A 445,856-nucleotide genomic window follows, 5' to 3' on the forward strand; every position below is an offset into this window, starting at 1 on the left:
ACCGCTTTGACCACGCCTTCCCCGGCTGTCCCGTGTCGTCTTCCTGGCAGGGGACTGGCCATGCAGGGAATGTGGCGGCGGCCATCCCCCCACGCAAGAAGGCGCCGGGAATTTATCCCCGGCGCCTCCAAAAAGGATTTTCATTCAGAGCGTTGAAGCAGGCCAGTCGAAATTTAGGTCAGGCCGCGCCGAGAAAAGTGCCGTTCGCAGGCCGGCATGGGCTGAATTTCGGCTGCCTTAGCCGTCGTAGTCGGCGCCCAGCGAGGTATTCCGCACCGGTGCCGCGGCGGTGATGCGCAGGGCTTCGGCCGACTGCGACAGCGAGCCGATTTCATCGACTTCGTCATCATCATCGGGCAGCACGCGCTGGAGCGACTGGATCACGTTTTCCTTGAGCACCGTCGGGCGGACGGTCTCGTCCGCGATTTCGCGCAGGGCAACCACGGGGTTCTTGTCGCGGTCGCGGTCAACGGTCAGCTCGGCGCCGCCCGAGATCGCGCGGGCGCGCTCGGCGGCCAGCAGGACGAGATCGAAACGGTTGGGAACCTTGTCGACGCAATCTTCGACGGTAACGCGCGCCATTCGGGCACTCCGGAATATTGGAAAGGACGGAAAGAGCCGCAGCTAGGGGCGGGGTGTGGAAAAGTCAAGGAAATCGGGACAGCGGGAAATCGGGGCAGCGAGGTCGGGCTGCCCGCCACGCCCTCCTGTCATTCATCGTTGTAGCTGTGGCCGGCCAGCGCGTCGGGGGCGAGATCGCTGAACTTGGTGATGCGCGATTCGAAACGCAGGCGCACCTTGCCGGTCGAGCCGTGGCGCTGCTTGGCCACGATCAGTTCGGCCAGGCCATAGACGCGCTCCATTTCCGCCTGCCAGGCGGCGTGGGCTTCCTGGATCTTCATATCGTCGCTGCCTTGCGGTACCTTGGGTTCGCGCGCGGCGACGTAATAATCCTCGCGGAACACGAACCAGACCATGTCCGCGTCCTGTTCGATCGACCCCGATTCGCGCAGGTCCGACAGCATCGGCCGCTTGTCGTCGCGCTGTTCGACCGCGCGGCTGAGCTGCGACAGCGCGATCACCGGCACCGAGAGCTCCTTGGCCAGCGTCTTCAGGCCGCGGCTGATTTCCGAGATTTCGTTGACGCGGTTGTCGCTGCGGCCCGATCCCTGCAGGAGCTGGAGGTAATCGACGATGATCAGGCCGACATCGTGCCGGCGCTTCAGCCGCCGCGCCCGCGCGCGCAGGCTGCCGATGGTCAGCGCCGGGGTATCGTCGATATACAGCGGCAGTTCGGCCAGGCGCTGGCTGGCGAACGAAAGCTGCTGGAAATCCTCGCGGCTGATACGGCCCATGCGTAGCGCTTCGGAACTGATGCCCGATTGTTCGGCCAGGATACGCGTGGCGAGCTGGTCCGCGCTCATTTCCAGGCTGAAGAAGGCGACCGCCGCGCCGACCGAATCCTTGGTGGCGATGCCATCGGCCTGGTCGCGCCGCAGCCGGTCGGCCGAATTGAACGCGATGTTGGTGACAAGCGAGGTCTTGCCCATGCCCGGGCGGCCGGCGAGGATGATCAGGTCCGAATCGTGCAATCCGCCGATCTTCTCGTTCACCGAGGTAAGGCCGGTCGTCTTGCCCGAGATATGGCCGCCCGAAAGCAGCGCCTTCTCGATCATTTCCAGCGAGGCGCGCGTGGCCATGCCGAAGCTCTGCGCCTCGCTGCCGGTCTGTGCCCCTTCGGCCACGGCATAGAGCGCGGCTTCGGCGCGTTCGATCTGTTCGAGCGGGGCGACCGAATTGCTGGTGTCGCGCGCGCCTTCCACCAGGTTGCGGCCCACCGCCATCAGTTCGCGCAGCAGCGCGAGGTCATAGACCTGCTCGGCCAGTTCGCGCGGGGCGAGCAGGCCCTGCCCGTCCGCCGTCAGCCGGGCGAGATAGGCGGTGCCGCCCAGTTCCTTCAGCCCTTCGTCGCTTTCGAAATAGGGCTTGAGCGTGACCGGCGTGACCACCGCCTTGCGATCGACCAGTGCCAGGATGCGTTCATAGACGCGGCCGTGGACCGGCGCGAAGAAATGCTCGGGCTTCAGCGGGGTGGGGAGTTCCTCCAGAATCCGGTTGTCGATCAGCACCGCGCCCAGAAACGCGGCTTCCGCCTCGACGTTGGAGGGGAGAGTGCGAATCTCTTCAGGTTCGCGCAGGAGGATCGCTTCGCTTGCCGACATGACACACCAATGGCGCAGGGGGACCGGTCGCCGCAAGACGCGGTGTGGCCCGATTGCCGCCTGAATTTACCCACAGGCTGTGGACTGCGCAAATCTCTTGCCGCGCCTTGCGGCGTCTGCGAAATAGCCTGCCCCATGGCGGACCCGCGCATCTCGCATATCGAGCTCGACGAGGCGACGATCCTCTGGCGCAATGCCGATATCGAGCAGGAACGCCGGATCGCGATCTTCGACCTGATCGAGGAAAACACCTTCCGTCCGATCCGCGCGTTCGAGGCGGGGCATACCGGTCCCTATCGCCTGCGCCTGTCGGTGGAGGACGGGCGGCTGGCGCTGGTCATCGCCGACGAACGGGAAAACCTGCTCGAAACGATCATCCTCGGTCTCGGCCGTTTCCGCCGTCCGATCCGCGACTATTTCGCGATCTGCGATTCCTATTATCAAGCCATCCGCCGGGCGACCGCGCAGGAGATCGAGACGATCGACATGGCCCGGCGCGGCGTTCACAACGATGCGGCCGAAATGCTGCTGGAACGGCTCGACGGCAAGGTGGAGACGGACTTCGCCACGGCCCGCCGGCTCTTTACCTTGATCTGCGTCCTCCATATCAGGGGCTAGGGTCGCGGAATACGGGATTGGGCGCAGGTTCATGGCGAAGGCGAGGAAAACGGCGCTGCGGCGCTGGCTGGCGGCATTGCTGCTGGCGGTGATGATCGCCATCGGCCTGGGCTGGTGGAAGGCGCGCACCTGGATGCCCGATCGCGCGCACTATCCGGTACAAGGCGCCTGGATCGACGAGCATGACGCACCGGTCGACTGGCGCATTCTCCACGCCCGCGGAGCCGACTTCGTCTATCTCACCGCCAGCGAAGGCCCCGGCCGCCGCGATGCCGCGTTCGCTTCGGGGCTGGACGCGGCGCGCGCGCAGGGGATGCAGGTGGGCGCGGTGCATGTCTACGACCTGTGCGCCCCGGCCGATGCCCAGGCGGCCAATTTCGTCACCACCGTGCCGCGCGACGCCAAGCTGCTGCCGCCGGCGGTCGTGCTCGACATCGATTCGCGCAGCTGCCCCGATGCGCCGGGTGAAGCGGCCCTGCAGAGCGAACTGACGACGTTCCTCAACCAGATGGAAATGCACGCGGGCAAGCCGGCGATCCTGATGCTGTCGCGCGGGTTCGAAAGCCGCTATCACCTTGCCGCCATGATCGATCGCAACATCTGGGTCCGCCAGGATTTCCTCGTGCCGGGCTATGCCAAACGGCCGTGGGTGATGTGGACGGCCACGAGCCGGCTGCGCACCGACGCCGCGCCGGGGCCGCTGCGCTGGGTGGCGGTGCAGCCATGACGAATATTTCGCTGCCCGATCTTGCTCCCGGTGCGCGCGAGGCGTTGATCGCGGCCGCGCGCACGGCGGTAGACACCGCCTATGCGCCCTATTCGGGCTTCCACGTCGGCGCGGCGCTGCTGTTCGAGGATGGCGCGATCGTGACCGGCGCGAACGTGGAGAACGCCAGCTACGGCCTCTCGCTCTGCGCCGAGACGGTCGCCTGCGCGATCGCCAGCCACGCCGGGCGGCGCGGCGGGCTGGTCGCCGTGGCGGTCATGGGCGGCGCCGGCGGGGCGATCGACGCGGCGATCACGCCGTGCGGGCGCTGCCGGCAGGTGCTCAACGAACTGGCCGCGCTGGGCGGCACCGATCCGCTGGTGCTGTGCGTGGGCACGCGCGAGGTGATCGAGGTGCGGCTCTCGGCGCTCTTGCCGCATGCTTTCGGTCCGGCCAGTTTGGTATAAAGGCAGTTTGGCCTGAACAGGATTATCGGGGAAACAACGTGGCCATTCTTTCCGACAAGTGGATTCGCGACAAGGCGCAGCACGAGGGCATGATCGAGCCGTTCGTGGAAAGCCAGCGGCGGGAAGGCTGCATCAGCTATGGCCTGTCCTCCTACGGCTACGACGCGCGCGTGGCGGACGAATTCAAGATCTTCACCAACGTCGATTCGGCGGTGGTGGACCCCAAGGACTTTGCGTCCAATTCCTTCGTGGACCGCAAGACCGACGTCTGCGTGATCCCGCCCAACAGCTTCGCGCTGGCCCGCACGGTCGAATATTTCCGCGTGCCGCGCGATGTGCTGGTGATCTGCCTGGGCAAATCGACTTATGCCCGCTGCGGCATCATCGTGAACGTGACCCCGCTGGAGCCGGGCTGGGAAGGCCACGTCACGCTGGAATTCTCCAACACCACGCCGCTTCCCGCGAAAATCTACGCCAACGAGGGCGCGTGCCAGTTCCTGTTCCTGCAGGGCAACGAACCGTGCGAGGTCAGCTATGCCGACCGCGCCGGCAAATACATGGGCCAGCGCGGAGTGACCCTGCCCCGGCTGTAATCTCCGCACTTGCAATCGCTGCTGCAACTGCCCTGTTGCTTTCCGGAACGGGGCCGATCACCATCCCGCCCATAACGAACCAAAAAGGGGATGGGATGATGGGTGCCAGGGCGGATCGGCCGTTCGACATCGTGGTCTATGGCGCGACCGGGTTTACCGGGCGGCTCGTGGCGCAGTACCTCGCGCGGGCCTATGGACAGGAAGGGCCGCGCTGGGCGATGGCCGGGCGCAGTGCCAGCAAGCTGGCCGAGGTGCGCGATGCGATCGACGCGCCGATCAACACGCCGCTGATCGTGGCCGATGCCGGCGATCCCGCCAGCCTCACGGCCATGGCGGAGCAGACGCGGGTGGTGGTGACGACGGTCGGCCCCTACCAGCTCTATGGCGAACCGGTGCTGGCCGCCTGCATCGCGGCGGGAACCGACTATGCCGACTTGTGCGGTGAGCCGGTGTGGATGCGCCAGATGGTGGACAAGTACGACGCGGAAGCGAAGAGCACCGGCGCGCGGGTGAGCTTCTCCTCGGGCTTCGATTCGATCCCGTTCGATCTGGGCGTGCTGATGCTGCAAAAGGAGGCCGTGGCCCGCTTCGGGGCGCCCTCGCCACGCGTGAAAGGGCGAGTCCGGGGGATGAAGGGCGGCGCTTCGGGCGGAACCGCGGCCAGCCTCAAGGCCACGCTCGCCACGCTGGGCCAGCATCCCGAACTGATTCCCTGGATGACCAGCGCCTTCGGCCTGACGCCGGGTTTCGAAGGGCCGCCGCAGCCCGCTGGCGACAAGCCGCAATACGATGAGACGCTGGGATCGTGGGAAGCGCCATTCATCATGGCGACGATCAACACCAAGAACGTCCACCGCACCAACCGGTTGCTCGGGCACCCCTATGGCCAGGACTTCGTCTATGACGAAATGATCCTGACCGGCCCCGGCGACCAGGGGAAGGCCGTGGCCGAGCACATCGCCACCACGCCGATGATCGGCCGGCCCGATGATCCGCAGCCGGGCGAAGGTCCGTCGCAGGAAGAACGCGAAAACGGCTTCTACGACGTGCTGTTCGTGGGCGAGATGCCCGACGGGCGGACGATCCGTTATGGAGTCAAGGGGCGCTACGATCCGGGTTATGGCTCCACCAGCCGGATGCTGGCCGAAACCGGCATCGCGCTGCTGTCCTGCGCGGCGGAAGGCGGGATCGCCACGCCGGGCGCGCTGCTGGGCGAAGCACTGGTGGCGCGGTTGCGCGCGCACGCCGAGATCGCCTTCGCGGTGGAAGACTGAACGACACCGGCGATCAAGCCCGCCGTCCGCTGTTGAGGGGGATCGCGGGCGGCGGGCTCTCGCGCCGCGTCATGCGGCGGAGGCTTCCTCGTAGGCCTGGGCTTCGGCCGCGATCAGGATGTCGGCCAGCATCCAGTAGGCTTCGCCCCAGGCGGCCAGTACTTCGTCGGTGGCCACATCCGCGCCCACCACGTCGCGGATCGCCGGCAGCAGGGCTTCGGCCACCAGCGGATAGTGTTCCGCCTTGACGCCGGTTTCGACGTGCCTAGCCACCATGCGCTGCACGGCCGGGCCAAGGTTGCCCAGTTTGTCGATGTTCCGGGCATAGGCAAGGATCGCCCCGGCCAGCCGGCGCGGCTGTTCGCCGCTGTCCTGCGCGGCCTGGTCGAACATCGCGGCGACTTCCGCATTGCGGAACAGCCGCGCGTACATCGCGGTGGTGATGGCAAGGCCGTGCTTTTCGATGACGGGGGCCGTGGCCTTGACGATGGCCTTGGCCTGTTCGGAAGCGGTGCGCATGGCGGGATCTCCTTAAAACAAGTATTACAAATACCGGTATTAGAAATGCTTGATTCGGGCAAGCGAAAATCCGACATGATCGAACGATGCAACTGACCCAGCATACGGATTTCGGCCTGCGCCTGCTGATCGTGCTTGCCCGGCGAGAAGGCGAAGCCGTTTCGGTTCCGGCCTTTGCCGCCGAACAGGGGCTTTCGCCCCACCATGTCGCCAAGGTCGCGCAGGCGCTGGTCCACGAAGGCTTCGCCCGCAGCCTGCGCGGGCGCGGCGGCGGCATCGCGCTGGCGCGCCCGGCGGACGGGATCAACGTGGGCGCGGTGGTGCGCGCGCTGGAACGGGGCATGAAGCTGGCCGATTGCGCCCGCTGCGCGCTGCGCGCCGATTGCACGCTGAGCGGCGTTCTGGCCGAAGCGCTGGAGGCCTTCCTCGCGGTACTCGACCGCTATTCGCTGGCGGACATCGCCCGCCCCGGCGCTCCGGCTTTCGCGCCTTGGAGCGTGGCGGAGCCTGCCGCGCGCCCTTGTGGTTAGGGGCCTGCGTTCAGGACCCTGCGTTCAGGGCTTCTTCAGCGCGGCGATGCAGGCGGCGCGATCGACATCGCGGCCATCGCCGCGCCGCGCATCGACATAGGTCGCGGTCTGCCGCCCGCCCTGCGCGGGGGGATAGAGAAAGACGTCGAGAATGCAGGCCGATCCCGACCATTGCAGTTTGCGCGCGTCTTCCTCGCGAATGTCGAGCCGGGGCGGCCCGAACAGGCGCGATAGCTGCTGCGCGTCGGCGCCGATCACCGATTCGAGGCCGGGCGCGGTCTGGATCTGCGCGGCGGGGCGCGGCGGCGGGTGGCCGACGCTGCGGATGGTCGCGGCCTTGCCGGCCCCGCTGGTCTGCACGCCGGTTCCGCCGCCGCAGGCCGCGAGCAGCAGGGTCATCACAAGCACGGCCTGATTACGGCGCATCGGAAACTCCGCCAACATTGGAAACTTCGGCATGGCGGCGCAGCACCAGATGTGTCGCCGTCGCCGCGCCGATCACCGGCGCGACAAGGTTGATGAAAGGCACGGCCAGCAATCCGGCCACCGTCCCGCCCAGCAGCAGCCGCTGCCACGCGGGCGGCGCGGCGGCTGGCGTTCCGGCGGCGTCGCGGTGGCGCAGCCGGACCATCTCGGTCAGCTCCCGCCCCAGCAGCACGGCATTTACCAGAAAGAACACCAGCGCCGGGCCAAGGCCGGTGACCAGCAGCACCACGGCCACCGGCAGCGCGGCCAGGTTCCACAGCACGGATCGCACCAGCCCGCGCAGCGCCTGCCGCGCCTCGGCACGCCAGCCCAGCGGCCGCGCCGTGGCGGCGAACGCGGGGTAATGGCGCGCTTCCACGGCGGCGACGACCTCGTCCGCAAAGAACTGGACCACCGCGATCGCCACCAGCCGGAACAGCAGCCAGACGCCGATCAGCACGATCACGCCCGCGATCAGCACGCGCAGGGTCTGCGCGCCGCTGGCCAGATCGTCGCGCAGGCCCGATGCGATGAACGCCGCGTCGAGGCCCCACCAGCCCAGCGCGCCCAGCACCACGAACAGGGCGAGCGTGACGAGCGCGCTTTTCCCCAGCACCCGCAGGATGCGCCGGTCGGCAAGCTGGCCCAAGGAAAGCCCCAAAGCGGAAAGCATGGATGCCGGATCGCCCGGCGGCGCGCGGCTGTCAACCGGGAGACGGAGCCGCTCGTCCGCCGTGGTCGCCGGGTCAGCGCACTTGCGGCGCGGCAAACAGCCCGCTAGGGCCGCGCCGCCTGCCGTTCCCCGATCGGCCCCTCATTCATGGAGCTTGCGGATGACCGCTCCCGCTACCGACGTTATCGCCATCGGCAATGCCATCGTCGATGTCATGGCCCCCGCGCAGGATGCGGATATCGCGCGGCTGGGCCTCGCCAAGGGCGGGATGACGCTGGTCGATGCCGATCGCGCGCGCGAACTCTATGACGCGATGGGGCCGGCGCGCGAGATTTCGGGCGGTTCGGCGGCGAACACGCTGGCCGGGCTGGCGGCGCTGGGCGCGACGTGCGGCTTCATCGGCCAAGTGGCGCAGGACCAGCTGGGCGAGGTGTTCGCGCACGACATCCGCGCCGGCGGCATCGCCTTCGCCACGCCGGCGCGCGAAAGCGAGCCGCCGACGGCGCGCTGCCTGATCTTCGTGACGCCCGATGGCCAGCGCACGATGAACACGTTCCTTGGCGCGTCGCAGTTCCTGCCCGCCGAAGCGCTGGACGAAACGGTGATCGCCGATGCCGCGGTGCTCTATCTCGAAGGCTATCTGTGGGACCCGGAAGAGCCGCGCAAGGCCATGCGCCGCGCCATCGCCGCCGCGCGCACGGCCGGGCGCAAGGTGGCCTTCACGCTGTCCGACGCGTTCGTGATCGCGCGCCATGGCGACGATTTCCGCGCGCTGATCGAAGCGGGCCAGATCGACATCCTCTTCGCCAACGAACACGAGCTGGCGGCGCTGACCGGCATCGCGGATTTCCACGAAGGCATCGCTTCGCTCGCGGCGAAGGTGCCGACCGTGGTGGTCACGCGCAGCGAACAGGGCGCGCACGCGGTGAGTGGTGGCGAGCAGGCCCATGTTCCCGCCGAACCGATCGAGCAGGTCGTGGACACCACCGGCGCGGGCGACCTGTTCGCCGCCGGCTTCCTGTTCGGCCACGTGCGCGGGCGCTCGCTGGAGGATTGCCTGCGGCTGGGCGCGATCTGCGCCGCCGAAGTGATCTCGCACTACGGCGCGCGGCCCGAAGCGGACCTCAAGGCACTGGTCGCGGCGCGGATGGGCTGAATAGCCGGGCTATTCGCTCGGCCGGGTATAGCGGCCGCGCCCGAAGGCTTCGGGAAGCAGCGTCTTCCCGTCGATACGCAGGCGCAGCGTGGTGAACGCGGGCGGGATCACCTGGCGCGCGTCGAGCGCGATGCGGATCACGCCCTGTTCGGTCGGGGGCAGGGGCAGGCTCGCGGCGCGGCCCTCGGCAAACCCGGCGGAAAGGTCCAGCCGGATCGCGCGCGACCCCGCCTTGCGCGGCAGAAAGGCCCATCCCCGGCGTGTTGCGGCCTTCGCCACGGCGCCGTCCGCGTAAGTCAGCGTGGCCGTTACCCTGCTCACGCCCATGCGCTCGCCGTTCTGCTCGGCAAAGACCGCGATGGCGATGCCGCCCTGCCAGCGATCGGGCGGCAGGGTGGTCGCATCGGCGGGTTCGGCCGGCGCGTCTGATGGTGCGCAGCCGGGCAAGCGGGTGGGGGCGGGCGTCGGATCGGCCATGGGCGGAGACGCTTCGACCGGGGCGGTAGCGGGGGCGTCATCGACAAGCGGGGCCACCACCGCCGTCACCGCCTCCGCCGCGCTGCCGCACCGTTCCTCCCACGCGGCCATGGCATCGTCGTGCTGGCGGCCAAGCAGGCGGCTTTCCGCGTCGGCATCCCAGGCGTCCACGCCGGCGAGCGCGAACAGCGGGGCGGACCGGTCCGGCTGGCTGGCGGTCAGCACCACGGCATCGCCATCGCGAAGCCAGGTGCCCTCTGCGCTCTGATCCACCGCGCCATAGGATATGTACCACGCAAACGTGCCATCGGGCCGCAGCAGCAGCTCCGAACCTGTCTCCATGACGCCAGACAGGTAGTAGTGCCCGACAAACGCGGCACCGGCCGTGGCGGCGTGCGCGCCAACCGCCAGCGTCGATACCGGCAGGATCAGCGCTGCGAGAAGCGCGTCAGCCTTGCGCATTCCCCTCCCCGCTCTGGCGTTCAATCTCGCGCGCGATTTCCTTGCCGCCGATATCGCGACGGCAGAAGCCGTCGGGAAAGACCACGCGATCCACTGCCGCGTAGGCGGCATCGCGCGCCGCGCGCACCGAAGGCCCCCGCGCGGTGACGTTGAGCACGCGCCCGCCATTCGCCACCAGCGCGCCATCGGGGTTCAACGCGGTGCCGGCATGGAACACGCGCGCGCCATCGGCCTCGGCTTGCGCCAGTCCGGCGATCGTACCGCCCTTCTTCGGCGTGCCCGGATAGCCCGCGGCGGCCATCACCACCGTCATCGCCACGTCGGCGGAAAAGCGCGGCGGTTCCAGCGCGGCCAGCCGGCTGTCGGCGCAGGCGGACAGCAGATCGACCAGATCGGTTTCCAGCCGCATCATCAGCACCTGGCATTCCGGATCGCCGAAGCGGCAGTTGTATTCGATCAGCTTCGGCCCCTGCTTGGTCAGCATCAGCCCGGCATAGAGCACGCCCGAATAGGGCATGCCCTCGTCCGCCATGGCCTTGACCGTGGGCGCGATGATCTCGGTCAGCGCCTGCGCTTCCAGCGCCGGGGTCAGCACCCGCGCCGGGCTGTAGGCGCCCATGCCGCCGGTGTTGGGGCCGGTATCGCCATCGCCCACGCGCTTGTGATCCTGCGCCGAGCCGAAGGGAACGATCGTGGCGCCGTCGGTCAGCGCGAAGAAGCTGGCCTCCTCGCCCTCCAGGAATTCCTCGATCACCACTTCGGCGCCGGCCTCGCCGAAGCCGCCGTCGAACATGTCGGCGATCGCCGCTTCGGCATCCGCCACGGATTCGGCAATGACCACGCCCTTGCCGGCGGCCAGGCCATCGGCCTTGATCACCACCGGCACGGAGAAACGGGCCAGCGCCGCCAGCGCATCCTCGCGCGATCCTGCGCGGACGTATCCCGCCGTGGGGATGTTGGCGCGCGTGCAGAGATCCTTGGTGAAGCCCTTCGATCCTTCGAGCTGCGCCGCCGCCTTGCTCGGGCCGAAGACGGAGAAGCCGGCGCCGCGCAGGCTGTCGGCCAGGCCATCGACCAGCGGCGCTTCGGGGCCGACCACGACCAGGCCGATGTCCCGCGCCTCGCAAAGGGCGATCACGGCCGCGTGATCGGTCAGGTCGAGCGCGGCCAGTTCGGCGTATTCGGCGATGCCGGGATTGCCCGGCGCCGCATAGAGCTTGCCCAGACGCGGCGATTGGGCCAGTTTCCACGCGAGCGCATGTTCGCGACCACCCCCACCCAGCAGCAGGATATTCATGGCTTTCCCTTCTTCGCCTCATGACGCCGATCCGTCCGGCGGGCTGTTAGCGAGGGAAACGCCGGGCGACAACGCCGCCGCGCTTTCGGTGTCCGAGATTTCCGCGCAATTGAAGCGCACGGTCGAGGACCGGTTCGGCTTCGTGCGCGTGCGCGGCGAGCTTTCGGGGGTGAAGCGCGCGGCATCGGGCCACCTCTATTGCGCCCTGAAGGACGAGAACGCGCGGCTCGATGGCGTGATGTGGCGCGGCAACGCGCAGCGGCTGTCGTTCCTGCCCGAAGACGGCGTGGAAGTGATCGCCACCGGCAAGCTGACGACCTATCCGGGCCGGTCGAACTACCAGATCGTGATCGACCGGATGGAGATTGCCGGCGAAGGCGCGTTGCTGGCGCTGCTGGCGAAGCTCAAGGCGCGGCTGGAAGCGGAAGGGCTGTTCGATCCGCGCCGCAAGCGGCCCCTGCCCTATCTGCCGCGCGTGATCGGCGTGGTGACCTCGCCCACCGGCGCGGTGATCCGCGACATCCTGCACCGCCTGCGCGATCGTTTCCCCAGCCGCGTCGTGGTCTGGCCGGTGCTGGTGCAGGGGCAGGGCGCGGCGCAGCAGGTCGCGGCGGCGGTGCGCGGCTTTTCGGCGCTGGAGCCGGGCGGGCCGGTACCGCGCCCCGATCTGGTGATCGTCGCGCGCGGGGGCGGCTCGATCGAGGACCTGTGGAGCTTCAACGAGGAAGAGGTGGTTCGCGCCATCGCCGGCTCAACCATCCCCGTCATCAGCGCGGTGGGGCACGAGACGGATACCACGCTGGCCGATTTCGCGGCCGACCTGCGCGCGCCCACGCCCACCGCCGCCGCCGAGCTGGCGGTGCCGGTGCATGGCGAGCTGGCCGCGCTCGTCGCCGATCTCGATGCGCGGCGGCGGCGCGCCACGGTGCGCCTGCTCGCCCATGCGCGCGAACGGCTGGAACAGCGCGGCGGGCGCCTGCCGCCGCCGCAGGGGCTGTTGCAGGGCCAGGCGCAGCGGCTCGACGATCTGGGCGAGCGCCTGCGCCGCGCGCTGGGGCACCGCACCGAACTGGCGGGGGCCGCGCTTGCCCGCCACGCCGGGGCCTTGCGCCCCGCGTTGCTCACCCGCCGGCTCGATCGCGAGCGCGAACGGCTGGCCGTGCTCCGCTTCGCGCCGGAACGCCTGCTGCAGCGGATCGAGGTGGCGCGCGGCCGTGTCGACGCGCTGGAGCGGCTGCGGCTGCAACTGGATCCGAAGGCGCCGCTGCGCCGTGGCTATGTGCTGGTGACGGACGCGGCCGGCCACCTCGTCAATACGCGCGCGGCGGCGGCGGGCGAGCCCGTGCTGCGCCTGCAATTCGTGGACGGCGTGCTGGATGTGGCGACGGGCGAAGGGCCTGCCGCCTCCCCGCCGGCGGCGCCCCAGGCACGACCGGCCGCACGGACACGGCCTGCCGCCGACGCGGCGAACCAGCCCAAATTGCTTTGACGGCGGCATGGGGGTAGGATCGTGGCCATGCTGATGTCACCTTCCGGACGCGCCGCGCGCCTGCACTTCCTGCCCAACGGTTTCCGCCAGCTTTCGGCCGGCGATCATGTGGTCTGCGCCGTCAGCGGCGAACAGATCCCGCTCGACGTGCTGCGCTACTGGAGCGTCGAGCGCCAGGAAGCCTATGCCACGCCCGAAATCGCCACGCGCCGCTTGCTGGGCGAGGGCTGAGGCGGCGCATCCAATGCGGCGTTTGCGGGTAATGGCGCTGGCAATCGCGCGGCTGCGCGCGCTGGCTGGCGTGGGTACGCTCGGTGCGCTTGCGGTCTGCGGGGGTGCCGACGCGCAGGATCGCGCATCCCTCCTCCCCGCGACTTCCGCCGTTCCTCCTCCTGCTTCGGTCGGACCGGCCAGGTCTGCCGCGAACGGTCTCATGCTCAACGGCTTCACGCTGGCCGGCGAACTGACGCAGGGCGGCTGGCTGCGCGGCGTTGTTCCACGTGGAACGCGCGCGCTCGCGCTGGACGGGCAACCGCTGGCCTTAGCGCCCGACGGCCGCTTTCTGGCGGCGTTCGACCGCGATGCCGGGCCATCGGCAACCCTGACGGCAACGCTGGTGGATGGCCGGCAGGTTTCCGCGCCTCTGGCAATCGCGCCGCGCGCCTGGCAGATCGAGCATGTCGCGGTGGGCAAGCGGCCCGGCGCCGCGCCCAGCGCCGAGTTCGAGCGTCGTCGGCCGCTGGAGCTGGCGCAGATCAACACCGCGCGCGCGATGGACACGGGCGCGCAAGGGTGGACGCAGGATTTCATCTGGCCGGTGCGCGGGCGGATTTCCGGGCGGTTCGGCTCGCAGCGCATCTATCGCGGAGAACCGGGCGCCTACCATTCCGGATTGGACATCGCGCCGGGCGGCGGCGTGCCCTTCGTCGCCCCGGCCGATGGCGTGGTGATCCTGGCGGCGCAGGCGCCGTTCACGCTGGAAGGCAACCTGCTGATGATCGATCACGGCATGGGCCTCAACAGCGCCTTCCTCCACAGCGCCCGTCTGCTGGTGAAACAGGGCGACGTGGTGCGTCAGGGACAGGTGCTGGGCCTCGTCGGCATGACCGGCCGCGCCACGGGGCCGCACCTTCACTGGAGCATCAAGTGGAAAGACCGCCGGCTCGATCCGCTGCTGTTCGTGGCGGGGGGCGGCGCGCGCTGATCCTCGGGGACTACTGGACCCGGCGCATCCGGATACCCGGCTGGCCATTCACGCTGACAAAGAAGCTGCCGAGCGCACCTTTCAGAATGTAGGCTTTCTGACCGGCGCGGGGGGAAATGGCGAAGTTGCGGGTGTCGGTCTGTTCCCAGGCCCCGCCTTCGACGAAGGCGATTCTGAGAACGCCACCGCGTCCATAGCGGACCGAAGAGACTTCCGTATCGATGCGCTTGAGTTCGTCTTCAGGCGAATCAGCGCTGCCACCAAGTCCGAACAACCGCCCCACCGGCGCCGTGAAACCGAAAAGGCCTCGCTTGGCCTCCTGGATCGCGTTCTTGTCGGCGACCACGATTTCCTTGGTCTGTTCCGCCTGCTGCAGAATCGCGACCTGCCGGTCGAAGCAGGCGAGCCTGTTCGCGCTGTCCTCTATCGTGCGGCAGTCCATCAATTGCTGGAAAGCTGCCGGTTTCGCGCTTTCGGAGGGCTTTCCGTCGCGGGCCGTGACGGGCGAAATCGGACAAGCGAAAAGCGCGACCGTGGCCGCTGCCAGGGCGAGCCTTGATGAAAGCGGCATGGATTGCAAACCCCGATCCGTGGAGCAACCACCGTGAAGCGCACGGCTGCGTTGTGCAATCATATTATCATAAGGTGCTGAGATATAACAATATATGCTGTGAGGGGGTGTTGCAGAATGGTTACATCGGGTACAGATTTGAAACACTGAACGGCCACTTGGCTTTACTTCGCCATGCCTGTTGCGCCACGCATGCACCATCTGGCCGTGAATTTGGGCGATCACTGTGGGGATACGCTCGGGGTACCGGCTTTGAAACGCGACGGACGTGATCGACGTTCCGTCAACCTTGTTTAAGGGGCTGAACCGAATGAAAACATTTTCGATGCTGAAGGCCGGCGTTGCGCCGACCGCCTTGAGCCTTGCGCTTGTGGCCGCGCCGGCGCTGGCGCAGGACGCCGCAGCTGGCACTCCGCAAGCCGGAGCGGATGATACGGCGGCTGCCCAGCCGATCGTCGTCACCGGTTCGCGCATTGCTTCGCCGAACCTCACCTCCGTCGCGCCGATCACGGCGGTTTCGCAGGATGAATTCAAGGCGCTCGGCACGACCAAGACCGAAGACCTGCTGAACTCGCTGCCGCAGGTGTTCGCTTCGCAGTCGTCGACTCTCTCGAACGGCGCCACCGGCACCGCCACGGTCGACCTTCGCGGCCTCGGGCCGTCGCGCACCCTGGTGCTGGTGAACGGCCGCCGCCTCATGCCCGGCGATCCGAACGCGCGCAGCTCGGCCGCCGACCTTAACAACATTCCGTCGTCGCTGGTGAAGCGCGTCGACGTGCTGACCGGCGGTGCTTCGTCCACCTACGGTGCCGATGCTGTTTCGGGCGTCGTCAACTTCATCATCGATACGGATTTCGAAGGCTTCCGCGTCGACACGAACTACGGCCTCTACCAGCACAGCAACGGCAACCAGCTGATCTCGCCGCTGCTGGGCGCCCGCAACTTCCCTGATCCCAAGGGCAATGCGGCCGATGGCCAGCAATTCGATGCGACGGTTTCCTTCGGCACCAAGTTCGGTGACGATCAGGGCCACATGACGGCCTACTTCGGTTACCGCAAGGTCAACCCCGTTCTCCAGGCCAACCGTGACTACAGCGCCTGCACCATTCAGAACACCGGTGCGCGCCTGAGCTCGGGTGCTCTGAACCCGGCTGCGCCCCTGCAGTGCGGCGGTTCGGCAACCTCGAACAACGCGATTCTTTTCGCCGACCCGGGCGGCGGCCTCACCTCGACCCTGGCGTCGCTGGGCAACGGCACGGTCACGCCGGGCGCTGCCAACCGGTACAACTTCGCGCCGCTGAACTACTTCCAGCGCCCTGACGAGCGTTACACGGCCGGCGTCTTCGCCGACTACGAAATCAACCAGTCGATTCATCCGTACATGGAATTCATGTTCATGAACGACCGCACCGTGGCGCAGATCGCGCCGTCGGGCGATTTCGGCAACACCCTGACGATCAACTGCGACAACCCGCTGATGAGCGCGCAGCAGCGTTCTGTCATCTGCGCGCAAGACAACCTGATCGTTGGCAACGTCGGCACCTATCCGCTGACCGCGACCAGCTATCAGTCGGTGTACGGCACCACGCCTCCCGGAGCGGTCAACTATATCGATCCGACCACGGGCGCGACCTACAACAAGGGATTCTTCCAGCTTCTGCGTCGCAACGTCGAAGGCGGTCCGCGCATCAACGACCTGACCCACACGTCGTTCCGTGGCGTCATCGGCACCAAGGGCGATCTTGGCGAAGCGTGGTCCTATGACGTGTACTACCAGTACGGTCGCACCAACTATACGCAGGTCTACAGCAACGAGTTCTCGACCTCGCGTCTCGTCAGCGCGCTTGACGCGGTTGCCGGGCCTGGCGGTACGGCGGTCTGCCGTGCGGCGCAGACTGGCGCCGATCCGAACTGCGTCCCCTACAACGTGTTCTCGGGCACGCCTTCGGCCGCGTCGATCAACTACGTCAGCTCCACCGGCTTCCAGTCGGGCTACACGTCCGAACAGGTTGCCAGCGGCTATATCTCGGGCGATCTTGGCAAGTACAACATCAAGGCGCCGTGGGCTTCGCAGGGTGTGAGCATCGTTCTCGGTGCCGAATACCGCAAGGAATCGCTGGATCTGAAGACCGACAACGCCTTCAGCACCGGCGATCTCACCGGGCAGGGCGCGCCGACGCTGCCGGTTTCGGGTTCCTACAAGGTGTCCGAGTTCTTCACCGAAGCGGAAGTTCCGCTGGTTCAGGACAGCTTCTTCTACAACCTGAGCCTGAGCGCCGGTTACCGTTATTCGCACTACTCGGTGTCGAACGGGAACAAGTACAACACCAACACCTACAAGTTTGGTGTCGACTTCGCGCCGATTTCGGACATTCGCTTCCGTGGCGCCTACAACCGCGCGGTTCGCGCTCCGAACATCCAGGAGCTGTTCGGTCCGCAGATCGTGGCGCTTGACGGCGTGACCGATCCTTGCGCGGGCAAGGTGCTGACCGCTGCCGACGTGGGTTGCCTTCTGCAGGGCCTGCGCGTTGGCCAGCGCGTCACCGCCAACCCGGCGGCGCAGTACAACGGCTTCATCGGCGGCAACCCGAACCTGCGTCCGGAAATCGCCACCACGAAGACGGCCGGTGTGGTCATTCAGCCGCACTGGGTGCGCAACCTTTCGCTGAGCGTCGATTACTATGACATCAAGGTGAAGGGCGCGATCCAGGGCTTCGGTTCGGACGCCATCCTGGCTTCGTGCGTCAACGACGTGAACGCGTTTGCTTGCGGCCTTATCCACCGCAACGCCGCGGGTTCGCTGTGGCTGACCTCGGACGGCTTCGTCCAGAACCTGCCGACCAACATCGGTGGCGTTCAGACCAAGGGCTGGGACTTCAACTTCAACTACGCGCTTGAAGTGGGCAAGATGGGCCGCGTTTCGGCCAGCCTCGTGGGCACCGCGCTGACGAGCTACAAGGTCGATAACGGGCTCACCGCGCTGTATGATTGCGCGGGCTACTACGGACCGACCTGCGGCGTGCCGCAGCCCAAGTGGCGCCAAAAGGCTCGCCTCACCTGGGCGATGCCGAACGGCATCACGCTGTCGGGCCAGTGGCGCTTCTACGGCGGCGTCGACGTCGAGTACAAGAACCCGAGCGCGTCGTTGAACAGCAACTACTACAACTTCAACTCGCATATCGGTTCGCAGAGCTACTTCGATCTGTCGCTCACCGCCCGTATCGGCAACCACTACACGTGGCGCCTGGGTGCGACGAACCTGTTCGACAAGGAGCCGCCGCTGGTTACCTCGGGCTCGGGTGCGTTCGGCGCCAGCGCCTGCAGCGGTACGTACTGCAACGGCAACACCTATCCGGGCGTGTACGACTCGCTCGGACGCTACATCTACACCGGCATCACGCTGGACTTCTGATCGGTTTCCGATCCGAATGATGAGGGTGGCGGCTTCCATCGGGAAGCCGCCACCTTTTTTACGTTTATGGACAGCGTGTCCTGAAGACGGCAGGATTTGATTGATGGCAGTTTCCGCTTCGCCCCAGACCTTGCAGCAGATCGCGGCGCACGCGCGGGCGGGGCGCCTCGATGTCGCGGCTACGCTGGCGGCATCCGCGTGGGTTGCCCATGCGGGAGACCCGGTTCTGGCGGGATTGGCCGGCGCCGTCGAAATGCACCGTGGCCAATATGCACGGGCGGCGGACTATCTGACCGCGGCGTTGCGCGCGCGGCCGGATGATATCGCGGCGCGCGCAAACCTTGCGGAATGCCTTTTCCGTACCGGCCGGACCGCGGAAACGCTGCAGTTGTGCGATGCTCAATCCGCGCGGGCCGATCGCTCGCTGCGGCTTGCGCGTCTGGGTGGCGCGCTTGCCCAGGAAGCCGGCGATGCGCCGCGCGCGATCGAGCTGTACAGGATCGTCGTCGCCGAACAGCCCGAAGACTGGAGCACCTGGAACAACCTGGGCAATGCGCTGTCCGACGTCGGTGATCATCACGCGGCGACGGCGGCGTTGAAAAAGGCGCTGGCTCTTGCGCCGGATTCCCAGCCGATACGGGTGAACCTGGGCAATTCGTTGATGGAGGTGGGCGAGGTCAACGAGGCTGAAACCCTGTTGCGGGATGCCGCGCTGGCGGTGCCTGAGGATCCCGCGCCGCTGCTGGCGCTGCACGGCCTCTATCGGCGCGCCGGATATGACACCGCCGCGTTCGAGGCCTTGCGCGATGCCGCCGGTCGTGCGCCGCAGGATGCGGCGCTGCAAAGCGAATTCGGGCTGGAGGCCGCCCGGATCAATCTCTACGAGGATGCGGAACGCGCCTACGAAACGTCCATAGCAATCGATAACGGACACGCGCCGGCTTATGTAGGGCTTGCCTCGGTATACGAGCGCGTCAATCGCGAGGCCGATCTGGAACCGCTGCGCGCGCGCGCGATCGCGGTGGGGATCGACGGTCCGCCCATCGATTTCATCGACGCGCTGCGCCTGAAGCGCGCGGGCCGCAACGACGATGCGCTGGTTGCGCTGGAGCGTGCCGGCGATGTCGTTTCCGGCGCCTGGCGCGAGCATTTGCGCGGGCTGATGCTGGACCGCCTGGGCCGTTATGACGAGGCGTTCGAGGCGTTCGAGGCAATGAACGCCTTCTGGCGCGACGATCCCAGCGATCCCACCGGCCGTGCGGCGAAATACCGCGGCGGCGTTGCCGCCAACACGGCGATCCTGACGGCGGATTGGGTCCGCACCTGGACGCCGTTCGATCCCGAGCCCGGTGATTATCCCGCGCCGATCTTCCTTGGCGGATTCCCGCGTTCCGGCACCACGCTGCTTGATACGATGCTGATGACCGACCCCACGACAGTGGTGCTGGAAGAGCAGCCCTTCATTGTGGAAATCGAGCAGGAACTGGGCGGGCTTGCCGGTATGGCGCAGGCGGACGCCGCGGTACTGGCGGCGGCGCGCGCGCGCTACTTCGAACGCGTTGCCGCGCATACCAGGCTGACGCCGGGCATGGTCATCGTCGACAAGCAGCCGCTCCATACCAATCAGGCGGCGGCGATCCACCGGCTTTTTCCCGAGGCGCGGTTCGTGCTTGCAATGCGCCACCCGTGCGATGTGCTGTTGAGCTGCTTCCTCACGAACTTCCGAACCAACAACGCGATGTCGAGCTTTCTCGATCTGCGGGATGCCGCCAGCCTCTATGACCTCACCTTCTCGCACTGGGAGAGGACGCTTGCGCTGTTCGACCTGCCTGTGCGGACGGTGGTTTACGAACGGCTGGTAGAGGATACGGCGCGCGAACTGCGTCCGCTGTTCGACTGGCTGGGCCTGGCCTGGCCGGAAGAGGGGCTCGACCACCGGGAGGCCGCGCGCGCGCGGGGCATGGTGTCGACCGCCAGTTATGCGCAAGTGGTCGAACCGGTGTACCAGCGCTCAGCGGGGCGCTGGAAGCGTTACGAGCGGCATCTGGCGCCGATCTTCGATACGATCCGGCCGTGGGTCGACCGGTTCGGCTATTCGCTGGACGACGGGCGCATTCCCGAATGGCCGGCCTCGGCGGAGACGGCATCCGCATGATGCCTGCTGCGCCGGACCCCGGGCTTCTGGCGCAAGCCGATGCGCTTGTCCGGCAGGGCGATCTGCCTGGCGGGGCCGGCGTGCTGGAGCAAGCGTTGTCCGGTGGCGGGGGCGCGCCGGCGCATTGGCTGCAACTGGCCGGTCTGCGCCGGGCCATGCGTCAGCCGCGCCGTGCGCTGGACGCCGTCCAACAGGCGCTGGCGCTCGCGCCCCTGGATTTCCTGGCGCTGGTCCTGCGCGCCAGCCTGCTGGAGCAAATGGGCGATGACCACTGCGGGCAGGCCTGGGACGAAGCCTTGGCCCAGCGCCCCTCCGGCGATCTGGGAGCGACTCTGACGCCGGTCGTCACGGCCGGGGAAAAGGTCCGCGACGCATGGCTAAGGCAGCGCGAAGACATGATGCGCAACGCCATCCGGGCGCAGGAGACCGCCGCCGACGGCGATACCCTTTGGCGGATGAACCGGTTTCGCGACAACATCCTGCACAAGACGAAGGTGTTCCACAGCGAACCGACCCATTTCCATTATCCCGGGCTTGTGGAGCGGGAGTTTCATCCGCGCGAACATTTTCCGTGGCTTTCGGATCTGGAGGCGGCAACGGACGCAATCCGCGAGGAAATGCGGACGGCGATGGCATCGGAACGGTCCGAACTGCTGCCTTACATCCAGTATCAGGACCATGAAGCGCTGGCGCAATGGCGGCCCCTGAACCGGAACAGGGACTGGACGGCCATCCACCTGTTGCGCCAGGGACAGGCTGTCGCGCAAAACGCCGGCCAATGCCCCGTGACGATGGAACTGCTGGGGCGCCTGTCGCAGCCGGACATCGCCGGCGCTTCTCCCAACGCGATGTTTTCGTTGCTGGCGCCCAACACGGCCATTCCCCCGCATGTGGGCGTGAACAATGCGCGCCTCGTCTGCCATCTGCCGCTGGTCGTGCCGGACGGTTGCTGGTTCCGCGTGGGTGCGGAAACGCGGTTCTGGCGCGAAGGCGAAGCCTTCGTCTTCGACGACACGATCGAGCACGAAGCGATGAATCCGTCGGATCGGCTGCGCGTCGTGCTGATCTTCGACGTCTGGCATCCCGGTTTGACCGAGCTGGAGCAAAGTGCTGTCAGTGCCGTGATCGCGACGGAGGTGGTCGATGCTCCGCGGCGCTCCGATCTGTGAGGGCTGAGGCGATGAGCGGCGGTTCAAGGCACGAGGCCGATGATCTTCTGGCGCTGGCATCGCGCGCGCTCGACAACCGGCAGGAGGCGCAGGTGGAGCCTGTGCTGGCAGCCTATGCGCGCGAACATCCGCGCGATGCCCGCGTTTTGCATTTCCTGGGCTTGCTGCGACGGGAACTCGATCGGCGCGAGGAGGCGCTGGAAGCGCTGCAGGCCGCCCGCCGCATCGCGCCCTCGGACGCGCGGCTGGCGCACGCGCTCGCGCATGTCTCGCTGGAAGCGGGGGTGCCTGCCGTGGGCCTGTTCGAGCAGGCGATTGCGCTTGCGCCCTCCGATCCGGACCTGCGCCTGGGCCTCGCGTCGGCGCGTCTGGCGGAAGGAGAGGGCGACCGGGCGCTCGACGAGCTTGGCACTTTGCTTTCGGGCAATGCCGGCTGGGTGGACGGGCACCGCCAGTTCGCCCAGCTGGCCATGCTTGTCGGCCGGGCGGATTCGGCCCTGGCCAGCATCGACCGCGCGCTGACCGTTCACCCGCGGGCGGAAGTATTGCACGTGCTTGCCATCGACCTGCTTTCCGACGGGGAACGATATGCGGAGGGGCTTGGCGCGGTCGATCGGGCGCTGGCCCGGTGTGCCGCCACACCCACCTTGCTGTTGCGCCGGGCGGCGCTGCTGGACGATCTGGGTGACCACGGCTCCGCCGCGGCGGTATTTGAGCCGCTGGGGCAGGGCACGGAACCCGAACATGCCATCTGGCGCACGCGTCATCTCTTGCGGACAGGGCAGGTTGGGCAAGCCTGCGCGGAAATCGAACCATGGCTGGACAAGACCGGTGCGGAGGCCTTCTGGCCCTACGCGTCGCTCGCGTGGCGTCTGGCAGGCGATGCGAGGGCGGAATGGCTCGAAGGCCAGCCGGGCCTGATAACGGTGCATGACCTGCCGTGCGATGCCGCCGCGATGCATTCGCTGAAGCGCGAACTGGAAATGCTGCACGCGCGGGCGGGGCGCTTCATGAACCAGTCCGTGCGCAAGGGCACCCAGACGGACGGCCCCCTGTTCGCGCGGATCGATTCCGGGATCTCGGCCTTGCGGGAAAAGGTGCGCGCGGCGGTCGCCGATCACGTGCGGGGGCTGGGGGCTTCCGATCCCCGCCATCCCGTTCTGGCGCAATCACGCGAACATGACCCCCGCTTCGCCGGCAGCTGGTCCGTCCGCTTGCGCGACGCCGGGTTCCATGAAAGCCACCATCATCCGCAAGGCTGGATCAGCGGCGTGTTCTACGTCTCGCTGCCGGAAGCCTTGCCCGAGGACGATGGCTGCCTTGTTCTCGGCGAGGCTCCCGCATCTCTGAAGCTGGGTCTTTCGCCCATCAAGGTGATAAAGCCGGTGCCGGGCCGACTTATGCTGTTTCCGTCACAGATGTGGCATTCGACACGCCCCTTTCTCACCGGCGACCGGCTAACGGTGGCGTTCGACATAAAAAGGTGACATCATCGGGGCATAGCACTTCATCGCTGCCCGTGCCGGGTACGATGGATTTTGAACGGGTGTGAAATGCTGTTTACCATCATTGCCGGGACAGTTCTGACGATAACCGCACAAGCCGCCGCGGCCACACCAGCCAACGCGGACGCGGATACGGACCCGATGGTGTGTCAGAAGGTTCCGGAACTGGGCTCGCGCATACGAGCCAAGCGTATCTGCATGCGGAAGAGCGAATGGGAAGCCCAGCGCCGGTCCGACAAGATGATGATCGATCGGTCGCAGACGCAGCAGCGGCTGGATGGCGGCGGCTAAACCGGGCCGGCGTCTTCTTTCAAGCCACCGTCCGCGCGCAGTTCTCTGATCAATCCACCACGCGCCAGAACCGCAGGTGCGAACCCGGCGCGGGATCGATCGGTTGCAGCCACGCGGGCGGCTTGCCCTTCAGCAGGCGCGCGGCGAGCCCGTCCGGGGCGGCGTCGGCGTAATACTGCGGCTCGTTGATGTCGGGACAGAGCACAACCATCGTCGCATGGCGGCGCCGGACGATCGCGTGCGCCTGTTCGGGCCTGCCGATAAAGGCGTCGATCACGTCGCGCATGGCCGCCGATCCGCGATGGTGGCCGGTGGCGATCACGCGGTGGTGTGAATAGACCAGCAGATTGGGACCAATGTCGAGCGGCGCGAACAGGTCGGTCGGGGGCAGCCTGTCGAGCGCCCTGGCGGCCTGCGCGTATTGGCAGCGGGTGACGTGGAAGGCGGTGTCCGGCTTGTCGTGGCTGGCGGGGCTCCACGCGTTCCACAGGAACACGGGCAGCGCGGGCAGCAGCACCACGGCGGCCGCGGCATAGCCCGCGATGCGCGCGGAAACGCCGCGTGTACGCAAGGCCGTGATGCCATCGCGCACCAGCGCGGCGACCGGCACGGCCGCAAAGACGCAGGCGGTGCCCGAAGCGCGCGCGACCAGCAGGCCCACGCCATAGGCGCCCAGCAGCACGAGCAGGAGATCGAGCCACAGCAGCCGTTCCGGCGCGGAGGAGGCGCGGCGCCAGTACCATGCCGTCGCCAGCAGGCCGAACAGCGGGGTGAAGATCATCGTCACCGCGTTCAGCGGCGGCATGTTCCACACCGGCAGGCCTTCCTTGACCGCGCTGTACCAGTATTTACGGACGACAGGGTCCATTTCCGCGAACGCGCCGGTGCCGCATTGCGGGGCGACCAGCAGCAACAGGCCGAGCGCGCCCGCGCCGATCACCGCCAGCGCGCCGATCTGAAGCACCAGCGGGCGCGGCGCGGCCAGGCGCAGCGCGTTGGCGCCGATGGCGCCCCAGACAAACACCGCGAGATACACCGGCGATATCGCATCGCAATGGTTGATCGGGTCGAGCAGGCCGCGCGTGCCCAGGAACAGGGCGATCGAGCCGAGCGCCAGCGCGGTGGCGGCATGGGCCAGCCAGGCGTGGCGTTCGCCGGGATTGCGCAGGCCGCGCAGCGCGCACACGCCCAGGAACAGCGCGGCGACTGGCAACCCCTCGATCGAGATCGCCAGTTGCGCCGCCAGCGCGAGGCCGATCACCGTGCCCCCGCGCCGCGCATCGCGCGCGGTCAGGCCGTTGAAGGCCGCCAGCGCCAGCACGATCTGCCAGCCGTGGTGATCGATGCGCATCGGCATGAACTGGAACAGCACGGGGCTCGCGATCGCGCCGACCAGGCAGGCGATGCCGGCCACTTCCTGATCGAACAGCCGCACGGCGAGGCGCGCGATCAGCAGCAGCGCGCAGAGCAGCGTCAGCAACGGCACGGCGACCAGTGCGACCGTCTCTGCTCCAGCGGCGCCCACCAGCGGGCGCAGCAGCAGGATCAGGCCGGCAATCGGTATATCGACCAGCCGCGACCAGTGCATCGGCACGCCTTCGGGCGCGGCGACGCGATACTGGTGGACGTCGAACCAGTTTTGCCCGCCCAGCAGATCGCGCACTTCCAGCAGCCGCAGCGCATCGTCTGGATCGGCGAAGCGCGTCGTGGCGATCGCGGTGCGCGTGGCGGTGAACAGGATGACGCACAGCACGAGCCATACAAGCACGGCACGGACCACGGTGGGCCAGCCGAAGCCGGATATGCCGCCGGCCGTCGTCCCGCCACGGGTCGCGCCCGTGGTCGGTAACAGGCCCCGGCCGGGGATGGCGGCTTTGAAACCCGGTCCGTTCACCGGAAGACGACCCGCTTGCGCAGGAGCCACGTGGTGGCGAAGCTGGCGACGATGGCGGTAACCTTGGCGACGCGCGGATCGATCCCGACCGCCGTGAACGCGCCGACGATCACCGTCGTCAGCCCCAGCCCGATCAGGGCGGAAACGACGAACATGGCCTTTTGGCGCGTGCGGGCGGGACCAGCCATCGCCACCTGGTCCGCGAAAACCTTGCGGCTGGACAGCAGCCAGTGGGCCGCGATGCCGAAGGTATAGCCGATGGCCGAGGCCGCAATGGCGGGAAGGCCGGCTTCGAGCAGGGCCAGGAAACATCCCATATCCACCGCCAGCGCGCCGATGCTGGCCAGCAGGTAACGCACCAGCGTGGCCTGCCGCAGGCGATGGAACAGCGGAAGCACGACCTCGGTCATCGATGGCGATCCTTCAGGCGGGCGCGGCGAACAGGACGGGGCGGTCAGGACGGGGCGATCAGGCGGCGCGGCGGCCGGGCTTGCCCGAGACGGGTGCTTCCGCGGTGGCGGGGATGCGTTCCGGCACATCGCGCACCGAAGCGAGCGCGGCGGCCTGATCCTCGCTGAGCGGCGCGCGGCCGGCGGGCAGCGCCTGCTGTTCGCCTTCGTCGCCTGCCTCGTGGTATTCGGCGTCCTCGTTCACGCACCAGATGTCATAGACACGGCGTTCGGCGATGATGTTTTCGACCGTGAGCATCGCGGTCATCATCGCGTGATCCTGGTTGTTGTAACGGTGCATCCCGTTGCGGCCCACAAGGTGCAGCGTGGGATAGGCCGCTTCCAGTTCGGCCCGCATCGCGGCGACATTGGCGGCATATTCGTCGTCATAGACCGGATAGGCCTTTTCCTGGCGCACCACCACGCCGCCGATGACCTGTTCGGGGCGGACAAGGCCAAGAATGGCCATTTCCTTCGTCGCCAGTGCGATCAGCGCCTCGTCCGACGCGGCCCAGAGGTCGTCGCCTTCGAAGCAGAAGTATTCGAGGCCGACGCAGGCGACCGATTCGTCCGGCACCATCTCGGGCGACCACGAACGGAAGTTCTGGATGCGGCCGACCTTCACCTTGCTGTCGTGGATGTAGATCCAGTTGTCGGGGAACAGGTCTTCCGAACGGATCTTCAGGGCGACGGTGAGGAAATCGCGATAGCGCAGCCGGTTGGCTTCCAGCGTGGTGGCAGGCAGCGGATGCAGGCGCGTGGCCAGTTCGCGCATCGGCGCGGAACTGATCGCATGGCGGGCGCGGATCAGCGTTTCGCCCTGCACCGTGCCATCGGCGTCGATGCGGGTGGCGGAAAGGCGCCAGCCACCCTGGCCATCGCTGGCCAGCTGCTTCATCGCGTGGCCCATCAGCACATGGCTGCCGGCGGCGATCACCTTGTCGCGCGCGGCTTCCCACATCATGCCGGGGCCGAGGCGCGGATAGCGGAACGTTTCCAGCAGGGTCTTGGTCTGCATGCCGTCATTCGGCCGCTTGTTCAGCCCCAGGCTGCGCTTGAGGCCATCAAGCACCGCGGCGCCCAGCGACAGGCCCTTGATGCGCTGGGCGGCCCAGTCGGCGCTCATCTCGTCACAGGGCATGCCCCAGACCTTCTCGGTATAGGTCTTGAAGAAGATCGAATAGAGCTTCCAGCCGAACTGGTTGGTGGTCCAGTCCTCGAAGCTTTTGACCATCTTTTTCGGGAAGGCCTTGGCCTTGGCGAAGCTGGCCATGCACAGCGTGGAGCGCACGATGCCGAGGTTCCACAGCGCCTCGAACGCACGCAGCGGATAGCTGTAGAACTTGCCCTCGTAGTAGATGCGGCTCATGCGCGGGCGCTGGATGAAATCGTCGGGCAGGATCTCGTTCCACAGGTCGACGACCTGCTTGCTTTTCGAGAAGAAGCGGTGCCCGCCAATGTCGAAGCGATAGCCGTCGTGTTCGACGGTGCGGCTGATGCCGCCGACGTAGCGCGTGTCCTTTTCGATCACGGCCACGCTGTAGCCCTGCTTGGAAAGAAGATATCCGGCGGTGAGTCCGGCGGGTCCGGCACCGATGATCGCGACATCGACATCGTATTGCTGGCTGGAACCAACCGAAGGGCACCCTACGTTAACCATCATATTTCCCCGTCCACGCGGTTTCTCTGCCACAGGAAATGAAGGAAATTGGCTAAGGGGTGGTTAACGACCCCTCCGAAACGGGAGGGTTCACCGCGCGAATTTCTCAGCCCGCGCGGCTGGCCGAATCGCCGCTGTCCGGCGCCTGCTGCGCGTCCGGGGCCGGCTGCAGCGTGGCGGAAATGCGCGCCAGTTCATCGAGCTTGAAGGTCTGCTCGAACAGCAGGCCGTAATGCGGGTGATTGCGCCAGCGGACCTTGGCGTAGATCGGCGGCAGCGCGCTTGTTTCGATCCGCACCAGCTCGTTGATGAGCAGCCACTTCTCGCTTTCGATGCGCGCGCCCTGCTGCGAGATGTTGTCGAACGAAACCGGGACTGTTTCCCCGCCCGAATAGAGCAGACCCTCAAGCGCGATGCGCAGCCGCACCTGCCGCTTGGCGTGGTTGCCCTGGTTCTCGTGGAGCAGCCGCTCGACGTCGATGGTTTCCACAAAGCGCACGCCAACGTGGTCGTCGGCGGCCCATACCACTTCGATCGGATAGCGTTCGCCACTGCCCAGTTCGACCATCAGCGATTTGTGCTCGGGCAGCGGCGTGAACAGGCGAACCTTGAGGCCGGTGGCCGAAGCGTCGCGGATGATGCACAGGAATTCGCGGCCATCGGCGATCAGCTTGGCGGCACGGATCAGCAGCGTGAAGCGGGGGGCGGCGCGAAGTTCGGCGCCGACAGGCAGGGTCTGCATGTCCTGACGCGGAGGCGTCGGCAGATCGTGTTCCTGGGCCAAGCCCTGTCCCCTTGTACGCTATCTGTTGGTATTCGCGCCGGGCGCACAGGCGCCCTGACCGACGAGTTCAATAGCGGGCAAAGTCTTTCCGGGCGGTTACCATGACGCCGTTCGATCCCAGATTATTTCATCAGCACAATTACCTAGGCGGATGAAATATCTCGGAAATGGTGCGGACAGCGGGACTCGAACCCGCACGGGCTATGCCCAAGGGATTTTAAGTCCCCTGCGTCTACCATTCCGCCACGTCCGCCGAATGGGTGATGGAGCGATTGGCACAACGACACCACCGCCGCAATGCAGTCCGCCGATTATGTTCGGGAGGAGCGGGTTTGCTGGAAGCCGGTCCGGCGTCGCTGGATCGCGCGCCGGACCATGCTTCATCCGGTCCGGCCGGGTCAGTCCGCGTTAAGGCGCTGGCGCATTTCCTTGCCGGGCTTGAAATAGGGCACGCGCTTGTCCGGCACGTCCACCGCTTCGCCGGTGCGCGGATTGCGGCCCTTGCGGGCTTCCCGTTCCCGCGTGGAAAAGGCGCCGAACCCGCGCAGCTCCACCCGGCCGCCTTCGGCAAGGCGCTTGGCGATCTCGTCGAAGAACACGTCGACGACCCGCTCGATTTCCTCGGCACGCAGACCGGGGCTTTCCCGCCCCAGTTCCTGCAGCAATTCAGACCTGATCATACCTACCCTCCGCCGATGCCTGACGGCATCCCCAAGAAGAAAGCGAAACCGCTTTCCCGCGTCATATCGACCCCCATCGATGACGTGGTCGGGGATTTTGCCAGACAGCGCGTTGCTGCACAATCTATCGATTGTGAGGGAACCGTTGCGAAATGGTGCTATTTGACCGATTCAGGGGCGTTTTCATGCAATAAAGCGTCCGCATCCAGCCCCAACCGCCGGATTCGGCTGGCGATGTGGGGCCATTCGTCGCTCAGGAAGGCCTGCCGTTCGCGTTCGAGCAGGATTCGCGCCGCGCCCGGAGCGACGAACATGCCGATCCCGCGCTGCACATGAACGAGCCCTTCGTCCTGGAACTGCTGGTAGGCCTTGGCCACTGTCAGCGGGTTGGCGCCCTGCTCGGCGGCAAACGCGCGGACGGACGGCAGCATGGCCCCATCCGGGTAGCGGCCTTCGATAATGGCGGCGGCGATCTGGTCGCGCAACTTGAGGTAGACGGGGCGGCTGGCCATGCTCATGGTGATCTAGTGGCATAATACAGCTTGGCACGCAAACGGTATGCGGCGGGCGTTCTGTGCACTTTTCCAGCGCAATATTATGTCGCGCATCACCGGTTCGCGCGCGGCGCGTGCGGAGGCGGCCGGTTGCGGGCCGCATGATCGTGTCGAACTGGTTTCGCGTGCGATTAGTTTCTTCTCTTGCCGGCATTTGACGCTAGTTTGCGCGCCATGGACGACGCCGGCGCCGCGCCGCGGCCGGCGTCCCGACGGTTTGTGGAGAGCATTGCCCCGATGACAGTTTCACACGATGCGGCGCCGCCCGTTTCCGGTACGGCGGATGCCAGCTGGTTCGGCCATCCCCGCCAGCTCGCCCGCCTGTTCACGACCGAGGCGATGGAGCGGTTCGGCTACTACGGCATGCGCGCGCTGCTGACGCTCTATCTCGCGCAGCATTTCCTGTTCAGTGATACCACGACGACCGGCATCTATGGCGGCTTCACCGCGCTGGTCTATCTCACCCCGTTGATTGGCGGCTTGATGGCCGACCGCTTTCTCGGCTCCAAGCGCTCGGTCAAGTTCGGCGCGATCCTGATGAGCCTGGGTTATGTCGTGCTGTGCCTCTCCAGCAGCGGCGGCGCGGCGAAGCCCTTCGCGCTGATCGATGGGCAGCGCTATGAAGTAACGGTTTCCGGGACCGGCGATGCCCGCAAGCAGTATGTCAGCGATCAGGGCGCGGCGCTGCAGATCAAAGGCAACGAAGACAAGTCGATCTCGCTGTTGCGCGCCGACGGCAGCGAGGCGCGCCGCATCGCTCCCGGCAAGTTCGAACCGGGCGGCGAACGCTCCGCGCTCTTCACCTTCTTCCTGATCCTCGGTCTAGCGCTTGTCACGGTCGGCAATGGCTTCTTCAAGCCCAATATCGCCACCATCGTGGGGGAACTCTATGCGCAGGGCGACCTGCGGCGTGATGCCGGCTTCACCATCTTCTACATGGGCATCAACCTCGGCTCGCTGTTCTCGCAGATCCTGTGCCCGCTGCTGGCCGTCGGCATGGGCTCATGGGGTGGGCTGGGCTGGTGGGCGGGCTTTGCGCTCGCCGCGGCCGGCATGGGAGTCGCGTGGCTGCTGTTCCAGTTCGATGGCGGCAAGCTCGATGGCTTCGGCGAACGGCCGGCGGACGCCGACCCGTCGCGCGATGCCCTGGTCTATATCGGCGCGCTGGCGGCGGTGCCGCTGGCATATCTGCTGTTCGCCAATCTCATGGCCTATGTGAAGCCGCCCGAAAGCGCCGGCCTGCTGGGCTATATCGCCAGCCTGCCGATCATGGGCAAAATCATGTTCGGCACGTTTCTCGTCGCCGTGCCCGGCATCCTGTTCTGGTCGTGGCGCAACGGCGATGCGCGCGAGTTCCAGATGATGGTTGCGGCCATGGTGCTCATCACTTTCAACACGGTGTTCTGGACGCTGTTCGAGCAGGCGGGCTCCTCGCTCACGTTGTTTGCCGATCGCAACACTGACATGAGCGTATTCGGCCTGTTCTCGATCACCGCCGGGCAGACGCAGTTCTTCAATGCCTTCTTCATCGTGGCGCTCGCGCCGCTGTTCTCGATGATGTGGGGAGCCCTTTCCCGGCGCGGACTGGAACCGGGCATTCCGGTCAAGTTCGGCATAGCGCTGATCGGCGTGGGCCTGGGTTTTCTGGTCCTGGTCTGGGGCGCGCAGTTTGCCGATGGCAACTTCAAGGTCGGGCTGTGGTGGCTCGCCGGGCTCTACCTGATCCATTCGATGGCGGAACTGTGCATTTCGCCAGTGGGCCTATCGATGGTCACCAAGCTTTCGATCGCGCGTATCGTGGGCATGATGATGGGAACCTGGTATCTTTCCATCGCGGTCGCGCAGTATGTTGCGGGTGTTGTCGCGCAGTTCGCCAGTGTCGAGACGGTGGGCGGCGAGGTGACCAATCTCAAAGTCAGCCTTGAGACCTATGTCGGTGTGTTCCAGACCATCGGCGAAGTTTCGGCTGTCATCGGCGTGGTCCTGCTGCTGCTGGCCGTGCCGCTCAAGCGACTGATGCACGGGGTGCAGTAAGGGACAGTGGGGAAAACGGTGGGGAAACGCATGATGCGGCGAATGGGAAGAACGGCGGGGCACGCCCTGGCAGGCCTCGCGCTGGCGCTGGCATTGCCCTTGGGCACGAGCGCCGGGCTGGCGAAATCGAAGGACGAGAAGACCGCGCCCGCGCCCGCCTGGAATGAAAATCCCTACCCCTCCACCTATCGCGCCTATCCGGGCGAGCCGGTCGCCATCGTCGGCGCGACGGTGTTCGACGGCGCCGGCGGGCGGATCGACAACGGCACCGTGCTGGTCGCCGACGGCAAGGTCCAGGCGATCGGCGATGCCGCGCTGGCGGTGCCGGCCACCTATCGCCGGATCGATGGCACGGGCAAGTTCGTGACGCCGGGCGTGATCGACATTCACAGCCACCTGGGCGTCTATCCCAGCCCCGGGGTCGATGCCCACCAGGACGGCAACGAGATGACCAGCCCGACCACGCCGCAGGTCTGGGCCGAACACAGCGTCTGGCCGCAGGACCCCGGCTTTTCGCGCGCGCTGGCCAACGGCGGCGTCACCACGCTGCAGATCCTGCCGGGATCGGCCAACCTGATCGGCGGGCGTTCGGTCGTGCTCAAGAACGTGCCATCGCGCACGGTGCAGGGCATGAAGTTTCCCGATGCGCCCTATGGCATGAAGATGGCCTGCGGCGAGAATCCCAAGCGGGTCTATGGCGCGAAGGGGCAGATGCCCTCGACGCGCATGGGCAACTTCGCGGTCGATCGGCAGACATGGATCAAGGCCGCCGAATACAAGCGCAAGCGCGATGCCGGCAAGCTGGAGGAGCGCGATCTCGGCATGGAGACGCTGGCCGACGTGCTGGCCGGCAAGATCCTGGTGCAGAACCATTGCTACCGCGCGGACGAGATGGCCTTCGTGATCGATATGGCCCGGGAGTTCGGCTACAAGGTCAGCGCGTTCCACCACGCGGTGGAAGCCTACAAGATCGGCGATCTGCTGAAGCAGAACGATATCTGCGCGGCGGTCTGGGCGGACTGGTGGGGCTTCAAGATGGAAGCGTTCGACGGCATTCCCGAGAACGCCGCGCTGCTGCAGGATGCCGGCGTCTGCGTGATCATCCATTCGGACGACGATTACGGCATCCAGCGGCTGAATCAGGAAGCGGCCAAGGCGCAGGGCGATGGCCGGCGGATCGGCATCGCGATTCCCGACGAGCAGGTGGTCCGCTGGTTCACGCTCAATCCCGCCAAGGCGCTGGGCATCGATGCGAAGACCGGCAGCCTGGCCGCCGGCAAGATGGGTGACGTGGTGCTGTGGAACGGCAATCCGCTGTCGGTCTATGCCCGGCCGGAAAAGGTCTGGGTGGATGGGGCGCTGCTGTACGACGCGCTCGATCCCAAGCGCCGGCCGGTGTCCGATTTCGAACTGGGCCTGCCCGGCGAGGGAGACGTGAAATGATCGCGCGCAGGATCAGGCGCGGCGCGGTGGCGCTGCTGGCCGCGACGGTGGCCATGCCGGCATTGGCCCAGACGCAGGCCCGGATGCAGACATCGGCGGATTGGGCGATCGTCAACGCGCGGGTCGCGGTGGGCGACGGAAGCGCGCCGATCGAGAACGGCGTGGTCGTGGCGCGCGGCGGCAAGATCGTGGCGGCGGGCGCCGGCGTGGCCGTGCCCGCGGGCGTGCGGGTGATCGACGCCGGCGGCAAGTGGGTCACGCCGGGGCTGGTGATCGCGGTGACCGATCTGGGGCTGGTCGACGTCGGCGCGGTTTCGGAAAGCAACGACGACGATGCCGACAAGGCGGTGTTCAACGCCGCGCTCGATGTCTCGGTGGCGATCGACCCCGATGCACCGCCGGTGGCGGTATCGCGCACGGGCGGGGTGACCCGCGCGGCGGTGGCGCCGGTGGCCGGCAACGCGATCTTCGCGGGCCAGGGCGCGGTGATCGATCTGGCCGCGACCGCCGATCCGGTCACGCGCGCGCGGGCGTTCCAGTATGTCGAACTGGGCGAGCGCGGGGCCAGCCTGGCCGGCGGCAGCCGCGTGGCGGCGCAAGCGCTGCTGCGCAACGCGCTGCGCGAGGCGCGCGAGCTGGATCGGCGCGCCGGGCTGTCCGCCCCCGGCGTGGCGGGCGGCGATCCGCGCATGGTTTCGTCCGTGCAGGGGCAGGCGACCGACACGCTGCTGACGCGCTTCGATGCGGCGGCGCTGGTGCCGGTCGTCACCGGGCGGCAGCCGCTTTACGTGCATGTCGATCGCGCCGCCGACATTCGCGCCACGCTGGCGCTGAAGCGGGAATTTCCGGCGCTGCGCCTGGTCGTGGTCGGCGCGGCCGAAGGCTGGCGCGTGGCGGGCGAACTCGCTGCGGCGCAGGTGCCGGTGATCGCCACCGCGCTGACCGACCTGCCTGGCCGGTTCGAGACGCTGGCCGCCACCCAATCGAACGTCGGGCGGATGAAGAAGGCGGGGGTCAAGGTCGCCATCGGCAATTTCTACGATGGCGAGCAGCCGCGCTATGCGCCGCAATATGCCGGCAACCTCGTGGGCGTGGCGCGCGTGCCGGGCGCCACCGGGCTGACCTGGGGCGAGGCGCTGGCGGCGATCACCTCGGTCCCGGCCGAGATCATCGGGGAAGGCGATCACTTCGGCAGCCTGAAGCCCGGCCGGGCGGCGGACGTTGTGGTGTGGGATGGCGATCCGCTGGAGGTTACGTCCGGCGTGGTCGCGGTTTATGTGGACGGTGTGGCCCAATCGCTGGTCAATCACCAGACGCGGCTGCGCGACCGCTATCGGCACCCGCAGGAAGGGAGCTTGCCCAAGGCCTATCAATAGACGCGGCGGACCGCCGCGCGGGAGGGAGAACGAACATGGATGCTTCGGTCGTGATGCTCGTGGCGGCGTCGACAGCGTTTGTCGGCACCCATTTTCTCCTGTCGCACCCCTTGCGCGCGCCGCTGGTCGGGGCGCTGGGGGAACGGGGCTTTGCCGGGGTCTATTCGCTGGTCGCCTTCGCCACGCTGGGCTGGGTGATCGTGGCCTTTCGCGCCGCGACGCCGGGGCCGCTGCTGTGGAACGGATGGGCCGACGCGCCCTGGCTGGTGGCCAGCGTGCTGACCGTGCTGGCGATGGCGCTGCTGCTGGCCTCGCTCATCGGCAACCCGGCCATGCCCGAGGCGTCGATGGCAGGCTTGGCGACCCGCGAGGCGCGCGGCGTGTTCCGCGTAACGCGCCATCCGATGATGATGGGCTTTGCCCTGTGGGCCGTGGCCCACGTGATCGTGGCGCCCAGCGCGCGGGTTATCGTGCTGGCGGGGGCGATCGCGGTGCTGGCGCTGGTCGGCGCGCATATGCAGGATCGCAAGAAGCTGGCGCTGCACGCCGATGCCTGGCGCGCCTGGTGCGGCCGTACCGCGTACTGGCCGCATGTGGGGCGGCTGGCCGATCTGGGCTGGTTCTGGCTGGCAGGCCTTGCCGCGTGGATCGGGGTGACCTGGCTGCACCTGCGGCTGTCGGGCATTCCCGCCGGCCTGTGGCGCTGGTGGTAATGACCGGAACCGGCAGCACCGGCTCCGCGAAAAAGATCAGATCGTGAAGCTTTCGCCGCAGCCGCACGTGCCCTTGGCATTGGGGTTCTGGAACACGAAGCCCGCCTGGAAATCGTCTTCCACCCAGTCCATCGTGCTGCCGACGAGGTAGAGCACCGATGCACCATCGATGAAGAACGTGCCGCCGGGCGTTTCGATCCGTTCGTCGAAGCCGCTGGCCTCGTTGACGTAGTCCACCGAATAGGCAAGGCCCGAGCAGCCCCGGCGCGGGGTCGAAAGTTTCACCCCGATCGCGCCATCGGGCGCCGCCTGCATCAGCGTGGCGATCCGCGCTTCGGCCGACGGCGTCAGCAGGACGGCGGCGGGCCGGGGGCGGCGGGTGGTCGTGGTTGTCGTCATGTCAGCCTCTTCTGCCAGAACAGGGCATGTCCGGCCTGGGGATCGAGCGTGTAATCGCCATAGCCAAGCGCGGCATAGACCGCCTTGGCGCGTTCATTGCCGCTCAGCACTTCGAGCGTGACCTTGCATGCACCGATCGCGCGCGCCTCGTCCTCGATGGCGGCGAACATGGCGCGGGCGATGCCGTGGCCGCGATGGCCGGGCAGCACGACCATGTCGTGAATGTTGACCAGCGGGCGCGCCGCGAAGGTGGAATAGCCGGTGAAGCAGTTGCTGAGACCCACCGGCTGGCCATCGATCCGCGCGATCAGCGAAAAGGCGCCGGGATGGCCGGCGAGGCCATCGACCAGCCGCGCCTTCACGTCGTCGGCCAGCGGCGCGCCGCCGCCCATCGGATCGCGCGCATAGGCATCGAGCAGCGTGACCACGGCATCGGCGTCGGCCGCGTTGCCATAGTCGGCGCGCGTCACCGTCAGGCCGTCTGCAAGCGTGGTCGCCGCCGTGGCCATCACAGCATGCCCAGTTCGAGCTTGGCTTCGTCGCTCATCTTCTGCGGGTCCCACGGCGGGTCCCAGACGAGGTTCACCTCGGCGTCGCGCACGCCCGGCACCGCGCCCACGCGCAGTTCCACTTCGCCCGGCATCGATTCGGCGACCGGGCAATGCGGCGTGGTCAGCGTCATCGTCACGGTGGCATGGCCATCGGCGGTCACGTCCACGCCGTAGATCAGCCCCAGGTCATAGATGTTGACCGGGATTTCTGGGTCGAAGATTTCGCGCAGCGCGTCGATCACCGCTTCGTAGGTTTCGCCGCCCGGCTCGCCCGCGCTCACTCCCTGCGGCTTTTCCGCCAGGAAGCCTTCGAGATAGTCGCGCTTGCGCTCCAGCTTCTCGGCCGGCGTTTCAGGCGGTTCGGGAATGTCTTCCACGCGGGCGCGGCGCGGCGCGGCCACGTCTTCGACTTCTTCCACGGTGAACCTGGGTTCCTCACCGTTCGTCATCCGAAAATCCTCATCGTCCGTTCGATGCCGCGCACCAGCGCGGCGATATCGCTGTCATCGCTGTAGATGCCGAAGCTGGCGCGGGCCGTGGCGGGAACGCCAAGATGGTCCATCAGCGGCTGCGCGCAATGGTGCCCTGCGCGGATCGCCACGCCTTCCTCGTCGAGGATCGTACCAAGGTCGTGCGGGTGCACACCTTCCAGCGCGAAGCTGACGATGCCGGCGCTGTCCTCGGGGCCGAACAGGCGGACCGAATTGAGCCGCGAGAGTTCGCCACGCGCCCGCGCCACCAGCGCGGCTTCGTGGGCGTGGATCGCGTCCAGCCCGATGCCTTGCACGAAATCCACCGCCGCGCCGAAGCCGATCGCCTCGACGATCGCGGGCGTGCCCGCCTCGAAGCGTTGCGGCGCGGGGGCATAGGTCGTTTTCGCGAAGGTCACCCGGTCGATCATCGAGCCACCGCCCTGCCAGGGCGGCATGGCATCGAGGATGTCGGCCCTGGCCCACAGCGCGCCGATGCCCGTCGGCCCATAGAGCTTGTGTGCCGAGCAGACGTAGAAATCGCAGCCGAGCGCCTTCACGTCCACGGCGAGGCGGGCGACGGCCTGGCAGCCATCGAGCAGGATCTTGGCACCGACGGCATGGGCCAGCTTCACCGCCTGTTCCACGGGAAGCATCGAACCGAGCACGTTGGACACATGCGCGAAAGCCACGAGCTTGTGCGCGGGGGTGAGGATGCGTTCGGCCGCTTCCAGATCGATGCGCCCGTCCGGCGTCAGCGGGCAGACGTCAATTTCCACGCCGGTCCGTTCGCGCAGCAATTGCCAGGGCACGATGTTGGAATGGTGCTCCAGCACCGAAAGCAGGATGCGGTCGCCGGCCTTCAGATTGGCCTGCCCCCAGGTCTGCGCGACCAGGTTGATCCCCTCGGTCGCGCCTCGCGTGAACACGATCTCGCCCTCGTCCCCGCCCAGCAGACCGGCGACCTTGCGCCGCGCGGCTTCGAACGCCAGCGTCATGTCGGCCGAACGGGTATAGACCCCGCGGTGGACGGTAGCGTAGTCCGCGCCCATCGCGTGCGTCACCGCGTCGATCACCTCTTGCGGCTTCTGCGCGGTGGCGGCGGTATCGAGATAGTGCCAGCGGCTGCCGTCGGGATTGCGCAGGCCGGGCCAGATGTCCCCCTCCCGCTTGCGGGAGGGGCCAGGGGTGGGCTGATCCTGGGTGAGCGCCGCGACAGGCCCACCCCCAACCCCTCCCGCATGCGGGAGGGGAGAAAGATGAGTCTCGCCCGTCACAGCAGCCCCTCCAGCGCCTTGAGCGCGGCTTGCGTCAGCGCGTCCTCGTCGGCCGCGCCGACGAAGGCTTCGGCGATGAACGCCTGCAGCATCAGCTTCTTCGCGTCCGCCGGGGGAAGCCCGCGCGATTGCAGGTAGAACAGGCCCTGCGCGTCAAGCTCGCCCACCGCGCAGCCGTGCGCGCATTTCACGTCGTCGGCGAAGATTTCGAGTTCCGGGCGTGCGTTGGCGGTCGCCGTCCGGTCGAGCAGCATGGCGCGGACCGATTGCTCGGCATCGGTGCCAATCGCGCCGCGCGCCACGGCGACGCGGCCGAGATAGGTGCCGGTGGCATGGCCGCCCAGCACCGAACGCACGATCTGGCGGCTCTGCGCGTCGGGCTCGGCGTGTGTCACCTCGGTCACCACTTCAAGCGTCTGCGCGCCGCCGCCCAACTGCGCAGCGCCCAGCGTGAAGTCCGCGCCCTTGCCCAGCGTGACGGTCACGCCGATGCGGCCATAGGCAGCCCCGGCGTTGAGCAGGCGCAGGTCGAACACCGCGCCGTCTTCCAGTGTGATCGCGATCTCGCGCGCTTCCGGGCCGTTGCCGTCGGCGATGAGCGACAGGGCGGCGCTTTTCCCGGCGGGCACGCGGACGACTTGCACCGCCGCCGGCCACACCGTTTCCAGCGCGGCCAGATCGGCGTAGCGATAGCCCTCGTCCTTGCGGGTGGGCAGGGGCAGGGCAGCCGCGTTCACGCCGCCACCGCCTCGTAACCATGCTGTTCGAGTTCGAGCGCCAGTTCGGGGCCGCCCGACTTCACGATGCGGCCGCCGGCCAGCACGTGCACGAAGTCCGGCTTCACGTAATCGAGCAGGCGCTGGTAATGCGTGATCAGCAGCACCGCCTTGTCCGGCTTGCGCATGATCGCGTTGATGCCTTCGCCGCAGATGCGCAGGGCATCGATGTCGAGGCCCGAATCGGTTTCGTCCAGAATCGCCAGCCGGGGATCGAGAATCCCCATCTGCACCATCTCGGCGCGCTTCTTCTCGCCGCCCGAAAAGCCCACGTTCACCGGGCGCTTGAGCATGTCCATGTCCATGCGCAGCAGGCCGGCCTTTTCCTTGGCGAGCTTCAGGAATTCCCCGCCCGAAAGCGGCGCTTCGCCCCGGCCCTTGCGCTGCGCGTTCAGCGCCTCGCGCAGGAACTGGACGTTGGACACGCCGGGAATCTCGACCGGATACTGGAAGCCCAGGAACAGCCCCGCCGCGGCGCGCTCGTGCGGCTCCATGGCCAGCAGGTCGGCGCCTTCGAACGCGACCGAGCCGCCGGTGACCGCGTAGCCGGGTCGTCCGCCCAGCGTATAGGCCAGCGTGGACTTGCCCGCACCGTTTGGCCCCATGATCGCGTGGATTTCGCCCGCGTTCACGGTCAGCGACAGGCCCTTGAGAATGGCCTTGCCGGCGATTTCGTTGGAAAGGTTATCGATCTGGAGCATGCTTATCTCTGGTATCCGCGCGCGGCGCCTTGCCGGTGACGGTTCTGGTTCGGGCGGGACGAGGCGCGCTGTTCGTGCCAGCGGGCCTTCATTTCGGCGAGCACGGCGCGGGCGGCCCCTTCGGGATCGGCCAGCACGTCGGCGGCGGGATAGCGGATCACCTTGATGCCCACTTCGCCCAGGCTGCGGTCGCGCCGGCGCTCGATCTCGGGCGGGTTCGTGCCTTCGTCGAGCGCGACCACCAGCTTGAGCGGCTGGCAGGCGAAATCGACGATGGCCGATCCGATCACCGCATAGCGCTTGAAGCGGTACCGCCCGAGGTCGGCCTTGGCCAGCTCCGCCGCCAGCGCGGCCTGCGCCGGGGTGGGCGACCGGCGCATCTCGCGCGCGGCATCATGCAGCGTATCGAGCCGCGATTCGGCGATGTTCCAGCCACGCCCCTTTTTCTGGAGCTTGGGCGCGTCGGCCCGCTCCTCGACCGGCTTGAGGGTAAGCGTCTTCTTCAACCGACTGATCCTTCCAGGCTGATACCCAGCAGCTTCTGCGCTTCCACCGCGAATTCCATCGGCAGTTGCTGCAGCACCTCGCGCGCGAAGCCGTTGACGATCAGCGCCACGGCGCTTTCCTGGTCCAGCCCGCGCTGCATCGCGTAGAACAGCTGGTCGTCGCTGATCTTGCTGGTGGTCGCCTCGTGCTCGATCGTCGCGCCGGGGTTGCGCACCTCGATATAGGGCACGGTATGCGCGCCGCATTCACCACCGAGCAGCAGCGAATCGCACTGGGTGAAGTTGCGCACGCCATCGGCCTGCGGGGCCACGCGCACCAGACCGCGATAGGTGTTGTTGCTCTTTCCAGCAGAGATGCCCTTCGACACGATGGTCGAGCGCGATCCCTTGCCGTTGTGGATCATCTTGGTGCCGGTATCGGCCTGCTGGTAATTGTTGGTGACGGCGACCGAGTAGAACTCGCCGACCGAATCCTCGCCGTTGAGCACGCAGGACGGGTACTTCCACGTGATCGCCGATCCGGTTTCCACCTGCGTCCACGAAACCTTGGACCGCGCGCCCTGGCACAGCGCGCGCTTGGTCACGAAGTTGTAGATGCCGCCCTTGCCCTGGGCATCGCCGGGATACCAGTTCTGGACGGTGGAATACTTGATCTCGGCATCGTCGAGCGCGACCAGTTCGACCACGGCGGCGTGCAGCTGGTTCTCGTCGCGCTGGGGCGCGGTGCAGCCTTCGAGGTACGAGACGTAGGCGCCCTTGTCCGCCACGATCAGCGTGCGTTCGAACTGGCCGGTATTCTCCGCGTTGATGCGGAAATAGGTGGACAGCTCCATCGGGCAGCGCACGCCTTCGGGGATGTAGACGAAGGTGCCGTCGGAAAAGACCGCGCAGTTGAGCGCGGCGAAGTAGTTGTCGTGCATCGGCACGACCTTGCCCAGCCAGCGCTTGACCAGATCGGGGTATTCGCGGATCGCCTCGCTGATCGAGCGGAAGATCACGCCGGCCTCTTCCAGCTCCTTGCGGAATGTGGTGGCGACCGAAACGCTGTCGAACACAGCGTCGACCGCGATCTTGCGCGCACCTTCCACGCCGGCGAGCACTTTCTGCTCCTCCAGCGGAATGCCCAGCTTTTCATAGACGCGCAGGATTTCGGGATCGACCTCGTCCAGCGATTTCGGCCCATCCTTCTTCTTGGGCGCGGCGTAGTAATAGGCGTCCTGATAGTCGATCGGCGGCACGTTGAGCTTTGCCCAGTCCGGCGTCTCCATCGTCAGCCAGTGGCGATAGGCGCGCAGCCGCCATTCGAGCATCCATTCCGGCTCCTGCTTCTTGGCGGAGATGAAGCGGACGGTCTCTTCGGACAGGCCCTTGGGCGCGAATTCCTGCTCGATGTCGGACGTGAAGCCCCACTCGTAGGTTTCGAGCTTCTTCGCCGCGTCGCGCGCAGCCTGGTCCCTTTCTGGGGTGTCCTGTACCTGGGTTTCTTCGGTCATGCGGTAGCCTCCGCCGCGATCGGGCGGGCAAACTGGGTAAGGGGGACGGCCGACAGCGCGCCGCGCAGCGCCGCGTCGACGACGGGCCAGTGCGGGCGGACGGTACAATCCTTCTCGAGCGAGCAGGTGCAGTCCTGGCGGACCGGCGTGCTGCACGGGGCCAGCGCGATCGGGCCTTCCACCGCCTCGATGATATCGGCCAGCGTGATCGCGGCTGCGGGGCGGGCCAGCTTCAGCCCGCCGCGCGCGCCGCGCACCGACTTCAGCAAGCCGGCGGCCGAAAGCTTGCTGACCAGCTTCTGCACGGTAGGGGCGGGCAGGCCGGTTTCCTCGGCCAGTTGCTGCGCGCTGATCCGCGCCCCGCCGCAATGGCGTGCGGCGGCGGTCATCGTGACCACGGCATAGTCCGCCATGCTGGAAAGACGCATCGCCTGGGAGTCTCCGGGAACGCGGGCTGCAAATCAGACCGAATCGTTCCGGTTATCTAGGCGCGGCTCTCCACAAGCGCAAGGCGCGGAGGTGGCGGTTGCAAATCAGTGCGGTGCGTGACCGGGAAAGAGCGAAAAAAAGGCGGCCGAACCCCGAAGGGCATCGGCCGCCGTAAAGTCGAGAACCCGATACATCACTGCACCGAGCCCTTCGGGTCGCACGGTTTGTCTATGGGATTGGCCGAGTCGGTAATTGTACGGATTCGACAAAAACGGTTGCGGCGGCGCAACAGGTTGAAAAAATGCCGTTAGTTATATGAAATATCGATGCACGATGGCAGCAATCACACTTGGCTTGGGACACCGCAGACGCAATAGGACGGAACTTCTTCCCCGATCCGGATGCGGACTTCCCGTTTCATGCTCTATCGACTGCTGCGCCCCTTGCTGTTTCGCATACCGGCTGAACAGGCCCACCGGCTTACCCTGATGGCGCTTGGCGCCGCGCCGCTGGCGCGGCGGCTGGCGCCCGAACCCGCGCTGACGCAGCGCGTGGCGGGCATCGTCTTTCCCAACCCGGTGGGCATGGCGCCCGGTTTCGACAAGAACGCGCAAGTGCCCGACGCGGTGCTGCGCCTGGGTTTCGGCTTTACCGAGATCGGCACGGTAACGCCGCGTCCGCAGGCGGGGAACCCCGCGCCCCGGCTGTTCCGGCTGGTGGAGGACCGGGCGGTCATCAACCGCATGGGCTTCAACAACAACGGCGCGGATGCGGTGGCCGCGCGGTTGCGCGCCCGCCTGGGCAAGCCGGGGATCGTGGGCGTCAACATCGGCGCCAACAAGGATTCGGCCGACCGCATCGCCGACTATGCGGCGATGACACGGACGATGGCGCCGCTGGCGACCTATCTCACGGTCAACATCAGTTCGCCCAACACGCCCGGGCTGCGCGCGTTGCAGGACGAAGGCGCGCTGGCCGAATTGCTGGATGCGGTGATCGAGGCGCGCGGCGCGCTGGCAACGCCGGTGTTCCTGAAGCTTGCCCCCGATCTCCAGAGGGCCGATGTCGACGCGATCTGCCGCATTGCGCTGGACAGGCGGCTCGATGCGCTGATCGTGTCGAACACCACGATCGAGCGGCCCGCTTCGCTGCGATCGGTCCATGCCGGAGAAACGGGCGGGCTTTCGGGCGAGCCGCTGCGGCAGATGGCGCTGGAACGCCTGCGCGAATTCCGCAAGGCGAGCGGCGGCGCCATTCCGCTGATCGGCGTGGGCGGCATCGCCAGCGCCGACGATGCGTGGCAGCGCATCCGTGCGGGCGCCAGCCTGGTCCAGATCTACAGCGCGATGGTCTACGAAGGACCGGGCCTTGCGCGCGCGATCGTGACGGGCCTGGCGAAGCGTGTACGGCAAGAAGGCATGACGAGCATTGCGGAGGCCGTCGGGACCGAATAGCCTTGCGGCCATGCTATCGATGAAAATGCCCGGTCGCGCGCTGCTTGCAGCGCTTCTGCTCACGTCCGCCTGCGCCCCGATGGGCCAGATGGCCTCCACCACCCCGCAGGCCGCGCCGGCGCCCGCTCCCGCGGATGGCGTGCCGGTGGGCGAGAAGGGGCTGGTGTCCGCCGCCGATCCGCGCGCGGCCGAAGCGGGTGTGGACATGCTGCGGCTGGGCGGAACCGCCACCGACGCCGCGATCGCCACGATGCTGGCGCTGACCGTGGTCGAACCGCAAAGCTCGGGCATCGGGGGCGGCGGCTTCCTGGTGCTGGGCGATGCGGCGGGCAAGGTCGAGACGGTGGACGGCCGCGAAACCGCGCCCAAGGCCGCCGGCCCGCAGTGGTTCTACGTCAACGGCCAACCGCTGCCGATCATCGAGGCGATTCCGGGCGGGCGCAGCGTGGGCGTGCCGGGCAACCTGCGCCTGGCCGCGTTGGCGCACGCCCACCACGGCAAGCTGGCGTGGCGCGCGCTGTTCCAGCCGGCGATCCGGCTGGCCCGCGATGGCTTCGTCATGACGCCGCGCCTTTACGCGATGCTGAGCCGCTTCCCGCGGACCGGCGCGCTCGATCCGCAGGCGCGCGCCATCTACTACGGGGCGGATGGGCAGCCGCTGCCCGCGGGTACGGTGATCCGCAATCCGGCGCTGGCCGAAACGCTGGAGAAAATCGCGGCGCAGGGGGCCGACAGCTTCTATGCGGGCGACAATGCCGGGACCGTGGCCGCCAAGGTCGGCACCGCGCCGCGCAATCCCGCGCCGCTGACCACGGCGGACCTCGCCGGCTATCAGGCGAAGGGACGCGCGCCGGTATGCGGCGATTACCGTGGCTACCGCGTGTGCGGGATGGGGCCGCCGTCCTCGGGCGCGACCACGGTCTATGCCATTCTCAAGCAGCTCGAACGCTTCGATCTGAAGGCGCTGGGGCCGGACAACCCGGTATCCTGGCACCTGATCGCCGAATCCGAACGGCTGGCCTACGCCGATCGCGACCGCTACCTGGGGGACAGCGATTTTGTCAGCGTGCCGGTCGCCGGGCTGACCGATCCCGCCTATCTGGCGACACGATCCGCGCTGATTTCGGACAAGGGCACGCTGCCGTCGGTCGTGGCGGGGACGCCGCCCGGAGTCCGCACCGCTTTCGCCCCCGCACGCCCGCAGGAAGAGCACGGCACTACCCATTTCGTCGCGGTGGACCGCTGGGGCAACGCCGCCAGCTATACCTCCACGATCGAAAGCCCGTTCGGCTCGGGCCTGATGGTCGGCGGCTATTATCTCAACAACGAGCTGACCGACTTCAACATCGTGCCCGATCGCGATGGCGTGCCCACCGCGAACCGGGTGGAAGCGGGCAAGCGGCCGCGCAGTTCGATGGCGCCGACGCTGATCTACGGCCCCGACGGCCAGCTGCGGCTGGCGATCGGCGCGGCCGGCGGGGCGACGATCCCGGCGCAGGTCGCCAAGGCGATCATCGGCGTGCTCGACTGGGGCCTGCCCGCGCGCGAGGCGATCGCGCTGCCGGTGATCTTCGCGCCCGGCGGCGACGTGGTGTTCGTGGAAAAGGGCTCCGCGCAGGAAGCGATGATCCCGGCGCTGATGGCGCTGGGCCACCGGCAGGTCATCGCGCGCGAGGCTTCCTTCAAGGCTAACGCGATCGAACGCGTCGGCGATCGCTGGCGTGGCGCGGCCGATCCGCGCAGCGAAGGCGCGGCGGTGGCGCCCTGAACGCTTTCCGATAGGCGTGTCCGCCCGCGCAAGGTTGCCGTAGCGGCGCAGCTTCTTTAGGACTTTCCCCTGCGCGAACGGTGGAGCAAAAGCCGGCGTGCGGGTGGGGCAGAGGACCGGACGTGCAGCTCAGCGATTTCGAACAATTCCCGAACCTGGTCGCAATGTTCTTCGACCGCGCGCGCGCGCGGGGCGATGGGCCGTTCCTCTCGGCCAAGCACGATGGCGCGTGGCGGGCGATCACCTGGCGCGAGGCGGCGGACCGGGTCTGCCTGATGGCGGAGGCCCTGCGCGGGCTGGGCCTGAAGGATGGCGACCGGGTGGCGCTGGTGTCGGAAAACCGGCCCGAATGGTGCCTGGCCGATCTGGCGATCATGGCCGCCGGGCTGGTCACGGTGCCGACCTACATCACCAATACCGAGCGCGATCACCTGCACATCCTGGAGAATTCCGGCGCGCGCGCGATCATCGTTTCCAACGCCAAGCTGGCGCGGCCGCTGCTGGCGGCGGCGCTGCGCGCGCCCTGCGCCGAACACGTCATCGGCATCGAGCCGCTGCGGCAGGCGCAATCGGGCACGCTGACGTTCCACGACTGGGACGCGCTGCTGGCGGGGAACGCGGCGGCGGCCCGCGCGGCGGTGGAGGCGCGCATCGCCGGCATCGGGCGCGCGGACACTGCCTGCATCATCTATACCAGCGGCACCGGCGGCGCGCCGCGCGGGGTGGTGCAGCACCACGGCGCGATCCTGTGCAACGTGGATGGCGCGGCGCATATCCTGGCCAACGATTTCGGCTGGGACGAGGAAGTGTTCCTGTCGTTCCTGCCGCTAAGCCATGCTTACGAGCACACCGGTGGCCAGTACCTGCCGATCGGCATGGGCGCGCAGATATTCTATGCCGAAGGGCTGGAAAAGCTGGCGAGCAATATCGAGGAAGTGCGTCCCACGCTGATGGTCGTGGTGCCGCGCCTGTTCGAAGTGCTGCGCACGCGCATCATGAAGCAGGTGGAAAAGCAGGGCCGCGTGGCCAACTACCTGATGGGCCGGGCGCTGGCGATCGGCGAACGCCAGGCGCAGGGCCGCGGCCGGCTGCTGGACCGGCCGATGGATTTCCTGCTGGAAAAGAGCCTGCGCCCCAAGATCCGCCTGCGCTTCGGCGGCCGCATCAAGGCGATGGTGTCGGGCGGGGCGCCGCTCAATCCCGATGTCGGGGTGTTCTTCGAGGCGATGGGCCTGACCATGCTGCAGGGCTATGGCCAGACCGAAGCCGGCCCGGTGATATCGTGCAACCGCCCCGCGGCGGGCATCAAGATGGACACCGTCGGCCCGCCGATGAAGGGCGTGGAGGTCCGCATTGCCGAGGACGGCGAAATCCTCGTGCGCGGCGAATTGGTCATGCACGGCTACTGGCACAACCCGGCGGAAACCGCGCGGGCGATCCAGGATGGCTGGCTGCACACCGGCGATATCGGCCATCTCGATGCCAACGGCCGGATCGTCATCACCGACCGCAAGAAGGACATGATCGTCAACGACAAGGGCGACAACGTCTCTCCGCAGAAGGTGGAAGGGATGCTGACGCTCCAGCCCGAAATCGCGCAGGCGATGGTTTCGGGCGACAAGCGGCCCTATCTGGTCGGCCTGATCGTGCCCGATGCGGAATGGGCGGTGGAATGGGCGCGCGAACAGGACGAGAAGTTCGACGTGGCGACGCTGCAGGGCCTGCCCGCCTTCCGCAACGCGATTCGCGACGCGGTGGACCGGGTGAACCGGGATTTGTCGGTGATCGAGAAAGTCCGCCAGTTCACGTTCGCGGACGAGGCGTTCAGCATCGAGAACGGCGAGATGACGCCCAGCCTCAAGATCCGGCGGCACAAGATCCGCGAGCGGTACGGCACGCGGATCGATGCACTCTACAAGGCGTAAAGGGGCTGTTTTTCAGGCAGTCCGTTATCAGGCGGCTTCGAGTTCGACGAATTCTGGATAGAACTTCGGCGCGCGGGGCGACCAGCCCGGCGCGGTGGCGGCGGCTTCGCTGATCGACTGGAGCAGGCCCTTGCGCCGTTCCGGCCGGATCTGCGGCAGCGCTGCGGCGCCGCAGAACGCGCCCGGCAGCCATGGCCGCACTTCGGCGCCCAGCAGGCGTTCGTAGAGGAAGCGATAGGCCGAGAAGCAGCTGAGCCGTTCCTGCCCCAGATCGAACGCGGTCACGCGCATCAGCTTGCCCATGAAGCTTTCGAGGCCGTCGGGACCGGGCCCTTCGGGCAGGACCGTGCGCAGCGTCTTGAGATCCTGATAGATCACGTACTGCGCGCGGATCGAGGCGGTTTCCTCGCCGCTGCGCGCCCACAGGCGGAACGCGTCCTGCCGGCCGAGGCCGACATCCAGACTGCGCCGGATATAGCGTTGTTCGGCGGCCGAGAAGCTCGCGAATTCGCGCATCTCGGTCAGGATCAGCGTAGCGGTGTCGGCGTTCGACATGAACCAGCTCCTGCCTTGGTGTCCCCGCGACTCCGGGGGGACCGGCATGCTGGATCATGCGCCATGCTTGGTTATTTTGAGGTTAACCCTGTCGCCTCAGCCTTCCTGACGGCGGCGATAGCGGAAATACCAGACCTCGTGGCCGTAGACGTTGCGCGCCTTGGCCTCATAGCGCGTTTCCGGCCAGCCGCCGGGGCGCTTCTGGAACTGCGCCGGCTTTTCGCACAGCCATTCGAACGCATCGCGATGGCGGCGCATCACCATCAGGGCATGGCGCAGGTAGATGGCGTGGTCGGTGCCGAAGCGGAATTCGCCGCCCGGTTTCAGCTTGGCCGCGAACAGGCGCAGCGGGCCGTCGTTCATCATCCGCCGCTTGGCATGGCGCGCCTTGGGCCAAGGATCGGGATGGAGCAGGTAGAGAAACGAGAGCGAGCCGTCGGGAATGCGCGCCAGCACCTCCAGCGCATCGCCGTGATGGATGCGCACGTTGGGAATGGGTGGGTGCCGGCCGCCATCGCCGTCAAGGTGCGTCAGCGCCTGCGCCACGCCGTTGAGGAAGGGTTCGGCGCCGATGAAGCCGTGATCGGGCAGCATGTCGGCCCGTGCGGCCATGTGCTCGCCGCCGCCGAAGCCGATTTCGAAATGGAGCGGGCGATCGTGCCCGAACAGGCGTTCGGCAGTGACCGGGCCGTCCGTCGGCACGGCGATCTGCGGCAGCAGGGTATCGACCAGCGCCTGCTGGCCCTGGCGCAGGGGCTTGCCCTTGGCGCGTCCGTAGAGGCGGTTTAGCGTGGTGGGATCGCCGGACTTGTGCGCGGTCATGAAACGGGGCCTGCTGGTCGGTAAAGCGGCGCGCCTAGCAGACCGGCGATGCGTTGGGGAGGGGGGAGCAGGGAGGGGGGAGGGAGCGCCCGCAAACGAAAAGCGGCCCGCACCCCCCGGAGCGGACCGCTTTCGTCAGGAACAGACGCTGCGGGAAATGAGGGCGGGAAATCAGGCGGCCTCGACGTCCAGCTTGTCGTCCGGATCGCGCAGCACATAGCCGCGGCCCCAGACGGTTTCGATGTAGTTGTCGCCACCGCAGGCGTGCGCCAGCTTCTTGCGCAGCTTGCAGATGAACACGTCGATGATCTTGAGTTCGGGTTCGTCCATCCCGCCGTAAAGGTGGTTCAGGAACATTTCCTTGGTCAGCGTGGTGCCCTTGCGCAGCGAGAGCAGCTCGAGCATCGCGTATTCCTTGCCGGTCAGATGCACGCGCGCGTTATCGACCTCGACCGTCTTGGCATCGAGGTTGACCGAGAGCTTGCCGGTGCGGATGACCGATTGCGAATGGCCCTTGGAACGGCGCACGACCGCATGGATGCGGGCGATCAGTTCCTCGCGGTGGAAGGGCTTGGTCACGTAGTCGTCGGCGCCGAAGCCGAAGCTGCGCACCTTCGAATCCATTTCCGAAATGCCGGAGAGTATGAGAACCGGCGTCTGCACCTTGGCGACGCGCAGCTTCTTGAGGACATCGTAACCGTGCATGTCCGGCAGGTTGAGGTCCAGAAGGATGATATCGTAATCATAGAGCTTGCCGAGATCGAGGCCTTCTTCCCCGAGATCGGTTGAATAGACGTTGAAACCTTCGGCCGAAAGCATCAGCTCGATTGCCTTGGCCGTGGTCGGCTCGTCCTCGATCAGCAGCACACGCATACAACCGCCCCTTCTCGCCATAACAGGATGGCAGCGTTAATCCCTCGTCAAACGCTCTTGTCCGACATTAACCATAGGACCAATGAACATTAAAGGTTAATTTCGCGTAAATGCCGCAATCGCGGCGAGTCGCGCGGGTTTTCAACAGGCGCTGGAAACGATGGGGCCGGATGGCGGAAACCGCCGGCGGCGGTCAGGCGCCGGGAACGGCCAGAGTGGCGGCGGCCTCGCGCAGCCGGCGGCTGGCCGCCTGATCGTTGCGGAACGCGGCCAGGCCATCCTGCAGCGCCTTGCCGGCCTTGCCCGGCTCGCCCAGCTGCATGCGGCTGCGCATCAGCATGATCCACCCATCGGGATTGCCGGGGTTCTGGGCGAGCTTTGCCTCCAGCCCGTCGACCATGCCGCGCACCATCGCCTCCTGCTGGCCCTTGGGCAGACCGGCGGCGGCTTTCATTTCATCGCCCGTCGGGCCGGGAATGCCGGAGGCCGCCTTTTGCGCACCATCGGTAACCATGCCGGCGGCCGGCGCCGCGAAGCGCGCTTCGGCCAGCCGCTTGTCCACGTCGATCTTGTACTTCTGACCCACGTTGCGGATCACGTCGCGGATATCGTCGGCATAGGGCGCGTCGGACGGGGTGTCCGCCAGCAGGTCGAACCACATGTCGATCGCGCGGCGGTGCTGGCCTGAAAGGTCCATCGCCACCGCCTTGAAATACCGTGCGCGTGCATCCTTGGGATCGAGTTGCAGCGCGCGGTCGAACGCGGCCTGCGCATCGGGGGGGATCCGCCCCTCGCTGTCGCTTGCCAGCACCAGCGCCTCGCCCAGGAACGAGAAGGTTTCGGCGTGATCGGGATCGAGCCGGGTCGCCTTCTTCAGTGCGGTCGCGGCTTCGGCATAGCGTTCGGTCTGGAAATAGGACCAGCCCAGCATGCGCCAGCCTTCGGCGTTTTCCGGATCGGCCTTCAGCTTGGCCTCCAGCTTGGCGATCACATCGTCGACCGAAGGCGCCTGGCTGGCATCGGCCGTCGCCGGCGCGACTACCGCGGCTTCCTGCTTCTGCCCGCGATAGATGGCGACGCCCGCCGCGGCGATGGCCATGACCGCAGCGCCCGCCAGCAGCACCTTGCCCAACCAGCCCGCCCCGCCCGCGGCCTGCGGAGCCGGGCTTTCGAGGGCGGGACTTGCGGAAGGAGACTGCTCGGCCTCGGTCATCGAAATCTCCTTGCGGCGTTCTTGCGCTGCAACCGCATATCGCGCTCGCGCACCATGTTGCAAGGCGATGCGCGGCGGCCCTTGCTACGGCGGCCCGGAAGCGGCCGGCGCGTCCTTGCCCAAACCCACTCCACCCCGGTCCACCCCCCTTGTATGCGGCACCGCGAATTTGCGGGTGGCAAAGCCCGGTTCATCCGCTAATGTCCGCGCGAATTGGGGTCGCAAATCGGTTGATGGAAAGCAGGAACCCGCAGAGGTCCGCTTTCGTGTTGCGGGGGACGCACACCGGTGAGCGAAGTCTACAAAGTTGCGATCATCGGCTCCGGCCCGGCGGGCATGAGCGCGGCCAGCCGTGCGGCACAGCTCGGGCTGAGCCATGTGCTGCTCGAAAAATCGGGCCATCTCTCCGACACGATCTACAAATACCAGAAGGGCAAGCACGTGATGGCCACGCCATCGCAGCTGATCCTGCGGTCCGACCAGGAGTTCGACGCCGGCAAGAAGGAGGACATCCTCGACAAGTGGAACCGCCGCACCGCCGAGCTGGGCGTGAATGTGAAATACAACGCCGATGTGAAGGCGATTCGCGGCACGAGCGAAGCGATCCCCGGCTCGGTGCAGCAGATCGTTTCCCGCGCGCGGGACGGGTCCACGACCACCACCGAGCTGCAGCGCCATGCCCCGCCCTATGCGATCGAGCTGACCAGCGGCGAGACGGTGCTGGCCGAAAACGTGGTGCTGGCGATCGGCACGCAGGGCAATCCCAACCTGCTGCGCTGCCCCGGCGCGGACCTGCCGCACGTGACCTACCAGCTCGACGACCCTTACGCGATTCTCGACGAGCACGTCGTGGTGATCGGCACCGGCGACGCGGGGATCGAGAACGCGCGCGGCCTGGTCGAGGATGCGGCGCAGGGCAATGTCGTCACCGTGCTCAACCGCGCGCCCAAATCGACCAACGTGCGCGAAAGCTTCCCCACCGCCAAGGAGCCGAACGCCAAGGCGCTGGTCGAGGACGACGCGGCAGGCCGGCTGACGATCCGCTACGAAACCGAGACCAAGGCGGTCGAACCGGGCTGGATCACCCTGTCCACGCGCGATGGCGAGGAAAAGATCCGCTGCGACCGGATCATCGCGCGCATCGGTTCGGCGCCGCCGCGCGCCTTCGTCGAAGGCTGCGGCATCGCGTTCGCCAGCGCCGACCGGCTGGCCTTCCCCACGCTTTCGCCGCAGTTCGAATCGACCGCGCCCGGCATCTTCGTGATCGGCGCGCTGGCGGGCTATCCGCTGATCAAGCACTGCATGAACCAGGGCTATGACGTCATCGAGTTCATCAACGGCAACACCACGCTGAAGCCGGCGGACGAACCGCTGCTGGAAGCGCGGTTCCGCGATCTGCCGGGCAACCGGTCGGTCACCGAATGGCTGGAGTTCCTGCGCACGCGGATCACCATCCTCGAAGGCATGACCACGCTGCAGCTGCGCGAATTCATGCTCGATTCCGATGCCCGCGCCTATCGCAGGGGCGAGGTGATCTTCGAGAAGAACGATCCGGGGTCCTCGCTGTTCGCGATCGCTTCGGGATCGGTCCACGTCCGCATCGATCCGAACGATCCCTCGCGGGTCGTGCCCATTCCCGCAGGCACGATCTTCGGCGAGGTAGGCCTCATTTCCGGCCGTCGGCGCGGCGCGACGATCGTGGCGGCGGAGGATACGATCTGCGTCGAAATCAGCCGCAACGCCGCGCTCAAGCTGCAAAGCCAGGTGCCGACCGCGCGGCGGGCGATCGAGCGTATTTCCACCGAGCGGCAGGTCCTGCAGATGTTCGGATCGGGGCTGACGCCCGACGATATCCGCGAAGTGGTGGAAACCGCGCGGATCGAACAGGTGCCGGCGGGCAAGCCGATCATCAGCGAGGGCGACGAGGATCGCGATGTCTTCGTCATCCGCGTGGGATCGATGATCGTGGAGAAGGAAGTCGGCGGCAAGCCGGTGTTCCTGTCCTACCTTCCGGCCGGCTCCTACGTTGGCGAGATGGCGCTGATCGATGGCGGCCAGCGCACCGCGACGGTACGCGCGGCGATCAAGTCCGAAGTGATCCGCATCGATGGCGATGCCTTCGCCCGCGTGCTGGCGGCGAAGCCGACGCTGCTGGAGCGCGCGCGCAAGGACATGGAAGGCCGCCGCAAGACCAACGCCTTCATCGAATCGCGCAAGGACAGCTTTTCGGGCGTGGTCGATCTCTATTCGGAGCAGGCCAAGTTCCTCGTCAGCCAGGGGCTGGGCGAGGCGACCGACGTGCTGTTGATCGACGAGACGCTGTGCGTGGGCTGCGACAACTGCGAGAAGGCCTGCGCCGACAGTCACGACGGCCTGTCGCGGCTGGACCGCGAGGCGGGGCGCAGCTTTGCCCACCTGCACGTGCCGACCAGCTGCCGCCACTGCGAGCACCCGCACTGCATGGCCGATTGCCCGCCCAACGCGATCCAGCGCGGGCCGGATGGCGAGGTCTCGATCAACGATACCTGCATCGGTTGCGGCAACTGCCAGCGCAATTGCCCCTATGGGGTGATCCGCATGGAGAAAGTGCCGCCGAAGAAGCCTTCGCTATGGTCGTGGCTGTTCTTCGGCAGCGGCCCCGGGCCGGGCGAGCCTTCCTACAAGTGGTCGAAGAAGCACACCAAGTACACCGGCGATCCGGCGGTGGACGAACTGCTCGACCGCAAGAAGGCGATCAAGTGCGACATGTGCGCCGGGATCGACGGCGGCCCCAGCTGCGTGCGGGCCTGCCCCACCGGCGCGGCGATCCGCGTCTCGCCCGACGAGTTCCTGACCGTCGCCCGGCTCGAGAACGAGGAGGCCTGACCATGGCAAGCGTTGCCCAGGGGCCGGAAAAGGCCGGCAAGGTTCGCCGTCCGCGCACCAGCCGCGACCGGACCAGCACGCACGAAGGCTTCCTGCGTTATCGCAACGGACGGTGGCTCAAGATATCCGCGCTGCTCGCGGTGGTGCTGATCGCGCTGTACGTGTTCGTGCCGCTGCCGGGGCAGCATTTCGGATCGAGCTGGCTGGGCTACACGCTCGGCACGCTGGGCGCGCTGCTGATCCTGTGGCTGACGCTGCTGGGCGTGCGCAAGCGCGCGATCACGCCGGGCCGCTGGTCGCTGCGCGCATGGACCTCGGCGCATGTCTATCTCGGGCTGTGCCTGATCGTGGTGGGCACGCTGCATTCGGGTTTCCACTTCGGCTGGAACGTGCACACGCTGGCGTGGGCGCTGATGATGCTGGTGATCCTGTCCGGCCTGTTCGGCATCTGGGTCTATGCCACGCTGCCCAGCGCGCTGTCGGACAACCGCTATGACGAGGAAGGCGCGATCACCGAGAAGCAGATGGTGGAAGCGCTGCGGTCGCTCGACCGGCAGATTCACGATGCGGCGCAGCCGCTCGATCCGCAGGCGGCGGCGCTGGTCAACAGCAGCCTGGAGGAGAACCCCTTCGCGGGCTCCTTCTGGAACCGCGTGACTGGGCGCTACGCGCGCGACGCCACGCGCGCGGCGGCGGCGGAACTGCGCCGGATGCGGGCCTACCGCGCGCGCACCGCCGATGATCCGCTGGACAAGGTGGACGCGCTGCTTACGCGCAAGGAGGCCATGCTGGGGCGGCTGCGCAAGCACTTGCGCCTCAAGACCTGGCTGCAGGCCTGGCTCTACGTCCACGTCCCCGTCACCTTCGCGCTGCTCGCCGCGCTTTCCGCGCATATCGTCAGCGTCTTCTTCTACTGGTGAGCGCCTCCATGAGCTTCCTGATCCGCCAGATCGCGCTCAAGTCCAGCGGCGAGGAGATCGTTCGCGGCTCCCGCGTGGACGGCGATGAACTGACCATCGGCCGCGACGCGGCCTGCGGCATCCACTTGCCGGACCTTGCCGTCGATCCGCGCCATGCGCGAGTCACGCGGATCGATGACCAGCGGCTGCTGATCGAATCGATCGGCGACCAGCCGTTCGACGTCAACGGCCGCAGCGTCAACCGGCGCGAACTGGACATCGCCACCGGCGCCGAACTGGGCTTCGGCGGCCATCGCATCCAGCTTTCGCGCGACGCGGACACCGGATTACCGGTCTTTTCGGTGCGGCGGGTGGAAGCGGTTTCGGAATCGGCCGAGGATGTCGATCTCGGCAGTGCCTATACGCTGAAAGGTCTGCTGCCGGGCAAGCGGATGTCGGCCTGGAGCTTTGCCATTCTGATCCTGGTGGCGTTCCTGGCCTTTCCGATCTGGAGCTATGCCACGTACAAGCCGCTGGCGCTGCACAAGGACGATCGCCGCCCCGCGGGCTTCCACGCCGACAAGGCCTGGTCATCCGGCCATCTCAGCCTGGCGCACAAGAATCTCGAGAACGATTGCCAGGCCTGCCACGTCAAGGCGTTCGTGGCGGTGCGCGACAATGCCTGCCTCACCTGCCACACGCAGGATGCGCACCAGCATATCCCCGACGCGGCGCGGCTGGTGCGCGCGCGCGGCGAACCGCACGGCTTCGCCGCCTTCCAGCGCGCGGTGGCGACCGCTTTCAACCGTCCCGCCGGCCGTTGTGTGGATTGTCACACCGAACACGAGGGGGCCGGTGCTATGCCGGCCACCCGGCAGCAGTTCTGTACCGACTGCCATGATGGGCTGAAGACGCGCTTGACCGACACGAAGATCGCCGATGCCGCCGATTTCGGGACGGCGCACCCGCAGTTCAGGCCGACGGTGATCGTCGGCATGAACGGTGCGAAGCCGCTGCTGCAGCGCGCGGTGTGGAGCCCGACCCTGCGCGAGCCGAACGGTCTCAAGTTCACGCACGCCCAGCATCTGTCGAAGGTCAACGGCGTGGCGCAGATGGTGCGCCGCCGCCCCGGCCGCTTCGCCAGCGGCGAGGCGCTGGGCTGCCAGGATTGCCACAAGACCGATTCGGGCGGCGCGCGGTTCAAGCCAGTGGTGATGGAAGAAGCCTGCCAGAGCTGCCATTCGCTGAACTTCGACGAAGTGGGCGGCACGTTCCGGTCGCTGCGCCATGGCGAACCGGCGATGGTGGTGGCCGACCTGCGCGCGTTCTATCGCGGCACCGCGCCCGCGCGGCCGGCGAACCTTTCGGGCCTTGCCCGGCGGGTGCCCGGCGATGCGGCGCTGCGCGCCAGCGCGGCGGACTATGCCCGCGCGGTGCGGTTCTATCCCACCCGCGCCGACCAGGCGATCGCGCAGGTCTTCTCCAAGGGCGGCATGTGCTTTGACTGCCATACCGTGACGCGCGGTGGCACGGCGGCCACCGATGGCTTCGCGATCCAGCCGGTGGCGCAGAACGGGCGCTACTACAACACCGGCTGGTTCGATCACAAGGATCACCGCAAGACCGATTGCGTGGCGTGCCACACCCGCGCGCCGCAATCGAACGACGCTTCAGACCTGCTCGTCCCCGGCATGGACGGCCCCGGCGGCTGCCGCAGCTGCCATGTGGGCGAGGGGGGAGCACACCTGGCTTCGGCCAAGGTCAAGGACCCGGTCGATTCCGGCTGCGCGATGTGCCATTCCTATCACATGGACAGCGGCGCACCGTGGCAGCCGAAAGGCGAACGGGACAGGAAGCGTCCGCAGGATCCGATTCACACCGCCGTGGCCGACCGGCCCCGGCGGTGGGGGCCGGCATCCCTGAAGTAAGCGGGCTTGGGGGGGCGCGGGGCGATGCTGATCGCACAGATCACGGACATTCATCTGGGGTTCGAGCCGGATACGCCGGACGAATTCAACCGGCTGCGGCTGGACCGCACGGTCCAGGCCTTGCTGGAGATGGACCCGCGGCCCGATCTGCTGCTGGCCACCGGGGATCTGGTCGATCGTGGCGACCGGGAAAGCTACGAACGGCTGCGCGAGGCGTTGTCCGGGCTGCCGTTTCCCGTCCACTTCGCGCTGGGCAACCATGACGAGCGCGCGACGTTTCGCGAGGTCTTTCCCCAAGCGCCGTTTGCCGGGGATTACCTGCAATACGTGATCGACAGCCCGGTGCTGCGGCTGATCGTGCTCGATACGCTGGAAGAAGGGCGGCACGGCGGCGCGTTCTGCGAAGAGCGCGCGGCATGGCTTGCCGCGCGGCTGGACGAGGACACGGTCAAGCCCACGTTGATCGTCCAGCACCATCCCCCGATCGAGGCCGGCATTCCGTGGATGAACACCGACGCCGCCGAACCCTGGGTGGAGCGGCTGGCGACCTGCCTGCGCGGGCGCGACAACGTGACAGGGCTGGTCTGTGGCCACATCCATCGCGCCAGCGCGACGCGGTGGGAGCATGTGATCGTGGCGACCTGCCCGTCCACCGCGCCGCAGGTCGCGCTCGACTTGCGGCCGATCGATCCCGACGTGCCCGACCAGCGCAACCTGATCGTCGCCGATCCGCCAGCCTATGCGCTGCACTGGTGGAACGGGCGCGAACTGGTGACGCACTGGGATACGGCCGAGGACCGGCTGGTGCTGGCGCGCTATGACGCGGATCTTCAGCAGATGATCCAGCACATGCTGGCCGAGCGCCCGGACGCCGGATTGGCGGGAGCGGGGATGGCAGCGGCGGAATAGCCGCTCAGCGCACCCCGGCGAGCGCCTTCTGGCGGCGGCGCTGCACCGAACTGCCCAGCCCGATCGCCTCGCGATACTTGGCGACCGTGCGGCGGGCGAGATCGAAGCCGCGCTGCTTCAGCAGATCGACCAGCGCATCGTCGGACAGGATCGCCTTGGGATCCTCGGCGTCGATCAGTTGCCGGATCGCCGCCTTCACCGCCTCGGCCGATACCGCGCCTTCGCCATCGGCCGAAGCGACGCCCGAGGTGAAGAAGTACTTCAGCTCGAACGTGCCGCGATCGCAGTGCAGGTACTTGTTCGAGGTCACGCGGCTGACGGTCGATTCGTGCATCGCGATGGCTTCCGCCACCGCGCGCAGCGTCAGCGGGCGCAGGTGCGAGACGCCGTGGCGGAAGAACCCGTCCTGCTGCTTCACGATCTCGGCCGCCACTTTCAGGATCGTCTTCTGCCGCTGGTCCAGCGCTTTCAGCAGCCAGTTGGCGTCGGCCAGCTTTTCGCCCAGCCAGCCGCGCGCTTCCTTGCTGACGCAGGCGCCGCGCATTTCCACGTAATAGCTGCGGTTGACGATCAGGCGCGGCAGCGTGGCCTGGTTGAGCGCGATGTCCCAATCGACCGAGCCGTCCTTGCGTGGCACCGCGCGGATCAGGATGTCCGGCACCACGGCTTCCGCACCGCCGCCGCCGAAGCGCAAGCCGGGCTTGGGATCATAGCCGCGCAGCTCGGCCAGCATGTCGGCGAAGTCCTCGTCGTCCACGCCGCACATGCGCTTGATCCGGGAAAACTCCCCGCGCGCGACAAGGTCGAGGTTGTCGATCAGCCGCGCCATGCAGGGATCGTAGCGATCAGCCTCGCGCGCCTGCAGCGCCAGGCATTCGGCCAGCGACCGCGCGCCGACGCCCGTGGGATCGAGCGATTGCACCAGCGCCAGCGCCGCTTCCGCCGTGGCGGGGGGCACGCCGAGGTCGGCGGCGGCTTCGGCCAGGGTGATGGTGAGGTAGCCGGCCTCGTCGATCTGGTCGATCAGCCAGCGCGCGACGAACAGGAGCTGCGCGTCGGACGTCGCCGCGCCGATCTGGGCATGGAGGTGCTGCGCCAGCGTCTCGTCGAAATCGCCGCGTTCGTCGATGCCGGGGCCTTCGCCGCCCGCCGCCGCGCCGGCCGCCCCGCTTCCCGAGCCGTAATCCGGGAGATCGCCGGTATCGCGGTCCCGATCGAGCGCGGTGACGTCGATGTCCAGCGGGCGATCCTCTTCCACCCGGCCCTCGCTGACGAGCTGGTCGACCGGGGAGGTTTCAAGCTGGGTACGCCGGGCTTCCTCGGGCAGACCGTCCAAGGGATCGGGCGGCGCGGCCGCTTCGCCGATCTCGAGCAGGGGGTTGGCGTCCAGCGCCTCGCCGATGAAGGTTTCCACTTCGAGATTGGACAGCGCCAGCAGCTTGATCGCCTGCTGGAGCTGCGGCGTCATCACCAGCGACTGGGTTTGCCGTATGTCGAGGCGCGGACCCAGCGCCATCGTTCAGTGTTCCCCCGCCCCGCGCATCAGAGCGTAAAGCCCTCGCCCAGATAGAGGCGGCGCACGTTGGGATCGGCCACCAGCGCTTCGGGGCTGCCCGCGAACAGCACCTGCCCGCCATAGATGATGCAGGCGCGGTCCACGATGTCGAGCGTTTCGCGGACATTGTGGTCGGTGATGAGCACGCCGATGCCGCGCCGCTTGAGGTCCTTGACCAGATGGCGGATGTCGCTGATCGATAGCGGATCGATCCCGGCGAAGGGTTCGTCGAGCAGGATGATCGAGGGCTTGGCGGCCAGCGCGCGGGCGATTTCGCACCGGCGCCGTTCACCGCCCGAAAGCGCCATGGCCGGGCTGGTGCGCAGCCGCGTGAGGCCGAATTCGTCCAGCAGGCGATCGAGTTCGGCCATGCGTGTGGCCTTGTCCGGTTCGATCAGTTCCAGCACGGTGGCGATGTTCTGTTCCACCGTCATGCCCCGGAAGATCGAGGTTTCCTGCGGCAGATAGCCCAGGCCCAGGATCGCGCGGCGGTACATCGGCAGGCGGGTGATATCCACGCCATCCAGCAGGATGCGGCCCGAATCCGGGCGGACCAGCCCCATGATCGAATAGAAGCACGTGGTCTTGCCCGCGCCGTTCGGTCCGAGCAGGCCCAGCACTTCGCCCTTGCCAACGGACAGCGATATATCGGTCAGGACCGCGCGCTTGTCGTAGCTCTTGGCGATCGACACCACTTCCAGTCCGCCCTGCGGCAAGGGAGGCGAGGTGTCGTTCGATCCTGGGGCCGATCCCGGCGTATGCCCGCTGTCCGCGGGCGTGGTGTCGGCAAGGGCTGTCATCTGTATGCGGTTCCGCCTGAACTGTTTACGGTTCTGCCGTTTCCGGTCGCTGACCCGCCATAGCCGGGTCTGGCGCGCGATCAAACCCCTCGCGCGCAACTTGGGGGAGCTTCCGGCATAACTGGCAGGATTTGTGCATGGTCGCCGCTTCCGGCGGTATGCCCTGCGCGATAAATGCCCGTTTGGCCTTGAAACACGCAGGATTGCGTGATCTATTCCCGGAAACGGACCTAGAAGGAAGGATGTATGGGCAAGGCCTTCTCCGTCGGGCGCAGTCGGGGCCAACTGGATTGGCGCAAGCGGATGAGCGACACGGTCGCCTATGCGTTGTTGGTCTATACCGGCCTGCAGATTTTCGTGACCATGCAGGCGATCGAGGGGGACAGCGCTTCCGCATTGCCGATGCTGGCGCTGGTGGTGCTGGTAGGGGCGATCATTCCTATGTTCCGCCGCTTCGAACGGCGCTGGGAGCATATCGGCGATGCCGCAGCCGCCGATCCGGACCGGCGCGTGGCGTTCCGCAAGGATCAGGTTTCGATCTGGCTGCTGGCTATCGGGCTGCCGTTCCTGTTGACCGGCCTGTTCAAGCTGATCGCCGCGCTGTTCTGAAGAGAGCGTCCTTGCCCGGTCGGCAAGCCCGCGATTGCGGTCGTGAATCGGGCGGGCTAGACGCCGTGGCCTGATCGCTTGCGCGGCACCCCTCCGCGCCCCATCCGAGAGGCCGAACCATGTTGTCCCCCGCCGTAGCCCAGGAGCGCTGCCACGCGCTGATCGAACGCGCCGTGCGCGCCGGCGCGGAGGCGGGCGATGCGATCTATCTCGCCAACGCCAGCGAATCGGTGCAGGTCCGGCTCGGCGCGCTGGAGGATGTGGAGCGGTCGGAGTCCGAACATATCGGCCTGCGCGTGTTTGTCGGCGGCGCTTCTGCCTCGATCGGGTCGACCGACCTCGGCGATGCCGCGCTCGACGAACTGGCGACACGCGCGGTGGCGATGGCGCGGGCGGCTCCCGCGGACAAGTATGCGGGCCTCGCGCCGGGGGACCGGCTGGCGAAAGGCCCGTTCGCGGACCTCGATCTGGAAGACGCCGCCGAGCGTTCGCCGCAGGACCTGCGCGCCGCGGCCGAGGAGGCGGAAGACGCCGCCCGCGCGGTTGCGGGCGTGACCAACAGCGAAGGCGCGGGCGCCAGCGCTGGGCGCGGCGTGGTCGCGCTCGCTACCAGCCATGGCTTTTCCGGGGCCTATGCCGCGACCAGCCACGGGTTGTCGGCGTCCGTCGTGGCCGGCGAAGGCGGCGCGATGCAGCGCGATTACAGCTGGCGCAGCGGCCGCCATGCCGCCGACCTGCTGCCCCCCGCCGAAATCGGCCGCCGCGCCGGAGACCGCGCCGTGGCGCGGCTCAACCCCGGCAAGCTCAAGAGCGGAACGATGCCGGTGGTGTTCGATCCTCGCGTCGGGGGATCACTCGTCGGGCACCTGCTGGGCGCGATATCGGGCGCGGCGATCGCGCGGTGCGCCAGTTTTCTGCTTGATCGCGATGGCGCGCAGCTGTTCGACTCCGCCATCACCATTCTCGACGATCCGCTGCGGCCGCGCGGGTTGCGTTCGCGCCCGTTCGACGGCGAAGGTCTGCCGACCGCGCCGCGCGCGCTGGTGGAGGCCGGGCGGCTGACCGGATGGCTCATGGATTCGGCCTCGGCCCGTCAGCTTGGCGCGGAGCCGACCGGCCATGCGTCGCGCGGGGCTTCGGGGCCGCCGCACGTCACGGCCAGCAATGTGGTGCTCCAGCCCGGCACGGTCACGCCGCAGGCGCTGATGGCGGACATCGCCGACGGCGTCTATGTGACCGAGTTGATCGGGCAGGGGGTGAATGGCGTGACCGGCGACTACAGCCGGGGCGCTTCGGGCTTCCGCATCGTCAATGGCGAGATCGCCGGGGCGGTGGCCGAATTCACCGTGGCCGGCAACCTGATCGACATGTTCGCGGCGCTGGTTGCGGCGGACGATCTCGACATTCATCGCGGCATCGATGTGCCGACGCTGCGCATCGACGGCCTCAGCATTGCCGGGGATTGAGGCCAGCATTGAGGCCACCGGGGCCATGGGGCGGGGCCGGCGGGGAACTTTTGCCCGACCGGCGCGCTGTTGGGCGCATATGGCCGTTTCTAGCGTTTCACACCTTCGCCTGCCTTTCCTGATCCTGTCGCTGCTGGCCGCGTCGATGATGCCGGCCGGGCCGGTTGCCGCGCAGAGCGCATCGCCCTCCGCCAGCACGTCGTCCTCCGCATCCGGCGGCGCGATCGCCTCCACCGTTTCGGCCGATGCCGACGCGCAGATCGCCGCGCGCATCCGCGGCATCTTCGCCGAGATCGGAAGCCTCAACGGGATCGACGTGCGCGTGGCCTCCGGCGTCGTCACGCTCAGCGGGCAGGTGGCCGACGAAAACGCGATCGCCCAGGCGCAGGCGATCGCCGGGCGCGTGGCCGGCGTGGTGACCGTGCAGAACCGCGTGACCCGCAATCTGGCCGTGGACAGCAATCTCGACCCGGCGCTGAGCGGCGCGCGCGGCAAGTTCGCCGGGCTGGTCGCAGCGCTGCCGCTGATCGGCGTGTCGATCGCGGTGGCGGTGCTGATCGGGATGCTCGGTTACGCGATCGCTGCCCGCAAGAACCTGTGGCACCGCGTCGCGCCCAATCCGTTCCTGGCCGAACTGCTCGCCAGCGCGATCCGTTTCACGTTCGTGGTGGCGGGGATCGTGCTGGCGCTCGACATCGTGGGAGCCACGGCGCTGCTTGGCGCGGTGCTGGGCGGCGCGGGGGTGTTCGGCATCGCGGTGGGCTTTGCGGTCAAGGACACCATCGATAACTACATTTCGTCGCTGATGCTCTCGATCCGCCAGCCTTTCCGCGCCAACGACCATGTGAAGATCGATTCGTGGGAAGGCCGCGTGGTGCGCCTGACCAGCCGCGCCACCGTGCTGATGACGTTGGATGGCAACCACCTGCGCATTCCCAACAGCACCGTGTTCAAGGCGGTGATCGTCAATTTCACCACGAACCCGACGCGGCGCTTTGCGTTCGAGGTGGGGATCGATCCGGCCGCCGATCCGGCGACGGCGCGCGCGGTGGCGCTGGAGGCGATGCGCGGGCAGGATTTCGTGCTGCCGGCGCCGGAGCCGTCAACCGAAGTGGTCAGCATCGACGGCGCGACGCAGGTCCTGCGCTTCACCGGCTGGGTGGACCAGACGCAGACCGGTTTCGGCAAGGCGCGGACGCTGGTGATCGAGGCGGTGCGGCGCGCGCTGCGCGAGCAGGGCTTCGCGCTGCCGGACACGGTCTATCACGTGCGCATGGAGCAGGATGCCGGCGAAGCGGCGCCAAAGGCCGAGGCGCCGCCGGTCCAGGCCGCCGGCGCCGAGAGCGTGGCGCCCGAGCATCATATCGCAACGATGGTCGATCGCGAGCGCGCGGGCAATGCGCAGGGCCGCGATCTGCTTGACGCCAGCCGCCCCACCGAGTGAGGCGGCGGGTCGGTCCGCAAAGGGTCAGTCGACCTTGGCGGTCTTGGCAGCCTTGGCGCGTTCGATCGCCTCGATCGTGATGCGCTTGGCGTCGTCGGCGCCGCCCCAGGTGCCGATGCGCACCCACTTCTTCTTTTCCAGATCCTTGTAGTGGGTGAAGAAGTGCTCGATCTGCTCCATGACGATGCCGGGCAGGTCGTCCTTCTCGGCGACGTCGGAGTAGTAGGGGAAGGTCTTGTCGTCGGGCACGCAGACCAGCTTCTCGTCGCCGCCGGCTTCGTCTTCCAGGTTCAGCACCGCGATGGGACGGGCGCGCACGACGCAGCCGGGGATGAAGGGCGAACGCGAGATCACCAGCGCGTCCAGCGGATCGCCGTCGGGCGAAAGCGTGTGCGGCACGAAGCCGTAGTTTGCCGGATAGCGCATCGGCGTGTGCAGGATGCGATCGACGAACAGCGCGCCCGAAGCCTTGTCGAATTCGTACTTCACGGGTTCGCCGCCGGTGGGCACTTCGATGATGACGTTGAGAGTCTCGGGCGGGTTGTCGCCAGTCGGAATCAGGTCGATGCGCATGGTTTGCCTATGGTTTGGCCCCGAAACGGCGGCCGGTTCGAACACGATGGAGCCGCCTCTAGCGTCGCGCGTTGTGCGCCGCAACAATACTTATCGCCAGGAAATCGATCGGATCGGCCGGCTCAATGGCCGCCGCCCAGCGCGTTGATGGTGAAAGCGATCACCCCGATGTTGAACACGAACGCGGCGAACGAATGCAGCGTGACGATGCGCCGGATCGCCTGGCTGGTGATCGCGGTGTCCGATGTCTGGAACGTCATGCCCAGGGTAAAGGCGAAATAGGCGAAATCGAAGTAGTCCGGCGTGTCCGTGCCTGGAAAATCGAGGCCTCCGGTGTCCTTCCCGTCATCGCCGCCGCGCACGTAGTAGAGGTGCGCGTAGTGCAGCGCATAGACCATGTTGGCGAAGAGCCAAGTGAGCACGAGCGTGCCGACCAGCTTGACCAGCCCTATGTGGTTGCCCGCGCTGGCGCTGGGCAGTTCGGCGGCGATCGCCGCCATCACCACCAGCGTGAGCACCGTGGTGATGGCCAGCACCACCACCCTGTTGGCGTCGTTTTCCTCCGAATGGCGGCGCATTGCGGCGGCATCGCATTCGCGCAGCAGCGGCCACAGCGAGACTAGGAAGGCGGTGGCGCCGAAATCGAAGCCCATCGCCAGCGAATCGGCCATGCCGTGCCCGCCGAACAGATTGCGCCAGCCGGCGAAGCCCGCCACGCTCAGGATCAGGAACAGGACGAAGCGCGCCGGAGCGAACCGCTGGCCGAGCGCCCACCGTGTTCCCGTTCCCGAAACCATGGCGCTAGCGCGTCGTTCGCTTGGGCGAGAGCAGGATGTCCAGCCCGGTGGGCGCGGTGCCCGGCGCGGCGCGTTCCAGCCAGGGCCAGCGCAGCCCGTCATGGTAATCGATCGACACCGTGGTGACGCGGTCGTCGCGCCGGATCGTCAGGTCCAGCGGCTTGGCGCCGCCGGCGGCGTCGGTCTTGGCGGCGGTGATCGCCTGCTTCAGCGTATCCTGATCGTAGGTCAGCCCGTTGACCGCGACGATCTGCACGCCGCTGACCACGCCGGCCTTGAACGCGGCGCTATCCCAGCGGCAGGAGGTGACCTTGCCGTCCTTGTCGATCGTCACGCCGATCGAATGGTAGAGCGAAAGCGCCTTGCTGTCCGCCGCGCGGGCCTTGTCGAACGGGTTCGGTTCGGCCTTCCACACCAGCTTGTAGCCGCCGCGCTCGATCCCGCCGAGCGGCGCGGGCTGGCCGGGCGTCTGGATGCGGGTCTTGAGGAAGCTGGCCCAGTCATAGGGGAACACGCCGTTGAGCGTGGAAACCACGTCCTCGAACTCGTAGGGCACCACGCCCCAATCGCCATCGCGGATGCCGAAGAAGGCCCTGGCGAAATCGTCGAGCCCCTTCTTGCCGGCGGTGCCCTGCCGGATGATCTGGTCCGCTTCCAGCCAGACCAGCGCGCCTTCGGTGTAGTACTCCTCGTTGCGGGCCAGCGAACTGAACGGCTTGGGCTTGCGCGCGGCGAAGACGGGATCGTGCGTGGTGTCCTCCACCGAACGCCATTCGCGGCCCGGATACTGGGTGAACAGGCCGGCGTTGTTGGCCAGCATGCCCAGCACGGTATCCTTGGTCTGCACGCCCGACCGCGCGGCCAGCACATAGCCCCAGAACTGGTCCTGCCCTTCATAGACCCACAGCAGGTTGTCCTGCATCGGCTGGCGGTAATCGGGCGTCCACAGCTTGGCCGGGCGGCGGAACTTGCCGTCCCAGCTGTGCGAGAATTCGTGCGGGATGACGTTGCGGTCCCAGTCGTTCGCAGCCCAGTCGATCCAGGTGCGCGGCTCGTACTGGTTCTCGCTCGACCGGTGGTGCTCCAGCCCGATCCCGCCCATGCGGTCGGTCAGCGCCAGCAGCAGGTCGTAGTGATCGAAATGCTTCGCGCCGTAGAGCGCCAGCCCCTCGTCCACCAGCGCGCGGTAGGTGGCGAGGTTTTCGGGCTTTATCGCCAGCAGCTCGGGCTTGTCGGCAATGGCATCGAGCCAGACCGAATTGCCGAGGAAGAAGCGCTGGGCATGAAGGCCGGCGAAGATCGGGGAATCGACCAGCGTCTCGTAATCGGTGACGTCCCAGCTCACGCGGTTGCCGGCCTGCTTCTTGCCATCAAGCGCGGTGAACACCGTCCAGCCTTCGGGCACGGCGACGGTGGGCTGCACCCGGATCTGGCGGACATAGTGCCCGGCGGGATAGAGCGACATCTTCTCCCACTGCAGGTTCAGCATTTCGCGCGTCATGGTCACGCGGCCCTCGGAATCGCGCAAGGGCGAGGTGTGGACCATCCGCGCCTCGATCGCGGGCGTGCCGGCCGGCACGTCGACATGGAAGGCATAGACCTCGACCGGATCGCGCGTCCACGTCAGCACCTTGCCGCCGGCGGTGAAGCGCACGTCGGCGAGTTCGGACAGCGGCCCGCGCGGGCCGTGGTTGCCGGGCAGCCATTGCGGGTAGAGCAGCGTCAGCCGCGTCGCGCCGGGGGGAACCGGGATCGTCTCGGTCACGCGGTAGGCTCCGCGCGTCACGTCGGTGGCGTCGATGTCGAGCCGGATGGTGCCGGGAAACGGCTTGTCCTCGGGATCGGGCACCTGGCGCACGATGGGCACCGCCATCGGCTTCGTGTTGGTGGCCGGCTGGACCTGGGCATGGGCCGGAAGGGCGGAAGCGGTGACGAGAAGCGCGGCGAGAAGGGCCGGGGTCTTGAAGGATTTTGCCATGGCGCCTTCATGGCGCGAACCGGTTCCGTCCGCAACCATTGCCGAGTGCCCTTTTCGTGGGACCACAATGCGGCTAATCGCGCGGGCCATGAGCCAGATTCAGACGCCCCAGGCCATTCGCGGCACGCAGGACATTTTCGGTGCCGACGCCGAAGCCTTCGCCTTCGTGGTCGAGACCTTCGAACGCGTGCGCAAGCTGTACCGCTTCCGCCGCGCGGAAATGCCGGTGTTCGAAAAGACCGCCGTGTTCAGCCGCTCGCTGGGCGAGACGACCGATGTCGTGTCCAAGGAAATGTACAGCTTCGAGGATCGCGGCGGGGAATCGCTGACGCTGCGCCCGGAATTCACCGCCGGCCTCGCCCGCGCCTACCTGACCAACGGCTGGCAGCAATATGCCCCGGTCAAGGTGGCGACGCACGGGCCGCTGTTCCGTTACGAACGGCCGCAGAAGGGCCGCTACCGCCAGTTCCACCAGCTCGACGCCGAAGTGATCGGCGCGGCCGAGCCGCAGGCGGACGTGGAACTGCTGGTGATGGCGGACCAGCTGCTGAAGGAACTGGGCATCGCCGATGGGGTGACGCTGCAGCTCAACACGCTGGGCGATGCGGAAAGCCGCGAGGCGTGGCGCGCCGCGCTGATCGAATACTTCCGCGCCGTGAAGGGCGAGCTGAGCGAGGATTCGCAGGAGCGGCTGGAAAAGAACCCCCTGCGCATCCTCGACAGCAAGGACCCGCGCGACAAGGTCTTCGTCGCGGACGCGCCGAAGATCGATGCGTTCCTCGGGGCCGAAGCACAGGACTTCTTCGGCAAGGTGACCGCCGGGCTGGACGCGGCGGGCGTCGCCTGGACGCGCGCGCCGGCGCTGGTGCGCGGGCTGGACTATTACCGCCACACCGCGTTCGAATTCGTCACCGACCGGCTGGGCGCGCAGGGCACCGTGCTGGGCGGCGGCCGCTATGACGGGCTGATCGAGACGCTGGGCGGGCCGCACACCCCGGCCGTCGGCTGGGCGGCGGGCGTCGAGCGGCTGGCGATGCTGGTGGGGGATGCGGGCGGGATGGCTGCCGATTTGCCCGCGGTCGCGGTTGTATCGGAAAATGGAGATCGGGACATTGAAGCCGCCAGCCTGGCTGCGCACTTTCGTCGCGCTGGACTTGCTACTGAGCTGCTCGTGACAGGAAGCCCTCGCAAACGCTTTGACCGTGCGAAGAAGTTAAATCCGGCCGAAATCGTTTCGCTTGATATTCGCGATGGTGTCGCTGGACGAAGCCATCGCGTGCTCAATCCTGGGGTCGTCGAGCTGGGCAGGGTTCAAGCGCTGCTTGATGCCTTTGATTTCCCAACAACTGCAGAATGATGAAGTTGTTGGAAAATCATATCTTCGTCACCCCGGGCTTGACCCGGGGTCTCGATTGCATTCGCGTGGTTTGTGGCTGGGGACCGGGATCCCGGGTCAAGCCCGGGATGACGCTGGTGGCCACCGTGATTGCGAGGCGCGCCGCATGAGCATCTCCGACACCCGCCTTGCCCAGATCGGCGCGCGGTTCGCGGAGCTGGAGGCGCGGCTGGCTTCGGGGACACTTGAGGGCGCGGAGTTCATCGCCGCCAGCCGTGACTATGCCGAGCTGGAGCCGGTGGCGCGGGCCGCCGCTGCCGTCGGCGCGATGCGCGGCGAGCTGGCCAGCCTGTCGGCACTGGACGAGCCGGACCCCGACATGCGTGAGCTGGCGGAGGAAGAGCTGGCCCGGTTGCGCGCCGACCTGCCCGAGGCCGAGCATCGCCTGGCCATCGCCATGCTGCCGCGCGATGCGGCGGACAGCCGCCCCGCCATGCTCGAAATCCGCGCCGGCACCGGCGGGGACGAGGCCGCGCTTTTCGCCGCAGACCTGTTCCGCATGTACGAAAAGTACGCCGCCGAGCAGGGCTGGCGGGTGGAAGTCGTCTCGGTCAACGCCAACGATCTGGGCGGCTACAAGGAAGTCGTTGCCAACGTCACCGGCAGCGGCGTCTTCGCCAGGCTGAAGTTCGAAAGCGGCGTCCACCGCGTGCAGCGCGTGCCGGTAACCGAATCGGGCGGGCGCATCCATACTTCCGCCGCGACCGTTGCCGTCTTGCCCGAACCTGACGAGGTGGACATCCGCATCGAGGACAAGGATCTCAAGATCGATGTCTATCGCGCCAGCGGTGCGGGCGGGCAGCATGTGAACACCACCGATTCGGCGGTGCGCATCACCCACCTGCCCACCGGCACGGTCGTCACCTGTCAGGACGGGCGCAGCCAGCACAAGAACAAGGACAAGGCGATGCAGGTCCTGCGCGCCCGCCTGTTCGAGGCGCAGCGCGAAGCCGCGCAGGGCGAGGAGGCCGAAGCGCGCAAGGCCATGGTGGGATCGGGTGACCGCTCCGAACGCATCCGCACTTACAACTTCCCGCAAGGGCGCGTGACCGACCACCGCATCAACCTGACGCTGCACCGCCTGCCCGAGATTCTCGAAGGGCCGGGGCTGGGCGAGCTGATCGACGCGCTGACCGCCGAGGACCAGGCCAAGCGGCTGGCGGCGATGGACGCATGACCGTGGCCGAGCGGCTGCGCGATGCCGCCGCGGCGCTGGGGCCGGGCGCATCGACCGCGCGGCTCGACGTGGAACTGCTGATGGCCCACGCGCTGGGCGTATCGCGGTCGGACCTGCTGCTGCGCCACATGCGCGATCCCGCGCCGCCCGCGTTCGAGCCGCTGTTCGCGCGGCGACGGGCGAGCGAGCCGGTTGCCTACATCATGGGCCATGCGGAGTTCTGGAGCCTGGACCTAGCGGTGACGCCCGACGTGCTGATCCCGCGGGCGGATTCCGAAACGCTGGTGGAAGCGGCGCTTGCCGCCCGGCCCGCTGCGCACCGCGTGCTCGATTGCGGCACCGGTTCGGGCGCGCTGCTGCTGGCGGTGTTGAGCGCGCTGCCCGAGGCGCGGGGGGTGGGCATCGACCGTTCGCCCGGCGCGCTGGCCGTCGCTGCCGGCAATGCGGAGCGCACCGGGCTGGCGGCGCGGGCCATGTTCCACGAGCGCGACTGGGACGTGCCGGGCTGGGCATCCGGGCTCGACCGGTTCGACCTGATCCTCGCCAACCCGCCCTATGTGGAAGATGCGGCCGAGCTGGAAGCCGTGGTGCGCGATCACGAACCGGCCGGCGCGCTGTTCGCGGGGGCGGAGGGACTCGACGCCTACCGCGTGCTGGTGCCGCAACTGCCGGGGCTGCTGGCGCCCGGCGGCGTCGCGCTGGTCGAGATCGGCTGGCGGCAGGCCGAAGCGGTCGCCGCGATTGCCGCGGGGGCCGGTCTTTCGGCGCGGCTGCATCGCGATCTGGGCGGTCGTCCGCGCGCGCTCGAAATGGCGATTTTACCCAAGATTTCGCTTGGCAAGGCATCGTCCGCCGATTAGGAGGCTTGTCAGGCAGGGCGACGGATGAAGGCTTCCCGTCCCGGCCAGTTCCACCATTTGCAGGAAAGACCGGCCTTTCCGGGTCGGCCGAAAGCAGATGCTGGGTTCCACGTTCCGAAGGCCGGGACTGTGGCGGAGGGTTGTGCGGCATTCTGATTCAACGGACGTTGCAATGGGGCCGCCCCAAGCAAGGAAGTGCCTGAGTTGAATAACAATCGTGGTAACAACCGCCGGCGGGGTCGCGGTAACAACCGTGCTCAGGGTGGCGGTCAGCAGCTCAACCGCATTGACAGTCGCGCCAGGGGCAACGCCCCCCAGCTGCTTGAGAAGTATCGCAAGCTGGCGCAGGACGCGCACCTTAATGGCGACCGCGTTCAGGCCGAATACTATCTCCAGTTCGCCGATCACTACTTCCGTGTGATCGCCGATACCCGCGTCCGGCAGGAAGAACAGCGCCAGCGCGGCAACGGCGAACGCTGGCAGGAGCCGGAGGGCGACGACGATTCGCTCGATTTCAGCGTGGAAGGCGATTTCCCCGCGTTCGATCGCGCGCCTTCGCGCCGCGACGAGCAGCGCGAGTTCCGCGAACCGCGGGAACAGCGCGAGCCCCGTGACAGCCGGGAAGGCCGGGACAACCGCGAGAGCCGCGATAACCGGGACAGCCGGGACGGGCGCGACAATCGCGAACCGCGCCGCCGCTTTGAGCGCGAGACGGCGCAGCAGGACGAGGCCTCTTCCGCCGATGTGCAGCAGGCCGATCCGTTCCGCGTGGACGAGGGTGTTCGGGCCGATGAGGGCGAGCCGATGGCCGGCCCTTCCGACAACCCGTTCGTGCGCGATGCCCGCGCGGCGCGTGGCCTGCGCCCGCGTGGCGAACGCCGTGCCCAGCAGGAACAGCCCGCGGCGCAGCAGCCTGAGGAAGCGCCGGTGGCTGCCGAAGAACCGGCCGCCCGTCCGCGCGCCGAACGCCGTCCGCGCCGCGAACCGGCGGTGAAGAAGGCCGAGGCTGCGCCCACATTCGACGCGGCGATCCTGCCGCCGGCGATCGGTGCGCGCAGCGAACCCGAGCTGCCGATCGAGGCTCCAGCGGCCGAGGACGCCGCCCCTGCTCCGAAGCGCCGTGGCCGTCCGCGCAAGAACCCTGCGCCGGAAGTCTCCGAAGCCTGATTACCGCAATCCCCGTGATCGGAATCCTACCGGCGGGGTGATTGCTTGCGGTCGCGCGTCGCGCTCGCCATAGCGGGCGCGATGACGCGTCGCTCCCCGATTCATCGCCCCCTGCCGGAATGGCCGGGCATCTGGTCGCACAGTCCGGCAGGCGCAGTGCTTGCGGGCGCGATCGCCGCCACCGGTTTCCAGCCGCTGGCATTGTGGCCGCTGGCGCTGGCCGGGCTGGCCTGGCTGATGCACCTGCTCGCCGGCGCGCGCAGCGCGCGGCACGCGGCTCTGCTGGGCTGGGCCTTCGGCGTCGGCCATTTTACGCTCGGCAACAACTGGATCGCCACGGCGTTCACGTACCAGGCGGAAATGCCGGCGTGGCTGGGCTGGATCGCGGTCGTGCTGCTCGCGCTCTACCTCGCCGTGTTTCCCGCGCTGGGCGCGCTGGCCGCGTGGTGGCTGTCGCGACGCTGGTTGGGGCGGGGCGGGCGGGCGGCGCTGGTTCCGGCTTTCGCCGCGTGCTGGATCGTCAGCGAGTGGCTGCGCGGCTGGGCCTTCACCGGCTTTGCGTGGAATCCGCTGGGCATGATCGCGCTGGGCGGATTCACGCGGCCGGGCCTGGCCATGGCGGCGCCGTGGACCGGCACGTATGGGCTTTCCGCCCTGGTGATCCTGCTGGCCGCGCAGTGGCTGTTCGCGGGCCGTGCTGTCGCCGCGGGGCGCTGGGTAGCGGCGGGCCTGCACGCCGCGCTGCCGGTGGTGCTGTTCCTGCTGCCGCTGCACGGCGGGGCGGAACAGGGCACGCTGCCCTTCACGCTGGTCCAGCCCAACACGCGGCAGGAAGACCTTAACGATCCGCGCACCTTCGAGGACCAGTTCCGCGTGACCGCCGGCCTCTCGCTCGCGCCCGATCCGCGCCGGACGCGGCTGGTGCTGTGGCCGGAATCGGGCGTGCCGGACTATCTGCGGCCGGGCTATGCCCGCCGCTGGTACGAAGAGACGACCTATGCCGCCGACCCCGCGCTGGCGCGCGCGCGGATCGGGCGCGTGATCGGCGCGCGCGGCCTGCTCCTGACCGGCGCGGCCGATCTGGTCTTCACGCGGGGCAAGGTGACCGGTGCCTACAACGTGGTGACCGCGCTCGATGGCGCCGGCGCGATCCGGGGCAGCTATGCCAAGGCGCATCTGGTGCCCTATGGCGAATACCTGCCGATGCGGGAGCTGCTGGAGCCGATCGGCCTGTCGCGGCTGGTGGCGGGCAGTGTCGATTTCCTGGCCGGCCCCGGCCCGCGCACGGTCGATTTCGGCCCGGTGGCGGATGGCGGATGGGGCAAGGCGGGCTTCCAGATCTGCTACGAGATCATCTTTTCCGGCCACGTGATCGATCGCGGCAACCGCCCCGATTACCTGTTCAACCCCACCAACGACGGCTGGTTCGGAAGCTGGGGGCCGCCGCAGCATCTGGCGCAGGCGCGGATGCGCGCGATCGAGGAAGGCATGCCGGTGCTGCGCGCCACTACCACCGGCATCAGCGCGGTGATCGATGCCGACGGGGCGGTGCGCCAGTTCCTGCCATCGCACCATGCCGGGAGGCTCGACGGTTTTGTGCCGCCCGTCCACCCGCCCACTCTGTTCGCGCGGATGGGTAACCTGCTCCCGCTTTGCTGGGCCGGAGTTCTTCTTTGCATCGCGCTGGTTGCCAGCCGCCGCCGGTGGCGCTAGACGCACACACATAAAGAAACCTTTATATCGGATGGTGCAATGCGCGGCGATTACCTGTTTACTTCCGAAAGCGTCTCCGAAGGCCATCCCGACAAGGTGTCGGACCAGATCAGCGACGCCATCGTCGACCTGTTCCTGTCCAAGGACCCGGAAGCGCGCATCGCCTGCGAAACGCTGACCACCACACAGCTGGTCGTGCTGGCCGGCGAGATCCGCTGCAAGGGCGTCTATGAAAACGGCGCCTGGGCGCCGGGCGCGCAGGCGGAGATCGAGAAGACCGTGCGCGATACGGTGAAGCGGATCGGTTATGAGCAGGACGGCTTCCACTGGGAAAAGTTCGAGTTCATCAACCGCCTGCACGGCCAGTCCGCCCACATCGCGCAGGGCGTGGACGCCGCTGACAACAAGGACGAAGGCGCCGGCGACCAGGGCATCATGTTCGGCTATGCCACCGACGAGACGCCCGACCTGATGCCGGCGACGCTCTACTACAGCCACAAGATCTTGGAGCGCATGGCCGCCGACCGCCATTCGGGCGCGGCGCCGTTCCTGGAACCCGACGCCAAGAGCCAGGTCACGCTGCGCTACGAAGGCTCGCTGCCGGTCGCCGCGACGGCGGTCGTCGTCTCGACCCAGCACGCGCCGGGCTATGACGAGGGCGACAAGGAAGCCGAACTACACGCCTATGTGAAGCGGGTGATCGCCGAGGTGATCCCGCCGGTGCTGCTGCGCGAGACGGTGTACTACATCAACCCGACCGGCTCGTTCGAGATCGGTGGCCCCGATGGCGACGCCGGCCTGACCGGGCGCAAGATCATCGTCGATACCTATGGCGGCGCCAGCCCGCACGGCGGCGGCGCGTTCTCGGGCAAGGACCCGACCAAGGTCGACCGTTCGGCGGCCTACATCACCCGCTACCTTGCCAAGAACGTGGTTGCGGCGGGCCTTGCCACGCGCTGCACGATCCAGATCGCCTATGCTATCGGCGTGTCCGAACCGCTCTCGCTCTATGTCGATACGCACGACACGGGCACCGTGGGCGACGACCGGATCGAACAGGCGATCAAGGGCATCGCCAAGCTGGGCGGTCTGACTCCGCGCGCGATCCGCACGCATCTGGGTCTCAACAAGCCGATCTATCAGCCCACCGCCGCCTATGGCCACTTCGGGCGCAAGGCCGAGGGCGATTTCTTCCCGTGGGAACGGCTCGATCTGGTGGACGACCTGAAGGCCGCCTTCGCCTGAGCGGATAACGCCAGGGTACGGATAGCGGACGGCCCGCTCCCTTTCCGGGGGGCGGGCCGTTCCCGTTTTCCGGCGCCGCGTGATGGGTTGCAATTGCGCTGTCCTACATGGGCCGTCCTGCGCCATGAGCCTGGCTTTTGGCGGAGCGAGCCATGCGCGACCTGACCCCCCGGATTGTCCTTGAACTGATCGCCCACGAAGACGTGGCGCGCGAAGCCTATCGTGACAGTGTGGGCGTGTGGACCTGGAGCGTGGGGGTCACCCAGGCTTCGGGGCACGCGGTCTTTCCGCGCTACAAGGACAATCCGCAGCCGCTGGACCATTGCCTGGCGGTGTTCCTGTGGTTGCTGCGGACGAAATACCTGCCGGCGGTGCTGGCGGCGTTCGGCGCGCTGGAGCTGACCGAGCCGCAGCTGGGCGCCGCGCTTTCGTTCCACTGGAACACCGGGGCGATCGCGCGGGCTGGTTGGGTCCGCCGCTTCGTGGCCGGCGATGCGCCGGGCGCCCGCGCGGCGATGCTCGACTGGGCGCGCCCGGCCGCGCTGCTGCCGCGCCGCCAGCGCGAACAGGCGCTGTTCTTCGACGGCGCCTGGACCGCCGACGGCACCGCGCTGGTCTATGATGTGGCCAAGCCCGCCTACCGCCCGGCCGGGGCGAAACGCATCGCGATCGCGCCGGTGATCGCGCGGCTGTTCGCCGGAGAGCCGCGCGAGATCGCCACCCCGGCGTGATGGAGGGGCCTCAGGCGAACTGGCTCTTGCGCGGCCCCATGTAGCCGAACAGGTAGCCCCCCACCTTGCGCATCTGGATTTCCTCGGCCCCTTCGGTGATGCGATAGCGGCGGTGGTGGCGGAAGATGTGCTCGAACGGCTTGTGCCGCGAATAGCCGATGCCGCCATGGACCTGCATCGCGCGGTCCGCCGCTTCGCAGACCAGCCGGTTCGCCCAGTAGTTGCACATCGAGACCTTGTCGGACAGCTCGCGCTCGATCTGGCGGTGCTCCATCCGGTCCATCTGCCACGCGGTCTTGCGGATCAGCAGGCGCAGCATCTCGCACTGGGTGGCAAGCTCCACCAGCGGGAACTGGATGGCCTGGTTGCGGGCGAGATCCTCGCCGAACGGCTTGCGTTCGCGCGCGTAGCGGACCGCTTCCTCGACGCAGAACGTGGCCGCGCCCAATGAGGAGGCGGCCTGGCGGATGCGGTTCTGATGGACGAAGCTCTGCGCGATGGCGAGACCGCCGTCGACCGGCCCGAGCACCGCGCTATCGGGCACCCAGACGTTGGTGAACGACACGCGCGGATGATCCGTGGGCATGTTGAAGGTCCACAGGTATTCCTCGATCACCAGCCCGTCGGCGGGATTGGGCACGAGAAAGCAGGTGATGCCCTTGGCTTCCCCGTCCTGCCCGCTGGTGCGCGCGAACGTGGCGCAATGCGTGGCGACGTGCATCCCGGTGGTCCACATCTTCTCGCCATCGATGCGCCAGCCGGGCACGCCATCGCGCGTTTCGCGCACCGCGCGGGTTTCCATGTGGGTGGCGTCGGAACCGTGCTCCGGCTCGGTCAGGCCGAAAGCCACCCGGCGGCGGCGTTCGAACCCGCCGAAGATGAATTCCTGCTGCTGTTCGGGCGTGCCGAAGTGTTCGAACATGGCGACGAACGGGAAATTGCCGACGATCGAGTGTTCGTTCTGGAGATCGTTGTGCAGGCCCAGCCCCTTGGCGGCGAAGTGTTCGCGGATGACTGCCATCCACAGGTTGGAGCCGTCCTTGCCGCCGTACTTCTTCGGCGCGGAAAAGCGCCAGTGGCCGGCGGCGTCGGCGCGGCGGGTGGCCTCGGTCAGCAGCTCCTCCCATTCGTGGCGAGGCAAGCCGCCGTTCTCGAAATCGGTGCGCGCCCATTCGCGGCGATGGTCGAAGAAGCGGATATTGTCGTCCGCCTGCTCCAGCGGCGTGATCTCGGCCGCGATGAAGGCGTCGAGCTCGGCGAGGTAGGCGACCAGATCGGCCGGGAGATCGAAATCCATCAGCATTGCTCCCATTGCGCGCGGGCCGGGGCCAGCGCCGGATATTTCGGCATGTCGGCGGCGAGCCGGTCGAGTGCGGCGCGGCGCAGGCGCGCGAGCAGCCCCGGCGTGGCGAGCGTGGCGTCTCCCGCCAGCACATCGTCGGACAGCGCGCGGTCCGCCGGATCGGGGCGACCGGCCAGTTCGCGCTGGACGATGCCCAGCGCGTTGCGCGCGACGGCCAGATCGAACCGGTCGCGCCCGTCCAGCCTGGGCTTGACTGCTTCGCCCAGCCATTCGGAAATCGCGGTGAGGATTTCGGCCGCGCTCGCCTCGCCAGCGGAACCGGCGGCGGGCGGAGGGGGAGGTGGCAGCGCGCGCGCGCGTTCGGCTTCGGGCGCGCCTTCTTCGAGCAGCAGCAGCAAGTCGAGCTCCTGCTCGCTGGTGCGGCGTGATATGACGACACGCTCCAGCGAACGGTCGGTGCGCGCGCGCCAGGATTGCGCCATCGCCATGCAGCCGAGCGCCCACCACACGGTGCGATAGACCAGCCAGAAGCGGAAGCGCACGGGATCGACGCTTTCCCCACCGGCGGCGCGGTAGGCGGCGAAATAGTGCTCCAGCGCGGCCAGGCCGAAGGCGGGCCGGTCGAGCCGGCCGAAGCGCCACACCGTCATGCAGCCATAGGCAAGGTCCTCGTGGCTGTCGCCCAGATGCGCCAGCTCCCAGTCCAGCACCCCGGAGAGGTGGCCCTGATCGACCAGGATATTGCCCAGCCGCAGATCGCCGTGGACCACGCGCGGCGGGCATGGCGGCGGAAGGTTGGCGCGCAGCCAGGCAAGGCCGAGCGCGATCACCGGGCGGTCGCCGCCGGCTTCTTCGAACTGCGCGGCCAGTCCTTCCACGCCTTCGGCCGGATCGAGCCGGGGCAGGAAGCCAAGCGGCGCGGTATCGAGCCGGTGAATCGCGGCCAGCGCACCCGCGATCTCGTCTATCAACCCGTCCGCCGCCTGGGCGAGAATGTCCGGCGGGCTGGCGGTGCCGGGCAGGCAGCGCATGATGAAGCCGATGCCGAAACCGTCTTCCGGTGTCAGCTCGGCGACGATTTCCGGCGCGGGCACACCGCCGGCATGGGCATGGCGGACCAGCGCGGCCTCTCCGTCCATGTGCAGCGCGCGGGTGGCGAGCCATTCCGCCGAAGGCGCGCGGCGCAGCACGAATCGTTCTTCGCCCTGCGGCCCCGCGCAGCCGAACAGCCAGCTTTCCATATTGGCGCCGCCCGACAGGCGTTGCGGTGAAACGATCGTGCCGGCCAGCCCCGCCCGCGCCATGACGGCCCCGAGCCGCGCGACGAAATCGGCCGCGGCGCTTCCGGCTTCATCGTCGGAATCCGTGCCTGCCATTCGCCCTCTCCATCGCCCGGTTCGTGCCGGACGGGAGCATTATCTTAATCGATCGATTAAAGTCCAGCGGGAACCGCCGATTGCCAACTATTGCCGTTTTGCCGCGCCAAACGCCGACCAGCCGGGCGAGAGAGGCGACGGACCGTTTTGAAACGATCTTCGCCTAACATTTGCAATAAGTTAGATTCCAGTAACGATGGGTAAATCGGGTCGGGGTCATAACGGTCACATGAAGAGTCGCTTCACCAAGCTTCTGGCCGCCGCTGCGCTTGCCTTGCCGGCGCTGGGCGCCACGCCGGCGGTCCAGTCACGTCCGCCCGTCACGCTGCAGGATCAGCGTGACATCATCATCCAGCAGCAGATCGCCGCGATCGCCTCGCAAAGCCGGGGCCGGATCGGCGTGGCCGCGATGGACCTCGATGGTGGCGGGCAGATATTCCTCAATGGCGACATGCCGTTCCCCATGGCCAGCACCGCCAAGATCGCGGTGGCGGCCACGTTCCTCGAAGGCGTGGAGCAGGGGCGTTTCCGCCTCGATCAGCGTTTCCCGATGATGCTGTCGGTGGCCGAACGCGCCGGCGCGCGCAGCCCCATCGCTCCGGTGCGCGCCGGGCCGGTGATGACCGCGCAGGAACTCATGGAACTCATGATTACGCGCAGCAACAACCAGGCGACCGACGGGATCATCGCCGCGATCGGCGGCATCGCCCCGGTCAACCAGTGGTTGACGCGCAAGGGCATCGTCGGCCAGCGGCTCGACCACACGATGGCGACGCTGGTGCGCGACGATGGCAAGGTCAACCCGGCGACGGTGATCGATACCCGCACCAGCAGCACACCGCGCGCCATGCTGGCGCTGCTGGCCGCGATCGACCGCGGCGGTGCGCTCAATCCCGAAAGCCGCGCGGTCCTGCTCGATACGATGACGCGCACCAGCACCGGCCGCAACCGCATTCGCGCTGGCCTCCCCGAAGGGACGCTGGTGGCGCACAAGACCGGCACGCTGGCCGGCGTGACCGACGACGTCGGCATCGTGCGGCTGCCCGATGGGCGCCATCTGGCCATGGTGGTGTTCGTGGCCGGGCCGGAGGGTCATGCCCCGCAGTCGGCGCTGATCGCGCAGGTCGCGCGCGTTCTGTACGATGGCTATAGCCAGCCGCTGGGCCGTTCGCTGCAGGAAGTCGCGCGCCGCTGAGGCATCGCACCGCGAAACAAGGGAGGCGTCGCGCAAGCGGCGCCTTTTTTGTTGGCGGTCATGGCGTTTGCTGCCCACCCCCAGCCCCTCCCGCGAGCGGGAGGGGATAATAAGGGGCAGCCCGTCCGGCATGCGGGAGCGGAAGCGAGACTTGCGCTGCCGCGGGCGGCGTTAGTCGCAGCGGGGTGGGCTGTTCATGCTCCGCGTCCGCGCGCGATTCAGATCGCCAAAGAGAAAGGGGCGCGGCCGCAAGGCCACGCCCCTCTATCTGTATCCTGCCCTTGCGGGCGGGGATTACATCTTCGCGGCTTCGCTCGCTTCAGCCGAGGCGTCAGCAGCCGGAGCGCTGGCTTCAGCCGAGGCGTCAGCAGCGACGTCCGACGATTCAACAGCGGCTTCGGTGGCGGCTTCGGTAGCTTCCGGAGCCTTTTCGCCGCAGCCGGCGAGGGTGAAAGCGGTGCCGGCGACAGCGGCGAGGATGAGCTTGCGCATGCGTTACAATCCCTGGATTGAAGTGAACCGCGCCGGGCAAGCAGCCCGCCGCAAAGCCTACTCGTGGGGTAGACTTCGGGACCTCAATTAATCGGCAATTCATTCCCTTGCAAGCATAAGACGAACATGAAATGCCTTTCACCGTGCATCGCGCGGAGGAGGAAGGCTTTTTTCGTCGGTAGCGTGTGCGATAGTCCGCCCTGTACAAGCGGCGAGCCGTTCCCTCCGCAACCGGCCTCCTGCACCTTCCGTTCCGCCGCGCAAGCGGGTACACCGCCGCGATGGACGGCACCAACAGTTCCCGGCAGCACCTCTACCTGGTCGATGGCTCGGCCTACATCTTCCGCGCCTATCACCGCCTGCCCCCGCTCACCAACCCGCAGGGCGTGCCGGTCGGCGCGGTCTATGGCTACACCACGATGCTGTGGAAGCTGGCCGATGATCTCCACAAGGCGGACGGGCCGACCCACCTGGGCGTGATTCTCGACAAGGGCTCGGTCTCGTTCCGCAATGATCTGTACGAGGCCTACAAGGCCAACCGCCCGCCCCCGCCCGAGGATCTGGTGCCGCAGTTCCCGCTGATCCGCGATGCCACGCGCGCGTTCAGCCTGCCCTGCATCGAGGAGGCCGGGCTGGAAGCGGACGACCTGATCGCGTCCTATGCCCGCGCCGCGGCCGCGCGCGGGTGGGACGTGACGATCGTTTCCTCCGACAAGGACCTGATGCAGCTGGTCGGCACCGCCGCCAACGGCGCGCGGATCGACATGCTGGACACGATGAAGAACCAGCGGATCGACGTGCGCGAAGTGATCGAGAAATTCGGCGTGCCGCCGGAGAAGGTGGGCGATGTCCTCGCGCTGATGGGCGATGCGGTGGACAACGTGCCCGGCATTCGCGGCATCGGCCCCAAGACCGCGTCGAAGCTGATCCAGGAGCATGGCGATCTCGAATCCGCGCTGGCCGCCGCGCCGGCGATGAAAGCCGGCAAGCTGCGCGAAAGCCTGATCGAACAGGCGCCGATGGCGCGCCTTTCGCGCGAATTGGTGGCGCTGAAGGAAGATTGCGACCTGCCGCTGCCGCTCGACGATTTCACGCTGGGCGCGATCCCGCCCGATCCGCTGGCGGCGTTCTTGGGCGAACACGGTTTCACCAGCCTGTTGCGCAAGCTGGGCGTGGGCGCGCTGGCCCCCGTGTCCGCCGCGCCGACGACCGGCGAAGGCGCGGGGGCCGGAGGCGTGGCGCCGGTGCAGCCTGAAAGCGCGAACCGGCAGCCGCTGCCCGAATGGCCCGCGCCCGATCTGGGCCGCTATGCCTGCGTCCAGTCGATTGGCGAGCTGGAGCAATGGATCGCCCGCGCGTTCGAGGCGCGCGTGGTGGCGATCGACACCGAGACCAGCGCGCTCGATGCGATGGCGGCGGATCTGGTGGGGGTGAGCCTGGCGCTTGGCCCCAACGATGCCTGCTATATTCCGCTGGGCCATGGCGGCACCGACATGTTCGCGGAAAAGCCGGTGCAGGTGGACCGGAACGCGGCGCTGGCTGCGCTCAAGCCGCTGCTGGAAAGCGACGCGGTGCTGAAAGTGGGCCAGAACATCAAGTACGACCTCACCATCCTCGCGCGCGCGGGGGAAGCGGCCGGAGAAGCGGTCGGCGGCATCGCGGTCGCGCCGATCGACGATACCATGGTGATGAGCTTCTGCCTCGATGCCGGGCGCAGCGAAACCGGCCTGGCCGGGCACGGCATGGACGAGTTGTCGGAAAGGCACCTCGGCCACGCCACGATGAAGTTCAAGGACCTGTGCGGCACCGGCAAGAAGGCGATCTCGTTTTCCGAAGTGCCGCTGGCCGATGCCACGCGCTATGCCGCGGAAGACGCGGACGTCACCTGGCGGCTCCACCGCCTGTTCCAGCCTCGCCTGTCCGACGAGGGCGGCACGCGCATCTATCAGCGCGTGGACCGGCCGCTGATTCCGGTGGTGGCGATGATGGAGCGCAACGGTATCCGCGTCGACCGCGAGCGGCTGGCCGCGCTTTCAGCCGAGTTTGCCGCCCGCATCGCCGAACTGGAAACCGTGATTCACGCCAAGGCGGGCGGCCCGTTCACGATCGGCAGCCCCAAGCAGCTTGGCGAGGTGCTGTTCGACCGGCTGGGCTACAAGGGCGGCAAGAAGGGCAAGACCGGGCAGTATTCGACCGACCAGTCCGTGCTGGAAGGGCTGGCCGCGCAGGGCGCCGAAGTGGCGACGCTGGTGCTCGAATGGCGCCAGCTGTCCAAGCTCAAGTCGACCTACACCGAAGCGCTGCAGGCCGCGATCAATCCGGTGACCGGCCGCGTCCACACCAGCTACAGCCTGGTCGGCGCGCAGACCGGACGGCTCTCGTCGAACGAGCCGAATCTCCAGAACATCCCGATCCGCACCGAGATCGGCCGCCAGATCCGCGAGGCGTTCGTGGCAGAGCCGGGCAATGTGCTGCTGGCGGCCGACTATTCGCAGATCGAACTGCGGCTGGCCGCGCACATCGCCGACGTGCCGGCGCTCCGCGAAGCGTTCGCGGCGGGCGAAGACATCCACGCGCGCACCGCGACCGAGATGTTCGGCCATGTCGACCGCGACACGCGCGGGCGCGCCAAGACGATCAACTTCGCGATTCTCTATGGCATCAGCCGGTGGGGCCTGGCCGGCCGGCTCGGCACCTCGGCCGAAGAGGCGCAGGCGATGATCGATCGCTATTTCGAGCGCTTCCCCGGCATCCAGCGCTATATCCACGAGACGCTGGAGAGCGTGCGCGAGCGCGGCTATTCGGAAACCCTGTTCGGCCGCAAGACCTGGTTCCCGCGCATCAATTCCAAGAACCAGGCCGAGCGGCAGGGTAGCGAGCGCGCGGCGATCAACGCGCCGATCCAGGGCACCAGCGCCGACATCATCAAGCGGGCCATGGCGCGCATGATGCCCGCGCTGGAGGAGGCTGGGCTAGGTGGCGTCCGTATGCTGCTGCAGGTGCACGACGAACTGGTGTTCGAGGTGCCGGAAGGCGATGTCGAGGCGGCCAAGCCGGTGATCGAGCGGGTCATGGCGAGCGCTGCGGAACCCGCTGTAAAACTTTCGGTTCCGCTGGGCGTCGAGATCGGCACCGGCGCCAGTTGGGGCGCGGCGCACTGATCGCGGTAACGGTCTGCAAGTGCTTGTTGCAATGCGAAAATAATTAACCACTTCGGACTATTTTCCTGCTCCGGGCGCAACGGGCCGAAGGGGCGGCGAATGGACGCGATGGGTGGTTTCCCGGCAAACGACTGGGGTGACGGCGACGAGGGTGGCGGACAGGAGGTTTGGGAAGCCGGCCTCCTGCTTGATGCCACCCGCGCCGTTGCCGCCGCCGAGGAAGCCGCGCGACAGGCCGAGCAGCGGTTCCGCGAGGCGCTGGACGCGCTTCCGCAGGGCATCGTCTTTCTCGATGCCGAAGGGCGCTACATCCACTGGAACGAGGAATACGCGCGCATCTATCACCGGTCTGCCGACCTGTTCCGGCGCGGGGCGCGGCTGGTCGACACGCTGCGCGAAGGCATTGCCCGGGGTGACTATCCCGAAGCGCACGGGCGCGAGGAGGAATGGCTGGCCGACCGGCTCGACCGGCTGGAACACGCGGCCGACCGCCACGAACAATGGCTGTCCGACGGCCGCTGCATCATGATCGAGGAGCGCAAGACCAGCGATGGCGGCACCATCGGCCTGCGCGTGGACATCACCGAGATGAAGCAGCGCGAGGAATCGTTTCGCCTGCTGTTCGAAAGCAATCCGGTGCCGCTGCTGGTCTATGATCCGGCGGAGGACGCGATCGTTTCGGCCAACGCCGCCGCTGCCGACCACTTCGGCTATGACCTTGCCGAACTGGCGGGGCTGCCGGCGGAACGCCTGTTCGCGGCCGAGGAATGGAGCGAGGCGCAGCGCCTGCTGGCGACGACCGGATCGCAGAAGGATCGCTTCTGGCGTCAGCTGCGCAAGGACGGGCAGGAACTCGAATCGGTCCTGTTCACGCGGCAGTCGATGCTCGATGGCCGGCTGGCCACGATCGCCTCGGTCTTCGACGTGACCGAGCGGCGCAAGGTGGAGGCACGCATCGCGCACATGGCGCGGCATGACGAGCTGACCGGCCTTGCCAACCGCGCGCACTGCCGCGAGCGGCTGCGCGATCTGTTGACCGGGGTGCGCCAGAACGGCCGGTCGGTGACCGTCGCGCTGATCGATCTCGATCACTTCAAGCCGATCAACGACACGTTCGGCCATCTCGTCGGCGATGCTTTGTTGGCGGAGGCGGCGCGGCGCATGGCCAGCCTGGTGCCCGACGATGGCCTGCTGTGCCGGATCGGCGGCGACGAATTCGCGGTGATCTTCGAAAGGCAGTCGCGCACGACGGTCGATTACGTCGCCAAGGCGATCATCACCGCGATGAAGGAGACTTTCAGCGTCAGCGGCTGTTCGCTGCATATCGGCGCCACGATCGGCATGGCATCGGCACCCGACGATACCGCCAACCCGGAAACGCTGCTGCGCTACGCCGATCTGGCCCTCTATGCCGCCAAGGCCGACCGGCGGGGGCTTCGTGCGCGACATGGACGTCGCCGCGCAGGAAAAGAGCTTGCTGGAGGCCGATTTCCGCAAGGCGATCCGGCTGGGCGAACTGGCGGTCCACTATCAGCCGCTGATCGATCTCGCGACCGGCGAGGTCGAATGCTACGAGGCGCTGGTGCGCTGGCACCACCCCGTGCGCGGCATGGTGATGCCCGACGCGTTCATCGGCCTGGCCGAGGAAATCGGCCTGATCGACGTGGTCGGCCAGTTCGTGCTGCAGAGTGCCTGCCGCGAGGCGATGATGTGGCCCGCGCACGTCAAGCTGGCGGTCAATGTCTCGCCCATCCAGTTCCGTTCGCCCAACCTGCTGGGCATCGTGGTGCAGGCGCTGTCGTCGGCGGGCATGGACCCGCGGCGGCTGGAGCTGGAAATCACCGAAGCCGTCCTGATGGAAAAGGGGCCGCAGGTTTCCGGCATGATCGCATCGATCCGCGCGCTGGGCGTGGGCATATCGATGGACGATTTCGGCACCGGCTACAGCTCGCTCAGCTATCTGCTGAGCTACCCCTTCACCAAGATCAAGATCGACAAGTCCTTCGTGCGCGACTTGCATCAGGAGCCCAATTCGCAGGCGGTGGTGCGCGCGATCATCGGTCTGGGCCACAGCCTGGGCCTGACCGTCACCGCCGAAGGCATCGAGGAGGAAACGGTGCTGGATTACCTGCGTGGCGAAGGATGTGCGCAGGGGCAGGGCTACCTGATCGGCCGGGCGCGGCCCGCGAACGAACTGGGCATGACGCGCGCGATCGCGAAAGACGCGGGCTGACTCACCCGGCGGGGCGGACAGGCACAACTGGGTCCGATTTGGCGGTGTCGGCCGCTGGCGTCTTGGCATCGCCATGGCGCTCCGCAATGCTTCCCGCCCGGCCACGCGGTGCCGTTGGGAAGCGACGGGGGACCGATGGTCGCGCTGGTTTCGACAGTGGCCTATCTGGGGCTGGACGCCCGCGCGGTGGAAGTCCAGTGCCAGATCGCGCCGGGCCTGCCCGCGTTCCGGCTGGTCGGCCTGCCCGACAAGGCGGTGGGCGAAAGCCGCGAGCGGGTGCAGTCCGCGCTCGCCGCATTGGGGCTGGCGCTGCCGCCCAAGCGCATCACCATCAACCTTTCACCGGCCGACCTGCCCAAGGAAGGCTCGCATTACGACCTGCCGGTTGCGCTGGCGCTGCTGGCGGCGATGGGCGTGGTCGATCGCGAACAGATCGCGGACTATCTGGCCGTGGGCGAACTGGCGCTGGACGGGCGGATCATCGCCAGCCCCGGAGTACTTCTGGCGGCGCTTCATGCCAGCGGGGCGGACAAGGGCCTGATCTGCCCCGCCGCGCAAGGCACCGAGGCGCGCTGGGCCAGCGGGATCGACGTGATCGCCGCGCCCAACCTCGTCTCGCTCCTCAACCACCTGAAAGGCACGCAGCGCTTGCCCCCGCCTACGCCGGGCGAGGCCGATCCGCCGCGCCGCATGGCAGACCTGCGGCAGGTGAAAGGCCAGGAAACCGCCAAGCGCGCGCTGGAGATCGCGGCGGCGGGCGGGCACAACCTGCTGATGATCGGCCCGCCGGGCGCGGGCAAATCGCTGATGGCATCGTGCCTGCCCGGCATCCTGCCCGAACTGACGCCGGCCGAGGCGCTCGGCATTATGTAGCAAACGCACCAAGCCTGAGGCGAACGTCATCGCCGATGATGGCAGGTGTAATGCTCAACGATGCCGCTCCTAAGAAGGAGTAGCGCTTTGATCTTCAATTTCCTCAACGCCATCGTCGGCATTGTCATACAGGTCGGGCTCCATCTCGGCCCACCGCTTCCGGTTGGCATAAATGTTGTGAGGCCCCAAAAGGAGATAGAAGGTCTCGAGATCATCTCCCGAGAGGCGATACCCAGCAATTTCGGAAAACTTGCCACCCTTATCATCTTCGTAGGTGAATTTGAGGCGAATTACGTATTCCAGCCTGCCTTCGTTGAATTCCTCCAGGTCATCCTTGCCGATGTAAAAGCCGTCAAAGACACGGCGCTCATGGCCGGGCGCGCAGACAGGAGTATCCACATAACCCCGACGGAAGTGACTCAACTCTCCTCGGTAGAAGCGGGCCATGCAGAGACGTTTGGTAACGTGAATGTTGCGGGCAGGAACCTTGCCGTAGTTTCGAAGATGGATCGACACTCTCGCGGAAAAGCCGTTGGGGATCGTCTTGGATTCACCGTCTTCTTCGATCTCATCGGTAAAGCGCTTAATGTCGATCAACTTAAGATGATCGACAAAGAGATAAGGTCGCAGTTCAGCCTCAGCGATTCTATTGGAAATAGCATTAGCCTTCCGCATTTCATCGGTGGCATCGCCGGTGTCCTTGACGGCTTGCAAGGTAGCGTCGAGAGTGCGCTTGACATACCAAACGCCTATTCCGGACAGCAGAAGGCTAAAAAAACTCAATACAGACGAAGCGAGGGCGCTCGAAGCGGCGCGCTGTTGGGCGCTCAAATCTTGCTCGTCATGTGCTGTTTGATAGGCGGCTTCGGTCTTTTCATTCACACATTCGAAAACAGCACGAGGCTCAACCCCGACGCAGGCGCGCTCCGCGTCCTTCTTGGCTGCTTCAGCGTAGGCTGTGGGGGTATTCTCTCGCTTGTATTCTTCGCGGGCTTGTAGCCACCCGATACCCCAGGAAAGCGAAACGGCTAAGAAGACCCCAACAACAGGGGGAACCCAATTTAGAGCCTTACTGTTTCCGTTCCTATCGCCATCAGACATTGGACCAAGAACACCGCTGTAAATTTGCCTCGGCTGATCTTGTTCCGGATATTCGGCTCGGAGTCCATCACTCCAATGTCAGCCAGCTTGCCGACCAGATCGGCATAGGTCACACCCCGGCGCTTCAGTTCTGCTTTCAGGAGGCCCTTAACCCGGTCCTCCCATTCCTTTTCCTTGACCGGCACTGCTCGCTCCTATGATGTAAAACATCATCATACGCGATACATTTGCCGTTGACAACGATACGTAATGTCATCATATGAAGTGCATAAGCACTGGAAACGATGACAATGCAGCACTTCCTCCTCTCCGCCGCCGCCCGCACCCTGAGCCTCAAGAAGGTTTTCCGGATGGGCGAGGAAGCCGCTTACCGCACGTTCTGCGAACTCCGCTGGCCGGAGACGGACGGCGAAGCGATCTGCCCAAAGTGCGGCTGCACCGAAACCTACAACATTGCGACTCGCCGTAAGTTCAAGTGCGTCGCCTGCCATCACCAGTTCAGCGTCACCAGCGGAACCATCTTCGCATCGCGCAAAATGAGCTTCACCGATCTGCTCGCCGCGATCGTCATCTTCGTGAACGGCGCCAAGGGCGTTTCCGCCCTCCAGATGAGCCGCGACCTTGATTGCCAGTACAAGACGGCATTCGTCCTTGCCCACAAGCTGCGCGAGGCGATGGCGCTTGAGGACCAGCACCAGACCCTTGAGGGCGAGGTAGAGGTCGATGGTGCGTACTTCGGCGGTCACGTCCGCCCCGCCAACGAGAAGGCCAACCGCCGGGATCGTCGCCTTGCCGTCAATCAGTCTGGCAAGCGTCAGGTTGTTGTCGTCGGCCGCGAACGCGGCGGCGAATCACTGGTTGTCGTAGCCAAGTCGGAAGCCAAGGGTGGCGAAGCGGTTGCGGCTCGCATCCACCATATGTCCACCGTCCACGCGGACGAAGCGTCGCATTGGGATGACCTGCACGCCAAGTTCGATACGCGCCGCATCAATCACACGGTGGAATATTCGAACGAATGGGCCTGCACCAATCAGGCCGAATCATTCTTCTCGCGTCTCCGCCGTATGGAAGTCGGTACGCACCATCACATCGCTGGGCCGTACCTGCACCAGTATGCCGCTGAGGCGTCATGGCGCGAAGATAACCGCCGTGTGGACAACGGTTCGCAGGCTATGACGGTTGCCGCATCGGCGATGGCAGCGACGGTGTCGCGGTCGTGGGCGGGGTACTGGCAGAGATAACCAAGAACACCTGTGGAACATTAACCAACACATCTTGACTCGTACTTTTCCACACCGGGAAATATCCCCTATTTTCCCTTTTAAGGCTCTCTCAGGCGTATTTCGATGGCTGGGCAAGTCGTGACAACAAAATGCGCGAGATGCCCTGTGTGGGCATCCTAGGGCATTAAGCTTGATTTCGTTCAGGAACTGTGCCAGAAACAAATTGGGCCAGCGGAGATGGCGTCTCCAGCTGGCCCGTTTTGAAAAACAACGCACCCGAAGGTGTGTTGGTCGTGATCACGGTGAAGTTTCTAACACCTTCTATGTGTTTCGGTCAACACCCTTCGGGCTTCAAGGCTCGAAGGAGAAACGGCAGAAACAAGGCTGATTCCCGAGACGGGGGCTATCGACTTGCTGGTGAAATCAGGTTCCTGATCCAAGCAGCAAGCCCTGCGATTGGACCCATCACCCCTGGCACCGTTGCGATCACTTCGCCCTCAACTCGGCCAAAATGAATTTGGCTGAGGCGGCGTTCTGCATCCTCAAAAGACGTTGCTGGGATTTCGATGTTCCATTGAGCGCCGTCCAGACGATAGCTGACAAGAAAGTGTTTGAACTTCATGGAGATATTCCAATGTACTACAAGTTGTACAAGGACCGCCTCAACCAGTGGCGGTGGCGATACGTTTCCTCGAATGGCCGTACCATCTCGGACTCTGCAGAGGGCTATTATAACAAAGCAGATGCCATCAACGGCATCAGCATCATGAAAAATTCGGGCAATTCCCCGGTCATCGAGTAACTAGCATAGGGGTGGGTTGTTAGGAGAGTCCTACCTGCCCACCCTTATTTCCCGCACTTGCTACATTCACCGCACAACCTCCCACTGCAACCAAAGCCCCGTCTCCTCCAGCGACCGCACAAGCCCCGCAGAGCGCTTGTCGCGCAGTACGTTGGCAACCCGCCGCGTCATTACGTCCAGAATGCCCTTGTCGGCGTCTAGGCCGCGTTGCTGGACGATCATGGAGGCAATCTCCCGTGTGGACAGCGGCCCCTTGGCAACGCGCAGGATGGACAGCACGGCCCGGCTCATTTCCCCGCGCTTGCTCCACGACTTCGGGGGCGTGAATACCTTGGGGAGAATGCTCTCCTGTACGAAGTCAGGGGCGAACAAGCGTATCGTGGCGTCGATATGGTCGAGGCCGTCCGATAGCTGTTGCAGCCTTGCATGACAGCGGGCGATTTCCCCGGTCATCTCTGCGCGCTTCCGTTTGAGCGCTTCTAGGGCGTAGTCCGTCATACGATGATATTACGCATCGCGAGCGATTACATCTATCCTGATGCTGGTGCGTTTGCTACATAATGCCGGAGGCGCTGGAAGTCTCGATGGTCGCTTCGGTCGCCGGGCTGCTGGAGGACGGGCGGATCAGCCGCGCGCGCCCGTTCCGCTGCCCGCACCATTCCGCCTCGATGGCGGCGCTGACCGGCGGGGGCCTGCGCGTGCGGCCGGGCGAGGTCAGCCTGGCGCACCTGGGCGTGCTGTTCCTTGACGAACTGCCCGAATTCCAGCGCGCGGTGCTCGATTCGCTGCGGCAGCCGCTGGAAGCGGGCGAAGTCTCGGTGGCGCGGGCCAATGCCCATGTCACCTTCCCCGCGCGCGTGCAGCTGGTCGCGGCGATGAACCCGTGCCGCTGCGGCCATCTCGGCGATCCGGCGCTGGGCTGCAGCCGCGCGCCGAAATGCGCGGCGGACTACCAGTCCAAGGTGTCTGGCCCGCTGCTCGACCGGATCGACCTGCATGTCGAGGTCGATCCGGTGTCCGCGGCCGATCTCGCCTTGCCGCCGCCGGCGGAAGGATCGGACGAGGTGGCCGCCCGCGTGGCCGGCGCACGCGCGATCCAGACGGCACGACTGGCGGGCAGCGGACGGCGCAACAATGCCGAGCTCGATGGCGAGTTGCTCGATCGCCACGCCACCCCGGATGCGCCGGGCCGCACGTTGTTGCTGCAGGCGGCGGAAGCGATGCGGCTGTCGGCGCGGGGCTATACCCGGATGCTGCGCGTGGCGCGCACGATCGCCGATCTCGGCGGCTCGGAGACGGTCGGCCGCGTGCATGTGGCGGAGGCACTCAGTTATCGCCGCATGGCGCCGCGCGCGTGACGTCTTGAAGCTGGACGATCGTCCGAATTTGCGGCAACTCTCCTCTCGCTGGCGATTGTCCGGAGGAGCGGCAGGGTGCGCGGATTGGGACGAAACGGGATTCGGGCATCGCTGATGGCGGCTCTGGCGATCGCGCCGCTCGCCCTGTGGTCCGGCCCCGTCGGCGCGCAGGAGGACCATTCGGGCCTCACCCGCGAAACCTACCGCAAGACCTGCCTGCTCTGCCACAGCAAGGCCGCGCCCGAGGGCGTGGCGCCATGGATCCTCGAAGGGCTGCGCCCTGTACCGGGATTGAAGCCCGCCGATGCCATGCCGGGCGTCACCTGCTGGCGCCGCTGCGAGATTTGCAAGGGCCGGCATGTGCCGGAAGCGAAACGCTGAGAATCCCGGACGCCGGGGATCAGCGTCCTGCCATCGCCTTGGCCTTGGCCAGATAGGTGCGTCCGATCCGGAGCGGCGTGCCATCCGCCAGTTCCGCCGACCAGACGCCAAGGCCATCGTGTCGCAACCCGTTGATCCGGTCCCGTCGCACGATCGTCGAGCGGTGCAGGCGGATGAAGCGATCGGGATCGAGCCGATTTTCCAGGCCCTGGATCGTGTGCAGCATCAGGTAGCTGCGTGGCCCCACGTGCAGCCGCACATAGTCGCGCTCGGCATCGATGCGCTCGATGTCGGCGGCGGCGACGCGGACCAGTTCGGAGCGGTGCGGCACCCAGAATTCCTCGATCCAGTCACCCTTGGACGGAGCGGCGGCCGATGGTTCCGTGGTGGGGGTGGCGGCTCCATTGGCGATCCGGGCCAGCGCGCGCTCGATCGCGCGTTCCAGCCGGTCCTGCGCCACAGGCTTCAGCACATAGTCCACGGCATCAAGGTCGAAGGCTTCCACGGCGAAGTGATCGTGCGCGGTCACGAAGATCACCGCCGGCCGCTGCGCCTGGCCGGAAAGCTGGCGCGCCACCGAAAGGCCGTCCACTTCGGGCATCGTCATGTCGAGCAGGATCAGGTCGGGCGCTAGCGCCTCGACCAGCCGCAGTGCCGCCGCGCCATCGCTGGCGGTGCCGACCACGGTGATCGCGGGCAGGCGCGAACAGAGGATCTGCATCCGTTCCACCGCCAGCGGCTCGTCGTCCACGATCAGCGTTCGCATACCGTTTCCTCCCGTCTGTTCTTCCATGCCCGTTCAGCAGTTCCCGCCGTCCACGCGGGGGATGGTGAGCACCGTGGCATAGCCCCCCGCCGGCAGGGGGCCGCTATCGACATGCGCGAAATCGCCGAAGCGCGCGGCCAGCCGGTTGCGCACGTTGGCAAGGCCAATGCCGGTGCCACCGCTTCCGCTGGCCTTGCCCGGCCCGTCGTCGGCCACGGTCAGCACCAGCAGCCCGTCGGCCTCGCGCGCGCTGATGCGGATGGTGACCGGCCGCGTGGTGGCGGAGACGGCATATTTGATCGAGTTTTCGACCAGCGGCTGCAGGATCATGCCGGGCACGCAGGCTTGGGCAAGGTTTTCCGGCACGTCGAATTCGGTACGCAGCCGGTCGGGAAAGCGCACCGCCTCGATTTCGAGGTAGTGGCGCTGCAGCGCGATCTCGTCGGCCAGCGGCACGTCCGACGTGGGATCGGCGGCCAGGCTGTGGCGGTAGAAGCTGGAGATCGTCTGGATCATTCGTTCGGCCTGTTCGCCGCGCCCTGTCATGACCAGCGCGGACAGCGAATTGAGCGTGTTGAACAGGAAATGCGGGTTCACCTGATAGCGCAGCGAGCGCAGCTCCGCGGCCTTGGCGGCGCGGCGGTATTCGCCCTCGCGCCATTCGGCGGCGCGCGCCATCTCGCCATTGCCGAGCGCGAGGTAGAGCGCGGCCCAGGCGATCAGCAGGAAATAGCGGCCCAGCGCGACATCGGTGAGCTGCCGCCACAGTCCTTCCTCGTGCATCGCGTTGCGCACGATGGCGAATTCATAGGGTTCGGCGCTGGCGCTTGCGGAAGGCGGTGCCGACGGCTGTGGCGGAGGAGCGACAGCCGATGCGGCAGCGGCGGGAGAAGCAGACGCTGAGGGAGAAGGGCTGGTGGCAGGTGCTGTCCGCGTTGCAGCCGCATGGGGTTTGTGCGCGGGCGCTGCCGGGCGGTTCGTGGCGGCTGGCGTGGGCGATGGCTTGCTGGCGGGCGCGGATGCCGCCCGCGTGGGAGCCGGCGGCGCGGGCGGCGCCGGCATCGCGGCGGCCGGGGCCGGCGGAGGCGGAACGGTGATGCCCGCTTCCGCCAGTTCGCGGCGGACTTCCTCGAACGCCTTGCGCCGTTCCTCGGCGGCGATGCGGCGGCCTTCCTCCATGGCCTTGCGGCGTTCCATGGAAGCGATGCGGCGGGCTTCGGCGCCCTGCGCGCGGCCATCACCGACCTGGCGGCGCGCGTTCTCGATTGCGCGGGCGATGTCGTCAGCGTCGTCGCCATCGACATCCGCCGTCATCCGGCCGGCGCGGACCTGCGCGGTGCCGTCCGCGTTATGGCGCACGATTACGCCGCCCGGCGCGATCATCTCGGAGCTGCCATCCGCGTTGCGGCGCACGGTCAGCGGGAAATCGGGCGCCGGTGGCGGGGCGGGGGGAACCTGCGCGGCCGGTGGTTCCGGTGGCGACGGCGGCGGCGAGGATGCTTTCGGCGCGACCGGATCGGGCAGGTCGACCAGAACGTTGCCCGACAGGTCATGCCGCATCCTGATGCCGCCGGAAGGTGCGGCAGCGGTGGTCTGCCCCGGCGCGGGTAACGGGCTGCCCGCATCGGTTGGCGCCGTGGGGCGCGCGCTGCCGGGCTCCTTCGCCGCTTCCTCGTTGAGCTTGCGCTCCATGATGCGCTGTTCGATCGAGGCGAAGGCCTGCTGGTTGATGACCGCCAGCGCCAGCGCGGCGGGCAGCATGATGACCAGCGACGCGCCGATGCGCAGGCCGATGCCGCGCCCGTCGAAGCGGCGGAGCAGCGGCCAGGCCAGCAGCGTGACCACGATTCCGGCCAGCGTGACCAGCGCGCGCCGCCACAGCAGTTCCTGGAATTCGCCCAGTTCGACCACCATGCCGCGCACGGTAACGAGCAGGAAGTAGCACAGCCACAGCGCGGCCGCCGACAGCACGACCTGCCGGGCGGGAACATGGGGGCGGGCGGAGAGCGCGTCTGCTTCTCCGATGGGATAGGCGGAACTGGAAGCCATTGCCGCCTTCTACACCGCGTTCAAGCGCCAGCGCCAGCGCGGCTGGTCGGGGGGAGTCTGCGGTTGGTCGAGCATTCGGCGGCGCAGGGCCGGGCGTCCCGTGCGAACCCCCCGGCCCTGCGTTGCGTCAAACCGCGTCAGGCGGGCAGCAGGCCTTCCTCGGCGATCTTCTTCTTCCACACCAGCGGGGCGAGCTGGTGGACGTTCTGGCCTTCGCTGTCGACGGCCACGGTCACCGGCATGTCCTGCACGGTGAATTCGTAGATCGCTTCCATGCCGAGGTCCGCGAAGCCGACGACTTTCGCTTCCTTGATCGCGCGCGCGACAAGGTAGGCGGCGCCGCCGACCGCCATGAGGTAGGCGGACTTGTGGTTGGCGATCGATTGCGTGGCCGAAGGGCCGCGCTCCGCCTTGCCCACGCTGGCCAGCAGGCCCAGGTCCAGCATCTGGTCGGAGAAGCTGTCCATGCGCGTGGCGGTGGTGGGGCCGGCGGGGCCGACCACTTCGTCGCGCACCGGATCGACCGGGCCGACATAGTAGATCACGCGGCCGCGGAAATCGACGGGCAGTTCCTCGCCCTTGGCCAGCATGTCCTTGATCCGCTTGTGCGCGGCATCGCGGCCGGTCAGCATCCGGCCGTTGAGCAGCAGGCGGTCGCCCGCCTTCCAGCCCTGCACCTCTTCGGGCGTCAGGCTGTCGAGATCGACGCGCTTCGCCGCGCTGTCGGGCGCCCAGTGGACTTCGGGCCATTCATCGAGCTTGGGGCGTTCGAGGAAGCTGGGGCCGGAGCCGTCGAGCGTGAAGTGCGCGTGGCGCGTGGCGGCGCAGTTGGGGATCATCGCGATCGGCTTGCCGGCGGCGTGGCACGGCGCGTCCATGATCTTGACGTCGAGGATTGTCGACAGCCCGCCCAGGCCCTGCGCGCCGATGCCCAGCGCGTTGACCTTGTCGAAGATTTCGATGCGCAGCTTCTCGATATCGTTCTGCGGCCCGCGCTCCTTGAGCTGGGCCATGTCGATCGGCTCCATCAGCGCCTTCTTGGCCAGCAGCACGCAATGTTCCGCCGTGCCGCCGATGCCGATGCCGAGCATGCCCGGCGGACACCAGCCGGCGCCCATCTGGGGCAGCATCTCCACCACCCAGTCCACGATCGAATCGCTGGGGTTCATCATCTTGAACTTGGACTTGTTTTCCGACCCGCCGCCCTTCGCTGCGACATCGACCGAAACCTTGCCGCCCTTCACCATATCGACATGGAGCACGCAGGGCGTGTTGTCCTTGGTGTTGCGGCGGGTGAAGGCCGGGTCCGCCAGCACCGAGGCGCGCAGCTTGTTGTCCGGGTTCAGGTAGGCGCGGCGCACGCCTTCATCGACGACGTCCTGCAGCGAACGGTCGGATTCGAGGCGACAATCCTGCCCCCACTGGATGAAGACATTGACGATGCCGGTGTCCTGGCAGATCGGCCGGTGGCCTTCGGCGCACATGCGGCTGTTGGTCAGGATCTGGGCGATGGCGTCCTTCGCCGCCGGGCCTTGTTCCGCCTTGTAGGCTTCGCCCAGCGCACGGATGTAGTCCATCGGATGGAAGTAGCTGATGTATTGCAGCGCGTCGGCGACGCTTTCGATCAGGTCTTCTTCCCGGATTGTCACCATTTCCGCCATTGTCGCTGACTCCTTCGTCGCTGGCTGGCCGCTACCGGCCGATCGCTGCCCGATCGGCGCCGGCCGGACCGATTGGCCGGTTGAATCGATGGGCGCCCCTTACGCGCCGACGGGCGACGTGCAAAGCGCTTGGCGTGGGGAAAGCGATATTCTACAGGCGGTGCCCGGAAGCCCGGACTGGAATGCCCCGACACCGGCGTTGCACTGGTGTATTGATGGTGTAATACAGTGGCGGGTCGCTTTTGCAGGCCAGTTACGAGGGATAGCATGACAGTGGTGGAAGATCGGCCGATGGGCGCCGAGACCGGTGCGGACCTTGCCCCGGCGCGGCGCGCGATGATCGACAGCCAGCTCCGGGTGAGCGGCGTCAACGATCCGGCGATTCTCGCCGCTTTCGCCGCGATCCCGCGGGAGGATTTCGTGCCGGCGGAACGGCGCGCGGTGGCCTATGCCGATCGCGCGGTGCCACTGGGCGATGGCACGGTGCTGGCCCCCGCGCTGACGCATGGGCAGATGCTGACCGCCGCCGAACCGGTGCCTGCCGACACGGTGCTGGTGATCGGCAAGCCCGGCGCCTATCTCGCCGCCGTGGTGGGCAGGCTGGTGGGCAGCGTCACGCTGGCCGCGCCCGGTGCCACCGTGGAGGGCGGTCCCTATTCGCTGATCCTGATCGATGGCGCGATCGAAGTGGCGCCCGCGGCGCTCGTGGCGGCGCTCGCCGACGATGGCCGTGTCGTTACCGGCCTGATCGAACGCGGCGTGGCGCGGCTGGCCATCGGCCGCAAGGTGGCGGGCGAAATCGCGTTCGCCAGCCTGGGCGAAGCGGATTTCGCGGCGCTGGCCGACTATGCCGCGCCGAAGAAGTGGAGCTTCTGAACGTCATGACGAAAATGGGGAGGGACAGGGCCGGACGAGGAAGCGCTTGGCTGCGCGCGACCCTGCTGGGGTCGGCGTTCGGGTCGGCGCTGGCGCTTCCGGCCGCCCCTGCCCTGGCGGACGACCTGCGCGAGGCGCTGGTCGGGGCCTATAACACCAACCCCACGCTGCAGGCCGCGCGCGCCAACCAGCGCGCCACCGACGCGGGTGTCGCCGCCGCCAAGGCTCCGGGCCTGCCCAGCCTGGCAGGTACCGCGACCTATACCGAATTCGTCAAGAACAGCCCGGTCTCGTTCACCGCGCCGGCGCGCGTGCTGGTGGGCGAAGTCAACGCGGGTCTGCCGGTCTATTCGGGCGGGTCCGTGCGCAATTCGGTCCATGCCGCCGAAACCCGCGTGCTGGCCGGCCAGGCCAGCCTGCGCGGCACCGAATCGGGCGTCTTCAGCCAGACCGTGGCCGCCTACATGGACGTGATCCGCGATCAGGCGATCGTCGGCCTCAACCGCAGCAACGTGCAGGTTCTGGAAGTGAACCTGAAGGCGACGAGCGACCGCTTCGAGATCGGCGACGTGACCCGGACCGACGTGGCGCAATCGAACTCGCGCCTCGCGCTGGCGCGCGGGCAGTTGCGGCAGGCCGAGGCCAATCTCGTTACCAGCCGCGAAACCTACATCCAGGTGGTGGGCAAGGTGCCGGCCGATCTGGAAGCGCCGCCGCCGCTGCCCGGCCTGCCGGCCACGCCCGACGATGCGGTGCAGATTGCGCTGGCCAACAATCCCGATCTCCAGGCCGCGCAGGAACAGAGCAAGGCCGCCGGCTTCGACACCAAGGCGGCCGGCGCATCGCGCCTGCCCAAGCTCTCGCTGTTCGCGACGGGCGATTACTACAACTACGTCAACTCGCTGAAGTTTGCCGAAAATAACCAGGTCGTGTCGGTCCAGCCCTACACCACGGCGCAGGCCGGGGTGCGGGCCACGATCCCGCTGTTCCAGGGCGGTTTGCCTGCCGCGCAGATCCGCCAGGCGCAGGCGCGCGAAGGCGCGGCGCTGGAACAGGAGATCGGCGTCGAACGGCAAGTGATCGCCACCGTGCGCGCCGCCTATTCCTCGTGGAAGGCGGCGAACGACGTGATCACGATGAACCAGACGGCGGTGGACGCCGCGGCGCTCAGCCTGGAAGGCGTGCGCGCGGAAAACACCGTGGGCAACCGCACGATTCTCGACATCCTCAACGCCGAACAGGAACTGCTCAACGCGCAGGTCCAGCTCGTTACCGCGCGGCGCAATGCCTATGTCGCCGGTTTCAACCTGCTGTCCGCCATAGGCAAGGCGCAGGCCAAGGATCTGGGGCTGGACGGCGGCGTGCTCTACGATCCCGAAGTCAACTACGACCGGGTCCGGAACAACATATGGGACTGGGCACACGATCCCGCACCTGTCGCCCAATCCACACGCACCGTTGACACACCGGCCCAGGATGCGACAATTCCTGCTCAGACTGCTCCGTAACGGCGGGGATTCGGAGCGTCTGTTTCAGGGGTGCGAAAAGGCGATGCGGCAGGCTGGTGAACCTTCGGTCGAGGAAATACTCGAATCGATCAAGAAGGTGATCGCGCGGGATAACCGTGCTGAATCCGCGCAGGCGCGCGCGCGGCGCGAAGCGCCCGTACCGACACCCGCCGCTCTTGCCGCGCGCCCGGCCGATGTTCTGGATCTTGCCGAGGAGGACGCCGAGGTCCTGCTGGCGGGGGACGCGTGCGAAGACGAGGGCGATGCCATGACGGACGAGGACGACGCGCCGCTGCTTCCGGAAACCGCCGCGGTTTCCATGCGCGATTCGCTGGCGGCTCTGTCGATGCTGGCGCAACCAGGCGCCCAGCCGCAGATCGTCCGCTCGGGCGAGACCTCGCTGGAAGGCATGGTGCGCGACATGCTGCGCCCGATGCTGTCCGAATGGCTGGAAAAGAACCTGCCAGGCATGGTCGAACGGATGGTCGCCGCCGAAATCACGCGGATCGTCGGCAAGAAGAGCTGACCCGCCGTCCGGTTCGGAGGGACCGGAAGGGCAGGGACCCGATTCGCGTTCCTGCCGATTCGCTTTGCCTTCGATGGCGGAGCCGCTAACCCGGTTTCCATGAAAACCGTTTCGCTTCGCGCGGCGCTGCTGGCCGCCTGCCTCGTTTCGCCCCTTTTCGCCAACACGGCATCCGCTGCCGCCGGAGCCGCTCCGCCGCCAATGTCGGCGCAGGACCTCGTCACGCTGAACCGGCTGGGTTCGGCCACGGTTTCGCCCGACGGAGCATGGGCGGCCTATACCGTGACCACCACCGATCCCGTCACCTACAAGCGTACCACGGCAATCTGGCTGAGATCGCTGACCGACGCCAAGGCGCCGCCGGTGAAGCTGGCGTGGGAGGGATCGGTCAGCGATCCGGCCTTCGCGGCGGACGGCACGCTGTGGCTGCTGTCGGACCGCAAGCCCGCCGGTGCGGCCACGGACACAGCCGCGACCACGCAAGTCTGGTCGGTGCGGCCGGCCACGCCCGACAGCGCGCGGCAGGTGACGGCGTTCAAGGCCGATGTCGCCGGGTTCAAGCTTTCGCCCGATGGCCGGCGGCTGGCCGTGTGGGGCGATATCGCGCGCAGCTGTCCCACGTTCGGCGGGTGCGCCGGCGATGGCAACATCAGCCTGCCGGGGCCGGGCACGGGGCGGCTTTACAAGGACGGCGTGGGGTTCGTCCGGCACTGGGACGCATGGGAGACACCGGGCAACTACAGCCGCGTGTTCGCCTTCGCGCTGGGGGCCGACGGGCGGATCGATACCGACAGCGGCCGCGCGCTCGATGGCGATCCGGCGCAGGGCGGCCTTGTCGGCGATGCGCCGACCAAGCCGTTCGGCGATGGCGGAGAAATCGCGTGGAGCGCCGATGGACGCGCGGTGATCTATGCCGCGCGGCAGGCCGACCGGAACGAGCCGCATTCGACCAACATCGACCTGTGGTGGGCGCCGGTCGATGGTTCCGCGCCGAACAACCTGACCGCCGCCAACGCGGCGACCGACACGATGCCGGCGGTCTCACCCGACGGCAAATGGCTGGCCTATGCCGCGATGGCGCGGCCCGGCTATGAAAGCGACCGGCTGGTCGTTCACCTGCGCAACCTGGCCACTGGCGAGGATCGCGCGCTGACCGGGGGCTGGGACCGTTCGGTCGCGTCGCTGACCTGGACGCCCGACGGCAAGGCCCTGATCGCCACGGCCGAGGACGTGCTCGATACGCCCGCGTTCCGCATCGACGCGGCGAGCGGCAAGGTTGCGCGGCTGGCGCTGTCGCCCGACAAGGCGCGCGAAGGGCACATCAGCAACGTCCTGCCGCTCAAAGACGGGAGGGTGGTGTTCCTGCGCGATACGATCGACGCGCCTGCCGAGCTCTATGTGGCGAAGGCGGGCAAGCCGGGACTGCGCGTGACCGACGTGGCGGCCACGACCATGGCTGAACGCGCCCCGGTGGTGACCCGCCGCCTCAGCTTCACGGGCGCGAACGGCGATACCGTGTGGGGCTGGGTGACCAAGCCCGCCGGTACCACCGGCAAGCTGCCGGCGATCCTCTATGTCCATGGCGGACCGCAGGGTTCGTTCAACGACGGCTGGTCCAACCGCTGGAACGCGCGTGTCGTGGCGAGCCAGGGCTATGCCGTGGTCGCGATCGATTTCCACGGCTCCACCGGCTACGGCCAGGCCTTCGTCGATGCCATCAACCGCGACTGGGGCGGCAAGCCGCTGGAGGATCTGCAGAAGGGCCTGGCCGCGGCGGCGGCGGCCGATCCCCAGATCGACGATGGCAACGCCTGCGCGATGGGCGCGTCCTATGGCGGGTACATGATGAACTGGATCGAGGGCCAGTGGCCCGACAAGTTCAAGTGCATCGTCCAGCACGATGGCGTGTTCGACGCGCGTGCCATGGCCTACGAAACCGAGGAGCTGTGGTTCGACGAATGGGAACACGGCGGACACGCCTATCACGAGGCGCCCGAGGAGTTCGAGAAGTGGAACCCGGTGAACCACGTGGCCAAGTGGAAGACGCCGATGCTGGTGGTGACGAGCGAGAAGGACTTCCGCATTCCCTATACCCAGGGCCTTGCAGCCTTCACCGCGTTGCAGATGCGCAAGGTACCGTCCGAACTGCTGGTCTTCCCCGACGAGAACCATTGGGTGCTCAAGGCGAAGAATTCACTGCAATGGCATGAGACGGTGTTCGCCTGGCTGGATCGCTGGCTGCATCGTGGCGGCCGGGCGGGCGGCGAGACGGGCGGCGGAAAGGCAGACTGAGCCGTGGCGAAACCCGATCCGGCGCTGCTCGATGCCGCGCGCTATCCGTTCGACCTCGAAATCACGACCCGCTTCGCCGATCTCGATCCCAACGATCACATCAACAATGTGGCCATAGCGGCGGTGCTGGAAGATGCGCGCGTGCGCTTCAACGAGGCGCTGGGCTTCCGCACCGTAATCCGCCCGCTGCGCGCGATGGTGGCGAGCGTTTCGATCGATTATCTGGCTCAGGGGCATTACCCGCAGCCGCTGCGCTGCCACGTGGGCGCGGTCGCGATCGGGCGGACGAGCTGGACCGTGCAGCAATTGCTGGTGCAGGGCGATGCCGCCGTCGCCACCGCGCGGACCGTGATCGTCTGCGTCGACGGGGACAGGCCCCACCCGCTCCCCGATGCGGCGCGTGCCGCGATCGATCAATGGATGCTCCGCGCATGACCGTTTCACCCGAAGAACTGGCCCAGGCCGAAAGCGCGCTGGAAAAGCTGGGCGGCTTCGCGCCGCGCCGGCATATCTTCCTCTGCGTCGATCCGGAAAAGGACAAGTGCTGCCCGCGCGAAGTGGGGCAGCAAAGCTGGGCCTTCCTCAAGAAGCGGCTGGGCGAACTGAAGCTGGGCGGATCGTCGGGCGTGCTGCGCAACAAGGCGGGATGCCTGCGCGTGTGCCTCGCCGGGCCGGTGGCGGTCGTCTATCCGGAAGGCGTGTGGTATCATTCCTGCACGCCGCCGGTGCTGGAGCGGATCCTTCAGGAACACCTGATCGGCGGCGTGCCGGTGGAGGATTACCGGCTCAATCCGCCGGCAGGCTGAAGCCTATCCGCCCCACCCTTCGTCGTGCTCGAACGGGTCCTCGATCGCCTCGTCATGCCCGGTGCCGCTGGACAGGAAAACCAGCCCCATCAGCGCCGCCATCAGCATCATCGTCAGGCCGATGCCCAGGGTGATCGCGATGTAGAGATGGATCGAGACGAAGCCGACCACCTCGTAGAGATAGGTCGCGACCATCGCGATCACGCACAGCGTGACCAGCCCCATCCAGCGCATCAGCCGGAAATAGCGCGCCCAGGCGAAGCGGGCGTTCGCGGGGTCGTCGAGCGGGGATATTCTGGGCATATCGCGGCTCTCCATGCGCCGCGCGGCAGGGGCTGGCAATCGCTTTCGCCGTCAACGCTCTTTACTGTCACCGCGATGGTGGCATGATCGGTCGAACGGGCAGCGAACCGCGATGGCGCAAGCCGGGGCGGGGACCGGCAAGCCCGGATCAGGAAGAGGTTGCACCTAACGGGGAAGGATAGCGTCATGACCATTGCCAGGCTGATTGCCGGGCGCGGAGCGGAGGTGTGGCGGTGCCATGCCGAAGATACCGTGGCCGATGCGGTTGAAGTGCTCGCGAAGAAGCGCATCGGCGCGCTTCCCGTGCAGGATGGCGATGGGGACGGCGTGGCCGGCATCTTCTCCGAACGCGATGTGCTGTATTCGCTGCAGAACCACGGCGCCGATGCGTTGCGGATGAAAGTGCGCGACGTGATGACCGCGCCGGTGATCACGATCGCGCCGGACACGTCGGTCATGGAAGCGCTCGCGCTGATGACGCGGCGGCGGTTCCGCCACCTGCCGGTGGTCGAGAACGGACGGATGGTCGCCTTCGTCTCGATCGGTGATCTGGTGAAGTACCGCATCGACCGCATCGAGGCCGAGGCGGACGCCATGCGGGTCTATATCCAGCAGGCCTGAAGCGGAGTCTGAAATCCGGGAGTCTGACGGCGCCGCTTGAGTGACGGGCCGACCATGCCTATCTTGTCGGGCATGACCGAACCCGCCGTCTCGCTTGCACCCAGTGCAGCCACCCGCATCGCCGCGATCGCCGCGAAGCAGGGCAAGCCCGCCATTCTCCGGCTTTCGGTGGAAGGCGGCGGCTGTTCGGGCTTCCAGTACCGCTTCGGGCTGGACGAAGTGGCGCAGGACGACGATTCGATCGCGGAGACCGACGGCGTGCGGCTGGTCGTGGATCCGGTCAGCCTCGATCTGCTGGCGGGCAGCGTGGTCGAATATGTCGAATCGCTGGGCGGTTCGGCCTTCCGCGTGACCAATCCCAACGCGGCATCGGGCTGCGGTTGCGGCTCCTCTTTCGCGGTATGAACACGCTCAAGGTTGCCAGCTTCAACATCAACGGCATCAAGGCGCGCCTGCCGCGCCTGCTCGAATGGCTGGAGGAAACCCGCCCCGCGGTCGCCTGCCTGCAGGAGATCAAGACGCAGGACGAAGGTTTCCCCGCCGCGGAGTTCGAAAAGATCGGCTACCACGCCATCTGGCACGGCCAGAAGGGTTTCAACGGCGTGGCGATCCTGGCGGATGGCGAGAAGCCGGTGGAAGCGCACCGCGGGCTGCCCGGCGATCCGGACGACGAACATGCGCGCTATCTCGAAGCCGACGTGTTCGGGCTGCGCGTGGTGTGCATCTACCTGCCCAACGGCAATCCGCAGCCGGGGCCGAAGTTCGATTACAAGCTGCGCTGGATGGAGCGCCTCCGCGCCCGCATGGCCGAGATTGCCGCGCAGGAGCTCCCCGCGCTGGTGATCGGCGATTACAACGTGATTCCCGAGGACAAGGACACGTTCTCGGTCCGCGCAATGGCCACCGACGCGCTGATGCAGCCCGAATCGCGCGATGCCTATCGCCGCCTGATCAACGATGGCTGGACCGACGCGATCGACCTGCACAACCCGCGCGGCGGGGTGTGGACGTTCTGGGATTATCAGGCCGGCGCGTGGCAGCGCGACCACGGCTTCCGCATCGATCACGCGCTGCTCTCGCCCGAACTGGCCGACCGGCTGGTGGCGGCCGGAGTCGACAAGGCCTATCGCGGGCGCGAGAAGGCGAGCGACCACGCGCCCATATGGGTCAGCCTGCGCGCCTGAAAGGCCGCTTCCGGCATCCTCCGTTCGTCGCATTTGGACCGGATCGACCATGTCGATCGTCGAATGCCTCTTGTCCTGCCGACAAGGCTCCCTACGTGGGCCGCGCCGTGTTGCTCCGCAAAATGTCGCCGGCTGTGTAACGCTTCACAGCGCGGCGGCGAAGAACCGGGCATGATCGACATACGTTCCCAGGGCGCCCTGCCGCCATTGCCAAGAGATCCCCTCATGGGCCTGTTCACGCCTGACTTCTTCCGTGCTCTCCTCGTCGGCTTCCTGATCGGTACGGCCGGCATGGCGCTTTCGATCGGCTCGGACGTGCGCGCGGAAAGCGCCAAGGCGGGCGCGGCGGTGGGCGTCGCGGTAGGCGGGGCGCAGGCCGCCGCGCCCGCGTCCGGAGCGCGGTGATAATGCGGCGGGCACCGGGCCTGGCCGTTGCGCTCGCGCTCGTGCTGGCCGCCTGCCAGCAGCCCGCGCAGGCCGAAGGCGTGGTCGCCACGCCCGAAGCGGCGGTGAAGGCCAGCGAGGCGCCCGGACGGCGCACGGCGGTATTCGCCGGCGGCTGCTTCTGGGGCATGGAGGCGGTGTTCAGCCACGTGAAGGGCGTGACCAGCGTGGTATCGGGCTTCGAAGGCGGCGGCGCGCGCGAGGCGCGGTACGAAACCGTCAGCACCGGGCGCACCGGCCATGCGGAATCGGTGCGGATCACTTACGATCCGGCGCGCATCCGCTATGACGAGCTGCTGCGGATCTTCTTCGGCGTCGCCAGCGACCCCACCCAGCTCAACCGGCAGGGGCCGGACGTCGGCACGCAGTACCGCAACGCCATCGTGCCGCAAAGCCCGGAACAGGCGCGCGTGGCCGCCGCCTATGTCGCGCAGCTGCGGCGGACGAACCTGTGGCGCGCGCCGATCGTCACCGCGATCGAGCCCAACCGCGGGTTCTACGCGGCGGAGGCCTATCACCAGGATTTCATGCTGCGGAACCCCGATCACGGCTATATCCGCCGCTGGGACGTGCCCAAGGTCGATGCGCTGAAGCGCACGTTCCCGCAGTTCTGGAAAGCTTCGTTCACGGTGAACTGAGGCCGGCTGGCGCAATGGCTCCGGGGCGATTGCACCGGGCGTGCGGCGCTCCTATCTAGGGCACATGCCGGGGCATCATCATCACGAACATGTCGGAGACACGCTGGTCGGCGCCGCGCGTGACGTTCTCGTCGCCTCGGGCGAACAATGGACCGACATGCGCGCCGACGTGTTCGAAGCGCTGGCCGAACGGGAAAAGCCCGCCTCGGCCTATGACATCGCCGAAACCGTGGGCGCGCGGCGGGGCAAGCGTGTGGCCGCCAACAGCGTCTATCGCATCCTCGACCTGTTCGTGCGCACCAACCTGGCCCGGCGGGTGGAAAGCGCCAACGCCTATGTCGCGAACAGCCATCCCGGTTGCCGGCACGATTGCATCTTCCTGATCTGCGATTCGTGTGGGCATACGATCCATATCGATGACGATCGCCTGACCGGTGCCTTGCGCCAGGCGGCGCAGGATGCGGGCTTCGCCGATGTGCGGCCGGTGGTGGAAATCCGCGGCCGCTGCGGGGATTGCGGTTAAAGCACTTTCCCCATGCGCTTGAGCGGCACCGGGGCGCCGCCGCGATCGTCCACGATCTCCTCGATCACATCGTACCCGGCCACCCGGTAAAGCGGTTCGCCGGCCAGCGTCGCCATCAGTTCGCAGCGCGCGAAGCCTTCGGCGCGGGCCGCCGCCTCGCAATGGGCCAGCAGCGCCCGGCCGATGCCGCGCCGCGCGAACGCCGGATGCGTGTACATCGCGCGGACGCGGGCCGCCTCGGTGGCCGGATCGAGCAGGCGCGGTTCGCGCAGGCCCGCGCTGTGATCGCCGCCGTAGAGCGTCGCGCGCCGGCTCCACCCGCCACAGCCGGCCAGCGCGCCATCGGCTTCGGCGATGAAATAGGTGCCATCCGTCACCAGCTGCCGGTCCAGGCCCATCACCGCCCGGCTGGCCGCGATCTGGGCGGCGGCAAGAAACGCGGATTGCAGCGTGCCGATCGCCAGGTCCATCACGCTTTTCAGCGCGGCAAGATCGGTCAGGCGCGCGGGCCTGATGGTGGCGCCCGTGGCGGGTTTCGCGGTCATGGACGGGTCATTTATCGCATTTTTCCATCGGGCGTTGCCGGCTTGTCACAATCGACAGGCCGGGGGCAAGGGTGTAAGGCGCAGGGATGTCGTTAGAACGAGATCGTCCCTTGCTGGAGGGAGTAGAATCGCCATCGGATTTTCGGGGCTGGCCGTTGCCGCGTTTGCGGGCATTGGCGGACGAGGTCCGGGCGGAGATGATCGGGGCGGTGGGGCAGACGGGCGGTCACCTGGGGTCTGGCCTTGGCGTGGTGGAGCTGACGGTGGCGCTGCACTATGTGTTCGACACGCCGCGTGACCGGCTGGTGTGGGACGTGGGGCACCAGGCCTATCCGCACAAGATCCTGACCGGCCGGCGCGAACGGATGCACACGCTGCGCCAGGGCGGCGGCCTTTCGGGCTTCACCAAGCGGTCGGAGAGCGAATACGATCCGTTCGGCACGGCGCATTCGTCGACGTCGATTTCGGCGGCGCTGGGCTTTGCCGTGGCCAACAAGCTGTCGGGCGCGCCGGGCAAGGGCATCGCGGTGATCGGCGATGGCGCGATGTCGGCGGGCATGGCCTACGAGGCGATGAACAACGCGCAGGCCGCCGGCAACCGGCTGGTGGTGATCCTCAACGACAACGACATGTCGATCGCGCCGCCGGTGGGCGGGCTTTCGGCCTATCTCGCGCGGCTGGTGTCGTCGCGCCCGTTCCTGGAGCTGCGCGAGCTGGCCAAGCGGCTGTCGCGCAAGCTGCCGCGTCCGCTGCACGAGGCCGCGCGCAAGACCGACGAGTTCGCGCGCGGCATGGCGATGGGCGGCACGCTGTTCGAGGAGCTGGGGTTCTACTACGTCGGCCCGATCGACGGGCACAACCTCGACCAGCTGATCCCGGTGCTGGAGAACGTGCGCGATGCGGCCGAGGGGCCGTGCCTGGTGCATGTGGTGACGCAGAAGGGCAAGGGCTATGCCCCGGCCGAGGCGGCGGCGGACAAGTATCACGGGGTGCAGAAGTTCAACGTCGTCACCGGCGAACAGGCCAAGGCCCCGCCGGGACCGCCGAGCTATACCGGCGTGTTCGCGCAGGCCCTGCTGGCCGAGGCGCGGCGCGATCCCGCGATCTGCGCGATCACCGCGGCGATGCCATCGGGCACCGGCCTCGACAAGTTCCAGCAGGCGTTCCCCGAACGCAGCTTCGATGTGGGCATCGCCGAACAGCACGCGGTGACGTTCGCGGCGGGGCTTGCCGCGCAGGGGATGCGGCCGTTCTGCGCGATCTATTCGACGTTCCTGCAGCGCGCCTATGACCAGGTGGTGCACGACGTGGCGATCCAGAACCTGCCCGTCCGCTTCGCGATCGACCGCGCCGGGCTGGTGGGTGCCGATGGGGCGACGCACGCGGGCAGCTTCGACGTGACCTACCTTGCCACGCTGCCCAACATGGTGGTGATGGCGGCGGCGGACGAGGCGGAACTGGTGCACATGACGCACACGGCGGCGCTCCACGACACGGGTCCGATCGCGTTCCGCTATCCGCGCGGCAACGGCACCGGCGTGGCGCTGCCCGAGGTTCCGGAGAGGCTGGAGATCGGCAAGGGCCGGATCGTAAGGGGTGGCGAGCGCCCGCATGGCAAGGTCGCCCTGCTCTCGCTGGGCACGCGGCTGGCCGAGGCGCTGAAGGCGGCGGACCAGCTCGAAGCCAAGGGCCTCGCCACCACGGTTGCCGACCTGCGCTTCGCCAAGCCGCTCGACGAGGACCTGATCCGGCGGCTGATGGCGAGCCACGAAGTGGTGGTGACGATCGAGGAAGGCGCGATCGGCGGGTTCGGCGCGCACGTGCTGACCATGGCCAGCGACCAGGGCCTGACCGATGGCAATGGCGAATACCGGGGCCTCAAGATCCGCACCATGCGCCTGCCCGACGTGTTCCAGGACCAGGACAACCCCGACAAGCAGTACGACGAAGCCGGCCTCAACGCCCCCCAGATCGTCGATACCGTCCTCAACGCCCTCCGGCACAACTCCACAGGCGTCGAGCACGATACGCTCGAGGCTAGAGCCTGAGGCGGATTACCTAACGGGCGCTTGCAGCCTTTGCCGACAATAGGCGTCGCCCACCCCCAACCCCTCCCGCCAGCGGGAGGGGAGCGAGACTTGCGCTGCCGGAGGCGGCGTTAGTCGCAGCGGGGCGGGCTTTTTCACGCTTCGCGTTTGCAAGAGGATATAATCGCCAACCAAGGGGGCCGGAGATCAATGGCCCCCTAATCCTACCGCAAATCGGGCGGCGTTGCCTCGCCCTTCAGCAGCGCGATCGCCTCGGCCAGCGGCATCACCTTCTGCTGCTGTTCGCCCAGCGTGCGGATGGCGACGGTGCCTTCCTCCGCCTCGCGCTTGCCCACGACGAGCAGGTACGGGACCTTCTGCAGCGAGTGTTCGCGCACCTTGTAGTTGATCTTCTCGTTGCGCAGGTCGGTTTCGGCGCGGATGCCGGCGGCCTGCAACTGCGCCAGCGCATCGCGGGCATAGTCGTCGGCTTCCGACACGATCGTGGCGACCACCGCCTGCACCGGGGCAAGCCACGCCGGCAGGCGGCCGGCGAAGTGTTCGATCAGGATGCCGATGAAGCGTTCGTAGGAGCCGAAGATCGCACGGTGCAGCATGACCGGGCGGTGCTTCTCGCCATCCTCGGCGATGTAGCTCGCGTCCAGCCGTTCGGGCAGCACGCGGTCCGACTGGATCGTGCCGACCTGCCAGGTGCGGCCGATCGCGTCGGTCAGGTGCCATTCCAGCTTGGGCGCATAGAACGCGCCTTCGCCGGGCAATTCCTCCCAGCCGTATTCCGCGGTGGCAAGGCCCGCGCGCTCCACCGCGTCGCGCAGCTCGCTTTCGGCCTTGTCCCACATTGCCTCGGTGCCGAAGCGCTTTTCCGGGCGCAGCGCCAGCTTGATCGAATAGGTGAAGCCGAAGTCCTTGTAGATGCGGTCGGCCAGCGCGCAGAACGCACGGACTTCGTCGACGATCTGGTCTTCGCGGCAGAAGATGTGGGCATCGTCCTGCGTGAACTGGCGCACGCGCATCAGCCCGTGCAGCGCGCCGTGCGGTTCGTTGCGGTGGCAGCAGCCGTTCTCGTAGAGCCGCAGCGGCAGATCGCGGTACGACTTGATGCCCTGACGGAAGATCAGCACGTGCGCCGGGCAGTTCATCGGCTTGAGCGCCATCCAGTCGGCCTCGCCCGAGATCACCGGGCCATCGTCCTCGGTGTTGGGCACCTCGTCGGGGATCACGAACATGTTTTCGCGATACTTGCCCCAGTGGCCGGACTGCTCCCACTGGCGCGCGTCCATCACCTGCGGGGTCTTGACCTCGCGATAGCCGGCGGCGTCGATCGCGCGGCGCATGTAGGCCTCGAGCTCGCGCCACACGCGGAAGCCCTTGGGGTGCCAGAACACGCTGCCGTGCGCTTCCTGCTGGAGATGGAACAGGTCCATTTCTCCGCCCAGTTTGCGGTGATCGCGCTTGGCCGCTTCCTCCAGCCGGAGCAGGTGGGCATCGAGCTGCTTCTTGTTCAGCCAGCCGGTGCCGTAGACGCGGCTCAGCATCGCGTTCTTCTGGTCGCCGCGCCAGTAGGCGCCGGACACGCGCGTCAGCTTGAACGCCTGGGGATCGAGCTTGCCGGTGGAGGCGAGGTGCGGGCCGCGGCACATGTCGAGCCAGTCGTCGCCAGACCAGTAGACCGTCAGCGGTTCGTCGCCGGGCAGTTCGGCGGCCCATTCGGCCTTGAACGTCTCGCCCTGCTGCTTCCACCGGCTGATCAGCTGCTCGCGGCTCCAGACCTCCCGGCGCAGCGGCTTGTCGGCGGCGATCAGCGCGCGCATCTTCGCCTCGATCGCGGGCAGGTCCTCGTCGGTGAAGGGGCGGTCTTTTGGCGCGAAGTCGTAGTAGAACCCGTCGTCGGTCGCCGGGCCGAAGGTGATCTGCGTGCCCGGAAACAGCGCCTGTACCGCTTCCGCCAGCAGGTGCGCGTAATCGTGCCGGACGAGTTCGAGCGCGTCCGCCTCGTCCCTCGCGGTAACGAGCGCGAGCTGCGCGTCGGCTTCGAGCGGGCGCGTGATGTCGCGCAGCTCGCCATCGACGCGCGCGGCGAGGGCCGCCTTGGCCAGGCCCGGCCCGATCGCGGCGGCGATGTCCGCCGGGGTGGTGCCCGGCGCCACTTCGCGCACGGAACCGTCGGGCAGGGTGATCTTCAGAAGCTCGGACATGGGCACTCTCTGGCTGTCAGCGTCTGGCGCTTTGGCACAAGGCCGCGCGCGCCGGAAGGGGCGGCGTCAGGAACTTTAGGCCGGTCCGGGAGGAGACGCCATCCGCCCGAACCGGGCGGCGGCATCGCTGCGGCGTCAGGCGCGCAGGCGAAACCGCCCCCGGTTGCCCGGGGTGGTGGTAGTCGTGGTGATGGCGCGAAGCGTCGTCATGCGCCGCTTCTTAGCGGGCCACGGGCGCAAAGTCATGCGCGGAATTGACGGCGGGCGCGTTGGCGCGGCGCTCAAGCCAGCCCGTCAGCCAGCGGGCCAGCAACCACCCGGCGGTGACGCAGACGAACGGCATCACCGGATAGTGGAAGCGCGACTGGCCGGAGAACACCATCGCGATCGCGCTGGGATAGAGCGCGATGCCATAGGGCAGCACCCACCAGTCGATCGGGCGCAGCCCGGCGCGCACGCGCCGGCGCAGCTCGATCACGGCCCCGGCGGCGAACAGGCCGAGCAGGGCGAAATACCACAGCTGGTTGGCGGCACGGAGCGCGAGGAAGGCCAGCGGCGCGCGCGCCCAGGCCTTCGATCCGGTCTCGTAGGCCCACAGCCCTTCGCCGTCCGGCCCCCACAGCTTCGCCAGCTTGCGCGGCATCAGCGTGACGAAGGCGGCGGGATGGGCCTTGATCCACGCCACGCCCAGCCGCTTGGCTTCGGCGTCATAGGTGGTTTCGGTGAGGTCGGTGCGCGCGTCGAGCGCCTTGACCACCGGGTCTTCGGGCGTGAACCCGCCGCGCGCGGTATCGTTGTTGCCGGTCAGCAGGGTGATGCCGCCGTTGGTGGAGATCGCCACCCATTCGCCCAGCACGCGGTGGTTGCGCACCGTCCACGGCGCGACCACGGCGGCGGCCAGCGCGATCACCAGCGCGGCCTGCGCCACGGCGGCGGGCAGGCGCTTCCAGAAGCCCGGCGCGCGTCCCAGCGCGATGGCGAAGACCAGCGGCACGACGACCAGCGTCTGCGCCTTGACCAGCGTCGCCACGCCGAACACCAGCCCCGCCGCGATCAGCGCCATCGGCGTCCGCGCGATCAGCAGGCGGCAACCCGCGAGCAGCAGCATGGTGTAGAACACCTCGGTCAGCGCCAGCGGCACGTAGAACGCGCTGTTGGGATAGAGCGCCAGCAGGAGCAGCGCGGCGCGGCCCGCCAGTTCGGAACCCGAAAGGCGACGGCCAAGGTCGAGCGTGAGCCACGCGGTAACGCCGGCGCAGGCGAGGTTGAACAGGCCGACCGTCCAGATCGAGGTGCCGAACGCGCGGAACGCCAGCGCCAGCGTCAGCGGCCAGCCCACCGGCCAGTAGGCGGTCGGTTCGCCATGATCGCCGAGGTAGCCAAGCCCGTGCGCCAGCATGTCTGCGCGCGAATAGTACCAGGCCGCGTCCGATGTCGGCTCCACCGCCAGCAGGATCAGCAGCGCGCGCGGCACCAGGAACAGCGCGAGGAGCAGCACCAGCGCCGCGCGGCTTTCCGCGAAGCGCCGCAGCGCGATGGTCCGGGATTCGGTCATGATCCGGCGCTAGCAGGGCCGGGTTAAGATGGCGTTGTGTGGCCTTTCCGGCTAACCCTGCCGGCGATGATCGAGGATATCGCTCCGCTCGCCAGGGTCGATGGCCCGGAAGGCCGCCGCATCGCCTGTCGCTTCCTGCCCGGTGCCGAGCCGGCGCTGGTGTTCCTGCCGGGCTATATGTCGGACATGGCCGGCGGCAAGGCGCAGGCGGTGCTGGCCTGGGCGCGCGGGGCGGGGCGGGCCTGCCTGCTGCTCGACTATTCGGGCTGTGGCGAAAGCGAGGGCAATTTCGCCGACGGCACGCTGTCGCGCTGGCGGGACGAGGTGGTCGCGCTGGTCCGCGCGCACGCGATCGGCCGCGCGGTGGTGATCGGGTCCAGCATGGGCGGCTGGCTGATGCTGCTGGTGGCCCAGGCGCTGCCGGGCACGGTCGAGGCGCTGGTCGGCATCGCCGCCGCGCCGGACTTCACCGATTGGGGATACGATGCCGCGCAGAAGGCGGAACTGGCGGCGGGGCGGCCGGTGTTCGAGGACAATCCCTATGGCCCCGACCCCACGCCGACTCATCCGGCGTTCTGGGCCGATGGGCAGGCGCGGCGGATGCTGGACGGCACCATCGCCTTCGACGGCGCGGTGCGCCTGCTGCACGGCCAGCGCGATCCCGACGTACCGTGGGAGCTTTCGCTGAAGCTGGCAGCAGCCTTGCGTTCAGCCGACGTGCAGGTGCATCTGATCAAGGACGGCGACCACCGCCTGTCGCGCCCCGCAGACATCGCGATCCTGCTGGATACGCTGTCGGCACTGGGGGCGGGCGTGGCGGAAGCCCCCTGAAGGAAGCGTGATGCTGGTCCTGCCGATCCTGATGTTCACCCCGCAGATTGTTCCCGCTTCTGGCGGGTTTCATATGCCGGTCGCCGCGCTGATGCAGATCGGCCCCAACCCCTCGCCCCAGGAAGGCGCCGCCTTGCCGATTCCCCGCCGCCACCGTCCCGCCGATTCCGCGCCTTCGCCCGCGCCCGCCAGCCCGCCGCAACCGCGCGCGCCGGACCGGCTGTCGGTCTGCCTCGCCAAGGCGCTGCACGATCCGGCGATGGGGCTGGCCGAAGCGCGCGGCTGGCTGGCGGAAGGGCAGAATCCGGAACAGCGCGTGCGCGCCAACCAGTGCCTTGGCATCATCCTGACCCAGCAGGGGCAGTTCGATCCCGCAGAGCAGGCCTTCGCCGATGCCATCGCCGGCGTGCCCATGCTGCAGGAAGTGGCCGCGGTGCCGCTGATGGCGATGGCGGGCAATGCCGCGCTGGCGGGCGGCCATCCCGATCGCGCGCTGGTCTGGCTGGACAAGGCGGTGGCGGTGCGCGGCTATGCCGACAACGCCGCGCTGGGCGATATCCAGACCGATCGCGCGCGGGCGCTGGTGGCGCTCGATCGCCCGGCCGAAGCGGCGACCGCGCTGGACGAGGCACACCGGCTGGCCCCCGATCTGGCCGAAGGCTGGCTGCTGTCCGCCACGCTCGCCCGCCGCAACAAGGACATGCCGCGCGCGCAACGCGATATCGAAGTGGCCGCGCACCTCGACGCGACCGACCCGGCCATCGGCCTGGAGGCGGGCGTGATCGCGGTTCTCGACGGGCGCGACGAGGCCGCGCGCAAGAGCTGGGAATCGGTGGTGCGCACCGCGCCCGACAGCGACGAGGCGAAGACGGCTAAAGGCTATCTTGAACAACTGGGACCAGCGCCCACATCAGGGGCCACCCCTTCCGCCAGCCCTGCGTCCGGGGCGACGCAGCCGGAGAAGAAACCGTCATGAAACTGTCCGTCCTCGATCTCGTGCCCGTGGTCGAGGGCGGAACGGTAGGCCAGGCGCTCGCCGAGGCGGCCCTGCTCGCGCAAGTGGCCGAGCGCTGCGGCTATCAGCGCTACTGGGTGGCCGAACACCACGGCATGGAAGGGATCGCCGGCGCGGCCGTGGCGGTCACGCTTGCCCATGTGGGCCACCATACCTCCACGATCCGGCTGGGCGCGGGCGGGATCATGCTGCCCAACCACAACCCGCTGGTGATCGCCGAACAGTTCGGCACGCTGGATGCGCTCTATCCGGGGCGGATCGACCTGGGCCTGGGGCGCGCGCCAGGCGCGGACCAGCGCATCGTGCGCGCCTTGCGCAAGGAAGTGAATCGCGCGGCGGAGGACTTCCCGCAGGACGTCGTGGAATTGCAGGCCCAGTTCGCCGGCGACCGCCAGGTGCCCTTGCAGGCGACGCCCGGCGCGGGGGCGAAGCCGCAATTGTGGATCCTGGGCTCCAGCCTGTTCGGCGCGCAACTGGCGGCCGCGCTGGGGCTGCCCTATGCCTTCGCCTCGCACTTCGCGCCCGATCATCTCGACGCGGCCTTGTCGCTCTATCGCGATCGTTTCCAGCCTTCGGATGCACTTGCCAAGCCGTATGTCATGGCCGCGATCAACGCGATCGCCGCCGATACCGACGAGGAGGCCGCGCTGCTGGCATCCTCCATGGACCAGTCGTTCGTGCGGCTGCGCAGCGGCAATCCGGGCAAGCTGCCGCCGCCCGTGCCCGGCTACCGCGATACGCTGCCCGCCCCCGCGCTCGCCATGCTGGAGCACATGCGGCAGGTCAGCGCGATCGGCAGCGTCGCTACCGTGCGCGAGCGGCTGGCCGCGTTCCAGCGGCGGACGCGGGCGGACGAACTGATCGTGTCCGGCTCCACCTTCGATCCGGCCTTGCGCCGGCGCTCGCTCGAACTGACCATGCAGGCGGCGGAAAGTTTGGCAGAACCGGCCTGACCGGTATCAATCGAAACCATCGGCTTGCCCTGCGGCGTCGGCCGGAGTAGCATTGGTATTATTCGTTCAATAAACGGATATAAAATTATAATGCGGCATAATGATTTTACGCCGCCACTCGCGGGATGACAGCAATGGCCACCAAGTCCGCACCTGACGTTTCCTCTTCTACCGCTGCTACCGGCGGCCCGCTCGAAAGCGCGCTGGCCGCCCGTTTCATGGCCTCGCTGCTGCCGGGCGAGATTGGCGATTTCGATGGTGCGCGGCTGGCGGAAGCCGTCCGCTTCACGCTGGCCACGGCCAGCCGGCGCCCCGGCGCCGAACCGGCGGTGACGATCGAGAGCGTGGGTGGTACGTCGGGCGAACGGCATCTGCGCATTGCCGTGATCAACGACGACATGCCGTTCCTGGTCGATTCGATCAGCGCGACGATCACCGCGCAAGGGCTGACGATCGACCGGCTGGTCCATCCCGTGGTCGCGGTGCGCCGCGATCCCGAGGGAACGCTGCTGGCGCTGCCCGAAGGCGAGGCCGTGGGCGAACGGCGCGAATCGGTGATCTACCTCGAAACCGAACGCGCCGACGCGCGCCAGCGCCGCGAACTGGCCGAAGCGCTGAAGGCGACGCTGGCCGATGTCCACGCCGCCGTGGCCGACTGGCCGCTGATGCAGGCGGCGATGCAGCGCGATGCGCGCGGGCTGCCCGATCAGGAAGGCGCGGCGCTACTGCGCTGGCTGGCGGACGGGATGCTCACCCAGCTGGGCCATGTCGTGCGCCATCGCGATGGCACGCAGACCGCGCCGCTCGGCATCTGCCGTGCCAGCGCCGCCAAGCTGCTCGCCGATTCCTCCTATGACCGCGCCTTCGCGTGGTTCGATCGCGCCGGTCGCAAGGACGAGGACGCGGTGCGCGCGCCGCTGGTGGTCAAGGCCAACCGCATCGCCAACGTGCACCGCCGCGTGCCGCTGGACTTGTTCATCGTGCCGGAGGTCGAGGACGGCAAGGTTGTCGCGCTGTCGGTCCATGCGGGTGTCTGGACCAGCGCCGCGCTGGCGACGCCGCCCGATCGGGTGCCCCGGATGCGCAGCCAGCTGGCCGCGCTGACCGGGAAATTCGGCTTCGATCCCGGCGGCCATGCCGGCAAATCGCTGGTCCATGCGCTGACGGCGCTGCCGCACGACCTGCTCATCAGCTTTTCCGACACCGACATCGAGCGCATCGCCACCGCGATGATGAGCCTGGTCGATCGGCCGCGTCCGCGCCTGGCGCTGGTTCGCGCGCCGCTGGCCCGCCACCTCTATGCCTTCGTGTGGCTCCCGCGCGACGCGCAGTCGACCGCGATGCGGATGCAGGTGCAGGATCTGCTGGAAGCGGCCGCCGGCGCGCAAGTGTTGGACTGGAGCCTGCAGGTCGAAGGCAGCACGCTCGCCCTGATCCGCTTCGTGCTCGACATTCGCGATGGCGATGCCGATCCCGACGAGGCCGCGCTCGATGCCGCGGTGCAGGCGCTGGTGCGCGGGTGGGAAGGCGCGGTCGAGGCCGAGCTGGCCAAGGGCGAGGAGCCATCGCGCGCCGCGGCCATCGCCGCCCGGTTCGCCGATGCCTTTCCCGTCGGCTATCGCGGCGCCTATGGCGCGGGCGAGGCGGCGCGCGACATCCGCGTGCTGCGCACGCTGGGTGGCGAGAACGCGCCGCGCCGCGCCGCGCGCCTCTATCGCCAGCCGGGCGAAAGCGGGGTGCGGCTCAAGCTCTACCAGCGCGAGGGCGCGATCATCCTGTCGGATGCGGTGCCGGTGCTGGAGAACTTCGGCTTCCGCGTGCTGGAGGAAGTGCCGACGCCGCTCGACAAGGGCCGGCTGGGCTACATCCACGATTTCCTGGTCGCGCACCCGGCGGACGTGACGCCCGAGGCGTTGCTGGAGCGGGCCGAGGCCATCGAGACGTCGCTGGCCGGCGTGCTCAACGGCGCGGCCGAGGACGATGCGTTCAACCGGTTGATCGTCGCTACCGGGCTGTCCGCGCGCGAGGCGAACTGGCTGCGCGCCTGGTTCCGCTATCTGCGGCAGGGCGGCATGTCCTTCGGCATTGCCACCGTGGTCGATGCGCTGAAGAACGCGCCCGACGTGACGCACGGGCTGATCGCGGCGTTCGTCGCGCGGCACGATCCCGCCTTTGCCGGTGATCGCGCGGCGGCGGCGGACGCGGCGGCCGAGCGCATCCGCACCGGCCTTGCCGGCGTGGCCGCGATCAACGACGATCGCCTGCTGCGCCAGTTCCGCGCGCTGGTCGATGCCATGCTGCGGACCAATGCCTTCGCCCCGGCGGCGGCCGAGGCGCTGGCGTTCAAGCTCGATTCGGCGCTGGTGCCGGGCCTGCCCAGGCCCGTGCCATGGCGCGAGATATTCGTGTACAGCCCGCGCGTGGAAGGCATTCACTTGCGCGCCGGGCCGGTGGCGCGCGGTGGCCTGCGCTGGTCCGACCGGCGCGACGATTTCCGCATCGAAATCCTCGGGCTGATGAAGGCGCAGCGCGTGAAGAACGCGGTGATCGTGCCGACCGGGGCCAAGGGCGGGTTCTATCCCAAGCAGTTGCCCGATCCCGCGCGCGATCGCGATGGCTGGCTGGCGGAAGGCAAGGCCAGCTACCAGGTGTTCATCCGCACGCTGCTCTCGCTGACCGACAACATCGTCGGCGGCAAGGTGATCCATCCCAAGGGCGTGGTGATCCTCGACGGCGAAGACCCCTATTTCGTGGTCGCGGCGGACAAGGGCACGGCCACGTTCTCCGACGTCGCCAACGCCATCGCCGAATCCAGGGACTTCTGGCTCGACGACGCTTTCGCCAGCGGTGGGTCCAAGGGTTATGACCACAAGGCGATGGGCATCACCGCGCGCGGCGCGTGGCTTTCGGTGCAGCGCCATTTCCTGGAAATGGGCGTGGACGTGCAGGCCGATCCGGTCCGCGTGGTGGGTTGCGGCGACATGTCGGGCGACGTGTTCGGCAACGGCATGCTGCTGTCGAAGGCGCTCAAGCTGGTGGCCGCGTTCGACCATCGCCACGTGTTCCTCGATCCCGATCCCGATGCGGCGGCAAGCTGGGCCGAGCGGTCGCGCCTGTTCGCGCTGCCCCGGTCGAGCTGGGCGGACTATGACTCCGCGTTGATCTCCGAAGGCGGGGGCGTGTTCCCGCGCACGATGAAGGCGATCCCGCTTTCGCCCCAGGTGCGCGCGGTGCTGGGCGTGGAGGCCGAGGAACTCGATCCCGAGGCGCTGATCGCCGCAATCCTCAAGGCGCCGGCCGACCTGCTGTGGTTCGGCGGCATCGGCACTTATGTGAAGGCCGCGACCGAGAACAACGCCGATGTGGGCGATCACGCCAACGATGCGTTGCGCGTGAACGGCGCGGACTTGCGCGTGAAGGTGGTGGGCGAAGGCGCCAACCTGGGCACCACGCAGGCCGGGCGCATCGAGTTCGCGCTTCAGGGTGGCCGCATCAATACCGACTTCATCGACAATTCGGCCGGCGTCGATTGTTCGGACAACGAGGTCAACATCAAGATCGCGCTGGCTTCGGCCAAGCGCGCCGCGCGGCTGACCGAGGAGGAGCGCGTTGCGTTGCTCTCCTCGATGACCGACGAGGTCGCGCATCTGGTGCTGGAGGACAACCGCCTGCAGGCGCTGGCGCTGTCGATCGCGCAGCGCGCAGGCGCATCGGCCGTGCCTTCGTTCGCGCGGCTGATGGACGTGCTGGAGGAAGCCGGCGACCTGGATCGCAAGACCGAAGGGCTGGCCAGCGCCGAGGACTTCGCGCGGCGCGCCACCAGCGGGCAGGGGCTGACCCGGCCCGAACTCGCCGTGCTGCTGTCCAGCACCAAGCTGGTGCTGCAGCGCGCGCTGGAGGACAGCACGGTGGTGGATGATCCGGCGCTGGAAGACCAGCTTCTTGCCGCGTTCCCCACGCCGATGCGCGAGCGCTTCCGCGAGGACATCACCGGCCACCGCCTGCGGCGCGAGATCATCGCCACCAAGCTGGCCAACCGGCTGGTCAACCGGCTGGGTCCGGTCAATCCGTTCGAACTGGTCGAGGAGGAAGGCGTCACGCTGGCGCAGGTGGCCGCGGCTTTCGCCGCCGCCGAACGTCTGCTCGACCTGCCTGCCACCTGGGCGCTGCTGGACAGCGCGCCGATGGCGGAGGACGTGCGCCTGATGCTGTTCGAACGCGTGGCGCGGGCACTACGCGGCCATGTCGCGGACCTGCTGCGCGCGGGCAAGGGCGAGGAACGGCCCGGCGTGCTGGTGGCGCGGCTGGCGGGCGGGGTCGAAGCGCTGACGCGCGATATTGCCGATCTGCTCCACGCCGAGGCGCGCGCGCAATCGCAGCGCATCGCGGCGGAACTGGCCGAAGCGGGGGCGCCTGCCGACGCGGCGGAGCGCGTGCGCCATCTGACCGACATGGACGGCGGGATCGGGCTTGCCGAACTGGCGGCGGACAGCGGGATCGACGCAGCCGCGCTGACCCGCGCCTTCACCGACCTGGGCGAGCGGCTGGGGCTGGACTGGGCGCAGCAGGCGGCCAGCCGTCTCAACCCTTCCGATCCGTGGGAGCGCCTGCTTGCCGCCGGGCTGGCCCGCGATTTCCAGCAGATGCGCCTCGATTTCCTGGCGCGCGCGGGCACGGCCGGTCCGGGGGCGGCCGTTGCGGAATGGGCCGGGCGCAATGCCGCGCCGGTTGCCAGTTTCCGCGCGCTCGTCGCCCGTGCGCAGGCCGCTCCGCTGGTTGGCGCGGCCATGCTGGCGCAGATCGCGGGGCAGGCGCGGGGGCTGCTCGCGCGGTAGGCCTTCGGGGGACCACGGCGGCGGACCACTGCGACGGAAGACTGCGCAAATGGGGCCAAGTTTGCGCCGGAGTGGTTGACGCGGCCGGTCTTTTCCCCAAATCCCGCCGGGTAATCGGGAGGATTCGGATGGATCAGGCAGACGTCGTCATTGTTGGTGCGGGTCATGGCGGGGCGCAGGCCGCGATCGCGCTGCGCCAGAACGGGTTCGAAGGCACGATCCTGATGATCGGGCGCGAGCCCGAGCCGCCCTATGAGCGTCCGCCGCTGTCCAAGGAATACCTTGCCCGCGAAAAGACCTTCGAGCGTCTCTATATCCGGCCGGCGCAGTTCTGGGACGACAAGGCCGTCACGCTGATGCTGGGCCACGAAGTGACGGCGGTCGATCCCGCCGCGAAAGTCCTGAAGCTCGCCTCTGGCGACGCGGTCGGCTACGGCACGCTGATCTGGGCCGCCGGCGGCGATCCCCGCCGCCTGTCGTGCTCCGGTGCCGATCTGGCCGGCGTCCACGCGGTCCGCACGCGCGAGGACGTGGACCGGCTGATGGGCGAGCTCGATGCCGGTGCGCGCCGCGCGGTGGTGATCGGCGGCGGCTATATCGGGCTGGAAGCGGCGGCGGTGCTGACCAAGCTCGATTGCCATGTCACGCTGCTGGAAGCGCTGCCGCGCGTGCTGGCGCGCGTGGCGGGCGAGGCGCTCTCGGAATTCTACCAGAACGAGCACCGCGCGCACGGCGTGGACCTGCGCACGGGCGTGGCTGTCGATTGCCTGGAAGGCGACGGGACCAAGGTGACCGGCGTGAAGCTGGCCGATGGCACCGTGCTGCCGGCGGACCTCGTCATCGTCGGCATCGGCATCATCCCCTCGGTCGGTCCGCTGCTGGCGGCGGGCGCGGCCGGCGGCAACGGCGTGGACGTCGACGAATTCTGCCGCACCTCGCTGCCCGATGTCTATGCGATCGGCGATTGCGCGGCCCACGCCAACGGTTTCGCCGAAGGCGCGGTGATCCGCCTCGAATCCGTGCAGAACGCTAACGACATGGCGACGACGGCGGTGAAGTCGATTCTTGGCGATCCGCAGCCTTACAAGGCGACGCCGTGGTTCTGGTCGAATCAGTACGACCTGCGGCTCCAGACCGTGGGCCTTTCCGCCGGTCACGATGCTACCGTGCTGCGCGGCGATCCTGCCACGCGCAGCTTCTCGGTGATCTACCTCAAGCAGGGCCGCATCGTCGCGCTCGATTGCGTGAACATGGTCAAGGACTACGTGCAGGGCCGCAAGCTGGTCGAAGCCCGCGCCGAAATCGCGCCCGACCGGCTGGCTGACGCCGGCACGCCGCTCAAGGAACTGGCATAACCGATACGAGGCGGTCGAGCGCCCAGCTCGCCGCCTCGGCCACCACCGGGTCGGGATCGTTGACCAGCGCGGCCACCGGGCCGAACAGGGCCACGTCGCCGCTGTTGCCCGCCGCGATCAGGCAATTGCGCACGAAGCGGTCGCGCCCGATCCGCTTGATCGGCGATCCCGCGAACAGACGGCGGAATCCCGCGTCGTCCAGTGTCAGCAGATCGGTCAGGCGCGGCGCCGCGAGTTCGGCGCGCGGCAGGAACGCGCGGTTGGCGGAGGCGGCCTGCGCGAAGCTGTTCCACGGGCAGACGGCCAGGCAATCGTCGCAGCCGTAGATGCGGTTGCCGATGCCTGCGCGCAGGTCGTGCGGGATCGGCCCCTTGTGCTCGATCGTCAGGTAGGACACGCAGCGCCGCGCATCGAGCTGGTAGGGCGCGGGGAAGGCCTGCGTCGGGCAGGCGTCCTGGCAGGCACGGCACGATCCGCAGCGGTCGGCGTGCGGCGCATCGGGCGGCAGGTCCAGCGTGGTGTAGATCGCGCCCAGGAACAGCCACGAGCCGTGGCTGCGGCTGACGAGGTTGGTGTGCTTGCCCTGCCAGCCGATGCCGGCGGCCTCGCCCAGCGGCTTTTCCATGACCGGCGCGGTATCGACGAAGACTTTCACTTCCGCGCCGGGGGCTTCGGTCACCAGCCAGCGCGCCAGCGCCTTCAGCGCCTTCTTCACCGTATCGTGGTAATCGCCACCCTGCGCATAGACCGAAATGCGCGCGCGCTCCGGGTGGTCCGCCAGCGCCAGCGGATTGGCCGCCGGGGCATAGCTCATCCCCAGCGCGATCACGCTGCGCGCCGCCGGCCACAGCGATTGAGGGCCGCGCCGGTGATCGAGGCGGGTTTCCATCCACTCCATCGTGCCGTGGCAGCCATCGGCCAGCCATTGCTCCAGGCGGCGCGCGCGCAAGGGGTCATCGGTGGCCGGGGCGATGCCCGTGGCCGCGAAGCCGATCCGGGCGGCTTCGGCGCGCAGCCGTTGCACCAGCAGGATTGCATCGGTGTTAACCATGCTTGCTGTCCCGCTCGTTCATCGCTTAGCGTCTAGGCCACGTCGCATGCGGATGGAGCTAGGCGAATGGCCCGTGGCGGGCGATGAGGTTGGCGCCTCGGGCGTGGAACTGGCGATCGAGGCGCGCGGACTGGTCAAGCGGTTCGATGGCTTTACCGCCGTGGACGGCGTGGACATTTCCGTGCCGAAAGGTGCGATCTACGGCATTCTCGGGTCGAACGGCGCGGGCAAGACCACCACGCTGCGGATGCTGCTGGGCATCATCGATCCCGACGCCGGCTATCGCCGCGTGCTGGGCTGCGATCATCCCACCGATGCCGCGCGGCGAATCGGCTATCTGCCCGAGGAGCGCGGCCTCTATCCCGCGATGAAGGCGACCGAGGCGATCGCGTTCCTGGCCTCGCTGCGCGGCGTGCCGCTGAAGGAGGGGCGCCGGCGCGGGCGCGAACTGCTGGAAGCGCACGGCCTGGGCTATGCCGCCGATCGCACAATCCGCCAGCTGTCCAAGGGCATGGCGCAGCAGGTGCAACTGCTCGGCACGCTGGTCCACGATCCCGATCTGGTGGTGTTCGACGAGCCGTTCTCCGGCCTCGACGCGCTCAACCAGGGCAAGCTCGAACGCATGATGCGCGGGCTGGCGGAACGCGGCAAGACGGTGATCTTTTCCACTCACGTCATCGCCCATGCCGAACGCCTGTGCGATCAGGTGGCGATCATCGCCGGCGGCAAGGTGCCGTTCGCCGGCCCTGTCGATGTCGCGCGCGACCGGCTGGCGCCGCAGGTGCGGCTGGAAACCCGCGCGCAGGACGGGCCGTGGCGCGCCGCGCTGCCGGCCGATGCGCGGCACGAGGGCGCGTTCTGGTATTTCACGCTGCCGGCCAGCGGGGTCGAACCGCTGCTGCGCGCGTTGATCGAAGGCGATGCGGGCATTCTCAGCCTGTCGATCGAGCGGGCCGGCCTGCACGATGCCTTCGTCGCCATTGCCGGCGAAGCCGCCGCGCGGGCGCTGGAACAGGACAAGGAAGAGGAACGCCGCCGATGATGGCAGAAAAGGTGCGCGCGGCCTTCGTCGTCGCCCGTCGCGATTTCACCGCGGTGATCTTCTCCAAGACGTTCCTGCTGTTCCTGCTGGGGCCGCTGTTCCCGATCGTGATCGGCGTGATGGCCGGCAGCATCGGCGCGCAAGTGCAGAAGGATCTCGATCGTCCCGAAATCGGCGTGGCGATGGAAGGCGTGCAGGGGCAGGCGCTGATCGCCGCGCGCAACGCGATGGCCGATCGCATGGCCGGCGGCGTGCCCGATTTCGTGGAGCTGAAGCGGCTTGTGCCCGGCGAGCGCTTCGATGGCCGCGCCGCGCTGCGCCAGGGGCCAGACCGGCTCGCGGCCGTGGTGACCGGCACGCTGGAACACCCGGTGCTGACCGGCACGCCCGAGCGGGTGGACATGTGGCAGGGCATTGTCTCCACCTTCGCGGCGCGCGCGCGCGAAACGCATCCCGGCACGTTCCCGGCGGTGCAGGCCGAAGTCGTGGCGACCAGCGCCGACCAGACGCGCAACGGCCAGGTCGCGACCGCGCAGGCCGGGCAGACGCTGCTGTTCCTGCTGACGATGCTGCTGGCGGGCATGGTCCTGTCCAACCTGGTGGAAGAAAAGAGCAACAAGATCATCGAGGTGCTGGCGGCGGCCATCCCGATGGATTCGCTGTTCCTGGGCAAGCTGTTCGCGATGCTGGCGTTCAGCCTTGTCGGCATCGCGGTGTGGGGCATGGCCGGCGGTGTGCTGGTGCTGAGCGGGGCAAGGCATCTGCCGCTGCTGGCGACGCCGGCGGTCGGCTGGGCGGTGTTCCTGCTGCTGGGCTTCCTCTACTTCGCGATGGCCTATCTGCTGCTGGGATCGGTGTTTCTGACCATCGGCGGCATGGCCAGCACGGTGCGCGAGGTGCAGACGCTGTCGATGCCCGTCACGATGATGCAGCTGATGGTGTTCTTCTTCGCCAGCTATGCGCTGGCCCATCCCGGCAGCGCGATCGAATGGAGCGCGGTGGTCTTCCCGCTCAGTTCGCCTTTCGCCATGCTGGCGCGGGCGGCGCAAGGGCCGGCGCTGTGGCCGCATCTGGTGGCGCTGGCGTGGCAGGGCGCGTGGGTACTGGCGATCGTGCGCATGGGGGCACGGCTGTTCCGCCGCAACGTGATGAAATCGGGCGGCGCGCGCAAGGGCGGCAGGCTGTTTTCCAGGCTGTTCGCGCGGGTTGCGACGAAGCGTGATGCACCGGTGACGAACGCTTATTGACACGAGTGTAGGTTGCAGGGATAGTACCGTTGCGCAGAGTCCCGTTCGGAAGGGACCGCAACGGAGGATTGCCATGGCTACCCAGCTCGCGCCCGAAGCGCCGTTCACCTATCGCCGTTCGCCCACCGTGGAAGAAGCGCACCGCGCATGGCAGCGTGAACACCCGCTGGAACGGCCGGTGCATACCGATCCCTGGGACGTCAGCCGGTCCGACATCTATACCGAGGACCGCTGGCAGCCGATCTTCGCGGAGATGCGCGCCAAGGCCCCGGTCAACAAGGTAACCGGCACGCCCTATGGCGATTACTGGAACGTGGTGTCGCACAAGGCGATCAGCCACGTCGAATCGCTGCCGGAACTGTTCTCCTCGTCGTGGCAGCACGGCGGCATCACCATCGGCGATCCGCCGGCCGATATCGATCCGGCGAAGCTTGCCGAGCGGCAGATGCCGATGTTCATCGCGATGGACCGGCCGGAACACACCGGGCAGCGCCGCACGGTCGCGCCCGCGTTCACGCCGGCCGAAATGGTGCGGATGGAGACGGAGATCCGCCAGCGCACCGCCAGCGTGCTCGATGCGCTGCCGATCGGCGAAAAGTTCGACTGGGTGGACAAGGTCTCGATCGAGCTGACCACCGGGATGCTGGCGATCCTGTTCGGCTTCCCGTGGGACGACCGCCGCCTGCTGACGTTCTGGTCGGACTGGGCGGGCGATCTCGAAATCGCGCTGGCGAAGGGCATGGAGGACATGCGCTTCGATGTCCTGCGCGAGATGGCGCACTACTTCCAGCGCCTGTGGATGGAGCGCGTCAACGCCGAGCCGACGCCCGACCTGATCTCGATGATGATCCATTCCGAGGCGATGAAGCACATGAGCCCGCAGGAGTTCATGGGCAATCTGGTGCTGCTGATCGTGGGCGGCAACGATACCACGCGCAACACCATGTCGGGCATCGTCCACGCGCTCGACCAGTTTCCCGATCAGCGCGATATCCTGGAAAAGGACCCGTCGATCATCCCCAACGCGGTGCAGGAATGCATCCGCTTCGTCACCCCGCTGGCGCACATGCGCCGCACCGCCACCGCCGATGCCGAACTGTTCGGGCACGAGGTGAAGGCGGGTGACAAGGTGGTGATGTGGTACATCTCCGCCAACCGCGACGAGACGGTGTTCGAGAACCCGGACAAGCTGATCGTCACGCGCGAGAACGCCCGCCGCCACCTGGCGTTCGGCTATGGCATCCACCGCTGCGTGGGCGCGCGCCTGGCCGAACTGCAACTGCGCATCCTGCTGGAGGAAATGCACAAGCGCCGCCTGCGCGTTCATGTTGCCGGCGCGGTCGAACGCGTGCGCGCGAACTTCGTCCATGGCTTCCGCCGCATGGAAGTGGAAGTCGAACGCTGGTGAAAGTGTGATCGCGCTCACGCGCGGTTCATCTGGCGCGGGTTAGAAGGCGTGCGTTCCGCCGGGGCGCGCGCCTACCCTGCCCCCCCTCTGGTGCCCCCGGCGGAACGAGCTTTCCCAAAGCTGCGGAACCCAACCATGCCGCGTGATCCTGCCCGAGTCGCCCGCCGCCAGTTCCTGACCTTCCTGGGCGCGACGGCGGCGATGTCCGTCACCTCGGCCTGCAGCGCCGCTCCGGCGCGCTCCAAGGGCACCTTCCCGGTCCAGCACAGCGAAGCCGAATGGCGCCGGCTGCTGACGCCCGCACAGTTCTACATCCTGCGGCAGGAAGGGACGGAGCGTCCGTTTACCTCGCCGCTGCTGGGGGAACACCGCCGCGGCACGTTCGTCTGCGCCGCCGATGGCAACCCGCTGTTCGCTTCCACCACCAAGTTCGATAGCGGCACGGGCTGGCCCAGCTTCTGGCGCCCCCTGCCGCGCGCCGTCGGAACCTCGGTCGACCGGTCGTTCGGCACGGTGCGGACGGAAGTGCACTGCCTGCGCTGTGGCGGGCATCTCGGCCACGTGTTCGAGGATGGACCGCCGCCGACCGGCCTGCGCTACTGCATGAACGGCGACGCGCTGCAATTCCGGCCTGCCTGAAGCACGCTGCCCACCCTCAGCCCTCCCGCGTGCGGGAGGGGAGCGAGGCTTGCGCCGCCGCAGGCGGTGTTAGCCGCAGCGGGGTGGGCTTTTCACGCTCTGCGTTCGCAAATGGCCGCAATCGCCCCGAAAAACAGGGCCGGAACACGGGATCGCCGCGTTAACCATGATAAGCTGTGCATGGTTCGGCGGCGTGGCCCGCCGTCCCTTTCGCGGCGCCGGCCGGTGTGGCAATCGCCGCTGCGATGCGCTTCCTCAAGCCCTCCCTCATTGTCCCTCTCCTGCTGGCCTGCACGCTGTTGCCGTTGACATGGCTTCGCGGCCCGGCGCCGGTTCCGAACAACGATCCAAGGATCGCGATCACCGATCTCATGCCATCGCTGCGGGCGGAGGACCGGGGGCGGATCGCGCGGGAGCTGGGGCCGTTCGCGCTGGCCGGTGCCTGGCAGCTCGCCAGCGACAACGCGCTTTTCGGCAACTATTCCGCGCTGGGCCAGTTCGCGGATGGCACGCTGATCGCCTTTGGCGACCGCAACGACGCGCTCTATTTTACGCCGCCCGACCGGCCCGGCCCGTGGCGGGCGGAAATGTACCGGCCGATCGAGGGCAGCTCGCGGCGCGGCTATATCGATGTCGATGCCGAATCGCTGTACATCGATCCGGTGCGGCAGGACCTGTTCGTCGGCTACGAAGGGTCGCCCTACTACTATCACTTCAGCCGCACGCTTTCGTGGCGCGAGACGATTCCCGCGCCGGTGCTGGACCGGTGGAACGGGAATCAGGGGCCGGAAGCGATGGCGCGGCTTGCCGACGGGCGCGTGGTGGTGATCGGGGAGCTTTATGCGCGCTGGTTCAGCCGGCGGCTGCATCCGGCGCTGCTCTATCCGGGCATGCCCCGGCCGGATGAAATGCCTGCTCTGTTCGAGGTGGAGATGCCTGAGGGCTTCCGGCCCACCGAACTGGCACTGTTGCCCGATGGCCGGCTGCTGGTGCTGGGGCGCAAGCTGACGCTGGCGGGCTTCCGCACGACGATCTCGATCGCCGATCCCGCCGCGATTCGTCCCGGCGGCGTGCTGCCGACGCGCGAACTGGCGCGAATCACCGATCCGCGCCTGCGCGAGAACTACGAAGGAATGACCGTGACGCGGGATGCCGATGGCGCGGTGGCGGTCTGGCTGATCGCCGACAGCAACCTGATGGTCTGGGCGCAGTGGACGCTGCTGCTCAAGCTGCGCCTGCGGCCCGGCCAGCGCCTATCGGATTTGTGAGGTAAGCCGGGTACGGCAGCCGGACACGACAAGAGCCGGGCAAAAGCCCGGCCCGAGACGGAAGCATCGGCGGATTGCCCTTGCGGGCCGCCGTGATCAGGCGGCGACAGCCTTGACCAGCTCGCGCTTCACCTTGAGGGCGCGCGGGCTCAGCTTGGCGTCGGCCTGCTTCAGCAGCCAGTTGTCGAGGCCGCCGTTGTGCTCCACCGAACGCAGACCGTGCGTCGAGACGCGGAACTTGAAGCTGCGGTCCAGCTTCTCGCTCATCAGCGTCACGTTCTGCAGGTTGGGCAGGAACACGCGCTTGGTCTTGTTGTTGGCGTGGCTGACATTGTGGCCGATCTGGCGGCCCTTGCCGGTCAGTTCGCAGATACGCGACATGGATAAAACTCGCTTCAAAAGTCGATATGTCTATCGGGAAGGCGCGGCAATTATCCATTTGCGGCGCGAAGTCAAGGATTCGCACGGCGATTCGATTTGCGCGGCGTGCCGGGGCGGGTTAGCGCCGCCCGGATGACCCGCTGGCCGCTCCCCCCACCGATGCGCGAGGCGCTGGACGCCGCCCTGCGCGCCCGTGATGCGGGCGAGGTGCCGATCGGCGCGGTGGTCGTGCGCGATGGCGCGGTGATCGCCGCCGCGCACAACGCCCCGCGGACGCTGTGCGATCCCACCGCCCATGCCGAAGTGCTGGCGATTCGCGAAGCGGCGCGCGTGCTGGATCGCGAACGGCTCGATGGCTGTGACCTGTGGGTCACGCTGGAGCCCTGTGCGATGTGCGCGGGCGCCATCGTCCACGCGCGAATCGACCGGGTCTATTACGCCGCGCCCGATCCCAAGGGGGGCGCGGTGGAACATGGCGCGCGCGTGTTCGACCAGCCCGGCTGCCTGCACCGGCCGGAGGTCTATTCGGGCATGGGGGAAAGCGAAGCGGCCGACCTGCTGCGGGCGTTCTTCCGAGAGCGCCGCTAGCTGCCGCCGCGCCAGATTTTTAGGGGAGCGCGGTCGGGCAGCCCGGCATCGCGGCAGCGCACGGGGCGCAGCGCGCGCGAATAGCAGATGCGCACTTCCTGCAGCCAGCCCGCCCGATTCGCCTCCACCCGGATCGCCTGCGCAAACAGGCCCGGAGAGCGGGCGGCCAGCGCGCGGCGCAGATCTCCCGCGTTGAGGTCGCCCCGGCGCGAAAGCGCGGCCATGTCGGGGATGCGCACCGCGCCGTAGAGCCGCTGGGCGCTGGCGTAATAGGCGTCGGGGTCTGGCCAGGCGCAGGTGCCGTGCTTGGCCCATTCGTGCGCCAGCAGAGCGGGCGAGGGCGTCATGCACAGGTTGCGGCGGACGGTCTGCGCGGTAAGCGGCGCTGGGCGCGCGCTGCACCATTGCGGCGGCGTGGCACCATCGCTTTCGGGCCACAGGCCATGCACCACGAAGCCGAATCGCCCGAGTGATCCCCCGGCCGACCCGTTCCCACGCCCGCACTGCATCGCGTGGCGCGAATCGGACTGGCGGGTGCGGCAGAATTCGGGCGACCAGGTCAGCGCCAGCGAATAACCGGTGACGGGCACGGCATGGGCCGGCGCATCGGGCGCGGGAATCGTGGGCACGTCGACTTGCGCCGGCACGCTGCACTGGCCAGCCTGCGCCAATGCGGGCGTGGCGGCGCAGGCCACCAGCAGCGAAACCAGCAGGGCGGGACGGCGCGGCGCAATCATCGGGTCAGTCCAGCTGCGTGAAATCGAGGCCGATGTCGGCTGCCGGCGCGCTCTGCGTCAGGCGGCCGACCGACACGTAGTCCACGCCCGATGCGGCGATGGCGGCGATGGTATCGAGCCGGACGCCGCCCGAGGCTTCGGTGGGCACGCGCCCGTTCACCAGCGCCACGGCTTCGCGCAGCAGGTCCGGCCCCATGTTGTCGAACAGCAGGCGGGTGGCGCCGGCATCGAGCGCGGGGGCGATCTGGTCGATGCGGTCGACTTCGCAGATCACGTCCTTCACCCCGGCGGCCAGCGCGCGGCGCACCGCTTCGCCCACGCCGCCGGCGACGAGGACGTGGTTGTCCTTGATCATCGCCGCGTCCCACAGGCCCATGCGGTGGTTGCTCCCCCCGCCGCAGCGCACCGCGTATTTTTCGAGGTGCCGCAGGCCGGGGATGGTCTTGCGCGTATCGAGCAGCACCGCGCGGGTATCGCCCATCGCGTCCACATACGTCCGCGTCAGCGTGGCGACGCCGGACAAGTGCTGCACGGTGTTGAGCGCGCTGCGCTCCGCCGTCAGCATCGCCCGGGCGTTGCCTTCCAGCCGCATCAGCGCGCTGCCGGGCGCGACGCGCGCGCCTTCCTCGATGAGGATCTCCACCGCCATCGCCGGCTCGAGCGCGCGGAAGAACGCGGCGGCGATCGGCAGGCCGCAGACGGTGATGGCGTCGCGGCTTTCCATCACGCCTGCAAAGCGCGCCGTGGCCGGGATAACGCTTTCGCTGGTTACGTCATGCCCGCCACCGGGCAGGCCGACGCCGAAATCCTCGTCCAGCGTTGCGGAAACGAAGGCGGAAAGGTCGAAACCGGGGAGGGCGAAGTCTGTCATGCCCTGTCCCTTACCACTGCGTGCGACCGTGTCGAGCGCGGGTATGGGTCAATGCACGAAGCGCGCCACCACGTTGCGGTAGGACCGGCTGACCTTCACTTCCGCGCCGCTTTCGAGCACGAGGAAGCATTCGCCGTTGGTGTGCGGGCGGACCTGCCGGACCTGATCGAGGTTGACGATCTTGGAGCGGTGGACGCGCTGGAACACGCGCGGGTCCAGCCGGCGTTCGAGATCCTTCATCGTTTCGCGCAGGATCAGCGAATTGTCGCCGGTGTAGATGCACATGTAGTCGCCCGCCGCCTCGATCCGTTCGATCGTATCGACATCGACGCGGAAGATCTGGCCGCGATCCTTGATGTTGATCAGCTTCTCGAACCGGCCCGCCGTCGGCTCGGTTTCCTCGGGCATGTCCGGCATCGCATCGGGCGCGACTTCGGCAAGCACGTTCTTGAGCTTCTCGGCCTCTTCCAGCCCGCGCTTTTCGGCCAGGCGGGTGCGCGCGCGGTCCAGGGCGTCGGCCAGGCGGTCTTCCTCGACCGGCTTCAGCAGGTAATCGACCGCGTTGGCCTCGAACGCCCGGATCGCGTGTTCGGAATAGGCGGTCACGAACACGAACAGCGGCGGGTCGATCTCCATCACGCCCTGGACGACGCTGAACCCGTCGAAGCCGGGCATCTGGATGTCGCAGAACACCAGGTCCGGCTTCTCGGTCTTGATCTTGCGGATCGCCTCGCGGCCGTTGGAGCAGGTGTCGATCACTTCCACGTCGGGAAAGGCCTCCAGGCGCAGTTGCAGCCCCTGGATCGCCAGCTTTTCGTCATCGACGAGGATCGTGCGGATGGTCATGCGTAACCCTTGCTTGTCTTGGAGGAGCCGCGACAGGGGCGGTACGGCAGGGAGGGGATGTTCACCCGGCGGAAGCCAGGCTGGCGGCCAAACCCGTGCCTGAGCCGGCGATCGGGCGTGCCGGCCGCGCAGGCGTTTCCTTCGCCTCGTAGGGCAGCTCGATCACCACCGTCAGGCCGCCTTCGGGGCCGTTGGCGATATCGAACCGCTGGTTTTCGCCATAGGCCTGGGCAAGCCGGTCACGGATGTTGGCAAGGCCAACCCCCGTGGAAACGTGGCCGCCGTTCCATACCGATGTCGTGTCGCCGCTGTCGCTTGTCACGCCGAACAATTTCGTGGGGTCGGTGCCCGGTTGCAAGCCCGGCCCGGTGTCCGACACGGTGACGCGAAGCGTGGGGCCGACGAGTTGCGCCGCGATGGTGATCTGCGCGCCTTCCTCCAGCGGGGAGACGGCATACTTGATCGCGTTTTCCACCAGCGGTTGCAGCAGCAGCGAAGGCAGCAGCGCGTTGCGCGCCTCGTCCTCGATACGGAACTCGGTGCGCAGCCGTTCCTCGAACCGCATCCGTTCGATATCGAGGTAGAGCTTCAGCGTCTCCGCCTCCTGCGCCACGGTGACGCGGCCGGTCGGCTCGTTGACCAGGGTATAGCGCAGGAACGAGGACAGCCGGCTCAGCATCGCGTTGGCCGGCTCGGTCTGCTTGAGCAGGACCAGCGTGGAGATCGAATTCAGCGTGTTGAACAGGAAATGCGGGTTGAGCTGATAGCGCAGCATGGCGAGCTGCGCCGATGTCGCCTGGTTTTCCAGCCGCAGCAGCTGATCGTTCTGTTCCTCCACCTGCAGGAAGAAGTTGATCGCGTAATAGAGCGCCGACCAGGCCCCCAGCAGCGTGAGATCGAGGTAGAACACGCCCACGAAGCGCTGGGCGAAGCCGGCCTCGCTGTTCGGGCGGTAGAGGCTCAGCACCCACGAATCGATGAAGGCATAGATACCCACGGCGATGGCCAGCACCACGGCCGTCACGCCCCAGGTGATGATCGGGCGCCGGTTGATCAGCGCGCGGTAGATCACCGACAGGATCAGCGAGATCGAAAAGCCCGTGATCGTCACGATCAGCAGGATGACGAGATTGGACCATGGCTGCGCGTTGGCGATGATCGACATCGCGCGCAGCAGCATGGCGCCGCCCCAGCCAAGGAATTGCAGGCGCCAGAAGGCGCGGTTCTTGTTGCCGAAGAACGGCGTCGGTTGAAACGGCAGCACGGCCATGCCGGCACTCTAGCGCCAAGCGCACGGTTGCGCAAAGCCGCCGGATGCGTAAGCTGCGGGGCGGGAGAAGAAGCCTATGACCGCTACCACCGATACCGCCGAACGCGCCCGCTTCCGCGCCATGCGCGAAGGCACCCAGGAGGACTGGGACATCATCGGGCGCGATTACTACGCCTTTGCCGATCACCTGGCCGACCGCGTGCTGACCCACCTCCGGCTGCTCGACGGCGATTTCGGCGGGTTTCCGATCGATCGCCTCCAGCACAGCCTGCAGACCGCCACGCGCGCTCACCGCGACGGGCGCGGGGAACGCTATGTCGTCATGGCGCTGCTGCACGACATCGGCGACACGCTGGGCACCTACAACCACCCGGAAGTCGCCGCCGCGATCCTCAAGCCGTTCGTGACGGAAGAGGAACACTGGATCTGCCAGAATCACGGCGCGTTCCAGGGCTACTATTACTTCCACTACCTGGGGCTGGACCGGAACCTGCGCGAACGGTTCCGCGATCATCCGTGGTTCGATGCCTGCGCCGAATTCTGCGAAAAGTACGATCAGGCCGCGTTCGATCCGGACTACGACACGCTGCCGCTGTCGTTCTTCGAGCCGATGCTGCGCCGGGTGATGGCGAAGCCGCTGGCGAGCATGTACAAGAAGCCCGACTGACGGCGGAAGGGGAACGGGCGCGGTCTCAGCCCTTGCGCGCGGCGTCGATCGCCTGTTGCAGCCGTTCCTTGCCCACCGCGCCCGACAGCAGCTCGTTGCCGATTACCCACGCCGGGGTGCCGTTGATGCCAAGCTGCCGCGCCAGGCCCAGGTTGCGCTGGATTTCCTGATCGACCCCGGTATCGCGCGCGAAGCCGCGGGCCTTGGCCACATCGACCCCGGCGGCACCGGCGGCGGCGGCGATGCTGGCATCGCCGGGGGCGTCGCCCGCGAACATCGCCTTGTGGAAGGCCGCATACTTGCCCTGCGCGGCGGCGGCCAGCCCCATGCGCGCGGCCGGTTCGCTGGCGGGCGCGATGATCGGCAGTTCGCGCACCACCACTTTCAGGTCGGGGTTGGCGGCGATCAGCGCATCGACATCGCCCACGCTGCGCCGGCAATAGGTGCAGGCGAAATCGGTGAACTCGACCAGTGTCACCTTGCCGGCGGGATTGCCCATGATCGCGCCGGGGAACGGCGTTTCCAGCGCCCCGCGCATCGGCGCGATCCGGGCCTGCGCCTCGCGCTGCTGCAACCGGTCCATCGCCTCGGGCAGGATCTCGGGATGATCGAGGATATAGGCGCGCACCAGCTCTTCCATGGCGGCGCGCTGCTTCGCGCTGATTCCGGCGTTGGCGAGCGTGTCTTCAAGCTGGGCGTCTCTGCCGGCCTCCGCTTCGCTCGCGGTGCGGTGGCGCTCGTACCACCAGCCAAGGCCGGTGCCGGCCACCAGCAGGGCGATGGCGAGAAGCCAGAACGGGCGGATGCGGGATAACGGGGAAGCCATGAACCTGCGCTACTTCTTCTTGCCCTGCCGCTCAATCATCGCCCGCGCCGAATAGGCGATATCCTGCGCGCGCAGCCAGTCGGCGGAGCCCTTGGGCAGCGCCGCTTCGGCGGCTTCGGCGTTGCGCATGGCCTCGGGCAGTTCAAGGTACATCAATTGCTGTTCCGCGCTGGCCAGTCGCGCGCGGGCGGTATCGCCCTTCGCTTCATAGACCACGCCAAGCTGGTACCAGGCGAACGGGTTCTCGCGGTCGCGCGCGATGGAGGTGCGCAGGATCTTCTCCGCCTCGTCGAAATTGGCCTTGTTCTCGGTGGCGAGCAGGGCGTGGCCGAACGTCGTGGCGATCAGCGGTTCGTTGCCGGTCAGCGCGGTGGCGCGGCGCAGCGGTTCCAGCGCATCGGCGGGATGCCCGGATTCGAGCAGGATCTGCCCTTCCAGTTCCAGCGCATAGGGATCGTTCGGCTGCTGCTTCAGGATCGCCTGGGTTTCGGCCAGCGCTTTGTCCATGAACGCCTCCTTGTGGTAGGCATAGGCGCGGGCGTAGTGGGCCGGCACGTCGTTGAGGTATTCCGGATAGGCGTTCAGCGTCGCCTGCGGTTCGGCCAGATAGCCATAGAGCTTGGCCTTCACCCGCAGGAAGCGCGCCTGCAAGGCGGGGTCTTCGGGCTTGTTCCACGCCGGATCGTGTTCGTAGGTATCCTGCAGCGTGGTCAGGCGGTCCGCCGTCATCGGGTGCGAGGAATAGAACTCGCTGTCGGCGTTGCGGGTGAAGCCATAGCGGAACTCCTGGTTCTGCAGCTTCTTGAAGAAATCGATCGAGCCACGCCCGGAAATGCCGGCTTTCGAGAGGAATTGCGCGCCGGCCGCGTCGGCCGAGGATTCCTGCGCGCGGCTGAAGGCGAGGTACTTGCCCAGCGCCGCCTGCTGCCCGGCCATGAACACGCCCATCGCCGCCTCGCCCGCGCCGGCGGCGGCGGCGGCCGCGCCCAGCAGCAGGCTGAGGATGGTAATGCCCGTGGCCGGGCGCGCGCCCTCGTCGTTGCGGATGATGTGGCCGCCGGTGATGTGGCCCAGCTCGTGCGCGATCACGCCCTGCACTTCGCTGACGTGGTCGGCCGCGCCGATCAGCCCGCTGTGGACATAGACCGCCTGCCCGCCCGCGACGAAGGCGTTGATCGAGCCGTCGTTGAGCAGCACGATATCGACGTTGCGCGGTTCGAGGCCGGCGGCCTTGATCAGTGGCGCGGAGATGTCGCGGAACAGCGCCTCGGTTTCGGCATCGCGCAGCACCGATTGCGCCGCCGCCGGTTGCACCGTGAGCGAAAGCGCGGCGAAACCGGCAGCGATTCGCCCCGCCAGCGAGGTGGCGCGCGACGCTATCGTGCGAAGGGTAGCCATGCGCATCGTCACCCTCCAGCCTATTGCGCCGCCGCCTGAACCGCGCCTGAAGCGGGCGCGGTCACGCGTGCCAGAAACGGCAGGATCGCGTCCAGCACGCGCCGGTCGCGGTCGAACGGGCGGGCCAGCATCTTGATCGTGTCCTCGTGGCTGGCGCCCTTCAGCAGGATGGCGTGGAGCGGGACGCCGGCGGTGGCCATTGCGCGGGCAAGCGCGATCGAATTGCGCGGCTTGACCACGGTATCGGCATCGCCCGTCACCACCAGCAGCGGCGGCGCGTCGCCACGGACGTGGGCCACGGGCTGGGTATCCTGCGGGTCCGGCGCCTGCCCGAAGCTGTGAATCGCGGCGGGCGTATCGAACGGATAGAAGGCGTAGGGGCCGGAAACGCCGACCGCGCCGCGCAGCGCATCGGCGGACAGGCCGCGCGCCGCCAGCCAGCGCCGGTCCAGCGCCAGCATCAGCGCGTTGTAGGCGCCGGCCGAATGCCCCATCACCACCACGCGCGAGGAATCGCCGCCGTGGGCCGCCGCATGGTCCGCCACCCAGCGCAGGGCCAGCGCGCCATCTTCCAGCATGCCCGGATAGCGGACCCGCGGATAGAGCCGGTAGCCGGCAAGGACCACGGCATAGCCCTGTGGTGCGAGCGCGCGGGCGACGAAGCGGTAGTTCTGTGGATCGCCGCTGGCCCAGCTGCCGCCGTGAATGAATACGATGACGGGAAGCGGCCCGCGCGCGCCGCGCGGCACGAACATTTCGAGCTTCTGCGCGGGATCGGGGCCATAGCGTTCGCTGGCCGCCAGAACCACGTCGCCGCCGCCACGCAGCAGCCAGTCGGCATTGTCCAGCACGGCAACGGCGTTGGTCCGGAGCGCCAGGGCGAGTGCCGTGCCGCCGCCCGCGACGATCAACGCCAGCATGGCCAGGCTCCAGCCGAGCCAGCCCCATCCGGGAAATGCCACGCGCGTCCTTTCCTGCGTTCCACCCGCCATGGACGCGTGGCTAGGCGGCGTGGACAAATTCCGCAACACCACAGTTGCCCTGAAACAGGCCCTGGCAAGGCGCGAGGCCGCAGGAAGAGCGGGTCTCTTTCAAGGCCGAGCAACGTGGCCAGGGCCTGTTTCAGGGCAACCCCTTCGGGGCTGGACCAAAAGCCGCCATTTCAGCGTCGGCTCGGCTCGAAATATGGCCGATATTCCTTCGCCTCGCCTCCTCGAACTGGCGGCTTTTGCCTCCAGCTGTGGCGCTGTGGAATTTGTCCACGCCGCCTGGCAGGTCAGCGCGGCTTAACCAACCAGCCTGCGCGCGGCGCGTTCGAACAGAGGTTGGTCGCCGGTCACGTCGCCCAGCAGCGCCACGGTGCCATCGCCCTGGCGGCGCACCATCACCAGCGCGAATTCCGGGCCTTCGGCGGGGAGATCGGCCAACGGCCGGGCCGGCAGCGCGCGCAGGCCCTGTGCCAGCACTTCGGCGGCATCGGGCACGCGGGCCTTGCCGCTTTCCTCGCGCCGGAGCCGGCGTTCGGTGGAAACCACGCCCTTGAGGCCGCCCGGCGCGCTGGCCAGGAAGCCGCCCAGTTCGCCGCGCTGCAGCCCGATGCGTTCGGCATGGCCCAGCACCGTCGCGTATTCGGTCAGGCGCGTCTTGTCGTATTCCGCGCCGAACACCAGCTTGACCAGCGGGATCAGTGGCGCGCGTGCCTGCATGGAAAGGCCGGCGTCGGCGATCATGTCGGCATAGTCTTCCGGCGCATCGCGCGTGGCCAGCGCGAAATCCCAGGCGCGGCCGATCGCGGCATAGAGCGCGCCGCGCGTGCGATCCTCGCTGGTGTGCGCGGCATGGGCGAGTTCACGTGCCGAAGCCAGCCAGTCGGCCAGCCCGAAATCGTCGTTGATCGGGGTGGAGGGCGCGAGCACGGCCTCGTCGAAATCGGAGAGCACTTCCTCCAGCCCGGCAAGGTCCATGATGTCATCGTCGCCGGGAACGCCATTGGCGCCGAAACCGGGCATCGGCAGGTTCCCCGCCTCATCCTCGTCCATGGAACCGGGAAAGGGCAGGATTTCCGCACCGATCGCGGCAAGGTCGAGTTCCTCCTCGTCCGCGCCGTACGCCAGCGCGCGGGGGCCATCGGCCCATACCCCGGCCCGGTCCGCCGGTTCCGCCGCATTCAGCGCATCAAGCATGCCCATGCCGCTTGGCCTTTGCGCCGGCACCGCGGCCAGCGCCTGACCGATCTGCAGCAGGAGATCGTCGGTGGTCTGCTGGTCGGCCAGTTCCTTCCAGTTGATGACCCCGTAGATGTAGTCGATCTTTTCGCCGTCGGACGAGAACGGCAGGAGGATGCCGCGATAGAGGATGTTGCGGCTGTCCTGGTTGACGAATTCCGCCTCGAAGCCGATCGGAGCCTCGTTGGCGATGATCTGCATGTAGTGGTCGGTGATGCGCGAAAGCAGGGTGCGGCCGGGAACATCGCTGAGCCGTGCCGGCATCGCCCCGTCGCCGCACTCGCTGGCCAGCAACGCGCCCAGCTGGACGATCGCGGGATCTTCATAGCCTTCGTCGAAATGCAGCAGGACCGAGCGATCGGCGAAATCGGGCAGGTGGCCGGCAAGCAGCGGCGCGACCGGCGGGAAGGGGCCGCCATCGAGCAGGCCGGTCCAGAAATTGTAGGCGCGCACCTGCAGGCGCCGTTCGTCCTGTCCGACGACCGGCGGCGGCGCTTCGACGATCGCGTCGTCGTCCAGAGAAATATAGTCAGGCGCGTTCATGCCGAAACCGTCGCCGCCCAACTCTCGCAATCCATCCATGAAAGGCGCCCTTGCCATCCGTTTGTGACCGTTCTGGCGTAACATGGTAAAGGTTTGTTTAAGTTGCGCCGGTGCGATCCACGCACGATCCCGCCGCCGGGCGCGGGGCGGCCTTCACCGCGCGGCGATGGCGGCGGCTTTCTCCAGCAGGCGTTCGGCCTGCGTCCGGTGCAGCAATTCCGCCATTTTTCCGTTCACGCGCAGCGCGCCCCGGCCGGCGTTGGCGGGATCGGCGAAGGCGGCGACAATGGCCTGTGCCTCGGCGATAGCGTCTTCGGCGGGGGCGAACACGCGGTTGGCGACGGCAAGTTGCGCGGGGTGAATCAGCGTCTTGCCATCGAATCCGCCATCGCGCGCCTGCACGCATTCGGCTTCGAGCCGGGCCGAATCGTCGATCGCGTTGCACACGCTGTCGAGAATGGCGAGGCCATGCGCGCGCGCCGCGAGCACGGCCAGCGTCAGCACCGGCAGGAACACCGCACGGCCGGGCAGTTGCGCCATGCCGCTATCCTTGGCGAGATCGTTGAGCCCCAGCACGAAGGCGGCCAGCCGGGTGGTGGCGGCGCAGGCGGCGATGCGTTCGAGCGCCAGCACCGCGCGCGGCGTTTCGATCATCACCCACAGCTTCACGCCGGGCGCATAGCCGGCCGCGTCCATCGCGCGTGAAAGCGCGATCACGTCGTCCGCGTCGTCCACCTTGGGCACCAGCACCGCTTCCACCGGTGCGGCGGCCAGCGCGGCGAGATCGTCGTGCCCCCACGGCGTGTCCAGCGCGTTGATCCGCGCGATCAGGCGGCGGTGGCCGAAACCCCCGGCGGCCAGTTCCTCCAGCAGCGCGGCGCGCGCCTCGGCCTTCATCTCCGGCGCGACAGCGTCTTCCAGATCGAGCGCGACCGCGTCGGTATCGAGGCCGCGTGCCTTGTCGATCGCGCGGCGGTTGCTGGCCGGCATGTAGAGCAGCGAGCGCAGCGGACGAGCGTCGGGGGACGTTTCAGGGTTTGGCATTGGCGGGTTCCTGTACGATGTCGAGCCTTCCTTCCTCGCGCGTGGGCATCGGCGCCAGCACGCGTAGCACCAGCGAGGCCAGCAGCCACGCCGCGGCCGCGTGCAGCGCCACCTGCAGCCCGCCCAGATCGGCCACGCTGCCCCAGGCCCAGGCGCCCAGCGCCATGCCCCCGAACGTCACCGCCTGGTAGATCGACAGGCAGCGGCCGAGAATCGTTTCGGGCGACCGGAGTTGCATGGCGACGTTGAGGCTGGTCATCGCGGCCACCCAGCCGGACCCGCCGAGAAAGGCGGTGAGCATCGCGTGCGGCACCGAGGCGGTGAACGAGAGCGAGGCGAGCGCGGCGGCGAAGGCCAGCGTCGCGGCCGAGACCACCGCTTCCGCGCCATAGCGCCGCCGCGCCTTGCCCACCCACAGCGCGGTGACGATCGATCCCATGCCGAAGGCGCCCAGCATCAGGCCATAGTCCAGTTCGGTGCCGCGCAGCAGATCGCGCGCAACGGTGGGCATCAGCGCGGAAAAGCCGGCCGCGCCGAAGCCGAAGGCGAAGCCGCGCAGCAGCACCTTGCGGATCGGCGCGGAACGCGCGCAGAAATCGATGCCGACCTTGATCGAGGCGAACATCGGCTGGCGCTGCGGGGTGTGCGCGCGGTGCGGTCGCCACGTCCACAGCACCACGATCATGCCGACATAGCTGATCGCGTTGAGCGCGAAGGCCAGGTTCACGTTCCAGATCGAAATGAGCAACCCGCCCATGGCCGGGCCGACGCTGCGCGCGAGATTGAACGAGATGGCGTTGAGCGCGATCGCCTGCGGCAGATCGTCCTTGCCCACCTGGAGCCGCACCGAGGCCTGCCAAGCCGGGCCGTTGAGCGCGGTGCCCATGCCCACCATCAGCGTCAGCGCGAGCAGCGACCACGGGCCGACCATGCCGGCATAGCCCAGCGCGGCGAGCAGGGCGGACACCGCGAGCATCGCCGTCTGCGCCGCCAGCATCACGCGGCGGCGGTCGAAGTTGTCGGCGATGGCGCCGGCGATCATGCCCAGCAGCATGATCGGGATCGTGGCCGAAGCCTGCACCAGCGCGACCATCACGTGGCTGCTGGTCAGGTCGGTCATCAGCCAGGCGGCGGCGACCGACTGGATGGTGGAACCGACGTTGGAAAAGAGGTTGGCGGTCCAGATCGATCGGAAAGCGGGATAGCGGAACGGCGCCAGCGCGCCGCCGCGGTGCATCGCTTTCAGCATCGACAGCTCTCCGTCACAGCATATAGCGCATGCGGATTTCCGTCCGCACCTCGCCTTCGCCAAGGGTCAGGGCTGCCGCCGCGAAGCGCGGCGGGCCGAACCGCACCGGCGCATCGCGCGAGAAGCCGAAGCCTTCCTTAGGCACCATCAGCACCTTGTCCAGCCTGCCGTTGGCGTTTTCGTCATGGAACAGCGCCACCGCATAGCGGCCCGGCGCGACATTGGCGAACGTGATCGCGGGGTTGCGCGCCGGCACGGAAAGATGGCGGGCGTGGGGGTCCTTCTGGCAATCGGGAAATGTCGCCGGATCGGTGGTGATGCACACCTGCACCAGCCCCCTGGCCGAACGCAGTCCGGTGACGCCCACGGTGAGCGACGCGTGCTCCGGCGCCACCGCGCCGCCCAGCAGTGCCGCGGCCGGCAGCAGGATCAAGGCGGATTTCACAGCGTGCCCAGCCCTTTGTCGGTGCCGCACAGCCTGTCCCAGAAGCGGAAGTAGAGTCCGTAGTTGCACCGGTATTGCTCGTGATGCCGTTGATGATGGCTTGCGGTTATCAGCCATTGGCCGACCCGGGAATGAACGAGCCGGCGCGGAAACATTTCCCAGCCCATGTGGTTGGTGACGCCCATCACCGTCATGACGAGCAGCACCAGGCTCAGCACGCCCGCGTGGATCGGGATCACGAAGACCAGCGCGGGGGTCAGCAGGCCGACCAGCGCGGCTTCGGCCGGATGGAAGTTCATCGCCGCCCAGGCGGTCGGCGGGCGGCTGGCGTGGTGGATCGCGTGGACCGCGCGGAACACGCGCGGGCGGTGCATCCAGCGGTGGGTCCAGTAGAACCAGGTATCGTGCAGGAACAGGTAGAGCAGCAGCGAGACCGGCATCCACCACAGCGGCCAGACGCGCGGATCGGTGTAGATTCGCGTCCAGCCGTGCGCCTGCCAGCCCCAGGCGACGATGCCGGCGGGAATGCCGTAGATCGCCGACGAGGCGAGGCTCCAGGCGATTTCCTTGCGGATTTGCGGGGCCAGCCCGCGATAGAGACCTGGCCGCTTCCGCCCGGTGAGCGCGGCGAACAGGCCGCTGGTGAGGAGATAGCGCACCCCCACGATCAGCGTCATCGCCAGCGCGGAAAGCCCGATGCTGTTCATGAAGCTCCGCCTTTTGCGGACGAGGCCGGAACGATCCAGCGCATTCCCTCGCACACCGGCATTCCGTTCGCGGAAGGCACGGAAGCGGATGGGGGCGTGCGACGAGTCATGCCTCTCCTATGCCAAGCGCCGGCACTGTGGGACAGTGCCGGCGTCGCATTATTGTATTTCCGCAATGTGTCGCCGCTTATCCGGCGCGGCGCACCCGGTTGCGGTGCTGGCCGACATTGCCGGGGCCGCGCGGGCGGAACCGGCGCTGCTGGCCGTCGCGCTCCCCTGCGCGTTCGCCTTCGGGACGGTCTGCGCGCTCGGTGTGCAGCGGGTTGCGCACCGGACCCCGATCGTTGTGGCCGTCGCGGCGTTCCTGCCGCTGGCTCACGTCCCGCGGCTTGCCGTCGCGACCCTGCGCGCGGCCACCATGGGCCTGCTGGTCGCCACGGCCACCGCCAGTGCGCTGACCTCCGGCGCCCTGCCCCGCGCTGCGCTGCCCCCCGTTGCGCTGGCCCCCGTTGCGCTGGCCGCCCCCGCTGCGCTGGCCACCATCGCGGCGATTGCCCTGCTGGTGGCGCGGAGCGTCGTCTTCCTGCGGCCGGCGCGCGGGCGCGGGCAGCCGGGCGGCTTCCTGCATGAAGTTCTCCGGCAGCGCCTGTGGCATCAGCTTAACGCCGGTCAGCCGCTCGATATCGCGCAGATAGGGCTTCTCATCGGGCGCGCAGAAGCTGATCGCCACGCCATCGGCGCCGGCGCGCGCGGTGCGGCCGATGCGGTGGACGTACTGTTCGGGCACGTTGGGCAGTTCGAAGTTGAACACGTGGCTGACTCCGGAAACGTCGATCCCGCGCGCCGCGATGTCGGTGGCGACAAGGATCGGGCACGAGCCCTGGCGGAAGGCTTCAAGCGCGGCGGTGCGCTGCGCCTGCGACTTGTTGCCGTGGATCGCCCGCGCTTCCACGCCGGCGCCGGCAAGGTGCCGCGCCACGCGGTCCGCGCCGTGCTTGGTGCGGGTGAACACCAGCGCACGGTCGAGCGACTTGTCCGCCAGCATGGCGCGGATGCGCAGCGTCAGCAGCGCCTGCTTTTCGGCCTGGTTGATGAGCGTGACGAACTGGTCGACGCGTTCCGCCGTGGTCGATTGCGGCGCCACTTCCACGCGCACCGGATTGTTGATGAACTGCTTGCCCAGATCCTCGATCGACTTGGGCATCGTGGCCGAGAAGAACAGGCTCTGGCGCTGCTTGGGCAGCAGGTTGGCAACGCGGCGCAGCGCGTGAATGAAGCCGAGGTCCATCATCTGGTCGGCCTCGTCGAGCACGAAGATCTCGACCCGGCCCAGCGTGAGCGCGCGGTTGTCGATCAGGTCGAGCAGGCGGCCTGGCGTGGCGACGAGGATGTCGACGCCCGGCACCAGCCGGCGGGCTTGCTTGCCGATGGGCACGCCACCGAACACGCAATCGACCGAGAGATTCAGGTTCTTGGCGTAGCCCTTCATGTTGTCGGCGATCTGCGCGGCGAGTTCGCGGGTGGGCGAAAGCACGAGCATCCGGCACGAGGCGGGCTTGCGCGGCTTGGGATCGGCGGCAAGGCGGTGGAGCGAGGGCAACGCGAACGCGGCGGTCTTGCCGGTGCCGGTCTGGGCGATGCCCAGCAGGTCGCGGCCTTCGAGCAGCGCCGGAATCGACTGGCGCTGGATGGGAGTGGGATCGTTGTAGCCTTTGCTTTCGAGCGCGCGCAGAATGGGCTCGGCAAGGCCGAGATCGCTAAAATAGGACATGAAAAAACAATGCTTTCGTTGGCGCTCCGCGAAGAATCGCGGGCGCGGCAGGGGTCGTACCATGCGACCCATGCGTGAAAGGGGAAGCCGTGAGGCAAGAGACCGTGGGGCCGGGCCGGATCGCGCCTTTCGCAAATGCCCTCGGCAAATGGAGGCGGAATCTCACGCTGACGCGGCTTGCGGCACGGGGCCGCCGGTCTTGCTGCGGCGCACATAAGCGCGATTGGTTCGAAAAGCAAGGAAATTGCGCAAAGGGCCTTGCCCGCCGCCGGACCGGGCGGCAACGTGCGCCGCTGAACTGGACGGGGATTTCGATGCGGTATCATCAGTTTGCGGGTTCCATCATCGGCGCAGCGCTGGTTGTCGGCGCACTGGGGAGCGGGCCGGCGCTGGCCGCGCCCGCCACGCCGGCGGAGCAGCGCATGATCGCCACCGTCGATGCCGAACAGGCGCGCACGCTGGCGCTGCTCGAACGAATGGTGAACCAGAATTCGGGCAGCCGGAACCTCGAAGGCGTGCGCAAGGTGCGCGACATCGTCTCGCCCGAATTCACCGCGCTGGGCTTTGCCGCGCGCTGGGTGCCGATGGAGCAGACCGGGCGCGCCGGGCACCTGATCCTGACGCACCAGGGCGCGAAGGGCACGAAGCGCCTGCTGCTGATCGGCCATCTCGATACCGTGTTCGAACCGGATTCGCCGTTCCAGACGTTCGCGCTGAAGGGCGACAAAGCCACCGGCCCTGGCGTGGCCGACGACAAAGGCGGCATGGCGGTGATGATCGCCGCGCTGCGCGCGATGCAGGCGGCGGGCACGCTCAAGGACGCCAATATCGAGGTGGTGCTGACCGGCGACGAGGAGGACGCGGGCGAGCCGACCACGGTGGCGCGTGCCGATCTGGTCGCGGCCGGCCGGCGCGCCGACGCGGCGCTCGATTTCGAGGGGCTGTCGCGCGAAGACGGCAAGGACATGGGATCGATCGCGCGACGTTCGTCCAATTCGTGGACGCTGACCGTCACCGCCAAGTCGGGCCATTCGAGCGCGGTGTTCTCGCCCGCGATGGGCGATGGCGCGATCTATGCCGCCGCGCGCATCATCGCCGCGATCCGCGAGGAAGTGCCCGAACCGAACCTGACGCTGAACGTCGGCCTGATCGCGGGCGGGGCCGAGGCCACGCTCGCGCCCGACGCGGCGCACGTTGCGGCGGCGGGCAAGACCAATATCGTGCCGGCCAAGGCCATCGCGCGTGGAGACCTGCGCTCGCTCAGCCCCGAGCAGGACCGGCGGGCGATGGAGCGGATGCGCGCGATCGTGGCGCGCACCTGGCCGGGCGCGCAGGCGGCCATCACGTTCGAGGAAGGCTATCCGCCGATGGCGCCGACGCCCGGCAACCAGGCGCTGCTGGCGCGGCTCAACGGCGTGAACGAAACGCTGGGCCTGCCGGCGATGGCCCCGCTCGATCCGCTGAAGCGCGGCGCGGGTGACATCTCGTTCGTGGCGGCCGACGTCGACGGGCTGGTCGGCCTCGGCCCCGCCAGCACCGGCGATCATTCGCCCGCCGAAACCACCGATGTGCCCAGCATCTGGCGGCAGGCCAAGCGCGCGGCGCTGCTGATGACGCGGCTTTCGCGCGAGAAGGCGGTGAAGCCCGTCGGGAAGAAGTGAGCGCGTTGGGGCTTGCGTCCGCCGCGCGCGGGGCGTAACCGGCTCCCGTTACTTGGGGAGTAGCCACCGCGCCCGTCCTGCCATCAGGACATCGCGCGGTCCCATGCCGGAGACGGCGCGTCAACATGCTTGGCCGAGAGGCCATGGCGCAGGCGGAGCGGCCCTCGCGGGGGCCTTCCGGGCGAGACCAATGGCACCATGCTTTCCGCTCAGGCCGGGCGGGAGGGTACGGTGCCGTTGTGTCGAACCGCTGCCCGGCCCCGGAACCGTTCATGATCGAAGCTCTGACCACTTCCACCGCGATCGTCGCGCTCGCGGAAATCGGCGACAAGACCCAGTTGCTTGCCATCGTGCTCGCCACCCGCTTCCGCAAGCCCTGGCCGATCGTGCTGGGCATCCTCTGCGCCACGCTGGCCAACCACTTCCTCGCCGCGCTGGTCGGCGCCACGGCGGCCTCGCTGCTCGATGGCCTGTGGTTCCGCTATGCCGTGGCGGCGGGGTTCATCGCCATGGGCCTGTGGACGCTGATCCCCGACAAGTTCGATGACGCGGAGGAGAAGCCCGGCCGCTTCGGGCCGTTCCTGACCACGCTGGTGGCGTTTTTCCTCGTCGAGATGGGCGACAAGACGCAGGTGGCCACGATCGCGCTGGGCGCGCGCTTCCACGATGCGCTGGCGGTGACGGCGGGCACCACGCTGGGGATGATGATCGCCAACGTGCCCGCGGTGTTCCTGGGCAGCGAACTGATCCGCCGCGTGCCGCTGGGCGTGGTGCGGATGGTGGCGGCCGTGCTGTTCATCGCCATCGGCGGCTGGCTGCTGGCGCAGACCGCCGGTCTGGTTTGATGGGCGGTCTGGTTTGATGGGCGGTCTGGTCTGGAGAGCGGGCCGGTCTGACGGGATCGCGAAGGCGGCGGCTTAGCCTTCGCCCCAGCCGGCACAGTGCGGGTCCAGCCCCACCACCTGCCGGCGCAGCGCCGCGCGGGCCAGCCGTTCGACTTCCGCCTTGCGCCGCGCCGCCGCCAGCGGGTGCGAGGGCGCCGGGCGCAGGATCTCCGCGTCATAGCCATCGGCCACGATCACGCCGCAGCGCCCGGGCAGGAAATCCGGTCCTTCCAGGCAAGCGCGGTCAAGATGCGGCGCCAGCCCCCAGTAGAACCGGTCGCAATGGTCGAGATAGTCGGTCCACTTGCCGTCGCCCAGCAGGTCGGCGCGGCTGACCTTGATCTCCACGATCACCACGTGGCCCTTCGCGTCGATCCCCATCAGGTCGGCGCGCCGGCCCGAGCGCAGCGGCATTTCCGGCAGGCACCAGATGTCGTTGCGGGCGAACAGCCGCGCGATGCCACGGGCCACGGCCTGCGCCTCGCGCGGGCTGGCCGGCAGATCTGCGAGCGGGATGACGGACGAATCGATCATGCCCGGCACCGTAAGAACAAAAATGGAACAGGTAAAGTGGCCGCGCGGTCAGACCGGATGGCGGACCGGCTTGGGCGCCACCAGGGCGAGCAGACCCGCCCGCGCCGCGCGGAACTCGTCGTGCAAGGCTGCCGCGGCGCATGCCGGCGAGCGGCCGCGCGCCGAAACCGCCAGCAGCGCGGAAACCCCGGTCTCCAGGATCGCCGCCAGATCGTCCAGACCCTGCTGGGCCAGCGCCAGCCGCCAGCCGCCGGCGTGGAAGATCGTCTCGGGAAAGGCTTCGATCGCCGCGGGCGAAGCTCCGGCGTCCTCGGCAACGGACCGGCCGGCCAGCGCGCCGACGATCGCGGCGGCTTCGTGCAGGGCGTGCCACGTGTCGGTGAGGGAAGCGGCACCGGACGGCGAATCCGCGATCGCCGCGCCCATCACCGGCGCGCCATCGGGCGCCGCTGCGCCGCTGGCGGAATCCCATGCCATGCCGCGCGGGATACGCCCGCTGTCCCTACCAAATCGCTAAACCCGCCCGGGACGGGAAATCCTGAGAGCAAACCGCAGGGCAAAAACCGCTGGCCAGTCGTGCGCCTCGCTGCTAGGCACCGCCGCCGTTGCACCCGTAGCTCAGCTGGATAGAGCGCTGCCCTCCGAAGGCAGAGGTCACAGGTTCGAATCCTGTCGGGTGCGCCACTTTCCCACCCAACAAGCGCCATCTCCGCCCGGCTCGCCCCGCGGCGGGAGCCTAGGCCATCTCCCAGTAGGGCGGATCGCCGAAGCTGCGGCGCAGGCTGTCGCCCAGGGCGCGGATCTTGGGGGCGGCGCCGTGATCGCGGGGGTAGGTCAGGAACAGTTCCGCGCCTTCCGCCGGCCAGCCGATGTCGACCTCCACCAGCGCGCCGCTGCGGATTTCGGCGTGGACGAAGAACGTCGGCAGCAGGGCAAGGCCCAGCCCCGCCAGCGCGGCATCGCGCATCACCAGCCCGTTGTTCACACGCAAGGCGGTTGTGGGCCGGACCACCGACCAGGCCGACCCCACGGCAAAGCGCCAATCGCCAGACCGGTTGGCATAGAGCACGCCGCGATGGCGTTCGAGGTCGGTCAGCGAGGCGGGCGTGCCGTGCGCCGCGAGATAGGCGGGGGAGGCGACCAGCAGGCGGCGGCTTCGGGCCAGCCGGCGCGCGATCAGGCGTCCGTCCCCGATCGCGCCGTGCCGCAGCACGGCATCGAACCCGCCGGCGGCGGCATCGACGAAACCGTCGTCCAGTTCCAGCGCCATCTCGATGTCCGGATGGTCGCGCAGGAACCGCGCGATCGCCGGGCCAAGGTGCAGCACGCCGAACCCCACCGGCGCGGAGATCCGCAACGGCCCGGCCAGCTTGCCGCTGCTGGCGTCGACTTCGGCCGCAGCTTCCTCCAGCTCGCGCAGGATGCGCCGCGCGCGCGGCAGCAGCGATTCCCCCGCGCTGGTCAGGGTGAGGCGGCGCGTGGAGCGCTGGAGCAGGGTGACGCCCAGCGCCCGTTCCAGTTCCGCCAGCCGTTCGCTGACCACGGACTTCGCCAACCCCAGCCGCCGCGATGCCGCGCTGATCGAGGTTTCGTCCACCGTGGCGACAAAGGCGGCCAGGCCATCCAGCTTCATCATCGTTCGGATTTTCCGTCAGCCAGTTCCGGGATCGGCTGGCTAGCGCGAACGATGCATCATCGGCATCTTCGGGTCCAGAGAGCGAGACGGATCGGCCACCTTCCCGGCCTGCCCCGCTGGCTCCGGACCCAGAGGAGACAGACCATGAATGACTTTACCGGAAAGAACGTGCTTGTCCTTGGCGGCAGCCGCGGCATCGGCGCCGCGATCGTCCGCCGCTTCCGCGCGGCAGGCGCGGCGGTGGCGTTCACCTATGCCGGATCGCGCGACGCCGCCGCTGCGCTGGCCGACGAAACCGGCGCGCAGGCGATCCAGGCGAACAGTGCGGATCGCGATGCGCTCACTTCCGTCGTCGCCGGCCGCGGCGCGCTGGACGTCATCGTCGTCAACGCCGGCACGCTGGCGATGGGCAACCCGCTGGACCTCGATCCCGACGCGGTCGACCACATGATCGACGTCAACGTGCGCGCGCCCTATCACGCTGCGGTGGAAGCGGCGCGGCGGATGAACGCCGATGGCCGGATCATCGTGATCGGCTCGGTCAACGGCGATCGCATGCCCTTCGCCGGTGGCGCCGCCTATGCGCTGACCAAGTCCGCCGTGCAGGGCATGGTGCGCGGGCTGGCGCGCGATTTCGGGGATCGCGGGATCACGGTCAACGCCATCCAGCCGGGGCCGACGGACAGCGACATGAACCCGGCCGAAGGCCCCATGGCGGCGACGATGCACAGCTTCATGGCGATCAAGCGCCACGCCCGGCCGGAGGAAATCGCCGAACTCGCCGCCTATCTCGCCGGGCCGCACGCCGGCATGATCACCGGCTCGATGCAGACCATCGACGGCGGCTTCGGCGCGTAACCGGGGTTCAGGACGGAAGCGGAAACGGCCGGGGCGCTTTTGGGCGCTTCGGCTGTTTCTGGGAGCGAACAGGGTTGGCGTACATTCTCCATTTCGCGCGTACTTTTTCGGCAACGAAAGCTGTGTTATTAGCGAACTGCGTTTCCCGTAGAAGCTATGGGAAGGTCACATTAAAAGACTGCTGTACTGAAGCCGGAGGCTCAGTGTGGTGCGTGTGGACAGCGGGGTGGTGAGAACACCGTCCAGCGCAAGTTAGATCTCCCGACCAAGGGGCGGCCAATAGGTCGTTGCGCAACCGTTTTGATCGATATCGAAACGGAGATTCCATGTGTAAGATTGCAACTGTCCGGCGGCAAAAGTTTGATGCCCAAGACGGCCTCTGCTTTTACTGCAAGCAGCCGATGTGGGAGCACGACCCTCACCAGTTTTCCGAGCGCTTTGCTGTTTGCGATAAAAGGCTTGGTTGGCTGCGATCAACCGCAGAGCATCTGAGGGCACGATGCGAAGGAGGCAAGAACACTGGCGACAACATCGTTGCCGCCTGTCTCTTCTGCAATTCCCGTCGCCACCGCTCTCGCAACGCTCTGCCGCCCGAAACCTATGGGCGTCGCGTACGGAAGCGGTTAGCCAAGGGGCAATGGCATGGGCTTCAATTGCACCCATTCTGCTAACGGACTGACCGCACTGAGGGAAAAATTCATCCCTCGAACGGCGGCTTTTGGGGTGCTCCGCGGCAACCACCACTCTCCGCCTCTCAACGGGAGCGCGCCCATCGCGCTCCCGCCTGACGCACCCCCATCCAGCCCCCTTCCCCTTACCGCCCCACCGGCGGCGCCACGTCGGCCAGGTTGGCCTTGGTCCAGATCGACCGGTCGATGACATAGGCGCGGATCGCCTCGATGTCGGCCGGGGTCAGCACGCGGCCGAAGCTGACCATGCCCCGATCCTTCAGCGCGCCGTCGGCGATCACCGATTTCCACGCCTCCGCGTTGGCGAGCAGGGCCGAGACGCGCAGATCGGGCGTGAAGCCGTTGCCGATGGCGCTGTCGCCATGGCAGACTTGGCAATAGCGCCCGAAGTGCGCCTTGCCCGAAGCGACCTGCGCCGGGGTGCCGAACTGCGGCGGCGGGTTCCACGCGAGCGCGGTCGTGGCCGGGGGCGCGGGCAGTTTCACCGTGCCGCCGATCCGCAGGACGACGAGGCGGGGCAGGTTGGGCAGCTTGCGCGTGACGCCGCCCGCCACCCCGGCGACGAGCGGGAAGGCGCCGCCCTTGCCGGTCTGGAAAGCGATGTACTGCACCCCGCCCACGCGGAACGTCGCCGGCGCGCTGACGATGCCCGATTGCATGTCGAGATCGAGCAGTTGCCGGCCGGTATCGGCGGCATAGGCGCGGAAGCGGCCGGTGCTCGTCCCCTGGAACACGAGGTTGCCAGCGGTCGTCATCGTGCCGCCGTTCCACGCGGCGGGATAGTCCACGCCCCACGCGACCTTGCCGGTGCGCGGATCGAAGGCGACGAGGCGGCCGGTGGTGGCGGCGATGGCGGCCTTGAACGCCGCCTTGTCGTCCGGCAGCATCGTCTTGTCGAGCGAGGTACCGATGTTGAAGCCCAGCACCTTGCGCCGGTCCAGCTCGTCCATGTCCTGCAAGTAGCCCTGCGGGATCTGCTGCGCGGGAATATAGACGAGGCCGGTCGCCGGGTTGTAGCTCATCGGGTGCCAGTTGTGCGCGCCCAGCGCGCCGGGGATGGCGATGAACGGCTTGCCGGTCTTGTAGAAGCGCGCTTCCGGATTCTCGATCGGGCGGCCGGTGGAAAGGTCGTAGCCGGTGGCCCAGTTGATCCCGTCGACATAGGGCTTGGCGTCGATCAGCTTGCCCGTGGTGCGGTCGATGGTGAAGAAGAAGCCGTTCTTCGGCGCGTGGTACAGCACCTTGGTCGGCTTTCCGTTCACCGCCTGTTCGGCAAGGATGATCGGCTGGGTGGCGGTGTAGTCCCAGCTTTCCGCCGGGGTTTCCTGATAGTGCCACTTGTAGCGGCCGGTGGTGGCATCCAGCGCCACGACCGAGGAGAGGAACCAGTTGTCCCCTTCGCCGTTCGAGCGCAGCCCGTGGTTCCACGGGTTGCCGTTGCCCACGCCCAGGTAGATCTGGTCAAGATCCTTGTCGTAGACGATCGCGTCCCACACCGTGCCGCCGCCGCCCGATGCCTTCCATTCGCCCTTGTCGGACCAGGTGGCGTTGGCCTTGGTGGCGAAGATATCGTCCGAGACGGCGCCGTCCTTGGCCTTGTCCGGGTTGGGCGCGGTGTAGAAGCGCCAGCGCTGCTTGCCGGTATCGGCGTCATAGGCGGTGACATAACCGCGCACGCCGAACTCCGCGCCGCCGTTGCCGATCAGCACCATGTCCTTCACCACGCGCGGCGCGCCGGTGATGGTATAGGGCTTGGTGGTGTCGAAGGTCTGGGTCGACCACACCTGCTGGCCGGTCTTGCGGTCCAGCGCGATCAGGCGGCCGTCCAGCGTGCCGACGAAGACCTTGCCGCCCCACACCGCCACGCCGCGGTTGACCACGTCGCAACAGGCGCTGACGGCGCGTTCGCCGGACACCTTGGGGTCGAACGACCACAGCTTCTTGCCGCTCGCCGCGTCCCAGGCGTCCACCTTCGACCAGGCGTGGCTGACATAGAGCACGCCGTCCACGATCACCGGCGTCGCTTCCTGCCCGCGCGCGTCGTCCAGATCGGCGAACCACGCGATGCCAAGCTCGCCCACGTTGCGATCGTTGATGTCGGCCAGCGGGCTGTAGCGCTGCTCGTCATAGCCATAGCCGATGCCGGCCCAGTTATCGCCGTTGCCGCCGGTCTTGAGCAGCGCCTCGCTGGCCTTTTCGGCATCGTCGAGCGATCCGCCCGCGCTGCCGGTCCCGCCGCCCACGCCGCTCATCCCGCACGCCGCCAGCGCCAGCACCGCACCGCCCGCCAGGAAGCCTCCAAGCCACCGTTTCATGCCACTCTCCCGTGTTTTGTTTTTGCACGTTGCCTGCCGATACCGCATCCGGCGGGCGGGTGCCATCGTGCTGTTTGCGAAAGCGGGCAGCGGGATGGGAAAAGCCCACCCCCAACCCCTCCCGCCAGCGGGAGGGGAGAAGAAGGGGCTGCCCCGCCTGCATGCGGGAGGGGAGAATGAGGGAGAGCGGGGTGGGCCTTCCACGCCGCGCGCCAATCTGGTAAGTTCCGGAAATCGCGGCATGGGCCGCACAACCCGCAGGAGCATGAAATGGACCGGAAGACGCGCTGAAACCGCCCGTCCCTTCGTCAATTCCGGTGCCGTCATGTCCTCTTTTCTCACGCTCGATTCCGTGGCGCTGGCCACGCCGTCTGGCCGGTCGCTGTTTTCCGGCCTTTCGCTGAACCTGGGGCGCGAATGCGTCGCCGTGGTCGGCCGCAACGGCGCGGGCAAGTCCACGATGCTGCGCGCCGTGCTGGGTGAGATCGCGCCGCAGGCCGGCACGATCGCCGTCCACGGCACGGTCGGGATGCTGGAGCAAGTGGTGGAGCCGGGCGGGGAAACCGCGGCCAAGGCGCTGGGCGTCGCCGCCGCGCTGGCCCGGCTGGAGCGGATCGAGGCCGGCGCCGGCACCGAACGCGATTTCGCCGAGGCGGACTGGACGCTGCCCCACCGGCTGGAAGGCGCGCTGGCCGCGGCGGGCCTGCCTCCGCTCGATCTCGCCCGCCCGCTGGCCAGCTTCAGCGGCGGGGAGCGGACGCGGATCGCCATCGCCCGCCTGCTGATCGATCCGCCAGACCTGCTGCTGCTGGACGAGCCGACCAACAACCTGGATGACGCGGGCCGGGCGGCGATTGCCGGCCTGCTCGCGCAGTGGCGCGGCGGCGTGCTGCTGGTCAGCCACGATCGCGCGCTGCTGGAAGGGGTGGACCGGATCGTCGCGCTGTCGCCCGCCGGGGTCACGGTCCACGGCGGCGGCTGGTCGTCGTGGGTGGCGGAGCGCGACGCGGCGCGGATGCGGGCGCTGTCCGATGTGGAGGAGGCGCAGCGGCACGCGCGCGCGGCGCAGCGCGAGGCGCAGGCGGCGCGCGAACGGCAGGCGCGGCGCGATCGGGCGGGGCAGGCCCACGCCGCCAGCGGCAGCGCGCCGAAAATCCTGCTGGGCCGCCAGCGCGAACGCGCCGAGAACAGCGGGGGGCGCGGCCAGGCGCTGGGCGAACAGCGGATCGCGGCGCGCACGGCGGCGCTCGACGCGGCGCGGGCGCAAGTGGAGGTGACCACGCCGCTCGCCATCGCGCTGCCGCCCTGCGGCCTGCCCCCGCACCGGCTGGCGCTGGCCTTTCACGCGGTGAGCTGGCGCGCCGGGGAACGCGCGGTGATCGAGGGCCTGTCGTTCACCCTGCACGGCCCCGAGCGCGTGGCGCTGACCGGGCGCAACGGCGCGGGCAAGACCACCGTGCTGCGCCTTGCCGCCGGCCTTGCCGCGCCCACGGCGGGCCGCGTCGAACGCCCGGTGCTGCTCGCCCTGCTGGACCAGACGGTCAGCCTGCTCGATCGCGGCGCGACGCTGGTGGAGAACATGCGCCGGCGCAACCCGGACCTCACCGAAAACGCCGCCCGCGCCGCGCTCGCCCGCTTCGCCTTCCGCAACGTGGAGGGCGACCGGCCGGTGCGCGATCTCAGCGGCGGCGAATGCCTGCGCGCCGGCCTCGCCTGCGTGCTATCCGGCGCGCAAGTGCCGCAATTGCTGCTGCTCGACGAGCCGACCAACCATCTCGACCTCGAATCCATCGAAGTGATCGAACAGGCCCTGCGCGGCTACGACGGCGCGCTGCTGCTGGTGAGCCATGATGCGGCGTTCCGCGAGGCGGTTGGGGTGACGCGGGGGATTGGGTTGTGAGGGGTGTTTTGGTCAGAATGCGTCACTGTAGTATATAGCTGAACAGCGTTCCTCACAAAATATGAGGTTTAGAGCGCTTTTCGATCCTTCAGGATCGAGAAGTGCTCTAATATCAAACAAGCATAAACTTCGAAAATTCTGAATTTTTGCACAAAGAAAATACCCATTTTATCGCTAAAATTCAGTCAGATCGAATGATGAATCTGTTTAGCTAAGCGCTTTAGCGATTGCAGGATGTATACGAACTTCCCCTCTTTGATCTGGACTTCGGTTTCCGCGATGATACTGCTGGAAGAAAGGCTTCCCGTTTGCATCGATATATTTGAAGTAAAAAACACCCATCATGTAAAGAACGTCAATAAAATCATCTATATCATACTTGACGCCAGCTTTTTTCGCAGCCTGAAATGCCGAATTAACCGCATTTTTAAATTGCGTCAGTGTAAGTTGTGCGCTGCCGTCTAATTGAGTGGATACGATATTCTTGATACCCCGCTCCAGAAGGGGCATTGCTTCTGTCGGAATAAACGCAGCGAGCGCAGATTTGCACTCTCTCCATGATTGTTCAGAGTAGCTTCTTAAAATTGTATTGTATTTTTGTTTACTTATGACCACAGTATTTCCGTCTACAACCTGTGCGGCTTTAAAAAATCGAAATATGTCCCTTGGCTTTGCCCATGTGTAATTAAGAAGTTCAACAGGATCTATTTCTTTCAGGTAGGTATCCAGCAATTCAGTTTTTGAAAATTTCTTATCAATGGCAGCTTTGAATCGTAACGTGATAAAGTCAAAGATAGGGTGCGATTTGGTTGATGGATGGTGCTCCCAAGAAACTACCGCCCCATAGGATTCGACTGAATGCACAATGTCGGCTTGCGCAATTTCAGGCTGATCTAGAAACTCTCTACGAAGAGCAAGATAAATAATTACATCTATACCTTCTTCTGCAAATCTTTCGTTTATAGATTGTGCGGCAAGAATAGTATCTCTTACAAGAGCGGCGTCGGCCTGCAGCGTGTCTCTATCGCGAAACGCAAAGTGCATTTCGTCAAAAAAAATTCGTATTTTAGCACTTTGTGCTTTAGCTATGCGTGATGCCTGATTAAGAAAATCGTCGTTCGCTTTCTTTACAAGTTGGCTTGGGTCAACCTTTAATATACCCTTAGTTGCTTTTTCCAGATCAATATCTACAGATTGTACGACATTAAGAATGGAGTCAAAAGCAATCCGTAGCGCCTCTTTTCCTCCGACGCCAACTAGCCGTGTTATTAGGTCTTTTCCGCTGCCATTTTTTGCAGCAGAGGTATCGTTCGCCTTTAGCTTGGAGACAAGCAGCGACACCATAACCCTCTTTATGGCATGATAATAGAACTTAGTTGTTTTTAAATGATCTTCCTCAATAATAGACCCTGTTACTGATGAATTGTCAATTCTTAGAAGTTCTGCTTCGCGCAAAATTTCATTCTTGAATACAACAAACTCGGTTTCGTAGCCATTCTGCGTCGCAGCATAGTCCATGTGTCTCAATATTGCTGTCTTACCGGTCCCTTTTTGTCCAGTAATGATAAATTTTTGTCCATTGGTGAAATCTTCATAGTTCTGGATGTCGGGCCTACTCCATGCCCGAAGGTATAGTGGACTAGTGTTGGAGCGAAGTGAGTTCATATATTCAACATTTGCGTCCGGTTCACCAAATCGGATTTCCTTCAACAATTTTGTCATATGTACCCCCAATCCTGTGTACCTGCACCCCGCAATCGCGATTAAAGCTGCAAGCACCTACAATGACAACAGTGTGGCATTTTCTTTTCGTTGCCGCTAGAGCGCCTTCCAATAGAGTTGTCCTTCGTGCGTCAACGAATAATCGATGCAGCAAAGGCGGCTTTTGGCGAAGGCTGTCGTTGCCGCATGCCGATTGGAACGACGGCCTAGTCGAAGGGTTTCGGGCGCCGGCAGGCGTACGAAAGTCTTACAAGTACGACCCGCGGTGAGGCTCGCACAGGTCTATGGGTAAAAGGGCTTTGGCGTGGATTGGGGCGACTGAAGCAAGCCTATCAGCCAGTCCGTGATGGACGGAACAGCATGGAAGTCAGATGGCCATTGTGCTCGAAGCGCCACTGATCGTGTTGGCAATGAGCTCGATTCTGGCTGGGCTGGCGGCATCGACACACGTATCCCCATGGGCCGAGGCGTAACGTTCACGGCCATCATGCAGGATGGGCCATGCCGGATCATGGCGTGTTCTTTCGGATCGGTGGTGCCGATTGCGGCGGAGCGCGGGGCTGGCACCAGCGGGCGAACGTTTCGATGATGGTCATGTGCCCGCCGCAACATGGGCATGGCGGGCGATGATCGGTCGGTTCGTCGGGTTCGGTGTCGGTCTCTTCAATCTGCGCGGCGACGCCAAGCAGCCTGCGGGCCAGCGCCATGGCCTCCTTGTGGGTTGAACTGGCAAGTAGGCCGTAATGCCGGATGCGGTGGAAGCCGCGCGGCAGGACGTGGATCAGAAAGCGGCGGATGAACTCGTCGGTGGCCAGCGTCATGACCTGCTGGCGTTCGGCGCCATCGCGGCGGTAATCCTTGTAGCGGAACGTCACGCCGGTCTCGTCGAAGCCGATGAGCCGCCGGTTCGAGATGGCAACGCGGTGCGTGTAGCGCGAGAGATAGGCCAGCACCGCCTGCGGCCCGGCAAAGGGCGGCTTGGCATAGACCACCCAGCGCTTCTTCCGGATCGGGGACAGATGCCGCAGGAAGGCCTTGCGTATCGCTAGGCCCGCCAAGGTGCTGAAGAAGACGAGCTTGCCGGCATCGAACAATGCCAACAGGCGAGTGAGGAACAGGCGGCGGAATAACGCGCCCAGCACGCGCACCGGTAACAGGAAGGCGGGGCGTGACGAGATCCACCGCGTGCCGTCGAGCGCGATGCCGCCGCCAGGTACGATCATGTGCACATGCGGGTGGTGGGTCAGCGCCGATCCCCACGTGTGCAAGACAGCAGTGATCCCAACCCGCGTGCCGAGGTGCTTGGGATCGGCCGCGATGGTCAGCATCGTGTCCGCAGCGGCGCGGAACAGCAGGTCATAGACCACCGCCTTGTTCTGCCAGGCGATGTCGGCGATCTCGGCAGGCACCGTGAAGACGACGTGGAAGTAGCCGACCGGCAACAGATCGGCCTCACGCGCGGCCAGCCAGGTGCGCGCAGCAGCGCCTTGGCACTTGGGACAGTGCCGGTTGCGGCAGGAGTTGTAGGCGATCCGCCAGTGCCCGCAGTCGTCGCAGGCCTCGACGTGACCGCCTAGTGCAGCGGTGCGGCAATTCTCGATCGCCGTCATGACCTTGAGCTGGCCGAGGCTCAGATGCCCGGCATGGGCTGCACGATAGGCGGGCCCGGCGCTACGGAAGATATCGGCGACCTCGATCGAGGCGCGCACCGGCTCAGCCGGGAGGAGTCACCTGCGCCTCGAGTAGCGTCGTCAATTTGTCCAGCGGACTGATGACCGCGCGCACGGTTCGAGTTGCGACCGTGGTGTAGAAAGCGGTTGTCTCGAGGTTTGCATGCCCGAGCAGTGCCTGGATGATCCGGATATCGACGCCGTCTTCAAGCAGATGCGTGGCGAAGCTGTGCCGCAGAGTGTGTGGGCCGACCCGTTTTTTGATACCCGCAGCCTCGGCAGCATCGACAACGATCCGATGGAGCTGCCTGGTACTAAGCGGCTTGAGATAGTGCATGCCCGGGAACAGCCAGCCATCAGCGTGCATGACGCCCTGCTTGCGGCCAACCGTCCACCACTCACGCAAAAGGGCAAGAAGGTCAGCGGGCAGGAGCGCATTGCGATATCGCCCGCCTTTACCGCGCTCCACTCGCAGGAGCATGCGCTTGCTGTCGACATCACGGACCTTCAGCATCGTCACTTCGGCGGCGCGCAAGCCAGCGCCATACGCAACGGACAGTGCGGCCTTGTGCTTCAGGCAGTTGGTCGCGCCAAGCAGAAGCACGACTTCGTCGCGGCTGAGGACAACGGGCAAGGAGCGCGGATTCTTGACCGTATAGAGCTTGCGGGAGAGATCCGGGCGATCAATGGTGTGCGTGAAAAAGAACCGCAGCGCAGAAACGATGCTGTTCATGGTCGGGATGCCAATGCCCGCCTCGCGCTGTTCAACCTGGAATTGCCGGAGCTCTTCTACGGTCGCAGTATCGGGAGGGCGCCCAAGATATGTGGCGAACCGCGCGACGTGGCGCACATAGTCGAACTGGGTCTTCCGCGTGAACCTGCGCATGTTCATGTCTTCGATCATGCGCTGACGCAGCGAAGTGGCGGGGGCATCGGACAGAACGGTGGTCATAGTACGACTCCTTGGTTGAAAGGAGCCGCGATCGTCTGCCTACTTCGCCCAGACCTCAACTTACGCTCAGGCCACCGATCACTGGCCACACCTCAAAACAAGCGCCACTCCCGCGCCAGCGGGTTCGTACAAGTCCCGAAGATTACCACAGTCTGACGTGCGCCGAACCGGCTCTATCTCGAGAATATTTGGCGCCACGTTGACCGGTGCATTGTTACCCCGGCTTTCGAATCGGAATGACGTCGGCACGAATCGGGAAATTGCGCCGGGATGGCCTACGCACATGAAACGCACCGAAACGGATAGAATTGGCGTGTTTCCGCACCATCAGCCGCGTGTCGCTGTCGATGGGCGTCCCTGGCGCGCGGTCTAGAGCCGGTTCCCGTCGCACCGCCAAGTTCCGGTTTTCGTTCGACGCCGACGGTTAATATCCGGTTGACGAGCCTCGCGCATCCAACGGCGGCCAGCGCCAAGGCCTGACAACCCGCCCCCAATCGCCACAACACACCAAAACCGGCTGTTTTCCGGGGCGATTTGTGATACAATCCGCAACGGTGTTGTCCGGTCGACCTGTTCGGCACGGGGCATGTTCCGGGGCTGGCGGCGCGTCCGCCTTTCGCGGGCATGAGCCGGTCAGGAGCAACCGCAGGACTGAAAAGCTCCGGCCAGATGCCTCGGCGTCTGGCCGGGCGGTCCTTCCGCACCGCCCTTCCTTGCTGGCAGTTGTCTGGTTTTCCTGCTTCGTCATTGCGAGCGTAGCGAAGCAATCCAGCGCGTCACGCGGAACCCTGGATTGCTTCGCTGCGCTCGCAATGACGAGGGTGCGGGTTCAGTCCTCGGGCGCTTCGCTGTTGAGCTGGATGTAGTTTGGCAGGCCCATGCGCGCGATCATGTCGAACTGCTTTTCCAGCGTGTCGACATGCTCCTCCTCGCTTTCGAGGATGTGCTGGAACAGATCGCGGCTGACGTAATCGCGCACGCTTTCGCAATGGGCGATCGCGTCCTTGAGCAGCGGGATCGCCTCCATTTCCAGCGCGAGATCGGCCTTGAGGATTTCTTCCACGGATTCGCCCACGCGCAGCCGGCCCAGCGCCTGGAAATTGGGCAGGCCATCAAGGAACAGGATGCGGTCGGCCAGCTGGTCGGCGTGCTTCATCTCGTCGATGGATTCGTGCCGTTCGAACTGGGCGAGCTTCTTGATGCCCCAGTTGTCGAGCAGGCGGAAATGCAGCCAGTACTGGTTGATGGCGGTCAGTTCGTTGAACAGCGCCTTGTTGAGAAATTCGATGACCTTGGCGTCGCCCTTCATGGCGCGGCTCCTTCAAACGTCCGGGGTGGGCCGCAGCCTATGCGGCCCGCGCCCATCGGCCAAGCGCGAACGATTCGCGCGAGGGGCGGCGGTAAGGACAGGCGGTTGCGGTCAGGCGCCAGTGGTCAGGCGCCAGTGATCAGGCAAGCGCGCAGGCGCGCTCGTCCGCCACCACGTCCTCGGCATCGTCCAGGCACTGGCGGCACTGGGGCTGGCAGCCCAGCCGGGCGTAGAGCGCTTCGGCATCGCCCGAATGGCTCCGCGCGGCGCCCCGCAGGTCCTTTTCGCGAATGGCATTGCAGATGCAGACGTACATCAGGACACCCGATTCTCTCGACCGACGGAACATCTTTTAATGCGAGGCAGTCTCAATAGCAAGGGCGAGCTCGTGAATATCCTCTTGGCATCGCCCTCCGGGACAGTCCCGATTGCCAAGCGTTGCGTTCCGCGATAGAGCTACTCCCGCATCAAGAGTTGGGGTGGACGCCCCGACGCCAACCTGCCGATCCGGGCAAGGTGGCGCTCCGCAAGGAGGATGTGGCCGATCCGGCAACCAAACGGACACGGACACGCGCGGCGTCTTTCCCCACGGGACGAGAAGAAAGACGCCAGGACTGTGCCGATCCGGATTGCCGACAACCTGCCCGCCCGCCGCACGCTCGAATCCGAAGGTGTGATCGTGATGGGCGAAACCGAAGCCGCGCGGCAGGATATCCGCCCGCTGCGCATCGCGTTGCTGAACCTGATGCCCGACAAGATCACCACCGAAACCCAGATCGCGCGGGTGCTGGGCGCCACGCCGCTGCAGGTGGAACTGGAACTGCTGCGCATTTCCGACCACGTCAGCAAGAACACCTCCGCCGGGCACATCGCCGAATTCTACCGCCCCTGGGCGGACGTGCGCGGGGAACGCTTCGACGGGCTGATCGTGACCGGCGCGCCGGTGGAGCAGATCCCGTTCGAGGAAGTGACCTACTGGGACGAATTGCGGCGCATCTTCGATTGGTCGCAGGTCAACGTCCACCGCACGCTCAACGTCTGCTGGGGGGCGATGGCGGCGCTGCACCATTTCCATGGCGTGCCCAAGCACGGGCTGGCGTCCAAGGCCTCGGGCGTGTTCCGGCATGACAACCGCGCGCCGGCCAGCCCGTGGATGCGCGGGCTGCCCGACGTGTTCGACGTGCCCGTTTCGCGCTGGAGCGAAGTGCGCGCCACCGACCTGCCCGAAGGGCGCGGGCTGCGCGTGCTGGCCGATAGTGCCGAGACCGGGCTGTGCCTGATCGACGATCCCGCCCACCGCGCGCTGCACATGTTCAACCACCTGGAATACGATACGCTGACGCTGGCGGGCGAATACGCGCGCGACGAGGGCGGCTATATGCCGCAGCACTATTTCCCCGGCGACGATCCGCAGGCTGCGCCCGCCAACACCTGGCGCGGCCACGGGCACCTGCTCTACGGCAACTGGATCAACGAGACCTACCAGACCACGCCGTTCGATCTGGCCGACGTGGGCGGGCGCTGAGCAGGGGCGCCAGGAAGGGGCGCCAGGAAGGGGTAGGTGCGGCATCAAAGCCAGCGCCCGCTTGCCTTTCCGGGCGGACCTGACTATGGGCGCCTCCTTCAACCGACACACCATTCGGGATTCGCCTGGCTGAAAGGGCTGCCACGGCGAATCTGGCGCGTCGAATCTAGGAGACGAAAATGCCCAAGCTCAAGACCAAGAGCGGCGTGAAGAAGCGGTTCAAGATCACCGCTTCCGGCAAGGTGAAGCACGGCGTTGCCGGCAAGCGCCACCGCCTGATCAGCCACAACGCCAAGTACATCCGCCAGAACCGCGGCACGGAAGTGATTTCCGACGCCGACGCGAAGGTGATCAAGAAGTGGGCGCCCTACGGGCTGAACTGAGGAGCGCTGACTTATGAGCCGTATCAAGCGTGGTGTTACCACCCGTGCCAAGCACAAGCGGATTCTGGACCAGGCCAAGGGTTACCGCGGCCGTCGCAAGAACACGATTCGCGTCGCCCGTCAGGCCGTCGAAAAGGCCGGCCAGTACGCCTATCGCGACCGCAAGGTTAAGAAGCGCACCTTCCGCGCCCTGTGGATCCAGCGCATCAACGCCGCGGTCCGCGCCGAAGGCCTCACCTATTCGCAGTTCATCCACGGCGTGAAGCTCGCCGGGATCGAACTCGATCGCAAGGCGATGGCCGATCTGGCGATGAACGAAGGCGGCGTGTTCAACGCCGTGATCGCGCAGGCCAAGGCAGCGCTTCCCGCCGCCTGAGCCGTTCGCATCGCGAACCGCATCAAAGGGCATTGGTCCGTTCTGGACCAATGCCCTTTTTGCTGGAAAATCAGAAACTACCCCCGATTCTGCTAACCTGCGTGACAATATCGCCGATCTGGAGGCTTTTGCAGCGCGCAACAAACGATTATGGCGATTTGTAACGGATTGCTACTTAGCAACGATTCCGAAGGGTCGCGCGATTGCCAGCGGATTGCCGCGTAAAGGTTCGATTCCATCAGCCGCCCCTGGCGCTGCGCCCCTATTTCACGACGTTTTACCTCACCGAGATCGACATTCCCGAGGGGCAGCGGGTGCAGGATCACCTGCATCCCGAATGGGCCAACCTGCGGCTGTTCCAGGGTGTGACGCCCGAAGCGGAGATCGCGGGGATCAAGGGGCCGCCCGGCATTGCCGCGATCGGCACCGGGCCGACGAGCACGACCATCCGCTTCACCGCCGGCCGCTGCCGCATATGGGGCATCGGCCTGTTGCCGCTGGGCTGGGCCAAGTTCGCGCGGGCGCCGGCACACCTCTGGGCCGATCGCATCTTCGATCCCTGCGCGGAGCCTGACTTCGCCCAGTTCGGTCCGCTGATCGACGGCGTATTCGGCGCGTGCGTGGACGAAGCGGCGGAACTGGAACGGATCACCGCCTTTTTCGCGGCGCGCGCGGACATGCCGGCGCCCGATGAAGACCGGATCGTGGCCATCCATGGCGCGATCGTCGATCCGGAAACGGGCTCCGTGGCGGACGTGGCCGAAGCGACGGGGCTGGCTTCGTACACCATCGAGCGCATCTGCCGCCGCTACTTCGGCTTCGCCCCGCGCCTGCTGCTGCGGCGGCAGCGCTTCATGCGCAGTCTGTCGCAGTACATGCTCGATCCCGAACTCAAGTGGATCGGCGCGATCGACGGGCACTATCACGATCAGGCGCAGTTCGTTCGCGATTTCCGGCGGTTCATGGGGATGACGCCGCGCGCCTATGTGGCGCATCCGCGTCCGGTGCTGTCGGCCGTGATGCGCGCGCGCTTCGAGGCGGCCGGCGCGGCCGTGCAGGCGCTGCACCTGCCGGCGCGGACCGGGGACTGATGCAACGGGGGGCGCTGCGTTTCGCCCTTTGATTCCGCACCGTTTGGCGCTAGCGGCACCGGCGATGGAACAGCTTGAACAACAGCAGGCCGAAACGCTGGGCGCGATCGCGGACGCCGCAACGCCCGAAGCGGTCGAGGCGATCCGCGTAGCCGCGCTCGGCAAGCAGGGCTGGGTCAGCGCCCTGCTCAAGACGCTGGGCGGCATGTCCCCGGAACAGCGCCAGAGCGAAGGCCCGAAGATCCACGCCGCGCGCGAGGCGGTGACCGCCGCGCTGGCCGCGCGCAAGGGCGCGCTTGAGGCAGCGGCGCTCGATGCGCGGCTGGCGGCCGAGACGGTGGACCTTTCGCTCCCCGCGCCCGAAGCACCGAGGGGATCGGTCCATCCGGTCAGCCAGGTGATGGACGAGCTGGCGGAAATCTTCGCCGACATGGGCTTCGCGGTGGCGTCCGGTCCAGAGATCGAGGACGACTGGCACAACTTCACCGCGCTCAACATGCCCGAAACGCACCCGGCGCGGGCGATGCACGATACCTTCTATTTCCCCGACAAGGATGCGGAAGGGCGCGCCATGCTGCTGCGCACGCATACCTCGCCGGTGCAGATCCGCGCGATGCTGAAACAGGGCGCGCCGCTGCGCGTGATCGCGCCCGGCCGCGTCTATCGCAGCGACAGCGATGCCACGCACACGCCGATGTTTCACCAGATCGAAGGCCTGGTGATCGACAAGGGCATCCACCTTGGTCACCTGAAGTGGACGCTGGAAACCTTTCTCAAGGCGTTCTTCGAGCGCGACGACATCGTGCTGCGCCTGCGCCCGAGTTACTTCCCGTTCACCGAACCGTCGGTGGAAGTCGACGTGGGCTACACCGTGATCAACGGCAAGCGCGTGGTCGGCGGCGGCGGTGACGTCGCAAACGGCGGCTGGATGGAAGTGCTGGGCTCGGGCATGGTCAACCGCCGCGTCATCGAATTCGGCGGGCTCGATCCCGATCAATGGCAGGGCTTCGCCTTCGGCACCGGTGTCGACCGGCTGGCCATGCTGAAATACGGCATGGACGATCTGCGCGCGTTCTTCGATGGCGATGTGCGCTGGCTGCGGCATTACGGTTTCGGCGCGCTCGATGTGCCGACGCTTTCCGGCGGCGTGGGGGTGAAGGCATGAAGTTCTCGCTTTCGTGGTTGAAGGACCACCTCGATACTGGGTCCGACGCCGATGCCATCGCGCGCAAGCTGACCGCGCTGGGCCTTGAAATCGAAGGCGTGGAGGATGCCTCCGCCGCGCTGGGCGCGTTCCGCATCGCGCGCGTGCTGACGGCGGAAAAGCATCCGCAGGCGGACAAGCTGCAGGTGCTGTCGGTCGATGTGGGAGACGGCGCGCCGCTCCAGGTGGTCTGCGGCGCGCCCAATGCGCGCGCGGGGCTGGTCGGTGTGCTCGGCCTGCCTGGCGCGGTCGTGCCCGCGAATGGCATGGAACTGCGCAAGTCGGCCATTCGCGGCGTCGAATCCAACGGCATGATGTGTTCCACGCGCGAGCTGGGCCTTGGCGAGGAACACGATGGCATCATCGAACTGCCGGCCGACGCGCCGGTGGGCGCGACCTTTGCCGACTACCTGGGGTCGGACCCGGTGTTTGACGTGGCGATCACGCCCAACCGGCCCGATTGCATGGGCGTGTACGGCATCGCGCGCGATCTGGCCGCCGCGGGGCTGGGCACGCTGAAGCCCGTGAATGCTGCGCCCGTCGCTGGCGCGTTCGCGTGCCCGGTGGACATCCGCATCGAGGACGCCGAAGGCTGCCCCGCGTTTTACGGCCGCGTGATCCGGGGCGTGAAGAACGGCCCTTCGCCGCAGTGGTTGCAGGACCGGCTCAAGAGCGCCGGCCAGCGCCCGATCTCGGCGCTGGTGGACGTGACCAACTACGTCATGCTCGCCTATGGCCGCCCCGCGCACGCCTATGATCTGGCGAAGCTGAACGGTGCGGTCGTGGCGCGCCGGGCCACCGATGGCGAGAAGGTCGTCGCGCTCAATGGCAAGGAATACACGCTCGATTCGACGATGACGGTGATCGCCGACGCGGCGGGCGTGCACGACGTGGCCGGCATCATGGGCGGCGAGCATTCGGGCTGCGCCGACGATACCACCGATGTCCTGCTCGAAGTCGCCTATTTCGATCCGGCGCGCATCGCCCGCACCGGGCAGGCGCTGGCGCTAACCAGTGATGCGCGCGGCCGGTTCGAACGCGGGGTGGACCCGGCGTTCCTCGATGCCGGGATCGAGCTGCTGACGCGGCTGATCCTCGACATCTGTGGTGGCGAAGCGTCCGAGGTGCTGCGCGTGGGCGCGCCGCCGCTGGCGCGCAAGACCGTGGCCTACGATCCTGCGCTGGCTGGCCGGCTGGGCGGCGTGGCGGTTGCCGAGGATGAACAGCGCCGCATTCTTGCCGCGCTGGGCTTCGAGGCGGCGGCGGGAGAAGGGTCCGGCTGGACCGTGACCGTGCCCACCTGGCGCCCCGACGTGGATGGCGCGGCCGACATCGTGGAGGAAGTGATCCGCGTGCACGGGCTGGACGCGGTGCCTTCCACGCCGCTGCCGCGCGCGGACGGCGTGGCGAAGCCCACAGCCACGCCGGCGCAGATCGTGGAACGGCGCATGCGCCGCGCCGCCGCGGCGCGCGGGCTGAACGAGGCGGTCACCTGGTCGTTCCTGCCCGAAGGCGAGGCGGAGCATTTCACCGAAGGCGATGGCGGGCTGTGGGTGCTGGCCAATCCGATTTCGGAAGACCTCAAGGCGATGCGCCCGTCGCTGCTGCCGGGCCTGCTTTCGGCGACCCGGCGCAACCTCGATCGCGGTGCGGCGTCGGTCCGCCTGTTCGAGATCGGCCGCCGCTATCTGCGCGGTGAGGCCGGGGCGAGCGACGAGAAGCTGAGCCTCGTGGTGGTGCTGGCAGGGGAAAAGACCCCGCGCGGCTGGAAGACGGGCAAGGCGCAGGCCTTCGATGCCTTCGACGCCAAGGCCGAGGCGCTGGCGCTGCTGGCCGAAGCCGGCGCGCCGGTCGACAACCTGCAGGTCATGGGCGAGGCCGGGCCGCAGTTCCATCCGGGCCAGTCGGCCACGCTACGGCTGGGGCCGAAGACGGTGCTGGCACGCTTTGGCATCCTGCACCCGGCGACCGCCAAGGCCTTCGATCTCGACGGGCCGGTGGCCGCCGTGGAGTTGTTCCTCGATCGCATTCCCCCGAAGAAGGCCGCGTCCGGCTTCGCCCGGCCGCACTATGCGCCGCCCGCGCTGCAGGCGGTGACGCGCGATTTCGCCTTCCTGGTCGCTGCCGGCGTGCCGGCGGGCGACCTCGTCCGCGCGGTGAAGGGGGCCGACAAGGCCAACATCGTCGCGGCGCGGCTGTTCGACGATTTCCGCGGCCAGGGCGTGCCCGAGGGGCAGAAGTCGCTGGCGGTGGAAGTAACGCTCCAGCCGGGCGAGAAGAGCTACGACGATGCCGCGCTCAAGGCGATTGCCGACAAGGTGGTTGCGGCGGCGGGCAAACTGGGCGGCGTGCTGCGCGGATAGGTCGACAGATCACGCGCAAGCCGCCATGCTGCACCTGCGCAGGAGGACGGCTTGCCGTGAGGGACCATGCTTGAAAATCCCGTACCCGAAGACCTCGTCACCATCGCGTCTGGCGCGCTGACCGCGCGGGTCCATCCGCTGGGCGCGGAACTGTGGTCGCTGCGCGATGCCCAGGGCCGCGAGTTCATGACCGATGCCGATCCGGCGTTCTGGACCGGTCACGCGCCGCTGCTGTTCCCGATCGTGGGGGCGCTGGCGGGGGACCGCTATCGCATCGATGGGGATACCTTCACGCTGCCGCGCCACGGCTTCGCGCGGCGGATGCCGTTCGAGCTGGCGGCGCGGGACGACGATCGCGTCACCTTTCGCCTGACCGACAGCGCGGCGACTTGCGCGGTCTATCCCTTCGCCTTCGTGCTGGAGATGGCCTTCGTGGTGGACGGCGCGACACTGCGCATGACCGCCACCGTGTCCAACCCCGGCGCCCGGCCGCTGCCGTTTGCCTTCGGCTATCACCCCGCCTTCGCCTGGCCGCTGCCCGGCGGCGCGGCGAAGGCGGCGCACCGCGTGGTGTTCGAACGGGACGAGCCGGCCGCGCTGCGCGTGCTCGACGCGGCCAGCGGACTGGTCGCCCCCGAACCGCGCGCCACCCCGGTAAAGGGCCGGGAGCTGGCGCTTTCGCCCGATCTGTTCGCTGATGACGCGCTGATCTGGGACGACCTCGCCAGCCGGGCGCTGTGCTATGGCGCGGACGGCGGATCGTGGCTGGACATCGCGTTTCCGGACACGCCGATGCTGGGGCTGTGGCAGAAGCCGGGGGCGAACTACCTGTGCATCGAACCGTGGCAGGGCCATGCCGATGCGGTGGGCTTCGCCGGCGATTTCCGCGAGCGGCCGGGCATGGTGCTGCTGCCGCCGGGCGAGCGGCGCCATTTTCGCATGGACGTGACGGTGCGGGCGGCGTGAGCGAGGCCACCACCAAAACCGCGCCGCCGCGCTCGGCCAGACGGACGTGGATACTGCTGCTGGGCGTGCTGGCGGCGCTGCTGGTCTTCGCCGGCACCTACGGCCGGCATCGGCAGGAGACGGAGATCCGCAACGTCCTGTTCGCCAATTCGGCGCTGGCGGCGGCGCAGCTCGAAGGCTGCATGATGCAGCGCGTGCCGCTGGCTGGCGGCTGGAGCGCCGTACCGGAGACGGCAGGGCACCGCCGCGCGTGGAACGCGGCGCGGACCCTGCGCGTGGACGTGATCGATCAGGGCGCGCGGCGGCGCCTTGAAATCGCGGCGCAAGGCGGTCGCGCGCTCGATGCCGGGGAAGCGGCGGCGCTGAAAGCCTGTCTGGGCGGCCAGCGTTAGCGTCCTGGCCCGCTGGACGATGGACGCCGGGCGGCCCCTCGGCTAGGGGCGCATCCCATGTCCAATCGCCGCACCTTCGCCATCATTTCGCACCCTGACGCGGGCAAGACCACGCTGACTGAAAAGCTGCTGCTGCAAGGCGGCGCGATCCATCTCGCGGGCGAGGTCAAGGCGCGCGGGCAGGCGCGGCGCGCGCGGTCGGACTGGATGAAGATCGAGCAGCAGCGCGGCATCTCGGTCACGTCCTCGGTGATGACGTTCCAGAAGGACGGCATCGTCTTCAACCTGCTCGATACGCCGGGCCACGAGGACTTCTCGGAAGATACCTACCGCACGCTGACCGCGGTCGATTCGGCGATCATGGTGATCGACGCGGCCAAGGGCATCGAGCCGCAGACGCGCAAGCTGTTCGAAGTGTGCCGGATGCGTTCGGTGCCGATCATCACGTTCGTCAACAAGGTCGATCGCGAAGGCCGCTCGGTATTCGAGACGCTGGACGAAGTGGCCGATGCACTGGCGCTCGATGTGGTGCCGATGGCGTGGCCGATCGGCATGGGCGGCCTGTTCCAGGGCGTGCTGAACCTCGCCACCAACCAGATCAGCCGGCCCGAGGGCGACAGCCGCGAATTCCTGGGCAAGGTGGAGCCGGCCGCCGATATTCCCGACGACATCGCCGAGGAGATCGAGCTGGCGCAGGCGGGCTATCCCGAATTCGATCTCGAAGCCTATCGCCATGGCGACCTGACCCCGGTGTTTTTCGGATCGGCGCTCAAGAACTTCGGCGTGGCCGAACTGATCGACGCGATCGCGAAATACGCGCCGCCGCCGCGCCCGCAATCGTCGGAGCAGGGCACGATCACGCCGGAGCGGCCCGACGTGACCGGCTTCGTGTTCAAGGTGCAGGCCAACATGGACCCGCAGCACCGCGATCGCATCGCGTTCATGCGCATGGTTTCGGGCACGTTCAAGCGTGGGATGAAGCTGACTCCGTCGGGGCTCGGCAAGCCGATCGCGGTCCATTCCCCGATCCTGTTCTTCGCGCAGGACCGCGAGATTGCCGATACGGCGGAAGCCGGCGACATCATCGGCATTCCCAACCACGGCACATTGCGCGTGGGCGATACCCTGTCCGAACGCAACGACGTGCGCTTTACCGGCCTGCCCAACTTCGCGCCCGAGATCCTGCGGCGTGTGGCGCTGAAGGACCCGACCAAGACCAAGCAGTTGCGCAAGGCGCTGGACGACCTTTCCGAAGAAGGCGTGATCCAGGTGTTCTACCCGGAAATCGGCGCGCAGTGGATCGTCGGCGTGGTCGGCCAGCTCCAGCTAGATGTGCTGATTTCGCGGCTGGAGGCGGAATACAAGGTGGAAGCGGTGCTGGAACCCTCGCCGTTCGACACCGCCCGCTGGCTGAAAGGCTCGCCCGAGGCGCTGAAGGCCTTTGCCGATTTCAACCTGTCGAACCTCGCCAAGGACCGCGATGGCGATCCGGTGTTCCTGGCGCGCTCGGCCTGGGACGTGGGCTACCAGCAGGAGCGCAACCCCGAGCTGGCCTTTTCCGCGACCAAGGAAAGATAGCCGCCGGCAGCCGCCCATAAGGGTGGACTTCCGGCGCGTCTCCTGTTGCACTGCACCCAACGAAAAGGCAGGAGGGAAGGATGGACTTGCTGGGACCCACTTCGCAGAGCTTCGTCTCGCAGCGGCTGCGGCTGCACTATGTCGACTGGGGCAACACGGAAAAGCCGCCGCTGCTGCTGATCCACGGCGGGCGAGACCATTGCCGCAGCTGGGACTGGACGGCCGAGGCCCTGCGCGAGGACTGGCACGTCATCGCCATGGACCACCGCGGCCACGGCGACAGCGAATGGGTTTCCGACGGCAATTACCGCACCATGGACATGGTCTATGACGTGGCGCAGCTCGTCCACCAGCTCAACCTGGCGCCGGTGACGATCGTCTCGCATTCGTGGGGCGCCAACGTCTCGCTGCGCTATGCCGGTCTGTTTCCCGAAGACGTGCGCAAGCTGGTGGCGATCGAGGGCATCTTCCCCACGCCCGAATGGGAAATGCGGATGAAGGACGTGCCCTTCGCGCGGCGCATCCGCGAATACATCGCCGAAAAGCGCAAGGCCGCCGGCCGCCTGCCGCGCCGCTATCCCACGCTGGAAGACGCCTATGCGCGCATGAAGGCGGAAAACCCCTATCTGACCGACGAGCAGGCGCGGCACCTGACCAAGCACGGGATCAACCGCAACGAGGACGGGACGTTCACCTGGAAGTTCGATCCCTACGTCCATCTCGACCATCCGTTCGACATCAGCAACGAGCGCAAGCACGAGCTGTGGGAAGCGATCACCTGTCCCACGCTGCTGCTGAATGGTGCGGATTCGTGGGCGGGCAACCCCGAGCGCGACGGGCGCATCCGGCATTTCCGCGACGCCACGGTGATCGAGTTCGAGAACGCCGGGCACTGGCTGCACCACGACCAGTTCGGCCGCTTCATGAAGACGCTGAAGGACTTCCTGTGATCGCCGGTCCGGTCGTGCCGGCGCTCAACGCCTTGCGCTGACTGCGGCCCCGGCGGTGCGGCTTACGTTCGCCAGCTACAACATCCACAAGGGCGTGGGGCTGGACCGGCGCCGCGATCCCGATCGCATCCTGGGCATCCTGCGCGAGATCGACGCGGACGTGATCGCGCTGCAGGAAGCCGATCGCCGGTTCGGCACGCGCGAGGCGGTGCTTTCGCGCCAGGCAATCCTCGAGCACAGCCCCTGGCGCCCGATCGCCCCGAACGGGGCGATGACCGGACGCGGCGGTGGCGCCCGCCCGGCGAGCATCGGCTGGCACGGCAACGTCCTGCTGGTGCGCCGCGAGATCGCGGTGGACGCGGTGGGCGCGGTGCCGCTGCCGACGCTGGAACCGCGCGGTGCGATCTGCGCGGACCTGCGCGTGGGGCAGGCCCGCCTGCGGGTGGTGGGGATGCATCTGGATCTGTCGGGCTTGCGCCGGCGGCACCAGTTGCAGGCGATTTGCGATCATGTGGAGCGCTGCGCCGGCGCGGCGCCCACCGTGCTGATGGGTGACATGAACGAATGGTCGGCGGCGCGCGGCGCCTTTCGCGGGCTGGAGGAAGGCTGGCGCCTGCTTGCACCGGGACGCAGCTTTCCGGCGCGGCGGCCGGTGGCCCAGCTCGACCGGATCGTGGTGAGCGGCGAATGGCAGGTGGAAGACCTGGGCGTGCACCACAGCGCGCTGTCGGCGGTCGGTTCCGATCATCTGCCCGTTTGGGCGCGCCTGGCGCTGCGGTTTGCCTAAAAATTAGGCAAAAGGTCCGATTTGCACAAGATTCGGGCTGATCGTGGCCGCGCTATCGGATTTTGCGTCCAAAAATCCTCGGATTCCTGAACTTTCGGTAAATGGCACGCCCTTTGCTTTGAGAAATCTCGCCGGCGGGTCGCCCGGCGTAGAGGCCTGGAAAGGGGGGCGTGAATGAAGTTCATCATCGCCATCATCAAGCCGTTCAAGCTGGACGAAGTGCGTGAAGCACTGTCGGCTCTGGGCGTGGCAGGGATGACGGTGTCGGAAGTGAAAGGTTTCGGTCGGCAGAAGGGGCAAACCGAAATCTATCGCGGCGCCGAGTACTCCACCAACATGCTGCCCAAGGTGAAGATCGAGATTGCGGCCAGCGATGACCTCGCTCCGCAGATCGTCGAGACGATCCAGCAGACCGCCAGCACCGAAGCGATTGGCGACGGCAAGATCTTCGTTCTGGATCTCGCTTCCGCCACGCGCATCCGCACCGGTGAATCCGGGGACACCGCGCTTTGATTTCCGACACGAGGGGAACCCATATGATCCGTAAGATGATCAGTGGCGTTGCGGGCGTGGGCGTATCGCTCTTCGCTTCTACCGCCGCTTTCGCACAGGCCGGCCCGATCAAGGCGCCGACCGCCGAGCAGATGGCCACGATGGTCAACAAGGGTGACACTACCTGGATGCTGCTTTCGGCCACGCTCGTCCTCCTGATGAGCATTCCCGCACTCGCGCTGTTCTATGGCGGTCTCGTCCGCACCAAGAACATGCTCAGCGTGCTGATGCAGGTTTTCATGATCGTGTCGGTCGCCGCCCTGTGCTGGGTGAGCTGGGGCTATTCGATGGCCTTCACCGGCGGTTCGCCGTACTTCGGCGGCCTTTCCAAGATGTTCCTGGCCGGCGTTTCGGCCTCGACTTACGCCGCGACGTTCTCGAACAACGTCTACATTCCCGAATATGCCTACGTCATCTTCCAGATGACCTTCGCCTGCATCACGCCGGCGCTGATCGTCGGCGCGTTCGCGGAACGCGTGAAGTTCACGCCGCTGATGATCTTCACGGTGCTGTGGCTGACGCTGGTCTATTTCCCGATGGCCCACATGGTGTGGTACTTCGCCGGTCCTGACTTCCTGGCCGATGCGCCGACCGATGCCGGTCTGCTCTATGGCTGGGGCGCGCTGGACTTCGCGGGCGGCACCGTCGTTCACATCAACGCGGGCATCGCCGGCCTCGTCGGCTGCCTCGTGATCGGCAAGCGCGTGGGTTATGGCAAGGAAGCCACCCCGCCGCACTCGCTGACCATGACCATGATCGGCGCCTCGCTGCTGTGGGTGGGCTGGTTCGGCTTCAACGCCGGTTCGAACCTCGAAGCCAATGGCCTGGCCGCGCTCGCCTTCATCAACACCTTCGTCGCCACGGCCGCCGCCGCCGTTTCCTGGGCGATCGTCGAGCAGATCAAGCACGGCAAGCCTTCGATGCTGGGTGCCGCCTCGGGTGCCGTCGCCGGCCTCGTCGCGATCACTCCGGCCGCCGGCTTCGCGGCGCCGATGACCTCGATCATCCTGGGTCTCGTCGTCTCGCCGATCTGCTTCCTGTTCGTCTCGACCGTGAAGAACGCGCTCAAGTACGACGATACGCTCGACGTCTTCGGCGTGCACTGCATCGGCGGGATCGTCGGCGCGATCGGCACCGGCATCGTCGCCAACCCGGCGTTCGGCGGCCAGGGCTGGGTGGACTACACCGTGTTCCCCGCCGTTGCCGGCAAGTACGACATGGCGGCCCAGGTCTTCACCCAGATCAAGGCCGTGCTGCTGACGCTGGTCCTCTCGGGCGGTGTCTCCGCGATCCTCTTCTTCGCCCTCGACAAGACCATCGGTCTGCGTCCCAGCGAAGAAGCCGAACGCGAAGGCCTCGACATCACCGAGCACGGCGAACGCGCCTACAACTACTGAGTTACCGAGCTTGGCGGGGCGGGGGGTGTGATCCTCTCCCTCTCTCCCCCGACCCCGCCAGACGATGTTCCTCCTGCGAACAGACTAAGGCCGGAGTGCTAGCCCACTCCGGCCTCTTTTATTGTCTGGCGCAAAAGGAGAGCGCGACAGGCGCCCGGAAAGGTCCACCGTCGGAAAAATGCGCGGCGCTTAAGAGCTTTGCAACCGCTGGTCGATACTGAGGTCACTTCGGCTCAACACCCAGAGCATACGAAAGACTACGTAGTGGGCAGCAACAAGCTAAGAAGTCTGTTGGGGCGTCGGTCCGGTGCGGGGGAAGGAAACTCCCGGGCGCGGCGCATGTCGCAAGGGGATGCGGCGGCTCTCTGTTTCGCTTACGAGGATCTGGGCCTCGGCAGTTTCTGGACGACCGATGGCGAGGGGCGGCTGACTTACATGTCGTCCGCCGCGCAGGCCCTGCTCGGCGGCGGCGAGGACGGCCTCATTGGCCGGCCCTTCCTGGAGCTGTTCCTGCCGCCCGATCGCGAAGCCGAAGGAGACAGCCAGCGGGCGCTGTCCTTCGCGCTGGCCCGCCGGGGCCGCTTCGAGCGCGTGATCGCCCGGAGCGAGGCCGGGGGACGGGGCTGCTGGTGGTCGATCTCGGGCGAACCGCAGAGCGATGGCAATACCTTCACGGGTTTTCGCGGGCACTGCGCCGACATTACCGGCGAGCGCGAATCCGCCGAGGAAAGCTCGCGGCTGGCCATGCACGATCCGCTGACCGGGCTGCTCAACCGCCGGCGCATGACGCAAGTGCTCGAACGCACGCTGACCGCCTACGCGCTGCAGCGGCGCTCTTGTGCGATCATGCTGATCGACCTCGACCGCTTCAAGCAGGTCAACGATACGCTGGGCCACGCCGCCGGTGACGCGCTGCTCAAGCAGGTGGCCGATCGTCTGGTGAAGATCGTGGGCGACAAGGAAAAGGTCTGCCGCCTGGGCGGCGACGAGTTCCAGGTCATCCTGCCCGATCAGGAAGATCGCGGCGTGCTGGGAGACATGGCCACCTCGATCATCAGCAGCATCTCGCAGCCGTATTCGATCGAAGGCAGCCGTTGCACCATCGGCGCGTCGGTGGGCGTGGCGGTCGCGCCGTTCGACGGGCAGGCCAGCGAGGAACTGGTGCGCAACGCCGATCTCGCGCTCTATGCCGCCAAGGGCAGCGGGCGCGGCCGGTTCCGCTTCTTTTCGAACGATCTGCTGAAGGCGGCCGAAGATCGCCGCGTGCTGGAGGAAGACCTCATCGACGCGCTGCCGAAAGGCCAGCTCGAACTGCACTACCAGCCGATCGTGAAAGCCACGTCAAACCAGATCGTCGGGATGGAGGCGCTGTTGCGCTGGAATCATCCCGAGCAGGGCTGGATTTCGCCCGCGCGGTTCATCCCGATCGCCGAAGAATCACACCTGATCTGCCGCATCGGCGAATGGGTGCTGCGCAAGGCGTGTGAAGACGCGGCCTCATGGCCGGGCGACGCGCGCGTGGCGGTCAATGTCTCCCCCATCCAGTTCGCGGATTCGTCGCTGCCCGCGCTGGTGGCGAGTGCGCTGGCGTCGTCGGGGCTGGAGCCCGACCGGCTGGAGCTGGAAATCACCGAAGGCGTGTTCCTGCAGGAAGGCGGGACCACCGACGCGATGTTCCGGGCGCTGAAGGATCTGGGCGTTCGCCTGGCGCTCGACGATTTCGGCACCGGCTATTCCTCGCTCGCCTATCTGAAGACCGCGCCGTTCGACAAGATCAAGATCGACCAGAGCTTCGTGCGCGGCGCGACGGGGTCGGGATCGCGCAACCGCGCGATCATCGCCGCGATCGTGGCGCTGGCCAAGGCGCTGGACATGGAAACGACGGCGGAAGGCGTCGAATCGTTCGACCAGTTCGATCTGATGAAAAGCCTGGAAGTCAGCCATGTGCAGGGCTTCATCTACAGCCCCGCGATCACCAACGAGGATTTCCTGGCCCGGCTGGATGGCGATGGATGGATCATCGCCCCGTCCGGACCCGCGCGGCAGCGGCATGACCGGCAGGCGATGTTCCGCCGGATCGGCGCGATCCACGAAGATCACTACTATCCGATCGTGCTGCGCAACCTGTCGGTATCCGGCGCGCTGATCGAGGGCATGGTGGACGTGCCACTGGGCACGAAATTCGTGCTCGATCTGGGTGACGGCCAGCTGGTCATCGCCACGGTGCGCCGTTCGCGCAAGCACCAGCAGGGTGTTGAGTTCGAACAGGAAATGGTGGCGGATGGCAATGGCGGGCTGTGTACGCGCCATCGCGTTTCGCCCTATGCGCTGACGGCGGCGGGCCTGACCCAGACGCCGGGCCATGCCGGGCCCATGCTGATCACCCGCAGCGACGACGGCCGCGTCATGCTGCCCGCGTTCAGCCTGGCGAGCGAATGGAACGGAGCCGCCCTGCGCACCGAGGCGGCCTGAACGGCAGGCGCGGGCTACCCGTTGCGGAATTTGTCCACGCCGCCTAATGCCCGGCGCATCATGGCAGACGCGCAGACATCCCCGGACCGGCCGCAACCCAAGGAATGGATCAAGGCGATCCACGCCTATGTTCCCGGCAAGTCCACCGGGGCCGACGGGCGTCCGCTGATCAAGCTTTCGGCGAACGAGAACCCGCTGGGCACCAGCGCGGCCGTGCTCGCGGCGCGTGGTGGTGCAGGGCACGGCGCGGGGGAACCTTCGCGCTATCCCGATCCCGACAGCAAGGATCTGCGCGCCGCGCTGGGCGCGCTGCACGGCATTTCCGCCGATCGCATCGTCATGGGCACCGGTTCGGACGAACTGCTGCACATCGCGGCGCAGGCCTACGCCGGGCCGGGGGACGAGATCGTCTACGTCCGCTATGGCTTCTCGGTCTATGACATCGCCGCGCGCCGGTGCGGCGCGGTGCCGGTGGTGGCGCCGGACGCGGACTATGGCACCGACGTCGACGCGCTACTGGCCTGCGTGACCGAGCGGACGCGGGTGGTGTTCCTCGCCAATCCCAACAATCCCACGGGCAGCTTCCTGCCGCGCGAAGGGATCGCCCGGCTCCACGCCGCGCTGCGCCCGGACGTGCTGCTGGTGATCGACCAGGCCTATGCCGAATATGTCGCGCCGGAGGATGACGATGGCGCGCTTGCCCTGGCGGCCAGCGCGGCGAACGTGCTGGTGACGCGCACGTTCTCGAAGATCTATGGCCTGGCGGGCGAACGCATCGGCTGGGCGACGGGCGACGCCGCGATCGTCGACATGCTCAACCGCATTCGCGGCCCCTTCAACCTGTCGCTGACGGCGCAGGCAACCGGGCTGGCAGCGGTGGCGGACCAAAGCTTCGTGGAGGCATCGCGCCGGCACAATGCCGCGCAGCGCGCGAAGTTCGTGGCGGCGCTCAACGCGCTGGGCAACCACGGCATCCGTCCGTTGCCGAGCGAGGCGAACTTCGTGCTGATCCTGTTCGAAGGCGCGCTGAGCGCCGAGGCGGCCTATCTGGGGCTGATGGAGCACGGCTACATCACCCGCTGGCTGCCGGGGCAGGGGCTGCCGCAGGCGCTGCGCATCACCATCGGCACCGAAGCGCAGATGGACGAGATCGCGGCCGCGCTGCGGCAGATGTGCGAGACGGCGAAGTGACGACGTCCGCGCCCGCGCCGTTCCGCCACGTTGCGGTGATCGGGCTGGGCCTGCTGGGCGGATCGGTCGCCCGCGCGGTCAAGACCTACGCGCCCGATGCCACGGTAAGCGGCTTCGACGCCGATGCCGCCGTGCGCCGGCGCGCGCGGGAGATCGCGCTGTGCGATACGATCGCCGAAAGCGCGGGCGAGGCGGTGCGCGAAGCGGACCTTGTCGTACTGTGCGTGCCGGTGGGCGCGATGGGTGCTGCCGCACGGGCACTCGCGGCGGACCTGCCGCACGGCGCGCTGGTGACCGACGTGGGGTCGAGCAAGGCCAGCGTGGCGCGCGCGCTGGCGGACGCGCTGCCGGGCCATGCGGTGATCCCCGCGCACCCCGTTGCCGGGACCGAGCAGAGCGGGCCGGACGCGGGCTTCGCCACGCTGTTCCGCAACCGCTGGTGCATCCTGACGCCACCCGCCGATGCCGATCCGGCGCTGCTGGCGCGGCTGGCCGCATTCTGGGAAACGCTGGGCGCGCGCGTCGATATCATGGATGCCGAACACCACGATCTGGTGCTTGCCGTGACCAGCCACCTGCCGCACCTGATCGCCTATACGATCGTCGGCACCGCGTCGGATCTCGAGGCGGTGACGCAGAGCGAGGTCATCAAGTATTCGGCCGGCGGCTTCCGCGATTTCACCCGCATCGCCGCGTCGGACCCGACGATGTGGCGCGACGTGTTCCTGAACAACCGCGATGCCGTGCTCGACATGCTCCAGCGCTTCACCGAGGATCTGATGGGGCTGCAGAAAGCGATCCGGGTCGGCGATGGCGCGGCGCTGTTCGACCACTTCACCCACACCCGCGCGATCCGCCGCTCGATCATCGAGCAGGGCCAGGACGATGCGCGCCCCGATTTCGGCCGCGTTCACGACGAGGGCACGGACCGACGGTCAGGCCAGCAGGAATAGCAGGGCCACGGCCGCCATCACGGCGGTGGAAAGCCAGCCGCCGAGCGCCAGCGCCGGCGAGATGACGAAGGCGCCCATTACGCGCGGATTGCGCGCGATAAGCATGGTCACCACCATCAGCGGCGGCGCCAGCAGCCCGTTGACCACCGCGGCCCAGTACAGTGCGTGCATCGGATCGATCGCCAGAAGGTTGAGCGCGATGCCCGCCGCCGTGGCCAGCGCGATCACGGCATAGAACGCCTTGGCTTCGCGCAGGCGCCGATCCAGCCCCTCGCTCCAGTCGAAGGTTTCGGCGACGGCATAGGCGGCCGAGCCGGCCAGCACCGGAATGGCGAGCAGGCCGGTGCTGACAATGCCCAGCGCGAACAGCACGAAGGCGAAGTCTCCGGCCAGCGGCCGTAGCGCGGAGGCGGCCTGCACCGCGCTGTCGATTTCGGTGATGCCTGCCCGGTGCAGCGTTGCCGCCGTGGCGATGACGATGAAGATCGCGGTCAGGTTGGAAAAGACCATGCCCACCAGCGTGTCGATGCGGATGCGGCGCAGCTCCGCGCCGGCGGTGCGCGGCGCCACGCAGAGCGGCTTGGTGTGGCGGCGGCGCTGTTCTTCCACTTCCTGCCCGGCCTGCCAGAAGAACAGGTAAGGGCTGATCGTGGTGCCCAGCACCGCCACCAATGCCATCACGCTGGCCTTGTCGAAGGCCAGGTGCGGGATCAGCACGCCCCGGGCCGCATCGTCCCAGGAAACGTGCGCCACGGCCGCCACCGCGAAATACGACAGCAGCGACAGGGTGGTCCATTTGAGGATGCTGGCATAGCGGGCATAGCTGACGAACACTTCCAGCGCGATGCTGAGCAGCCCGAAGCCGATGATGAACGGCATGTCGGGGCCGGGCAGGATCAGGGTGAGCGCCGAGCCCATCGCGCCCAGGTCGGCACCCAGGTTGATGACGTTGGCGATCAGCAGGAGCATGACCACGCCGCGCAGCAGCGGCCGGGGGTAATGGTCACGCAGGTTGTGGGCTATGCCCCGCCCCGATACTGCGCCGATCCTGCCGCAAATCTCCTGGATCGCGGTCATCAACGGCAGGCTGAACAGCAGCGTCCACGCCATGCCATAGCCGAACTGCGCGCCGACCTGGCTGTAAGTGCCGATGCCGCTGGGGTCGTCGTCGGCCGCGCCGGTGACGAGACCCGGCCCCAGCACCGCGAGAGGGGAACGGCGGGGCGGCGCTTCTTCGCCGGCTTCTTCGGGCGGCTCGGGGGCGTCAGTCATGCAGCACGTTGAGCGCCGTCAGAACCCGGGCCTCCACCTCGTCGCGGGGAAGCCCGGCGGGAATCTCCTCGCCGAAGTGATAGCGGACGGTGCCCGATCGTTTCCACAGCCGATGGTAGAGCGGGCCGCTGTTCACCGCGACCGGAATCACCGGCAGGTTCAGCAGCTTGTAAAGGCCGGCGAAGCCCGATTGCAGCGGCGCGGCCGAACCGTGCGGCACGCGCGTTCCTTCGGGAAAGATCACCAGCGGACGGCCGTTGGCGATCAGCCGGCGCGCCTCCGTCAGCATCGTGCGCAGGGCCTTTGCCCCGGCATCGCGCTCCACCCCGATCAGGCCATAGCGGACCCCCGCCTTGCCCCACAGCGGCAGGCGCATAAGCTCCATCTTGGCGAAGACGACCGGCGTATCGAACGTGGCGGGCAGCTCGATGGCCTCGTAGAACGATTCGTGCCGGATCGCGTACAGCACGCCGCCGCGCGGGTGGGCGACGTTGCTTTCGCGCCGGATGCCCAGCAGATAGCGGCAGCAGGCGCGGTGATACTTGCCCCAGCTGCGGATGGCCGAGCGGAAACGATGTTCGGAGACGGACATCATCAGCGCCACCCAGATCACCAGGAACACCGTGCCCGTGTAGAACACCAGGTAGAACGCCAGGCTGCGCGGGATATCGAGGATGCTGCCGCGTGGTTGCGGCGGTGCCATCGGAGACGTCATGGTGGCGCTTGTCCTTGTTACCAGCCGGCGGCCCATGCGCCGATGCGGGCAAGCAGCTTGTTGTATTCTAGGAACAGGATGCGCAGCGAAGGGCGCGACGGCACGGCATCGCGCACGATCACGATATCGTCGGGCAATGCGGCGGCGAGGTCGAACGCGGCGCGGCGCATGTGCCAGTCGGTGGTGATGAGGCGGATCGAATGCAGGCGCTGCGCCGCCACCCAGCGCGCCGCTTCCAGCCCGTTGGAGCGGGTGTCGACCGAATCGTATCCTAGCGTGATGCAGCATTGCAGCAGGCGCGGCTCCACCCCGTATTCGGCCGCGAATTCGCCCGGCTTCACTTCGCGGTCCACCCCGGCGATCAGCAGTTTGCGCGCGTGGCCGGCGCGCAGTTCCGTCAGCGCGCGCGGGATGCGACCGCCGCCGCCGGTCACCACGACGATGCCGTCGGTGGTGCGGTCGTCGGCCGGCTGGGGCAGCAGCAGCGCGAACCACAGGAAGCCCAGCACCCAGGCGAGCATCGTCAGCGACGCGATGCGCCGGAACAGGCCGGGAGGCTTGCGCAGCCGCCTCACAGCATGCGCCTCAGGTTGCGCAGCACCGAAACACGCGCCGTCACCACCGCCAGCGCCACGCCAGCCAGCGGAATCGCGGCGATCACGATCCAGTCGCTCCACAGCAGCCCGGCGGACGTGGTCATGCCCGAGCCGAGCGCCGCGAACTGGCGGCCCAGCAGCACCACCACGATCAGGCCCACCAGCAGGCCGACAATGCCGCCCGCCGCCGCGTCCATCGCCATGCTGCGCTGGAAGATCCGCGCGATCTGGTTGTCGGTGCCGCCCAGCATGTGCACGATCTCTATCGTATCGCGATGATTGCCAAGCGCATTGCGCGAGGCCAGCAGAACGGCGGCCACGGTGGCCAGCGCCAGCAGCGCGATCAAGCCGCCCGCCAGCCATTGCAGCGCGTGGATCGCGGAAAAGACCGGGGTCAGCCAGCCCGCCTGCGCATCGACGCGCGCGGCCGGGGCGTTGCGCGCCACCCGCGCGCGCAGCGCGGCGATCCGGTCCGGCGTGGCATGGCCGGAAAGACGCACGTCGAGCAGCGCGGGGATGGGCAGGGCTTCCACGTCGTCGCCGGGGCGGGTGCCCAGCCACGGTTCGACCAGCGCGTTCAGTTCCTCCTGCGGCACGACCCGCGCCGAGACCACGCCCGGCGCGCCGCGCAGCGTGGCCAGCGCGGCCAGCGCCTGCCGGTTGCGCTCGGCCGGCGCGGCGGACACGACCTGGACCGTGACGCCGCCTTCGACGTCCGCGCTCGCGGTCTGCGCGGCGTTGCGCAGGGCCAGGCCGCTGGCCGCCGCCACCACCGTCAGCGCGATCATGATGGCGATCACCCAGGGCATCGGGCCGGACAGGCGTGCTTCGGGCAGCAGGCGCGCCTCGTTGTTGCCCGCACGATCGCGCCGGCCATCGGCCATCGCCGCGCCAAGCCAGGAAAAGACGTTCATGGTGCGACGCTTTCAGGCCCGCGCTGGCCCGCCGCCGCCACCACCCCCGCTGCAGCCGCCGGCGCGGACCGTCGGGGGGGATAGCGCAGCGCGCCCGTCGGATCGAGGAGCTTGCCCTTGTCGAGCCGCATGATCAGCGAATCCGGCACCTGACGGATCAGTTGCGGATCGTGGGTGGCGACCACCACGGTCGTTCCCAGCCCGTTCAGCGACTGGAACAGGCCGATCAGCTTGAACGCCATGTCCGCATCGACGTTGCCGGTCGGTTCGTCGGCGATGAGCAGTTCGGGCCGACCGATCACCGCGCGGGCAATCGCCACGCGCTGCTGCTCCCCGCCGGAAAGCGCGGCAGGCTGGGCGTGGCGCCGGTCGGCCAGGCCCACCCAGTCCAGCATGTCGTTCACCGGGCGGACGATGTCCTTCTCCACCATGCCCGCCACGCGCAGCGGCAGCGCCACGTTGTCGAAGGCGGAAAGGTGCGGCACCAGCCGGAAATCCTGGAACACCACCCCCAGCCGGCGGCGGAAGCCGGGCAGCCGGTCGCGCGGCAGAGTGATCGCATCGGTGCCGAACATGCGGATCAGCCCGCGCGAGGGGCGCTGGGCCAGATAGAGCAGGCGCAGCAGGCTGGTCTTGCCCGCGCCGCTGGCGCCGGTGAGGAAATAGAAATTGCCGGAAAAAAGCGTGAAGCTGACATCGGTCAGCACTTCCTTGCCGGTGCCGTAGCGCAGCCCGACATTGTCGAACTGGACGATCTCGGCGTCTGGCTGGGTCATGATGAAACAGGCGTCCCCGGATTGCTGTAATGCGCTCTTTTCGCAGCCTGAGCGGCTATACGCGTCAATCGATGTGGAAAAAAGGCTGTGGACGCCCTTCTCTAGGGTGCGCGCCTATTGTTTCAATCCGCTTCGCCATGCTTAACCGCAATTATGATCATCGCCTGTCCAGCCTGTTCGACGCGCTATGTCGTTCCCGACAGCGCGATCGGTGCGGAAGGTCGCACCGTGCGGTGCGCGCGCTGCCGCCATAGCTGGTTCCAGGAGGGGCCGGAGCTGCCCCCGCGCGACGATGCAATGCTGCGGCCCCCTGCTGCCCCAGCAGCGCCCGCCGCTCAACCGGCCGCCCCTCAGCCAGCCGCCCCTCAGGCAGCCGCTGCCCAGCCGCCCGTGGTGGAGGAGCCCCGGCCCGAACCGGCGGCGGCATCGCCCGCCGGCGATGGCGATCCGCAGGGCGACCAAAGCATCGCGGCGGAAGCGGAGGACGACGGGCTCGACGAAAGCGACGCGTCCGCGCCGCCGCCGGCCTTCGCCGCCCTGCGGGCCGAGCCGGAAGTCGAGGAATTCGTGTCGATGCTCTCGAGCTTCGAACACGAACCGCCGTTCCGCCCGCGCCGCAACCCCGCGCGGCTGTGGACGGCCGCTGCGGTCACGTTCGCGCTGGCGGTGGCCGCGCTGATCGGGGCGGTGAGCTATTTCGGCATGCCGGACTGGCTGCCCGTGGCGCACCCCACCTTCGGCGCCGCGCCATCGGACCTGGCGCTGTCGTTCCCGCCGGAACGGCAGGACCGGCGCACTCTGCCCAACGGCACCGAATATTTCGGCGCGAGCGGAACGGTGACGAACGTGGGCAAGGAAGTGCGCACGGTGCCGCCGATCCTGATCGTGCTGCGCGATGGCAAGGACCGCATCGTCTATACGTGGAACGTCACCCCGCCCAAGGAAACGCTCGCGCCTGGTGAAAGCGTGACGATCAACGAAGCGGTGACGGACGTGCCCAGGGACGCCAAGATCGCGGAAATCGGCTGGAAGCCCGATTGATTCCCCGCGCGGGCGCGGATGGGCGTGGATCGGAAGGCGATGGCCCGGAAGCTCCGGGAAAAAACCGCATCATGGCAGTTGCGCCCCGCAAACCCCTTTGCTAAGGGCCCGCTCCTACCCCCCACGGGACCCCCCTCGCAGAGGACCGGTTCCGTTGATTTTGCGGTCGTGGCGGAATTGGTAGACGCGCAACGTTGAGGTCGTTGTGGGTGAAAACCCGTGGAAGTTCGAGTCTTCTCGACCGCACCAGTCATCCTGAAAATCGTGAGTGAAGGCGGTTCCCCTTTGGGGAGGCTGTTGGCGTCTGTCTTGCCGGTCTGCGCAGCACCGCTTGTTACCTGCCTACGGCGTCGGCGCTCAAATACCCTGGCCGCTCCCTGTCAAAGCCCATGCCGCAACGCGTCGAAGGTGATGGCCTGGCCGTAGAACGTCGGAATTAGCGACGTATTTTCAATTAGATATTTTGTCACGCCGTTTGCCGCAGGGATAGAGGAAAGGACCGGCACAGGACCGGAGCGAAATCCGCTTGCCCAATCGATATTTCGGCGATAGTCGAAATATCGAACGAAGCGGAGAGGTTGGCATGAAGCGTTTGCACATGCACGTTAGCGTGCCCAACATCGAACAGGCCGTCGCATTCTATACGACGCTGTTCGACGCATCGCCGGTCGTCGTGAAGGACGACTATGCGAAATGGATGCTGGACGACCCGCGCGTCAATTTCGCCGTATCGTCGCGCGCCCATGAAACCGGCATAGATCATGTGGGCATTCAGGTTGACGCCCCCGACGAATTGGCCGCGCTCGCTACGCGCTTGAAGGCGGCGGGCAATACGACGTTCGATCAAGAGGCGACGACGTGTTGCTACGCCAATTCGGATAAGTCTTGGGTGACGGATACGGCGGGCGTTCGCTGGGAAACGTTCTTCACGCACGGCGAAGCTACGTCCTACGGCGAAGACGAAGTGTTGCCCGATCTGGCGGATAGCGCCTGCTGCGCGCCCAAGGCGGCTTGCTGCTGATGCTGCTGCCCGAAGCTGTCGATGCCCTGTCCGCGCTCGCTCACGGGCACCGCTTGGGCGTTTTCCGGCTGTTGGTGCGGGCGGGGGCGGACGGCCTGCCAGCCGGCGAAATCGCGCGCGAAGTTGGCGTGTTGCCCAACACGCTGTCCACGCATTTGACCATCCTTGGCCACGCCGGATTGATCCAATCGCGCCGCGAAGGTCGTTCCGTCATCTACTCCGCCGATTACGACGGAATGCGCGGCCTGCTAGGCTTTCTTGTGTCCGACTGCTGCGCCGGGCGACCGGAGATATGCGCGCCCCTCGCTGAAGTGGCGCAAAGCTGCTGCGACAAGTGAACCACGCCCGACGCTTCGCCGCTGAATGCGTCGGCACGGCCCTGTTGCTGTCCGACGTCGTCGGGTCCGGCATCATGGGCGAAAGCCTCGCTGGCGGAAATGTCGCCATTGCGCTGCTGGGCAACACCATTGCGACCGGCGCGGCCTTGGTCGTGTTGATCCACATATTCAACCAAGTGTCCGGCGCGCACTTCAACCCCGCCGTCACGATAATGGCCGTTCTTCGCCGCGAACTGCCTTTGCCGACGGCGGCGGTCCACATTGCGGCGCAATTCGTCGGCTCGATCATCGGCGTTTGGGTTGCCCACATGATGTTCGCCGAACCGCTCTTGCAGATTTCGACCAAGTTTCGCGACGGACCTTCACAGGGCTTTTCAGAGTTCATCGCGACCTTCGGCCTGATCGGGACCATACTTGGCACCGAACGTTCGCGGCCTGCCTTCACGCCGGTTGCGGTCGGCCTCTACATCACCGCCGCCTATTGGTTCACCGCGTCCACGGCGTTCGCCAACCCGGCGGTCACGGTCGCGCGCGCCCTATCCAACACCTTCGCCGGGATCGCGCCCGCATCGGCCCCGCTGTTCATCGTATCGCAGCTTGTGGGCACGGTCGCAGCGGTCGCGTTCTTCGGCTGGCTGTTCAAAGAGGAAACATCGAGATGACCGACGCTTTCCCCGTCACGATCTACCACAACCCCGATTGCGGCACGTCGCGTAATGCGCTGGCGATGATCGAAGCCGCCGGATACGCCCCGACGGTCGTCGAATATCGCGTCGTCGGCTGGACTCATTCGCAGCTTCAAGGGCTGTTCGCAGCGATGGACGCAACGCCCCGCGACGTCATGCGCGAGAAGGGAACGCCAGCCGCCGAACTGGGCTTGCTGGACGGCGCATCCGACGAATCAATCATCGAAGCGATGGTCGCGCATCCCATCCTTGTGAACCGGCCAATTGTCGTCACGCCGAAAGGCACGAAGTTATGCCGCCCGTCCGAAGTCGTGTTGGAATTGCTGGAAAGCAGACCCGCCAGCTTCACCAAGGAAGACGGGGAAGTCGTCCGCTGAACGTCCTTTGCCGGTCCTTGCTTTGGAACCGGGTCGCACGACAACGATGCCGCATAATGCGGTTAAGATATCGATTTTGTGTCGGAAAACTGGAGCGGGCGAAGGGATTCGAACCCTCGACCCCAACCTTGGCAAGGTTGTGCTCTACCCCTGAGCTACGCCCGCTCGTGCGTTTCGGACCGGAGGAAAAATCCCCTTCCGGCCGGGGTGAGGCGCGCCGTTAGCATCGACTCGGGAGAGCCGCAACACCAAAAATGCACTTTCTCGCCGCGCGCCCGCCGATGGCCTGTGGAAAGGGGACAAACCCCTTGCCGAACGGCGCCGCATTCCCACATGGTGGGCGGACGTAACGCATTGTACGCGCGCATCGGAGATCGACATTGGCAAGCCTTGGCCTGAACCTGGAAGAACAGAAGGCGGTGGACCGGTTCCGCAAGGACGTGGTCGAACCGTCGATGACCAAGCTGGTCATCCTTGATTTCTGGGCGGAATGGTGCGGCCCGTGCAAGCAGCTGACGCCGGTGCTGGAAAAGGTCGCCGCCGAATACGCGGACAAGGGCGTGGTGCTCGCCAAGGTCAACGTGGACGAGGAACAGTTCATCGCCGCGCAGTTCCAGGTGCGCTCGATCCCCACCGTCTATGCGATGTTCCAGGGCCAGCCCGTAGCCGACCTGACCGGCGCGCGCACCGAATCGCAGCTCAAGCAGTACCTCGACCAGATTCTCGCCAAGGTGCCGGTGCAGGCCGGTGACGAGCCGGCGCAGGACATCACCCCGCTGCTCGACATGGGCGAAGAGGTGCTGGCCGGCGGTGACGGCGATCGCGCGGCGGACATCTTCGCCCAGATCATCGAGATCGCGCCCGACAGCGTGCCCGCGCACGCGGGGTTTATCCGCGCGCTGCTGCTGGCCGGCCGCAAGGAGGAAGCCGCCGAGGTGCTGGCCGCGCTCGATCCCGGGCTGGCGGACGATCCGGCGCTGGCGCAGGCCCGCTCGGCGCTGGCGCTGGCGGAGGACGCGCCCGAGGCCGGCGAACTGGCCGGGCTGCGCGCCGCGGCGGAGGCCGATCCGGCGGACATGGCCGCGCAGCTCGCCTATGCCAACGCGCTCTATGCCGGTGGCGATCGCGATAGCGCCGCCGCCACGCTGCTGCGCATGATCGCCGCCGATCGTGAGTGGAGCGAAGGCGCGGCGCGTGCCCGCCTGCTCCAGATCTTCGAGGCGATCGGGCTGGAAGACCCGTGGGTCGCGGCGACGCGGCGCAAGCTGTCGACCGTGCTGTTCGGCTGACCATGGGCGGAACGATCGACACCACGCGGCTTTCGATCTTCCCGCTCCCCGGCGCCACGCTGTTTCCGGGGCTGCAGCTGCCGTTGCACATCTTCGAGCCGCGCTATCGCGCGCTGGTCTCCGATGCGCTGGCGCGCGACCGGCGCATCGCGATAATTCAGCCGCAGGCCCCGGCCGAAGGCGCGCCGCTGTTCAGCGTGGGCTGCGTCGGCAAGATCGGCGAGGTCGAAGCGCTGGAGGACGGCCGCTACAACATCGTGCTGCAGGGCCTTTCGCGCTTCCGCGTGCTGCGCGAACTGGATGTGACCACGCCGTTCCGGCAGGTCGAGGCCGAACTGATCGAGGACGATCCCGATGCGGTGCTGAGCGCGGTCGAGCGTGCCTCGTTCGAGCGCGAGGCGCGTATCTTCGCCGATGCGCAGGGCTATGCCGTGGACTGGGAATCGGTGACGCGGCTGGACGACATGGCGCTGATCAACGGCGTATCGCAGATCGTGCCGTTCGATATCGCCGCCAAGCAGGCGCTGCTGGAAGCGCCCGATCTCGCCACGCGCTGCGAACTGCTGGTGCAGTTGCTGCAATTCTTCGGCCGGCGCGACAGCGACGACAACCAGGTGACGCTGCAGTAAACGCGCTCAGAACTGCGCCTTGATCCCGTCGATCACGTATTGCGCGGCCAGCGCCGCGAGCAGCACGCCCAGCAGGCGCGTAACCACCGCTTCGGCCTGCTGGCCCACCAACCGCATCAGCGGGCCGGCGGCCAGCAGCGCGGCGAGGATCAGCACCATCACGCAGGCCAGCGCGCCCAGCACGACCATGGTCTGTTCGTTGCCCTGCGCGCGGCTGGTCAGCAGCATGACCGTGGCGATCGAGCCCGGCCCGGCGATCATTGGCATGGCCATGGGGAAGACGGAGACGTCGTCCACCTCGGTATGGCGGACCTTTTCCGCGCGCTGTTCGCGCCGTTCGGTGCGCTTTTCGAACACCATGTCGAGCGCGATCACGAACAGCATGATGCCGCCGGCGATGCGGAAGCTGGCCAGCTCGATGTGCAGGCCCGACAGCAGCTTTTCCCCGAACAGCGCGAAGACCAGCAGGATGCCGGTGGCGATCAGCGTGGCCCGGATCGCCATGTTGCGCGCCTGTGCGGGGCTGGCCCCGGCGGTAAGCCCGGCATAGATCGGCGCGCAGCCGGGCGGATCGATCACCACGAACAGCGTGACGAAGGCGGAGACGAACAGTTCCCACATCGCGCGCTTATCCTTGTCCCGGAGCGGTGGCGGGTGTCGTGGCGGGTGTCGTGGCAGGGGCCGCGGGAGCGGCTGCGGTTTCGTGCAGCACCTGGGCCATGTTGCCGTCCTTCCACATCCACACCGTGAATTCGCGCGCGCCATCGGGCAGCACGGTGCTGCGCCAGGCCAGCGTTCCATCGTCGGACTGGCCGTCCTTGCTGTCCGATCCGGCGGGCGCGGCCAGCGCTGGCAGCGGCCCGGCGAGCGGGCGCTGGACGGGCAGGTCCTTCGTCGCGGGCCGGTCGGCCGCGCCAGGTGGCGGTGGCCCCCCTGGCGCCACGAAATGCGTCCGGCGCGCGGGGCAATCGGCGACCTTGCCCTCGATCCAGTCGGGCGCGGCGAGCGGCCGGGCCAGCGACTCGCCCTGATCGAGCACCCACTTCAACGCGCCCTTCTTCTTCTGCCGCTGCCAGACCGTGCTGAACCAGCCGGCGTCCGCGCCGCCGGTCCAGCCGCCATAGGTCACGCCGAAGCTGCCGTCGCAACTGGCGTAGGCGCGGTGCGTTTCCCACTGCACCGCCTGCGCCGGGTCCTTGCGGCCCTTGAGCCAGTCCTTCGCCACCACGCGCCGGGGCGTGAACATTTCCGCATCGTCGGCGGCGGTATCGCGAAATGCGGTCCACTGGCCCTTTTCGCGCGCCAGCCGGGCAAAGGCGATTTCGGCGGCGATCAGCGCGCTGGGGTTCCCGGCCGGGGTGAGTCCGCCGCCCGGCATGCCACCACGCCCCGGGCGCTGGGCAAGCGCCGACGCGGACAGCAGCGAGAACGACAGGGCAAGGGCCAGGGCGGCACGAACGGGACGCGACATGCCCTTGAACCTAAAGCAAAGCCGCGCCCGGTCAAACCCGTGGTGGAGAAATCAGATCGTGCCGTCCGCCAGCGGAATGCCGGCGTTGCGATAGGCGGCGACCAGCGCGTTGCGCAGCAGCACCGCGATCGTCATCGGGCCGACGCCGCCCGGAACCGGAGTGATCGCGCCGGCCACTTCGGCTGCGCCGGCATAGTCCACGTCGCCCACCAGCCGGGTCTTGCCCTCGGCCCCGGCCACGCGGTTGATGCCCACGTCGATCACGGTCGCGCCGGGCTTGATCCATTCGCCCTTGACCATCTCCGGGCGGCCGACGGCGGCGACGACGATGTCCGCCCGCTTCACCACGTCCGGCAGATTGCGCGTGCGGCTGTGCGCGACGGTGACGGTGCAGCTTTCGGCGATCAGCAGTTGCGCCATCGGCTTGCCGACGATGTTCGAACGGCCGATGACCACGGCATCCAGCCCGGAAAGATCGCCGAGCCGGTCCTTGAGCAGCATCAGGCAGCCCAGCGGGGTGCAGGGCACGAAGCCCGGCTGCCCCACCGCGAGGCGCCCGGCGTTGGTGACGTGGAAGCCGTCCACGTCCTTGTCCGGGTTGATCGTGGCGATCACCTTCTGCTCGTCGATATGGCCGGGCAGGGGAAGCTGGACGAGAATGCCGTCGACGGCTGGATCGGCGTTGAGCCGTTCCACCACCGCCAGCAGGTCCGCCTCGGCGGTATCGGCGGGCAGCTTGTGCTCGAAGCTCGCCATGCCGGCCTCGAGCGTCGATTTGCCCTTGGAGCGGACATAGACCTGGCTCGCCGGGTCTTCGCCCACCAGCACCACGGCAAGGCCCGCCTTGCGGCCGGCCTGTTGCTCGAACGCGGCGGCCAGCTTGCCCACTTCGCCCCGCAGGTTCGCGGCAAAGGCCTTTCCGTCGATCACGGCAGCAGTCATCTCTGCAATTCCTTCAAGCCATTCCGTCCGGTGGCGGGAGGTCAATATCCCGATGCGGCAAGGCCGCTCAGCAGGATCATCAGCAGGTTGAGGCCGATGATCAGCGCCATCGGCGACAGGTCGATCGATCCGGTTTCGGGCATGATCCGGCGGATGGGGTTGAGCAGCGGATCGAGAATGGCGTTCAGCGCCCGCCAGATCGCGGCGACGCCATTGTTGTGCATGTTGACGACGTTGAACGAAATCAACAGGCCCAGCACGAACTGTACGATCACCACCACGGTGATGATCTGCACGAGGTAGCTGATCATGGCGACGAGCGTGTACAGGAACATGGGCGCTTTCTTCTTCCGACGGTCGATACGGCTGTTAGCCGAGAGACGGGCGGAAAGGCAACCGGAGCCTGTGGCGGACCCCTACGGAGTCAGCGTGGTGCTCTCGATATGCCAGCGCAGCTGCTCTTCTGTCGCGCCCGGCACGTCGTTCACGCGGCGCAGCACGACATCGCCTTTCAGCACCCGCGCGCCATCGCGCACGGTGACCGGGGCGGTGTAGTAGAGCGAACCGGCCGCGCCTTCGCTTTCGCCCTGGCCCACGGTCACGCGCGGGTCGAGCAGGGTGCTCCATTTCGCGGCGAAGGCGCGCTCGTTCAACCCGCTGCGCGCGCCCTTGTCGCCCCAATAGGCGCGGACGGTCTCCCAGTCGCGCATTTCCACGGCCTTGCCCCAGGCCGTCAGCACCTCGGCGGGATCACGCGAGGCCGATGGCACGCCGCGTTCGGTGATCTCGGCGGTGGGTGTCGGCGAGGGGGCCGGCACCGCTTCCGATGCCAGCTCGGCGATGGCATCGCTGTCCGTGTCGCTCGGTTCGGGCGCGGGCGGCGTGCCACCACAGGCGGCCAGCAGCAGGGCGAGGGAGGGGACTATGCGAGAGCGCACCATGGAAAAGGGACGCACGACCGCCGGTTCCGTTCCCGGCTTTCGCCCGGTCACGCCCGGATCAGCGTGCCGGCGCCGCGCGAGGTGAAGATTTCCAGCAGCATCGCGTGCGGCACGCGCCCGTCGAGCACGACCACCGCCTCGCATCCGGCCTCGACCGCGTGGACGCAGGTTTCCAGCTTGGGGATCATGCCGCCGCTGATCGTGCCGTCCTGCGCCAGTTCCGCGATGTCGGCGGGCGTCAGGTCGGTCAGCAGGTTCTTCTGCTTGTCCAGCACGCCGGGCACGTCGGTCAGCAGGAACAGGCGCGATGCCCCCAGCGCCGCGGCGATGCAGCCGGCCATGGTGTCGGCGTTGATGTTGTAGGTCGCGCCGTCCTCGCCCACGCCGATGGGCGCGATCACCGGGATCATGCCGGCGGCGCAGATGGTGTCGATCACCGTGGTGTCGATCCGGTCCGGCTCGCCCACGAAGCCCAGGTCGACCACCAGCGGCTCACCGTCGTCCTCGATCGCCTTGGGCGCCTTGGACTGGACCTTGCGGGCCACGACCATGCCGCCATCCTTGCCCGAAATGCCGATGGCCTTGCCGCCCGCGCGGGCGATCCAGCCGACCAGTTCCTTGTTGATCGCGCCGGCCAGGACCATTTCGGCCACTTCGGCGGTCTGCTTGTCGGTGACGCGCAGGCCGTTGACGAACTGCGATTCGATGCCCAGCGCCTTCAGCATCCGGCCGATCTGCGGTCCGCCGCCGTGGACCACCACGGGATTGATGCCCACCGCCTTCAGCAGCACGATGTCCTCGGCGAAATCGTGGGCCAGTTCGGGATCGCCCATGGCGTGCCCGCCATACTTCACCACGAAGGTCTTGCCGGCATAGCGCTGGAGATAGGGCAGCGCCTCGGTCAGCGTTTCCGCCTTGGCGAGCATCGCAGCGCGATAGGAATCGGAGATTTCGTGGTTCGTGGCCATAATGGCCGCGCCCTTACGCCCCTTGGCGCGAAATTAAAGCGTTTTCGTGCGCGCGGGTCAGCGTGGCGCGTCCAGCCAGCGCCCCAGCCGTACGAACAGCCAGACGCCCGGCGGCACCATGATCGTCGACAGCACCAGCTTGGAGATGATCTGCCCTTCCATGATCGCGCCGATCGGCAGGTCCTGCCCGTAGAACGAGATCGTGATGAACAGCACCGTATCGACGATCTGCGACAGCATGCTGGCGATCCACGCGCGCAGCATCAACAGCCGCCCCTGACCGCCGGCAATGCGCGAGAACAGATAGACGTTGAGCGTCTGCGAGGTGCCGTAGGAAATCAGCCCGGCGAACTGCATCCGCGCGCCTTGCCCCAGCAGGCGGGCAAAAGCCTCCTGATCCGACCAGAACGGCGCGGGCGGCACCACATGGATGACCAGCGAAAGCAGCACCATCGACACGATCAGCGGCACGAAACCGAAGCGCACCAGCCGGTTCGCCATGTCCTGCCCGAACAGCTCGGCCACGGCGCTGGCCAGGATCACCAGCAGCAGGAACGCGAAGATTCCGGATTCGACCGCCAGATCGCCCAGCAGCGGCCAGTGGCCCAGCGAGGCGAGCTTGGTGCCCAGCACGCCCGCCAGCACGGCCAGCCCGCCATAGAGCAGCGCGAACGCGAACAGGGAGCGGGGGATCGAAGAGGGGATCGGGGGATGTGGCGCCGGTGCGGCCCGGTGCGGGGCGGTTTCTTGCATGGACGGGCGATAGCGGGATTTTGACCGGCCGCCAAATCCCGTTTAGGAGCGGGAGAAACCAGTTCGTCTTTCCCTCCTTCATCGTCCGGAGCCGATAGCCCCCGATGCGCGTTGTCTTGAGCCTCGTCGGGATGGGGATCATCCTGCTGGTCGCCTTCCTGCTTTCCACCAACCGCCGCGCGATCCGCCCGCGCGTGGTGGGCGCAGCCTTTGCCCTGCAGGCCGGTTTCGCCGCGCTGGTGCTCTACCTGCCGTGGGGCAACGCCGCGCTGCAGGCCGCCGCGCACGGCGTGGAGCGCCTGCTCGGCTTTGCCAAGGCGGGCGTGACGTTCCTGTTCGGCCCGCTCGCCAAGCCCGAGATCGGCGGGACCAGCTTCGCCATTTCGGCGCTGCCGGTGATCATCTTCTTCGCCGCGCTGATCTCGATCCTCTACTACCTTGGCGTGATGCAGCTGGTGATCCGCTGGATCGGTGGCGGGCTGGAAAAGATCACCGGCATCAGCAAGGTCGAATCACTGTGCGCCGCGTCCAACATCTTCGTCGGGCAAAGCGAGGCGCCGCTGGTGATCCGCCCCTATCTCGCCGCGCTCAATCCGTCGCAGCTGTTCTGTGTGATGACCGTGGGCATGGCCGGCGTGGCGGGCACGATCCTGGCCGCCTATGCCAGCATGGGTATCCGCATCGACTATCTGGTCGCCGCCGCCTTCATGTCGGCGCCCGGCGGTATCCTCATGGCCAAGACGATGATGCCCGACGAGCCGCCGACGCCGGCCGACGTCGCGGCCGATCCGCTGCCCAACCCGCACGATCCGCCCACACTGGTGCCGCCCGCCGGCATGGCCGCGGCCGCGCTGAACCGCGATGACGTGACCAGCCAGCCCGGCGTCGCCGCCAGCGGCGAACCGGTGGCGGAAGAACACGAGGAACGCCCCGCCAACCTCATCATGGCGGCCAGCCAGGGCGCGCAGACCGGGGTCAAGCTGGCCGTGGCGGTGGGCGCGATGGTGCTGGCCTTCGTTGCGCTGGTGGCGCTCGCCAACGGCATCCTCGGCTGGCTGGGCGGGCTGGCTGGCTATCCCGACCTCTCGTTCCAGCAGATCCTCGGCACGATCTTCGCGCCTATGTTCTACCTGCTCGGCTCCCCCACCTGGGCGGAAGCGATGCAGGCGGGCGGCCTGTTCGGCACCAAGATCGTGCTCAACGAATTCGTCGCCTTCATCGAACTGGGGCAGGACACCGGCTTGTCCAAGGTCAGCGTCGCGTTGGTCACGTTCGCGCTGTGCGGCTTCGCCAATTTCAGCTCGATCGCGATCCAGATGGCGGTGACCGGCGGCCTTGCCCCCAACCAGCGCCCGATGATCGCCAAACTCGGCATTCGCGCGCTGCTGGCCGGCGCGCTGAGCAACCTGATGAGCGCGGCGCTGGCGGGATTGTTCCTGTCGTTGTGAGGTTTCACGAGGGGGGCTGAGATGCCCCCGGTGGTTTGAGATGTGGCCTGAGATGCCAGCGTGCGCTGGCATGACGTTTCTATTTTTATCCTCGTCGTCCCAGCGAAAGCTGGGACCTCGGGCGGCTACGCGCCCTGCAGTTCGTGCAGCAGGTCCACCGCCTTGGCCAGCTCGCCGTCGAGGTAGCCGAGCAGCTTGTGCCAGTCGTGTGCGCCGGCCAGTTCGCCGGGGCCGTCGCTGACGCCGCGCAGGCCGATCAGCGGCACGCCGAAGGTGCGCGCGGCGCGGGCGACGGCGTAGGTTTCCATGTCGACCATGTCGGCCGAGACGCGGTCCCAGTGGTCGCCGCTGACCACGTCGCCCCCGCTAGACAGCGTGGCGACAGGCAGGTCCAGCGGGGTTTCCAATGGAAGCTCTTTCGGCTCGTCGAGATAGGGCACCACGCCGGGCTCGATGCCGAGCGGCGAGGCATCCATGTCGCGCCACGAGACGCTGGCGATCTGGTGGACCGAGCCCAGCGCGCAGCGGCGCGATCCGGCCGAGCCGAGGCAGACGATCAGGTCCGGCAACTGCCCCGCCGCTTCCAGCCGGGCCAGCGCCACGCCGGTGTGCAGCGCGGCCTCTACCGGGCCGATGCCGGTGATCAGCGGCGTGAACCGGGCGCGCAAGTGCGGGCCGTATTCCGGTTCCGCCGCTATCACGAACAGCACGCGCCGGGAGCCGACCGTGGTAAGCTCAACCATTCGCCTGTGCCTTCAGTTCGTAGAGCAGGTCCAGCGCCTCGCGCGGGGACAGCGCGTCGATGTCGAGGCCGTTGAGCCGGGCGCGCAAGGCATCGACCTTTTCCTCCACCGCCTCGATCGCGGCGGCGAACAGCGGCAGGTCGTCCAGCCCGGCGGCGAGGCCCCCGGTGGAGGCGCGGCCTTTCTCCAGCTTGTCGAGCACGGCCTTCGCCCGCTGCACCACCGGCGCGGGCACCCCGGCGAGCCGGGCCACGGCCAGGCCATAGCTCTTGTCCGCCGGTCCTTCGGCCAGCTCGTGCAGCAGCACCAGATCGCCCTTCCATTCGCGCGCGCGCACGTGATGGAGCGACAGCGCGTCGCAGCTTTCGGCCAGCCGCGCGAGTTCGTGGTAATGCGTGGCGAACAGGCAGCGGCAGCGGTTTACCCCGTGCACCGCCTCCACCACCGCCCAGGCAAGCGCGAGGCCGTCGTACGTCGAGGTGCCGCGTCCCACTTCGTCAAGGATGACGAAGCTGCGCTCGCTGGCCTGCGCGAGAATGGCGGCGGTCTCGACCATCTCGACCATGAAGGTCGATCGCCCGCGCGCAAGGTTGTCCGATGCGCCGACGCGGCTGAACAGCCGGTCGACCATGCCGATCGTCGCGGCCTCGGCGGGCACGAACCCGCCCGCCTGCGCCAGCAGCACGATCAGCGCGTTCTGGCGCAGGAAGGTGGACTTGCCGCCCATGTTGGGGCCGCCGACCAGCCACAGCCGGTCCTCGGGCGCGAGCCGGCAACCGTTGGCGACGAAGCGTTCGCCCTTGGCCGCGAGCGCCGCCTCCACTACCGGATGCCGTCCGCCGGCGATGTCCAGCACCGGCTCCGCCACCACATGCGGCAGCGCCCAGCCGCCTTCGGCCGCGCGTTCGGCCTGCCCGCACGCGACGTCGATCCGGGCCAGCGCGGCGGCGGTGGCGGCGATGCCTTCGCGCGCGCTGACGGCGGCGACGACCAGCTCCTCGAAATGCGCTTCCTCGGCCGCCAGCGCATGCCCGCCCGCCTCGGCGATGCGGCTTGCCTCCTCGTGCAGTGCCAGCGCGTTGAAACGCACCGCGCCGGCCATCGTCTGGCGGTGGGTGAAGCCGCTGTCGGGCAGCATCAGCTTGTCGGCGTGGCGCGCGGGGACTTCGATGAAATAGCCGAGCACGCCGTTGTGGCGGATCTTCAGCGCGGAAACGCCGGTCTCGTCGCGGTATTTTGCTTCCAGGGCGGCGATGGCGCGGCGCGAATTGCCTGCGGCCCGGCGCAGTTCGTCGAGCGCGGCATCATAGCCTTCGGCGATGAACCCGCCCTGCGCGCGTTCGGTCGGCGGCGCGGGCACCAGCGCGCGGACATAGAGATCGATCAGCGCGCCGTGCCCGCCCAGCGCCGGCAGCAGCGCCTCGGCCAGCGCCGGCCTCTGCGCGCGCGCGCCCAGCACCTCGCGCAGCCGCCAGGCTTCGGACAGGCCATCGCGCAGCTGCCCCAGATCGCGCGGGCTGCCCCGCCCGGCGACGACCCGGCCCAGCGCACGGCCGATGTCGGGCGCGGCCTTCAGGATCGCGCGCAAGTCCCCGCGCAGCAGCGGATCGTCGTGCAGCCAGCTTACCAGTTCCAGCCGCGCGCGGATTGCCGGCGCGTCGGTCAGCGGCGCGGAAAGGTCCTCGGCCAGCAGGCGCGCGCCCGCGCCGGTCACGCAGCGGTCGATCGCCTCGAACAGGCTGCCCTTGCGCGTGCCGCCGGTGGACACGAGGATTTCCAGGCTGGCGCGCGTCGCCTCGTCCATCGCCATGTGCCCGCCCGCCGTGCGCGCCACGGGAGGCAGCAGCAGCGGCAGGCGGCCGCGCCCGACGTGGTCGAGGTAATCGACCAGCCCGTTTGCCGCCGCCAGCATCGGCCGGGTGAACGCACCGAAGCCATCGAGCGTGGACACGCCGTGCAGATCCTTGAGCCGTGCCTCGCCGGCGTTGCTGTCAAAGCCGCGCCCCGGCCGCCGCACCGCGTCGAACGGGGCATCGGCCCAGTCCTCGCTGGCGACGATCTCGCTCGCGCCCAGCCGGGCCAGCGCCGCACCCATCGCCGCCGGCTCGCATTCCTCCAGCTCCATGCGGCCGGTGGAGATGTCGCAGGCGGCAATGCCGATCAGCCCGCGCACCTCGCACACCGCCGCCAGCACGTTGGCGCGGCGCGGTTCCAGCAGCGCTTCCTCGGTCAGCGTGCCAGCGGTGACGAAGCGGACGATATCGCGCGCGACCAGCGCCTTCGATCCGCCGCGCTTCTTCGCTTCCTCGGGCGTTTCCACCTGCTCGGCGATGGCGACGCGGCAACCCGCCTTGATCAGCCGGGCCAGGTACGATTCGGCCGAATGCACGGGCACCCCGCACATCGGGATCGGCGCGCCGCCGTGTTCGCCCCGGCTGGTCAGCGCGATGTCCAGCACTTGCGCGGCGATTTTCGCGTCGTCGAAAAAAAGCTCGAAGAAATCGCCCATCCGGTAGAACAGCAGGCAGTCTCCCGCCTGCTGTTTAAGCGCTAGATATTGCGCCATCATCGGAGTTGGGGCATTTGGCGTCACGGCGCGAGTGGCTAGACGAAGCGCGGGGTTTTCACAAACCATCGAAGCCGGATATCGACAGGGGCTCATGCAAAGCCAGCAAAGAGGCCGTCCCAAGGCCTGGTCGTTCGATTGGCATGCCGCGGCGCTCCCGTGGCTCTCCGCGCCGGGCATCGTGCTCACGGTCCTGTTGGTGTGCCTGCCGTTCGCGCTGGTGGAAGTGCCGCCGCTGATCGACGTGCCGGGCCACATGGGCGCAGCCGCGATCGAGGCCGCCGGCCCCGGCAATCCGCTGGAACGCTACTTCACCTGGAAATGGGTGTTCACGCTGAATATCGGCGGCGGTGTGCTGATGAAGCTGCTGGGCGCGCAGTTCGGCATTCTGGCCGCCGGGTGGTGGAGCACGGTGCTGGCGACCGGCCTGTTCGCCGGCGGCGGCCTTGCCACGGCGCGCGTGCTCAATCCGCGCGGTGGTCATGCCACCGCCTGGGCGCTGATGTTCGTGTTCAGCTTTCCGCTGCTGACAGGTTTCCTCAACTACATCCTTGCCACCGGTCTTTCGCTGTCGGCTTTCGCCGCCTCGGTCTGGCTCGAAAACCAGCCGAAGAAGCGCGCCGCAATGCTGATCGTGGCGCAGCCGGTCGCCATGCTGTGCCATGCCATCGGCGGCGTGCTACTGGCGTTGCTGGTCGGCGGCGCGGCGCTGGGGCGCGAGATCGACCGGCTCCCCGCCGGAAGCTGGCGGCCTTCGCGCTGGCGCCCGCTGGCGCGCGAGCTGGACTGGAAGGCGATCGCCAAGCGCCTGTTCGTCACCTGCTGGCCGCTGCTGACCACGGTGCTGGTGGTGGTACTGTGGAAGACGTTCTCGCCCGAACCGGTCGCCAGCATGAACCGCTGGCGCTGGGACCAGAAGGCATGGTCGTTCGTGCTGACGCTGCGCGACCAGTCGCTGGTGCTCGACGCGGCGACGACGATCGCCTGCTTCGGGCTGATCCTGTGCGGCTGGCTGGCCGGCGCGCGGTGGAGCTGGCGGCAGGGCTTGCCCGGCCTGCTGGTGCTGCTGCTGTTCGTGGCCATTCCCAGCGATATCAACGGCAGCGCCTTCGTGGATATCCGCCTGCTGCCGGTGGCGGCGATGCTGCTGCTGGCGTTGCAGGACTGGAGCCGGGCGAAGCCTTCCTATGCCCGCGCCGTGGCCTATATCGGTATGGCGCTGCTGGGCGTGCGCCTGGTGGTCACCGGGGCCAGCTTCGCGGACTACGCGCAGGACTACAAGCGCCAGCTTGCCGCGCTGCATCACGTGCAGCCCGGCAGCCGCGTGCTGGCTTTCGTCGAACATACCTGCATCGAGGAAAGCTGGCGCAGCACGCGGCGCGATCACCTGGCCAGTCTTGCCAGCCTCTACCGGCAGGCGTGGGTCAACGACAACTGGGCGGTGCCGGGGCTGCACATGGTGGTGCCCCGCTTCCGCCCCGGCCGCAACTTCACCGCCGATCCATCCGAATTCGTGTGGTCGCCCAATTGCCAGAGCGGCCGCCTGCGCAGCGTGGATTCCGCGCTCAAGTACGCGCCGATCGAGCGGGTGGACTATGTCTGGCTGATCGATACCGGCCTGCCGCGCCGCCCCGATCCGCGCCTCCAGCTGGTATGGCAGGATGGGCGCAGTCTGCTTTTTGCCGTCAGACCCTTGGGTTTTCCGAACTGGAAGCCTAGGGACTTCTGACACCGCCCGGCCGGCCCTGTCCGGTCCACCCAGCGTGGGAGCATTTGCATGTCAGAGGAAAGCAACGTCCGTTTCACCGAACGCGAGGCGTTGTTCTACCACAACACGATCAGGCCCGGCAAAATCGAGATCATCGCCAGCAAGCCCATGGCGACGCAGCGCGATCTGAGCCTTGCCTATTCGCCTGGCGTGGCCGTTCCCGTGCGCGCCATCGCGGACGATCCCGCGACGGCCTATGACTATACCGCCAAGGGCAATCTCGTTGCGGTGATCTCCAACGGCACCGCCATCCTGGGCCTCGGCAATCTGGGCGCGCTCGCCTCGAAGCCGGTGATGGAAGGCAAGGCGGTGCTGTTCAAGCGCTTCGCCGACGTCGATTCGATCGACATCGAAGTCGCCACCGAAGACCCGGAAGCCTTCATCAACGCGGTGGCGCTGCTCGAACCCAGCTTCGGCGGCATCAACCTCGAAGACATCAAGGCGCCCGAATGCTTCATCATCGAACAGGCGCTGCGCGAACGCCTGAAGATTCCGGTGATGCACGATGACCAGCACGGCACCGCGATCATCACCGCCGCCGGCCTCGTCAACGCCTGCCACCTGACCGGGCGCGATCTCAAGGACGTGAATGTCGTGGTCAACGGCGCGGGCGCGGCGGCGATCGCCTGCACCGCGCTGATCAAGGCGATGGGCGTGCGCCACGACAACGTCATCATGTGCGACCGTTCGGGCACGATCTGGCGCGGCCGGTCCGATGGCATGGACCAGTGGAAAAGCGCGCACGCGGTCGATACGCCGGCGCGCACGCTGGAAGAGGCGCTGGTGGGCGCGGACATCTTCCTGGGCCTGTCGGCCGCCGGTGCGCTGAAGCCGGAATACGTCAAGGCCATGGCCCCGCAGCCGATCATTTTCGCGATGGCCAACCCCGATCCGGAAATCACTCCGCCCGAAGCTAAGGCGGCCCGGCCGGACTGCATCATCGCCACGGGCCGTTCGGACTATCCGAACCAGGTCAACAATGTGCTGGGCTTCCCCTTCATCTTCCGCGGCGCGCTGGACGTTCGGGCGACCGCGATCAACGAGGAGATGAAGATCGCCGCCGCGGAAGCGATCGCGGAGCTGGCCCGCCGGCCGGTGCCGGAGGAAGTCGCCGCCGCCTATGGAGGGCAGTCGATGCAGTTCGGGCATGACTACATCATCCCCGCGCCGTTCGATCCGCGCCTGATGGAAGTGGTCTCCTCCGCGGTGGCGAAGGCGGCGATGGATTCGGGCGTGGCGATGAAGCCGATCGAGGATTTCGACGTCTATCGCCACGATCTGAAGGCACGGCTCAACCCGACGACCTCGGTACTGACCAACGTTTATGCGCAGGTGAAGCGCAACCCCAAGCGGGTGGTCTTCGCCGAGGCGGAGAACGAGGTGGTGCTGCGCGCCGCCGTGCAGTTCCGCGATTTCGGGTATGGCGAACCGGTGCTGGTGGGCCGCGACCAGGTGGTGCGCGAAAAGCTCGTCGAACTCGGCATCGGCAATCCGGACAGCTACGAGATCCACAATTCGGCGATCAGCCCGCACGTGCCGGCGATGGTGGAGATGCTCTACGAACGGCTGCAGCGGCGGGGCTTCCTGGAGCGCGACGTGCGCCGCATGGTCAACCAGGACCGCAACGTCTTCGCCTCGGCGCTGGTCAAGCTTGGCCATGCCGATGCGCTGATCACCGGCATGACGCGCACCTTCTCGCAGACCCTGAAGGAAGTGCGGCAGGTGCTCGATCCCGCGCCGGGCAAGGTGCCCTTCGGCATTCACCTGATGGTGGCCAAGAACTACACCGTGTTCCTGGCCGATACGACCGTCAACGAGCGGCCGAGCGCCGAAGACCTGGCCCATATCGCCGTCGAAACGGCGGACGTCGCCCGCCGCATGGGCCACGAACCGCGCGTGGCGTTCCTGTCGTTCTCCACGTTCGGCAACCCGATGGGGCGCTGGGTGGAGCCGATCCGTGGAGCGGTTTCGATCCTGGACGAGGCGAACCCCGGCTTCGAATACGAAGGCGAAGTGGCGCCCGACGCCGCGCTCAACCCCAAGGTCATGGCGAACTACCCGTTCAGCCGCCTGTCGGGGCCGGCCAACGTGCTCATCATGCCGGGGCTGCAATCGGCCAACATCTCGGCCAAGCTGCTGCGCGAACTGGCGGGTAACGCGGTGATCGGCCCGATGCTGCTGGGCATGGAAAAGCCGGTGCAGATCGCGCCGATGACCGCGATCGCGCCGGACATCCTCACGCTGGCCGTGCTCGCGGCGGCGGGCGTGGCGCAATAGCGCCGGGGCGGGATCAGGACGAAGCGGGGACGGCCTCGGCAACGAGGCCGTCCACCAGCACCCGCAGGCCGCGCTCGAAACTTTCCTCCAGATCGAACATTCCGGTCAGGAACGCGTGCATCGCGGCGTTTTCGCGATAGATCGACCAGCCCAGCGACAGCGACAGGACGGCGGCTTGCGCTTCCAGCGCCTGTTCGCGGCTGAACCCGCGCTGCACCAGCGGCGCGGCCATGCCCGCGGCCGTTTCGTCGCTGGCCTGCGCGAGCGGTCGCGCCGAAGCCAGCAACCGGGCGGAATCGCGATGGCGCGCCAGGCTGCGGCATAGCCCCCGGCCCAGTGCCAGCAGCCATGCGCGCGCGTCGAGGCCGTCGTGCAGGCCGGCGCGCGCTTCGGCGTAGAGCGCTTCGGCCATCAGCCCGCCCAGCGCGGCCTTGTCGCGCACGTGCCAGTACAGCGCCGGCGCCTGCACCGACAGCCGCGCCGCCAGCGCCCGCATCGTCACGCCATCCAGCCCCGCTTCGTCGAGCAGGGCAAAGGCGGCGGCAACGATGCCGGAGCGATCGAGTGCAATGTCGCGGTGACGGGCCATCGTTCCCGTTTGACAATTTAACGACGTTAAGTAAACTCGGGCCATCGGTTTTTGGGAGAGAAGCCCGATGATTCATGTGCGCAACGCCTGGCACGTGGCCTGCTGGTCGATGGACCTGGAAGCGGGCAGGCCCTTCGCGATCACCATGGCCAACGACCCCGTGGTGATCTTCCGCGCCGAGAGCGGGCGCATCGTGGCGCTGGAGGACCGCTGCGTTCACCGGCTGGCGCCGCTGTCGCTGGGCCGGTGCGAGGGCGAGGCGCTGCGCTGCCTGTACCACGGCCTGAGGTTCGAGGCGGACGGCCGGTGCAGCGAGATCCCCGGGCAGGATACGATCCCCGCCACGGCGCGCGTGCGCAGCTATCCCGCGGTCGATCGGCACAGCTGGATCTGGGTCTGGCTGGGCGATCCCGCGCGGGCCGATCCGGCGCTGATCCCGCCGGCCGTAGGGTTCGACGATCCGGACTACATTCTCGGCCGGGGCCAGCTCGACTATGATGCGCAGGCCCGGCTGATCCACGACAACCTGTGCGATTTCACGCATCTGGCCTTCGTTCACGCCAACAGCTTCGGCGCGGACGAGGAATGGGCGCGCACCCGGCCCAAGGTCACCCAGCTTCCGCGCGGGGTGCGATTCGAACGCTGGGTGCGCGGGCAGAACCGCAGCACGATCAACGGTGGCCTGGAGCCGGTCGATCTGTGGAGTTGCTACGAATACCACGTGCCGGGCATCCTGCTGATGCCCAGCGCCAGCTATCCCGCCGGAACCGCCGACCGGCTGCGCGATGCGCCGCCGCCGCCCGATCTGCCCAGGACCGGGGTCACCTTCACCAGCCAGGCCGTGACCGCGCTGACCGACCGCACCAGCCGCTATTTCTTCAGCTGGGGGCCGCACCGCGATCATGGCGATGAAGCGCTGCGCGACCGGCTGATGGGGGTGGCGGCCATGGCCTTCGCCGAGGACAAGACCATGATCGAGGCGCAGCATAAGGTGATCGACCGCGATCCCGCCCGCCCGGTCCTGCCGGTGACGTTCGACAAGGGCGTGGTGCTGTACAACCGCCTGGTCGAACGGCTGGCGCGCGACGAACGCGAGGCCGTTTCCGCCGCCGCCTAGGCTCCGGACCCGGGGTCGTTAGAGGCTCCTGGCCCTAGATCAGGCCGGCGAGCGGGCTGGAGGGATCGGCGTATTTGCGGGTGCCCATCCGCCCGGCGCGATAGGCTTCGCGGCCGGCCTCGGTGGCCAGCTTCATCGCCCGCGCCATGCGCACCGGGTCCTTCGCTTCGGCGATCGCGGTGTTCATCAGCACGCCGTCGCAGCCTAGCTCCATCGCCACCGCCGCGTCCGATGCGGTGCCCACGCCGGCATCGACCAGCACGGGCACGCTGGCGCCTTCCACGATCAGGCGGATCATCACCCGGTTCTGGATGCCAAGGCCCGAACCGATCGGCGCGCCCAGCGGCATCACCGCCACCGCGCCGGCGCTTTCCAGCTGCTTCGCCGCGATTGGATCGTCCGAACAATAGACCATCGGCAGGAAGCCTTCGTTGGCCAGGATTTCCGTCGCGCGCAGCGTTTCGCGCATGTCGGGATAGAGCGTCTTTGCTTCGCCCAGCACTTCCAGCTTCACCAGATCCCAGCCGCCCGCCTCGCGCGCCAGGCGCAGCGTGCGGATCGCGTCCTCGGCGGTGAAGCAGCCGGCGGTATTGGGCAGGTAGGTGATCGTCTTGGGATCGATGAAGTCCGTCAGCATCGGCGCCTTGGGATCGGAAATGTTCACGCGGCGGACGGCGACGGTGACGATCTCCGCGCCCGAGGCGGCGACCGCGGCGGCGTTCTGCGCGAAGTCCTTGTACTTGCCAGTGCCCACGATCAGGCGCGAGCGGAAGGTGCGGCCTGCCACGGTCCAGCTGTCGTCGTCGTTCACGGCCTGTGTTCCTTCCTCTTGCCCGCCGCCCACGAAGTGGACGATTTCCAGCACGTCGCCATCCGCCAGCGCGACATCGGCCAGGGTCGAACGCGGCGCGATCTCGCCGTTGCGCTCGACCGCGACCTTGGCCGGATCGAGCCCGATTGCACGCACCAGATCGGCGATCGAACCCGGCGCGGCGCGGTGCGGTTCACCATTGACGGTGATAGAAAGCGAAGCGGGGGAAGGGCTGGCATCCATGCCCGCCGCTTTAGCGTGCGGGGCGCGGCGCGCAAGCGTGCGCTCAGGGGCAGGAACAGCAGTAGCCGCTCAGCAGCCGCGCCGCATGTTGATGAGGTGCGCCGTCGCCACCAGCACCACGCCGCCGATGGTCAGCACCGCTTCCTGCGTGCCGTGCCCGGTCACGACCGCCGCCGCCATCAGCGCCAGGCCGGTTCCGCCCACGGCCAGCGGCAGGACATGGCCGTGCCGCAGCGCGCCAAGGCCGATCGTGGTGGCGCCGACCGTCAGCGCCAGCACCAGCCCGATGCGGTGGATCGCCGGGTCGAGCAGCACGCCGCCGCCCACGCCCAGCAGGCCAACCAGGAATACGCCAGCCAGGCAATGCAGCAGGCACAGCCCCGAAAGGAGCACGCCGAACCGGTCGAGCCGGGAACGCAGGGCCTGCAGCGCGTGATTCATGACAGCGCATATATGTTACATTGTATCATTGCACAAGAGGGCATCACGTTTCCGGTGCGGGATTCCCGCTTGCGCTGGAGCGATGTCGGTGGGACAGGCTGAGGCCCATGGAATCCGCGATCCCCTCTCCGTTCGCTGCCCCGCGCGAAGTACGCGCCGCGCCGCTGGCCATTGCCCGCTGGCTGTTGATCGTGGCGGCGATGGTGGCGATGATCGTGGTGGTCGGCGGGATCACCCGGCTGACCGAATCGGGGGTCTCGATCACCGAATGGAAGCCGGTAACCGGCGCCCTGCCGCCGTTGACCGATGCGCAGTGGCAGGCCGAGTTCGACGCCTATCGCCAGACGCCGCAATATCTGCTGGTCAACGGCCCGGCGGGCATGACGCTGGCGGACTACAAGTTCATCTTCTTCTGGGAATGGGTCCACCGCCTGCTGGCACGCACGATCGGCATGGTCTTCGCGCTGCCGCTGGCGTGGTTCTGGGTGAAGGGGCGCATTCCGGCAGGCTACAAGCCGCGCCTGCTGGCGCTGCTGGCGCTGGGCGGGCTGCAGGGCGCGGTGGGCTGGTGGATGGTGAAGTCCGGCATCGTCCACGACGTCAAGGTCAGCCACTTCCGCCTGGCCGCGCATCTCCTGGTGGCGCTGGTGACGCTGGCCGGCCTCGTATGGACCGCGCTGGACCTGCGCGCGCTGGCGCGGGGCCGGGCGCGCTCGCGGCTGACTGGCTTTTCAGGGCTGGCGCTGGCGATGCTGGTGCTGCAACTGTTCTACGGCGCGCTGCTCGCGGGCCTGCGCGCGGGCACGGCCGCAGGCGGCGGCTGGTTCAACTGGGACGCCTGGCCGCTGATGCAGGGCAGTTTCTTTCCCGCGGGCATCGACTGGTCGCATGGCGGGGCGCATGCCTTCCTGTCCGATCCGTTCCTCGTCCATTTCGTCCACCGCTGGTGGGCCTGGGCGGTGGTGGCGGTGCTGGTGGTGATGGGGCGCAAGCTGCGCAAGGCACAGGCGCGGCCCGCCGCGATCGCCATCCACAGCGCTTTCGGCACGCAGATCCTGCTCGGCATCGCCACGGTGATGAGCGGTGTGGCGGTCTGGATCGCGGTGGCGCACCAGCTGGTCGGCGCACTGCTGGTAGCCGCGACGACGTGGGGCGCGCACGCGCTCGGCCAGAAGCGCTGATTCGCGATGGCGGACGGCGCGGCGATGATCTGGTGCCCGTTCGCCAGCCGCGCCGACGCGGAAGCGGCCGCCGGTGCGCTGCTCGATGCCGGGCTGATCGCCTGCGCCAACATTCTGCCTGGCATGATCTCGCTTTATACCTGGCAGGGCGAGCGCGGCGCTGGCGAGGAAGTGGCGATGCTGGGCAAGACGACCGCTGCCGCGCTTGAAGCTGCCGTGGCGAAACTGGCGGAAATCCATCCTTACGATTGCCCCGCGATCGTCGGTTGGCGCGCCGATGCGGCGGCACCGGCCACGCTCGCCTGGCTGGTCGCGGAGACCGGTAAAAACGCTCAAAACACCGCGCAAGAGCAGGGTTGAAGCGGAAAGGTATTATTTTACCTCCTCGAAAACCCGCACGAATGCTTGACTCGGCAGGGCTCTTGCAACAAAGGCGCGCTTCCTCACTGCGATGCGGGCCTTTTGTCTGCGTGCGGTGCACAGATTAGGGAACCGTTCCAGCCATGAAGGCTCTCAGCAAGGTCACCCGGTCGATTAAGCCGGCCGAGGTTGAAAAGAAGTGGCATCTGATCGATGCCGATGGGTTGGTGCTTGGCCGTCTCGCCGTCATCATCGCCAACATCCTGCGCGGCAAGCACAAGCCGAGCTTCACCCCGCACGTCGATTGCGGCGATCACGTCGTCGTCATCAACGCGGACAAGGTGCGCCTCACGGGCAACAAGCTCAAGGCGAAGACCTATTACAAGCACACCGGCTATGCCGGCGGCATCAAGGCGGTCACCGCCGACAAGGTGCTGGGCGGCCGCTTCCCCGAGCGCGTGCTCGAAAAGGCGGTTGAACGCATGATCCCGCGCGGCCCGCTCGGCCGTGACCAGATGCGCGCGCTCCACCTCTATGCCGGTACCGAGCATCCGCACGGCGGCAACCAGCCCGAAGCGTTCGATGTCGCTTCGCTCAACCGCAAGAACAAGGTGGGCGCATAATGTCGGATACCCCCAACTCCACCGATTCCGTTTCGAGCCTGGCGGATCTCAAGAACCTGACCGCTGCCGCTCCGGCCGCAGAGGCTCCGGCAGCTTCGGATGATGCCGCTCCGGTCGTTCCCGCCGCTCCGCCCGCGCCGCTGCGCGATCGCGAAGTGGACGCCTATGGCCGTTCCTACGCCACCGGCCGCCGCAAGGACGCCGTGGCCCGCGTGTGGCTGAAGCCCGGTTCGGGCAAGATCGTGGTCAACGGCCGCGATCAGGAAGTCTACTTCGCCCGCCCGACGCTGCGCCTCGTCATCAACCAGCCCTTCCAGGTCGCTGGTCGCGAAGGCCAGTACGATATCATCGCTACGGTCAAGGGCGGCGGTCTCTCGGGTCAGGCCGGTGCGGTGAAGCACGGCATAGCCCAGGCGCTGTCGAAGTTCGAGCCGGCGCTGCGTGGCGCCGTCAAGGCCGCCGGCTTCCTCACCCGCGACAGCCGCGTGGTCGAGCGCAAGAAGTACGGCCGGGCCAAGGCTCGCCGCAGCTTCCAGTTCTCGAAGCGCTGACGCGAGCCTTGCTTTGGCCTTGCAAAAAGGCCAGCAATATCAAGAGAAAAGCGGGGGAAGCCCCGCTTTTTTCATGTGCAACAGATCTGCGACAGGGGATTTGAAACCGCGCTTTTCTGCGGCTCTTAACTCGACTTCAATTTTTGACTGCAACAGATGGTGCAACAGATCGCACGGAACGTGCAACAGGTCTGGAGCGCACATAAATGAAGAGAATCAATGCTTTAAAGCTTGAGGCCGGCAAAGTTACAGTCTTCCAGCGGGATGACGTCATCAGCGGCCTCTGGTATGCTAACTTCCAGCTTGGCCATGGCAAGCGCACCATGAAGTCGCTGGAAACCACGGACCGCACCGTGGCAGAATACAAGGCCAAAGAGCTTTACCGCAAACTGCTCGTCCGCGTTGACCAAGACCTGCCGCTTCGCACGATCAAATTCACAGATTTCTGGGACAGCAAGTGGTTGCCCTACGCGAAAAAGCGGCTCTCTGAACACCGCTACCGCCTGCACGAGAGCACAGGCCGCCTCTATCTCAAGCCCTACATGGGCAATCGCAACCTCGATCAAATCACCACACTAGTGGCGGAAGGATACGTGGATTGGCGTCGCGACTTTTGGCTGAAACGCGATGATCGCCCGAAAAATTGCGCGGTCAGGCCGTCCAAGAAAACCCTGCAAATCGAATTTGGCCTGTTCGTTCAATCGCTGACATGGGCGGCCCGTGAAAGTCTTATGCGCCCCTTGGGCAAATTGAAGGCACATACGGTGAAAACCGACCCAGACCGTCAACGGCGCTACGGCTTCACGCCACATGAATGGCTGGATTTGGCTGCGCATATGGAGGGTTGGCAACATGACGGTCGCCACCGCCTGCACAACACGCAACGCGCCCTGCTTCGCCGCCTCATCTGGTGCTACTATCTGACGGGCCTTCGCCGCCGTGAGATGGAAACCTTGAAGTGGAAGGGCGTGAAGCCTCACGGCAATGGCTCTCGTGCAGAAATCACCGTCGCGGCTGACACAAAAACGGGCACCCGCACCGTCATCAGCCAGCCAGACATCTATAACTATCTGCCTCCTCGTGGTGCAGATGATGATTTCGTTTGGCCAGAAGGCTGGGAACCTCATGTCAGCTTGCGTAAATTGCTCGATGACATTGGGTTGCTCAAAGGGCCAGATGGCGAGAACCGCACCATCTACAGCTTCCGTCACACCTATGCCACGGAACGGCTCCTCGCTGGCGTCACCTATGAGGATTTGGCCCTGAATATGGGCACGTCTTATGAGCAAATCCGCAAGCATTACAGCCATGTAGTGCCGCAGGAACGCGCAGACGCAATTACCAAGCTTGACGGCTACTCTGCATCTGAGATCGTGCGGGCAACGGCTTGGCTGCATAAGGAAGCGCAAGCAAACAATCTGGATTGGGACGCCCTCGTGGAACAGGCGATTGCTGCACAGGCAAAGTCGGACGCTGCTTGAATTGCGTTTTCCAGCTCGACGAAGGCAATTTGCCCCCTCCAAGCAATTTGGCAGCATGCAATGAGCCGTCAGTGCTCAGAAGCTCTGACAGGGCAGTCCCACTAGTCGTGGGGCATAAGTCCCTATCGCAGATCGACGCGACACAAAGGTGCTGCTTGATCGACGGCCTCGGATTGGAGGCTGAAAATGAGGCAAGATTTGCGGGACAGCGCAGGCAAGCTGCTGGGATGGCGGCAGCAAACGGGGCGATTGGTAAAGGGATTTGTGGCAACGGGATCGCCTGTCGGCTGGTATGATCCGCTGGTGAATGCCACCTATGATCGCAACGGCCACCGCATTGGCATCGGCGATCTGCTCACCTCACTAATAGTGAGCAAGCGGTAGGGCGGACACGCGGCCCGCCCTACATGGCATTGGAAATCATGCAGCGGGCTGCTTGGCCTTGCGCTGCGCCTTGCGGCTGGCAATCGCTGCCTTGGCCTGTGCATCCAATTCGCCAGCCTGGACGGCATCAATGATCGACGCGATGACCGTGGGCAGGCCCGCGAGGCCCTCAACCTCCACGGCATTCATGCCCTTGGCCAGTTCCAGCGGCTTGCTGCCGTAGCGGATCTGGAAGAACATTTTGCCAGCCGCATCCGTGAACCAGCCCTTGCGGACATGGCGCGGAGCATCGACGCGGACCTTCTCGCCCGCTTCGTTGGTACGGGTCACGCGCTTGGTGGCGCTGAACGCCGTGCCGCCGATTTCCGCTTCCGCGAGCGCTTTCTGCTCGTTGAGGTAGCTTACCAGCTTTCCGCGCAGCACCTGCTCGGGCGTCAGGGTCACGTGGCGGTTGGCAGCGGTCAGCTTGAGGGTCTTGAGGATCGACATTTTCCATTACTCCTTGGCCGTTATGGTCAAGGTCAGTCGATGGCATCGTCGTTCAGATGGTCGATCAGAAAAGCCGCTCCAAAACCTTTGATGGCGCCAGCCGCTATGCTGCAACCATTGCGGCTTCAATCCGGGTGCGTAGATCACTGATCTCGTCTTGGTCGAACGAACTATATGCCTGCATAGACGTCGAAGAAGTCATTAGGAAAAGTTGAAATTCAACTATCTTAGACCTGCGCCATACCCAATGTGATATGCTGGCAAAGACAAGGCAAAGGATCACGGAAATGGCAGGCGATTTTCCGTCCTTAATGAGATTGTATGCGCCGTAGGCAAAAAGCACCGACAGTATCGCGCAAACCCATGCCCAACCGTTTCCATAAGGATGCACGGTGCGCACCTCGACGGTGTTAATTTTGTTTATTGCATAGCTTTTTTCGCCAAAGCGAGCGAAATTTCCATCAACTGAGACCTGCATCTTCCAAGGTTCCTGTTAATAGGGCCGGAAGGCGCTGAGGTCGGCAACGGCCTTCTTTTTATCTTCCAGGGCCTTTTGCTCCGCCAATCTCTGGCGCTCTGCCATGGCCTGCTGCTGTGCCAGCTTTGCTCTCTGCGCTTCCATCTCGCGCGCCCTTTGCTCCACTTGCAGGCGGCTGGATCGGGCTGCGGGGATCTCCAAGGTCGCAATCTGTACCGCTCCACCAGAGGCGGCGAGGCGGATGAAGGCATCCCTGTCCAGCGGGCGAACTTCCCCATTGCCGGTGGATACGAATTGCTCATAGCAGAGCGTTTCCACATTCTGCCCGGCACCATTCGGCGTGTTGCACGGGAAATTGTTCCTGAGTTGCCTGCTCATCACGGCTTGGCAAAAATTCATAAGTTCCGACAGTCGTGGATCGTTCGCTTTGACGCCTGAACGGATCAGCCCTTCAACATTGGCATTTTTCGGAGAGAATGCGGTGTCGAGGCATGAACGGGTTTCATCAGGCACAGCGTTCCAACTGCTTCGAACATCTGCCTGAGCAATACCTTTAGCCAGCACGCCGAAAAAACCGACTACGGCATCTGTAGAAGCACGCCTGTCCTGCGCAGTTGCAGACGAGAAACCGCCAAGCAGAAGCGCAAGGCAAAACATGAATTTAGCCATGTCCAGGGACCTCGTTTCATAACACCCGAAAAATGCGAAACATTTATGCAGTGCGGGTCAGGCATGCCTGTCACCGAGGGAGATATTGCTTTAGCCATTCGATCCTTGATCGGTTGGCCTCCGTATCGCACTTCAACCTCGCAGTTTCCTGCTCGGTTTGATCTAAAGAAGCGGACGCAGCCTCCACGCTGCAATTCGCGTCCTTCGATTTAATCCATGCACGTTGCTGCGGCAGAATGTCCGCCCGTGTGGAAGTTTCGATCGCATTCCATGCTGCCGTGATGCCCTGCGTGGAGAGTTTGTTGTCAGCAGCGGCTTTGTCATGCGCAGCCTGCTTTTGGGCCGAAGTCTGGGTTTGCGCCGATCCGTTCTCATCGACTGACGCATTTTCCGCAACAGAATCAGCACCGTTATCGGTTGATGAGATCGATTCAGAGGGCTCGTCCGCCTTCGGAGCAGAGCCATATTCCTGAGGAATATCGACAACACCGGCCTGGTTCATCACCGCGCCGATAGTTGCGCTATCTTCCGAGGCGCAGGACAGGGCCATTGCGTTCCTCTCGATATTGAACTCATTGTCAATGATGGAAAATTTCCGAACACAAACTTGCCCACGAAATCCATCCGTCGGATTGACGATATTCAGCTTGGCTTCGAGAAGAACAGCCGGGAGATTGCGGCCTTTGCTTTTCGCCTCGCCTTGCCAAAGTGGTTCGATAGAAATGTCTCCGTCGATGTCGGCCCCGATAACCGCATTCCGCTCATCCTTGCCTAGCGCTCGAGCAGCCATGGCCCAGATCGAACAAGCCTCGCGCTGTTCGCCGGACATCTCCGACAGAAAAAGCCCACCACCCGGCTTATCCGACATGTCGCAAGCAATCAGTATCATCGACCTGCCAGCATCTCCCAATCCACCTGATGATTTGAGCATTTCTTGGGATATCTCTTGGGAAAAAGCGCGCGACAAGGAATTCTTGAAGGATTCGGTCGCTTTCTCCTGCTCCGCGGAAACGGTCTCGCCACTATCATTGCGGACGGGCGAGTTGCACGCGGATACGAAAAGAACTGCGGCTAATGCCCAAGCTTTGTCGCGTATCACGGCGCCCTCATGGAATTAATAACATTTCGGGAACATAATATATTGCAATCACTAAGAATTCGTTATCCGATACACAGACTGCCTATGACAACGAAGTTCGCTGGCGATCGCACTGGCCGTCATATCCTGAGCAAGCATCGCCTTGACCTGATCAGCATCAATACAAGCCCTGCGCCCCTTGTAGACGCCGTTGGCCTTGGCCTTCGCGATCCCCGCGCGTTGCCGCTCCCTGCGAATGTCATTCTCGAATTCCGCCACCGCGCCCAAAATCGCGAGGGTCAGTTTGCCTGTGCTGCTGCTGGTGTCGATGGACTGGTGGACGCATTGGAACGCAACGCCTTTGCGGTTGAGTTCGTCCAGTAGCTGGAACAGGTCGGTCAACGAGCGTGCAAATCGGTCAAGCCTGCTGACCACGATGGTGTCGCCGTCGCGGACAAACTGCATCATTTCCACTAGCCCTGCGCGTGCCCTGCTGGTGCCGCTGGCCTGATCCTGAAAGATGCGCTCGCAGCCGTGGGCCGCGAGTTCGTCCATTTGGACATCAAGGCTCTGGTCCGTGGTGCTGACACGCGCATAGCCGACAATCATATTTGCTCCTGTCACTTTTGGGTCTGGAGCCTGACCATCTGATGTCATTTTTGGCGGAAATCGACCTAAATGTGACAGGCGCAGCGCGGAATGCGACTGTCACGCGGGGGTACACCTGAAAGCGGCGCTCACTAGTAGTGAGCGACCATCAACCCCATACCCTTGCGGTAGCTGCTTCATAGAATGCGACCTCCAGCGGCGATTTTTCATGCCGATGTGCGGCAAGTTCATTCGCACGGTTCATGATCCGCTGATTGTCCTGAGTCGCGGGATCACCGTAAATCCCCACATAAAGCTTCTGAAACTTGCCCCGTGCCATACGTGTGAGAATACGATCGTCGTTCTCTGTGAACCGCCCCGAGATTGCCGGAGGCCATTTGGCTTGAGTTATGCTGCGATGGGTGTGTCGTCCAGCATGGTGTAGTATCGTTCTTCGGCTTCTGCGGGCGGGATATTGCCGATCGGCTCGAGCAACCGCCTGTTGTTGAACCAGTCCACCCATTCGAGCGTAGCGTATTCGACGGCTTCGAACGACCGCCATGGTCCGCGCCGGTGGATGACCTCGGCCTTGTAGAGTCCGTTGATCGTCTCGGCCAAGGCGTTGTCGTAGCTGTCGCCGACGCTGCCCACCGATGGTTCTATCCCGGCCTCGGCAAGGCGCTCGGTGTACTTGATCGAGACGTACTGGCTGCCGCGGTCGCTGTGATGGATGAGGCCACCACGATGGACCGGGCGACGATCGTGGATGGCTTGCTCGAGGGCATCCAGAACGAAGCTGGCATGCGCTGTCCTGCTGACCCGCCAGCCCACGATGTAGCGGGCATAGACGTCGATCACGAAGGCGACATAGACGAACCCCGCCCAGGTCGCGACGTAGGTAAAGTCCGAGACCCACAGCATGTTCGGTGCCGGCGCATGGAACTGTCGGTTGACCTGGTCGAGCGGGCAAGGCGCCGCCTTGTCGCTGATGGTCGTTCGCACCGGCTTGCCGCGGATCACGCCCTGCAAGCCCAGGTCGCGCATGAGCCGTTCCACGGTGCATCGGGCGACGCCCAAGCCTTCGCGGTTCATCTGTCGCCAGACCTTGCGCACCCCGTAGACGCCGAAGTTCTCGGCGAATACGCGCAGGACCTCGGGCTTCAACGCCTGGTCGCGCTGGGCACGCGCCGACATCCGCGAGGGATCGCGCCGCTGCGCGACGCGCTCGTGGTAGGTGGATGGGGCGATCGGCAGAACCCGGCAGATCGGCTCGACCCCATACTCCTCGCGGTGCTCGTCGATAAACGCCGTCATCGCTTCAGTGGGCGGTCGAGCTCCGCCTGGGCAAAATATGCGGAAGCCTTGCGCAGGATCTCGTTGGCCTGGCGCAGCTCGCGGTTCTCGCGTTCCAGCGCCTTCAGCTTGTCAGCCAGCTCGGTCGGCACCCCGGCTCGCATGCCCTTGTCGACCTCTGACTTCTTCACCCACTCGAGCAGCGTATAGCCCGAACAGCCGAACTTGCCGGCTATCGATGTGACCGCCGCCCAGCGCGACGGATGATCCTTCTCGCTCTCCAGCACCATCCGCACTGCACGCTCGCGAACCTCGGGTGAGAACTTGTTCGTCGTCTTGCTCATTGACCCTTCCTCTCAGGAGTTGGGGCCTCCGGCAATCTCGGGGCGGTTCACTGCGAGTGAATGACCGAAGATAAAGAAGCAGTGCTTGGCAGTCTTCACATTTGCCGTGAACTGCTTGAAGCCTTGGTAAAGGTACGCATTGTGCCGGATTTTCGCCTTCTTCTGCGCGCTAGCCCGGCCTATTCATGAGACTGAGGTTCCGGGCTTGTTGGGTGGCGATGCGTTTTCGGTGATGTGATCCGGACGAGCGCCTCTGGCGGTGTTTTTCACCGCGGTGGGATCGATGGGCTTTTCGGGGTTAATGGAGGGGGGCTTGCGGTTCGGCGGCACGGCCGCGCGGGCTATGTAGGAGCAGGCCGAAGGTTGGTGGCGACGGCCTTGAACGTGGCGGCATCGGGGCATGCTGACGCGAAGGCGATGCGGATGCGCGTTGCGGATTCAATGACGCGGGCGGCGACCTTGAGCAACCGGAGGCGGATCGTTGCGAACTCGGCGACGGCAAGCGCGGCAGATTTTGGGATTTCTTGCTGGATCCGCCACAGGAGCCAGTAGGCGGCGGTGTGCAGAATGAGGCGCATCTGGTTGGCATTGGCCGAGCGGCACGAGGTGCGATCGCTGGCGAGCTGGGTCTTGTGCCGCTTGATCAGGTTTTCGGCCTGGCCGCGGGCACAGTAGAGCGTGTCGTAGATGTGCTCGGCCGAGCCTTGGGTCAGCGAAGTGACGACATAGCGGATGTCCATGCCCAGCGTGCTGGCCTCGATCCGGGCGACGACGCGGCGCTGGCCCTTCCAGCTTTTGGCGCCGTAGCGGGTCTCGGCATAGTTTCGCAGGATCACACGCTGCTCCTCGGCCCGCTTGACCGCGCAGGTATCGGCGACGGCGACGATGGCGGGATCGGCCCGCAGCGCAGCGTTGGTTGGCAGGCCGAACACGTAATCGATGCCGTACGCCTCGCAGAACGCCATGACCTCGGGGCGGCCATAGTGCCCGTCACCGCGGATGGTGAGGTGGGTATCGGGCCAGTGCCGGCGGATGTGACGCACCAGACGCCGGATGTGGCCAGCAGCTTCGGCGCCAGATGGCGTCTTGCCGGTGCGAAGCAGCATCGCCACCGGCCGGCCACTGGCGGTGTCGTAGACGTGGATCGGCAGGAAGCAGCGCTCGCCATGGTGCCCGTTCCAGAACGAGAGCTGCTGATAGCCGTGGACGACATCGCAGGTGTCATCGATATCCAACGTCACCGCCGCCGGCGAAGTGGGATAGCTGGCGCAGTAGATATCGATCATGGCGGCCATCAACTTCGCCAGTTCGCGCGTGGTCGGCGCGTTCTCCCAGCGGCTCATCGTGGGTTGGCTCGCAAGCCCGGCACCGGAGCCCGGCAGCTTGCCCAGCGCCAGGCGGAAGCCGGGATCGTCGCGAAGGGCGTCGAGATCGTCGGCATCCTCGTATCCGCAAGCGATCGCGAACACCCGGGCGCGCAGGATGTCGGGCAGCGCATGGATCACCCGGCCAGGGTCACGCGGGTCGGCTATGCAAGCGGCAAGCCGACGGCAGATGCCCATCGCGCGCTCAGCCTGTGCCAGTAGCAGGACGCCGCCGTCCGAGGTCAGCCGACCACCATCAAAGGCGGCTGTGACTTTCCGGCTGCGCACTGCTGGGAATCGGAATGGGTTTGCAGTATCGTCGGTCATGGCGGGGTGGCCTGTGGCATCTTCTGCCCTGCGGCAGGTTCGGCTTAGACACCCAGTTCCTAATTCAGATCAGAGGCTTATGCCACTCCCGCCAACCCTCTCGGCCCAACGCGGTGAATAAGCCGGGCTAGTCCCTTCTGCAACGAACAGTGGATAGGCGTTCGCGTCTATTGCTGCGCGAGCTTGCTCAACAAGCGGAACGCCTTTTCTCACCCATGTGTACTTTTTTAATTCCGAACCCGAATCGAAGAGGTGTAAGGCGCCGTGGAGGAAATGGACCCGCGCGTCGTGGGCGCCCACTTCCCCCTGCCATACGACATAGTCCGCATCTGGATCGTCTTCATCGTTCCCGAACCCGTCATTCTTTGCGAGTTCGATTGGAGCGCCGAACGGATTGTCGTCATGCATTAATGTCCAGTAGAGTAGCAGGTCATAGTTGAGCGTGAAGACTTGCCCCCCTGTTGCGAGGAAGTGTGAGAGGAAGGTGCGGCACGCCCAGAACTTCGCATCGTCAATTTCAGGAGGGACCCCAGGATGGTTACCTGCGATCGTCTGTATAAGGATTTCCTTTAACGCTGAGGCATGTTCTTGCATTTTGGCGATTGCGCCAGCACCATCCGCTACATACGCAGGGAGGATAAGAGCGGCGTTCTCAAGTGCGCGGATTGCAGCCTCGAAATCTTGTGTACCGAGCGACGCAAAAACCTGCTCTGCCTCTGGGCAGCCGCTGAAATCTGCTTGGGCGAACAAGGAACCATAATGGAAGATGTCGGCACGGCACGCGATGCTGAAGCCGTTACCCAACAACAAATGGCGTTTATTGAAAGCTGCAGAGTCAGCGATTGCTGCCTCAAATGTCATCAACGGCATGCGGCCCCCTGATTAAGTTTCCCTTGCCTCCCGTTACACCATTGCTTTCCCCACTAGTAGTGAGCTTGCCGTGGCCTTCTTCACGCGGCACTTTCTGGCCCGCTCCGTCGCCGTCATTGCGCGGCCAGGTAGCGGACGGCCTACCTGAAAGCGGCTTCTCCCTGAGTGGTTAGGAATTCACGAAGCTATTGCGCCTTGATGCCTTTCCTATCGTTACGCGAGTATGCGCTGGATGTCAGGGAGATGGTGCTGATGGCAGCATGCAAAGGTTCTTGAAAAACCGAGTTCAAGCATGGCGCTGACCCTGTGATTCCCTCCGACAATCCTAACAATGTCCAATTCGCTGTCATACGCGAGGTAGGGAATCTCGGCTTCGTTGCGGCCCACCAGCGCAAGCGCGCGATCAATTCTGCGTTGATCGTGCAATGGATGGACTAACAAGTGCAGTTTCGAGAGGTCCACGTCGCACCTACAGACAGAGTGAGCGAGATTGGCAACGGCGTCGGCGTCCAGATTACCATTATATGTAAGTGGCCTTGCTTTGGCCAAGTTCGCGCTTCGAATCGAGGTCAATTGATGGGGTGTCAGCAACGCGACGGGAGGCCGCTGCTTGCCTTTTGCCGCCAAATCTTTAATCTGCTTTATCAATTGGGGATCAATCATAGGCTTGCCAGCTTTTTACGCTCTCGCATTTCCCGCATCCGCTGCTTTGCGGTTTTCGGTGCCTTGGCCGCCGCTGGTCTTCCAGCTTTACCCAGCTCCCAATCCAGTCCCGTTTCCAGCTTTGCCACCGTGCAGCCGTCGAACTTGCTGGCAAGCCACGCAGCGCTTGCACGGCTAGGAACGATTACGGTCACAGGCGCAGTCGCCGTGGGCTGGCGCAACGAGCAGCGCATGACCGCCTGATATTCCGATTGGTAGCAAATCACCGTGCGGACCTGCGCATCGGTCAATCCCAACATGCCCAGGAATTTGGCACTGGCATGATTGTGGACGAGCGCGATCAGGCTGACCACGGCGTTACAGCTTTGGAAATGGGTCTTGTTCAGGCCGTGGCTCACAGCGGGCAAACGATCGTTCTGGTCGAACATGGGCATGTCCGCAGCCTTGTTGGCTACCCACAGGAAGCGCTGGCCAGCGAAGTGATCCTGAACGAACTGCCCCACGTCGTCTAGGAGCGTGCGTCCTGTTTGCGAGTTCACTCTTCGTGAGCGCGAAATCGACCACTCATGCTCGAACAGGAAATTGACCGTCAGGCGCTGGCCATTGCCGTGCTGCTTGAACCGCAACCCCTTGGACAGGTGCGGATGCTCTTGGAATTGCACTTCATCAAGCGATTCCCAGAGGATGAAAAGCTCAGTTTCCGTGGCATTCGCGCCCATAAACGTGACGGATTTGTAGCCCGCAACCACTTCTGCGCGCAGGATTGAGAAGAAGTTTAGTTCGCCCTTGGGGCGCTTGCCGTTGAGCAGTGCATTGTATTCCGCCGTCTCCACCATGACAGTGCGATTGTCGTCGAGCAGATGGGTTGCAATCTCGCCAAATAGGCCAAGAAGCTGATCGCCGGTCTTGTTAACCCGCATCGCCTCCATCTGGGATTTCAGCCCTTCGCGGATTTTCGCCGCAGCCACCTTGTCCGTGATCTCCTCCAAAGCGAGGAGGTCCGTCAGATGGCTGTGGGTTTTGGCCACTCTGAGTGAGACGTTTTCGAAGACGGCGGGAATTTCATCGACGAACAAATCCCAATGCACGCGGTAAGCGTTGGGCAGCCGTTTCAGCGCCTCGTGCGTGATGAGCAGGATTTGCCCGCCGTGCGGGTCTGCCTGCTTCATATACTCCACGATCTCTGGGGTAACGGCTTTGCCATCGCCCGCATTGTAGATGGCACGCGCAGGAACGTCTGGAAACTGCGACTGAATGTCTGCAAGCGTTTGAATAATGAGCGCTTTGGTGGGCTGGGCGAACAGGACCTTCGCCTTTTGCGTTTTCACTAAAGTGGCCGCATGCCCAATAAGCTGATGAGTTTTCCCAGAACCTGCGCCTGCACTTACATAATATACTGTCGCAAAGGTCATATCTTATAATCGCCTGTTGAAATAATATAGAGGTGTTACGACGGCATTATGATACACCTTTGGGTTTGTTACGATAATTATCTAAGATATAGGGTTTCGTAACGCCATAAGTTAAGGATTTGATTAAAAACGAGGCAGGAGAAGGCGCGAAATGCCTGCGAAAGCGAGGCGTTTGCGCGTTCCCGCCGCGTTTTTATGGGTTTGCGAACTGACTGGCGCAGCAAGGCAGTTGAGCAAAGCCATTGGTAACTCGCGAAACCAGCCCCAAATCGCGGGATTTCCCTGTACTTCTAGCCGCGATCTCCCCCAATCCCCTGCACCTTCACATGTTTTCCGCTGCGCTGCGCTTGCAGAAAACAGCTTCCCGCGCGCTGGCATGATGTTAGGCAAGCCCAACATCACGCGCAGGCGCTTGCGGTCAGCAAATTCAAGGCTTCAATGAGGGACTGCGGAGCAGTAAAAATAGGGCTGCGCTACAGCGCATTACCGTTGAGTGCCGCCGTAACGGTGAAACTCCTTTTTAACGGTGGCCGCATAATCTGTCCGTCTGCGCTGGTCACTATAGTGGCCGTCGCGGTAGCTCTTTGAAATCTCAGGAACTCCAACGCGAGAGCGAGCAGCGCGTTCGCAAATGCGATGCCCATCTACAGGCCTCACGCCGTGACGATGGGCCGCAGGAAGAACAGGCGTTGCCACACCGCAGGGTCAAACCTGCATTCGCCAGTGGCAGCGCTGCAACGCTCAAACACAGGAGGACCCTATGAGCATTGAAAACGTAAAGAGTACCTTGTTGAATCTCGTCTCTCAATTCACCACGCGAGTGGATGATGATGAGCAGGCGATCAGAACCCTTGAAAATCAGAAGCATAAGGTGACTTGGGCACAAATTCAGGAGGCGTATGGCATTGCCCAGCGCATCTTGGATCCAAGCAACCAGACTGCCTATGAGGCGATCCTCGCGGATTGCAAAATTCCCAAGGCGACCGAAAAAAGCAATCGTTGGTTGCCCGTCGTGAAGCTGCTGTATGGCCGTTGGAACTCCGCAAGGACGGAATTCGTGCTGAACCGCAGCGCTGAAAAGTATGCCTGTGCATTCAGGTATTTCGAGACCAACGGTATTCCCGCGAGCAGCGTTGCCGCGCACATTGAGGGGTTCAACGACCCTGTGCACGGCGCACATCTCAAAGGAATTGAAGCTTTGGACCGTGCGAAAAACGGCAGGACCAAGGACAATGCGGAGATTGACCGCCTCAAGCGGGCTGGTCTGAGCCGCGTCAACCCTGACGTTGTCCGCATTAAGCGGCCTGAATGCGTGCCCACTGGCAAGCAGAATGGCTACTTGTGGTTTGAGGTGGAAGGCGACGAGATTGTCGTGCTGGGTTACGATGACATCAAGCCCCAGCAACTCGATCAACTCGCGCTCCGCAAGGGGCGTGCAATCGAGGCCAAGGAACTTGCAAAGGCAAAGGCCAAGGTCAATGCCATCGCAAGCGGAGACAGCGCCAATGAGGTATCTCAGGACGCGTAAGAGCGCAAAGGGGGTGGGGGCAGCAATGTCGCCACCCCTTTTTTCGTGCCCTCACTCTTCGTGAAATCGGCTGTCGTCGCGCCTGTCACTCAGGAATTATCTACATAGTAAACTGGCCAGCGCGGTCACGATGCCGCGTGATAGTCACTGCCGTCACGGTTCTGGTTCTGATCGACATTGATGGAATATGCCGTAGCCATAAAGAATGGAGGTCTGACCTCAAGACGGCGGGCTGATCGAAGCTCAATTAGATTGCTGCAAGGTGCCAGCGTAGGAAATATGGCGGGCACGTTCAGCTTCTTTCCGCTCCTTTTGATGGTCCTTGACCGATTGCAGCGCTTGCTTGGCCACGTCCACGTCCCGTTTATATGCTGCCACAACGGCTTGGTCTGGCGTCATGGGCTTGGTAGGTTTTCGCGGCTTTTTGGGCTTGCGCGGCTTGGTCGTGGCGAACTCGAAAAATCTCATGCTGTATTTATGCCGTCATGGCTGGACAGAGGTGCGTGGAAAGCCCACTATTGCATTAAGCCATTGATATACCTAAAAATGATCTGCAACAGATCTGCAACAAGTCCAAGTAAGGTTGCAATTTACACATTAATATCAATGCGGTATGTCTAGATTTAAATTAGCGAAGCGCTAAGTCTTTCGGCCTTACGGTCGATTTCGAAAAAGGGGCTGGCGCTTGCCGGCCCCTTTTTTGTTGTCCTGTCTCAAGCGGAGTAACCCATGGCCTTCCTTCCCGCCGCCGGCGGCAGACTGGGCTGGGCGCGTGGCGCCATCGGTGCGCTGATCGGGATCGCCGTGGCGGGTGTGCTGACGCGCCTTGTCGAACAGTCCATCGCGCAGGCGGGCGTGTTCGGGCCAAGCCTGTTCGGGCCAAGCCTGTTCGGGACGGAGGTGGCCGGCCTGCCCTGGCTGGTCGCGCCGCTGGGGGCGGCCGCCGTGCTGGTCTTCGCGGTGCCGGCCAGCCCGCTGGCGCAGCCCTGGCCGGTAATCGGAGGCAACATGATCTCCGCCGCCGTGGGTCTCGCGGCCGGCCACTGGATCGCCGAGCCATGGCTCGCCGCAAGCCTTGGCGTGGGCTGCGCGATCGCGCTGATGGCGCTGGCGCGCTGCCTGCACCCGCCGGGCGGGGCCTGCGCGCTGCTCTGCGCGCTGGGCGCGGGCGCGAACGGCTGGGGCTGGTCTTTCCTGCTGATGCCCCTGGCGCCGAACGTGCTGGCACTGGCCGCTTCCGGGTGGCTCTACAACAAGCTGACCGGCCACCCCTGGCCGCATCATTCCGCGCCCGCGCGCGCCCTGCCACGGGATACCTGGGCCGGCACGTACGACATCGCCGATCTCGATGCGGTGCTCGCGGAGTGGGACGAAGTGCTCGACATCGACCGCGAGGACCTCGATGCCCTGTTCCGCGCGCTGGAGCGGCGCGTACAGGCGCGCTGGGAAAGCGCGCGCCGCTAGGCGGGGCAGGCCTGCAACAGCGCGACGGCGCGCACGGTGGCGTCGAACAGGCGTTCGTGCCGGTCGCTTCGCACGAAGCCGGCGATCGTGGCGTCGAAACGCGCGCGGTCACCGAGGCCGGTGGAGCGCACCAATTCGGCCAGCGTCGCCTCGTCGGGCGACATGGCAAGGCAGCACGGCCGGTTGACCATGAAGGCCTCCGGCCAGGTCGCCACGATCGCGCGAACCAGATCGTGCACGCCCACGGCGGCCTCGACGCTGCGGTAGCGCTGGGCAAGGTCCGGCACCGGATCGCGCGCGGCCCGTTCGAACAAGGCGCAAAGCCGCATCGCCATCACCACGTGCAGGCCGATCAGCGACAGGGCGCGGATGTCCTGCGGGCGGGCCAGCGCGCGTACCGTTTCAGCGAAGCGTTGGGGCAACGCGCCCGGCGCTCCGGCGCCGGTACCGTGGGTCTGGGCAGGCATCGAAATTCCCTTCTTGCGATCAATTCGCAACAAAGGGTATGCGCACTCACCGCATCAGTCAATGCGAATCGTTCGCAATAATCGTCAGGCCGTGCGAAAGCCGTGCGAGATCGGGTAGCGCCGGTCGCGTCCGAAGTTGCGCATTCCCAGCTTCACGCCGGGGGGCGCCTGCCGCCGCTTGTATTCGGCCACGTGCAGCAGCCGCTCGATCCGCACCACCACATCGCGGTCGAAACCTTCGGCAACCAGCTGCTCCACGCTTTGTTCGTGCTCCACCAGCCCGAACAGGATTGCATCGAGCACGTCGTAGGGCGGCAGCGAATCCGAATCCTTCTGGTCGGGCCGCAGTTCGGCGCTGGGCGGCTTGATGATCACCCGATCGGGCATGACCGCACCCTCCGGCCCCAGCCCGATCTTGGGCTTGCGCGTGTTGCGCCAGCGCGAAACCGCGAAGACCGTGGTCTTGTAGGCATCCTTGAGCGGATTGTAGCCGCCGTTCATGTCGCCGTAGATCGTGGCGTAGCCCACGCTCATCTCGCTCTTGTTGCCAGTCGTCACCAGCATCGGTCCAAACTTGTTCGACAGCGCCATCAGCGTGACGCCGCGAATGCGCGACTGGATGTTTTCCTCGGTCAGATCGGGCTGGCGGCCGGCGAAGGCGGGCGCCAGCATCTCGGCAAAGCCCGCCACCGCCGGTTCGATCGGGATCGTGTCGATCCGGCATCCCAGCAACCGCGCGCATTCGGCCGCGTCCTCAAGGCTTTCGGCGCTGGTGTAGCGGCTGGGCAGCATCACGCACCACACCCGGTCCGCGCCCAGCGCGTCGACCGCGATCGCCGCGCACAACGCCGAATCGATCCCGCCGGACAGCCCCAGCACCACACCGGGGAAGCGGTTCTTCTCCACGTAGTCGCGCAGCGCCATCACCATCGCGCAATAGATGTCCTCGGGATGTTCGGTCGGTTCGTTGACCTCGGCCGGCTCGCACCGCCAGCGATAGCCGGCGCCCACCGGCACGCGGTTCCAGCGGGTATGGACAATCGCCTCTTCCCAGTCGGGCAGCTGCGCCCACAGCGCGCCTTCGGGGCCGACCACGAAGCTCGCCCCGTCGAACACGATCTCGTCCTGCCCGCCCACGCGGTTCAGGTAGGCCAGCGGAATGCCGGTATCGATCGCGCGGCGCTTGGCCACGCCATCGATCCGCAACACATCCTTGTCGATCTCGTAGGGGCTGCCGTTGACGCAGATGAAGATGTCCGCGCCCAGTTCGGCCAGATGGCGGCAGACGTCGGGGTGCCAGATGTCTTCGCAGATCGGCAGGCCCAGCATCGCGCCCTTGAACAGCACCGGCTCGGGCAACGGGCCCGGCAGGAAATAGCGCTTCTCGTCAAATGTGCCGTAGTTCGGCAGTTCGTACTTGAAGCGCGTGGCGACGACCTTGCCTCCATCCAGCAGCGCCACCCCGTTGTGCAGCGCACCGTCGCGCAAGAAGACAGAGCCGACCAGCATGGCGGGGCCGCTGTCCGCCGTGGCTTCGGCCAGCCGGGTGAGCTCGAGCGCGGCGCGCTCGATCAGCGCCGGCTTCTGGATCAGATCCTCGGGCGGATAGCCGACAAGCTGCATTTCCGGGAACACGATCAGATCGCAGGCGCCGTCCGTCTCCGCGATGGCGCGGCGGCGCGCGGCCAGCATCGTGTCGGCATTGCCGGCAAGATCGCCAACGGTCTGGTTCAACTGGGCAAGGGTGATCGTGAGAGTATCGGCCATGCCCCGTTCCTAGGCGGCAACGCCCTGCGCGGGCAAGTCACCATGCGTCCGTATGCGTTCGTTCGAGGGCAAAGCCCGGAATGACGTGCGGGTGGCGGCCCGACAGGGGCCGAGGGTGGGGACGAATGTGTCTCTGCCGTTGCAAAGCTGTCATCTTGGGCTAAGGGCGCGGGAAAGACCATCAGTCCGTCTGGTTCATTCTGTCAGTCCACGCTTTCTGGCTCATTGGGGAACGACGCATGAAGATCATGTCCGGCAACGGCAACCTGCCTTTGGCGCGCGCCATCGCGGCTTATCTCGAACTGCCGTTGACCGACGCCTCGGTGCGCCGTTTCGCCGACGAGGAAGTCTTCGTCGAAATCCACGAGAATGTGCGGGGCGAGGACGTGTTCATCGTCCAGTCGACCAGCTACCCCGCCAACGACAACCTGATGGAACTGCTGATCTGCATCGACGCGCTGCGCCGCGCCTCGGCCCGCCGGATCACCGCTGTTGTCCCCTATTTCGGCTATGCCCGCCAGGACCGCAAGCCGGGGCCGCGCACGCCGATCTCGGCCAAGCTCGTCGCCAACCTGATTACCGAGGCGGGCGCGGACCGCGTGCTGTCGGTCGATCTCCACGCCGGTCAGATCCAGGGTTTCTTCGATATCCCGACCGACAACCTCTATGCGGCCCCCGTCATGGCGGCGGACATTCAGACGCGCTACGGCGGGCAGCCGCTGATGGTCGTTTCGCCCGACGTGGGCGGCGTGGTGCGCGCCCGCGCGCTGGCCAAGCGGCTGGACAACGCACCGCTGGCCATCGTCGACAAGCGGCGCGACCGCCCCGGCCAGTCCGAGGTGATGAACATCATCGGCGACGTGAAGGGGCGGATGTGCATCCTGATCGACGACATCATCGATTCGGGCGGCACGCTGTGCAACGCCGCGCAGGCGTTGATGGACGCGGGCGCCGTCGGCGTTTCGGCCTACATCACCCACGGCGTGCTGTCGGGTGGCGCGGTCGCGCGCGTGGCGGGGTCCGCGCTCAAGGAACTGGTCATCACCGACACCATCCTGCCGACCGATGCGACGAAGGAATGCAACCGCATCCGCGTGCTGACCATCGCGCCGCTGATCGGCGAGGCGGTGCGCCGCATTGCCGATGAAAGCTCGGTCTCCAGCCTGTTCGACTGATCTGGTCCCGCGCCGTCCGCCGGCGTGGCGCCGCGCGGTTTACTGCCAGGGGCGGATTTGCCCGGGCTGAATGCGTTCGATCATTTCCAGCCGCCGCGATTGGCGCGTTTCCAGCGCCAGGGTCATCAGCGGTTGCGGCCGCGCCACGAACTGGCGCGGCGACATGCCGAACAGGTCGGTGAACTCGCGGATCAGGTGGCTCTGGTCGTAGTACCGCAGCGACAGCGCCTCGGCTTCGTCGTGGTCGGCCACGCCGCGAAGGTGGCTTGCCATGTCGAGCGCGCGGGCGCGGCGCAGCACCTGTTTGGGCGGCATTCCGAAATCCCGGCGCACGCACCGTTCCAGCCGGCGCTGCTCCACGCCCATTTCCCGCGCAAAGCGCGTGACGGTGATCGAAGGATCGACGAAAGCTTCGGCCTCGAAGCGCGCGGTCAGCAATTCGGGAATTTCGCCACCGCGCCCCGCGATGATCTGGCGCATTTCGTCTTCCATCGCGCGACACCAGTCCTCCGGCGTCCCGTCGGGATCGAACAGGTCCAGCCAGCGCCTGCTGGAAAGGCCCATGTCGTCCAGCGGGCAGATGCGGTCGAGATGGTCGCGCGCGCCCGGACCGCGCAGCGCATGGCAGGCGCCCGGACGCAGGGTAAGGCCTACGCTGGTGAAGCTGCCGCGCACCGAAACCGGCATACGGCGGGTGTGCGGGCCGAAGAACAGCGCATCGCCTTCGGAATGCAGGCGCCCGTCGGCGGTATCGGCGGTCCATTGACCACGCAACTGGATGCGAATGAACGGGGTATCGTTGAACAGGCCGCAATCGAGGAGATAATCGTCCGGCATCTCCACGACGGTCACATAGAGACGCCCGATCCACGGCGCGAGATCCGCCGCGGGCGCGCGGTTGTATGACAATGGCTGGCCGTCGCGCGACATCCCCGCCGCGGACGCGATCGACCGATCGATCGCCGGCCTCGAATTGCGTGACATTGTTGCTCCCCGAATGACGAACAGCTCGCCGTCCGCCACCTACCCCTCCACCATAGCCGCGTCTGTGGCACCGGTCACGCCCATGGTAAAAGTTTGCTTGCGCCGTCAATAGCTTCCCGGTCGACATGGGTGATCCAGCGCACTGCCTGCCGGTGCGTTTGCGCACAGGGGGCACGTCCTTTCGATGACGTTCGCCGCGTTGTCCTTGACCGGCGCGCCGGCGCCGGGCCAAAGCAGAGCCCATGAAACTGGACGACGATATCGCCCTCGCCCTGCGCCTTGCTGATGCCGCCGGCGCAGCCATCCGCCCCTATTTCCGCTCTGTCGAAGCCGAACGCAAGGGGGATGCCACCCCGGTGACGCTGGCGGACCGCGCGGCGGAAGAAGCGATGCGCCGCATCCTGACCGCCGAAGTACCGCGCGATACCGTGATCGGCGAGGAGTTCGGCGCGACCACCGGATCTTCCGGCCGGAGCTGGGTGCTCGACCCGATCGATGGAACCACTGGCTTCCTCGCCGGCCGCGCGCTGTTCGGCACGCTGATCGCGCTGGTGGTGGAAGGCTTTCCGGTGCTGGGCGTGATCGACCAGCCGATTTCCGGCGAACGCTGGGTGGGCGCGACCGGCCGTCCGACCACGCTGAACGGCAAACCGGTGCGCACCCGCGCCTGCCGCAGCCTGGCCGATGCCACGCTGGCCACCACCGGCCCGCACTATTTCGACGATCATGATGGCGCGCATTTCATGGGCCTTGCCGCCAAGACCGACCACAAGCGCATGGTCATGGGCGGCGATTGCTACAACTACGCCATGCTCGCGACCGGGCACATCGATGTCGTCTGCGAGGCCAACCTCAAACTGCACGACTGGGCCGCGCTGGTGCCCGTGGTCGAAGGCGCGGGTGGCACCATGGCGGACTGGAACGGCAACCCGCTGCACGCCGGGTCGGACGGCCATGTCATCGCGCTGGGCGATCCGGCGCGGCTCGACGACGTGGTCGAGGCGCTGGCCTGCGGGCACTGAGCGCGGCGGCCATGAACCAGCGACCTTGAACCGGTGGCATTGAACGGGCGGGCGCGGTGAAGAAGCGGTTCTTCTTCTACGGCACGCTGACCCATGCCCACGACAATCCGGTGACGCGCGCCGTGCTGCCGCTGCTCGGCCCGGCGCGGCGGGGCTGGGTACGCGGCCGGCTGCACGCGGTGCGCCACGGCGAAGGCTGGTATCCGGTGCTGACGCCCGTGAGCGCCGGCAGGGTATCCGGCCGCGTGTTCGGCTATGTCTATGACAGCGGGTCGCGCTTCACCCGCGCCACGCTGCGGCTGCTGGATTCCTACGAGAACTGCGATCCGCGCCGGCCCGCGCGGTCGGAATATCGCCGGCGCACGGTGACCGTTCATGTGCCGGGACAGGGCACCGTCCGCGCCGATGCCTATCTGTTCAACCGGCCGCTGCACCCGGGCCTTTGCCCCATACCGGGCGGGGATTTCGCCGCCTTCATCGCCGCCCGTGGCCTGTCCGCGCTGGGGTCGGGCCGCGCGGGCGCGCGGCGGCGCTGACGGCGGGTCTTTTCACCGTCACAGTCCTGTCGCATGGGCGGGTCGGGGATTCGCCGGCGGATAGCCACGGAAAAGGCGGTGCGGGATGCGCTTTGAGGAAACCTTTCATCTGACGCCCTACCTCGATTCGCTGGTGAGCTACGCGGCGGCGCTGCTGTTCGGCGCGCTGATCGGGGCGGAACGGCAGTATCGCCAGCGCACGGCGGGCCTCAGGACCAACGCGCTGGTGGCGCTGGGCGCGGCGGCGTTCGTCGATCTGGGCCAGCGCCTGGCCGGCGATGCCGAAGCGGTGCGCGTGATCTCCTATGTCGTTTCGGGCGTCGGTTTCCTGGGCGCCGGGGTGATCATGAAGGAGGGCAAGAACGTGCGCGGCCTGAACACGGCCGCCACGCTCTGGTGCTCGGCCGCCGTGGGCACCTGTGCGGGCACCGACATGCTGGCCGAAGCCGCGACGCTGACCGTGTTCGTGGTGGCCGGCAACACGCTGCTGCGTTTTGTCGTGAACGCGATCAACCGCATCCCGCTGGCCGCCGCATCGCTGGAAGCGACATACTGGGTGACGGTCACCACGGACGCGGCCAGCGCCGACAGGCTGCGCGACCTGCTGGTCGATCACCTTGAACTGATGCGCTATCCGGTCGCCGATACAGAACTGGTCGAACGCGCCGAGGACACGGTCGAAGTCCGTGCCCGCCTGGTCAGCACGGCGGCCGCCGAGAAGGATCTCGATGCGATCGCCGCGCATCTGGAACGGACGCACGCAGTGGCCCACGCCACCTGGGAAGTGCAGACGCACGACTGAGCGCGCGCGTTATTTCGCGAACGGGTTCTTCGGGCTGCGCAGCGTCAGGCGGATCGGCACGGCATCGAACCCCAGCTCGCGCCGGATGCCGTTGATCAGGTAGCGCCGGTAACTTTCGGGCAGCATGTCCAGCCGAGTGCCGAACAGCACGAAGCCGGGCGGGCGCGTCTTGGCCTGCGTGATGTAGCGCAGCTTGATCCGCTTGCCCCCGGGGGCTGGCGGCGGATTGGCGGATAGCGCATCGTCGAACCAGCGGTTGAGCGCGGCGGTCGGCACGCGGCGGCTCCAGGAATCGCGGATGTCGAAGGCCACGGACAGCAAGGTGTCCAGCCCCTTGCCCGTGCGCGCCGATACGGCCACCAGCGGCACGCCGCGCACTTGCGCCAGCCCTTCGTCCAGCGCGGCGCGCACGCCGTTGAAAAGGCCGCTGGCGTCCTCGGCCACGTCCCACTTGTTGATCGCGATGACGAGCGCGCGGCCTTCCTCCAGCACCATCGAGGCGATCTTGAGGTCCTGATGCTCCAGCCCGCGCGTGGCATCGAGCAGCAGGACGACGACTTCGGCGAAATCGATCGCGCGCCGCGCGTCGGCGACGGAGAGTTTTTCGAGCTTCTCCACGACCTGCGATTTCTTGCGCATGCCGGCCGTGTCGATCAGGCGGATCGGGCGCGCCTTGCCGCTCTTGGGATCGTTCCAGTCCCAATCGATCGCGATCGAATCGCGGGTGATGCCCGCTTCCGGCCCGGTGAGCAGGCGATCCTCGCCCAGCAGGCGGTTGATCAGCGTGGACTTGCCCGCGTTGGGCCGCCCGACCACCGCCAGTTTCAGGATCGATTCGGGATCGTATTCAGGTTCTTCACCGTCTTCCTCGCCGTCGTCGGCATCGGCTTCGGGTTCGCCGATCAGCGGGTAGAGCGCTTCGAACAGATCGCCCATGCCCTCGCCATGTTCGGCCGAAACGCCCACGGGATCGCCGAAGCCCAGTGAATAGGCTTCCAGCAACCCCGCTTCGCCAGCGCGCCCTTCGGCCTTGTTGGCCAGGAGAATCACCGGCAGCGTATGTTCGCGCAGATAGCGGCCGATCTCTTCGTCGAGCGGGGTGATGCCGGCGCGCGCGTCCACCACGAACAGCGCCACATCGGCGCCCGTCAACGAAGCCTCGGTCTGCTGGCGCATCCGGCCGGGCAGGCTGGAAGGATCTTCGTCTTCCCAGCCGGCGGTATCGACGATGGTGAATTCGAGGCCGAGCAGCGTCGCTTCGCCGAAGCGGCGATCGCGCGTGACGCCTGGCTGATCGTCCACCAGCGCCAGCTTTTTCCCCACAAGCCTGTTGAAAAGCGTGGACTTGCCGACGTTGGGGCGGCCGATGATGATAACTTGCGGATGCATCGCCCACCGTTGGCCCGCGCGCGCGGCGATGGCAAGGACGGTTTGGCGCGAACCGCCCGTAAACCGGCCTTTCCGCACCTCCGTAATCGCCGTTCATTGCCTTAAACGCATGTTAACTACATCGGTGAGGGTGATTCTTACCTTACCGGCAGAAAATTGCCGGCATGAAGGGATTGACCGGCAAAATCGCGGCACTGGCCGTATCAGGGGCCGTATGGGGCTCAGCGAACGTGGCGCAAGCCGCGCCCGCGGCGTTGCAGGCAGCGGGCGCGGCCGCGATGACGCGCCAGCAGGATGCGGATGCTGATTCGGACGCGCTGCCCTATCTCCAGTGCGTGCCCTATGCGCGGCAGGTTTCCGGCATCGGCATCTATGGCGATGCGCTGACCTGGTGGGATCAGGCGGCGGGGCGCTATGCCCGTGGCCGCCAGCCGCGCGTGGGCGCGGTGATGAGCTTCCGCCCCTATGGCGGCATGGAACTGGGCCATGTCGCGGCAGTCAGCCGGATTATCGATTCGCGCACGGTACTGCTGCGCCATGCCAACTGGTCGCCGATCAACGGCCGGCGCGGGCAGATCGAGAAAGACGTGCGCGCGGTCGACGTTTCGCCCGAAAACGATTGGAGCGAAGTGCGCGTGTGGTATGCCCCGATCGCCGATCTCGGGACCACGCGCTGGCCGGTCAACGGCTTCATCTATAACGAAAAGCCGCGCAAGAACGAGCGGTTGACGGTGCTCGCGTCGGCAGAAACGGCCACCCCGGCGCGCGCGCCGCTGATGGCGCGCACCGAGCCCGCGCGGAGCGCGCCTGGCCGCGGTATCGGTGCGGACTTCCTCAAGGGTGTCATACCCGAATCGCGCGCCGCGCAGACTCCGGCGTCGCGGCGCCCGGCCCGGCAGAGCCTTGCCACCAGCGCTCCGCGAACGGCTCCGGCCCGCGCCACCTCTACGCGCCTGGCGGGAAGCGACAGCGACCCGATCGGCCGGATCATCGCCGCGCGAATGCGCTGATCCGCGCGGCGCTTCCGGTCCAGGTTGCCGGAATCAGAGCGTGCGGATGATCGCCGAGAAATCGAGCCCGCCGTTGCCGGCGGCGGCGAAGGCTTCGTAGAGTTCTTCCGCCCGCGTGCCCATCGGCACCTGCGATCCCGCATCGCGCGCCGCGGCAACCGCCAGCTTGAGGTCCTTGAGCATCAGCGCGGTGGCGAAACCGCCCTGGTAGTCGTTGTCCGCCGGGCTCTGCGGCCCCACGCCGGGCAGCGGGCAATAGCTGGTCATCGACCACGACTGGCCCGAAGCCTTCGACGAGATATCGTAGAATACCTGCGGATCAAGGCCGAGCTTCTGCGCCATGGCAAAGGCTTCGCAGGTGGCGATCATCGTCGCGCCCAGGATCATGTTGTTGCAGATCTTGGCAGCCTGTCCGGCGCCGCTGCCGCCGGCATGGATCACCGCCTTGCCCATCGCCGCCAGGATCGGCTCTGCCCGCGCGAAAGCCGCGTTATCGCCGCCCACCATGAACGTCAGCGTGCCTCCGTTCGCGGCGGCGATCCCGCCCGAGACGGGGGCGTCGACCATGGCATAGCCGGCGGTCGAGGCCGCTGCCGCGACCTTGCGCGCGGTGGCGACGTCGATCGTCGAGCAATCGAGCAGCAGCGCTGTTTGCGGGGCCTGTCCGATCACGTCGGCGCCATAGACGCTGTCCACGATCGCGCCGTTGGGCAGCATCGAGACCACGGCCTCCGCGCCCTGCACCGCCTCGCGCACCGAGGTATAGGTCGCGCAGCCGTTGTCCCTGGCCCGCGCCAGCGCATCGGGGGAAAGGTCGAAGGCATGAACCTCGTGCCCGGCCTTGACCAGATTCGCGGCCATGCCGCCGCCCATGTTGCCGAGACCGATGAACGCGATTTTCATGCTTCTCCCCTCCTGCCGGCAATTCAGGCCTTACCGCCCCGTCCAGACGCCGGGGCGCTTTTCGATGAACGCGGCCATGCCTTCGGCCTTGTCCTCGGTGGCGGTCAGGATCTGGAACAGGCGGCGTTCGTAGAGCAGGCCCTGATCGAGCGTGGTCTCGAACGCGGCGTTGACCATTTCCTTGTTGGCGATGGCGGCGACCGGCGGCATCGCGGCGATCGTCTCGGCCGTCTTCAGCGCGTCGGCCAGCAGGTCCGCCAGCGGCACGATCCGCGCGACGAGGCCCGAGCGTTCGGCTTCCTCGGCGCCCATCATCCGCCCGGTCAGGCACATTTCCATGGCCTTGGCCTTGCCCACCGCGCGCGTCAGGCGCTGCGATCCGCCCATGCCCGGCGCCACGCCCAGCTTGATCTCCGGCTGGCCGAACTTCGCCGTGTCGGCCGCGATGATGAAGTCCGCCATCATCGCCAGTTCACAGCCGCCGCCCAGCGCAAAGCCGTTCACCGCCGCGATCCACGGCTTGCGCGTGGTCTTGACGAGGTGGCTGGTCCAGCGCGCGAAGAAATCCTGGTTGTAGAAATCGACCGCCGGCTTTTCCGCCATTTCCTTGATGTCCGCGCCGGCCGCGAAGGCCTTCTCGCCCGATCCGGTCAGCACCGCGCAGCGCTGCGCGGGATCGGCTTCGAACGCCGCGAAAGCGCCGATCAGGTCTTCCAGCACCTGCGAATTCAGCGCGTTCAGCGCCTGCGGGCGGTTGAGCGTGATGAGCGTGACGGCGCCCTTCTGTTCGACCAGGATCGTTTCGTATTCGGCCATCTCAGCAGTCTCCAGATGTGTCGCCCGGGCGGGCAGCCACCCGCTCTCGCGGGAAGCGGCGCTCAAGGCAATGGCGTCCATTCCTCGTCCGCCGGCAGCGGGGCGAAGATCGCCTCGATCAGGTCGTCGGTCACGCCTTCGGGCGTTGCCGGATTCCAGCGCGGCGTGTGGTCCTTGTCGACGATCACCGCGCGCACGCCCTCGGCGAAATCGGGGCGGACCAGCACGCGGCTGGCCACGCGATATTCCATCGCCATGTTGTCTGCGAAATCGGTCAGCGAAAGGCTGTCGTGCAATTGCCGCAGCGCCACCTTGCAGGTCTGCGGGCTCTTGTGGCCCAGCGTTTCCAGCGTCGCGCGCGCCCAGTCGCCGTCCTCGGCCGCCAGCGCGGCCAGGATGTCCTCGTACCGGTCCGACGCGAACGTCCGCGCGATCGTTTCGGCCACGGCGGCAATCTTCGGCTCAGGCGGCACGGCGGCCAGCGCGTGGAGCGTCGCAGCGACAGCGGAAGGATCGGCGGCGATGCGCGCCTTGGCCGCCGCCGTGGCGGCGGACGGCAGATAGTGCGTGGCAAGGTCGGCCCAAAGGCATTCCGCGCCGTCCAGCCGCGCCCCGGTCAGCGCCAGATACTGGCCCAGCCGGCCGTGCAGGCGCGAAAGATACCAGCCGCCGCCAACGTCCGGAAACAGGCCGATCCCGGTTTCGGGCATGGCGAGCCTGGTCGCCTCGGTCGCCACGCGGTATTGCGAAGGCCCGGCAAGGCCCACGCCGCCGCCCATGGTGATCCCGTCCATGAAGGTCACCACCGGCTTGGGATAAGTGAAGATCAGGTGGTTGAGCCGGTATTCGTCGAAGAAGAACTGGCGGCCCGATGCGCCACCATCGTTCAGCGCGGAATTGCGCAGGAAGGCGATGTCGCCGCCGGCGCAGAACCCGCGCGACAGTTTGGGATCACCATCGGGCGCAACTGCGTGGTCCAGGATCACCACCTGTACCGCCGGATCGTCGCGCCAGGCCAGCAGCGCTGCGGTCATGGCGTGGACCATCGGCAGCGTCAGCGCGTGAATTGCCTTGGGGCGGTTGAGCGAGAGGAAGCCGGCGGCGCCTTCGGTGCGGATCAGAACGTCATCGGTCACTTCAACAGGTCCCTTCCCACGATCAGGCGCATCACTTCGTTTGTCCCCTCCAGGATGCGATGCACGCGAAGGTCGCGCCAGAAGCGTTCGATCGGGTAATCGCGCAGATAGCCATAGCCGCCGAACAGCTGGAGCGCGCGGTCGACCACTGACGAGCCGTTGTCGGTTGCCAGCTTCTTGGCCATCGCCGAAAAGCGCGTGCGGTCGGGCGCGCCGGCGGTCACCTTGGCGGCGGCGAGGTAGAGGAGGGCGCGTGCCGCTTCCAGATCGGTGGCCATGTCGGCCAGCGTGAACTGGGTGTTCTGGAACTCGGCGATCGCCTTGCCGAACTGCGCGCGGTCCTTGACGTAGCTGACCGCCTCGTCGAGGCAGCGCTGCGCGCCGCCCAGCGAACAGGCGCCGATGTTCAGCCGCCCGCCGTCCAGCCCCGCCATGGCGATGGCGAAGCCCTGTCCTTCCGCGCCGACGCGGTTGGCGACCGGCACCTTCACGTTGTCGAGGATGACCTGTGCGGTGGGTGAGGCGTTCCAGCCCAGCTTCTTCTCGGGCGCGCCAAAGCTGACGCCCGGCATGTCCTTCTCGATCACCAGGCAGGTGATGCCCTTCGGCCCATCGTCGCCGGTGCGCACCATCGTCACGTAGAGATCGTTCACCCCGCCGCCCGAGATGAACTGCTTGGTGCCGGTAACGACGTAGTGATCGCCTTCGAGGCGGGCGGTGGTCTTGAGCGCCGCCGCGTCCGAACCGGAACCCGGCTCGGTCAGGCAGTAGCTGGCCATCAGGTCCATGGTGACGAGGCCCGGCAGCGTGCGCGCCTTGATCGCGTCGCCACCGAACTTGTCGATCATCCACGCCGCCATGTTGTGGATCGAGATGAACGCGCTGGTCGCCGGGCAGCCATAGGCCATGGCTTCCATGATCAGCGCCGCTTCCAGCCGCCCGAGGCCGATGCCGCCCGCTTCCTCGCTGACATAGATCGCGCCGAAGCCGAGTTCGGCGGCGGCCTTGATCGTTTCGCGTGGAAACAGGTGTTCCTCGTCCCACTGCGCGGCGAAGGGCGTGATCGCGTCGGCGGTGAACCGCCGCGCCATCTCCTGAATCGCGAGCTGGTCCTCGGTAAGCTGGAACTGGTCGGTCATCTGGCGCCTTACCCCATCGTCGGAATGACGAAGGCGTTGCCCCCGTCCGGCGAACCGTCGGGCCAGCGCTGGGTCACGGTCTTGACCTTGGTCCAGAACTTTACGCCTTCCATGCCGTGCTGGTTGGTATCGCCGAATGCCGAACGCTTCCAGCCGCCAAAGGTGTGATAGGCCACCGGCACCGGGATCGGCACGTTGATGCCGACCATGCCGACATTGACCCGCGCCGCGAACTCGCGCGCGGCATGGCCGTTGCGGGTGAACAGGGCGACGCCGTTGCCGTACTGGTGCTTCGAGGGCAGCGCGAGCGCTTCCTCGAAGTCCTTCGCGCGCACGATCTGCAGCACCGGGCCGAAGATCTCGTTGTGGTAGCTGTCCATCTCCGCGGTGACGTGATCGATCAGCGTCGGGCCGACGAAGAAGCCGTTCTCGTGGCCCTGCAGCGTGAAGCCGCGCCCGTCGACGACCAGTTCGCCGCCTTCCTCCACGCACTTCGCGATCCAGCCCTCGATCTTCTCCTTGTGCGCCTGCGTCACCACCGGGCCGTAGTGCGCGTCGGGATCGGTCGAGACGCCAACCTTGAGCGCCTCGATCGCCGGGATCAGCTTGGCCTTCAGGCGCTCGGCGGTGTCTTCGCCCACCGGCACCACCACCGGCAGCGCCATGCAGCGTTCGCCCGCCGAACCGAATGCGGCGCCGGCCAGATCGTTCACCACCTGGTCGAGATCGGCGTCGGGCATGACGATGCCGTGGTTCTTGGCCCCGCCCATCGCCTGCACGCGCTTTCCGGCGGCCACGCCCCGGTTATAGACGTAGTGCGCGATGTCGGACGAGCCGACGAAGCTGACCGCGCCGATCGCGGGATGATCGAGAATCGCGTCGACCATCTCCTTATCGCCCTGCACCACCTGGCAGATGCCTTCGGGCAGCCCGGCCTCCAGGAACAGTTCGGCCAGGCGCACCGGCACCGACGGATCGCGTTCCGAAGGCTTGATGATGAAGGCGTTGCCGCAGGCGATGGCCACGGCCGACATCCACAGCGGGATCATCGCCGGGAAGTTGAACGGGGTGATGCCCGCACCGATGCCGATCGGCTGGCGCATCGAATAGACGTCGATGCCCGGCCCGGCGCCTTGCGTGTATTCGCCCTTCAGCACGTGCGGGATGCCGCAGGCGAATTCCACCACTTCCAGGCCGCGCTGGATGTCGCCCTTCGAATCCGCGATGACCTTGCCGTGCTCGGACGAGAGCAGGCGGGCCAGTTCGTCCATGTTCGCTTCGACCAGTTCCTTGAAGCGGAACATCACGCGGGCGCGGCGCTGCGGGTTGGTGGCGGCCCAGGCGGGCTGCGCGGCCTGCGCGGCGGCGACGGCGCGATCGAGCACCGCCTGGTCGCCCAGCGCGACCTGCGCCTGCACGCCGCCGCTGTTGGGGTCGAAGACGTCGCTCTTGCGAGCGGGGGTGCTGCCGGGACCACCGACGATGAAATGATCGATCAGGCGCATTGCGCGAATCCTCTTCCTGACGGGATCGAAGTGACCTCGGCGCTGTCCTGCACCCCGGACCCAGTTGCAGGCAACTGGCGATTATGCGAGTGCTACCTGCAATCATGCAGCCATCCGACTGGAACGACTATCAGGCCTTCCTCGCCATCGCCCGCGCCGGGCAGCTGGCGCGCGCGGCATCGGCCATGGGGGTGGACGCCACCACCATGGGCCGCCGCCTGCGCCGGCTGGAAGCGCGCGTCGGCGCCACGCTGTTCGAACAGACGCGCGAAGGGCAGGTGCTGACCGAGGCGGGCGAGGCGATGCTCGTCGATGTTGAGGCGATGGAGCAGGCCGCCAGCCGCATCGCCGAAAGCGCGGCGGTATCGGGCGGGCTTTCGGGCCTGCTGCGGGTGAGCCTGTCCGAAGGCTTCGGCACCTGGTTCGTGGCGCCACGCGTCCACGGCTTCACCGAAGCGCACCCGCGCCTGATGGTGGACCTCGTCGCTTCCACCGGCTTCCTCAGCCCGTCCAAGCGCGAGGCGGACCTTGCCGTCACGCTCTCGCGTCCGCGCGCCGGGCCGGTGATCGCGGGCAAGCTCTCGGACTATGCGCTGCGGCTCTATGGCTCGTCCGCCTACCTTGCGGCGCACGGCGCGCCCGAACGCCCGGCGGATCTGACCGCCCGGCACCGGCTGGTCGGCTACGTGCCTGATCTGCTGTTTGCGCCGGAACTGCGCTATCTGGCGGAGATCGAACCCGATCTGTCCGCCGCGCTGCGCAGTTCGTCGATCATCACGCAATACCGCATGATCGCTGCCGGGGCCGGCATCGGGGTGCTGCCCTGCTTCATCGGCGATGGCGATCCCGCGCTGGTGCCGATCCTGCCTGAACGGCGCATCACCCGCTCGTTCTGGGTCGTGACGCACAAGGACACGCACAACCTTGCCCGCGTGCGCGCGTTCAAGGACTGGCTGACCGGAGTCGTGGCGGCGGAGCGGGGCCGGCTCCTGCCGGGGTAGAGGATGATCGGGTTCGCGCAAGCGAACCCGGAAAATCAGGCTTTCGCGACCGGCGCGTCCTCGCCCAGATCCTCGTACCAGGCTTCGACCGGGCCGCTGAGCTTGAGCGTCAGCGGATTGCCCTTGCGGTCCATCGTCTTGCCCGCCTGCACGCGTACCCAGCCTTCGGAAATGCAGTATTCCTCGACATTGGTGCGCACCGTGCCCTTGAAGCGGATGCCCACGCCGCGCCGCAGCTTGTCGGCATCGAAATGCGCGCTGCGCGGGTTGATGGCCAGCCGGTCCGGCGGCACGTCCGCGCCAGTGGTCGGGGTGCCGGTTGCGGTTTCGGGCGTCTGGTCGGAAGCGTGGTCGTTCATGGGAAAACGCCTCTATCCCGCTTTCCCCGCTTGTCAATTGACGCGCGGATGTCTAAGGGCGCGCTTCCGCAACGGAAGTGGGCGCGTAGCTCAGCGGTAGAGCACACCCTTCACACGGGTGGGGTCACAGGTTCAATCCCTGTCGCGCCCACCACTTCCCCGGTCCTCACGACATTTCGGCTTTGACGGGCATCAATGCCCGCGCTTCTCCCTGCGTCCAGAACGGCGCCGCAACTGGAGGAGAGGTTTCATGCTGAACTTCAACGTGGGCGGCATCGATCGCGTGCTGCGGGTCGTGCTGGGGCTGGTGCTGATCGCGATGGTCTTCGTTGGGCCGAAAACCGGCTGGGGCTGGATCGGCCTTGTGCCGCTGCTGACCGGGCTGTTCCGTGTTTGCCCGCTCTATTCGCTGATCGGCGTGAACACCTGCCCCCGGCGATAGGCGTCCGCGTTTCCGTGATAGGCCCGTTTCTCCGACCGGCCTTTTCCCGATCGGCCTGTTCCTGATCGGGTTGCAAGGGCCGCGCCGAGACGGCATAGCCCCGGACCATGCACGATATCCGCCTGATCCGCGAAAACCCCGCCGCTTTTGACGCCGCCCTTGCCCGCCGGGGCGTGGAGCCGGTGGCGCAGTCCATCCTCGCGCTCGACAGCGCGCGGCGCGATGTGGCGACGCGGATGCAGGAATCGCAGGCCCGCCGCAACGAGGCGTCGAAGGCGATCGGCGCGGCCATGGGCAAGGGCGACAAGGACACGGCCGAGGCGCTGAAGGCCGAAGTTGCCGCGCTGAAGACCGAACTGCCCGCGCTGGAGGATGAGGAGCGCCGGCTGACCGCGCAGCTCGCCGATGCGCTGGCGGCATGGCCCAACCGCCCGGCCGACGACGTGCCGCCGGGCGAGGACGAGGCGCAGAACGTCGAGGTCAGCCGCTGGGGCACGCCGCGCACGTTCGATTTTACCCCGCGCGAACATGCCGATCTCGGCCCCGCGCTGGGCCTCGATTTCGAAACCGGCGCGCTGATTTCGGGCGCGCGCTTCACGTTCCTGAAGGGCGGGATGGCGCGGCTGCACCGCGCGCTGGCGCAGTTCATGCTGGACCGGCAGACCGGCGAGAACGGCTATCTGGAATGCATCCCGCCGCTGCTGGTGAAGGACGAGGCGGTGTTCGGCACCGGTCAGCTGCCCAAGTTCGCCGAAGACCTGTTCCGCACCACCGACGGCCGCTGGCTGATCCCCACCGCCGAAGTCAGCCTGACCAACGCGGTGCGTGAGCAGATCCTGGCCGAGGCCGCGCTGCCGATCCGCATGACCGCGCTGACCCCGTGCTTCCGTTCGGAAGCCGGCGCGGCCGGGCGCGATACGCGCGGGTTCATCCGCCAGCACCAGTTCGAGAAGGTGGAGCTGGTCTCGATCACCCGGCCCGAGGATTCGGAGGCCGAGCACGAGCGCATGACCGCCTGCGCCGAGGGTGTGCTGCAGGCGCTGGAACTGCCCTATCGCAAGGTGCTGCTGTGCACCGGCGACATGGGCTTCACCGCGCGCAAGACCTATGACCTCGAAGTCTGGCTGCCGGGGCAGGGCGCCTATCGCGAGATTTCCTCGTGCTCCAACTGCGGCGATTTCCAAGCGCGGCGGATGAACGCGCGCTATCGCCCGGAAGGGCAGAAGGGCACCGAATTCGTCCATACGCTCAACGGGTCGGGCCTCGCGGTCGGGCGCACGCTGGTGGCGGTGCTGGAGAACGGCCAGCAGGCCGATGGATCGGTGGACCTGCCCGCCGCGCTGCACCCCTACCTTGGCGGGCTGACGCGGCTGGTGCCGCAGGGCTGATGCGCGCGCGGCGAACGGCCGCCGGATTCGCGGCGCTGCTGCTGGCGGCGGCGCCGGCCGCGCCATCGTTCGCCCAGAACGCCGCCGGCTCCGGGGCTGGCGCGCCGATCATCGCCTGGACCTACGAAGTCCAGCCGGGCGATACCTTCCGCGCCATCGCGCAGCGCATGGGCGTGACGATGGAAGCGCTGGGGCGGGCCAACGGCATTCCTTCGCCCTATATCATCCGCGTGGGGCAGGTGCTGAAACGGCCCGATCCGGTGCCGGTGCCGTCGCGCCCGGCCCCCGTGCCGACGCCGGCTCCGCAGACGTCGACGCCACCCAAGGCGCCGCCCCGGCCCGCGCCAGCGCCGCGGCCGGCGCCGCCCTTGCGCCCCACGCCGGCCCCGCATGTGCGCGAGGCGGGCGCGCCTGCGCTGTCCTGGCCGGTATCGGGCGCGGTGCTGAGCCGCTTCGGCACGCCGGTTCCATCGGGGTCGGTCGCTTCCGGCCAGCGCAACCGGGGCATCGATCTGGCCGCCTACGCCGGGCTGACGGTGCGCGCCGCCGGTGCCGGCACCGTGATCTTCGCCGGCAACGAGCCCGAACGCTTCGGTCAGTTGATCGTCATCGATCACGGGCAGGGCTGGGCCACCGCCTATGCCTATCTCGGCCAGGTGCGGGTGAAGGAGGGCGATGTGGTGAAGGCGCGGCAAGCGATCGCCAGCATCGGCAAGAGTGGCGAGGCGAAGCGGCCGACGCTGCACTTCGAGCTGCGCCGCGACAACGATCCGCGCGATCCGGTCGTGTACCTGCCAGTCCGGTTGTGAGGCCCGTCGGGCACCAGGCACTGCGCCGGCTCATCCGGGTTCCGGTGTGGGCCGATATCGCGTTGCGGCTATCGGCCGCCTTCGCGCTGCTGGCGCTGGTGGTGCTGATCCACTGGATCGACCGCGAAGGGCTGGCCGACAACCATGACGGACACGTCAGTTTCCTCGACGTGGTCTATTTCACCATGATTTCCATCACCACGACCGGGTTCGGCGACATTGCGCCGGTCAGCGATCGGGCACGACTGATCGAAACGGTGATCGTCACGCCGATCCGCCTGGCGGTGATCTTCATCTTCGTGGGCACAGCCTACAACTTCATCATCAAGCGCAGCTGGGAGAGGTGGCGCATGGCGCAGATCCAGAATGCCCTGTCGGGTCACGTCGTGGTGCTGGGCTTTGGCATATCGGGTTCCGAGGCGGTCGCCGAACTGATCGCGCGCGGCACCGATCCCGCGACGATCGTGGTGGTCGACGGGGCGGAAGGGCGGCTGGCGGAAGCAGAACGCATGGGGTGCAACGTGCTGCCCGGCGATGCCACCCGCGACACCACGCTGATCGACGTGCGCATCGCCAGAGCCAGCGCGGTCCTGATTTCCGCCGGGCGCGACGATACCTCGATCCTCATCACGCTGACGGCGCGGCATCTGGCGCCCGGTGTGCCGATCAGCACTGTGGTTCGCGCCGCCGACAACGAAGTGCTGGCGCAGCAGGCGGGGGCCACCAATGTTATCAATCCGGTGCGCTTCACCGGGCAACTGCTGGCCGGCACCGCGCACGGGCAGCACACGGCCGGCTATCTTTCCGATCTCGCGTCCATTTCCGGGCGCGTCCACCTTGTCGAACGGCCGGTGCGCGACGAGGAAGTGGGCCAGCCGCTGACCCGCCTGGCATCCGGCGGGCAGGGCTTGCGCATTTATCGCGGGGGCAAGGCCCATGGCTTCTGGGAAGCGGAAAGCAGGCAACTGGCGCGTGGCGACATGATCGTGGAAATCGTGCCGACCGCGCCTACTGATGGTGCCGTCGGCGGGGCCGCCGCCTGACGGTCGCGGGCGATCAGCGGATCACGAAGAACACCAGCCCCATCGCCAGGTAGGCGACCATCCAGAATCCGGCATCAATCAGCGCGAGGCGGGTGGAAATCCGCTGCTGGGTATAGCTGATCCACAGCGACGGGATCACGAAGGCACCGGCAAGGCCGCCCGACATCATGAAATAGAGCCAGGGCTTCACCGCCAGCGTTTCGGGGCCGACGCGCGCGAACATGTGCCCCATCATCGATGCCGTCACCAGCAGCAGCGCGGCCGTGATCGCCAGCGTGCGCGCGGGTGCGGTGCGGGTGCCGAGGCCGCCAGGGCCGACCTCCTCCAGCTTGGCGCGGCCGAACAGCGGCCCATACCACACTGCGGTCACCGTCAGCGCGGCGAGCATAGCGAGAAACACCGCCAGCCAGTTCACCGGACCCATTCTGCTCTTTCCTCGCTTCCCGCCTCGCGAGACGGTAGCGAGATGACGTCACATTGGCAATTCGCGGGCGCTGCGATGATGGCTGATGACGCCGAATGATGATGCCGCATGATGACGGGCGGCGCGAATCCGCGTAAGGCGCGGTCGCCATGACATCCCAGGATTCCCCGCTCACGCTTCCCGAACCGCCGCGCGTCGGCATGATCAGCCTTGGCTGCCCCAAGGCGCTGGTCGATTCCGAACGCATTCTCACGCGCCTGCGCGCCGATGGCTATGCCATGAGCGCGGTCTATGCCGGGGCCGACGTGGTGCTGGTCAATACGTGCGGCTTCCTCGATTCGGCCAAGGAGGAAAGCCTGGCCGCGATCGGTGAGGCGATCGCCGAGAACGGCCGCGTGATCGTGACCGGGTGCATGGGCAACGAGGCGGAGCTGATCCGGGCGAAGTTCCCCGACGTGCTGGCCGTGACCGGCGCGCACCAGTACGAGGCGGTGGTGGAAGCGGTGCACGAAGCCGCGCCGCCCAGCATGGGGCCGTATATCGACCTGATCCCGCAGGCGCTGGACGACCAGGGCGGGATCAAGCTGACCCCGCGGCATTACAGCTATCTCAAGATTTCCGAAGGCTGCAACCACGCCTGCGCATTCTGCATCATCCCGTCGCTGCGCGGCAAGCTGGCCAGCCGGCGCATCGATGCCGTGCTGCGCGAGGCGGAGAAGCTGGTGGCGGCGGGGACCAAGGAACTGCTGGTCATCAGTCAGGATACCTCGGCCTACGGCGTGGACGTGCGGCACGAGGAGCGCGCGTGGAAGGGGCATCCCGTGCGCACCCACATGACCGACCTGGCGCGCGAGCTGGGCCAGTTGCGCACGCCGCAGGGCGAGGTGCCGTGGGTGCGGCTGCACTACGTGTACCCCTATCCCCACGTCGACGCGGTGATTCCGCTGATGGCCGAAGGGCTGGTGACGCCCTATCTCGACATTCCGTTCCAGCATGCCGCGCCCAGTGTGCTCAAGGCGATGAAGCGCCCCGCCAACGAAGCGAAGGTGCTCGAGCGCATCAGGGCATGGCGTGACATCGCGCCCGATCTTGCCATCCGCTCGAGCTTCGTGGTCGGCTTCCCCGGCGAGACCGAGGCGGACTTCCAGTACCTGCTCGATTGGCTGGACGAGGCGCAGCTCGACCGCGTGGGGGGCTTCCGCTTCGAACCGGTGGATGGCGCCAGCGCCAACCACCTGCCTGATCCGGTGCCGGAGGAGGTCAAGGAAGAACGCTACGCCCGGCTGATGGAAAAGACCGAGGCGATCAGCGCGGCCAGGCTCGCCGCCAAGGTCGGCCGCACGATCCAGGTGATCGTGGACGAGGTGGGCGAGCCGGATGAGGACGGCGATCTGGGCGCGACCGCGCGCAGCCAGGCGGATGCCCCGGAAATCGACGGCGCGGTCTATCTGCGCAACGTGCCCGCCACGCTGAAGCCGGGCGATTTCGCGCAGGTGCGGATCGAGGATGCCGACGCGCACGACCTCTATGGTGTGATCGCCTGAAGCGATCTCCCGCTCCTACTGGTTCGGGTCCGCCACCTTGAACGGATCGGTCGGCGCGGGCTGCGTGGGCAGCGGGCTGCGCGGCAGTTCCTTGTCGCTGTTGGCCGCCTGCCACAGCATCCCTGCCAGGATCACCGAGGCTTGCCGCATGTCGTCCGCGCGCATGTGGTCCAGCGTGTCGATGCTGGAATGGTGGACGCGGCTGTCGTAGTCGAGCGGGTCCTGGATGAACTGATAGCCGGGCAGGCCGATCGACTGGAGATAGACGTGGTCGGTTCCGCCGGTCTTCTCCGCGACAACGCGGCCCGCGCCCATCGCCTTGAACGGGGCCAGCCAGTCGCCCAGGATCGCGCCCGCGCCCAGGTTGCCCTCGGCATAGATGCCGCGGAACCGGCCCGATCCGTTGTCCATGTTGAAATAGGCTTTCAGCGCCGTGTATTCGGCCTTCGGCGTGATCGGGAAGGCGTTGCGCCACGCCACGTAGGATTCAATGCCCGTCAGCGCGGGATCGACCGGGCGCGAGGCAAGGTGCTGTTCGATATAGGCGCGCGAGCCGAGCAGGCCCTGCTCCTCCCCGCTCCACAGCGCGAAGCGGATCGTGCGCCGGGGCCGGATGCCCAGCTTGGCGATCAGCCGCGCGGCCTCGATCACCGCCACGCTGCCGGCACCGTTGTCGTTGGCGCCATCGCCCGCGATCCAGCTGTCGAAATGCGCGCCGGCCATGACATAGCCCGCCTTGGGATCGGTGCCCGGGATTTCGGCGATGACGTTCTCCGCCATCAGGTTCTTGTCGTCGAAGCGCGCCTCGATGTTCAGTTCGATTTCGGGCGCGGCCCCGGTCTTCGCCAGGCGGACGAGGCGGCGGTAATCCTCCTGCGCCAGTTCCATCGCCGGTACGGCCAGCGTCTTGCCGGGCACGAAGTCATAGCCTTCGCCATGGACCAGCTTGCCATCGCGATAGCTCATGCGCACCAGCGCGAGCGCGCCTTCGGCCTTGAGGAATTCCGTCAGCTTGCGCAGGAAGCTGCGGTTGCGGATCTGCAGCGCGGCGGCTTCGGGATCGAAGCGCGGCTGGTCGAACTTGTCGAATTCGCCGATCTCGGCATCGCTGTAGCGCTTGAACACCGGGTCCTTGGATTCGCTGGTCGCGCCCGGCAGCGAGACGAGCACGATGCGGCCGGCGAGCTTGCCCTTCCATTCGGCGAAGTTCTCTTCCCGGCTCATCGGCGCGACGATCACCGGCGCGCGCACCGCGCCCGTGGTCGGCGGCGACCACGCCACCGGAATTGCGGTGAGCGCGAGCGGGCGGGGCGAGACCATCGCGGCGGACCAGCCGTCGGCGTTCCAGCCCAGCCCGAAGTTGAACGGTTCGGCATGGATATTGGCCAGGCCATAGCCGCGCAGCACGTCCATCGCCCAGCGTTCCGCCTTGCGGTGGTTTTCCGAATTGGTGAGGCGCGGGCCGATGCCGTCCATCAGATGGCTGGCGGTGGTCATCACCGCGCTGCGGTTCATGCCTTCGTCGATGATCCGCGCGACGGCGGCGTCCTCCGCCGGCCCGGCCAGCGCGGGCAGGGGCGTGGCGAGGAGCGCGCAGAGCGCGGTGGCGCCGAACAGGGCGGGACGACGGAGCATGGAACAGGTTCTCCCCTAAAACAGATCAGGCCGAAATGGACAAGGCTGCATCCTGCCATCGCGGCAGGCTTTGCCAAGGGGCAATGCCCGGAAATCCCACGCCCTTTTTATGCCTCCCCCCCGGGGGCGCGAACTTTCGGTGTCAGCGCCGCGCCGGCCGCAGGTCTTCCGGAAGATCGCGGCCGGCGCGATCGTAGGCCGCGCGCAGATCGGCGTCGGTCTCCATCAGCGCGCGCGCGTGGGGCGCGGTGTTGGCCGGATCGCTCACGATATCCACGCCTTCCGGCTGGAGCAGCGCGAGCACGTCGGAACGCATCTTCGCATCGGCGAGGCCGTCCTTCAGGAACTGCCGTCCCGCCGCATCATCGCCCAGGCACTGCGCCGCCTGTACCGCCGCATCAACCGAGTCCTGCCAATGGGCGTAGATCGCCTCGCGCAGAAGGCGCTGGTCCTGACCGGGCTGCGCGTGGTGCGTCGCGCAGAGGCGTTGCGCCGATGCGGACAGCCGGGCATAGGGCGAACCCTGCGCGTTGGCGACTTCGGTGGCGAGCGCGGACGCCAGCACCGCCCGGTCCCACGCCCCGTGGCGCACCAGCCGTTCGGCGCGGTTGATGGCGAAATTGACCATCCAGCCGCGCTCGCGCCAGGGCAGGGCGGTCAGCCGGTCAAACAGCGCGTCCGCCTCGGCCGTGCGGCCCAGCGCGTCGAGCGCCTGGACCTCGGCATTGATGATCCAGCCGTCGTACTCGCCCGCCTTGCGCAGCCCCTTGTCGGTGTGATCGATCCGCTGCGCCGCCGCAATCGCCTCGTCGAACCGGCCGGCATCGACCAGCGCACCGACCAGGCGCGACAGCACCGTGCGGTCTTCCGGCGCCTTGGCGAGATCGGCGGTGGCGGTCTCCACGCCTTGCTGCAGCATCGTCTGCGCATGAGGGCCGACGCGAAGGGCCAGCATGGGCCAGCCGCTTTCGTAATCGCGATCCACCAGCATACCGAGGGCGGTCTTCGGGAAGCGCAGCTCGCCCACCAGCATGTCCGCAACGGCGCGATCGTCCGCCGCCAGTGCCGGCCGCAGCGCCTTGGCCGCCACGGAGCCGCGCATCTCGGGGGTGAGAGACGGAAACGCCGGCGACCGGGCCAGCGCCAGCACCGCGCGATCCTCGTTGCCGATGGCGGCCGTGCGCAGGCCGACGAAGACGGCGGGCCGCTGCAGGCCGGCGAACTCCGCGGCGTTGCCGCGCGCCGCGACATGGCCAAGGTGCTCGGCATAGGCATCGCCGTTGCCCGCGCGCAGGGCGGCCTGCATGGTGAGGAAATCGACCAGCACGCGCAACTCGTCCCCGTCGCGGCCGAACCCCAGCCCTTCGGCCTCCTCCCCCTCGCGCAGCGCATCGGGATAGCGGTCCTGGAACAGCGCGCAGTTGGAACGGAGCAGCGCGGCAATGGCCATCAGCCGCTGCGCCGGACGCCGCCGCGCCATCTCGTCGGTATAGGGCACGGCCTCGCAGACCGAAGGCTTGCCGAGCTTGACCACTTCCTTGCCGAACCGGTCGAACAGCGCGGCGTCGTCCATCGCCGCGATCTTTTCCGCCGGGGTCGCGGCGCGGGCGGGGGTGGCAAGCGGGGAAAGGGCCGTGGCCGCCAGCCCCGCGCCTGCCATCAGTGCGCGAAAACCTGCGCGAACCGCCATATGCTCCGTGCCCCTGTTGCCGCGCGCCAAACCGCGCACCGACGCAGAGTGTCGCGCGGGAAGCCGGCTGTCAAAGCCCGAACGGGCCTATGCTCAGAACAGCCCGCCGTTCAGAACAGGCGGGTGAGCAGGTAGAACGCGGCGCCCACGGCGGCGCTGGCGGGAATGGTGATGAACCACGCCACGACCACGCGCGTCGCCACGCCCCAGCGCACCGCGCTGGCGCGGCGGGCCGCGCCGGTGCCGACGACGGAGCCGGTGATGGCGTGCGTGGTCGAGACCGGAATGCCCATGGCACTGGCGCCGAACACCACGATCGAGCCGGCGGTGGAGGCGCAGAAGCCGGTGTGATGATTGAGCTGGGTCAGTTTGCTGCCCATCGTCTGGATGATCTTCCAGCCGCCCGAGAGCGTGCCCAGCGAAATCGCGGCGTAGCAGGCGATCACGACCCATTCGGGCACGTGGAATTCGCCTTTCAGCGTGCCCGTGGAATAGAGCAGCACCGCGATGATCCCCATCGTCTTCTGCGCGTCGTTGCCGCCGTGGCTGATCGAATAGGCCGCGCTGCTGACCAGGTGGAGCGACTTGAACACGCGCTCCGCCCGGCGCGGCTGGTATCCGCGGAACAGCCAGCTGGTGATCAGCACCATCAGCATGGCCAGCGCGAAGCCGATCATCGGCGACAGGAAGATCGCGACGATCGTCTTGCTGGTGCCCGAGCTTTCCACTGCGCCGAACCCGCCATGCATGATGCCCGCGCCCAGCAGGCCGCCGATCAGCGCGTGGCTGGACGAGGAGGGAATGCCCTTCACCCAGGTCAGCACGTTCCAGAACATCGCGCCGATCAGCGCGCCGAACACCACCGCCGGCGTCACCACGTCCTTGTCGATGATGCCCTTGCCCACCGTTTCGGCGACGTGCAGGCCCACCATCCAGTAGGCCACGAAATTGCCGACGGCGGCGAACAGAACCGCCTGTACCGGCGAAAGCAGCCGCGTGGAAACCACCGTGGCGATGGAGTTGGCCGCGTCATGCAACCCGTTGAGGAAATCGAAGGCCAGCGCCAGCGCGATGAGGCCGACCAGCAGCGGAAAGGCGATTTCGTGCATGGTGCGCGTTCCCGGCCGGCCGATCAGGCGTGGTCGATGACGAGGGCGTCGATCTCGTTCGCGACATCCTCGAACGCGTCGGCGATCTTTTCGAGGTGCTTGTATATTTCGCGCGAGACGATGAAGGCGACCAGATCGCCATCGCCGCGCCGGGTGATGAAGTTGGCCTTCAGCCCCGCCTGGTGAACAAGGTCCACTGCGCCTTCCAGCTTGACGATGCGCTCCGTCAACTGGTGCAGGCGCGCGCCGTTGCGTTCCACGTCGCGCAGCAGCGGCATCGCTTCCGCGATGAGGTCGCAGGCTTCGACGATCTTGTCGGCCATGGCCTGCATTTCCGGCTCGAACTTCGCGACTTCGTAAAGCTCGATGGCCGATGCGGCGGCCTGCATTTCGTCGATCGTATCGTCCATGGCGGCGATCAGCGAGGTGATCGCGCCGCGATCGAACGGCGTCAGGAACGTGCGGCGCACGGTGTAGAGCACTTCGCGGATGATATCGTCCGCCTCGTGCTCGCGCTTGCGGATCGTGGCGATGTATTCCGCCGCATTGCCTTCCGAACGGGTCAGGCGCGAGAGCGCCTCGGCGGCGGCCACGAGCGTTGCGGCGTGGCGTTCGAACATGTCGAAGAAATCGCCGGACTTGGGCAGGAGGCGCTGGAACCAGCCGAACATCGCTATCGCTTCCGTAAAAAGTTCTGTCCCTGGAGCGAATCGCGGTCTGCGCGCGGTGCTCGTCGCGCGCACTAGGAGAGTTGCCCGCCTCTCTCAATATGAACGTGCCATATTGTCCACCGGCGCGGCGGCGCGCGAGCCAGCAATGTTTCCTTACACGAAGGCAAAATGGGGGCAAAAATGGCTGCCTATCCCAACGTTTCCGGCGTGAAGCGGCCCCACACCAGACAGAGTGGCAGCGCGCGGCGGACGCAGGCGGAACGTTCCCAAGACAAGTCCAGGGAGGACGTTCCAATGTTCTATCGTGTCGCGGCGGCGGTTGCCGCGCTTGCTTTCTCGGTCCCCGCGCTGGCCCAGGAAGCCCCCAAGCCCATTACCGTTTCCGGGTCTGCCGCCATCGTTTCGGACTATCGCTTCCGTGGCGTGTCGCAGAGTGACCGCGCGCTGGCCGTGCAGGCCGGTCTGACCGTGTCGCACGAAAGCGGCCTCTATGTCGGCACTTGGGCCTCCAACCTTTCGGGCTGGGGCACCTTCGGCGGTTCCAACACCGAACTGGACATCTACGGCGGCTACAAGATGCCGATCGGTGGCGTCACGGTGGACGTGGGCCTGACCTGGTACATGTATCCGGGCGGCGCGGACAAGACCGACTTCGCCGAGCCTTACGTCAAGCTTTCGGGCACCGTCGGCCCGGTCAGCCTGCTGGCGGGCGTTGCCTATGCGCCCAAGCAGGAATCGCTGGGCCGCTGGTATCTGAGCGGGGCGTCCTACGCCACCGGCGTGCCCGATGCGCCGGGCGCCAAGTCGGACAACCTCTACGTCTGGACCGACGCCAGCGCGGCGATCCCCAACACCCCGGTCACGCTGAAGGCGCATGTCGGCTATTCGGACGGCAACGCCGGCCTTGGTCCCAACGGCACCTCGGTCGCGCCCACGGGCAAGTATGCCGACTGGATGCTGGGCGCCGATGTGGCGGTCGGCCCGGTGGTGCTGGGCGTGGCCTATGTCGATACCGACATCAGCAACAAGGAAGCGCTCTACCTCCAGCCGAACTTCTCGCAGACCAAGAACGGCTCCTCGATCGCCGGCGCGGCGGTGGTGGTTTCGGGCACCGTTGCCTTCTGACCGCCTGACGATCGGACTTTTTCCGCATGCATGAGCCTGCCGCCTGCCCCCTCATCGGGGCGGCGGCCTTTTTTTGGTACGTCAGCAAATGCGGCGCGTGGGAAGCCCACCCCGCTGCGACTAACGCCTCCTGCGGCGGCGCAAGTCTCGCTCCCCTCCCGCTTGCGGGAGGGGCTGGGGGTGGGACCACCCTCTCGGTAGCAGCGCGCAGATCGTCTTTTCCTGATCGATATTTTCAGCATAGTGAAAAAGAATGCAGCATTCTGAAAATCACAGCCAGCCGATCCGCTTGAAACGATACCAGAGCCCGCCGCAGACCGAGAGGATCACGCTCCAGACCAGGAAATAGCCGAAGCGCCATTTCAGCTCGGGGATATATTCGAAGTTCATGCCATAGATGCCGGCAATCGCGGTGGGCACCGCCAGGATCGCGGCCCAGGCGGCGAGCTGGCGGGTCATCTCGCCCTGGCGGTGCTGTTCCAGCAGGCTGGCGGTCTCGACGATCGCCGCCAGCGTTTCCTTGACGCCGCGCACCCGCGTCAGCGCACGGTGCACATGGTCCAGCACATCGCGGAACCAGATGCGCGCCGCCGGATCGATCGTCGGCAGGTCCGCCTCGACCAGCCGCGCGCACATTTCCTGCATCGGCCCGATCACCCGTTCGAACCGGCGCAACTGGCGGCGCAGGCGGAAAATGCGGCGGATCGTGGCCGGGCCGGGGAAGGTTTCGATCGCCGCCTCCTCCATGTCCTGCGCCACGTCTTCCAGCCCATCGGTGATCGGCTGGTAGCCATCGACGATAAAATCGAGAATGGCGTGCAGCACGTAGTCCGGCCCTTCGGCGAGCCGTTCGGCGCTGGCCTCCAGTTCCTGGCGCAGCGTCAGGTGCGCGCGCGTGCTGCCGAAGCGCACCGAGATGATGAAGTCGGCCCCCAGGAAGAACGCGGTCTGGCCATAGGAGATGATCTCGCCATCGTGCAGGCTTGCCGTGCGCGCCACTGCGAACAGCTGCTTTCCGTAGGCCTCCACCTTGGGCAGCTGGCGCGGATTGAGCGCATCTTCCACCGCCAGCGGATGCAGCCCGTATTGCCGGCGCACCCGCTCCATCTCCTCCACGGTCGGTTCGCACAGGCCGATCCAGTCGAACGTCTGGGGCGGCAGCGGCGCGCGTGGCACGCCATCGAGCACGATGTCGACTTCGTGGGCCTGGCCCTGGCTGTAGCGGCGGGACGCAATGATCGGCATGGGCCTGCTTGTGGCAAAGCCCGCAGTCGCGCGCAATCGCCCCGGGCTGGTCCATCGCGGCGGGCCGAGTCGGCAAGCCGCTGAAGGCGCGAATCGGGCTGGCAATTCGCGGGGATTGCGATAGGTTCGGTTGCAATCAGAAACTGGAGGGGTTTGGAATCATGGGTGCAGCCGCGTTGAAGCCGGAAGGGCAGACGGAAAGACCGGCGACCAGCGCGACGCCGGACGTCGACGTGGCGATCGTCGGTGCCGGCCTTTCGGGCATCGGCATGGCCGCGCACATGCAGATGATGTGCCCCGGCAGCAGCTATGCCATCCTCGAGCGGCGCGAACAGATCGGCGGCACCTGGGATCTGTTCCGCTACCCCGGCATCCGTTCCGACAGCGACATGCACACGCTGGGCTTCATCTTCGAACCGTGGAAGCACGAGAAATCGATCGCGGATGGCCCGGCCATCCTCGACTACCTGAACCGCATCGCCGACGAGCGCGGCATCCGCCGGCATATCCGCTTCGGCACCAAGGTGCTGTCCGCCGACTGGGACAGCGCGCGGGCGCTGTGGACGGTGAAGACCGAGGACGAGGCGGGCACCCGCCGGAGCGTGACCGCCCGGCTGCTGTACCTGGGTTCGGGCTATTACGATTACGACACCCCGCATGATGCGCAGTTCGCCGGCCGCGAGGACTTCAGGGGCACGATCATCCATCCGCAGTTCTGGCCGCGCGATCTCGATTACGCGGGCAAGCGCGTGGTGGTGATCGGTTCGGGCGCGACGGCGGTGACGATCGTGCCGTCGATGACGCACAAGGCCGCGCACGTCACCATGCTGCAGCGCACGCCGACGTGGTACGCGATCCGCCCTGCGCGCGATGCCCTGGCCAACGCGTTGCGCCGCATCCTGCCGGAAAAGGTCGCCTATGCGATCACCCGCTTCAAGAACGTGCGGCTGCAGAACCTGGTGTTCAAGCGCGCCCGCAGCCAGCCGGAAAAGGTCAAGGACTACCTGACCAAGAAGATCAAGGCGGCGCTCGGCGACAAGTACGATGCCAAGACCTTCACCCCGCCCTACGATCCGTGGGACCAGCGCCTGTGCCTGGTGCCCGATGCCGACATGTTCGAGGCGATCAAGGCGGGCAAGGCCGATATCGTGACCGATCACATCGACCGCTTCGACGCCACCGGCATCCAGCTCAAGTCCGGCCGCCATCTCGATGCCGACGTGATCATCACGGCCACCGGCCTGCGCCTGACCATGGGCGGCAAGATCGCGCTGAGCCTTGATGGCGTGCCGATGAACTTCGCCGACCATTTCTACTACAAGGGCTGCATGTTCTCGAATGTGCCCAACCTGGTGGCGGTGTTCGGCTATCTCAACGCCTCGTGGACGCTGCGCGCGGACCTCATTTCCGATTACGCCTGCCGTTTGCTCAACACGATGAAGGCAAAGAGCGCGCACGTGGCGACGCCGGTGCTGGCGGCCGATCACGGGCTGGTCGAGGACAACGTGTTCGATTTCTCGTCGGGCTATCTCCAGCGCGCGCTGACTATCATGCCCAAGAGCGCGGCCGCGCTGCCCTGGCGGCTCAACCAGGATTACGTTTACGACAAGGCGTGGATGAAGGCCTCGCCGATCGAGGACGGCATCCTGGCGCTCGGCCGCGCGCAGCCGGCGGCGCAGGCGCAGCCCCAGCTCGAAGCGGCCGAATAGCGATCGTCGGCTCCGGACCCGCGCGGCCTTTGGGGCATCGCGGCCGGGGCACGCTTGCACTGGCGCGGGTTTGCGGTATCGGTTCTTCCCGATGACCAACGAAACCCGCATCTGGACCGCCGCGCTGATCGTGATCGGCGACGAAATCCTGTCTGGCCGCACGCAGGACAAGAACATCGCGCAGATCGCCACCTGGCTGGGCGTGCAGGGCATTCGCCTGCGCGAAGTGCGCGTGGTGCCCGATGTGATGGATGCGATCGTGGAGGCGGTGAACACGCTGCGCGCGCGCAACGACTATCTGTTCACCACCGGCGGCATCGGCCCCACGCACGACGACATCACCGTGGACGCGGTGGCGCAGGCGCTGGGCGTGGACGTGGAAATCCACCCCGATGCGCGCAAGGTGCTGGAGGATTATTACGCCACCCGCGGCGGGCTGAACGAGGGCCGGCTGCGCATGGCGCGCGTGCCGGCGGGGGCGAACCTGATCGAGAACCGCATGTCGGGCGCGCCGGGCATCCGCATCGGCAACGTGTTCCTGATGGCCGGGGTGCCGCACATCACCGCGCAGATGCTCGACGGGCTGACGGGCACGCTGGAAGGCGGGCTGCCGCTGCAATCGGCAACGATCGGCTGCTGGGTTCCCGAAAGCGAGATCGCCGAGCTTCTCAGCAAGACCGATAGAGCGTTCGACGGGTGCCAGATCGGCAGCTATCCGTTCTTCCGCGAAGGCCGGGTGGGCGCGAACTTCGTGATCCGGTCGACCGATACCGCGCAGCTCGAAGCCTGCGCGGCGGCGCTGATCGCCGGGCTGGAAGCGACCGGGCGGGAAGCGGTGGCAGGCGGCATTTGACCGTTCGCCGCGCGGGCGCCGTGGCCGTGCTGGCGGCGGCGTCGATGGCGGGATGCTCCCCCACGCTGCACCGTTTCGAAGCCACGCTGGCCGCGCGCGACAGCGCGACGCAGGCGCTGGGCGAATGGTGCGCGGCGCGCGGTATCGCGCAACCGGCGACGATCCGCGCCATGGCGGACCGGGATGCGCGCGATGCGCCATCGCCCGCCGTGCGCAAGGCGCTGGGGGTGACGGCGGACGAGCCGGTCGCCTATCGCCATGTCCGCCTGGCCTGTGGTGGAACCGTGCTGTCCGATGCGCGCAACTGGTACGTGCCGGCGCGGCTGACGCCCGCGATGAACCGCACGCTGGAGACGACCGACATGCCGTTCGGCAAAGTCGTCATGCCGCTCGGGTTCCGGCGCGAACGGCTGGAGGCGCGGCGTGGGCGGGCGGCGGAATGCCCTGCCGGTACGGTCCTGTCGCACCGCGCGGTCTTGCGTCTGGGTGGGGGAACCGCGATCAGCCTGGTCGTGGAATGCTACACCCGCGCCAATCTGGCGCCGGTCAGAACAGCGCGCTGAGGTTGAACGAGACGTAGCGCGTGGTCCGCCCCGGCGGCGCGTTGGGCGCGTCGGTCAGAAAGCGGCCCTTGGCCAGCAGCACGCCATCCAGTTCCAGCCGCAGATGGCGCGGCAGCAGCCAGTAGCGCAGCCGCGCGTCGAACTGGTGCCCGGCGAAGGAGCCCGACCGGCCGCTGGCATCGCGCACGCCAGTGGTGGCGAAACTGTCGCGCGAGTCGGCCAGCCACATCGGATGATAGGTCGCCAGCAGGTCCAGCCGCCGGTCGGACGCGGTTTCCAGCCGGATTCCGGGCGTCATTATATTGGCGCGCGTGACCGCGTTGTAGATGCCTGAAGGCGCGAAATCGCCGCGCCGCATCCCGAACAGCGTATCGAAACGGCCATAGCGGCCACCACTGCCCGCGCCGCTGGCATAGTCGAACTCGATCGACAGGCGCGGGCGCCACGGGCCGGCGAACGTGTAACCCGCATCGGCATGGAAGAACGTGGCGCGCACCGGCAATTCGGGCGCGGTGGCGGCCAGCGAGGTGCGGGTGTGCCCCCACTGGACCATCACCTCCGCCTCGCCATCGGCATGGCCGGGGCGCGGATCGGCGATCGCGCGCGCGCTCGCCGTGCTCAGCGACCGGTCGCGGGTAGGACGGCCGGGGGCGTCGCGTTCGCCGAAATGGAAGAAGCCCAGCTCAGCCGTGACCGGGACCGCCGCGCCCGCGCGCGAGACGGAGCGGCTGACGATCCCGCCCCACAGCACCGCGTCGAAGCTTTCGCGGTCCAGCTCCACCTTGCCGCTGCGCAGCGATGCCGCATCGTCGGGCAGGCGCATCGCCGGCAGGGCATAGATCAGCGTGGCCTGCAAGCCGCGCCGCCCGGCGATGTCCACGCGCACGCCGGTATTGCTGTTGACCGTGTTGCGGTATTCGTCGGCCGCGATCAGTCGGCGCGATCCCAGCGCCAGGGTGAAGCGCCCGCCCTGCACCGAAACCTTGGTGCCCGGCCCCAGTACAGGCCCCAGATCGTAGCCGACGAAGGCCTGCACCGGTTCCAGCGTGTTCACTTCGCTGGTGGTCACGGGGGTGCCCGGATCGGCGTTCCACACGCGGCTGTCGTGGATTTCGGTGACCACGCGAAACGACCCGCTGCGATATTGCGCCAGCACCTGCGTGCGCAGGTTGACCAGCGTATCGCTGCTGTCGAAGCCGGGGCGCGCCTGACCGTCGATCGCCTCCACGCGCAAGCGCACGTTGCCGGTTACGCGCAGACCGTCATCCGCTTCCGCCGCGCGTGCGGGTGCCGTCACGGACGCCGTCATCGCGATAGCCATGGAGGCGGTGGACGCTCGCCGCCACAGCGGCCTGGTCCTTCCGGACAGTGTGATCCCCAACGCGCGGCCCCTCCCGCATCGCGCGATTCGCGATAGCGCGCGTTAGAGCGGGGGCGGTCAGCCGGTCAATCTGCCGAAAGATCAATCGTCCCGGGCGAACGGATCTTCCCCGGCGCCGGTCCAGACGCCCGCCTGCGCCTCGACATAGGCTTCCAGTTCGCGCCAGTGCCGGTCCCAGCCGGGGCCGCGCCGGGCAGGGGGTACTTCAGCCTCCACCATGGCGCGGGCGCGCCGCACGGGATTGCCGGCCGGGTCGGAAGGCGGATTGCTGCGAAGCGGATCGTCGGCCATGCGCGCCTCCTGCACCAGCGCCGCCGGCAAGGATAGCGCGCTTGCGAAAAAAGCCGTGGCGTCGTTTGCCAATGTAACGCGCAGGCGGCCCACCCCGCTGCGACTAACGCCGTCTGCGGCGACGCAAGTCTCGCTCCCCTCCCGCTTGCGGGAGGGGTTGGGGGTGGGCAGCGCGCCATCGGTGGCGGATACTATGATCGCCACGAAAAAAGGCCGGGGAGACGTGCCCCCCGGCCTTTTTCGCGATTGGTCAGGATCGGCCGGAAATCAGCCGCCGTGCACCTGCGCGACGTCGATCTTGAGGCCCGGGCCCATCGACGAGGACAGGCCGACCTTGCGGACGTACTTGCCCTTGGCGCCAGCCGGCTTCGCCTTGACGATCGCATCGACGAACGCGTCGAAGTTGGCGCGCAGCGCTTCGTTCGAGAACGAGAGCTTGCCGATGCCGCCGTGGATGATGCCGGCCTTTTCGACGCGGAATTCGATCTGGCCGCCCTTGGCAGCCTTGACCGCTTCGGCAACGTTCGGCGTGACGGTGCCGAGCTTCGGGTTCGGCATCAGGCCCTTGGGGCCGAGCACCTTGCCGAGGCGGCCGACGATGCCCATCATGTCGGGCGTGGCGATGACGCGACCGTAGTCGAGGTTGCCGGCCTGCATGTCTTCGAGCAGGTCTTCCGCACCCACCTTGTCGGCGCCGGCGGCGAGAGCGGCTTCGGCCTTGTCGCCACGGGCGAACACGGCGACCTTCACGTCCTTGCCGGTGCCCGAGGGCAGCGTGACCATGCCACGAACCATCTGGTCGGCGTGGCGCGGATCGACGCCGAGGTTCAGCGCGACTTCGAGCGTCTGGTCGAACTTGGCGCTCTGGAGGTCCTTGAGAAGCTGGATCGCTTCGTCAACGCCATAGAGCTTCTGGTTGTCGCCCAGCTTTTCCGTGAGCGACTTCTGCTTCTTGGTCAGGTTCACCATGGGATCAGCCCTCCACAACCTGCAGGCCCATCGCGCGCGCGGAGCCTTCAATGATCTTCGTCGCCGCGTCGATGTCGTTCGCGTTCAGGTCCTGCATCTTGGCCTGGGCGATTTCGGCGAGCTGCGAGCGCTTGATCGTGCCGGCCGATTCCTTGCCCGGCGTCTTCGAGCCGGACTTGAGACCGATGGCCTTCTTGATCAGGTAGGTTGCCGGCGGCGTCTTGGTGACGAACGTGAACGAGCGATCCGCATAGACCGTGATGATGGTCGGAAGCGGCATGCCCTTTTCGAGTTCCTGCGTGGCAGCGTTGAACTGCTTGCAGAATTCCATGATGTTCACGCCGCGCTGGCCCAGGGCCGGGCCGATCGGCGGTGCAGGCTTGGCATCGCCGGCGGCGACCTGCAGCTTGATGTAACCTTCGATTTTCTTGGCCATTGCTGGCCTCCTTTCTTCCTGTCGGAGACCGGAAGTTCCGGCTCCTCAGAGTGAGCGGTCAGACGAGGGCGAACCCTCTTCCGCACGGATTTCCGGATGCCCGGAAGCGCGCGCACCTAGCGCAAATGGCGCGAAATGCAAGGGGATTCGGGGTGGGGACGCGGCATGCCGCGCTTCACGGCAGCGCGTTGGCGGCCCCCAGCACCGTCGCCATGGCAGCCGCCGCGCCGCGCACGCTGGCGTCTTCGGCCACGTCGATCCATTCGCTCGGCGCGTGCGCACCGCCGCCATCACCGCCCGCGCCAATGGCGATGGCCGGAATCCCGAGGTTCATCGGCACGTTGGCATCGGTCGACAGGGGCTCGAAGTGCGGCGCGAACCCCTCCGCCCGCGCCGCCGTTGCCGCGATCACCGCAAGCGGCGCGGTTTCGGGCGTGGTGCCGGCGGGGCGATTGCCGATCGGCTTGAAGGTCACGGCGATCCGGCCGCCGTCGGTCGATCGGGCGCGGTTCTCCTCGTCCACCGCCGCCGTGGCGATGGCATGGAGCGCGGTATCGATGCGGTCGATTTCCGCCGGCGATTCGGAGCGGATGTCGACATCGAGGAAGACTTGCGCCGGGATCGTGTTGACCGAGGTGCCGCCACCCACGACGCTGGCGGAATAAGTGGTGCGCGGCTGCGCGGGCACAGGGATGCCGTAAAGCCCGGTCACGGTGCGCGCCAGCGCCGCCAGCGGGTTGACGATGCCGAACTTGTCGAAGCTGTGCCCGCCCGGTCCGTCGAACACCAGGCGCCAGCGCCGCGATCCCACTCCGCGCGTGGTGATCCAGCCCGCGCCCGCGCCATCGATGGTGATGAACCCGGCCGCCTGTTTCGCGCGCGGGTCCTGCGCGAAGAAATGGCGCATCCCGCGCAGATCGCCCGGCCCTTCCTCGCCCACGTTGGCGATGAACACGATATCGCGTTCGGTGCGGATGCCGGCCTTGTCCATGGCGCGGACCATCGCCAGCATCACCGCCAGGCCCAGAGTATCGTCGCCGATGCCGGGCGCCATCAGGCGGGTGCCTTCGCGGCGGACTTTCACGTCGGTGCCGGCCGGGAACACGGTATCGAGATGCGCGGCCACGATCAGCGGCGCAAGCGCGGGCGTCGTGCCCCGGCGCGTGGCGATGACGTTGCCGATGCCGTCGATTGCCGCATCGGGCAGGCCGCCCGCGCGCATCATCGCGGCCATGGCGTGGCCGCGCGCCTCCTCGCCGAACGGCGGCGCGGGAATTTCGGTCAGGGTGACGATATCGTCGACCAGCCGGGCATGATCCGCGCGCAACGCCTCCCGCGCGGCGGCGAACCGGGGCGAGACCAGCAGGCGTTCAAGTTCTCTGGCCAGTTCCCCGGGCGCTTTGGCGGCGGAAGCGGGAACGGGGGCAGGCCGGCGTGGTGCGGCGCTTTCCGCGACCGGCGCGGATGCTGCCGCCAGCGCGAGGATCAGGGTGGTCAGCAACGGACTCTCCGGTCAGCGGCCAGCGCGCGGCGAAAGCGCGCCGGTCCGGCCTGCCGGCGCGTCCGTGGAATTACTTGACCAGTTCGACTTCCTCAAACGCCAGTTCGACCGGCGTGGCGCGGCCGAAGATCGACACGGCCACCTTCACGCGCTGCTTTTCGAAATCGAGTTCTTCCACCGTGCCGTTGAACGAGGCGAACGGGCCGGCGTTGACCTTGACCGAATCGCCGATCTCGTAATCGACTGCCACGTTCTTGCGCGGTTCGGCGGCGGCCTGTTCGCGCGCGCCGAAGTAGCGGGCGGCTTCCTTGTCGGAAATCGGCTGCGGCTTGTTGTTGGTGCCGAGGAAACCGGTGACCTTGGGCGTGTTCTTGACGAGGTGGTAGATGTCGTCGTTCATCGCCAGCTTGGCCAGCACGTAGCCGGGCATGAACTTACGTTCGACCTGCACCTTCTTGCCGCGCTTCACCTCGGTCACGGTTTCGGTCGGCACTTCCACCGCCTCGACCAGTTGCGACAGGCCGATCCGTTCCGCTTCGGCGAGGATCGAATCGCGCACCTTGTTTTCGAAACCGGAATAGGCGTGGATGATGTACCAGCGAGCCATGGAAAATCCTTGAAGTCTTGTCAGGTGCCGAAGGGAGGCGGCAGGCTTCAGGCCTGCGAGAGCAGCCAGCGCACGACGAAGCCGAACAGGCTGTCGATACCGAGGAAGAACACCGCCAGGATCAGCATCATGATGCCGACGAAGATCGCGGTGGTGGTGGTTTCCTGCCGCGTCGGCCAGACCACCTTGCGCGCTTCCGCGCGTACCTGGTTGATGAATTCGCCGGGGCTGGTCTTCGCCATGATCCTTGCCGCTTTCGCTACCTGATGAAATCCTGTCTTCCGCCTAGGGGACATCGCCGCCCCGGACAGGTCCGGGAGGGGCAGGCGATGTTTCCGATGTCGGAAGATGGCCGATATCTAGGCGCAAGCCGGCGGATTGGCAAGAGCGGCGAGAGCGGTGGCGGATCGCGACGATTCGCGGGGCGGCGGGCGGCGGTTTGCCGGCGGCGCGATTGCATCCGGTCCGGCCCCTTCGCCGCCGTGCCGCGGGACCGGTAGGGAACGGGTCGCGCGCGTCGCCCATGCGGACGCATAAGCCTGAAAGGAAACGAAAACCTCTCTACGCCGGGGCGGAGAGGATGGCAGGAGTGGCAGGATTCGAACCCGCGGCCCTCGGTTTTGGAGACCGATGCTCTACCAACTGAGCTACACTCCTGTGCTCGGAAAAGCGCCCTTAGTGGGTTGACGGCGCGAGTGCAACCGACTCAAAGACATTTCGACGACGATGACGCCGCCCGACGAACCGATCATCCCGCCCGAGCTGCTGCTCAAGGCCTATCGCGCGGGAATTTTCCCGATGGCGGACAGTCGCGACGATCCCGAGGTGTTCTGGGTGGAGCCGCGCATGCGGGCGATCCTGCCGCTCGACGGGTTCCACCTGTCCCGCTCGCTGGCGCGCACGCTGCGGCGCGGGCGGTTCACGGTGACGTGCAACGCCGCGTTCGATTCGGTGATCGACGCCTGCGCCGCGCCGCGCCCGGATGCGGAGGAAAGCTGGATCAGCCGGCGTATCCGCGAAAGCTACCGCAAGCTGCACGCGGTCGGACACGCCCATTCGATCGAGACCTGGGCCGACGGACGGCTGGTTGGCGGGCTCTATGGCGTGGGCTTCGCCCGCGTGTTCTGCGGCGAAAGCATGTTCAGCCGGATGAACGACGCGTCCAAGGTGGCGCTGGCCTGGCTGGTGGCGGCCCTGCGGCGATCGGGCGCGGAATTGCTCGATTGCCAGTTCACCACGCCGCACCTGGCCTCGCTGGGCGCGGTCGAAATTCCGCAGGAACGATACCTCGACATGCTGCGCCACGCGCAGCGGCCTCACTCGTCGGTGCTGGCGCCAGACGGTTTCGGAGTGGCCGGCTTCGGGGTGGCGGGCTTGGGGGCGGCAGGCTTGGGAGCGGCGGGCGTTGCGGCCGGGGATGGTGCCGTGGCCGGCGCCGGCGCGGTGCTCGGCTTGCCCGCGGGCTTTGCCGCGCTGCTGGCGGAGGCGGGATCGTCTTCCTCGCCGGGGAACTTCATCGCGCAGTCCTTGACCCACACGTCATAGGCCGGGTGCTCGACGACGTTGAGCGAGGGCGAGTTCTTGAACAGCCAGCCCGAAAAGATCTTGTGCCACGCCAGCTTTTCCTGGGTGGTCGCGCGCTCTTCCACGAACAGCTGGACGAAGGCGCCGGTTTCCTGCGGGTCTTCCCACGGCGCGGTGCGCTCGCAGGTGGCCAGCTTGACGATCGCGTTGCCGATGCGGCGCGATTCGCCCGTCTTCATCACCAGCACCTGCGTGATGTTGTTGCGCTTGTTGAGGAAGCCCAGCGTGGCGACGCGGTCCTTGACCGGCGTGCCGTATTCGCTTTCGACCACACCGCCCGATCCAGCCGCCGCCGGCGCGCCGGTTTCGGTCGCTTCGGGCGGGGGCGCGGCTTCGGGCTGGCGCTGGCACCCGCCAAGACCCGCCAGCGCCGCGCAGGCGGCAAGCGGAAGCAGCGGCCGGGAAAGACGGTTCATCGGGGCCGGACGGCGCTTATTCCGGAGACCAGGCTTCGTAGTCGCCGGTCGCGGGCGCGCGCTTGCCGCCGCGTTCCAGCGCGCCCTGCGGCCGATAGGCCAGCGCGGTGCCGGTGGCGTTGGGCGTGTAGTCCGCTTCCCAGATGCGCGGCGGCGGCAGATTGCTTTCGGGCACGCCGTCGAAGCCGCCGTGGAGCCAGCCATGCCATTCGGCGGGCACGCGGCTGGCATCGTTGGCGCCATCGTAGATCACCCAGCGGCGTTCCTCGCCCGCGCGCGGATGGCCGGCGGGATAGGGCTTGCGCGAGCGGTAGTACTTGTTGCCCTGCGCGTCGGTGCCCACCAGCTCGCCCTTCAGCGAACTGTCGAGCAGGGAGCCGATGGTGGCGCCGTCCCACCAGGTGAAGATCTTGCCGAGAAAGCTCATGGTGCCGTCATCTTTCGCGAGGGTGGGGGCCGCTTAGCCCCTGAGGGGGGGATTCCGCAAGCCGGGATAGGCCCCTTTTCACGGCTTGCCCCCACGGCAAATGGTCGAAACGGCCATCGTCGGAACCGGGCGGCGGCCTGACCCTACCACTCCACCTTGTCGCCCGGTTTGATTCCCAGTTCCGCCGCGCGGCCGCCGTTCAGTTCGAGCACGCCCGCGGCGATGCCGTCCGAGGGCAGCGAGGTCAGGTCATAAGGCACCGCATTGGCGGCGATGTTGAGAATGCGCCGGTCCGGGCCGATGAAGATGATGTCGAGCGGGATGACCGTGTTCTTCATCCAGAACGCGGCGTCGCGCGGCGGGTCCATCGGGAAGATCATGCCTTCGTCCGCGCCCATCGCGGTGCGGAACATCAGGCCCTGCGCCTGCTCCTCACTGGTGCGGGCCACTTCGACGCGGAAGGTGTGCGGTCCTTTGGCCCCGTTGACCGTGAGCGTGACGACCGGCAGGCCCGAAACCGGATGCGTCGCCGGCGCCGTGGCAGCGGGCCGCGCGGCGCTTTTTCCGCCCGTATCGGCCGCAACGGGGGAGCAGCCGATCACGGCCACGGTGCACGCCAGTGCGGCGGTCTTAATCCAGAATTTCATCGACCCATTCTTCCGCTGCCTCGATGCTAGGCTCATCGACCAGTCGGCGCGCGTATGCAAGGGGGTGCCCGGCGCGCAGCAGCGCGGCGACCTGCCGTTCGCGCCGGGCCGGATCGATCTTCGGTCCATCCGTTCCCCGATCTTCGCCCCACGGGCCGAAGCGCCGCTTGCGCGCCATGACCAGCGCGGCGTGGCGGCGATCGCGCTCCGATCCGCGCGCCTCCGCGCGCATGTCCTCGGCAATGCCCGCGTGCCCCAGCGCCTGGTCGATCCGCCGCGCGCCATAGCCGCGCCGCAGCAGGCCCTGCGCCTTCGCCCGCGCATAGCCGGCATCGTCGACATAGCCCGCGCGCACGAACCGCGCGACCAGCCCGTCCACGTCGGGCGGGCTGGCGCCATCCCAGCCGCGTTCGCGCAGCTTGCGCGCCAGATAGGCGGCGAGCTTGCCCGCGCTGGTGGCGAAGCGCGCGACATAGGCGAGCGCCATCTCCTCCATCCGCGCCGGATCGAGCGGTTTGGGCGGCCGTTTGCGCCGGTCTGGAACACCTTGCGGATTCATCGCGCCACATTCGTGCCACAGTCAGGATTAAATGAGAACGTCCGCACCCGTACCCCGCGCAGGGGAACCGGGACACAGTCATGGGCCGTTCACCTGCCGGAGCAGAAACGCCCGGCAGGAAAAAGACAGAGAAACCGGGGTATCGCATGACCGTTACGGACGCCGTTGTGGAGAAGGCGGCTCTCGTTCCCACGCCGAACGACGATGCATTGCCGCGCCGCTATTCCGATTTCGACACCTTCTGCGATGCGCTGGACTATGTCGCGCAGGGCGAGAAGGGCCTCAATTTCCACGATCCGCGTGGCACGCTGACCCGCCCCTACCCTTACGCCGAACTGCGCGCCGACGCGCTGGCGGCGGCCGGCCGGCTGCTGGCCATGGGCGTGAAGCCGGGCGACCGGATCGCGCTGGTCGCCGAAACCGGCCCCGATTTCGCGGCGCTGTTCTGCGGCACGATCTATGCCGGCGCCTGGCCGGTGCCGCTGCCGCTGCCGACCAGCTTCGGCGGCAAGGACAGCTATATCGACCAGCTCGCGGTCCAGCTCGCCAGCTCGGACCCGCTGATGCTGCTGTTCCCGGGCGAAATCGCGGCCATGGCCGGCGAGGCCGCCGCGCGGCAGGGCTGCAAGGGCCTGTCGTGGGACGAATTCCACGCCGGCCCGGTTTCGGACCAGCCGCTGCCGCCGGCCGATCCCGACGCGATCTGCTATCTCCAGTATTCGAGCGGCTCGACGCGTTTCCCGCACGGCGTGGCGGTGACGCACCGCGCGCTGCTGGCGAACCTGGCCGGCCACGCACACGGCATGGGCATCACCACGCCCGACCGCTGCATCTCGTGGCTGCCGTGGTATCACGACATGGGGCTGGTCGGCTGCTTCCTGTCGCCGATCGCCAACCAGGTTTCGGTGGACTACCTCAAGACCGAGGACTTCGCGCGGCGCCCGCTTGCGTGGCTCGATCTCATCAGCCGCAATCCGGGCACCACGCTCTCCTATTCGCCCACCTTCGGCTATGACATCTGCGCCCGCCGCATTTCCAGCCAGAGCCACGTGTCCGAACGCTTCGACCTGTCGCGCTGGCGCGTGGCGGGCAACGGCGCGGACATGATCCGGCCCGACGTGATGCAGAACTTCGTCAACGCCTTCGCCGAGGCCGGGTTCAAGGCCAGCGCCTTCCTGCCCAGCTACGGCCTCGCCGAAGCGACGCTGGCGGTGACGATCATGCCGCCGGGCGAAGGCATCCGCGTGGAACTGGTCGAGGAAGAGCGCCTGTCCGGCTGCCCGCGCGACTTGTCGCGCCCCGCGCGCTACCGCGCCATCGTCAATTGCGGCGTGCCGGTGAAGGGCATGGACATCGCGATTCGCGGCGAAAACGGCGGTGCGCTGGCGCACCATCACATCGGCAAGGTGTGGTGCCGCGGCTCGTCGGTGATGCACAGCTATTTCCGCGATCCCGAATCGACCGATGCCTGCCTGGTCGATGGCTGGCTCGATACCGGTGACATGGGCTACCTCAATGCCGAGGGCTACCTGTTCATCGTTGGCCGCGCCAAGGACATGATCATCATCAACGGCAAGAACCACTGGCCGCAGGACATCGAATGGGCGGTGGAGCAGCTGCCGGGCTTCCACCAGGGCGATATCGCCGCCTTCTCGGTGGAAACCGAGAATGGTGAGGAAGCGCCGGCGGTGCTGGTCCACTGCCGCGTCTCCGACCCGGTGGAGCGGGTGAAGCTGCGCGACCAGATCCGCGAGAAGGTCCGCTCGATCACCGGCATGAACTGCGTGGTGGAACTCGTCCCCCCGCGCACCCTGCCGCGCACCAGCTCCGGCAAGCTCAGCCGCGCCAAGGCCAAGAAGCTCTATCTGGCGGGCGAGATCGAACCTTACCGGTTGGCGGCCTGAGGGCTGGAAGCGAGGGGTTCCCACCCCCAACCCCTCCCGCAAGCGGGAGGGGAGCGAGGCTTGCGCCGCCGCACGCGGTGTTAGCCGCAGCGGGGAGGGCTTTCCGCGCTCCGGGTCTGCAAGCGATACGTTCCTATTCCTCCACCCCCGCGAACCCAGGTAAATACGCCGCCTCGTGCGCGCGCACCGCGTCCAGCGCCTTGGCCAGAGCGCGGGGGTAGTGGCGGGCGATCTGCCTGGTCGACACGCGGCCGCGCAGGAAATCGGCCCAGAGGAATTCGGCATAGGGCGTGGGCGACTTGGCGTAGCCGCCGGCGCGGCGGACTTCGCCGGCCAGCGAGCGGTAAGGGTCGTCGGCCAGATCGTCGAGCCGCTTGGGCAGGGCCTTCAGCGGCTGCCGCTGCCCCTTGGCGTCATAGGGATGCAGCCAGTTGCGGTTGTCGAGGAAGGTCAGGAACCGGTCGCGCGGGAGGTGATCGAGCTTGGCGACGACGCTGACCAGCACGTGCTCCACCCCTTCGCGCAGCAGCGCGAGCGCCAGGTGATGGTGATCGATCAGCCACGGCACCTGCTTCGGCCCGATCACCACCGGGATCATGTGCCGGCCCAGGTATTCGCCGCCCGCTTCCGCCACCTGCCGCCGCCAGGCGTGCTGCTTGCGTTCGACCTCGATGAAGCCGACCGTCATCTGCGTGGGCCGCAGCCGCCGCAGTTCGACCGGATGCAGCAGCGGCTCTATCCTCTGGGCCATCGCCATCGTCATTGCTCCCGCATTGCTTGCGCCACCGCATCGGCGACGCTGAACGTACCCGTGGCGGCCACGCCGTCCAGCCCGCTGGCCGTCAGCACGGCGCGGGCGCGATCGTGCAGCCGGGCGAGGATCACGCGGCGGCCCGCCTTGCCCTCGGCGCCCACGAATTCACCCAGCGCCTCGACCGCGGTGCTGTCGAGGTCGGCGCTTTGTTCCAGGCTGAGTACGACGGTATGGGCGCCGTCGCGCGCGGCCATCCGCGCCACTTCCGCCAGCGCACCTTCGGCGTTGGCGAAGAACAGCGGCGCGTTGGGGCGGTAGATGCCCACGCCGGGCAGGCCGCGCGCATCGGCGTGCTGGCGCATGTCGACGAAATCGTGCCCGTCACCCACGCGCCCCAGCGCGCTGATGCGCGGGCGCGCATACGTGTGGAGCAGCGCGGCGACCGAGAGCGCCACCGCCGCCAGCATCCCGTTGAGCACGCCCAGCGTCAGCACGCCCAGCGCCGCGCCCACCGCGATCCACTGGTCGCGGTCCAGCCGGAACAGGCGCACGAGCGGCCCCGGCGACAGCGCGTGGGCCAGCGCGGCGATGACCACGGCGGCCAGCACCGGTTCGGGAATCGCCGCGATCAGGCCGGTGGCGAACAGCGCCAGCAGCAGCACCGCCAGCGCCGCCGTCAGCGCGGTGAGGCGCGAGTGCGCGCCCGCCGCCTCGCTCGCCGCGCCGGCGGAAAAGCCCGCGCCCACGGGCATCCCGCGCACCAGCGCCGAGGCCATGTTGGCCACCCCCAGCGCGACGAGTTCGCGGTTTGATTCGATCGCATCGCCGTGGCGCAGGGCCATGGTGCGGATCGTGCCCCAGCTTTCGGCGAAGAGGATCAGCGCGATCGGGACCGCCAGCTGCGCCATCCGCGCCCAGTCGCCCGGCGCCAGCACGGGCACGTCGAAGGCGGGCGCGCTCAGCCGGATCGTGCCCGCCAGCGCGACGCCGTGCGCCGAGAGGTCCAGCCCCACGCTGACGAGAATGCCCGCCGCCAGCACCGCCAGCGTCACCGGCACGCGCGGCCAGCGCGCCCGCACCAGGACCAGCAGCGTCAGCGCGGCCAGGCCGATCAAGGCGCTGGCGGGATTGGCCCGGCGCAGCCCGCCCGCGATCTCCGCCGCCATGGCCGCGATGTTGTCCGCCGCGATACCGGCGATGCCCAGCAGCTTGGGCAATTGCCGGATGACGATGGTGATGGCGAGGCCGAAGGCGAAGCCGCGCAGCACCGCGCGCGAGACGAAGGCGGACAGGCTGCCCAGCCGGAACAGCGCCGCGCCCAGGAAGATCAGCCCGGTCATGCCTACCAGCACCGTCGCCAGCACCGCGCGCGTCGCGGCATCGCCCGGCAGGCTGGCCAGCGCGGCGGCCAGGATCGCGGCGGACGAGGACGTGGGCGAAACGATCGCGAAGCGGCTGCGCCCGACCAGCGCATAGGCGAACCCGCCGGCGATTCCGGCGGCCAGCGCCCGCGCCGGGTCCAGCCCGGCGATGCCGGCATAGGCCACGCCTTCGGGAATCATCAGCCCCGCCACGGCCAGCCCGGCGACAAGGTCTTTCGGATCGAACCTGATCGCTGTTCCCTCCTTGGCCCCCGGTGCGCTTCATCGCTACGCCCGTTCGGGCGCAAGGTCGATACGGCTTCGCAGCCGGTGAGGCTGTGTTATTTGCATAATACAGCTTGCGTGACGGAACGGCTTTCCCCATCTATCGTGGCATAACCGCCCTCAACGAGCGAAACGACCATGGCCACGACACCCACCGAAACCATCAGCCCGATCACCCTGACCCCGCCCGATCCGGTGCCGGTCGTCGCGCCCGCGCAGGCGGCGGGCCTGGTGCCCGTGTCCGACGAGAACCGCGGCAAGCTGGAAGCCAAGGTCGATGCCTTCGTCGCCGATCTGGTCGCGCAGGACGCGGCCAGCCCCGAATTCGGCAAGCGGGTGGATCAGCTTACCAACATGGGCCGCAAGGAAATCGTGGCGGCCGCGGGCATGTCGAACCGCTTTCTCGACCGGCCGATTCGGGCGATGGACAAGGACAGCGGCGTCGGCGCCGATCTCGCCCAGTTGCGCCGGACGGTGGAGGACCTCGATCCGGGCCGGCAGGGCAATCTCTCCTCGCCGCGCAAGTTCCTTGGCATCATCCCGTTCGGCAACAAGCTGAAGAACTACTTCGACGGCTACACCTCGGCGCAGGGGCACATCAAGTCGATCCTCGACCGGCTCGCCTCGGGCAAGGACGAGCTGCTGATGGACAATGCCGCGATCGACGTGGAGCGGCAGAAGCTGTGGGAAGCCATGGGCAACCTGGAGCAGATGATCCACATCTCGAAGACGCTCGACCAGAAGCTGGAGGACGCCGCCAACGACCTCGACGCGACCGATCCGGCCAAGGCCAAGGCGATCCGCGAATCCGCGCTGTTCTATACCCGCCAGCGCACGCAGGACTTGCTGACACAGATGGCGGTGACGGTGCAGGGCTATCTCGCGCTCGATCTGGTCAAGAAGAACAACGTCGAACTGGTCAAGGGCGTCGACCGCGCCAGCACCACCACGGTCGCCGCGCTGCGCACCGCCGTCACCGTGGCGCAGGCGATGACCAACCAGCGGCTGGTGCTGCAGCAGATCACCGCGCTGAACACGACGACCGCCAACATCATCGATTCCACCGGCAAGCTGCTGCGCGAACAGACCGGCAAGATTCACGAGATGGCGGCCTCCAGCACGATCCCGCTGGAAACGCTGCAGCGTGCGTTCCAGAACATCTACGACACGATGGACACCATCGACACGTTCAAGCTGAAAGCGCTCGACGCGATGAAGCAGACGGTGACGACGCTTTCGGGCGAGGTCGAGAAATCCAAGGGCTATATCGCGCGGGCCGAAGGCGCTTCGCAGGCCAAGCTCGCCGGCCCCGAAACCTCGCCGCTGCTGAGCCTTGAAGGCTGATGGACCGGACGATGGCCGGCGAATCGCATGACAGTCAGCGCATTCTGACCGAAGCACGGGCTTCGCTAGTCCGCCAGCAGGCCGGCGGGCGGCGCGTGGGCGGGCGCTCGATCGGGCAGCGTTCGGCCGAGATGAAGCGCCAGCATGTCGCGCGCAAGGCGGCGCGCATGGCCATGGCGGTGGGCGTGATCCTGGTCGCGGCGATGGGCGTGGGCCTGGCCATCGACGGGATCGGCGTGACCGGCCTGATGCTGATGGTGCTGACGATCGCGGCGGCGCTGTTCTTCTTCGGCCGCTATCCGCGCCTGAAAGTGCCCGATCTCGCCGCGCTGAACACCGGCAACGTCCGATCCATGGTGGGGCGCACCGAATTGTGGCTGGAAGCGCAGCGCCCGGCCCTGCCCGCGCCGGCCGTGCTGCTTGTCGACCAGATCGGCGTGCAGCTGGACGGGCTGGGGGTGCAACTGGAAGGGATCGACCCGGCCGAACCCGCCGTCGCCGAAGTGCGCAAGCTGGTGGGCGAACACCTGCCGGGCATGGTCGAAAGCTATCGCCGCATTCCCGCGCACCTGAAGCGGGAGGAACGCGGCGGGCGCAACGCCGATCAGCAGCTGGCCGATGGTCTGGGCAAGATCAGCCGCGAGATCGACGAGATCACGCGCAAGCTGGCCGCCGGCGACATCGACGATCTGGCCGTGCGGGGGCGCTACCTTGACTACCGCTATGGCGAAGGGCTGGGAGAGGCCGATGCGTCGCCCCAATTGGCCGCGCCTGTTACCCCCGCCGCCCCGCCGGAGAACACCTGATGCGCGTCGCCATTCCCCATTCGCTCGGCAAGGACGAAGTGCGGCGCCGGATGCAGGAAAAGGCCGGCAAGGCTTCGGCCAAGGCCAGCGATCTGCTGGGCAGCCTGGCCTCGGTCGACATGGCCTGGCGCGACGAGGACCATCTGGCGATGGACGTCTCGGCCATGGGCTTCACCGTCCCCTGCGCGGTCACGCTGGAAGAGGCGGAACTGGTGATCGACGTGACCATGCCCGATGGCCTCGGCTTCGCGCGGCGGATGATCGAGGGCGTGATCCGCGAAAAGGGCGAGAAGCTGCTGGCGTAGAAAGACCGCGATCAGGCCGCGTCATGGCCGCTCACAGATCGCGGCGTTCCAGTTCCAGCAGTTCCTGCGGCAGCCGCAGCGTCTGCGCCACCAGCCGGGTTTCGAGCAGCAGGTAGATCAGCGCCACCATCAGCAGGGCGATGGCAAGGAAGAACGTGACGCTGGTAACGTGGCGCAGCTCGAACCCGTTGATATCGCCGATGAACAGCGTGCCGACCGTGACCCCGATGGCCAGCCCCGAGCAGACCAGCAGCAGCAGGGCGTGGCCGATCAGCTGGATGCGCCGGTCGACATAGCGCAGTTCCACCACGACGCGATCGTGCTCCGCCCCGTGCGTTTCGGCGTGCAGCTTCTGCAGCGCGCGCGAACGGTCGACGATCCGGCCCAGCCGCGTGGTCAGGATGTTCATGATGTTGCCGATCGCCACCAGCACGAAGACCGGGGCGAGCGCGAGCTGGATGGTCTGGGCGATCATGGACCCAGTTTCGCGGCAAGCGCGCCGCGCCGCAAGGGGTGGGGATACGAATTACCGGGCCCCCGCCCCGCCCGGCGCCGGGATAATCCGGGGATCAGGGCGCGAAGAAGCGCTGCTCCCAGCCGTAGACCGATTCCAGCGGATCGCCATTCTGGTCCAGCGCCGGGCGGAACCGGAAGCGGTCGATGGCAAGGCGGCAGGTGATGCCATCCGCCTCGGGATCGCCGCTGCGCTTGCGCACCGTGCAGCCTTTCACCCGGCCATCGGTTCCGACGACCAGCGCGACGATCACGCTGGTGCCCAGCCGGCTGGCGCGCGAGGCGGCGGGGTAATCGCGCGTGGAGGTGATGTCACCGGCGATCTTGACCGCCTTCTGCGCCACAAAGCGCCCGCCCGCGCCGTCGCCGTTGCCACCGCTGCCCGTGCCGCCGCCCGCCGTTCCCCCGCCGGTGCCAGCGCCCGCCGCGGTGGCGCCGGAGCGGGTATCGTTGCCCGTCGACGCGGCCGGCGCGGCCGGCGGCGCCGTGTTGGGGATTCTGGCGGGGGCGGCCACGATCTCGCGCGGTTTCGCCTTGCGGCCCGATGCCCCTTCCGCCCCTTCGGGCTCGGTGGTCGTGGCGGTCGCCGATGGTGGCGGGTTGTCGAGAGGAACGTCGTAAGCGGCCACGACAGATTCGAGCCCCGCCTCGCGCAGCACGGCGGGAAGGCCGCCGAACGCCCGCACCACCGCCCAGATCGCCACCGCGTGCAGCACGGCCACGCCCAGAGCCACGCCCAGCCGCGCCCGGCCATCCAGCCCCGGTGCCGTGTCGAAACGGGCCGGAGCGGAAGGGGCCGAGGCCGTCGGCGGGGTTGCGGGCGGACTCATGTTAATGCTGTGGACCCTCATATGTTAGTCACCCAATGGGATTGTATCCGTTTTCATCGCAATGCAGTATCCCTCCTGAACGGGGACGCGGCGACGACCGCCAGGGGAACAGACATGCGCGTGCTGGTGGTCGAAGATGAGCCGTTGCTCGCCATGATGCTGGAAGAAAGCCTGATCGATCTGGGGCATCAGGTGGTCGGGCCGGCCGCCAGCGCCGAACACGCGCTGAGGCTGCTGACGAACAACCCGGTGGAGGCGGCGCTGCTGGACTTCTCGCTGGGCAGCGACGGCAATTCGGTTCCCGTCGCGCTGCAGTTGCGCGACGCCGGCATTCCGTTCTGCTATCTCAGCGGCCATGCCACGCTGGATGCCGGCACGGGCGCGCCCGATGCGCCGCTGCTGTCCAAGCCGGTTTCGATGGCGGCTCTGGAAGACGCGCTGGCGCGCATGGCCTGAAGAGGCGGCCGGCCAGGATGTGGCCGGTCAGGATTCGAGCAGGCTGTCTCCGCGCGCAAGGCTGTACAGCCGCAGCCCGTGCGACGCGGCGCGCTCCGCCGCCATGGTCGATGCGGCCGAGACGGTGACCAGCAGCGGAACATTGGCGATCACCGCCTTCTGCACCAGTTCATAGCTGCACCGCGCGGTCAGCACGACGAAGCCCGTGGCGGGGGATAGCCCCTGGCGCGCCAGCGCGCCGATCAGCTTGTCGAAGGCGTTGTGGCGGCCGACATCCTCGCGTGCGGCCAGGATCGTGCCATCGGGCGCGCAGAACGCGGCGGCGTGGGCGGCGCGCGTCGCCTGGCCCAGCGGCTGATGGTCCGGCAGCGCGGCCAGCGCGGCGAACAGCGCCGTGTCCGCCACGTCGAGCCGGGCCGTAACCTGCGGCAGCGGGCGCAGCACCTGTTCCAGGCTTTCGATCCCGCACAGGCCGCAACTGCCCTCGGCCAGCCGCAGCCGTGCGCGATCGAGCAGAGGTGCGGCGCGGGTCGGCGCGATCTGCACGCGCAGCATCCAGCCGCCACCGTCGATGGCGTGCGCGTCCGCCGACTCGAACTCGTCCGGCGAAGCAATGAGCTGTTCGGACAGGCAGAAGCCCAGCGCATAGTCTTCCAGATCGGTGGGCGTGGCCATCATCACCGCATAGCCGATGCCGTTGATCTCGATCGCGACCGGCGCTTCCACCGCCAGCGCGCGCTCGATGGCGCGCGGCGGCCGACCATCGGCGAAATGTTCGCGAAACGGAAACGCGCGTGCGCCGTCCGGGCTGGACATCAGGACGCGGCGGCGGCGGCGTACTGCCCGGCCAGCCGGGCGAGCGCTTCGCGGGCGACCGGGTCCAGCTCCGCGCCATCAAGGGCGAAGGCCATGTGCTTCATGCGCGGCGTCCAGAAGTCCTGGATGTGCTGCGCCACCATGCCGACGGGATCGGGATCGAGCGCGAGGTTGCGGGCGATCTGGTTGACCATGTAGGCGAGCTTTTCCGGCGTGTGGCTGCTCATTCGGCAGCCTCCATCGCGCCGCCCTCGATCCGGCGCGAGCGGCGGGTCAGCTCCTCGTAGCCCTCCTGCCAGTCGGTGGGGCCGTTGCTGGGGGTGACCTGCACCGCGGTCACCTTGTATTCGGGGCAGTTGGTGGCCCAGTCGGAATAGTCGGTGGTGACGACGTTGGCCTGCGTCGCCGGGTGGTGGAACGTGGTATAGACAACGCCGGGCGCGACGCGGTCGGTCACCGTCACGCGCAGCGTAGTCTCGCCCGCGCGGCTGGCAAGGCGGACCCAGTCGCCCGACTTGACGCCCCGGTTCTCGGCGTCGGTCGGGTGCATTTCCAAGAGGTCCTCGGGATGCCAGGCGACGTTGGCGGTGCGCCGCGTCTGCGCGCCGACGTTGTAGTGCGAGAGGATGCGGCCGGTGGTCAGCAGCAGCGGAAAGCGCGGGCCGGTGCGCTCGTCGGTGGGCACGTAGTCGGTCACCACGAACTTGCCCTTGCCGCGCACGAAGCCATCGACGTGCATGATCGGCGATCCATCGGGCGCGGCGGCGTTGACCGGCCATTGCAGCGATCCCTCGGCATCGAGCCGGGCATAGTTCACGCCGGAGAACGTGGGAGTCAGCCGCGCGATCTCGTCCATGATCTCGGACGGGTGGGTGTAGTTCCAGTCCAGCCCGATCGCGCGCGCCAGTTCCTGCGTGACCTGCCAGTCCTCGTATCCGTTAAGGGGTTCCATCACCTTGCGCACCGGCTGGATGCGGCGTTCGGCGTTGGTGAAGGTGCCGTTCTTTTCGAGGAAGCTCGATCCCGGCAGGAACACGTGGGCGTAGTTGGCGGTCTCGTTGAGGAACAGGTCGTGGACGATCACGCATTCCATCGCGGCGAGGCCGGCGGACACGTGCTTCGTGTCCGGGTCCGACTGGAGGATGTCCTCGCCCTGGATATAGAGCGCCTTGAACACGCCGTCGGTGGCGGCATCGAGCATGTTGGGGATGCGCAGGCCCGGTTCGGGATCGATCTTCACGCCCCATTCGGCCTCGAACAGCGCGCGTGCGCCGGCATCGGAGACATGGCGATAGCCGGACAGTTCGTGCGGGAAGCTGCCCATGTCGCAGGCACCCTGCACGTTGTTCTGCCCGCGCAGTGGGTTCACGCCCACGCCGCGACGGCCGATGTTGCCCGTCGCCATGGCGAGGTTGGCGATGGCCATGACGGTGGACGAACCCTGCGAATGCTCGGTCACGCCCAGGCCGTAATAAATGGCCCCGTTGCCGCCCGTGGCGAAAAGCCGCGCCGCGCCGCGCAAGGCTTCGGCGGGAACGCCGGTGACGGGTTCGAGGAATTCGGGGCTGTGCCGCGCGTCGGACACGAAATCGGCCCAGTGGCGGTATTCGTCCCAATCGCAGCGTTCGCGCACGAAGGCTTCGTCAGCGAGGCCTTCGGTGACGATCACGTGAGCCAGCGCGGTCAGCACGGCCACGTTGGTGCCGGGGCGCAGCGGCAGGTGGTAGTCCGCCGCGACATGGGGGCTGCGCACCAGATCAGTGCGGCGCGGATCGATCACGATCAGCTTCGCGCCCTGGCGCAGCCGCTTTTTCATGCGGCTGCCGAACACGGGGTGCCCGTCGGTGGGGTTGGCGCCGATCACCAGGATCACGTCCGAATCCTCGACCGAATCGAAGTCCTGCGTGCCGGCCGAGGTGCCGAACGTGGTCTTCAGGCCGTAGCCGGTGGGCGAATGGCAGACGCGCGCGCAGGTATCGACGTTGTTGTTGCCGAAGCCGGCGCGGATCAGCTTCTGGACGAGGAACGTCTCCTCGTTGGTGCAGCGGCTGGAAGTGATGCCGCCCAGCGCCTGCCGGCCGTACTTTTCCGCAATCCGCTTCAGTTCGCGCGCGGTGTGGCACAGCGCCTCTTCCCAGCTCACTTCCCGCCAGGGTTCGTCGATGCTGGAGCGGATCATCGGCTTGAGAATGCGGTCCTGGTGCTGGGCATAGCCCCAGGCGAAGCGGCCTTTGACGCAGGAGTGGCCGCGGTTGGCCTTGCCGTCCTTCCACGGCACCATGCGCACGAGCTGTTCGCCGCGCATCTCGGCGCGGAAGGTGCAGCCCACCCCGCAATAGGCGCAGGTAGTGACGACGGCGCGTTCCGGCTTGCCGATCTCCTTCACCGCCTTTTCCTGCAGGGTGGCGGTGGGGCAGGCCTGGACGCAGGCCCCGCACGAGACGCATTCGGACGAGAGGAAGCTGTCCGAGGCGAGGCCGGCCGAGACTTTCGAGCCGAAGCCGCGCCCGTCGATGGTCAGCGCGAACGTGCCCTGCACTTCCTCGCACGCGCGCACGCAGCGTGAACAGACGATGCACTTCGACGGATCGAAATCGAAATAGGGGTTCGAGGTATCGGCCGGCTGGTCGAGGTGGTTCTCGCCCGCATAGCCATAGCGCACGTCGCGCAGGCCGACTTGCGCGGCGGTATCCTGCAACTCGCAATCGTTGTTGGCGCTGCAGGTCAGGCAATCGAGCGGGTGGTCGGAAATATAAAGTTCCATCACCCCCTTGCGCAGCTTCTGCAGGCGCGGCGTCTGGGTGTGGACGGCCATCCCCTCGGCCACGGGCGTGGTGCACGAGGCGGGCGTGCCGCGTATCCCGTCGATCTCCACCAGGCACATCCGGCACGAACCGAACTGCTTGACGTTGTCGGTGGCGCAGAGCTTGGGAATCGCGCCGCCGGTCAGCGCCGCCGCGCGCATCACGGTGGTGCCGGCGGGAACCGTGACCGCGCGCCCGTCTATGGTGCAGGTGACCTGCGTGTCGGAACGGACTTCCGGGGTGCCGAAATCGGCCTGACGCTCATAACTCATGGGATCGCCTCTCCGCGGACTCGAGGTCCGCCGGTGTATTGATATTAGCAGGAAGGACAGGGAGTTGCACGGCCCGCGCGCCGATCCGCCCGGCAAAGGCGCGCATCGAATGCGTGCCGGTGCCCGCCAGCATCGCATCGAGCGGCGCGCGGGCGCTGACCGGCCACAGTCCGATCACCGGCTGGTCCGCGCAATAGGCGGGCGAAGGAGCAAGATCGGCGGCCACGGTGCCGGCCAGCCCCACCGCATCGACCGGGCAGGTCAGCACGGCGTCGTAGCCCGCCTCCGCCGCGTGGTGCAGCGCCGCCGCGATCCCGCCGAGCGGCCCCATGCCGGGGCGCGGGCGGTCGGGCAGGGTCGGCACCGGGGCATCCTCGCGCCCCACCACCACCACCGCGTCGCACTGCGCCTGCAGCGCTTCCACCGCGCGGGCCAGCAGGGTGCGGCCATCGAGTTCGGCCAGCGCCTTGTCGCTGCCGAAGCGCGAGGACTGCCCGCCGGCCAGGACGGCGCCCAGGATCATGGCGTGCGAGACCGGGGTTGGCGCGCATGCTTCGACAAGCTCAGCATGAGTGGAGTTGGGAATGAAATTATACCCCAAACCCGTTCGCCCTGAGCCTGTCGAAGGGCGCGCGCGACGTCGCCGCTCATTCCGCAGCGTCCGCCGGAACCGCCGCCCCAAAATCCGCTCCAAAGTCTTCCGGCCAGTGCCGTAGCGCGGACAGCACGGGATAGGGCGTGAACCCGCCCAGCGCGCAGAGCGAGCCGAACTTCATCGTTTCGCACAGGTCTTCGAGCAGAGTGATCTCCTCGGCCAGCGTGCGGGTGCCCTTGCGCGCGTTGTGCGTCTGGGGCAGCCGTTCCACCGCGTCGGCGGTGCGCGGGGCGCGGGCGCGGATGCGGTCGATCAGTTCCACGCCGCGCGTGCTGCCGATGCGGCAGGGCGTGCACTTGCCGCAGCTTTCCGCCGCGCAGAACGCCATGGCGAAGCGGGCCTGCGCGCTCATGTCCGCCGTGTCGTCGAACACGGTCAGGCCGGCGTGGCCGATCAGCCCGTCGGCGGCGGCGAAGCTTTCGTAATCGAACGGCAGGTGGAAATCCGAAGGCGGGTGATAGGCGCCCAGCGGGCCACCCACCTGCACCGCGCGCACCGGCCGGCCGCTGGCGGTGCCGCCGCCGACAGCGTTGACCAGTTCGCCCAGGGTGATGCCGAAGCCCACTTCGAACAGGCCGCCGTGCTTCACATTGCCGGCCAGCTGGATCGGCATCGTGCCTTTCGACCGGCCGAAGCCGACCGCCGCATAGGCCGTGCCGCCGTGCGCCAGGATCCATGGCACCGCCGCCAGCGTCAGCACGTTGTTGACCACGGTCGGCTTGCCGAACAGCCCTTCCAGCGCGGGCAGCGGCGGCTTGGCGCGCACTTCGCCGCGCTTGCCTTCCAGGCTGTTGAGCAGCGAGGTCTCCTCGCCGCAGACATAGGCGCCGGCGCCCGTGCGCACTTCCAGCACGAAGGGCGCGATAATATGCGCGCAGGCGCGCACCGCCGCTTCCATCTTGGCGATGGCGTGCGGATATTCGCTGCGGATATAGACGTAGCCCTTCGTCGCGCCGACGGCATAGGCGGCGATCGCCATGCCCTCGATCAGCATGAAGGGATCGCCTTCCATCACCATGCGGTCGGCAAAGGTCGCGCTGTCGCCCTCGTCGGCGTTGCAGACCACGTACTTCTGCGCCGCCTTCGCCTTGGCCACGGTGGTCCACTTGATCCCCGCCGGAAAGCCCGCGCCGCCGCGCCCGCGCAGGCCCGATGCGGTGACTTCGGCGATGGTCGCCTCGGCGCCGATGTCGTGCGCCTTGCGCAGGCCCGCCCAGCCGCCGCTGGCGGCGTAGTCGCCCAGGTTCAGCGGCCGGGTCTTGCCGGCGCGCGCGAAGGTGAAGCGCTGCTGGCGGGCGATGAAGGGATGGTCGGCGATCGGTCCGATCCCCAGCGGGCTGGTGCCTGTGAGCACGGCCGGCACGTCGTCCACCGTCAACGGGCCGAAGCCTTCCCCGTCGATCTCGGCGAGCGGCTCCAGCCAGTGCATGCCCCAGCTCGACACCCGTTCGACGGTGCAGCCGGCCTTCGCGAACGCGGCGGCGACCTCGTCGGCCCCGCAGGCCAGCGCCAGCGCGTCATCGGAAATGCGGACCGTAACCGTCATGCCAGCGACTCCACCAGCGCGGCGAGCTTCGCGCCATCGAGCCGCGCGTGGACCTTGTCGCCCACCATCGCGTTCGGCCCCACGCTGCACAGGCCCAGGCAATAGACCGTTTCGACCTTCACGCGGTTCTGCTCGGGCAGCGCCGCCGCCAGCGCTTCCACACCGCGCGCCTGGCAGGCCTCGGCCCGGCACAGCTTCAGCACCGGCCGCGCATCCGCCTCGGCATGGAAATCATGATAGAAGCTCACCACCCCGTGCACCTCGGCGCGGCTCAGGTTCAGCGCCGCCGCAATCGCGCGCTCCGCTTCTTCCGGAACGTGCCCGAACGCCGCCTGCACATCGTGCAGTATCGGCAGCAACGCCCCCTCACGCCCCGCGTGCGCCGCGATGATCTCTGCGAACCTCTCCATACGTCCTACCCTAATGCGCGGCGTTATTGTATGCAACACATACAAATGGGGGCAAGCGTGTCGCTCGCTGGCGGTCGCCTTAGCGCGATTTTCGCCATTTTGCACAGCCGATCGGAACGATACGATCTTCGAGCCATTTCGAAATGGTAACCGGTCTGCGGCATTGCGATAGCCGGCAAGCCGGTCCATGCGGACCTGCCGCAAGTCCTTCTTTCCAGTATCAGGGCACGATGAACCAGCCAGCATCTCCTTCCGTCCAGGATCTCATGACGCAATCGGGCGTCGCCTTCGGCACCAGCGGCGCGCGCGGGCTGGTCTCCGCGATGACCGACCGGGTCTGCTACGGCTATACCCAGGGCTTCCTGCTCTATCTGGCCGGGCTGGGCGAATTCGCGCCCGGCACGCAAGTGGCGCTGGCGGGCGACCTGCGCCCCAGCACGCCGCGCATCCTGGCCGCCTGCGCCGAAGCGGTGCGCGATCTGGGGGCGGAGCCGGTGTTTTGCGGCTATGTGCCGACGCCCGCGCTGGCGCTCCACGCCTTTGCCGAGGGCATCCCCTCGCTGATGGTGACGGGCAGCCACATCCCGGCCGACCGCAACGGCATCAAGTTCTACCGCCCCGCCGGCGAAGTGCTGAAGGACGACGAGGCCGGGATGAAGGAGCAGGCGGTGACGCTGCCCGATGGCAAGTTCACCGACGAGGGGATGCTCGCCGTGCCCGCGCCGCTGCCGGAGCCGGTCGATGTCGAGACCGCCTATCTCGCGCGTTATCGCGATTTCTTCGGCGCCGACGCGCTCGCCGGCCTGCGCATCGGGGTCTATCAGCATTCCGCCGTGGGGCGCGATATCGTGACCCGGATCGTCGAGGCGCTGGGCGCGGAAGCCGTGCCGCTGGGCCGCGCCGACAGCTTCATCCCGGTCGATACCGAGGCCGTGCGCCCCGAGGATATCGCGCTGGCGAAGGCCTGGGCCGCCGAACAGCCGCTCGACGCGATCGTGTCCACCGACGGCGATTCGGACCGGCCGCTGCTGGCCGACCATACCGGCACCTGGCTGCGCGGCGACGTGCTGGGCGTGCTCTGCGCGCGGGCGCTGGGGGCGGACCGCGTGGTCACCCCCGTCAGCAGCAACACCGTGCTGGAACGGTCGGGCAGCTTCGCCCACACGCTGCGCACGCGCATCGGATCGCCCTATGTGATCGCGGCGATGAACCAGGCGCGCGCGGACGGCGGCACACGCGTCTGCGGGTACGAGGCGAACGGCGGATTCCTGCTGGGCGATGCCATCGCGAAAGACGGCGCAACGCTGACCGCGCTGCCCACGCGCGATGCGGTGCTGCCGATGCTGGCGGTGATCCACGCGGCGCGGCCGGGCACGCTGACCGACCTGCTTGCCACCCTGCCGCCGCGCGTGACTTATTCGGACCGGTTGCAGGACTTCCCGGTCGAACACAGTAAGGCGCTGATCGCCATGCTGACCGCGGGCGACGATGCCGCGCAGAAGGCGCGGGCCGAAGCCCTGTTCGGCCCCATTGCCGGACCGATCGCCACGATCGACCGGACCGACGGGTTCCGCATGACCTTTACCGGCGGCGCGGTGATCCACCTGCGCCCTTCGGGCAACGCGCCGGAACTGCGCTGCTATACCGAGGCCGACAGCGAGGCCGAGGCTACGGCGCTCAACCGCGCCGCGCTGGCGCTCCTGCTCGAACGGCGACCCTGGGAGACGACAGGAGCGCCGGCAGGCGCCTGAAAATCCGCGCGCTTTCCACGCTGGACAACGCCCCGCTTTTTTTGAGGGCACCCCGGCCGCTTTTGGGTTAAGGGCGCGGGAATCAATCGCGTAAGGGAACCGCAGTATGCAGGACACCGCCATTCGCCCCGCAACCCGGCCGGCACCGCGCACCGACTGGACGCGCGAGGAGATCGCGGCGCTGTTCGACCTGCCGTTCACCGAACTGCTGTTCCGCGCGGCGGAAGCGCACCGGGCGCACCACCGGGCGGACGAGGTGCAGCTCTGCACGCTGCTGTCGATCAAGACTGGCGGATGCCCCGAGGACTGCGGCTACTGCTCGCAATCGGCCTCCGCCGAAAGCGGCGTGAAGGCGACCAAGTTGATGGACGTGCAGGCCGTGCTGCAATCGGCGGCGCAGGCCAAGGATGCGGGATCGCAGCGCTTCTGCATGGGCGCGGCCTGGCGCAACCCCAAGGACCGCGACATGCCGGCGATCATCGAGATGATCAAGGGCGTGCGCCAGATGGGCATGGAAACCTGCATGACGCTGGGGATGCTCACCCCGGCGCAGACCGCGCAGCTGGCGGACGCCGGCCTCGATTACTACAACCACAACATCGATACCTCGCCCGAACGGTACGAGGAGATCACCACCACCCGCACTTTCGCCGACCGTATCGATACGCTGGCGAACGTGCGCAACGCCGGGATCAACGTCTGTTCGGGCGGTATCGTGGGCATGGGCGAGACCCGCGCCGACCGCGTGGGCTTCATCCACGCGCTGGCCACGCTGCCCGCGCATCCGGAAAGCGTGCCGGTGAACGCGCTGGTGCCGATCAAGGGCACCGTGCTGGGCGACATGCTGGCCGATACGCCGCTGGCCAAGATCGACGACATCGAGTTCGTGCGCACCGTGGCGGTGGCGCGGATCACCATGCCGCTGAGCATGGTGCGCCTGTCCGCCGGGCGCGAAAGCATGTCCGACGCGACGCAGGCGCTGTGCTTCCTGGCCGGGGCCAATTCTATCTTCACCGGCGATCGCCTGCTGACCGCCGCCAACGCCGGCGACGATGCCGACGCGGCGCTGTTCGCGCGGCTGGGCCTGAAGCCGATGGAAGGTGAGGAACCGGCCCGCGCCGCCAAAGCCGAGCGCTCCTGCGCCGGAGCCTGCGCCGCCTGAACCGGAGCGCGGGATGGAGAGGGAAGCCAGGATCGATGCGGAGGGCGGCGGCACGTTGAGCGCGGCGTCGCTGTGGCGCGTGCATTCGGCGGACCTTGCCGCGCTGGGCGAACGCGCCCGGCTGCGCGCGCTGGCGCCGCGCCGGGGCGTGGACTTCGCCTCGAACGATTACCTCGGCATGGCGCGCGCGCCACGCCTGGCGCAGGCGGTGGAACGCGCCGTCGCGCGCGGGGTGCCGCTGGGATCGGGCGGATCGCGCCTGCTGCGCGGCAACGATCCCGAGCACGAGGCGCTGGAGGCCGAAGCCGCCGCCTTCTTCGGCAGCGAAGCCGCGCTGTTCTTCTCCGCCGGCTATGCCGCCAACGCCGCGCTGCTGTCCACGCTGCCCCAGCGCGGCGATCTGATCGTCCATGACGAACTGGTCCACGCCTCGATGCACGAAGGCCTGCGGCTGACGCGCGCGACGGCCGTGGCGGCGGCGCACAACGATCCGCAGGCGTTCGACGACGCGGCGCGCGAATGGCGCGCGCGGGGCCACACCGGGCGCATCTGGCTCGCCTTCGAAACGCTCTATTCGATGGACGGCGATATCGCCCCGGTCGATGCCTTCGCCGCGGTGGCGCGGCGGCACGAGGCGATCATGTTCATTGACGAGGCCCACGCCACCGGCGTGTTCGGCCCCGACGGGCGCGGCCTGGCCGCCCATCTCGAAGGCCGGCCCGATACGATCGTGCTGCGCACTTGCGGCAAGGCCATGGGCTGCGAGGGCGCGCTGGTGCTGGGACCGCGGATCGTGCGCGAATTCCTGGTCAACCGGGGCCGCGCCTTCATCTTCTCCACCGCGCCATCGCCGCTGGTCTGCGCCGCCGTGCGCGAGGCGATCCGGATGCTGGCGGACGAACCGCGCCGGCGCGACGACCTGACCGCGCTGGTCCGCCATGCCGAGCGCGCGCTGGCGCCGTTCGGCGTGGAACCCACCGGATCGCAGATCCTGCCGCTGATCCTGCACGAGGATGCGCGGACCATGCGCGTGGCGGAAGCCTTGCAGCAGGCCGGCTTCGACGTGCGCGGCATCCGCCCGCCCACCGTGCCGCAGGGCACCAGCCGCCTGCGCATCTCGCTGACGCTCAACGTCACCTGCGCGGACATCGACGCGCTCGCGCAGACACTAGGACGCGTGCTGGCATGACCCGCATCGTCGTCACCGGCACCGATACCGGCATCGGCAAGACGGTGTTTTCCGCCGCGCTCGCCGGGGCGCTGGGCGCGCATTACTGGAAGCCGGTGCAGTCCGGCCTGGAGGATGGCGCCGACCGCGATCACGTGGCCCGGCTGGGGGGGCTGCCCGCCGACCGGGTGCTGCCCGAAGCCTATCGCCTGACCACGCCCTGTTCCCCCCACCGCGCGGCCGAGATCGACGGGGTGGTGATCGATCCCGCGCGGCTGGCGGTGCCCGCCGTGGACCCGCTGGTGATCGAGGGCGCGGGCGGCGCGCTGGTGCCAGTCACGCGCGGCACGACTTATGCCGATGTGTTCGCGTGGTGGAACCTGCCGACGGTGATCGTCGCGCGGACGGAGCTGGGCACGATCAACCACAGCCTGATGACGATCGAGGTGCTGCGCGGGCGGGGCGTGCCGGTGCTGGGCGTGGCCTTCGTGGGCGATGGCAACGAGGACAGCGAGGCGACGATCGCGGCGATGGGGCAAGTGCGGCGGCTGGGGCGGCTGCCGCGCCTGGCCGAACTGACGGCGCAGACGGTGGGCGCGGCCTTCGCCACGCATTTCCGCATCGAGGACTTCCGGTGAGCGAATCGCCCGTCTGGCATCCGTTCTGGCAACACGGGCTGGGCCAACCGGTCACCCGCGTCACCCGCGCGGAAGGCGCGGCGCTTTATACCGCCGAGGGCCGCCGCGTGATCGACGCGGTATCGAGCTGGTGGGTGACCACGCACGGCCACTGCCACCCGCGCATCGTCGAGGCGATCCGCGATCAGGCGGGGCAGATCGACCAGCTGATCTTCGCCGGCTGGACGCACGATCCGGCCGAAGACGTGGCGCGGGGCCTCACCGAAATCCTGCCGCCCGAACTGACCCGCGTGTTCTTTTCCGACAGCGGCTCCACCTCGGTCGAAGTCGCGCTGAAGATGGCGCTGGGCTTCTGGGCGCACAGTGGCGAACCGCGCCACCGCATCCTGGTAATGGAGCACAGCTACCACGGCGACACCATCGGCGCGATGTCGGTGGGGGAGCGCGGGGTCTATAACGCGCCTTACGATCCGCTGCTGTTCGACGTGGGCCGCATTCCGTTCCCGGTGGGCGACGGGGCGAACACGGTCGAAGCGCTGGAAGCCGCCTGCCGCGAAAGGCCGGCCGCCTTCATCGTCGAACCGCTGGTGCTCGGCGCCGGGGGCATGATGATGTACGGCGCGGGCGTGCTGACGGCGATGGCCGATGTCTGCCGCCGCCAAGGCGTGCTGTTCATCGCCGACGAGGTGATGACCGGCTGGGGCCGCACCGGCACGCTGCTGGCCTGCGAACAGGCGGGCGTGGTGCCCGACATCCTGTGCCTCGCCAAGGGCCTGACCGGCGGATCGATGCCGCTGGCGGTGACGCTGGCGCGCGAGCCGATCTTCCAGGCGCACTGGTCCACCGACCGTGCGAAGACGTTCTACCATTCGTCGAGCTATACCGCCAACCCGATCGCCTGCGCCGCCGCGCGCGCCAATCTGGCGATCTGGCGCGAGGAGCCGGTGCTGGAGCGCATCGCCACGCTGGGCGCGCGCCAGCAGGCGGGGCTGGACCGGCTGGCCGTGCTGTCCGGCATTCGCAACCCGCGCCGCTGCGGCACGATCATCGCGCTGGACGTGGAAGACCCCGCCGGCGGCTATCTCTCCGCACTGGCGCCGCGCCTGATGGCGCTGTTCCGCGAAGCCGGCGTGCTGCTGCGCCCGCTGGGCAACACGATCTACGTGATGCCGCCCTACTGCATCTCCGCCGAAGACCTGACGCGGGTCCACAATGCGATCGCCGACGCGGTGGCGGTGGTGCTGCGGGCTGAACGGTTCGGCGCCGCCGAGCGAGGCAGGCCCACCCCGCTGCGGCTAAGCCGGCCTGTGGGCCGGCAAGTCTCGCTCCCCTCCCGCTCGCGGGAGGGGTCGGAGGTGGGCAATCCGTGCGCCGCGCGTGCCGCCGCCAAGAAGGCCATTGCATTGTGCGCCGCACACGGCACTCTGGCGGCTCGAGCCACGGGGGCACAGGGGAAAGCCATGACCGACGATCTTGCAGGCACCGTTTCGCGCCGGATGCTGATGCGCGGCGCGCTGGGCGCGGCGGCCGCGCTGCCGCTTTCGGCGCACCTTGCCCCCGCGCGGGCGCAACCGGCGATGCCGCTGCCGCCGCAGGACCCGGCGGGGATGATCGCCTCGCTGACCGACGGCGTGTTCATCAACGCCAACGAGAACCCGCTCGGCCCCGGCGAAAGCGCGTTGCGGGCGCTGGCCGGGCTGGAAAAGCTGGGCGGGCGCTATGGCTTTCCGCTGTCCGCGCGGCTGGCCACGCTGTTCGCCGCGCAGAACGGGCTCAAGGCTGAGAATATTGCCATCCACCCCGGATCGTTCGCGCCGCTGCGCAACGCGATGCTGGCGTTTTCCAGCAAAGACCGGCCGATCGCCTATGCCGAGCCGACCTTTTCGGACGGGTTCTACGGCGCCAATGGCCAGCCGGTGACGCGCGCCGTCACCGTGCCGCTGGCCGGCGATTTCGCGCTCGATGTGCGCGCGCTGCTGGCCGCCGCCCCCGATGCCGGGCTGTTCTACATCTGCAATCCCAACAACCCCACCGGCCTCGTCACTCCGCGCGCGGATATCGAATGGCTGCTGGCCCACAAGCCCGCCGGATCGCTGCTGCTGATCGACGAGGCCTATATCCATTACAGCGATAGCGCCCAGTCGTGCCTCGATCTGGTGGCCAAGGGCGCGGACGTGCTGGTGCTGCGCACGTTCTCGAAGATCTACGGCCTCGCCGGTCTGCGCCTGGGCCTCGTCGCCGCGCGGCGCGATCTGCTCGACCGGCTGATGGACTATGGCGTGAACATCCCGCCGATGCCTGCCGTGGTCGCGGCGGAAGCGAGCCTGCTCGATCCCGCGCTGGTCCCCGCGCGCAAGGCCTATACCGCCGCCGTGCGCAACGACGTGTTCGCCTGGCTGAAGGAACGCGGCATCCGCACCCTGCCGTCGGAAACCAGCTTCGCCATGCTCCACGTCGGCCGGCCGGGCGAGGAAGTGCAGGCGGCACTGGCGCGCGAGCGCGTGTTCACCTCGGGATCGCGCAAGCACATGCCCGACTGGATGCGGATCAGCTTCGGCACGCCGGCGGAAATGGCCGCGTTCAAGACGGCCTTTGCGAAGGTTATGGGGCTGAAGGCGTAGGGTGGGTGGATAGGTTTGGCGGTTGCGGAGGTGTCCGCTGCGGGCCGTGAGCACGCAAAACCCCGCTCGTCCTGAGCTTGTCGAAGGACTCGCGCGGCGCTGGCCCTCGCGCTGTAAGCCACCTATATCCAACCGTATCGCGCGTCCTTCGACAGGCTCAGGACGAGCGGGTGTGGGGATTGGGGGTAGCCTACTGCGCCGGGATCGCCGGCGCCGGCAGGGGCACGCGCCGCACGGTGAGGATCTTCACCGGCTTTTCCAGCATCTGCCCGCGCATCGCGCCTTCGCCCAGCGTTTGCGAGAGCGGCGCATCCCAGATCTTGCGCACCACGTCCATGCCCGAAACGACGTTGCCGAACGCGGCATAGCCCGCCTGCGCTTCGGGGTTGGCGGAGGCGGGATCGGCGTCCAGCCCGGCGATGTCGGAAAGCATGATCGAGAAATCGCCCGTCGCCGTGCCCGGCGCGCCGCGCGCCATGGAGATCGCGCCGGCCTTGTGCAGGATGCCGGTAACGTTCGTCGGCTCGTGCGCGATCGGCTTCAGCACGCGCTTGGGATCGCCGCGCACGCCGGCCTGGATCAGCCCGTTGGGCTGTTCACCCCAGGCAAGGTGCATCGCGCGGTAGAACACCACGCCATCGAACCGCTTCTGATCGACATAGCGCAGGAAATTGGCGGTGGTGACGGGCGCGTGCTTGCCATCCAGATCGAGCACGATCGCGCCGAGTTCGGTGTTGATCGCCACGCGCACCGTATCGGCCAGCGGGATTTCCGCCGGCGGGCGGGCCGGGCGCGCGGGCGCCCTGGCGCGGTGCGGCGCGGCGGCGGTAAGCGCGAGGAACACGGGCAGGGCGGCAAGCACGAATCGGCGGTTCATGAACCGAACCTAACGCCATGGCGGGCAGCGACGCCAGTCTCCCCGTTGCCTGCACCGCCCGTCTGGCGCTAGGGTGGACGCATGGTGCCAGACGCGATGATAGAAAACAGTGCGACCGCCGCGGTGCTGACCGATCCACGCCAGCCGGACAACCCGATCGTTTCCTGCAACGCGGCGTTCATCCGCCTGACGGGCTATGCGCGCGAGGAGATCATCGGCCGCAATTGCCGGTTCCTGCGCGGCGCGGGAACGGAAGTGGAGCTGACCGACACGCTGCGCGCGGCGGTCGTCGCCCGTCAGCCCGCGCTCGTGGAAATCCGCAACTACCGCAAGGACGGCACGCCGTTCCGCAACGCCGTGATGATCGCGCCGATCTTCAACGCGGATGGCGAGGTCGAATACTTCCTCGGCTCGCAGATGGAAGTGCCGGACGATGGCGCGAAAGCCGCTCCGCGCGAGGTTGCCCTCACCGCCGCGCGCCAGCGGATCGACGCGCTGACCGATCGCCAGCGCGAAATCCTGCTGGAAATGGCGCGGGGCAAGCTCAACAAGCAGATCGCGTGGGACCTTGGCCTGTCGGAACGCACGATCAAGATGCACCGCGCCGCCATGTTCCGCGCGCTGGGCGTGAAGACCAGCGCCGACGCCATCCGCGTGGCGGTGGAGGCGGGGTACTAGGCGGCGCCCGCGTCGCCTGGAGCGGGAGCACATCGCCCTCCCTCGTCATTGCGAGGGGCACCGCCCCGAAGCAATCCAGAGCGGCTAGCGGGGCACTGGATTGCTTCGCTGCGCTCGCAATGACGAAAGCGGGCTAAACGGAAGTCCGGCTGCCCGCTTGGCCCGCGTCCTTCTCCGCCGCGGCGGCGAGGCGCGGGGCGATCATGGCGCAGGCGATCAGCTGGAACTGGTGGAACAGCATCACCGGCAGCAGCACGATGCCGACTTGCGCCGGCGCGAACAGCACGCCAGCCATCGGCACGCCGCTGGCGAGGCTCTTCTTGGAGCCGCAGAACAGCAGCACCGCCGCATCCGCGCGTGAGAGCTTCATCGCGCGGCCGAGCAGCGTGGTGAGCAGCAGCGCGATCCCCAGCAGCACGACGCACAGTATCGACAGCACCACGAGGCTTTCCGGCGAGACGCGCTGCCACAGCCCTTCGACCACCGCCGCGCCGAACGCCGAATAGACCACCAGCAGGATGGAGCCGCGATCGACCCGGCCCACCAGCGCCTTGTGCCGGGCAACGAAGGCGCCGACCCACGGGCGCAGCAGATGCCCGACCACGAAGGGCAGCAGCAGTTGCAACAGGATCGTTTCGACCGACTGCCACGAAATGCCACCGGTGGTTCCCCCCATCAGCAGCGCGACCAGCGCCGGGGTGGCGAAGATGCCCACGAAGTTCGAGAACGAGGCGGCGCAGACCGCCGCCGCCACGTTGCCGCGCGCGATCGCGGTGAAGGCGATCGAGGACTGCACCGTGGAGGGCAGCAGCGTCAGGAACAGCAGGCCCGTGGCAAAGGCGGGCGGCACGAAGGGCAGCTTGCCGAAGGCCAGCCCCAGCGCGGGAAACAGCGCGAACGTTACCCCCAGCGTGGCGAGGTGCAGCTTCCAGTTGCGCATCCCGTCCCAGATCGCCTCGCGCGAGAGCTTGGCCCCGTGGAGGAAGAACAGCAGCACGATGCCGGCATCGGCCGCCTTTTCCGCGACCGTGGCCCACTGCCCCCGCGCCGGCAGCACGCTGGCGAGAAGCACGGTGCCAAGAAGCGCGAGGATGAACGGTTCGACAAGGGCGGCGAGCTTGCGGATCATGGCGGTCAGATGCGCGCGGGCGCGGTCCCTGTCCAGTCCCAACCGGCGGCCAGTCCGTGCCTGCTTGCTGTCACGCCCGTTTCAAACTTCGCGCCTAGCGCGGCATTCCGGCGTAGCATGCGAATCGGGACTGGAGACAAGGCATGAAAATCAACCGTCGTTCCGCGCTGGGCATGTTTGGGTCCGGCGCGATTCTGCCCGCGTTCGCCGCCGAAGCCGCCGCGCCGAAAGCGGCGTTCCTGCACGGTGTGGCCAGCGGCGATCCCACGACCTCAGGCGCGATCCTGTGGACGCGCGTCACCCCGGACGATGCCGGCACCGGAGCGTCCATCCCGGTGCGCTGGCACGTGGCGGCGAGCGAGGGCGGCACGCCGGTGGAAAGCGGCGCGGCCGACGCGCGAGGGGCGCGCGATTTCACGGTCAAGGTGGAGCCGGCCACGCTGCAGGCGGGCACCGATTACTGGTACTGGTTCGAACTGGCCGATGGCACCCGCTCGCCCACCGGTCGCTTCCGCACACTGCCCCGCGGCGCGACGGCGGACGTGGTCTTCGCGGTGGTGACTTGCCAACTCTATCCCGGCGGGTTCTTCAACGCCTATGACGCGCTGGCCCGGCGCGACCGGCTCGACGCGGTGATCCACCTGGGCGATTACATCTACGAATACGGCGCGGACGGCTATGGCGCGGCGATCGGGCGGAAAATCGGCCGGATCGTGGAGCCGGCGCACGAAGTGGTGACGCTGGCCGACTACCGCGCGCGCCACGCCTTCTACAAGCGCGATCCGATGCTGCAGGCCGCCCACGCCCGCGCCGCGTTCATCTGCGTGTGGGACGATCACGAAACCGCGAACGACAGCTGGATCGGCGGCGCGGAAAACCACCAGCCGGCCACCGAGGGCGACTGGGGCAAGCGCAAGGCGGCGGCGATGCAGGCCTATTTCGAATGGCTGCCGATCCGCGATCCCCGGCCGGGCCAGCCGTGGGAAGCGATCAACCGCAGCTTCGCCTTCGGCGATCTGGCTACGCTGCTGATGGTGGAAACGCGGCTGCTGGCGCGCAGCCATCAGGCGGAACATAAGGACGGGGTGCCGGCCGCCGAGGACATCGCCGCCGTGCTGGCCGAGCGCAACCGCCCGGACCGCGAGATGCTGGGCGAACCGCAGCGCGCCTGGGTGGAGCGCGAGCTGGCCGGGTCGGTCAAGGCGGGCACGCCGTGGCAGGTGATCGGCAACCAGGTGAACATGGGCCGGATCAACGGCCCCGATCTGAACAAGCAGTTCGGGCCGGAGAAGGCGGCGGCGATGCTGGCGGCGATGTCGCCCCGCGCGCGGCGGCGGGCGGAAGCCGCGCAGGCCGGCTACCGCGCCGGGGTGCCGTTCAACCTCGATGCGTGGGACGGCTATCCGGCGGCGCGCGAGCGGCTCTATGCCAGCTTCCGCCGCGCCGGCAGCGAACCGCTGGTGCTGGCGGGCGACAGCCACGCCTTCTGGGCCACCAATCTGGCGGACGACGCCGGCAACGCGGTGGCCGTGGAATTCGGCACCTCGTCGATCACCAGCCCCTCGATCGGCGACGAGATGCCGGCGGTGCCGCTGGCCGAGATGCTGCGCGAAGCCAGCCCCGAAGTGGTGTTCTGCGACCAGCGCGCCAAGGGCTATGTCCTGCTGACGCTGACGCCCGCGCAGGCCGTGGCCGATTACCTGGCCGTCTCCACCGTGCTGGAGCCGCGCTATACCGAAAGCCGGCTGGCGCGCTTCACCGTGGCGGCCGGGGCGAAAGGGCGCAAGCTGGCGGCAGGGTAGGCGGCGGACGGCATCCGCATCGTCATTGCGAGCGTAAGCGAAGCAATCCAGTGCCCCGCGTGCCGCTTTGGCCCGCATACCGCTCTGGATTGCCGCGGGGCTTCGCCCCTCGCAATGACGAAAGGCGGGAGAGCTAAAGCCGGGCCGGGCCGCTCACGCCAGCCGCGTGTCGATCCCGATGCCGCCCTTCAGCGTGAGCGTGACGGGGGTGCGTTCGGCCACGTCGGCCAGGCGCGCCTGCTGGTCCGCGTCCAGCCCGGCGATGGTCAGGACGCGTTCGATCCGGCGGTCGTCCTTGCCGCCGGTGAGGCGCAGCGCCACGTCGAGCGATTCGAGTGGCCACTGTTTGCGATCGGCATACATGCGCAGCGTGATCGCGGTGCAGGCGCCCAGCCCCGCCAGGATCAGGTCATAGGGTGCGGGGCCGGCGTTGGCGCCGCCGAGCGCGGGCGGTTCGTCGGCCACGATGCGGTGGCCGTCGACCTCGATCTCGGTGCGGTAGCGGTCCTTGCCGATATGGGCGGTGCCGTGAACCATCGGGATTCTCCTGAAAACGGGCGGGCGGTCAGGCCGGCAGGGGGATGAATTCGCTTTCGCCGGGAACGCGGGCGAAGCGGCCGGCCTTCCAGTCTTCCTTGGCCTGCTCGATCCGTTCGGCCGAGGACGAGACGAAGTTCCAGAAGATGTTGCGCTTTTCGGGCAGCGGTTCGCCGCCCAGCAGCATGATGCGGGTCTGCCCCCGGGCGCGCAGGATCACTTCGGCACCGGGCTTGAACACCACCAGTTCGTCCTTGGCGAAAGTGCCGGTCTGGCCGATCACTTCCACTTCGCCGCCGACCACGTAGATCGCGCGCTCGATGTGTTCGGCCTTCACCTGATAGCGGGCGCCATCGGTCAGGGCGATATCGGCATAGACCATGTCGGAGAAGGTCTTCACCGGCGAAACCAGCCCGTCCGACGTGCCGGCGATCAGCGTCAGGCGCGTGCCGGCGTCCTCGATCACCGGAATCTCCGTGGCCTTGTGGTGGACGAAGGCGGGATCGACTTCCTCGGCCTGGGTGGGCAGCGCCACCCAGGTCTGCAGGCCGAACAGCGCGTTGGCGTGGCTGCGCTGCTCCTGAGCGGTGCGTTCGGAATGGACGATGCCGCTGCCGGCGGTCATCCAGTTGACCTCGCCGGGGCGGATCGGCTGGACCGAGCCCAGCGAATCCCGGTGCAGGATCTCGCCTTCGAGCAGGTAGGTGATCGTGGCGAGGCCGATGTGCGGGTGCGGGCGCACGTCCAGCCCTTCGCCGGCGCCGAACGTGGCCGGCCCCATCTCGTCGAAGAAGATGAACGGCCCGACCATGCGGCGGTGCGCCGAAGGCAGCGCGCGGCGAACCTGGAAGCCGTCTCCCAGATCGCGGACGGGCGGAAGGATGACGAGATCGACGCCGTCGACGGTGGAAGTGCGGGTGGTCATGGCGGGATTCCTTGGTGTGGGGAGGGAGCGGTGTGCGGGGAAATCAGGCGCCGAGCAGCGCCATGGCTTCGATCTGGGCTGGCGAATAGCCTTGCGCGGCGAGCGCCGGGATATGCTGGCGGGCCAGGGCGCGGGTGCGGTGGCTTTCGCACAGGAAATCGCGCACCGGGCGCAGGTGGGCGGGAATGGTGTCGGCCGCGGCGCGCGGACGCGGCTTGACGACGTGACCGGTGATCGCGCCAACTGCACGGCCCACGCGGTCGCGCAGCGATCCGGCGAGCGGGGGCTGGCCGCAGGGGCAATCGGCCACGGCGTTGAGCGCGGCCTTCACATCCTGCCATTCGGCCGGGCTGAGGCGCGGGGTGGCGGTGTCGAGCAGGGCTTTGAGCATGGCGTCGTCTCCATCGTGCGATGTGGTCACTATGCCGCAAAGCCCGAGTCGGAATGATCCGGATAATGTGGGCCAAAGTGTTCGAGATTATCGAAAGGTGGTGCGGGGCCTTCCTTACCGGACCTTAATTTGACGGTCACTTTGCAGTCGATAGCCCGCATCTATTGCTGGAAAATCGCGGATTGTATCGGCATGGCGCCCCGCTCCGGCGGAGCGCGTCATGCGGGGCACCCCGCGGGCCGCTTCGGGCCGGAAGCAGGGGACCATATGAATTTCGAGGACAGCGCAATTCTGGCGCGCGGCGCGGCGGACGAGACCGGCCGCCTGCTGCACGCCTTTCTGGCGGATACCGTCGCGCGCGTGCCGGGGCAGATGGCGCTGGACATCCCGCCGGGCCGCGACCGCGCCGTGCGCGCGACGATGACCTATGCCGAACTGGCGGACGCTTCGGAACGGCTGGCGCGACACCTTGCGCCGATGATCGCCGGGGAAGCGATCGTCGCGCTGCTGCTGCCGCGCACCTCGCCACTGCTCTATGTCGCGCAACTGGCGGTGCTGAAGGCCGGGGCGGCGTTCACCTGCCTGGACCCGTCGTTCCCCGAGGAACGGATGCGCGAAATCCTGGAGGACGCGGAGCCTGTGGCCGTGCTGGCCGACGCCGAGGGCCTGGCGCGGCTGGCGCCGCTGGTGGCCGATCCCGCGCGCCTGTTCAATGCGGACGCGCTGCTGGCGCGCGACCCCCCGGCGGGCGATCTGCCGGAGGGCTTCGCCGCCGACCGGCTGGCCTATGTGATCTACACCTCGGGCACCACCGGCCGCCCCAAGGGGGTGATGATCGAGCATCGCAACATCGCCAGCCTCGTCGCGTCCGACATCGCCGAATTCGGCCTGACCACGGCGGACCGCGTGGTGCAGGGATCGTCTTCCGCCTACGATTCCTCGCTGGAGGAAACCTGGCTCGCCTTCGCCACCGGCGCCACGTTGCTGGTGATGGACGATGCGGCGGCGCGGCTGGGGCCGGACATCGTCGGCTGGCTGCGCGACGAGCGCGCCACCGTGTTCTGCCCGCCGCCGACGCTGCTGCGTTCCAGCGGCTGCGCCGATCCCGAACGCGCGCTGCCCGACCTCAAGCTGCTCTACGTGGGTGGCGAGGCGCTGCCGCGCGACATCGCCGACCTGTGGCAGAAGGGCCGGCGGCTGGTGAACGGCTATGGCCCCACCGAATGCGCGGTGACGTGCCTGCGCGGCGATATCGTGCCGGGCAAGCCGATCACCATCGGCGCGCCGGTGCCGGGAATGCACGCCTGGGTGCTGGATGAGGCGCTGGATGAAGTGGCCGAGGGAATGCGCGGTGAACTGTGCATGGGCGGCGCGGGCGTGGCGCGCGGATACCGCAACCGGCCGGACCTGACCGCCGAGAAGTTCTGCGATCATCCCCGGCTGGGCCGCATCTACCGCACCGGCGATCTGGTGCACCGCGAGTCGGACGGGAACTTCTATTACCACGGGCGCATCGACGCGCAGGTCAAGCTGCGCGGATACCGCGTGGAACTGGGCGAGATCGAGGCGCGCCTGGCCGAACTGCCGGGCGTGCGCGCGGCGGGCTGCCGGATGCAGGACCATCGCGGCGTGCCCGAACTCGTCGCCTTCGTGGTGGCCGACGATCCGCGCCGGCCGCCCGACCTCGACGCGCTGCGCGGCGATCTGCTCGCCACCCTGCCGCGCTACATGGTCCCGCGCGAGATCGCGCTGATCGATGACCTGCCGACGGCCGTGGGCGGCAAGCTCAACCGTGCGGCGCTGCCCCTGATCGACATCGCCGCGCCCGCCACCGCCGCCACCACGGGCGCCGCGCGCCGGGCGGAACCCGCCAGCGAGATGGAGCGCCTGCTCGCCGCCGGGATGGCCGACATCCTCAAGCGCGGCGACGGCGTTTCGGTGGAGGACGATTTCTTCGAGGAACTGGGCGGCGATTCGCTGAGCGCGGCGCTGCTGGTAACGCTGCTGCGCGACGATCCGCGCACCGACTGGATCACCGTGTCCGACATCTACGAGGCGCGGACGGTGCGCGCGCTGGCGCGGCTGGCCGACCGGGCGATGCCGGCGGCGGACGCGGCCGACGAGGCGCCGCTGGTGCGCGAAGGCGTGGCGCGGCCACGGCTGGCGCAGGCGGTGCAGACCGGCTGGCTGCTGGGCGAACTGGCGGCGGGCGGCTGGCTGACGTGGTTCGCGGCGTTCCAGGTCATCCCCCGCCTGTTCGGCCACATGAGCATGACCGCCTTTGTCCTGCTGGCCCCGCTGGCGGCGGTGGGCGCGCTGGCGCTCTATGTGCCGGCGGCGATCCTGTTCGCGGTGCTGGTCAAGCGGCTGGCGGTGGGCCGCTATCGCGCGGTGCGCGCGCCGGTGTGGAGCACGCTCTACCTGCGCCACTGGGTGGTGTTCCAGGCGGTGCGGCTGATTCCCTGGCCGCTGATCCAGGGCACGGTGGTGCAACAGGCGGCGCTGCGCGCGCTGGGCGCGCGGATCGGCCGCAACGTCCACATCGCGCGCGGGGTGGACCTGCGGCGCGGCGGATGGGACTTGCTGACGATCGGCGACAACGCCGCGCTGGGGCAGGACGCGCATATCGGCCTGTCCGAACTGGACCGGGGCGACATCGTGTTCGGCGCGGTGACGATCGGCGAAGGCGCCACGCTGGGCGTGCGCGCGGGCGTGGAAGGCGATTGCCACGTGGGCGCGGGCAGCGTGCTGACGGCGCTGTCGATCCTCAACGCCGGGGGCACGATCCCGCCGGGCGAGCTGTGGGACGGCGTACCGGCGAGCCGCGTCGGCCCCGCGCCGCAAGCGCCGGCACCGGCCCAAGGCACGGCGCTTTCGCCCGCGCTGCACAGCGCGCTGCTGCTGGCGGCGGAAGGGCTGGCGGCGCTGGTCGCGGCGCTGCCCGCCGAACTGCTGTCGCTGGCGGTGATGCGCCGGGCCGGCGTGACCTATGACGCGATGTGGGCGTGGATGGCGCATCCCGCGCCGCTTTCGCGCACCGGGCTGGTGCTGATCGGCCTGACCGTGGCGGCGGTGCCGCTGACGCTGGTGTGGAGCGCGCTGATGCTGCGCGCGATGGGCCGCGTGAGGCCGGGCACGATCGGGCGGTTCAGCCCGGCCTATGTGCGGGTGTGGATCAAGACCGGGATGCTCCACGCCGCCGGCGAATGGCTGAGCGGCACGGTGTTCTGGTCCAGGTGGCTGCGCCTGGCCGGAATGCGCGTGGGCGCCAGCTGCGAGATCAGCACGATCATCGACGTGGTGCCCGAACTGGTGGAGATCGGCGCGGAGACGTTCTTCGCCGATGGCATCTACCTCGGCGGCGCGGACGTGCGCGCGGGCACGGTCACGCTCGGCACGGTGGAACTGGGGCGCAACACGTTCCTGGGCAACCACGCGGTGATCCCGGCGAACACGCGCCTGCCCGACGATATCCTGATCGGCATCGCCACCGTGGCGCGGCCCGACCTTATCGCCGCCGGCCAATCGCGCTTTGGCCACCCCTGCTTCGACCTGCCCCGGCGCGAGGTGGTGGACATGGACCGCAGCCTCACCCACGATCCCTCGCCGGTGCGCTACTGGAACCGCGTGTTCTGGGAAGTGGCGCGCTTCGCCCTGCCGGTGCTGCCGCTGCTGCTCTCCGCGCTGTGGTACGCGATGGTGGCGCGCGGCCGGGGCATGACGGGCGATGCCGCCTTCGCGCTGCTGGTGCTGCCGGGGGCCATGCTCGCGCCGGTCGTGGCGCTGCTGGCGGCGGTCTGGGTGCTGAAATGGACGCTGATCGGGCGGGTGAAGCCGGGCCAGCACGCGCTGTGGTCGTGCTGGTGCAGCCGGTGGGACTATGTCTATGTCGCCTGGGCCAAGTATGCCAACCTGATCCTGCAGCGGCTGGAAGGCACGTTCCTGCTGCTCGGCTTCCTGCGTGCGATGGGCCTCACCATCGGCAAGCGCGCGGTGCTGGGGCCGCAGTTCGCGCAAGTGGTGGACCCGGACATGATCCACATCGGCGATGGCGCGACGGTGACCGCGATGTTCCAGGCGCACACCTTCGAGGACCGCGTGCTGAAAGTGGACAAGGTGTTCATCGGCAAGGGCGCGACGATCGGCGCGGGCACGGTGCCGCTCTATGGCGCGGACGTGGGCGATGGCGCGCGCGTGGGCGGGCACAGCGTGATCATGAAGCAGGAACGCCTGCTGCCGGGCCTGCGCTATCAGGGCGTGCCGACGCGGGTGATGGGGCGCGAGCGGGCCTGAACCGCCGATAAGCGCCCGCATCCGGCGGCGAACCCGGACCCTGGCCTGAAAGGACGATACGGAAACGCGCGACCGGTGCGGCACCCGGAAGGTGCGCGGGAAGGGCGTGTCGAAGGCTGCGGTCGCGAACGGCCGGCGGGGCAGCAGGCCCGGTCCGGCTCGGCCATGAGGGAAGGGGCTTCGGCAGGGGCGGCGGCTCGCAGGTACGGCCCCGTGCCGGCAGCGGCTGAACCACCGCGCCACATCCACGCTTCCCGTCCGGTGCTGGTGTGCCTGGGCCAGGGACTTGGCAAACGCCCCGCCTTGAACCCGCGCCCCACACCGGCCGCGCCGGGCCGGAACGCGCGTGGCGCCAGGCCCGAAGGAGCGCGGGCAAGGCCGGCCAAGCCCTGCTCCCGATCCGTGGGGAGGGCGTTTAACCTATTTGGTTCATTTTGTCAAGGGGAGGGCGGGCAGGCCCACCCCCGGCCCCTCCTGCAGGCGGGAGGGGAGGATAAATGCCAAATCGGTCGTATCTTCTTCTCCCCTCCCGCTTGCGGGAGGGGTTGGGGGTGGGTCATTTTCCAGCGATGGCCTTCCAGCCGCGCGATACTCCAAGGGCGCGTGAACTGCGCCATGCGGCTTCCCCCGCCGAACGGCTGCTCTGGCGCTACCTTTCGCGGGCGCAGACGGGCGCGAAGTTCAGCCGGCAAATGCCGGTCGGGCCGTTCTTCGCCGATTTCCTGTGCCGGGAGATGCGGCTGGTGGTGGAACTCGACGGCTTCAGCCACGAGGCGCGGCTGGAGCAAGACGCCGCGCGGGACCGCTGGTTCGCGGCGAATGGCTATCGCGTGCTGCGCTTTACCAATGCCGACGTGCTGGGGAATGTCGACGGCGTGGTTACGGCCATTCGCAGCGCGGTGATGGAGGGGAGGGAGCAGACCCACCCCTGACCCCTCCCGCAAGCGGGAGGGGGATGTCCTTGCGCTGCTTACTCCGCCGCGATTCCCGCGGCCTTGAACATGTCTTCCTCGCTTTCCAGGCTCACGTCGGCGTTGGCGGCCGACTTGGCCTTGCGGCGGGCGTCGAAGCTGGACCAGACATCGTTCCAGTTGCCGCGCGTGGCGGCCTTGGAATATTCGGTGGCGCGCGCTTCGAAGAAGTTGGCGTGCTCCACGCCGTTGAGCAGCGGGGCGAGCCAGGGCAGCGGGTGATCGTCGATCATGTAGATCGGCTGGAAGCCGAGCTGGCCCAGCCGCCAGTCCGCGATATAGCGGATGTACTTCTTGATTTCCTTGGCGCTCATGCCCGGTACCGGGCCTTGTTCGAAGGCCAGGTCGATGAAGGCGTCTTCCAGCCGCACCGTCTTCTGGCAGCAATCGATGATGTCTTCCTTCACCGCCTTGGTCAGGCAGCCGCGTTCGGCGACGAAGGCGTGGAACAGGCGGGTGATGCCTTCGCAGTGCAGGCTTTCGTCGCGCACCGACCAGCTCACGATCTGGCCCATGCCCTTCATCTTGTTGAAGCGCGGGAAGTTCATCAGCATGGCGAAGCTGGCGAACAGCTGCAGCCCTTCGGTGAAACCGCCGAACATGGCGAGCGTGCGCGCGATGTCCTCGTCCGTCTCCACGCCGAAGGTCGAGAGGTAATCGTGCTTGGCCTTCATTTCCTCGTATTCGAGGAACATGCCGTATTCGGTCTCGGGCATGCCGATGGTGTCGAGCAGGTGCGAATAGGCGGCGATGTGGATCGTCTCCATGTTGGAGAACGCGGCCAGCATCATCTTGACCTCGGTGGGCTTGAACACGCGGCCGTACTTTTCGTGGTAGCAATCCTGCACTTCCACGTCGGCCTGGGTGAAGAAGCGGAAGATCTGCGTGAGCAGGTTGCGCTCGTGATCGCTGATCTTCTGCGCCCAATCGCGGCAGTCCTCGCCCAGCGGCACTTCTTCCGGCAGCCAGTGGACCTGCTGCTGGCGCTTCCAGTATTCGTAGGCCCACGGATACTCGAAGGGCTTGTAGGTCTTGCGGGCTTCAAGAAGCGGCATGGGCGTGAGTCCTGTCAGTGAGTCTGCGAGAGATAGGCATGATGAAGCGCGCGCGAAAGCGAGGCTGCCGCGCGCGCCGGGTAGGAAGGGCGGTTATCCCCCGCCCGAAGCGTTACTGCCAGAACCAGCCGGGCTTGAGGCCGCGCTGCTTCCGGTTGCGCCACATCTGGAGGTACATCCACAGGCCCGAGATACTGAAGAACAGCAGCGCGCAGCCGGTCAGCAGCGAGATCGCGGTGCCGAGCGGCCCGAACGTCTCGCCCGAATGCAGGTGATGGAACATGCCCACCCAGGCGCGCATCCCGCCCTTGGGCGCCTTGGGCTTGCACGTCATGGTTTCGGGGCAGTGGAAGCCGGCGGGCGCGGCCATTTGCGCGGAGGCTGGCGGCGCTTCGCCCGCCGGCCACAGCGCGGTGACGTGGCTGGCGATGCCCGTCACCGCCATCCACAGCATGAAAATCCCGAAGAACACCGTGGTCCAGCGGTGCCACTTGCGCATTGCCCGATACTCCCGAATGCAAACGATCCGGGGCCTCCAGACACGCCGCCGCGCTTGCGGGCAAGCCGCAAAATGTCGCGGAATGTAAGGAGGATGGGGCGGTCATCGATCCGGTGCTGGCGGGAGGAGAAACGGGGCCGCCCGGTACGGCCGGACCCATGCGCCCCGCCGCGCCCCGGGGGGCGGGAAGCGTGGCGATGGCAGGTCCGGTGCCCATGGCGGCGGTTTCCTGAAATGCGGGGTGCCGGCTGGGGAAAGTCCGTTACCGGCAGGCCCCTATTGGCAGGCCTTTACTGGCAGGCGAGGCATTCCTCGTAGTCGGTCTGGTCGCCGGCGCTGAGTTCGATCTTCGGCGCTTCGGCGGTGTTGTCCGCCTCCACCCCGCCGGCGAACCCGGCGCGCTGCACCGACTTCGAGCGCAGGTAGTAGAGCGACTTGATGCCCTTCTCCCACGCCTGGAAGTGGAGCATCATCAGGTCCCACTTGTCGACGTCCGCCGGGATATAGAGGTTGAGCGACTGCGCCTGATCGATGAACGGGGTGCGGTCCGCCGCGAATTCGAGCAGCCAGCGCTGGTCGATCTCGAAGCTGGTCTTGTACACCGCCTTTTCCTCGGGGCTGAGGAAATCGAGGTGCTGGACCGATCCGCCGTTCTCGAGGATCGAATTCCACACGTTGGCGGAATCCTTGCTCTTCTGCTGGAGCAGCGCCTTGAGATAGGGGTTTTCAACCACGAACGAGCCGGACAGCGTCTTGTGCGTGTAGATATTGGCCGGGATCGGCTCGATGCAGGCGGAGGTGCCGCCGCAGATGATCGAGATCGACGCGGTCGGCGCGATCGCCATCTTGCACGAGAAGCGCTGCATCACGCCCATGTCCGCCGCATCGGGGCAGGGGCCGCGTTCCTGCGCCAGTAGCAGGCTGGCCTCGTCCGCCTTGGCGGCGATGTGGCGGAACATCTTGAGGTTCCACGCCTTGGCCATCGCGGATTCGAAGGCGATGCCCTTCTGCTGCAGGAACGAGTGGAAGCCCATCACGCCCATGCCGACCGAGCGTTCGCGCATCGCCGAATACTTGGCGCGGGCCATTTCGGTGGGGGCGCGATCGATATAGTCCTGCAGCACATTGTCGAGGAAGCGCAGCACGTCTTCGACGAAGTGCTTGTCGCCGTGCCACTGGTCCCAGGTCTCGAGGTTGAGCGAGGACAGGCAGCAGACGGCGGTGCGATCGTTGCCGAGGTGATCGCGGCCGGTTGGCAGGGTGATTTCCGAGCAGAGGTTCGAGGTCGAGACCTTGAGGCCGAGATCGCGGTGATGCTTGGGCATCATGCGGTTCACGGTGTCGGAGAACACCAGATAGGGCTCGCCCGTGGCGAGGCGCACTTCGACCAGCTTCTGGAACAGGCTGCGCGCGTCCACCTTGCCGCGCACCGAACCGTCCTTGGGGCTGCGCAGCGGGAATTCGGCGCCATCGCGCACGGCTTCCATGAAATCGTCGGTCAGCAGCACGCCGTGGTGCAGGTTCAGCGCCTTGCGGTTGAAATCGCCGCTGGTCTTGCGGATTTCGAGGAACTCCTCGATTTCCGGGTGCGAGACGTCGAGATAGGCGGCGGCCGAACCGCGCCGCAGCGAGCCTTGCGAGATCGCGAGCGTGAGGCTGTCCATCACCCGCACGAACGGAATGATGCCGCTGGTCTTGCCGTTCAGGCCCACGCTTTCGCCGATGCCGCGCACCTGGCCCCAGTAAGTGCCGATGCCACCGCCCCGGCTGGCGAGCCAGACGTTCTCGTTCCAGGTGGCGACGATGCCTTCCAGGCTGTCGTCCACCGAATTGAGATAGCACGAGATCGGCAACCCGCGCCCGGTGCCGCCGTTCGAGAGGACCGGCGTGGCGGGCATGAACCACAGCTTCGAGATGTAGTCGTAGAGCCGCTGGGCGTGCGCCTCGTCATCGGCATAGGCATCGGCCACGCGGGCGAACAGGTCCTGGTACTTTTCGCCGGGCAGCAGGTAGCGGTCGTCGAGCGTGTCCTTGCCGAACGCGGTGAGCAGCGCATCGCGCGATTCATCGGTGACGATGCCGAAGCGGCGGGCGCGGACGGTGCGCGAGTTTTCCTTCTCGGGCGCGGGAACGCTGGCGGCCGCGGCCGCCGCCACGGCGGCGACCAGCGCCTCGGTCCCGGAATCCTGCGTATTCAAACTCATCGCCGTTCTGCCTTCTGCCGGCGACGCGCCTTCGAGAGTCGCGCCATCAAGGCCCAATTCGTCCTGCGCCGCCACGGAGCCGTCCCCAGTCCTGAAATCCACGTCTAACCCCCGGTTTCACCACCGCCCGACCGAAACCCGGCCGGTCGTCCAAATCTGCTGGCCGGACACCCGCCGGCCTGTTCCGGCCGGTCCGAATGTTCCGCTTCCGTTCGAATCGGGAGCAAGACCCCGATCCTACCACAAGATGGCCCGCGCGGGTCATGAAATCGGGTCTCGCGCCCCTTGCGCAGGCACGGAAGCGGGCGCCGGCACGAAGCCGGCAGCCGCCACGCGCCCAAGGGCGCGCTTCCGTTCTCAACAAGGTCTAGAGGCCCCCACACGGTCCGACCACTATCCATAGTGCCTCAACGGGATTCAGACACAAGAGGGTAAACCATCAGTTGACGATTCGGTTCGTCGTAATCCCGATTCGCTTCGTCGCAGCGAAAGTCATTGTGCAGTGCAGCGACGCGCGGGGAAAACGGCACTTCAAGACCAAATCGTGACGGGTCCAAAAATTTTCGCTCCGAACCACCATCCTGTGGACAATCGCGCCGGATCGGGCACACCCCGCGAAGCAGGAAAAAAGCTGTGGAAGGCGGAGGCGAAAAGCGTGTTCAACCTGATCTCGATCGTGATCACCGGCTTCTTCGTGGGGCTGCTGGCGGAAATCCTCTATCCCGGCCCGGTGGACCTGGGGTTCGTGAAGACGGTGCTGCTGGGAATCGGCGGATCGATCGTGGCCGGGGTGTTCGCCAGCTGGCGTTCGGGCAGCACGTTCGGCGAAGGGGTGAATCGCGCCGGCTGCCTCGCCTCGGTGCTGGGCGCGCTGCTGCTGATCTGGCTGGGGCGGCACTGGTAGGGCGGAGTCAGCCCACCCCCACCCCCAACCCCTCCCGCAAGCGGGAGGGGAGCGCGACTGCCAAAAAAAGACGGTTATGTCGCTTGCAAACTCTTGCCCTACGCTCGCAATGACGATGGTGAGTTTGCAAAAAACATAAACGCCAAAAAAGAGGCCACGGCGCTCGGGGGGGAGGCACCGTGGCCTGGACGGCCCGGTCGTCGACGTGAGGCGCCGCGGGGGCGCGGGACGGGCCTTCGGGTATCGGGCGAAGCCCCGGGGCGGTCCGCGTGCAATCCGCGCCCGGAGACCGTTCTCGCCGGTTCCGTCGGGGCACTATTGCCGCTGTCCGCGCTTGCGCAAAGCGGGGAACGGCCCGTTCCGGACTGTCCCGCCGCGCGCGCCTGATTCCGCTAGAGAAAGTTGTTGGGCCAGATCATCGTGCGCCACATGTGCGCGGTGGGGCTGGCGTCGAAGCCGAGGCCTTCCTCCGGCTCGCGGAAATGGCGGCCGATCACGTCGGTCAGTTCGTCGGGATCGACCGGCGGGAAATCGTCGAAGAAATAGGTGTCGTAAAGCGTGACCTGCCGCGCGGTGCCGTACCATTTGTGGTCGCGCGCGTAATCGGCATCGCGCTGGAGGTATTCGGGCATCGCGTAATCCGGGCCGAAGAAGCGATCGTAGCTTTCGGGGTAGGTATAGCCCACGCTTTCGTCCGACACGTAGCGCAGCGCCTGGTGGTACTTCACGGCAAAGGCCACTTCCTCGCTGACATAGGGCGCGACGAGCTGCGCGCTCCAGTATCCGTGATCGGCGCGGATCAGGCAGCCGTTGGAAATGTCGTGCAGCAGGCAGGCGATCACGACCTTTTCGTCCTGCCCGTCGTCCAGCGCGCGCTTGGCGCTGACCAGCAGGTGCCGCACGGTGATGTCGCCGAAGCGGCAGCGGAAGAAATCGAGCAGGCGCGGGCGTTCGGGCATCCGCGGCAGCGCGGGGTTGTCGCCCATCATGAACACCGTCTTCGGGTTGAGCCGCTTGAGCAGTTCGGCCTCGTTGTCGACGAAGTCGGTGCCTTTCCAGCCCACCGGCGAGGGATAGATCATCCGTTCGCGCCCTTCCTGCGGCCAGGGACGGGGATCGGTGAAATCGGCATCGGCCATCGCGGCAATCTCCTGCTGGAACTCGGGCGCTTGGTTCCTCTATGCTGGCCTCTAAGCTGGTTCGCCATCCATGGCGATGCCGAAGGACACGCGATGCTGACGATCATCCCCCACGTTCTGCCCCGTGACGAGGCGCTGGCGCTGGGCCGGACGATCGCCGCGGCCGACTGGGTGGACGGCAGCATGACCAGCGGCCCGGCGGCGGCGCGGGTCAAACGCAACCGCCAGTTGCCCGAGGACGGCGAGGCGGCCCGAACCGCGCGCCAGCGCGTGCAGCAGGCGCTGTCGGCCTCCGCGCTGTTCCTGTCGGCGGCCTTGCCCAAGGCGATCTACCCGCCGCTGTTCAACCGCTATGGCCCCGGCGAGCAGTATGGCGACCATGTCGACAACGCGCTGCGGATCGATCCCGCCACTGGCGCGCGGCTGCGCACCGACCTTTCGGCGACGCTGTTCCTGTCCGAGGACTACGACGGCGGCGAGCTGGCCATCGCCGGCGATTTCGGCCGCATGGCCTACAAGCTCGCCGCCGGCGACATGGTGCTCTACCCCGCGACCAGCCTGCATCGGGTGAACGAAGTGACGCGCGGCGAGCGCCTCTGCGCCTTCTTCTGGGTGGAATCGCTGGTGCGCGATGGCGCCGCGCGCGAGGTGCTGTTCGATCTCGACCAGACCATCCAGGCGCTCAACGCGCGCCAGGGCGGGAGTGGGGGCGGGGGTGGCGGCGATCCGCAGGCGCTGCGGCTGACCAGGGTCTATCACAACCTGGTGCGCCGCTGGGCGGGGTAGGGCGGGATGACGTCAGGTTGACCCGCCCCTCGTCATTGCGAGCGTAGCGAAGCAATCCAGAGCCTCGCGTGCCGCCCTGGATTGCTTCGCTACGCTCGCAATGACGGTGCAAGGGGATGTTATTCGGCGCCCGTGGAGCGCCTCTACAGCCCCGCCTTGATCAGCCAGTCGTGGAACAGCCGCACGGGCCGCGATTGCAGCGCGCGGGGGCGGCAGACGAACCAGTAGCTGTAGGGGCTGTCCACCTCGATGTTGTAGAGCTGCGCGAGGCGCGGATCGTGCGACCGGTTGTAGTGGTCGTCGTGCATGATCGCGATGCCAAGGCCCTGCGCAGCGGCTTCGAGGATCAGCTGGCCCGAATCGAAGTGATCCACCGCCGCCGGCTCCAGCCGTTCGAGATGGAGCGCGCGCTTCCACGCCTCGAAGCTGGCGGGCAGATCGTTGTGGACCAGGAAGGTCTGCTTCGAAAGCTTGGCGATGTCGGGCCGTTCGCCCAGCTCCGCCGCCAGTTCCTTCGAGGTGATGGCGTGGACGCGGTTGTGATCGAGCCGCACCGAATGGAGCGTGCCGTCCGGTCCTTCGCTCAGCACGATCGCCGCGTCGATGGTATCGCCCAGCTTGGTTTCGGCGGCGTGCGAGCTGTCGATGTCGATATGCAGCTGCGGGTGCAGCTTGCGCAATTCGCCCAGGCGCGGGAACAGGCGCTGGCTGCCGAACAGGGGTAGCACGCCCAGCCGCAGGCGCATGACCTTGCCGGTATCGACCAGCCGGTCGATGCGGTCGGTCATCTCGTCCATCAGCGGGGCGACCGCGTCGTAGAGATGCTGGCCTTCTTCGGTCAGCTTGAGCATCTGGTGCTTGCGTTCGAACAGCGCCTTGCCGACGAAATCCTCCAGCGCGCCCAGCCGGCGCGAGAGGGCCGACGGGCTGAGCGCCAGTTCGGCGGCGGCGGTCTTGGCCGAGCCGGCGCGCACGACGCGAATGAACGCTTCGAGCGAACGCAGCGGAGGCAGGCGGCGGATCATCGGTATCTTCGTTCCCGGACTTCAGTTGCGTTGCATTCCGTGCGGGCCGGACGCGATCCGCATCCTCCCACAGTGCCATTCCCGTCAGAGCGGAGCAATCCGCCGGGTGGCGTATTCCCTTCCGGACAGGTGCCGGCCCGTGCCGGACCCGATCCGACCTAGTCCTCTTCCCCGTCCTCTTGCGTGCGCGGCGCGTGGAGCCGCAGGCGCGTGAGGCGGCGCTCGTCTCCGCCGGTCACCTCGATCCGCCAGCCGCTGCCGTGTTCCAGCACGCGCCCGACGGGCGGGACTTCCCCGGCGAGGACGACCGCGAGGCCGCCCAGCGTATCGACGTCTTCTTCCACTTCGGCAAGCCGGGGATCGACGATTTCCGCTACGTCATCCAGTTCCGCGCGAGCATCGGCGTCCCAGGTATCGGGATCGAGCCGCTTGAGCAGTTCCTCCGGCGCATCGTCATGCTCGTCCTCGATCTCGCCGACGATTTCCTCGACCAGATCCTCGATCGTGATGATGCCGTCGGTGCCGGAATATTCGTCGATCACCACGGCCAGGTGCGTGCGGCTGGCGCGCATGTCGGCCAGCACGTCGAGCGCGCCGCGCGCCTGGGGCACGAACAGCGGCTGGCGCATCAGGCCGGCCCAGTCCTTGGGCGCGGGCTTGCCGGAAAGGGCGATGCCGGCGACGATGCCGAACACGTCCTTCACGTGGACCATGCCCACGATTTCGTCGAGCGAATCGCCATAGACCGGCAGGCGGCTGTGGCCGTGTTCGGCGAAGGCGCCGACCAGCTCCTCGAACGTGGCAGAGGCGGGCACGGCGATGATCTGGCCGCGCGGAATGGCGACGTCATCGGCATCGTGTTCGCTGAAATGGAGCAGGTTCTTCAGCATCTGGCGTTCGAGCGCCACCAGATCCCCGTCCGAACCGCCGGGCGAGCCATGTTCGCCCTCGTGCTCCTCGATCGCTTCCTCGATCTGCGCACGCAGCGACTGGTCCTGGTCCGGCCCCTTGAAGAAAGCCCTGATCGCGCGCCACAGCGCGCCGTTACTGTCCCCTTCGCCCGAGCGACTGTCGCCGCCGGACCCGTTGCCCTCGGGCACTGGTCTGCACTCCCCTGTTACGCGAACCGTTCGCTGTCAGCGGTCCGCATATGGGTCCGCGATACCCAGCATGGCAAGCGCCTTCCGTTCCAGATTCTCCATTTCCTCCGCCTCGCCCTCGCCCAGCTCGTGATCGTGGCCCGCCAGATGGAGCAGGCCGTGGATGACGAGGTGGGTGGCGTGGTGCTCCACCGGCACGCCCTTTTCCGCCGCTTCGCGTCGGCACACGCCATGCGCCAGGATCAGATCGCCCAGCATTTCGGGCGCGTCGGCGCTGGCCGCCAGCACTTCGGCGCGGGCGAGCATCGGGAACGACAGGACGTTGGTGGGCTTGTCCTTGGCGCGCCATTGCTTGTTGAGCGCATGGACCTCGTCGTCGTCCGCCAGGACCAGGCTGACGATCAGGTTGTCGCGCGCGAGCTCCGGCGCGGCGCGCGCCGCGGCCTCGGCCGCGCGGTTGGCCAGCGCTTCCCAGTCGGTTTCCTGCCCCCAGACCGGATCGATATCGATTTCGAGCGTGGGGGCGCTCACGCGTCCTTTCCTTCGTAGGCCTCGACGATGCGGCCCACGATCGGGTGGCGGACCACGTCGGCGCTGCTGAAGCGGACCACGCCGATGCCGTCCACGCCTTCGAGCCGCTGCACCGCGTCCGCCAGCCCGCTTGCGCTGGTGCCGCCGGGCAGGTCGACCTGCTTCGGATCGCCGCAGATCACCATGCGGCTGTTCTGGCCGAAGCGGGTGAGGAACATCTTCATCTGCGCCGGCGTAGTATTCTGCGCCTCGTCCAGGATGACAAAGGCATCGGCCAGCGTGCGGCCGCGCATGAAGGCGATCGGCGCGATCTCGATCTCGCCCGAGGCCATGCGGCGTTCGACCTGTTCGGGCGGCATGCAGTCATAGAGCGCGTCGTAGAGCGGGCGGAGATAGGGATCGACCTTCTCCTTCATGTCGCCGGGCAGGAAGCCCAGCCGTTCGCCCGCCTCGACCGCCGGGCGCGACAGGATCAGCCGCTGGACGCTGCCCGAAATGAGCTGCGCCACCGCCTGCGCCACGGCAAGGTAGGTCTTGCCGGTGCCCGCCGGGCCGAGCGCGAAGATCACGTCGTCGCGCACCAGCGCCTTCATGTATTCGATCTGGGTGACCGAGCGCGGCGCGATGGTTTTCTTGCGGGTGCGGATCAGGATCGGCGGCGGCGCGCCGGGCGTGCCGGTGATGATCCCGTCCAGCGTCGGCTCGTTGCTCATCGCGATCAGCGCCTCGACCGCGCCGGCGTCCATGTCCTGCCCGGTGAGCAGGCGCTGGTGCATCGCCTTCAGCACATCGCGTGCGCGGGCCACCGCATCTTCCGGCCCTTCGATCAGCACGCGGTTGCCGCGCGCCGAAATATAGACGCCGAGCCGGTTTTCGATCTGGACGAGATTGGTGTCGAACTGGCCGAACAGGGCGCCAAGCACGGTCTGTTCGTCGAATTCGACTTCCACCCGGGCGCGCCTGTTGTGGTCGGGCCGGCTGGCTTCGGGGCGATGCTGCGCCTCATCATGGGCACGATGCAGTTTGCGGGCCATGCGCTCCTTTCATGCGGGCCGCGTCTGCGGCCGTGGATTCAAGATAGATCGCCCGGGGCGCGGCGCAAGCGGGACGGGGCGCTATCACACGGCTTTTGTCGGGGAAAACCGGGCGCTCGTCGCAGGGTGCTGAAACAAAGGGATTCCTTTCGCGTTGCTGACAGCAGGGTTCCGCACCGGTTCACCCGAATCGGACAATAAGCGGTGCAGATGTCCGGCCCGGTCCTTCGCGGAAATCCCGGCCGGACCATCCGTTGAAGGAGACGAACGATGCGCAAGATCATGATGGCCGCGCTGGCCGCCAGCGCCCTGGCTTCCGCCGTGGCCCCCACCGCCGCCAGCGCGCAGAGCGCGCGCGAACTGCATCACGATCGCCGCGAAATGCAGCGCGACCGCGCCGAGATCCGCCACGACATGCGCCGGGGCGATCACCGCGAGGCGCGCGAGGATCGCCGCGAATATCGCGAAGACCGCCGCGAATACCGCGAGGACTGGCGCGATTATCGCCGCGCCCATGGCGACGTCTATCGCCGGGGCGGGTACTACGGTCCGCGCGGCTATGCCTATCGCCCGGTCCGTCCCGGCTACCGCTTCGCCGCGCCCTATTACGCGCAGCGCTACTGGATCAACGACCCCTGGGCCTATCGCCTGACCCCGCCGCGCTACGGCTACCAGCGCTGGGTGCGTTACGGTAACGACGTGGTGCTGATCGACACGCGCAGCGGTGTAACGTTACAGGTGATCGGCAGCTTCTTCCTGTAAGAAAAACAGTGGTTTCCGGGGGTTGTCCTTTAGAGGGCGGCCCCCGGAAGGCCATTGGCGCCTACGCAACCCCGTTCGTCCTGAGCCTGTCGAAGGACGAACGGGTATGGGTTTGGCGCTCCCCTTTTACCCTGCCGGCTGCCCCGCCAGCGAGTTCGGCCCCGCCTCCACCAGATCGACCTCCACCAGATCGCCGATCGCGGCATCGCCGGTGAAGTGGACCGACTGGAGCCAGGGCGACTTGCCCAGCCATTGCCCCGGATGCTTGCCCCGGCGTTCGACCAGCACCGTGCAGCGCCGGCCGACGCTGGCCCGGTTGAACGCGAGTTGATCGCGGTTGAGCGCGGCCTGGAGGCGCTGGAGCCTCTCGTCCATTACCTCGGCCGGCACATGATCCTCCATCGTCGCGGCGGGCGTGCCGGGGCGGGGGGAATACTTGAAGCTGAACGCCTGGGCATAGCCGACGGCATCGACGATGCGCAGCGTGTCTTCGAACTCGGCGTCGGTTTCGCCGGGGAAACCGACGATGAAATCGCCCGACAGCGCGATGTCCGGCCGCGCCGCGCGCACGCGTTCGAGCAAGCGCAGGTAGCTTTCGGCGGTGTGGCTGCGATTCATCGCCTTCAGCACGCGATCGTTGCCCGATTGCACGGGCAGGTGCAGGAACGGCATCAGCTTGGCGTTGGTGCCGTGCGCCGCGATCAGCGCCTCGTCCATGTCGGCCGGGTGGCTGGTGGTGTAGCGGATGCGCGCCAGATCGGGGATCGCGGCGAGTTCGGCGGCAAGGCCCGCCAGCCCCGTGGCGCGGCCCTTCGCGTCCTCGCCCGCCCAGGCGTTGACGTTCTGGCCCAGCAGCGTGATTTCGCGCGCGCCGCCTTCGACCAGCAGCTTCGCTTCCTCGACCAGATCGGCGAAGGGCCGGCTGATTTCCGCGCCGCGCGTATAGGGCACCACGCAATAGGTGCAGAACTTGTCGCAGCCTTCCTGCACGGTCAGGAACGCGCTGGGGCCGGAGCGGCGGCGGCGCGGCAGCGCGGCGAACTTGGCTTCGGCCGGCATGTCGGTTTCGGTGGCGCGCTTGCCCGCGGCGGCTTCGGCGACCATCTCGGGCAGGCGGTGGTAGGCTTGCGGGCCGACCACGACCCGGACCGAGGGCGCGCGCGCCATGATCTCCTCGCCCTCCGCCTGGGCGACGCAGCCGGCCACCGCGATCAGCGGCGAGGAACCGTCCTCGCGCCGCAGGCGGCCGATGTCCGAATAGACCTTTTCCGTGGCCTTTTCGCGGATGTGGCAGGTGTTGAGCACGACGAGATCGGCATCGTCGCGCGCGTCGGCGGGCGTCATGCCCTGCGCCGCGAGCAGTTCGGCCATGCGTTCGCCGTCATAGACGTTCATCTGGCAGCCGAAGCTCTTGACGTGGAAGGTCCGGGGGGAGGTGAGGGAAGCCATGGCGCCGGCCGATACGGGAATTTCGGGCTTTTGGAAACCGTGCCGCGTCTATTCAGCGGGCCATGGCCGCGGCGATGGCTGTGGCGATGCGCGCGCGTGCCTGCGCCGCGATGGTCTTGCGCGAGGCGGTTTCGGCTTCGGTCAGCACCGGCAGGAAATGCAGCGTGACCGGGATCGGCCGCCGCCGCGCAAGGATCTTCAGGAAATTGTCGACGCCATGTTCGTCGCCCACCCAGGCGATCGCGGCGGCTTCGGGGCCGTAATCGATCCACACCGGCTGGACCACGATGCCCGGCGGCACCGGATCGATCGCGGAGAGCAGCGAGGACTTGAACGGCAGCATCCCGGTGCCGTCGCTGGTGGTGCCTTCGGGAAAGATCGCCAGCGCGCCGGTATCGCTCAGCGCCGCGCGCACGTGCGCGACCTGCGCCTGCACGCTGGTGCGGTCATGCCGGGCGACGAAGACCGTATCGTTCATCTCGCACAGCCACTTGAGCAGCCCGTGCCCGGCCAGCCCGCTGTGCGCGACGAAGGCGGTGCCGGTGGCGCCCGACAGCACCGGAATGTCGAGCCAGCTGACGTGGTTGGCGACGAGGAACGCGCCGCGCCGCGCCGGCGTTCCCGCCAGCCGCCGCCGCACCCCGGCGATCCGCGCGATTCCGCCCAGGAACCGGCGCGGCCAGGGATTGTCGCGCCGCCGCGCGATGCGCCAGGCATAGTAGAGCGGCACGCAGGCGAGCAGCAGCGCCACCATGGCGAGCAGGCGCGCGAGGATGCGCAGACGGCCGCCCAGCGGAATGCCCGCCGGGTGCGGCAGTTCAAGCGTCGCGTTCAAGCCGCACGCCGTAAAGCTCCATGCGGTGATCGACCAGGCGATAGCCCAGCTTTTCGGCGATCTGCCGCTGGAGCGCTTCGAGTTCGGGATCGACGAATTCGATGACCTTGCCGGTCTCCACGTCGATCAGGTGATCGTGGTGCGCTTCGGGCGTGGCCTCGTAGCGCGCGCGGCCGTCGCCGAAATCGTGCCGGTCGAGAATGCCGGCCTCCTCGAACAGCCGCACGGTGCGATAGACCGTGGCGATCGAGATGCGGGAATCGATGGCGGCGGCGCGTTCGTGCAGTTTCTCGACGTCGGGGTGATCCTCGCTTTCCGACAGGACGCGCGCGATCACGCGCCGCTGGTCGGTGATGCGCAGGCCCCGTTCCGCGCAGAGAGCTTCGATGTCGATCGGTTGGTGCACGTGTTACCCGGATAAGAATGCAATTGGCCCGCCGATCATAGACCGGCGGGCCAATTCTTCAACCTGCGAAGACGCGGCGGGTTCAGGACGCCGCGGCGGCCTTCGCGCGGCCACGCTTGGGCGCGGCAGGGGCCGGCGTGGCGGGCTTGCGGCCCAGGCCGATCTTCTTGGCCAGTTCGCGGCGCTTTTCGGCATAGGCCGGCGCGACCATGGGATAGTCGGCGGGCAGGTTCCAGCGCGCGCGGTACTGTTCCGGCGTCATGTTGTAGCGCGTGGCGAGGTGGCGCTTGAGCATTTTCAGCTTCTTGCCGTCTTCCAGGCAGACGATGTGATCGTTCTTGACCGACGCGCGGATCGAAACCGCCGGCTCGGGCGCGGGTTCGGGGGCGGGTTCGCCGGGGTTCAGGCCCGCGAGCGCCGAATAGACGTTCGAGATCAGCGTGGGCAGATCGCCAACCGAAACACTGTTGTTGCTGACGTGCGCGGCAACAATGTCCGATGTGAGCGTGATCAGCGTTTCACGCATGTCGTTTTCGATTTCACTCATTTCTATGTCGACCTTCTGAGTTTTATGGCTTTGCGTATTTTGATATGGTTGTCCCAGGGACCATATAGGATCAATTCCTATAGAACCATTCGTTTTCAAGACAACGCATTGTTACATGAAAGGCCGCAATATGAATGATTTTTCATGCCGGCCGTATTGCCTCAGTCCAATACGAGTTCCTGACTGATCGCATCGAGCCGTTCGCCGCCCGGCGTCCGGTAATAGGCGCGCCGGATGCCCACCGGGGTAAATCCATGCGCGGTGTAGAGATGCATCGCGGGATTGCCATGCCGCATCTCGAGAAAAACGCGTTTGATCCCGTTCGCGCGCGCTTCGTCGATGAACCGCGACAAAAGGCGGTGGCCAAGTCCCTGTCGGCGGTATTCGGGAGCGATCGCGAAAAGCAGAAGTTCTTCTTCGTCCAGAATACTGCGGCCGAGGAAGAAGCCGGCGGTTTCGTCACCCGGTTCGACGGCGGAACCGCCGTCGGCTCCGATCAGGCCGTAGCGGCAGCGGCCGAGCAGCAGCGCGTCGGCCACCTGCCGGCGGTTCCAGGCTTCGCCGTATTCGGGCGGAAACGCCCGCTCCATGACGCTGATGATCCGGTCGAGATCGTCTTCGGGCGCGATCATCGCGGTTGGGGCAGCTTCGCGTCGGGCGCGCGGCCATAGCGGGGGGCGGGATCGGCGGCGATCGCCTGTTCGGGGAGCAGCGCGAAGGCGCGCGCATCCGGCCGCAGCACCAGGGCGAGAGGCGCCGCGCCGGTTTCCCCACGCCGCGCCGCCACCGCTTCGGCCTGGCTGCCCGCGACCAGCGGCGCGGCCGAGCGGGCCACGGCGTCCTCGGGCGCGAGCGAGAGCACCGGTTCGGTCGGCCGGCCCGCCGCGTCGAAGGACTGGAAGAACCATTCGCCGTGCCCGCCGGTCATGACTACATCGATGGCCGCGTGCGGGTGATCGCGCCGCGCCATGGCGGCGACCAGCGCCAGGCTTTCGAAGCCTTCGATCCGCGCGCCCCACGCCAGCGCCAGCGCGCGCGCGGCGGCAAGACCGACGCGGATGCCGGTGAAGCTGCCGGGGCCGCAATCCACCGCGATCGCATCGGCGCGGCCCTTCCCGGGCAGGGCGGCGATCATCGGCACCAGCCGTTCGGCGTGGCCGCGCCCCAGCGCGAGGCATTCGCCCGCGATCAGGTCATCCCCGTCGAACAGCGCGACCGAGCAGTCTTCCGTCGCGCTGTCGATGACGAGACGTCTCATAGGGTTGGTCCGCCGGTCAGGCGCCGGTCAGGCGATCGTGTTGAACGTCCCGAAATCCGGGCGCGGGCTGCGCTCGAAGATCGTGGCGGGATCGCCATAGCCCAGCGTGGAGATGAAGTTGGACTTCACGCGCGGCGTATCGGCGAAGAACGCGGCATCGACGGCGGCGTTGTCGAAGCCCGACATCGGCCCGGTATCCAGCCCCAGCGCGCGCGCGGCGAGGATGAAGTAGCCGCCCTGCAGCGTGGAATTGCGCATGGCGGAAATCTCGCGCAGCGGCGCGTTGCCGTCGAACCAGCTTTTGGCGTCGGTGTGCGGGAACAGCCAGGGCAACTGTTCATGGAAATCGAGGTCCATGCCGATGATCACGGTGGCCGGGGCCTGCCGGATCTTGTCGGGATTGGCGCCGCCGGCCAGCGCCGCGAGCTTTTCCTTGGCTTCCGGCGTGACGCACCAGACCAGCCGCGCGGGCATCTGGTTGGCCGAGGTCGGCCCCATCTTCATCAGGTCCCAGATCGCGTGAAGCTGCGCTTCGGTCACCGGCTTGTCGAGATACCCGTTATAGGTGCGCGCGGTACGGAAAAGCTGATCGAGCGCGGCATCGGCAAGCGGCTGGGACATGAGGACTCCTGGGCGTTGTTCGGGCAGTGGGGGCCAGCCCTGGGGCCGGCAGCCCCCGGAATCAGGCGGCGCGGACTTCGCTGACTTCGGGCACGTAGTGCTTCAGCAGGCTTTCGATGCCGTGCTTGAGCGTGGCCGTGGACGACGGACAGCCCGAGCACGCGCCCTGCATCTGCAAAAAGACCACGCCCTCGCGGAAACCGCGATAGACGATGTCGCCCCCGTCGTTCGCCACCGCCGGGCGGATGCGGGTTTCGATCAGTTCGCGGATCTGCGCCACGACATCGGCGTCGGCCGGATCGTCACCCACGTCCTCGTCAGCCTCCTCGCCGGGAACGACGATGCCGGCGGCGGTGCCGGGCGCGAACAGCGGGGCCTGGCTGACGAAGTGATCGAGCAGCACCGAAAGCACCTGCGGCTTGGCATCCGACCACTGCGATCCCGGCGCGATCGTGACCGAGACGAAATCGCGGCCGAAGAACACCCCGGTCACATCGCCCAGCGTGAACAGCGCCTCGGCCAGCGGCGAAGCGGCGGCTTCCTCTTCGGAGAGGAATTCGCGCGTGCCCGATGGCATCACCTGCTCGCCGGGCAGGAACTTCAGCGTGGCCGGGTTAGGCGTGGTTTCGGTTTCGATGAACATACTTGTGCATGTAGGCGCGCGGCGGAGGGGGTCAAGCCCCGGGCGTGAGGCCGGTGTCCGGTTGGCGGCGGGGTTCCGGCCCTGCGTTCAGGCCGTGACGTTGACGAACTGCCCCGGCGCGACCGTGGCCACGCCGCTGTAGGCCGCGCTGATCGACGACCCTTGCGAGGCCTGAAGCTCGTAATGGATGGACTTCATGCGATCATGCTGCGCCGGATCGGCCGACAGAACGTTGCGATCGGCCTTCTTCGGATCGTTGACGCCGAACGGCCCCGCCGTGGGATTCGCGGGGTCGACGTTCTTCTGGGCCAGCGCCACTTCCGAACAATTGCGGCAGGAAAAGCCATTGACCCAGACCGGAGAACTATAATCGCTGCTGATCGTCATCCGGTCGACTCGCTCCTGCCTTCGCTGTGGGCCTCATGGTTTTCCCATGACGTGGTTAAGCCTTTCTGGCGGGCCATGGTTAAGCAGGTCTTAATCCCGATCCCGATGGTCGATATGCGACAAATCGCGACTGTTCGACGCCAGCCCGTGCCCTTATAGCGACGGCATGAGCACCTTCTCCCGCGCGCCGCGCCCCTCCGCCATTCCTGCTATCGCCGGCCGCGCTTCCGCTGCGCTGGCGGCCCTTGCCCTTGCCGTCGCGCCGGGATTCGCCATGGCGGCGGCCCCCGCCGCGCCGGCGGCCGCGGGGCAGATCATCCCGCTGCCGCTGAACCCCGTGATCCCGGCCAGCCAGCGCGCCTGCGCGCTGAAGACGGCGTCGGGCCTCGGCTATACCGTGCTCAAGCCCGCCGACGGCGCGAAGCCGACCAAGGACGATTTCGTGCTGGTCAACTACATCGGCTACATCGCCGCCACCGGCGCGGTGTTCGATCAGGGGATGCAGGCCGCGTTCCCCGTGGGCGGCGTGATCCCGGGCTTTTCCGAAGGGCTGCAGCTGCTGCCGCAGGGCGCGATCTACCGCCTGTGCGTGCCGTCGGCGCAAGGCTACGGTGCGCAGGGCGCGGGCGACATCCCGGCGAACGCCGATCTGGTGTTCCAGGTGGAACTGGTGGACCACAAGTCCGCCGCCGAAGTGGAAGCCATGCGCAAGGCGGCGCAGGCCCAGCAGGGCGCGCCGGGCGCCGCCGCCGCGCCGCAGCCCTGACCGATCCGCCGGAAACGGGGCCGGTCCTATTCACTGGCCCTTCATCCGCGCGCTTCCTATAGAGGCGGGATGACGTCCTTCTCCCGGCGCGCCCGCCATCTCTGCCTGATCCTTCCCGTCCTGCTGCTGACAGGCACCGTCGCCGAGGCAAGGGCTCCGGCCCGCCGCGCGGCCACAGCGGCAAAGCCCGCGCCGAAAGCATCGGTGCCGTGGCTCTATCGCGGCAGCGACGTGCCGCAGGACAAGGAATGGATCTTCGGCGAACTGCCCAACGGGCTGCGCTATGCCGTGCGTCGCAACGGGGTGCCGCCGGGGCAGGTTTCGATCCGCGTGCTGGTCGATGCCGGCTCGCTTTACGAGACCGACAGCCAGCGCGGTTTCGCGCACCTGATCGAGCACCTGACCTTCCGCGATTCGAAGTACCTGAAATCGGGCGAGGCGGTGCCGACCTGGCAGCGGCTGGGCGCGACGTTCGGCAGCGACACCAATGCCGAGACCACCGCGACGCAGACGGTGTACAAGCTCGACATTCCCGATGCCACGCCGCCCAAGCTGGACGAAACGTTCCGCCTGCTGTCGGGCATGATCACCGCGCCGATCTTCACGCCGCAGGGGGTCAAGACCGAAGTGCCGATCGTGCTCGCCGAAATGCGCGAACGGTCCGGCGCGCAGGCCCGCGCGCTGGACGGCACGCGCGAGCTGTTCTTCAAGGGGCAGCTGCTGGCGGCGCGGTCCCCCATCGGCACGGTGGAGACGCTGCAGGCGGCGACATCGGAAAGCGTCAAGGCGTTCCACGACAAGTGGTACCGGCCCGACAACGCGGTGATCGTGGTGGCCGGCGATGCCGATCCCCAGGCGCTGATCGCGGAGATCACCCAGTGGTTCGGTCCGTGGCAGGGCACCGGCCCCAAGCCGGCGCAGCCCGATTTCGGCAAGCCGGCGGCGCCGGCCGGAGGCGATCCGAAGAACCCGGTGGGCGATGCGCGCGTGCTGGTGGAGCCGGACCTGCCGCGCATCTTCAACTACGCGATCCTGCGCCCGTGGGTGAAAGTCAACGACACCATCCCCTATAACCAGGGCCTGATGGTCGACCGGCTGGCGATGGCGCTGATCAACCGCCGGCTGGAGGCGAAAGCGCGCGCGGGCGGCAGTTTCCTGGCGGCCTCGGTCGAACAGCAGGACATCTCCCGCTCCACCGACGCCACGATCGTCAACGTCACCCCGCTGGGTGACGACTGGAAGGCGGCGGTGCGCGACGTGCGCGCGGTGATCGCCGATGCGCTGACCACGCCGCCGAGCAAGGAAGAGATCGCGCGCGAGGTCGCCGAGTTCGACGTGGCCTTCAAGGTGCCGGTGGAAACGCAGGAAACGCTCGCCGGATCGAAGCTCGCCGACGATATCGTCAACGCCGTCGACATCCGCGAGACGGTGGCATCGCCCGAAACGGTCTACAACGTGTTCAAGAGCAGCATTCCGCTGTTCACGCCGGCCGCCGTGCTCCAGCACACGCGCACGCTGTTCACCGGCACGGTGGTGCGGCCGGTGCTGATCACGCCATCGGCCAGCGATGCGACCGCCGCCGACTTGCGCACCGCGCTGCTGGCGCCGGTCGATGCCGCCAAGGGCAGCCGCCTGGCCGCCTCCACCATCAAGTTCGCCGACCTGCCGCCGATCGGCACGCCGGGCACGGTGGCTTCGGCGCAGAAGACCGGGATTCTCGAAATCGAGCAGCTCGAACTCTCGAACGGGGTCAAGGTGCTGCTGTGGCCCAACGATGCCGAACCGGGCCGGATCATCATGAAAGTGCGCTTCGGCGGCGGCTATGCCGCGATCGATCCGAAGGATGCGGTCTATGGTCCGCTGGCCGAGGCGGCGCTGATGGACAGCGGCTTCGGCAACCTGAGCCGTGAGGATCTGGACCGGCTGGCGACGGGCCGCAAGCTGAGCCTGAACTTCGATATCGACGATACCGATTTCACGATGACGGCCGATACGCGCCCGGCGGACATGGCCGACCAGCTCTACCTGATGGCGGGCAAGCTGGCCATGCCGCGCTGGGACGCGAATCCGGTGCTGCGCGCCCGCGCGGCGGCGCGGTTGCAGTATGAAAGCTATGCCGCTTCGCCCCAGTCGGTGCTGACGCGCGATGCCAACTGGCTGCTCAAGAACCGCGATCCGCGCTATGCCGTGCCGACCCCCGCCGAGCTTGACAAGGCGACGCCCGAGGGCTTCCGCCAGGTGTGGGAGCCGCTGCTGAAGCAGGGGCCGATCGAGATTGACATGTTCGGCGATTTCAAGCGCGAGGACGCGATCACCGCGCTGGAAAAGACCTTCGGCGCGCTGCCGAAGCGCGATCCGGCGCCCGCGTCCACGCTGGCCCCGCACATCCCCGCGCACAACGAGGAACCGCTGGTGCTGACGCACCGCGGCGATGCCAACACCGCCGCCGCGCTGGTCGCCTGGCCGACCGGCGGCGGGCGCGCCGGCGTCCACGAATCGCGCCAGCTCGAACTCCTGGCGCAGATCATCAACAACCGCCTGTTCGACGAGATGCGCGAGAAGATCGGGGCGAGCTATGCGCCGCAGGTGGCCTCGACCTGGCCGCTGGACCTGCCCACCGGCGGATACCTCGCCGCCACGGTGCAGTTGCGCCCGCAGGACCTGCCGGCGTTCTTCGCCGCCGCCGACAAGATCGCCGCCGATCTGGCCGCGACGCCGCCCACCGCCGACGAGATCGCGCGCGTGACCGAGCCGCTCAAGCAGCTGATCACGCGGGCCAGCACGGGCAACGGCTTCTACATGTTCCAGCTGGAAGGCGGGGCGACCGAGCCGCAGAAGTTCGCCGACCTGCGCTCGATCCTGTCCGATTACAGCCAGACCACGCCCGAACGGATGCAGGCCATGGCCGCGCGCTATCTGCGCAAGGACCAGAGCTGGCGGCTGGAAGTGGTGCCGGAAAAGAAGGGGCAATAGCGCGCGTCCGCAACGGTGCGGAAAGCGATCACGGTGATCGCAACGGTTCCTTTGCAATTGTCCACAGGGAGGCGTATGGCCCCGCCCCTTGAAAGGAAGGAAACGTGGCAAGCAACTGGACTGCGGATTCATGGCGGGGACAAGAAGCGCGGCACATGCCGGCTTATCCCGATGCCGAAAAGCTGGGCGAGGTCGAGACGACCCTGACGAGCTTTCCGCCGCTGGTCTTTGCGGGCGAAGCACGCGCGCTGAAGGCCGAGCTGGCGAAAGTGGGCGCGGGCAAGGGTTTCCTGCTCCAGGGCGGGGACTGCGCCGAAAGCTTTGCCGAGTTCCATCCGAACACGATTCGCGACACGTTCCGCGTGCTGCTGCAGATGGCGGTGGTGCTGACCTTCGCCAGCAAGCAGCCGGTGGTGAAGGTCGGCCGCATGGCCGGGCAGTTCGCCAAGCCGCGCTCTTCGCCGGTGGAAGCGCAGGGCGGCGTGGAACTGCCCAGCTACCTCGGCGACAACATCAACGGCATTGATTTCACACCCGAATCGCGGATTCCCGATCCCGACCGGATGCTGCGCGCCTATAGCCAGTCGGCGGCGACGCTGAACCTGCTGCGCGCCTTCGCCGGCGGCGGCTATGCCAATTTGCGGCAGGTCCACCAGTGGACGCTCGATTTCGTCGGCCGCAGCCCGTGGGCGGCGAAGTTCACCGAAATGGCCGACAAGATCGGCGAGGCGCTGGACTTCATGCAGGCCTGCGGCGTCGATCCGTCGAGCGTGCCGCAGCTGCAGGGCACCAGCTTCTACACCAGCCACGAAGCGCTGCTGCTGCAGTACGAGCAGGCGATGACGCGGCAGGATTCGCTGACCGGCGACTGGTATGACACCAGCGCGCACATGCTGTGGATAGGCGACCGCACGCGGTTCGACGGCTCCGCGCACGTGGAATTCCTGCGCGGCGTCGGCAATCCGATCGGCATGAAGTGCGGGCCGAGCCTGGCGCCCGACGCGCTGCTGCGCCTGCTCGACACGCTGAATCCGGCGCGCGAGGCGGGCCGCATCACGCTGATCAGCCGCTTCGGGCACGACAAGGTCGAAGCCGGCCTGCCGGCGCTGGTGCGCGCGGTGAAGCGCGAAGGGCATCCCGTGGTGTGGAGCTGCGATCCGATGCACGGCAACGTGATCAAGGCGGACAACGGCTACAAGACCCGTCCGTTCGACCGTATCCTCTCGGAAGTGAAGGGCTTTTTCGCCGTCCACCGCGCGGAAGGCACCCATGCCGGCGGTATCCACATCGAGATGACCGGCAAGGACGTGACCGAATGCACCGGCGGCGCGATCGCGATCACCCAGGAAGGGCTGGCGGACCGCTATCACACGCATTGCGATCCGCGCCTCAACGCCGGGCAATCGCTGGAACTGGCGTTCCTGCTGGCGGAAATGCTCAACCTGGAACTGGCGGGCAGCAAGGCCGAGGCGGCCTGACCGCCGGATTCGCGGCATGACGCTGGCGCCGGACAGACTGGACCGCTTCGCCCGCCATATCGTGCTGCCCGACGTGGGCGGCGCGGGGCAGGCGAAGCTGGTGCGTTCGCACGTGGTGCTGGTGGGGCTGGGCGGAATCGGCTCGCCCGCGCTGCAATACCTGGCGGGTGCGGGGATCGAGCGGTTCACGCTGATCGACGATGACGTGATCGAGGCGTCGAACCTCCAGCGCCAGACGATCTTTACCCCCGCCGCGATCGGGCGACCGAAGGCAGAGGTTGCGGGCGAATGGTTGCAAGCCTTTGATCCCGCAATCAATTTTGACGTGCGCGTGGCGCGGATCGACCGGGGCAACGCGGCGGAGCTGATCGCCGGCGCGGACCTCGTGCTCGATGGCTGCGACAACTTTGCCACGCGGCTGGCGGTGTCGGACGCCTGCGTGGCGGCTGGCATTCCGCTGACCAGCGCCGCGCTCGGCCGCTTCCAGGGACAGGTGGCGAACTTCGCCGGCCATCGCGCAGGGCATTCCTGCTACCGCTGCTTCGTGGGCGATGCCTTCGATGCCGAGGACTGCGATTCCTGCGCCGATCTGGGCGTGCTGGGGGCGATGGTGGGCATGATCGGCGCGTTCGGGGCGATGCACGCCCTGCGCGCGCTGCTGGAAGGCGTGGCCTCGCTCGGCGATCCGCAGTGGGGCCAGTTGCACGTGTTCGACGGCCTCAAGCCCTCGCTGCGGGCGATGCGCATCGCGAAAGACCCCGAATGCCGGGGGTGTGGCGGCGGTCAGTAGAGCGGGTTCGCGCTGGAATCGCGGAAAGCGCGTCGTCGAAGCCGACCACTCCTCCGCGCCCTCTGCGATCCCTGCGCGACCTATAATCTGATGACATAGCCTTCAATCGTCATTGCGAGGGGCAAAGCCCCGCGGCAATCCAGGGTTGCGCGGGGGGCTCTGGATTGCTTCGCTACGCTCGCAATGACGAAGCGGATCAAACTTGAGTCATCATGCTCTCCACAGTCAGCCTAGCAGTTCGTCCACCCAGGCCGGGACCAGTTCGGTCGCCGGGCCGAGCCGGCTTGCGTCGAACCAGCCGGACCCCTGCGAGCGTTCGAGATTGAGTTCCAGCGTGGCCGCGCCCAGATCGCGCGCGTTGCGGACGAAGCCGGCGGCGGGATAGACCGCGCCCGACGTCCCGATCGAGACGAACAGGTCCGCCGCGCGCAGCGCGTCGTAAATCTCTTCCATGCGATAGGGCATCTCGCCGAACCACACGATGTCCGGCCGCAGCGCCGGGGCGCCGCATACCGGGCAGGGCGGGCGGTCGATCAGCGGCCCGGTCCAGCGCGAACGCGCGTCGCAGGCGGTGCACCAGGCGTTGAGATGCTCGCCGTGCATGTGGAGCACTCTTCTTGCGCCCCCGCGCTCATGCAGGTCATCCACATTTTGCGTCACGATCAGCAGGTTGCCCCGCCATTCCCGGTCCAGCCGCGCGAGCGCGGTGTGGGCGGCATTGGGTTCGCGCGTCTGGATCGCCGCGCGGCGCATGTCGTAGAAGCGCAGCACCAGATCGGGATCGCGCTCGAAGGCTTCGGGCGTGGCAACGTCCTCCACCCGGTGGTTCTCCCACAACCCGCCCGCTCCGCGAAACGTATCGATGCCGCTTTCCGCACTGATGCCCGCACCGGTGAGGATCACGATGTTGCGAATGGCTGCCATCTGGGAGTTATGCCCTCCGAATTATGAACGCGCGCGCCCCCAAAAATCCTGATGCAGGCAAGCACGATCGTTCGCGACTAATGGCTATTGTCTTTCATCGATGTGATTGTGAAGCCGTCTTGCAGGGCAAGCACCTCACCATACCGAGCAAACGCTTCCGCAAGGTCGAGCGTCACTCTCGATAAGCCAAACCGCATCGGGAGGCATTTGGCTGAATTGCGTGTGGAACGAGACCAATACCTTCACAAGGTCATCCTGCCCCACAAAGGTCTAACCCGGCCTATTCATGAGACTGAGGTTCCGGGCTTGTTGGGTGGCGATGCGTTTTCGGTGATGTGATCCGGACGAGCGCCTCTGGCGGTGTTTTTCACCGCGGTGGGATCGATGGGCTTTTCGGGGTTAATGGAGGGGGGCTTGCGGTTCGGCGGCACGGCCGCGCGGGCTATGTAGGAGCAGGCCGAAGGTTGGTGGCGACGGCCTTGAACGTGGCGGCATCGGGGCATGCTGACGCGAAGGCGATGCGGATGCGCGTTGCGGATTCAATGACGCGGGCGGCGACCTTGAGCAACCGGAGGCGGATCGTTGCGAACTCGGCGACGGCAAGCGCGGCAGATTTTGGGATTTCTTGCTGGATCCGCCACAGGAGCCAGTAGGCGGCGGTGTGCAGAATGAGGCGCATCTGGTTGGCATTGGCCGAGCGGCACGAGGTGCGATCGCTGGCGAGCTGGGTCTTGTGCCGCTTGATCAGGTTTTCGGCCTGGCCGCGGGCACAGTAGAGCGTGTCGTAGATGTGCTCGGCCGAGCCTTGGGTCAGCGAAGTGACGACATAGCGGATGTCCATGCCCAGCGTGCTGGCCTCGATCCGGGCGACGACGCGGCGCTGGCCCTTCCAGCTTTTGGCGCCGTAGCGGGTCTCGGCATAGTTTCGCAGGATCACACGCTGCTCCTCGGCCCGCTTGACCGCGCAGGTATCGGCGACGGCGACGATGGCGGGATCGGCCCGCAGCGCAGCGTTGGTTGGCAGGCCGAACACGTAATCGATGCCGTACGCCTCGCAGAACGCCATGACCTCGGGGCGGCCATAGTGCCCGTCACCGCGGATGGTGAGGTGGGTATCGGGCCAGTGCCGGCGGATGTGACGCACCAGACGCCGGATGTGGCCAGCAGCTTCGGCGCCAGATGGCGTCTTGCCGGTGCGAAGCAGCATCGCCACCGGCCGGCCACTGGCGGTGTCGTAGACGTGGATCGGCAGGAAGCAGCGCTCGCCATGGTGCCCGTTCCAGAACGAGAGCTGCTGATAGCCGTGGACGACATCGCAGGTGTCATCGATATCCAACGTCACCGCCGCCGGCGAAGTGGGATAGCTGGCGCAGTAGATATCGATCATGGCGGCCATCAACTTCGCCAGTTCGCGCGTGGTCGGCGCGTTCTCCCAGCGGCTCATCGTGGGTTGGCTCGCAAGCCCGGCACCGGAGCCCGGCAGCTTGCCCAGCGCCAGGCGGAAGCCGGGATCGTCGCGAAGGGCGTCGAGATCGTCGGCATCCTCGTATCCGCAAGCGATCGCGAACACCCGGGCGCGCAGGATGTCGGGCAGCGCATGGATCACCCGGCCAGGGTCACGCGGGTCGGCTATGCAAGCGGCAAGCCGACGGCAGATGCCCATCGCGCGCTCAGCCTGTGCCAGTAGCAGGACGCCGCCGTCCGAGGTCAGCCGACCACCATCAAAGGCGGCTGTGACTTTCCGGCTGCGCACTGCTGGGAATCGGAATGGGTTTGCAGTATCGTCGGTCATGGCGGGGTGGCCTGTGGCATCTTCTGCCCTGCGGCAGGTTCGGCTTAGACACCCAGTTCCTAATTCAGATCAGAGGCTTATGCCACTCCCGCCAACCCTCTCGGCCCAACGCGGTGAATAAGCCGGGCTAACATCCAAGTCTCGCCACGCTCAATCAAAGCGGTAGGCAAAAATCGACCCGCTTGGATCGATGAAACGAATAAATGACGTGATTCGATAAGTGCGATGAGCGTTTTATAGATTGGCGTGGTTAACAAACCGTCTTCAACTTTGCCGTGGGTGCGACGACCCTTCCGTGGCGGTGGCTTCGGACAAAACTAAACCTTTGATTTAATATCTTTTCTAGAAGTCACCAGCTCATCCCCGGGTTTCGCAGGTTTGCCGTCCAGATGCCCGCGCCGGTGCGGACGACGATATTGCGCAGTGCGCGCATCGCGCCCATGAAGCTCCGCGCAAACGGGGTGAGCCATGGCCAGAATCGGAATTATCGGCAGTGAAGGACGCATGGGGCAGGCGCTGTGCGCGGCGGTTGCGGCGGCGGGGCATGATCTGGCGGGCGGAATCGACCGGGGCGGCGATGTGCTGGCGCTGGCGCGGGCGAGCGACGTGCTGGTCGATTTCTCGGCTCCGGCGGCGCTCGAAGGCAATCTCGATGCGGCGGTGTCGGCGGGCGTGCCGATCGTGATCGGCACCACGGGGCTGGAGGAACGCCACCATTTCCTGTGCGATGCGGCGGCGGATGCGGTGGCCGTGCTCCAGACCGGCAACACCTCGCTGGGGGTGACGCTGCTCGCCCATCTGGTGCGCGAGGCGGCGAGCCGGCTGGGCGAGGACTGGGACATCGAGATCGTCGAGACGCACCACCGCATGAAAGTGGACGCGCCTTCGGGCACCGCGCTGCTGCTGGGCGAGGCGGCGGCGAAGGGCCGCGCCGTGTCGCTGGCCGAGGAAGCGGTGCGCGGGCGCGATGGCATCACCGGCGCGCGGAAAGCGGGCACGATCGGCTTCGCTTCGCTGCGCGGCGGCACCGTGGCGGGCGACCACACCGTGCATTTCCTGGCCGACAACGAGCGTGTTTCGCTGTCGCATCTCGCGGAAAACAGGGCGATTTTCGCGCGGGGCGCGGTGCGCGCGGCGGAATGGCTGATCGGGCGCGCGGCCGGGCGCTATACCATGCCGGAGGTGCTGGGGCTTTGAAGAAGGACGCGATCTTCGAGTTCTTCCGGCGGCTGGCGGAAACCAACCCCGATCCGCAGACCGAGCTGGAGTTCGGCAATACCTATCAGCTGCTGGTGGCGGTGGTGCTTTCGGCGCAGGCGACCGACGTGGGCGTCAACAAGGCCACGCGCGCGCTGTTTCGCGACGTGAAGACGCCGCAGGCGATGATCGATCTGGGCGAAGAAGGGCTGAAGCAGCACGTCAAGACGATCGGCCTGTTCAACGCCAAGGCCAGGAACGTGATCGCGCTGTCCGAAATCCTGGTGCGCGATTACGGCGGCGAGGTTCCGGCCGACCGCGACAAGCTGACCGAACTGCCCGGCGTGGGCCGCAAGACCGCCAATGTCGTGATGAACTGCGCGTTCGGCGCGGAGACGTTCGCGGTCGACACGCATATCTTCCGCGTGGGCAACCGCACCGGGCTGGCGAAGGGCAAGACGCCGCTGGCGGTGGAGAAGCAGCTCGAAAAGAAGGTGCCGCAGCCGTTCCGCGTAGGCGCGCACCACTGGCTGATCCTGCACGGCCGCTATATCTGCAAGGCGCGCACGCCCGAATGCTGGCGTTGCCCGGTGATTGACCTTTGCGCCTACAAGGCGAAAACTCCGGCCAAGGGCGTGAAGCCCGACTCCGCGAAGGCGCCCGCCGCGCGCACGAAAACGCGGGGAAGCAAGGAGAGCACGCCATGAAACGCACGGGATACGCCGCCGGCCTGATTCTGGCCACCGCTGCCGCCACCGCGATCGGCGGTTCGATGGGGATGGCCGCCGGGACCAACTCCCCGGACGGACATCGGCGCGACGTGCCCGCCGCCACGCCCACCGGCCCGGCGGTAAGCTGCATTCCGCTGGTCGGGATTCGCGAAAGCCAGGTGCGCGACGACTGGACGATCGATTTCCGCACGGCGGGCAACAAGTGGTACCGCAACACGCTGCCCTATCGCTGCAGTTCGCTGGGCTTCGAGCGGGCGTTCAGCTACGCGACCTCGCTGTCGCAGCTGTGCAACACCGACATCATCACCGTGATTGCCACGGGCGGTGGCGGCGGCCCGCGCGGATCGTGCGGGCTGGGCAGTTTCCAGCCGGTGGAACTGGCGAAGAAGCTGAAAAAGTAGGGTTTTTCTGGCGGCGGGGCGGGGGCGAGGCCTGGCGCCAGACCCTTCCTGTAACGTCACCTCGGGCACTTCGTTACGTTACGTTTTGCGCGGTTTGGGGCCTCATTTCGGGGAGTCCGGGTGCTTTGGCGTTGCGCCGAACCCCTCCTGATCGGGCCTATTGATCCGGATCGAGATTGAGCCCCTTCCGGCCGTGTTCGGGTGTGCCGTGCGGGGGCATCGGCGGTTCGGCATCGGGATCGAGCGGGGGCTGCAACATGCCTTCCCACTTGGTGATGACCGACGTCGCCACCGCGTTGCCGACGACGTTGGTGGCGGTGCGGCCCATGTCGAGGAACGTATCCACGCCGAGCAGCAGCGCCACGCCCTCCACCGGCAGGCCGAACTGCGTCAGCGTGGCCGCGATCACGACGAGGCTGGCGCGCGGCACGCCGGCGATGCCCTTCGAGGTGACCATCAGCGTCAACAGCATGGCGATCTGCTGCCCGGCGGACAGCGGGATGTTGTAAGCCTGCGCGATGAACATCGTGGCGAAGCTGGTGTACATCATCGACCCGTCGAGGTTGAAGCTGTAGCCCAGCGGCAGCACGAAGCCCGATATACGGCGCGGCACGCCGAAGCGATCAAGCTGTTCGAACAGCTTGGGCAGCGCGCTTTCCGAACTGGCGGTGGAAAAGGCGAGCAGCACCGGCTGGCGGATATAGCGCGCGAGCAACAGCGCGCGTTTGCCCAGGAACGCGGTGCCCATCGTGAACAGCAGCGTCCACAGCAGCAGCAGGCCGAAATAGAATTCGCTGACGAACACGCCGTAGGTAATGATAATGCCAAGGCCCTTGGTGGCGATCACGGCGGCGAGCGCACCGAACACCGCAAGCGGGGCAAGGCGCATAACGTAGTCGGTGATCGTGAGCATGACTTGCGCCAGCGCATCGCACCCTTCGACGATCATCGTGCCCTTCTTGCCCAGCGCCGACAGCGCGACGCCGAAGAACAACGAGAAGACAAGCACTTGCAGCACATCGTTGCGCGCCATCGCGTCGATGATGCTGGTGGGGAACACGGCCAGGATGAAGTGACGCAGTGTGAAGTCCGCCGTCGCCAGATCCTTGACCGGCCCCGCCGCCTCGAACGCGAGGCCGACGCCGGGCTGGAACAGGTTGACCAGCACCAGCCCCAGCCCGATCGAGATGAGGCTGGCGGTGATGAACCAGCCCAGCGCCCGCCCGCCGATCCGCCCGAGCGCGGCGCTATCGCCCATGCCGGCGATGCCGCTGACCAGCGTGGCGAAGACCAGCGGCGCGATGATCATCTTGATAAGATGAAGGAAAATCTCCGGCAGCAGCTTCAACAGATCGGCATAGAAGGCGAGCGAGGGATCGCTGGCGGGGTAGGCGCGGTTGAGCGCATAGCCGACGAGAATGCCGGCGATCATGCCGATCACGATGTAGAGGGTAAGGCGCTTGGCCAAGGCACGATCGCTCCCGCTGAAATGTCGCTGCAGTTGTTGCGGCTGAGACTAACGGCCGTATCCGCCCCCCGCAACGCCATCGGCGGGTGTTCATCCACGACAAAGGTGCATAGGTTGCGCCGCGAAAATCAGGAAAGAGGGATGGGATGCAGCATATCAGGGTGGAGCGGCGCGGACGGGTGACGCGGATCGAACTGGCGCGGCCGGAGGTGCTGAACGCCATCAACGCGGCGATGCACGACGAACTGGAGCAGGCGTTCAACGCCTTCGCCGCCGATCCGGAACAGTGGATCTGCGTGGTAACGGGCGCGGGCCGGGCCTTCTGCGCCGGCACCGATCTGAAATCCGTGGTGGCGGAAGGGCGCAAGCCCTATCCGGCGCACGGCTATGCCGGCCTGATCCAGCGGTTCGATTGCGACAAGCCGATCATCGCGGCGGTCAACGGCCTGGCGCTGGGCGGCGGATTCGAGCTGGCGCTGGCCTGCGACATCATCATCGCGGTAGAAAGCGCGGGATTCGGCCTGCCCGAACCGCTGGTGGGCGCGGTGGCGCTGGGCGGTGGCGTGCACCGCCTTGCCCGCCAGATCGGCCTGAAGCAGGCGATGGGCATGATCCTCGCCTCGCGCCGGGTCGACGCGCGCGAGGGCGAGCGGCTGGGCTTCGTGACCGAGGTGGTGCCCGATGGGGACCTGGACGCGGCGGTGGAGCGCTGGACGGCGGCGATCCTGAAAGGCGCGCCGCTTTCCGTCCGCGCGTCCAAGCAGGCGGTGATGCGCGGGCTGGACGAACCCGATCTGGCTTCCGCGCTCGCCAACCAGGCGCGCTATCCCGCGTTCGGGACGTGGTTCAACAGCGCCGATGCCGCCGAAGGGCCGCGCGCCTTCGCCGAAAAGCGCGCGCCGGAATGGCAGGGGCGGTAGGCTTCCTGTGACCGTCTCGTAACGGATTGCACGGCCGTTATCCCGGACGTGATCGGGTATCCCGATTTTTCCGCTATTCCAGTGGGATACCAGGTCAAGCCCGGGATAACGGGGAGGGGGTGAAGCGGGTCTCTGCCGCCTCAGCGCCCGGTCTGCGCGCGGTGCAGCAGCTTCTGGTCGGCCAGCACCAGCGCCATCATCGCTTCCACCACCGGCACGCCGCGAATGCCCACGCACGGATCGTGGCGGCCCTTGGTGAACAGCTCGGTCGCCTCGCCCTCGCGCGTGATCGTGGGCATCGGCGTGAGAATCGACGATGTGGGCTTGAACGCCACGCGCACCACCACCGGCTGGCCGGTGGAAATGCCGCCGGCCACGCCGCCGGCATGGTTGGCGAGGAACGCCGGGCCGTCGTTGCCCTCGTCCGGCCGCTTGGGCCGCATCGGATCGGCGTTGCCTTCGCCGGTGTTGCGCGCGGCGGCGAAGCCATCGCCGATTTCCACGCCTTTCACCGCGTTGATTCCCATCATCGCGTGGGCAAGTTCGGCATCGAGCTTGGCATAGAGCGGCGCGCCCCAGCCGGCGGGGACGCCGGTGGCCACGCATTCGACCACCGCGCCCAGCGATGAGCCGGCCTTGCGCGCCTCGTCCACCCGCTTTTCCCAGCGCGCGGCGGCTTCGGCATCGGGGCAGAAGAACGGATTTCGGCCGATTTCCGCCGCATCGAACCGGGCGGGATCGATCGCGTCGCCGCCGATTTCGCTGACCCAGCCGGTGATCGCCACGCCGTCCAGCACTTTGCGTGCCACCGCGCCCGCCGCCACGCGCGCGGCGGTTTCGCGCGCGGAAGACCGCCCGCCGCCGCGATAATCGCGAAAACCGTACTTGGCGTCATAGGCATAGTCAGCATGGCCGGGGCGATAGGCCTTGGCCACGTCGCCATAGTCCTTCGAACGCTGGTCCACGTTCTCGATCATCAGGCTGATCGGGGTGCCGGTGGTGCGCCGCACGCCGTCGGCCGTCTCGAACACGCCGGAAAGGATGCGGACCTGGTCCGGTTCCTGCCGCTGCGTGGTGAAGCGCGACTGGCCGGGGCGGCGCGCGTCGAGGAACGGCTGGATGTCCGCTTCGGTCAGCGGGATGCCGGGCGGGCACCCGTCGACGACCGCGCCAAGCGCGGGGCCATGGCTTTCCCCCCAGGTGGTGAAGCGGAAGACGTGTCCGAAGCTGTTCAGGCTCATGGGCTGCGGCTTTGTCGGGATTCGCCGGAAATGTCCATGCCGGCATGCTTGTCTGCGATATTCATCGCCGCACTTTGCGCCTATCGCAGAAAATGCGCCCATTTTGGTAACATTCTGTTAGAAAGCGCGCATGTTCATCGTCGTTTTCCGCAACCGCAAGCGCGCCGACATCGATGCCGATGCCTATTCCGTCGATGCCGCGCGCATGGAGCGCCTGGCGCGCACGCAGCCCGGCTTCGTCTCGTTCAAGAGCTACCACGCCGACGATGGCGAGGTGCTGGCGCTGTCCGAATGGGAAAGCGAGGAGGCCGCGCTGGGCTGGCGGCGGCAGGTGGCGCACATCGAGGTGCAGGGGCGTTCGCGCGATGCCTACTACCAGGATTACACGCTTTATGCCGGCAACCCCACGCGGACGCGCCGCTTCTGCCGGGACGGGGCATAGCGCCGCCCGATCGCCGGCGCGCATCCTGCGACAGGCTTAGGATGAGCGGGCGTGGAGCGCCGCATCCGTAATCGCGCCGTTTGCCGCCCATGCCGATCGACGCTAAGGGACTGGAAAGTCTGACGCAAAGGATCGGCGCGTGGCCCTGACCGTTTACGGCATTCCCAACTGCGAGCAATCGAAAGCGGTTGCCGTACAAAATCGTTGCGCGTGAACTCGAGCTTGACTGAGCGCAATATCGACAGGGGCTCCGCCGCCTCGCTTTCCGCGTTCGTTCTCGTGCTTTTGGTGGCGAGCAACTGGAGTGCGGCGGTTTCCAAAAGCGAACTGGCTACAAACGCATTCCTAGCCTTCGCTGGCGCCAGTATGCTGGGGTGCGGCTATTTCCTGCCTCGCTCAGTCAGGCTTTGGTTTCGCAGGAGGCGGAAGTGACGTTAACCATATTCGGAATTGCGAATTGCGAGCAGTTTGCAAGGGTTGTAGGCAAAATTCCCAGAGCGAGGAAGCGGTCATGAACGCTTCTTCTTCTTCCCTAAAGAGATTGCACCTTTATGTGGCCCCGGCGGTGGCTGCTGCTTCCTATTTCTCGGTCCTTCTTCAGGCCAAGTATGATGAAGGGTGGGCAGACGCCATGGGTTGCCATCGGGATAAAGGGTGCCGTTTGGGCGAGTTCAGCCATTTGGAATACGGTATCCTTGGGGCATTGGTGATTTCGAGCTTCGTTCTTGTCTCCGGCGGACGGGGGCGTTGGGGAATCTCCCTCGCCGTCGCGCTAACCCTCTTGAATGGGGCTTTATGGATCGGGATGACCCGCTGATTTCTGAGTGCGGATAGCTGGGACTTAATTGATGGCATTGACCATGTTTGGAATCGCGAACTGCGATACCGTGAAGAAAGCGCGCGTCTGGCTGGAGGCGCGGGGCATCGCCTATACCTTCCACGACTACAAGAAGCAGGGCGCGGACCCGGCGCGGATCGCGGGCTGGGTGGCGCAGGCGGGGCTGGACAAGGTGCTCAACAAGGCGGGCACCACCTTCCGCAAGCTGGACGACGCGGCCAAGTCCGATCTCGACGCGGACAAGGCGGTGGCGCTGATGGCGGAGCATACCTCCACCATCAAGCGGCCGATCGTGGAATATCCCGGTGGGCTGCTGGTGGGGTTCAAGGACGCCGAATGGGCGGCGGCGCTGGGCTGAGCGGCGCGCGCCGGTGAACCCCGTCGAGGCCCTGGCCGCCGTTCTGGGCCTGATCAACATCGCCCTGCTGGTGCGGCGGTCGGTGTGGAACTTCCCCGCCGCCATGGCGATGGTGACGGCCACGGCCTTCGTGCTGTTCCGCGCGCGGCTCTATGGCGAAACCGGGCTGCAGGCGTTCTTTTTCGTGGTCAACGGCTGGGGCTGGTGGCTGTGGAGCCGGGCGAAAGGCGGCGAGGAAGCTGGCGTGCCGGTGGGCTGGATGAGCGCGCGGCAGCGGATCGCGTGGGCCGGGGTGACGGCGGCGCTCAGCCTGTCGCTGGGCTGGGCGATGCACCGCTTCACCAATGCCGCGCTGCCCTTTGCGGATTCGGCGGTGACGGGGGCGAGCATCGCCGCGCAGTTCCTGCTGTCGTTTCGCCGGATCGAGAACTGGGTGCTGTGGATCGCGATCGACGTGGTTTCGATCGCGCTCTATCTGGCGCGGGGGTTGCCGCTGCTGGCGGCGCTGTACGGCGCGTTTCTGGTGATGTCGGCGGTGGGCCTGCGCGCGTGGATCGGCGCGGCGCGGCGGCCGGCGGGGAATGAGGTGTTTGCGTGATCCAGGTCTGTTTTCATGGCGCCGAAAGCACCGGCAAATCGGTGCTGGCCGACCGGTTGCGCAAGCGGTTCGGCTGGCCGTGGGTGCCCGAATACGGGCGTTCGTTCTGCGAAACCATGGGGCTGGAACTGACCATGGGCGACCTGCTGGAGATCGCCGAGGGGCACGACCGGGCAGTGCGGGGGGCGGCGCTGCTCCAGCCGCAGGTGCTGGTGCTGGATACCGATCCGCTGATGACGGCGGCCTGGGCGCAGATGCTGTTCGACGACGTGCCCGAGGCGCTGCTGGCCTATCCCAAGGCGGATCTGTACCTGCTGTTCGAGCCGGACGTGCCGTGGGTGGCCGACGGCACGCGCTTTTTCGGCACCGAAGAGAAGCGCGCGCGCTTCGCCGCGATCGCCGAGGACATGCTGGTGCGCACGGGCGTGACCTATCGCCGGATCGCGGGCGACTGGCCGTTCCGCGAGGCGCAGACGGTGGCGGCGATCGAGGAAGCGTTGCGCCGCGCCGGGTCGAAGCCGCCGGCGCGATAAAGAGTGGCGCGCGGCCCTGTTGGCCCCGCGCGATTCGTGTTATCTACATTCTTGTGAATAACGCGAATCCCCATCTCTATCCCATCAATGTCGATCCGGCGGACATCGACTTCATGGGCCATGTCAACAACGCCAGCTACCTGAAATGGGTGCAGGAGGCGGTGATCGACCACTGGCAGGCGCTGGCCCCGGCGGAAGCGGTGGCGCGGCACCTGTGGGTCGCGCTCAAGCACGAAATCACCTATCGCCGGCCAACTTTTCTGGACGATACGGTGATCGCGCATGTCGTGCTGGAAAAGGTGCAGGGCGCCAAGGCCTTCTACGAAACCGTGATCAAGCGCGGCGAGGACGTGCTGGCCGAAGTCCGTTCCAGCTGGTGCTGCGTGGACGCGGTGACACACCGCCCCGCCCGGCTGGCGCGCGATCTGGTGGAAAAGTTCCTGCCTTCGGGCGAGTGACGCGGCGCCCCGAAATCCGGTAAAACCGATTGTTAACCATATGCGGTTACCATGCCGCTTATGACTACTGCAATCATCGCGCTGCTGCTGACGCCAGCCTTCCTCGCGAAGGCGCTCGTAGCGTTGTCCATGCTGGCCGTGGCCTTGTTCGGCATCCTGAAATGGAAAGCCCGCGCAAGGCGCTCGCGCATCAGCGAGGGCACCTTGCTGCATCTGGCGTTCCTTCGTGGAACGCTGGGGGCGTCGCTCTGGAGCAGCCTGTTTCGCCACAAGACCCACACGGAACTGCTCCCGCGCGTCTTGCACGTCAACCCGTTCCCGCCCGTCACGGCTCTTGCCGGCTGGAAGGTCTGGGCTCTCGCCAAACCGCTGCCGCCCTGAGCGTCTAGCGCAGTTTCACAATACCCAGGCCATCGTTCTTGGCCCGAATTTTCACCGATTCCTCACTGCGGGTGAGCGCCTTGGCAATAGCCTTCAGCGCCATGCCCTTCTTTGCGAGTGTGTGTAGCTTATGTATTTCATCAGCAGTCCAGGGTTGTTTGTGCCGTTCAAAGCGTTCGGCCATGGAATCAGCCCTTTCTTGCCGTGACTATGTAATTGAGTGCGAGATTATCCGACAGGTGCAAACCCTTGGTCGGACTGTAAGCGATACCGATTGGATTACCCATGACCAGGCCTGCTTCGGAGAGCAGGTCATGCAATTCCACCGGGGTGACGAAATCGTCCCAGTGGTGCGTACCGCGGGGCACCATGCCCAGCGTTTCCGCCCCTTCCACCAGCAGCAGGCGAGCAGCTGCCGTGCGGTTGGGGGTGGAAAGGACCATCAGCCCGTCTTCGCCCAGCGCTGCCGCTAGCGCCGCGACGAAGGCAGGTTTGTCGGCCACGTGCTCGATCACCTCCATGGCGGTGACGAGGTCGAAACCGGCAAGGTCCAGTGCGCCGATCTCTCCCAGGCGATAGGTGATGGCCAAGCCACCGCCCGCCGCATGGGTCTGCGCCGCCGCGACGTTCTCTGCCGCCGCGTCGACGCCAGTAACCGCCGCGCCCATCCGGGCAAGCGGTTCGCACAGCAGACCGGCGCCGCAGCCTACATCCAGCGCGCGCCGGCCTGCCAGTGGCTTAAGCGAGCGGGGATTGGTACCGAAATGCGAATCGATGGCGTTTCGGATGAAGCCCAGCCGCACCGGGTTGAGACGGTGCAGCATGGCCGAGGAGCCCTTCGGGTTCCACCAGTCCTGCGCGAGCTTGCCGAAATGCGCCGCCTCCTCCGGGCGAATGGTGGGCGCGAGTGCCGAGGGTGTTGCATTGCTCATGACGCATCCCTAACAGGACGCCCGCCGCACGGCGAGGGGCTGTGCGGGCAAGATTGTTGCGCAGTGCGTTGCGCCCACAGGCAGGAGTACCCCCTTGGCCCGGATCGTGATGAAATTCGGCGGCACATCAATGGCCGGCACCGAGCGCATCCGCCGTGTCGCGCGGATCGTGCAGCGCCAGCAGGCGGCCGGGCACGAAGTGGCGGTGGTGGTTTCGGCGATGGCCGGGGAGACCGACCGCCTCGTCAATTTCTGCCGCGAAGCCAATCCCCTTTATGATCCCGCCGAATACGACGTTGTCGTGGCCAGCGGCGAACAGGTCACGTCGGGGCTGCTCGCGATGCATCTCCAGGCGCTGGGCTGCAAGGCGCGTTCGTGGCTGGGCTGGCAATTGCCCGTCCGCACCGATGACGCCCATGCCAAGGCTCGCATCGAGACGATCGATTCCGACGCCCTGCTGGCCTCGATGGCCGCGGGCGAGATCGCCGTTATTCCCGGTTTTCAGGGACTTACCGCGGACAACCGCGTGACCACGCTGGGCCGGGGCGGTTCCGACACCTCGGCGGTGGCCGTGGCAGCGGCGGTGAAAGCCGACCGCTGCGACATCTATACCGACGTCGACGGCGTCTATACCACCGACCCCCGCATCGTCGCCAAGGCGCGCAAGCTCAAGAACGTGACGTTCGAGGAAATGCTCGAGCTGGCCTCGGTCGGCTCGAAGGTCCTGCAGACCCGCTCGGTCAGCCTTGCCATGAAGGAAGGCGTGCGGGTGCAGGTGTTGTCATCCTTCATCGACGACGACGCGCCGCCGGCGGACAGCATCCCCGGCACGATGATCGTCAGCGAGGATGAACTGATCGGGGAACTGGAAGGATTGGAAATGGAACGTCAGTTGATCACCGGCATCGCCGCCGACAAGAACGACGCCAAGGTCACCCTGACGCGCATTGCCGACCGGCCGGGCGCGGTGGCGACCATTTTCGGCCCGCTGGCCGAAGCCAACATCAACGTCGACATGATCATCCAGAACGTCGCCAAGGACAAGGGCGAGACCGACGTGACCTTCACCGTGCCGCAGGCGGACCTGGCGCGCACGCAGGCGCTGCTGGAAGAGCAGAAGGACACGATCGGCTATTACCGGATCATCGCCGACAGCAAGGTCGCCAAGATCAGCGTCGTGGGCGTGGGCATGCGCAGCCACGCGGGCGTGGCCGGCACGATGTTCAAGGCGCTGGCCGATCGCGGGATCAACATCCAGGCGATTTCTACCAGCGAAATCAAGGTTTCCGTGCTGATCGACGAGGACGAGACCGAACTCGCGGTGCGCGTGCTCCACACCGCCTATGGGCTGGACGCCGCGTAAAAGACTGTTTCTGAAAGCGAAACCCCGCCTCCGGATAGGGGGGTAAACCGGAGGCGGGGCGCGACCCGACTGGCTCTGGGGGAGGGGATGGTGCCAGTCCGGAACGGGGAAGCGGGTTCGCTTCGTGTTGAAACCGGTATAGGCTCTGCCCTCTGATTGGTAAAACGGGATAAAGCGGTCACAGTCATCGCTTGCGCCGATCATTGTCCGCAGCGCACCCTGCTCTTGCCGCCCCGCTCTTGTCGGCGCACGCCGCGCGGCCTAAGGGGCTGCCGCTCTGGCACGGACGATGGGAACCCTGATGACGGCACCTGTGAAGACTTCAGCGCTGATGGCGCGCGGCGCGGCGTTCCTCGGCACCGAACATGCCATCCTGTGCGGCGCGATGAGCTGGGTTTCCGAACGCAATCTGGTGGCCGCGATCAGCAACGCCGGCGGCTTCGGCGTGATCGCCTGCGGCGCGATGACGCCCGAACTGCTCGATGCCGAAATCGCGGGGACCAAGGCGCTGACGGCCCGCCCGTTCGGCGTGAACCTCATCACCATGCACCCCCAGCTGTTCGACCTGATCGCGGTCTGCGCCCGGCACGGCGTGGGCCACGTGGTGCTGGCGGGCGGCATTCCGCCCAAGGGCAGCGTGGAAGCGATCAAGGATTTCGGCGCGAAAGTGCTGGTTTTCGCGCCCACGCTGGCGCTGGCGAAGAAGTTGCTGCGCTCGGGCGCGGACGCGCTGGTGATCGAAGGCAGCGAGGCCGGCGGCCATATCGGCCCGGTGTCCACCAGCGTGCTGGCGCAGGAATTCCTGCCGGCGCTGGCGGAAGAGCACGTGGTGTTCGTGGCCGGCGGCATCGGCCGGGGCGAGATGATCGCCTCCTACCTCGAAATGGGCGCCAGCGGCGTGCAGCTGGGCACGCGCTTTGCCTGCGCCAGCGAATCCATCGCGCATCCCGCGTTCAAGCAGGCGTTCTTCCGCGCCAACGCGCGCGATGCGATCGCCTCGGTCCAGGTCGATCCGCGCCTGCCGGTGATCCCGGTGCGCGCGCTGAAGAACAAGGGCACCGAGGAATTCACCGCCAAGCAGGTGGAAGTGGCGCGGCTGCTGGACCAGGGCACGGTGGACATGGCGGCGGCGCAGCTCGAAATCGAGCATTTCTGGGCCGGCGCGCTGCGCCGCGCGGTGATCGACGGCGATGTCGAGCGCGGATCGATCATGGCCGGGCAATCGGTGGGCATGGTGACGAAGGAGGAACCCGTCACCGCGATCATCGCGCAATTGCTGGCGGAAAGCGAAGCCGCGCTGAACGCGCGCGGCTGAAGCCGGAAAAACCGTCCTGAAATCGTCCCCTAAGTCGTCCCCTAGCTCGTCATTGCGAGGGGCGAAGCCCCGCGGCAATCCAGAGCGCTGGATTGCTTCGCTTGCGCTCGCAATGACGAAATGCCCCGGTCCCGGTGCGCCCTGCCCTAACCGCTGAAGGCAACGACCCCGCCGGTCGATCCGAAGCCGCCTTCGCCGCGCGCGGTTTCGTCCAGTTCGTCCACTTCCAGCCAGCTGGCCTGCGTGACCGGGGCGAGCACCAGCTGCGCCACGCGATCGCCGCGCCGGATGGCGAAGGGTTCGGCGCCCAGGTTGATCAGGATGACCTTCAATTCGCCGCGATAATCCGAATCGATCGTGCCGGGCGTGTTGGGCACGGTGACGCCGTGCTTGAGCGCGAGGCCCGAACGCGGACGGACCTGGATCTCGAACCCTTGCGGAATCGCCACGGCAAGGCCGGTGGCGACGGCATGGCGCGCGCCGGGGGCTAGGGTCACGTCCTCGGCCGAAACCACGTCCATGCCCGCCGCGCCGGCGGTGGCATAGGCGGGCAGCGGCAGGTCCCCGGCGCCGGGGAGGCGCTTGACGCGGACGGGAACGGCGGCGGTTTCAGGCGAGTGCATCGGCAATCCTTTCGACCAGCGCGGAGGCGACCTGGTCCTTGGGCATTTCGGGCAGGCTTTCGACCCCTGCGGCGGTGACGATATGGACCGCGTTCAACGCGCCGCCCATCACGTCGCCCGACACGTCGTTGGCGACGATCCAGTCGGCGCCCTTGCGCGCCAGCTTGGCCTGCGCGTGGGCGATCACGGTCTCGGTCTCCGCCGCGAAGCCGACGACCAGCGGCGGGCGGGCGGGCGAACGGCAGAGCGTGGCGAGAATATCGGGATTTTCGGCAAGGCGCAGCGACGGAATTTCGCCCGAGCCGTCCTTCTTGAGCTTCTGCGGCGCTTCGTCCGCCGCGCGCCAGTCGGCCACGGCGGCGACCATCACGGCGGCGTCGGCGGGCAGCGCGGCCTCGACCGCGGCGGCCATCGCGCGCGCGGTTTCCACGTCCACCCGGTCCACGCCCGGTGGCGTCGGCAACTGGACCGGGCCGGCCACCAGCGTCACCCGCGCACCGGCCCGCGCGGCGGCGGCGGCGATGGCGAAGCCCTGCTTCCCGCTGGAGCGGTTGGCGATGTAGCGCACCGGATCGATCGGTTCGTGGGTGGGGCCGGCGGTGACGACGATGTGCTTGCCGGCGAGCGGGCGCGCGTCGGGGCCGCACATGCCGGCGATCGCCTGCCAGATCGCGGGCGGTTCGGGCAGGCGGCCGGGGCCGTATTCGCCACAGGCCATCGGGCCTTCGTCCGGCTCCAGCACGGTCACGCCATCGGCGCGCAGCGTGGCCACGTTGCGCCGCGTGGCGGGATGGCCCCACATGCGCACGTTCATCGCCGGCACGGCCAGCACCGGCTTGTCGGTGGCCAGCAGCAGCGTGGTGGCCAGATCGTCGGCCACGCCCGCCGCCATGCGGGCGAGCAGATCGGCCGTCGCCGGGCAGACGACGACGAGATCGGCCTGCCGTGACAGCTGGATGTGCCCCATCTCGACCTCGTTCTTGAGGTCCCACAGCGTGGTGTGCACGGGGTTCTCGCTGAGCGCGGCGAGCGTGAGCGGGGTGACGAAGTGCGATCCGCCTTCGGTCAGGACGCACGTGACCGAGCCGCCCTCCTTGCGGATCAGCCGCACCAGTTCGGCGGCCTTGTAGGCGGCGATTCCGCCACCGACGATCAGGAGAATGCGCGGTCCGTTCATCGCCGGCGCTTGTGCAATGCGGTTCGCCCGCGCGCAATCCTTTTGCGCGAAAGGCGAACTTGCGGCACACCGGCCCGAAACGGAGGGACCGATATGCGTCTTGTAGTGACCGCGCTGATTTTCCTGACGGGCCTGTTCGACCTGTTCATGGCGGTTTCGTTCCTGCTCGATCCCGGCAGTGCCGGCGCGGGGCTGGGCGTGGCGGCGATCGGCATGGCCGGTGGGCCGCAGGGCGCGGCGGCGGGGCTTTCGACGATCCGCGCGGACTTCACCTCGTTCTTCGGCGTCGGCGCGTTCTGCATGATGTGGGGCGCCTGGCGCCGCAACGCGGACCTGCTGCTGGTGCCGGCGCTGCTGTTCGGCGTGTCGTTCGTGGGCCGCGCGGTGAACGTGGCGATGGTCGGTCCCTATCCGCAATGGCCCCTGCCGATGGGCGTGGAGGCCTTCCACGTCGCTCTGGCGCTTGCGGCGTGGCGACTGCTGCCGCACACCGGATCAGCGACATCGCCGCTTAGAAGCCGCCCAGGGGCATTTTAGGGCTATCCAGGCGTGGCTCAGGCGTGCGCCGGGTGGTGGTCGCGCAGCCGCTTGGCCATGCGGAACACCCAGCGCTGCGCCGGCCGTTCGAACCAGCGGTGCGAGGCGAAGCCCGCCAGGATGGCGAGGCCCAGGAAAAAGACGAGGAACGCGGGCTGGCTGGCGATGCGGCGCGTGCCCACCGTCTCGTCGATCAGCAACACCAGCATGAGCTGCAAGGGGAAGTGCCACAGGTAGATGCCATAGGAGGCATCGCCCAGCTGCCGGCCGATGGCGAAGCGATCGTGGCGGTCGGCCAGATCGAGCGCGAGCGTGAGGCAGAGCGCGGCGAAGGTGCCGGCAAGGATCACCATGTCGCGCGATTGCCAGCCGTTCCAGGCCCAGAACGCCCCCGCCACCAGCAGCGCGCCCAGCGGCAGCAGCGTGGCCGGGCGCAACCAGCCGCGCAGCGCCATGCCATAGACGGCCACTCCGCCGAAGAAATAGCCGATGCAGGCCATCACGTCCCGGTCGGGCAGCTTGGCGAACACCGCCCAGACGAAGCCCGCCGCGATCGGCAGCCCCAGCGCCAGCGGCGCGCGGCGCAAAGCGGGCAGCGTCAGCCAGAACACCGCATAGGCGAGCATTTCGGTGGAGAGCGACCACGACGGGCCGTTGAACGACTGGTTATCCTGCCATCCCCAGTACTGCATCAGCGGCAGGCTGAGCAGGAAGTGCTTGAGGTTGTTCTGGTGGTAGATGAAATCGGTGCCGTTGAGGCCCGCATAGGCCGCCTGCAGCACCGCCACGAGCATCAGCGTCAGCAGGTGCAGCGGCCACAGCCGGGCCACGCGCGCCAGCCAGAAGCGCCCGCGCCTCTGCGTGTCGGCCAGATAGACGTGCGCGAAGACGAAGCCCGAGACCGCCCAGAAATACTGCACGGCGGTGTGGCCGTAGTCGTAGAGCCAGGCGAGCGCGTGGTAGAGCGGCACCACCGCCGAGCGCCGGACGTGGAAGCCGTATTCGACCGGCGGCACGAAGAAGTGCTGGTAATGCCAGAACAGCACGGCCACCGCCGCGAGCAGGCGCGAGAAATCGAGCGCGTTGAAGTGCCTCTTGGAAAGCCGCAGGCGGCCTTTCGCCGAAGGAGGCGCGGCGTTCATCCCCACCAGCCCAGCAGGCTGCCGGCGAGCGTGAGGCCCGCGCCCGCCGCGAAGGCCAGCGCATAGCCGGCCCAGCCGCCGGACGAGGTGCCCCGCTTGCGTTCCCACATCAGTTCCACGGCGGGCAGTGGCGGCGGTTCGGGCGCGCCGCCCTTGGCGGGGAAGCGGTCCTCGATCCGGCGGACCAGCGCGGGCAGGCGCAGCAGCGTTTCGGCATCCTCGCGGATGCGATCGGCAATCGCGGATTCGGGGCCGAGTTCGTCGCGGATCCAGCTGCGCACGAACGGCGCGGCGGTATCCCACATGTTGATGTCGGGATCGAGCTGGGTGGCGATCCCTTCGACCATGACCATCGATTTCTGCAGCAGCAGCAGGTGCGGCTGGGTCTGCATGTCGAAATCGCGGGTGATCGCGAACAGCCCGTCGAGCATCTGGCCCACCGAAAGCTCGCTGACCGGCTTGCCGCGCATCGGTTCGCCCACGGCGCGCAGCGCGGTCGCGAATTCGTCGACCGAATGGTAGCTCGGCACGTATTGCGCCTCGAAATGGATCTCGGCCACGCGGCGGTAGTTGCCGGTGGTGAGGCCATAGAGGATTTCGGCGAGCCACGCGCGGGCGCGCCGGTCGATGCGGCCCATGATGCCGAAATCGATCGCGGCGATGGTGCCGTCGGCTTCGACGAACAGGTTGCCCTGGTGCATGTCGGCATGGAAGAAGCCGCCGCTGATCGCCTGGTTCAGGAAGGCGAGCACCAGCCGGCTGGCCAGCGCCTTGCGATCGTGCCCGGCGGCGTCGAGCGCGGCGTTGTCGCTGATCTTGATGCCGTCGATCCAGTCGAGCGTCATCACCCGGCCGTTGGTGCGGTCCCAGTCGATCGCGGGGATGCGATAGCCGGGGAAGGCGTGCATCTGTTCGGCGAGTTCGGAGGCGGAGGCGGCCTCGCGCCGCAGGTCCAGCTCGCGCACGGTCCAGCGCTTGAAGTTGGCGATGACAAGGCGCGGGCGCAGGCGGCTCGCCTCGCCGCCCAGCGCTTCCAGGTGCGCGGCGGCCCATTCGTAGGTCTCGATATCGCGCGTGAACTTCTCGCGCACGCCGGGGCGCAGCACCTTGACCGCCACCTCGCGCCCTTCGGTGGTGGTGGCGCGGTGGACCTGCGCGACCGAGGCGGCGCCGACCGGTTCGGGATCGAATTCCGCGAACATCGCTTCCAGCGGGCGCTCGAACGTGGTCTCGATCTCGTGCCGGATGTGCTTGAACGCCACCGGGGGCAGGCGGTCCTGCAGGCTCAGCAGGTTGCGCGCGGCTTCCTCGCCCACCAGATCGGGCCGGGTGGCCAGCGTCTGCCCCAGCTTGATCGCCGCCGGGCCGATCGCGCGGAAGGCGCCGGCGTAGTCGGGCTCCGCCGGCTGGCGCGTGCCGAACCGGGCGATGCGGCACAGGCGGCGCACCGGCGCGGGCGTGTTGGGGCTCTGTTCGAGCAGGCGCAGCGCGCCGTGCCGCGCCAGCACGCGGCCCCAGCCCAGCAGGCGGCGGATATGGGTGGCGGGCAGGGTCAAGGCCGGCGTTCCCTCAGACCTTCCAGCCCGAATGGATGGCGACAAGGCCGCCCAGGATCGGTTCGACCTTGGTGTGCCGGAAGCCCGCCGCGCGGATCATCCCCTCGAATTGCGGCATCGGCGGAAAGCGGCGGATCGATTCGATCAGGTAGCGATAGCTGTCGGCATCGCCGGCGATGGCCTGCCCGATCTTCGGCACCAGCTTGTGCGAATAGGCGTCATAGACCTCGGAGAAGCCCGGCCATTCGGTGGTCGAGAATTCCAGGCAGAAGAACCGCCCGCCGAACTTGAGCACGCGGAAAGCCTCGGCCAGCGCCCGGTCGATATGCGTAACGTTACGGATTCCGAAGGCGATCGTGTAGGCATCGAAGAAGCGATCGCCGAAGCTCAGTTCCTCGGCGTTCTGGCGCGACCAGACGAGGCCGTCGATGCCGCGCTTCATCGCCCGTTCGATGCCCACGTCGAGCATGTCCTGGTTGATGTCGGACACGGTGATCGCCGCGCCCGAAGCCGCCATGCGGAAGGCGATGTCGCCGGTGCCGCCGGCCATGTCGAGAATCGATTCGCCCTCGCGCGGCTTCACCCGCTTGACGAACCGGTCCTTCCACAGCCGGTGCATCCCCACCGACATGGCATCATTCATCACGTCGTATTTGCGCGCGACGCTGGAAAAGACCGCGCCGACGCGGGCGATCTTCTCCTCGGCGGGAACGTCCTCGTAGCCGAAGGACGCGGTTTCGCCCTGCGTGTTGCCCGTTCCGGCGGTGTCCGTTGCGGTGCCCGATGTGCCAGTGTTCATGCCAAGCGCCTTTAGTGGGGAATTGTCCGGACGGCAAAGCCTGTTAGGGGAGTGGGCCGGCACCGCGCGCATCAACGCAAAAAAGAAACATCATGCCCGAACTACCCGAAGTCGAAACCACCGTTCGCGGGCTGGCCACCGTGCTGGAAGGGCAGGCCATCGCGCGCGTGCGCGTCAACCGGCCCGATCTGCGCCGCCCGTTCCCCGCCGATCTGGCGCAGGCGCTGACCGGCGCGCGCGTGACCGGGATGGGGCGGCGCGCCAAGTACGGGCTGGTCCACACCGACCGCGACCGGACGATGGTGTTCCACTTGGGCATGTCCGGCCGCTGGCGCATCGATCCAACGGACATCGGCAAGCACGATCATCTGGTGCTGGAAACCGGCAACGGGCACGTGCTGGCGCTGAACGACGCGCGGCGGTTCGGCTCGGTCGATCTCGTCGATACCCGGTTGCTGGAAGCCTGGCCGGCCTTCGCCGCGCTGGGGCCGGAGCCGCTGGGCGCGGGCCTGACGGCCGCGCACCTCGCCGCTGCCTTTCGCGATCGCACCGCGGCGGCCAAGCTGCTGCTGCTGGACCAGCGCATCGTGGCGGGCCTTGGCAACATCTACGTCTGCGAGGCGCTGAACCGCGCCGGCATCCATCCGGAGCGCGCGGGCGGCAAGGTCACCCGCAAGGCGCTGGAGCGGCTGGTGCCGATGATCCGCGCGGTGCTGGAGGAATCGATCGCGGCGGGGGGATCGACCCTGCGCGACTATGCCCGGCCCGACGGTGAACTGGGCTATTTCGCCAAGGACTGGCGCGTCTATGGCCGCGAGGGCGAGCCATGCCCCTGCGGCGGCACCGTGGAGCGCGTGGTGCAGGGCGGCCGCTCCACGTTCTTCTGCCGCACATGCCAGACGTGACGGGATTCGTCCCGACCCTAGGGGGTGACGAAGTTCACCACTTCGCTCTGGGCCGCACAGGCGGAACCGCCCGAGGGACGATAGCTGGCGGCATAACGAAAATCGCGCGCCATGCCTGAAGCCGCGTCGACGAAGACGAACGGCGGATAGGCGAGGAGCGCGCGGGTATTGGCGGTTTTGCCGTCCGCGCTGATGTCGAATTCCAGTTTCACCCAACCTTCAAAGCCCATGTACAGGGCTTCCATGGGATAATCGCTGCTGTCCGCACGCGAACTGCGCAGCGCCGGCGTTGCACCGATCACCGAACACTGTTGTTCGGTCAGGCCGGTGCGCTGGAAGAAGCCTTGCGCGTCCTGCAGGTGGCCTTGGGCGGCCGCGATGTTGGCCAGATAGAGCAGCGCGACCTGCCGCAACGGATGCCCTTCCCCCAGCCGCGCATCGTCTGCGACGCGCTGGTAAAGTTCCGCCTTTTGCTCCGCGCCGGCCTTGCTGCTCAGGCGTTCGGCCGCCAACAAGCGAACCGTGGCCTGCGCAAGGGCATCCCTGGCGATGTCCGGCATGTCGGCAAGCGAAAGGAACCGGTTGGCCGCGGACGAGCGAGGGTCCTTCGTCTTGCTCGCCGATATTGCCAAGGCAATCATCTCGCGCATCACGCGCAGGCTGTTCAATGCCTGCGGATCGCCTTTCGCGCCTTCGAGAAGCGCCATGGCATGGTCGATTTCGTCGACACGCGACTGGATGGCACGGCCATCGGCAAGGGCGGCCAGCGCGAAGGCGGCGGCCGCGCCGCGCGCGTCGCCGGCAGTTTCACGGCTGGCTCCGAACTGGTGAAGCTGTTCCCTGCTGCGATAGAGCCGGCTGTTTTCCATATTGGGGAAGCCGCTCGACTGGATGATCGGAGACGCCCATTCATCCATGCGGTTGAACAGCGGCGCCACGATGCCGGGCATCCCCGCGCCGCTGTTGGAGCAACGCATTTCCACCCGGGTCAGCGCGCGGAAGAAGGCGGGAACCTTGGCGATCTGTTCGGGTTGCCAGGACCAGTCCAAGGCCGCACGGGCAAACGTCGCCGCTGTCCGGTAATTGCCGCGCGAATAGATCGTCTGGGCGGAAAGAACGTGGCCGTCATCGTCGATCGAGAACTCGACAATGGCCAAATCCTCGGGTCGCAAGCCGAATTCCTGCCCGCATTCGGGTACCGGCATCGCTCTGCCCGGGGTAAACCGGGATTTCTCGATACGCCCGGCACCGGTGTAGGCCAGTGTCAAGCGTGCCTCGTCCCGCTTGCCGGCAAGCAACTGCGCTTGCGCCAGATCGGAGCGTATCGCCACGTCGTTGATCGAAACCTTGCTTAGGGTCATTCCCCCGGCAAGGTCGACCGCCTTGCGGAAATCGGCGGTCGCTTCCTTGATCTGGCCTTGATTGAGATAGATGCGTCCGCGCGTGGTGTAGGCGATCGCCAGCGATTCCTTGCTCGCCTTGGGGATCGACTGCACGACGCCGAGGGCCTCGTTTGCATAGTCGAGCGGTACGGTGCCCCCGTCGAACGCCGTGACCTGGGCAAGGTGGACGAGGATCTGCGCGCGCGGCGCGCCCTGGACGAGCGCGAGCGCCTTGCGGTAATGGATGATCGCCGCATCGTGATCGAAGGCCTGCGCGGCGGCACGGCCGAGTGAATCCTCCGCCCGCATGACGTCGAATGTGAAATCGGGTCCGGCCGCGACCAGGATGGGCAGGCCTTTGTGGATCTGTTCGCTGCCTTCCTCGAATTCTCCATCCGATACCAGGCAATTGCCCCGGCGCACCGCGATCGCCGCGTAGGAAAGGGTGCCAGGCTTTACGCGGGGGTCGATGGCCAGACGATTGAAGATTTCAAGCGCGGTTCCGCATTGGCCGTTTTCAGCCGCTTCGGATGCCTTGTTGAATTCCTCCTGCAAGCTCGGTTTCGCGGCTGGCGCGGCGTCCGCCGCCCAAGCGGTTGCGGCTGGCAAGATCGCCAAGGCAATGGAAAGACAGGCGGATTTCAAGCGCATCCAAGAACCTTTGCGGCGTTGGCAATGTCAGATAATCTAGCCGCCATGAGACGGCTGTCCATTGCAGTTGCGTTTATTCTTGCGGCACTTTTCGTGCCGGCCGCGCTGGCGCAACCGGCCGCCGACGATACCGGGCGACGGATCGTGCTGGTCGGTGCGCGTTGGTGCGCGCCCTGCCAGCTCGAATTGCGGATCCTGCCGGCGCTGGAGGCGGCAAGCGCGCCGGACCAACTCGAACTCGCCTGGGTCGATCGTCCGCCCAGTCTGCCCGACGTTCCCGACAGGCGCGCGCGGATATTGCCCTTGTCGGCGGCGCGGGCGCTGGCCGAAGCGCATGGCGGTGAGGGCAGAGGGTTGCCTTTCGCCATCCTGATAGCGCGCTCGGGTCGCGTTTGCGCCATCTGGCGCGGGCCGTTGCGACCGGCGGATGTCCCGGCGTTCCGACAGCGCTGCGATAACCGCCAATCCCCTTCCGCGACGGATTGATTATGCCGCGCGCAGGCGTAGCATGGTCAAGGGTCAGGACCCATTACTGGCGCGGTCGAGGTTTGAGGCAAAATGGCCCGGCGCAAGGAGGAGGGGCGCAGGAATATGTCGATATTTCAATTCCCTCCGACGCCGCGCTGGGCCATTTTGGTCAAATCCCTGCGGGACGCCCAAATGGCTTCCATCTCGAACCGAAAGGCGCTGGCAAAGGCAACCAGCCTTCGCGGCGCGCCTTTCGGCCCGATATGTTCGCCATTTGGACGCCTCGACCGCGCCAGTAAGGGATCCTGACCCTAATGGAGAGGATGGCTTATCTGCTGTTTCTCGCGGCGCTGGCCTTGGGTGGCCCCGCGCCCGCGCAGGCCGATCAACCGCCCCGGCTGCGCAATCCCGCCGGGATGATCGGGCGTGACGATTACCCCAAGGATTCGCTGAAACGCGAGGAATTCGGCGTGGTCTCGGTGGCGCTGGAGGTTTCGCCGCAGGGGCGCGTGACGGCGTGCGCGGTGACCGAAAGCAGCGGCTTCGTGGCGCTGGACACGGCGACCTGCGCGCTGTTGCAGAGCCGCGCGCGGTTCGAGGCGGCGAAGGACGCCGCCGGGCAGCCGGTGGCCGGGCGGTTCGCGCTCTCGACATCGTGGGGCATGGGCGAACACATGGCATCCTCGAACATGCGCCTGACCCTGCAGGCGGCGAAGCTGCCCGACGATTACCGCCAGTCCGTGCGCGCGCAGGTGGCGTTCGACGAGACGGGCCACATCCATGCCTGCGACATCCTGCAATCGAGCGGCAGCGCCGCGGTCGATCGCGATGCCTGCGCGTTCATGACGCGCAAGCTGACCGTGCCGCCGCCGAAAAGCCTGGCGCCCGGCGTGCGCCCGGAAGCGATCCGCTATGTGCTGGCGCAAGTGATGACCCGCGCCGAAGCGGAAAAGGTCGCCGCGCAGTAAGCGTGAACTTTTCCAAAATATAGAACGTTCAAATCCAGATTATGCCTCTGCATTGAAAGGTCGAGTCGCCGTATTCCTTCACTCACCCCAGCGACCCGGGGCGAACGAACGCACTTTCCAGAGCTTTCCCAGAAGGATACCGCCATGACCGTCACCGCAACGCCCACCCCCGCCAAGGCCCTGCTCGATCCGGCCAACCACGCGCTTGTCCTGATCGACTTCCAGTCGCAGATGGCCTTCGCCACCAAGTCGATCGCGCCCGAACTGCTGCGCAACAACGCCGCGCTGGTGGCCAATGCCGCCGCCGGCTTCAAGGTGCCCACGATCCTGACCACGGTGGCCGAAAAGAGCTTTTCCGGCCCGATGTTCAGCGAAATCACCGATGCCTTCCCCGGCCAGCCCCTGCTCGACCGCACGTCGATGAACACCTGGGAAGACGCCGCAGTGATCGACGAGGTCAACCGCATCGGCAAGGAACGGCTGGTCTTCGCCGGCCTGTGGACCTCGGTCTGCATCGTCGGCCCGGTGCTGTCGGCGCTGGAACAGGGCTTCGAGACCTATGTCATCACCGACGCCAGCGGCGATATTTCCGACGAAGCGCACGAGCGTGCGGTGGAGCGGATGGTCCAGGCCGGCGCGAAGCCGATCACCTCGCTGCAATACCTGCTCGAACTCCAGCGCGACTGGGCGCGGGCGGAAACCTATGACCTGACCACCGGCATCGCCCGCAAGTGGGGCGGCGGCTACGGTCTGGGCATCACCTATGCCCGCGCGATGTTCAACGCCTCGGAAGGCGCGCACTGAACCCCTTGTTTCCCCTGCGGCCGGGCGGCTCTCCCTGATCCCTCCCGCCCGGCCGTTCCTGCCAACCTCCTGTGATCCCAAGGAGAATTCCCATGAGCTTTGTTACCACCGCAGACGGTACCCGCATTTTCTACAAGGACTGGGGCAGCAAGGACGCCCAGCCCGTGGTCTTTTCGCACGGCTGGCCGCTTTCGGCCGACGCCTGGGACGGCCAGATGCTGTTCCTGCTCCAGCAGGGCTATCGCGTGGTCGCCCATGACCGGCGCGGCCACGGCCGTTCGGATCAGCCCGACACCGGCAACGACATGGACACCTATGCCGACGATCTGGCGGCGGTGATCGCGGCGCTGGACCTGCGCAACGTGGTGCTGGTCGGTCATTCGACCGGCGGTGGCGAGATCGCCCACTATGTCGGCCGGCATGGCACGGCGCGCGTGGCGAAGATGGTGCTGGTAGGCGCGGTGCCGCCGCGCATGGCCGTGAGCGATATCTATCCCGGCGGCCTGCCGCTCTCGGTGTTCGATGGCATCCGCAAGGGCGTGGCCGACAACCGTTCGCAGTTCTACCTTGATCTTTCGACCCCGTTCTTCGGCTTCAACCGCGAAGGCGCGCAGGTCAGCGACGGGCTGCGCCAGTCGTTCTGGCGGCAGGGCATGCAGGGTTCGATCGTGGGCCAGTACCTGTGCGTCCACGAATTCTCGGAAGTCGACTACGCCCCGGACCTGAAGGCGATCGACGTGCCCACGCTGTTCATCCACGGCAACGACGACCAGATCGTGCCGATCGGCAACGCCGCCGAACTGGCGGTCAAGATGGTGCCCGGCGCGGAACTGAAGGTCTATGAAGGCGCGCCGCACGGGTTGACCGCGACGCACCAGGACCGGTTCGGGTCTGACTCAAATTCCGTGCAATCCAGGTCACGCTGGCGCCATAACTCTGGCTTTGAGAAGGTCGATTTTGGCGCGCCCGTACATCTGGCGCTTGATGGCCTTGAGGCGGTTGACTTTGCCCTCGACTTGACCGCTGGACCACGGCGTCGAGATCGCGGCGGCAACGGCGTCCTTGTCGGCTTCGACGCCGGCAGCGAACCCAGCAAGCTTGGTCTCGGCCGCCATGGCGATCCAAGGATCGAGCCGGGCCTTGTCCTTTGAGCGCATCATGGCGTGGAAGCAATCGAGAGCCTCGCGTGCGCTGATTAGCGCTGGCACGGCCTTTTCGATCACCGCGTTTATCAGGGCGGTCTGCGCTGATCCGGTGTCGCGCTCGGTGGTCATGCTGCGCGCGATGGTCCGTGCACTCAGCCCCGCACCGCCGGTGTGGCCAAGTTTTTCGTCGCGACGACGACGGGTCGCCCATTCGCTGACTACGCGCAGCGAACCGCCAAAACCGGAAGCCTTCAGCCGCCGCCACAGTTCAGCCCCAATCCGGCAGCCTGCATTCCACTCCGCCTCGAGGGTCAGCGACCAGACATCGAGCGAACTCTGGCGCGTGCGGAAGGTGTCGTGACGCTGGCCGCGCAGGACCTTGCGGATGGTCTTGCGCGACACGCCGGTCGTGCGTGCCATGACCCTGATCGGCACGCCTTGCCCGGCCAGATCGATAATCTGGCGGTTGAGGGCCTCGCGCAATTGGTAGCCATCCCACTGGATGCGCTCGGCACGGGTCAGGGTCGCCGGATCGACCGGCCCCGTCGGCGCCAGCGCGCGCCGCAAACATGGCATTTCCGAACGCACTGCCGCCAGAAATGCTGCCGAGGCGTTCTCGAACAGGTGCCAGCGGTCGGCCACCTGCTGTGCCTGCGGCGCCGCCTCGCTTGCGGCCGCACCATAACCCGGACCACGGTCGCGACAGATGATTTCGACTTGCGGGTTCTGGCGCAGCCAGGCGATGACCGTGTCGCGCTGACGATCGGGAAGCAGGTCGATCACCTCGCGTCGTTCGAGATCGACCACGATGCTCCCGTAGCTGTGGCCGCGGCGCCAAGCGAAGTCGTCGATGCCAACCACCCGCGCAGGTGGCGGCGGCACGGAGGCAGGATCGCTGCGTCTCAGAACTCGAAGCATCGTGTCGCGCGACCAAGGCGCCGACAGACGCGCCATCATGCGCGAGCCCGGCCTACCACCCAGCGCGACCGCCACCGCGCGCACTAGCGCGTCGCAACGACCCACCCTGCGGCCATATCGCCGGCCAACCGGCGGCGCCAGCGGCTCGCTGAACGTGCGCCTTGGACAAAGGGTATGCGTGCACCGAAACCGTCGAACCGACAGTCTCAGCCTGACGATGCTGCCGCTGACCGGCAAATCCGAAAGCATGCGGTCATATCGACTGTGGAGAGACGTCGATGGCATCGCGCAATCCGGGCAATCCGCTCCCACGGCCGCCAATCGGCCCGACATCTCGACGATTCCGTCGATCACAGTCCGGCTTTCCACGATTAATCCCGGTAACTGCAGGCTACTGTCCCATGCTTTCGAGGCCATCGACGTGTGCTCCTTGCTGACCCCCAATCCAGTTGGCCGCACACAGCGCAGAAATGTCAAATCTGCACGGAATTTGAGTCAGACCCCCGGTTCAACGCCGACCTGCTGGCCTTCATCAAGGCCTGAGGAGGAGAGACCGCCATGCAGGCCATGCTCCTTTCGCTCGGCGCCGGAACGCTGGCCGGCATGGTCTATGGCCTGCTGGGGGTCAAATCCCCCGCCCCGCCGGTGATCGCGCTGGTCGGGCTGGCGGGAATCCTGCTCGGTGAACAGGCGCTGCGGGCGGCCAGAGCGGTGCTTGATCCGCCCACCGTGACCCAACCGGCCGGGCGCTGAACGCCCCGCCCTCCGAAGCGCCCGCCGGTCCCAAAGATCCGGCGGGCGTTTTCGCGCCGGGCATGATGGCATTTGTTTCGTCATTGCGAGCGTAGCGAAGCAATCCAGAGCCTCACGTGGTGCCCTGGATTGCTTCGCTACGCTCGCAATGACGATGGGGAAGGGCGATGTCGTGCTGGCGAGATTGCCCGGCGCTAGATGTCGCCCAGCCCTTCGAGCTCGCGGTCCTGCGCGCCGAGTTCCACGAACTGGTCGAGCAGCCACGAGGCGGCCGGGCCGGGCGGGGTATCGCGCCGCCACACGCCGTTGAAGCGATAGGTGCCGCCGACGTGATCGGGCATGTGCAGGCGTACCAGCGTGCCCGCCACAAGGTCTCCGTCGATCATCGGCAGCGGCATGTTGCCCCAGCCGATCCCTTCGCGCAGCAGGGCGTGCTTGGCCGAAAGGTCGGCGAGGCGCCAGGTCTGCGGGCTCGTGACCGAATAATCGCGCCCTTCGGTGAAGCGCGAACGGTCGGTCAGCACGAGCTGGGTATATTCGCGGCCCATGCCGGGCAGGATTTCCTTGGCGCGGCCCAGCGGGTGATCGGGCGCGGCGACGGGCACCATCGCCACCGACCCCGCCATGCGCGATTCCAGCCCTTCCACGCCGGCGGAAAGCGGGCCGGAAATGCCGACGATGGCCTTGCGGTCCAGCACCATCGCCGCGATGGCGCCCAGCGCTTCCATGTGCAGCTTGAGCTGGACGGTGGGGAACTCCTGCTTGAACGCGCGCAGCACGCGGCCCAACCGGTCGGGCGGCAGCATCACGTCGATGGCGAGGTCCACTTCGGCCTCCAGCCCGTCGAGCAGGCCTTTCACCTTGGCGCGCAGCCCGTCGATCCCCTGCGAGATCGTGCGCACTTCGGCCAGCAGGGCGCGGCCGGCGACGGTCAGCTGCGGCTTGCGCGTGCCTTCGCGGTCGAACAGTTCGAGGCCCAGCTGCGCTTCGAGATTGGCGATGCCATAGCTGATGACCGAAACCGCGCGGTTCAGCTTGCGCCCGGCGGCGGCGAAGCTGCCGGTATCGACGATGGCGAGGAAGATGCGCAGCTGATCGAAAGTGGGGGTGCCGGGATTGCTCACTTTTCCGATTCCTCGAATGAATTGCCGCATTTTATCTGACTGAGCGGAAAGGATGGCAACGCCTAAATGGAAGCCTGACGGCGCGGCCTTTTCCGGCGCGCCAGCGGAGACATACCATGATCGAACTGCGTCCCTTCGACAGCCTTGGCGGCGCCAACCACGGCTGGCTCGATGCCAAGCACCACTTCTCGTTCGCGAGCTATCACGATCCCGCGCGTGTCCACTGGGGCAACCTGCGCGTGTGGAACGACGATACCATCGCGCCCAAGAGCGGCTTTCCCCCGCACCCCCACCGCGACATGGAAATCATCACCTATGTCCGCGAAGGGGCGATCACGCACCAGGACGACCTTGGCAACAAGGGCCGGACCGAAGCGGGCGACGTGCAGGTGATGAGCGCCGGCACCGGCATCCGCCACGCCGAATACAACCTGGAGGACGTGACGACCCGGATCTTCCAGATCTGGATCATCCCGACGCGCGATGGCGGCGCGCCGAGCTGGGGTTCGCGCCCGTTCCCCAAGGACGACCGTTCCGGCCACTTCGTCACGCTCGCCTCGGGCTATGACAACGACAACGACGCGCTGCCGATCCGCACCGACGCGCGGGTGGTGGGCGCGACGCTGAAGGCCGGCGAAACCGCGGAATACCCGCTGGGCCGCGATCGCAAGGCCTACCTCGTGCCCGCCAGCGGCGCGGTGCAGGTGGGCGACGTGCGCGTCAACGCCCGCGACGGCGCGGCGATCAGCGATCTTGACGTGGTGCGCATCACCGCGATCGAGGACAGCGAGATCGTGATGGTCGACGCCGCCTGACCATTCCCTGCCGATCCCCGGAACCCCGCGCCGCCCCGGCGCGGGGTTTTCCGTGTCCGCCGCAATAGCGCCTTTTGGTTTCACTCCATGAAACCATGCCGCAAGGGGAGCGGCGCGGCGCGCGCGGCTGCCCCAAAGTGCCGCAAATTTTCACGCGATGGCTCTTGACCGACTCTCGGTCCAAATTAGTATGTAACACTAACAAAATCGGGATGGCCCGATCGGGAGAGAGTCGATGGTGCAGCAAGGCGGCGTGGAGCCGCTCCCTCGGGCAGGCGGCACGGCATGAGCGGGATCGCGCTCTACCACTGGGAACCCAACGCCAATTCGGGCAAGCCGATGCTGGCGCTGATGGAAAAGGGCGTGTCGTTCGACAGCCATTACATCGACATGCTCCAGTTCGACCAGTACAAGCCCGGCTACCTCGCGATCAACCCGCAGGGCACGATCCCGGCGATGACGCACAGCGGGGCGTGGGGCACGCGCGTGCTGACCGAAAGCACCGCGATCATGGAATACGTGAACGAGGAATTCGCCGGGCCGGCCCTGATGCCCGCCGATCCGCGCGACCGCTGGCGCATCCGCTGGTGGATGAAGTTCATGGACCAGTGGCTTGGCCCCAGCTTCTCGATGATCGGCTGGAGCGTGTTCGTCGGCCCGATGGTGCGCCAGCGCGATCCCGCTGAACTGGACGCGGCGATCGAGCGCATCCCGCTGCCCGAACGCCGCGTGGCCTGGCGCAAGGCGATCAGCGGCCAGTTCGGCGAAGCGGAAATGGCGGAAAGCCGCCGCCGCGTGGCGCTGGGCATCGGCCTGCTCGAACAGGAGCTGGGCAAGCGCGCCTATGTCGGGTCGGACCAATACAGCCTGGCCGACATCAACATCTTCAACAGCACCTATTCGCTGCCGCTGTCGCAGCCGGACCTCGCCGGCAAGGACCGCACGCCCAACATCATGCGCTGGCTCAAGCGGGTGTACCAGCGCGAGGCGGTGCAGAAGACCTGGGCGATGGGGCGCACCGATCTCGCCCACCGCTACAGCCTGATCATGGAAGGCATCGACTGATGGGCGCGGTTCTCTATCACGGCGAGCCGAACGGCGCCTCGCTGACGGTGCTGGCGGCGCTTGCTGAAGCTGGGGCAGAAACGGGCGGCGAAGCGGCGCTGGGCATTACCTGCCGGCCGATCGACCTGCTGGCCGGCGAACGGCACCGCATCCCCGGCCTTTCCGAACGTGTCGCGCTCGACATGGGGATCGAGGGCGAAGGCCCGGTGCTGGTGATCGATGGCGAGGCGATGACCGAGTCGGTGTTCCTGGCGCAATACATCGACGAACTGGCGGGCGGCGCAGGGCTTCAGCCGGCGGATTCGCACGCGCACTGGGAAATGATGATGTGGTGCCGCCAGATCACCGAACGGCTTTCGCCGGCGGCGGCGCTGCTCGGCAACCTTGCCTCCTCGCAGGCGGAAATCGCCGCCATTGGCGCGGCGGATTTCGCGGGAATCACGGCCAGCATCCCGTCCGACGATCTGCGCCAGCGCTGGCAGGCGCTGCACGATGGCACGATCGACGCGGCGCAGGTGGCCGACAGCGAGACCAAGGTGGCGCAGGCGGTCGCGCGCTGCGAAGGCCAGCTGGCCGACGGGCGCGACTGGCTGATGGGCGTCTATTCGATCGCGGACATCGTCACCTTCTCCTGGCTCGCGGGCATGGAACTGCTGCGCCCCGAAGCCTTCGCCGCCGCGCCGAAAACGACCGCGTGGCTGGCGCGCGTGCAGGCGCGGCCCGCCGTGGCCGCCGCGCTGGCGCGCGCCACCGTATCCGAACCGCTCCGCGCCTGGGCGCCGGGGCCTGAAATCAATCGCTGGGGGTAAGCCGACGATGCGTGCAATCGACTATTTCGACCGGGGCCATGATCGCGATCCGCAGCGGTTGGCGGTGGTGGACACCGAAACCGGCCTGAAGCTGACCTTCGCCGAGACCAAGGAACTGTCCGAACGGATCGCGGCGGCGCTGCAGCGCGGCGGGTTCGAGAACCAGGACCTGTTGGGCCTGTACGGCCCCAACGACGGAATGCTGCTGGTGGTGCTGCTGGCCATGTGGCGCGCCAACGGCAAGTGGATCCCGGTCAACACGCGCAACGCCATCGATGCCAACGCCGGCTACATCAACTACGTGCGCTGCAAGTGGCTGGTCTACCATTCGTCGAAGGCGGACGAGGTCCAGCAGCTCAAGGACCGCTGCCCGGTGATGCAGCACTTCGTCTGCCTGGACCAGCGGATGGGCGACGATCCCAGCCTCGAGGAGTTCATGGCCGGCGTGACCGCCGCCGATTTCGTCGAGCCGGAGGTCGATGCCTTCGGCAACCTGTCCGATCTGGTCGGCATCTTCCCCACCGGCGGCACCACCGGCCCGTCGAAGGGCGCGAACGTCACCAACCTGGGCTGGGGCACGATGATCGAGACGGCGGCCGACGGCATGGGCGGGCGCACCGACAGCCCGGTGGCGCTGGTTTCCGCGCCGATCACGCACGCGGCAGGGCCGATCGCGCTGTCCACGTTGAGCCTGGGCGCGACGCAGGTGATCCTGCCCGGATTCGATGCCGAGCGCGTGCTGCAGACCATCGCGGAGTACAAGGTCACCCACATGTACCTGCCGCCGACGGCGTTGTACCAGCTGATGGCATCGCCCGAGATCGGCGACCACGACTATTCCAGCCTGCGCATCTTCATCCTGGTCGGTTCGCCGTGCAGCCCGGAAAAGCTGCGCCAGGCGGTGGAGATCTTCGGGCCGTGCATGTGCCAGTCCTATGGCCAGGTGGAATGCCCGATGATCGTGGCGTGGTTCCCGCCCGAGGACGTGGCGCGGTTCGCGAAGGAAGCGCCCGAAAAGCTGGCCGCCTGTGGCCGGCCCACGCGCTCGATCCGGGTCGCGCTGCTCGATGACGACGGCCGCGAGGTGCCGCGGGGCGAGGCGGGCGAGATCTGCGCGCGCGGGGCGCTGGTCAGCCATTCCTATTTCGAGAAGCCCGAGGAAACCGCCGAAGTCCGCAAGTTCGGTTGGCACCACACCGGCGATGTCGGCAAGTTCGACGAGGACGGCTACCTCTATATCGTCGACCGCAAGAAGGACATGGTCGTCTCCGGCGGGTTCAACGTGTTCACCGCCGAGGTCGAGGCGGCCGTCACCGAGCTGGCGCACGTGCGCGAGGCCTGCGTGTTCGGCATCCCGCACGAGAAGTGGGGCGAACAGGTCCACGCCGTGGTGGTGGCCGAGGGCATCACCGGCGCGGAGATCATCGCCTATGCCAAGGATCGCCTGGGCGGGGTGAAGGCGCCCAAGTCGGTCGAGTTCGTGGACGCCATTCCCCGCACCGCCGCCGGCAAGATGGACAAGAAGGCGCTGCGCGTGAAGTATTGGGGTGACGCCCAGCGGATGGTTAACTAACCCTTTAAACGGGACGCGAATCCGAGCCGGAAGCCGGCCGAAGGGAGAGGATGCGAGATGCGAATGATGCGTGGAATCCGGTGGGTGCTGGCATCGGGCGCGGTGCTGCTGGCAACGCTGACCGCCAGCGACATGGTGACGGCGGCAAACGGTGGCGCCCGCAGCGTGGTGGACGCCGCGCGCATCCAGGCCGCCAGCGCGGTGGACTGGCTCTCCTATGGCCGCACCTATGACGAGCAGCGCTTCAGTCCGCTCGACCGCATCAACCAGGGCAACATCGGCTCGCTGGGGCTGGCCTGGTCCGCCGACATGGATACCGCGCGCGGGCAGGAAGCCACGCCGCTGGTGATCGACGGCAAGATCTACATCACCACGGCGTGGTCGAAGGCCAAGGCCTATGACGCGGTATCGGGCAAGCTGCTGTGGGAGTTCGATCCCAAGGTGCCCGGCGAAACCGCGGTGAAGGCGTGCTGCGACGTGGTCAACCGCGGCCTGGCGGCATGGGGCGACAAGCTCTATCTCGGCACGCTGGACGGCCGGCTGATCGCGCTGGACCGCGCCACGGGCCGGCAGGTGTGGTCCACGGTGACGGTCGACCAGACCAAGGCCTATACCATCACCGGCGCGCCGCGCGTGATCAACGGGCTGGTGCTGATCGGCAACGGCGGCGCCGAAATGGGCGTGCGCGGCTATATCACCGCCTATGACGCGCAGACCGGCAAGCAGGTCTGGCGGTTCTATACCGTGCCCGATCAGCCGGGGAAGAACACCGAGGAATACCTCAAGAAGGCCGAATCCACCTGGCACGGCGAATGGTGGAAGCTGGGCGGGGGCGGCACCGTCTGGGATTCGATGGCCTATGACCCGGCCACCGATCTGCTCTACATCGGCGTGGGCAACGGCAGCCCGTGGAACCAGTCGTACCGTTCGCCGGGCGGCGGGGACAACCTCTACCTGTCCTCGGTCGTCGCGATCCGCGCGAAGACGGGCCAGTACGTCTGGCACTTCCAGGAAACCCCGGGCGAAACCTGGGACTTCACCGCATCCCAGCACATCATGCTGGCCGATCTCGAAATCGGCGGGAAAGTGCGCAAGGTGCTGATGCACGCGCCGAAGAACGGCTTCTTCTATGTGATTGACCGCGAGACGGGCAAGTTCATCTCGGGCAACAACTATGCGCCGGTGAACTGGGCTACCGGGCTGGACCCGGTGACGGGCCGGCCGATCGAAAACCCGGATTCGCGCTACGACAAGACAGGCAAGCCCTTCATCAGCACGCCGGGCGCGGCGGGCGCGCATTCGTGGCACCCGATGGCCTACGATCCCGCGCAGAAGCTGGTGTTCATCCCCGCGCAGTTCGCCGCGTTCCCCTATTTTCCGGACAAGAACTGGAAGCCTTCGCCCGTCGGCTTCAACGTGGGCATCGACCAGGCGGCGAGCGCGATGCCGGCCGACGCCAAGGTCCGCGCCGAGGCGCGCGCCGCCACCACCGGGGCGATCATCGCCTGGGACCCGGTGGCGCAGAAGGAACGCTGGCGGATCAGCTTCCCCGGCCCGTGGAACGGTGGGCTGCTGGCCACCGGCGGCGGCCTGCTGTTCCAGGGCAACGCCAAGGGCACGTTCGCGGCCTATTCGATCAAGGACGGCAAGGAGCTGTGGTCGTTCCCCGCGCAGACCGGCGTGGTCGCGGCGCCGGTCACGTTCATGGCGGGCGGCGAACAATACGTCGCGGTGCTGGCCGGCTGGGGCGGCGTGTGGCCGCTGGCGACCGGCATCCTCGCCGAGAAATCCGGCCCGGTGCGCAACGTCAGCCGCCTGCTGGTGTTCAAGATCGGCGGCAAGGCCAGCCTGCCGCCGGCTCCGGCGCTGAACGAACTGCCGCTCGATCCGCCGGCGCTGACCGGCACACCGGCGCAAGTGGCGGAAGGCGCACAGCACTTCGGCCGCTATTGCAACGTCTGCCACGGCGATGCCGCGATCGGCGGGGGCGTGGTGCCCGACTTGCGCCGCAGCGGCTTCCTGGCCGATCCCAAATCGTGGCAGATGATCGTGCACGACGGCGCGCTGAAGGACAACGGCATGATCGCCTGGTCGCCGGTGCTGACGCCGGCGCAGATCGAGACGATCCGGCTCTACGTGATCAAGCGCGCGAACGAGGACAAGGCGCTGGCCGCGCAAGGTGGCTGACAAGACGGCGGACGGGGGCGATCCGGCGTCGTCCCCGTACCGAGTCGGTTTGCGCTGGAAAAAGGGATAGGTCTCGCTTACCACGCATTTTTCACGGACTTGAATATTTCATGGAGTGGAAGCGTGATGGACGACCGGGCCACCGGGGCATCAAGGTCCTATCCCAAGACGAAGACGGTGATGATCCCGTCGTGACGAACGGGGCGCAATGCCCACCCCGCTGCGACTAGCCGGCCCTGCGGCCCGGCAAGTCGCGCTCCCCTCCCGCTTGCGGGAGGGGTTGGGGGTGGGCCGTCCAGATCCACATTTTTCAGGAGTAGCCCCATGCCCATCGACCTAACCAAGATCAAGGCGATCGACGTCCACGTCCATGCCGAGGTTTCGTGCCACGATCCCGAAGACCCGATCATGGGCAAGTTCTTCGATGCGGCCTCGGCCTATTTCAAGGCGCCGCGCGAACGGCCCAAGATGCCCGAGATCGTCGAGATCTACCGCGAACAGCAGATCGCCTTCTGCCTGTTCACGGTCGATTGCGAGAGCGGCATCGGTGCGAAGCGCCTGTCGAACTACGAGATCGCCGAATTCGCCGCGAAGCATGACGATATCTGCATCCCCTTCGCTTCGATCGATCCGCACAAGGGCAAGCTGGGCGCGCGCGAGGCGCGGGATCTGATCGAGAACCACGGCGTGCGGGGCTTCAAGTTCCACCACATCATGCAGAACATCCACCCGGCCGAGCAGGTTGGCTACGCGATCTACGAGGTCATCAACGAATACAAGCTGCCCGCGATCTTCCACACCGGCCATTCGGGCATGGGCACGGGGATGCGCGGCGGTGGCGGGGTGCGGCTGAAGTACGGCCAGCCCATGCTGGTCGACGATGTGGCGGTCGATTTTCCCGACATGAAGATCATCCTGGCCCATCCGAGCTGGCCGTGGGTGGACGAAAGCCTGTCGATGGCGCTGCACAAGGACAACGTGTTCATCGACCTTTCGGGCTGGTCGCCCAAATATTTCGCGCCGCAGATCATCCAGTACGCGAACACGCAGCTGCGCAAGAAGATGCTGTTCGGCAGCGATTTTCCGCTGATCCATCCGCAGAAGTGGATCGAGGCGGCCCTGAAGGTCGGCTTCAAGGAGGAGGTCCTGCCCGGAATCATGAAGGACAACGCCACCCGCGTGCTCGGGCTGGCCTGACGGAGGGGGCCATGGCTGGCGATCCCGAAGACATCCGCGCCTGGCAGCGGCTCGACGCGGAGATCACCACCTCCGGCCGGATCGAGGACAAGGATGTGGCGCGGCTGGCGGCGCTGGGCGTGCGCCACGTCGTCAACCTCGCGCTGGAAACCCATCCCGAGGCGCTGGCGGACGAAGGCGCCAAGCTGACCGGGCAGGGGATCGCCTATACCCACATCCCGGTGCCGTTCGACGCGCCGGGCGAGGATCACTTCGCCGCCTTTCGCAAGGCGGTGGAGGAGGGCCCGCGCCCGGTCCACGTCCACTGCATCATGAACTGGCGCGTTTCCGCGTTCCTCTACCGGCTGAATCGCGACCATCGCGGTATGGCCGAACCGGAGGCGCGTGCGATCATGGAACGCCAGTGGTCGCCCGACGGCAGCGACCGGCCCGAGGCGAAAGTCTGGGCCGCCTTCATCGCCGGGACCGCGCGATGACCGACCTTGCGGGCAAGCATGTCGTCATCACCGGGGCATCGACCGGGATCGGCCGCGCCAGCGCCACGCGCTGCGCGCAGGCCGGCGCGGCGGTGACGCTGATCGCGCGCCGCGCGGACCTGCTGGAACAGGCGGCGGCCGCGCTGCGGGCCGAAACCGGCGCGCGCGCGGCCTTCGCCGTCGCCGATGTGGCCGACAAGGCCGCGCTCACCGCCGCGCTGGACGCCGCCGTCGCGGCGCATGGCCCGATCGACGGCCTGTTCCTCAACGCCGGGATCGGCGGCACGTTCGCGCCGGTGGAAGACTATCTGGACGATGCCTTCGACGCGGTGCTGGCGGTGAACCTCAAGGGCGTGCTCTGGGCGATTCAGCATGTGCTGCCGGCGATGAAGCAGCGCCGCGCGGGCGCGATCCTGGTGACCGGCAGCCTGGCCAGCGAGCGCGGCTTGCCGATGAACGTGGGCTATGTCGCCAGCAAGCACGCGGTGCTGGGCCTGTCGCGTGCCGTCGCCAGCGAGGCGGCCGCGTTCGGCGTGCGCTGCAACTGCATCATCCCCGGCCTGATCGATACGCCGATGCTGGAAGGGCTTCCGCCCGAAGCCGTCTCGCAGATGGGGCAGGCGGTGCCGCAGGGGCGCACCGGCGCGGCGGCGGAACTGGCCGAGGTGGCCGCGTTCCTGCTGTCGGACGCGGCCAGCCACGTCACGGCGCAGGCCTGGGCGGTGGATGGCGGGATGCTGGGGACGATGCGCGTCTGAACGCGCCCACGGGAGAAGTCTATGGCCCTGAAATACTACCACGCCGAGCCGGTGGCGAACTCGCTCAAGTCGATGATTCCGCTGAAGGAAAAGGGCCTCGCCTACGAAAGCGTCTATGTCGATCTGCACAAGTTCGAACAGCATCAGCCGTGGTTCGTGGCGATCAATCCCGAAGGGCAGGTGCCGGTGCTCGACCACGATGGCACGGTGATTACCCACACCACGGTCATCAACGAATATCTGGAGGATGCCTTCCCCGATGCGCAGCCCGCCTCCGGCCCGCTGCGCCCGCGCGATCCGCTGGGTGCGGCGCGGATGCGTTACTGGAACAAGTTCGTCGACGAGCATGTGATGAACTTCGTCTCGATGCACGGCTGGCATCGCATGATCGGCGTGATCGCGCGCAATATCGAGAACGGGGAGTTCGAGAAGCTGCTGGAGAACATTCCGCTGCCCGACCAGCGCAAGAAATGGGCCACGGCGCGATCGGGCTTTTCCGAGGCCGATCTGGCCAACGCCACGGCCAAGATCGAATACGCGGTCGACAAGGTGGAAAGGCAGCTGGGCGAAACGGCGTGGCTGGCGGGCGATGCCTACACCCTGGCCGACATCAATTTCTACGCGCATTGCGGCATGATGGTGGAGCGCATGTTCCCCGAACTGGAGATCGCGAAGCGCGCGCCGCGCCTGGTCGACTGGCGCGAGCGGATGACCGCGCGCCCCGGCGTGGCCGAAGCGCTGCGCGGCGAGGACCGCACCGCGCCGGGCCTGCGCACCTGGACCGGGCATGTCCGCTAAGGCGCGGCGAAAGGGAGAAATGGGAACGACATGGCCGGTTTTGTCCTGATTCATGGGTCCTGGCACGGCGGCTGGTGCTTCGATCCGGTCGCCGAGATCCTGCGCGCGCGGGGTCATGCCGTGCTGGCGCCGACGCTGCCTGGCATGGGCGGCACGGCGGAGGAACTGGCGGCGGTCACGCTCGCTGGCTGGGCGGATTTCGCGCTGGAACACTGCCGCCGGCTGCGCGCCGAAACCGGCGGGCCGGTGGTGCTGGCCGGGCACAGCCGGGGCGGGCTGGTGGTCAGCACGGCGGCGGAGCGCGATCCGCGGGCGATGGACGCGCTGGTCTATATCTGCGCGATGATGCTGCCTGACGGCCTCTCGCGCGCCGAGTTCAAGAAGCTGGAAGGCCCCAACCCGGCGTTCGACGCCGTCATCAGCCCGGTCCACGGCGGCGTGGGCACGGTGGTCGATCCGGCGGCGGCGGGCGCGGTCTTCGCGCAGGTTTCCCCGCCCGATCGGGTGGCGGCGGTGCTGCCGCGCCTGATCGCCGAACCGCACGGCCCGCGCTCGGAAAAGCTGGCGTTAACGCCGGAACGGTGGGGCAGCCTGCCGCGCACCTATGTGGAATGCACGCAGGACCGCACGATCCCGATCGACAGCCAGCGCAAGATGCAGCAGTTTTCGCCGGGCGCGCGGGTGGTGACGCTGGATGCGGACCATAGCCCCTATCTGTCGCGCCCGGTCGAGCTGGCCGATGCGCTGGAGAGCAGCATTCCGGCCTGAGACGGGCGGCTCCGCGCGGCAGGCGGGGTTCAATCGCCGAAGAAATTGAGTTCCAGCAGCACGTTGTTGGGATCGGCGGTGAAGATCTGGCGCAGGCCGATCGCGGCGACGGTATTGACCTGATAGGCTAGGCCGCGCGCCTCGATCCGGGCGATCATTTCGTCATAGCCGGCGCAGTTGAGCGCGACGTGGTGGATCGCGCCGGTCAGGTCGCCGGGGTGCACGGTGCGGTCGAACGCGCGGGGGCAGTCTTCCGAATTGATGTGGATGATCGCCCGGCCGGCCTCGTCGTACATCCATTGCGCGTTCCGCGGCGTGAGCGGGGCGGGCGCGTCGCGCCGTTCGAGGCCTAGCAGGGAACGGTAGAATTCGGCGGTTTCGTCGAGCCGGTCGGTAATGATGTTGACGTGATCGAGCGCGTTGACGCGCATGGCCTTCTCCTCTCGCAAACCGGACCGGAGGCGGCCCCGGGCGGGGAGCTGGTGACCCCGCCGCCCGGCGACCGCATCAGCCCTTGAACACCACGGTCTTGTTGCCGTTCAGCAGCGCGCGGTCCTCCAGGTGCAGGCGCACCGCTTCGGCCAGCACGCGGCGTTCGATGTCGCGGCCCTTGCGCACCAGATCCTCGGGCGTGTCGGCATGGCTGACCGTTTCCACGTCCTGGTGGATGATCGGGCCTTCGTCGAGATCCGCCGTTACGTAATGCCCGGTGGCGCCGATCATCTTCACGCCGCGCGCGTGCGCCTGGTGATAGGGCTTGGCGCCCTTGAAGCTGGGCAGGAACGAATGGTGGATGTTGATGCAGCGGCCCGACAGGAACCGCGCCAGATCGTCCGAGAGGATCTGCATGTAGCGCGCCAGCACCACGAATTCGGCGCCCGTTTCGTTGACGATGCGCTTCACTTCGGCTTCCTGCTGCGGCTTGGTATCGCGCGTGATCGGCAGGTGGTGATAGGGCACGTCGCCGATCAGCGAGATGTTCAGCGCTTCCTTGGGGTGGTTGCCGATGATCGCCACCACGTCCATCGGCAGCTCGCCCAGCCGCGTGCGGTAGAGCAGATCGCCCAGGCAGTGATCGAACTTCGAGACCATCAGGATGGTGCGGCGCTTGGCCGCGGTATCGCGCATGGTCCAGTCCATGGCGAACTGCTGCGCCACGGGCGCGAAGGCGGAACGGAGCGCGTCGGCGCCCGCTTCGCCGGGATCGAACACCACGCGCATGAAGAAGCGGCCCGATTCGGTATCGTCGAACTGCTGCGCTTCGAGAATGTTGGCGCCCGATTCGAACAGGTTGCCGGTGACGCGGGCGACGATGCCCGGCTTGTCCTCGCACGAAAGCGTCAAAATCAGCGGTGCACTCATCAAAAGTCTCTCCCGTCTGCGTGGGCCTCATAGGGCGCACGATTTCCGATTGCGAATCTCGTTTGATATTGTATGTGTTGCATACAAATTTTCAACCAGCCATTTTTTGTCGGGAGAGAAGGCATGGCAGCCAAGAATCTTGAAGAAGTCCTCAACGCGGGCGGCAACATCGTCGAAATGCTGCGCAATTCGCAGCTCGGCGCGTATGTCTATCCGGTGGTCGCGCCGGAATTTTCGAACTGGCGTTCGGAACAGTGGGCCTGGCAGCACAGCGCGGTGCTGTTCGACCAGTCGCACCACATGGTGAACCTCTATATCCGTGGCAAGGATGCGCTGAAGCTGCTGTCCGACACCATGATCAACACCCCCAAGGGCTGGACGGTCAACAAGGCCAAGCAGTACGTGCCGACCACGCCTTATGGCCATGTCATCGGCGACGGCATCATCTTCTGGGAAGAAGAGGAATCGTTCACCTATGTCGGCCGCGCGCCGGCCTCGAACTGGCTGCGCTATCACGCGGCGACCGGCGGCTATGACTGCGAGATCGAGCTGGACGACCGTTCGCCGATGCGCCCGATGGGCAAGCCCGTAACCCGCAAGGAATGGCGCTTCCAGATCCAGGGGCCCAACGCCTGGGCGGTGATCGAAAAGCTGCACGGCGGCCCGCTGGAACAGCTCAAGTTCTTCAACATGAGCACGATGAACATCGCCGGCAAGACCGTGCGCACGCTGCGCCACGGCATGTCGGGCGCGCCGGGCCTGGAAATCTGGGGTCCCTATGCCGAGCAGGAAGAAATCCGCGCCGCGATCCTCGAAGCCGGCAAGGAATTCGGCCTGATCGCCTGCGGCAGCCGCGCTTACCCGTCGAACACGCTCGAATCCGGCTGGATCCCCTCGCCGCTGCCCGCCATCTACACCGGCGAAAAGCTCAAGGGTTTCCGCGAATGGCTGGGCGCCGACAGCTACGAAGCGACCGGTTCGATCGGCGGTTCGTTCGTTTCGGACAACATCGAGGATTACTACCTCAACCCGTGGGAACTGGGTTACGGCAACTTCGTCAAGTTCGACCATGACTTCCACGGCCGCGAGGCGCTGGAAGCCCTGAACCCCGCCGACCAGCGCAAGAAGGTGACGCTGGCCTGGCACCCCGAGGACATGACCAAGATCGTGGCCTCGCTGTTCAACCCCGATGGCGAACAGTACAAGTTCTTCGACACCCCGCTCGCCAACTATGCCTCGTCGAACTATGACCGCGTCGTCGATGCGGGCGGGAAGACCGTCGGTTTCTCGATGTTCACGGGCTATTCCTACAACGAGAAGCAGGCGCTTTCGCTCGCCACGATCGATCCGGAAATCCCGGTCGGCACCGAACTGCGCGTGGTGTGGGGCGAAGAGAACGGCGGCACCCGCAAGACCACTGTCGAGCCGCACAAGCAGATCGAGGTCCGCGCGATCGTCTCGCCGGTCCCGTACAGCCGTGTCGCTCGTGAAGCCTATGCTGAAGGCTGGCGTACCGCCCGCTGACGCGATGAAGACTGGCCCCGCCCGGATCGCCGCAAAGGCGGCCGGGCGGATGGCCTTCCACCAAAAGAGGATCCCGCTATGGCAACACCCCTGATCCATCCCAACTGGGACAAGGCGCCCGACGGGATCACCGACGGCTTCAGCCTGGAGATGACCGCGAAGGACGAGGCTTCGCTGCGCGATGCCGCCCCGCTCATCCCCGCCGATACGCCGATCGCCGTTACCTTCCTGCCGGGCGAGGACGTGGCCGCCCGTGTCGCCGCGACCGTGGCGGTGCGCGAGCTGGGCTTCGAGCCGATGCCGCACTTCTCGGCCCGCCGCATCCTGTCCGAAGACGATTTCGAAGGCTATCTGAAGGCCGTGGTCGAACAGGCCGGGGTGGAGCGCTGCTTCATCGTGGCCGGCGACCCGCCCGAGCCGCAAGGCCCCTATTTCGATACCTCCGCGCTGATCGCGACCGGCGCGTTCGAGCGCGCCGGGATCAAGGCGATCGGCGTGGGCGGGCATCCTGAAGGCCACCCCAACATGACCGTGGCCGAATGCTGGGCCGTGCTGGAAAAGAAGGTGGCGGAAATCGAGCGGCGCGACATGGCCCCGCTGATCGTCACCCAGTTCGGCTTCGATCCCGATGCGTTCCTGGCCTGGCTGAAGGAGCTGCGCGCGCGCGGCATCGACGCGCCGGTGCGCATCGGCGTGCCTGGGCCGGCGGGGATCAAGCGCCTGCTCGCGTTCGCCGCGCGCTGCGGCGTGGGCGCGTCCACGTCGGTCCTCAAGAAGTACGGCATCTCGGTCACCAACCTGCTCGGCTCGGCCGGACCGGACAAGCTGGTGAACGCCTTCGCCCAGGGGCTGGGGCCGGAGCACGGCCGGGTACGCCTGCACTTCTATCCGTTCGGCGGCCTGGTGAAGACGCTCGAATGGATTCACGAGTACAACCGCAAGCACGGCATCTGACCGTGTGGAGTTGAGAGGGGCTCCTTGAGCGCCCACCCCTCTCCCAACCCTCTCCCCTAAAGGGGAGAGGGCTATTTGTTTCAGAAATCGGCGGCGCGCGATTTGCGCCGGGCCTCGGCGAAGGCATCGTGGCGGAACTTCTCGAAGGCCACGCGCTGATCGAAGCCGGGGTCCTTGGGGTAGTCCTGATATTCGGCGATGATCTCGTCGAAGATGGTGCGCAGCTCGTCCTTGTGATCGGGGTGGGAGAAGATGTGCAGGCGGTTGTGGCGCATCGCGTCGATCACCCGCGCGCCGATCACGTCCGGCTCCATGCCGAACTCGTGGACCCCGGCAAGGCGCTCCACCGCTGCCTTGTCCACCGCCTTCATCTGGCTTTTCAGCGCATCGGGGCGGATGTCGTCGCTGGCGTAGATGTAGCTCTTCACCAGGCCCGGGCAGAGCACCGACACGCCGATCTCGTATTGCAGCAGCGAATAGTGCAGCGATTCCGACAGGCCGCGCACCGCGAACTTGGTGGTGTTGTAGATGCCCGGCGTGCCCGCCGCGAGGAACGCGGCCATCGAGGCGGTGTTGACGACGTGGCCGCCCTTCTGCTCGCCCGCCTTCACCCGTTCGACCATGCGCGGCACGAAGGTCATCACGCCGTTGATCACGCCGTGCAGATTCACGCCCAGCAGCCAGTCCCAATCGTCGAACGAGCTTTCCTCGATCGGCTGGAACAGGTTGACCCCGGCGTTGTTGCACAGGATCGAAACCGGTCCCATTTCCGCCTCGACCCGGTCGGCGGCCTCGCGGAAGCCTTCGCGGCTGGCGACGTCCAGTTGCACGCCCATGACCTCGCGGTTGTCCAGCGCGGCCAGGGCCTTGTCGATCGAATCCTGGCGGATGTCGGCAATGGCGACCTTGCAGCCTTCGTTGAGCAGCTGGCGCACGAGGCCGATGCCGACGCCGTTGGCGCCGCCGGTGACGAAGGCGGTGCGGCCTGCGAAATCCTTCATATGTCTCCCCTCCGGTTTGCGGGAGGGGCCGGGGGTGGGCCTCTCCCTGAAATGTGATGTGCGTGGGATTGCCCACCCCAAACCCCTCCCGCCCGCGGGAGGGGTTTTATGGTCAGGCGCCGGCGCGCAGCCGGTTCTGCCGTTCGATCTCGGCGGTGATCGCCGGGTTGCGGAACAGCATGGCGAAGGTTTCCTTGTATTCCGGGTTTTCCGGAAGGTGGGTCTGCACCGCCGCCGTGGTCGCTTCGCCGCGTTCGCGCACGCCGGCCAGGAACTCGCTGTGGGTGAGGATGTAGAGCTCGTCGTTGAGGATGCCGCGCAGCACGCGTTCGCCCACCTCCTCCTTGGTCTGGTAGAGGTGCATGAAGCTGCCGCCCGCCTGCCGGCGCTTGTCCGCCTCGGCATAGCCGGTTTCGGCAAGGTCGGCCGGGCGGGTCTTGCCGGCGTCGGCGATGTTGGACTGGACGGCGCCGGGGCAGAAGGCCGAACAGATCACGCCGCGCGGCTCCAGTTCGGGGCGCATGCATTCCATCATCGCGGTGACCGCGGCCTTGCCCGTCGAATAGATCGTGGTCCCGCCCACCGGCACCAGCGCCGACATCGAGGCGGTGTTGACGATGTGCCCGCCTTCGCCATGCGCCAGAATGCGCGGCAGGATCGTGACCACGCCGTTGATGGTGCCGCCCAGGTTGACGTTCATCACCCAGTCCCAGTCGGCGAAGGTGGCGAGATCGGTGGGGCCGACCACCGCGACCCCGGCGTTGTTGCACAGGATGTGGATCTTGCCGAACCTGGCTTCGGCGGCGTCGGCGGCGTCGGCGAAGTTGGCGCGATTCGTCACGTCGAGCGGCACCGCCAGCACGCGGTCGCCCCCGTCCAGCTCGGCGACGGCCGAATCGAGGTGATCCTGGCGGATGTCGGCGATGGTCACGTTCATCCCCGCGCCGAGCAGCGCCTTGGCGATGCCGAGGCCGATGCCGCTGGCCCCGCCCGTGATGAAAGCCGTCTTGCCCGGAAGATTCTGCATCCTTGCCTCTCTCCATGCTGCGCCGCCCGCCCGGTTGTCACGGTCCGTTTCAGGGGCGGAGCCGGGTGCCGGGGCCATGCGACCATTCGTTATCGTCTTTTCTATTCACCAGCGCGAGATTGTATGCAAGACTAACAATTATCCGGTGCGAAAAACAGGTCGGAGAATCGACTGGCCGGGAGAGGAGAGCAGATGGCGGGAGCAGCATCCCCGGCGATGACCGGTGCGCCGGAAGTATCTGAAAGCAAGGCGGAAGAAGGGGGCGCCGAGCGGCGCTGGCCGTCAACCGCATCGGCCTATTTCGCGCTGTTCGCGATCATCGCGGCGACGTTCCTGAACTTTTTCGACCAGACCGTGTTCGGCATGCTGGCGCAGCGGATCAAGATCGATTTCGGGCTGACCGACGAACAGCTGGGCTTTCTGGGCGGCCCCGCCAGCGTGATCTTCTTCGTGTTCGTGGGCATTCCGCTGGCCCGGCTGGCGGACATCTATCCGCGCAAGCTGGTGCTGGCCGGCGGCATGGCGGCGACCGGCGTGATCATGGGGCTGGGCGGCATCGCGCAGGGGTTCGGCCAGTTCATCGGCAGCCGCATGTTCCTGGGCGCGGGCGGTTCGGCGCACGCGCCGGCCGCCTATTCGATGATCGCGGACTATTTCCCGCCGAAGAAGATCACCCGCGCCTTCGCGCTGCTGCAACTGGGCTTCATCGGCGGGACGACCGCGGGCGTGCTGGCCGGCGGCAAGCTGATCGTCGCGCTGGCGGGCTGGAGCGAGGCGCACGTGCTGGGGCTGCGTGTCCACAGCTGGCAGCTCATCCTGGTGGGCCAGGCGGGGCTGGGGCTGCTGGCGGCCGGCCTGCTGCTGCTGGTCAAGGAACCGCCGCGCCTCGTCCGTGCGCCGGCGGAAGGGCGCGTGCCGGTGCCGGAGCGGCAGGGGCTGGGCCGGCGCGTGCTGGCCTTCACCGGGCTGGACGCGGCCAAGGCGATCCATGCGCGCGGGCGGGTCTATTACCCGCTGTTCGGCGGGCTGGCGTTGAGCGCGATCGAAACGTTCGGCCTGATGTTCTGGCGCGTGCCATTCATGATCCGCACCTATGGCTGGGACGAGGGGCGGATCGGCTTGGTCATGGCGCCGATGCTGCTTGTCTCGCAGCTGGCCGGCGTGTTTCTGGGCGGCGTGTTCGTGGAATGGATGGCCAAGCGCCATGCCGATGCCAACGTGCGCTGCGCGGCGATCCTGTTCGCGCTCGTCACGATCTGCTCGATCACCGCGCCGCTGATGCCCACGGGCGAGATGGCGCTGGCGGTGTTCGCGCTGAGCGGCGTGTTCGGCCTGGCCGGCGCGGTGCCGCAGAACGCCGCGATCCAGCGCATCGCCCCCAACGAAATGCGCGGGCAGGTGACCGCGATCTACCTGTTCATGTTCACGTTCTTCGGCGCGCTCGGCAGCTTCGTGGTCGGCGTGGTCGCGCAGCGGATCGTGGGCGTGGAGGCGGAGCTGTGGAAGGCGCTGGTGATCACCGCCGGCACGCTGCTGCCGATCGCCACGCTGTGCATGGTGCTGGCCATCCGCCCCTATCGCGCCGAAGTGGCGCGGCTGGAAGCGGAAGGTCGTTGACAGTTCAATGAAGTTGCCGCAGTTTGTTTGCAACACGTACAATTCGGGAGAGTTTCCACATGTCCGATTCCGATCGTATCGCCACGCTTGAAGCGCAGGTCGCCGAGCTTGGCCGCCGCCTGACCGTGCGCGAGGACGAGCTTGATATCCGCAAGCTCCAGCACCTCTACGGCTATCTCATCGACAAGTGCCTGTACAACGAGACGGCCGACCTGTTCACCGACGATGGCGAAGTGCGCTTCTTCGGCGGCATCTGGAAAGGCAAGGAAGGCGTGCGTCGCCTCTATGTCGAACGATTCCAGAAGCGCTTCACCTATGGCAACAACGGCCCGATCGACGGCTTCCTGCTCGAACACCCGCAGTTGCAGGACATCATCAACGTGCAGCCCGATGGCGTGACCGCGCTGGCCCGCGCGCGCTCCATGATGCAGGCGGGGCGCCACAAGGACTTCGAAGGCGACCAGCCCTGGCTCAAGAGCCGCCAATGGTGGGAAGGCGGCATCTACGAGAACACCTACAAGAAGGTGGACGGCACCTGGCGCATCCACATCCTGAACTACATGCCGATCTGGCATGCCGATTTCGAAACCGGCTGGGCCAACACCAAGCCCGAATACGTGCCGTTCCCCAAGGAAACCTATCCCACCGACCCGACCGGGCCGGACGAGCTGATCGAGGGCCACTGGCTGTGGCCGACCCACAAGCTGACGCCGTTCCACTTCCCCCACCCGGTGACCGGCGAGGAAATCGTGGCGCAGCGCTGGGAAGGCGATGAAGCCCGCGCAAAGGCGAAAGGCTGATCCGATGACGGCCTATCCTGCCCTCCACATGGTGATCGATGGCGAGCGCGTTGCCGGCGGCGGGCGCCGCACGCACGCGGTCGTCAATCCCGCGACCGGCGAGACCATCGGCGAACTGCCGCTGGCCGAGCCGGCCGATCTCGACCGCGCGCTGGAAACCGCGCGCAAGGGGTTCCGCATCTGGCGTGATTCGACGCCGCAGCAGCGCGCGGCGGTGCTGCAGGGTGCGGCGCGGCTCATGCTGGAGCGGCAGGACGACCTGGCCCGCATCGCCACGCTGGAAGAGGGCAAGACGCTGCCCGAGGCCCGCATCGAAGTGATGATGAACGTGGGGCTGTTCAACTTCTACGCGGGCGAGGTGTTCCGGCTCTATGGCCGCACGCTGGTGCGCCCGGCGGGCATGCGCTCCACCGTCACGCACGAGCCGGTCGGCCCGGTCGCCGCCTTCGCCCCGTGGAACTTCCCGCTGGGCAATCCGGGCCGCAAGCTGGGCGCGCCGATCGCGGCGGGCTGTTCGGTGATCCTCAAGGCGGCGGAAGAGACGCCGGCCTCGGCGCTGGGCGTGCTGCAATGCCTGCTCGACGCGGGCTTGCCCAAGGAAGTGGCGCAGGCGGTGTTCGGCGTGCCCGACGAGGTCAGCCGGCACCTGCTGGCCAGCCCGGTGATCCGCAAGCTGAGCTTCACCGGATCGACCGTGATCGGCAAGCACCTGAGCAAGCTGGCCGCCGACAACTGCATCCGCACGACGATGGAACTGGGCGGGCATGGCCCGGTGCTGGTGTTCGGCGATGCCGACATCGACCGCGCGCTCGATACCATGGTGACCTCGAAGTACCGCAACGCCGGGCAGGTCTGCGTCAGCCCCACGCGCTTCATCGTTGAGGAAAGCGTGTTCGACCGCTTCCGCGACGGCTTTGTCGAACGGGTCAAGGCGATCCGCGTCGGCAACGGGCTGGACGAGGGCGCGCAGATGGGGCCGATGGCCAACGCGCGCCGGCCCGAGGCGATGGACCGCCTGATCGGCGATGCCACGGCGCGCGGCGCGAAGCTGCTCGCGGGCGGCGAGCGCGTGGGCAATGCCGGGTTCTTCTATGCGCCGTCGGTCCTGTCCGAAATCCCGCTCGATGCCGCGGTTCTCAACGAGGAGCCGTTCGGCCCGGTGGCGCTGCTCAACCCGTTCCGGGGCGAAGAGGCGATGATCGAGGAGGCGAACCGCCTGCCCTATGGCCTGGCCGCCTATGCCTGGACGCAGGACGCCAAGCGCCAGCAGCGCGTGGCGCGCGAGATCGAAAGCGGCATGGTGGGCATTAACACGACCATGATCGGTGGCGCGGATGCGCCGTTCGGCGGGGTCAAGTGGTCGGGCCACGGGGCGGAGGACGGCCCGGAAGGCGTGATGGCCTGCCTTGTCACCAAGGCGGTCCACGAAGGCTGACCGGGCAGCGCAACGTCATGGCCGGGCAATCCTTTGGAAACATGGGCAATCTAGCTGAACGGACCGTTTTCCGGTTCCCTCAGCGAGAATGCCATGCCGCGATTGCCCCGCCGTGCCCTGTTCCTGCCCGTGCCGTGGCTGATTCTGTCTCTGCCCGCGCTGCCGGCCCACGCCGCGCAGAACGATCACCAGGTCTGGGGCGTGGTGCAGGGCACCGTCGATCTGGGCGGCCGGGCGACATCGGCGTTCGACGTCCAGTACCGCGTGACCGACGGCGCCTCGCGCCAGGGGCAGGTGCTGATCCGGCCGGCGATCGGCGTCTACCTGAACAAGACCACGGCGGCCTATCTCGGCTATGCCTTCGTCACCACCGATCCGCTGGGCGGTACGCCGACCGACGAACATCGCGTGTTCGAGCAACTGACGTTCCGCATCGCCGGAGACGGCAAGGGGCCGACGCTGACCGCGCGCACGCGGCTGGAGCAGCGCTTCGTCGAGGGCTGGACCGGCCACACCGGCTGGCGGCTGCGCCAGCAGGTGCGCGGCACGCTGCCGCTGGGGGACCGGGGCGTGGCGCTGGTGTCCACGCTCGAACCCTTCGTCAGCTTCAACACCACCGGCTGGGGCCAGCGCGCGGGCTTCGATCAGGTGCGCGCCTTTGCCGGCGTCTCCCTGCCGGTGGCCAGGGGAATCGCCATCGAACCCGGCTACATGGGGCAATACATCGCCCGTTATCGGCAGCCGGACCGCATGAACCACGTTATCAGCCTTTCGCTGTCGCTGCGCAGGTGACCGTCGCCGGGCTGCTTCGGAAAAGGAACAGCCCATGACCAGTGACCACCCCCTCAGGACCGGCGGCGACCGCGGCTATCTGCGCATCGCCACCGAGGAAGCCTTCGCCACGCGCGAACAGGTCGACGTCTATCTGCGCATGGTGCGCGATGGCACGGCCGACAAGGGCATGCTCTCGCTGTGGGGCTTCTATGCCCAATCGCCCTCCGAACGCGCCACGCAGATCATGGATCGCCTGCTCGACCTCGGCGAGCGGCGGCTGGCCGACATGGACGCCTATGGCATCGACAAGGCGGTGCTCGCGCTGACCTCGCCCGGCGTGCAGCCGATGCTCGACCTTGCCGAGGCCAAGGGCATTGCCACGCGCGCCAACGACTATCTGGCCGAACGCTGCGCCGCGCATCCCGATCGCTTCATCGGCCTGACCGCCGTGGCGCCGCAGGACCCGGCATGGTCGGCCGCCGAAATCCGCCGCGGCGCGGGCGAGCTGGGCTTCAAGGGCGTGCAGATCAACAGCCACACCCAGGGCGAATACCTCGACGATCCCAAGTTCGACCCGATCTTCCGCGCGCTCGCCGATACCGGGCAGCCGCTGTACATCCATCCCGCCACGCCGCCGGACGCGATGATCGACCCGCTGCTCGAATCGGGCCTCGACGGCGCAATCTTCGGCTTCGGGGTGGAGACGGGGATGCACCTGCTGCGGCTGATCACCATCGGCATCTTCGACCGCTATCCCGATCTGCAGATCATGGTCGGCCACATGGGCGAGGCGCTGCCCTACTGGCTTTATCGGCTGGATTACATGCACCAGGCGGGCGTGCGGTCGAAGCGCTACGAACGAATGAAGCCGCTGAACAAGACCATCGCCGAATACATGCGCTCGAACGTGCTCATCACCAATTCGGGCATGGCGTGGGAACCGGCGATCCGCTTCGCGCAGCAGGTGGTGGGCGAGGACCGCGTGATGTACGCGATGGACTATCCCTATCAGGTGGAGGCGCGCGAGGTGCGCGACATGGACACCATGGACATCTCCCCCGAACTCAAGAAGAAGTTCTTCCAGACCAACGCCGAACGCTGGTTCGGTATCTGAACCGGCGCATGGGCGCCGCAGGTGGAAAGTGAGAGCCGGTGAACGCAGTCGCCAAGGGCGGATGGTACGCGCTCGCGCTGGTGGCGCTGACCAACGCGATGAGCCTGCTCGACCGCCAGATCCTGGCGATCCTGGCGCCCGCCATCAAGAAGGACCTGGCAATCGGCGATGCCGAGATGGGGCTGCTCTATGGCACCGTCTTCGCGCTGTTCTACGCGCTGTTCTCGCTGCCCGTGGGGCGGCTGGCGGACGGCTGGGTGCGCACGCGCCTGCTGGGCATCAGCATCGCCTTCTGGTCCGCCGCCACCGCGCTGGGTGGCCTGGCCGGCAGTTTCGCAACGCTGGCGCTGTCGCGGCTGGGCGTGGGCATCGGCGAGGCGGCGACGCAGCCGGCTGGCACCTCGCTGATCTACGACTACTGGCCCAAGCCGCGCCGGGGCTTCGTGATGGCGGTGCTGGCCTCTGCCATCGCGCTGGGCCTTGGCGGATCGCTGGTGCTGGGCGGCGTGGCGGCGCAGGCATGGACCGAGCGCTACGCCGGCACGGTGGCGCCGTTCGGGCTGAAGGGGTGGCAGTTCGCCTTCCTCGTCGCCTCGGCCCCCGGCTTCGTGCTGGCGCTGTTCCTGCTGCGCCTGCGCGAACCGGAACGCGGCGTGATGGACGGATTGCCGACCGCGCCCGATCCGCGCCCTTTCGCGGCCAGCCTGGAACTGCTGGGTTCGGTGCTGCCCGGCCTGCACTGGATCGGCATGATCCGGCGCGGCGGCGATCGGGGCATGGTGCTGCGCAATCTGGCGGGGCTGGCGGCGATCGTGGCGCTGATGGTGGTGCTGACGCGGGTGAGCATGGCGGTTTCGCCACGCCCGCCGTTCGTCATCGCCGGGCTGGCGATCAACCCGCACGCGCTGCAATGGACCGTGATCGGCTTCGGCGTGTTCGTGATCGTCAATCTGGTGCAAGGGATGCGGCTGTCCGATCCGCAGGCGCACCGCGTCATCACGCGATCGCCCACGCTGATCATGGCGATCGCGGTCGGCACGCTCCAGTCGGCGATCAACTATGGCATGATGGCGTTCAACCCCACGTTCCTGATCCAGAGCTATGGCCTGTCTATGCGCGAGACGGCGCTGCAGTTCGGCATGGTTTCGGCCGGAATGGGCATCGTCGGCCCGATGCTGTGGGGGCCGCTGTCGGACCGGCTCCACCGCCGCTATCCGGGCGGCGGGCGCGCAGGCGTGGCGCTGTTCGCCATGGCGGTTTCGCCGCTGCTGTCGTTCTGGGTCTATACCGCGCCGGCGGCCGGCACGTTCTATGGGCGGTTCGTGCTCTACGGCCTGGTGCTGACCGGCTGGATGCCGCCGCTCTACGCCATCCTCTACGATCAGGTGCTGCCGCGGATGCGCGGGCTGACCGCGAGCCTCTACCTGCTGGCGATGACGATCCTGGGCATGGGCATCGGCCCCTATCTGGTCGGGCTGCTGTCCGATGCAACCGGCAACCTGCGCGCATCGATGCTCAGCATCAACGCGGTGGCCGTGCCGATCGTGGTGCTGATGCTGCTGATCGCCCGCCGCGCCGCGCGCGACGAGGCGGCGCTGCTGGAGCGTGCGGGTTCCGCATAAAGTCGGATGACATGGCCTCTCGTCATGGCGAGGGGCAAAGCCCCGTGGCCATCCAGAGCGGCGCGCGGGGCACTGGATTGCTTCGCTGCGCTCGCAATGACGAAGCGGATCAAAACGCAGCCATCGTGCGCCAGCCGCGTGAAATCGGGGAAACGGTAGGGGGTTTCTGTTGCCCGGCACCCCCCAAGCCGCTGGAATCCGCTTCTGTTGACCGGTGGGTCCAACCGCGTTCTGGCTTTGTAACTTCAGGGCGTTAGCCCCTAGAATTACGCCGCGAGAGCAAGTGCTTCGTTGTCGTTGGCACTTGTTGGTTTTGAGCCTTGAACGGGTTACTCAGCCCGGGCGAAAACAGCGCTTTTCAACACACGTCGATCCTAGTTCGGCCCCGTCATCTGCCCCGCCTGCCGCCAAAGGAGGCCGGACGGGAAAGGTGGTGGAGCCGCCGGGTACCGCCCCCGGGTCCGCTGCGCCTATTGCACGCCGCAGTTTATCACCATAGCCGGCAAGCCGGCACCTCCCCATATAGGGATCGCCCGCCAAATGAAAAGGGGCGCCGAAGCGCCCCTTGCCGTCCCGGATGCCCGCGCGCGGAGAAAGACCGGTCAGACGCGGTTCTTCAGCGCATCGCGGATTTCGGCGAGCAGTTCCACTTCGCTCGGCCCCGCGGGCGCGGCCGGAGCGGCCGGTTCCTCGGGCTTGGCGAACGCCTTGTTCGCGGCTTTCACGATCAGGAAGATCACGAAGGCCAGGATCACGAAGTTGACGATCTGGGTGACGAAATCGCCATAGCCGATCATCGCCACGCCCGCTTCCTTGAGCGCGGCGTAATCGTCCGGCTTGCCCTTGTAGGTTTCCGGAATCGGTCCGAGGCGGATGAAATACTTGGAGAAATCGGCGCCGCCGGTGAAATAGCCGACCGCCGGCATGATGACGTTTTCGGTCAGCGAGGTGACGATCTTGCCGAACGCCGCGCCGATGATCACGCCAACGGCCAGGTCCAGCACGTTGCCGCGCGCGATGAACGTCTTGAATTCCTGCAACATGCCCATGAGCTTCCCCGTAGTTCTGACGGCCCTGTTCCCGGTTGCTTGCCACCCGCCGCCGGGCGCGACAAGCGGCAAACGTGCTGCGGGTTTCTCCAGAATGGTGCAGGTTGCCGCAACCCGGTCCTGCCCTTGAACGGTCACCGGCTATCGCTATGTTCCTGGACAGCAACGCCGGAGCGGCCCTGCCGGGGCCGCGCGCCCGGCAGGATGACATAAGGGTATTCCGACCGATGGCCGCTTCCCTGTTCCGCCGCCTTTCCCGCCCCCTGGCGCGTTTCGCGTTCGTGGCCGCCGCCGCGGCGACGCTGGCCGGCTGCGGCGTCAATTCGATCCCCACCGCCGAGGAAAACGCCAAGGCCAAGTGGGCTGACGTGCAGAACCAGTACCAGCGCCGGGCCGACCTGATCCCCAACCTGGTGGCCACGGTGAAGGGCTATGCCAAGCAGGAGCAGGACACGCTGACCAAGGTGACCGAGGCGCGCGCCAAGGCCACGAGCGTGCAGGTTTCCGCCGACGACCTGACCGATCCCGCCAAGATGGCCGCGTTCCAGCAGGCGCAGGGCGCGCTGTCGCAGGGGCTGGGCCGCCTGATGGCGAACGTGGAAGCCTATCCCGACCTCAAGTCCAACGAGAACTTCCTGGCGCTGCAAAGCCAGCTGGAAGGCACCGAGAACCGCATTTCCGTGGCGCGGCGCGATTACAACGAGGCTGTGCGCGAATACAACACCACGATCCGCACCTTCCCGGCGGTGATCGGCGCCAAGGTGATCTATGGCGCGAAGCCGCTGGTGCCGTTCGAGGCGACCACGCCGGGGGCGCAGGAGGCGCCCAAGGTCAACTTCAACTGATCGCCGCGCGATGCGGCGCTTCCTGATCGCGCTGATGGCCGTGCTGGCGCTTGTTGCCGGCCCGGCCTTCGCGCAGACCTTTCCGCCGCTGACCGGCCGCGTGGTCGATGACGCGCATCTGCTCAATCCGCAGCAGGTCGCCGCGCTCGATGCCAAGCTGGCCGCGCTGGAGCAGCAGTCGCAGCGCCAGCTGGTCGTGGCGACGATCCCCGATCTGCAGGGCATGCCGATCGAGGACTATGGCTACCAGCTCGGCCGCGCCTGGGGGCTGGGTGACAAGCAGCGCAACGATGGCGCCCTGCTGATCGTCGCACCCAACGAACGCAAGGTGCGGATCGAGGTCGGCTATGGCCTGGAAGGCATTCTCACCGATGCGCTGTCGCAGGTGATCATCCAGCGCGAGATCGTGCCGCGCTTCAAGCAGAACGATTATGCCGGCGGGATCGACGCGGCGGTGGACCAGCTCATCGCGCAACTGAAGCTGCCCGATGACGAGGCGCGCAAGGTGGCCGAACAGGCCCAGGCGGGGGCCGGCAAGGGCAGCGCGCCGCGGTTCGACATCGGCACCGTGGTGTTCCTGGTGATTTTTTTCCTGTTCTTCGTGCTGCCGTTCATCCGCGCCATGCGCGGAGGCGGGCGGCGCTATGGCAGCAGCCCCGGCGTGATGATCTTCCCCGGCGGCGGCTGGGGCAGCGGTGGCGGTGGAAGCAGCTGGGGCGGCAGCGACTGGGGCGGCGGCGGCGGAGGCGGTGGCTTCTCCGGCGGTGGCGGCAGCTTCGGTGGCGGCGGCGCTTCGGGGGACTGGTAGGATGGCGGCTGTGCACCTGACCGACAGCGACCGGACGCGCATCGCGCAGGCGGTCACCGCCGCCGAGTTGCGCAGCGCGGGCGAGATCGTGACGATCGTGACCGCGCGGTCCGATCCCTATCGCGACGTGGCGCTGGCCTGGGCGGCGGCGGTGGCGTTTCTCGCGCTCGCCGCGCTCGAATTCGCGCCGCATTTCTATCTGGCGCTGATCGACCGCGTATTGGGCCTGTGGGCGACCGAATGGAGCCCGCGCGCGGTGCTGGGGGTGGCGCTGAGCGTGGCACTGGTCAAATTCCTGGCCATGCTGCTGCTGCAGGCCTGGGAGCCGCTGCGGCTGTGGCTGGTGCCGCGGCCGATCAAGCGCGCGCGCGTTCACGCCCGTGCGCTGACCTGCTTCCGCATCGGCGCCGAAAGCCGCACCACCGGGCGCACCGGCATCCTCATCTACCTGTCGATGGCGGAACGCCGGGCCGAGATCATTGCCGACGAGGCCATCGCTGCGCGCGTCGCGCCCGAGGTGTGGGGTGACGCCATGCACGCGCTGCTGGCCGAAATCCGGCAGGGCCGCGTGGCCGACGGGATGATCGCGGCCGTGGAAGGCGTGGGCGCGGTGCTTGCGCAACACCTGCCGCGCGCCGATGATGACGTGAACGAATTGCCGGACCGGTTGATCGAAGTATGAGCCCGGAAGACGAGTATCGCGACGAGCCAGAACAGGTGCGCTGGGAAGGGCGCTTCATCGTCGCCAAGACGCGCGGGCGCTGGGAGTACGTCAGCCGCACGCGCAACATCCGCGCGGCGGTGATCCTCGCCATCGACAGCGCGGACCGGGTGATCCTGGTCGAACAGTTCCGCGTGCCGCTGGGCAGGCCGGCGATCGAACTGCCGGCGGGGCTGATCGGCGATCACGACGACAGCGCGGACGAGGATGCCGCCGTCGCCGCCGCGCGCGAGCTGGAGGAGGAAACGGGCTATCGCCCCGGCCGCATGGAGGCGGTGGGCGAGTTCTATTCCTCCCCCGGCATGGTCTCCGAAAGTTTTACGCTGTTTCGCGCGCACGATCTGGAGCGCGTGTCCGATGGCGGCGGGGTGGAAGGCGAAGGCATCACCGTCCACCACGTGCCGCTGGCGGAGATCGAAGGGTTCATCGCCGCGCGCCGGGCCGAAGGCTATGGCATAGACGTGCGCATACTCATGCTGCTGGGGCCGCGCCTGCTGGGCGGCGCCTGAAAACTATAACGGAGAGGATGAAATGGGCAGGGTTCAGGGGAAGAAGGCGCTGGTGACCGGCGCGGCGCAGGGCTTGGGCGCGGCGCAGGCACGGATGCTGGCGCGCGAGGGCGCGAAGGTGCTGCTGACCGACATCAACGGCGCGGGAGCGGCGGCGCAGGCCGAGGCGATCAACGCCGAGCTGGGTGCGGGCACCGCCTTCGCGATCCGCCACGACGTGACCAGCCCCGACGACTGGGACGCCGCGATCGCGCTGGCGGGCGAAGCGCTGGGCGGGCTTTCGGTGCTGGTCAACAACGCCGGCGTGGGCGTGCGCGGCAATATCGAGACCTGCACGCTGGAAGACTGGCGGCGCGGCTTCGCCATCAACGTCGACAGCGTGTTCCTGGGCTGCCAGAAGGCCCTGCCGCTGCTGAAGGACAACCAGCCCGGATCGATCGTCAACATCAGCTCGATCGCCGGCCTGATCGCCTCGGACACCATGCCCGGCTACAACGCCAGCAAGGCAGCGGTGTGGATGCTGTCCAAGTCGGTCGCGCTCTATTGCGCCAAGCGCGGCTGGGACGTGCGCTGCAACTCGGTCCACCCGACGTTCATCGACACGCCGATCCTCGATGGCATCGCCACCAACGCCAATCTCGACAAGGATGTGGTGATGGGCAAGCTGGCGCGGCAGATCCCGCTGGGCCGCGTGGGCCAGCCCGACGATATCGCGGCGGGCGTACTCTATCTCGCGAGCGACGAAAGCCGCTTCATGACCGGCGCCGAACTGAAGCTGGACGGCGGCATTTCCGCGATGTGAGCGCCGGGCCTGCCCGCGGCCGCGATCAGTGCTGGTCGCGCCGCAGCGGCAGGAACAGCATCAGCGCGAGCGCGAGCAGCGAACCGGTGGCCATGATCACCGAAACCGTCATCAGCCCCAGCTGGGCCTTGAACAGCGTGCCCGCGAGATAAGGCGAAAGCGCTGCCCCCGCGCGGCCGATGCTGAGCGCGAAGCCGGTGCCGGTGGCCTTGACGTGGGTGGGATAGACGGCGGCGAAAGCGGTATAGAAGCCGACGATCGCCGAATTGGTGAACAGGCCGACCGAGACCACGGCCAGGGTCCAGCCCATCAGACTGTTGGCGCCGAAGCCGAAGCGCGCGACCAGCAGCACCGACAGCGCCAGCGCCACCAGCGTCGCCTGCTTGATCCCGAAACGGTGCATGAACCAGCCGAACGCCGCCCCGCCGATCGCGCCGCCAAGGTTGGCATAGGCCAGCACCCCTGCGCCTTGCGCCTGGGTGAAGTTCTGTCCGGCGAACTGGGGATCGGACATGATCGAGGGCGTCATCTTGAGGATGTAGTAGAACGTCAGCGCGTGCGCGGCATAGCCGAGCGAGAGGATCAGCGTAGCCTTGCGCAGCGCGGGGCTGAAGATGTCGGCCAGGCTGGCCTTCTGTTCGTGCGGCGCCGGCGGCGGCAGCGCGCCGATCGCCGGCTGGCGCAGCGCGGCCAACGCGCGGTTGATCTTCTCCAGCGCGCCGGCGGGCCGGGCGCGCATCAGCCACGCCGGCGTTTCGGGCACGAGGAACCACACCAGCGGCAGGCAGATGGCCGTCATCGTCCCGCCGAACAGGAACACCGAACGCCAGTCGTGCGCTTTCAGCAATTGCGCCGCGACCAGACCGCCCAGGAACGCGCCCAGCGGATAGCCGATCACCATCAGCGACATCGCCATGCTGCGCGCCTTGCGGCTGGACAGTTCGAAGGCGATGGCGTTGATCGCGGCCAGCATCCCGCCGATGCCGAGGCCGGTGATGATGCGCCAGATCGAAAGGCCGACCGGCGACGTGGCGGTGGTCGCCATGAACATGCCCACTACCATCAGCAGCAGGCAGGCCAGCGTGGTCCGGCGCCGGCCGAAGCGGTCGGCCGCGCCGCCGAGCAGCAGCGAGCCGAGGCCCATGCCGATCAGTTCCATCGACAGCACCGCGCCCAGCCCGTCGGGCGCGAGGTGCCATTCCTTCTTTATGCCGGGGCCGGCGAAGGCGCTCGAGAGCACGTCGAAGCCGTCCAGCGCGTTGAGGAAGATCGTGATGATCACCGCGATCCATTGCCGCGCGGTCATCGGGGCATCGTCGAGGATGCTGCGTGGATCGGTGCTCGAATCGGCCATCACTCTCCCCTTCGCGCCAGATCGGTCCCTGCCGGCGGCGAAACTGTTATTTCCTATAACTCATTCATGAATGCGCGCCAGCAATTCCAGCAGGATCTTCACTTCGCGATCGCTAAAGCGGCTTTTGACCCAGGCTTCGTGCTCACCGATCGCGCGCTTGGCGCTGGCCAGCATCTCGTTGCCGGCCGGCTCCAGATAGAGCGCCTGCTTGCGCCCGTCCTTCGGCGAACGGTCGCGGCGCAGGAGGTGCTTGGCCTGAAGCCGGTTGATGATCGCCATTGTCGTGGCGCGGTCCATGCGCAGGCGCTGCGCCAGATCGGTCTGGGCGATGCCGGGGTGGTCATCGACCAGCCACAACACGGAAACCTGCTTCTGCGTCAGATCGAGATCGGTGAACGTCTCGGTAAAGTGGCGCAGGCAGGCGCCGTGGGCCAGGCGGATGTGGAACCCCAGGATATCGTTGATCGCGCCGATATCACCGGATTCCGGGTCGGCCGGCGCAATCGCGTCCTCGAATTTGTCCTTGATCAATGATCCACCCCCGATGCCCCTTGCTTATTTGTTAGTGTCGCATACAAATATCACAAGGAGGATGTCATGGCCGAATTTCCAAAAACCCCGAGTTTCACGGGCTTCAACACGCCGTCGCGGGTGGAGGCGGATATCGCCGATCTGGCCCACGATGGCACGATCCCGCAGGAGTTAAACGGCGCTTTCTACCGCGTCCAGCCCGACCCGCAATTTCCGCCGCGGCTGGGCGACGACATCGCCTTCAACGGCGACGGCATGATCACCCGGTTCCACATCCATGACGGGCAGTGCGATTTCCGCCAGCGCTGGGCGAAGACGGACAAGTGGAAGCTGGAGAACGAGGCCGGAAAGGCGTTGTTCGGCGCCTATCGCAACCCGCTGACCGATGACGAGAGCGTGAAGGGCGAGATCCGCTCCACCGCCAACACCAACGCCTTCATCTTCGGCGGCAAGCTGTGGGCGATGAAGGAGGACAGCCCCGCGCTGGTCATGGACCCGGCGACGATGGAAAGCTTCGGCTTCGAGAAGTTCGGCGGCAAGATGACCGGGCAGACCTTCACCGCGCATCCCAAGGTGGACCCGGCGAGCGGCAACATGGTGGCGATCGGCTATGCCGCATCGGGCCTGTGCGCCGACGACGTGACCTACATGGAAGTCAACCCGACGGGCGAACTGGTGCGTGAGATCTGGTTCAAGGTGCCCTATTACTGCATGATGCACGACTTCGGCATTACCGAGGACTATCTGGTGCTGCACATCGTGCCCTCGATCGGCAGCTGGGAACGGCTGGAACAGGGCAAGCCGCACTTCGGATTCGATACGACGCTGCCGGTCTATCTGGGAATCATCCCCCGCCGCGATGGCGTGACCGACGCCGACATCCGCTGGTTCAAGCGCGATAACTGCTTCGCCAGCCACGTGCTGAACGCCTGGCAGGAAGGCACGAAGATCCACTTCATCGTGCCCGAGGCCAAGAACAACATGTTCCCGTTCTTCCCCGATGTCCACGGCGCGCCGTTCAACGGGATGGAGGCGATGAGCCGTCTGACCGACTGGGTGGTCGATATGGCTTCTAACAGCGAGGATTTCGACGAAATCCGTCCGCTGACCGATACCGCCAGCGAGTTTCCGCGCATCGACGACCGCTTCACCGGCCGCAAGACGCGCTATGGCTGGGGGCTGGAAATGGACATGAAGCGACCGGTCGAGCTGCGCGGCGGCAGTGCCGGCGGGTTGCTGATGAACTGCCTGTTCCTCAAGGACTTCGAGACCGGTGCCGAACAGCACTGGTGGTGCGGCCCGGTCAGCAGCCTGCAGGAGCCAGCGTTCGTCCCGCGCGCCAAAAACGCGCCCGAAGGCGATGGCTGGATCGTGCAGGTCTGCAACCGGCTGGAGGAACAGCGCAGCGATCTGCTGATCTTCGACGCGCTCGATATCGAGAAGGGGCCGGTCGCCACGATCCACGTCCCCATCCGCCTGCGCTTCGGCCTGCACGGCAACTGGGCCAATGCCGAGGAGATCGGCCTGCTGGAAGCGGAGGCCGCGTGAATCCGCCGGTAAGCCCGCCCGGCCTCGAATTCGTCTACGAGGCCACGGGCGATCTCGAACCGCCGCGCCCGATCGGCGAAACCTATGACGGGACGCGGCGGATCATTCCGATCGTGGGCGGCGGACGCGTGGAAGGGCCGCTGATCAGCGGAAAGCTGGTCGGCAACGCGGCGGACTGGCAACTGACCCGCCCCGACGGAGTGACGGTGGCCGATGCGATCTATGCACTGGAGACCGACGACGGCGTGGTCATCCAGATCCGCAACCGTGGCCTGCGCCACGGCCCGCCCGAGGTGATGCAGCGGCTCGCCGCCGGAGACGCGGTCGATCCGGCGGAGTACTATTTCCGCACGGTGCCGGAATTCATCGCGCCCAAGGGCCGGTATGAATGGATGAACCGCTCGATCTTCATCTGTTCGGGCGCGCGCTTCCCGCTGGGCATCAAGCTGTGGGTCTGGCGCGTGCTGTAGCAGCGAATGCGTTGGTTACATCGTCATGGCGAGGGGCGCAGCCCCGCGGCAATCCCGAGCGGCACGTGGAACTCTGGATTGCTTCGCTACGCTCGCACTGACGATGCCGGGGTGGAACCGCCTGGTTCTACATCCGGAGCCGGTCGGCCTGTTCGTGGCGCAGGCAGTCGAAAATCTTCGACCCTGCCATGAACACGGCGACGGTGCAGGCCAGGAACAGCAGCTTGCCGCCGAAGCCGGGATAGACCGACAGGTAAACCTGCCCGCGCTCGACCGCGCCCAGCGCCAGCGCATAGATGATGGCGCAGGCCTCAAAGCGAGTCTTGATGACGAAAAGGCGACCGAGCTTTCCGAACATTGTTATCCCCTGCGCCGCTGCGTCCTTCTCTGCCGGGACGGCCGGCGCCATTTTGCAACCACCAGTCAGCAATCATCGTGCCAGCCCCGGATTTCCGGGAAAGGGCAAGGTTAACCGGATGGTAACTGTAAAACGCGGCGACAGTTAAGGAAATCTGCGGGTCCCGATGTTCCAATGTGGGAGTGATCCCGCTGTGGCGTCAGGCCAGCGCACCAAGGTCCAGCGCATCGAGCAGGCCTGCGCGCGCCGCACGCACCGTGGTGGCAAGCGTTTCGGAGCCGAGATCGGCCGGATCGATCTGTTCGGGCCAGAGCCGGGCGATCGTGGCCTCGATCCGATCGGCCTTCGCCTCGTCCAGCAGGAAGCGCGGATCGACCGTGGCGGGATCGGCCACCACGCGCAGCCGCAGGCAGGCGGGACCGCCGCCGTTGGCCATCGATTGCCGCACGTCCACCGGCCGCACGCGGCGGATCGGGCCGTTGCCGGCCAGCATCCCGTCCAACCAGCCGCGCACGGCGGGATTTTCCCAGGCTTCCAGCGGGATTACCAGGCCCATGTCGCCATCGGGCAGCGTCAGCAACTGCGCGTTGAACAGATAGCTGCGGATCGCGTCGGCCAGGCTCACGGCGGCGGCCGGCACGATCACGATCTCCGCCTCGGGCAGCTTGTCGCGGATCGCGGCATAGGCGCCCTCGGGGTCGGCGAAGGCCTGTTCGTGGGTGAACAGCACGCGTTCGTTGGCGACGGCGACCACGTCGTTGTGGAAGGCGCCGGCGGCGATCGCCTCGGGCGCCTGTTCGATGAACAGCGCGCGTTCGGGATCGAGGCCGTGCAGCCGGGCGACGGCGCGGCTCGCCTGTTCGTGCTGGCGCGCCGGAAACGCGCCGCCGGTGCGGCCATAGACGAAGATCTCGATGCCGGGCGCGTCGTGCCGCGCGGCCATGCGCATGTGGTTGGCCGCGCCTTCATCGCCGAAGCACGACGGAACCGCACCATGGAGCGCGAAATGCGCCTTGTCGGCAAAGGCGAGCGCGAGCTGGCGGGCGGTGTCCGGCCATTCCTGCGAGCGGTGGAGCATCGTCACGAGGTTGGCGGGGGTCAGGTGGCAGCGGCCGTCGGCGGTATCGGGGCCGGGGCTGACGGTGGCGGCGTTGGCGGTCCACATCGACGAGGCCGACCAGGCCGCCGCGCGCAGCCGGCGCTGCACCGGATCGCCTTCGTCGATCGCGGTCAGGCCCATGGCCTCCACCAGCGTGGAATTGGGCCGGGGCAGCGGCGCGAAAAAGCCCTGCGCCAGCCCCAGCGCCAGGTTGTGCCGCATCTTGGCCACGCCCTGCAGCGCGGCGGCGCGCGGATAGGAGACATCGCCGGCATGGCTGGCCGAGGCGAGGTTGCCGAGGCTCAGCCCCGCGTAGTTGTGGCTCGGGCCGACGATGCCGTCGAAGTTGATTTCCACCAGTTTCACAGGAGACTCCGTCCGGTTCGCGCGGCCTTAGCGTTCCACATGCCAGATCATGTCGCCCTCGCGCACGTCCAGCGCGGCGGCGGCCATGGGATCGAGCGTCACCCCGTCACCATCCTCCCCGATTTCCGCGAAGGTGCAACGGAAGGTGGAAAGGTGGCCGGTGGCGGCGAGCGCCTTCTTCGGATTGTCGGGCGGGCAGACCCGCGCCACTTTCACATGGCGCGCCTCGGCGATCGACTTCACCCGGTCGGTGCGCGCGGTCATCGTCGGGCCGCCATCGAAGATGTCGAAATAGCCTTCGTTGGCAAAGCCTTCGCCTTCCAGCATGCGCATCGCGGCGCGGCCCGAAGGGTGGGGCAGGCCGATCGCGCTGCGCGCCGAATCGGGCAGCATCGCGATATAGACCGGGTGCTTGGGCATCAGATCGGCGATGAACTGGTTGCCGTTGATGGCGTTGAAGTAATCGGCTTCCTGGAAGCTCATGCCGAAGAAGCGCCCGGCCACGCCATCCCAGAAAGGCGATCCGCCGCGTTCGTCGATGATGCCGCGCAATTCGGCCAGGATGCGGTCGGAAAAGCGCGTGCGGTGCATGGCGATGAACAGGTAGCGGCTGCGCGCCAGCAACATGCCGAGGCCGCCCGCGCGCTCGGACGGGTGCAGGAACAGCCCGCCGACCTCGCTCGACCCTTCGAGATCGGTGACGAGGTTGAGCATTTCGGCGCGGAAGGTGCGGCCCAGTTCCTTGGAATGCTGGGTCAGCGTGGCCATGCGATAGGAATAGAACGGCCACTGCAGACCGACGCGCGTGAAGAGCTGCGCGGTGCCGCGCACTTCGCCGGTCTCGATGTCCTCCAGCACCAGCACGAACAGCTCGTCGCCGCCCGTTTCCTCGGTGCCATAGGCTTCGGCCGAGCGGTCGAGCTTGGCCTGCAGCGCCTTGCGGTCGGGCGGCAGGTTGGTGAAGCCGCCGCCGGTCAGCTTGGCCATCTCGTACAAGTGCTGGAGGTCCTGCGCGCTGGCGGCGCGGATACGGTGCGTCATGACGGTCAGTTGCCTCCGGAAAGCCGGTGAAGGACCAGCGCGGACAAGGCCGCGCGTTCCGCCAGCGAGGATACGATCAGGAATTCGTCGGGCGAATGGATCGCGCCGCCGCGCACGCCCATCGTGTCGACCACGGGCACGCCCAGCGCGGCGATGTTGTTGCCATCGCAGACCCCACCCGAACTCTGCCAGCGGATCGGTTGCCCCAGCGCCGCGCCGCAATCGCGGACCAGCCCGAACAGCGCCTCGGCCGGGGGATCGAGCGGCTTGGGCGGGCGCGAGAGGCCGCCGTGGAGGTGGATGGAGACTTCATGCTCGCGCTCGATCTCGGCGATCAGGCCGCGCAGCGCCACGGCGAAGCGATCGGCATCGGTCACCGCGCGCGGGCGAATGTTGAAGCGCAGCACCGCGTGATCGGGCACCACGTTGTTGGCCGAACCGCCGTCGATCCGCGCGGGATTGACCGAAAGCGTGGCCGTTTCCATGTGCTTGAGCCGCAAGGCGAGATCGGCGGCTGCGACGATCGCGTTGCGCCCGTCCTGCGGATTGCGCCCGGCGTGGGCGGAGCGGCCGGTGACGATCAGCGAAAAGTTGCCGCTGCCCGCGCGCGCGCCGGCCAGCGTGCCATCGGGCAGGGCGGACGGTTCATAGGTCAGCGCCGCCGCCTTGCCGCGCGCCAGTTCCGCGATGAGCGCGGCGGAGGCGAGGCTGCCGGTCTCCTCGTCCGAATTGATCATCACATCGTAGCCGACGTTGCCGGCCGCCACGCTGGTTTCGAACGCGGCGAGCGCGGCCAGGATCACCGCGATCCCGCCTTTCATGTCGGCGACGCCGGGGCCGTTGAGCGTCTCGTCGTCCAGCCAGCGCTGTTGCTGGAAGGCGTGTGTGGCCGGAAACACCGTGTCCATGTGCCCGGTCAGCAGATAGCGCCGCGCGGCCTGCGGGCGGACCGAGAGCACGAAATGCGCGCCGTGGCCCACTTCTTCCTCGCGCCCGTCCGCCGCGATGGCGGTCACGCGCGCGGGTTCAACCTTGCGGATTTCTCCCGGCAGGTCGGAAAAGGCATCGGCCAGCAGGTCCCACTGCCGCGCCAGACCATCCAGATTGCGCGTGCCGGTGTTGACCGCGCTCCACGCCTGTACCTGCGAAAGCATGGCGCCGGCATTGAAGCGGCCGACAAGATCGCGTTCTGTCGCTGAAAGCTGTTGCATATGTAACCGGTGTAGCCGCTGCCGTGGGCGGGGTGAACCCCCGTTGGCAGAGGACCGTGCCGGTTACAATGGGCGCCGCGTGAGGCGGCCTGTTGCCGCCAGTCTGCCCCCTCTAGGCTCTGCGACCGGTGAACAGCTGGAACAGACCCACGACGATCGCCACCACCAGCACCAGGTGGATCAGGCCGGCGGTGATCTTGAACACGAATACGCCCAGCAGCCACAGCACGAGCAGCACGACGGCGATGGTCATCAGCATGGTTGGCATCCTTTTTCGGGTGCTGCCGGGTCGTCTGCTGAGAGCCGCCCGGCGCTTTCCTGTTTCGATGCCCATCTACGCCGAAGCGCCGCTTTGGTTCCTGGTTACGTAACGTTCAGGCGCCGGCCTTGACCGCGAAGGACCACGCCGTTTCGGCGAGCGGCGTGACCCGTTCCGACATCTGCCGGGCATGGGCGCTGGAAGCGGTGCCATCGATCACGCGCTTCTTGATGCCCTGGATGATCCCGGCCAGGCGGAAGAAGTTGTAGGCGAAGTACCAGTTCAGATCGGGCACGCCATCGCGCCCGGTGGCGGCGCAATAGCGTTCGACGATCTCGTCCAGTTCGGGAATGCCCAGCGCCTTGCGATCAAGGTCCATCACGCCCGACCGGCCGCCGTTCTCGGTCACCCAGGCGAGCGCGACATAGGTGAAATCGGCCAGTGGATCGCCCAGCGTGGACAGTTCCCAGTCCAGCACGGCGGCGACGCGGGCCTCGGTGGGCGCGAAGATCATGTTGTCGATGCGGTAATCGCCGTGGACCACCGACGTGCGCGTCTGTTCGGGCAGCGTGGCGGGGAGCCACGCGATCAGCCGCTCCATCACGTCCATGTGTTCGGTTTCGGCCAGCTTGTACTGCTTGGTCCAGCGATCGACCTGCCGGCCGAAGTAGTTGCCGGGCTTGCCGAAATCCGAAAGCCCCGCCGCCTCGATGTCCGCGCTGTGCAGCGCCGCCAGCGTGTCGATCATGGCATGATAGGTCTGGCGGCGGAAATCGGGCGTGGCGCCGGGCATGGCGCCATCCCAGATCGTGCGGCCTTCGACCATGCCCATGACGTAGAACATCGATCCGACCACCGAATCGTCGGTGCACAGGCCATATTGCGGCGCCACGGGAAAGCCCGTCTTCGCCAGCCCGGCCTGGACGCGGTGTTCGCGATCGACCGCGTGCGCGGAGGGCAGCAGCTTGCCGAACGGCTTGCGCCGCAGCACGTAGCTGCCCGAAGGCGCGTCGATGCGGTAGGTCGGGTTGGATTGCCCGCCCTTGAACTTGCGCACCGTCAGCGGCCCCCGGAAGCCCGCCACGTTGGCCGCGAACCATTCGGTCAGGCGCGCTTCGTCGAGCCGGTCGGCCCCTTCGGGCACGACCGTTCCGGTAAAGGCGGCCTGGGCGTCGATCGGGGCCGGTTCGCTCATTGGTCGAACACGATCACCGAACGGGCGGAATGGCCCTGCTTCATCTTCTCGAAGCCTTCGTTGATCCCTTCCAGCGGAATGCGCTCGGCAATGATCGTGTCGAGATCGAGCAGGCCGCGCATGTAGAAATCGACCAGCCGCGGCAGGTCCACCGGGAAGCGGTTCATGCCCATGATCGCGCCTTGCAGCTTCTTGCCCGAAAGCAGGTCCATCGCCGGCAGGGCGACCGCGTGGTTCAGCGGCATCATGCCCAGGATCGTGGCGGTGCCACCCCGGCGCAGCGACTTGACCGCGAGTTCGCCCGAAGCCGGCCGCCCCACCGCCTCGATCGCGTGATCGACGCCGCCCTTGGTCAGTTCGAGGATCTGCTTGGCCGCATCGGGGGCCAGCGCATCGACCACGTCGGTCGCGCCCAGCTTCTTCGCCAGTTCGCGCTTTTCCGGCATCGGATCGGCGGCGATGATCCGCCCCGCGCCGGCGATCTTCGCGGCGTTGACGGTGGCAAGGCCCACGCCGCCGCAGCCGACCACGGCCACGGTTTCGCCCGGCGTCACCTTGCAGGCGTTGAACACCGCGCCGGCGCCGGTGGTCACCGCGCAGCCGATCACCGCCGCGCGATCGAGCGGCATCTCCGGATTGATCGCGACGCAGGCATGTTCGTGCACCAGCATCATTTCCGCGAAGGCGGACAGGTTGAGCATCTGGTTGACCGCGCTGCCGTCGCTGGCCCGCGTCAGGCGCGGCGCTTCGCCGGCGCCCCGCCGCGTGTCGCCGCCCAGGCACAGCGCCATGCGGCCGGTCACGCAGAATTCGCAGTGCCCGCAGAAGGCGGACAGGCAGGTGACGACCGCGTCGCCCTTCTTCACGGTGCGGACTTCGCTGCCCACCGCTTCGACGATGCCGGCCGCTTCATGGCCCGGCACGGCGGGCAGCGGGTGGGGATAGGTGCCTTCGATGAAATGGAGGTCCGAATGGCACAGGCCGCAGGCCGCCGTGCGGATCAGCACCTCATGCGGGCCGGGCTTGGCAATGGCGAGCCGGTCGATTTCCAGCGGCTGGCCGGGCTTTTCGAGAATGGCGGCTTTCATGTGTGCTTTTCCTTTGTGGTCCCCATCGGGACGGAGCAGGGCGAGCGTTAGCGGCGGAGTGCCCGACCGGCCCACCCCCAACCCCTCCCGCGTGTGGGAGGGGGGAGTTGGCGCCAGAGAGGCCTAGCGCGCGACGCCCAGATCGCCCGAGCTGAAGCCGCGATCGCCCTGCGGGCCTTCCGCGTGGCGGGCGAACTCGATGCGCGCGATGGCGCGGTTGTGGACTTCGTCGGGGCCGTCCGCCAGCCGCAGCGTGCGCATGTGGGCATAGCTTTCGGCCAGGCCGAAGTCTTCGGACACGCCGCCGCCGCCGTGCGCCTGGATCGCGTCGTCGATGATGCGCAGCGCCATGTTGGGGGCCTGCACCTTGATCATCGCGATTTCCAGCGCGGCCGCCTTGTTGCCCACCTTGTCCATCATGTCCGCCGCTTTCAGGCAGAGCAGGCGGGTCATGTCGATGTCGATGCGGGCCTGCGCGATGCGCTGTTCCCAGATCGAATGTTCGGACACGCGCTTGCCGAAGGCGACGCGCGATTGCAGGCGCTTGGCCATCTTGGCGATGGCTTCTTCCGCCACGCCGATCGTGCGCATGCAGTGGTGGATGCGGCCCGGCCCGAGGCGGCCTTGCGCGATTTCGAAGCCGCGCCCTTCGCCCAGCAGGATGTTCGACGCCGGGATGCGCACGTTGTCGAGCCGGATTTCCATGTGGCCGTGCGGCGCGTCGTCATAGCCGAACACCGGCAGGAAGCGCTCGATCGTCACGCCCGGCGCATCCAGCGGCATCAGCACCATCGACTGTTGCTGGTGGCGCTTCGCCTCGAAATCGGTCTTGCCCATGACGATGGCGATCTTGCAGCGCGGATCGCCCGCGCCCGAGGACCACCACTTGCGCCCGTTGATGACGTATTCATCGCCTTCGCGGCGGATCGAGGTTTCGATGTTGGTGGCGTCGGACGAGGCGACCTGCGGTTCGGTCATCAGGAAGGCGGAACGGATTTCGCCGTTCATCAGCGGCTTGAGCCATTCGTCCTTCTGGTCGCGCGTGCCGTAGCGGTGCAGCACTTCCATGTTGCCGGTATCGGGCGCGGAGCAGTTGAAGGTTTCGCTGGCCCAGCCCACGCGGCCCATTTCCTCGGCGCAGAGCGCGTATTCGAGGTTGGTAAGGCCGGGGCCTTCGAAGGCGAAGCTGTCGTCCACATGGGCACGGCCGGACTGCGGCGGCATGAACAGGTTCCAGATGCCCTGCGCCTTGGCGCGGGCCTTCTCCTCTTCAAGGACCTGGATCACTTTCCAGCGTTCGCCGCTGTTCTTCTCGGCCTTGAATTCGGCATTGCGCGGGCGGACACGGTCCTCGATGAACTGGCGTACGCGGTCACGCCAATAGACCTGGCGTTCTGTGGGGTCGAAATCCATCTGTCCTCTCCTTGCGTCCGGGAAGAATTCACCGGGCATCGGGCGAATTCAAGCGAAAACTAACTGTGCGGTTAAAGCGGGCCTTGATCCGGAGCAAAACCGGTCCCGGGGGCTTCAGACCCCGGCGTCAGGGGTGCAGCCCTCCCGCGTCGGGATCGCTGTGCGCCAGCTTGTCGAGCAGGGCGAGCCGCGCTTCGTGGGCGGCGCGATCGATCGGAAACCGGCGCGCGATCAGGGCGGTGGCCACGGCGAGAAGGGCGGTGCAGACGGCATAGGCCAGGCTCAGCCGGTCTATCACCGTCGCGGGCACCGCGTCCGGTCGCGCGTTGGGCTGCAACTGCGCATAGCTGAGCAGCAGCCCGGCGGCGAAGATACCCAGCCCGGTGGCGCACTTGGACGCAAGGAACGCCCCGGCCGACAGCGTGCCTTCCGACCGGCGCCCGGTCTGTTCCTCCGACGCTTCCACCACGTCGGCCACCATCGACCACAGCGCGATCGACGAGGTCACGGTGAAGGTGTTGGCCAGCAGCGTGCAGACGAACATCGCCACCAGCGCCGGCGTGCTGCCGTCCGCCGCCCAGAGATCGCCATAGCGCAGCAGCAGCGGGCCGACCCAGAACAGCATGCCCAGCGGCGCGGTGGCCGCCACCGCGCCCGCCTTGCCCCAGCGCCGCTGTGCCGGCCCGGCGAGCAGCGAGGCGCCGATGACGCTGCCGAACAGCACGACCGGAAATATCTGCAAGGCCGTGGGCGTGAAGCGCCAGACGTAGAGGTACAGGTAGTTCGACAGCGCGAAGGTGATGCCCTGGCTGGTCATGGCGCAGGCGATGCCCGCCATCACCACCAGGCAGGCGGGGTGCGAGAAGCTTTCGCGGATTTCGCCCAGCGAACCGAGCAGTCCCTTGCCGGATGAGGCCTGTTGCGGCGGCCAGCCGGCGATGGTGCGGTGGAGGCCGATCGCCGAGCCGAGCACGCAACCCGCCATCAGGATCGCGCCGGCGATGCCGAACGCGCGATAGCCTTCGCGCGCCAGCATCGCGTTGGGCAGGAACACGCCATAGGCCAGCAGCAGCATCAGCAGCCCGCCGCCCCAGGCGAATACGAAGCGGAAGCGGGTGAGGCGGGTGCGCTCGTCGTAATCGCGGCTGATTTCGGCCACCAGCGCGGCCGAGGGCACCTCGCAGGCCGCGACCAGCCCGCGCACGAGAATGGCCGAGACCAGCAGCGTGGCGAAGCTGGGCGCGCCGGTGGGCGACCACAGCAGCACCCACGCGATCCCCAGCGGAATCGGGGCAAGGTAGAGGAACGGCAGGCGCCGGCCGAAACGCGTGCGCGTGCGATCGCTGACATGGCCGACCAGCGGATCGACGAGCCCGTCGAAGACCAGCGCGATCAGCAGCGCCAGGCTGACGAGCCGGGCGTCCATGCCCAGCACCTGGTTGTAAAACAGCAGCAGGAACGTGGAGAAGCCGTTGTCCTTGATCCCGTAGGCCACGCTGCCAAGCCCGGCAAACGCCGCGGTCCGCGTCGGAACGCGGCCTTCTATCGGGATCACGCCGGCTGCCCGGCGTCTGCCATCTGCTGCAGGGCATCGAACATCCCCGGCATCGCGGGATCCCAGCTGTGGCGCGGGCCGATGGTGATGCCGCCATCGACGATCAGCGAGGTGCCGGTGACGAAGCCGGCCGCGTCGCTGGCCAGGAACAGCACGGCGTCCGCGATGTCGTCCGGCTGGCCGCCGCGCGCCACCGGCTGTGCGCTTTGTGACATCATCGCGATCGCGCCCTTGGCCTGCGCTTCCAGTTCGGCCGGCATGTCCAGCGAACGGGTGAAGATGTTGGTGTTGATGAAGCCCGGCTGCACCGCGTTGACGCGGATCTGGTGTTTGGCGAGGTCCGCCGCCGCGCACTTGGTCAGGTGCAGCACCCCGGCCTTGGCGACGGCATAGGCGGTGGGCGAATAGCCCGGCCCGACCGCCGCGACCGAGGAAGTGTTGACGATCGCCGCGCCCGGGCGGCCGATCATGTGCGGGACGGCATAGCGGATGCCGAACGCCACCGATCGCAGCAACAGGTCCATCGTGCGGTCCCAGCCGGCCGGCTCGATCTCGTCGATCGTGGCGCGATCGCCGCCCGCGCCGGCATTGTTGAACACCACGTCGATTCCACCGGTTTCGGCGGCAGCGCGGTCCATCAGCGCCTTGATGTCCTCGGTCCGGGTCACGTCGCACCGCGCGGTGGCGATGCTGCCGTTGGTGGTCGCCGCCAGCGCGGCAAGGCCCTGTTCGTCGATGTCCGCCGCATAGACGCGCGCGCCTTCCGCGGCGAACTTGAGCGCGGTGGCGCGGCCGATTCCCGAGGCGGCACCCGTTACGACAACGGTCTTTCCTTCGAAGCGCATGGTTCTCTCCCGGCCCGGTCGGGCCTGTGTTCTGGACCGTGTTCCGGTCTGTCTGTTTGGCCGGGAGCTTAGGCGCGAATGGGTCTTCGTCAATGCCTTGGCGCTTGACGCTACGGCATCCTTGCATCGCGCAAACCCTTGGAAATCCGCGCTTGCGCAAGCGCGGCGACTCGCCTTAACCTTGCGATTAAGAGAGGAGCCCGAACATGTCTGATCTCGACAGTTTCCGACAGGAAATCCGTGCGTGGCTGGAAGCCAACTGCCCGCCGGAAATGCGCGAGCCCGTGCGCGACGAAGGGGATATATGCTGGGGCGGGCGGCGCTTCCAGTTCAAGAACGCGGCGCAGAAGACCTGGCTCGAACGCTGCGTGGCCAAGGGCTATACCGTGCCCGATTGGCCCAAGGCCTATGGCGGCGCGGGCCTGTCGCCGGCCGAAGCCAAGATCTGGCGCGAGGAGTGCGCCCGCATCGGCGCCCGGCCGCCGCTGTCGAGCTTCGGCATCTGGATGCTGGGGCCGGCGCTGCTGAAGTTCGGCACCGAGGAGCAGAAGGTTCACTACCTGGGCCAGATCGCGCGTGGCGAAATCCGCTGGTGCCAGGGCTATTCCGAGCCCGGATCGGGCTCCGACCTCGTCTCGCTGCAGACCTTCGGCGAGGATAAGGGCGATCACTGGGTGGTCAACGGCCAGAAGATCTGGACCTCCTATGCCGACAAGGCCGACTGGATCTTCTGCCTCGTCCGCACGGACAAGACCAACAAGTACCAGGGCATTTCCTTCCTGCTGTTCGACATGGAGAGCCCCGGCGTCACCACCAAGCCGATCAAGCTGATTTCGGGCAGTTCGCCGTTCTGCGAGACGTTCTTCGACAACGTGCAGGTGCCCAAGGCGCAGATCGTCGGCCAGCTCAACCGCGGCTGGGACGTGGCGAAATATCTGCTGGGCCACGAGCGCGAGATGATCTCCGGCGCGGGCGGCAGCGACCGGCTGACCACGATCGGCGCGGTGATCGCGCGGAACGGGCTGGAAGACCCGATCCTGCGCGCCGAACTGGCGCAGTTCGATGTCGATGCGCTGGCCTATACCGCGATGGGTGAGAAGTTCCTCGACGAGATCAAGGTGGGCAAGGCGCATCCGGCGCAGCCCAACATGATGAAGTATGCCGGGACCGAGCTGAACAAGCGCCGGCACGAATTGCTGATGGCCGCCGGCGGCAGCACCGCGCTGGAATGGGAAAGCGAAGCGACCAGCGGCGGCACGCCCGCGCGATCGTGGCTGCGGACCAAGGCCAACTCGATCGAGGGCGGCACCAGCGAGGTGATGCTCAACGTGATCGCCAAGCGCATCCTGGATCTTCCGGGGGCCTGACGCTTCGATCCCCCCTCCCGCTTGCGGGAGGGGCCGGGGGTGGGCCGAACGAGGCGCCCCCCAAGCCATGCCCACCCCTGACCCCTCCCGCAAGCGGGAGGGGAAACGGAGCAAACGACATGCCGCTCTACCATACCGAAGACCAGGCGATGCTCGCCGAAACCGTCACCGGCTTCATGGCCGACGAAGGCGCGATCAAGCAGCAGCTGCGCCACTGGCGCGACACCAACTGCCCGGACGGGTTCGGCCATGCGCTGTGGAAGCAGTTCGCCGAGCTGGGCCTGACCGGCATTCTCGCCGCCGAAGCCGATGGCGGGCTGGCGATGGGCCATGTCGAGGCGGGTATCGTGCTGACGGAAATCGGGCGCAACCTCACCCCTTCGCCGTTCCTGACCACGGCGGTCATGGGCGTGACCGCGCTGTCCGCCGGATCGGACGAATTGCGCGGCCGCTGGCTGCCGGGCGTGATCGCGGGCGAGACGGTGCTGGCCGTGGCGATCGACGAAGGCCCCAAACACCGGCCTGAACGCATCGCCTGCCGCGCCGAGAAGGCGGGCAACGGCTTCCGCCTTTCGGGCCGCAAGGACTTCGTGGTCCACGGCGCCTCGGCCGATGCCCTGATCGTGGCCGCGCGCACCGCGGGCAGCGACGGCGATGCCGATGGTGTCACCCTGTTCGCGGTGCCGAAGGATGCGGCGGGCGTGCGGCATGACGTGGTGCGGCTGGTCGACAGCGCCATGGCCAGCCACGTCACGTTCGACAACGTGGAGCTGGATGGCGATTGCGTGATCGGCGAGGTCGATGGCGGCCGCGCGCTGCTGAACCGCGTGCTCGATGCTGGCCGCGTCGGCGCGGCGGCGGAGCAGATCGGCGTCGCTTCCGGCGCGTTCGACATCACCACCGCCTATCTCAAGACGCGCAAGCAGTTCGGCCAGCTGATCGGGGAGTTCCAGGCGCTGCAGCACCGCGCCGCGCATCTCTATTCGGAAATCGAGATTGCCGAGGCCGCCGTGATCAAGGCGCAGCAACTGCTCGATGCCGGCTCGGACAAGGCGGAACTGATGGTGGCCGTGGCCAAGGCCAAGGCGGGCAAGGTCTGCAACCTGGCCGTGCGCGAAGGCGTGCAGATGCACGGCGGCGTGGGCATGACCGACGAGTTCGACATCGGCCTCTACATGAAGCGTGACCGCGCGCTGTCCGAATTCACCGGCGATCCGTTCTACCATGCCGAGCGCGTGGCGAAGCTGAGCGGATATTGACCCTGATTGTCCTTCCCGTGCGGAAGGAAAGCGAAAGGCACTGACATGGATTTCAGCAAGCTGTTCAGCCTTGAAGGCCGCGTGGCGGTGATTACCGGCGGATCGCGCGGGATCGGCCGGATGCTGGCCGAGGGGTTCCTCGCCGCCGGTTGCGCGAAGGTCTACATCACCGCGCGCAAGGCGGCGGTGGTAGAGGAAACCGCGCGCGAACTGGGTGATCGCGTGATCGCGCTGCCGGGCGACATTTCCACGCTCGCCGGGATCGAGGCGCTGGCCGAGGATCTGGCGAAGCTGGAGCCCAAGATCGACATCCTGGTCAACAACGCCGGCGTGGCGTGGGGCGCGGACTTCGAGGACTTCCCCGAAGGCGGCTGGGACAAGGTGATGAACCTCAACGTCAAGACGCCGTTCTTCCTCACGCAGAAGCTGCACGGTCTGCTCAAGGCGGCCGCGTCGGCGGGTCAACCGGCCAAGGTCATCAACATCGCCTCGATCGACGGGATGCGGGTCAACCCGTGGGAAACCTACAGCTATCAGGCGTCCAAGGCGGCGGTGATCCACCTGACCCGGCGCATGGCGGCGCGGCTGATCAAGGACAACATCGTCGTCACCTGCATCGCGCCCGGCGCCTACCCTTCGGAAATGAACAAGGTGGCGGCGCGCAAGCCGGAGGAATCGGCACGCGGCATCCCGTCGGGGCGGATCGGTGGCGTCGAGGATATCGCCGGCGGTGCGATCTACCTGGCCAGCCGCGCGGGCGACTATGTCGTCGGCACGACGATCCCGATCGACGGCGGCATCGTCAACGCCTGGATCCCGAGCGACTTCGTCGATCCTTCGGCGCATTGAGCCGGCCTTCGGGGCACTGAGGCCGATCGCCGGCAGGTTGCCCGCCTGCCGGCGCGCCCGTTTTATCCCCGCGTCAGTTCGCGGACGAAGCCGATCAGCCCGGTCTGGCGCGCGCGCTTCATGCGTTCGGCGGCGAGGATCTGCTTCACCTTGTCGAAGCAGCTCTGGATGTCATCGTTGACCACGACATAGTCGTAGCCGTCCCAGTGGCTGATTTCGGCCTGCGCGCGGGCCATGCGGCTGGCGATCACTTCGGCGCTGTCGGTGCCGCGCCCGGTCAGGCGGCGGTGCAGTTCGTCCAGGCTGGGCGGCAGGATGAACACGCGCACCACATCGGTTTCCGCCTTCTGGTAAAGCTGCTGCGTGCCCTGCCAGTCGATATCGAACAGGAAATCGCGCCCTTCCTTCAGGCCCGCGCGGATCTGCGCCTTGGGCGTGCCATAGCTGTTGCCGAAGACATGCGCCCATTCGTAGAACGCGCTTTCCTCCACCATGCGGTCGAATTCCGCCTGGCTGACGAAGTAGTAGTCCTTGCCGTCGACCTCGCCCGGCCGCATCGGGCGGGTGGTGACCGACACCGACATCGCGATCTCGTCGTCCTCGTCCAGCAGCTTGCGCGCGATCGTCGTCTTGCCCGCGCCCGATGGCGATGACAGGATGAACATCAGCCCCCTGCGATGGAGCGTATCCGTGGTATGCGTGGTGTTATCGGCCATGCGTGCTAGTGGCGCATGGACAAGGCGGTGGTCAAGGCCGTGGTCAGGGTCGTGGTCAGGGTCGTTACTGGGCGGCGAGCCGCTGGCGGGAGCAAGGGATGGACATTCAGAGGCTCGATCACGTGCAACTGGCCATGCCACCGGGCGGAGAGGACCGCGCGCGGGCGTTCTACCGCGACGTGCTGGGCATTCGTGAAGTGCCCAAGCCGCCGCATCTGGCGAAGCTGGGCGGCTGCTGGTTCGAACGCGATGCCGTCAAGGTCCACCTCGGCGTCGATCCCGACTTCCGCCCGGTGCATAAAGCCCACGTCGCGTTCATCGTGGCGCATCTTGGCGATCTGGTGCGGAAGCTGGAACATGCCGGCTGCTACGTGATCCGCGACGAGGCGTCGCGCGATGGCTACCAGCACGCCTATGTCGACGACCCGTTCGGCAACCGGCTGGAACTGATGGAGCTTTCGGCCCGGCTTCGCTGACGGCTGCAGGCGGACCGCCGGGCTATTCCTTCGCGCCCTTTTTCGCCTTCGCATCCACGGCTGCCTCGCCTTCCGCCTTCGCGGATTTGCCGTGCCGGCGATCGTACAGCGTCTTGGCCAGCAGGCCGCCGCCGACCATGATCGCGCCCGGTACCGACCGGGTGGCCACGCGGGCCAGCGCGGTGCCGATCAGCGTTTCGCCCATGGTGCGGCCGCGGATGATCTTTTTCGCCTTGGCCGTGCCGGTCTTGTTGCCCAGCAGCCCGCGTTCCACCCCGCGCCGCAGCAGCGCGCCGCCGGCGCGCAGCGCGATGTCGGCCAGGATCAGGTTGGTCATGGCGTTGGTGCTGGGGCCGGGGATGCTTGGGCCGGCATTCTTGGTATCGCTGGCGGTTTCATCGCGCGCCGCCCCGGCGACCTTTCCCGCCGCTTTCCGCGCGATACGCGCGGGTTTGATCTTCGCCAGCTTGTCCCTGATCGTCATGCCTTGCCCTTCGGTATTCCCGCCGGGGCCGACAACCTGCGGCAGGCCCCGCCGCTATTTCTTGCGGCCGAAATCCACCGTCACCACGTTGGAACCGTCCTCGTTGCGTTCAACGGCCGGGTGCTCCGCCTGTTCCGGCGAATCGTTCTCGGCGCTTTCGTGCGGTTCGTCGTCGCTGTCGGCGATCGCCTGGAACTGCAGGCCGAAATCCACCGCCGGATCGACGAAGGCGGTGATCGCGCTGAACGGAATATCCAGCATGGCGGGCACCTGGTTGAAGCTGAGCCCCACGCTGAACCGGTCGCTCTCCACCTTCAGATCCCAGAACTTGTTCTGGAGCACGATCGTCATCTCGTCGGGGAAGCGCTCTTTCAGGCGCGCCGGGATCGAGACGCCGGGCGCCTGGGTCTTGAAGGTGATATAGAAATGGTGGTTGCCGGGCAGCGAGCCGCCAGAGGCTTCCACTTCGCCCAGCACGCGGCCGACGACGGCGCGCAGGGCCTCCTGCACGATCTCGTCATAGGGGATCAGGCTGTCGGGCGTATCGTTCATCGTCGCCACAACTGGCCTTGGCCGCCCGCGCGGTCAAGAGGGCATGTCTCCACATGGCCTTGTTGCGCGCAAAGATTGATTCTCGTTCGCACCCGCCTATAGGCGGCGCAGTTGAGTCCGCCTCGGATACGCAGGCCCAGACAGCACAGGACCAAACCATGCAGCAGTCCCGTACCGGATCGGTCGCGCGCAAGACGGCGGAAACCGACATCGCGGTCTCGGTCAACCTCGACGGCACGGGCGCCTATGACGTGTCCACCGGCATCGGCTTTCTCGATCACATGGTCGAACAGTTTTCGCGCCATTCGCTGATCGACGTGACGATGCGCGTGGTGGGCGACCTGCACGTGGACCAGCACCACACCACCGAGGACAGCGCCATCGCGCTGGGCCAGGCGATCACCCAGGCGCTGGGCGACAAGAAGGGCATCGCCCGCTACGGCACCGCTTATTCGCCGATGGACGAGGCGCTGTGCCGCGTCGCGCTCGATATTTCGGGCCGCCCGGTGCTGGTGTGGAAGGCCGCGTTCACCCAGCCGCGCCTGGGCGAGATGGACACCGAGCTGTTCGAGCACTGGTTCCAGTCGGTGAGCCAGGCGGCCGGCATCACCCTGCACATCGAATCGCTCTATGGTTCGAACAACCACCACATCATCGAAGGCATCTACAAGGGCTTCGCCCGCGCCATGCGGCAGGCGGTGGAGATCGATCCGCGCAAGGGCGATGCGGTGCCGTCCACCAAGGGCATCCTCGGTGGCTGAAGTCCTCGCGCTGGTCGATTACGGCGCCGGCAACCTGCGTTCGGTGGCCAACGCGCTGAAGGCGGCGGGGGCGGAAGGCGTTGCGGTGACCGCCGATCCCGACGTGGTGCGGGCGGCGGACCGCATCGTGCTGCCCGGCGTGGGCGCGTTCAAGGCCTGCATCGATGCGCTGGAGGCGGTGCCGGGGCTGGTCGCGGCGATGCGCGAGCGCGTGCTGGTGGGCGGCGCGCCGTTCCTGGGCATCTGCGTGGGGATGCAGCTGCTGGCCGATCGCGGCGTGGAGCACGGCGTGACGCCAGGGCTGGGCTGGATCGGCGGCGAGGTCCGCCTGATCGAGCCGACCGATCCCGCGATCAAGGTGCCGCACATGGGCTGGAACGATGTGGCCCCCGCGCACCATGCCGGGGTGCCAGCGGCGGGCCTGATCGAGCCGGGCGAGGCCTATTTCCTGCATTCGTACCACTTCGTGCCCGAAGCGGGCGCGGACGTGGCGGCGATGACCGACCACGGCGGCGGAATCGTCGCCGCCGTCGCGCGCGAGAACATCCTGGGGGTGCAGTTCCACCCCGAAAAGAGCCAGTCCTACGGGCTGGAGCTGCTGGCCCGTTTTCTGGAATGGAAGCCCTGACATGATCGTCTTTCCCGCCATCGACCTGAAAGCAGGGCAGGTCGTCCGCCTCGCCGAAGGCGATATGGACCGGGCGACCGTCTATGGCGACGACCCGGCGGCCCAGGCGCTGCTGTTCGCCGAAGCGGGCGCGATGCACCTGCATGTCGTCGATCTCGACGGTTCGTTCGCCGGCCGCGCGGAAAACCGCGAGGCGGTGGAAGGCATTCTCGAAGCCTTTCCCGGCCACGTCCAGCTGGGCGGCGGCATCCGCACGCGCGAAGCGGTGGCGGGCTGGTTCGACCTCGGCGTAAGCCGCGTGGTCATGGGCACCGCCGCGCTGAAGGACCCGGAATTCGTCAAGGACATGGCGAAGGAATTTCCCGGCGGCATCGTGGTGGCGGTGGACGCGCGCGACGGCATGGTCGCGACCGAGGGCTGGGCCGACGTGTCCGACGTTTCGGTGGTCGATCTCGCCCGCCGGTTCGAGGACGCGGGCGTCGCCAGCCTGCTGTTCACCGACATCGGCCGCGACGGGCTGCTCAAGGGCGTGAACATCGAGGCGACGGTGGACCTGGCCCGGCGCGTGGACATCCCCGTGATCGCCAGCGGCGGGGTGAAGGGGCTGGACGACATCCATGTCCTGACGCTCCACGCCGAGGACGGGATCGAGGGCGTCATCACCGGCCGCGCGCTCTATGACGGGCGGCTGGACCTGCGCGCCGCGCTGCAGATGGCGGCGAGGGGCTGATCGATGACCGTCCGCGTCCGCGTGATCCCCTGCCTCGATGTCCGCGACGGGCGCGTGGTCAAGGGCGTCAACTTCGTCGACCTGCGCGATGCCGGCGATCCGGTGGAGCAGGCGCGCGCCTATGACAAGGCCGGGGCGGACGAGCTGTGCTTCCTCGACATTTCGGCCAGCCACGAAGGGCGCGGCACGCTGCTCGACGTGGTCGCGCGCACGGCCGAGGTCTGCTTCATGCCGCTGACCGTGGGCGGGGGCGTGCGCAGCGCCGAGGACGCGCGCGCGCTGCTGCTGGCGGGGGCGGACAAGGTCGCGGTCAATTCCGCCGCCGTTGCCCGGCCCGAACTGGTGGCGGACATCGCCCAGCGCTTCGGCGCGCAATGCGTGGTCGGCTCGGTCGACGCGCGGCGGGTGGCGCCGGGGAAGTGGGAAATCTTCACCCACGGCGGCCGCAAGCCGACCGGGATCGACGCGCTGGACCATGCCGTGCGCCTGGCCGACCTGGGCGCGGGCGAACTGCTCGTCACCTCGATGGACGGGGATGGCACCCAGCAGGGCTATGACCTGGAACTGACGCGGACGATCGCCGATGCGGTCAGCGTGCCGGTGGTGGCGAGCGGCGGCGTGGGCGCGCTCGACCACCTGGTCGCCGGGGTGACCCAGGGCCACGCCAGCGCGGTGCTGGCGGCGTCGATCTTCCACTTCGGCACGCATTCCATCGCCGAGGCGCACGCCGCACTGCGGGCGGCGGGCCTTCCTGCGCGGGCCTGACCGGGATTCGGGCCTCTTGACCCGGAGGCCCGGCCGCTCCATCCCCCGCGCCATGGACCACGCCACCACTCTCGCGCGCCTGGAAGCGACCATCGCGGCGCGGCGCAACGCCGATCCCGCGACCAGCTATGTCGCCAAGCTCCACGCGCGCGGGCTGGGTAAGATCGCGCAGAAGGTGGGCGAGGAAGCGACCGAGACGGTGATCGCCGCGCTTTCGGGCAGCGCCGACGAGCTGACCGGCGAAGCGGCGGACCTGCTGTTCCACCTGCTCGTCCTGCTGGGCGCGCGGGACGTGCCGCTGGCCGCCGTGCTGGCGGAACTGGACCGGCGCGAAGGCGTTTCCGGCATCGCCGAAAAGGCCAGTCGGCCGACGGAGTAAGCGACCTCGAAAGACCCGCCATTCCGACAAGAAACGCCAAGAGGAGAGCCGGCCATGGCCGTTGACGCCACCCTGCCTTACGACGACCAGAACGTGTTCGCGAAGATCCTGCGGGGCGAGATCCCCGCGCGCAAGGTCTATGAGGACGAATGGGCGCTGGCGTTCCACGACATCAACCCGCAGGCGCCGCTGCACATCCTGGTCATCCCCAAGGGCGCCTATGTGAGCTGGGACGATTTCTCGGCCCAGGCGTCCGATGCAGAAATCGGCGGCTTCGTGCGCGCGGTGGGCACGGTGGCGCGCGAGGCGGGGGTGATCGAGCCGGGCTATCGCCTGCTCGCCAACGTCGGGCCGGACAGCCACCAGGAAGTGCCGCACCTGCACGTCCACGTCTTCGCGGGCCGTCCGCTGGGGCCGATGCTGGTGACGCGCTGAGCGAGCGAGGGCGTAGCGGCGGCGTTTTCGGGTTCTGTCCTTCGGTTCGCCTGATGCTTAACAAAGTTCGCCGCACGACCTTGCCCTTCGACTCGTCGCACGGCTAGAAACGGAACGCCCATGCTCCCGCCCGCGCCGCCTTCCGGCCGTTTCGACGGCGCCGTCCATCTTTTCCCGGTCCGCGTCTATTTCGAGGACACGGACCTTTCCGGCGTGGTCTATCATGCCAACTACCTGCGCTGGTTCGAACGCGCCCGTTCCGACATGCTGCGCTGCCTGGGCATCGACCAGCGCGGCGCGCATGACGCGGGCGAGGGCGCCTATGCCGTGACCGACCTGGCGATCCGCTATCTCCGGCCCGCCCGGCTGGACGATGCGGTGCTGGTGCGCAGCGAGGTTTCCGATATTTCCCCCGCGACTTGCCGGATCGTCCAGCGTGCGTTCAGGGAAGACGCGCTCTTGTCCCAAGCGACCGTGCGTGTCGCCTTCGTTGCGCCCACTGGCCGGCCCCGCCGCCAGCCGCGCGCGTGGGTCGATGCGTTCCACACTGTCCTCGTTGCTCCATCCGAAGCGACCTCATCCGAACAGGAAGGCCCGATTTCCGCATGATGCTCGAAGTTCTCGCCAGCGGCGCCGCCGGCGCGCCGACCCAGCTCAATCCGGTGGAGCTTTTCCTTCACGCCGACATCGTGGTGAAGGCGGTGATGGGTGGGCTGGTGCTCGCCAGCGTCTGGGTCTGGACGATCATCGTCGGCTTCCGGATCAAGATGGGCCGCGTCCAGCGCCAGTGCGACAAGTACGAGCGCGAGTTCTGGGACGCGCACGACATTGACGCGTTCCAGAAGGAGAACGGCAAGCGCGACGTGGCCTCCGCCCGCGTCGTCAACGCCGCGCTGGGCGAATGGCGCCGGTCCACCTCGGGCCGCACGATTGACCGCGAGGGCACGCGCCAGCGGCTCAGCCTTGCGCTGGAAGGCGCGGTGACGGCGGAAAGCGACGCGCTGGCCGGGCGGTTGAACTTCCTGGCCACGGTCGGCTCGGTGGCGCCGTTCGTGGGTCTGTTCGGCACCGTGTGGGGCGTGATGGACAGCTTCTTCAACATCGGCGCGCAGCAGAATTCGTCGCTGGCGGTGGTCGCGCCCGGCATTTCCGAAGCGCTGCTGGCCACCGCGATCGGCCTGTTCGCGGCGATTCCGGCGGTCGTCGCCTACAACCGCTTCTCGCACCGGGTGAACCGGTTCGAAGCGCGGCTGTTCCGCTTCGCCGATCGCTTCCAGGCGTCGCTGAGCCGCGAGCTGGAGCAATAGGCGATGGCGATGAACCTTTCGGCGGGCGGCGGCGGGCGGCGCGGCCGGCGCGGGCGGGGCCGGGGCGGCCCGATGTCCGAGATCAACGTTACCCCGCTGGTCGACGTGATGCTGGTGCTGCTGATCATCTTCATGGTGACCGCGCCGATGCTGACCGCTGGCGTGCCGATCGACCTGCCCGACAGCAAGGCCGAAGCGCTGAAGGAAGAGCAGGACGAAATCACCGTGTCGATGGATGCGGACGGGCGCATCTTCCTGGGCGATCAGGAACTGGCCCCCGGCGAACTGGGCGACCGGCTGATGACCATGCGCCCGGCCGAAGGCGTGGGCAAGCCGCCGCTGGTCACGCTGCGCGCCGACCGCGGGCTTGACTACGGCCGCGTGATGGCGGTGATGGGCGAACTGAACAACGCCGGGTTCAAGTCGATCTCGCTGGTCACCAACGGTTCAGCGGCCACGCCATAGGCGCTATCGACGATGCGCGATCCCTCCGCTCCGGGCCTCTCGAAGGAAGAAGGCGTCGCCCTGGCGATTGCGGTGGCGGCGCATGCCGCGCTGATCCTGGCGCTGACGCTGTCACCTCCGGGCAAGAAGCTGCAGCCGCCGCCCGAACGCATGACCGTGACGTTCTCGGACGAGATCGCCGACAAGTCGACCTCGCCCGATCCCAACGCGCAGGCCGCGCCCGATGTCGCGCCCGCGCTGGGAGAGCCGCAGCCCGCGCAGGAAGCGCAGCCGGAACCCCAGCCGCAGCCGGCGCCGCAACCCCAGCCGCAGCCCAAGCCGCAACCTGAGCCAAAGCCCCAGCCGCAACCGAAGCCCGTGGCGCTGCAGCCACGCCCCGCGCCGCCAAGGCCGGTTCCCCGGCCTGCACCGCCGAAGCCCGCGCCCCCGAAACCTGCGCCACAGGCTCGCCCCGCACCGGCGCGCCCGCAGGCGACGGCCGCGCGCGCCGGTGACGACCGTCCGCGCCGCCGGCCCGATGCGCCAGCGGGGGGCAGCTTCGTCGGCAGCGATTTCCTCAAGGGCGTGGCCGGCGCGACCACCCCCGGCACCGCGCACACGCCGCCCGCCGCTACGCTTGGGCCGGAGGTGCGCTCGTCGCTCGCCAGTTCGATCTCGCGCCAGATCAAGCCGCACTGGACCGCGCCGCAGGGGGCCGATGCCGACCTGCTGGTGACGATCCTGGCCTGGGATCTCAATCCCGATGGTTCGCTGGCCGGGCGGCCGCGCGTCGTCCAGCAATCCGGCATCACCGATGCCAACCGCCCGCAGGCGCAGCGCCATGCCGAAATGGCGATCCGCGCGGTGCAGCTTGCCGCGCCTTTCAACCTCCCCGCACAATACTACAATGGCTGGAAGCGCATCGCGCAGTTCCGCTTCGACAGGAAGTTGTCCCAATGACCTCGCGCCAGACCGTCCTTCTGTTCAGCCTCGCCCTGCTGCCGCTCGGCATCGCCGCGCCGGCTTTCGCGCAGGCGCAGTTGCTGCCGCCCTCGGCCGCTCCCACACCCGCCCCCAATTCCTCTGGCGCACCGCATGACGATGGCGGCCTGACCGGCTCGGTCACCGACGACAATGCCTGGCAGGACCTGGGCATCGCCATTCCCACCTTCGCCACCGACCAGGCGGTGCCGACGTCGGCCGATGGCGGCAACACCGCCGCGCTGGGCAAGAACCTGGCGCGGGTGATCTACAACGATCTCAAGAACAACGGCCTGTTCAAGCCGGTGGGGCCGGACGCGCTGCCCGCGATCGATTTCGCGCAAGTGACCGCGCCCGCGTTCGACGGCTGGCGCGGGCGTTCGGCCGAAATGCTGGTGCAGGGCTTCGTCAAGGGCAACCCGGATGGCCGCCTGACCGTGGGCTGCTATCTCTATGACGTGCAGCTGGGCAGCGAGCTGGGCCGGCAGGGCTATATCGTGAAGCCCGAGGAATGGCGTCGCGCCGCGCACAAGTGCGCCGACATGGTCTATTCACGGCTGTCCGGCGAAAGCCCGTTCTTCGACAGCAAGATCGCCTATATCGCCGAAACCGGCCCGAAGGACCATCGTCGCAAGCAGCTGGCGATCATGGATTCGGACGGGGCGAACCACCGCTTCATCACCAACGGGCAGGCCACCGCGCTGACCCCGCGCTATTCGCCCGATTACCGCCAGATCGTCTATCTCAGCTACCTGAACGGCGCGCCGCGCATCTACATCTACGATATCGGCACCGGGCAGCAGCGGCTGGTGACGCAGAGCACCAACCCCACCTTCGCGCCGCGCTGGTCGCCCGACGGCAAGTGGATCCTCTATTCCATGGCCACCGGCGGCAACACCAACATCTATCGCGTCTCGGCCAACGGCGGCGCATCGCAGCAGCTGACCAACACGCCGGGCATCAACGTGGGCGGCAGCTATTCGCCCGATGGCAGCAAGATCGTGTTCGAAAGCGACCGTTCGGGCGGCCAGCAGGTCTATGTGATGGACGCGGACGGATCCAACCAGAAGCGCATCAGCTTCTTCGGCGGCCGGGCGGCGACGCCCGAATGGAGCCCGCGCGGCGACCAGATCGCCTTCACGCACATCGCGGGGAATTTCCGCATCGCGGTGATGAGCCCCAACGGCACCGGCCTGCGCGACCTGACCGACAGCTGGCAGGACGAGGCGCCGACCTGGTCGCCCAACGGCCGCATCATCCAGTTCTTCCGCACCGAACGGAACAGCGGGCGGACTGGCATCTGGCAGGTCGACCTGACCGGCCGCAACGAGCGCAAGCTCAACACCCCTGTTGACGGATCGGACCCGGCCTGGGGGCCGGTGCTGCCGTAACGGAACGCAACGGGCCGCAGGGGGTTGTATCAAGGCGCTTTCCGTCGCACTTTTCTCTCGCTCCATCGTACCTATTGCCAAACATCTGCGTTCGTCCCGCTTTTCCTCCCCCGTACCCTCTCTTGCACAAGGAGAATGCTGTGCATCGCAAGATCCTGATCACCAGTGCCCTGGTCACCAGCCTGACGCTCGCCGCCTGCGCGCCCAAGGCGCCGAAGGAACTGCCGCCGGCCCCGACCACGACGACGACCACCACCACGCCCCCGGTAACGACCCCGGCTGGCCCGATGCCCGGCAGCCAGGAGGATTTCGTGGCTTCGGTGACATCCGACACGATCCATTTCGACACGGACCGCTACAACGTCGACGTGCAGTCGCAGGCCATCCTGCAAAGCCAGGCGCAGTGGCTGGCGCGCTATCCCGACAAGAAGATCACCCTCGAAGGGCATTGCGACGAACGCGGCACGCGCGATTACAACATCGCGCTGGGCGAACGCCGCGCCAATGCCGCCAAGAACTACCTGACCAGCGTGGGCATCGATGCCTCGCGCATCACCACGGTCAGCTATGGCAAGGAACGCCCGATCGCGCTGGGGTCTGACGAGGAAAGCTGGGCCAAGAACCGCCGCGCGGTGACGGTGACGGTGCAGTAAGCCGTTTCCTGCGTTTGCCGCCGCGACCCATCGCGGCGGCGGCATAAAATGGCTTCCCAACTAAGGCTGTCCCGGGGCATGGCTTGACAAGCCTTGCCCCGGGACGTTGCTTTTGGAGGGGGCGCGGCAAGCGGGAGGCCGTGGCGTGCATGGAGATGCAGGAATGATCCGGAAGGTTCTGGCATTTGCCCTGTTCCTGCTGGCGCAGGCGCTGGCCGGTCCGGCCATGGCGGCCGCGCCGCCGTCGCCGCGGTGCGATGCCGACATCGCCAGCGATCGGGTGGCGCTCGTTGTCGGCAATCGTCGCTACCTCGATCAGCACTGGGACCAGCTCGACAACGCCCGATCGGATTCGCGGCAGGTCTGCGCGGCCTTCGCCGCCAGCGGCTTCCGCGTGATCCTGCTGGAGGATGCCTCGCGCGATGACCTGGCGGCGGCCGTCGCGCTGTTCGGTGATCTGGCGGCGAAGGCCGAAACGGCGGTGTTCTATTTCGCCGGGCACGGCTTTGAATATGCGGGCGACAACTACCTCGTGCCGTCCGATGCGCCCACCGAGACCAGCCGCGCCAACTTGCGCGGCCTGTTCGTCAATCTGGCGGAGCCGCTGGCCGCCGCCAACCGCGCGAAGCATCCCGTCGCCTTCCTTGATGCCTGTCGCAGCCGCGCCGCGATCGTGCGCATCGTCGATGCCGACGAAAAAGGGCCGGATGGCCCGCCCGGCTTCATCGGCCTGCCGGACCGGTTCAGCGGGGTCGTGTTCTATTCCACCGCGCGCGGCAGCGTGGCCTATGATGCGCGGCCGTTCCCCACCGGGACCAACAGCCCCTTTGCCAGCGCCGTGGTCGACTGGCTCGCCACGCCAGGCGTGAACCTGACGGACTACATCGGCTTCGTGATGGAAGACGTGAAGTCGGGCACGCAGCGGTTTCCCTACGGGGTGCAGAGCCCGATTCCCTATGGCCAGTTGCCGGACCAGAACCGGTTCTACCTGCGCCGCGCCGCGGCGGTCGCGCCCGCGCCGCCCGTCGCCCTGCCCGCCGCCCCGTCCGCGATGGCCGAAGCCCGCGCGGCGATCGCGGTCATTACGCCCGACGATCTGGCGCGCGAGGACGGCCCGATCCTGGCCGCCCGCGTGCTCAAGCGGGCGCGGCCTGAACAGATTGCCGCGCTTGCCGGCAGCGGCGACGAGATGGCGCAGTATGTCTATGGCACGATGCTCTACCTCGGCCTCGGCGTGCCGCGCGATCTCGCCGGCGCGCGGGGCTTTCTGGCCGATGCGGCGCGGGGCGGAAACCCGGCGGTGCTGACCGTCTATGCCTATTTCCTGCAATTCCTGGGCGATCGTCCCGGCGACCGCGCGGAAGCCCTGCGCGTCTATGCCCAGGCGGCGGAGGCCGGCTATGCCAAGGCGCAGTCGAACCTCGCCTACATGCTCTATACCGCTTCTCCGCCCGAGCAGGACCGGGCGCGGGCGTTGGCCCTGTGGCGCGCCGCGGCCGGGGCGGACTATCCCTATGCGGCCTATGCGCTGGGGTACTATGGCGGTGAACGCGATGCGGCGCGGACGCGGCTGGCGGCGCTGGCTGCTGCCGGCAGCCGTTCGGCCGACAACTGGCTCTGCCAGCTCGAAGCCGGCACCGCGCCCGAGCAGAAGCCCGAAACGGTCTTCGCCAACTGCCTGCGCGCGGCTCAGGACAACCGGCCGGTGGCCATGGCCGCCACGGCCTGGCTCTATGCCACCGGGAAGGGGGTTGCCGTATCGGCAAAGGAAGCCAAATACTGGGCGCGGCTGGCGCGCAATGCGCTGAGCCCTTCCGATGCCCAGCTGGGCACTTATCTGGACTGGTACGAAAAGAAGAAGTGATGGCCCGTCAACGACGATCGGTGGATTGGGGTTTCCCGCGCTGGCGCGGGTATGGCGCTGCGAGCGAGGCGGCGACCGTGCGCCTGTGCGATCGCGCCGGGTGCGAGGAGAAGGGCGATTGCCCCGCGCCCAAATCGCCCAACAGCCCGGATCGCTGGTACTTCTGCGAAAAGCACGCGGCCGAATACAACGCCGGCTGGAACTATTTCGAAGGGCTGGACAAGGAAGAGGCCGAACAGCGCGAGCAGTCCGAGCGCGCGACGGGCGAGGCCTATCGCCAGTCGGCGTGGAGCCAGTGGGGCGGATCGGGCGACGGCACGCGCAGCCGCGACGAATTGCGCGCGCTGGAAGTGCTGGGGCTGGACCCGGACGCCGATTTCGAAGCGGTGAAGAAGGCCTGGCGCGCCAAGGCCAAGGAAGTCCACCCCGACGTGCGGCCGGGCGATGCCGAAGCCGCCAAGGCGTTTCATGCCCTGCAACTCTCCTACGAAGTGCTGCGCGCCGCCGAGGAGCGGCGGGAGTGGCGGGGGTAGTGCGTCTCGGTTCGCGCGGGGGCGCAGAGGCGTGATGACCGGCTTGTAGCCTTTCTACCTGCTTCGTCATTGCGAGCGTCAGCGAAGCAATCCAGAGCCCGGCGTGCATGCCACTCTGGATTGCCGCGGGGCTGCGCCCCTCGCAATGACGATGGAGGGCGATGTTGTCCCCTTAGGCCGCTCTGCAGGCGCTCAAGCCACCTTCACGCCTCCGCGCGAACCCGAAAGGTCCGCTCTCAGCCCAGTTCCGCGTCCAGCAGAGCGCCCACGCGCGCCGCGTCGGGAAAGCCTTCCGCGATCCAGCGCGCTTCCACGGCCCGCAGGATGCGCGCCACGTCCGGCCCCTTGCCGATCCCGCGCGCCACGATTTCGCCGCCCTTGAGCGGGAAACGGGGCACATCCCAGCCGGTGAGCGGCGTGGTGGAGGCGCCCGCCAGCAGCAGCCGGTCCAGCGCTTCTTCGCGCCCCAGGCGGTAGGCAAGGCCGCGCGGGTCGGACACCACACCATCGCGCCCCGCCGCCGTGGCCAGCCGCTTGCGCTGGGCGATCGACAGGCGCAGCCGCGCCGCCACCTGTTCGGCCATGGGCGGATCGGCGGGCAGCAGCGCGGCCAGACGGCGCAGGGCGTCGGGCGCCAGCCCTTCGCGCCGTTCGCTGGCGATCAGCGTTGCGAGGCTGTCGAGGCCCGCTGCTGTCGCTTCCGGCAGCACTTGCGCCAGCACGCCCAGCTCCGCCATGCGCCGCACCGTGGGCGCGGGATCGGGCAGGCCGAGCAGGGTGAGCAGTTCCCAGCCGATGCGTTCGCGCGAAAGGCCCTTCATCCCCGCCGCCAGCGCCGCGCAGGCGCGTTCGGCCTCGGCATCGGCGGGCAGCGTGCCGAACCGCGCCTGGAAGCGGAAATAGCGCAGGATGCGCAGGTAATCCTCGCGGATGCGCTGCTCCGCCTCGCCGATGAAGCGGACATGGCGCCCCGCCAGATCGTCCAGCCCGCCGAAGAAATCGGTGACCGCCAGCGTGCGCGGATCGGCATAGAGCGCGTTGATCGTGAAATCGCGCCGCGCCGCGTCATCGCGCCATGCGGTGGAGAAGGCGACCGTGGCGTGGCGGCCGTCGGTGGACACGTCGCGCCGCAGCGTGGTGATCTCCACCCCGCCTTCGGGCAGCAGCGCGGTGACGGTGCCGTGGACGATGCCGGTGGGAATGGTGCGGATGCCGGCCGCTTCCAGCCGCGCCATGGTTTCCTGCGGCACCAGCTGGGTCGCCATGTCGATGTCCTTGACCGGGGCGTCCAGCAGCGTGTCGCGCACCGCGCCGCCGACATAGCGGCAATTGCCTTGCGCCAGCGGATCGAGCGCGGAGACGAGCGCGGCGAGGTCCGCGCGCTGCGTCCACGGGGCGGCGGGCAGATGGCTGGTCATGCGCCCCACGCGATCCGGCGCGAAAGGTTGGCGATGATCCCGGCGGTCACGCCCCAGATGCGATGCTGATGCCACATGATTTCGAGGTAGGCGCGCTCGATGCCGTTGTGAAAGCCGGTCTTGCGGGTGTGGTTGGCGGGGTCGAGCACGAAGCCGAACGGCGGCTCGAACCATTCGGCCACTTCGTTGGGATTGGGTTCCAGCGCCAGCCCTTCGGGCACGACCGCGAGGACGGGGGTGATGTGGTATCCGGTGCCGGTGCGGAAGGAATCGGTGGCGCCGATCACGGTCACATGGCGGCGGTGAAGGCCCAGTTCCTCCTCCGCCTCGCGCAGCGCCGCCTCGATCGGGGTTTCGCCGGGTTCCAGCTTGCCACCCGGAAACGCCGCCTGCCCCGGATGCGCGCGCATGTGCGAGGGGCGGTGGGTGACGAGCACGCCCGGCCCATCGGGATGGTCCCGCCGGTCGGTCACCGCTATCAGCACGGCGGCATCGCGCAGCGCGCCTTCGCTGGGCGCGCGCCAGTCGCTGTACAGGTCGTCGAGCGTGCGGCTGTGCCCGTCGGCGTAGAGCGCGGTCAGCCGGTCGAGCAGCGATGCGTTCATGCGGCGGGCACCAGCGGAAAGCGCGCACCCAGGCTTTCCACCGCGAGCGCGCCTTCTCCCGACACGTCCAGCGCGTGGTCGATCAGCTGGCCATAGGTGCTGCGGTTGAGCCGCGCTTCCGCGCCGTGGCGCACCGCCAGGTAGAACGCGGGGACTTCGGCGGTGCCGGCCACGCGCAACGGGTGCTCCGGCCCGGCCAGAACCACGTCGTCGGTGTTGAGCCGGAAGGCCAGCACCGGCCGGTTCCGCGCGTCCTCGTGCCGCACCTGCATATCGGTGGCGACGAACGCCGCGTCCTCCACCGCGATCGACAGCTTCTCGAACGGGGTGACCAGCCAGTGCCCGCCGTCCGCTTCCCGCCGCAGCAGACCGGAAAAGGCGCGGACCATGGCCGGGCGGCGGATCGGCGATCCTTCGTGGAACCACGTGCCGTCCGCCGCGATCCGCATGTGGCTGTCGCCCGTGCGTGCGGGCGCCCACTGGTCGAGCGGGGGCAACCGGCGGTCGGCATGGGCCTCGGCCAGTTCCGCGAGCGACATGGCCGCGAGTTCGGGGGGCGGGGTATAGGGCATCGCGATTCCGATGCCAGATCGGATCAGCCGCGCCAAGGCCCCAGCATGCCTTCCGCCGGCAACACCGCCGGATTGGCGGTGCGGCACAGCAGGCGGTGCTGCTCATAGGGACCAGGCAGGCGCCAGCCGCTGGTGTGGGCGTTGGCGAAGCCGAAGAACCGGCCGTAGTATTCCGGATCGCCGATCATCACCTGCGGCAGCGGCGCGCGGGGATCGATCGCGGTCAGGCTGGCGGTGACGAGCGCCTGGCCATAGCCCTTGCCCTGCAGCGCGGGCATCACCGCCACCGGGCCGACCATGATCATCGGATGCGCGCGGCCGGCGCCATCGTTCAGCGCCACCGGCCAGCACTGGATCGTGCCCGCCAGCATGTCGTCATCGTCCAGCGCGGCGAACGAAAGGCCCTGCAGCCATTCGGTGCCCTCGCGCACCTTGTACGCGGTGCGCTGGCGGCGTTCCGGCTCGAAGGCGGTATCGAGCAACTGCTCGACCAGCGCGGGATCGACGTCGGCAAGGGGAATGATCTTGGACACGGGATGGGGGTGCCTTTGCGGCGGAACGGACAGGGAAGCGGCCGATAGCCCCCCGCTGCCCCCGCTGCAAGCGCTGGCGGGGTTGGCCATACCGCGCAGCCGGTCCCGGCTCTCAGCTTTCCGCGAACGCGAAGGGCTCGGCCGCGCGGCGGTAGTCATCCGGCAGGATCTCGCGGCCGATCGGCGGTTCGGCGCGCGCGGTGCACTGCGCCCGGTGGCACAGGCGGCAGGTAACTCCGATGGGTGTGGCGGATACGCTCTGGGCATCGGCGCCGGCGGCATAGGCCAGCTTCCCGGCGTGTTCGGCGGCGCAGGCGAGCGCGATGGCGCGGGTGGTCCGGGGCCGCTCGTGCCCGCCGCCGCCCGAAACCACCGTCCGCGCGATCGAGAAGAAGCGTTGGCCGTCGGGCAGTTCCAGCCATTGCGTGACGATCTCGCCCGGCGTGCGGAACACGGTGTGGACGTTCCACAGCGGGCAGCCGCCGCCATGCGCAGCGAAGGGAAAGCCCGCACCGTCCAGCCGCTTGGACACGTTGCCCGCCGCGTCCACGCGCAGGAAGAAGAACGGCACGCGCTCCTGCCCCGGTCGGCCCAGCGTGGTCAGGCGGTGCGCGACCTGTTCGAAGCTGGTGCCAAACAGGCCCGACAGCGCCTCGATGTCATAGTGCCGCGCTTCCACCGCGCGGGCGAACCGGTCATAGGGCATGACCAGCGCGGCGGCGGCATAGCCCGCCAGCGCGCGCCGCACGAGGTTGGCGGCGGTCGGGCTGGCGAAGCTTTCCCCCCGGATGATCGTCGAAATTTCGGGCCGCAGCGCGGTATAGGCGATGTGCAACGCGATGTTGTAGGCGCGGCTGGCCGGCGGCAGCGTATCGTCGAGCAGCAACTGTTCGTTGTGCCGGTCATAGCGGCGGATCGCATCCATCATCACGTCGGGCGGCAGGAAGCGCACGCGCACGCCCTGCTTGCGCAGCCATTCCGCGCCACCGCCGGCGCGCTCGATCTCCGCGGCGAGTTCCTCGGCCTTGGAATCGAGCGTGGGGAAATAGTTGCGCCGCGCCGCCACGAAGCGCCGCGCCTCGCCCACCGGGTCCGCCGCCGGATCGCCGCTGCCCTGGCCGCGCTGCGCCGCCAGCGCCTGCTGTTCGCGCAGGTAGGCGCCGTGCAGGCGCAGCATGGCCTCGGTCACGCCGGGGAAGTTGGTGGCGACATCGGCGACTTCCAGCGCGGGCAGGTCGATATCGGCGAAGATCGGATCGCGCAGCGCATCGCCCAGCCGCCGCGCGTAATCGTCGCGCTCGTCGGCGGCGAGGTCCGCCATGTCGAGCTTGTAGGCGCGGGCCAGGCGCAGCAGCAGGTCGGCGGTCAGCGGGCGCTGGTTGCGTTCCAGCAGGGCGATGTAGCTGGGGGAAATGCCCAGTTCCTCTGCCATGGCCTGCTGGGTGAGGCCCAGCTCGCGGCGCAGGCGCTTGATGCGTGGCCCCAGGTAGAGCGGGCGGGCGGGGGACTTGGCGGAAGGGGGCGTGCTGGCCATGGGGGGCATCCTGTCATGCCTGTACAACTTTACAACGAAAATCTGTAAAGTTTGACAACAGCACCGCGCGCCCGGTTCCGCGCGCGGATTCGACCCCTTATCCCGGCCTCAAGCACAGACGCATGACGCGGAAGGGAATCGGATACCATGACCTACCACCAGACCATCGTCGAAGCCGGCAAGGCGATCGGCCCGTTCCAGCAGACCTGGGATGGCATCGAACCGGAATCGGTCGCGCGGATGCGCCTCCAGAACCGCTTCCACACCGGTCTCGACATCGCCCGCTACACTGCCAAGATCATGCGCCGCGACATGGCTGCCTATGACGCCGATCCCGCGAACTACACGCAGTCGCTGGGCTGCTGGCACGGCTTCATCGGCCAGCAGAAGATGATCTCCATCAAGAAGCACTTCGGCACCACCAAGGGGCGCTACCTCTACCTCTCGGGCTGGATGGTTGCCGCGTTGCGCAGCGAGTTCGGCCCGCTCCCGGATCAGTCGATGCACGAAAAGACCAGCGTTCCCGCGCTGATCGAGGAACTCTACACGTTCCTGAAGCAGGCCGACGCGCGCGAGCTGGGCATGCTGTTCCGCGATCTGGATGCGGCGAAGGCCGCGGGCGACGCGGTCAACACCCACCGCCTGCTGCACAAGATCGACGAGTTCGAAACCCACGTGGTGCCGATCATCGCCGACATCGACGCCGGCTTCGGCAATGCCGAGGCGACCTACCTGCTGGCCAAGAAGTTCATCGAGGCGGGCGCTTGCTGCATCCAGATCGAGAACCAGGTCTCGGACGAGAAGCAGTGCGGCCACCAGGACGGCAAGGTCACCGTTCCGCACGAGGACTTCCTCGCGAAGATCCGCGCCGTCCGCTATGCCTTCATGGAACTGGGCGTCGATGACGGGATCATCGTGGCGCGCACCGATTCGCTGGGCGCGGGCCTGACCAAGCAGATCGCCTTCGTCCGCGAGCCGGGCGACATCGCCGACCAGTACAACAGCTTCCTCGATTGCGAGGACGTCGATACCGCCAACCTCGGCCACGGCGATGTGCTCATCACCCGCGACGGGAAGCTGGTGAAGCCCAAGCGCCTGCCTTCGAACCTCTACCAGTTCCGTCCGGGAACCGGCGAGGACCGCTGCGTGCTCGATTGCATCACCTCGCTCCAGAACGGCGCGGACCTGCTGTGGATCGAAACCGAAAAGCCGCACATCGGCCAGATCGGCGGCATGGTCAGCCGCATCCGCGAGGTGATCCCCAACGCCAAGCTGGTCTACAACAACTCGCCCAGCTTCAACTGGACGCTGAACTTCCGCCAGCAGGTGTTCGACGCCTGGGAAGCGGCCGGCAAGGACGTTTCCGCCTATGACCGGGCGCGCCTGATGAGCGTGGACTACGACGGCACCGAGCTTGGCGTCGAGGCCGACGAGCGCATCCGCACCTTCCAGAAGGACGCGGCGCGCGAGGCGGGCATCTTCCACCACCTCATCACGCTGCCGACCTATCACACGGCCGCGCTCAGCACCGACAACCTCGCCAAGCGCTATTTCGGCGAAGAGGGGATGCTGGGCTACGTGAAGCAGGTCCAGCGCGAGGAAATCCGCCAGGGCATCGCCTGCGTGAAGCACCAGAACATGGCCGGCTCCGACATCGGCGACGACCACAAGGAATACTTCGCCGGGGAAGCCGCGCTCAAGGCCGGCGGCGCCCACAACACGATGAACCAGTTCGCCGCCTAAGCCCCGGCGGACTGGCAAAGCAATCCTCGCGGCAATCAAGCCCCGAAGATCCAAGAAGGAGACCCACCATGGCTGAACCTGCACGTGCCCGCGCGGTCCTCTCGACCGAGGACTTCAAGCTGATCCGCGAAGCCGTACTGCACTACCTGAAGGCGATCGAGGACCAGCCGGAATCGGTGAAGTTCTCGAACCTCTACCACCGGCTCGGCAGCGCGATGGGGCGCTGATCCCGCACGGAACTTTCCTGGGGAGGAAAGCTGGCCCGCCACGCCGCCCGCGTGGCGGGCCTTCGCGTTTTGGCACGTTTTCCGGCCGTTCGCGGCGATCGCCATGCAAAAACCCCTCCGGACGGTGATCCGGAGGGGTCTCGGGAGGAAGCTCGGGAAGGTCGGACGTCAATGCGCGTGGGCGCGACCCTGAGGGAGGATGCCGAAAACGGCTTCCAGCAGGTCCTCGGCGATGGGTTTGAGGAACTGGCAACCGGAAACATAGCCGTTCGTCCAGACCACCTTGGCATCGACCAGGATGTTCGGCGGAATGCGCAGGCAGATGTCGGCGTTGGGGCTGAGTTCGGAATAGGTTTCGATCCGCGATCCGTGCGTGGAAATGTCCACGATCTTGCACAGCGCGCTGCCCAGCATGTCGCCGCTCACCTTGGCGTCGGCAGCCACCTGTGTGCGGCGCGCCTTGCGGCGCTGGCTCAAATCAACCTGTTGATATTCGGCAGAGACCATCGGTGTTGTTCCGCAGGATTGTGTTTAATGGGGATACACCAGGTCTGGCTAAAAAGTGGTTAAGAGCGGGCCGCGCGATGTCCTTGAAAAAGACCTTTGTTTACCATTGCTTGCCCCGCCAGAGCGCCGCGAAGCCCTGCTGTTTGCGGTGGCACCTGAACCATGTTCCGCAGGAATCGGCTTGGGCAAAGCCAGACTTTGCCCGGCCCAAGCAAGCCTGTTCTTGATAAACTCAACTGATTAAGTAGATATAAGGCGTCCGGGCGACGCTTCCCTCTCCCTTCGCCGTCCGGACCGCGGCTTTTGATGGATGTCAGCTTGCTCCGCGTCACCAACGGCTAAAGCGCACGAACCCGGGCGACCTCGCCAGCTTCGTGTTCCGTGAACAGGAGAATGCGAATGTCGAGAGCAGCCCAGTCGTCACCATCCCCGTCCCGGTCCGCGCCCCTGGCGCGCATTCCGCGCCGCCGCGCCGTGCCGCCATTGCCCCATCCCTCATGGGCGCGTGGCGACAGCGGCGAAGGGCGCCCCCGGCCGGCGGCGGTCACGGCGACCGACTTCTGGGACCGGCTCGGCCTGTAAGCCGTCCGGTCCCGGAAACGGGGTTTTGACACCAGATTGCGGATGGGTGACCAAAGGCAAGATGAAGACAGCGCTGATCATTCGCCACGTTCCCCACGAGGGGGTGGCGGGCTATCGAGACCCGATCGAGCAGGCGGGATACGCGGTCGACCGTATCGACGTGTCGGACCCGGCCTTTGGTTCACTCGATCTGCGCGAACCCGACCTGCTCATCATGATGGGCGGCCCGATGGGGGTCTATGAACACGAGGACCACCCGTGGATCCGCTGCCAGATGCGCCGGCTGGCGCTGCGGCTGGAAGCGGACCGGCCCACGCTGGGCGTCTGCTTCGGCGCGCAGATGATCGCCGCCGCCATGGGCTCTGCTGTCTATCCCGGCGGCGCCAGGGAGCTGGGCTTCCATCCGGTCAGCGTCCATGCCGGGGACAGCCCGTTGCGCCATGTCGAAGGCGTGCCGGTGCTGCACTGGCATGGCGATACGTTCGATCTGCCCGAAGGCGTGGAACTGCTGGCGTCGAGCCACGTCTATCGCCACCAGGCGTTCCGGCGCGGGCGCAATCTGCTGGCGCTGCAATTCCACGCGGAGATGGGCGAGGACCCCCGCTTCGATGCCTGGATCGAACAGTCGCCGGACGATGTCGCGGCGGCCGGCCACAGCCCGGAAACGCTGCGCGCTGCGCACGAGGCGCACGGGCCGGGCGCGGTTTCCGCCGGGCGCCGCATGATCGCGGAATGGCTGGACGCGCTCGGTTGAGCGCTGCCCTGGCCCTGGGAAGCATATCAGAAGATCGGATCGTATCCCGGCGGCACGTCGTCGATGCCGGAACTGCTGTCGGTCGATCCCGGCACATGGATGCCGCATTCGGTCTTGTCCCAGCCCTTCCAGCGGCCCGACCGCGGGTCTTCGCCGGGGGCGACCTTGCTGGTGCAGGGCGCGCAGCCGATCGAGGGGTAGCCCAGCGCCACCAGCGGATGGCGCGGCAGCCCATGCCGGTCCATCCAGCCTTCGAGGTCGTCCTTGGTCCAGCTCGCCAGCGGATTGATCTTCAGGCGGCCCTGCGCGTCGGAATGATCGATCTCGAAGCGGGGCAGCCCCGCGCGCGTGGCGGACTGGAAGCCCTTGCGGCCGGTGATCGAGGCATCGAAGTGCAGCAGCGCCTGCGCCAGAGGCTGCACCTTGCGGATTTCGCAGCAGCCGTCCGGGTCCCACGACCAGCGCAGGCCGTTGTCGTCCTTCTTCGCGAGCACCTCGGCGTCCGGCTCCACGATCTGCAGCCCGGTCAGCCCCAGGTGCGCCACCAGTTCGTCGCGATAGGCGACCGTTTCCGGGAAATGCTTGTGCGTTTCGAGGAACAGCACCGGGGTGGCCGGATCGATCTGCGCGATCAGGTGGAGCAGCACCGCGCTTTCCGCGCCGAAGCTGGACACGACGGCAAGATCGCCGGCCAGCCGGTCGCGCAGCACGCCGCGCAGCATGTCCTGCGTGTCGCTGCCGCGGAACAGGTTGTTCAGCCGGATCGCGTCGGTTTCGGTGAAGCGCGGCGCGGTGTCGATCCGATCGACGCGCCGGCCCTGCGCCCGGGCATCCTGCTTGCGCGCCGCCGTTTCCGCCATGTCAGGCCAGCCCGTGCCGCTTGGCCCAGATCGCCGCACGGCCATCGACCGTCTTCTGGTAGACCTCGGGCCAGGTAGCCAGCGCCTTGTCCGCCGCCGCGCGATCGATCGCCTGATTGGGCGCGAAGCTGTCGAAGCCGCAGCGGCGCATGTGCGAAAGCTGGTCCAGCAGGACGTCGCCCACCGCACGCAGTTCGCCGTCATAGCCGTGTTCGCGCAGGATGCGCGCCGCCGAATAGCCGCGCCCGTCGGTGTAGGCGGGGAAATTCACCTCGACGAGGCTCAACCGGCCAAGATGCGGCAGCAGGATGCGCGCATCGTCGCCCGGTTCGATCCGCACGGCCGAGGCGTTGGTCTGTTCGGCGAAGGCGTCCACGGTCACGGCCGGATCGGCCACAGGTTCGTCATCGCGATAACGCAGCGCGTTCTCAACCATAGATCGCCTCCTTGAACGGGGCCATGCCGATGCGGCGGTAGGTATCGAGGAAGCGCTCCCCGTCGGTGCGCTGGGCCAGATAGACGTCGGTAGCCTTCTCCACCGCATCGACGATGCCGTCCTCGTTGAAGCCGGGGCCGGTGATCGTGCCGAGCGAAGTGTCCGCGCCTTCCGATCCGCCAAGCAGGAGCTGGTAGTTCTCCACGCCCTTGCGGTCCACGCCCAGGATGCCGATGTGGCCGGCGTGGTGATGCCCGCAGGCGTTGATGCAGCCCGAAATCTTCAGTTTCAGCTCGCCCAGTTCGCGCTGGCGGCCCAGATCGGCGAAGCGTTCGCTGATCTTCTGCGCCACCGGAATCGAGCGGGCGTTGGCGAGGCTGCAATAATCGAGGCCGGGGCAGGCGATGATGTCGCTGATCAGGTCCAGGTTGGCGCTGGCGAGGCCCGCCGCGTCCAGCTTCTGCCACAGCGCGTAAAGATCGGCCTTCTTCACATGGGGCAGCACGATGTTCTGCGCATGGGTCACGCGCAGTTCGTCGAACGAATGCGCCTTGGCGAGATCGGCCATCAGGCGGATCTGGTCGGCGCTGGCATCGCCCGGAATGCCGCCGGTGGGCTTCAGGCTGATGGTGACGATGGCATAGCCCGGCTGCTTGTGCGCATGGACGTTCTGGTCCAGCCACAACGCGAAATCGGGATCGCTGCGGTCGATGTCCCCGGACAGGCCGGTCTCGAAGCCCGGATCGGCGAAATAGCCCTTGATCCGCTCCAGCTCGGCCGGCGGCGGTTCCAGCCCCAGCGTCAGGATATGGGCGAATTCCTCTTCCACCTGGCGGCGGTATTCGTCCGCGCCGATCTCGTGGACCAGGATCTTGATCCGCGCCTTGTACTTGTTGTCGCGCCGGCCATAGCGGTTGTACACGCGCAGGCACGCTTCCAGGTAGCTGATCATCTGCAGCGGCGGCACGAAATCGCCGATCACCGGGGCGATCATCGGCGTGCGGCCCATGCCCCCGCCGACGTAGAACCGGCAGCCGATCTCGCCCGCCTCGTTCTTCACGATCTGGATGCCGATGTCGTGCAGCTTCATCGCCGCGCGATCGGTGTCGGACCCGATGATGGCGACCTTGAACTTGCGCGGCAGGTAATCGAATTCCGGATGGAACGTCGACCACTGGCGTAGCAGTTCGGCATAGGGGCGCGGGTCTGCGACCTCGTCGGCGGCGGCGCCGGCGAACTGGTCGGCGGTGGTGTTGCGGATGCAGTTGCCGCTGGTCTGGATCGCGTGCATTTCCACGCTGGCAAGGTCGGCCAGGATGTCGCCCGCGTCTTCCAGCTTGATCCAGTTGTACTGGATGTTCTGGCGCGTGGTGAAGTGGCCATAGCCGCGGTCGTACTTGTCGGCGATATCGCCCAGCATCCGCATCTGCGCGGAATTGAGCGTGCCATAGGGTATCGCCACGCGCAGCATGTAGGCGTGCAGCTGGAGGTAAAGGCCGTTCTTCAGGCGCAGCGGCTTGAACTGGTCCTCGGTCATTTCCCCGGCCAGGCGGCGGCTCACCTGGTCGCGGAACTCCGCGACGCGGGCATCGACCATGGCCTGGTCGTACTGGTCATACTGGTACATGTCAGATCACCCAGTTGCCGGCGGCGGGGTCGGCGGGCTTGAGGGAAAGGTCGAGCCGGACGGTGGGGCCAAGCGCGCGGATGCGTTCCTTGATATGCGCGGGGCGCACGCCTTCGCCGGTCACCGATGCGTCGATGGCGTAGGAGCCGACCACGCGCTGCGCGGCTTCCTCGCGCGCGAGGATCGCTTCGGGGTGTTCCCCCGCGTCCACCGCATCGTTGACGTGGCGCGACCAGCCTTCGCCGGTCCACCAGATCACGTCCCCGGTCTTGAGATCGTTGCCGGTCAGGACTTTCACAGCACCGTCTCCCCGGCCGCCCGGGCCATCTTCGCAAGTTCCATCGTTTCTCCCCGCGCCGCGACCTCACCGATGATGATGAGCGCCGGGCTCTTGACCTTTTCGCGCGCGACCAGATCGCCCAGGCCGGCGAGCGGCCCGCGCAGCACGCGCATGTCTGGCCGCGCCGCGTTCTCGACCACGGCCAGCGGCATGGTGGGCGCAAGCCCGTCCGCGATCAGCTTCTCCGCGATTGCCTCGCTGGTGGCGACGCCCATGTAGATCACCAGCGTGCGGCCCACGCCGGCAAGGCCCGCCCAGTTCTGGTCGGATAACCCTTTGCACTGGCCGGCCACGAAGCTGACGATGCTGGCGTTCTCGCGATGGGTCAGCGGGATGCGCGCCGCCGCCGCCGCGCCCAGCGCCGCGCTGACGCCGGGGACCACTTCCACCGGCACGCCGGCGGCCTCGCAGGCTTCCATTTCCTCGCCGCCGCGCCCGAACACGAACGGATCGCCGCCTTTCAGCCGCACCACGTCGTGCCCTTGCCGCGCCTCGCGCACCAGCAGGGCGTTGATGTCGCTCTGCTTCATCGTGTGGCGGGAGCGCTGCTTGGCCACCGAGACGAACCGCGCGCCGCGCGGCGCCATGGCCAGCACGGCAGGATCGACCAGCCCGTCATGCACCACCACTTTGGCGCGCATCAGCAACCGCGCGGCGCGCAGCGTCAGCAGGTCGGGATCGCCGGGGCCGGCACCGACCAGATAGACCGTTCCGGGAGTGGGGGCGGGATTCTTCATGAGGGCCAGATGGGCGCCCCCGCCCTTTCGCACCAGCGAGAATGGTTTGGGGGCGGCCTAGGCGAACTTTAGGGGCGAACTTTAGGGGCGAACTATCCCGCCCTGCCGCTTCACTGCGCGGGGCCGGTTTGGGGCGGATCGCACGCCTCATGCCGCGCCGCCAGCGCATCGGCCAGCCGGCGCAGGCCTGGCGAATCCTTGAGCGAGACGTCCTGCTGGGGATAGGGGATCTCGATGCCGTTCTCGCGGAACAGGTGCCACACCCGCTTGAGCACTTCGGAGCGGACGTTGCCCACGCCCTCTTCCGGATCACCGATCCAGCACACGATGACCATGTCGATCGAATTGGGGCCGAAGGCGCTGAGCAGTACGCCGGGCGGTCGGTCGGCCAGCACCCGGTTCGCCCCGCGCGCGGCTTCCAGCATCAGCCGTTCGGCCAGATCGATGTCGCTGCCATAGGCGATGCCCACCGGGATCTGGATCGAGACCTCGCGCGAGGAATAGGACCAGTTCTCGACCTGGCTGGTCATCAGGTTTTCGTTCGGAATCAGGTATTCGCGGTTGTCGCGCGTGGCGACGGAGACCGCGCGGATGCCGATCTTGCGGACCTGCCCGAAGCTGCTGCCCTTGCCGTCGTTCACCGCGATCACGTCACCCGGCTTGATCGAGCGGTCCATCAGCAGGATGATCCCGGCGATTAGGTTGCCGAAGGTCTTCTGCAGGCCGAAGCCGATGGCAAGGCCGAACGCGCCGGAAAAGACCGTCAGCGCGGTCAGGCTGATGCCCAGCAGGTCGATGCCGAGCAGGAAGGCGAAGACCCACACCGCCAGCGAAACCAGCTTTTCGCCCAGCACCTGCTGCGCGCTGTCGAGGCTTGTCATGCGCGAGAACAGATGCCGCGCGATCCGGCTGCCCAGCCGCGCGATCATGAACATCGCCACGACCACCAGCACCATCTTCGCGGCGTTGAACACCGAGATGTGATAGTGCCCGATGTCGAAGCCGTAATCGTCGAGCACGTCCATGAACGCGCGCGCATCGCGGCGGAACTTGGCCCAGCCGTGCACGACCTGCCCGTGGACGGCGGAATCGGACATGACCGTGGCGAGCATGGCGGAATTGAGCATCACAGCGCCGCCGCCCAGGCCGCCAGCCCGGCTTCCAGGTCGGCGATAAGGTCGCCGGCGTCTTCCAGCCCGATCGACAGGCGCACGCCGAAGCGGTCGGCGGCGTCCATGCCCGGCAGCGGCCAGGCGGAGGCGGTGCGGATGCTGGCGGGATCGACCGGCGTTGCCAGGCTTTCGAAGCCACCCCAGCTATAGCCGATGCCGAACAGCGCCAGCGCATCGATCAGCGCGTCGCGCGCCGCGCTGGTGCCGCCTTTCAGCACGAAGCTGAACAGGCCGCAGCCCCCGGTGAAATCGCGCGTCCACAGATCATGCCCCGGCGATCCCGGCAGCATCGGGCACAGCACCCGCGCCACTTCGGGCCGCGTTTCCAGCCATTGCGCGATGGCCAGCGCGCTTGCGGTCTCGCGGTCGAGCCGCACGTTCATGCTGCGCAGGCCCCGCAGCACCAGCGCCGCGTCGTCGGGCGAGACGACCTGCCCCAGCCCCTGCGCGCGCAGCCGCAGCTTGCGGTACCACTCCGCCCCGGCCGCAGCGCTGCCCATCATCACGTCGGAATGGCCGCCGACGTGCTTGGTCAGCGACATCACCGTGATGTCCACGCCTCGTTCCAGCGCCGGAAAACCAAGCGGCCCGGCCCAGGTGTTGTCGAACACGGTGACGATCCCGCGCGCACGGGCGATCGCGGCCATGGCGGGCACGTCCTGCACGTCCATGGTCAGGCTGCCGGGCGATTCGAGCAGCACGGCGCGCGTCCGTTCGCAGATCGCCGCCTCGAACGCGACGGTGTCGCACGGATCGAACCAGCGCGTTTCCACGCCGAAATCGCGCAGCAGTCCGCGCGCCATCGCGCGGCTGGGCTCGTAGGCGTTGTCGGTCAGCAGCAGCACGTCGCCGGGGCGCAGCACCGTCAGCAGCGCGCCGGCAATGGCGGCCACGCCCGAGGGATAGAGCACCGTGCCGGCCGCGCCCGGCTCCAGTTCGGTCAGCGCCTCGCACAGCGCCCATTGCGTCGGCGCGCCGCGGCGTCCGTAATAGAACCGCCCGTCCTCGTTGCGCGCGCCGCCCTGCCGCAGCGCGGCCATGTCGGGGTAGAGATGGGTGCTGGCGCGCCATACCGGCGGGCTGACCACCGCGCCCGGCTGGTCGGCGGTGCCGGTCCATTCGGGCCGCCGGCCGGCGGCGGCGAGGCGGGTGGCGGGCTTCAGGGGACGATCGTCGCGCGTGCTGCTCATCGCTGGCCCCTAGCAAACCTTGCGCGGGCTTTCGAGGCGCCAGTTCAGGCGGCCAAGATCAGGCAGGCAAGATCAGGCGGGCAGGTTCAGGCCGGCTGCACGGCGGGCTGCGGCCCGGTTTCCTTCGGCGTCGCCGGATCGGCGCCCCATTCGGACCAGCTGCCGTCGTAGAGCGAGACGTCGTCCTTGCCGATCAGGTGCAGCGCGAAGATCAGGACGTTGGCGGTCATGCCCGATCCGCACGAGCTGATCAGCGGGCGCGACAGGTCCACTCCGGCCGCGTCGAACAGCGCGCGAATCTCGTCGGGGCTTTTCCAGGTGCCGTCGGGCCGGAACAGGCTGGCATAGGGCACGTTGCGCGAGGCGGGGATGTGCCCGCTGGCCAGCGCCGGGTTGGTTTCCTTCTGTTCGCCGGTAAAGCGCCCGGCGCCGCGCGCGTCGACCACCTGTTCGCGCCGGTCCTTCAGGTTGCGCAGCACGTCGGCCTTGGAGCGGACGTGGCTTTCGTCGCTCCACACCGTGAAGTGGCGGTGCCGCAGCGTTTCTCGCCCTTGCGCGCAGGGGCGGCTCTCGGCCTTCCACTTGGCGATGCCGCCATCGAGCAGCGCGACGTTCTGCGCCCCGAACATGGTCAGCATGAACCAGGCGCGCGTGGCGCTTTTCACCGGGCTGTCATCGTAGAGCACGATGCGGCTGCCGTCGCCCAGCCCCAGGCTCTGCATCCGGCTGGCGAACTTTTCGGCCGATGGCAGGGTGTTGGGCACCGGCGCAGTGGTGTCGACCAGATTGGCCAGGTCCATGAAGACCGCGCCGGGAATATGGCAGGCTTCGTATTCCAGCGCGGGATTGCGTTTCTGCTCGGGAAGAAACGCGCTCGCGTCGACGATGCGCAAATCGCTCGCGCCAATTTCGTCCGCGAGCCACTGGGTCGAGACCAAGGGATCCATCGTGGTTGTTCCTGCCTGCATGGGTGATCCGTCTATCGCGGATTCCCCTTATACTTAGGCAGGCGGCCAAGACGCGTCGAGACTGAAAAACGAACGATTCAGAGCGTTTCGGGTATTTCGAGCGCGCGCTGCCCGATCGCGTCCCACACGCGCGGACCAAGGTCGAGCCGGAACGGCTGGAGACGGTCGGATGCCGTAGCGTTATCCTGCCCGACCAGGAACGCGGCCCGCGCCGAAACGGCGCGGTGCGCGCTGTCGCTGGCCCAGGCATCGAACCGCGCCACCGGCACGAAAAGCTGCGCCTGGCCATGGCGAATCGGCGTGACCGCGGCCAGCGGCAGGCGGAATTCGCCTTCCAGAACGGCGCTTTCGCCCGGCCCCAGCCGTTCGATGCGGCCGATCGGCGGCAGTTCCGGCCCGGCGATGCCGAGTTGTTCTTCCATCGAGCGCGAGGCGTGCGCCGCGATCATGTCGCCGCTGATCGCGATGTCGCTCAGCGCGTCCGGCCCGGCGTTGGTCGCGGTCAGGCGATAGGCAAGCGTGGTGTTGACCAGCGTCGCGCCCAGCCGCACCGCTTCAAGTGTCAGCACGAGGCCACGAGCGGCTGCGGGCGCCACGGGGGAAGGTGCGGGCGCAGGCGGCGGCGGAAGGGGCGTTGGCGCGGGGCGGGGGACCGGCATCGCTGCAACCGAAGGCGCGCTCTCCGCCTCTGCCTCCTGCACTTCCGCCGGCTCGTCCGGAGCGGCTGGCCGCCGCCGTCGCGCCCAGGCAGCCAGCGCCAGCACCGCGAGCGCCAGCGCGCCGCCGCCGATCCACCACAGCCATCCGCCGGCCGTTCTGCCGGTATCCGGCGTGCTGGCCACGGGCGCCCCGGAAGGCGCGGTTTCGGGTTCGGGCACGGCGGAGGCCGCAGCTTCGGGCAGCGGCTCCGGTGTTGCCGAAGCGGCCGGGGAGGGCGTGAGGGAGGGGGTGGGAGAAGGCGTTGCCGATCGCGTTTCCGGCGCGCGCGCCTCGGGTGGGGCGCGCCGGTCTGCTGCGGGGGATGGGGATGCGGCGGGCCTGGGCGTAGCGCGCGGTGTCGGTAGCACGATGATGGGCGGCGTTCCGGTTGGCGAGGCGACCGGCGTGGGCGGCGGCGCGCCTTCCGCCACCGGTCCGGCGGCGCGGGGCGGCGGGGTGGGCGTTGGCGTGGCGCTGGGCAACTGGTAGTCCTGCTGCGCCCGCGCGGCCGGGCCGTGCGCCAGCAGCGCCGCCACGATCGCCGGCGCCATCGCCGCCCCGGCCACCGCGCGTTTCCACCGTCTACCGCCCTTGAACCCTGCCGTCATTCGTCCCATCCGTATGGTCTTGCCGTGTGTCCGCCGCTTCGTGCGCCAGCGGAACGCAAGCGCGCCTGAATAGCGCCTTGCCCGCGCGAGGCAATCCGCCGGCTTGCCCTTGTTCGACGGCGGGTGCATGGGCTGCGGCCATAGACCTAGTTCCCAAGGAAGGCCCCATGGCTGCAAACGGACCCCTCCACCTCGGCCAGACGAGCACGCTGCCAGCCTCGCCCGAACAGGCGGTGCTGGACTATGTGCCCAACCCGCGCCCCGGCGCGCTCTATCTCGTGCGCTTCGCCGCGCCCGAGTTCACTTCGCTCTGCCCGGTCACCGGCCAGCCCGATTTCGCGCATCTGGTGATCGATTACGCCCCCGGCGAAACCATCGTGGAATCGAAGGCGCTCAAGCTGTTTCTCGGATCGTTCCGCAATCACAACGGCTTCCACGAGGATGTCACCGTCGGCATCGGCCAGCGCCTGTTCGACGAGATGCGCCCCCGCTGGCTGCGCATCGGCGGCTACTGGTATCCGCGCGGCGGCATCCCGATCGACGTGTTCTGGCAGTCCGGCGCGCCGCCGGAAGGGCTGTGGCTGCCCGACCAGGGCGTCCCCGCCTATCGCGGCCGGTAATGGGTCTTGACCCTAACCGCCGTTCGCCTGCGCCAGCATGTCCATGAAATCGCGGGCGATATCCTGGTCCGCCGGGTCCTTGAACGCGACATCGAGATCAGGCGCGTTGCCCAGGATGTGCATCAGCGCCCATATCGCGAAGCGCCGGCCCCGGTCCGTCTCCAGCCCGAACTCGACCGCCAGCCGCTCCTTCCCGCTTTCCAGCGCGGCCGGCGTCAGCGCCTCCAGCTCGGTGGTGCCGAAATAGCGGCGCATCTGGTCGTCGAAATCCATGGGTCACCTGTGAAAGGGGGTAGCATCGTCATTGCGAGGGGCGAAGCCCCGCGGCAATCCAGAGCCGCACGCGGGACTCTGGATTGCTTCACGTGCGTTCGCAATGACGAACGGATGTCATGCCCTAAAGCTCGCGCAAGGCTTGTGCCGGGCGCGTGCGGAGCAGGCTCAGCGAACCGGCCAGCGCCAGCACCAGCACCAGCGCGACCCCGGCCCCCAGCACGGCCAGAATGCGCGTCCAGCCAGGCATCCACGCGAAATCGAACAGGCGCACGATCACCAGCCAGCCAGCGCCGCAGCCCAGCGCCAGCGCGATCACGGCCAGCACCGCGCAGAGCAGCGCGTATTCGGCGAGGATCAGCGTGAGCAATTGCCGCCGGCTGGCGCCCAGCACGCGCAGGATCACGTTGTCGTACTGCCGCCTCTCGCGCGCGGCGGCGATTGCGCCGGCCAGCACCGCCATGCCGGCCAGGATGGCGACGCTCGCGGCGGCGAGGATCGCCGTGCCCATCTGCGAGAGGATGTCGCGCGCCTGGTTCAGCACGGGGCCGATCTCGACTACCGAACTCGATGGCAGCGCGCGGACGAGGCCCGACAGGATCGCACGGCGCACGCCCGCCGATTTCGCAGCGTGGGGCAGTTCGATCGTGGCGGCCAGGTTGTGCGGGGCATCGGCAATGGCGTTGGGGCTGAACACCAGCACGTAGTTGAAGCCCATGTTTTCCCAGTCGATTTGCCGGAACGAGGCGATCGTGGCGGTGCGCTCCACGCCCAGCAGGCCCACCGTGATCCGGTCGCCCAGCTTCAGGTTCAGCGCCTTGCCGAGGTCCGCGTCGACCGAGACCAGCGGTTCGCCGGCATAGTCCTTCGGCCACCACTGCCCGGCGGTGAGGGTGTTCCCCTCCGGCACTGTCTCGGCATAGGTCAGCCCCCGGTCGCCGCGCAGCGCCCAGGCGTTCTCGGGCAGGTCCTTGAGATCGGCCACGCGCACCATCCGGTCTTGCGGGCCATAGGCGACGATCGTGCCGCGCAGCGCGGGCACGGTGCGGATCGTCGCGCCGGGCGCGGCGCGGCGCACCACCGTTTCGAACCGGGCAAGGCCATCGCGCGGCACGTCGAGCACGAAGTAATCGGGCGCGCGATCGGGCACGCGCCGCGCGATATTGGCATCGAGGCTGGTTTCCACCGCCGCCAGCAGCACGAAGGCGGAAAGGCCGAAACCCAGCGCCACCACCAGCGCGCCGGTCTGCGCGCCGGGGCGGTGCAGGTTGGCCAGCGCCATGCGCGCGATCGCCCCGCGCGGACGGGGCAGCCGCGCGGCGAGCCGCGCCAGGCCCAACCCCAGCGCCGCCAGCAGCCCGAACAGCGCCGCCGCGCCGCCAAGAAAGCCCGCCGCCAGTTCCTTCTGCGGCGCGGTCGCGATCGCCAGCGTGGCGATACCGGCCAGCCCCAGCCCGACCGGCAGGCCCATCGTGCGCAGCGCCGCGCGCCACCGCGTCCGCAGCGGACTGACCCGCGCGCGCATCAGCGCCATCGCCGGGAATTCGCGCGCGCGGACCAGCGGCGGCGCGGCGAAGGTCAGCGCGATCAGCGCGCCATAGGCGGCGGCGAGCAGCAGTGCCTTCGCGTCGATCACCACCCCCGCTTCCACCGGCAGCAGGCCGGAAAGCGCGCGGCCCAGCAGCGGCGTGGTGGCCACGCCGATCAGCAGGCCCGCCGCTATGGCGATGGCCGAGGCGACGGCCATCTGCAGCAGGTAAATTCTTGCAATATCGCGGCTTTCCGCGCCGAGAATCTTGAGCGTGGCGATGCTGCCGCGTCGCGCTTCGAGATAGGAGGACACGCCGTTGCCGATGCCGATCCCGGCGATCGACAGCGCCGCCAGCGCCACCAGCACCAGGAACTGCCCCATGCGCCCGACGAAGCGGTCCAGCCCCGGCGATGCCTTGTCGCGCGTGCGCGCCTCGAACCCGGCCACGGGGAAGCGCGCGGTGAAAGCATCGGCCAGCGCTTGCGGATCGGCGGCCGCGCCACCGGCGGGCAGGCGGACGCGGTATTTCGCGCGGATCATCGATCCGGGCTGGACCAGCCCCGAAGCGGCCAGCGCCTCCGGGCTGACGATCACGGTGGGGCCAAGCGAGAACCCTTCGGAAAGCCGGTCTGGCTCGTCCGCGATCACCCCGCCGATGGTCAGCAGGGCATCGCCGATCCGCAGTTTTCCGCCGGCTGTCACGCCCAGCCGGTCGGCCACGCCGGGGGCGATCCACGCGGTCATGCCGGTGGGGGCGCCGGCCCGGCGGCCGCCTTCCAGCGTGAGCGCGCCATAGAGCGGCCAGCGCGCGTCCACCGCTTTCAGCTCCACCGGAACGGCCACGTCGTCGCCCTGCGGCAGCCGGGCCATCGCCTGCAGTCGCGTGCCGGCCGAAACCGTGCCCAGCGCGCGCATCGCCGCCATTTCGGCGTCCGACGCCCCGCGTTGCGCCAGCGTGAATTGCAGGTCGCCTCCCAGCAGCACGCGGCCCCGGCTGGTCAATTCGCGCTCGATCGCGCCGGTCAGCGTGCCGATCGCGGCCAGCGCGGCGGTGCCCAGCACCAGGCAGACGAGCAGCAGCCGCAGGCCACGAAAGCGCCAGTCGAGCCCGCGCCGGGCCAGCCGCCAGGCGGTGCCCCAGCCCATCCGGCCTGCCGTCATCGTGTTGAATCCGAAGCGATTTCGCCATCGGCGAGCCGCACCACGCGGCCGCAGCGGGCGGCCAGCGCCTCGTCGTGCGTGACCATGATCAGCGTCGCCCCGGCTTCCCGCGCGCGCTGGAACAGCAGGTCCGCCACCGCCGCGCCGGTCGCCGCGTCAAGATTGCCGGTCGGCTCGTCCGCGAACAGGATCGCCGGGCGCGGCGCCAGCGCGCGGGCGATGGCGACGCGCTGCTGCTCCCCTCCGGAAAGCTGCGCCGGATAGTGATTCAGGCGGTGGCCCAGCCCCACGGCGGCGAGTTCGGCCTCCGCCCGCGCTTCGGCCCCGGCCATGCCCGCCAGTTCCATCGGCGTTTCGACGTTTTCGCGCGCGGTCATCGTCGGCAGGAGGTGAAACGCCTGCAGGACGATGCCGATTCGCCCGCGGCGCGCGGCAGCAAGGCCGTCCTCGTCGAGCGCGGTGAAATCGGCGCCGGCCACCTCCAGCGCGCCGCCGCTGGCGCGTTCCAGCCCCGCGAGCACGGCCAGAAGCGAGCTTTTGCCCGATCCGGAGGGGCCGAGCAGCGCCAGCATCTCGCCCGCACCGACGGTGAGGTCGATGCCGCGCAGGATGTCGACGCGGCCCTCGCCGGAGCCGAGATGGAGGGTCAGGTTGCGGGCGGAGATGATCGGAGAGGTGCTTGTCACCGCGCAGGAGTGGCATAGATTGGTTGCGCTTCGCAACCTGTGCCGTCCGATCCAGAAAGCCCCCATGCGCCGTTTCCCGCTCGTTATCGCCCTTGTCCTGTCGCTGGCCGCCTGTTCGGGCGAAAAGACTGCGGATTCAGAGCCTTCTGCGTCCCCAACGACGGCGGTTTCGGCCGCGCCCGTTCCCGCCAACGCCCCGGTGATCCTGGCGTTCGGCGACAGCCTCTACGCCGGATACCAGCTCCGGCAGGACGAGAGCTATCCGGCGAAGCTGCAGGTGGCGCTCAACGCGGCGGGAACGCCGGTGAAAGTGGTGGGCGCGGGCGTCTCCGGCGATACCACGGCGGCCGGCTTGCAACGGCTGGCGTTCACGCTCGACAACCAGCCCGTAAAGCCCGCGCTGGTGCTGGTGGGGCTGGGCGGCAACGACATGCTGCGCGGGCTGCCACCGGCCGAAACCCGCGCCAATCTCGATGCGATCCTGGCCGAATTGAAGAAGCGCGGGTTGCCCGCGATGCTCACCGGAATGCTCGCCGCGCCCAACATGGGGGCGGACTACACACGGGCGTTCAACCCGATCTGGCCGGCGCTGGCGAAGAAGTACGACGTGCCGCTGGTGCCGTTCTTCCTGCAACCCGTGATCGGGAACAAGGCGTTGTTATTGAGCGATAATATCCACCCCAACGCGCAAGGAATCGATCGCATCGTGGTGGCCACGCAGGGCGATGTGGCGAAGGCGCTGAAGGCGGCGGAGGACAGGCACGGGGCCTGATCAGGCGCGCGTGGCCACGCCGTCCGCCACGCGCCACACCGCGCTGCCGCCTGCGATTTCCTCGAACGGGGCGAGTTCGGTGCCGGTCATCCACACTTGCGCGCCCGATGCCGCCAACCGCTCGAACAGTGCCGCGCGGCGCAGCGGATCGAGATGCGCGGCGATCTCGTCCAGCAGCAGCAGGCGGGGCCGTTCGCCGGCAGTGAGCTGTGCGTGGGCCAGCACAATCGCAATGAGCATGGCCTTTTGCTCGCCCGTGGAGCAGTCCGCGGCGGGCGATTGCTTGGCGGCGAGGGTCACGGCCAGGTCATCGCGGTGCGGACCGGTCAAACTGCGCCCCGCCGCACGGTCTCGGCGGCGATTGTTACGTAACAAAATGCGCAATTCTTCGCCGTCCGAAGGCGTTTCGGAGGCATATTCGAGCGCCGGACGGGCGAAAGGCTGCTCCGGCAGCACCGCGATGGCGCGCGTCAGGTCCGCCACCAGATCGCGCCGGGCCGCAGCAACTAATGCTCCGTTTTCAGCCATTTGGCTCTCGAGCGCGTCCAGCCACAGCGGATCGGGATCGTCCGGATCGGCCAGCAGGCGGTTGCGTTCGCGCAACGCCGTCTCGTAACGGCCGGCATTTCGGGCGTGTCCGGGCAGGCGCGCCAGCACCAGCCGATCGAGGAAGCGGCGCCGTCCGCCCGCGCTTTCGGCGAAGAGGCGGTCCATGGCCGGGGTCAGCCAGGTGATGGAGAGCCATTCGGCCAGCCGCGCGGCCGGCCCTTCCGCGCCATTTATCCTTACATTCCGGCGGTTTGGAGCATCCGCCGTGCTGGCCGTGCCGAGCGCGACCGCGCCATCTTCCAGTTCCGCCGCCACGGCGAAGCCTCCATCGCCGCTGCGCCCGGCCATTTCGGCGGGCTGCGCCCGGCGCAAACCGCGTCCGGGCGCCAGCAGCGAGACCGCTTCGAGCACGTTGGTCTTGCCGGCGCCATTCTCGCCGACCAAGATATTGAAATCGCGTGTTTCTTCCAGGCGCGTCGCCACGTGGTTGCGAAAATGACGCAAGGTGAGGCGGGTGAGCGACATGGCGGCGGCTTAGAACATCGTACAGGCAGGGGGGAACCGATTTCGCCGCTGGCGGGTCTGGCAGCGCGCGTTACGTGATGAAATGGCCTATTGTTACGTAACAAAATCCATTTCGTTACGTAACTAATCGCCCTTTTCGAGCAGACCGTGCTTCTTCAGGCAGTGCCGGAGCTGATCGTAGCTCAGGCCCAGCGCTTTTGCGGTCTGGCGCTGGTTGTAGCGGTGCCGTCCGAGCGCGTGTTCCAGGATCGCGCGCTCATGCGCGTCCACGGCGCCGCGAAGATCGTCAATAAAATCAAAATCTTGTGCCGTTCTTGGCGAGGCTGCCGGCGCGGGCGACGGGGCCTTCGCGATGCGCGGCAGTGACGCCGGCTTCCACGGACTTTCGAACGGATCGAACTGAATATGCGCGATCGGGGCGCCAGAATCGTCCCAGCGATAGACCGCGCGCTCGATTACGTTACGTAACTCGCGGACGTTTCCGGGCCACGCATAGTCTTCCAGCTGCCGCGCCGCGTGGGGGGCAAAGCCGGGCCAGGAATCCCAGTGCAGCTCGGCGGCCATGCGCCGTCCGAAGTAATCGGCCAGAACCGCGATATCGCCCTCGCGCACGCGCAGCGGGGGCAGGGTAATGACCTCGAAACTCAGCCGATCGAGCAAATCGGCGCGAAAACGGCCTTCTTCCGCGGCTTTTGGGAGGTCTTCGTTGGTCGCGGCGACGATTCTGACGTCCACGCGCACCGGACGCGAGGCGCCGATCCGCGTGATTTCGCCATATTCGACCGCGCGCAGCAGCCTTTCCTGCGCGCTCATCGATAAAGTCGCCAGTTCGTCGAGAAAAAGCGTGCCTTTGTCCGCTTCCTCGAAACGGCCGGCGCGGGCGCGCGTCGCGCCGGTGAAGGCACCGGCTTCGTGGCCAAAAAGTTCAGCTTCTATAAGGGTTTCTGGCAGTGCAGCACAGTTCAGGGTGATCAGCGGCTCCTGCCAGCGGGTCGACAGGCGGTGCAATCTTTCGGCGATCAGTTCCTTGCCGGTGCCGCGCTCGCCGATCACCAGCACGGGACGGCGCATGGGCGCGGCGCGGCTGGCGCGTTCGACGGCGTCAAGAAACGCGCCGGACTGGCCGATGAACTGAACTTCCCGATCCATGGCCAAGTTTTAGCATATTTCACCAAATCAAGGCAACGGATGCCATGTCATAGGTGCGGCGCGGGTGTGAAAATGGCGGATTTCCGGGATTCCCGCGGTTTGGCACGCGGCTTGCTGAAAGGTGAACAAACGCACTGGCCCGGTATCTTCGGCCACGCTTTCACGGAGAATGCAGATGTACACCGCCCGCTTCTTTTCGACCAAGCTCGGCCGCGCAGCGCTCGCCAGCATTGGCGCGATGCTGGCTCTCAACTGCTTCGCACTGACCCAGCAGATTCAGGCCGCGCCGCAGGTGCTGGCCTCCAGCGCCGCGATTACCGGCGAACTGGCGTGACCGAAGACCTGACCCCGGTACGACCGGAAGGGTCGCGCGCGTCCCGCTTCGATGCGGAGCTGGATGCGCTGCGCGCCAACACCCGTTTCCAGGACGCGAATGGCCAATCGCGTCCCATCTTCACCAACGGAGTCAACCTGATGGGCATTTTTTCGCGGACGCGCGATATTATTGCTGCCAATTTCAACGACTTGCTGGACAAGGCGGACGATCCTGCCAAGATGATCCGGATGATCATCATGGAGATGGAGGAGACGCTTGTCGAAGTGCGGGCCTCCGCCGCGCGCACCATCGCCGATCAGAAGGAGATGCAGCGGCACGTCGGGAAGCTGGAACGGCTCCAGGCCGACTGGTCGGAAAAGGCCCAGCTCGCGCTCAGCAAGGATCGCGAGGATCTGGCCCGCGCCGCCCTGGTCGAGAAGAACAAGGCGACCGACATGGCCGAACAGCTCAAGGCCGAGATCGGCGTCCTCGACGACGCGATGCGCGCCTACGAGCAGGACATCGAGAAGCTCCAGACCCGTTTGCGCGAAGCGCGCAGCCGCCAGACGGCGATCGCCGCGCGGCTGGAAAGCGCCGAGAACCGCGTCCGCCTGCGCAGCCTGCTCACCAACGAGCGCGTCGATGAGGCGCTTGCCCGGTTCGACCAGCTCGAACGCCGCGTCGACTATGCCGAAGGCCGTGCCGATGCGCTGAACCTGGCCGATGGCAAGGCGCCGAGCCTTGCGGACGAGATCGCCGCGCTGGCCGGGCAGGACAAGGTGGATGAGGAACTCGAAGCGATGAAGCGCGCGTTGGCGAAAGGCAACTGATCCATGGAAGAGGTGCTCATCCCGCTTGTTGCGATCCTGGGAATCTTCGTCGGGTTACCCTGGATCATCCTTCACTACATAACCCGCTGGAAGACCGCCGCCACGCTGACCACGGGCGACGAGGCGCTGCTGGACGAACTGTACCAGCTGGCGCGCCGCCTGGACGAGCGGATGGATACGGTGGAGCGGCTGGTAGCGTCCGACAATCCGGAATTCCGCCCCGCGCGCATTCAGCACGATCGCGAAACAGACAACCAGCAGCTGCGAGAGCTTGATCGCATGCTCGCCGAAAAGAAGGGGATGTCGAAGTGAATAGTCCACGAACCCGCTTCTACCGGGATAAGGTTAACGGGAAGTTCATGGGTGTTTGCGCAGGCATCGCGGATTACACCGGCGTGGACGTGCTGTGGGTCCGGCTGGGCTTCGTGGTGCTGACGTTCTGCGGCCTCGGTTTCCTGCCCTTCGTTTACCTGGCGCTCGGCTTCCTGTCCGAAAAGAAGCCCGGCTACCTTTACGGCGACCGGCAGGAGCAGAAGTTCTGGCAGGGTGTCCGCCAGTCGCCGGCGCGCACCGCCCGCGAAGTCCGCGCCCAGTTCCGCGATATCGACCGCCGGCTGGCCGAAGTGGAAAGCTTCTATGTCAGCAGCAATCCGCGCCTTTCGGCCGAGATCGAGAAATTGCGCTGAAATCCGGTCATTCCGGGGCAGCGTTGAGGGGAAAATGACCGATGTTCGATCCGATTTCGATACCGATCGTGGCGCTTAGCATCCCGATCGTGGCCATCGTCACGCGCCACAAGCGCCGCATGGCCGAACTGCGCATCCGTGAAGTGGAAGCGGGCGCGGTGCAGGGCGACGGCGCCACCGCGGCGCAGGTCAAGGCGCTGGAGGAGCGGGTTCGCGTGCTGGAACGCATCGTCACCGACAAGAGCTATGACGTGGCCGCGCAGATCGAGGCGCTTCGTTCCGACGGCGCCGGCATCCTGGCCGCCGAAGCCCTGGCCCGGCCGGAGTTGCGGCCATGATGCCATCGGTCTTTCTCGCCGCGCTGGGCATCGTTATCGGCCTGCCCGTCACGCTCGGCATCGTCTCGGACCTCTACAAGCGCCGCCTGGCGTTCAAGGAACGGGAAATGGAACTGCTTTCGCGCCAGACGGCGGAAAAGACCGCGCAATACATCGCGCACAACGAGCGGCTGGAACAGCGCGTGCGCGTGCTGGAGCGGCTCGTCACCGATTCCGGCACAGACCTCGCGCTGCGGATCGAGGCGTTGCGCGAAACCGAAGTCCACTGAGGTATTCAACCGCAGGTACAAGGAAATACGCCCATGAGTTTCGGGACCGCCTTGGTCGCCACCGTCGCCATCATCATGTTTGCCCGGATGTGGATGCATCGCCACGGCTATGATCATCGCGCGCGTGACGGCGAAGAGTTTCGCGCCGGCCCGCCCGCCGATGCCGCCTATACCGCCGAACTGGAGCGCGAGGTGGAAACCCTGCGCAAGCGGCTGGAAGTGGTGGAGCGGATCGTGACCGACGCCAGCACCAGCCAGGCGCACGATACGCGCCGTCTGGCCAGCGAGATCGAGGCGCTGCGCGACCGCTGAGGCGCCCGCCCTACCGGAGAACCAAGATGCCGGACACGACTCTGTTCACCGATCCCACCCTGATCGCAGCCGCCGCGCTGGTGGGCCTTGTCATTGTCGCCGCCGCGCTGCTGCGCGCCTGGAACGGCTGGCTGGCGTTCAAGCGGCTGGAGCTGCAGCATCGCCACGGCGAGATTCCGGCGGTCGGCCTGATCGAAGTGGCCGATCTCAAGGAGCGCATCCGCAAGCTGGAAGCAATCGCAAGCGGGGTGGACCTGTAACGGTCCTGCGCCTATCCCGGCGCGCAAGACGGACCGTGGACGGCAAGACAGTTGATGCGCAGCCTTGAAGACATTCTGGAAGAATACGAGTTTCTCGATGGCGACGAACGCTATCGCCTGCTGATCGAACTGGGGCGCGAACTGGAGCCGATGCCCGACGCGCTCAAGACCGACGCCACGCTGGTGCGCGGCTGCTCGGCCAGCGTCTGGGTCTATCCCATCGAGAATGAAGGGGCCGGAAAGCTGCATTTCCTGGCGGATAGCAACGCGGCGATCACCAAGGGCATCGTTGCGCTGGTGCTGGCCGCGGTGCAGGACCAGCCGGCGCAGGACGTCGCCGGGACCGACATCGCCGGCAGGCTGGCGCCATTCGACCTGAAGAACCAGCTTTCCTCCAACCGGACGCAGGGCGTGCCCAACATGATCGCGCTGGTGCGCGAACACGCCGCGCGGATCGCGGCCGGATAGCGCCGTGCTGGGCCGGCATCTCTGGACGGGGGCCGGCCTTGCCTTCGTCGCGATCGGGGCGGTGGGAGCATTCCTGCCGCTGCTGCCGACCGTGCCGTTCCTGCTGCTGGCCGCGTTCTGCTTCGCCAAGGGCAATCCGGCGTGGGAACAGCGCCTGCTCGATCACCCGAAATACGGCCCCGCGCTGCGCCAGTGGCGTGAACGCCGCGCCATTTCGCGCCGGGCCAAGCAGGCGGCGCTGCTTGCCATGGCGATTAGCGTGGGCATCACAGCGTTGACCGCCGGCTGGCCCTGGGTGCTGATCCCGGCGGCAGTCATGGCGATTTCGGGCACCTGGATATGGACGCGCGCGGAATGAAAGTGGTTTCCCTGCATCGCTACCCGGTCAAGTCGATGGGCGGAGAGGCCATGACGCGGGCCATGGTCACGTCGCGCGGGCTGGAAGGCGACCGGCGCTGGATGATGGTGCGCGAGGACGGCCGCTTCCTTACCCGCCGCGAATTGCCGGCGATGGCGCTGGTTTCGGCACAGCCGACCGAGCACGGGCTGCGCCTGCGCCATCGCGCGCCCGGCGTCGATGCCGCAAGCGAACTGGACGTGCCGGTGCCGCTGTCGGGCGCTCCCGAACGGCCGGTGCGCGTGTGGGGAGACGAGGTGATCGGCCAGGATGCCGGCCCCGCCGCCGCAGCATGGCTGTCCGCGCTGTTCGGGCGTCCGGTGCGGCTGGTCCACATGGCCGAGCAAACGGTGCGCCCGGTCCACCCGGATTATGGCGCGGCGGGCGACCGGGTCAGCTTCGCCGATGGCTTTCCGCTGCTGGTCACCACGGTCGAATCGCTCGCGGCGCTCAACGCGCGGCTCGATGCGCCGCTGGACATGGGCCGCTTCCGGCCGAACATCGTGCTGGAAGGCGCGGGTGCGGCCTTTGCCGAGGACGGCTGGCAGCGCCTGCGCATCGGCGGCCTGACGCTGCGCGTGGTCAAGCCCTGCACGCGCTGCGTCATCACCACGCAGGACGTGGAGACCGGCGAAAGCACCGGCCCCGAACCGCTGCGCACGCTGAAGGCGATGGGCCGCGTCTGGCAGAAGATGCCGGTCTTCGGCCATAATGCCATTCCCGATGGCCCCGGCGCGATCGCGGTCGGGGACACGGTGGACGTGCTTTAGGCGAAGACGTCCGCCTGGTTGGGATTCTTGGGATCGGGGCCGAAGCGGTTGGGGCCGCGCGTGCCTTCGATGCACATGAAGACCAGCACGATCAAACCGCCGACGTAAGGCACGAAGGCCAGCAGCACGAACCAGCCGGACTTGTCCTGATCGTGAAAGCGACGGACCTGCACGGCTATCGATGGGATAAAGCTGCCGAGTACGAATAACCCCAGAAGCAGCGCGCCCAGCCAGAACAGTGGCCCGCGCGAGGGTGTTCCATCGGGCGAAAAGCTGAAGCCGCCAGCCATCATGAGTGAAAAAACGACTGCGTAGACGATGGCCGTGAACAGGATAAACATCCAGTATTCCTTGCGCCGCGAACGGCCGGAAAAATCGGCATAGCGCCGGTACGGCATCAACATCCATTCCATCGGACAATCCCCTGCTTCGGCCGCTCTGACAAGCTGGCGGCGTGTAATGCGGAGGAAGGCACGATTTTCTGCGGTCCGCAAGAAAAAGGGAGGCCGCAGCCTCCCTTTCCTCCTCCGCTTCGGCGCGATTGTGGAGCGGTCTTTCAGAACCGGTAGCGCACCGTGCCGCCCCAGGTGCGCGGCTGGTTGACGTAGCCCGAGATCGAGCCTGGCTGCGCCACCGAATCGAAGATGTTGAGCAGCCAGCGGTGGTTGAGGATGTTGCGGCCCCAGACCGAGAACTCGATGCCGTTGTGCATCGCCCAGGTGAGCGAGCCGTTGAGTTCGCTGACCTCGCGCGTGAACGGCTGCGCCGCCGCGATCGCCGCGTCGGTGCCCCCCGAAAGGAAGCCGGGCAGGCCTTCCTGGATCTGCACTTGCGCTTCGTAATGGAAATCGCCGCGCAGGATCAGGTGATCGTCGTTGGGGAAGGCGTGGTCGATCTGCGCGCCCCAGGTGGCCGAGATCGAGGGGATGCCCGCCGGCCGCGTGCCCGAAAGATCGCCCACCGCCGAAAGGCCGAAGCTGTCGTACTTGGGATCGAGGTAGGTCACCGCCATCGACAGCTGCACGCCCCGCGCCGGGCGCGCGGTGCCTTCGAACTCGAAGCCCTGCACCGTCTCCTTGCCGGCGTTCGACAGGTAGAAGCCGGTGCCGGTGAAGATGTTGGACTGGAAACCCTTGATCGACTGGCGGAAGGCGGCGACGTTCATCGTCACCAGCCCCCAGTTGGCCTTGAGCCCCAATTCCAGCACCGTCGAGCTTTCCGGCCCGGCGAAGCGGCTGCCGTAGGTCTGGTTGACCTGAGTCAGCCCGGCGGCGGCCAGCGCCACCGCGTCGGAGGCGGCGGGCCGGCTATCGCGCGAAAGGTTGATCGAACTGGCTTTGAAGCCGGTGGCGAAGCTGGCGTAGAAGTTGATCCGCCGCGTCAGATCGTAGGCGATCCGCGCGGTATAGGTGAACTTGCTGTCGCTGGTGCGGCCAGGCTCCACCCCGTTGGGCACGCCCAGGAACGGGGGCAGGAACTGAAGGCTCTTGAGCGCGAGCAGCGGGTTGCCGACCAGTCCGGGATTGCCGCTGGCCGCCGCCTGCGCGGGCGTGATGTTGGCATTGGCCGCGCCGAAGGCGGCCGCCTGCGTGCGCAGCGCGCCGAAAACGCCGGGCTGGGCCGTGGCGAAGCCCTGGATCTGGGCGGCATTGGCCGCCGCGCCAAGGCCCAGCGCGGTGCCCACCGCCGTGGCGAGGTACTGCTGTGTCAGCCCGGTCTGGCCGATGCCCGCCAGCGAAAGGCCCGAGAACACGTCGCTCGACGAAACCTGCGCGGAGAAATTCTTGGTATCGCGGGTGAAGTTGATGCCGCCGGTGATGGTCAGGCGATCGTGCACCTTGAAATCGGCCTGCGCGAAGATCGAGAACGCCTCGTTCTTCAGGCGATAGCGTTCGTCCAGCCCCTGCCCTGCGCCGAAGAACCGGCCGGCGTAGTTCTGGCCGGTCAGCCCGCTGATCGTCGCTTCGAGGGAGGACGCGTTGAGCGCGCCGCCGGTGCCCGAGCGGATCAGCAGATCGGCATAGGGGCGATACTGCGAGCCATAGGCGACGCGGTTGGACTGGTCGATCTTCTCGTTGAAATAGAACCCGCCCAGCATGAAGTTCAGCGGACCTTCGATATTGGTCGCGATGCGGAATTCCTGGGTGAAGGTCTTGATCCGCAGGTCCTGCGAATTCTCGCCGAGGAGATCGGCGCTGGTGAAGTCCGAATCCTGGTTGGTCAGCGCGTCCGTGCGGCGATAGGCGGTGATCGAGGTGAAGGTCAGCGGGCCGAGGTCATAGTCGGCCTGCGCCGAAAGGCCCCAGTTGCGGATGTCGTTGGACGAATCGAAATTGCTGTAGGTCACGTCGGCATAGCGGTCCGCCGCGTTGTTGACCTTGCCGCCCAGCGCGCGGATCGCCGTGGTGGCGGCCGAAGGCTGGAGATTGATCGCGGCGCAGCAGTTCTCGTTGATGCGGCTGTAATCGCCGATGATCCGCACGCGCAGGGCGGGGCTCGCTTCCCACAGCGTCTGCCCGCGCACGAACCAGCGGTTGCGGTCGTTCACGGTGTGTCCGGTGCCCAGATCGTGGATGTAGCCATCGCGCTTGTTGTAGCCGCCGGCCAGGCTGACCGCGACGTTATCGGCCACCGGGCCGGTGACCACGCCCTTGAGCACCACGGCATCGTAATTGCCGTAGGTTGCCTCCAGATTGCCGCCGAACTTGAACTGCGGCGCCTGCGTGACCACCGAGACGACGCCCGCCGAAGCGTTCTTGCCGAAAAGCGTGGATTGCGGGCCGCGCAGCACCTCGATCCGCTGCACATCGGGAAAATCGCCGATCTGCGCGGCCGAGCGCGAGCGATAGACGCCATCGACGAAAACGCCGACCGACGGTTCGATCCCGGCGTTGTTGGCGCCGTTGCCGAAGCCGCGGATGATGAAGTTGGTATTGGCCGAGCTTTGCTGCTGGTTGACGCGCAGCGAGGGCACCACGCTGGCGAGATCCTTGAGATCGCGGATCTGCGCGCGCTCGAGCGTCTGCGCGCTGGTGACCGTGACGGCGACGGGCACGTCCTGCAGCGTCTGTTCGCGCTTGGTCGCGGTGACGACGATCTCGTTGCCCTGCGTGGTGTCTTCTCCACGATCGGTGGCGGGCTTCGCCTCTTCCTCGGGCGCGGGCAGGGCTTCTTCCCCGTCGGCGGCGGGGGCGGCGGCCTGTTCCGGCATCGCCTGGGTTTGCGCGAAAGCGACGGCGGGCACCGTCACCGTGAAACCGCAGACCCCCACGAGCAGGCCCGCGCGGGCGAGTTCGGCAAATTTCATGTAGCAACCAATCCTGTAGCTGAGCTGGTAACGGGAGAAGGCGCGGTGGAGGCCCGTGGCCGAAGCCGGAACCGGATGGCGGTAAAAACGCCCCGGAACAAAGCCTTCCGTCCATTCCGACGGGAAATCGACACCCCTCATCCCTTCTGGGAAGGACCAATATGAGCCTGAACGGCGCGAGACAATCGGCATTTTCATGTTTTTCCCGCCCCGCTACGGCTCTTGCCGGGCCTGTGGCACACCGGTAACAACTGGGGTGACCGGGGGCGCGAAGCGGGGCTGCGGGCCGGCCCGATGCCAGACTGTCCTTGCCGCAACGCACAATTCCGGCTAAGCGCGCGCCCGAACCGGCCCGCGCCTTTGCGGCGCGCGGGTCCGAGCCCAGAACATCCGCCTTACCGAAAGCGCCATCATGTCCGCCCTGCGCAATATCGCGATCATCGCCCACGTCGACCACGGCAAGACCACTCTGGTCGACCAGCTTTTCCGCCAGTCCGGCACGTTCCGCGACAACCAGCGCGTGGAAGAGCGCGCGATGGATTCCAACGATCTCGAAAAGGAACGCGGGATCACCATTCTGGCCAAGTGCACCTCGGTCGAATGGACGTCGCCCCAGTCGGGCGAAACGATCCGCATCAACATCGTCGATACCCCCGGCCACGCCGACTTCGGCGGCGAGGTGGAACGCATCCTGTCGATGGTCGATGGCGTGATCCTGCTGGTCGACAGCTCGGAAGGCGCGATGCCGCAGACCAAGTTCGTCACCGGCAAGGCGCTGGCGCTCGGCCTCAAGCCGATCGTGGTGGTCAACAAGATCGACCGTCCCGACGGCCGCGCGCAGGAAGTGCTGGACGAGGTGTTCGACCTGTTCGTCAGCCTCGACGCCAACGACGAACAGCTCGAATTCCCGGTGCTCTACGCCTCGGGCCGCAACGGTTACGCCAGCGAGGACGAAGCCGCCCGCGAAGGCACGCTGGAGCCGCTGTTCGAAAAGATCGTGTCCCACGTGCCGGCGCCGAACCTGGACGTGGACGGCCCGTTCTCGTTCCTGGCGACGCTGCTCGATCGCGATAACTTCATGGGCCGCGTGCTGACCGGCCGCGTCCAGTCGGGCACGATCAAGGTCAACCAGCCGATCCACGCGCTGGATGCCGAAGGCAAGGTGATCGAAGTCGGCCGCGCCTCCAAGCTGCTGTCGTTCAACGGGCTGGACCGCGTGCCGGTGGACGAAGCCCGCGCGGGCGACATCATTGCGCTGGCAGGGCTGGAAAAGGCCACCGTGGCCAACACCATCGCCGATCCTTCGGTGAGCACGCCGATCACCGCGCAGCCGATCGATCCGCCGACGCTGGCGATGCGCTTCGCCGTCAACGACAGCCCATTCGCGGGCCGTGAGGGCGACAAGGTGACCAGCCGCATGATCCGCGACCGCCTGCTGCGCGAAGCGGAAACCAACGTCGCCATCCGCGTGACCGAAAGCGCCGACAAGGACAGCTTCGAAGTGGCCGGGCGCGGCGAACTCCAGCTGGGCGTGCTGATCGAGACGATGCGCCGCGAAGGCTTCGAGCTGGGCATCAGCCGCCCGCGCGTGCTGTTCGATACCGACGAGACGGGCGCGCGCACCGAGCCTTACGAAACGGTCGTGATCGACGTGGACGACGAATTCTCGGGCACGGTCGTCGAGAAGATGCAGCGCCGCAAGGCCGAACTGACCGAGATGAAGCCTTCGGGCGTGGGCAAGACCCGCATCATCTTCTCGGCCCCGTCGCGCGGCCTGATCGGCTATCACGGCGAATTCCTGTCCGACACGCGCGGCACCGGTATCATGAACCGGCTGTTCGAGAAGTACGGCCCGCACAAGGGGCCGATCGAGGGGCGGCTCAACGGCGTGCTGATCTCCAACGGTACCGGCGAGGCGGTGGGCTATGCGCTCAACAGCCTTGAGGATCGCGGCATCCTGTTCGTGCGGCCGCAGGACAAGATCTACGAAGGCATGATCATCGGCGAGAACGCCAAGCCGGAAGATCTCGAAGTCAACCCGATGAAGTCCAAGCAGCTCACCAACTTCCGCTCGACCGGCAAGGACGACGCGATCCGCCTGACCCCGCCGAAGATCATGACGCTGGAACAGGCCATCGCCTATATCGACGACGACGAAATGGTCGAAGTGACGCCGAAGACGATCCGCCTGCGCAAGGCGATCCTCGATCCGAACGAGCGCAAGAAGGCCAGCCGGAAGAAGGAAGCGGCGTAAGCCTCGGCTTCCCGGCCATCGGAACACGAAAAAGGCGGCGGGGCATCGGTCCCGCCGCCTTTTTCATGGGCTATTGGGCGCTCCCCTACAGCGCGTAGCGGTGGTATTCCTTTTCGACCATGGGCAGGATGCGCAGGGCCTGTTCGCGTTCGCTGTCGGCTTCGGCGCCGCGGTCCAGATGCCGCAGGATCAGGCTGCGGATGTAGCGGCTCTGCGCCAGGCCGGGTGACTGGACCAGCGCGGCGTCGATATCCGCCAGCGCCTCGGTGAACTTGCCAAGCCGCAGCCAGACGACCGCGCGGCTGTCGAGGATTTCGGAGGTGTCGTCGCTCAGCTCGATGGCGCTGGTGCAATCCTTCAGCGCGGTGTCGATCTGCACCTGCCGCAGCGCCTTGGTCCAGCAGCGCCCGTTCAGCAGGCTGGGCTTGCCCGGTTTCTGCGTGATCAGCGCATCATATTGCCCGATCGCTGCCGCCGGATCGCCGAACTCGCCGAGAATCTGCGCGCGCGAGAGCTGGTAATCGAAGCGCGTCTGCCCGCCGAGCGCGATCTTTTCATCGAGCAGGGCCAGCGCGCTGTCCACCTTGCCCTGCTTCGCCGCATAGTAGGCGAGCCGGCCGATCGCCGGGAGCGATGACGGATCGATCGCCCGTGCCGCATCGGCATCCTTCTCGGCGGAGGCATAATCGCCGATGGTGTCGTAGAGGTCGGCGCGCACGAGGTACTCGTCCACCGACGGGTGCGTGGCGATCACGTGCGAAAGATCGGCGATGGCGCCCTTCCGGTCGCCGATGCCCTTGCGATAGTTCGCGCGGTTGCTCCACGGCAGCGTATCGTCCGCCTCGGCGGTTGCGATCGCGCGTTCATAGATGGCGTTGATACCGGTGATCTGGGACGAGGCGCGGGTTGCCGCTTCGGTCAGTTGCCAGCGCCGCCGTGTATCGAGCGGCGCGATCAGCCTTGGCGCCTGCGCGTTGACCGCGGCCGCCCGATCCCGTTCGCCGGCGACGGCGGAGGGCGCCACTTCGGTGCCGGCCATGGTCATCGTTTCGTCCAGGGTCAGCACGGCGCCCTCCAGCGAGAGGCTGCGCTGCAGGTGTCGCCCGGCTACCTCGGTATCGAGATGGCGTGCGCCTTCGACCGTCAGGCCCCGGCCATCTTCCGGTAGACGGATGCGGGCCTTGTAGTGCATGCGATCAGGGGTGCCAGTCGTTACGGGGATATTCGCCCAGGACGTGCGGGCGCGGTCCGGGCTGAATTCCTGGTCACCGGTCAGGCGCGCAACCTGCCGCTTGCGCAAGTGGTCCTCGGTGGTCCACGGCGTGGTGAACACGGCCCTGCCGGACACGGCGACCGTTCCGAGGTCTGGATCGGGCTTTGCCACCAGATCGGCGAACTGGCCCTCTCCGAGCAGCCGCTGCAGCATCGTTGCGAGGAACTGTTCGTGTTCCTTCTCGGCCAATTGTTCCCTGGCCGTATTCATCAGCGTGGCCGCGCCGCCTCGGAAGACGGCGTTGATCTGCGTCAGCGAGGGCAAATCGGTGCTGGTGCTTTCATCGATGTCCAGCGTGATATCGACCGTAGGACGCGCGGGCGCGGTTCGCTGGATCGCTTCCAGCTCCGCCCCGTCGGCGCGCAGCGGCAACACCTGCCGCATCGTGGGCGTATCGCCGAGATCGGGCAGGCGCGTGCCCGTGTCGGTCCCATCCAGCCAGACCGACCGTCCGCCGATGCGCGCGCGCACGAACACATGGTCGAACGCCCCCGCCGAAGGCAGGTGCTGCGGCACCAGATCGTCCATCGTCGCGCTGGCCAGTACCGGTTCGGCATCGATCTGCAGCGCGCGCAGCATGGCCAGCAGCAGCAGCGTCTTGGCCTTGCAATCGCCATACCGGATCGACCAGGTGCGCTCCGGTGTCTGCGGAACGTAGTTGCCGCCGTTCATCTGGACGGCGACATAGCGGATCTTGTCCTGCACGCTGCGCAGCGCCAGGGCGGCCTGCGTCAGCGGGTTGGCGCTCGCCTTGCGGATCGTTTCGATTTCCGCCGCCAGCGCGCCGTCCTTCTCGATCGTGCCTTCGGTGGCGAACAGCGGGCTCATCACTTTCGAGACTTCGCGCCAGGACGCGAAATCGGACGCTTCGATGAAGGCCGGCTGGCGGAAGCGCAGGGGCGCGTCTCCGGGCATTTCCGGCTTCTTCGGCGTGGGCAGCGCCACGGATACGGTGGTGAAGCCATCGCGCGTGACCGTGGTGGTTTGCGGGGTGGCGCCCACGATCTGCCAGTGCGGCGGCCGTTTGGACGGGAAGCTCAACGCCATCGTCGCGCCGCTGGTTTTGGCGGGCAGCGCGATCAGCGGCGCCTGCCACTGCGCACGATCGCCCAGCGCCTTGTCCAGCGTGGTAACGGACGCGCGCACGTGCAGGGTATCGCCGATCTGGAGGCCCTCAGGCTCCATCGTGGCGGTCAGGAGACCGGTGATCTGGCGCTGTTCCAGCTGCTGTTCACGCCGCAGGACGTCGAACCGCTTGCCGTCCTTGAGCAGATCGATCGTCGCGCCGTTGCGGATGATCGCTACTTCGTGAACGATGAGATCGCCCTTGTCCGGCAGCCACGGCAGCGCGAGCGTGGAGTTGCTGGCGATCGTTTCGGCGTTGGTCATCTTGACCGTGATGTCGAAATAGCTCCACACCCGGCCATCGGCGATCCGCACTTGCCAATCGTAAAGCGGCGCGAACGCACTGTCGCTGGCCAGCGTGCCGGGTAGCGAAACCGGGTGAATCCAGGCGGGCGAAGGTTGATACAGCGGCGTTTCGCCGGCTGCGGCGGGTTGCGCCAGCAGCACGGCCGCCATGGCCGAAACACCCGCCAAATCGATTCTGCCCATGCGTCTTTGCCCCCGTATCAGCGAGCGTGCGCCATTGGCGGACCCGCGTCAGCGTGTTGAAGTAGGGCGAATTATTTGCGGCAACGCAACCCGTACCGCCAAAACGCACACAGTTTCCGCCGCTCCCCGAGGTCGCATATTTGTTCATCAAACCCGGAGTGAACCTGAACAAAAGCTGCCAGTTCCTTTCCGGTTTCGTTCAGCGCGAATCGCCTAGACCGCTTCTCACGGCGGCACATCGGGGAAGGCACGGGGCTTTCCAGGGACCGTTCCGGGAGAACGCTCATGATGCAATTCGCGAAGAAGGCGATCCTCGCCACCGCGCTGGCCGCCACCACGTTTG

440 protein-coding genes, 6 tRNA genes, 1 other RNA gene, 6 pseudogenes, 1 riboswitch and 1 other annotated feature (2 of these 455 running past the window's edge) are annotated in these 445,856 nt (G+C 67.3%); of the genes and pseudogenes, 233 read left to right on the forward strand and 220 right to left on the reverse strand.

The annotated features are described in order from the left end of the window. The 3 genes from F1640_RS10220 to F1640_RS10230 all read right to left on the reverse strand — a co-directional run. On the reverse strand, window positions 1-62 hold the 5' portion of the coding sequence (locus F1640_RS10220) for a helicase-related protein (RefSeq protein ID WP_194919030.1). 2,515 nt of this gene lie to the left of the window's left edge; only the first 62 of its 2,577 coding nucleotides appear in the window; its start codon is at window positions 60-62; the stop codon falls past the left edge of the window. Window positions 63-237: 175 nt separating this feature from the next. Continuing rightward, a complete protein-coding gene (rpoZ, locus tag F1640_RS10225) occupies window positions 238-582 on the reverse strand; it encodes a DNA-directed RNA polymerase subunit omega (RefSeq protein ID WP_124811296.1) in 345 nt (114 codons plus the stop codon). Between the two features lie 128 nt (window positions 583-710). Next, on the reverse strand, window positions 711-2,222 hold the full coding sequence (locus F1640_RS10230; RefSeq protein WP_194919032.1) for a replicative DNA helicase: 1,512 nt from the start codon (window positions 2,220-2,222) through the stop codon (window positions 711-713). A 135-nt stretch (window positions 2,223-2,357) separates the two neighbouring features. Here F1640_RS10230 and F1640_RS10235 point away from each other — a divergent pair, with 135 nt between their 5' ends. The 5 genes from F1640_RS10235 to F1640_RS10255 all read left to right on the forward strand — a co-directional run bounded on the left by F1640_RS10235 (window position 2,358) and on the right by F1640_RS10255 (window position 5,880). Beyond that, entirely contained in the window at window positions 2,358-2,840 is a 483-nt protein-coding gene (locus F1640_RS10235; protein WP_124811298.1) for a UPF0262 family protein, read from the forward strand. A gap of 31 nt (window positions 2,841-2,871) precedes the next feature. Further along, window positions 2,872-3,567 (forward strand): glycoside hydrolase family 25 protein, encoded by a 696-nt coding sequence (locus F1640_RS10240; RefSeq protein ID WP_125954270.1) that lies wholly within the window; start codon window positions 2,872-2,874, stop codon window positions 3,565-3,567. Continuing rightward, entirely contained in the window at window positions 3,564-4,013 is a 450-nt protein-coding gene (locus F1640_RS10245) for a cytidine deaminase (protein ID WP_194919033.1), read from the forward strand. The genes F1640_RS10240 and F1640_RS10245 overlap by 4 nt, the downstream gene beginning before the upstream one ends. 38 nt (window positions 4,014-4,051) lie before the next feature. Continuing rightward, a complete protein-coding gene (gene dcd / locus F1640_RS10250; protein WP_194919035.1) occupies window positions 4,052-4,606 on the forward strand; it encodes a dCTP deaminase in 555 nt (184 codons plus the stop codon). Between the two features lie 95 nt (window positions 4,607-4,701). Further along, a complete protein-coding gene (locus F1640_RS10255) occupies window positions 4,702-5,880 on the forward strand; it encodes a trans-acting enoyl reductase family protein (protein ID WP_255530337.1) in 1,179 nt (392 codons plus the stop codon). Window positions 5,881-5,949: 69 nt separating this feature from the next. Here the strand turns inward: F1640_RS10255 and F1640_RS10260 are convergent, their stop codons facing one another. Next, window positions 5,950-6,399, reverse strand: coding sequence for a globin domain-containing protein (locus F1640_RS10260; protein WP_124811302.1), 450 nt, complete (start codon window positions 6,397-6,399; stop codon window positions 5,950-5,952). A gap of 86 nt (window positions 6,400-6,485) precedes the next feature. On the opposite strand from F1640_RS10260, the gene F1640_RS10265 reads away from it, so the two are divergent. Beyond that, on the forward strand, window positions 6,486-6,929 hold the full coding sequence (locus F1640_RS10265) for an Rrf2 family transcriptional regulator (RefSeq protein ID WP_124811303.1): 444 nt from the start codon (window positions 6,486-6,488) through the stop codon (window positions 6,927-6,929). Between the two features lie 24 nt (window positions 6,930-6,953). On the opposite strand, the gene F1640_RS10270 is transcribed toward F1640_RS10265, so the two are convergent. Both F1640_RS10270 and F1640_RS10275 read right to left on the reverse strand, forming a co-directional pair. After that, on the reverse strand, window positions 6,954-7,355 hold the full coding sequence (locus tag F1640_RS10270; RefSeq protein WP_125954272.1) for a hypothetical protein: 402 nt from the start codon (window positions 7,353-7,355) through the stop codon (window positions 6,954-6,956). Continuing rightward, window positions 7,345-8,067 (reverse strand): EI24 domain-containing protein, encoded by a 723-nt coding sequence (locus F1640_RS10275; RefSeq protein WP_194919037.1) that lies wholly within the window; start codon window positions 8,065-8,067, stop codon window positions 7,345-7,347. Before F1640_RS10275 ends, F1640_RS10270 begins: the two co-directional genes overlap by 11 nt. A 160-nt stretch (window positions 8,068-8,227) precedes the next feature. Between F1640_RS10275 and F1640_RS10280 the strand changes: the two genes are divergently transcribed. Continuing rightward, a complete protein-coding gene (locus F1640_RS10280; RefSeq protein ID WP_125954274.1) occupies window positions 8,228-9,223 on the forward strand; it encodes an adenosine kinase in 996 nt (331 codons plus the stop codon). Window positions 9,224-9,232: 9 nt separating this feature from the next. Here F1640_RS10280 and F1640_RS10285 read toward each other — a convergent pair whose 3' ends face one another. Then, window positions 9,233-10,162 carry a hypothetical protein gene (locus F1640_RS10285; protein WP_194919039.1) on the reverse strand — a complete coding sequence of 310 codons (930 nt, stop codon included), beginning with the start codon at window positions 10,160-10,162 and terminating at the stop codon, window positions 9,233-9,235. Further along, window positions 10,149-11,459 (reverse strand): phosphoribosylamine--glycine ligase, encoded by a 1,311-nt coding sequence (purD, locus tag F1640_RS10290; RefSeq protein WP_194919041.1) that lies wholly within the window; start codon window positions 11,457-11,459, stop codon window positions 10,149-10,151. The genes F1640_RS10285 and purD overlap by 14 nt, the downstream gene beginning before the upstream one ends. Here purD and xseA point away from each other — a divergent pair. The 3 genes from xseA to F1640_RS10305 are packed head-to-tail and all read left to right on the forward strand — an operon-like array spanning window position 11,458 to window position 14,152. Then, the gene (xseA, locus tag F1640_RS10295; RefSeq protein WP_194919043.1) at window positions 11,458-12,948 is read left to right on the forward strand and encodes an exodeoxyribonuclease VII large subunit; all 1,491 of its coding nucleotides are present in this window, start codon (window positions 11,458-11,460) and stop codon (window positions 12,946-12,948) included. The genes purD and xseA overlap by 2 nt on opposite strands. Window positions 12,949-12,975: 27 nt before the next feature. Next, window positions 12,976-13,179 (forward strand): DUF2093 domain-containing protein, encoded by a 204-nt coding sequence (locus F1640_RS10300; protein ID WP_124810069.1) that lies wholly within the window; start codon window positions 12,976-12,978, stop codon window positions 13,177-13,179. Window positions 13,180-13,192: 13 nt separating this feature from the next. Further along, window positions 13,193-14,152 (forward strand): M23 family metallopeptidase, encoded by a 960-nt coding sequence (locus F1640_RS10305; RefSeq protein WP_255530338.1) that lies wholly within the window; start codon window positions 13,193-13,195, stop codon window positions 14,150-14,152. 10 nt (window positions 14,153-14,162) lie between these two features. On the opposite strand, the gene F1640_RS10310 is transcribed toward F1640_RS10305, so the two are convergent. Beyond that, window positions 14,163-14,786, reverse strand: coding sequence for a hypothetical protein (locus tag F1640_RS10310; protein WP_194919045.1), 624 nt, complete (start codon window positions 14,784-14,786; stop codon window positions 14,163-14,165). A 247-nt stretch (window positions 14,787-15,033) separates the two neighbouring features. Between F1640_RS10310 and F1640_RS10315 the strand changes: the two genes are divergently transcribed. The 5 genes from F1640_RS10315 to F1640_RS10335 all read left to right on the forward strand — a co-directional run bounded on the left by F1640_RS10315 (window position 15,034) and on the right by F1640_RS10335 (window position 23,255). Beyond that, complete coding sequence (locus F1640_RS10315) at window positions 15,034-18,135, forward strand: TonB-dependent receptor domain-containing protein (protein WP_194919047.1); 3,102 nt, start codon at window positions 15,034-15,036, stop codon at window positions 18,133-18,135. A 103-nt stretch (window positions 18,136-18,238) separates the two neighbouring features. Further along, a complete protein-coding gene (locus tag F1640_RS10320; protein ID WP_194919049.1) occupies window positions 18,239-20,290 on the forward strand; it encodes a tetratricopeptide repeat-containing sulfotransferase family protein in 2,052 nt (683 codons plus the stop codon). Further along, complete coding sequence (locus F1640_RS10325) at window positions 20,287-21,459, forward strand: aspartyl/asparaginyl beta-hydroxylase domain-containing protein (RefSeq protein ID WP_194919051.1); 1,173 nt, start codon at window positions 20,287-20,289, stop codon at window positions 21,457-21,459. The genes F1640_RS10320 and F1640_RS10325 overlap by 4 nt, the downstream gene beginning before the upstream one ends. Window positions 21,460-21,470: 11 nt before the next feature. Next, the gene (locus tag F1640_RS10330; RefSeq protein ID WP_194919053.1) at window positions 21,471-22,946 is read left to right on the forward strand and encodes a tetratricopeptide repeat protein; all 1,476 of its coding nucleotides are present in this window, start codon (window positions 21,471-21,473) and stop codon (window positions 22,944-22,946) included. A gap of 66 nt (window positions 22,947-23,012) precedes the next feature. Continuing rightward, window positions 23,013-23,255, forward strand: coding sequence for a hypothetical protein (locus F1640_RS10335; RefSeq protein WP_194919055.1), 243 nt, complete (start codon window positions 23,013-23,015; stop codon window positions 23,253-23,255). A gap of 49 nt (window positions 23,256-23,304) precedes the next feature. Here F1640_RS10335 and F1640_RS10340 read toward each other — a convergent pair whose 3' ends face one another. The 7 genes from F1640_RS10340 to F1640_RS10370 form a co-directional block, all read right to left on the reverse strand. Further along, window positions 23,305-25,149: a hypothetical protein gene (locus F1640_RS10340; protein ID WP_309229242.1), complete on the reverse strand. Its 1,845-nt coding sequence runs from the start codon at window positions 25,147-25,149 to the stop codon at window positions 23,305-23,307. After that, on the reverse strand, window positions 25,146-25,559 hold the full coding sequence (locus F1640_RS10345; protein ID WP_125954284.1) for a GtrA family protein: 414 nt from the start codon (window positions 25,557-25,559) through the stop codon (window positions 25,146-25,148). The genes F1640_RS10340 and F1640_RS10345 overlap by 4 nt, the downstream gene beginning before the upstream one ends. 58 nt (window positions 25,560-25,617) lie before the next feature. Beyond that, entirely contained in the window at window positions 25,618-27,261 is a 1,644-nt protein-coding gene (locus tag F1640_RS10350; RefSeq protein ID WP_124810078.1) for an NAD(P)/FAD-dependent oxidoreductase, read from the reverse strand. Between the two features lie 103 nt (window positions 27,262-27,364). Then, entirely contained in the window at window positions 27,365-28,042 is a 678-nt protein-coding gene (locus F1640_RS10355) for a PilZ domain-containing protein (protein ID WP_223806700.1), read from the reverse strand. A gap of 168 nt (window positions 28,043-28,210) precedes the next feature. Further along, window positions 28,211-28,295 (reverse strand) — tRNA-Leu (locus F1640_RS10360). Window positions 28,296-28,440: 145 nt separating this feature from the next. Further along, a complete protein-coding gene (locus tag F1640_RS10365; RefSeq protein WP_124810079.1) occupies window positions 28,441-28,722 on the reverse strand; it encodes an integration host factor subunit beta in 282 nt (93 codons plus the stop codon). A 158-nt stretch (window positions 28,723-28,880) separates the two neighbouring features. Then, window positions 28,881-29,240, reverse strand: a complete 360-nt coding sequence (locus F1640_RS10370) for a GntR family transcriptional regulator (RefSeq protein WP_125954285.1) — start codon at window positions 29,238-29,240, stop codon at window positions 28,881-28,883. 273 nt (window positions 29,241-29,513) lie between these two features. Here F1640_RS10370 and F1640_RS10375 point away from each other — a divergent pair, with 273 nt between their 5' ends. From F1640_RS10375 to F1640_RS10390, 4 genes are read left to right on the forward strand one after another with little or no spacing between them, the layout of a single operon-like run. Beyond that, window positions 29,514-31,310 (forward strand): peptide MFS transporter, encoded by a 1,797-nt coding sequence (locus F1640_RS10375; RefSeq protein WP_194919057.1) that lies wholly within the window; start codon window positions 29,514-29,516, stop codon window positions 31,308-31,310. A gap of 42 nt (window positions 31,311-31,352) precedes the next feature. Beyond that, window positions 31,353-32,753 carry an amidohydrolase gene (locus F1640_RS10380; RefSeq protein ID WP_255530339.1) on the forward strand — a complete coding sequence of 467 codons (1,401 nt, stop codon included), beginning with the start codon at window positions 31,353-31,355 and terminating at the stop codon, window positions 32,751-32,753. After that, a complete protein-coding gene (locus F1640_RS10385; RefSeq protein WP_194919060.1) occupies window positions 32,750-34,129 on the forward strand; it encodes an amidohydrolase family protein in 1,380 nt (459 codons plus the stop codon). Before F1640_RS10380 ends, F1640_RS10385 begins: the two co-directional genes overlap by 4 nt. A 35-nt stretch (window positions 34,130-34,164) precedes the next feature. Next, window positions 34,165-34,842: an NnrU family protein gene (locus tag F1640_RS10390; protein ID WP_194919062.1), complete on the forward strand. Its 678-nt coding sequence runs from the start codon at window positions 34,165-34,167 to the stop codon at window positions 34,840-34,842. 36 nt (window positions 34,843-34,878) lie between these two features. Here the strand turns inward: F1640_RS10390 and F1640_RS10395 are convergent, their stop codons facing one another. From F1640_RS10395 to F1640_RS10435, 9 genes are all read right to left on the reverse strand, one after another. Next, window positions 34,879-35,241, reverse strand: a complete 363-nt coding sequence (locus F1640_RS10395) for an iron-sulfur cluster assembly accessory protein (RefSeq protein WP_194919064.1) — start codon at window positions 35,239-35,241, stop codon at window positions 34,879-34,881. Next, window positions 35,238-35,750, reverse strand: coding sequence for a GNAT family N-acetyltransferase (locus F1640_RS10400; protein WP_194919066.1), 513 nt, complete (start codon window positions 35,748-35,750; stop codon window positions 35,238-35,240). The genes F1640_RS10395 and F1640_RS10400 overlap by 4 nt, the downstream gene beginning before the upstream one ends. Continuing rightward, complete coding sequence (locus F1640_RS10405; protein ID WP_194919068.1) at window positions 35,750-36,241, reverse strand: SUF system Fe-S cluster assembly protein; 492 nt, start codon at window positions 36,239-36,241, stop codon at window positions 35,750-35,752. The genes F1640_RS10400 and F1640_RS10405 overlap by 1 nt, the downstream gene beginning before the upstream one ends. After that, on the reverse strand, window positions 36,238-37,419 hold the full coding sequence (locus tag F1640_RS10410; RefSeq protein ID WP_125954338.1) for a cysteine desulfurase: 1,182 nt from the start codon (window positions 37,417-37,419) through the stop codon (window positions 36,238-36,240). Before F1640_RS10410 ends, F1640_RS10405 begins: the two co-directional genes overlap by 4 nt. 116 nt (window positions 37,420-37,535) lie before the next feature. Beyond that, window positions 37,536-38,276: a SufD family Fe-S cluster assembly protein gene (locus tag F1640_RS10415; RefSeq protein WP_194919070.1), complete on the reverse strand. Its 741-nt coding sequence runs from the start codon at window positions 38,274-38,276 to the stop codon at window positions 37,536-37,538. Continuing rightward, window positions 38,273-39,016: a Fe-S cluster assembly ATPase SufC gene (gene sufC, locus F1640_RS10420; protein ID WP_194919072.1), complete on the reverse strand. Its 744-nt coding sequence runs from the start codon at window positions 39,014-39,016 to the stop codon at window positions 38,273-38,275. Before sufC ends, F1640_RS10415 begins: the two co-directional genes overlap by 4 nt. Before the next feature lie 2 nt (window positions 39,017-39,018). Next, window positions 39,019-39,522, reverse strand: coding sequence for a DUF559 domain-containing protein (locus F1640_RS10425; RefSeq protein ID WP_125954307.1), 504 nt, complete (start codon window positions 39,520-39,522; stop codon window positions 39,019-39,021). Next, window positions 39,519-41,015 carry a Fe-S cluster assembly protein SufB gene (gene sufB / locus F1640_RS10430; protein ID WP_194919075.1) on the reverse strand — a complete coding sequence of 499 codons (1,497 nt, stop codon included), beginning with the start codon at window positions 41,013-41,015 and terminating at the stop codon, window positions 39,519-39,521. The genes F1640_RS10425 and sufB overlap by 4 nt, the downstream gene beginning before the upstream one ends. Then, window positions 41,012-41,443 carry an SUF system Fe-S cluster assembly regulator gene (locus tag F1640_RS10435; RefSeq protein WP_124810092.1) on the reverse strand — a complete coding sequence of 144 codons (432 nt, stop codon included), beginning with the start codon at window positions 41,441-41,443 and terminating at the stop codon, window positions 41,012-41,014. The genes sufB and F1640_RS10435 overlap by 4 nt, the downstream gene beginning before the upstream one ends. A 420-nt stretch (window positions 41,444-41,863) precedes the next feature. Between F1640_RS10435 and F1640_RS10440 the strand changes: the two genes are divergently transcribed. From F1640_RS10440 to F1640_RS10450, 3 genes are all read left to right on the forward strand, one after another. Further along, entirely contained in the window at window positions 41,864-42,898 is a 1,035-nt protein-coding gene (locus F1640_RS10440; RefSeq protein ID WP_194919077.1) for a quinone-dependent dihydroorotate dehydrogenase, read from the forward strand. A 19-nt stretch (window positions 42,899-42,917) separates the two neighbouring features. Beyond that, the gene (ggt, locus tag F1640_RS10445) at window positions 42,918-44,666 is read left to right on the forward strand and encodes a gamma-glutamyltransferase (protein ID WP_124810094.1); all 1,749 of its coding nucleotides are present in this window, start codon (window positions 42,918-42,920) and stop codon (window positions 44,664-44,666) included. A gap of 164 nt (window positions 44,667-44,830) precedes the next feature. Then, window positions 44,831-46,591 (forward strand): long-chain fatty acid--CoA ligase, encoded by a 1,761-nt coding sequence (locus tag F1640_RS10450; protein WP_194921355.1) that lies wholly within the window; start codon window positions 44,831-44,833, stop codon window positions 46,589-46,591. Window positions 46,592-46,618: 27 nt separating this feature from the next. On the opposite strand, the gene F1640_RS10455 is transcribed toward F1640_RS10450, so the two are convergent. From F1640_RS10455 to F1640_RS10470, 4 genes are all read right to left on the reverse strand, one after another. Continuing rightward, the gene (locus F1640_RS10455; protein ID WP_136956186.1) at window positions 46,619-47,146 is read right to left on the reverse strand and encodes a hypothetical protein; all 528 of its coding nucleotides are present in this window, start codon (window positions 47,144-47,146) and stop codon (window positions 46,619-46,621) included. A 96-nt stretch (window positions 47,147-47,242) separates the two neighbouring features. Further along, entirely contained in the window at window positions 47,243-47,968 is a 726-nt protein-coding gene (locus F1640_RS10460; protein WP_194919079.1) for a tRNA (guanosine(46)-N(7))-methyltransferase TrmB, read from the reverse strand. 171 nt (window positions 47,969-48,139) lie between these two features. Beyond that, window positions 48,140-48,841: a response regulator transcription factor CtrA gene (ctrA, locus tag F1640_RS10465; RefSeq protein WP_124810097.1), complete on the reverse strand. Its 702-nt coding sequence runs from the start codon at window positions 48,839-48,841 to the stop codon at window positions 48,140-48,142. 193 nt (window positions 48,842-49,034) lie between these two features. Beyond that, window positions 49,035-50,054: a tetratricopeptide repeat protein gene (locus F1640_RS10470; RefSeq protein WP_223806702.1), complete on the reverse strand. Its 1,020-nt coding sequence runs from the start codon at window positions 50,052-50,054 to the stop codon at window positions 49,035-49,037. 288 nt (window positions 50,055-50,342) lie between these two features. Between F1640_RS10470 and F1640_RS10475 the strand changes: the two genes are divergently transcribed. From F1640_RS10475 to F1640_RS10490, 4 genes are read left to right on the forward strand one after another with little or no spacing between them, the layout of a single operon-like run. After that, a complete protein-coding gene (locus tag F1640_RS10475) occupies window positions 50,343-52,919 on the forward strand; it encodes a cyclic nucleotide-binding domain-containing protein (RefSeq protein WP_194919081.1) in 2,577 nt (858 codons plus the stop codon). Window positions 52,920-52,921: 2 nt separating this feature from the next. Next, window positions 52,922-53,839 carry a hypothetical protein gene (locus tag F1640_RS10480; RefSeq protein ID WP_125954312.1) on the forward strand — a complete coding sequence of 306 codons (918 nt, stop codon included), beginning with the start codon at window positions 52,922-52,924 and terminating at the stop codon, window positions 53,837-53,839. An 8-nt stretch (window positions 53,840-53,847) separates the two neighbouring features. Then, a complete protein-coding gene (locus F1640_RS10485) occupies window positions 53,848-55,746 on the forward strand; it encodes a cytochrome c3 family protein (protein WP_194919082.1) in 1,899 nt (632 codons plus the stop codon). Between the two features lie 24 nt (window positions 55,747-55,770). Further along, complete coding sequence (locus F1640_RS10490; protein WP_194919084.1) at window positions 55,771-56,655, forward strand: phosphodiesterase; 885 nt, start codon at window positions 55,771-55,773, stop codon at window positions 56,653-56,655. 4 nt (window positions 56,656-56,659) lie between these two features. Here F1640_RS10490 and rpoN read toward each other — a convergent pair whose 3' ends face one another. After that, window positions 56,660-58,171 (reverse strand): RNA polymerase factor sigma-54, encoded by a 1,512-nt coding sequence (gene rpoN, locus F1640_RS10495; protein WP_124810102.1) that lies wholly within the window; start codon window positions 58,169-58,171, stop codon window positions 56,660-56,662. Window positions 58,172-58,197: 26 nt separating this feature from the next. After that, window positions 58,198-59,010 carry an LPS export ABC transporter ATP-binding protein gene (gene lptB / locus F1640_RS10500; RefSeq protein WP_124810103.1) on the reverse strand — a complete coding sequence of 271 codons (813 nt, stop codon included), beginning with the start codon at window positions 59,008-59,010 and terminating at the stop codon, window positions 58,198-58,200. 303 nt (window positions 59,011-59,313) lie between these two features. Between lptB and F1640_RS10505 the strand changes: the two genes are divergently transcribed. From F1640_RS10505 to F1640_RS10515, 3 genes are all read left to right on the forward strand, one after another. Then, window positions 59,314-59,619 (forward strand): hypothetical protein, encoded by a 306-nt coding sequence (locus F1640_RS10505; RefSeq protein ID WP_233497431.1) that lies wholly within the window; start codon window positions 59,314-59,316, stop codon window positions 59,617-59,619. 119 nt (window positions 59,620-59,738) lie between these two features. Then, window positions 59,739-61,085, forward strand: a complete 1,347-nt coding sequence (locus F1640_RS10510) for a TldD/PmbA family protein (RefSeq protein WP_194919086.1) — start codon at window positions 59,739-59,741, stop codon at window positions 61,083-61,085. A 79-nt stretch (window positions 61,086-61,164) separates the two neighbouring features. Beyond that, a complete protein-coding gene (locus F1640_RS10515) occupies window positions 61,165-62,529 on the forward strand; it encodes a mechanosensitive ion channel family protein (RefSeq protein WP_124810106.1) in 1,365 nt (454 codons plus the stop codon). 24 nt (window positions 62,530-62,553) lie between these two features. On the opposite strand, the gene ppa is transcribed toward F1640_RS10515, so the two are convergent. From ppa to F1640_RS10530, 3 genes are all read right to left on the reverse strand, one after another. Next, window positions 62,554-63,102 (reverse strand): inorganic diphosphatase, encoded by a 549-nt coding sequence (gene ppa, locus F1640_RS10520; protein WP_124810107.1) that lies wholly within the window; start codon window positions 63,100-63,102, stop codon window positions 62,554-62,556. A gap of 122 nt (window positions 63,103-63,224) precedes the next feature. Beyond that, the gene (locus F1640_RS10525) at window positions 63,225-63,899 is read right to left on the reverse strand and encodes a DUF1345 domain-containing protein (protein ID WP_124810108.1); all 675 of its coding nucleotides are present in this window, start codon (window positions 63,897-63,899) and stop codon (window positions 63,225-63,227) included. A 4-nt stretch (window positions 63,900-63,903) separates the two neighbouring features. Then, window positions 63,904-65,877, reverse strand: a complete 1,974-nt coding sequence (locus F1640_RS10530; RefSeq protein ID WP_194919088.1) for a M61 family metallopeptidase — start codon at window positions 65,875-65,877, stop codon at window positions 63,904-63,906. 88 nt (window positions 65,878-65,965) lie between these two features. Here F1640_RS10530 and hisS point away from each other — a divergent pair, with 88 nt between their 5' ends. The 7 genes from hisS (at window position 65,966) to F1640_RS10565 (ending at window position 74,166) form a co-directional block, all read left to right on the forward strand. Continuing rightward, the gene (hisS, locus tag F1640_RS10535) at window positions 65,966-67,234 is read left to right on the forward strand and encodes a histidine--tRNA ligase (protein ID WP_194919090.1); all 1,269 of its coding nucleotides are present in this window, start codon (window positions 65,966-65,968) and stop codon (window positions 67,232-67,234) included. Between the two features lie 145 nt (window positions 67,235-67,379). After that, window positions 67,380-68,450, forward strand: a complete 1,071-nt coding sequence (prfA, locus tag F1640_RS10540; protein ID WP_194919091.1) for a peptide chain release factor 1 — start codon at window positions 67,380-67,382, stop codon at window positions 68,448-68,450. Continuing rightward, window positions 68,447-69,310: a peptide chain release factor N(5)-glutamine methyltransferase gene (prmC, locus tag F1640_RS10545; RefSeq protein WP_194919092.1), complete on the forward strand. Its 864-nt coding sequence runs from the start codon at window positions 68,447-68,449 to the stop codon at window positions 69,308-69,310. Before prfA ends, prmC begins: the two co-directional genes overlap by 4 nt. Window positions 69,311-69,514: 204 nt before the next feature. Next, window positions 69,515-70,477, forward strand: a complete 963-nt coding sequence (locus F1640_RS10550; RefSeq protein ID WP_125954319.1) for a DUF4167 domain-containing protein — start codon at window positions 69,515-69,517, stop codon at window positions 70,475-70,477. Between the two features lie 81 nt (window positions 70,478-70,558). After that, the gene (gene lnt / locus F1640_RS10555) at window positions 70,559-72,190 is read left to right on the forward strand and encodes an apolipoprotein N-acyltransferase (RefSeq protein ID WP_194919093.1); all 1,632 of its coding nucleotides are present in this window, start codon (window positions 70,559-70,561) and stop codon (window positions 72,188-72,190) included. A gap of 39 nt (window positions 72,191-72,229) precedes the next feature. Continuing rightward, window positions 72,230-73,435 (forward strand): methionine adenosyltransferase, encoded by a 1,206-nt coding sequence (metK, locus tag F1640_RS10560; RefSeq protein WP_125954321.1) that lies wholly within the window; start codon window positions 72,230-72,232, stop codon window positions 73,433-73,435. 152 nt (window positions 73,436-73,587) lie between these two features. Then, window positions 73,588-74,166 carry a lysozyme gene (locus F1640_RS10565; protein ID WP_194919095.1) on the forward strand — a complete coding sequence of 193 codons (579 nt, stop codon included), beginning with the start codon at window positions 73,588-73,590 and terminating at the stop codon, window positions 74,164-74,166. Window positions 74,167-74,176: 10 nt separating this feature from the next. Here the strand turns inward: F1640_RS10565 and F1640_RS10570 are convergent, their stop codons facing one another. Beyond that, the gene (locus F1640_RS10570; protein ID WP_194919097.1) at window positions 74,177-75,463 is read right to left on the reverse strand and encodes an acyl-CoA dehydrogenase family protein; all 1,287 of its coding nucleotides are present in this window, start codon (window positions 75,461-75,463) and stop codon (window positions 74,177-74,179) included. Continuing rightward, a complete protein-coding gene (locus F1640_RS10575) occupies window positions 75,463-76,845 on the reverse strand; it encodes a phosphotransferase (RefSeq protein WP_194919099.1) in 1,383 nt (460 codons plus the stop codon). Before F1640_RS10575 ends, F1640_RS10570 begins: the two co-directional genes overlap by 1 nt. Window positions 76,846-77,074: 229 nt before the next feature. Between F1640_RS10575 and F1640_RS10580 the strand changes: the two genes are divergently transcribed. Beyond that, a complete protein-coding gene (locus F1640_RS10580; RefSeq protein ID WP_124810119.1) occupies window positions 77,075-78,040 on the forward strand; it encodes a serine hydrolase in 966 nt (321 codons plus the stop codon). Window positions 78,041-78,334: 294 nt separating this feature from the next. On the opposite strand, the gene F1640_RS10585 is transcribed toward F1640_RS10580, so the two are convergent. Beyond that, complete coding sequence (locus tag F1640_RS10585; protein WP_124810120.1) at window positions 78,335-78,532, reverse strand: hypothetical protein; 198 nt, start codon at window positions 78,530-78,532, stop codon at window positions 78,335-78,337. A gap of 281 nt (window positions 78,533-78,813) precedes the next feature. Here F1640_RS10585 and polA point away from each other — a divergent pair, with 281 nt between their 5' ends. The 4 genes and pseudogenes from polA to F1640_RS10600 all read left to right on the forward strand — a co-directional run. Next, a complete protein-coding gene (gene polA, locus F1640_RS10590) occupies window positions 78,814-81,693 on the forward strand; it encodes a DNA polymerase I (protein WP_194919103.1) in 2,880 nt (959 codons plus the stop codon). Between the two features lie 108 nt (window positions 81,694-81,801). Continuing rightward, window positions 81,802-83,067 (forward strand): annotated as a pseudogene (locus F1640_RS25235) (diguanylate cyclase domain-containing protein); the annotation flags it as partial. Window positions 83,068-83,101: 34 nt separating this feature from the next. Then, window positions 83,102-83,926, forward strand: coding sequence for a bifunctional diguanylate cyclase/phosphodiesterase (locus F1640_RS25240; protein ID WP_255530341.1), 825 nt, complete (start codon window positions 83,102-83,104; stop codon window positions 83,924-83,926). Window positions 83,927-84,061: 135 nt separating this feature from the next. Then, window positions 84,062-84,787, forward strand: a pseudogene (locus F1640_RS10600) (magnesium chelatase domain-containing protein); the annotation flags it as partial. An 81-nt stretch (window positions 84,788-84,868) separates the two neighbouring features. Here F1640_RS10600 and F1640_RS10605 read toward each other — a convergent pair. Both F1640_RS10605 and F1640_RS10610 read right to left on the reverse strand, forming a co-directional pair. Next, window positions 84,869-85,900: a hypothetical protein gene (locus tag F1640_RS10605; protein ID WP_194919105.1), complete on the reverse strand. Its 1,032-nt coding sequence runs from the start codon at window positions 85,898-85,900 to the stop codon at window positions 84,869-84,871. Further along, entirely contained in the window at window positions 85,861-86,085 is a 225-nt protein-coding gene (locus F1640_RS10610) for a DUF6471 domain-containing protein (RefSeq protein WP_194919107.1), read from the reverse strand. The genes F1640_RS10605 and F1640_RS10610 overlap by 40 nt, the downstream gene beginning before the upstream one ends. A 105-nt stretch (window positions 86,086-86,190) precedes the next feature. Between F1640_RS10610 and F1640_RS10615 the strand changes: the two genes are divergently transcribed. Beyond that, on the forward strand, window positions 86,191-87,141 hold the full coding sequence (locus F1640_RS10615; RefSeq protein WP_194919108.1) for an IS1595 family transposase: 951 nt from the start codon (window positions 86,191-86,193) through the stop codon (window positions 87,139-87,141). A 385-nt stretch (window positions 87,142-87,526) separates the two neighbouring features. Here F1640_RS10615 and F1640_RS10620 read toward each other — a convergent pair whose 3' ends face one another. Next, complete coding sequence (locus F1640_RS10620) at window positions 87,527-87,745, reverse strand: hypothetical protein (protein ID WP_194919110.1); 219 nt, start codon at window positions 87,743-87,745, stop codon at window positions 87,527-87,529. A 12-nt stretch (window positions 87,746-87,757) separates the two neighbouring features. Between F1640_RS10620 and F1640_RS10625 the strand changes: the two genes are divergently transcribed. Continuing rightward, window positions 87,758-87,925, forward strand: a complete 168-nt coding sequence (locus tag F1640_RS10625) for a DUF1508 domain-containing protein (RefSeq protein WP_194919111.1) — start codon at window positions 87,758-87,760, stop codon at window positions 87,923-87,925. Between the two features lie 66 nt (window positions 87,926-87,991). Here the strand turns inward: F1640_RS10625 and F1640_RS10630 are convergent, their stop codons facing one another. Then, window positions 87,992-88,378, reverse strand: a complete 387-nt coding sequence (locus F1640_RS10630) for a hypothetical protein (RefSeq protein ID WP_194919113.1) — start codon at window positions 88,376-88,378, stop codon at window positions 87,992-87,994. 110 nt (window positions 88,379-88,488) lie between these two features. Here F1640_RS10630 and F1640_RS10635 point away from each other — a divergent pair. Continuing rightward, window positions 88,489-89,283: pseudogene (locus F1640_RS10635) on the forward strand (ATP-binding protein); the annotation flags it as partial. Between the two features lie 114 nt (window positions 89,284-89,397). After that, window positions 89,398-89,664 carry a hypothetical protein gene (locus F1640_RS10640; RefSeq protein ID WP_124810123.1) on the forward strand — a complete coding sequence of 89 codons (267 nt, stop codon included), beginning with the start codon at window positions 89,398-89,400 and terminating at the stop codon, window positions 89,662-89,664. A 19-nt stretch (window positions 89,665-89,683) separates the two neighbouring features. Here F1640_RS10640 and F1640_RS10645 read toward each other — a convergent pair whose 3' ends face one another. The 3 genes from F1640_RS10645 to F1640_RS10655 all read right to left on the reverse strand — a co-directional run bounded on the left by F1640_RS10645 (window position 89,684) and on the right by F1640_RS10655 (window position 94,140). Further along, a complete protein-coding gene (locus F1640_RS10645) occupies window positions 89,684-90,430 on the reverse strand; it encodes a LytTR family DNA-binding domain-containing protein (RefSeq protein ID WP_125954329.1) in 747 nt (248 codons plus the stop codon). 33 nt (window positions 90,431-90,463) lie between these two features. Next, on the reverse strand, window positions 90,464-92,479 hold the full coding sequence (locus F1640_RS26015) for a sensor histidine kinase (RefSeq protein ID WP_375336190.1): 2,016 nt from the start codon (window positions 92,477-92,479) through the stop codon (window positions 90,464-90,466). A 137-nt stretch (window positions 92,480-92,616) separates the two neighbouring features. Next, window positions 92,617-94,140, reverse strand: a complete 1,524-nt coding sequence (locus F1640_RS10655) for a fumarate hydratase (protein ID WP_124811385.1) — start codon at window positions 94,138-94,140, stop codon at window positions 92,617-92,619. 267 nt (window positions 94,141-94,407) lie between these two features. Here F1640_RS10655 and F1640_RS10660 point away from each other — a divergent pair, with 267 nt between their 5' ends. The 6 genes from F1640_RS10660 (at window position 94,408) to F1640_RS10685 (ending at window position 100,148) form a co-directional block, all read left to right on the forward strand. Beyond that, complete coding sequence (locus tag F1640_RS10660) at window positions 94,408-95,016, forward strand: protein-L-isoaspartate O-methyltransferase (protein ID WP_124811384.1); 609 nt, start codon at window positions 94,408-94,410, stop codon at window positions 95,014-95,016. 5 nt (window positions 95,017-95,021) lie between these two features. Next, on the forward strand, window positions 95,022-96,524 hold the full coding sequence (locus F1640_RS10665) for a TolC family outer membrane protein (protein WP_223806885.1): 1,503 nt from the start codon (window positions 95,022-95,024) through the stop codon (window positions 96,522-96,524). 43 nt (window positions 96,525-96,567) lie between these two features. Continuing rightward, window positions 96,568-97,050 (forward strand): DUF2497 domain-containing protein, encoded by a 483-nt coding sequence (locus F1640_RS10670; protein WP_124811383.1) that lies wholly within the window; start codon window positions 96,568-96,570, stop codon window positions 97,048-97,050. 99 nt (window positions 97,051-97,149) lie between these two features. Then, window positions 97,150-99,342, forward strand: a complete 2,193-nt coding sequence (locus F1640_RS10675; RefSeq protein ID WP_194919115.1) for a S9 family peptidase — start codon at window positions 97,150-97,152, stop codon at window positions 99,340-99,342. A 3-nt stretch (window positions 99,343-99,345) separates the two neighbouring features. Then, window positions 99,346-99,777: a thioesterase family protein gene (locus F1640_RS10680; RefSeq protein ID WP_194919117.1), complete on the forward strand. Its 432-nt coding sequence runs from the start codon at window positions 99,346-99,348 to the stop codon at window positions 99,775-99,777. Then, a complete protein-coding gene (locus F1640_RS10685; protein WP_124811380.1) occupies window positions 99,774-100,148 on the forward strand; it encodes a ferredoxin in 375 nt (124 codons plus the stop codon). Before F1640_RS10680 ends, F1640_RS10685 begins: the two co-directional genes overlap by 4 nt. Before the next feature lie 3 nt (window positions 100,149-100,151). Here F1640_RS10685 and F1640_RS10690 read toward each other — a convergent pair whose 3' ends face one another. Next, entirely contained in the window at window positions 100,152-100,451 is a 300-nt protein-coding gene (locus tag F1640_RS10690; RefSeq protein ID WP_124811379.1) for a hypothetical protein, read from the reverse strand. 186 nt (window positions 100,452-100,637) lie between these two features. Here F1640_RS10690 and F1640_RS10695 point away from each other — a divergent pair, with 186 nt between their 5' ends. The 6 genes from F1640_RS10695 to F1640_RS10720 all read left to right on the forward strand — a co-directional run bounded on the left by F1640_RS10695 (window position 100,638) and on the right by F1640_RS10720 (window position 103,861). Beyond that, on the forward strand, window positions 100,638-101,072 hold the full coding sequence (locus F1640_RS10695; protein ID WP_124811378.1) for a CBS domain-containing protein: 435 nt from the start codon (window positions 100,638-100,640) through the stop codon (window positions 101,070-101,072). A gap of 54 nt (window positions 101,073-101,126) precedes the next feature. Beyond that, complete coding sequence (gene erpA / locus F1640_RS10700) at window positions 101,127-101,477, forward strand: iron-sulfur cluster insertion protein ErpA (RefSeq protein WP_375336191.1); 351 nt, start codon at window positions 101,127-101,129, stop codon at window positions 101,475-101,477. Beyond that, on the forward strand, window positions 101,474-102,256 hold the full coding sequence (gene xth / locus F1640_RS10705) for an exodeoxyribonuclease III (RefSeq protein ID WP_194919119.1): 783 nt from the start codon (window positions 101,474-101,476) through the stop codon (window positions 102,254-102,256). Before erpA ends, xth begins: the two co-directional genes overlap by 4 nt. A gap of 171 nt (window positions 102,257-102,427) precedes the next feature. Then, window positions 102,428-102,661: a hypothetical protein gene (locus F1640_RS10710; protein ID WP_194919122.1), complete on the forward strand. Its 234-nt coding sequence runs from the start codon at window positions 102,428-102,430 to the stop codon at window positions 102,659-102,661. A gap of 2 nt (window positions 102,662-102,663) precedes the next feature. Further along, a complete protein-coding gene (msrA, locus tag F1640_RS10715) occupies window positions 102,664-103,338 on the forward strand; it encodes a peptide-methionine (S)-S-oxide reductase MsrA (RefSeq protein WP_125954336.1) in 675 nt (224 codons plus the stop codon). Between the two features lie 64 nt (window positions 103,339-103,402). Further along, the gene (locus F1640_RS10720; protein WP_125954344.1) at window positions 103,403-103,861 is read left to right on the forward strand and encodes a Fur family transcriptional regulator; all 459 of its coding nucleotides are present in this window, start codon (window positions 103,403-103,405) and stop codon (window positions 103,859-103,861) included. On the opposite strand, the gene F1640_RS10725 is transcribed toward F1640_RS10720, so the two are convergent. Continuing rightward, window positions 103,858-104,406: a GNAT family N-acetyltransferase gene (locus F1640_RS10725; protein WP_194919123.1), complete on the reverse strand. Its 549-nt coding sequence runs from the start codon at window positions 104,404-104,406 to the stop codon at window positions 103,858-103,860. The two genes, F1640_RS10720 and F1640_RS10725, sit on opposite strands and share 4 nt — an antisense overlap. Before the next feature lie 86 nt (window positions 104,407-104,492). Here F1640_RS10725 and dxs point away from each other — a divergent pair, with 86 nt between their 5' ends. Next, window positions 104,493-106,454: a 1-deoxy-D-xylulose-5-phosphate synthase gene (gene dxs, locus F1640_RS10730; RefSeq protein ID WP_194919125.1), complete on the forward strand. Its 1,962-nt coding sequence runs from the start codon at window positions 104,493-104,495 to the stop codon at window positions 106,452-106,454. A gap of 203 nt (window positions 106,455-106,657) precedes the next feature. Here the strand turns inward: dxs and thrS are convergent, their stop codons facing one another. Together thrS and F1640_RS10740 are read right to left on the reverse strand one after the other, a co-directional pair. Next, window positions 106,658-108,649, reverse strand: coding sequence for a threonine--tRNA ligase (gene thrS, locus F1640_RS10735; protein ID WP_194919127.1), 1,992 nt, complete (start codon window positions 108,647-108,649; stop codon window positions 106,658-106,660). Between the two features lie 220 nt (window positions 108,650-108,869). Continuing rightward, window positions 108,870-110,204, reverse strand: a complete 1,335-nt coding sequence (locus tag F1640_RS10740) for a glycosyltransferase family 39 protein (RefSeq protein ID WP_194919129.1) — start codon at window positions 110,202-110,204, stop codon at window positions 108,870-108,872. Window positions 110,205-110,270: 66 nt separating this feature from the next. On the opposite strand from F1640_RS10740, the gene F1640_RS10745 reads away from it, so the two are divergent. From F1640_RS10745 to F1640_RS10765, 5 genes are all read left to right on the forward strand, one after another. Further along, entirely contained in the window at window positions 110,271-111,035 is a 765-nt protein-coding gene (locus F1640_RS10745) for a carboxylesterase (RefSeq protein ID WP_194921361.1), read from the forward strand. Window positions 111,036-111,045: 10 nt separating this feature from the next. Continuing rightward, the gene (locus tag F1640_RS10750; protein WP_194919131.1) at window positions 111,046-112,011 is read left to right on the forward strand and encodes a lipopolysaccharide assembly protein LapB; all 966 of its coding nucleotides are present in this window, start codon (window positions 111,046-111,048) and stop codon (window positions 112,009-112,011) included. After that, window positions 112,008-113,003 (forward strand): LLM class flavin-dependent oxidoreductase, encoded by a 996-nt coding sequence (locus F1640_RS10755; protein ID WP_194919133.1) that lies wholly within the window; start codon window positions 112,008-112,010, stop codon window positions 113,001-113,003. Before F1640_RS10750 ends, F1640_RS10755 begins: the two co-directional genes overlap by 4 nt. Window positions 113,004-113,128: 125 nt before the next feature. Continuing rightward, window positions 113,129-117,838, forward strand: coding sequence for an NAD-glutamate dehydrogenase domain-containing protein (locus F1640_RS10760; RefSeq protein WP_194919135.1), 4,710 nt, complete (start codon window positions 113,129-113,131; stop codon window positions 117,836-117,838). Window positions 117,839-117,966: 128 nt separating this feature from the next. Continuing rightward, a complete protein-coding gene (locus F1640_RS10765) occupies window positions 117,967-119,193 on the forward strand; it encodes an NAD(P)/FAD-dependent oxidoreductase (protein ID WP_124811225.1) in 1,227 nt (408 codons plus the stop codon). Here the strand turns inward: F1640_RS10765 and queG are convergent. Next, complete coding sequence (gene queG / locus F1640_RS10770) at window positions 119,177-120,244, reverse strand: tRNA epoxyqueuosine(34) reductase QueG (protein ID WP_194919136.1); 1,068 nt, start codon at window positions 120,242-120,244, stop codon at window positions 119,177-119,179. The genes F1640_RS10765 and queG overlap by 17 nt on opposite strands. A gap of 52 nt (window positions 120,245-120,296) precedes the next feature. Here queG and F1640_RS10775 point away from each other — a divergent pair, with 52 nt between their 5' ends. The 5 genes from F1640_RS10775 (at window position 120,297) to F1640_RS10795 (ending at window position 125,848) form a co-directional block, all read left to right on the forward strand. After that, window positions 120,297-121,286, forward strand: coding sequence for an ABC transporter ATP-binding protein (locus F1640_RS10775; protein ID WP_194921365.1), 990 nt, complete (start codon window positions 120,297-120,299; stop codon window positions 121,284-121,286). Further along, window positions 121,283-122,533 (forward strand): ABC transporter permease, encoded by a 1,251-nt coding sequence (locus F1640_RS10780; protein WP_124811227.1) that lies wholly within the window; start codon window positions 121,283-121,285, stop codon window positions 122,531-122,533. The genes F1640_RS10775 and F1640_RS10780 overlap by 4 nt, the downstream gene beginning before the upstream one ends. 73 nt (window positions 122,534-122,606) lie before the next feature. Continuing rightward, window positions 122,607-123,941: a cytochrome P450 gene (locus F1640_RS10785; RefSeq protein WP_194919138.1), complete on the forward strand. Its 1,335-nt coding sequence runs from the start codon at window positions 122,607-122,609 to the stop codon at window positions 123,939-123,941. A 135-nt stretch (window positions 123,942-124,076) separates the two neighbouring features. Beyond that, window positions 124,077-124,580, forward strand: a complete 504-nt coding sequence (msrB, locus tag F1640_RS10790) for a peptide-methionine (R)-S-oxide reductase MsrB (RefSeq protein ID WP_125954353.1) — start codon at window positions 124,077-124,079, stop codon at window positions 124,578-124,580. A 227-nt stretch (window positions 124,581-124,807) separates the two neighbouring features. Next, window positions 124,808-125,848, forward strand: a complete 1,041-nt coding sequence (locus tag F1640_RS10795) for an esterase-like activity of phytase family protein (RefSeq protein ID WP_194919141.1) — start codon at window positions 124,808-124,810, stop codon at window positions 125,846-125,848. A gap of 96 nt (window positions 125,849-125,944) precedes the next feature. Here F1640_RS10795 and rpmB read toward each other — a convergent pair whose 3' ends face one another. After that, window positions 125,945-126,229: a 50S ribosomal protein L28 gene (rpmB, locus tag F1640_RS10800; RefSeq protein WP_124810134.1), complete on the reverse strand. Its 285-nt coding sequence runs from the start codon at window positions 126,227-126,229 to the stop codon at window positions 125,945-125,947. Between the two features lie 132 nt (window positions 126,230-126,361). On the opposite strand from rpmB, the gene F1640_RS10805 reads away from it, so the two are divergent. Further along, window positions 126,362-126,817 (forward strand): nucleoside deaminase, encoded by a 456-nt coding sequence (locus F1640_RS10805; protein ID WP_194919142.1) that lies wholly within the window; start codon window positions 126,362-126,364, stop codon window positions 126,815-126,817. Here the strand turns inward: F1640_RS10805 and F1640_RS10810 are convergent. From F1640_RS10810 to F1640_RS10825, 4 genes are all read right to left on the reverse strand, one after another. Beyond that, the gene (locus F1640_RS10810) at window positions 126,814-127,554 is read right to left on the reverse strand and encodes a ribonuclease T (protein ID WP_194919144.1); all 741 of its coding nucleotides are present in this window, start codon (window positions 127,552-127,554) and stop codon (window positions 126,814-126,816) included. The genes F1640_RS10805 and F1640_RS10810 overlap by 4 nt on opposite strands. A 4-nt stretch (window positions 127,555-127,558) precedes the next feature. After that, complete coding sequence (gene nadC / locus F1640_RS10815; RefSeq protein WP_194919146.1) at window positions 127,559-128,425, reverse strand: carboxylating nicotinate-nucleotide diphosphorylase; 867 nt, start codon at window positions 128,423-128,425, stop codon at window positions 127,559-127,561. A gap of 48 nt (window positions 128,426-128,473) precedes the next feature. After that, window positions 128,474-129,271, reverse strand: coding sequence for a LytTR family DNA-binding domain-containing protein (locus F1640_RS10820; protein ID WP_124810138.1), 798 nt, complete (start codon window positions 129,269-129,271; stop codon window positions 128,474-128,476). 61 nt (window positions 129,272-129,332) lie between these two features. Beyond that, on the reverse strand, window positions 129,333-130,541 hold the full coding sequence (locus F1640_RS10825) for a sensor histidine kinase (RefSeq protein ID WP_124810139.1): 1,209 nt from the start codon (window positions 130,539-130,541) through the stop codon (window positions 129,333-129,335). Window positions 130,542-130,617: 76 nt separating this feature from the next. Between F1640_RS10825 and F1640_RS10830 the strand changes: the two genes are divergently transcribed. Next, window positions 130,618-131,208: an HD domain-containing protein gene (locus F1640_RS10830; protein ID WP_124810140.1), complete on the forward strand. Its 591-nt coding sequence runs from the start codon at window positions 130,618-130,620 to the stop codon at window positions 131,206-131,208. 25 nt (window positions 131,209-131,233) lie between these two features. Here F1640_RS10830 and F1640_RS10835 read toward each other — a convergent pair whose 3' ends face one another. The 9 genes from F1640_RS10835 to F1640_RS10875 form a co-directional block, all read right to left on the reverse strand. After that, window positions 131,234-132,034: a DsbA family protein gene (locus F1640_RS10835; protein WP_194919148.1), complete on the reverse strand. Its 801-nt coding sequence runs from the start codon at window positions 132,032-132,034 to the stop codon at window positions 131,234-131,236. 9 nt (window positions 132,035-132,043) lie between these two features. Beyond that, window positions 132,044-133,432 (reverse strand): M48 family metalloprotease, encoded by a 1,389-nt coding sequence (locus tag F1640_RS10840; RefSeq protein WP_124810142.1) that lies wholly within the window; start codon window positions 133,430-133,432, stop codon window positions 132,044-132,046. Between the two features lie 20 nt (window positions 133,433-133,452). Beyond that, window positions 133,453-134,394 (reverse strand): alpha/beta hydrolase, encoded by a 942-nt coding sequence (locus tag F1640_RS10845; RefSeq protein ID WP_309229243.1) that lies wholly within the window; start codon window positions 134,392-134,394, stop codon window positions 133,453-133,455. Window positions 134,395-134,718: 324 nt separating this feature from the next. Further along, window positions 134,719-136,200, reverse strand: a complete 1,482-nt coding sequence (locus F1640_RS10850; RefSeq protein WP_255530342.1) for a hypothetical protein — start codon at window positions 136,198-136,200, stop codon at window positions 134,719-134,721. Window positions 136,201-136,353: 153 nt separating this feature from the next. Continuing rightward, on the reverse strand, window positions 136,354-137,244 hold the full coding sequence (locus F1640_RS10855) for a CoA ester lyase (RefSeq protein ID WP_194919152.1): 891 nt from the start codon (window positions 137,242-137,244) through the stop codon (window positions 136,354-136,356). Next, window positions 137,231-138,493, reverse strand: coding sequence for an MFS transporter (locus F1640_RS10860; protein WP_124810146.1), 1,263 nt, complete (start codon window positions 138,491-138,493; stop codon window positions 137,231-137,233). Before F1640_RS10860 ends, F1640_RS10855 begins: the two co-directional genes overlap by 14 nt. 13 nt (window positions 138,494-138,506) lie before the next feature. Next, window positions 138,507-138,926: a DUF2141 domain-containing protein gene (locus F1640_RS10865; protein ID WP_194921587.1), complete on the reverse strand. Its 420-nt coding sequence runs from the start codon at window positions 138,924-138,926 to the stop codon at window positions 138,507-138,509. 8 nt (window positions 138,927-138,934) lie between these two features. Continuing rightward, window positions 138,935-139,645, reverse strand: coding sequence for a sterol desaturase family protein (locus tag F1640_RS10870; protein WP_194919154.1), 711 nt, complete (start codon window positions 139,643-139,645; stop codon window positions 138,935-138,937). Window positions 139,646-139,832: 187 nt separating this feature from the next. Next, the gene (locus tag F1640_RS10875) at window positions 139,833-141,416 is read right to left on the reverse strand and encodes a DEAD/DEAH box helicase (protein WP_194919156.1); all 1,584 of its coding nucleotides are present in this window, start codon (window positions 141,414-141,416) and stop codon (window positions 139,833-139,835) included. Between the two features lie 314 nt (window positions 141,417-141,730). On the opposite strand from F1640_RS10875, the gene F1640_RS10880 reads away from it, so the two are divergent. Beyond that, window positions 141,731-143,077, forward strand: coding sequence for a M20/M25/M40 family metallo-hydrolase (locus tag F1640_RS10880; protein ID WP_124810149.1), 1,347 nt, complete (start codon window positions 141,731-141,733; stop codon window positions 143,075-143,077). A 275-nt stretch (window positions 143,078-143,352) separates the two neighbouring features. After that, window positions 143,353-143,922 (forward strand): TMEM165/GDT1 family protein, encoded by a 570-nt coding sequence (locus F1640_RS10885; RefSeq protein WP_194921368.1) that lies wholly within the window; start codon window positions 143,353-143,355, stop codon window positions 143,920-143,922. Between the two features lie 72 nt (window positions 143,923-143,994). Here F1640_RS10885 and F1640_RS10890 read toward each other — a convergent pair whose 3' ends face one another. Then, complete coding sequence (locus tag F1640_RS10890) at window positions 143,995-144,495, reverse strand: MmcB family DNA repair protein (protein ID WP_125954365.1); 501 nt, start codon at window positions 144,493-144,495, stop codon at window positions 143,995-143,997. 48 nt (window positions 144,496-144,543) lie between these two features. Continuing rightward, complete coding sequence (locus F1640_RS10895; protein ID WP_194919157.1) at window positions 144,544-144,972, reverse strand: hypothetical protein; 429 nt, start codon at window positions 144,970-144,972, stop codon at window positions 144,544-144,546. Window positions 144,973-145,102: 130 nt separating this feature from the next. Between F1640_RS10895 and F1640_RS10900 the strand changes: the two genes are divergently transcribed. Then, window positions 145,103-145,179 (forward strand) — tRNA-Arg (locus tag F1640_RS10900). A gap of 52 nt (window positions 145,180-145,231) precedes the next feature. Here the strand turns inward: F1640_RS10900 and F1640_RS10905 are convergent. Continuing rightward, window positions 145,232-146,131 carry a LysR family transcriptional regulator gene (locus F1640_RS10905; RefSeq protein WP_194919159.1) on the reverse strand — a complete coding sequence of 300 codons (900 nt, stop codon included), beginning with the start codon at window positions 146,129-146,131 and terminating at the stop codon, window positions 145,232-145,234. 144 nt (window positions 146,132-146,275) lie between these two features. On the opposite strand from F1640_RS10905, the gene bdcA reads away from it, so the two are divergent. Together bdcA and F1640_RS26020 are read left to right on the forward strand one after the other, a co-directional pair. Next, window positions 146,276-146,989, forward strand: coding sequence for an SDR family oxidoreductase (gene bdcA, locus F1640_RS10910; protein ID WP_194919161.1), 714 nt, complete (start codon window positions 146,276-146,278; stop codon window positions 146,987-146,989). A 401-nt stretch (window positions 146,990-147,390) separates the two neighbouring features. After that, window positions 147,391-147,660: an HNH endonuclease gene (locus F1640_RS26020; RefSeq protein ID WP_375336203.1), complete on the forward strand. Its 270-nt coding sequence runs from the start codon at window positions 147,391-147,393 to the stop codon at window positions 147,658-147,660. A gap of 143 nt (window positions 147,661-147,803) precedes the next feature. On the opposite strand, the gene F1640_RS10920 is transcribed toward F1640_RS26020, so the two are convergent. Next, window positions 147,804-149,993, reverse strand: a complete 2,190-nt coding sequence (locus F1640_RS10920) for a PQQ-dependent dehydrogenase, methanol/ethanol family (protein ID WP_255530343.1) — start codon at window positions 149,991-149,993, stop codon at window positions 147,804-147,806. Window positions 149,994-150,318: 325 nt separating this feature from the next. Here F1640_RS10920 and F1640_RS10925 point away from each other — a divergent pair, with 325 nt between their 5' ends. Then, window positions 150,319-151,893 (forward strand): ATP-binding cassette domain-containing protein, encoded by a 1,575-nt coding sequence (locus F1640_RS10925; protein ID WP_194919165.1) that lies wholly within the window; start codon window positions 150,319-150,321, stop codon window positions 151,891-151,893. A gap of 207 nt (window positions 151,894-152,100) precedes the next feature. Here F1640_RS10925 and F1640_RS10930 read toward each other — a convergent pair whose 3' ends face one another. From F1640_RS10930 to F1640_RS10950, 5 genes are all read right to left on the reverse strand, one after another. Further along, window positions 152,101-153,615 (reverse strand): P-loop ATPase, Sll1717 family, encoded by a 1,515-nt coding sequence (locus F1640_RS10930; RefSeq protein WP_194919167.1) that lies wholly within the window; start codon window positions 153,613-153,615, stop codon window positions 152,101-152,103. A 509-nt stretch (window positions 153,616-154,124) separates the two neighbouring features. Further along, entirely contained in the window at window positions 154,125-155,324 is a 1,200-nt protein-coding gene (locus F1640_RS10935) for an IS91 family transposase (RefSeq protein ID WP_194919169.1), read from the reverse strand. Window positions 155,325-155,328: 4 nt separating this feature from the next. Beyond that, on the reverse strand, window positions 155,329-156,237 hold the full coding sequence (locus F1640_RS10940; RefSeq protein ID WP_194919170.1) for a tyrosine-type recombinase/integrase: 909 nt from the start codon (window positions 156,235-156,237) through the stop codon (window positions 155,329-155,331). A gap of 829 nt (window positions 156,238-157,066) precedes the next feature. Next, window positions 157,067-157,546, reverse strand: coding sequence for a bacterioferritin (bfr, locus tag F1640_RS10945; protein WP_124810524.1), 480 nt, complete (start codon window positions 157,544-157,546; stop codon window positions 157,067-157,069). Window positions 157,547-157,685: 139 nt separating this feature from the next. Then, window positions 157,686-157,862 carry a bacterioferritin-associated ferredoxin gene (locus F1640_RS10950; protein ID WP_124810523.1) on the reverse strand — a complete coding sequence of 59 codons (177 nt, stop codon included), beginning with the start codon at window positions 157,860-157,862 and terminating at the stop codon, window positions 157,686-157,688. Between the two features lie 143 nt (window positions 157,863-158,005). Further along, a riboswitch (SAM-I-IV-variant riboswitch) is annotated at window positions 158,006-158,113 on the forward strand. A gap of 49 nt (window positions 158,114-158,162) precedes the next feature. On the opposite strand from F1640_RS10950, the gene metA reads away from it, so the two are divergent. The 16 genes from metA (at window position 158,163) to F1640_RS11030 (ending at window position 175,726) form a co-directional block, all read left to right on the forward strand. Beyond that, window positions 158,163-159,071 carry a homoserine O-succinyltransferase gene (gene metA, locus F1640_RS10955; protein WP_194919171.1) on the forward strand — a complete coding sequence of 303 codons (909 nt, stop codon included), beginning with the start codon at window positions 158,163-158,165 and terminating at the stop codon, window positions 159,069-159,071. Window positions 159,072-159,250: 179 nt separating this feature from the next. Next, window positions 159,251-159,454 carry a 50S ribosomal protein L35 gene (gene rpmI, locus F1640_RS10960; RefSeq protein WP_124810521.1) on the forward strand — a complete coding sequence of 68 codons (204 nt, stop codon included), beginning with the start codon at window positions 159,251-159,253 and terminating at the stop codon, window positions 159,452-159,454. A 13-nt stretch (window positions 159,455-159,467) separates the two neighbouring features. Further along, on the forward strand, window positions 159,468-159,830 hold the full coding sequence (rplT, locus tag F1640_RS10965; RefSeq protein WP_124810520.1) for a 50S ribosomal protein L20: 363 nt from the start codon (window positions 159,468-159,470) through the stop codon (window positions 159,828-159,830). Window positions 159,831-160,033: 203 nt separating this feature from the next. After that, window positions 160,034-160,921, forward strand: coding sequence for an AraC family transcriptional regulator (locus F1640_RS10970; RefSeq protein WP_194919172.1), 888 nt, complete (start codon window positions 160,034-160,036; stop codon window positions 160,919-160,921). 64 nt (window positions 160,922-160,985) lie between these two features. Continuing rightward, window positions 160,986-162,086 carry a phenylalanine--tRNA ligase subunit alpha gene (gene pheS / locus F1640_RS10975; protein WP_124810519.1) on the forward strand — a complete coding sequence of 367 codons (1,101 nt, stop codon included), beginning with the start codon at window positions 160,986-160,988 and terminating at the stop codon, window positions 162,084-162,086. Further along, window positions 162,083-164,488: a phenylalanine--tRNA ligase subunit beta gene (pheT, locus tag F1640_RS10980; RefSeq protein ID WP_194919173.1), complete on the forward strand. Its 2,406-nt coding sequence runs from the start codon at window positions 162,083-162,085 to the stop codon at window positions 164,486-164,488. Before pheS ends, pheT begins: the two co-directional genes overlap by 4 nt. A gap of 66 nt (window positions 164,489-164,554) precedes the next feature. Then, on the forward strand, window positions 164,555-165,454 hold the full coding sequence (locus F1640_RS10985; protein ID WP_194919174.1) for an aldose 1-epimerase family protein: 900 nt from the start codon (window positions 164,555-164,557) through the stop codon (window positions 165,452-165,454). Continuing rightward, window positions 165,451-165,846, forward strand: coding sequence for a hypothetical protein (locus F1640_RS10990; RefSeq protein WP_194919175.1), 396 nt, complete (start codon window positions 165,451-165,453; stop codon window positions 165,844-165,846). The genes F1640_RS10985 and F1640_RS10990 overlap by 4 nt, the downstream gene beginning before the upstream one ends. 57 nt (window positions 165,847-165,903) lie before the next feature. Then, window positions 165,904-167,424 carry a peptide chain release factor 3 gene (locus tag F1640_RS10995; RefSeq protein ID WP_125954382.1) on the forward strand — a complete coding sequence of 507 codons (1,521 nt, stop codon included), beginning with the start codon at window positions 165,904-165,906 and terminating at the stop codon, window positions 167,422-167,424. 80 nt (window positions 167,425-167,504) lie between these two features. Next, window positions 167,505-168,374 (forward strand): alpha/beta fold hydrolase, encoded by an 870-nt coding sequence (locus F1640_RS11000; protein WP_124810514.1) that lies wholly within the window; start codon window positions 167,505-167,507, stop codon window positions 168,372-168,374. 55 nt (window positions 168,375-168,429) lie between these two features. Beyond that, window positions 168,430-169,161 (forward strand): endonuclease/exonuclease/phosphatase family protein, encoded by a 732-nt coding sequence (locus F1640_RS11005; protein ID WP_194919177.1) that lies wholly within the window; start codon window positions 168,430-168,432, stop codon window positions 169,159-169,161. A gap of 174 nt (window positions 169,162-169,335) precedes the next feature. After that, window positions 169,336-169,674, forward strand: coding sequence for a P-II family nitrogen regulator (locus F1640_RS11010; protein WP_124810512.1), 339 nt, complete (start codon window positions 169,336-169,338; stop codon window positions 169,672-169,674). A 23-nt stretch (window positions 169,675-169,697) separates the two neighbouring features. Next, complete coding sequence (locus tag F1640_RS11015; RefSeq protein WP_125954384.1) at window positions 169,698-171,110, forward strand: ammonium transporter; 1,413 nt, start codon at window positions 169,698-169,700, stop codon at window positions 171,108-171,110. A gap of 339 nt (window positions 171,111-171,449) precedes the next feature. Further along, window positions 171,450-173,582, forward strand: a complete 2,133-nt coding sequence (locus F1640_RS11020; protein WP_124810510.1) for a bifunctional diguanylate cyclase/phosphodiesterase — start codon at window positions 171,450-171,452, stop codon at window positions 173,580-173,582. A gap of 60 nt (window positions 173,583-173,642) precedes the next feature. Continuing rightward, window positions 173,643-174,773 carry a histidinol-phosphate transaminase gene (locus F1640_RS11025; protein WP_194919179.1) on the forward strand — a complete coding sequence of 377 codons (1,131 nt, stop codon included), beginning with the start codon at window positions 173,643-173,645 and terminating at the stop codon, window positions 174,771-174,773. Beyond that, window positions 174,770-175,726 carry a prephenate/arogenate dehydrogenase family protein gene (locus F1640_RS11030; RefSeq protein WP_124810508.1) on the forward strand — a complete coding sequence of 319 codons (957 nt, stop codon included), beginning with the start codon at window positions 174,770-174,772 and terminating at the stop codon, window positions 175,724-175,726. The genes F1640_RS11025 and F1640_RS11030 overlap by 4 nt, the downstream gene beginning before the upstream one ends. Here F1640_RS11030 and F1640_RS11035 read toward each other — a convergent pair. The 5 genes from F1640_RS11035 to ftsE are packed head-to-tail and all read right to left on the reverse strand — an operon-like array spanning window position 175,709 to window position 179,999. Next, window positions 175,709-176,998, reverse strand: a complete 1,290-nt coding sequence (locus F1640_RS11035) for an NRAMP family divalent metal transporter (RefSeq protein ID WP_125954388.1) — start codon at window positions 176,996-176,998, stop codon at window positions 175,709-175,711. The genes F1640_RS11030 and F1640_RS11035 overlap by 18 nt on opposite strands. Further along, window positions 176,991-177,713, reverse strand: coding sequence for a 1-acyl-sn-glycerol-3-phosphate acyltransferase (locus F1640_RS11040; protein ID WP_255530344.1), 723 nt, complete (start codon window positions 177,711-177,713; stop codon window positions 176,991-176,993). Before F1640_RS11040 ends, F1640_RS11035 begins: the two co-directional genes overlap by 8 nt. A gap of 17 nt (window positions 177,714-177,730) precedes the next feature. Continuing rightward, complete coding sequence (locus F1640_RS11045; protein ID WP_124810529.1) at window positions 177,731-178,234, reverse strand: YdcF family protein; 504 nt, start codon at window positions 178,232-178,234, stop codon at window positions 177,731-177,733. A gap of 50 nt (window positions 178,235-178,284) precedes the next feature. Then, a complete protein-coding gene (locus F1640_RS11050; RefSeq protein WP_223806742.1) occupies window positions 178,285-179,223 on the reverse strand; it encodes an ABC transporter permease in 939 nt (312 codons plus the stop codon). Further along, the gene (ftsE, locus tag F1640_RS11055; protein ID WP_194919181.1) at window positions 179,220-179,999 is read right to left on the reverse strand and encodes a cell division ATP-binding protein FtsE; all 780 of its coding nucleotides are present in this window, start codon (window positions 179,997-179,999) and stop codon (window positions 179,220-179,222) included. The genes F1640_RS11050 and ftsE overlap by 4 nt, the downstream gene beginning before the upstream one ends. 153 nt (window positions 180,000-180,152) lie before the next feature. Between ftsE and F1640_RS11060 the strand changes: the two genes are divergently transcribed. From F1640_RS11060 to arsC, 6 genes are all read left to right on the forward strand, one after another. Continuing rightward, window positions 180,153-181,040 carry a zinc-ribbon domain-containing protein gene (locus F1640_RS11060; protein WP_194919183.1) on the forward strand — a complete coding sequence of 296 codons (888 nt, stop codon included), beginning with the start codon at window positions 180,153-180,155 and terminating at the stop codon, window positions 181,038-181,040. A 162-nt stretch (window positions 181,041-181,202) separates the two neighbouring features. Further along, window positions 181,203-181,289 (forward strand) — tRNA-Leu (locus F1640_RS11065). A gap of 334 nt (window positions 181,290-181,623) precedes the next feature. Next, the gene (locus F1640_RS11070; RefSeq protein WP_194919185.1) at window positions 181,624-182,061 is read left to right on the forward strand and encodes an ArsI/CadI family heavy metal resistance metalloenzyme; all 438 of its coding nucleotides are present in this window, start codon (window positions 181,624-181,626) and stop codon (window positions 182,059-182,061) included. Beyond that, the gene (locus F1640_RS11075) at window positions 182,061-182,399 is read left to right on the forward strand and encodes a helix-turn-helix transcriptional regulator (protein WP_124810504.1); all 339 of its coding nucleotides are present in this window, start codon (window positions 182,061-182,063) and stop codon (window positions 182,397-182,399) included. Before F1640_RS11070 ends, F1640_RS11075 begins: the two co-directional genes overlap by 1 nt. Further along, window positions 182,396-183,061 carry an MIP/aquaporin family protein gene (locus F1640_RS11080; RefSeq protein WP_194919187.1) on the forward strand — a complete coding sequence of 222 codons (666 nt, stop codon included), beginning with the start codon at window positions 182,396-182,398 and terminating at the stop codon, window positions 183,059-183,061. Before F1640_RS11075 ends, F1640_RS11080 begins: the two co-directional genes overlap by 4 nt. Then, window positions 183,058-183,462 carry an arsenate reductase (glutaredoxin) gene (arsC, locus tag F1640_RS11085; RefSeq protein ID WP_125954393.1) on the forward strand — a complete coding sequence of 135 codons (405 nt, stop codon included), beginning with the start codon at window positions 183,058-183,060 and terminating at the stop codon, window positions 183,460-183,462. The genes F1640_RS11080 and arsC overlap by 4 nt, the downstream gene beginning before the upstream one ends. A gap of 90 nt (window positions 183,463-183,552) precedes the next feature. Here arsC and F1640_RS11090 read toward each other — a convergent pair. Further along, window positions 183,553-183,627, reverse strand: a tRNA-Gly gene (locus F1640_RS11090). A 215-nt stretch (window positions 183,628-183,842) separates the two neighbouring features. Here F1640_RS11090 and trxA point away from each other — a divergent pair. Beyond that, window positions 183,843-184,751 carry a thioredoxin gene (gene trxA, locus F1640_RS11095; protein WP_194919189.1) on the forward strand — a complete coding sequence of 303 codons (909 nt, stop codon included), beginning with the start codon at window positions 183,843-183,845 and terminating at the stop codon, window positions 184,749-184,751. A gap of 2 nt (window positions 184,752-184,753) precedes the next feature. Then, window positions 184,754-185,380 carry an LON peptidase substrate-binding domain-containing protein gene (locus F1640_RS11100; protein ID WP_194921374.1) on the forward strand — a complete coding sequence of 209 codons (627 nt, stop codon included), beginning with the start codon at window positions 184,754-184,756 and terminating at the stop codon, window positions 185,378-185,380. A 6-nt stretch (window positions 185,381-185,386) separates the two neighbouring features. Here the strand turns inward: F1640_RS11100 and F1640_RS11105 are convergent, their stop codons facing one another. The 7 genes from F1640_RS11105 to F1640_RS11135 all read right to left on the reverse strand — a co-directional run bounded on the left by F1640_RS11105 (window position 185,387) and on the right by F1640_RS11135 (window position 190,455). Next, the gene (locus F1640_RS11105) at window positions 185,387-186,001 is read right to left on the reverse strand and encodes a MarC family protein (protein WP_124810473.1); all 615 of its coding nucleotides are present in this window, start codon (window positions 185,999-186,001) and stop codon (window positions 185,387-185,389) included. Window positions 186,002-186,008: 7 nt separating this feature from the next. Continuing rightward, on the reverse strand, window positions 186,009-186,851 hold the full coding sequence (locus F1640_RS11110; protein WP_194919190.1) for a hypothetical protein: 843 nt from the start codon (window positions 186,849-186,851) through the stop codon (window positions 186,009-186,011). 51 nt (window positions 186,852-186,902) lie between these two features. Next, window positions 186,903-187,793: a bifunctional methylenetetrahydrofolate dehydrogenase/methenyltetrahydrofolate cyclohydrolase FolD gene (gene folD, locus F1640_RS11115; RefSeq protein ID WP_194919192.1), complete on the reverse strand. Its 891-nt coding sequence runs from the start codon at window positions 187,791-187,793 to the stop codon at window positions 186,903-186,905. Window positions 187,794-187,834: 41 nt separating this feature from the next. After that, on the reverse strand, window positions 187,835-188,128 hold the full coding sequence (locus F1640_RS11120; RefSeq protein ID WP_124810471.1) for a YggT family protein: 294 nt from the start codon (window positions 188,126-188,128) through the stop codon (window positions 187,835-187,837). A gap of 81 nt (window positions 188,129-188,209) precedes the next feature. Then, window positions 188,210-188,749 (reverse strand): hypothetical protein, encoded by a 540-nt coding sequence (locus tag F1640_RS11125; RefSeq protein WP_194919194.1) that lies wholly within the window; start codon window positions 188,747-188,749, stop codon window positions 188,210-188,212. Window positions 188,750-188,781: 32 nt separating this feature from the next. Then, window positions 188,782-189,702: an acetylglutamate kinase gene (gene argB, locus F1640_RS11130; RefSeq protein ID WP_124810469.1), complete on the reverse strand. Its 921-nt coding sequence runs from the start codon at window positions 189,700-189,702 to the stop codon at window positions 188,782-188,784. Window positions 189,703-189,759: 57 nt separating this feature from the next. Next, window positions 189,760-190,455: a queuosine precursor transporter gene (locus F1640_RS11135; protein ID WP_194919196.1), complete on the reverse strand. Its 696-nt coding sequence runs from the start codon at window positions 190,453-190,455 to the stop codon at window positions 189,760-189,762. 104 nt (window positions 190,456-190,559) lie between these two features. Between F1640_RS11135 and F1640_RS11140 the strand changes: the two genes are divergently transcribed. Further along, entirely contained in the window at window positions 190,560-191,903 is a 1,344-nt protein-coding gene (locus F1640_RS11140; protein WP_124810467.1) for a NupC/NupG family nucleoside CNT transporter, read from the forward strand. Window positions 191,904-192,028: 125 nt separating this feature from the next. On the opposite strand, the gene F1640_RS11145 is transcribed toward F1640_RS11140, so the two are convergent. Together F1640_RS11145 and mutS are read right to left on the reverse strand one after the other, a co-directional pair. Further along, window positions 192,029-192,646 carry a 5'-methylthioadenosine/S-adenosylhomocysteine nucleosidase gene (locus F1640_RS11145; protein WP_194919198.1) on the reverse strand — a complete coding sequence of 206 codons (618 nt, stop codon included), beginning with the start codon at window positions 192,644-192,646 and terminating at the stop codon, window positions 192,029-192,031. Continuing rightward, window positions 192,639-195,215 (reverse strand): DNA mismatch repair protein MutS, encoded by a 2,577-nt coding sequence (gene mutS, locus F1640_RS11150; protein WP_194919201.1) that lies wholly within the window; start codon window positions 195,213-195,215, stop codon window positions 192,639-192,641. Before mutS ends, F1640_RS11145 begins: the two co-directional genes overlap by 8 nt. 91 nt (window positions 195,216-195,306) lie before the next feature. On the opposite strand from mutS, the gene F1640_RS11155 reads away from it, so the two are divergent. Continuing rightward, window positions 195,307-196,941: a hypothetical protein gene (locus F1640_RS11155; RefSeq protein WP_124810464.1), complete on the forward strand. Its 1,635-nt coding sequence runs from the start codon at window positions 195,307-195,309 to the stop codon at window positions 196,939-196,941. A 48-nt stretch (window positions 196,942-196,989) separates the two neighbouring features. After that, window positions 196,990-199,257, forward strand: a complete 2,268-nt coding sequence (locus F1640_RS11160; RefSeq protein ID WP_194919202.1) for an NADP-dependent malic enzyme — start codon at window positions 196,990-196,992, stop codon at window positions 199,255-199,257. A 13-nt stretch (window positions 199,258-199,270) separates the two neighbouring features. On the opposite strand, the gene F1640_RS11165 is transcribed toward F1640_RS11160, so the two are convergent. Then, window positions 199,271-199,846: a TetR family transcriptional regulator gene (locus tag F1640_RS11165; RefSeq protein ID WP_194919204.1), complete on the reverse strand. Its 576-nt coding sequence runs from the start codon at window positions 199,844-199,846 to the stop codon at window positions 199,271-199,273. Window positions 199,847-199,913: 67 nt separating this feature from the next. Between F1640_RS11165 and F1640_RS11170 the strand changes: the two genes are divergently transcribed. Further along, window positions 199,914-200,963, forward strand: a complete 1,050-nt coding sequence (locus tag F1640_RS11170; protein WP_194919206.1) for an aromatic ring-hydroxylating dioxygenase subunit alpha — start codon at window positions 199,914-199,916, stop codon at window positions 200,961-200,963. Between the two features lie 34 nt (window positions 200,964-200,997). Here F1640_RS11170 and thiS read toward each other — a convergent pair whose 3' ends face one another. Both thiS and F1640_RS11180 read right to left on the reverse strand, forming a co-directional pair. Continuing rightward, window positions 200,998-202,017: a sulfur carrier protein ThiS gene (gene thiS, locus F1640_RS11175; protein WP_194919208.1), complete on the reverse strand. Its 1,020-nt coding sequence runs from the start codon at window positions 202,015-202,017 to the stop codon at window positions 200,998-201,000. 69 nt (window positions 202,018-202,086) lie between these two features. After that, complete coding sequence (locus tag F1640_RS11180) at window positions 202,087-202,458, reverse strand: MerC domain-containing protein (protein ID WP_124810459.1); 372 nt, start codon at window positions 202,456-202,458, stop codon at window positions 202,087-202,089. A gap of 107 nt (window positions 202,459-202,565) precedes the next feature. Here F1640_RS11180 and F1640_RS11185 point away from each other — a divergent pair, with 107 nt between their 5' ends. From F1640_RS11185 to F1640_RS11210, 6 genes are all read left to right on the forward strand, one after another. Further along, window positions 202,566-203,639, forward strand: a complete 1,074-nt coding sequence (locus tag F1640_RS11185; protein WP_194919210.1) for a COX15/CtaA family protein — start codon at window positions 202,566-202,568, stop codon at window positions 203,637-203,639. Window positions 203,640-203,645: 6 nt separating this feature from the next. After that, entirely contained in the window at window positions 203,646-203,999 is a 354-nt protein-coding gene (gene cutA, locus F1640_RS11190; RefSeq protein ID WP_194919211.1) for a divalent cation tolerance protein CutA, read from the forward strand. A gap of 143 nt (window positions 204,000-204,142) precedes the next feature. Then, entirely contained in the window at window positions 204,143-204,622 is a 480-nt protein-coding gene (rplM, locus tag F1640_RS11195) for a 50S ribosomal protein L13 (RefSeq protein ID WP_124810456.1), read from the forward strand. Then, window positions 204,622-205,173: a 30S ribosomal protein S9 gene (gene rpsI / locus F1640_RS11200; RefSeq protein WP_124810455.1), complete on the forward strand. Its 552-nt coding sequence runs from the start codon at window positions 204,622-204,624 to the stop codon at window positions 205,171-205,173. The genes rplM and rpsI overlap by 1 nt, the downstream gene beginning before the upstream one ends. 206 nt (window positions 205,174-205,379) lie before the next feature. After that, the gene (locus F1640_RS11205; protein WP_194919213.1) at window positions 205,380-206,654 is read left to right on the forward strand and encodes an integrase; all 1,275 of its coding nucleotides are present in this window, start codon (window positions 205,380-205,382) and stop codon (window positions 206,652-206,654) included. A 186-nt stretch (window positions 206,655-206,840) separates the two neighbouring features. Beyond that, window positions 206,841-207,038: a hypothetical protein gene (locus tag F1640_RS11210; RefSeq protein WP_194919215.1), complete on the forward strand. Its 198-nt coding sequence runs from the start codon at window positions 206,841-206,843 to the stop codon at window positions 207,036-207,038. A gap of 36 nt (window positions 207,039-207,074) precedes the next feature. Here F1640_RS11210 and F1640_RS11215 read toward each other — a convergent pair whose 3' ends face one another. The 11 genes from F1640_RS11215 to F1640_RS11265 form a co-directional block, all read right to left on the reverse strand. Beyond that, window positions 207,075-207,527 (reverse strand): hypothetical protein, encoded by a 453-nt coding sequence (locus F1640_RS11215; protein ID WP_194919217.1) that lies wholly within the window; start codon window positions 207,525-207,527, stop codon window positions 207,075-207,077. Window positions 207,528-207,630: 103 nt separating this feature from the next. After that, window positions 207,631-208,005 carry a DUF6232 family protein gene (locus F1640_RS11220; RefSeq protein WP_194919219.1) on the reverse strand — a complete coding sequence of 125 codons (375 nt, stop codon included), beginning with the start codon at window positions 208,003-208,005 and terminating at the stop codon, window positions 207,631-207,633. A gap of 15 nt (window positions 208,006-208,020) precedes the next feature. Beyond that, window positions 208,021-208,674, reverse strand: a complete 654-nt coding sequence (locus F1640_RS11225) for a hypothetical protein (protein ID WP_194919220.1) — start codon at window positions 208,672-208,674, stop codon at window positions 208,021-208,023. A gap of 70 nt (window positions 208,675-208,744) precedes the next feature. Beyond that, the gene (locus F1640_RS25800; protein WP_194919222.1) at window positions 208,745-209,773 is read right to left on the reverse strand and encodes a lysozyme inhibitor LprI family protein; all 1,029 of its coding nucleotides are present in this window, start codon (window positions 209,771-209,773) and stop codon (window positions 208,745-208,747) included. Window positions 209,774-209,824: 51 nt separating this feature from the next. Continuing rightward, a complete protein-coding gene (locus F1640_RS11235) occupies window positions 209,825-210,361 on the reverse strand; it encodes a recombinase family protein (RefSeq protein WP_194919225.1) in 537 nt (178 codons plus the stop codon). A 148-nt stretch (window positions 210,362-210,509) separates the two neighbouring features. Further along, window positions 210,510-210,863, reverse strand: coding sequence for a DUF4917 family protein (locus tag F1640_RS11240; RefSeq protein WP_194919227.1), 354 nt, complete (start codon window positions 210,861-210,863; stop codon window positions 210,510-210,512). Next, window positions 210,749-211,977, reverse strand: a protein-coding gene (locus F1640_RS11245) for an IS3 family transposase (RefSeq protein ID WP_194919229.1) whose coding sequence is annotated in 2 segments (ribosomal slippage) — window positions 210,749-211,689 and window positions 211,689-211,977 — 1,230 coding nt in all. Because the reading frame shifts where the segments join, the coding sequence is not laid out codon by codon here. The genes F1640_RS11240 and F1640_RS11245 overlap by 115 nt, the downstream gene beginning before the upstream one ends. Further along, window positions 211,580-211,696: a sequence feature (AL1L pseudoknot), on the reverse strand. (Overlaps the previous gene by 117 nt.) A gap of 341 nt (window positions 211,978-212,318) precedes the next feature. Then, complete coding sequence (locus F1640_RS11250; RefSeq protein ID WP_194917264.1) at window positions 212,319-213,668, reverse strand: IS1380 family transposase; 1,350 nt, start codon at window positions 213,666-213,668, stop codon at window positions 212,319-212,321. 69 nt (window positions 213,669-213,737) lie between these two features. Beyond that, complete coding sequence (locus tag F1640_RS11255; protein ID WP_255530347.1) at window positions 213,738-214,538, reverse strand: DUF4917 family protein; 801 nt, start codon at window positions 214,536-214,538, stop codon at window positions 213,738-213,740. 213 nt (window positions 214,539-214,751) lie between these two features. Continuing rightward, window positions 214,752-215,201 (reverse strand): hypothetical protein, encoded by a 450-nt coding sequence (locus F1640_RS11260; RefSeq protein WP_194919231.1) that lies wholly within the window; start codon window positions 215,199-215,201, stop codon window positions 214,752-214,754. Continuing rightward, a complete protein-coding gene (locus tag F1640_RS11265; RefSeq protein WP_194919233.1) occupies window positions 215,198-216,613 on the reverse strand; it encodes a DEAD/DEAH box helicase family protein in 1,416 nt (471 codons plus the stop codon). Before F1640_RS11265 ends, F1640_RS11260 begins: the two co-directional genes overlap by 4 nt. Window positions 216,614-217,373: 760 nt before the next feature. Here F1640_RS11265 and F1640_RS11270 point away from each other — a divergent pair. Beyond that, on the forward strand, window positions 217,374-218,141 hold the full coding sequence (locus F1640_RS11270; RefSeq protein WP_194919235.1) for a hypothetical protein: 768 nt from the start codon (window positions 217,374-217,376) through the stop codon (window positions 218,139-218,141). Window positions 218,142-218,384: 243 nt separating this feature from the next. Here the strand turns inward: F1640_RS11270 and F1640_RS11275 are convergent, their stop codons facing one another. Further along, a complete protein-coding gene (locus tag F1640_RS11275; protein WP_194919236.1) occupies window positions 218,385-218,609 on the reverse strand; it encodes a hypothetical protein in 225 nt (74 codons plus the stop codon). A gap of 261 nt (window positions 218,610-218,870) precedes the next feature. Here F1640_RS11275 and F1640_RS11280 point away from each other — a divergent pair, with 261 nt between their 5' ends. After that, on the forward strand, window positions 218,871-219,605 hold the full coding sequence (locus F1640_RS11280; protein WP_194919238.1) for an HPP family protein: 735 nt from the start codon (window positions 218,871-218,873) through the stop codon (window positions 219,603-219,605). On the opposite strand, the gene F1640_RS11285 is transcribed toward F1640_RS11280, so the two are convergent. Both F1640_RS11285 and F1640_RS11290 read right to left on the reverse strand, forming a co-directional pair. Beyond that, a complete protein-coding gene (locus tag F1640_RS11285; RefSeq protein ID WP_124810453.1) occupies window positions 219,602-220,072 on the reverse strand; it encodes a hypothetical protein in 471 nt (156 codons plus the stop codon). The two genes, F1640_RS11280 and F1640_RS11285, sit on opposite strands and share 4 nt — an antisense overlap. A gap of 84 nt (window positions 220,073-220,156) precedes the next feature. Continuing rightward, the gene (locus F1640_RS11290; protein WP_194919239.1) at window positions 220,157-221,839 is read right to left on the reverse strand and encodes an NAD+ synthase; all 1,683 of its coding nucleotides are present in this window, start codon (window positions 221,837-221,839) and stop codon (window positions 220,157-220,159) included. Window positions 221,840-222,078: 239 nt separating this feature from the next. On the opposite strand from F1640_RS11290, the gene F1640_RS11295 reads away from it, so the two are divergent. After that, window positions 222,079-223,014, forward strand: coding sequence for a ribose-phosphate pyrophosphokinase (locus F1640_RS11295; RefSeq protein WP_124810451.1), 936 nt, complete (start codon window positions 222,079-222,081; stop codon window positions 223,012-223,014). 39 nt (window positions 223,015-223,053) lie between these two features. Here the strand turns inward: F1640_RS11295 and F1640_RS11300 are convergent, their stop codons facing one another. Continuing rightward, window positions 223,054-223,998: a helix-turn-helix domain-containing protein gene (locus tag F1640_RS11300; protein ID WP_194919241.1), complete on the reverse strand. Its 945-nt coding sequence runs from the start codon at window positions 223,996-223,998 to the stop codon at window positions 223,054-223,056. 242 nt (window positions 223,999-224,240) lie between these two features. Here F1640_RS11300 and F1640_RS11305 point away from each other — a divergent pair, with 242 nt between their 5' ends. The 3 genes from F1640_RS11305 to F1640_RS11315 all read left to right on the forward strand — a co-directional run bounded on the left by F1640_RS11305 (window position 224,241) and on the right by F1640_RS11315 (window position 226,358). After that, the gene (locus F1640_RS11305) at window positions 224,241-225,020 is read left to right on the forward strand and encodes an inositol monophosphatase family protein (protein ID WP_124810449.1); all 780 of its coding nucleotides are present in this window, start codon (window positions 224,241-224,243) and stop codon (window positions 225,018-225,020) included. A 56-nt stretch (window positions 225,021-225,076) separates the two neighbouring features. Continuing rightward, the gene (locus F1640_RS11310) at window positions 225,077-225,556 is read left to right on the forward strand and encodes a gamma-glutamylcyclotransferase family protein (protein ID WP_194919242.1); all 480 of its coding nucleotides are present in this window, start codon (window positions 225,077-225,079) and stop codon (window positions 225,554-225,556) included. Window positions 225,557-225,641: 85 nt separating this feature from the next. Further along, the gene (locus F1640_RS11315) at window positions 225,642-226,358 is read left to right on the forward strand and encodes an MgtC/SapB family protein (RefSeq protein WP_194919244.1); all 717 of its coding nucleotides are present in this window, start codon (window positions 225,642-225,644) and stop codon (window positions 226,356-226,358) included. Between the two features lie 9 nt (window positions 226,359-226,367). On the opposite strand, the gene der is transcribed toward F1640_RS11315, so the two are convergent. Then, complete coding sequence (der, locus tag F1640_RS11320) at window positions 226,368-227,747, reverse strand: ribosome biogenesis GTPase Der (RefSeq protein WP_125954421.1); 1,380 nt, start codon at window positions 227,745-227,747, stop codon at window positions 226,368-226,370. A gap of 164 nt (window positions 227,748-227,911) precedes the next feature. Between der and F1640_RS11325 the strand changes: the two genes are divergently transcribed. Further along, complete coding sequence (locus F1640_RS11325; RefSeq protein ID WP_375336192.1) at window positions 227,912-228,757, forward strand: CHAP domain-containing protein; 846 nt, start codon at window positions 227,912-227,914, stop codon at window positions 228,755-228,757. Window positions 228,758-228,790: 33 nt separating this feature from the next. On the opposite strand, the gene mmsB is transcribed toward F1640_RS11325, so the two are convergent. The 5 genes from mmsB to F1640_RS11350 form a co-directional block, all read right to left on the reverse strand. Further along, window positions 228,791-229,660 (reverse strand): 3-hydroxyisobutyrate dehydrogenase, encoded by an 870-nt coding sequence (gene mmsB / locus F1640_RS11330; protein WP_194919246.1) that lies wholly within the window; start codon window positions 229,658-229,660, stop codon window positions 228,791-228,793. A 30-nt stretch (window positions 229,661-229,690) separates the two neighbouring features. Further along, the gene (locus F1640_RS11335; RefSeq protein ID WP_124810444.1) at window positions 229,691-230,476 is read right to left on the reverse strand and encodes an enoyl-CoA hydratase-related protein; all 786 of its coding nucleotides are present in this window, start codon (window positions 230,474-230,476) and stop codon (window positions 229,691-229,693) included. 62 nt (window positions 230,477-230,538) lie between these two features. Beyond that, window positions 230,539-231,612 carry an enoyl-CoA hydratase/isomerase family protein gene (locus F1640_RS11340; protein ID WP_194919247.1) on the reverse strand — a complete coding sequence of 358 codons (1,074 nt, stop codon included), beginning with the start codon at window positions 231,610-231,612 and terminating at the stop codon, window positions 230,539-230,541. Further along, the gene (locus F1640_RS11345) at window positions 231,609-232,751 is read right to left on the reverse strand and encodes an acyl-CoA dehydrogenase family protein (RefSeq protein ID WP_194919249.1); all 1,143 of its coding nucleotides are present in this window, start codon (window positions 232,749-232,751) and stop codon (window positions 231,609-231,611) included. The genes F1640_RS11340 and F1640_RS11345 overlap by 4 nt, the downstream gene beginning before the upstream one ends. Window positions 232,752-232,759: 8 nt before the next feature. After that, entirely contained in the window at window positions 232,760-234,256 is a 1,497-nt protein-coding gene (locus F1640_RS11350; protein WP_194919251.1) for a CoA-acylating methylmalonate-semialdehyde dehydrogenase, read from the reverse strand. 104 nt (window positions 234,257-234,360) lie between these two features. Between F1640_RS11350 and F1640_RS11355 the strand changes: the two genes are divergently transcribed. Next, complete coding sequence (locus tag F1640_RS11355; protein WP_124810486.1) at window positions 234,361-235,257, forward strand: LysR family transcriptional regulator; 897 nt, start codon at window positions 234,361-234,363, stop codon at window positions 235,255-235,257. A 35-nt stretch (window positions 235,258-235,292) separates the two neighbouring features. On the opposite strand, the gene F1640_RS11360 is transcribed toward F1640_RS11355, so the two are convergent. Continuing rightward, window positions 235,293-235,616 carry a DUF3297 family protein gene (locus F1640_RS11360; RefSeq protein ID WP_190287317.1) on the reverse strand — a complete coding sequence of 108 codons (324 nt, stop codon included), beginning with the start codon at window positions 235,614-235,616 and terminating at the stop codon, window positions 235,293-235,295. A 79-nt stretch (window positions 235,617-235,695) separates the two neighbouring features. Between F1640_RS11360 and F1640_RS11365 the strand changes: the two genes are divergently transcribed. The 5 genes from F1640_RS11365 (at window position 235,696) to F1640_RS11385 (ending at window position 239,298) form a co-directional block, all read left to right on the forward strand. After that, window positions 235,696-235,770: transfer RNA gene (locus F1640_RS11365), tRNA-Val, on the forward strand. A gap of 96 nt (window positions 235,771-235,866) precedes the next feature. Further along, window positions 235,867-236,058 (forward strand): DUF2892 domain-containing protein, encoded by a 192-nt coding sequence (locus F1640_RS11370; RefSeq protein WP_190287316.1) that lies wholly within the window; start codon window positions 235,867-235,869, stop codon window positions 236,056-236,058. A gap of 107 nt (window positions 236,059-236,165) precedes the next feature. After that, entirely contained in the window at window positions 236,166-237,446 is a 1,281-nt protein-coding gene (gene serS / locus F1640_RS11375; RefSeq protein ID WP_194919253.1) for a serine--tRNA ligase, read from the forward strand. After that, on the forward strand, window positions 237,446-238,255 hold the full coding sequence (locus tag F1640_RS25715; RefSeq protein ID WP_194919255.1) for a M23 family metallopeptidase: 810 nt from the start codon (window positions 237,446-237,448) through the stop codon (window positions 238,253-238,255). The genes serS and F1640_RS25715 overlap by 1 nt, the downstream gene beginning before the upstream one ends. Then, window positions 238,252-239,298 carry a TrkA family potassium uptake protein gene (locus F1640_RS11385; RefSeq protein ID WP_194919257.1) on the forward strand — a complete coding sequence of 349 codons (1,047 nt, stop codon included), beginning with the start codon at window positions 238,252-238,254 and terminating at the stop codon, window positions 239,296-239,298. Before F1640_RS25715 ends, F1640_RS11385 begins: the two co-directional genes overlap by 4 nt. Window positions 239,299-239,311: 13 nt before the next feature. Here F1640_RS11385 and F1640_RS11390 read toward each other — a convergent pair whose 3' ends face one another. Continuing rightward, window positions 239,312-239,722, reverse strand: coding sequence for a DUF1761 domain-containing protein (locus tag F1640_RS11390; protein WP_190287258.1), 411 nt, complete (start codon window positions 239,720-239,722; stop codon window positions 239,312-239,314). Window positions 239,723-239,871: 149 nt separating this feature from the next. Between F1640_RS11390 and rimO the strand changes: the two genes are divergently transcribed. After that, on the forward strand, window positions 239,872-241,266 hold the full coding sequence (gene rimO, locus F1640_RS11395) for a 30S ribosomal protein S12 methylthiotransferase RimO (RefSeq protein WP_194919259.1): 1,395 nt from the start codon (window positions 239,872-239,874) through the stop codon (window positions 241,264-241,266). A 15-nt stretch (window positions 241,267-241,281) separates the two neighbouring features. Here rimO and F1640_RS11400 read toward each other — a convergent pair whose 3' ends face one another. From F1640_RS11400 to F1640_RS11415, 4 genes are all read right to left on the reverse strand, one after another. Further along, window positions 241,282-242,901: a M20/M25/M40 family metallo-hydrolase gene (locus F1640_RS11400; RefSeq protein ID WP_194919262.1), complete on the reverse strand. Its 1,620-nt coding sequence runs from the start codon at window positions 242,899-242,901 to the stop codon at window positions 241,282-241,284. Between the two features lie 142 nt (window positions 242,902-243,043). Further along, a complete protein-coding gene (locus F1640_RS11405; RefSeq protein WP_194919264.1) occupies window positions 243,044-244,591 on the reverse strand; it encodes a hypothetical protein in 1,548 nt (515 codons plus the stop codon). A gap of 110 nt (window positions 244,592-244,701) precedes the next feature. Next, window positions 244,702-245,700: an inorganic phosphate transporter gene (locus tag F1640_RS11410; protein WP_124809658.1), complete on the reverse strand. Its 999-nt coding sequence runs from the start codon at window positions 245,698-245,700 to the stop codon at window positions 244,702-244,704. Between the two features lie 23 nt (window positions 245,701-245,723). Next, window positions 245,724-246,371 (reverse strand): DUF47 domain-containing protein, encoded by a 648-nt coding sequence (locus F1640_RS11415; protein ID WP_124809659.1) that lies wholly within the window; start codon window positions 246,369-246,371, stop codon window positions 245,724-245,726. 294 nt (window positions 246,372-246,665) lie between these two features. Here F1640_RS11415 and F1640_RS11420 point away from each other — a divergent pair, with 294 nt between their 5' ends. Continuing rightward, window positions 246,666-247,496 (forward strand): TorF family putative porin, encoded by an 831-nt coding sequence (locus F1640_RS11420; RefSeq protein WP_125954433.1) that lies wholly within the window; start codon window positions 246,666-246,668, stop codon window positions 247,494-247,496. A gap of 270 nt (window positions 247,497-247,766) precedes the next feature. Here the strand turns inward: F1640_RS11420 and F1640_RS11425 are convergent, their stop codons facing one another. Further along, window positions 247,767-248,741, reverse strand: a complete 975-nt coding sequence (locus tag F1640_RS11425; RefSeq protein ID WP_124809661.1) for a magnesium and cobalt transport protein CorA — start codon at window positions 248,739-248,741, stop codon at window positions 247,767-247,769. 161 nt (window positions 248,742-248,902) lie between these two features. On the opposite strand from F1640_RS11425, the gene F1640_RS11430 reads away from it, so the two are divergent. The 3 genes from F1640_RS11430 to F1640_RS11440 all read left to right on the forward strand — a co-directional run bounded on the left by F1640_RS11430 (window position 248,903) and on the right by F1640_RS11440 (window position 251,866). Further along, the gene (locus F1640_RS11430) at window positions 248,903-250,450 is read left to right on the forward strand and encodes an NAD(P)/FAD-dependent oxidoreductase (RefSeq protein ID WP_194919266.1); all 1,548 of its coding nucleotides are present in this window, start codon (window positions 248,903-248,905) and stop codon (window positions 250,448-250,450) included. Between the two features lie 91 nt (window positions 250,451-250,541). Further along, entirely contained in the window at window positions 250,542-251,303 is a 762-nt protein-coding gene (locus tag F1640_RS11435) for a molybdopterin-binding protein (protein ID WP_194919268.1), read from the forward strand. Next, window positions 251,300-251,866: a hypothetical protein gene (locus F1640_RS11440; protein ID WP_194919270.1), complete on the forward strand. Its 567-nt coding sequence runs from the start codon at window positions 251,300-251,302 to the stop codon at window positions 251,864-251,866. Before F1640_RS11435 ends, F1640_RS11440 begins: the two co-directional genes overlap by 4 nt. On the opposite strand, the gene F1640_RS11445 is transcribed toward F1640_RS11440, so the two are convergent. From F1640_RS11445 to F1640_RS11480, 8 genes are all read right to left on the reverse strand, one after another. Then, a complete protein-coding gene (locus F1640_RS11445) occupies window positions 251,850-253,175 on the reverse strand; it encodes an alginate export family protein (RefSeq protein WP_255530349.1) in 1,326 nt (441 codons plus the stop codon). The genes F1640_RS11440 and F1640_RS11445 overlap by 17 nt on opposite strands. A gap of 153 nt (window positions 253,176-253,328) precedes the next feature. After that, window positions 253,329-253,742 (reverse strand): hypothetical protein, encoded by a 414-nt coding sequence (locus F1640_RS25265; protein WP_255530350.1) that lies wholly within the window; start codon window positions 253,740-253,742, stop codon window positions 253,329-253,331. A 63-nt stretch (window positions 253,743-253,805) separates the two neighbouring features. Beyond that, window positions 253,806-254,507 carry a 50S ribosomal protein L1 gene (gene rplA, locus F1640_RS11455; RefSeq protein WP_124809666.1) on the reverse strand — a complete coding sequence of 234 codons (702 nt, stop codon included), beginning with the start codon at window positions 254,505-254,507 and terminating at the stop codon, window positions 253,806-253,808. 4 nt (window positions 254,508-254,511) lie between these two features. Continuing rightward, the gene (rplK, locus tag F1640_RS11460) at window positions 254,512-254,943 is read right to left on the reverse strand and encodes a 50S ribosomal protein L11 (protein WP_124809667.1); all 432 of its coding nucleotides are present in this window, start codon (window positions 254,941-254,943) and stop codon (window positions 254,512-254,514) included. 175 nt (window positions 254,944-255,118) lie between these two features. Further along, window positions 255,119-256,444 (reverse strand): M20/M25/M40 family metallo-hydrolase, encoded by a 1,326-nt coding sequence (locus tag F1640_RS11465; protein WP_255530351.1) that lies wholly within the window; start codon window positions 256,442-256,444, stop codon window positions 255,119-255,121. Between the two features lie 70 nt (window positions 256,445-256,514). Continuing rightward, window positions 256,515-257,051 carry a transcription termination/antitermination protein NusG gene (nusG, locus tag F1640_RS11470; protein WP_124809668.1) on the reverse strand — a complete coding sequence of 179 codons (537 nt, stop codon included), beginning with the start codon at window positions 257,049-257,051 and terminating at the stop codon, window positions 256,515-256,517. Window positions 257,052-257,098: 47 nt separating this feature from the next. After that, a complete protein-coding gene (gene secE / locus F1640_RS11475) occupies window positions 257,099-257,293 on the reverse strand; it encodes a preprotein translocase subunit SecE (RefSeq protein ID WP_124809669.1) in 195 nt (64 codons plus the stop codon). A gap of 339 nt (window positions 257,294-257,632) precedes the next feature. Further along, window positions 257,633-257,708 (reverse strand) — tRNA-Trp (locus tag F1640_RS11480). Window positions 257,709-257,777: 69 nt separating this feature from the next. Here F1640_RS11480 and aat point away from each other — a divergent pair. Then, entirely contained in the window at window positions 257,778-258,596 is an 819-nt protein-coding gene (gene aat / locus F1640_RS11485; protein WP_194919275.1) for a leucyl/phenylalanyl-tRNA--protein transferase, read from the forward strand. Window positions 258,597-258,631: 35 nt separating this feature from the next. Here aat and F1640_RS25805 read toward each other — a convergent pair. The 4 genes and pseudogenes from F1640_RS25805 to F1640_RS11505 form a co-directional block, all read right to left on the reverse strand. Beyond that, window positions 258,632-259,051: pseudogene (locus tag F1640_RS25805) on the reverse strand (DUF2155 domain-containing protein); the annotation flags it as partial. Window positions 259,052-259,067: 16 nt separating this feature from the next. Next, window positions 259,068-259,478 (reverse strand): NADH:ubiquinone oxidoreductase subunit NDUFA12, encoded by a 411-nt coding sequence (locus F1640_RS11495; protein ID WP_194919276.1) that lies wholly within the window; start codon window positions 259,476-259,478, stop codon window positions 259,068-259,070. Window positions 259,479-259,621: 143 nt separating this feature from the next. Then, complete coding sequence (locus tag F1640_RS11500; RefSeq protein ID WP_194919279.1) at window positions 259,622-260,125, reverse strand: DUF192 domain-containing protein; 504 nt, start codon at window positions 260,123-260,125, stop codon at window positions 259,622-259,624. Then, a complete protein-coding gene (locus tag F1640_RS11505; RefSeq protein WP_194919280.1) occupies window positions 260,109-260,684 on the reverse strand; it encodes a regulatory protein RecX in 576 nt (191 codons plus the stop codon). Before F1640_RS11505 ends, F1640_RS11500 begins: the two co-directional genes overlap by 17 nt. Window positions 260,685-260,830: 146 nt before the next feature. On the opposite strand from F1640_RS11505, the gene F1640_RS11510 reads away from it, so the two are divergent. Continuing rightward, the gene (locus tag F1640_RS11510) at window positions 260,831-262,588 is read left to right on the forward strand and encodes a fatty acyl-AMP ligase (RefSeq protein ID WP_125954439.1); all 1,758 of its coding nucleotides are present in this window, start codon (window positions 260,831-260,833) and stop codon (window positions 262,586-262,588) included. Window positions 262,589-262,721: 133 nt separating this feature from the next. Here the strand turns inward: F1640_RS11510 and F1640_RS11515 are convergent, their stop codons facing one another. Both F1640_RS11515 and F1640_RS11520 read right to left on the reverse strand, forming a co-directional pair. Beyond that, complete coding sequence (locus F1640_RS11515; RefSeq protein WP_206694670.1) at window positions 262,722-263,345, reverse strand: ParB-like protein; 624 nt, start codon at window positions 263,343-263,345, stop codon at window positions 262,722-262,724. 2 nt (window positions 263,346-263,347) lie between these two features. After that, window positions 263,348-264,955, reverse strand: a complete 1,608-nt coding sequence (locus tag F1640_RS11520; RefSeq protein ID WP_194921394.1) for a SulP family inorganic anion transporter — start codon at window positions 264,953-264,955, stop codon at window positions 263,348-263,350. A 171-nt stretch (window positions 264,956-265,126) separates the two neighbouring features. On the opposite strand from F1640_RS11520, the gene F1640_RS11525 reads away from it, so the two are divergent. The 3 genes from F1640_RS11525 to F1640_RS11535 are packed head-to-tail and all read left to right on the forward strand — an operon-like array spanning window position 265,127 to window position 267,443. Further along, a complete protein-coding gene (locus tag F1640_RS11525; RefSeq protein ID WP_124809675.1) occupies window positions 265,127-266,332 on the forward strand; it encodes a toxic anion resistance protein in 1,206 nt (401 codons plus the stop codon). A gap of 11 nt (window positions 266,333-266,343) precedes the next feature. Next, window positions 266,344-267,138, forward strand: a complete 795-nt coding sequence (locus tag F1640_RS11530; RefSeq protein ID WP_194919282.1) for a hypothetical protein — start codon at window positions 266,344-266,346, stop codon at window positions 267,136-267,138. After that, the gene (locus F1640_RS11535; RefSeq protein WP_124809677.1) at window positions 267,138-267,443 is read left to right on the forward strand and encodes a polyhydroxyalkanoic acid system family protein; all 306 of its coding nucleotides are present in this window, start codon (window positions 267,138-267,140) and stop codon (window positions 267,441-267,443) included. Before F1640_RS11530 ends, F1640_RS11535 begins: the two co-directional genes overlap by 1 nt. A 31-nt stretch (window positions 267,444-267,474) precedes the next feature. Here the strand turns inward: F1640_RS11535 and F1640_RS11540 are convergent, their stop codons facing one another. Together F1640_RS11540 and F1640_RS11545 are read right to left on the reverse strand one after the other, a co-directional pair. Beyond that, window positions 267,475-267,918, reverse strand: a complete 444-nt coding sequence (locus tag F1640_RS11540; protein WP_124809678.1) for a DUF2721 domain-containing protein — start codon at window positions 267,916-267,918, stop codon at window positions 267,475-267,477. A 94-nt stretch (window positions 267,919-268,012) separates the two neighbouring features. Further along, a complete protein-coding gene (locus tag F1640_RS11545) occupies window positions 268,013-268,786 on the reverse strand; it encodes a TonB family protein (RefSeq protein ID WP_223806648.1) in 774 nt (257 codons plus the stop codon). 114 nt (window positions 268,787-268,900) lie between these two features. Here F1640_RS11545 and F1640_RS11550 point away from each other — a divergent pair, with 114 nt between their 5' ends. Beyond that, window positions 268,901-269,242, forward strand: a complete 342-nt coding sequence (locus F1640_RS11550; RefSeq protein WP_158453931.1) for a response regulator — start codon at window positions 268,901-268,903, stop codon at window positions 269,240-269,242. 27 nt (window positions 269,243-269,269) lie between these two features. Here F1640_RS11550 and fdhD read toward each other — a convergent pair whose 3' ends face one another. The 6 genes from fdhD to F1640_RS11580 all read right to left on the reverse strand — a co-directional run bounded on the left by fdhD (window position 269,270) and on the right by F1640_RS11580 (window position 275,745). After that, window positions 269,270-270,058, reverse strand: a complete 789-nt coding sequence (gene fdhD, locus F1640_RS11555; RefSeq protein ID WP_194919284.1) for a formate dehydrogenase accessory sulfurtransferase FdhD — start codon at window positions 270,056-270,058, stop codon at window positions 269,270-269,272. Then, on the reverse strand, window positions 270,058-270,285 hold the full coding sequence (locus F1640_RS11560; RefSeq protein ID WP_255530352.1) for a formate dehydrogenase subunit delta: 228 nt from the start codon (window positions 270,283-270,285) through the stop codon (window positions 270,058-270,060). Before F1640_RS11560 ends, fdhD begins: the two co-directional genes overlap by 1 nt. Further along, a complete protein-coding gene (fdhF, locus tag F1640_RS11565) occupies window positions 270,282-273,134 on the reverse strand; it encodes a formate dehydrogenase subunit alpha (RefSeq protein ID WP_194919286.1) in 2,853 nt (950 codons plus the stop codon). Before fdhF ends, F1640_RS11560 begins: the two co-directional genes overlap by 4 nt. Further along, on the reverse strand, window positions 273,124-273,657 hold the full coding sequence (locus F1640_RS11570; protein WP_194919288.1) for a molybdenum cofactor guanylyltransferase: 534 nt from the start codon (window positions 273,655-273,657) through the stop codon (window positions 273,124-273,126). Before F1640_RS11570 ends, fdhF begins: the two co-directional genes overlap by 11 nt. A gap of 124 nt (window positions 273,658-273,781) precedes the next feature. Continuing rightward, a complete protein-coding gene (locus F1640_RS11575; RefSeq protein ID WP_194919291.1) occupies window positions 273,782-275,335 on the reverse strand; it encodes an NADH-ubiquinone oxidoreductase-F iron-sulfur binding region domain-containing protein in 1,554 nt (517 codons plus the stop codon). Then, a complete protein-coding gene (locus F1640_RS11580; protein WP_124809684.1) occupies window positions 275,332-275,745 on the reverse strand; it encodes an NAD(P)H-dependent oxidoreductase subunit E in 414 nt (137 codons plus the stop codon). Before F1640_RS11580 ends, F1640_RS11575 begins: the two co-directional genes overlap by 4 nt. Before the next feature lie 266 nt (window positions 275,746-276,011). Here F1640_RS11580 and F1640_RS11585 point away from each other — a divergent pair, with 266 nt between their 5' ends. The 6 genes and pseudogenes from F1640_RS11585 to F1640_RS11610 all read left to right on the forward strand — a co-directional run bounded on the left by F1640_RS11585 (window position 276,012) and on the right by F1640_RS11610 (window position 283,085). After that, window positions 276,012-277,496 carry a phosphomannomutase gene (locus F1640_RS11585; RefSeq protein WP_194919293.1) on the forward strand — a complete coding sequence of 495 codons (1,485 nt, stop codon included), beginning with the start codon at window positions 276,012-276,014 and terminating at the stop codon, window positions 277,494-277,496. A gap of 106 nt (window positions 277,497-277,602) precedes the next feature. Continuing rightward, window positions 277,603-278,658, forward strand: a complete 1,056-nt coding sequence (gene bioB / locus F1640_RS11590) for a biotin synthase BioB (protein ID WP_194919295.1) — start codon at window positions 277,603-277,605, stop codon at window positions 278,656-278,658. Window positions 278,659-278,671: 13 nt separating this feature from the next. Next, a complete protein-coding gene (locus F1640_RS11595) occupies window positions 278,672-279,847 on the forward strand; it encodes an 8-amino-7-oxononanoate synthase (protein ID WP_124809687.1) in 1,176 nt (391 codons plus the stop codon). Then, on the forward strand, window positions 279,844-280,464 hold the full coding sequence (gene bioD / locus F1640_RS25275) for a dethiobiotin synthase (RefSeq protein WP_194919298.1): 621 nt from the start codon (window positions 279,844-279,846) through the stop codon (window positions 280,462-280,464). Before F1640_RS11595 ends, bioD begins: the two co-directional genes overlap by 4 nt. Beyond that, window positions 280,461-281,699, forward strand: a pseudogene (locus tag F1640_RS11605) (adenosylmethionine--8-amino-7-oxononanoate transaminase); the annotation flags it as partial. The gene bioD and the pseudogene F1640_RS11605, both read left to right, overlap by 4 nt. A gap of 372 nt (window positions 281,700-282,071) precedes the next feature. Then, window positions 282,072-283,085 (forward strand): aminotransferase class I/II-fold pyridoxal phosphate-dependent enzyme, encoded by a 1,014-nt coding sequence (locus F1640_RS11610; RefSeq protein ID WP_255530522.1) that lies wholly within the window; start codon window positions 282,072-282,074, stop codon window positions 283,083-283,085. A gap of 190 nt (window positions 283,086-283,275) precedes the next feature. Here F1640_RS11610 and F1640_RS11615 read toward each other — a convergent pair whose 3' ends face one another. Then, window positions 283,276-283,962, reverse strand: a complete 687-nt coding sequence (locus F1640_RS11615; RefSeq protein ID WP_194919300.1) for a peptidylprolyl isomerase — start codon at window positions 283,960-283,962, stop codon at window positions 283,276-283,278. Between the two features lie 81 nt (window positions 283,963-284,043). Here F1640_RS11615 and F1640_RS11620 point away from each other — a divergent pair, with 81 nt between their 5' ends. Continuing rightward, window positions 284,044-284,640, forward strand: a complete 597-nt coding sequence (locus F1640_RS11620) for a LuxR C-terminal-related transcriptional regulator (RefSeq protein WP_124809693.1) — start codon at window positions 284,044-284,046, stop codon at window positions 284,638-284,640. Window positions 284,641-284,773: 133 nt separating this feature from the next. On the opposite strand, the gene F1640_RS11625 is transcribed toward F1640_RS11620, so the two are convergent. Next, window positions 284,774-285,769: a bile acid:sodium symporter family protein gene (locus tag F1640_RS11625; protein ID WP_194921399.1), complete on the reverse strand. Its 996-nt coding sequence runs from the start codon at window positions 285,767-285,769 to the stop codon at window positions 284,774-284,776. A gap of 143 nt (window positions 285,770-285,912) precedes the next feature. Between F1640_RS11625 and F1640_RS11630 the strand changes: the two genes are divergently transcribed. Next, the gene (locus tag F1640_RS11630) at window positions 285,913-287,571 is read left to right on the forward strand and encodes an alkaline phosphatase (RefSeq protein WP_194919302.1); all 1,659 of its coding nucleotides are present in this window, start codon (window positions 285,913-285,915) and stop codon (window positions 287,569-287,571) included. A 153-nt stretch (window positions 287,572-287,724) separates the two neighbouring features. Here the strand turns inward: F1640_RS11630 and F1640_RS11635 are convergent, their stop codons facing one another. Genes F1640_RS11635 through F1640_RS11645 form a run of 3 tightly spaced genes read right to left on the reverse strand, consistent with a single transcriptional unit; the run spans window position 287,725 to window position 289,424 of the window. Then, window positions 287,725-288,108, reverse strand: coding sequence for an OsmC family protein (locus F1640_RS11635; protein WP_194919304.1), 384 nt, complete (start codon window positions 288,106-288,108; stop codon window positions 287,725-287,727). Between the two features lie 28 nt (window positions 288,109-288,136). Continuing rightward, window positions 288,137-289,033, reverse strand: coding sequence for a pirin family protein (locus F1640_RS11640; RefSeq protein WP_194919306.1), 897 nt, complete (start codon window positions 289,031-289,033; stop codon window positions 288,137-288,139). Between the two features lie 43 nt (window positions 289,034-289,076). Further along, window positions 289,077-289,424: a hypothetical protein gene (locus F1640_RS11645; RefSeq protein WP_233497457.1), complete on the reverse strand. Its 348-nt coding sequence runs from the start codon at window positions 289,422-289,424 to the stop codon at window positions 289,077-289,079. A gap of 267 nt (window positions 289,425-289,691) precedes the next feature. On the opposite strand from F1640_RS11645, the gene F1640_RS11650 reads away from it, so the two are divergent. Further along, window positions 289,692-293,717 (forward strand): non-ribosomal peptide synthetase, encoded by a 4,026-nt coding sequence (locus F1640_RS11650; RefSeq protein WP_194919307.1) that lies wholly within the window; start codon window positions 289,692-289,694, stop codon window positions 293,715-293,717. Window positions 293,718-294,268: 551 nt separating this feature from the next. Continuing rightward, window positions 294,269-294,649, forward strand: a complete 381-nt coding sequence (locus F1640_RS11655; RefSeq protein ID WP_309229248.1) for a DUF559 domain-containing protein — start codon at window positions 294,269-294,271, stop codon at window positions 294,647-294,649. Between the two features lie 38 nt (window positions 294,650-294,687). Here the strand turns inward: F1640_RS11655 and F1640_RS11660 are convergent, their stop codons facing one another. The 3 genes from F1640_RS11660 to F1640_RS11670 all read right to left on the reverse strand — a co-directional run bounded on the left by F1640_RS11660 (window position 294,688) and on the right by F1640_RS11670 (window position 298,548). Next, window positions 294,688-295,743 carry a ribonucleotide-diphosphate reductase subunit beta gene (locus F1640_RS11660; RefSeq protein ID WP_124809698.1) on the reverse strand — a complete coding sequence of 352 codons (1,056 nt, stop codon included), beginning with the start codon at window positions 295,741-295,743 and terminating at the stop codon, window positions 294,688-294,690. 112 nt (window positions 295,744-295,855) lie between these two features. Further along, window positions 295,856-296,326 (reverse strand): PepSY domain-containing protein, encoded by a 471-nt coding sequence (locus F1640_RS11665; RefSeq protein WP_194921403.1) that lies wholly within the window; start codon window positions 296,324-296,326, stop codon window positions 295,856-295,858. Between the two features lie 206 nt (window positions 296,327-296,532). Further along, window positions 296,533-298,548: a ribonucleoside-diphosphate reductase subunit alpha gene (locus F1640_RS11670; RefSeq protein ID WP_124809700.1), complete on the reverse strand. Its 2,016-nt coding sequence runs from the start codon at window positions 298,546-298,548 to the stop codon at window positions 296,533-296,535. A 442-nt stretch (window positions 298,549-298,990) separates the two neighbouring features. Between F1640_RS11670 and F1640_RS11675 the strand changes: the two genes are divergently transcribed. Further along, window positions 298,991-299,350 carry a GlsB/YeaQ/YmgE family stress response membrane protein gene (locus F1640_RS11675; protein WP_223806653.1) on the forward strand — a complete coding sequence of 120 codons (360 nt, stop codon included), beginning with the start codon at window positions 298,991-298,993 and terminating at the stop codon, window positions 299,348-299,350. A gap of 392 nt (window positions 299,351-299,742) precedes the next feature. Here the strand turns inward: F1640_RS11675 and F1640_RS11680 are convergent, their stop codons facing one another. Beyond that, complete coding sequence (locus F1640_RS11680) at window positions 299,743-300,489, reverse strand: hypothetical protein (protein ID WP_194919309.1); 747 nt, start codon at window positions 300,487-300,489, stop codon at window positions 299,743-299,745. A 93-nt stretch (window positions 300,490-300,582) separates the two neighbouring features. On the opposite strand from F1640_RS11680, the gene F1640_RS11685 reads away from it, so the two are divergent. Next, complete coding sequence (locus tag F1640_RS11685; protein WP_194919311.1) at window positions 300,583-301,275, forward strand: Fe2+-dependent dioxygenase; 693 nt, start codon at window positions 300,583-300,585, stop codon at window positions 301,273-301,275. A gap of 143 nt (window positions 301,276-301,418) precedes the next feature. On the opposite strand, the gene F1640_RS11690 is transcribed toward F1640_RS11685, so the two are convergent. The 4 genes from F1640_RS11690 to F1640_RS11705 form a co-directional block, all read right to left on the reverse strand. Further along, window positions 301,419-302,300: a LysR substrate-binding domain-containing protein gene (locus tag F1640_RS11690; RefSeq protein ID WP_124809703.1), complete on the reverse strand. Its 882-nt coding sequence runs from the start codon at window positions 302,298-302,300 to the stop codon at window positions 301,419-301,421. A gap of 158 nt (window positions 302,301-302,458) precedes the next feature. After that, complete coding sequence (locus F1640_RS11695; protein ID WP_124809704.1) at window positions 302,459-303,400, reverse strand: hemolysin family protein; 942 nt, start codon at window positions 303,398-303,400, stop codon at window positions 302,459-302,461. Window positions 303,401-303,436: 36 nt separating this feature from the next. Continuing rightward, window positions 303,437-303,931 carry an rRNA maturation RNase YbeY gene (ybeY, locus tag F1640_RS11700; RefSeq protein ID WP_194919313.1) on the reverse strand — a complete coding sequence of 165 codons (495 nt, stop codon included), beginning with the start codon at window positions 303,929-303,931 and terminating at the stop codon, window positions 303,437-303,439. Continuing rightward, window positions 303,928-304,965, reverse strand: coding sequence for a PhoH family protein (locus F1640_RS11705; protein WP_194919314.1), 1,038 nt, complete (start codon window positions 304,963-304,965; stop codon window positions 303,928-303,930). The genes ybeY and F1640_RS11705 overlap by 4 nt, the downstream gene beginning before the upstream one ends. 270 nt (window positions 304,966-305,235) lie before the next feature. Here F1640_RS11705 and F1640_RS11710 point away from each other — a divergent pair, with 270 nt between their 5' ends. Beyond that, window positions 305,236-305,727 (forward strand): RcnB family protein, encoded by a 492-nt coding sequence (locus F1640_RS11710; protein ID WP_124809707.1) that lies wholly within the window; start codon window positions 305,236-305,238, stop codon window positions 305,725-305,727. Between the two features lie 126 nt (window positions 305,728-305,853). Here F1640_RS11710 and miaB read toward each other — a convergent pair whose 3' ends face one another. From miaB to F1640_RS11755, 9 genes are all read right to left on the reverse strand, one after another. Continuing rightward, window positions 305,854-307,176, reverse strand: a complete 1,323-nt coding sequence (gene miaB / locus F1640_RS11715) for a tRNA (N6-isopentenyl adenosine(37)-C2)-methylthiotransferase MiaB (protein ID WP_194919316.1) — start codon at window positions 307,174-307,176, stop codon at window positions 305,854-305,856. Window positions 307,177-307,228: 52 nt separating this feature from the next. Beyond that, window positions 307,229-308,011: a 1-acyl-sn-glycerol-3-phosphate acyltransferase gene (locus F1640_RS11720; RefSeq protein ID WP_307545061.1), complete on the reverse strand. Its 783-nt coding sequence runs from the start codon at window positions 308,009-308,011 to the stop codon at window positions 307,229-307,231. Then, complete coding sequence (locus F1640_RS11725; protein ID WP_124809710.1) at window positions 307,995-308,417, reverse strand: Fur family transcriptional regulator; 423 nt, start codon at window positions 308,415-308,417, stop codon at window positions 307,995-307,997. The genes F1640_RS11720 and F1640_RS11725 overlap by 17 nt, the downstream gene beginning before the upstream one ends. A gap of 82 nt (window positions 308,418-308,499) precedes the next feature. Beyond that, window positions 308,500-308,964 (reverse strand): MucR family transcriptional regulator, encoded by a 465-nt coding sequence (locus tag F1640_RS11730; protein WP_124809711.1) that lies wholly within the window; start codon window positions 308,962-308,964, stop codon window positions 308,500-308,502. A 161-nt stretch (window positions 308,965-309,125) separates the two neighbouring features. Further along, window positions 309,126-309,596 (reverse strand): GNAT family N-acetyltransferase, encoded by a 471-nt coding sequence (locus F1640_RS11735; protein WP_194919318.1) that lies wholly within the window; start codon window positions 309,594-309,596, stop codon window positions 309,126-309,128. Then, window positions 309,593-310,222: a tRNA (adenosine(37)-N6)-threonylcarbamoyltransferase complex dimerization subunit type 1 TsaB gene (gene tsaB, locus F1640_RS11740; RefSeq protein ID WP_194919320.1), complete on the reverse strand. Its 630-nt coding sequence runs from the start codon at window positions 310,220-310,222 to the stop codon at window positions 309,593-309,595. The genes F1640_RS11735 and tsaB overlap by 4 nt, the downstream gene beginning before the upstream one ends. A 27-nt stretch (window positions 310,223-310,249) precedes the next feature. Beyond that, entirely contained in the window at window positions 310,250-310,843 is a 594-nt protein-coding gene (locus F1640_RS11745; RefSeq protein ID WP_194919322.1) for a malonic semialdehyde reductase, read from the reverse strand. Between the two features lie 61 nt (window positions 310,844-310,904). After that, window positions 310,905-311,486, reverse strand: a complete 582-nt coding sequence (locus F1640_RS11750) for a NifU family protein (protein WP_194919323.1) — start codon at window positions 311,484-311,486, stop codon at window positions 310,905-310,907. Between the two features lie 87 nt (window positions 311,487-311,573). Next, window positions 311,574-311,873, reverse strand: coding sequence for a hypothetical protein (locus F1640_RS11755; protein WP_124809716.1), 300 nt, complete (start codon window positions 311,871-311,873; stop codon window positions 311,574-311,576). Window positions 311,874-312,039: 166 nt separating this feature from the next. Here F1640_RS11755 and F1640_RS11760 point away from each other — a divergent pair, with 166 nt between their 5' ends. From F1640_RS11760 to F1640_RS11775, 4 genes are all read left to right on the forward strand, one after another. Further along, window positions 312,040-312,639 carry an FKBP-type peptidyl-prolyl cis-trans isomerase gene (locus tag F1640_RS11760; RefSeq protein WP_194919324.1) on the forward strand — a complete coding sequence of 200 codons (600 nt, stop codon included), beginning with the start codon at window positions 312,040-312,042 and terminating at the stop codon, window positions 312,637-312,639. Between the two features lie 69 nt (window positions 312,640-312,708). After that, window positions 312,709-315,612 (forward strand): pitrilysin family protein, encoded by a 2,904-nt coding sequence (locus F1640_RS11765; RefSeq protein WP_194919325.1) that lies wholly within the window; start codon window positions 312,709-312,711, stop codon window positions 315,610-315,612. A 104-nt stretch (window positions 315,613-315,716) separates the two neighbouring features. Beyond that, complete coding sequence (locus F1640_RS11770; protein WP_124809719.1) at window positions 315,717-317,090, forward strand: class II 3-deoxy-7-phosphoheptulonate synthase; 1,374 nt, start codon at window positions 315,717-315,719, stop codon at window positions 317,088-317,090. Window positions 317,091-317,106: 16 nt separating this feature from the next. Next, a complete protein-coding gene (locus F1640_RS11775; RefSeq protein ID WP_194919326.1) occupies window positions 317,107-317,880 on the forward strand; it encodes a HesA/MoeB/ThiF family protein in 774 nt (257 codons plus the stop codon). A gap of 225 nt (window positions 317,881-318,105) precedes the next feature. Here F1640_RS11775 and F1640_RS11780 read toward each other — a convergent pair whose 3' ends face one another. Together F1640_RS11780 and F1640_RS11785 are read right to left on the reverse strand one after the other, a co-directional pair. Then, a complete protein-coding gene (locus tag F1640_RS11780; protein ID WP_194919327.1) occupies window positions 318,106-318,804 on the reverse strand; it encodes an NAD-dependent deacylase in 699 nt (232 codons plus the stop codon). A gap of 442 nt (window positions 318,805-319,246) precedes the next feature. Next, window positions 319,247-320,596: an IS1380 family transposase gene (locus F1640_RS11785; RefSeq protein ID WP_194917264.1), complete on the reverse strand. Its 1,350-nt coding sequence runs from the start codon at window positions 320,594-320,596 to the stop codon at window positions 319,247-319,249. Between the two features lie 468 nt (window positions 320,597-321,064). Between F1640_RS11785 and dapB the strand changes: the two genes are divergently transcribed. From dapB to F1640_RS11800, 3 genes are read left to right on the forward strand one after another with little or no spacing between them, the layout of a single operon-like run. Further along, window positions 321,065-321,793, forward strand: coding sequence for a 4-hydroxy-tetrahydrodipicolinate reductase (gene dapB / locus F1640_RS11790; protein WP_194919328.1), 729 nt, complete (start codon window positions 321,065-321,067; stop codon window positions 321,791-321,793). Further along, window positions 321,790-322,500, forward strand: coding sequence for an endonuclease III (gene nth / locus F1640_RS11795; RefSeq protein WP_194919329.1), 711 nt, complete (start codon window positions 321,790-321,792; stop codon window positions 322,498-322,500). Before dapB ends, nth begins: the two co-directional genes overlap by 4 nt. Continuing rightward, window positions 322,497-322,925 (forward strand): hypothetical protein, encoded by a 429-nt coding sequence (locus F1640_RS11800; protein WP_194919330.1) that lies wholly within the window; start codon window positions 322,497-322,499, stop codon window positions 322,923-322,925. The genes nth and F1640_RS11800 overlap by 4 nt, the downstream gene beginning before the upstream one ends. 157 nt (window positions 322,926-323,082) lie before the next feature. On the opposite strand, the gene F1640_RS11805 is transcribed toward F1640_RS11800, so the two are convergent. Next, window positions 323,083-324,393 carry a dicarboxylate/amino acid:cation symporter gene (locus F1640_RS11805; RefSeq protein ID WP_194919332.1) on the reverse strand — a complete coding sequence of 437 codons (1,311 nt, stop codon included), beginning with the start codon at window positions 324,391-324,393 and terminating at the stop codon, window positions 323,083-323,085. Between the two features lie 146 nt (window positions 324,394-324,539). On the opposite strand from F1640_RS11805, the gene F1640_RS11810 reads away from it, so the two are divergent. Continuing rightward, window positions 324,540-325,313, forward strand: coding sequence for an enoyl-CoA hydratase-related protein (locus F1640_RS11810; RefSeq protein ID WP_125954473.1), 774 nt, complete (start codon window positions 324,540-324,542; stop codon window positions 325,311-325,313). 140 nt (window positions 325,314-325,453) lie between these two features. Here F1640_RS11810 and aroC read toward each other — a convergent pair whose 3' ends face one another. Further along, complete coding sequence (gene aroC / locus F1640_RS11815; RefSeq protein ID WP_194919333.1) at window positions 325,454-326,554, reverse strand: chorismate synthase; 1,101 nt, start codon at window positions 326,552-326,554, stop codon at window positions 325,454-325,456. Window positions 326,555-326,684: 130 nt separating this feature from the next. Between aroC and F1640_RS11820 the strand changes: the two genes are divergently transcribed. The 7 genes from F1640_RS11820 (at window position 326,685) to F1640_RS11850 (ending at window position 330,162) form a co-directional block, all read left to right on the forward strand. Continuing rightward, window positions 326,685-326,996 carry an antibiotic biosynthesis monooxygenase gene (locus F1640_RS11820; RefSeq protein ID WP_125954475.1) on the forward strand — a complete coding sequence of 104 codons (312 nt, stop codon included), beginning with the start codon at window positions 326,685-326,687 and terminating at the stop codon, window positions 326,994-326,996. Between the two features lie 511 nt (window positions 326,997-327,507). After that, window positions 327,508-327,813 (forward strand): hypothetical protein, encoded by a 306-nt coding sequence (locus F1640_RS11825; RefSeq protein ID WP_194919335.1) that lies wholly within the window; start codon window positions 327,508-327,510, stop codon window positions 327,811-327,813. Window positions 327,814-327,844: 31 nt separating this feature from the next. Beyond that, the gene (locus F1640_RS11830) at window positions 327,845-328,192 is read left to right on the forward strand and encodes an arsenate reductase (RefSeq protein WP_194919337.1); all 348 of its coding nucleotides are present in this window, start codon (window positions 327,845-327,847) and stop codon (window positions 328,190-328,192) included. 13 nt (window positions 328,193-328,205) lie between these two features. Beyond that, window positions 328,206-328,790, forward strand: coding sequence for a nicotinamide riboside transporter PnuC (pnuC, locus tag F1640_RS11835; protein WP_125954478.1), 585 nt, complete (start codon window positions 328,206-328,208; stop codon window positions 328,788-328,790). Continuing rightward, window positions 328,787-329,323: an AAA family ATPase gene (locus F1640_RS11840; RefSeq protein WP_194919339.1), complete on the forward strand. Its 537-nt coding sequence runs from the start codon at window positions 328,787-328,789 to the stop codon at window positions 329,321-329,323. Before pnuC ends, F1640_RS11840 begins: the two co-directional genes overlap by 4 nt. A 53-nt stretch (window positions 329,324-329,376) precedes the next feature. Continuing rightward, window positions 329,377-329,781 (forward strand): thioesterase family protein, encoded by a 405-nt coding sequence (locus tag F1640_RS11845; protein WP_124809733.1) that lies wholly within the window; start codon window positions 329,377-329,379, stop codon window positions 329,779-329,781. A gap of 60 nt (window positions 329,782-329,841) precedes the next feature. Further along, complete coding sequence (locus F1640_RS11850; RefSeq protein ID WP_194919341.1) at window positions 329,842-330,162, forward strand: DUF1294 domain-containing protein; 321 nt, start codon at window positions 329,842-329,844, stop codon at window positions 330,160-330,162. A 4-nt stretch (window positions 330,163-330,166) separates the two neighbouring features. Here F1640_RS11850 and F1640_RS11855 read toward each other — a convergent pair whose 3' ends face one another. After that, a complete protein-coding gene (locus F1640_RS11855) occupies window positions 330,167-330,346 on the reverse strand; it encodes a hypothetical protein (protein ID WP_124809735.1) in 180 nt (59 codons plus the stop codon). Window positions 330,347-330,350: 4 nt separating this feature from the next. Beyond that, a complete protein-coding gene (ubiG, locus tag F1640_RS11860; protein ID WP_124809736.1) occupies window positions 330,351-331,094 on the reverse strand; it encodes a bifunctional 2-polyprenyl-6-hydroxyphenol methylase/3-demethylubiquinol 3-O-methyltransferase UbiG in 744 nt (247 codons plus the stop codon). A gap of 109 nt (window positions 331,095-331,203) precedes the next feature. On the opposite strand from ubiG, the gene F1640_RS11865 reads away from it, so the two are divergent. Beyond that, window positions 331,204-332,457 (forward strand): aspartate kinase, encoded by a 1,254-nt coding sequence (locus F1640_RS11865; RefSeq protein ID WP_194921405.1) that lies wholly within the window; start codon window positions 331,204-331,206, stop codon window positions 332,455-332,457. Between the two features lie 301 nt (window positions 332,458-332,758). Then, complete coding sequence (locus F1640_RS11870; protein ID WP_194919343.1) at window positions 332,759-333,772, forward strand: nitronate monooxygenase family protein; 1,014 nt, start codon at window positions 332,759-332,761, stop codon at window positions 333,770-333,772. Window positions 333,773-333,918: 146 nt separating this feature from the next. On the opposite strand, the gene dut is transcribed toward F1640_RS11870, so the two are convergent. Beyond that, a complete protein-coding gene (dut, locus tag F1640_RS11875; RefSeq protein WP_194919345.1) occupies window positions 333,919-334,395 on the reverse strand; it encodes a dUTP diphosphatase in 477 nt (158 codons plus the stop codon). After that, window positions 334,382-335,572 carry a bifunctional phosphopantothenoylcysteine decarboxylase/phosphopantothenate--cysteine ligase CoaBC gene (gene coaBC, locus F1640_RS11880; protein WP_194919347.1) on the reverse strand — a complete coding sequence of 397 codons (1,191 nt, stop codon included), beginning with the start codon at window positions 335,570-335,572 and terminating at the stop codon, window positions 334,382-334,384. The genes dut and coaBC overlap by 14 nt, the downstream gene beginning before the upstream one ends. A 93-nt stretch (window positions 335,573-335,665) precedes the next feature. Between coaBC and F1640_RS11885 the strand changes: the two genes are divergently transcribed. Beyond that, window positions 335,666-336,109 carry a hypothetical protein gene (locus tag F1640_RS11885; RefSeq protein WP_194919349.1) on the forward strand — a complete coding sequence of 148 codons (444 nt, stop codon included), beginning with the start codon at window positions 335,666-335,668 and terminating at the stop codon, window positions 336,107-336,109. A gap of 17 nt (window positions 336,110-336,126) precedes the next feature. On the opposite strand, the gene F1640_RS11890 is transcribed toward F1640_RS11885, so the two are convergent. Genes F1640_RS11890 through F1640_RS11900 form a run of 3 tightly spaced genes read right to left on the reverse strand, consistent with a single transcriptional unit; the run spans window position 336,127 to window position 339,606 of the window. Next, window positions 336,127-337,251, reverse strand: a complete 1,125-nt coding sequence (locus tag F1640_RS11890) for an acyltransferase (protein ID WP_194919351.1) — start codon at window positions 337,249-337,251, stop codon at window positions 336,127-336,129. Then, on the reverse strand, window positions 337,248-338,807 hold the full coding sequence (ubiB, locus tag F1640_RS11895) for a 2-polyprenylphenol 6-hydroxylase (RefSeq protein ID WP_194919353.1): 1,560 nt from the start codon (window positions 338,805-338,807) through the stop codon (window positions 337,248-337,250). Before ubiB ends, F1640_RS11890 begins: the two co-directional genes overlap by 4 nt. Window positions 338,808-338,820: 13 nt before the next feature. Beyond that, complete coding sequence (locus tag F1640_RS11900; protein WP_194919355.1) at window positions 338,821-339,606, reverse strand: class I SAM-dependent methyltransferase; 786 nt, start codon at window positions 339,604-339,606, stop codon at window positions 338,821-338,823. Window positions 339,607-339,698: 92 nt separating this feature from the next. Between F1640_RS11900 and mutM the strand changes: the two genes are divergently transcribed. Next, on the forward strand, window positions 339,699-340,511 hold the full coding sequence (gene mutM, locus F1640_RS11905) for a bifunctional DNA-formamidopyrimidine glycosylase/DNA-(apurinic or apyrimidinic site) lyase (protein WP_194919357.1): 813 nt from the start codon (window positions 339,699-339,701) through the stop codon (window positions 340,509-340,511). Between the two features lie 17 nt (window positions 340,512-340,528). Here mutM and F1640_RS11910 read toward each other — a convergent pair whose 3' ends face one another. After that, complete coding sequence (locus F1640_RS11910; protein WP_194919359.1) at window positions 340,529-342,316, reverse strand: energy transducer TonB; 1,788 nt, start codon at window positions 342,314-342,316, stop codon at window positions 340,529-340,531. Here F1640_RS11910 and F1640_RS11915 point away from each other — a divergent pair. The 4 genes and pseudogenes from F1640_RS11915 to F1640_RS11930 form a co-directional block, all read left to right on the forward strand. Then, window positions 342,254-343,030: a thioredoxin family protein gene (locus F1640_RS11915; RefSeq protein ID WP_194919361.1), complete on the forward strand. Its 777-nt coding sequence runs from the start codon at window positions 342,254-342,256 to the stop codon at window positions 343,028-343,030. The two genes, F1640_RS11910 and F1640_RS11915, sit on opposite strands and share 63 nt — an antisense overlap. Window positions 343,031-343,335: 305 nt before the next feature. Continuing rightward, window positions 343,336-343,980: an energy transducer TonB gene (locus F1640_RS11920; protein WP_194919363.1), complete on the forward strand. Its 645-nt coding sequence runs from the start codon at window positions 343,336-343,338 to the stop codon at window positions 343,978-343,980. Window positions 343,981-344,124: 144 nt separating this feature from the next. After that, complete coding sequence (locus F1640_RS11925) at window positions 344,125-344,784, forward strand: hydrolase (protein WP_125954489.1); 660 nt, start codon at window positions 344,125-344,127, stop codon at window positions 344,782-344,784. A gap of 92 nt (window positions 344,785-344,876) precedes the next feature. Next, window positions 344,877-345,680, forward strand: a pseudogene (locus F1640_RS11930) (alpha/beta fold hydrolase); the annotation flags it as partial. Between the two features lie 21 nt (window positions 345,681-345,701). Here F1640_RS11930 and F1640_RS11935 read toward each other — a convergent pair. Then, entirely contained in the window at window positions 345,702-347,264 is a 1,563-nt protein-coding gene (locus tag F1640_RS11935; protein WP_194917272.1) for an ISL3 family transposase, read from the reverse strand. A 141-nt stretch (window positions 347,265-347,405) separates the two neighbouring features. On the opposite strand from F1640_RS11935, the gene F1640_RS11940 reads away from it, so the two are divergent. After that, on the forward strand, window positions 347,406-347,600 hold the full coding sequence (locus tag F1640_RS11940) for a DUF1427 family protein (protein WP_194919365.1): 195 nt from the start codon (window positions 347,406-347,408) through the stop codon (window positions 347,598-347,600). A 194-nt stretch (window positions 347,601-347,794) separates the two neighbouring features. On the opposite strand, the gene F1640_RS11945 is transcribed toward F1640_RS11940, so the two are convergent. Then, window positions 347,795-348,724 carry a LysR family transcriptional regulator gene (locus F1640_RS11945; protein ID WP_124810214.1) on the reverse strand — a complete coding sequence of 310 codons (930 nt, stop codon included), beginning with the start codon at window positions 348,722-348,724 and terminating at the stop codon, window positions 347,795-347,797. A gap of 116 nt (window positions 348,725-348,840) precedes the next feature. On the opposite strand from F1640_RS11945, the gene F1640_RS11950 reads away from it, so the two are divergent. The 10 genes from F1640_RS11950 (at window position 348,841) to F1640_RS11995 (ending at window position 359,170) form a co-directional block, all read left to right on the forward strand. After that, window positions 348,841-349,539 (forward strand): pirin family protein, encoded by a 699-nt coding sequence (locus F1640_RS11950; RefSeq protein ID WP_124810213.1) that lies wholly within the window; start codon window positions 348,841-348,843, stop codon window positions 349,537-349,539. Between the two features lie 285 nt (window positions 349,540-349,824). Beyond that, a complete protein-coding gene (locus tag F1640_RS11955; protein ID WP_194919366.1) occupies window positions 349,825-350,604 on the forward strand; it encodes a glutathione S-transferase family protein in 780 nt (259 codons plus the stop codon). Then, window positions 350,604-351,413 carry a glutathione S-transferase family protein gene (locus F1640_RS11960; RefSeq protein WP_194919369.1) on the forward strand — a complete coding sequence of 270 codons (810 nt, stop codon included), beginning with the start codon at window positions 350,604-350,606 and terminating at the stop codon, window positions 351,411-351,413. The genes F1640_RS11955 and F1640_RS11960 overlap by 1 nt, the downstream gene beginning before the upstream one ends. Window positions 351,414-351,420: 7 nt before the next feature. Next, entirely contained in the window at window positions 351,421-352,986 is a 1,566-nt protein-coding gene (locus F1640_RS11965) for a class I adenylate-forming enzyme family protein (protein WP_194919370.1), read from the forward strand. 66 nt (window positions 352,987-353,052) lie between these two features. Next, on the forward strand, window positions 353,053-355,173 hold the full coding sequence (locus tag F1640_RS11970) for a PQQ-dependent dehydrogenase, methanol/ethanol family (protein WP_194921406.1): 2,121 nt from the start codon (window positions 353,053-353,055) through the stop codon (window positions 355,171-355,173). A gap of 324 nt (window positions 355,174-355,497) precedes the next feature. Further along, entirely contained in the window at window positions 355,498-356,370 is an 873-nt protein-coding gene (locus F1640_RS11975) for an amidohydrolase family protein (RefSeq protein WP_124810209.1), read from the forward strand. A gap of 11 nt (window positions 356,371-356,381) precedes the next feature. Beyond that, window positions 356,382-356,846 carry a beta-lactamase hydrolase domain-containing protein gene (locus F1640_RS11980; protein WP_124810208.1) on the forward strand — a complete coding sequence of 155 codons (465 nt, stop codon included), beginning with the start codon at window positions 356,382-356,384 and terminating at the stop codon, window positions 356,844-356,846. Beyond that, window positions 356,843-357,604 (forward strand): SDR family NAD(P)-dependent oxidoreductase, encoded by a 762-nt coding sequence (locus F1640_RS11985; protein WP_194919371.1) that lies wholly within the window; start codon window positions 356,843-356,845, stop codon window positions 357,602-357,604. The genes F1640_RS11980 and F1640_RS11985 overlap by 4 nt, the downstream gene beginning before the upstream one ends. 21 nt (window positions 357,605-357,625) lie before the next feature. Further along, window positions 357,626-358,402, forward strand: a complete 777-nt coding sequence (locus F1640_RS11990; RefSeq protein WP_194919372.1) for a glutathione S-transferase family protein — start codon at window positions 357,626-357,628, stop codon at window positions 358,400-358,402. A gap of 30 nt (window positions 358,403-358,432) precedes the next feature. Then, window positions 358,433-359,170: an alpha/beta fold hydrolase gene (locus F1640_RS11995; RefSeq protein ID WP_194919373.1), complete on the forward strand. Its 738-nt coding sequence runs from the start codon at window positions 358,433-358,435 to the stop codon at window positions 359,168-359,170. Between the two features lie 29 nt (window positions 359,171-359,199). Here the strand turns inward: F1640_RS11995 and F1640_RS12000 are convergent, their stop codons facing one another. Continuing rightward, on the reverse strand, window positions 359,200-359,601 hold the full coding sequence (locus F1640_RS12000; RefSeq protein WP_194919374.1) for a VOC family protein: 402 nt from the start codon (window positions 359,599-359,601) through the stop codon (window positions 359,200-359,202). A 76-nt stretch (window positions 359,602-359,677) separates the two neighbouring features. Continuing rightward, window positions 359,678-360,532 (reverse strand): formyltetrahydrofolate deformylase, encoded by an 855-nt coding sequence (gene purU, locus F1640_RS12005; RefSeq protein WP_124810203.1) that lies wholly within the window; start codon window positions 360,530-360,532, stop codon window positions 359,678-359,680. A gap of 123 nt (window positions 360,533-360,655) precedes the next feature. Here purU and F1640_RS12010 point away from each other — a divergent pair, with 123 nt between their 5' ends. Together F1640_RS12010 and F1640_RS12015 are read left to right on the forward strand one after the other, a co-directional pair. After that, entirely contained in the window at window positions 360,656-362,056 is a 1,401-nt protein-coding gene (locus F1640_RS12010) for an aminomethyl transferase family protein (protein WP_194919375.1), read from the forward strand. Between the two features lie 78 nt (window positions 362,057-362,134). Next, the gene (locus tag F1640_RS12015) at window positions 362,135-363,010 is read left to right on the forward strand and encodes a methylenetetrahydrofolate reductase (RefSeq protein WP_194919376.1); all 876 of its coding nucleotides are present in this window, start codon (window positions 362,135-362,137) and stop codon (window positions 363,008-363,010) included. Window positions 363,011-363,090: 80 nt separating this feature from the next. On the opposite strand, the gene F1640_RS12020 is transcribed toward F1640_RS12015, so the two are convergent. Beyond that, the gene (locus tag F1640_RS12020; protein ID WP_194919377.1) at window positions 363,091-364,011 is read right to left on the reverse strand and encodes an SDR family NAD(P)-dependent oxidoreductase; all 921 of its coding nucleotides are present in this window, start codon (window positions 364,009-364,011) and stop codon (window positions 363,091-363,093) included. A 112-nt stretch (window positions 364,012-364,123) separates the two neighbouring features. Then, on the reverse strand, window positions 364,124-365,038 hold the full coding sequence (locus tag F1640_RS12025) for an SDR family NAD(P)-dependent oxidoreductase (protein ID WP_194919379.1): 915 nt from the start codon (window positions 365,036-365,038) through the stop codon (window positions 364,124-364,126). 192 nt (window positions 365,039-365,230) lie between these two features. Here F1640_RS12025 and F1640_RS12030 point away from each other — a divergent pair, with 192 nt between their 5' ends. The 6 genes from F1640_RS12030 to F1640_RS12055 all read left to right on the forward strand — a co-directional run bounded on the left by F1640_RS12030 (window position 365,231) and on the right by F1640_RS12055 (window position 372,400). Further along, a complete protein-coding gene (locus F1640_RS12030) occupies window positions 365,231-366,655 on the forward strand; it encodes an MFS transporter (RefSeq protein ID WP_194919381.1) in 1,425 nt (474 codons plus the stop codon). Window positions 366,656-366,714: 59 nt separating this feature from the next. Continuing rightward, window positions 366,715-367,455, forward strand: a complete 741-nt coding sequence (locus F1640_RS12035) for a nuclear transport factor 2 family protein (RefSeq protein WP_194919383.1) — start codon at window positions 366,715-366,717, stop codon at window positions 367,453-367,455. Between the two features lie 4 nt (window positions 367,456-367,459). Further along, the gene (locus tag F1640_RS12040; RefSeq protein ID WP_194919385.1) at window positions 367,460-368,890 is read left to right on the forward strand and encodes an NAD-dependent succinate-semialdehyde dehydrogenase; all 1,431 of its coding nucleotides are present in this window, start codon (window positions 367,460-367,462) and stop codon (window positions 368,888-368,890) included. 93 nt (window positions 368,891-368,983) lie between these two features. Next, window positions 368,984-369,682 (forward strand): DUF2490 domain-containing protein, encoded by a 699-nt coding sequence (locus tag F1640_RS12045; RefSeq protein WP_194919387.1) that lies wholly within the window; start codon window positions 368,984-368,986, stop codon window positions 369,680-369,682. Window positions 369,683-369,716: 34 nt separating this feature from the next. Further along, window positions 369,717-370,778: an amidohydrolase family protein gene (locus F1640_RS12050; protein ID WP_125954504.1), complete on the forward strand. Its 1,062-nt coding sequence runs from the start codon at window positions 369,717-369,719 to the stop codon at window positions 370,776-370,778. Window positions 370,779-370,816: 38 nt separating this feature from the next. After that, window positions 370,817-372,400: an MFS transporter gene (locus tag F1640_RS12055; RefSeq protein WP_309229250.1), complete on the forward strand. Its 1,584-nt coding sequence runs from the start codon at window positions 370,817-370,819 to the stop codon at window positions 372,398-372,400. A gap of 154 nt (window positions 372,401-372,554) precedes the next feature. On the opposite strand, the gene ssrA is transcribed toward F1640_RS12055, so the two are convergent. Then, window positions 372,555-372,951: a transfer-messenger RNA gene (gene ssrA / locus F1640_RS12060) on the reverse strand. 51 nt (window positions 372,952-373,002) lie between these two features. Next, complete coding sequence (gene mscL, locus F1640_RS12065) at window positions 373,003-373,449, reverse strand: large conductance mechanosensitive channel protein MscL (RefSeq protein WP_124810192.1); 447 nt, start codon at window positions 373,447-373,449, stop codon at window positions 373,003-373,005. Window positions 373,450-373,676: 227 nt separating this feature from the next. Here mscL and F1640_RS12070 point away from each other — a divergent pair, with 227 nt between their 5' ends. From F1640_RS12070 to F1640_RS12090, 5 genes are read left to right on the forward strand one after another with little or no spacing between them, the layout of a single operon-like run. Beyond that, window positions 373,677-374,294 carry a LemA family protein gene (locus F1640_RS12070; protein ID WP_125954506.1) on the forward strand — a complete coding sequence of 206 codons (618 nt, stop codon included), beginning with the start codon at window positions 373,677-373,679 and terminating at the stop codon, window positions 374,292-374,294. 10 nt (window positions 374,295-374,304) lie between these two features. Then, window positions 374,305-375,102, forward strand: a complete 798-nt coding sequence (locus F1640_RS12075) for a YgcG family protein (protein WP_194919389.1) — start codon at window positions 374,305-374,307, stop codon at window positions 375,100-375,102. A 1-nt stretch (window position 375,103) separates the two neighbouring features. Beyond that, window positions 375,104-375,784, forward strand: coding sequence for a TPM domain-containing protein (locus tag F1640_RS12080; RefSeq protein ID WP_124810189.1), 681 nt, complete (start codon window positions 375,104-375,106; stop codon window positions 375,782-375,784). After that, entirely contained in the window at window positions 375,781-376,332 is a 552-nt protein-coding gene (locus tag F1640_RS12085) for an NUDIX hydrolase (protein ID WP_194919391.1), read from the forward strand. The genes F1640_RS12080 and F1640_RS12085 overlap by 4 nt, the downstream gene beginning before the upstream one ends. A 22-nt stretch (window positions 376,333-376,354) precedes the next feature. Beyond that, window positions 376,355-377,134: an SDR family oxidoreductase gene (locus F1640_RS12090; RefSeq protein ID WP_124810187.1), complete on the forward strand. Its 780-nt coding sequence runs from the start codon at window positions 376,355-376,357 to the stop codon at window positions 377,132-377,134. 25 nt (window positions 377,135-377,159) lie between these two features. Here F1640_RS12090 and F1640_RS12095 read toward each other — a convergent pair whose 3' ends face one another. Then, window positions 377,160-378,488: an MFS transporter gene (locus tag F1640_RS12095; RefSeq protein ID WP_194919393.1), complete on the reverse strand. Its 1,329-nt coding sequence runs from the start codon at window positions 378,486-378,488 to the stop codon at window positions 377,160-377,162. Window positions 378,489-378,548: 60 nt separating this feature from the next. Continuing rightward, complete coding sequence (locus F1640_RS12100) at window positions 378,549-379,019, reverse strand: MarR family winged helix-turn-helix transcriptional regulator (RefSeq protein WP_124810185.1); 471 nt, start codon at window positions 379,017-379,019, stop codon at window positions 378,549-378,551. A gap of 66 nt (window positions 379,020-379,085) precedes the next feature. Here F1640_RS12100 and F1640_RS12105 point away from each other — a divergent pair, with 66 nt between their 5' ends. Further along, window positions 379,086-380,567, forward strand: coding sequence for a carotenoid oxygenase family protein (locus F1640_RS12105; protein WP_194919395.1), 1,482 nt, complete (start codon window positions 379,086-379,088; stop codon window positions 380,565-380,567). Then, window positions 380,564-381,037, forward strand: coding sequence for a DUF3237 domain-containing protein (locus F1640_RS12110; protein WP_124810183.1), 474 nt, complete (start codon window positions 380,564-380,566; stop codon window positions 381,035-381,037). Before F1640_RS12105 ends, F1640_RS12110 begins: the two co-directional genes overlap by 4 nt. 127 nt (window positions 381,038-381,164) lie before the next feature. On the opposite strand, the gene F1640_RS12115 is transcribed toward F1640_RS12110, so the two are convergent. The 10 genes from F1640_RS12115 to F1640_RS12160 all read right to left on the reverse strand — a co-directional run bounded on the left by F1640_RS12115 (window position 381,165) and on the right by F1640_RS12160 (window position 391,467). After that, window positions 381,165-381,395, reverse strand: a complete 231-nt coding sequence (locus F1640_RS12115) for a hypothetical protein (protein WP_194919397.1) — start codon at window positions 381,393-381,395, stop codon at window positions 381,165-381,167. Window positions 381,396-381,594: 199 nt separating this feature from the next. Next, window positions 381,595-382,860, reverse strand: coding sequence for an N-succinylarginine dihydrolase (locus F1640_RS12120; RefSeq protein WP_194919399.1), 1,266 nt, complete (start codon window positions 382,858-382,860; stop codon window positions 381,595-381,597). Between the two features lie 27 nt (window positions 382,861-382,887). Further along, complete coding sequence (locus tag F1640_RS12125; RefSeq protein WP_194919400.1) at window positions 382,888-383,901, reverse strand: arginine N-succinyltransferase; 1,014 nt, start codon at window positions 383,899-383,901, stop codon at window positions 382,888-382,890. Window positions 383,902-383,906: 5 nt separating this feature from the next. Next, entirely contained in the window at window positions 383,907-385,112 is a 1,206-nt protein-coding gene (locus F1640_RS12130) for a hydrolase (protein ID WP_194919402.1), read from the reverse strand. Between the two features lie 112 nt (window positions 385,113-385,224). Further along, on the reverse strand, window positions 385,225-385,371 hold the full coding sequence (locus F1640_RS12135) for a lmo0937 family membrane protein (RefSeq protein WP_124810178.1): 147 nt from the start codon (window positions 385,369-385,371) through the stop codon (window positions 385,225-385,227). Window positions 385,372-385,486: 115 nt separating this feature from the next. Beyond that, window positions 385,487-386,566: a phosphotransferase family protein gene (locus F1640_RS12140; protein WP_194919404.1), complete on the reverse strand. Its 1,080-nt coding sequence runs from the start codon at window positions 386,564-386,566 to the stop codon at window positions 385,487-385,489. After that, window positions 386,563-387,654, reverse strand: a complete 1,092-nt coding sequence (locus F1640_RS12145; RefSeq protein ID WP_124810176.1) for a Zn-dependent alcohol dehydrogenase — start codon at window positions 387,652-387,654, stop codon at window positions 386,563-386,565. Before F1640_RS12145 ends, F1640_RS12140 begins: the two co-directional genes overlap by 4 nt. Window positions 387,655-387,777: 123 nt before the next feature. Then, on the reverse strand, window positions 387,778-389,067 hold the full coding sequence (locus F1640_RS12150; RefSeq protein ID WP_124810175.1) for an acyl-CoA dehydrogenase family protein: 1,290 nt from the start codon (window positions 389,065-389,067) through the stop codon (window positions 387,778-387,780). 127 nt (window positions 389,068-389,194) lie between these two features. Then, window positions 389,195-390,622, reverse strand: a complete 1,428-nt coding sequence (locus tag F1640_RS12155; RefSeq protein WP_190287288.1) for an MFS transporter — start codon at window positions 390,620-390,622, stop codon at window positions 389,195-389,197. Beyond that, entirely contained in the window at window positions 390,619-391,467 is an 849-nt protein-coding gene (locus tag F1640_RS12160; protein WP_194919406.1) for an SDR family NAD(P)-dependent oxidoreductase, read from the reverse strand. Before F1640_RS12160 ends, F1640_RS12155 begins: the two co-directional genes overlap by 4 nt. Window positions 391,468-391,673: 206 nt before the next feature. Here F1640_RS12160 and F1640_RS12165 point away from each other — a divergent pair, with 206 nt between their 5' ends. The 3 genes from F1640_RS12165 to F1640_RS12175 all read left to right on the forward strand — a co-directional run bounded on the left by F1640_RS12165 (window position 391,674) and on the right by F1640_RS12175 (window position 394,942). Beyond that, window positions 391,674-392,834, forward strand: coding sequence for an acyl-CoA dehydrogenase family protein (locus tag F1640_RS12165; RefSeq protein ID WP_124810172.1), 1,161 nt, complete (start codon window positions 391,674-391,676; stop codon window positions 392,832-392,834). 119 nt (window positions 392,835-392,953) lie between these two features. Continuing rightward, window positions 392,954-394,093, forward strand: coding sequence for an acyl-CoA dehydrogenase family protein (locus tag F1640_RS12170; protein ID WP_194919408.1), 1,140 nt, complete (start codon window positions 392,954-392,956; stop codon window positions 394,091-394,093). Window positions 394,094-394,138: 45 nt separating this feature from the next. Then, on the forward strand, window positions 394,139-394,942 hold the full coding sequence (locus F1640_RS12175; RefSeq protein ID WP_194919410.1) for an SDR family oxidoreductase: 804 nt from the start codon (window positions 394,139-394,141) through the stop codon (window positions 394,940-394,942). Window positions 394,943-395,004: 62 nt separating this feature from the next. On the opposite strand, the gene gmk is transcribed toward F1640_RS12175, so the two are convergent. After that, window positions 395,005-395,658, reverse strand: a complete 654-nt coding sequence (gmk, locus tag F1640_RS12180) for a guanylate kinase (RefSeq protein ID WP_124810169.1) — start codon at window positions 395,656-395,658, stop codon at window positions 395,005-395,007. A gap of 98 nt (window positions 395,659-395,756) precedes the next feature. Here gmk and F1640_RS12185 point away from each other — a divergent pair, with 98 nt between their 5' ends. After that, window positions 395,757-396,134, forward strand: coding sequence for a VOC family protein (locus tag F1640_RS12185; RefSeq protein WP_124810168.1), 378 nt, complete (start codon window positions 395,757-395,759; stop codon window positions 396,132-396,134). A gap of 22 nt (window positions 396,135-396,156) precedes the next feature. Here the strand turns inward: F1640_RS12185 and F1640_RS12190 are convergent, their stop codons facing one another. Together F1640_RS12190 and F1640_RS12195 are read right to left on the reverse strand one after the other, a co-directional pair. Further along, complete coding sequence (locus F1640_RS12190; RefSeq protein WP_206694676.1) at window positions 396,157-396,618, reverse strand: hypothetical protein; 462 nt, start codon at window positions 396,616-396,618, stop codon at window positions 396,157-396,159. A 54-nt stretch (window positions 396,619-396,672) separates the two neighbouring features. Further along, entirely contained in the window at window positions 396,673-397,170 is a 498-nt protein-coding gene (locus F1640_RS12195; protein ID WP_124810167.1) for an SspB family protein, read from the reverse strand. A gap of 158 nt (window positions 397,171-397,328) precedes the next feature. Between F1640_RS12195 and hisB the strand changes: the two genes are divergently transcribed. From hisB to F1640_RS12265, 14 genes are all read left to right on the forward strand, one after another. After that, on the forward strand, window positions 397,329-397,931 hold the full coding sequence (gene hisB / locus F1640_RS12200; protein WP_124810166.1) for an imidazoleglycerol-phosphate dehydratase HisB: 603 nt from the start codon (window positions 397,329-397,331) through the stop codon (window positions 397,929-397,931). Beyond that, window positions 397,924-398,559: an imidazole glycerol phosphate synthase subunit HisH gene (gene hisH / locus F1640_RS12205; RefSeq protein WP_194919412.1), complete on the forward strand. Its 636-nt coding sequence runs from the start codon at window positions 397,924-397,926 to the stop codon at window positions 398,557-398,559. The genes hisB and hisH overlap by 8 nt, the downstream gene beginning before the upstream one ends. A gap of 1 nt (window position 398,560) precedes the next feature. Next, a complete protein-coding gene (hisA, locus tag F1640_RS12210; RefSeq protein ID WP_125954523.1) occupies window positions 398,561-399,289 on the forward strand; it encodes a 1-(5-phosphoribosyl)-5-[(5-phosphoribosylamino)methylideneamino]imidazole-4-carboxamide isomerase in 729 nt (242 codons plus the stop codon). Between the two features lie 3 nt (window positions 399,290-399,292). After that, the gene (hisF, locus tag F1640_RS12215) at window positions 399,293-400,054 is read left to right on the forward strand and encodes an imidazole glycerol phosphate synthase subunit HisF (RefSeq protein ID WP_124810163.1); all 762 of its coding nucleotides are present in this window, start codon (window positions 399,293-399,295) and stop codon (window positions 400,052-400,054) included. Window positions 400,055-400,106: 52 nt separating this feature from the next. Next, window positions 400,107-400,433 (forward strand): phosphoribosyl-ATP diphosphatase, encoded by a 327-nt coding sequence (locus F1640_RS12220; protein WP_124810225.1) that lies wholly within the window; start codon window positions 400,107-400,109, stop codon window positions 400,431-400,433. Between the two features lie 54 nt (window positions 400,434-400,487). Then, window positions 400,488-400,868, forward strand: a complete 381-nt coding sequence (locus tag F1640_RS12225) for a histidine triad nucleotide-binding protein (protein WP_124810162.1) — start codon at window positions 400,488-400,490, stop codon at window positions 400,866-400,868. 120 nt (window positions 400,869-400,988) lie between these two features. Beyond that, window positions 400,989-401,477 (forward strand): YbgC/FadM family acyl-CoA thioesterase, encoded by a 489-nt coding sequence (locus F1640_RS12230; protein ID WP_124810161.1) that lies wholly within the window; start codon window positions 400,989-400,991, stop codon window positions 401,475-401,477. After that, window positions 401,474-402,175, forward strand: a complete 702-nt coding sequence (gene tolQ / locus F1640_RS12235) for a protein TolQ (protein ID WP_124810160.1) — start codon at window positions 401,474-401,476, stop codon at window positions 402,173-402,175. Before F1640_RS12230 ends, tolQ begins: the two co-directional genes overlap by 4 nt. Window positions 402,176-402,178: 3 nt before the next feature. Further along, window positions 402,179-402,640 carry a protein TolR gene (tolR, locus tag F1640_RS12240; protein WP_124810159.1) on the forward strand — a complete coding sequence of 154 codons (462 nt, stop codon included), beginning with the start codon at window positions 402,179-402,181 and terminating at the stop codon, window positions 402,638-402,640. Between the two features lie 12 nt (window positions 402,641-402,652). Continuing rightward, window positions 402,653-403,579 carry a hypothetical protein gene (locus F1640_RS12245; protein ID WP_194919413.1) on the forward strand — a complete coding sequence of 309 codons (927 nt, stop codon included), beginning with the start codon at window positions 402,653-402,655 and terminating at the stop codon, window positions 403,577-403,579. After that, window positions 403,576-404,991, forward strand: a complete 1,416-nt coding sequence (tolB, locus tag F1640_RS12250; protein ID WP_124811124.1) for a Tol-Pal system beta propeller repeat protein TolB — start codon at window positions 403,576-403,578, stop codon at window positions 404,989-404,991. The genes F1640_RS12245 and tolB overlap by 4 nt, the downstream gene beginning before the upstream one ends. Window positions 404,992-405,131: 140 nt before the next feature. Beyond that, window positions 405,132-405,644 (forward strand): peptidoglycan-associated lipoprotein Pal, encoded by a 513-nt coding sequence (gene pal / locus F1640_RS12255; protein ID WP_125954527.1) that lies wholly within the window; start codon window positions 405,132-405,134, stop codon window positions 405,642-405,644. 163 nt (window positions 405,645-405,807) lie between these two features. After that, window positions 405,808-407,508 carry a caspase family protein gene (locus tag F1640_RS12260; RefSeq protein WP_194919415.1) on the forward strand — a complete coding sequence of 567 codons (1,701 nt, stop codon included), beginning with the start codon at window positions 405,808-405,810 and terminating at the stop codon, window positions 407,506-407,508. Next, window positions 407,508-408,041, forward strand: coding sequence for a DnaJ domain-containing protein (locus F1640_RS12265; protein ID WP_124811121.1), 534 nt, complete (start codon window positions 407,508-407,510; stop codon window positions 408,039-408,041). Before F1640_RS12260 ends, F1640_RS12265 begins: the two co-directional genes overlap by 1 nt. 236 nt (window positions 408,042-408,277) lie before the next feature. Here F1640_RS12265 and F1640_RS12270 read toward each other — a convergent pair whose 3' ends face one another. The 5 genes from F1640_RS12270 to F1640_RS12290 form a co-directional block, all read right to left on the reverse strand. Further along, window positions 408,278-409,459: a CCA tRNA nucleotidyltransferase gene (locus F1640_RS12270; RefSeq protein ID WP_194919417.1), complete on the reverse strand. Its 1,182-nt coding sequence runs from the start codon at window positions 409,457-409,459 to the stop codon at window positions 408,278-408,280. Then, window positions 409,456-410,064, reverse strand: a complete 609-nt coding sequence (locus tag F1640_RS12275) for a CoA pyrophosphatase (RefSeq protein ID WP_194919419.1) — start codon at window positions 410,062-410,064, stop codon at window positions 409,456-409,458. Before F1640_RS12275 ends, F1640_RS12270 begins: the two co-directional genes overlap by 4 nt. Then, window positions 410,061-410,636 carry a DUF1285 domain-containing protein gene (locus F1640_RS12280; RefSeq protein ID WP_194919421.1) on the reverse strand — a complete coding sequence of 192 codons (576 nt, stop codon included), beginning with the start codon at window positions 410,634-410,636 and terminating at the stop codon, window positions 410,061-410,063. The genes F1640_RS12275 and F1640_RS12280 overlap by 4 nt, the downstream gene beginning before the upstream one ends. Window positions 410,637-410,659: 23 nt before the next feature. Beyond that, entirely contained in the window at window positions 410,660-411,169 is a 510-nt protein-coding gene (locus F1640_RS12285) for an N-acetyltransferase (RefSeq protein WP_309229252.1), read from the reverse strand. A gap of 112 nt (window positions 411,170-411,281) precedes the next feature. Further along, window positions 411,282-412,703: a short-chain fatty acyl-CoA regulator family protein gene (locus F1640_RS12290; RefSeq protein WP_194919425.1), complete on the reverse strand. Its 1,422-nt coding sequence runs from the start codon at window positions 412,701-412,703 to the stop codon at window positions 411,282-411,284. 147 nt (window positions 412,704-412,850) lie between these two features. On the opposite strand from F1640_RS12290, the gene F1640_RS12295 reads away from it, so the two are divergent. Then, the gene (locus F1640_RS12295) at window positions 412,851-414,446 is read left to right on the forward strand and encodes an isocitrate lyase (protein ID WP_124811116.1); all 1,596 of its coding nucleotides are present in this window, start codon (window positions 412,851-412,853) and stop codon (window positions 414,444-414,446) included. A gap of 68 nt (window positions 414,447-414,514) precedes the next feature. Further along, the gene (locus F1640_RS12300) at window positions 414,515-414,673 is read left to right on the forward strand and encodes a hypothetical protein (protein WP_168196035.1); all 159 of its coding nucleotides are present in this window, start codon (window positions 414,515-414,517) and stop codon (window positions 414,671-414,673) included. A 168-nt stretch (window positions 414,674-414,841) separates the two neighbouring features. Here the strand turns inward: F1640_RS12300 and F1640_RS12305 are convergent, their stop codons facing one another. Then, the gene (locus F1640_RS12305) at window positions 414,842-415,180 is read right to left on the reverse strand and encodes a PilZ domain-containing protein (RefSeq protein WP_124811115.1); all 339 of its coding nucleotides are present in this window, start codon (window positions 415,178-415,180) and stop codon (window positions 414,842-414,844) included. A 399-nt stretch (window positions 415,181-415,579) separates the two neighbouring features. On the opposite strand from F1640_RS12305, the gene F1640_RS12310 reads away from it, so the two are divergent. Together F1640_RS12310 and F1640_RS12315 are read left to right on the forward strand one after the other, a co-directional pair. Further along, on the forward strand, window positions 415,580-415,762 hold the full coding sequence (locus tag F1640_RS12310; RefSeq protein ID WP_194919427.1) for a hypothetical protein: 183 nt from the start codon (window positions 415,580-415,582) through the stop codon (window positions 415,760-415,762). 61 nt (window positions 415,763-415,823) lie between these two features. Further along, entirely contained in the window at window positions 415,824-416,516 is a 693-nt protein-coding gene (locus tag F1640_RS12315; protein WP_194919429.1) for a glutamine amidotransferase, read from the forward strand. A 26-nt stretch (window positions 416,517-416,542) separates the two neighbouring features. Here the strand turns inward: F1640_RS12315 and F1640_RS12320 are convergent, their stop codons facing one another. The 9 genes from F1640_RS12320 to F1640_RS12360 all read right to left on the reverse strand — a co-directional run bounded on the left by F1640_RS12320 (window position 416,543) and on the right by F1640_RS12360 (window position 425,153). Then, a complete protein-coding gene (locus F1640_RS12320; protein WP_125954534.1) occupies window positions 416,543-417,376 on the reverse strand; it encodes a phosphoadenylyl-sulfate reductase in 834 nt (277 codons plus the stop codon). A gap of 1 nt (window position 417,377) precedes the next feature. Beyond that, window positions 417,378-417,812, reverse strand: a complete 435-nt coding sequence (locus F1640_RS12325) for a DUF934 domain-containing protein (RefSeq protein WP_125954535.1) — start codon at window positions 417,810-417,812, stop codon at window positions 417,378-417,380. Further along, entirely contained in the window at window positions 417,805-419,439 is a 1,635-nt protein-coding gene (locus F1640_RS12330; protein ID WP_194919431.1) for a nitrite/sulfite reductase, read from the reverse strand. Before F1640_RS12330 ends, F1640_RS12325 begins: the two co-directional genes overlap by 8 nt. A 1-nt stretch (window position 419,440) precedes the next feature. Further along, window positions 419,441-419,737, reverse strand: coding sequence for a DUF2849 domain-containing protein (locus F1640_RS12335; protein WP_124811110.1), 297 nt, complete (start codon window positions 419,735-419,737; stop codon window positions 419,441-419,443). After that, entirely contained in the window at window positions 419,734-420,516 is a 783-nt protein-coding gene (cobA, locus tag F1640_RS12340) for a uroporphyrinogen-III C-methyltransferase (protein ID WP_125954537.1), read from the reverse strand. Before cobA ends, F1640_RS12335 begins: the two co-directional genes overlap by 4 nt. A 110-nt stretch (window positions 420,517-420,626) precedes the next feature. Further along, a complete protein-coding gene (locus F1640_RS12345; RefSeq protein WP_375336204.1) occupies window positions 420,627-421,643 on the reverse strand; it encodes a mechanosensitive ion channel family protein in 1,017 nt (338 codons plus the stop codon). Further along, window positions 421,643-422,878 (reverse strand): cystathionine beta-lyase, encoded by a 1,236-nt coding sequence (gene metC / locus F1640_RS12350; RefSeq protein ID WP_194919433.1) that lies wholly within the window; start codon window positions 422,876-422,878, stop codon window positions 421,643-421,645. The genes F1640_RS12345 and metC overlap by 1 nt, the downstream gene beginning before the upstream one ends. Window positions 422,879-422,964: 86 nt before the next feature. Beyond that, a complete protein-coding gene (sseA, locus tag F1640_RS12355) occupies window positions 422,965-423,825 on the reverse strand; it encodes a 3-mercaptopyruvate sulfurtransferase (protein ID WP_194919435.1) in 861 nt (286 codons plus the stop codon). A 98-nt stretch (window positions 423,826-423,923) separates the two neighbouring features. After that, a complete protein-coding gene (locus F1640_RS12360) occupies window positions 423,924-425,153 on the reverse strand; it encodes a hypothetical protein (protein WP_194919437.1) in 1,230 nt (409 codons plus the stop codon). A gap of 167 nt (window positions 425,154-425,320) precedes the next feature. Between F1640_RS12360 and queF the strand changes: the two genes are divergently transcribed. Continuing rightward, window positions 425,321-425,773 (forward strand): preQ(1) synthase, encoded by a 453-nt coding sequence (gene queF, locus F1640_RS12365; protein WP_136955846.1) that lies wholly within the window; start codon window positions 425,321-425,323, stop codon window positions 425,771-425,773. 12 nt (window positions 425,774-425,785) lie between these two features. Here the strand turns inward: queF and F1640_RS12370 are convergent, their stop codons facing one another. The 3 genes from F1640_RS12370 to F1640_RS12380 form a co-directional block, all read right to left on the reverse strand. Further along, window positions 425,786-426,046, reverse strand: coding sequence for a hypothetical protein (locus F1640_RS12370; protein ID WP_194919439.1), 261 nt, complete (start codon window positions 426,044-426,046; stop codon window positions 425,786-425,788). A gap of 124 nt (window positions 426,047-426,170) precedes the next feature. Next, the gene (locus tag F1640_RS12375) at window positions 426,171-428,738 is read right to left on the reverse strand and encodes an ABC transporter permease (protein ID WP_194919440.1); all 2,568 of its coding nucleotides are present in this window, start codon (window positions 428,736-428,738) and stop codon (window positions 426,171-426,173) included. Beyond that, the gene (locus tag F1640_RS12380) at window positions 428,735-429,424 is read right to left on the reverse strand and encodes an ATP-binding cassette domain-containing protein (protein WP_309229253.1); all 690 of its coding nucleotides are present in this window, start codon (window positions 429,422-429,424) and stop codon (window positions 428,735-428,737) included. Before F1640_RS12380 ends, F1640_RS12375 begins: the two co-directional genes overlap by 4 nt. Window positions 429,425-429,488: 64 nt before the next feature. Here F1640_RS12380 and F1640_RS12385 point away from each other — a divergent pair, with 64 nt between their 5' ends. Beyond that, on the forward strand, window positions 429,489-430,196 hold the full coding sequence (locus F1640_RS12385) for a GDSL-type esterase/lipase family protein (protein ID WP_194919445.1): 708 nt from the start codon (window positions 429,489-429,491) through the stop codon (window positions 430,194-430,196). Here F1640_RS12385 and recF read toward each other — a convergent pair whose 3' ends face one another. Both recF and pspF read right to left on the reverse strand, forming a co-directional pair. Next, the gene (gene recF, locus F1640_RS12390; RefSeq protein ID WP_124809982.1) at window positions 430,197-431,270 is read right to left on the reverse strand and encodes a DNA replication/repair protein RecF; all 1,074 of its coding nucleotides are present in this window, start codon (window positions 431,268-431,270) and stop codon (window positions 430,197-430,199) included. 123 nt (window positions 431,271-431,393) lie between these two features. Beyond that, on the reverse strand, window positions 431,394-432,419 hold the full coding sequence (gene pspF, locus F1640_RS12395) for a phage shock protein operon transcriptional activator (protein ID WP_194919447.1): 1,026 nt from the start codon (window positions 432,417-432,419) through the stop codon (window positions 431,394-431,396). Window positions 432,420-432,594: 175 nt separating this feature from the next. On the opposite strand from pspF, the gene F1640_RS12400 reads away from it, so the two are divergent. From F1640_RS12400 to F1640_RS12450, 11 genes are read left to right on the forward strand one after another with little or no spacing between them, the layout of a single operon-like run. Beyond that, complete coding sequence (locus F1640_RS12400) at window positions 432,595-432,753, forward strand: hypothetical protein (RefSeq protein WP_168196034.1); 159 nt, start codon at window positions 432,595-432,597, stop codon at window positions 432,751-432,753. Beyond that, window positions 432,750-433,565 (forward strand): phage shock protein PspA, encoded by an 816-nt coding sequence (pspA, locus tag F1640_RS12405; protein ID WP_233497479.1) that lies wholly within the window; start codon window positions 432,750-432,752, stop codon window positions 433,563-433,565. The genes F1640_RS12400 and pspA overlap by 4 nt, the downstream gene beginning before the upstream one ends. Window positions 433,566-433,568: 3 nt before the next feature. Next, window positions 433,569-433,877: an envelope stress response membrane protein PspB gene (pspB, locus tag F1640_RS12410; RefSeq protein ID WP_124809981.1), complete on the forward strand. Its 309-nt coding sequence runs from the start codon at window positions 433,569-433,571 to the stop codon at window positions 433,875-433,877. Then, window positions 433,874-434,251, forward strand: coding sequence for an envelope stress response membrane protein PspC (pspC, locus tag F1640_RS12415; RefSeq protein WP_124809980.1), 378 nt, complete (start codon window positions 433,874-433,876; stop codon window positions 434,249-434,251). Before pspB ends, pspC begins: the two co-directional genes overlap by 4 nt. Before the next feature lie 41 nt (window positions 434,252-434,292). Continuing rightward, window positions 434,293-434,589, forward strand: coding sequence for a hypothetical protein (locus F1640_RS12420; protein ID WP_124809979.1), 297 nt, complete (start codon window positions 434,293-434,295; stop codon window positions 434,587-434,589). Then, on the forward strand, window positions 434,586-434,858 hold the full coding sequence (locus F1640_RS12425; protein ID WP_190287275.1) for a hypothetical protein: 273 nt from the start codon (window positions 434,586-434,588) through the stop codon (window positions 434,856-434,858). Before F1640_RS12420 ends, F1640_RS12425 begins: the two co-directional genes overlap by 4 nt. Window positions 434,859-434,891: 33 nt before the next feature. Next, window positions 434,892-435,170: a hypothetical protein gene (locus tag F1640_RS12430; protein WP_194919449.1), complete on the forward strand. Its 279-nt coding sequence runs from the start codon at window positions 434,892-434,894 to the stop codon at window positions 435,168-435,170. Window positions 435,171-435,196: 26 nt separating this feature from the next. Continuing rightward, complete coding sequence (locus F1640_RS12435; RefSeq protein WP_124809978.1) at window positions 435,197-435,430, forward strand: hypothetical protein; 234 nt, start codon at window positions 435,197-435,199, stop codon at window positions 435,428-435,430. 54 nt (window positions 435,431-435,484) lie between these two features. Next, window positions 435,485-435,898, forward strand: coding sequence for a SufE family protein (locus tag F1640_RS12440; protein WP_194919451.1), 414 nt, complete (start codon window positions 435,485-435,487; stop codon window positions 435,896-435,898). Between the two features lie 7 nt (window positions 435,899-435,905). Further along, entirely contained in the window at window positions 435,906-436,256 is a 351-nt protein-coding gene (locus F1640_RS12445) for a YbaN family protein (RefSeq protein ID WP_194921411.1), read from the forward strand. Next, window positions 436,253-437,065 carry an MOSC domain-containing protein gene (locus tag F1640_RS12450; protein WP_194919453.1) on the forward strand — a complete coding sequence of 271 codons (813 nt, stop codon included), beginning with the start codon at window positions 436,253-436,255 and terminating at the stop codon, window positions 437,063-437,065. The genes F1640_RS12445 and F1640_RS12450 overlap by 4 nt, the downstream gene beginning before the upstream one ends. Here the strand turns inward: F1640_RS12450 and F1640_RS12455 are convergent. Next, window positions 437,062-437,559 (reverse strand): DUF805 domain-containing protein, encoded by a 498-nt coding sequence (locus tag F1640_RS12455; protein WP_309229254.1) that lies wholly within the window; start codon window positions 437,557-437,559, stop codon window positions 437,062-437,064. The two genes, F1640_RS12450 and F1640_RS12455, sit on opposite strands and share 4 nt — an antisense overlap. 62 nt (window positions 437,560-437,621) lie before the next feature. Next, window positions 437,622-440,372: a TonB-dependent receptor gene (locus tag F1640_RS12460; protein ID WP_255530356.1), complete on the reverse strand. Its 2,751-nt coding sequence runs from the start codon at window positions 440,370-440,372 to the stop codon at window positions 437,622-437,624. 412 nt (window positions 440,373-440,784) lie between these two features. Here F1640_RS12460 and typA point away from each other — a divergent pair, with 412 nt between their 5' ends. Next, window positions 440,785-442,626, forward strand: coding sequence for a translational GTPase TypA (gene typA / locus F1640_RS12465; RefSeq protein WP_194919455.1), 1,842 nt, complete (start codon window positions 440,785-440,787; stop codon window positions 442,624-442,626). An 85-nt stretch (window positions 442,627-442,711) separates the two neighbouring features. On the opposite strand, the gene F1640_RS12470 is transcribed toward typA, so the two are convergent. After that, window positions 442,712-445,513, reverse strand: a complete 2,802-nt coding sequence (locus tag F1640_RS12470; protein ID WP_194919458.1) for a DUF3857 domain-containing protein — start codon at window positions 445,511-445,513, stop codon at window positions 442,712-442,714. A 285-nt stretch (window positions 445,514-445,798) separates the two neighbouring features. On the opposite strand from F1640_RS12470, the gene F1640_RS12475 reads away from it, so the two are divergent. Continuing rightward, window positions 445,799-445,856, forward strand: the 5' portion of a protein-coding gene (locus tag F1640_RS12475; RefSeq protein ID WP_194919460.1) for a hypothetical protein. Its footprint extends 371 nt past the window's final position; the window shows 58 of its 429 coding nt (coding positions 1-58); its start codon is at window positions 445,799-445,801; the stop codon falls past the right edge of the window.

Source organism: Novosphingobium sp. NBM11 (genome assembly GCF_015390225.1).
Lineage (GTDB): Bacteria > Pseudomonadota > Alphaproteobacteria > Sphingomonadales > Sphingomonadaceae > Novosphingobium.

Bases quoted from the DNA above. Each gene is read 5' to 3' on its own strand.
- F1640_RS12330 (WP_194919431.1), bottom strand. From the start codon at position 419,439: ATGTACCAGTATGACCAGTACGACCAGGCCATGGTCGATGCCCGCGTC.
- F1640_RS10405 (WP_194919068.1), bottom strand. From the start codon at position 36,241: ATGACGAACGGTGAGGAACCCAGGTTCACCGTGGAAGAAGTCGAAGAC.
- F1640_RS10335 (WP_194919055.1), top strand. From the start codon at position 23,013: ATGCTGTTTACCATCATTGCCGGGACAGTTCTGACGATAACCGCACAA.
- F1640_RS10350 (WP_124810078.1), bottom strand. From the start codon at position 27,261: ATGATGGTTAACGTAGGGTGCCCTTCGGTTGGTTCCAGCCAGCAATAC.
- F1640_RS12435 (WP_124809978.1), top strand. From the start codon at position 435,197: ATGCCGGACACGACTCTGTTCACCGATCCCACCCTGATCGCAGCCGCC.
- F1640_RS10525 (WP_124810108.1), bottom strand. From the start codon at position 63,899: ATGGTTTCGGGAACGGGAACACGGTGGGCGCTCGGCCAGCGGTTCGCT.
- F1640_RS11750 (WP_194919323.1), bottom strand. From the start codon at position 311,486: ATGTTCATCGAAACCGAAACCACGCCTAACCCGGCCACGCTGAAGTTC.
- rplT (WP_124810520.1), top strand. From the start codon at position 159,468: ATGAGCCGTATCAAGCGTGGTGTTACCACCCGTGCCAAGCACAAGCGG.
- hisB (WP_124810166.1), top strand. From the start codon at position 397,329: ATGCAGCAGTCCCGTACCGGATCGGTCGCGCGCAAGACGGCGGAAACC.
- F1640_RS10745 (WP_194921361.1), top strand. From the start codon at position 110,271: ATGATCGAGGATATCGCTCCGCTCGCCAGGGTCGATGGCCCGGAAGGC.
- F1640_RS12185 (WP_124810168.1), top strand. From the start codon at position 395,757: ATGGACATTCAGAGGCTCGATCACGTGCAACTGGCCATGCCACCGGGC.
- F1640_RS11920 (WP_194919363.1), top strand. From the start codon at position 343,336: ATGGCTTATCTGCTGTTTCTCGCGGCGCTGGCCTTGGGTGGCCCCGCG.
- F1640_RS11615 (WP_194919300.1), bottom strand. From the start codon at position 283,962: ATGAACCGCCGATTCGTGCTTGCCGCCCTGCCCGTGTTCCTCGCGCTT.
- F1640_RS12160 (WP_194919406.1), bottom strand. From the start codon at position 391,467: ATGCGCTTCGAAGGAAAGACCGTTGTCGTAACGGGTGCCGCCTCGGGA.
- F1640_RS12220 (WP_124810225.1), top strand. From the start codon at position 400,107: ATGGACCACGCCACCACTCTCGCGCGCCTGGAAGCGACCATCGCGGCG.
- mutS (WP_194919201.1), bottom strand. From the start codon at position 195,215: ATGATGGCGCAATATCTAGCGCTTAAACAGCAGGCGGGAGACTGCCTG.
- F1640_RS11220 (WP_194919219.1), bottom strand. From the start codon at position 208,005: ATGCAGGTCTCAGTTGATGGAAATTTCGCTCGCTTTGGCGAAAAAAGC.
- F1640_RS10255 (WP_255530337.1), top strand. From the start codon at position 4,702: ATGATGGGTGCCAGGGCGGATCGGCCGTTCGACATCGTGGTCTATGGC.
- F1640_RS11650 (WP_194919307.1), top strand. From the start codon at position 289,692: ATGAATTTCGAGGACAGCGCAATTCTGGCGCGCGGCGCGGCGGACGAG.
- F1640_RS10230 (WP_194919032.1), bottom strand. From the start codon at position 2,222: ATGTCGGCAAGCGAAGCGATCCTCCTGCGCGAACCTGAAGAGATTCGC.
- F1640_RS11000 (WP_124810514.1), top strand. From the start codon at position 167,505: ATGGACTTGCTGGGACCCACTTCGCAGAGCTTCGTCTCGCAGCGGCTG.
- F1640_RS10470 (WP_223806702.1), bottom strand. From the start codon at position 50,054: ATGACCGAGGCCGAGCAGTCTCCTTCCGCAAGTCCCGCCCTCGAAAGC.
- F1640_RS10315 (WP_194919047.1), top strand. From the start codon at position 15,034: ATGAAAACATTTTCGATGCTGAAGGCCGGCGTTGCGCCGACCGCCTTG.
- dapB (WP_194919328.1), top strand. From the start codon at position 321,065: ATGGCCAGAATCGGAATTATCGGCAGTGAAGGACGCATGGGGCAGGCG.
- F1640_RS11050 (WP_223806742.1), bottom strand. From the start codon at position 179,223: ATGAACGTCTTTTCCTGGCTTGGCGCGGCGATGGCCGATGGCCGGCGC.
- polA (WP_194919103.1), top strand. From the start codon at position 78,814: ATGGACGGCACCAACAGTTCCCGGCAGCACCTCTACCTGGTCGATGGC.
- F1640_RS11585 (WP_194919293.1), top strand. From the start codon at position 276,012: ATGACGCAATCGGGCGTCGCCTTCGGCACCAGCGGCGCGCGCGGGCTG.
- F1640_RS11360 (WP_190287317.1), bottom strand. From the start codon at position 235,616: ATGAACGACCACGCTTCCGACCAGACGCCCGAAACCGCAACCGGCACC.
- F1640_RS12040 (WP_194919385.1), top strand. From the start codon at position 367,460: ATGACGGCCTATCCTGCCCTCCACATGGTGATCGATGGCGAGCGCGTT.
- F1640_RS11635 (WP_194919304.1), bottom strand. From the start codon at position 288,108: ATGGTTCACGGCACCGCCCATATCGGCAAGGACCGCTACCGCACCGAG.
- F1640_RS10840 (WP_124810142.1), bottom strand. From the start codon at position 133,432: ATGGCTACCCTTCGCACGATAGCGTCGCGCGCCACCTCGCTGGCGGGG.
- F1640_RS11280 (WP_194919238.1), top strand. From the start codon at position 218,871: ATGGCCTTCCTTCCCGCCGCCGGCGGCAGACTGGGCTGGGCGCGTGGC.
- F1640_RS26015 (WP_375336190.1), bottom strand. From the start codon at position 92,479: ATGGCTTCCAGTTCCGCCTATCCCATCGGAGAAGCAGACGCGCTCTCC.
- bioD (WP_194919298.1), top strand. From the start codon at position 279,844: ATGACCCGCATCGTCGTCACCGGCACCGATACCGGCATCGGCAAGACG.
- thrS (WP_194919127.1), bottom strand. From the start codon at position 108,649: ATGTCCGAGCTTCTGAAGATCACCCTGCCCGACGGTTCCGTGCGCGAA.
- F1640_RS11820 (WP_125954475.1), top strand. From the start codon at position 326,685: ATGTTCATCGTCGTTTTCCGCAACCGCAAGCGCGCCGACATCGATGCC.
- xth (WP_194919119.1), top strand. From the start codon at position 101,474: ATGAACACGCTCAAGGTTGCCAGCTTCAACATCAACGGCATCAAGGCG.
- F1640_RS11620 (WP_124809693.1), top strand. From the start codon at position 284,044: ATGGTGCCAGACGCGATGATAGAAAACAGTGCGACCGCCGCGGTGCTG.
- F1640_RS10750 (WP_194919131.1), top strand. From the start codon at position 111,046: ATGCTGGTCCTGCCGATCCTGATGTTCACCCCGCAGATTGTTCCCGCT.
- tolB (WP_124811124.1), top strand. From the start codon at position 403,576: ATGACCTCGCGCCAGACCGTCCTTCTGTTCAGCCTCGCCCTGCTGCCG.
- pspF (WP_194919447.1), bottom strand. From the start codon at position 432,419: ATGGATCGGGAAGTTCAGTTCATCGGCCAGTCCGGCGCGTTTCTTGAC.
- F1640_RS11120 (WP_124810471.1), bottom strand. From the start codon at position 188,128: ATGTTCCTGTACACGCTCGTCGCCATGATCAGCTACCTCGTGCAGATC.
- F1640_RS10325 (WP_194919051.1), top strand. From the start codon at position 20,287: ATGATGCCTGCTGCGCCGGACCCCGGGCTTCTGGCGCAAGCCGATGCG.
- F1640_RS10670 (WP_124811383.1), top strand. From the start codon at position 96,568: ATGCGGCAGGCTGGTGAACCTTCGGTCGAGGAAATACTCGAATCGATC.
- F1640_RS12320 (WP_125954534.1), bottom strand. From the start codon at position 417,376: ATGGCGGAAACGGCGGCGCGCAAGCAGGATGCCCGGGCGCAGGGCCGG.
- F1640_RS12290 (WP_194919425.1), bottom strand. From the start codon at position 412,703: ATGGCCAGCACGCCCCCTTCCGCCAAGTCCCCCGCCCGCCCGCTCTAC.
- aroC (WP_194919333.1), bottom strand. From the start codon at position 326,554: ATGAGCCTGAACAGCTTCGGACACGTCTTCCGCTTCACCACCTGGGGG.
- F1640_RS10630 (WP_194919113.1), bottom strand. From the start codon at position 88,378: ATGACCGGGGAAATCGCCCGCTGTCATGCAAGGCTGCAACAGCTATCG.
- serS (WP_194919253.1), top strand. From the start codon at position 236,166: ATGCACGATATCCGCCTGATCCGCGAAAACCCCGCCGCTTTTGACGCC.
- F1640_RS10725 (WP_194919123.1), bottom strand. From the start codon at position 104,406: ATGACCGCGAAACCCGCCACGGGCGCCACCATCAGGCCCGCGCGCCTG.
- F1640_RS12150 (WP_124810175.1), bottom strand. From the start codon at position 389,067: ATGGATTTCGACCCCACAGAACGCCAGGTCTATTGGCGTGACCGCGTA.
- F1640_RS10625 (WP_194919111.1), top strand. From the start codon at position 87,758: ATGTACTACAAGTTGTACAAGGACCGCCTCAACCAGTGGCGGTGGCGA.
- F1640_RS12030 (WP_194919381.1), top strand. From the start codon at position 365,231: ATGGCGGGAGCAGCATCCCCGGCGATGACCGGTGCGCCGGAAGTATCT.
- F1640_RS12175 (WP_194919410.1), top strand. From the start codon at position 394,139: ATGGATTTCAGCAAGCTGTTCAGCCTTGAAGGCCGCGTGGCGGTGATT.
- F1640_RS11680 (WP_194919309.1), bottom strand. From the start codon at position 300,489: ATGGCCGATGCCGATTTCACCGATCCCCGTCCCTGGCCGCAGGAAGGG.
- F1640_RS10855 (WP_194919152.1), bottom strand. From the start codon at position 137,244: ATGCCAAACCCTGAAACGTCCCCCGACGCTCGTCCGCTGCGCTCGCTG.
- F1640_RS11970 (WP_194921406.1), top strand. From the start codon at position 353,053: ATGCGTGGAATCCGGTGGGTGCTGGCATCGGGCGCGGTGCTGCTGGCA.
- F1640_RS11315 (WP_194919244.1), top strand. From the start codon at position 225,642: ATGCGCTTTGAGGAAACCTTTCATCTGACGCCCTACCTCGATTCGCTG.
- F1640_RS10690 (WP_124811379.1), bottom strand. From the start codon at position 100,451: ATGCCCAGAATATCCCCGCTCGACGACCCCGCGAACGCCCGCTTCGCC.
- F1640_RS12270 (WP_194919417.1), bottom strand. From the start codon at position 409,459: ATGACCAGCCATCTGCCCGCCGCCCCGTGGACGCAGCGCGCGGACCTC.
- F1640_RS12440 (WP_194919451.1), top strand. From the start codon at position 435,485: ATGCGCAGCCTTGAAGACATTCTGGAAGAATACGAGTTTCTCGATGGC.
- F1640_RS11355 (WP_124810486.1), top strand. From the start codon at position 234,361: ATGCAGCCATCCGACTGGAACGACTATCAGGCCTTCCTCGCCATCGCC.
- bdcA (WP_194919161.1), top strand. From the start codon at position 146,276: ATGAATGACTTTACCGGAAAGAACGTGCTTGTCCTTGGCGGCAGCCGC.
- rpmI (WP_124810521.1), top strand. From the start codon at position 159,251: ATGCCCAAGCTCAAGACCAAGAGCGGCGTGAAGAAGCGGTTCAAGATC.
- F1640_RS11550 (WP_158453931.1), top strand. From the start codon at position 268,901: ATGCGCGTGCTGGTGGTCGAAGATGAGCCGTTGCTCGCCATGATGCTG.
- F1640_RS11025 (WP_194919179.1), top strand. From the start codon at position 173,643: ATGGCAGACGCGCAGACATCCCCGGACCGGCCGCAACCCAAGGAATGG.
- msrB (WP_125954353.1), top strand. From the start codon at position 124,077: ATGCCGCGTGATCCTGCCCGAGTCGCCCGCCGCCAGTTCCTGACCTTC.
- F1640_RS12125 (WP_194919400.1), bottom strand. From the start codon at position 383,901: ATGACGCACCGTATCCGCGCCGCCAGCGCGCAGGACCTCCAGCACTTG.
- F1640_RS12140 (WP_194919404.1), bottom strand. From the start codon at position 386,566: ATGAGCGAACCGGCCCCGATCGACGCCCAGGCCGCCTTTACCGGAACG.
- F1640_RS12035 (WP_194919383.1), top strand. From the start codon at position 366,715: ATGTCCGATTCCGATCGTATCGCCACGCTTGAAGCGCAGGTCGCCGAG.
- F1640_RS11505 (WP_194919280.1), bottom strand. From the start codon at position 260,684: ATGAATCCGCAAGGTGTTCCAGACCGGCGCAAACGGCCGCCCAAACCG.
- tolQ (WP_124810160.1), top strand. From the start codon at position 401,474: ATGATGCTCGAAGTTCTCGCCAGCGGCGCCGCCGGCGCGCCGACCCAG.
- F1640_RS10375 (WP_194919057.1), top strand. From the start codon at position 29,514: ATGACAGTTTCACACGATGCGGCGCCGCCCGTTTCCGGTACGGCGGAT.
- F1640_RS11165 (WP_194919204.1), bottom strand. From the start codon at position 199,846: ATGGCCCGTCACCGCGACATTGCACTCGATCGCTCCGGCATCGTTGCC.
- F1640_RS11415 (WP_124809659.1), bottom strand. From the start codon at position 246,371: ATGTTCGGCTGGTTCCAGCGCCTCCTGCCCAAGTCCGGCGATTTCTTC.
- cobA (WP_125954537.1), bottom strand. From the start codon at position 420,516: ATGAAGAATCCCGCCCCCACTCCCGGAACGGTCTATCTGGTCGGTGCC.
- rplM (WP_124810456.1), top strand. From the start codon at position 204,143: ATGAAGGCTCTCAGCAAGGTCACCCGGTCGATTAAGCCGGCCGAGGTT.
- F1640_RS11445 (WP_255530349.1), bottom strand. From the start codon at position 253,175: ATGACGGCGTCCGTGACGGCACCCGCACGCGCGGCGGAAGCGGATGAC.
- ppa (WP_124810107.1), bottom strand. From the start codon at position 63,102: ATGCGCATCGACCTGATTCCGACTGGCGACAACCCGCCCGAGACTCTC.
- F1640_RS10890 (WP_125954365.1), bottom strand. From the start codon at position 144,495: ATGATCGATTCGTCCGTCATCCCGCTCGCAGATCTGCCGGCCAGCCCG.
- F1640_RS11160 (WP_194919202.1), top strand. From the start codon at position 196,990: ATGTCAGAGGAAAGCAACGTCCGTTTCACCGAACGCGAGGCGTTGTTC.
- F1640_RS11640 (WP_194919306.1), bottom strand. From the start codon at position 289,033: ATGACCACCCGCACTTCCACCGTCGACGGCGTCGATCTCGTCATCCTT.
- F1640_RS11145 (WP_194919198.1), bottom strand. From the start codon at position 192,646: ATGGTTGAGCTTACCACGGTCGGCTCCCGGCGCGTGCTGTTCGTGATA.
- F1640_RS10300 (WP_124810069.1), top strand. From the start codon at position 12,976: ATGCTGATGTCACCTTCCGGACGCGCCGCGCGCCTGCACTTCCTGCCC.
- pheS (WP_124810519.1), top strand. From the start codon at position 160,986: ATGGAACAGCTTGAACAACAGCAGGCCGAAACGCTGGGCGCGATCGCG.
- F1640_RS11240 (WP_194919227.1), bottom strand. From the start codon at position 210,863: ATGGGTGGACTGGTTCAACAACAGGCGGTTGCTCGAGCCGATCGGCAA.
- F1640_RS12135 (WP_124810178.1), bottom strand. From the start codon at position 385,371: ATGCTGATGACCATCGCCGTCGTGCTGCTCGTGCTGTGGCTGCTGGGC.
- F1640_RS10450 (WP_194921355.1), top strand. From the start codon at position 44,831: ATGTTCTTCGACCGCGCGCGCGCGCGGGGCGATGGGCCGTTCCTCTCG.
- F1640_RS12360 (WP_194919437.1), bottom strand. From the start codon at position 425,153: ATGACGGCAGGGTTCAAGGGCGGTAGACGGTGGAAACGCGCGGTGGCC.
- F1640_RS12170 (WP_194919408.1), top strand. From the start codon at position 392,954: ATGCCGCTCTACCATACCGAAGACCAGGCGATGCTCGCCGAAACCGTC.
- F1640_RS10875 (WP_194919156.1), bottom strand. From the start codon at position 141,416: ATGTCCTATTTTAGCGATCTCGGCCTTGCCGAGCCCATTCTGCGCGCG.
- F1640_RS11925 (WP_125954489.1), top strand. From the start codon at position 344,125: ATGACCGTCACCGCAACGCCCACCCCCGCCAAGGCCCTGCTCGATCCG.
- bfr (WP_124810524.1), bottom strand. From the start codon at position 157,546: ATGAAGGGCGACGCCAAGGTCATCGAATTTCTCAACAAGGCGCTGTTC.
- F1640_RS12305 (WP_124811115.1), bottom strand. From the start codon at position 415,180: ATGGTCTCTGCCGAATATCAACAGGTTGATTTGAGCCAGCGCCGCAAG.
- F1640_RS10810 (WP_194919144.1), bottom strand. From the start codon at position 127,554: ATGATTGCGCCGCGCCGTCCCGCCCTGCTGGTTTCGCTGCTGGTGGCC.
- F1640_RS11580 (WP_124809684.1), bottom strand. From the start codon at position 275,745: ATGGAGAGGTTCGCAGAGATCATCGCGGCGCACGCGGGGCGTGAGGGG.
- F1640_RS11185 (WP_194919210.1), top strand. From the start codon at position 202,566: ATGGAATCCGCGATCCCCTCTCCGTTCGCTGCCCCGCGCGAAGTACGC.
- F1640_RS10615 (WP_194919108.1), top strand. From the start codon at position 86,191: ATGCAGCACTTCCTCCTCTCCGCCGCCGCCCGCACCCTGAGCCTCAAG.
- F1640_RS11855 (WP_124809735.1), bottom strand. From the start codon at position 330,346: ATGGCCGAACGCTTTGAACGGCACAAACAACCCTGGACTGCTGATGAA.
- F1640_RS11105 (WP_124810473.1), bottom strand. From the start codon at position 186,001: ATGTGGGAACTGTTCGTCTCCGCCTTCGTCACGCTGTTCGTGGTGATC.
- F1640_RS10775 (WP_194921365.1), top strand. From the start codon at position 120,297: ATGGAGCTAGGCGAATGGCCCGTGGCGGGCGATGAGGTTGGCGCCTCG.
- rpoN (WP_124810102.1), bottom strand. From the start codon at position 58,171: ATGGCGCTGGGTCCGCGCCTCGACATACGGCAAACCCAGTCGCTGGTG.
- F1640_RS10490 (WP_194919084.1), top strand. From the start codon at position 55,771: ATGCTGATCGCACAGATCACGGACATTCATCTGGGGTTCGAGCCGGAT.
- F1640_RS10460 (WP_194919079.1), bottom strand. From the start codon at position 47,968: ATGACCGCGCACAAGTCCGGCGATCCCACCACGCTAAACCGCCTCTAC.
- F1640_RS11570 (WP_194919288.1), bottom strand. From the start codon at position 273,657: ATGATCCTGGGCGCCGTCCTGGCCGGCGGGCAGTCCTCGCGCTTCGGC.
- argB (WP_124810469.1), bottom strand. From the start codon at position 189,702: ATGGCCACGAACCACGAAATCTCCGATTCCTATCGCGCTGCGATGCTC.
- folD (WP_194919192.1), bottom strand. From the start codon at position 187,793: ATGACTGCTGCCGTGATCGACGGAAAGGCCTTTGCCGCGAACCTGCGG.
- typA (WP_194919455.1), top strand. From the start codon at position 440,785: ATGTCCGCCCTGCGCAATATCGCGATCATCGCCCACGTCGACCACGGC.
- F1640_RS10245 (WP_194919033.1), top strand. From the start codon at position 3,564: ATGACGAATATTTCGCTGCCCGATCTTGCTCCCGGTGCGCGCGAGGCG.
- F1640_RS12470 (WP_194919458.1), bottom strand. From the start codon at position 445,513: ATGGGCAGAATCGATTTGGCGGGTGTTTCGGCCATGGCGGCCGTGCTG.
- F1640_RS10880 (WP_124810149.1), top strand. From the start codon at position 141,731: ATGCGGTATCATCAGTTTGCGGGTTCCATCATCGGCGCAGCGCTGGTT.
- F1640_RS11255 (WP_255530347.1), bottom strand. From the start codon at position 214,538: ATGCCGTTGATGACATTTGAGGCAGCAATCGCTGACTCTGCAGCTTTC.
- F1640_RS10605 (WP_194919105.1), bottom strand. From the start codon at position 85,900: ATGTCTGATGGCGATAGGAACGGAAACAGTAAGGCTCTAAATTGGGTT.
- F1640_RS11885 (WP_194919349.1), top strand. From the start codon at position 335,666: ATGCGTCTTGTAGTGACCGCGCTGATTTTCCTGACGGGCCTGTTCGAC.
- aat (WP_194919275.1), top strand. From the start codon at position 257,778: ATGACGCCGCCCGACGAACCGATCATCCCGCCCGAGCTGCTGCTCAAG.
- queF (WP_136955846.1), top strand. From the start codon at position 425,321: ATGGCTGCAAACGGACCCCTCCACCTCGGCCAGACGAGCACGCTGCCA.
- F1640_RS11800 (WP_194919330.1), top strand. From the start codon at position 322,497: ATGAAACGCACGGGATACGCCGCCGGCCTGATTCTGGCCACCGCTGCC.
- F1640_RS12375 (WP_194919440.1), bottom strand. From the start codon at position 428,738: ATGACGGCAGGCCGGATGGGCTGGGGCACCGCCTGGCGGCTGGCCCGG.
- F1640_RS11060 (WP_194919183.1), top strand. From the start codon at position 180,153: ATGATCATCGCCTGTCCAGCCTGTTCGACGCGCTATGTCGTTCCCGAC.
- F1640_RS12195 (WP_124810167.1), bottom strand. From the start codon at position 397,170: ATGAACGATACGCCCGACAGCCTGATCCCCTATGACGAGATCGTGCAG.
- F1640_RS11950 (WP_124810213.1), top strand. From the start codon at position 348,841: ATGATCGAACTGCGTCCCTTCGACAGCCTTGGCGGCGCCAACCACGGC.
- F1640_RS10785 (WP_194919138.1), top strand. From the start codon at position 122,607: ATGGCTACCCAGCTCGCGCCCGAAGCGCCGTTCACCTATCGCCGTTCG.
- F1640_RS11425 (WP_124809661.1), bottom strand. From the start codon at position 248,741: ATGCCGATCATTGCGTCCCGCCGCTACAGCCAGGGCCAGGCCCACGAA.
- F1640_RS10685 (WP_124811380.1), top strand. From the start codon at position 99,774: ATGACCGTTTCACCCGAAGAACTGGCCCAGGCCGAAAGCGCGCTGGAA.
- F1640_RS11350 (WP_194919251.1), bottom strand. From the start codon at position 234,256: ATGCGCCTGATCGATCATTTCATCGTCGGTGGTCCCGGCAGCACCCCC.
- recF (WP_124809982.1), bottom strand. From the start codon at position 431,270: ATGTCGCTCACCCGCCTCACCTTGCGTCATTTTCGCAACCACGTGGCG.
- F1640_RS10395 (WP_194919064.1), bottom strand. From the start codon at position 35,241: ATGACGACAACCACGACCACCCGCCGCCCCCGGCCCGCCGCCGTCCTG.
- F1640_RS25240 (WP_255530341.1), top strand. From the start codon at position 83,102: ATGCCGCCAAGGCCGACCGGCGGGGGCTTCGTGCGCGACATGGACGTC.
- F1640_RS11870 (WP_194919343.1), top strand. From the start codon at position 332,759: ATGACGGCACCTGTGAAGACTTCAGCGCTGATGGCGCGCGGCGCGGCG.
- F1640_RS10570 (WP_194919097.1), bottom strand. From the start codon at position 75,463: ATGGATTTCGATCTCCCGGCCGATCTGGTCGCCTACCTCGCCGAGCTC.
- fdhF (WP_194919286.1), bottom strand. From the start codon at position 273,134: ATGAGTTATGAGCGTCAGGCCGATTTCGGCACCCCGGAAGTCCGTTCC.
- rpsI (WP_124810455.1), top strand. From the start codon at position 204,622: ATGTCGGATACCCCCAACTCCACCGATTCCGTTTCGAGCCTGGCGGAT.
- F1640_RS10485 (WP_194919082.1), top strand. From the start codon at position 53,848: ATGAGCTTCCTGATCCGCCAGATCGCGCTCAAGTCCAGCGGCGAGGAG.
- F1640_RS10710 (WP_194919122.1), top strand. From the start codon at position 102,428: ATGATCGACATACGTTCCCAGGGCGCCCTGCCGCCATTGCCAAGAGAT.
- rpmB (WP_124810134.1), bottom strand. From the start codon at position 126,229: ATGTCGCGTATCTGCGAACTGACCGGCAAGGGCCGCCAGATCGGCCAC.
- F1640_RS10515 (WP_124810106.1), top strand. From the start codon at position 61,165: ATGGCCGTTTCTAGCGTTTCACACCTTCGCCTGCCTTTCCTGATCCTG.
- fdhD (WP_194919284.1), bottom strand. From the start codon at position 270,058: ATGTCCAGCCCGGACGGCGCACGCGCGTTTCCGTTTCGCGAACATTTC.
- F1640_RS11500 (WP_194919279.1), bottom strand. From the start codon at position 260,125: ATGAAATTCTGGATTAAGACCGCCGCACTGGCGTGCACCGTGGCCGTG.
- F1640_RS11325 (WP_375336192.1), top strand. From the start codon at position 227,912: ATGAAGGGATTGACCGGCAAAATCGCGGCACTGGCCGTATCAGGGGCC.
- F1640_RS10765 (WP_124811225.1), top strand. From the start codon at position 117,967: ATGGATCAGGCAGACGTCGTCATTGTTGGTGCGGGTCATGGCGGGGCG.
- purD (WP_194919041.1), bottom strand. From the start codon at position 11,459: ATGAATATCCTGCTGCTGGGTGGGGGTGGTCGCGAACATGCGCTCGCG.
- tolR (WP_124810159.1), top strand. From the start codon at position 402,179: ATGGCGATGAACCTTTCGGCGGGCGGCGGCGGGCGGCGCGGCCGGCGC.
- F1640_RS11540 (WP_124809678.1), bottom strand. From the start codon at position 267,918: ATGATCGCCCAGACCATCCAGCTCGCGCTCGCCCCGGTCTTCGTGCTG.
- F1640_RS10365 (WP_124810079.1), bottom strand. From the start codon at position 28,722: ATGATCAGGTCTGAATTGCTGCAGGAACTGGGGCGGGAAAGCCCCGGT.
- bioB (WP_194919295.1), top strand. From the start codon at position 277,603: ATGCAGGACACCGCCATTCGCCCCGCAACCCGGCCGGCACCGCGCACC.
- F1640_RS10265 (WP_124811303.1), top strand. From the start codon at position 6,486: ATGCAACTGACCCAGCATACGGATTTCGGCCTGCGCCTGCTGATCGTG.
- mutM (WP_194919357.1), top strand. From the start codon at position 339,699: ATGCCCGAACTACCCGAAGTCGAAACCACCGTTCGCGGGCTGGCCACC.
- rpoZ (WP_124811296.1), bottom strand. From the start codon at position 582: ATGGCGCGCGTTACCGTCGAAGATTGCGTCGACAAGGTTCCCAACCGT.
- F1640_RS10665 (WP_223806885.1), top strand. From the start codon at position 95,022: ATGACGAAAATGGGGAGGGACAGGGCCGGACGAGGAAGCGCTTGGCTG.
- F1640_RS11710 (WP_124809707.1), top strand. From the start codon at position 305,236: ATGCGCAAGATCATGATGGCCGCGCTGGCCGCCAGCGCCCTGGCTTCC.
- gmk (WP_124810169.1), bottom strand. From the start codon at position 395,658: ATGGCCGATAACACCACGCATACCACGGATACGCTCCATCGCAGGGGG.
- F1640_RS10385 (WP_194919060.1), top strand. From the start codon at position 32,750: ATGATCGCGCGCAGGATCAGGCGCGGCGCGGTGGCGCTGCTGGCCGCG.
- F1640_RS11515 (WP_206694670.1), bottom strand. From the start codon at position 263,345: ATGGCGATGGCCCAGAGGATAGAGCCGCTGCTGCATCCGGTCGAACTG.
- F1640_RS11400 (WP_194919262.1), bottom strand. From the start codon at position 242,901: ATGCTCCGTCGTCCCGCCCTGTTCGGCGCCACCGCGCTCTGCGCGCTC.
- F1640_RS11345 (WP_194919249.1), bottom strand. From the start codon at position 232,751: ATGACCGACCAGTTCCAGCTTACCGAGGACCAGCTCGCGATTCAGGAG.
- F1640_RS11135 (WP_194919196.1), bottom strand. From the start codon at position 190,455: ATGCAAGAAACCGCCCCGCACCGGGCCGCACCGGCGCCACATCCCCCG.
- F1640_RS10740 (WP_194919129.1), bottom strand. From the start codon at position 110,204: ATGACCGAATCCCGGACCATCGCGCTGCGGCGCTTCGCGGAAAGCCGC.
- F1640_RS11410 (WP_124809658.1), bottom strand. From the start codon at position 245,700: ATGCACGAAATCGCCTTTCCGCTGCTGGTCGGCCTCATCGCGCTGGCG.
- hisA (WP_125954523.1), top strand. From the start codon at position 398,561: ATGATCGTCTTTCCCGCCATCGACCTGAAAGCAGGGCAGGTCGTCCGC.
- F1640_RS10580 (WP_124810119.1), top strand. From the start codon at position 77,075: ATGAAGAGTCGCTTCACCAAGCTTCTGGCCGCCGCTGCGCTTGCCTTG.
- coaBC (WP_194919347.1), bottom strand. From the start codon at position 335,572: ATGAACGGACCGCGCATTCTCCTGATCGTCGGTGGCGGAATCGCCGCC.
- F1640_RS10995 (WP_125954382.1), top strand. From the start codon at position 165,904: ATGTCCAATCGCCGCACCTTCGCCATCATTTCGCACCCTGACGCGGGC.
- F1640_RS11685 (WP_194919311.1), top strand. From the start codon at position 300,583: ATGCTGACGATCATCCCCCACGTTCTGCCCCGTGACGAGGCGCTGGCG.
- F1640_RS11545 (WP_223806648.1), bottom strand. From the start codon at position 268,786: ATGAGTCCGCCCGCAACCCCGCCGACGGCCTCGGCCCCTTCCGCTCCG.
- F1640_RS11075 (WP_124810504.1), top strand. From the start codon at position 182,061: ATGCTGCTGCCCGAAGCTGTCGATGCCCTGTCCGCGCTCGCTCACGGG.
- F1640_RS11645 (WP_233497457.1), bottom strand. From the start codon at position 289,424: ATGCTCAAAGCCCTGCTCGACACCGCCACCCCGCGCCTCAGCCCGGCC.
- F1640_RS11070 (WP_194919185.1), top strand. From the start codon at position 181,624: ATGAAGCGTTTGCACATGCACGTTAGCGTGCCCAACATCGAACAGGCC.
- F1640_RS11660 (WP_124809698.1), bottom strand. From the start codon at position 295,743: ATGCCGCTTCTTGAAGCCCGCAAGACCTACAAGCCCTTCGAGTATCCG.
- lptB (WP_124810103.1), bottom strand. From the start codon at position 59,010: ATGACAGCCCTTGCCGACACCACGCCCGCGGACAGCGGGCATACGCCG.
- F1640_RS11100 (WP_194921374.1), top strand. From the start codon at position 184,754: ATGGGCGGAACGATCGACACCACGCGGCTTTCGATCTTCCCGCTCCCC.
- F1640_RS10655 (WP_124811385.1), bottom strand. From the start codon at position 94,140: ATGGCGGAAATGGTGACAATCCGGGAAGAAGACCTGATCGAAAGCGTC.
- F1640_RS10695 (WP_124811378.1), top strand. From the start codon at position 100,638: ATGACCATTGCCAGGCTGATTGCCGGGCGCGGAGCGGAGGTGTGGCGG.
- F1640_RS11530 (WP_194919282.1), top strand. From the start codon at position 266,344: ATGGCCGGCGAATCGCATGACAGTCAGCGCATTCTGACCGAAGCACGG.
- F1640_RS10575 (WP_194919099.1), bottom strand. From the start codon at position 76,845: ATGGCAGGCACGGATTCCGACGATGAAGCCGGAAGCGCCGCGGCCGAT.
- F1640_RS12225 (WP_124810162.1), top strand. From the start codon at position 400,488: ATGGCCGTTGACGCCACCCTGCCTTACGACGACCAGAACGTGTTCGCG.
- F1640_RS10820 (WP_124810138.1), bottom strand. From the start codon at position 129,271: ATGACCATCCGCACGATCCTCGTCGATGACGAAAAGCTGGCGATCCAG.
- purU (WP_124810203.1), bottom strand. From the start codon at position 360,532: ATGAGTGCACCGCTGATTTTGACGCTTTCGTGCGAGGACAAGCCGGGC.
- F1640_RS10950 (WP_124810523.1), bottom strand. From the start codon at position 157,862: ATGTACGTCTGCATCTGCAATGCCATTCGCGAAAAGGACCTGCGGGGC.
- nadC (WP_194919146.1), bottom strand. From the start codon at position 128,425: ATGACAGACTTCGCCCTCCCCGGTTTCGACCTTTCCGCCTTCGTTTCC.
- F1640_RS11610 (WP_255530522.1), top strand. From the start codon at position 282,072: ATGATCGCCTCGCTGACCGACGGCGTGTTCATCAACGCCAACGAGAAC.
- F1640_RS12015 (WP_194919376.1), top strand. From the start codon at position 362,135: ATGGCAACACCCCTGATCCATCCCAACTGGGACAAGGCGCCCGACGGG.
- F1640_RS12020 (WP_194919377.1), bottom strand. From the start codon at position 364,011: ATGAAGGATTTCGCAGGCCGCACCGCCTTCGTCACCGGCGGCGCCAAC.
- F1640_RS11210 (WP_194919215.1), top strand. From the start codon at position 206,841: ATGAGGCAAGATTTGCGGGACAGCGCAGGCAAGCTGCTGGGATGGCGG.
- ggt (WP_124810094.1), top strand. From the start codon at position 42,918: ATGAAAATGCCCGGTCGCGCGCTGCTTGCAGCGCTTCTGCTCACGTCC.
- lnt (WP_194919093.1), top strand. From the start codon at position 70,559: ATGACGCGTCGCTCCCCGATTCATCGCCCCCTGCCGGAATGGCCGGGC.
- F1640_RS11825 (WP_194919335.1), top strand. From the start codon at position 327,508: ATGAACGCTTCTTCTTCTTCCCTAAAGAGATTGCACCTTTATGTGGCC.
- F1640_RS11745 (WP_194919322.1), bottom strand. From the start codon at position 310,843: ATGTCCCAGCCGCTTGCCGATGCCGCGCTCGATCAGCTTTTCCGTACC.
- F1640_RS12045 (WP_194919387.1), top strand. From the start codon at position 368,984: ATGCCGCGATTGCCCCGCCGTGCCCTGTTCCTGCCCGTGCCGTGGCTG.
- F1640_RS11830 (WP_194919337.1), top strand. From the start codon at position 327,845: ATGGCATTGACCATGTTTGGAATCGCGAACTGCGATACCGTGAAGAAA.
- F1640_RS12345 (WP_375336204.1), bottom strand. From the start codon at position 421,643: ATGCTCAATTCCGCCATGCTCGCCACGGTCATGTCCGATTCCGCCGTC.
- ubiG (WP_124809736.1), bottom strand. From the start codon at position 331,094: ATGAGCAATGCAACACCCTCGGCACTCGCGCCCACCATTCGCCCGGAG.
- F1640_RS12325 (WP_125954535.1), bottom strand. From the start codon at position 417,812: ATGGTTGAGAACGCGCTGCGTTATCGCGATGACGAACCTGTGGCCGAT.
- F1640_RS11510 (WP_125954439.1), top strand. From the start codon at position 260,831: ATGACCGTTACGGACGCCGTTGTGGAGAAGGCGGCTCTCGTTCCCACG.
- F1640_RS10925 (WP_194919165.1), top strand. From the start codon at position 150,319: ATGTCCTCTTTTCTCACGCTCGATTCCGTGGCGCTGGCCACGCCGTCT.
- F1640_RS11935 (WP_194917272.1), bottom strand. From the start codon at position 347,264: ATGGCCTCGAAAGCATGGGACAGTAGCCTGCAGTTACCGGGATTAATC.
- rplK (WP_124809667.1), bottom strand. From the start codon at position 254,943: ATGGCCAAGAAAATCGAAGGTTACATCAAGCTGCAGGTCGCCGCCGGC.
- F1640_RS10565 (WP_194919095.1), top strand. From the start codon at position 73,588: ATGCGCGACCTGACCCCCCGGATTGTCCTTGAACTGATCGCCCACGAA.
- sufB (WP_194919075.1), bottom strand. From the start codon at position 41,015: ATGACCGAAGAAACCCAGGTACAGGACACCCCAGAAAGGGACCAGGCT.
- F1640_RS10345 (WP_125954284.1), bottom strand. From the start codon at position 25,559: ATGACCGAGGTCGTGCTTCCGCTGTTCCATCGCCTGCGGCAGGCCACG.
- F1640_RS11040 (WP_255530344.1), bottom strand. From the start codon at position 177,713: ATGACGTCTCCGATGGCACCGCCGCAACCACGCGGCAGCATCCTCGAT.
- F1640_RS10620 (WP_194919110.1), bottom strand. From the start codon at position 87,745: ATGAAGTTCAAACACTTTCTTGTCAGCTATCGTCTGGACGGCGCTCAA.
- F1640_RS10380 (WP_255530339.1), top strand. From the start codon at position 31,353: ATGGGAAGAACGGCGGGGCACGCCCTGGCAGGCCTCGCGCTGGCGCTG.
- F1640_RS11265 (WP_194919233.1), bottom strand. From the start codon at position 216,613: ATGACCTTTGCGACAGTATATTATGTAAGTGCAGGCGCAGGTTCTGGG.
- dxs (WP_194919125.1), top strand. From the start codon at position 104,493: ATGTCGTTAGAACGAGATCGTCCCTTGCTGGAGGGAGTAGAATCGCCA.
- sufC (WP_194919072.1), bottom strand. From the start codon at position 39,016: ATGCTCCAGATCGATAACCTTTCCAACGAAATCGCCGGCAAGGCCATT.
- F1640_RS12315 (WP_194919429.1), top strand. From the start codon at position 415,824: ATGAAGACAGCGCTGATCATTCGCCACGTTCCCCACGAGGGGGTGGCG.
- F1640_RS11625 (WP_194921399.1), bottom strand. From the start codon at position 285,769: ATGATCCGCAAGCTCGCCGCCCTTGTCGAACCGTTCATCCTCGCGCTT.
- F1640_RS12050 (WP_125954504.1), top strand. From the start codon at position 369,717: ATGACCAGTGACCACCCCCTCAGGACCGGCGGCGACCGCGGCTATCTG.
- F1640_RS12280 (WP_194919421.1), bottom strand. From the start codon at position 410,636: ATGCCCTATACCCCGCCCCCCGAACTCGCGGCCATGTCGCTCGCGGAA.
- F1640_RS10275 (WP_194919037.1), bottom strand. From the start codon at position 8,067: ATGCTTTCCGCTTTGGGGCTTTCCTTGGGCCAGCTTGCCGACCGGCGC.
- rplA (WP_124809666.1), bottom strand. From the start codon at position 254,507: ATGGTGAACCTGACCAAGAAGCAGAAGTCGCTCACGGAAAAGCTGGGC.
- F1640_RS12165 (WP_124810172.1), top strand. From the start codon at position 391,674: ATGTCTGATCTCGACAGTTTCCGACAGGAAATCCGTGCGTGGCTGGAA.
- F1640_RS11960 (WP_194919369.1), top strand. From the start codon at position 350,604: ATGGGCGCGGTTCTCTATCACGGCGAGCCGAACGGCGCCTCGCTGACG.
- F1640_RS10260 (WP_124811302.1), bottom strand. From the start codon at position 6,399: ATGCGCACCGCTTCCGAACAGGCCAAGGCCATCGTCAAGGCCACGGCC.
- F1640_RS11985 (WP_194919371.1), top strand. From the start codon at position 356,843: ATGACCGACCTTGCGGGCAAGCATGTCGTCATCACCGGGGCATCGACC.
- F1640_RS12095 (WP_194919393.1), bottom strand. From the start codon at position 378,488: ATGGCCGATTCGAGCACCGATCCACGCAGCATCCTCGACGATGCCCCG.
- F1640_RS10720 (WP_125954344.1), top strand. From the start codon at position 103,403: ATGCCGGGGCATCATCATCACGAACATGTCGGAGACACGCTGGTCGGC.
- erpA (WP_375336191.1), top strand. From the start codon at position 101,127: ATGCCTATCTTGTCGGGCATGACCGAACCCGCCGTCTCGCTTGCACCC.
- F1640_RS10285 (WP_194919039.1), bottom strand. From the start codon at position 10,162: ATGCGCAAGGCTGACGCGCTTCTCGCAGCGCTGATCCTGCCGGTATCG.
- F1640_RS10585 (WP_124810120.1), bottom strand. From the start codon at position 78,532: ATGCGCAAGCTCATCCTCGCCGCTGTCGCCGGCACCGCTTTCACCCTC.
- F1640_RS10440 (WP_194919077.1), top strand. From the start codon at position 41,864: ATGCTCTATCGACTGCTGCGCCCCTTGCTGTTTCGCATACCGGCTGAA.
- F1640_RS11180 (WP_124810459.1), bottom strand. From the start codon at position 202,458: ATGAATCACGCGCTGCAGGCCCTGCGTTCCCGGCTCGACCGGTTCGGC.
- F1640_RS11045 (WP_124810529.1), bottom strand. From the start codon at position 178,234: ATGCTCGCCTGGGTGCTGGGCTTCCTGTGGTTCGCGCTGCTGCTGCCC.
- F1640_RS12245 (WP_194919413.1), top strand. From the start codon at position 402,653: ATGCGCGATCCCTCCGCTCCGGGCCTCTCGAAGGAAGAAGGCGTCGCC.
- F1640_RS10480 (WP_125954312.1), top strand. From the start codon at position 52,922: ATGGCAAGCGTTGCCCAGGGGCCGGAAAAGGCCGGCAAGGTTCGCCGT.
- arsC (WP_125954393.1), top strand. From the start codon at position 183,058: ATGACCGACGCTTTCCCCGTCACGATCTACCACAACCCCGATTGCGGC.
- F1640_RS10530 (WP_194919088.1), bottom strand. From the start codon at position 65,877: ATGGCAAAATCCTTCAAGACCCCGGCCCTTCTCGCCGCGCTTCTCGTC.
- F1640_RS11995 (WP_194919373.1), top strand. From the start codon at position 358,433: ATGGCCGGTTTTGTCCTGATTCATGGGTCCTGGCACGGCGGCTGGTGC.
- msrA (WP_125954336.1), top strand. From the start codon at position 102,664: ATGCGGCGGGCACCGGGCCTGGCCGTTGCGCTCGCGCTCGTGCTGGCC.
- F1640_RS11730 (WP_124809711.1), bottom strand. From the start codon at position 308,964: ATGAGTGAAATCGAAAACGACATGCGTGAAACGCTGATCACGCTCACA.
- mmsB (WP_194919246.1), bottom strand. From the start codon at position 229,660: ATGAAAATCGCGTTCATCGGTCTCGGCAACATGGGCGGCGGCATGGCC.
- F1640_RS10930 (WP_194919167.1), bottom strand. From the start codon at position 153,615: ATGACAAAATTGTTGAAGGAAATCCGATTTGGTGAACCGGACGCAAAT.
- F1640_RS11850 (WP_194919341.1), top strand. From the start codon at position 329,842: ATGACTACTGCAATCATCGCGCTGCTGCTGACGCCAGCCTTCCTCGCG.
- F1640_RS12420 (WP_124809979.1), top strand. From the start codon at position 434,293: ATGTTCGATCCGATTTCGATACCGATCGTGGCGCTTAGCATCCCGATC.
- tsaB (WP_194919320.1), bottom strand. From the start codon at position 310,222: ATGAGACGTCTCGTCATCGACAGCGCGACGGAAGACTGCTCGGTCGCG.
- hisF (WP_124810163.1), top strand. From the start codon at position 399,293: ATGACCGTCCGCGTCCGCGTGATCCCCTGCCTCGATGTCCGCGACGGG.
- ftsE (WP_194919181.1), bottom strand. From the start codon at position 179,999: ATGACCCAGCCAGACGCCGAGATCGTCCAGTTCGACAATGTCGGGCTG.
- F1640_RS10320 (WP_194919049.1), top strand. From the start codon at position 18,239: ATGGCAGTTTCCGCTTCGCCCCAGACCTTGCAGCAGATCGCGGCGCAC.
- F1640_RS11690 (WP_124809703.1), bottom strand. From the start codon at position 302,300: ATGATCCGCCGCCTGCCTCCGCTGCGTTCGCTCGAAGCGTTCATTCGC.
- F1640_RS10455 (WP_136956186.1), bottom strand. From the start codon at position 47,146: ATGTCGAACGCCGACACCGCTACGCTGATCCTGACCGAGATGCGCGAA.
- F1640_RS11965 (WP_194919370.1), top strand. From the start codon at position 351,421: ATGCGTGCAATCGACTATTTCGACCGGGGCCATGATCGCGATCCGCAG.
- F1640_RS10805 (WP_194919142.1), top strand. From the start codon at position 126,362: ATGACCCGCTGGCCGCTCCCCCCACCGATGCGCGAGGCGCTGGACGCC.
- F1640_RS10675 (WP_194919115.1), top strand. From the start codon at position 97,150: ATGAAAACCGTTTCGCTTCGCGCGGCGCTGCTGGCCGCCTGCCTCGTT.
- F1640_RS11270 (WP_194919235.1), top strand. From the start codon at position 217,374: ATGAGCATTGAAAACGTAAAGAGTACCTTGTTGAATCTCGTCTCTCAA.
- F1640_RS11780 (WP_194919327.1), bottom strand. From the start codon at position 318,804: ATGGCAGCCATTCGCAACATCGTGATCCTCACCGGTGCGGGCATCAGT.
- F1640_RS12265 (WP_124811121.1), top strand. From the start codon at position 407,508: ATGGCCCGTCAACGACGATCGGTGGATTGGGGTTTCCCGCGCTGGCGC.
- F1640_RS10270 (WP_125954272.1), bottom strand. From the start codon at position 7,355: ATGCGCCGTAATCAGGCCGTGCTTGTGATGACCCTGCTGCTCGCGGCC.
- F1640_RS12010 (WP_194919375.1), top strand. From the start codon at position 360,656: ATGGCAGCCAAGAATCTTGAAGAAGTCCTCAACGCGGGCGGCAACATC.
- F1640_RS10940 (WP_194919170.1), bottom strand. From the start codon at position 156,237: ATGACCACCGTTCTGTCCGATGCCCCCGCCACTTCGCTGCGTCAGCGC.
- F1640_RS12230 (WP_124810161.1), top strand. From the start codon at position 400,989: ATGCTCCCGCCCGCGCCGCCTTCCGGCCGTTTCGACGGCGCCGTCCAT.
- F1640_RS10920 (WP_255530343.1), bottom strand. From the start codon at position 149,993: ATGAAACGGTGGCTTGGAGGCTTCCTGGCGGGCGGTGCGGTGCTGGCG.
- F1640_RS11735 (WP_194919318.1), bottom strand. From the start codon at position 309,596: ATGATCGCGCCCGAAGACGATCTCGACCGGATCATCAGCGTCATGGAG.
- F1640_RS12025 (WP_194919379.1), bottom strand. From the start codon at position 365,038: ATGCAGAATCTTCCGGGCAAGACGGCTTTCATCACGGGCGGGGCCAGC.
- F1640_RS11990 (WP_194919372.1), top strand. From the start codon at position 357,626: ATGGCCCTGAAATACTACCACGCCGAGCCGGTGGCGAACTCGCTCAAG.
- F1640_RS11235 (WP_194919225.1), bottom strand. From the start codon at position 210,361: ATGATTGTCGGCTATGCGCGTGTCAGCACCACGGACCAGAGCCTTGAT.
- F1640_RS11940 (WP_194919365.1), top strand. From the start codon at position 347,406: ATGCAGGCCATGCTCCTTTCGCTCGGCGCCGGAACGCTGGCCGGCATG.
- F1640_RS10895 (WP_194919157.1), bottom strand. From the start codon at position 144,972: ATGGCATGGGATTCCGCCAGCGGCGCAGCGGCGCCCGATGGCGCGCCG.
- F1640_RS11285 (WP_124810453.1), bottom strand. From the start codon at position 220,072: ATGCCTGCCCAGACCCACGGTACCGGCGCCGGAGCGCCGGGCGCGTTG.
- F1640_RS11250 (WP_194917264.1), bottom strand. From the start codon at position 213,668: ATGACCGACGATACTGCAAACCCATTCCGATTCCCAGCAGTGCGCAGC.
- F1640_RS12310 (WP_194919427.1), top strand. From the start codon at position 415,580: ATGTCGAGAGCAGCCCAGTCGTCACCATCCCCGTCCCGGTCCGCGCCC.
- hisS (WP_194919090.1), top strand. From the start codon at position 65,966: ATGAGCCAGATTCAGACGCCCCAGGCCATTCGCGGCACGCAGGACATT.
- F1640_RS12070 (WP_125954506.1), top strand. From the start codon at position 373,677: ATGGCCGCTTCCCTGTTCCGCCGCCTTTCCCGCCCCCTGGCGCGTTTC.
- F1640_RS11810 (WP_125954473.1), top strand. From the start codon at position 324,540: ATGCAGCATATCAGGGTGGAGCGGCGCGGACGGGTGACGCGGATCGAA.
- F1640_RS11865 (WP_194921405.1), top strand. From the start codon at position 331,204: ATGAAATTCGGCGGCACATCAATGGCCGGCACCGAGCGCATCCGCCGT.
- F1640_RS10645 (WP_125954329.1), bottom strand. From the start codon at position 90,430: ATGCGAACGCTGATCGTGGACGACGAGCCGCTGGCGGTGGAACGGATG.
- F1640_RS12105 (WP_194919395.1), top strand. From the start codon at position 379,086: ATGGCCGAATTTCCAAAAACCCCGAGTTTCACGGGCTTCAACACGCCG.
- F1640_RS10660 (WP_124811384.1), top strand. From the start codon at position 94,408: ATGACAGTGGTGGAAGATCGGCCGATGGGCGCCGAGACCGGTGCGGAC.
- F1640_RS10985 (WP_194919174.1), top strand. From the start codon at position 164,555: ATGCTTGAAAATCCCGTACCCGAAGACCTCGTCACCATCGCGTCTGGC.
- prfA (WP_194919091.1), top strand. From the start codon at position 67,380: ATGAGCATCTCCGACACCCGCCTTGCCCAGATCGGCGCGCGGTTCGCG.
- F1640_RS11420 (WP_125954433.1), top strand. From the start codon at position 246,666: ATGTTCTATCGTGTCGCGGCGGCGGTTGCCGCGCTTGCTTTCTCGGTC.
- prmC (WP_194919092.1), top strand. From the start codon at position 68,447: ATGACCGTGGCCGAGCGGCTGCGCGATGCCGCCGCGGCGCTGGGGCCG.
- F1640_RS12130 (WP_194919402.1), bottom strand. From the start codon at position 385,112: ATGCAACAGCTTTCAGCGACAGAACGCGATCTTGTCGGCCGCTTCAAT.
- F1640_RS11020 (WP_124810510.1), top strand. From the start codon at position 171,450: ATGTCGCAAGGGGATGCGGCGGCTCTCTGTTTCGCTTACGAGGATCTG.
- F1640_RS10510 (WP_194919086.1), top strand. From the start codon at position 59,739: ATGTTGTCCCCCGCCGTAGCCCAGGAGCGCTGCCACGCGCTGATCGAA.
- F1640_RS12260 (WP_194919415.1), top strand. From the start codon at position 405,808: ATGATCCGGAAGGTTCTGGCATTTGCCCTGTTCCTGCTGGCGCAGGCG.
- F1640_RS12075 (WP_194919389.1), top strand. From the start codon at position 374,305: ATGCGGCGCTTCCTGATCGCGCTGATGGCCGTGCTGGCGCTTGTTGCC.
- F1640_RS12300 (WP_168196035.1), top strand. From the start codon at position 414,515: ATGGCTGAACCTGCACGTGCCCGCGCGGTCCTCTCGACCGAGGACTTC.
- F1640_RS11525 (WP_124809675.1), top strand. From the start codon at position 265,127: ATGGCCACGACACCCACCGAAACCATCAGCCCGATCACCCTGACCCCG.
- F1640_RS12400 (WP_168196034.1), top strand. From the start codon at position 432,595: ATGTACACCGCCCGCTTCTTTTCGACCAAGCTCGGCCGCGCAGCGCTC.
- F1640_RS11630 (WP_194919302.1), top strand. From the start codon at position 285,913: ATGAAAATCAACCGTCGTTCCGCGCTGGGCATGTTTGGGTCCGGCGCG.
- F1640_RS12385 (WP_194919445.1), top strand. From the start codon at position 429,489: ATGCGCCGTTTCCCGCTCGTTATCGCCCTTGTCCTGTCGCTGGCCGCC.
- F1640_RS11260 (WP_194919231.1), bottom strand. From the start codon at position 215,201: ATGATTGATCCCCAATTGATAAAGCAGATTAAAGATTTGGCGGCAAAA.
- F1640_RS11495 (WP_194919276.1), bottom strand. From the start codon at position 259,478: ATGAGCTTTCTCGGCAAGATCTTCACCTGGTGGGACGGCGCCACCATC.
- F1640_RS11275 (WP_194919236.1), bottom strand. From the start codon at position 218,609: ATGAGATTTTTCGAGTTCGCCACGACCAAGCCGCGCAAGCCCAAAAAG.
- F1640_RS10825 (WP_124810139.1), bottom strand. From the start codon at position 130,541: ATGGCCGTGCTGCCGTTTCAACCGACGCCGTTCTTCGGCAACAAGAAC.
- F1640_RS10310 (WP_194919045.1), bottom strand. From the start codon at position 14,786: ATGATTGCACAACGCAGCCGTGCGCTTCACGGTGGTTGCTCCACGGAT.
- queG (WP_194919136.1), bottom strand. From the start codon at position 120,244: ATGGTTAACACCGATGCAATCCTGCTGGTGCAACGGCTGCGCGCCGAA.
- F1640_RS10760 (WP_194919135.1), top strand. From the start codon at position 113,129: ATGACAGCAATGGCCACCAAGTCCGCACCTGACGTTTCCTCTTCTACC.
- F1640_RS10755 (WP_194919133.1), top strand. From the start codon at position 112,008: ATGAAACTGTCCGTCCTCGATCTCGTGCCCGTGGTCGAGGGCGGAACG.
- F1640_RS11010 (WP_124810512.1), top strand. From the start codon at position 169,336: ATGAAGTTCATCATCGCCATCATCAAGCCGTTCAAGCTGGACGAAGTG.
- F1640_RS10280 (WP_125954274.1), top strand. From the start codon at position 8,228: ATGACCGCTCCCGCTACCGACGTTATCGCCATCGGCAATGCCATCGTC.
- sseA (WP_194919435.1), bottom strand. From the start codon at position 423,825: ATGGATCCCTTGGTCTCGACCCAGTGGCTCGCGGACGAAATTGGCGCG.
- nusG (WP_124809668.1), bottom strand. From the start codon at position 257,051: ATGGCTCGCTGGTACATCATCCACGCCTATTCCGGTTTCGAAAACAAG.
- F1640_RS11305 (WP_124810449.1), top strand. From the start codon at position 224,241: ATGAAACTGGACGACGATATCGCCCTCGCCCTGCGCCTTGCTGATGCC.
- thiS (WP_194919208.1), bottom strand. From the start codon at position 202,017: ATGGATGCCAGCCCTTCCCCCGCTTCGCTTTCTATCACCGTCAATGGT.
- F1640_RS12295 (WP_124811116.1), top strand. From the start codon at position 412,851: ATGACCTACCACCAGACCATCGTCGAAGCCGGCAAGGCGATCGGCCCG.
- metC (WP_194919433.1), bottom strand. From the start codon at position 422,878: ATGAGCAGCACGCGCGACGATCGTCCCCTGAAGCCCGCCACCCGCCTC.
- F1640_RS10870 (WP_194919154.1), bottom strand. From the start codon at position 139,645: ATGAACAGCATCGGGCTTTCCGCGCTGGCGATGACGCTGATCGTGGGG.
- F1640_RS11335 (WP_124810444.1), bottom strand. From the start codon at position 230,476: ATGGCCGAATACGAAACGATCCTGGTCGAACAGAAGGGCGCCGTCACG.
- F1640_RS11290 (WP_194919239.1), bottom strand. From the start codon at position 221,839: ATGGCCGATACTCTCACGATCACCCTTGCCCAGTTGAACCAGACCGTT.
- F1640_RS12275 (WP_194919419.1), bottom strand. From the start codon at position 410,064: ATGAACGCATCGCTGCTCGACCGGCTGACCGCGCTCTACGCCGACGGG.
- F1640_RS12430 (WP_194919449.1), top strand. From the start codon at position 434,892: ATGAGTTTCGGGACCGCCTTGGTCGCCACCGTCGCCATCATCATGTTT.
- F1640_RS10905 (WP_194919159.1), bottom strand. From the start codon at position 146,131: ATGATGAAGCTGGATGGCCTGGCCGCCTTTGTCGCCACGGTGGACGAA.
- F1640_RS12080 (WP_124810189.1), top strand. From the start codon at position 375,104: ATGGCGGCTGTGCACCTGACCGACAGCGACCGGACGCGCATCGCGCAG.
- F1640_RS11215 (WP_194919217.1), bottom strand. From the start codon at position 207,527: ATGTCGATCCTCAAGACCCTCAAGCTGACCGCTGCCAACCGCCACGTG.
- F1640_RS11370 (WP_190287316.1), top strand. From the start codon at position 235,867: ATGCTGAACTTCAACGTGGGCGGCATCGATCGCGTGCTGCGGGTCGTG.
- F1640_RS10240 (WP_125954270.1), top strand. From the start codon at position 2,872: ATGGCGAAGGCGAGGAAAACGGCGCTGCGGCGCTGGCTGGCGGCATTG.
- F1640_RS12460 (WP_255530356.1), bottom strand. From the start codon at position 440,372: ATGAAATTTGCCGAACTCGCCCGCGCGGGCCTGCTCGTGGGGGTCTGC.
- F1640_RS12085 (WP_194919391.1), top strand. From the start codon at position 375,781: ATGAGCCCGGAAGACGAGTATCGCGACGAGCCAGAACAGGTGCGCTGG.
- F1640_RS12115 (WP_194919397.1), bottom strand. From the start codon at position 381,395: ATGTTCGGAAAGCTCGGTCGCCTTTTCGTCATCAAGACTCGCTTTGAG.
- F1640_RS11035 (WP_125954388.1), bottom strand. From the start codon at position 176,998: ATGACTGACGCCCCCGAGCCGCCCGAAGAAGCCGGCGAAGAAGCGCCG.
- F1640_RS11765 (WP_194919325.1), top strand. From the start codon at position 312,709: ATGACGTCCTTCTCCCGGCGCGCCCGCCATCTCTGCCTGATCCTTCCC.
- F1640_RS11110 (WP_194919190.1), bottom strand. From the start codon at position 186,851: ATGTCGCGTCCCGTTCGTGCCGCCCTGGCCCTTGCCCTGTCGTTCTCG.
- F1640_RS12370 (WP_194919439.1), bottom strand. From the start codon at position 426,046: ATGGATTTCGACGACCAGATGCGCCGCTATTTCGGCACCACCGAGCTG.
- F1640_RS11205 (WP_194919213.1), top strand. From the start codon at position 205,380: ATGAAGAGAATCAATGCTTTAAAGCTTGAGGCCGGCAAAGTTACAGTC.
- F1640_RS10370 (WP_125954285.1), bottom strand. From the start codon at position 29,240: ATGAGCATGGCCAGCCGCCCCGTCTACCTCAAGTTGCGCGACCAGATC.
- F1640_RS10305 (WP_255530338.1), top strand. From the start codon at position 13,193: ATGCGGCGTTTGCGGGTAATGGCGCTGGCAATCGCGCGGCTGCGCGCG.
- F1640_RS12190 (WP_206694676.1), bottom strand. From the start codon at position 396,618: ATGACGATCAGGGACAAGCTGGCGAAGATCAAACCCGCGCGTATCGCG.
- F1640_RS11390 (WP_190287258.1), bottom strand. From the start codon at position 239,722: ATGGGTCCGGTGAACTGGCTGGCGGTGTTTCTCGCTATGCTCGCCGCG.
- F1640_RS10330 (WP_194919053.1), top strand. From the start codon at position 21,471: ATGAGCGGCGGTTCAAGGCACGAGGCCGATGATCTTCTGGCGCTGGCA.
- dut (WP_194919345.1), bottom strand. From the start codon at position 334,395: ATGCACTCGCCTGAAACCGCCGCCGTTCCCGTCCGCGTCAAGCGCCTC.
- F1640_RS11295 (WP_124810451.1), top strand. From the start codon at position 222,079: ATGAAGATCATGTCCGGCAACGGCAACCTGCCTTTGGCGCGCGCCATC.
- F1640_RS25715 (WP_194919255.1), top strand. From the start codon at position 237,446: ATGCGCGCGCGGCGAACGGCCGCCGGATTCGCGGCGCTGCTGCTGGCG.
- F1640_RS10400 (WP_194919066.1), bottom strand. From the start codon at position 35,750: ATGGCCACGGCGGCGACCACGCTTGCAGACGGCCTGACGGTGACGCGC.
- F1640_RS11535 (WP_124809677.1), top strand. From the start codon at position 267,138: ATGCGCGTCGCCATTCCCCATTCGCTCGGCAAGGACGAAGTGCGGCGC.
- F1640_RS12090 (WP_124810187.1), top strand. From the start codon at position 376,355: ATGGGCAGGGTTCAGGGGAAGAAGGCGCTGGTGACCGGCGCGGCGCAG.
- F1640_RS10835 (WP_194919148.1), bottom strand. From the start codon at position 132,034: ATGGCTTCCCCGTTATCCCGCATCCGCCCGTTCTGGCTTCTCGCCATC.
- F1640_RS11595 (WP_124809687.1), top strand. From the start codon at position 278,672: ATGGAGAGGGAAGCCAGGATCGATGCGGAGGGCGGCGGCACGTTGAGC.
- F1640_RS11575 (WP_194919291.1), bottom strand. From the start codon at position 275,335: ATGACGGTTACGGTCCGCATTTCCGATGACGCGCTGGCGCTGGCCTGC.
- pspB (WP_124809981.1), top strand. From the start codon at position 433,569: ATGGAAGAGGTGCTCATCCCGCTTGTTGCGATCCTGGGAATCTTCGTC.
- F1640_RS11785 (WP_194917264.1), bottom strand. From the start codon at position 320,596: ATGACCGACGATACTGCAAACCCATTCCGATTCCCAGCAGTGCGCAGC.
- F1640_RS11015 (WP_125954384.1), top strand. From the start codon at position 169,698: ATGATCCGTAAGATGATCAGTGGCGTTGCGGGCGTGGGCGTATCGCTC.
- F1640_RS10830 (WP_124810140.1), top strand. From the start codon at position 130,618: ATGACCGCTACCACCGATACCGCCGAACGCGCCCGCTTCCGCGCCATG.
- F1640_RS12145 (WP_124810176.1), bottom strand. From the start codon at position 387,654: ATGAAAGCCGCCATTCTCGAAAAGCCCGGCCAGCCGCTGGAAATCGAC.
- F1640_RS10390 (WP_194919062.1), top strand. From the start codon at position 34,165: ATGGATGCTTCGGTCGTGATGCTCGTGGCGGCGTCGACAGCGTTTGTC.
- F1640_RS11140 (WP_124810467.1), top strand. From the start codon at position 190,560: ATGCGCGTTGTCTTGAGCCTCGTCGGGATGGGGATCATCCTGCTGGTC.
- F1640_RS26020 (WP_375336203.1), top strand. From the start codon at position 147,391: ATGTGGGAGCACGACCCTCACCAGTTTTCCGAGCGCTTTGCTGTTTGC.
- F1640_RS10235 (WP_124811298.1), top strand. From the start codon at position 2,358: ATGGCGGACCCGCGCATCTCGCATATCGAGCTCGACGAGGCGACGATC.
- F1640_RS11760 (WP_194919324.1), top strand. From the start codon at position 312,040: ATGAGCACCTTCTCCCGCGCGCCGCGCCCCTCCGCCATTCCTGCTATC.
- F1640_RS11430 (WP_194919266.1), top strand. From the start codon at position 248,903: ATGGGTGCAGCCGCGTTGAAGCCGGAAGGGCAGACGGAAAGACCGGCG.
- F1640_RS10640 (WP_124810123.1), top strand. From the start codon at position 89,398: ATGGCGGCTCTGGCGATCGCGCCGCTCGCCCTGTGGTCCGGCCCCGTC.
- mscL (WP_124810192.1), bottom strand. From the start codon at position 373,449: ATGGGCATGTTGCAGGAATTCAAGACGTTCATCGCGCGCGGCAACGTG.
- xseA (WP_194919043.1), top strand. From the start codon at position 11,458: ATGGCTTTCCCTTCTTCGCCTCATGACGCCGATCCGTCCGGCGGGCTG.
- F1640_RS10780 (WP_124811227.1), top strand. From the start codon at position 121,283: ATGATGGCAGAAAAGGTGCGCGCGGCCTTCGTCGTCGCCCGTCGCGAT.
- F1640_RS11975 (WP_124810209.1), top strand. From the start codon at position 355,498: ATGCCCATCGACCTAACCAAGATCAAGGCGATCGACGTCCACGTCCAT.
- F1640_RS10505 (WP_233497431.1), top strand. From the start codon at position 59,314: ATGAGCGACACGGTCGCCTATGCGTTGTTGGTCTATACCGGCCTGCAG.
- metK (WP_125954321.1), top strand. From the start codon at position 72,230: ATGCGCGGCGATTACCTGTTTACTTCCGAAAGCGTCTCCGAAGGCCAT.
- F1640_RS11155 (WP_124810464.1), top strand. From the start codon at position 195,307: ATGCAAAGCCAGCAAAGAGGCCGTCCCAAGGCCTGGTCGTTCGATTGG.
- cutA (WP_194919211.1), top strand. From the start codon at position 203,646: ATGGCGGACGGCGCGGCGATGATCTGGTGCCCGTTCGCCAGCCGCGCC.
- F1640_RS12450 (WP_194919453.1), top strand. From the start codon at position 436,253: ATGAAAGTGGTTTCCCTGCATCGCTACCCGGTCAAGTCGATGGGCGGA.
- secE (WP_124809669.1), bottom strand. From the start codon at position 257,293: ATGGCGAAGACCAGCCCCGGCGAATTCATCAACCAGGTACGCGCGGAA.
- F1640_RS11955 (WP_194919366.1), top strand. From the start codon at position 349,825: ATGAGCGGGATCGCGCTCTACCACTGGGAACCCAACGCCAATTCGGGC.
- F1640_RS11755 (WP_124809716.1), bottom strand. From the start codon at position 311,873: ATGACGATCAGCAGCGATTATAGTTCTCCGGTCTGGGTCAATGGCTTT.
- F1640_RS11705 (WP_194919314.1), bottom strand. From the start codon at position 304,965: ATGGCCCGCAAACTGCATCGTGCCCATGATGAGGCGCAGCATCGCCCC.
- F1640_RS11225 (WP_194919220.1), bottom strand. From the start codon at position 208,674: ATGGCTAAATTCATGTTTTGCCTTGCGCTTCTGCTTGGCGGTTTCTCG.
- F1640_RS11560 (WP_255530352.1), bottom strand. From the start codon at position 270,285: ATGAGCAGCCACACGCCGGAAAAGCTCGCCTACATGGTCAACCAGATC.
- F1640_RS11890 (WP_194919351.1), bottom strand. From the start codon at position 337,251: ATGAACGCCGCGCCTCCTTCGGCGAAAGGCCGCCTGCGGCTTTCCAAG.
- F1640_RS11435 (WP_194919268.1), top strand. From the start codon at position 250,542: ATGACCAACGAAACCCGCATCTGGACCGCCGCGCTGATCGTGATCGGC.
- der (WP_125954421.1), bottom strand. From the start codon at position 227,747: ATGCATCCGCAAGTTATCATCATCGGCCGCCCCAACGTCGGCAAGTCC.
- F1640_RS11405 (WP_194919264.1), bottom strand. From the start codon at position 244,591: ATGGCGGTTCGCGCAGGTTTTCGCGCACTGATGGCAGGCGCGGGGCTG.
- F1640_RS10435 (WP_124810092.1), bottom strand. From the start codon at position 41,443: ATGCGTCTTTCCAGCATGGCGGACTATGCCGTGGTCACGATGACCGCC.
- pheT (WP_194919173.1), top strand. From the start codon at position 162,083: ATGAAGTTCTCGCTTTCGTGGTTGAAGGACCACCTCGATACTGGGTCC.
- miaB (WP_194919316.1), bottom strand. From the start codon at position 307,176: ATGGCTTCCCTCACCTCCCCCCGGACCTTCCACGTCAAGAGCTTCGGC.
- rimO (WP_194919259.1), top strand. From the start codon at position 239,872: ATGACATCCCAGGATTCCCCGCTCACGCTTCCCGAACCGCCGCGCGTC.
- ctrA (WP_124810097.1), bottom strand. From the start codon at position 48,841: ATGCGTGTGCTGCTGATCGAGGACGAGCCGACCACGGCCAAGGCAATC.
- F1640_RS10860 (WP_124810146.1), bottom strand. From the start codon at position 138,493: ATGCTGAAAGCGATGCACCGCGGCGGCGCGCTGGCGCCGTTCCGCTAT.
- F1640_RS12425 (WP_190287275.1), top strand. From the start codon at position 434,586: ATGATGCCATCGGTCTTTCTCGCCGCGCTGGGCATCGTTATCGGCCTG.
- F1640_RS11775 (WP_194919326.1), top strand. From the start codon at position 317,107: ATGACGCTGGCGCCGGACAGACTGGACCGCTTCGCCCGCCATATCGTG.
- F1640_RS11300 (WP_194919241.1), bottom strand. From the start codon at position 223,998: ATGTCACGCAATTCGAGGCCGGCGATCGATCGGTCGATCGCGTCCGCG.
- F1640_RS10850 (WP_255530342.1), bottom strand. From the start codon at position 136,200: ATGAACGCGCCTGACTATATTTCTCTGGACGACGACGCGATCGTCGAA.
- F1640_RS11170 (WP_194919206.1), top strand. From the start codon at position 199,914: ATGATTCATGTGCGCAACGCCTGGCACGTGGCCTGCTGGTCGATGGAC.
- F1640_RS11980 (WP_124810208.1), top strand. From the start codon at position 356,382: ATGGCTGGCGATCCCGAAGACATCCGCGCCTGGCAGCGGCTCGACGCG.
- F1640_RS11900 (WP_194919355.1), bottom strand. From the start codon at position 339,606: ATGAACACTGGCACATCGGGCACCGCAACGGACACCGCCGGAACGGGC.
- F1640_RS12000 (WP_194919374.1), bottom strand. From the start codon at position 359,601: ATGCGCGTCAACGCGCTCGATCACGTCAACATCATTACCGACCGGCTC.